The organism is Bacillus swezeyi (assembly GCF_030908325.1).
Lineage (GTDB): Bacteria > Bacillota > Bacilli > Bacillales > Bacillaceae > Bacillus > Bacillus swezeyi.
Map to the genome: position 1 here is coordinate 3,507,672 of NZ_CP133085.1, position 461,373 is coordinate 3,969,044.

General features: G+C 44.3%; 481 protein-coding genes, 1 tRNA gene, 1 other RNA gene, 6 pseudogenes, 3 riboswitches and 1 other annotated feature (2 of these 493 running past the window's edge). Of the genes and pseudogenes, 143 read left to right on the plus strand and 346 right to left on the minus strand.

Features of this window, described 5'->3' with window-relative positions:
* Both tlpB (RBH91_RS17450) and tlpB (RBH91_RS22795) read right to left on the minus strand, forming a co-directional pair.
* Positions 1-1,106, minus strand: the 5' portion of a protein-coding gene (tlpB, locus tag RBH91_RS17450; protein WP_449727718.1) for a methyl-accepting chemotaxis protein. It extends 937 nt beyond the left edge of the window; 1,106 of the gene's 2,043 nt are visible here — the first part of the coding sequence; the start codon lies at positions 1,104-1,106; its stop codon lies off the left edge, out of view.
* Between the two features lie 238 nt (positions 1,107-1,344).
* Positions 1,345-3,330 carry a methyl-accepting chemotaxis protein gene (tlpB, locus tag RBH91_RS22795; RefSeq protein ID WP_307892351.1) on the minus strand — a complete coding sequence of 662 codons (1,986 nt, stop codon included), beginning with the start codon at positions 3,328-3,330 and terminating at the stop codon, positions 1,345-1,347.
* Between the two features lie 136 nt (positions 3,331-3,466).
* On the opposite strand from tlpB (RBH91_RS22795), the gene RBH91_RS17460 reads away from it, so the two are divergent.
* Complete coding sequence (locus RBH91_RS17460) at positions 3,467-4,204, plus strand: protein-glutamine gamma-glutamyltransferase (RefSeq protein ID WP_076762133.1); 738 nt, start codon at positions 3,467-3,469, stop codon at positions 4,202-4,204.
* Here the strand turns inward: RBH91_RS17460 and RBH91_RS17465 are convergent.
* The 3 genes from RBH91_RS17465 to RBH91_RS17475 all read right to left on the minus strand — a co-directional run bounded on the left by RBH91_RS17465 (position 4,194) and on the right by RBH91_RS17475 (position 7,382).
* Positions 4,194-5,237: a nitronate monooxygenase gene (locus tag RBH91_RS17465; protein WP_307892352.1), complete on the minus strand. Its 1,044-nt coding sequence runs from the start codon at positions 5,235-5,237 to the stop codon at positions 4,194-4,196. The genes RBH91_RS17460 and RBH91_RS17465 overlap by 11 nt on opposite strands.
* 15 nt (positions 5,238-5,252) lie before the next feature.
* On the minus strand, positions 5,253-5,654 hold the full coding sequence (locus RBH91_RS17470) for a secondary thiamine-phosphate synthase enzyme YjbQ (protein ID WP_307892353.1): 402 nt from the start codon (positions 5,652-5,654) through the stop codon (positions 5,253-5,255).
* A gap of 63 nt (positions 5,655-5,717) precedes the next feature.
* On the minus strand, positions 5,718-7,382 hold the full coding sequence (locus tag RBH91_RS17475; RefSeq protein ID WP_307892354.1) for a glycoside hydrolase family 13 protein: 1,665 nt from the start codon (positions 7,380-7,382) through the stop codon (positions 5,718-5,720).
* A 400-nt stretch (positions 7,383-7,782) separates the two neighbouring features.
* On the opposite strand from RBH91_RS17475, the gene RBH91_RS17480 reads away from it, so the two are divergent.
* Positions 7,783-8,367, plus strand: a complete 585-nt coding sequence (locus RBH91_RS17480; RefSeq protein WP_307892355.1) for a TetR/AcrR family transcriptional regulator — start codon at positions 7,783-7,785, stop codon at positions 8,365-8,367.
* Complete coding sequence (locus tag RBH91_RS17485) at positions 8,364-9,044, plus strand: YqeB family protein (RefSeq protein WP_449727719.1); 681 nt, start codon at positions 8,364-8,366, stop codon at positions 9,042-9,044. Before RBH91_RS17480 ends, RBH91_RS17485 begins: the two co-directional genes overlap by 4 nt.
* Positions 9,045-9,146: 102 nt before the next feature.
* Here the strand turns inward: RBH91_RS17485 and RBH91_RS17490 are convergent, their stop codons facing one another.
* The 4 genes from RBH91_RS17490 to RBH91_RS17505 all read right to left on the minus strand — a co-directional run bounded on the left by RBH91_RS17490 (position 9,147) and on the right by RBH91_RS17505 (position 12,464).
* Entirely contained in the window at positions 9,147-9,932 is a 786-nt protein-coding gene (locus tag RBH91_RS17490) for a GH12 family glycosyl hydrolase domain-containing protein (RefSeq protein WP_307892357.1), read from the minus strand.
* Positions 9,933-10,123: 191 nt separating this feature from the next.
* The gene (locus RBH91_RS17495; RefSeq protein ID WP_307892358.1) at positions 10,124-11,413 is read right to left on the minus strand and encodes a hemolysin family protein; all 1,290 of its coding nucleotides are present in this window, start codon (positions 11,411-11,413) and stop codon (positions 10,124-10,126) included.
* Positions 11,414-11,465: 52 nt separating this feature from the next.
* Positions 11,466-12,140: a zinc metallopeptidase gene (locus tag RBH91_RS17500; RefSeq protein ID WP_076762182.1), complete on the minus strand. Its 675-nt coding sequence runs from the start codon at positions 12,138-12,140 to the stop codon at positions 11,466-11,468.
* A 99-nt stretch (positions 12,141-12,239) separates the two neighbouring features.
* Positions 12,240-12,464, minus strand: a complete 225-nt coding sequence (locus RBH91_RS17505) for a YuzI family membrane protein (RefSeq protein WP_076762140.1) — start codon at positions 12,462-12,464, stop codon at positions 12,240-12,242.
* A 181-nt stretch (positions 12,465-12,645) separates the two neighbouring features.
* Here RBH91_RS17505 and RBH91_RS17510 point away from each other — a divergent pair, with 181 nt between their 5' ends.
* Together RBH91_RS17510 and RBH91_RS17515 are read left to right on the plus strand one after the other, a co-directional pair.
* On the plus strand, positions 12,646-12,900 hold the full coding sequence (locus RBH91_RS17510) for a protein mistic (protein ID WP_076762141.1): 255 nt from the start codon (positions 12,646-12,648) through the stop codon (positions 12,898-12,900).
* The gene (locus RBH91_RS17515) at positions 12,897-13,880 is read left to right on the plus strand and encodes a potassium channel family protein (RefSeq protein WP_307892359.1); all 984 of its coding nucleotides are present in this window, start codon (positions 12,897-12,899) and stop codon (positions 13,878-13,880) included. The genes RBH91_RS17510 and RBH91_RS17515 overlap by 4 nt, the downstream gene beginning before the upstream one ends.
* On the opposite strand, the gene RBH91_RS17520 is transcribed toward RBH91_RS17515, so the two are convergent.
* Entirely contained in the window at positions 13,877-14,281 is a 405-nt protein-coding gene (locus tag RBH91_RS17520; protein ID WP_307892360.1) for a YugN-like family protein, read from the minus strand. The genes RBH91_RS17515 and RBH91_RS17520 overlap by 4 nt on opposite strands.
* Positions 14,282-14,321: 40 nt before the next feature.
* Positions 14,322-14,888, minus strand: coding sequence for a DUF421 domain-containing protein (locus RBH91_RS17525; protein WP_307892361.1), 567 nt, complete (start codon positions 14,886-14,888; stop codon positions 14,322-14,324).
* Positions 14,889-15,013: 125 nt separating this feature from the next.
* Here RBH91_RS17525 and RBH91_RS17530 point away from each other — a divergent pair, with 125 nt between their 5' ends.
* On the plus strand, positions 15,014-15,490 hold the full coding sequence (locus RBH91_RS17530) for a TspO/MBR family protein (RefSeq protein ID WP_307892362.1): 477 nt from the start codon (positions 15,014-15,016) through the stop codon (positions 15,488-15,490).
* A 72-nt stretch (positions 15,491-15,562) separates the two neighbouring features.
* Complete coding sequence (locus tag RBH91_RS17535; RefSeq protein WP_307892363.1) at positions 15,563-16,093, plus strand: GNAT family N-acetyltransferase; 531 nt, start codon at positions 15,563-15,565, stop codon at positions 16,091-16,093.
* Positions 16,094-16,114: 21 nt separating this feature from the next.
* On the opposite strand, the gene RBH91_RS17540 is transcribed toward RBH91_RS17535, so the two are convergent.
* Together RBH91_RS17540 and RBH91_RS17545 are read right to left on the minus strand one after the other, a co-directional pair.
* Entirely contained in the window at positions 16,115-17,467 is a 1,353-nt protein-coding gene (locus tag RBH91_RS17540) for a glucose-6-phosphate isomerase (RefSeq protein WP_076762147.1), read from the minus strand.
* Positions 17,468-17,770: 303 nt separating this feature from the next.
* Positions 17,771-18,934: an iron-containing alcohol dehydrogenase gene (locus RBH91_RS17545; RefSeq protein ID WP_307892364.1), complete on the minus strand. Its 1,164-nt coding sequence runs from the start codon at positions 18,932-18,934 to the stop codon at positions 17,771-17,773.
* A 136-nt stretch (positions 18,935-19,070) separates the two neighbouring features.
* Between RBH91_RS17545 and RBH91_RS17550 the strand changes: the two genes are divergently transcribed.
* Positions 19,071-19,307: a DUF378 domain-containing protein gene (locus tag RBH91_RS17550; RefSeq protein WP_076762150.1), complete on the plus strand. Its 237-nt coding sequence runs from the start codon at positions 19,071-19,073 to the stop codon at positions 19,305-19,307.
* Between the two features lie 252 nt (positions 19,308-19,559).
* Here the strand turns inward: RBH91_RS17550 and yugI are convergent, their stop codons facing one another.
* The 3 genes from yugI to RBH91_RS17565 all read right to left on the minus strand — a co-directional run bounded on the left by yugI (position 19,560) and on the right by RBH91_RS17565 (position 21,840).
* Positions 19,560-19,949 carry a S1 domain-containing post-transcriptional regulator GSP13 gene (yugI, locus tag RBH91_RS17555; RefSeq protein WP_076762151.1) on the minus strand — a complete coding sequence of 130 codons (390 nt, stop codon included), beginning with the start codon at positions 19,947-19,949 and terminating at the stop codon, positions 19,560-19,562.
* A gap of 228 nt (positions 19,950-20,177) precedes the next feature.
* A complete protein-coding gene (locus tag RBH91_RS17560) occupies positions 20,178-21,338 on the minus strand; it encodes an aminotransferase (protein ID WP_307892366.1) in 1,161 nt (386 codons plus the stop codon).
* 1 nt (position 21,339) lies between these two features.
* Positions 21,340-21,840 carry an Lrp/AsnC family transcriptional regulator gene (locus RBH91_RS17565; protein WP_076762153.1) on the minus strand — a complete coding sequence of 167 codons (501 nt, stop codon included), beginning with the start codon at positions 21,838-21,840 and terminating at the stop codon, positions 21,340-21,342.
* A 201-nt stretch (positions 21,841-22,041) separates the two neighbouring features.
* Between RBH91_RS17565 and RBH91_RS17570 the strand changes: the two genes are divergently transcribed.
* Positions 22,042-22,863 carry an alpha/beta fold hydrolase gene (locus RBH91_RS17570; RefSeq protein ID WP_076762154.1) on the plus strand — a complete coding sequence of 274 codons (822 nt, stop codon included), beginning with the start codon at positions 22,042-22,044 and terminating at the stop codon, positions 22,861-22,863.
* 57 nt (positions 22,864-22,920) lie between these two features.
* Here the strand turns inward: RBH91_RS17570 and RBH91_RS17575 are convergent, their stop codons facing one another.
* Both RBH91_RS17575 and RBH91_RS17580 read right to left on the minus strand, forming a co-directional pair.
* Positions 22,921-23,175: a DUF1871 family protein gene (locus RBH91_RS17575; RefSeq protein WP_148956427.1), complete on the minus strand. Its 255-nt coding sequence runs from the start codon at positions 23,173-23,175 to the stop codon at positions 22,921-22,923.
* Positions 23,176-23,252: 77 nt separating this feature from the next.
* The gene (locus RBH91_RS17580) at positions 23,253-23,750 is read right to left on the minus strand and encodes a hypothetical protein (protein ID WP_307892367.1); all 498 of its coding nucleotides are present in this window, start codon (positions 23,748-23,750) and stop codon (positions 23,253-23,255) included.
* Between the two features lie 104 nt (positions 23,751-23,854).
* On the opposite strand from RBH91_RS17580, the gene RBH91_RS17585 reads away from it, so the two are divergent.
* Positions 23,855-25,018 (plus strand): MalY/PatB family protein, encoded by a 1,164-nt coding sequence (locus RBH91_RS17585; RefSeq protein WP_307892368.1) that lies wholly within the window; start codon positions 23,855-23,857, stop codon positions 25,016-25,018.
* A 28-nt stretch (positions 25,019-25,046) separates the two neighbouring features.
* Here the strand turns inward: RBH91_RS17585 and RBH91_RS17590 are convergent, their stop codons facing one another.
* Positions 25,047-25,244: a hypothetical protein gene (locus RBH91_RS17590; RefSeq protein WP_307892369.1), complete on the minus strand. Its 198-nt coding sequence runs from the start codon at positions 25,242-25,244 to the stop codon at positions 25,047-25,049.
* A 63-nt stretch (positions 25,245-25,307) separates the two neighbouring features.
* Here RBH91_RS17590 and RBH91_RS17595 point away from each other — a divergent pair, with 63 nt between their 5' ends.
* Positions 25,308-25,694 (plus strand): kinase-associated lipoprotein KapB, encoded by a 387-nt coding sequence (locus RBH91_RS17595; protein WP_307892370.1) that lies wholly within the window; start codon positions 25,308-25,310, stop codon positions 25,692-25,694.
* Between the two features lie 28 nt (positions 25,695-25,722).
* On the opposite strand, the gene kapD is transcribed toward RBH91_RS17595, so the two are convergent.
* Positions 25,723-26,340, minus strand: a complete 618-nt coding sequence (gene kapD / locus RBH91_RS17600; protein ID WP_307892371.1) for a 3'-5' exonuclease KapD — start codon at positions 26,338-26,340, stop codon at positions 25,723-25,725.
* Positions 26,341-26,651: 311 nt separating this feature from the next.
* Between kapD and RBH91_RS17605 the strand changes: the two are divergent.
* From RBH91_RS17605 to RBH91_RS17615, 3 genes and pseudogenes are all read left to right on the plus strand, one after another.
* Positions 26,652-27,831, plus strand: a pseudogene (locus RBH91_RS17605) (MFS transporter).
* Positions 27,832-27,930: 99 nt separating this feature from the next.
* Entirely contained in the window at positions 27,931-29,808 is a 1,878-nt protein-coding gene (locus tag RBH91_RS17610) for a transglycosylase domain-containing protein (RefSeq protein WP_192855980.1), read from the plus strand.
* 28 nt (positions 29,809-29,836) lie between these two features.
* Positions 29,837-30,244, plus strand: coding sequence for a thiol-disulfide oxidoreductase DCC family protein (locus RBH91_RS17615; RefSeq protein ID WP_307892372.1), 408 nt, complete (start codon positions 29,837-29,839; stop codon positions 30,242-30,244).
* Between the two features lie 56 nt (positions 30,245-30,300).
* Here the strand turns inward: RBH91_RS17615 and RBH91_RS17620 are convergent, their stop codons facing one another.
* The gene (locus RBH91_RS17620) at positions 30,301-30,858 is read right to left on the minus strand and encodes a YufK family protein (protein WP_076762185.1); all 558 of its coding nucleotides are present in this window, start codon (positions 30,856-30,858) and stop codon (positions 30,301-30,303) included.
* Positions 30,859-31,043: 185 nt separating this feature from the next.
* On the opposite strand from RBH91_RS17620, the gene malK reads away from it, so the two are divergent.
* The 7 genes from malK (at position 31,044) to RBH91_RS17655 (ending at position 37,261) form a co-directional block, all read left to right on the plus strand.
* Positions 31,044-32,645, plus strand: coding sequence for a malate sensor histidine kinase MalK (gene malK / locus RBH91_RS17625; protein WP_307892373.1), 1,602 nt, complete (start codon positions 31,044-31,046; stop codon positions 32,643-32,645).
* Positions 32,638-33,345: a response regulator gene (locus tag RBH91_RS17630; RefSeq protein WP_076762163.1), complete on the plus strand. Its 708-nt coding sequence runs from the start codon at positions 32,638-32,640 to the stop codon at positions 33,343-33,345. Before malK ends, RBH91_RS17630 begins: the two co-directional genes overlap by 8 nt.
* Before the next feature lie 94 nt (positions 33,346-33,439).
* Positions 33,440-33,562: a hypothetical protein gene (locus RBH91_RS17635; RefSeq protein WP_404802450.1), complete on the plus strand. Its 123-nt coding sequence runs from the start codon at positions 33,440-33,442 to the stop codon at positions 33,560-33,562.
* Between the two features lie 226 nt (positions 33,563-33,788).
* Positions 33,789-34,325 carry a CDP-diacylglycerol--serine O-phosphatidyltransferase gene (gene pssA, locus RBH91_RS17640; RefSeq protein ID WP_076762164.1) on the plus strand — a complete coding sequence of 179 codons (537 nt, stop codon included), beginning with the start codon at positions 33,789-33,791 and terminating at the stop codon, positions 34,323-34,325.
* A 6-nt stretch (positions 34,326-34,331) separates the two neighbouring features.
* Positions 34,332-34,814: a DedA family protein gene (locus RBH91_RS17645; RefSeq protein ID WP_307892374.1), complete on the plus strand. Its 483-nt coding sequence runs from the start codon at positions 34,332-34,334 to the stop codon at positions 34,812-34,814.
* A 43-nt stretch (positions 34,815-34,857) separates the two neighbouring features.
* Positions 34,858-35,649, plus strand: coding sequence for a phosphatidylserine decarboxylase (locus RBH91_RS17650; protein WP_076762166.1), 792 nt, complete (start codon positions 34,858-34,860; stop codon positions 35,647-35,649).
* Between the two features lie 265 nt (positions 35,650-35,914).
* Complete coding sequence (locus RBH91_RS17655; protein ID WP_076762167.1) at positions 35,915-37,261, plus strand: sodium/malate symporter MaeN; 1,347 nt, start codon at positions 35,915-35,917, stop codon at positions 37,259-37,261.
* A 58-nt stretch (positions 37,262-37,319) separates the two neighbouring features.
* Here the strand turns inward: RBH91_RS17655 and RBH91_RS17660 are convergent, their stop codons facing one another.
* Entirely contained in the window at positions 37,320-37,553 is a 234-nt protein-coding gene (locus tag RBH91_RS17660; RefSeq protein WP_307892375.1) for a hypothetical protein, read from the minus strand.
* A gap of 245 nt (positions 37,554-37,798) precedes the next feature.
* Between RBH91_RS17660 and RBH91_RS17665 the strand changes: the two genes are divergently transcribed.
* The 7 genes from RBH91_RS17665 to mnhG are packed head-to-tail and all read left to right on the plus strand — an operon-like array spanning position 37,799 to position 43,565.
* Positions 37,799-40,201 (plus strand): Na+/H+ antiporter subunit A, encoded by a 2,403-nt coding sequence (locus tag RBH91_RS17665; protein ID WP_148956440.1) that lies wholly within the window; start codon positions 37,799-37,801, stop codon positions 40,199-40,201.
* The gene (locus RBH91_RS17670) at positions 40,198-40,629 is read left to right on the plus strand and encodes a Na(+)/H(+) antiporter subunit B (protein WP_307892376.1); all 432 of its coding nucleotides are present in this window, start codon (positions 40,198-40,200) and stop codon (positions 40,627-40,629) included. The genes RBH91_RS17665 and RBH91_RS17670 overlap by 4 nt, the downstream gene beginning before the upstream one ends.
* Positions 40,629-40,970, plus strand: coding sequence for a Na(+)/H(+) antiporter subunit C (locus tag RBH91_RS17675; RefSeq protein ID WP_076762171.1), 342 nt, complete (start codon positions 40,629-40,631; stop codon positions 40,968-40,970). Before RBH91_RS17670 ends, RBH91_RS17675 begins: the two co-directional genes overlap by 1 nt.
* A complete protein-coding gene (locus RBH91_RS17680) occupies positions 40,963-42,441 on the plus strand; it encodes a Na+/H+ antiporter subunit D (protein WP_076762172.1) in 1,479 nt (492 codons plus the stop codon). Before RBH91_RS17675 ends, RBH91_RS17680 begins: the two co-directional genes overlap by 8 nt.
* 5 nt (positions 42,442-42,446) lie before the next feature.
* A complete protein-coding gene (locus RBH91_RS17685) occupies positions 42,447-42,923 on the plus strand; it encodes a Na+/H+ antiporter subunit E (protein WP_076762173.1) in 477 nt (158 codons plus the stop codon).
* A complete protein-coding gene (locus RBH91_RS17690) occupies positions 42,923-43,207 on the plus strand; it encodes a Na(+)/H(+) antiporter subunit F1 (protein WP_003184842.1) in 285 nt (94 codons plus the stop codon). Before RBH91_RS17685 ends, RBH91_RS17690 begins: the two co-directional genes overlap by 1 nt.
* The gene (mnhG, locus tag RBH91_RS17695) at positions 43,191-43,565 is read left to right on the plus strand and encodes a monovalent cation/H(+) antiporter subunit G (RefSeq protein WP_076762174.1); all 375 of its coding nucleotides are present in this window, start codon (positions 43,191-43,193) and stop codon (positions 43,563-43,565) included. The genes RBH91_RS17690 and mnhG overlap by 17 nt, the downstream gene beginning before the upstream one ends.
* Positions 43,566-43,591: 26 nt before the next feature.
* Here mnhG and RBH91_RS17700 read toward each other — a convergent pair whose 3' ends face one another.
* The 6 genes from RBH91_RS17700 to degQ all read right to left on the minus strand — a co-directional run bounded on the left by RBH91_RS17700 (position 43,592) and on the right by degQ (position 48,441).
* On the minus strand, positions 43,592-43,981 hold the full coding sequence (locus tag RBH91_RS17700; RefSeq protein ID WP_307892377.1) for a hotdog fold thioesterase: 390 nt from the start codon (positions 43,979-43,981) through the stop codon (positions 43,592-43,594).
* 17 nt (positions 43,982-43,998) lie between these two features.
* Positions 43,999-44,637: a two-component system response regulator ComA gene (locus RBH91_RS17705; RefSeq protein WP_076762176.1), complete on the minus strand. Its 639-nt coding sequence runs from the start codon at positions 44,635-44,637 to the stop codon at positions 43,999-44,001.
* Between the two features lie 86 nt (positions 44,638-44,723).
* Positions 44,724-47,039, minus strand: coding sequence for an ATP-binding protein (locus RBH91_RS17710; protein ID WP_307892378.1), 2,316 nt, complete (start codon positions 47,037-47,039; stop codon positions 44,724-44,726).
* A 17-nt stretch (positions 47,040-47,056) separates the two neighbouring features.
* Positions 47,057-47,230 carry a competence pheromone ComX gene (comX, locus tag RBH91_RS17715; RefSeq protein WP_307892379.1) on the minus strand — a complete coding sequence of 58 codons (174 nt, stop codon included), beginning with the start codon at positions 47,228-47,230 and terminating at the stop codon, positions 47,057-47,059.
* Entirely contained in the window at positions 47,214-48,113 is a 900-nt protein-coding gene (locus tag RBH91_RS17720; RefSeq protein WP_307892380.1) for a polyprenyl synthetase family protein, read from the minus strand. Before RBH91_RS17720 ends, comX begins: the two co-directional genes overlap by 17 nt.
* A gap of 187 nt (positions 48,114-48,300) precedes the next feature.
* Complete coding sequence (degQ, locus tag RBH91_RS17725) at positions 48,301-48,441, minus strand: degradation enzyme regulation protein DegQ (RefSeq protein WP_076762028.1); 141 nt, start codon at positions 48,439-48,441, stop codon at positions 48,301-48,303.
* 485 nt (positions 48,442-48,926) lie between these two features.
* Between degQ and RBH91_RS17730 the strand changes: the two genes are divergently transcribed.
* Positions 48,927-49,274 carry a YuzC family spore coat inner layer protein gene (locus RBH91_RS17730; RefSeq protein WP_244948947.1) on the plus strand — a complete coding sequence of 116 codons (348 nt, stop codon included), beginning with the start codon at positions 48,927-48,929 and terminating at the stop codon, positions 49,272-49,274.
* 48 nt (positions 49,275-49,322) lie between these two features.
* Here RBH91_RS17730 and RBH91_RS17735 read toward each other — a convergent pair whose 3' ends face one another.
* The 7 genes from RBH91_RS17735 to RBH91_RS17765 all read right to left on the minus strand — a co-directional run bounded on the left by RBH91_RS17735 (position 49,323) and on the right by RBH91_RS17765 (position 55,158).
* The gene (locus RBH91_RS17735) at positions 49,323-50,540 is read right to left on the minus strand and encodes an EAL and HDOD domain-containing protein (RefSeq protein ID WP_076762030.1); all 1,218 of its coding nucleotides are present in this window, start codon (positions 50,538-50,540) and stop codon (positions 49,323-49,325) included.
* Positions 50,541-50,719: 179 nt separating this feature from the next.
* Positions 50,720-52,189, minus strand: coding sequence for a nicotinate phosphoribosyltransferase (locus RBH91_RS17740; protein WP_076762031.1), 1,470 nt, complete (start codon positions 52,187-52,189; stop codon positions 50,720-50,722).
* A gap of 17 nt (positions 52,190-52,206) precedes the next feature.
* Positions 52,207-52,758: a cysteine hydrolase family protein gene (locus RBH91_RS17745; protein ID WP_307892381.1), complete on the minus strand. Its 552-nt coding sequence runs from the start codon at positions 52,756-52,758 to the stop codon at positions 52,207-52,209.
* A 185-nt stretch (positions 52,759-52,943) separates the two neighbouring features.
* Entirely contained in the window at positions 52,944-53,345 is a 402-nt protein-coding gene (locus RBH91_RS17750; RefSeq protein WP_307892382.1) for a YueI family protein, read from the minus strand.
* Positions 53,346-53,438: 93 nt separating this feature from the next.
* A complete protein-coding gene (locus RBH91_RS17755) occupies positions 53,439-53,687 on the minus strand; it encodes a YueH family protein (RefSeq protein WP_076762035.1) in 249 nt (82 codons plus the stop codon).
* A gap of 75 nt (positions 53,688-53,762) precedes the next feature.
* Entirely contained in the window at positions 53,763-53,984 is a 222-nt protein-coding gene (locus RBH91_RS17760) for a spore germination protein (RefSeq protein WP_076762036.1), read from the minus strand.
* 70 nt (positions 53,985-54,054) lie between these two features.
* Positions 54,055-55,158, minus strand: a complete 1,104-nt coding sequence (locus tag RBH91_RS17765; RefSeq protein WP_076762037.1) for an AI-2E family transporter — start codon at positions 55,156-55,158, stop codon at positions 54,055-54,057.
* A gap of 495 nt (positions 55,159-55,653) precedes the next feature.
* On the opposite strand from RBH91_RS17765, the gene RBH91_RS17770 reads away from it, so the two are divergent.
* Entirely contained in the window at positions 55,654-57,117 is a 1,464-nt protein-coding gene (locus RBH91_RS17770) for an esterase/lipase family protein (protein WP_307892383.1), read from the plus strand.
* On the opposite strand, the gene RBH91_RS17775 is transcribed toward RBH91_RS17770, so the two are convergent.
* The 10 genes from RBH91_RS17775 to RBH91_RS17820 form a co-directional block, all read right to left on the minus strand.
* Positions 57,114-57,644 (minus strand): HD domain-containing protein, encoded by a 531-nt coding sequence (locus RBH91_RS17775; RefSeq protein WP_076762039.1) that lies wholly within the window; start codon positions 57,642-57,644, stop codon positions 57,114-57,116. The two genes, RBH91_RS17770 and RBH91_RS17775, sit on opposite strands and share 4 nt — an antisense overlap.
* 534 nt (positions 57,645-58,178) lie before the next feature.
* Positions 58,179-58,910, minus strand: a complete 732-nt coding sequence (locus RBH91_RS17780) for a (S)-benzoin forming benzil reductase (protein WP_307892384.1) — start codon at positions 58,908-58,910, stop codon at positions 58,179-58,181.
* Positions 58,911-58,930: 20 nt separating this feature from the next.
* A complete protein-coding gene (locus RBH91_RS17785; RefSeq protein ID WP_307892385.1) occupies positions 58,931-59,386 on the minus strand; it encodes a hypothetical protein in 456 nt (151 codons plus the stop codon).
* Positions 59,387-59,398: 12 nt separating this feature from the next.
* On the minus strand, positions 59,399-59,890 hold the full coding sequence (essA, locus tag RBH91_RS17790; protein WP_239693668.1) for a type VII secretion protein EssA: 492 nt from the start codon (positions 59,888-59,890) through the stop codon (positions 59,399-59,401).
* Entirely contained in the window at positions 59,874-63,041 is a 3,168-nt protein-coding gene (gene esaA / locus RBH91_RS17795; RefSeq protein ID WP_307892386.1) for a type VII secretion protein EsaA, read from the minus strand. The genes essA and esaA overlap by 17 nt, the downstream gene beginning before the upstream one ends.
* Entirely contained in the window at positions 63,038-67,522 is a 4,485-nt protein-coding gene (gene essC, locus RBH91_RS17800) for a type VII secretion protein EssC (protein WP_307892387.1), read from the minus strand. Before essC ends, esaA begins: the two co-directional genes overlap by 4 nt.
* A 36-nt stretch (positions 67,523-67,558) precedes the next feature.
* Entirely contained in the window at positions 67,559-68,878 is a 1,320-nt protein-coding gene (gene essB, locus RBH91_RS17805) for a type VII secretion protein EssB (RefSeq protein ID WP_307892388.1), read from the minus strand.
* A 14-nt stretch (positions 68,879-68,892) separates the two neighbouring features.
* Entirely contained in the window at positions 68,893-69,132 is a 240-nt protein-coding gene (locus tag RBH91_RS17810) for an ESX secretion system protein YukD (RefSeq protein ID WP_076762082.1), read from the minus strand.
* An 80-nt stretch (positions 69,133-69,212) separates the two neighbouring features.
* Positions 69,213-69,509, minus strand: coding sequence for a WXG100 family type VII secretion target (locus tag RBH91_RS17815; protein ID WP_076762046.1), 297 nt, complete (start codon positions 69,507-69,509; stop codon positions 69,213-69,215).
* 384 nt (positions 69,510-69,893) lie between these two features.
* Positions 69,894-71,297, minus strand: a complete 1,404-nt coding sequence (locus RBH91_RS17820) for an alanine/glycine:cation symporter family protein (RefSeq protein WP_076762047.1) — start codon at positions 71,295-71,297, stop codon at positions 69,894-69,896.
* A gap of 182 nt (positions 71,298-71,479) precedes the next feature.
* On the opposite strand from RBH91_RS17820, the gene RBH91_RS17825 reads away from it, so the two are divergent.
* Together RBH91_RS17825 and ald are read left to right on the plus strand one after the other, a co-directional pair.
* Positions 71,480-72,718, plus strand: a complete 1,239-nt coding sequence (locus RBH91_RS17825) for a sporulation transcriptional activator AdeR (RefSeq protein ID WP_307892389.1) — start codon at positions 71,480-71,482, stop codon at positions 72,716-72,718.
* A gap of 110 nt (positions 72,719-72,828) precedes the next feature.
* The gene (gene ald, locus RBH91_RS17830; protein ID WP_307892390.1) at positions 72,829-73,968 is read left to right on the plus strand and encodes an alanine dehydrogenase; all 1,140 of its coding nucleotides are present in this window, start codon (positions 72,829-72,831) and stop codon (positions 73,966-73,968) included.
* A 659-nt stretch (positions 73,969-74,627) separates the two neighbouring features.
* Here the strand turns inward: ald and RBH91_RS17835 are convergent.
* Together RBH91_RS17835 and RBH91_RS17840 are read right to left on the minus strand one after the other, a co-directional pair.
* The gene (locus tag RBH91_RS17835; protein ID WP_307892391.1) at positions 74,628-74,867 is read right to left on the minus strand and encodes a hypothetical protein; all 240 of its coding nucleotides are present in this window, start codon (positions 74,865-74,867) and stop codon (positions 74,628-74,630) included.
* A 24-nt stretch (positions 74,868-74,891) separates the two neighbouring features.
* Entirely contained in the window at positions 74,892-75,488 is a 597-nt protein-coding gene (locus tag RBH91_RS17840) for a sulfite oxidase-like oxidoreductase (protein ID WP_307892392.1), read from the minus strand.
* A 100-nt stretch (positions 75,489-75,588) separates the two neighbouring features.
* Between RBH91_RS17840 and RBH91_RS17845 the strand changes: the two genes are divergently transcribed.
* Positions 75,589-76,185 (plus strand): biotin transporter BioY, encoded by a 597-nt coding sequence (locus RBH91_RS17845; protein WP_307892393.1) that lies wholly within the window; start codon positions 75,589-75,591, stop codon positions 76,183-76,185.
* Positions 76,186-76,253: 68 nt separating this feature from the next.
* On the opposite strand, the gene RBH91_RS17850 is transcribed toward RBH91_RS17845, so the two are convergent.
* Positions 76,254-77,582: a Na+/H+ antiporter family protein gene (locus tag RBH91_RS17850; RefSeq protein WP_076762053.1), complete on the minus strand. Its 1,329-nt coding sequence runs from the start codon at positions 77,580-77,582 to the stop codon at positions 76,254-76,256.
* 162 nt (positions 77,583-77,744) lie between these two features.
* Positions 77,745-79,235, minus strand: a complete 1,491-nt coding sequence (locus RBH91_RS17855) for a leucyl aminopeptidase (protein ID WP_307894785.1) — start codon at positions 79,233-79,235, stop codon at positions 77,745-77,747.
* Positions 79,236-79,400: 165 nt separating this feature from the next.
* Between RBH91_RS17855 and RBH91_RS17860 the strand changes: the two genes are divergently transcribed.
* Positions 79,401-79,877 (plus strand): divergent PAP2 family protein, encoded by a 477-nt coding sequence (locus RBH91_RS17860; RefSeq protein ID WP_076762055.1) that lies wholly within the window; start codon positions 79,401-79,403, stop codon positions 79,875-79,877.
* 46 nt (positions 79,878-79,923) lie between these two features.
* Here the strand turns inward: RBH91_RS17860 and RBH91_RS17865 are convergent, their stop codons facing one another.
* From RBH91_RS17865 to RBH91_RS17880, 4 genes are all read right to left on the minus strand, one after another.
* Positions 79,924-80,589, minus strand: a complete 666-nt coding sequence (locus RBH91_RS17865) for a stationary phase survival protein SpsC (protein WP_275667307.1) — start codon at positions 80,587-80,589, stop codon at positions 79,924-79,926.
* Positions 80,590-80,725: 136 nt separating this feature from the next.
* On the minus strand, positions 80,726-81,046 hold the full coding sequence (locus RBH91_RS17870; protein WP_307892394.1) for a YuiB family protein: 321 nt from the start codon (positions 81,044-81,046) through the stop codon (positions 80,726-80,728).
* A gap of 75 nt (positions 81,047-81,121) precedes the next feature.
* Positions 81,122-81,250 carry a YuiA family protein gene (locus RBH91_RS17875; RefSeq protein WP_187444588.1) on the minus strand — a complete coding sequence of 43 codons (129 nt, stop codon included), beginning with the start codon at positions 81,248-81,250 and terminating at the stop codon, positions 81,122-81,124.
* 199 nt (positions 81,251-81,449) lie between these two features.
* Complete coding sequence (locus tag RBH91_RS17880) at positions 81,450-82,667, minus strand: NAD(P)/FAD-dependent oxidoreductase (RefSeq protein WP_162274723.1); 1,218 nt, start codon at positions 82,665-82,667, stop codon at positions 81,450-81,452.
* A gap of 364 nt (positions 82,668-83,031) precedes the next feature.
* Between RBH91_RS17880 and yumC the strand changes: the two genes are divergently transcribed.
* Positions 83,032-84,030 (plus strand): ferredoxin--NADP reductase 2, encoded by a 999-nt coding sequence (yumC, locus tag RBH91_RS17885; RefSeq protein ID WP_076762058.1) that lies wholly within the window; start codon positions 83,032-83,034, stop codon positions 84,028-84,030.
* 32 nt (positions 84,031-84,062) lie between these two features.
* Here yumC and RBH91_RS17890 read toward each other — a convergent pair whose 3' ends face one another.
* Positions 84,063-84,266, minus strand: coding sequence for a hypothetical protein (locus RBH91_RS17890; protein ID WP_076762059.1), 204 nt, complete (start codon positions 84,264-84,266; stop codon positions 84,063-84,065).
* A gap of 144 nt (positions 84,267-84,410) precedes the next feature.
* Between RBH91_RS17890 and RBH91_RS17895 the strand changes: the two genes are divergently transcribed.
* Positions 84,411-84,635, plus strand: coding sequence for a cold-shock protein (locus tag RBH91_RS17895; RefSeq protein WP_076762060.1), 225 nt, complete (start codon positions 84,411-84,413; stop codon positions 84,633-84,635).
* A 330-nt stretch (positions 84,636-84,965) separates the two neighbouring features.
* Here the strand turns inward: RBH91_RS17895 and RBH91_RS17900 are convergent, their stop codons facing one another.
* From RBH91_RS17900 to RBH91_RS17915, 4 genes are all read right to left on the minus strand, one after another.
* A complete protein-coding gene (locus RBH91_RS17900) occupies positions 84,966-85,331 on the minus strand; it encodes a HesB/IscA family protein (protein ID WP_307892395.1) in 366 nt (121 codons plus the stop codon).
* A 76-nt stretch (positions 85,332-85,407) separates the two neighbouring features.
* The gene (gene dapF / locus RBH91_RS17905) at positions 85,408-86,262 is read right to left on the minus strand and encodes a diaminopimelate epimerase (protein WP_307892396.1); all 855 of its coding nucleotides are present in this window, start codon (positions 86,260-86,262) and stop codon (positions 85,408-85,410) included.
* Positions 86,263-86,387: 125 nt separating this feature from the next.
* Positions 86,388-87,605, minus strand: coding sequence for a NupC/NupG family nucleoside CNT transporter (locus RBH91_RS17910; protein WP_076762063.1), 1,218 nt, complete (start codon positions 87,603-87,605; stop codon positions 86,388-86,390).
* A gap of 159 nt (positions 87,606-87,764) precedes the next feature.
* Positions 87,765-88,001, minus strand: coding sequence for a YuzB family protein (locus RBH91_RS17915; protein ID WP_148956500.1), 237 nt, complete (start codon positions 87,999-88,001; stop codon positions 87,765-87,767).
* 280 nt (positions 88,002-88,281) lie between these two features.
* Here RBH91_RS17915 and RBH91_RS17920 point away from each other — a divergent pair, with 280 nt between their 5' ends.
* Positions 88,282-89,349 carry an NAD(P)/FAD-dependent oxidoreductase gene (locus RBH91_RS17920; RefSeq protein WP_307892397.1) on the plus strand — a complete coding sequence of 356 codons (1,068 nt, stop codon included), beginning with the start codon at positions 88,282-88,284 and terminating at the stop codon, positions 89,347-89,349.
* Between the two features lie 342 nt (positions 89,350-89,691).
* Here RBH91_RS17920 and RBH91_RS17925 read toward each other — a convergent pair whose 3' ends face one another.
* The 3 genes from RBH91_RS17925 to RBH91_RS17935 form a co-directional block, all read right to left on the minus strand.
* On the minus strand, positions 89,692-90,288 hold the full coding sequence (locus RBH91_RS17925) for a dienelactone hydrolase family protein (RefSeq protein ID WP_307892398.1): 597 nt from the start codon (positions 90,286-90,288) through the stop codon (positions 89,692-89,694).
* A gap of 148 nt (positions 90,289-90,436) precedes the next feature.
* Positions 90,437-90,646: a hypothetical protein gene (locus tag RBH91_RS17930; protein ID WP_076762067.1), complete on the minus strand. Its 210-nt coding sequence runs from the start codon at positions 90,644-90,646 to the stop codon at positions 90,437-90,439.
* A complete protein-coding gene (locus tag RBH91_RS17935) occupies positions 90,643-91,749 on the minus strand; it encodes a Rap family tetratricopeptide repeat protein (RefSeq protein WP_076762068.1) in 1,107 nt (368 codons plus the stop codon). The genes RBH91_RS17930 and RBH91_RS17935 overlap by 4 nt, the downstream gene beginning before the upstream one ends.
* 252 nt (positions 91,750-92,001) lie before the next feature.
* Between RBH91_RS17935 and RBH91_RS17940 the strand changes: the two genes are divergently transcribed.
* Positions 92,002-92,502 carry a phenolic acid decarboxylase gene (locus tag RBH91_RS17940; RefSeq protein WP_076762069.1) on the plus strand — a complete coding sequence of 167 codons (501 nt, stop codon included), beginning with the start codon at positions 92,002-92,004 and terminating at the stop codon, positions 92,500-92,502.
* Between the two features lie 42 nt (positions 92,503-92,544).
* Here RBH91_RS17940 and RBH91_RS17945 read toward each other — a convergent pair whose 3' ends face one another.
* Together RBH91_RS17945 and RBH91_RS17950 are read right to left on the minus strand one after the other, a co-directional pair.
* Positions 92,545-92,814, minus strand: coding sequence for a hypothetical protein (locus RBH91_RS17945; RefSeq protein ID WP_307892399.1), 270 nt, complete (start codon positions 92,812-92,814; stop codon positions 92,545-92,547).
* A 99-nt stretch (positions 92,815-92,913) separates the two neighbouring features.
* Entirely contained in the window at positions 92,914-93,246 is a 333-nt protein-coding gene (locus RBH91_RS17950) for a YuzD family protein (RefSeq protein ID WP_076762071.1), read from the minus strand.
* 117 nt (positions 93,247-93,363) lie between these two features.
* Between RBH91_RS17950 and RBH91_RS17955 the strand changes: the two are divergent.
* Positions 93,364-93,677, plus strand: a pseudogene (locus RBH91_RS17955) (NifU family protein).
* A gap of 37 nt (positions 93,678-93,714) precedes the next feature.
* Here the strand turns inward: RBH91_RS17955 and RBH91_RS17960 are convergent.
* The 6 genes from RBH91_RS17960 to yutH form a co-directional block, all read right to left on the minus strand.
* The gene (locus RBH91_RS17960; protein WP_307892400.1) at positions 93,715-95,685 is read right to left on the minus strand and encodes a S9 family peptidase; all 1,971 of its coding nucleotides are present in this window, start codon (positions 95,683-95,685) and stop codon (positions 93,715-93,717) included.
* A gap of 108 nt (positions 95,686-95,793) precedes the next feature.
* Positions 95,794-96,714, minus strand: a complete 921-nt coding sequence (gene thrB, locus RBH91_RS17965) for a homoserine kinase (RefSeq protein WP_307892401.1) — start codon at positions 96,712-96,714, stop codon at positions 95,794-95,796.
* Positions 96,711-97,769 (minus strand): threonine synthase, encoded by a 1,059-nt coding sequence (thrC, locus tag RBH91_RS17970; RefSeq protein ID WP_307894787.1) that lies wholly within the window; start codon positions 97,767-97,769, stop codon positions 96,711-96,713. Before thrC ends, thrB begins: the two co-directional genes overlap by 4 nt.
* On the minus strand, positions 97,769-99,070 hold the full coding sequence (locus RBH91_RS17975; protein ID WP_307892402.1) for a homoserine dehydrogenase: 1,302 nt from the start codon (positions 99,068-99,070) through the stop codon (positions 97,769-97,771). The genes thrC and RBH91_RS17975 overlap by 1 nt, the downstream gene beginning before the upstream one ends.
* A 230-nt stretch (positions 99,071-99,300) precedes the next feature.
* Positions 99,301-100,263, minus strand: a complete 963-nt coding sequence (locus RBH91_RS17980) for a 2-hydroxyacid dehydrogenase (protein WP_307892403.1) — start codon at positions 100,261-100,263, stop codon at positions 99,301-99,303.
* Between the two features lie 81 nt (positions 100,264-100,344).
* Positions 100,345-101,349 (minus strand): spore coat putative kinase YutH, encoded by a 1,005-nt coding sequence (gene yutH / locus RBH91_RS17985; RefSeq protein WP_307892404.1) that lies wholly within the window; start codon positions 101,347-101,349, stop codon positions 100,345-100,347.
* 153 nt (positions 101,350-101,502) lie between these two features.
* Between yutH and RBH91_RS17990 the strand changes: the two genes are divergently transcribed.
* Positions 101,503-102,003: a phosphatidylglycerophosphatase A family protein gene (locus RBH91_RS17990; RefSeq protein ID WP_307892405.1), complete on the plus strand. Its 501-nt coding sequence runs from the start codon at positions 101,503-101,505 to the stop codon at positions 102,001-102,003.
* 47 nt (positions 102,004-102,050) lie between these two features.
* On the opposite strand, the gene RBH91_RS17995 is transcribed toward RBH91_RS17990, so the two are convergent.
* From RBH91_RS17995 to RBH91_RS18005, 3 genes are read right to left on the minus strand one after another with little or no spacing between them, the layout of a single operon-like run.
* Complete coding sequence (locus RBH91_RS17995) at positions 102,051-102,821, minus strand: TIGR01457 family HAD-type hydrolase (protein WP_307892406.1); 771 nt, start codon at positions 102,819-102,821, stop codon at positions 102,051-102,053.
* A 17-nt stretch (positions 102,822-102,838) separates the two neighbouring features.
* The gene (locus tag RBH91_RS18000; RefSeq protein WP_307892407.1) at positions 102,839-103,279 is read right to left on the minus strand and encodes a DUF86 domain-containing protein; all 441 of its coding nucleotides are present in this window, start codon (positions 103,277-103,279) and stop codon (positions 102,839-102,841) included.
* A gap of 26 nt (positions 103,280-103,305) precedes the next feature.
* The gene (locus RBH91_RS18005) at positions 103,306-103,581 is read right to left on the minus strand and encodes a YutD family protein (protein ID WP_076762079.1); all 276 of its coding nucleotides are present in this window, start codon (positions 103,579-103,581) and stop codon (positions 103,306-103,308) included.
* Positions 103,582-103,684: 103 nt separating this feature from the next.
* Here RBH91_RS18005 and RBH91_RS18010 point away from each other — a divergent pair, with 103 nt between their 5' ends.
* A complete protein-coding gene (locus tag RBH91_RS18010) occupies positions 103,685-104,305 on the plus strand; it encodes a YhcN/YlaJ family sporulation lipoprotein (protein WP_307892408.1) in 621 nt (206 codons plus the stop codon).
* 262 nt (positions 104,306-104,567) lie between these two features.
* Here RBH91_RS18010 and lipA read toward each other — a convergent pair whose 3' ends face one another.
* The gene (gene lipA, locus RBH91_RS18015) at positions 104,568-105,479 is read right to left on the minus strand and encodes a lipoyl synthase (RefSeq protein WP_263315914.1); all 912 of its coding nucleotides are present in this window, start codon (positions 105,477-105,479) and stop codon (positions 104,568-104,570) included.
* 231 nt (positions 105,480-105,710) lie between these two features.
* Between lipA and RBH91_RS18020 the strand changes: the two genes are divergently transcribed.
* Entirely contained in the window at positions 105,711-106,691 is a 981-nt protein-coding gene (locus RBH91_RS18020) for a M23 family metallopeptidase (protein ID WP_307892409.1), read from the plus strand.
* A gap of 40 nt (positions 106,692-106,731) precedes the next feature.
* Here RBH91_RS18020 and RBH91_RS18025 read toward each other — a convergent pair whose 3' ends face one another.
* From RBH91_RS18025 to RBH91_RS18060, 8 genes are all read right to left on the minus strand, one after another.
* A complete protein-coding gene (locus RBH91_RS18025; RefSeq protein WP_148956518.1) occupies positions 106,732-106,845 on the minus strand; it encodes a methionine/alanine import family NSS transporter small subunit in 114 nt (37 codons plus the stop codon).
* Complete coding sequence (locus RBH91_RS18030) at positions 106,842-108,371, minus strand: sodium-dependent transporter (protein ID WP_307892410.1); 1,530 nt, start codon at positions 108,369-108,371, stop codon at positions 106,842-106,844. Before RBH91_RS18030 ends, RBH91_RS18025 begins: the two co-directional genes overlap by 4 nt.
* Before the next feature lie 188 nt (positions 108,372-108,559).
* Positions 108,560-109,333 (minus strand): sporulation protein YunB, encoded by a 774-nt coding sequence (gene yunB, locus RBH91_RS18035; protein WP_307892411.1) that lies wholly within the window; start codon positions 109,331-109,333, stop codon positions 108,560-108,562.
* 68 nt (positions 109,334-109,401) lie between these two features.
* On the minus strand, positions 109,402-109,707 hold the full coding sequence (locus tag RBH91_RS18040) for a YunC family protein (protein ID WP_076760706.1): 306 nt from the start codon (positions 109,705-109,707) through the stop codon (positions 109,402-109,404).
* Between the two features lie 85 nt (positions 109,708-109,792).
* Positions 109,793-111,151, minus strand: coding sequence for a bifunctional metallophosphatase/5'-nucleotidase (locus RBH91_RS18045; RefSeq protein ID WP_307892412.1), 1,359 nt, complete (start codon positions 111,149-111,151; stop codon positions 109,793-109,795).
* 19 nt (positions 111,152-111,170) lie between these two features.
* Positions 111,171-111,995: a sulfite exporter TauE/SafE family protein gene (locus RBH91_RS18050; protein ID WP_076760708.1), complete on the minus strand. Its 825-nt coding sequence runs from the start codon at positions 111,993-111,995 to the stop codon at positions 111,171-111,173.
* A gap of 18 nt (positions 111,996-112,013) precedes the next feature.
* Entirely contained in the window at positions 112,014-112,865 is an 852-nt protein-coding gene (locus RBH91_RS18055; protein ID WP_307892413.1) for a DUF72 domain-containing protein, read from the minus strand.
* 131 nt (positions 112,866-112,996) lie between these two features.
* On the minus strand, positions 112,997-113,530 hold the full coding sequence (locus tag RBH91_RS18060; RefSeq protein ID WP_076760710.1) for a hypothetical protein: 534 nt from the start codon (positions 113,528-113,530) through the stop codon (positions 112,997-112,999).
* Between the two features lie 91 nt (positions 113,531-113,621).
* Between RBH91_RS18060 and RBH91_RS18065 the strand changes: the two genes are divergently transcribed.
* The 3 genes from RBH91_RS18065 to RBH91_RS18075 all read left to right on the plus strand — a co-directional run bounded on the left by RBH91_RS18065 (position 113,622) and on the right by RBH91_RS18075 (position 116,462).
* A complete protein-coding gene (locus RBH91_RS18065) occupies positions 113,622-114,206 on the plus strand; it encodes a TetR/AcrR family transcriptional regulator (protein WP_307892414.1) in 585 nt (194 codons plus the stop codon).
* A gap of 313 nt (positions 114,207-114,519) precedes the next feature.
* Positions 114,520-115,566 carry an anthranilate phosphoribosyltransferase gene (locus RBH91_RS18070; RefSeq protein ID WP_307892415.1) on the plus strand — a complete coding sequence of 349 codons (1,047 nt, stop codon included), beginning with the start codon at positions 114,520-114,522 and terminating at the stop codon, positions 115,564-115,566.
* 80 nt (positions 115,567-115,646) lie between these two features.
* Complete coding sequence (locus tag RBH91_RS18075; RefSeq protein WP_307892416.1) at positions 115,647-116,462, plus strand: endonuclease I family protein; 816 nt, start codon at positions 115,647-115,649, stop codon at positions 116,460-116,462.
* Positions 116,463-116,663: 201 nt separating this feature from the next.
* Here RBH91_RS18075 and RBH91_RS22740 read toward each other — a convergent pair whose 3' ends face one another.
* The 6 genes from RBH91_RS22740 to RBH91_RS18105 form a co-directional block, all read right to left on the minus strand.
* Complete coding sequence (locus tag RBH91_RS22740) at positions 116,664-116,789, minus strand: hypothetical protein (RefSeq protein ID WP_404802451.1); 126 nt, start codon at positions 116,787-116,789, stop codon at positions 116,664-116,666.
* 87 nt (positions 116,790-116,876) lie between these two features.
* Positions 116,877-117,737, minus strand: coding sequence for an FAD binding domain-containing protein (locus tag RBH91_RS18085; protein ID WP_307892417.1), 861 nt, complete (start codon positions 117,735-117,737; stop codon positions 116,877-116,879).
* A 152-nt stretch (positions 117,738-117,889) separates the two neighbouring features.
* Positions 117,890-119,014 (minus strand): NAD(P)/FAD-dependent oxidoreductase, encoded by a 1,125-nt coding sequence (locus RBH91_RS18090; RefSeq protein ID WP_307892418.1) that lies wholly within the window; start codon positions 119,012-119,014, stop codon positions 117,890-117,892.
* A 65-nt stretch (positions 119,015-119,079) separates the two neighbouring features.
* Complete coding sequence (locus RBH91_RS18095; RefSeq protein ID WP_307892419.1) at positions 119,080-119,940, minus strand: SMR family transporter; 861 nt, start codon at positions 119,938-119,940, stop codon at positions 119,080-119,082.
* A 55-nt stretch (positions 119,941-119,995) separates the two neighbouring features.
* The gene (locus RBH91_RS18100; RefSeq protein WP_076760717.1) at positions 119,996-120,379 is read right to left on the minus strand and encodes a hypothetical protein; all 384 of its coding nucleotides are present in this window, start codon (positions 120,377-120,379) and stop codon (positions 119,996-119,998) included.
* A gap of 949 nt (positions 120,380-121,328) precedes the next feature.
* Positions 121,329-122,237 carry an EamA family transporter gene (locus RBH91_RS18105; RefSeq protein WP_307892420.1) on the minus strand — a complete coding sequence of 303 codons (909 nt, stop codon included), beginning with the start codon at positions 122,235-122,237 and terminating at the stop codon, positions 121,329-121,331.
* Positions 122,238-123,076: 839 nt separating this feature from the next.
* On the opposite strand from RBH91_RS18105, the gene RBH91_RS18110 reads away from it, so the two are divergent.
* Positions 123,077-123,469: a hypothetical protein gene (locus tag RBH91_RS18110; RefSeq protein WP_307892421.1), complete on the plus strand. Its 393-nt coding sequence runs from the start codon at positions 123,077-123,079 to the stop codon at positions 123,467-123,469.
* Between the two features lie 135 nt (positions 123,470-123,604).
* Here the strand turns inward: RBH91_RS18110 and RBH91_RS18115 are convergent, their stop codons facing one another.
* Positions 123,605-124,306 (minus strand): cytochrome c biogenesis CcdA family protein, encoded by a 702-nt coding sequence (locus tag RBH91_RS18115; RefSeq protein ID WP_307892422.1) that lies wholly within the window; start codon positions 124,304-124,306, stop codon positions 123,605-123,607.
* A gap of 66 nt (positions 124,307-124,372) precedes the next feature.
* Between RBH91_RS18115 and resA the strand changes: the two genes are divergently transcribed.
* Positions 124,373-124,897 carry a thiol-disulfide oxidoreductase ResA gene (gene resA, locus RBH91_RS18120; protein ID WP_307892423.1) on the plus strand — a complete coding sequence of 175 codons (525 nt, stop codon included), beginning with the start codon at positions 124,373-124,375 and terminating at the stop codon, positions 124,895-124,897.
* Positions 124,898-124,970: 73 nt separating this feature from the next.
* Here the strand turns inward: resA and RBH91_RS18125 are convergent, their stop codons facing one another.
* The 6 genes from RBH91_RS18125 to RBH91_RS18150 form a co-directional block, all read right to left on the minus strand.
* Positions 124,971-125,606 (minus strand): hypothetical protein, encoded by a 636-nt coding sequence (locus RBH91_RS18125; RefSeq protein ID WP_307892424.1) that lies wholly within the window; start codon positions 125,604-125,606, stop codon positions 124,971-124,973.
* A 473-nt stretch (positions 125,607-126,079) separates the two neighbouring features.
* Positions 126,080-126,607, minus strand: a complete 528-nt coding sequence (locus RBH91_RS18135) for a LysM peptidoglycan-binding domain-containing protein (protein WP_307892426.1) — start codon at positions 126,605-126,607, stop codon at positions 126,080-126,082.
* Between the two features lie 26 nt (positions 126,608-126,633).
* Positions 126,634-126,915 carry a glycoside hydrolase family 25 protein gene (locus RBH91_RS18140; protein WP_307892427.1) on the minus strand — a complete coding sequence of 94 codons (282 nt, stop codon included), beginning with the start codon at positions 126,913-126,915 and terminating at the stop codon, positions 126,634-126,636.
* 44 nt (positions 126,916-126,959) lie between these two features.
* A complete protein-coding gene (locus RBH91_RS22745) occupies positions 126,960-127,085 on the minus strand; it encodes a phage holin family protein (protein WP_404802452.1) in 126 nt (41 codons plus the stop codon).
* On the minus strand, positions 127,066-127,299 hold the full coding sequence (locus RBH91_RS18145; RefSeq protein ID WP_307892428.1) for a phage holin family protein: 234 nt from the start codon (positions 127,297-127,299) through the stop codon (positions 127,066-127,068). The genes RBH91_RS22745 and RBH91_RS18145 overlap by 20 nt, the downstream gene beginning before the upstream one ends.
* A 65-nt stretch (positions 127,300-127,364) precedes the next feature.
* A complete protein-coding gene (locus tag RBH91_RS18150) occupies positions 127,365-127,577 on the minus strand; it encodes an XkdX family protein (RefSeq protein ID WP_307892429.1) in 213 nt (70 codons plus the stop codon).
* A 19-nt stretch (positions 127,578-127,596) separates the two neighbouring features.
* Between RBH91_RS18150 and RBH91_RS18155 the strand changes: the two genes are divergently transcribed.
* The 3 genes from RBH91_RS18155 (at position 127,597) to RBH91_RS18165 (ending at position 128,817) form a co-directional block, all read left to right on the plus strand.
* Positions 127,597-127,890, plus strand: a complete 294-nt coding sequence (locus RBH91_RS18155) for an Arm DNA-binding domain-containing protein (protein ID WP_307892430.1) — start codon at positions 127,597-127,599, stop codon at positions 127,888-127,890.
* A 255-nt stretch (positions 127,891-128,145) separates the two neighbouring features.
* Positions 128,146-128,385, plus strand: coding sequence for a tyrosine-type recombinase/integrase (locus RBH91_RS18160; RefSeq protein WP_307892431.1), 240 nt, complete (start codon positions 128,146-128,148; stop codon positions 128,383-128,385).
* Positions 128,386-128,502: 117 nt separating this feature from the next.
* Positions 128,503-128,817, plus strand: a complete 315-nt coding sequence (locus RBH91_RS18165) for a site-specific integrase (RefSeq protein WP_307894788.1) — start codon at positions 128,503-128,505, stop codon at positions 128,815-128,817.
* 9 nt (positions 128,818-128,826) lie between these two features.
* Here the strand turns inward: RBH91_RS18165 and sufB are convergent, their stop codons facing one another.
* From sufB to RBH91_RS18265, 20 genes are all read right to left on the minus strand, one after another.
* Entirely contained in the window at positions 128,827-130,224 is a 1,398-nt protein-coding gene (gene sufB / locus RBH91_RS18170; protein WP_076760719.1) for a Fe-S cluster assembly protein SufB, read from the minus strand.
* An 18-nt stretch (positions 130,225-130,242) separates the two neighbouring features.
* The gene (sufU, locus tag RBH91_RS18175; RefSeq protein WP_076760720.1) at positions 130,243-130,689 is read right to left on the minus strand and encodes a Fe-S cluster assembly sulfur transfer protein SufU; all 447 of its coding nucleotides are present in this window, start codon (positions 130,687-130,689) and stop codon (positions 130,243-130,245) included.
* Positions 130,679-131,899 (minus strand): cysteine desulfurase SufS, encoded by a 1,221-nt coding sequence (gene sufS, locus RBH91_RS18180; RefSeq protein WP_307892432.1) that lies wholly within the window; start codon positions 131,897-131,899, stop codon positions 130,679-130,681. Before sufS ends, sufU begins: the two co-directional genes overlap by 11 nt.
* Positions 131,899-133,212, minus strand: a complete 1,314-nt coding sequence (gene sufD / locus RBH91_RS18185) for a Fe-S cluster assembly protein SufD (RefSeq protein ID WP_307892433.1) — start codon at positions 133,210-133,212, stop codon at positions 131,899-131,901. Before sufD ends, sufS begins: the two co-directional genes overlap by 1 nt.
* Before the next feature lie 17 nt (positions 133,213-133,229).
* Entirely contained in the window at positions 133,230-134,015 is a 786-nt protein-coding gene (gene sufC, locus RBH91_RS18190; RefSeq protein WP_076760723.1) for a Fe-S cluster assembly ATPase SufC, read from the minus strand.
* 297 nt (positions 134,016-134,312) lie between these two features.
* Positions 134,313-135,218 (minus strand): cation diffusion facilitator family transporter, encoded by a 906-nt coding sequence (locus RBH91_RS18195; protein WP_307892434.1) that lies wholly within the window; start codon positions 135,216-135,218, stop codon positions 134,313-134,315.
* A 121-nt stretch (positions 135,219-135,339) separates the two neighbouring features.
* Positions 135,340-135,477 carry a YuzK family famiily protein gene (locus RBH91_RS18200; protein WP_162274720.1) on the minus strand — a complete coding sequence of 46 codons (138 nt, stop codon included), beginning with the start codon at positions 135,475-135,477 and terminating at the stop codon, positions 135,340-135,342.
* Between the two features lie 202 nt (positions 135,478-135,679).
* Positions 135,680-136,063: a carboxymuconolactone decarboxylase family protein gene (locus tag RBH91_RS18205; protein WP_076760936.1), complete on the minus strand. Its 384-nt coding sequence runs from the start codon at positions 136,061-136,063 to the stop codon at positions 135,680-135,682.
* Positions 136,064-136,358: 295 nt separating this feature from the next.
* Complete coding sequence (metQ, locus tag RBH91_RS18210; protein WP_307892435.1) at positions 136,359-137,189, minus strand: methionine ABC transporter substrate-binding lipoprotein MetQ; 831 nt, start codon at positions 137,187-137,189, stop codon at positions 136,359-136,361.
* Positions 137,190-137,202: 13 nt separating this feature from the next.
* A complete protein-coding gene (locus tag RBH91_RS18215) occupies positions 137,203-137,871 on the minus strand; it encodes a methionine ABC transporter permease (RefSeq protein ID WP_307892436.1) in 669 nt (222 codons plus the stop codon).
* Positions 137,864-138,889, minus strand: a complete 1,026-nt coding sequence (metN, locus tag RBH91_RS18220; RefSeq protein ID WP_307892437.1) for a methionine ABC transporter ATP-binding protein MetN — start codon at positions 138,887-138,889, stop codon at positions 137,864-137,866. The genes RBH91_RS18215 and metN overlap by 8 nt, the downstream gene beginning before the upstream one ends.
* A gap of 130 nt (positions 138,890-139,019) precedes the next feature.
* Positions 139,020-139,127, minus strand: a riboswitch (SAM riboswitch).
* Positions 139,128-139,328: 201 nt separating this feature from the next.
* Positions 139,329-139,676, minus strand: a complete 348-nt coding sequence (locus RBH91_RS18225; protein ID WP_307892438.1) for an SCP2 sterol-binding domain-containing protein — start codon at positions 139,674-139,676, stop codon at positions 139,329-139,331.
* Positions 139,677-139,796: 120 nt separating this feature from the next.
* Positions 139,797-140,105 carry a thioredoxin family protein gene (locus RBH91_RS18230; protein WP_307892439.1) on the minus strand — a complete coding sequence of 103 codons (309 nt, stop codon included), beginning with the start codon at positions 140,103-140,105 and terminating at the stop codon, positions 139,797-139,799.
* Positions 140,106-140,134: 29 nt separating this feature from the next.
* Complete coding sequence (locus RBH91_RS18235) at positions 140,135-140,476, minus strand: toprim domain-containing protein (protein WP_307892440.1); 342 nt, start codon at positions 140,474-140,476, stop codon at positions 140,135-140,137.
* Between the two features lie 70 nt (positions 140,477-140,546).
* The gene (locus tag RBH91_RS18240; RefSeq protein ID WP_307892441.1) at positions 140,547-140,783 is read right to left on the minus strand and encodes a YusG family protein; all 237 of its coding nucleotides are present in this window, start codon (positions 140,781-140,783) and stop codon (positions 140,547-140,549) included.
* A 54-nt stretch (positions 140,784-140,837) separates the two neighbouring features.
* Positions 140,838-141,221: a glycine cleavage system protein GcvH gene (gene gcvH / locus RBH91_RS18245; RefSeq protein WP_076760731.1), complete on the minus strand. Its 384-nt coding sequence runs from the start codon at positions 141,219-141,221 to the stop codon at positions 140,838-140,840.
* Between the two features lie 61 nt (positions 141,222-141,282).
* Positions 141,283-141,639 (minus strand): arsenate reductase family protein, encoded by a 357-nt coding sequence (locus tag RBH91_RS18250; protein WP_076760732.1) that lies wholly within the window; start codon positions 141,637-141,639, stop codon positions 141,283-141,285.
* A gap of 116 nt (positions 141,640-141,755) precedes the next feature.
* Positions 141,756-143,540, minus strand: coding sequence for an acyl-CoA dehydrogenase FadE (locus RBH91_RS18255; protein ID WP_307892442.1), 1,785 nt, complete (start codon positions 143,538-143,540; stop codon positions 141,756-141,758).
* Positions 143,541-143,557: 17 nt separating this feature from the next.
* The gene (locus tag RBH91_RS18260; RefSeq protein ID WP_307892443.1) at positions 143,558-144,733 is read right to left on the minus strand and encodes an acetyl-CoA C-acetyltransferase; all 1,176 of its coding nucleotides are present in this window, start codon (positions 144,731-144,733) and stop codon (positions 143,558-143,560) included.
* A gap of 11 nt (positions 144,734-144,744) precedes the next feature.
* Positions 144,745-147,135, minus strand: a complete 2,391-nt coding sequence (locus tag RBH91_RS18265) for a 3-hydroxyacyl-CoA dehydrogenase/enoyl-CoA hydratase family protein (protein ID WP_307892444.1) — start codon at positions 147,133-147,135, stop codon at positions 144,745-144,747.
* A 222-nt stretch (positions 147,136-147,357) separates the two neighbouring features.
* Here RBH91_RS18265 and RBH91_RS18270 point away from each other — a divergent pair, with 222 nt between their 5' ends.
* The 3 genes from RBH91_RS18270 to RBH91_RS18280 all read left to right on the plus strand — a co-directional run bounded on the left by RBH91_RS18270 (position 147,358) and on the right by RBH91_RS18280 (position 148,198).
* A complete protein-coding gene (locus RBH91_RS18270) occupies positions 147,358-147,519 on the plus strand; it encodes a YuzL family protein (protein WP_076760736.1) in 162 nt (53 codons plus the stop codon).
* Between the two features lie 73 nt (positions 147,520-147,592).
* Complete coding sequence (locus RBH91_RS18275) at positions 147,593-147,844, plus strand: hypothetical protein (protein WP_076760737.1); 252 nt, start codon at positions 147,593-147,595, stop codon at positions 147,842-147,844.
* 12 nt (positions 147,845-147,856) lie between these two features.
* On the plus strand, positions 147,857-148,198 hold the full coding sequence (locus RBH91_RS18280; protein WP_307892445.1) for a spore coat protein: 342 nt from the start codon (positions 147,857-147,859) through the stop codon (positions 148,196-148,198).
* A 35-nt stretch (positions 148,199-148,233) separates the two neighbouring features.
* On the opposite strand, the gene RBH91_RS18285 is transcribed toward RBH91_RS18280, so the two are convergent.
* The 5 genes from RBH91_RS18285 to RBH91_RS18305 are packed head-to-tail and all read right to left on the minus strand — an operon-like array spanning position 148,234 to position 152,108.
* A complete protein-coding gene (locus RBH91_RS18285) occupies positions 148,234-148,476 on the minus strand; it encodes a YusU family protein (protein ID WP_307892446.1) in 243 nt (80 codons plus the stop codon).
* Positions 148,477-149,226 (minus strand): IucA/IucC family C-terminal-domain containing protein, encoded by a 750-nt coding sequence (locus RBH91_RS18290; RefSeq protein WP_307892447.1) that lies wholly within the window; start codon positions 149,224-149,226, stop codon positions 148,477-148,479.
* Entirely contained in the window at positions 149,219-150,037 is an 819-nt protein-coding gene (locus RBH91_RS18295) for an ABC transporter ATP-binding protein (protein ID WP_076760741.1), read from the minus strand. Before RBH91_RS18295 ends, RBH91_RS18290 begins: the two co-directional genes overlap by 8 nt.
* Before the next feature lie 17 nt (positions 150,038-150,054).
* Complete coding sequence (locus RBH91_RS18300; RefSeq protein WP_239693714.1) at positions 150,055-151,086, minus strand: FecCD family ABC transporter permease; 1,032 nt, start codon at positions 151,084-151,086, stop codon at positions 150,055-150,057.
* Between the two features lie 20 nt (positions 151,087-151,106).
* Positions 151,107-152,108, minus strand: a complete 1,002-nt coding sequence (locus tag RBH91_RS18305) for a FecCD family ABC transporter permease (RefSeq protein WP_076760743.1) — start codon at positions 152,106-152,108, stop codon at positions 151,107-151,109.
* A gap of 153 nt (positions 152,109-152,261) precedes the next feature.
* Here RBH91_RS18305 and RBH91_RS18310 point away from each other — a divergent pair, with 153 nt between their 5' ends.
* Positions 152,262-153,239, plus strand: coding sequence for an ABC transporter substrate-binding protein (locus tag RBH91_RS18310; RefSeq protein ID WP_307892448.1), 978 nt, complete (start codon positions 152,262-152,264; stop codon positions 153,237-153,239).
* A 62-nt stretch (positions 153,240-153,301) separates the two neighbouring features.
* On the opposite strand, the gene RBH91_RS18315 is transcribed toward RBH91_RS18310, so the two are convergent.
* The 3 genes from RBH91_RS18315 to RBH91_RS18325 all read right to left on the minus strand — a co-directional run bounded on the left by RBH91_RS18315 (position 153,302) and on the right by RBH91_RS18325 (position 156,883).
* On the minus strand, positions 153,302-153,751 hold the full coding sequence (locus RBH91_RS18315; protein ID WP_307892449.1) for a YusW family protein: 450 nt from the start codon (positions 153,749-153,751) through the stop codon (positions 153,302-153,304).
* An 82-nt stretch (positions 153,752-153,833) separates the two neighbouring features.
* Positions 153,834-155,618, minus strand: a complete 1,785-nt coding sequence (locus RBH91_RS18320; protein WP_307892450.1) for a M3 family oligoendopeptidase — start codon at positions 155,616-155,618, stop codon at positions 153,834-153,836.
* 107 nt (positions 155,619-155,725) lie between these two features.
* Positions 155,726-156,883: a D-alanyl-D-alanine carboxypeptidase family protein gene (locus RBH91_RS18325; RefSeq protein ID WP_307892451.1), complete on the minus strand. Its 1,158-nt coding sequence runs from the start codon at positions 156,881-156,883 to the stop codon at positions 155,726-155,728.
* A gap of 159 nt (positions 156,884-157,042) precedes the next feature.
* Between RBH91_RS18325 and RBH91_RS18330 the strand changes: the two genes are divergently transcribed.
* Both RBH91_RS18330 and RBH91_RS18335 read left to right on the plus strand, forming a co-directional pair.
* Positions 157,043-157,885 (plus strand): oxidoreductase, encoded by an 843-nt coding sequence (locus RBH91_RS18330; protein ID WP_307892452.1) that lies wholly within the window; start codon positions 157,043-157,045, stop codon positions 157,883-157,885.
* Between the two features lie 95 nt (positions 157,886-157,980).
* Positions 157,981-158,445 carry a Dps family protein gene (locus RBH91_RS18335; protein WP_076760749.1) on the plus strand — a complete coding sequence of 155 codons (465 nt, stop codon included), beginning with the start codon at positions 157,981-157,983 and terminating at the stop codon, positions 158,443-158,445.
* 36 nt (positions 158,446-158,481) lie between these two features.
* Here RBH91_RS18335 and RBH91_RS18340 read toward each other — a convergent pair whose 3' ends face one another.
* Positions 158,482-159,852: a S1C family serine protease gene (locus tag RBH91_RS18340; protein ID WP_307892453.1), complete on the minus strand. Its 1,371-nt coding sequence runs from the start codon at positions 159,850-159,852 to the stop codon at positions 158,482-158,484.
* A gap of 241 nt (positions 159,853-160,093) precedes the next feature.
* On the opposite strand from RBH91_RS18340, the gene RBH91_RS18345 reads away from it, so the two are divergent.
* The gene (locus RBH91_RS18345; protein ID WP_307892454.1) at positions 160,094-160,768 is read left to right on the plus strand and encodes a response regulator transcription factor; all 675 of its coding nucleotides are present in this window, start codon (positions 160,094-160,096) and stop codon (positions 160,766-160,768) included.
* Positions 160,765-162,111: a two-component system sensor histidine kinase CssS gene (locus RBH91_RS18350; RefSeq protein ID WP_307892455.1), complete on the plus strand. Its 1,347-nt coding sequence runs from the start codon at positions 160,765-160,767 to the stop codon at positions 162,109-162,111. The genes RBH91_RS18345 and RBH91_RS18350 overlap by 4 nt, the downstream gene beginning before the upstream one ends.
* Positions 162,112-162,135: 24 nt before the next feature.
* On the opposite strand, the gene spxO is transcribed toward RBH91_RS18350, so the two are convergent.
* The gene (gene spxO, locus RBH91_RS18355) at positions 162,136-162,300 is read right to left on the minus strand and encodes an anti-adapter protein SpxO (RefSeq protein WP_094777308.1); all 165 of its coding nucleotides are present in this window, start codon (positions 162,298-162,300) and stop codon (positions 162,136-162,138) included.
* 183 nt (positions 162,301-162,483) lie between these two features.
* On the opposite strand from spxO, the gene RBH91_RS18360 reads away from it, so the two are divergent.
* The gene (locus RBH91_RS18360; RefSeq protein WP_307892456.1) at positions 162,484-163,365 is read left to right on the plus strand and encodes a TetR/AcrR family transcriptional regulator; all 882 of its coding nucleotides are present in this window, start codon (positions 162,484-162,486) and stop codon (positions 163,363-163,365) included.
* Positions 163,366-163,639: 274 nt separating this feature from the next.
* Here the strand turns inward: RBH91_RS18360 and fumC are convergent, their stop codons facing one another.
* Positions 163,640-165,028, minus strand: a complete 1,389-nt coding sequence (gene fumC / locus RBH91_RS18365) for a class II fumarate hydratase (protein ID WP_307892457.1) — start codon at positions 165,026-165,028, stop codon at positions 163,640-163,642.
* Between the two features lie 81 nt (positions 165,029-165,109).
* Positions 165,110-165,277: a YvzF family protein gene (locus RBH91_RS18370; RefSeq protein ID WP_148956563.1), complete on the minus strand. Its 168-nt coding sequence runs from the start codon at positions 165,275-165,277 to the stop codon at positions 165,110-165,112.
* Between the two features lie 126 nt (positions 165,278-165,403).
* Here RBH91_RS18370 and RBH91_RS18375 point away from each other — a divergent pair, with 126 nt between their 5' ends.
* Genes RBH91_RS18375 through RBH91_RS18390 form a run of 4 tightly spaced genes read left to right on the plus strand, consistent with a single transcriptional unit; the run spans position 165,404 to position 169,470 of the window.
* Positions 165,404-166,846, plus strand: a complete 1,443-nt coding sequence (locus RBH91_RS18375) for a spore germination protein (RefSeq protein ID WP_307892458.1) — start codon at positions 165,404-165,406, stop codon at positions 166,844-166,846.
* Positions 166,815-167,915: an endospore germination permease gene (locus RBH91_RS18380; RefSeq protein WP_076760757.1), complete on the plus strand. Its 1,101-nt coding sequence runs from the start codon at positions 166,815-166,817 to the stop codon at positions 167,913-167,915. Before RBH91_RS18375 ends, RBH91_RS18380 begins: the two co-directional genes overlap by 32 nt.
* A complete protein-coding gene (locus RBH91_RS18385) occupies positions 167,912-169,033 on the plus strand; it encodes a Ger(x)C family spore germination protein (RefSeq protein WP_076760758.1) in 1,122 nt (373 codons plus the stop codon). The genes RBH91_RS18380 and RBH91_RS18385 overlap by 4 nt, the downstream gene beginning before the upstream one ends.
* Positions 169,034-169,077: 44 nt before the next feature.
* Entirely contained in the window at positions 169,078-169,470 is a 393-nt protein-coding gene (locus RBH91_RS18390) for a hypothetical protein (RefSeq protein WP_307892459.1), read from the plus strand.
* Positions 169,471-169,506: 36 nt separating this feature from the next.
* On the opposite strand, the gene RBH91_RS18395 is transcribed toward RBH91_RS18390, so the two are convergent.
* The 11 genes from RBH91_RS18395 to RBH91_RS18445 all read right to left on the minus strand — a co-directional run bounded on the left by RBH91_RS18395 (position 169,507) and on the right by RBH91_RS18445 (position 179,191).
* Entirely contained in the window at positions 169,507-170,142 is a 636-nt protein-coding gene (locus RBH91_RS18395) for a two-component system response regulator LiaR (protein ID WP_076760760.1), read from the minus strand.
* Positions 170,120-171,208, minus strand: a complete 1,089-nt coding sequence (gene liaS, locus RBH91_RS18400; RefSeq protein WP_076760761.1) for a two-component system sensor histidine kinase LiaS — start codon at positions 171,206-171,208, stop codon at positions 170,120-170,122. The genes RBH91_RS18395 and liaS overlap by 23 nt, the downstream gene beginning before the upstream one ends.
* Positions 171,205-171,936, minus strand: a complete 732-nt coding sequence (gene liaF, locus RBH91_RS18405) for a cell wall-active antibiotics response protein LiaF (RefSeq protein WP_307892460.1) — start codon at positions 171,934-171,936, stop codon at positions 171,205-171,207. Before liaF ends, liaS begins: the two co-directional genes overlap by 4 nt.
* Positions 171,937-171,966: 30 nt before the next feature.
* A complete protein-coding gene (liaG, locus tag RBH91_RS18410; RefSeq protein ID WP_307892461.1) occupies positions 171,967-172,827 on the minus strand; it encodes a LiaG family protein in 861 nt (286 codons plus the stop codon).
* A 105-nt stretch (positions 172,828-172,932) separates the two neighbouring features.
* A complete protein-coding gene (gene liaH / locus RBH91_RS18415) occupies positions 172,933-173,616 on the minus strand; it encodes a stress responsive protein LiaH (RefSeq protein ID WP_307892462.1) in 684 nt (227 codons plus the stop codon).
* Positions 173,617-173,635: 19 nt separating this feature from the next.
* Positions 173,636-174,025, minus strand: coding sequence for a protein liaI (locus RBH91_RS18420; RefSeq protein ID WP_307892463.1), 390 nt, complete (start codon positions 174,023-174,025; stop codon positions 173,636-173,638).
* Positions 174,026-174,195: 170 nt separating this feature from the next.
* A complete protein-coding gene (locus RBH91_RS18425; RefSeq protein ID WP_307892464.1) occupies positions 174,196-175,149 on the minus strand; it encodes a pectinesterase family protein in 954 nt (317 codons plus the stop codon).
* Between the two features lie 117 nt (positions 175,150-175,266).
* Positions 175,267-175,836: a cob(I)yrinic acid a,c-diamide adenosyltransferase gene (locus tag RBH91_RS18430; protein WP_076760767.1), complete on the minus strand. Its 570-nt coding sequence runs from the start codon at positions 175,834-175,836 to the stop codon at positions 175,267-175,269.
* The gene (locus RBH91_RS18435) at positions 175,833-177,221 is read right to left on the minus strand and encodes an ABC transporter ATP-binding protein (protein WP_307892465.1); all 1,389 of its coding nucleotides are present in this window, start codon (positions 177,219-177,221) and stop codon (positions 175,833-175,835) included. Before RBH91_RS18435 ends, RBH91_RS18430 begins: the two co-directional genes overlap by 4 nt.
* Positions 177,205-178,278 carry a FecCD family ABC transporter permease gene (locus tag RBH91_RS18440; protein ID WP_076760769.1) on the minus strand — a complete coding sequence of 358 codons (1,074 nt, stop codon included), beginning with the start codon at positions 178,276-178,278 and terminating at the stop codon, positions 177,205-177,207. The genes RBH91_RS18435 and RBH91_RS18440 overlap by 17 nt, the downstream gene beginning before the upstream one ends.
* Entirely contained in the window at positions 178,241-179,191 is a 951-nt protein-coding gene (locus RBH91_RS18445; protein WP_307892466.1) for an ABC transporter substrate-binding protein, read from the minus strand. Before RBH91_RS18445 ends, RBH91_RS18440 begins: the two co-directional genes overlap by 38 nt.
* A gap of 114 nt (positions 179,192-179,305) precedes the next feature.
* Positions 179,306-179,473, minus strand: a riboswitch (cobalamin riboswitch).
* Positions 179,474-179,644: 171 nt separating this feature from the next.
* Here RBH91_RS18445 and RBH91_RS18450 point away from each other — a divergent pair.
* From RBH91_RS18450 to RBH91_RS18460, 3 genes are all read left to right on the plus strand, one after another.
* The gene (locus RBH91_RS18450; protein WP_307892467.1) at positions 179,645-179,791 is read left to right on the plus strand and encodes a GntR family transcriptional regulator; all 147 of its coding nucleotides are present in this window, start codon (positions 179,645-179,647) and stop codon (positions 179,789-179,791) included.
* Positions 179,792-179,845: 54 nt separating this feature from the next.
* Positions 179,846-180,079, plus strand: a complete 234-nt coding sequence (locus RBH91_RS18455) for an FCD domain-containing protein (RefSeq protein WP_307892468.1) — start codon at positions 179,846-179,848, stop codon at positions 180,077-180,079.
* Between the two features lie 185 nt (positions 180,080-180,264).
* Complete coding sequence (locus tag RBH91_RS18460) at positions 180,265-181,056, plus strand: SDR family NAD(P)-dependent oxidoreductase (protein ID WP_307892469.1); 792 nt, start codon at positions 180,265-180,267, stop codon at positions 181,054-181,056.
* A gap of 35 nt (positions 181,057-181,091) precedes the next feature.
* Here the strand turns inward: RBH91_RS18460 and RBH91_RS18465 are convergent, their stop codons facing one another.
* The 13 genes from RBH91_RS18465 to sspJ form a co-directional block, all read right to left on the minus strand.
* Positions 181,092-182,402: a glycoside hydrolase family 28 protein gene (locus RBH91_RS18465; RefSeq protein WP_307892470.1), complete on the minus strand. Its 1,311-nt coding sequence runs from the start codon at positions 182,400-182,402 to the stop codon at positions 181,092-181,094.
* Positions 182,403-182,416: 14 nt separating this feature from the next.
* Positions 182,417-183,907 carry a UxaA family hydrolase gene (locus RBH91_RS18470; RefSeq protein WP_307892471.1) on the minus strand — a complete coding sequence of 497 codons (1,491 nt, stop codon included), beginning with the start codon at positions 183,905-183,907 and terminating at the stop codon, positions 182,417-182,419.
* Positions 183,907-185,370 (minus strand): tagaturonate reductase, encoded by a 1,464-nt coding sequence (locus tag RBH91_RS18475; RefSeq protein WP_307892472.1) that lies wholly within the window; start codon positions 185,368-185,370, stop codon positions 183,907-183,909. The genes RBH91_RS18470 and RBH91_RS18475 overlap by 1 nt, the downstream gene beginning before the upstream one ends.
* A gap of 59 nt (positions 185,371-185,429) precedes the next feature.
* Positions 185,430-186,428, minus strand: coding sequence for a LacI family DNA-binding transcriptional regulator (locus RBH91_RS18480; protein ID WP_307892473.1), 999 nt, complete (start codon positions 186,426-186,428; stop codon positions 185,430-185,432).
* A gap of 79 nt (positions 186,429-186,507) precedes the next feature.
* Positions 186,508-187,896, minus strand: coding sequence for a glycoside-pentoside-hexuronide (GPH):cation symporter (locus tag RBH91_RS18485; protein WP_307892474.1), 1,389 nt, complete (start codon positions 187,894-187,896; stop codon positions 186,508-186,510).
* An 18-nt stretch (positions 187,897-187,914) separates the two neighbouring features.
* On the minus strand, positions 187,915-189,351 hold the full coding sequence (gene uxaC, locus RBH91_RS18490; RefSeq protein ID WP_307892475.1) for a glucuronate isomerase: 1,437 nt from the start codon (positions 189,349-189,351) through the stop codon (positions 187,915-187,917).
* A gap of 154 nt (positions 189,352-189,505) precedes the next feature.
* The gene (locus RBH91_RS18495; RefSeq protein WP_307892476.1) at positions 189,506-191,251 is read right to left on the minus strand and encodes a sensor histidine kinase; all 1,746 of its coding nucleotides are present in this window, start codon (positions 191,249-191,251) and stop codon (positions 189,506-189,508) included.
* Positions 191,241-191,975, minus strand: a complete 735-nt coding sequence (locus tag RBH91_RS18500; protein WP_076760779.1) for a response regulator transcription factor — start codon at positions 191,973-191,975, stop codon at positions 191,241-191,243. The genes RBH91_RS18495 and RBH91_RS18500 overlap by 11 nt, the downstream gene beginning before the upstream one ends.
* A gap of 173 nt (positions 191,976-192,148) precedes the next feature.
* Positions 192,149-192,961: an ABC transporter ATP-binding protein gene (locus RBH91_RS18505; RefSeq protein WP_307892477.1), complete on the minus strand. Its 813-nt coding sequence runs from the start codon at positions 192,959-192,961 to the stop codon at positions 192,149-192,151.
* Positions 192,962-192,979: 18 nt separating this feature from the next.
* Positions 192,980-193,963, minus strand: a complete 984-nt coding sequence (locus RBH91_RS18510; RefSeq protein WP_307894791.1) for a FecCD family ABC transporter permease — start codon at positions 193,961-193,963, stop codon at positions 192,980-192,982.
* A 35-nt stretch (positions 193,964-193,998) separates the two neighbouring features.
* Positions 193,999-195,063 carry a FecCD family ABC transporter permease gene (locus RBH91_RS18515; RefSeq protein WP_404802453.1) on the minus strand — a complete coding sequence of 355 codons (1,065 nt, stop codon included), beginning with the start codon at positions 195,061-195,063 and terminating at the stop codon, positions 193,999-194,001.
* A gap of 152 nt (positions 195,064-195,215) precedes the next feature.
* Positions 195,216-196,622, minus strand: coding sequence for an amino acid permease (locus tag RBH91_RS18520; RefSeq protein ID WP_307892478.1), 1,407 nt, complete (start codon positions 196,620-196,622; stop codon positions 195,216-195,218).
* Positions 196,623-196,734: 112 nt separating this feature from the next.
* A riboswitch (Lysine riboswitch) is annotated at positions 196,735-196,911 on the minus strand.
* A gap of 172 nt (positions 196,912-197,083) precedes the next feature.
* Positions 197,084-197,227, minus strand: coding sequence for a small acid-soluble spore protein SspJ (gene sspJ, locus RBH91_RS18525; protein ID WP_148956592.1), 144 nt, complete (start codon positions 197,225-197,227; stop codon positions 197,084-197,086).
* Between the two features lie 227 nt (positions 197,228-197,454).
* On the opposite strand from sspJ, the gene RBH91_RS18530 reads away from it, so the two are divergent.
* From RBH91_RS18530 to RBH91_RS18540, 3 genes are all read left to right on the plus strand, one after another.
* A complete protein-coding gene (locus RBH91_RS18530) occupies positions 197,455-197,925 on the plus strand; it encodes a metal-dependent hydrolase (protein ID WP_076760785.1) in 471 nt (156 codons plus the stop codon).
* A gap of 102 nt (positions 197,926-198,027) precedes the next feature.
* On the plus strand, positions 198,028-199,887 hold the full coding sequence (locus RBH91_RS18535; protein ID WP_307892479.1) for an LTA synthase family protein: 1,860 nt from the start codon (positions 198,028-198,030) through the stop codon (positions 199,885-199,887).
* Between the two features lie 201 nt (positions 199,888-200,088).
* The gene (locus RBH91_RS18540) at positions 200,089-201,540 is read left to right on the plus strand and encodes an MDR family MFS transporter (RefSeq protein ID WP_307892480.1); all 1,452 of its coding nucleotides are present in this window, start codon (positions 200,089-200,091) and stop codon (positions 201,538-201,540) included.
* Positions 201,541-201,588: 48 nt separating this feature from the next.
* Here the strand turns inward: RBH91_RS18540 and RBH91_RS18545 are convergent, their stop codons facing one another.
* The 3 genes from RBH91_RS18545 to RBH91_RS18555 all read right to left on the minus strand — a co-directional run bounded on the left by RBH91_RS18545 (position 201,589) and on the right by RBH91_RS18555 (position 205,477).
* Entirely contained in the window at positions 201,589-202,434 is an 846-nt protein-coding gene (locus RBH91_RS18545) for an aldo/keto reductase (RefSeq protein WP_307892481.1), read from the minus strand.
* 87 nt (positions 202,435-202,521) lie between these two features.
* Positions 202,522-203,382, minus strand: a complete 861-nt coding sequence (locus RBH91_RS18550) for an ROK family protein (RefSeq protein ID WP_076760788.1) — start codon at positions 203,380-203,382, stop codon at positions 202,522-202,524.
* 82 nt (positions 203,383-203,464) lie between these two features.
* Positions 203,465-205,477: a Na+/H+ antiporter gene (locus RBH91_RS18555; protein ID WP_307892482.1), complete on the minus strand. Its 2,013-nt coding sequence runs from the start codon at positions 205,475-205,477 to the stop codon at positions 203,465-203,467.
* Between the two features lie 165 nt (positions 205,478-205,642).
* Here RBH91_RS18555 and RBH91_RS18560 point away from each other — a divergent pair, with 165 nt between their 5' ends.
* On the plus strand, positions 205,643-206,791 hold the full coding sequence (locus RBH91_RS18560) for an aminotransferase class V-fold PLP-dependent enzyme (RefSeq protein WP_307892483.1): 1,149 nt from the start codon (positions 205,643-205,645) through the stop codon (positions 206,789-206,791).
* A gap of 80 nt (positions 206,792-206,871) precedes the next feature.
* Entirely contained in the window at positions 206,872-207,282 is a 411-nt protein-coding gene (locus RBH91_RS18565; protein WP_076760791.1) for a DUF5412 domain-containing protein, read from the plus strand.
* Positions 207,283-207,292: 10 nt separating this feature from the next.
* Here RBH91_RS18565 and helD read toward each other — a convergent pair whose 3' ends face one another.
* Together helD and RBH91_RS18575 are read right to left on the minus strand one after the other, a co-directional pair.
* Positions 207,293-209,620, minus strand: coding sequence for an RNA polymerase recycling motor HelD (gene helD / locus RBH91_RS18570; RefSeq protein WP_307892484.1), 2,328 nt, complete (start codon positions 209,618-209,620; stop codon positions 207,293-207,295).
* 181 nt (positions 209,621-209,801) lie between these two features.
* Entirely contained in the window at positions 209,802-210,410 is a 609-nt protein-coding gene (locus RBH91_RS18575; RefSeq protein WP_076760793.1) for a trimeric intracellular cation channel family protein, read from the minus strand.
* 148 nt (positions 210,411-210,558) lie between these two features.
* Between RBH91_RS18575 and RBH91_RS18580 the strand changes: the two genes are divergently transcribed.
* A complete protein-coding gene (locus RBH91_RS18580; protein WP_307892485.1) occupies positions 210,559-211,071 on the plus strand; it encodes a GrpB family protein in 513 nt (170 codons plus the stop codon).
* A 130-nt stretch (positions 211,072-211,201) separates the two neighbouring features.
* Here the strand turns inward: RBH91_RS18580 and RBH91_RS18585 are convergent, their stop codons facing one another.
* The 4 genes from RBH91_RS18585 to RBH91_RS18600 form a co-directional block, all read right to left on the minus strand.
* On the minus strand, positions 211,202-211,687 hold the full coding sequence (locus tag RBH91_RS18585; protein ID WP_307892486.1) for a GNAT family N-acetyltransferase: 486 nt from the start codon (positions 211,685-211,687) through the stop codon (positions 211,202-211,204).
* A 107-nt stretch (positions 211,688-211,794) separates the two neighbouring features.
* Entirely contained in the window at positions 211,795-212,208 is a 414-nt protein-coding gene (locus tag RBH91_RS18590; protein ID WP_076760796.1) for a disulfide oxidoreductase, read from the minus strand.
* Entirely contained in the window at positions 212,208-212,891 is a 684-nt protein-coding gene (locus RBH91_RS18595; RefSeq protein ID WP_076760797.1) for a DsbA family protein, read from the minus strand. The genes RBH91_RS18590 and RBH91_RS18595 overlap by 1 nt, the downstream gene beginning before the upstream one ends.
* Before the next feature lie 126 nt (positions 212,892-213,017).
* A complete protein-coding gene (locus tag RBH91_RS18600) occupies positions 213,018-215,132 on the minus strand; it encodes a heavy metal translocating P-type ATPase (protein ID WP_307892487.1) in 2,115 nt (704 codons plus the stop codon).
* Positions 215,133-215,375: 243 nt separating this feature from the next.
* Between RBH91_RS18600 and RBH91_RS18605 the strand changes: the two genes are divergently transcribed.
* The 14 genes from RBH91_RS18605 (at position 215,376) to RBH91_RS18670 (ending at position 231,451) form a co-directional block, all read left to right on the plus strand.
* Positions 215,376-216,593: an ABC transporter substrate-binding protein gene (locus tag RBH91_RS18605; RefSeq protein ID WP_307892488.1), complete on the plus strand. Its 1,218-nt coding sequence runs from the start codon at positions 215,376-215,378 to the stop codon at positions 216,591-216,593.
* Positions 216,594-216,604: 11 nt separating this feature from the next.
* Positions 216,605-217,498, plus strand: a complete 894-nt coding sequence (locus RBH91_RS18610; protein WP_307892489.1) for a carbohydrate ABC transporter permease — start codon at positions 216,605-216,607, stop codon at positions 217,496-217,498.
* Entirely contained in the window at positions 217,498-218,316 is an 819-nt protein-coding gene (locus RBH91_RS18615; protein ID WP_239693648.1) for a carbohydrate ABC transporter permease, read from the plus strand. Before RBH91_RS18610 ends, RBH91_RS18615 begins: the two co-directional genes overlap by 1 nt.
* Positions 218,317-218,332: 16 nt before the next feature.
* A complete protein-coding gene (yicI, locus tag RBH91_RS18620) occupies positions 218,333-220,642 on the plus strand; it encodes an alpha-xylosidase (protein WP_307892490.1) in 2,310 nt (769 codons plus the stop codon).
* Positions 220,643-220,656: 14 nt separating this feature from the next.
* Positions 220,657-223,596: a glycoside hydrolase family 3 C-terminal domain-containing protein gene (locus tag RBH91_RS18625; RefSeq protein WP_307892491.1), complete on the plus strand. Its 2,940-nt coding sequence runs from the start codon at positions 220,657-220,659 to the stop codon at positions 223,594-223,596.
* Between the two features lie 214 nt (positions 223,597-223,810).
* Entirely contained in the window at positions 223,811-224,554 is a 744-nt protein-coding gene (locus RBH91_RS18630; protein WP_307892492.1) for a metal ABC transporter ATP-binding protein, read from the plus strand.
* On the plus strand, positions 224,554-225,414 hold the full coding sequence (locus RBH91_RS18635; RefSeq protein ID WP_307892493.1) for a metal ABC transporter permease: 861 nt from the start codon (positions 224,554-224,556) through the stop codon (positions 225,412-225,414). Before RBH91_RS18630 ends, RBH91_RS18635 begins: the two co-directional genes overlap by 1 nt.
* A gap of 28 nt (positions 225,415-225,442) precedes the next feature.
* Complete coding sequence (locus RBH91_RS18640; protein WP_307892494.1) at positions 225,443-226,372, plus strand: metal ABC transporter substrate-binding protein; 930 nt, start codon at positions 225,443-225,445, stop codon at positions 226,370-226,372.
* A gap of 103 nt (positions 226,373-226,475) precedes the next feature.
* Positions 226,476-226,808, plus strand: coding sequence for a four-helix bundle copper-binding protein (locus tag RBH91_RS18645; RefSeq protein WP_307892495.1), 333 nt, complete (start codon positions 226,476-226,478; stop codon positions 226,806-226,808).
* A 104-nt stretch (positions 226,809-226,912) separates the two neighbouring features.
* On the plus strand, positions 226,913-227,692 hold the full coding sequence (locus RBH91_RS18650) for a MurR/RpiR family transcriptional regulator (RefSeq protein ID WP_076760808.1): 780 nt from the start codon (positions 226,913-226,915) through the stop codon (positions 227,690-227,692).
* Positions 227,693-227,774: 82 nt separating this feature from the next.
* Entirely contained in the window at positions 227,775-228,689 is a 915-nt protein-coding gene (gene pfkB, locus RBH91_RS18655; protein WP_307892496.1) for a 1-phosphofructokinase, read from the plus strand.
* Positions 228,690-228,703: 14 nt separating this feature from the next.
* A complete protein-coding gene (locus RBH91_RS18660; protein ID WP_307892497.1) occupies positions 228,704-230,098 on the plus strand; it encodes a PTS fructose transporter subunit IIC in 1,395 nt (464 codons plus the stop codon).
* 16 nt (positions 230,099-230,114) lie between these two features.
* The gene (locus RBH91_RS18665; RefSeq protein WP_307892498.1) at positions 230,115-230,606 is read left to right on the plus strand and encodes a PTS sugar transporter subunit IIA; all 492 of its coding nucleotides are present in this window, start codon (positions 230,115-230,117) and stop codon (positions 230,604-230,606) included.
* Complete coding sequence (locus RBH91_RS18670) at positions 230,600-231,451, plus strand: tagatose bisphosphate family class II aldolase (RefSeq protein ID WP_307892499.1); 852 nt, start codon at positions 230,600-230,602, stop codon at positions 231,449-231,451. The genes RBH91_RS18665 and RBH91_RS18670 overlap by 7 nt, the downstream gene beginning before the upstream one ends.
* Positions 231,452-231,969: 518 nt before the next feature.
* Here RBH91_RS18670 and RBH91_RS18675 read toward each other — a convergent pair.
* From RBH91_RS18675 to RBH91_RS18710, 8 genes are all read right to left on the minus strand, one after another.
* Complete coding sequence (locus tag RBH91_RS18675; protein ID WP_307892500.1) at positions 231,970-232,116, minus strand: hypothetical protein; 147 nt, start codon at positions 232,114-232,116, stop codon at positions 231,970-231,972.
* Complete coding sequence (locus RBH91_RS18680; RefSeq protein WP_307892501.1) at positions 232,113-234,548, minus strand: heavy metal translocating P-type ATPase; 2,436 nt, start codon at positions 234,546-234,548, stop codon at positions 232,113-232,115. Before RBH91_RS18680 ends, RBH91_RS18675 begins: the two co-directional genes overlap by 4 nt.
* 88 nt (positions 234,549-234,636) lie before the next feature.
* Positions 234,637-234,846, minus strand: coding sequence for a copper chaperone CopZ (copZ, locus tag RBH91_RS18685; RefSeq protein WP_307892502.1), 210 nt, complete (start codon positions 234,844-234,846; stop codon positions 234,637-234,639).
* A gap of 66 nt (positions 234,847-234,912) precedes the next feature.
* On the minus strand, positions 234,913-235,218 hold the full coding sequence (csoR, locus tag RBH91_RS18690; protein WP_307892503.1) for a copper-sensing transcriptional repressor CsoR: 306 nt from the start codon (positions 235,216-235,218) through the stop codon (positions 234,913-234,915).
* Between the two features lie 122 nt (positions 235,219-235,340).
* Complete coding sequence (locus RBH91_RS18695) at positions 235,341-235,892, minus strand: DJ-1/PfpI family protein (protein ID WP_076760817.1); 552 nt, start codon at positions 235,890-235,892, stop codon at positions 235,341-235,343.
* Between the two features lie 76 nt (positions 235,893-235,968).
* On the minus strand, positions 235,969-236,730 hold the full coding sequence (locus RBH91_RS18700; protein WP_307892504.1) for a DeoR/GlpR family DNA-binding transcription regulator: 762 nt from the start codon (positions 236,728-236,730) through the stop codon (positions 235,969-235,971).
* 146 nt (positions 236,731-236,876) lie between these two features.
* Positions 236,877-237,242: an FGGY-family carbohydrate kinase gene (locus RBH91_RS18705; protein ID WP_404802454.1), complete on the minus strand. Its 366-nt coding sequence runs from the start codon at positions 237,240-237,242 to the stop codon at positions 236,877-236,879.
* A 56-nt stretch (positions 237,243-237,298) separates the two neighbouring features.
* Complete coding sequence (locus RBH91_RS18710; protein ID WP_307892506.1) at positions 237,299-238,516, minus strand: MFS transporter; 1,218 nt, start codon at positions 238,514-238,516, stop codon at positions 237,299-237,301.
* Positions 238,517-239,036: 520 nt separating this feature from the next.
* Here RBH91_RS18710 and RBH91_RS18715 point away from each other — a divergent pair.
* Positions 239,037-239,786: a tRNA-dependent cyclodipeptide synthase gene (locus RBH91_RS18715; RefSeq protein WP_307892507.1), complete on the plus strand. Its 750-nt coding sequence runs from the start codon at positions 239,037-239,039 to the stop codon at positions 239,784-239,786.
* Positions 239,783-241,003, plus strand: coding sequence for a pulcherriminic acid synthase (locus RBH91_RS18720; protein ID WP_307892508.1), 1,221 nt, complete (start codon positions 239,783-239,785; stop codon positions 241,001-241,003). Before RBH91_RS18715 ends, RBH91_RS18720 begins: the two co-directional genes overlap by 4 nt.
* 5 nt (positions 241,004-241,008) lie before the next feature.
* Here RBH91_RS18720 and RBH91_RS18725 read toward each other — a convergent pair whose 3' ends face one another.
* From RBH91_RS18725 to RBH91_RS18740, 4 genes are all read right to left on the minus strand, one after another.
* On the minus strand, positions 241,009-241,446 hold the full coding sequence (locus tag RBH91_RS18725; protein ID WP_307892509.1) for a nuclear transport factor 2 family protein: 438 nt from the start codon (positions 241,444-241,446) through the stop codon (positions 241,009-241,011).
* Positions 241,447-241,459: 13 nt separating this feature from the next.
* The gene (locus tag RBH91_RS18730) at positions 241,460-241,933 is read right to left on the minus strand and encodes a MarR family transcriptional regulator (RefSeq protein WP_076760824.1); all 474 of its coding nucleotides are present in this window, start codon (positions 241,931-241,933) and stop codon (positions 241,460-241,462) included.
* Between the two features lie 448 nt (positions 241,934-242,381).
* Positions 242,382-242,678 (minus strand): hypothetical protein, encoded by a 297-nt coding sequence (locus RBH91_RS18735; RefSeq protein ID WP_307892510.1) that lies wholly within the window; start codon positions 242,676-242,678, stop codon positions 242,382-242,384.
* Positions 242,679-242,834: 156 nt separating this feature from the next.
* Positions 242,835-244,004: a macrolide family glycosyltransferase gene (locus RBH91_RS18740; protein ID WP_307892511.1), complete on the minus strand. Its 1,170-nt coding sequence runs from the start codon at positions 244,002-244,004 to the stop codon at positions 242,835-242,837.
* Between the two features lie 196 nt (positions 244,005-244,200).
* On the opposite strand from RBH91_RS18740, the gene RBH91_RS18745 reads away from it, so the two are divergent.
* Positions 244,201-245,247 carry an oxidoreductase gene (locus tag RBH91_RS18745; RefSeq protein WP_307892512.1) on the plus strand — a complete coding sequence of 349 codons (1,047 nt, stop codon included), beginning with the start codon at positions 244,201-244,203 and terminating at the stop codon, positions 245,245-245,247.
* A 227-nt stretch (positions 245,248-245,474) separates the two neighbouring features.
* On the opposite strand, the gene RBH91_RS18750 is transcribed toward RBH91_RS18745, so the two are convergent.
* Positions 245,475-246,110: an FMN-dependent NADH-azoreductase gene (locus RBH91_RS18750; RefSeq protein WP_076760827.1), complete on the minus strand. Its 636-nt coding sequence runs from the start codon at positions 246,108-246,110 to the stop codon at positions 245,475-245,477.
* 167 nt (positions 246,111-246,277) lie between these two features.
* Here RBH91_RS18750 and RBH91_RS18755 point away from each other — a divergent pair, with 167 nt between their 5' ends.
* A complete protein-coding gene (locus RBH91_RS18755) occupies positions 246,278-247,153 on the plus strand; it encodes a vanadium-dependent haloperoxidase (protein WP_307892513.1) in 876 nt (291 codons plus the stop codon).
* Positions 247,154-247,180: 27 nt separating this feature from the next.
* Here RBH91_RS18755 and trhO read toward each other — a convergent pair whose 3' ends face one another.
* The 3 genes from trhO to RBH91_RS18770 form a co-directional block, all read right to left on the minus strand.
* The gene (gene trhO, locus RBH91_RS18760; RefSeq protein WP_076760829.1) at positions 247,181-248,149 is read right to left on the minus strand and encodes an oxygen-dependent tRNA uridine(34) hydroxylase TrhO; all 969 of its coding nucleotides are present in this window, start codon (positions 248,147-248,149) and stop codon (positions 247,181-247,183) included.
* A gap of 200 nt (positions 248,150-248,349) precedes the next feature.
* Positions 248,350-248,556: a sigma-O factor regulator RsoA gene (rsoA, locus tag RBH91_RS18765; protein WP_076760830.1), complete on the minus strand. Its 207-nt coding sequence runs from the start codon at positions 248,554-248,556 to the stop codon at positions 248,350-248,352.
* Between the two features lie 2 nt (positions 248,557-248,558).
* On the minus strand, positions 248,559-249,122 hold the full coding sequence (locus tag RBH91_RS18770; RefSeq protein WP_307892514.1) for a sigma-70 family RNA polymerase sigma factor: 564 nt from the start codon (positions 249,120-249,122) through the stop codon (positions 248,559-248,561).
* A gap of 157 nt (positions 249,123-249,279) precedes the next feature.
* Between RBH91_RS18770 and RBH91_RS18775 the strand changes: the two genes are divergently transcribed.
* From RBH91_RS18775 to RBH91_RS18795, 5 genes are all read left to right on the plus strand, one after another.
* Positions 249,280-249,429 carry a YvrJ family protein gene (locus RBH91_RS18775; protein ID WP_076760832.1) on the plus strand — a complete coding sequence of 50 codons (150 nt, stop codon included), beginning with the start codon at positions 249,280-249,282 and terminating at the stop codon, positions 249,427-249,429.
* Between the two features lie 95 nt (positions 249,430-249,524).
* Positions 249,525-250,679 carry an oxalate decarboxylase family bicupin gene (locus tag RBH91_RS18780; protein ID WP_307892515.1) on the plus strand — a complete coding sequence of 385 codons (1,155 nt, stop codon included), beginning with the start codon at positions 249,525-249,527 and terminating at the stop codon, positions 250,677-250,679.
* Positions 250,680-250,757: 78 nt separating this feature from the next.
* The gene (locus RBH91_RS18785; RefSeq protein ID WP_307892516.1) at positions 250,758-251,156 is read left to right on the plus strand and encodes a YrvL family regulatory protein; all 399 of its coding nucleotides are present in this window, start codon (positions 250,758-250,760) and stop codon (positions 251,154-251,156) included.
* A 120-nt stretch (positions 251,157-251,276) separates the two neighbouring features.
* The gene (locus RBH91_RS18790; protein ID WP_307892517.1) at positions 251,277-251,762 is read left to right on the plus strand and encodes a DUF6022 family protein; all 486 of its coding nucleotides are present in this window, start codon (positions 251,277-251,279) and stop codon (positions 251,760-251,762) included.
* Positions 251,763-252,071: 309 nt separating this feature from the next.
* Complete coding sequence (locus tag RBH91_RS18795) at positions 252,072-253,517, plus strand: alpha/beta hydrolase family protein (RefSeq protein ID WP_307892518.1); 1,446 nt, start codon at positions 252,072-252,074, stop codon at positions 253,515-253,517.
* Positions 253,518-253,884: 367 nt separating this feature from the next.
* On the opposite strand, the gene RBH91_RS18800 is transcribed toward RBH91_RS18795, so the two are convergent.
* Together RBH91_RS18800 and RBH91_RS18805 are read right to left on the minus strand one after the other, a co-directional pair.
* Positions 253,885-254,322, minus strand: a complete 438-nt coding sequence (locus RBH91_RS18800; RefSeq protein ID WP_307892519.1) for a hypothetical protein — start codon at positions 254,320-254,322, stop codon at positions 253,885-253,887.
* A complete protein-coding gene (locus tag RBH91_RS18805; protein ID WP_307892520.1) occupies positions 254,309-254,527 on the minus strand; it encodes a helix-turn-helix transcriptional regulator in 219 nt (72 codons plus the stop codon). Before RBH91_RS18805 ends, RBH91_RS18800 begins: the two co-directional genes overlap by 14 nt.
* A 410-nt stretch (positions 254,528-254,937) precedes the next feature.
* On the opposite strand from RBH91_RS18805, the gene RBH91_RS18810 reads away from it, so the two are divergent.
* Positions 254,938-256,695 carry a T7SS effector LXG polymorphic toxin gene (locus tag RBH91_RS18810; RefSeq protein WP_307892521.1) on the plus strand — a complete coding sequence of 586 codons (1,758 nt, stop codon included), beginning with the start codon at positions 254,938-254,940 and terminating at the stop codon, positions 256,693-256,695.
* A gap of 24 nt (positions 256,696-256,719) precedes the next feature.
* The gene (locus RBH91_RS18815; RefSeq protein ID WP_307892522.1) at positions 256,720-257,037 is read left to right on the plus strand and encodes a hypothetical protein; all 318 of its coding nucleotides are present in this window, start codon (positions 256,720-256,722) and stop codon (positions 257,035-257,037) included.
* Between the two features lie 1,180 nt (positions 257,038-258,217).
* Here the strand turns inward: RBH91_RS18815 and RBH91_RS18820 are convergent.
* Positions 258,218-258,373 carry a hypothetical protein gene (locus tag RBH91_RS18820; protein WP_307892523.1) on the minus strand — a complete coding sequence of 52 codons (156 nt, stop codon included), beginning with the start codon at positions 258,371-258,373 and terminating at the stop codon, positions 258,218-258,220.
* Between the two features lie 126 nt (positions 258,374-258,499).
* Here RBH91_RS18820 and RBH91_RS18825 point away from each other — a divergent pair, with 126 nt between their 5' ends.
* Positions 258,500-258,682 carry a YjzC family protein gene (locus RBH91_RS18825; RefSeq protein WP_307892524.1) on the plus strand — a complete coding sequence of 61 codons (183 nt, stop codon included), beginning with the start codon at positions 258,500-258,502 and terminating at the stop codon, positions 258,680-258,682.
* Between the two features lie 346 nt (positions 258,683-259,028).
* Here the strand turns inward: RBH91_RS18825 and ssrA are convergent.
* The 7 genes from ssrA to RBH91_RS18860 all read right to left on the minus strand — a co-directional run bounded on the left by ssrA (position 259,029) and on the right by RBH91_RS18860 (position 264,254).
* Positions 259,029-259,387, minus strand: a transfer-messenger RNA (tmRNA) gene (ssrA, locus tag RBH91_RS18830).
* A gap of 114 nt (positions 259,388-259,501) precedes the next feature.
* Positions 259,502-259,975, minus strand: coding sequence for an SsrA-binding protein SmpB (smpB, locus tag RBH91_RS18835; RefSeq protein WP_307892525.1), 474 nt, complete (start codon positions 259,973-259,975; stop codon positions 259,502-259,504).
* 116 nt (positions 259,976-260,091) lie between these two features.
* On the minus strand, positions 260,092-262,404 hold the full coding sequence (gene rnr, locus RBH91_RS18840) for a ribonuclease R (RefSeq protein WP_307892526.1): 2,313 nt from the start codon (positions 262,402-262,404) through the stop codon (positions 260,092-260,094).
* A 13-nt stretch (positions 262,405-262,417) separates the two neighbouring features.
* Complete coding sequence (locus tag RBH91_RS18845; RefSeq protein WP_076760847.1) at positions 262,418-263,164, minus strand: alpha/beta hydrolase; 747 nt, start codon at positions 263,162-263,164, stop codon at positions 262,418-262,420.
* A gap of 140 nt (positions 263,165-263,304) precedes the next feature.
* The gene (gene secG / locus RBH91_RS18850; RefSeq protein ID WP_076760848.1) at positions 263,305-263,535 is read right to left on the minus strand and encodes a preprotein translocase subunit SecG; all 231 of its coding nucleotides are present in this window, start codon (positions 263,533-263,535) and stop codon (positions 263,305-263,307) included.
* Between the two features lie 171 nt (positions 263,536-263,706).
* On the minus strand, positions 263,707-263,991 hold the full coding sequence (locus RBH91_RS18855; RefSeq protein WP_076760941.1) for an AbrB/MazE/SpoVT family DNA-binding domain-containing protein: 285 nt from the start codon (positions 263,989-263,991) through the stop codon (positions 263,707-263,709).
* 29 nt (positions 263,992-264,020) lie between these two features.
* Entirely contained in the window at positions 264,021-264,254 is a 234-nt protein-coding gene (locus tag RBH91_RS18860) for a helix-turn-helix domain-containing protein (protein ID WP_164470226.1), read from the minus strand.
* A 152-nt stretch (positions 264,255-264,406) separates the two neighbouring features.
* On the opposite strand from RBH91_RS18860, the gene RBH91_RS18865 reads away from it, so the two are divergent.
* On the plus strand, positions 264,407-264,808 hold the full coding sequence (locus RBH91_RS18865; protein ID WP_076760942.1) for a helix-turn-helix domain-containing protein: 402 nt from the start codon (positions 264,407-264,409) through the stop codon (positions 264,806-264,808).
* 160 nt (positions 264,809-264,968) lie between these two features.
* A complete protein-coding gene (locus tag RBH91_RS18870) occupies positions 264,969-265,367 on the plus strand; it encodes a helix-turn-helix domain-containing protein (protein ID WP_076760849.1) in 399 nt (132 codons plus the stop codon).
* A 49-nt stretch (positions 265,368-265,416) separates the two neighbouring features.
* On the opposite strand, the gene RBH91_RS18875 is transcribed toward RBH91_RS18870, so the two are convergent.
* The 4 genes from RBH91_RS18875 to RBH91_RS18890 are packed head-to-tail and all read right to left on the minus strand — an operon-like array spanning position 265,417 to position 268,858.
* Positions 265,417-266,094 carry an ABC transporter permease gene (locus RBH91_RS18875; protein ID WP_307892527.1) on the minus strand — a complete coding sequence of 226 codons (678 nt, stop codon included), beginning with the start codon at positions 266,092-266,094 and terminating at the stop codon, positions 265,417-265,419.
* Between the two features lie 19 nt (positions 266,095-266,113).
* Complete coding sequence (gene opuCC, locus RBH91_RS18880) at positions 266,114-267,031, minus strand: osmoprotectant ABC transporter substrate-binding lipoprotein OpuCC (protein WP_307892528.1); 918 nt, start codon at positions 267,029-267,031, stop codon at positions 266,114-266,116.
* Positions 267,032-267,044: 13 nt separating this feature from the next.
* The gene (locus RBH91_RS18885) at positions 267,045-267,698 is read right to left on the minus strand and encodes an ABC transporter permease (protein ID WP_307892529.1); all 654 of its coding nucleotides are present in this window, start codon (positions 267,696-267,698) and stop codon (positions 267,045-267,047) included.
* Positions 267,699-267,718: 20 nt separating this feature from the next.
* Positions 267,719-268,858, minus strand: coding sequence for a betaine/proline/choline family ABC transporter ATP-binding protein (locus RBH91_RS18890; RefSeq protein ID WP_307892530.1), 1,140 nt, complete (start codon positions 268,856-268,858; stop codon positions 267,719-267,721).
* 278 nt (positions 268,859-269,136) lie between these two features.
* On the opposite strand from RBH91_RS18890, the gene RBH91_RS18895 reads away from it, so the two are divergent.
* Positions 269,137-269,655 (plus strand): GbsR/MarR family transcriptional regulator, encoded by a 519-nt coding sequence (locus RBH91_RS18895; protein WP_395948307.1) that lies wholly within the window; start codon positions 269,137-269,139, stop codon positions 269,653-269,655.
* 417 nt (positions 269,656-270,072) lie between these two features.
* Here the strand turns inward: RBH91_RS18895 and RBH91_RS18900 are convergent, their stop codons facing one another.
* Positions 270,073-270,705 (minus strand): NAAT family transporter, encoded by a 633-nt coding sequence (locus RBH91_RS18900; protein WP_307892531.1) that lies wholly within the window; start codon positions 270,703-270,705, stop codon positions 270,073-270,075.
* Between the two features lie 172 nt (positions 270,706-270,877).
* On the opposite strand from RBH91_RS18900, the gene RBH91_RS18905 reads away from it, so the two are divergent.
* Entirely contained in the window at positions 270,878-271,684 is an 807-nt protein-coding gene (locus tag RBH91_RS18905) for a zinc ribbon domain-containing protein (protein ID WP_307892532.1), read from the plus strand.
* Positions 271,685-271,724: 40 nt separating this feature from the next.
* Here RBH91_RS18905 and RBH91_RS18910 read toward each other — a convergent pair whose 3' ends face one another.
* From RBH91_RS18910 to RBH91_RS18965, 12 genes are all read right to left on the minus strand, one after another.
* On the minus strand, positions 271,725-273,518 hold the full coding sequence (locus RBH91_RS18910; protein WP_307892533.1) for a zinc ribbon domain-containing protein: 1,794 nt from the start codon (positions 273,516-273,518) through the stop codon (positions 271,725-271,727).
* Between the two features lie 146 nt (positions 273,519-273,664).
* On the minus strand, positions 273,665-274,612 hold the full coding sequence (locus RBH91_RS18915; protein WP_307894796.1) for an ABC transporter substrate-binding protein: 948 nt from the start codon (positions 274,610-274,612) through the stop codon (positions 273,665-273,667).
* Positions 274,613-274,805: 193 nt separating this feature from the next.
* Complete coding sequence (locus RBH91_RS18920) at positions 274,806-275,438, minus strand: type 1 glutamine amidotransferase family protein (RefSeq protein ID WP_307892534.1); 633 nt, start codon at positions 275,436-275,438, stop codon at positions 274,806-274,808.
* 267 nt (positions 275,439-275,705) lie between these two features.
* On the minus strand, positions 275,706-276,998 hold the full coding sequence (gene eno, locus RBH91_RS18925; RefSeq protein WP_076760862.1) for a phosphopyruvate hydratase: 1,293 nt from the start codon (positions 276,996-276,998) through the stop codon (positions 275,706-275,708).
* Positions 276,999-277,020: 22 nt separating this feature from the next.
* Positions 277,021-278,556 (minus strand): 2,3-bisphosphoglycerate-independent phosphoglycerate mutase, encoded by a 1,536-nt coding sequence (gpmI, locus tag RBH91_RS18930; protein WP_076760863.1) that lies wholly within the window; start codon positions 278,554-278,556, stop codon positions 277,021-277,023.
* Positions 278,549-279,310, minus strand: a complete 762-nt coding sequence (gene tpiA, locus RBH91_RS18935) for a triose-phosphate isomerase (protein ID WP_307892535.1) — start codon at positions 279,308-279,310, stop codon at positions 278,549-278,551. Before tpiA ends, gpmI begins: the two co-directional genes overlap by 8 nt.
* 30 nt (positions 279,311-279,340) lie before the next feature.
* Positions 279,341-280,525: a phosphoglycerate kinase gene (locus RBH91_RS18940; protein ID WP_076760865.1), complete on the minus strand. Its 1,185-nt coding sequence runs from the start codon at positions 280,523-280,525 to the stop codon at positions 279,341-279,343.
* Positions 280,526-280,690: 165 nt separating this feature from the next.
* Entirely contained in the window at positions 280,691-281,698 is a 1,008-nt protein-coding gene (gene gap / locus RBH91_RS18945) for a type I glyceraldehyde-3-phosphate dehydrogenase (RefSeq protein WP_076760866.1), read from the minus strand.
* 33 nt (positions 281,699-281,731) lie between these two features.
* A complete protein-coding gene (locus RBH91_RS18950; protein ID WP_076760867.1) occupies positions 281,732-282,772 on the minus strand; it encodes a sugar-binding transcriptional regulator in 1,041 nt (346 codons plus the stop codon).
* Positions 282,773-283,291: 519 nt separating this feature from the next.
* The gene (gene araE / locus RBH91_RS18955; RefSeq protein WP_307892536.1) at positions 283,292-284,686 is read right to left on the minus strand and encodes an arabinose-proton symporter AraE; all 1,395 of its coding nucleotides are present in this window, start codon (positions 284,684-284,686) and stop codon (positions 283,292-283,294) included.
* Between the two features lie 290 nt (positions 284,687-284,976).
* Positions 284,977-285,984, minus strand: a complete 1,008-nt coding sequence (locus tag RBH91_RS18960; protein WP_307892537.1) for an LLM class flavin-dependent oxidoreductase — start codon at positions 285,982-285,984, stop codon at positions 284,977-284,979.
* 135 nt (positions 285,985-286,119) lie between these two features.
* The gene (locus tag RBH91_RS18965; protein WP_307892538.1) at positions 286,120-287,475 is read right to left on the minus strand and encodes an amino acid permease; all 1,356 of its coding nucleotides are present in this window, start codon (positions 287,473-287,475) and stop codon (positions 286,120-286,122) included.
* Between the two features lie 63 nt (positions 287,476-287,538).
* Positions 287,539-287,800: a binding site (T-box leader), on the minus strand.
* Between the two features lie 313 nt (positions 287,801-288,113).
* Between RBH91_RS18965 and RBH91_RS18970 the strand changes: the two genes are divergently transcribed.
* Positions 288,114-288,587, plus strand: a complete 474-nt coding sequence (locus tag RBH91_RS18970) for a hypothetical protein (protein WP_307892539.1) — start codon at positions 288,114-288,116, stop codon at positions 288,585-288,587.
* Positions 288,588-288,892: 305 nt separating this feature from the next.
* Here the strand turns inward: RBH91_RS18970 and RBH91_RS18975 are convergent, their stop codons facing one another.
* Both RBH91_RS18975 and RBH91_RS18980 read right to left on the minus strand, forming a co-directional pair.
* Positions 288,893-289,819, minus strand: coding sequence for an ABC transporter ATP-binding protein (locus RBH91_RS18975; protein ID WP_307892540.1), 927 nt, complete (start codon positions 289,817-289,819; stop codon positions 288,893-288,895).
* Complete coding sequence (locus tag RBH91_RS18980; protein WP_307892541.1) at positions 289,819-290,508, minus strand: ABC transporter permease subunit; 690 nt, start codon at positions 290,506-290,508, stop codon at positions 289,819-289,821. Before RBH91_RS18980 ends, RBH91_RS18975 begins: the two co-directional genes overlap by 1 nt.
* 389 nt (positions 290,509-290,897) lie before the next feature.
* Between RBH91_RS18980 and RBH91_RS18985 the strand changes: the two genes are divergently transcribed.
* Together RBH91_RS18985 and RBH91_RS18990 are read left to right on the plus strand one after the other, a co-directional pair.
* Positions 290,898-291,194: a hypothetical protein gene (locus RBH91_RS18985; RefSeq protein ID WP_307892542.1), complete on the plus strand. Its 297-nt coding sequence runs from the start codon at positions 290,898-290,900 to the stop codon at positions 291,192-291,194.
* Between the two features lie 154 nt (positions 291,195-291,348).
* Complete coding sequence (locus RBH91_RS18990) at positions 291,349-291,597, plus strand: hypothetical protein (protein ID WP_307892543.1); 249 nt, start codon at positions 291,349-291,351, stop codon at positions 291,595-291,597.
* 10 nt (positions 291,598-291,607) lie between these two features.
* On the opposite strand, the gene RBH91_RS18995 is transcribed toward RBH91_RS18990, so the two are convergent.
* The 4 genes from RBH91_RS18995 to RBH91_RS19010 all read right to left on the minus strand — a co-directional run bounded on the left by RBH91_RS18995 (position 291,608) and on the right by RBH91_RS19010 (position 295,416).
* Positions 291,608-292,330 carry a LutC/YkgG family protein gene (locus RBH91_RS18995; RefSeq protein WP_307892544.1) on the minus strand — a complete coding sequence of 241 codons (723 nt, stop codon included), beginning with the start codon at positions 292,328-292,330 and terminating at the stop codon, positions 291,608-291,610.
* Positions 292,327-293,760, minus strand: a complete 1,434-nt coding sequence (locus tag RBH91_RS19000) for a LutB/LldF family L-lactate oxidation iron-sulfur protein (protein WP_307892545.1) — start codon at positions 293,758-293,760, stop codon at positions 292,327-292,329. Before RBH91_RS19000 ends, RBH91_RS18995 begins: the two co-directional genes overlap by 4 nt.
* A 41-nt stretch (positions 293,761-293,801) precedes the next feature.
* Positions 293,802-294,518, minus strand: coding sequence for a (Fe-S)-binding protein (locus tag RBH91_RS19005; protein WP_307892546.1), 717 nt, complete (start codon positions 294,516-294,518; stop codon positions 293,802-293,804).
* Between the two features lie 157 nt (positions 294,519-294,675).
* Positions 294,676-295,416 (minus strand): L-lactate utilization/bacilysin biosynthesis transcriptional regulator LutR, encoded by a 741-nt coding sequence (locus RBH91_RS19010; RefSeq protein ID WP_307892547.1) that lies wholly within the window; start codon positions 295,414-295,416, stop codon positions 294,676-294,678.
* A 191-nt stretch (positions 295,417-295,607) separates the two neighbouring features.
* On the opposite strand from RBH91_RS19010, the gene lutP reads away from it, so the two are divergent.
* The gene (lutP, locus tag RBH91_RS19015) at positions 295,608-297,299 is read left to right on the plus strand and encodes an L-lactate permease LutP (RefSeq protein WP_307892548.1); all 1,692 of its coding nucleotides are present in this window, start codon (positions 295,608-295,610) and stop codon (positions 297,297-297,299) included.
* A 30-nt stretch (positions 297,300-297,329) separates the two neighbouring features.
* On the opposite strand, the gene rpoN is transcribed toward lutP, so the two are convergent.
* On the minus strand, positions 297,330-298,634 hold the full coding sequence (gene rpoN / locus RBH91_RS19020) for an RNA polymerase factor sigma-54 (RefSeq protein ID WP_307894797.1): 1,305 nt from the start codon (positions 298,632-298,634) through the stop codon (positions 297,330-297,332).
* Between the two features lie 74 nt (positions 298,635-298,708).
* Between rpoN and yvfG the strand changes: the two genes are divergently transcribed.
* Positions 298,709-298,924, plus strand: a complete 216-nt coding sequence (yvfG, locus tag RBH91_RS19025; protein ID WP_076760881.1) for a protein YvfG — start codon at positions 298,709-298,711, stop codon at positions 298,922-298,924.
* An 18-nt stretch (positions 298,925-298,942) separates the two neighbouring features.
* Here the strand turns inward: yvfG and RBH91_RS19030 are convergent, their stop codons facing one another.
* From RBH91_RS19030 to RBH91_RS19100, 15 genes are all read right to left on the minus strand, one after another.
* A complete protein-coding gene (locus RBH91_RS19030) occupies positions 298,943-299,917 on the minus strand; it encodes a polysaccharide pyruvyl transferase family protein (RefSeq protein ID WP_307892549.1) in 975 nt (324 codons plus the stop codon).
* A gap of 10 nt (positions 299,918-299,927) precedes the next feature.
* Positions 299,928-301,073 carry a DegT/DnrJ/EryC1/StrS family aminotransferase gene (locus RBH91_RS19035; protein WP_307892550.1) on the minus strand — a complete coding sequence of 382 codons (1,146 nt, stop codon included), beginning with the start codon at positions 301,071-301,073 and terminating at the stop codon, positions 299,928-299,930.
* A gap of 14 nt (positions 301,074-301,087) precedes the next feature.
* Entirely contained in the window at positions 301,088-301,723 is a 636-nt protein-coding gene (locus RBH91_RS19040; RefSeq protein WP_307892551.1) for an acetyltransferase, read from the minus strand.
* Entirely contained in the window at positions 301,723-302,325 is a 603-nt protein-coding gene (locus RBH91_RS19045; RefSeq protein WP_307892552.1) for a sugar transferase, read from the minus strand. Before RBH91_RS19045 ends, RBH91_RS19040 begins: the two co-directional genes overlap by 1 nt.
* A 20-nt stretch (positions 302,326-302,345) precedes the next feature.
* Complete coding sequence (locus tag RBH91_RS19050) at positions 302,346-303,902, minus strand: MATE family efflux transporter (RefSeq protein ID WP_307892553.1); 1,557 nt, start codon at positions 303,900-303,902, stop codon at positions 302,346-302,348.
* Positions 303,899-304,918 carry a glycosyltransferase gene (locus RBH91_RS19055; RefSeq protein WP_076760887.1) on the minus strand — a complete coding sequence of 340 codons (1,020 nt, stop codon included), beginning with the start codon at positions 304,916-304,918 and terminating at the stop codon, positions 303,899-303,901. Before RBH91_RS19055 ends, RBH91_RS19050 begins: the two co-directional genes overlap by 4 nt.
* On the minus strand, positions 304,915-305,994 hold the full coding sequence (locus tag RBH91_RS19060; protein WP_307892554.1) for a polysaccharide pyruvyl transferase family protein: 1,080 nt from the start codon (positions 305,992-305,994) through the stop codon (positions 304,915-304,917). The genes RBH91_RS19055 and RBH91_RS19060 overlap by 4 nt, the downstream gene beginning before the upstream one ends.
* Positions 305,995-306,005: 11 nt before the next feature.
* Entirely contained in the window at positions 306,006-307,037 is a 1,032-nt protein-coding gene (locus tag RBH91_RS19065) for a glycosyltransferase family 2 protein (protein ID WP_148956682.1), read from the minus strand.
* A 62-nt stretch (positions 307,038-307,099) separates the two neighbouring features.
* A complete protein-coding gene (locus RBH91_RS19070; RefSeq protein WP_307892555.1) occupies positions 307,100-308,203 on the minus strand; it encodes a biofilm exopolysaccharide biosynthesis protein EpsG in 1,104 nt (367 codons plus the stop codon).
* A 3-nt stretch (positions 308,204-308,206) separates the two neighbouring features.
* A complete protein-coding gene (locus RBH91_RS19075) occupies positions 308,207-309,367 on the minus strand; it encodes a glycosyltransferase family 1 protein (RefSeq protein ID WP_307892556.1) in 1,161 nt (386 codons plus the stop codon).
* Positions 309,360-310,202 carry a glycosyltransferase EpsE gene (locus RBH91_RS19080; RefSeq protein WP_307892557.1) on the minus strand — a complete coding sequence of 281 codons (843 nt, stop codon included), beginning with the start codon at positions 310,200-310,202 and terminating at the stop codon, positions 309,360-309,362. Before RBH91_RS19080 ends, RBH91_RS19075 begins: the two co-directional genes overlap by 8 nt.
* Positions 310,199-311,347, minus strand: a complete 1,149-nt coding sequence (locus tag RBH91_RS19085; RefSeq protein ID WP_307892558.1) for a glycosyltransferase family 4 protein — start codon at positions 311,345-311,347, stop codon at positions 310,199-310,201. The genes RBH91_RS19080 and RBH91_RS19085 overlap by 4 nt, the downstream gene beginning before the upstream one ends.
* A gap of 11 nt (positions 311,348-311,358) precedes the next feature.
* Positions 311,359-313,176, minus strand: a complete 1,818-nt coding sequence (locus tag RBH91_RS19090) for a polysaccharide biosynthesis protein (RefSeq protein WP_076760894.1) — start codon at positions 313,174-313,176, stop codon at positions 311,359-311,361.
* 265 nt (positions 313,177-313,441) lie between these two features.
* Positions 313,442-314,134, minus strand: a complete 693-nt coding sequence (locus RBH91_RS19095; protein ID WP_307892559.1) for a CpsD/CapB family tyrosine-protein kinase — start codon at positions 314,132-314,134, stop codon at positions 313,442-313,444.
* The gene (locus RBH91_RS19100) at positions 314,124-314,867 is read right to left on the minus strand and encodes a YveK family protein (protein ID WP_076760896.1); all 744 of its coding nucleotides are present in this window, start codon (positions 314,865-314,867) and stop codon (positions 314,124-314,126) included. Before RBH91_RS19100 ends, RBH91_RS19095 begins: the two co-directional genes overlap by 11 nt.
* A gap of 236 nt (positions 314,868-315,103) precedes the next feature.
* Here RBH91_RS19100 and slrR point away from each other — a divergent pair, with 236 nt between their 5' ends.
* A complete protein-coding gene (gene slrR / locus RBH91_RS19105) occupies positions 315,104-315,562 on the plus strand; it encodes an HTH-type transcriptional regulator SlrR (protein WP_076760897.1) in 459 nt (152 codons plus the stop codon).
* A gap of 468 nt (positions 315,563-316,030) precedes the next feature.
* Entirely contained in the window at positions 316,031-316,558 is a 528-nt protein-coding gene (locus tag RBH91_RS19110) for an NAD(P)H-dependent oxidoreductase (RefSeq protein WP_307892560.1), read from the plus strand.
* Between the two features lie 228 nt (positions 316,559-316,786).
* On the opposite strand, the gene pdxA is transcribed toward RBH91_RS19110, so the two are convergent.
* The 5 genes from pdxA to RBH91_RS19135 all read right to left on the minus strand — a co-directional run bounded on the left by pdxA (position 316,787) and on the right by RBH91_RS19135 (position 323,034).
* Positions 316,787-317,785 (minus strand): 4-hydroxythreonine-4-phosphate dehydrogenase PdxA, encoded by a 999-nt coding sequence (gene pdxA, locus RBH91_RS19115; protein WP_307892561.1) that lies wholly within the window; start codon positions 317,783-317,785, stop codon positions 316,787-316,789.
* 3 nt (positions 317,786-317,788) lie between these two features.
* Positions 317,789-319,072 carry a four-carbon acid sugar kinase family protein gene (locus RBH91_RS19120; RefSeq protein WP_307892562.1) on the minus strand — a complete coding sequence of 428 codons (1,284 nt, stop codon included), beginning with the start codon at positions 319,070-319,072 and terminating at the stop codon, positions 317,789-317,791.
* Positions 319,073-319,075: 3 nt separating this feature from the next.
* Positions 319,076-320,242, minus strand: a complete 1,167-nt coding sequence (locus RBH91_RS19125) for an iron-containing alcohol dehydrogenase (protein WP_307892563.1) — start codon at positions 320,240-320,242, stop codon at positions 319,076-319,078.
* Between the two features lie 13 nt (positions 320,243-320,255).
* Positions 320,256-321,143: a 4-hydroxy-tetrahydrodipicolinate synthase gene (dapA, locus tag RBH91_RS19130; protein ID WP_307892564.1), complete on the minus strand. Its 888-nt coding sequence runs from the start codon at positions 321,141-321,143 to the stop codon at positions 320,256-320,258.
* A 154-nt stretch (positions 321,144-321,297) separates the two neighbouring features.
* Positions 321,298-323,034 (minus strand): PrpR N-terminal domain-containing protein, encoded by a 1,737-nt coding sequence (locus RBH91_RS19135; RefSeq protein ID WP_307892565.1) that lies wholly within the window; start codon positions 323,032-323,034, stop codon positions 321,298-321,300.
* Positions 323,035-323,867: 833 nt separating this feature from the next.
* Between RBH91_RS19135 and RBH91_RS19140 the strand changes: the two genes are divergently transcribed.
* Both RBH91_RS19140 and RBH91_RS19145 read left to right on the plus strand, forming a co-directional pair.
* Entirely contained in the window at positions 323,868-325,316 is a 1,449-nt protein-coding gene (locus tag RBH91_RS19140; RefSeq protein ID WP_307892566.1) for a glycoside hydrolase family 68 protein, read from the plus strand.
* Positions 325,317-325,395: 79 nt separating this feature from the next.
* Positions 325,396-326,943, plus strand: coding sequence for a glycoside hydrolase family 32 protein (locus RBH91_RS19145; RefSeq protein WP_307892567.1), 1,548 nt, complete (start codon positions 325,396-325,398; stop codon positions 326,941-326,943).
* Positions 326,944-327,179: 236 nt separating this feature from the next.
* Here RBH91_RS19145 and RBH91_RS19150 read toward each other — a convergent pair whose 3' ends face one another.
* Positions 327,180-327,332 (minus strand): hypothetical protein, encoded by a 153-nt coding sequence (locus tag RBH91_RS19150; RefSeq protein ID WP_164470224.1) that lies wholly within the window; start codon positions 327,330-327,332, stop codon positions 327,180-327,182.
* A gap of 191 nt (positions 327,333-327,523) precedes the next feature.
* Between RBH91_RS19150 and RBH91_RS19155 the strand changes: the two genes are divergently transcribed.
* From RBH91_RS19155 to RBH91_RS19175, 5 genes are all read left to right on the plus strand, one after another.
* Positions 327,524-327,955 carry an SMI1/KNR4 family protein gene (locus RBH91_RS19155; protein WP_307892568.1) on the plus strand — a complete coding sequence of 144 codons (432 nt, stop codon included), beginning with the start codon at positions 327,524-327,526 and terminating at the stop codon, positions 327,953-327,955.
* A 340-nt stretch (positions 327,956-328,295) separates the two neighbouring features.
* Entirely contained in the window at positions 328,296-328,913 is a 618-nt protein-coding gene (locus RBH91_RS19160; protein ID WP_307892569.1) for a hypothetical protein, read from the plus strand.
* Positions 328,914-329,007: 94 nt separating this feature from the next.
* Entirely contained in the window at positions 329,008-329,376 is a 369-nt protein-coding gene (locus tag RBH91_RS19165; protein ID WP_307892570.1) for a YolD-like family protein, read from the plus strand.
* A 156-nt stretch (positions 329,377-329,532) separates the two neighbouring features.
* On the plus strand, positions 329,533-329,826 hold the full coding sequence (locus RBH91_RS19170; RefSeq protein ID WP_307892571.1) for an RNA polymerase alpha subunit C-terminal domain-containing protein: 294 nt from the start codon (positions 329,533-329,535) through the stop codon (positions 329,824-329,826).
* Between the two features lie 374 nt (positions 329,827-330,200).
* Positions 330,201-330,770 (plus strand): hypothetical protein, encoded by a 570-nt coding sequence (locus RBH91_RS19175; protein ID WP_307892572.1) that lies wholly within the window; start codon positions 330,201-330,203, stop codon positions 330,768-330,770.
* A gap of 250 nt (positions 330,771-331,020) precedes the next feature.
* On the opposite strand, the gene RBH91_RS19180 is transcribed toward RBH91_RS19175, so the two are convergent.
* The 16 genes and pseudogenes from RBH91_RS19180 to RBH91_RS19255 form a co-directional block, all read right to left on the minus strand.
* Positions 331,021-332,091 (minus strand): peptidoglycan recognition protein family protein, encoded by a 1,071-nt coding sequence (locus tag RBH91_RS19180; protein WP_307892573.1) that lies wholly within the window; start codon positions 332,089-332,091, stop codon positions 331,021-331,023.
* 45 nt (positions 332,092-332,136) lie between these two features.
* A complete protein-coding gene (locus tag RBH91_RS19185) occupies positions 332,137-332,400 on the minus strand; it encodes a phage holin (RefSeq protein WP_307892574.1) in 264 nt (87 codons plus the stop codon).
* A gap of 15 nt (positions 332,401-332,415) precedes the next feature.
* On the minus strand, positions 332,416-332,685 hold the full coding sequence (locus RBH91_RS19190) for a hemolysin XhlA family protein (RefSeq protein ID WP_307892575.1): 270 nt from the start codon (positions 332,683-332,685) through the stop codon (positions 332,416-332,418).
* A 63-nt stretch (positions 332,686-332,748) separates the two neighbouring features.
* The gene (locus RBH91_RS19195; RefSeq protein ID WP_307892576.1) at positions 332,749-332,931 is read right to left on the minus strand and encodes an XkdX family protein; all 183 of its coding nucleotides are present in this window, start codon (positions 332,929-332,931) and stop codon (positions 332,749-332,751) included.
* Positions 332,928-333,479: a hypothetical protein gene (locus RBH91_RS19200; RefSeq protein ID WP_307892577.1), complete on the minus strand. Its 552-nt coding sequence runs from the start codon at positions 333,477-333,479 to the stop codon at positions 332,928-332,930. Before RBH91_RS19200 ends, RBH91_RS19195 begins: the two co-directional genes overlap by 4 nt.
* A 51-nt stretch (positions 333,480-333,530) precedes the next feature.
* A pseudogene (locus tag RBH91_RS19205) lies at positions 333,531-333,887 on the minus strand (BppU family phage baseplate upper protein); the annotation flags it as partial.
* Between the two features lie 80 nt (positions 333,888-333,967).
* Positions 333,968-334,192, minus strand: a complete 225-nt coding sequence (locus tag RBH91_RS19210; RefSeq protein ID WP_307892578.1) for a hypothetical protein — start codon at positions 334,190-334,192, stop codon at positions 333,968-333,970.
* Positions 334,161-334,535, minus strand: a complete 375-nt coding sequence (locus tag RBH91_RS19215) for an HNH endonuclease signature motif containing protein (RefSeq protein ID WP_307892579.1) — start codon at positions 334,533-334,535, stop codon at positions 334,161-334,163. Before RBH91_RS19215 ends, RBH91_RS19210 begins: the two co-directional genes overlap by 32 nt.
* 51 nt (positions 334,536-334,586) lie before the next feature.
* Positions 334,587-335,231, minus strand: coding sequence for a hypothetical protein (locus RBH91_RS19220; RefSeq protein ID WP_307892580.1), 645 nt, complete (start codon positions 335,229-335,231; stop codon positions 334,587-334,589).
* A gap of 133 nt (positions 335,232-335,364) precedes the next feature.
* Complete coding sequence (locus tag RBH91_RS19225) at positions 335,365-335,784, minus strand: hypothetical protein (RefSeq protein WP_307892581.1); 420 nt, start codon at positions 335,782-335,784, stop codon at positions 335,365-335,367.
* A 556-nt stretch (positions 335,785-336,340) separates the two neighbouring features.
* Complete coding sequence (locus tag RBH91_RS19230) at positions 336,341-336,883, minus strand: site-specific integrase (RefSeq protein ID WP_307892582.1); 543 nt, start codon at positions 336,881-336,883, stop codon at positions 336,341-336,343.
* A complete protein-coding gene (locus RBH91_RS19235) occupies positions 336,883-337,323 on the minus strand; it encodes an ArpU family phage packaging/lysis transcriptional regulator (protein ID WP_307892583.1) in 441 nt (146 codons plus the stop codon). Before RBH91_RS19235 ends, RBH91_RS19230 begins: the two co-directional genes overlap by 1 nt.
* 250 nt (positions 337,324-337,573) lie before the next feature.
* On the minus strand, positions 337,574-338,368 hold the full coding sequence (locus RBH91_RS19240) for a hypothetical protein (protein WP_307892584.1): 795 nt from the start codon (positions 338,366-338,368) through the stop codon (positions 337,574-337,576).
* Positions 338,369-338,508: 140 nt separating this feature from the next.
* The gene (locus RBH91_RS19245; protein ID WP_307892585.1) at positions 338,509-338,772 is read right to left on the minus strand and encodes a hypothetical protein; all 264 of its coding nucleotides are present in this window, start codon (positions 338,770-338,772) and stop codon (positions 338,509-338,511) included.
* 39 nt (positions 338,773-338,811) lie between these two features.
* Positions 338,812-339,060 (minus strand): hypothetical protein, encoded by a 249-nt coding sequence (locus RBH91_RS19250; RefSeq protein WP_307892586.1) that lies wholly within the window; start codon positions 339,058-339,060, stop codon positions 338,812-338,814.
* Complete coding sequence (locus tag RBH91_RS19255; protein WP_307892587.1) at positions 339,057-339,365, minus strand: hypothetical protein; 309 nt, start codon at positions 339,363-339,365, stop codon at positions 339,057-339,059. The genes RBH91_RS19250 and RBH91_RS19255 overlap by 4 nt, the downstream gene beginning before the upstream one ends.
* Positions 339,366-339,494: 129 nt before the next feature.
* Between RBH91_RS19255 and RBH91_RS19260 the strand changes: the two genes are divergently transcribed.
* The 3 genes from RBH91_RS19260 (at position 339,495) to RBH91_RS19270 (ending at position 341,070) form a co-directional block, all read left to right on the plus strand.
* Positions 339,495-339,941 (plus strand): ImmA/IrrE family metallo-endopeptidase, encoded by a 447-nt coding sequence (locus RBH91_RS19260; protein WP_307892588.1) that lies wholly within the window; start codon positions 339,495-339,497, stop codon positions 339,939-339,941.
* Between the two features lie 11 nt (positions 339,942-339,952).
* A complete protein-coding gene (locus RBH91_RS19265) occupies positions 339,953-340,669 on the plus strand; it encodes a site-specific integrase (RefSeq protein ID WP_307892589.1) in 717 nt (238 codons plus the stop codon).
* A 164-nt stretch (positions 340,670-340,833) separates the two neighbouring features.
* The gene (locus tag RBH91_RS19270) at positions 340,834-341,070 is read left to right on the plus strand and encodes a tyrosine-type recombinase/integrase (RefSeq protein ID WP_307892590.1); all 237 of its coding nucleotides are present in this window, start codon (positions 340,834-340,836) and stop codon (positions 341,068-341,070) included.
* A gap of 163 nt (positions 341,071-341,233) precedes the next feature.
* On the opposite strand, the gene RBH91_RS19275 is transcribed toward RBH91_RS19270, so the two are convergent.
* Positions 341,234-341,309, minus strand: a tRNA-Arg gene (locus RBH91_RS19275).
* A gap of 290 nt (positions 341,310-341,599) precedes the next feature.
* Between RBH91_RS19275 and clpP the strand changes: the two genes are divergently transcribed.
* Positions 341,600-342,196 carry an ATP-dependent Clp endopeptidase proteolytic subunit ClpP gene (gene clpP, locus RBH91_RS19280; protein WP_003185550.1) on the plus strand — a complete coding sequence of 199 codons (597 nt, stop codon included), beginning with the start codon at positions 341,600-341,602 and terminating at the stop codon, positions 342,194-342,196.
* Positions 342,197-342,234: 38 nt separating this feature from the next.
* Here the strand turns inward: clpP and RBH91_RS19285 are convergent, their stop codons facing one another.
* Positions 342,235-342,840, minus strand: coding sequence for a DJ-1/PfpI family protein (locus tag RBH91_RS19285; RefSeq protein ID WP_307892591.1), 606 nt, complete (start codon positions 342,838-342,840; stop codon positions 342,235-342,237).
* A 46-nt stretch (positions 342,841-342,886) separates the two neighbouring features.
* Positions 342,887-343,462, minus strand: coding sequence for an LOG family protein (locus tag RBH91_RS19290; protein ID WP_307892592.1), 576 nt, complete (start codon positions 343,460-343,462; stop codon positions 342,887-342,889).
* A gap of 107 nt (positions 343,463-343,569) precedes the next feature.
* Here RBH91_RS19290 and RBH91_RS19295 point away from each other — a divergent pair, with 107 nt between their 5' ends.
* On the plus strand, positions 343,570-343,902 hold the full coding sequence (locus tag RBH91_RS19295; protein WP_307892593.1) for a MazG nucleotide pyrophosphohydrolase domain-containing protein: 333 nt from the start codon (positions 343,570-343,572) through the stop codon (positions 343,900-343,902).
* Positions 343,889-344,866 carry an HD domain-containing protein gene (locus RBH91_RS19300; RefSeq protein WP_307892594.1) on the plus strand — a complete coding sequence of 326 codons (978 nt, stop codon included), beginning with the start codon at positions 343,889-343,891 and terminating at the stop codon, positions 344,864-344,866. The genes RBH91_RS19295 and RBH91_RS19300 overlap by 14 nt, the downstream gene beginning before the upstream one ends.
* A 43-nt stretch (positions 344,867-344,909) precedes the next feature.
* Here RBH91_RS19300 and RBH91_RS19305 read toward each other — a convergent pair whose 3' ends face one another.
* A complete protein-coding gene (locus RBH91_RS19305) occupies positions 344,910-346,529 on the minus strand; it encodes a SulP family inorganic anion transporter (RefSeq protein ID WP_307892595.1) in 1,620 nt (539 codons plus the stop codon).
* A 17-nt stretch (positions 346,530-346,546) separates the two neighbouring features.
* On the minus strand, positions 346,547-347,164 hold the full coding sequence (locus RBH91_RS19310; protein ID WP_404802455.1) for a beta-class carbonic anhydrase: 618 nt from the start codon (positions 347,162-347,164) through the stop codon (positions 346,547-346,549).
* A gap of 380 nt (positions 347,165-347,544) precedes the next feature.
* On the opposite strand from RBH91_RS19310, the gene RBH91_RS19315 reads away from it, so the two are divergent.
* Positions 347,545-348,516, plus strand: a complete 972-nt coding sequence (locus tag RBH91_RS19315) for a 2-hydroxyacid dehydrogenase (RefSeq protein ID WP_307892597.1) — start codon at positions 347,545-347,547, stop codon at positions 348,514-348,516.
* Positions 348,517-348,534: 18 nt separating this feature from the next.
* Here the strand turns inward: RBH91_RS19315 and RBH91_RS19320 are convergent, their stop codons facing one another.
* Positions 348,535-349,134, minus strand: a complete 600-nt coding sequence (locus RBH91_RS19320) for a flavin reductase family protein (protein ID WP_307892598.1) — start codon at positions 349,132-349,134, stop codon at positions 348,535-348,537.
* Positions 349,135-349,221: 87 nt separating this feature from the next.
* Here RBH91_RS19320 and RBH91_RS19325 point away from each other — a divergent pair, with 87 nt between their 5' ends.
* Positions 349,222-349,929, plus strand: a complete 708-nt coding sequence (locus RBH91_RS19325; protein ID WP_307892599.1) for an ArsR/SmtB family transcription factor — start codon at positions 349,222-349,224, stop codon at positions 349,927-349,929.
* Positions 349,930-349,945: 16 nt separating this feature from the next.
* Here the strand turns inward: RBH91_RS19325 and RBH91_RS19330 are convergent, their stop codons facing one another.
* The 4 genes from RBH91_RS19330 to RBH91_RS19345 form a co-directional block, all read right to left on the minus strand.
* The gene (locus RBH91_RS19330) at positions 349,946-351,889 is read right to left on the minus strand and encodes an ABC transporter permease (RefSeq protein WP_307892600.1); all 1,944 of its coding nucleotides are present in this window, start codon (positions 351,887-351,889) and stop codon (positions 349,946-349,948) included.
* Positions 351,864-352,643 (minus strand): ABC transporter ATP-binding protein, encoded by a 780-nt coding sequence (locus tag RBH91_RS19335; protein WP_076761162.1) that lies wholly within the window; start codon positions 352,641-352,643, stop codon positions 351,864-351,866. Before RBH91_RS19335 ends, RBH91_RS19330 begins: the two co-directional genes overlap by 26 nt.
* 84 nt (positions 352,644-352,727) lie before the next feature.
* Entirely contained in the window at positions 352,728-353,801 is a 1,074-nt protein-coding gene (locus tag RBH91_RS19340; protein WP_307892601.1) for a sensor histidine kinase, read from the minus strand.
* Between the two features lies 1 nt (position 353,802).
* Positions 353,803-354,507 carry a response regulator transcription factor gene (locus RBH91_RS19345; protein WP_076761062.1) on the minus strand — a complete coding sequence of 235 codons (705 nt, stop codon included), beginning with the start codon at positions 354,505-354,507 and terminating at the stop codon, positions 353,803-353,805.
* A gap of 242 nt (positions 354,508-354,749) precedes the next feature.
* Here RBH91_RS19345 and RBH91_RS19350 point away from each other — a divergent pair, with 242 nt between their 5' ends.
* The gene (locus RBH91_RS19350; protein ID WP_307894798.1) at positions 354,750-355,151 is read left to right on the plus strand and encodes a ribonuclease; all 402 of its coding nucleotides are present in this window, start codon (positions 354,750-354,752) and stop codon (positions 355,149-355,151) included.
* A 4-nt stretch (positions 355,152-355,155) separates the two neighbouring features.
* A complete protein-coding gene (locus tag RBH91_RS19355; protein ID WP_076761064.1) occupies positions 355,156-355,449 on the plus strand; it encodes a barstar family protein in 294 nt (97 codons plus the stop codon).
* A 162-nt stretch (positions 355,450-355,611) separates the two neighbouring features.
* On the opposite strand, the gene RBH91_RS19360 is transcribed toward RBH91_RS19355, so the two are convergent.
* From RBH91_RS19360 to RBH91_RS19395, 8 genes are all read right to left on the minus strand, one after another.
* A complete protein-coding gene (locus RBH91_RS19360) occupies positions 355,612-356,370 on the minus strand; it encodes an arylamine N-acetyltransferase (RefSeq protein WP_076761066.1) in 759 nt (252 codons plus the stop codon).
* Between the two features lie 47 nt (positions 356,371-356,417).
* Positions 356,418-356,675, minus strand: coding sequence for an HPr family phosphocarrier protein (locus tag RBH91_RS19365; protein ID WP_076761067.1), 258 nt, complete (start codon positions 356,673-356,675; stop codon positions 356,418-356,420).
* A gap of 23 nt (positions 356,676-356,698) precedes the next feature.
* Entirely contained in the window at positions 356,699-357,649 is a 951-nt protein-coding gene (gene whiA / locus RBH91_RS19370; RefSeq protein ID WP_076761068.1) for a DNA-binding protein WhiA, read from the minus strand.
* Positions 357,650-357,676: 27 nt separating this feature from the next.
* Positions 357,677-358,630 (minus strand): gluconeogenesis factor YvcK family protein, encoded by a 954-nt coding sequence (locus tag RBH91_RS19375; RefSeq protein ID WP_307892602.1) that lies wholly within the window; start codon positions 358,628-358,630, stop codon positions 357,677-357,679.
* Position 358,631: 1 nt separating this feature from the next.
* Positions 358,632-359,519, minus strand: a complete 888-nt coding sequence (gene rapZ, locus RBH91_RS19380) for an RNase adapter RapZ (protein ID WP_076761070.1) — start codon at positions 359,517-359,519, stop codon at positions 358,632-358,634.
* 20 nt (positions 359,520-359,539) lie between these two features.
* A complete protein-coding gene (locus RBH91_RS19385; RefSeq protein WP_094777312.1) occupies positions 359,540-360,013 on the minus strand; it encodes an 8-oxo-dGTP diphosphatase in 474 nt (157 codons plus the stop codon).
* Positions 360,014-360,431: 418 nt separating this feature from the next.
* Positions 360,432-361,382, minus strand: coding sequence for a thioredoxin-disulfide reductase (gene trxB, locus RBH91_RS19390; protein WP_307892603.1), 951 nt, complete (start codon positions 361,380-361,382; stop codon positions 360,432-360,434).
* A gap of 178 nt (positions 361,383-361,560) precedes the next feature.
* Positions 361,561-363,018 (minus strand): tetratricopeptide repeat protein, encoded by a 1,458-nt coding sequence (locus RBH91_RS19395; RefSeq protein ID WP_307892604.1) that lies wholly within the window; start codon positions 363,016-363,018, stop codon positions 361,561-361,563.
* A 325-nt stretch (positions 363,019-363,343) separates the two neighbouring features.
* Here RBH91_RS19395 and RBH91_RS19400 point away from each other — a divergent pair, with 325 nt between their 5' ends.
* On the plus strand, positions 363,344-363,823 hold the full coding sequence (locus RBH91_RS19400) for a GNAT family N-acetyltransferase (RefSeq protein WP_307892605.1): 480 nt from the start codon (positions 363,344-363,346) through the stop codon (positions 363,821-363,823).
* Positions 363,824-363,901: 78 nt separating this feature from the next.
* On the opposite strand, the gene hisIE is transcribed toward RBH91_RS19400, so the two are convergent.
* The 8 genes from hisIE to RBH91_RS19440 are packed head-to-tail and all read right to left on the minus strand — an operon-like array spanning position 363,902 to position 370,326.
* On the minus strand, positions 363,902-364,531 hold the full coding sequence (gene hisIE, locus RBH91_RS19405; RefSeq protein ID WP_307892606.1) for a bifunctional phosphoribosyl-AMP cyclohydrolase/phosphoribosyl-ATP diphosphatase HisIE: 630 nt from the start codon (positions 364,529-364,531) through the stop codon (positions 363,902-363,904).
* Entirely contained in the window at positions 364,528-365,286 is a 759-nt protein-coding gene (gene hisF / locus RBH91_RS19410; protein ID WP_307892607.1) for an imidazole glycerol phosphate synthase subunit HisF, read from the minus strand. The genes hisIE and hisF overlap by 4 nt, the downstream gene beginning before the upstream one ends.
* Complete coding sequence (gene hisA, locus RBH91_RS19415; protein ID WP_307892608.1) at positions 365,283-366,020, minus strand: 1-(5-phosphoribosyl)-5-[(5-phosphoribosylamino)methylideneamino]imidazole-4-carboxamide isomerase; 738 nt, start codon at positions 366,018-366,020, stop codon at positions 365,283-365,285. The genes hisF and hisA overlap by 4 nt, the downstream gene beginning before the upstream one ends.
* Positions 366,017-366,655 carry an imidazole glycerol phosphate synthase subunit HisH gene (gene hisH / locus RBH91_RS19420; RefSeq protein WP_307892609.1) on the minus strand — a complete coding sequence of 213 codons (639 nt, stop codon included), beginning with the start codon at positions 366,653-366,655 and terminating at the stop codon, positions 366,017-366,019. The genes hisA and hisH overlap by 4 nt, the downstream gene beginning before the upstream one ends.
* Positions 366,656-367,240 (minus strand): imidazoleglycerol-phosphate dehydratase HisB, encoded by a 585-nt coding sequence (hisB, locus tag RBH91_RS19425; protein WP_307892610.1) that lies wholly within the window; start codon positions 367,238-367,240, stop codon positions 366,656-366,658.
* A complete protein-coding gene (hisD, locus tag RBH91_RS19430; RefSeq protein WP_307892611.1) occupies positions 367,240-368,520 on the minus strand; it encodes a histidinol dehydrogenase in 1,281 nt (426 codons plus the stop codon). Before hisD ends, hisB begins: the two co-directional genes overlap by 1 nt.
* Positions 368,517-369,158, minus strand: coding sequence for an ATP phosphoribosyltransferase (gene hisG, locus RBH91_RS19435; protein WP_307892612.1), 642 nt, complete (start codon positions 369,156-369,158; stop codon positions 368,517-368,519). The genes hisD and hisG overlap by 4 nt, the downstream gene beginning before the upstream one ends.
* Positions 369,151-370,326, minus strand: coding sequence for an ATP phosphoribosyltransferase regulatory subunit (locus RBH91_RS19440; RefSeq protein WP_307892613.1), 1,176 nt, complete (start codon positions 370,324-370,326; stop codon positions 369,151-369,153). The genes hisG and RBH91_RS19440 overlap by 8 nt, the downstream gene beginning before the upstream one ends.
* A gap of 232 nt (positions 370,327-370,558) precedes the next feature.
* Between RBH91_RS19440 and RBH91_RS19445 the strand changes: the two genes are divergently transcribed.
* Positions 370,559-371,308 carry a C39 family peptidase gene (locus RBH91_RS19445; RefSeq protein WP_076761083.1) on the plus strand — a complete coding sequence of 250 codons (750 nt, stop codon included), beginning with the start codon at positions 370,559-370,561 and terminating at the stop codon, positions 371,306-371,308.
* A gap of 118 nt (positions 371,309-371,426) precedes the next feature.
* Here RBH91_RS19445 and RBH91_RS19450 read toward each other — a convergent pair whose 3' ends face one another.
* On the minus strand, positions 371,427-372,458 hold the full coding sequence (locus RBH91_RS19450) for a glycosyl hydrolase family 18 protein (protein WP_307892614.1): 1,032 nt from the start codon (positions 372,456-372,458) through the stop codon (positions 371,427-371,429).
* Positions 372,459-372,720: 262 nt separating this feature from the next.
* Between RBH91_RS19450 and RBH91_RS19455 the strand changes: the two are divergent.
* Positions 372,721-373,287: pseudogene (locus tag RBH91_RS19455) on the plus strand (pectate lyase).
* Between the two features lie 18 nt (positions 373,288-373,305).
* On the opposite strand, the gene RBH91_RS19460 reads toward RBH91_RS19455, so the two are convergent.
* From RBH91_RS19460 to hprK, 5 genes are read right to left on the minus strand one after another with little or no spacing between them, the layout of a single operon-like run.
* Complete coding sequence (locus RBH91_RS19460) at positions 373,306-373,824, minus strand: acyltransferase (RefSeq protein ID WP_307892615.1); 519 nt, start codon at positions 373,822-373,824, stop codon at positions 373,306-373,308.
* On the minus strand, positions 373,821-374,468 hold the full coding sequence (gene ppaX / locus RBH91_RS19465) for a pyrophosphatase PpaX (RefSeq protein WP_076761086.1): 648 nt from the start codon (positions 374,466-374,468) through the stop codon (positions 373,821-373,823). Before ppaX ends, RBH91_RS19460 begins: the two co-directional genes overlap by 4 nt.
* Positions 374,458-375,405 carry a nucleoside recognition domain-containing protein gene (locus RBH91_RS19470; protein ID WP_307892616.1) on the minus strand — a complete coding sequence of 316 codons (948 nt, stop codon included), beginning with the start codon at positions 375,403-375,405 and terminating at the stop codon, positions 374,458-374,460. Before RBH91_RS19470 ends, ppaX begins: the two co-directional genes overlap by 11 nt.
* A gap of 24 nt (positions 375,406-375,429) precedes the next feature.
* Positions 375,430-376,242 carry a prolipoprotein diacylglyceryl transferase gene (gene lgt, locus RBH91_RS19475; RefSeq protein ID WP_076761087.1) on the minus strand — a complete coding sequence of 271 codons (813 nt, stop codon included), beginning with the start codon at positions 376,240-376,242 and terminating at the stop codon, positions 375,430-375,432.
* Positions 376,243-376,253: 11 nt separating this feature from the next.
* The gene (hprK, locus tag RBH91_RS19480) at positions 376,254-377,186 is read right to left on the minus strand and encodes an HPr(Ser) kinase/phosphatase (protein ID WP_076761088.1); all 933 of its coding nucleotides are present in this window, start codon (positions 377,184-377,186) and stop codon (positions 376,254-376,256) included.
* Between the two features lie 198 nt (positions 377,187-377,384).
* Here hprK and RBH91_RS19485 point away from each other — a divergent pair, with 198 nt between their 5' ends.
* Positions 377,385-377,867: a MarR family transcriptional regulator gene (locus RBH91_RS19485; RefSeq protein ID WP_076761089.1), complete on the plus strand. Its 483-nt coding sequence runs from the start codon at positions 377,385-377,387 to the stop codon at positions 377,865-377,867.
* A gap of 68 nt (positions 377,868-377,935) precedes the next feature.
* Here the strand turns inward: RBH91_RS19485 and RBH91_RS19490 are convergent.
* From RBH91_RS19490 to RBH91_RS19535, 10 genes and pseudogenes are all read right to left on the minus strand, one after another.
* Positions 377,936-378,658: pseudogene (locus RBH91_RS19490) on the minus strand (IS3 family transposase); the annotation flags it as partial.
* The gene (locus tag RBH91_RS19495; protein WP_307892617.1) at positions 378,649-378,783 is read right to left on the minus strand and encodes an SLC13 family permease; all 135 of its coding nucleotides are present in this window, start codon (positions 378,781-378,783) and stop codon (positions 378,649-378,651) included. The pseudogene RBH91_RS19490 and the gene RBH91_RS19495, both read right to left, overlap by 10 nt.
* Positions 378,784-378,828: 45 nt before the next feature.
* The gene (locus RBH91_RS19500) at positions 378,829-378,963 is read right to left on the minus strand and encodes a hypothetical protein (protein WP_307892618.1); all 135 of its coding nucleotides are present in this window, start codon (positions 378,961-378,963) and stop codon (positions 378,829-378,831) included.
* A gap of 170 nt (positions 378,964-379,133) precedes the next feature.
* On the minus strand, positions 379,134-379,430 hold the full coding sequence (locus RBH91_RS19505) for a methyltransferase (protein WP_307892619.1): 297 nt from the start codon (positions 379,428-379,430) through the stop codon (positions 379,134-379,136).
* Positions 379,420-379,974, minus strand: coding sequence for a stage II sporulation protein M (locus RBH91_RS19510; RefSeq protein WP_307892620.1), 555 nt, complete (start codon positions 379,972-379,974; stop codon positions 379,420-379,422). The genes RBH91_RS19505 and RBH91_RS19510 overlap by 11 nt, the downstream gene beginning before the upstream one ends.
* A complete protein-coding gene (locus tag RBH91_RS19515) occupies positions 379,971-380,678 on the minus strand; it encodes an ABC transporter ATP-binding protein (protein ID WP_088117219.1) in 708 nt (235 codons plus the stop codon). The genes RBH91_RS19510 and RBH91_RS19515 overlap by 4 nt, the downstream gene beginning before the upstream one ends.
* Positions 380,675-382,369: a hypothetical protein gene (locus RBH91_RS19520; protein ID WP_307892621.1), complete on the minus strand. Its 1,695-nt coding sequence runs from the start codon at positions 382,367-382,369 to the stop codon at positions 380,675-380,677. Before RBH91_RS19520 ends, RBH91_RS19515 begins: the two co-directional genes overlap by 4 nt.
* A 72-nt stretch (positions 382,370-382,441) precedes the next feature.
* A complete protein-coding gene (locus RBH91_RS19525) occupies positions 382,442-382,786 on the minus strand; it encodes an uberolysin/carnocyclin family circular bacteriocin (protein WP_307892622.1) in 345 nt (114 codons plus the stop codon).
* 24 nt (positions 382,787-382,810) lie between these two features.
* The gene (locus tag RBH91_RS19530) at positions 382,811-383,464 is read right to left on the minus strand and encodes a YIP1 family protein (RefSeq protein WP_307892623.1); all 654 of its coding nucleotides are present in this window, start codon (positions 383,462-383,464) and stop codon (positions 382,811-382,813) included.
* 204 nt (positions 383,465-383,668) lie between these two features.
* Positions 383,669-384,148, minus strand: a pseudogene (locus tag RBH91_RS19535) (integrase core domain-containing protein).
* Positions 384,149-384,369: 221 nt separating this feature from the next.
* On the opposite strand from RBH91_RS19535, the gene RBH91_RS19540 reads away from it, so the two are divergent.
* Positions 384,370-385,956 (plus strand): MFS transporter, encoded by a 1,587-nt coding sequence (locus RBH91_RS19540; RefSeq protein ID WP_307892624.1) that lies wholly within the window; start codon positions 384,370-384,372, stop codon positions 385,954-385,956.
* A 14-nt stretch (positions 385,957-385,970) separates the two neighbouring features.
* On the opposite strand, the gene RBH91_RS19545 is transcribed toward RBH91_RS19540, so the two are convergent.
* From RBH91_RS19545 to RBH91_RS19565, 5 genes are all read right to left on the minus strand, one after another.
* Positions 385,971-390,053 (minus strand): lamin tail domain-containing metallophosphoesterase family protein, encoded by a 4,083-nt coding sequence (locus RBH91_RS19545; protein WP_307892625.1) that lies wholly within the window; start codon positions 390,051-390,053, stop codon positions 385,971-385,973.
* A gap of 230 nt (positions 390,054-390,283) precedes the next feature.
* Positions 390,284-390,643: a phage holin family protein gene (locus tag RBH91_RS19550; protein WP_076761098.1), complete on the minus strand. Its 360-nt coding sequence runs from the start codon at positions 390,641-390,643 to the stop codon at positions 390,284-390,286.
* Entirely contained in the window at positions 390,644-390,841 is a 198-nt protein-coding gene (locus tag RBH91_RS19555; protein WP_076761099.1) for a PspC domain-containing protein, read from the minus strand.
* A gap of 4 nt (positions 390,842-390,845) precedes the next feature.
* Positions 390,846-391,940: a DUF4097 family beta strand repeat-containing protein gene (locus tag RBH91_RS19560; RefSeq protein ID WP_076761100.1), complete on the minus strand. Its 1,095-nt coding sequence runs from the start codon at positions 391,938-391,940 to the stop codon at positions 390,846-390,848.
* Positions 391,941-391,961: 21 nt separating this feature from the next.
* The gene (locus RBH91_RS19565) at positions 391,962-392,288 is read right to left on the minus strand and encodes a hypothetical protein (RefSeq protein WP_076761101.1); all 327 of its coding nucleotides are present in this window, start codon (positions 392,286-392,288) and stop codon (positions 391,962-391,964) included.
* 227 nt (positions 392,289-392,515) lie between these two features.
* On the opposite strand from RBH91_RS19565, the gene RBH91_RS19570 reads away from it, so the two are divergent.
* On the plus strand, positions 392,516-392,749 hold the full coding sequence (locus RBH91_RS19570) for a hypothetical protein (RefSeq protein ID WP_307892626.1): 234 nt from the start codon (positions 392,516-392,518) through the stop codon (positions 392,747-392,749).
* 46 nt (positions 392,750-392,795) lie between these two features.
* Here RBH91_RS19570 and RBH91_RS19575 read toward each other — a convergent pair whose 3' ends face one another.
* The 22 genes from RBH91_RS19575 to flaG form a co-directional block, all read right to left on the minus strand.
* The gene (locus RBH91_RS19575) at positions 392,796-393,179 is read right to left on the minus strand and encodes a VOC family protein (protein WP_076761103.1); all 384 of its coding nucleotides are present in this window, start codon (positions 393,177-393,179) and stop codon (positions 392,796-392,798) included.
* Between the two features lie 140 nt (positions 393,180-393,319).
* Positions 393,320-396,193, minus strand: a complete 2,874-nt coding sequence (gene uvrA, locus RBH91_RS19580; protein ID WP_076761104.1) for an excinuclease ABC subunit UvrA — start codon at positions 396,191-396,193, stop codon at positions 393,320-393,322.
* Between the two features lie 7 nt (positions 396,194-396,200).
* Complete coding sequence (gene uvrB, locus RBH91_RS19585) at positions 396,201-398,186, minus strand: excinuclease ABC subunit UvrB (RefSeq protein WP_307892627.1); 1,986 nt, start codon at positions 398,184-398,186, stop codon at positions 396,201-396,203.
* 179 nt (positions 398,187-398,365) lie between these two features.
* The gene (locus tag RBH91_RS19590; protein ID WP_076761106.1) at positions 398,366-398,599 is read right to left on the minus strand and encodes a CsbA family protein; all 234 of its coding nucleotides are present in this window, start codon (positions 398,597-398,599) and stop codon (positions 398,366-398,368) included.
* Between the two features lie 124 nt (positions 398,600-398,723).
* The gene (locus RBH91_RS19595; protein ID WP_076761107.1) at positions 398,724-399,017 is read right to left on the minus strand and encodes a DUF5316 domain-containing protein; all 294 of its coding nucleotides are present in this window, start codon (positions 399,015-399,017) and stop codon (positions 398,724-398,726) included.
* 139 nt (positions 399,018-399,156) lie between these two features.
* Positions 399,157-400,365 carry a PDZ domain-containing protein gene (locus RBH91_RS19600; protein WP_076761108.1) on the minus strand — a complete coding sequence of 403 codons (1,209 nt, stop codon included), beginning with the start codon at positions 400,363-400,365 and terminating at the stop codon, positions 399,157-399,159.
* 295 nt (positions 400,366-400,660) lie between these two features.
* Positions 400,661-401,014 carry a swarming motility protein SwrAA gene (swrA, locus tag RBH91_RS19605; protein ID WP_034326694.1) on the minus strand — a complete coding sequence of 118 codons (354 nt, stop codon included), beginning with the start codon at positions 401,012-401,014 and terminating at the stop codon, positions 400,661-400,663.
* Positions 401,015-401,366: 352 nt separating this feature from the next.
* Entirely contained in the window at positions 401,367-402,812 is a 1,446-nt protein-coding gene (ctpB, locus tag RBH91_RS19610; protein WP_307892628.1) for a carboxy-terminal processing protease CtpB, read from the minus strand.
* Between the two features lie 130 nt (positions 402,813-402,942).
* Positions 402,943-404,001: a tartrate dehydrogenase gene (locus tag RBH91_RS19615; RefSeq protein WP_307892629.1), complete on the minus strand. Its 1,059-nt coding sequence runs from the start codon at positions 403,999-404,001 to the stop codon at positions 402,943-402,945.
* Positions 404,002-404,190: 189 nt separating this feature from the next.
* A complete protein-coding gene (locus tag RBH91_RS19620; protein WP_076761111.1) occupies positions 404,191-405,441 on the minus strand; it encodes a murein hydrolase activator EnvC family protein in 1,251 nt (416 codons plus the stop codon).
* Between the two features lie 93 nt (positions 405,442-405,534).
* Positions 405,535-406,425 (minus strand): permease-like cell division protein FtsX, encoded by an 891-nt coding sequence (gene ftsX, locus RBH91_RS19625; protein ID WP_076761112.1) that lies wholly within the window; start codon positions 406,423-406,425, stop codon positions 405,535-405,537.
* Positions 406,418-407,104 (minus strand): cell division ATP-binding protein FtsE, encoded by a 687-nt coding sequence (gene ftsE, locus RBH91_RS19630; protein WP_076761113.1) that lies wholly within the window; start codon positions 407,102-407,104, stop codon positions 406,418-406,420. Before ftsE ends, ftsX begins: the two co-directional genes overlap by 8 nt.
* A gap of 374 nt (positions 407,105-407,478) precedes the next feature.
* Positions 407,479-407,802: a cytochrome c551 gene (gene cccB / locus RBH91_RS19635; RefSeq protein ID WP_307892630.1), complete on the minus strand. Its 324-nt coding sequence runs from the start codon at positions 407,800-407,802 to the stop codon at positions 407,479-407,481.
* Positions 407,803-407,848: 46 nt separating this feature from the next.
* Positions 407,849-408,703 carry a YitT family protein gene (locus RBH91_RS19640; protein ID WP_307892631.1) on the minus strand — a complete coding sequence of 285 codons (855 nt, stop codon included), beginning with the start codon at positions 408,701-408,703 and terminating at the stop codon, positions 407,849-407,851.
* A gap of 431 nt (positions 408,704-409,134) precedes the next feature.
* Positions 409,135-410,236 (minus strand): peptide chain release factor 2 gene (prfB, locus tag RBH91_RS19645; protein WP_125921342.1). Its coding sequence is split into 2 segments (ribosomal slippage): positions 409,135-410,163 and positions 410,165-410,236, totalling 1,101 coding nucleotides; the frame shifts between segments, so codons are not numbered across the junction.
* Positions 410,237-410,297: 61 nt separating this feature from the next.
* Positions 410,298-412,823 carry a preprotein translocase subunit SecA gene (gene secA, locus RBH91_RS19650; RefSeq protein ID WP_307892632.1) on the minus strand — a complete coding sequence of 842 codons (2,526 nt, stop codon included), beginning with the start codon at positions 412,821-412,823 and terminating at the stop codon, positions 410,298-410,300.
* 163 nt (positions 412,824-412,986) lie between these two features.
* On the minus strand, positions 412,987-413,547 hold the full coding sequence (gene hpf, locus RBH91_RS19655; protein ID WP_148957178.1) for a ribosome hibernation-promoting factor, HPF/YfiA family: 561 nt from the start codon (positions 413,545-413,547) through the stop codon (positions 412,987-412,989).
* A 286-nt stretch (positions 413,548-413,833) separates the two neighbouring features.
* Positions 413,834-414,211 (minus strand): DUF8042 domain-containing protein, encoded by a 378-nt coding sequence (locus RBH91_RS19660; protein ID WP_307892633.1) that lies wholly within the window; start codon positions 414,209-414,211, stop codon positions 413,834-413,836.
* A gap of 9 nt (positions 414,212-414,220) precedes the next feature.
* Positions 414,221-414,562 (minus strand): flagellar protein FliT, encoded by a 342-nt coding sequence (locus RBH91_RS19665; RefSeq protein ID WP_307892634.1) that lies wholly within the window; start codon positions 414,560-414,562, stop codon positions 414,221-414,223.
* A complete protein-coding gene (fliS, locus tag RBH91_RS19670) occupies positions 414,562-414,963 on the minus strand; it encodes a flagellar export chaperone FliS (protein ID WP_307892635.1) in 402 nt (133 codons plus the stop codon). Before fliS ends, RBH91_RS19665 begins: the two co-directional genes overlap by 1 nt.
* A gap of 18 nt (positions 414,964-414,981) precedes the next feature.
* Positions 414,982-416,463, minus strand: coding sequence for a flagellar hook-associated protein 2 (locus RBH91_RS19675; protein WP_307892636.1), 1,482 nt, complete (start codon positions 416,461-416,463; stop codon positions 414,982-414,984).
* Between the two features lie 19 nt (positions 416,464-416,482).
* Positions 416,483-416,824 (minus strand): flagellar protein FlaG, encoded by a 342-nt coding sequence (gene flaG, locus RBH91_RS19680; RefSeq protein ID WP_076761123.1) that lies wholly within the window; start codon positions 416,822-416,824, stop codon positions 416,483-416,485.
* A 306-nt stretch (positions 416,825-417,130) separates the two neighbouring features.
* On the opposite strand from flaG, the gene RBH91_RS19685 reads away from it, so the two are divergent.
* Complete coding sequence (locus tag RBH91_RS19685) at positions 417,131-417,514, plus strand: hypothetical protein (protein ID WP_307892637.1); 384 nt, start codon at positions 417,131-417,133, stop codon at positions 417,512-417,514.
* A gap of 212 nt (positions 417,515-417,726) precedes the next feature.
* On the opposite strand, the gene hag is transcribed toward RBH91_RS19685, so the two are convergent.
* The 15 genes from hag to RBH91_RS19760 all read right to left on the minus strand — a co-directional run bounded on the left by hag (position 417,727) and on the right by RBH91_RS19760 (position 429,229).
* Positions 417,727-418,581: a flagellin Hag gene (hag, locus tag RBH91_RS19690; RefSeq protein ID WP_307892638.1), complete on the minus strand. Its 855-nt coding sequence runs from the start codon at positions 418,579-418,581 to the stop codon at positions 417,727-417,729.
* 134 nt (positions 418,582-418,715) lie between these two features.
* The gene (csrA, locus tag RBH91_RS19695; RefSeq protein WP_148956758.1) at positions 418,716-418,940 is read right to left on the minus strand and encodes a carbon storage regulator CsrA; all 225 of its coding nucleotides are present in this window, start codon (positions 418,938-418,940) and stop codon (positions 418,716-418,718) included.
* Positions 418,934-419,365 carry a flagellar assembly protein FliW gene (fliW, locus tag RBH91_RS19700; RefSeq protein ID WP_307892639.1) on the minus strand — a complete coding sequence of 144 codons (432 nt, stop codon included), beginning with the start codon at positions 419,363-419,365 and terminating at the stop codon, positions 418,934-418,936. The genes csrA and fliW overlap by 7 nt, the downstream gene beginning before the upstream one ends.
* Before the next feature lie 21 nt (positions 419,366-419,386).
* Positions 419,387-419,953 carry a DUF6470 family protein gene (locus tag RBH91_RS19705; protein WP_307892640.1) on the minus strand — a complete coding sequence of 189 codons (567 nt, stop codon included), beginning with the start codon at positions 419,951-419,953 and terminating at the stop codon, positions 419,387-419,389.
* Between the two features lie 49 nt (positions 419,954-420,002).
* Positions 420,003-420,914, minus strand: coding sequence for a flagellar hook-associated protein FlgL (gene flgL, locus RBH91_RS19710; protein WP_307892641.1), 912 nt, complete (start codon positions 420,912-420,914; stop codon positions 420,003-420,005).
* 10 nt (positions 420,915-420,924) lie between these two features.
* Positions 420,925-422,448 carry a flagellar hook-associated protein FlgK gene (gene flgK, locus RBH91_RS19715; protein WP_307892642.1) on the minus strand — a complete coding sequence of 508 codons (1,524 nt, stop codon included), beginning with the start codon at positions 422,446-422,448 and terminating at the stop codon, positions 420,925-420,927.
* A gap of 15 nt (positions 422,449-422,463) precedes the next feature.
* A complete protein-coding gene (locus tag RBH91_RS19720; protein WP_404802520.1) occupies positions 422,464-422,946 on the minus strand; it encodes a flagellar protein FlgN in 483 nt (160 codons plus the stop codon).
* Between the two features lie 14 nt (positions 422,947-422,960).
* A complete protein-coding gene (gene flgM, locus RBH91_RS19725) occupies positions 422,961-423,227 on the minus strand; it encodes a flagellar biosynthesis anti-sigma factor FlgM (RefSeq protein WP_076761132.1) in 267 nt (88 codons plus the stop codon).
* A gap of 79 nt (positions 423,228-423,306) precedes the next feature.
* The gene (locus RBH91_RS19730; RefSeq protein WP_076761133.1) at positions 423,307-423,726 is read right to left on the minus strand and encodes a TIGR03826 family flagellar region protein; all 420 of its coding nucleotides are present in this window, start codon (positions 423,724-423,726) and stop codon (positions 423,307-423,309) included.
* A 58-nt stretch (positions 423,727-423,784) separates the two neighbouring features.
* On the minus strand, positions 423,785-424,519 hold the full coding sequence (locus RBH91_RS19735) for a ComF family protein (protein ID WP_307892644.1): 735 nt from the start codon (positions 424,517-424,519) through the stop codon (positions 423,785-423,787).
* Positions 424,491-424,760, minus strand: coding sequence for a late competence protein ComFB (locus tag RBH91_RS19740; RefSeq protein ID WP_076761135.1), 270 nt, complete (start codon positions 424,758-424,760; stop codon positions 424,491-424,493). Before RBH91_RS19740 ends, RBH91_RS19735 begins: the two co-directional genes overlap by 29 nt.
* Before the next feature lie 57 nt (positions 424,761-424,817).
* Positions 424,818-426,206, minus strand: coding sequence for an ATP-dependent helicase ComFA (locus RBH91_RS19745; RefSeq protein ID WP_307894799.1), 1,389 nt, complete (start codon positions 426,204-426,206; stop codon positions 424,818-424,820).
* A 133-nt stretch (positions 426,207-426,339) separates the two neighbouring features.
* Positions 426,340-427,182, minus strand: coding sequence for a DegV family protein (locus RBH91_RS19750; protein WP_307892645.1), 843 nt, complete (start codon positions 427,180-427,182; stop codon positions 426,340-426,342).
* Positions 427,183-427,300: 118 nt separating this feature from the next.
* Positions 427,301-427,990, minus strand: a complete 690-nt coding sequence (gene degU / locus RBH91_RS19755) for a two-component system response regulator DegU (protein ID WP_003185730.1) — start codon at positions 427,988-427,990, stop codon at positions 427,301-427,303.
* Between the two features lie 81 nt (positions 427,991-428,071).
* A complete protein-coding gene (locus RBH91_RS19760) occupies positions 428,072-429,229 on the minus strand; it encodes a two-component sensor histidine kinase DegS (protein WP_076761138.1) in 1,158 nt (385 codons plus the stop codon).
* Between the two features lie 223 nt (positions 429,230-429,452).
* On the opposite strand from RBH91_RS19760, the gene RBH91_RS19765 reads away from it, so the two are divergent.
* A complete protein-coding gene (locus RBH91_RS19765) occupies positions 429,453-430,091 on the plus strand; it encodes a YigZ family protein (RefSeq protein ID WP_307892646.1) in 639 nt (212 codons plus the stop codon).
* Positions 430,092-430,105: 14 nt separating this feature from the next.
* A complete protein-coding gene (locus RBH91_RS19770; RefSeq protein ID WP_307892647.1) occupies positions 430,106-431,185 on the plus strand; it encodes an LCP family protein in 1,080 nt (359 codons plus the stop codon).
* Between the two features lie 67 nt (positions 431,186-431,252).
* On the opposite strand, the gene RBH91_RS19775 is transcribed toward RBH91_RS19770, so the two are convergent.
* The 13 genes from RBH91_RS19775 to RBH91_RS19835 all read right to left on the minus strand — a co-directional run bounded on the left by RBH91_RS19775 (position 431,253) and on the right by RBH91_RS19835 (position 446,141).
* A complete protein-coding gene (locus tag RBH91_RS19775) occupies positions 431,253-432,551 on the minus strand; it encodes a Kelch repeat-containing protein (RefSeq protein WP_307892648.1) in 1,299 nt (432 codons plus the stop codon).
* 127 nt (positions 432,552-432,678) lie between these two features.
* Positions 432,679-433,743 (minus strand): glycosyltransferase family 4 protein, encoded by a 1,065-nt coding sequence (locus RBH91_RS19780; RefSeq protein ID WP_076761142.1) that lies wholly within the window; start codon positions 433,741-433,743, stop codon positions 432,679-432,681.
* A 130-nt stretch (positions 433,744-433,873) separates the two neighbouring features.
* Positions 433,874-435,055: a teichuronic acid biosynthesis protein TuaH gene (tuaH, locus tag RBH91_RS19785; RefSeq protein ID WP_307892649.1), complete on the minus strand. Its 1,182-nt coding sequence runs from the start codon at positions 435,053-435,055 to the stop codon at positions 433,874-433,876.
* Between the two features lie 27 nt (positions 435,056-435,082).
* Positions 435,083-435,841, minus strand: a complete 759-nt coding sequence (gene tuaG, locus RBH91_RS19790; protein ID WP_307892650.1) for a teichuronic acid biosynthesis protein TuaG — start codon at positions 435,839-435,841, stop codon at positions 435,083-435,085.
* A 29-nt stretch (positions 435,842-435,870) separates the two neighbouring features.
* Entirely contained in the window at positions 435,871-436,536 is a 666-nt protein-coding gene (gene tuaF, locus RBH91_RS19795) for a teichuronic acid biosynthesis protein TuaF (RefSeq protein WP_404802521.1), read from the minus strand.
* A gap of 52 nt (positions 436,537-436,588) precedes the next feature.
* Positions 436,589-438,046, minus strand: coding sequence for a teichuronic acid biosynthesis protein TuaE (gene tuaE / locus RBH91_RS19800; protein ID WP_076761144.1), 1,458 nt, complete (start codon positions 438,044-438,046; stop codon positions 436,589-436,591).
* A gap of 70 nt (positions 438,047-438,116) precedes the next feature.
* Positions 438,117-439,046, minus strand: a complete 930-nt coding sequence (locus RBH91_RS19805; RefSeq protein ID WP_307892652.1) for an NAD-dependent epimerase/dehydratase family protein — start codon at positions 439,044-439,046, stop codon at positions 438,117-438,119.
* 18 nt (positions 439,047-439,064) lie between these two features.
* Complete coding sequence (gene tuaD / locus RBH91_RS19810; protein ID WP_307894800.1) at positions 439,065-440,396, minus strand: UDP-glucose 6-dehydrogenase TuaD; 1,332 nt, start codon at positions 440,394-440,396, stop codon at positions 439,065-439,067.
* Positions 440,397-440,547: 151 nt separating this feature from the next.
* Positions 440,548-441,753 carry a teichuronic acid biosynthesis protein TuaC gene (tuaC, locus tag RBH91_RS19815; RefSeq protein WP_307892653.1) on the minus strand — a complete coding sequence of 402 codons (1,206 nt, stop codon included), beginning with the start codon at positions 441,751-441,753 and terminating at the stop codon, positions 440,548-440,550.
* Positions 441,754-441,774: 21 nt separating this feature from the next.
* Entirely contained in the window at positions 441,775-443,214 is a 1,440-nt protein-coding gene (tuaB, locus tag RBH91_RS19820; RefSeq protein ID WP_307892654.1) for a teichuronic acid biosynthesis protein TuaB, read from the minus strand.
* A gap of 23 nt (positions 443,215-443,237) precedes the next feature.
* Positions 443,238-443,945 carry a sugar transferase gene (locus tag RBH91_RS19825; protein ID WP_275666920.1) on the minus strand — a complete coding sequence of 236 codons (708 nt, stop codon included), beginning with the start codon at positions 443,943-443,945 and terminating at the stop codon, positions 443,238-443,240.
* Between the two features lie 224 nt (positions 443,946-444,169).
* A complete protein-coding gene (locus tag RBH91_RS19830) occupies positions 444,170-445,657 on the minus strand; it encodes an N-acetylmuramoyl-L-alanine amidase (protein ID WP_307892655.1) in 1,488 nt (495 codons plus the stop codon).
* Between the two features lie 184 nt (positions 445,658-445,841).
* The gene (locus RBH91_RS19835; protein WP_076761149.1) at positions 445,842-446,141 is read right to left on the minus strand and encodes an acidic lipoprotein LytA; all 300 of its coding nucleotides are present in this window, start codon (positions 446,139-446,141) and stop codon (positions 445,842-445,844) included.
* Between the two features lie 188 nt (positions 446,142-446,329).
* On the opposite strand from RBH91_RS19835, the gene tagU reads away from it, so the two are divergent.
* Both tagU and galU read left to right on the plus strand, forming a co-directional pair.
* Positions 446,330-447,253, plus strand: a complete 924-nt coding sequence (tagU, locus tag RBH91_RS19840) for a polyisoprenyl-teichoic acid--peptidoglycan teichoic acid transferase TagU (RefSeq protein WP_307892656.1) — start codon at positions 446,330-446,332, stop codon at positions 447,251-447,253.
* A gap of 246 nt (positions 447,254-447,499) precedes the next feature.
* Positions 447,500-448,378, plus strand: coding sequence for a UTP--glucose-1-phosphate uridylyltransferase GalU (gene galU / locus RBH91_RS19845; protein ID WP_076761152.1), 879 nt, complete (start codon positions 447,500-447,502; stop codon positions 448,376-448,378).
* A gap of 62 nt (positions 448,379-448,440) precedes the next feature.
* Here galU and RBH91_RS19850 read toward each other — a convergent pair whose 3' ends face one another.
* Together RBH91_RS19850 and RBH91_RS19855 are read right to left on the minus strand one after the other, a co-directional pair.
* Positions 448,441-449,616 (minus strand): CDP-glycerol glycerophosphotransferase family protein, encoded by a 1,176-nt coding sequence (locus tag RBH91_RS19850; protein WP_307892657.1) that lies wholly within the window; start codon positions 449,614-449,616, stop codon positions 448,441-448,443.
* A gap of 36 nt (positions 449,617-449,652) precedes the next feature.
* A complete protein-coding gene (locus tag RBH91_RS19855) occupies positions 449,653-450,432 on the minus strand; it encodes a WecB/TagA/CpsF family glycosyltransferase (protein WP_076761154.1) in 780 nt (259 codons plus the stop codon).
* 408 nt (positions 450,433-450,840) lie between these two features.
* Here RBH91_RS19855 and tagD point away from each other — a divergent pair, with 408 nt between their 5' ends.
* The 5 genes from tagD (at position 450,841) to tagH (ending at position 457,788) form a co-directional block, all read left to right on the plus strand.
* Positions 450,841-451,230: a glycerol-3-phosphate cytidylyltransferase gene (gene tagD, locus RBH91_RS19860; protein WP_307892658.1), complete on the plus strand. Its 390-nt coding sequence runs from the start codon at positions 450,841-450,843 to the stop codon at positions 451,228-451,230.
* A gap of 126 nt (positions 451,231-451,356) precedes the next feature.
* The gene (locus RBH91_RS19865) at positions 451,357-452,898 is read left to right on the plus strand and encodes a glycosyltransferase family 2 protein (protein ID WP_307892659.1); all 1,542 of its coding nucleotides are present in this window, start codon (positions 451,357-451,359) and stop codon (positions 452,896-452,898) included.
* A gap of 56 nt (positions 452,899-452,954) precedes the next feature.
* Entirely contained in the window at positions 452,955-455,111 is a 2,157-nt protein-coding gene (locus RBH91_RS19870; RefSeq protein WP_307892660.1) for a CDP-glycerol glycerophosphotransferase family protein, read from the plus strand.
* Positions 455,112-455,356: 245 nt separating this feature from the next.
* Positions 455,357-456,172, plus strand: a complete 816-nt coding sequence (locus RBH91_RS19875) for an ABC transporter permease (RefSeq protein WP_148956785.1) — start codon at positions 455,357-455,359, stop codon at positions 456,170-456,172.
* A 20-nt stretch (positions 456,173-456,192) separates the two neighbouring features.
* Positions 456,193-457,788, plus strand: coding sequence for a teichoic acids export ABC transporter ATP-binding subunit TagH (gene tagH, locus RBH91_RS19880; protein WP_307892661.1), 1,596 nt, complete (start codon positions 456,193-456,195; stop codon positions 457,786-457,788).
* A gap of 87 nt (positions 457,789-457,875) precedes the next feature.
* Here tagH and RBH91_RS19885 read toward each other — a convergent pair whose 3' ends face one another.
* Positions 457,876-460,509: an N-acetylglucosaminidase gene (locus RBH91_RS19885; protein ID WP_307892662.1), complete on the minus strand. Its 2,634-nt coding sequence runs from the start codon at positions 460,507-460,509 to the stop codon at positions 457,876-457,878.
* Positions 460,510-460,821: 312 nt separating this feature from the next.
* Here RBH91_RS19885 and RBH91_RS19890 point away from each other — a divergent pair, with 312 nt between their 5' ends.
* Positions 460,822-461,373 carry the 5' portion of a glycosyl transferase family 2 gene (locus RBH91_RS19890; RefSeq protein ID WP_307892663.1) on the plus strand. The gene runs 270 nt beyond the window's last position, so only the first 552 of its 822 coding nucleotides appear in the window; its start codon is at positions 460,822-460,824; its stop codon lies off the right edge, out of view.

A 461,373-nucleotide genomic window follows, 5' to 3' on the forward strand; every position in this document is an offset into this window, starting at 1 on the left:
AGAGACTCAGCCATTTCATTAAAGCTACTTCCGAGCTGCCCGAATTCGTCTTTGGAACGTATTTCAATTTTCTGTGTCAGATCTCCGCTGCTGATGCTTTTCGCCGATGAAACGAGCTGGTTCAAAGGCTTGCTGATTCCGCGGACAATAAAGTAGACGAGAATGCCCCCAAGCGCAATCGCTGCCGCTAAAATGATCACCGCCATGTTGAAAACTGGCTGGGCACTTTCTGATATTTCATCTGTAAACATCGTTCCGCCGATTTTCCAGCCGGTTTGTTTATTGGTTGTGAAAGCCATTTGCTTTTCTTTGCCTTCAAACGTGTATTTAAAAGCGCCTTTTTCTTTGCTGTACATTTGTGTGATCCAGTCGCCTTCGCCTTCCGTTCCAGCTTTAATTGACGGGTGGGCTACATATTTTTTGTCATTGCTTGAAATAAACGCAAACCCTTGTTTTCCGATGTTCACGCGCTCGGTCGCTTTAATCAGTTCATCGATTTTCATGTTGACGGCGACAACGCCGGAGCCGTCTGCCGTTTGCTTGGCGATTGTAACGACCATCGTGCCTGTCGAAGCTGTCTGGTAAGGATCTGTCACGATCACTTTCCCTTTATTTTCAACAGCTTTCTTATACCAGTTCCTTTCAACCGGATTATAATCGCTTGACATTTTTTCATCAGGATAGCGGACGAACAAACCGTCTTTTGAGCCAGTGTAGATGGCTTCCACATCTTCATTCAGCTTGGCGTACTGCTCAAATTTTTCTTTCAGCGACACATTTCCTTTTTCTTTATAAAGCTTCTCATCCACCCAATCGCTGAAATATGATACCGCATGTTCTTTTTTGCCGATGTTTTGATCGATAATTTCATTTAACTGGTCGACATTATCGCGCGCGCTTCTCATGATTTCATTTTCAAGGGAGCTTCCTGCCGTATTATAGGCGCTGTAGGATAAAACCAAAATCGGTATTGTTAAAACCAATAAAAAACTTAAAAACAGCTTTTTTGAAATAGACGGACGTTTAAGCCAGTCCAATAATGTGTTCATTTTATAAAACTCCTTTAATTTCTGGATTATGAACCTAATATCGGAGGCTTCGTTCATTTGTGTATATTAAAAAACTTTAATAAGCATTTCGAAACATTCTTAAAATAAGCAAAAGGAGGCTGGTAAAACAGCCTCTCAGTTTAAAGAGAAAGCGGGGGGCTGACATCCAGTGGCAGAAAAGCCCTCACCTTTTCTATTTCGCAAGCTCCAAAACACAAGATACGGGCATTTTATTTCTAATTTATTCTATATACAAATACAAAAAGCTGTCGAGATTTTCTCGACAGCCCCTTCTTTATTCAATCTTAAATTTTTTCGTTAAATCGCGAAGTTCTTCAGCCATTTGCTCAAGCGTTGCAGCTGATGAACTGATCTCTTCCATGGAAGCCAGCTGCTCTTCCGCTGAAGCGGCAATATCCTGAATTCCTGCGGAGCTTTCTCTTGAAACGTCCGCAATCTCTTCGACCGCTCCCGATATTTCTTGTGAACCATTTGTTACATGTTCAACTGTACCATTCATCTGCTGGAGCTTTCCTGCGATTTCGTTTGTCATATCATAAATTTGTTTAAAGCTTGATTCCGTTTCTTCTGTAATCACAAGTCCTGACTGAACTTCGTGGTTAACGGATTTGAACATGTTGAGAGAATGTTCGATTTCTTTGACGATATCCTGAATCAGCGTCTCGATTTCTTTGGCTGATCCCGCTGATTGTGCGGCTAGCTTTCTTACTTCTTCAGCGACGACTGAGAATCCTCTGCCAGACTCGCCCGCCCGCGCTGCTTCGATAGCGGCGTTCAGTGCAAGCAAATTCGTTTGATCGGCGATTCCGTTAATCACGCGCAGGATCGCTGTAATATCTTTTGATTTTGATTCAAGCCTTTTGACAACCTGTTCAGCCTGTTTGACTGATTGATCAATCGAATTCATCTGACCGACGGTTTGCTGCACGAGCTCTCCGCCCGTCTCGGCAATTTGCGTCGATTGAGTGGATGACGCTGTTATCGTTTCTGATATGCCGGCCATTTCGTTCAGCTGGTCATTCATTTGGCTGAGACGCTGTGAGCTTGTTTCGACTTTCTCGCTCTGATGTTCTGCACCGCTTGAGAACCGCTCAATGGCTAATGTAATATGCTCGGTCGCCTTGCTTGTCTGATCAGCGCTTGCCGTCAGCTGTTCTGAGGAAGACGCAACATTATCAACCGATTCTTGGATGGTGCTGATCAACGAGCGCAGTGAGTCGGCCATCTCGTTGAAGCTTGTGCCAAGCTGGCCGAATTCATCCTTTGAGCGGACATCGATTTTTTGGGTCAGATCCCCTTCACTGATGCTTTTCGCTGATGAAACGAGCTGACTTAAAGGTTTGCTGATGGCGCGGACAATGAAGTAGACAAGAATGCCGCCTACCGCAATCGCCCCGGCCAGCGTCATGAGCGCCATATTTAAAACCGGCTGTGCAGCATCTTTTATTTCATCTTTAAACATCGCTCCGCCGATTTTCCAGCCGGTTAATTTGTTTGTCGTATAGACTGTTTTCTTTTCCTTGCCTTTGTCAGTAAAATCGAATTCGCCTGCGTCTTTGCTGTACATTTTTTCGGCCAGACCGGACTCCACCTCAGTTCCGGCTTTGATCTTTGGATCGGCGATATAGTTTTTATCCTTGCTCAAGATGAAAGCAAATCCGGTTTTGCCGATGCTGATGCTGTTGGCCGCTTCGATCAGCTTATCTATATTCATGTCAAGGGCGACAACGCCCGATCCGTCTTTCGTTTGTTTGGCAATGGTGATGACCATATGGCCTGTTGATGCCGACTTGTAAGGCTCAGTAACGACCGTTTCGCCTTTTTTCTCAACGGCCTGTTTATACCAGTCCCGTTCGACCGGATCATATCCGCTCGGCAATGATGCATTTGGATATTGGGCGTAAACACTTTCTTCCGAACCGGTGAAAACGAGCTCCACATCCGGATTTTGCTTCGCAAATTGCTCAAACCGTTGTTTAATAGAAGCTTGGCCTTTCTCTTTGTATGCTTTTTGATTCACCCATTCGCTGAAATAAGCAATAGACGTCTCTTTGCCGCCGATATTTTGATTAATCATTTCATTCAATTCATCGACATTGTCTTTGGCGTTTCTCATGATCTCTTCTTCAAGGGTGCTGCTCGCCGTGGAATATGAGGTCACCGAAAGCACTAAAATCGGGATTGTTAAAATCAATATAAATGAGAAAATTAATCTTTTTGAAATAGATGGACGCCTCGTCCAATCTAATAGTTTTTTCATAGATGATGTCTCCCCTTTCTCTACTTTTATCGGAGACTGATCATCTTTTTTAAATTAAAAAAAGCGAAAAATTAAACCGTTTTCCTGCCCAAGCCTCTGGCATATCTTAATAAAAAAAGGAAAAGGGTGTTTTCCTATGATAAGTATTGCAGGCTATGGGCTTCGTCCTGAGGATGTGGAAAAGCTGAATGTCAGCCAGACACAGAAGGGCATTGCAGGCCAGATGCTCGCCTTGCCTTCCAGGTACAGCTACGCATCGGTGTCGGAACTGTTATTTGAATTGAGATTCAGAGAACATACCATCGAATCGGCCAGGGAACTGATCAACAGCGGAGCGAAGTTTGCCACTTTTTCAAAAACATACGGCAATGAAGAGTTTTGGAGGGTGACGCCTGAGGGGGCCTTGGAATTGCGATACAGGGCATCCGCTTCCAAAGCGATTAGAAATATTTTTGGAAGCGGCCCCCTTTACGCATTTGAATGTGCGACTGCGATTGTCATCATCTTTTATATGGCGCTGGTCAAAACGATTGGGGACCAAAAATTTGACCAGAATTATCAAAGGATCATTTTATATGATTGGCATTATGAGAAGCTCCCGATCTACACTGATAAAGGAAATGACTTCCTGCCGGGAGACTGCCTGTATTTCAAAAACCCTGAATTTGATCCGGAAAGACCGCAATGGCGCGGAGAAAACGCCATTTATTTAGGAAATGATCAATATGCGGCACACGGATTAGGAATCTTGAGCGCCGAGACCATTATTAAAAAGCTGAACGGGCTGAGAAAGCCGGGCGCCCAGACGTCCGCCTATCTGCTTTCACAGGTCACACGGGTCGATATTCCGGCTTTATTTGAAATTATAAGATAACGCCGGCGGGCACAAGCTGATCCATCAGCTCTTTTACCGTCGTTTGCTTAGTAGCTGCACGCACGCCCTGCCCGCACCATAATGACATGCTTTCCGGGTTTCCTTCAAGCTGCGCCTGTTTTCGCATCGGCTTCGTCAATGTATTTTGCAGCGGATACGGCAATGCATTGTCTTCGTCTATTCGCCTGTCTTCCATCCACTGGTTGACAATGCCTCTTGCCGGTTTTCCCGAAAACAACCTTGTCAGCCTTGTGTCGGTTTCAGCCGCCTCGATCAATTTTTGTTTGTATACGGCAGATGTGCCGCTTTCCATGCACGCCAAAAAGGCGGTACCCAATTGAACGCCTTGAGCGCCTAGAGCAAACGCTGCCGCCACGCCTCTTTTGTCATAGATGCCGCCTGCAGCAATCACCGGAACCGACACATGATCGGCGGCTTGCGGAATCAGGGCGATCAAGCCGACAGCATCCTCACCCTTCGTATGCAGAAAGGCTCCCCTGTGACCGCCTGCTTCACTTCCCTGGACGACGATAATATCCATCCCCTTTTCTTCAAGCAGTACGGCTTCATCAACTGACACTGCAGTTCCGATCAAACAGCAGTCTCGTTTTTTAAGCTCTTTGACAGCATCGACAGGAGGCACTCCAAAAGTAAATGAACAGACTTTGACACCTGAGTTGAGAACGATGTCTATTTTTTCGTGAAAATCATTCCAATCCTGTTCCTCATCAGTTTCAAGCTCAGCTGACTGTGATAAAGGAATCTTATTTTGCCAATCTTCGATTTTTTTCCGGCTGACTTTTTCCCTTTTTTCCGGAACGAAGAGATTGACTTGAAACTGAGCTGACGTGAGCTGTTTCGTTTCCTCGATCTGCCTTTTTAAAGTCTCGGGCGTCAGATAACCTGAAGCAAGACTCCCTAAACCGCCGTAATTGGAAACGGCGGCGGCGAGCTGCGGCGTTGCTGGTCCGCCTGCCATCGGCGCTTGTATCACAGGCTTTGACAGTGAGAGAAGCTTCATGAATTCGTTCATTTTTCTATTCCCCTTTCACCCGGCTATGATTTTGAAATAGCAGGTCCGTGTTCTCGGACCGTCGAATTCGCAGAAATAAATGCCCTGCCATGTTCCAAGGATCAGCTTTCCGTCTTCAATGATGATGTGCTGGGAGGCTCCTATCGTACTTGATTTCATGTGGGCTGCAGTATTGCCTTCCATATGCCGGTCAAGCTGATGCTTCCACGGATACACTTCATCAAACCTTCTCAGCATATCCCGTTTGACATCAGGATCGGCATTTTCGTTTATCGTAATGCCGGCTGTTGTATGCGGGCAATAGACGATAACAGCACCGTTTGAAATGTCTTCTTCCATGACAAACTTTTGCACTTGATCCGAGATGTCAAGCATTTCATCACGATGGTTTGTCTGAATCTGTATTTTTTTCAACATCTGAATCTGCTCCTTTCTTTATCACCATTTCTTCAATTCGCTAAAAGTTTGTCATCTCCTGTTTTACAATAGGTAAATGCGTGCTTCATACGGTTTCATGATAAAGGATGTGAGATGTTTGTGAACTGGCACATCCATATTGGCCAAAAGCAGTCTGCTGCTTGATAATGGGTATGCGGAATACTGGTAAAACGCGGAATGCCGGCTGAGATTCGTCATGATGATCGCGGTCTGGTCCGGTAACTTGCGCAAATAAGCAAAAATCTGCTGATCTTCATGAAGGACAAGCTCGAACGTTCCATCGATGAAGATGTCATGACACTTCCTGAGAAAGATCATCTGCTTATAAAAATGGTAGACTGAATGCCGATCCTTCTTCTGGTTTTCCACATTGATCAGCGGATCATTTTCATTTAGACGCAGCCAAGCCTTTCCGTTTGAAAATCCGGCATTTTTTTCATCCGTCCATTGCATCGGTGTTCTCGCATTATCCCTGCTCTTCTTCCAAACCGCCTTCATGATGTCTTCATGTGAGCTGCCTTTCTCCTTTTGAATCTGATAGTAATTTTTGATGGAAACATCATCGTAATCCTCAATATCGGAAAACGCCACATTTGTCATGCCGATTTCCTGTCCCTGATAAATGAAAGGCGTTCCCTTCATAAAGAAATACATGGCAGCCAAGGCTTTGGCGCTTTCATTTCTGTATTTCCCGTCATCTCCCCAAACCGAAACCGAGCGGGGCTGATCATGATTTTCTATAAAAAGGGCATTCCACCCTTTCCCTTCAAGACCGGTCTGCCATCTGGACAAAATCCGCTTCAGCCGAACGATGTCAATTTGTTCTTCATCACCGATGTCCCAAAGCCCCAGATGTTCAAACTGGAACATCATGTTAAATATGCCGTTTTCCTCGCCGACCCACGCCTCCGCCTCAGCGACACTCACCCCGTTCGCCTCTCCGACCGTCATGATATGCGGATGCTTGGCGAACGTTTCTTCCTTCAGCTCCCGGAGAAATTCCATAATTCCTTCAACATTCATATGGCCGTCAAAGGATGGCACAAAGGAGAGTCCTTTCGGATGAGGAAGATCTGGCAGGCCATCTTTTTTCTTAATATGTGAAATCGCGTCCACTCTGAAGCCGTCGATTCCTTTCTGAAGCCACCAGTTGATCATTTCATATACGGCGCGGCGCATACGGATGTTTTCCCAATTCAGATCCGGCTGCTTTTCGTGAAAGACGTGAAGATAATATTGATCCGTTTTTCGGTCATAAGTCCAGGCTGAACCGCTGAATATGCTTTCCCAGTTGTTCGGCTCATGCCCGTCTTTCCCATCTTTCCAAATATACCAGTCCCGTTTTGGCGATTTTTTATCCGACCTTGATTCTATAAACCATGGATGCTCATCGCTCGTATGGTTGATAACGAGGTCGATGAGCAGCTTCAAGCCGAGCTGATGCGCTTCAGCCAGTAACGCATCAAAGTCGTCCATCGTCCCGAACTCTTCCATGATGTTTTGATAATCCCTGATGTCGTAGCCGTTATCGGCATTGGGGGAATCAAAGACAGGACAGATCCAGATGGCATCCGCTCCAAGTTCTTTCATATACGGCAGCTTCGCCCTGATCCCGTTTAAATCCCCTATTCCGTCCCCGTTTGAATCCATAAAACTGCGCGGGTAAACTTGATAAACGACAGCCTCTTTCCACCATGCCCTTGTCATCCAAACACCCCTTGTTGTGATGTCATTATATATAGAAGGCTTTTCGAGCTAAACATCCCATAAACTTTGATATACCAACGATTATACGTTTTTTTATGCTGAATATGCTTTGCGGCTTATAAATCTTTGGAAAGGAAGTTACAAGGTGACACACGCTATTTTTTGTGATCGTTTTTTATGCTGTGCTGCATTGTGACCACGTTTATTCTTGAAAAAAAGAAGAGAACACAGTTCAAACTGAAGATGATAAAGCATTGAAGTAAATACAGTTGAGAGCAGCCTAAATCCTTTCGAAACAGATCTGAGTTAATGCAGAATGACGCAAAGTTTATATCGCACTTGTTTTTTTACCTATCGGTAAGTAAAATTAATATACAGATGATGCTAAGGATTGATTTTAATGAAAAAGAAAAGCAGTACAAAAGAAGCGATTGTTGAAGCAGCATTTACTCTTATCGCTCGACACGGTCTAAAAAGTACGAGCTTATCAATGATTGCGTCAGAAGTAGGCATTTCAAAACCTGCTATTTACTATTATTTCTCATCTAAAGAAGAGCTGGTCGATCACCTTTTTCATTTAGTATTTGATGACCACCATTTCTCTGCTTATTTTTCAATCAATGAGTACACGAAGGAGAATTTTAAAAAACGGTTAATAGCAGACGGCATGCGCTATTTTGAAGAGTATAAACATAACACTCCTGCTTTGAAAGTGGTACACGAGTTTGTTTTAAGTGCAGCACAAAGACCAAAATATGAGAACAAGCTTAAATCTATTATGGAACACTTCTTAGAAGGTTTTGATGCATTACTTTCTTACGGTGTTGAACTCGGTGTCATCTCTTCTCAAAACACCAAGGTGAATGCACATACCCTTGCGCTTGTTATTGATAATTTGGGTAATTTCATGATCTTCGGAATTGAAATGGATTATAAAAAAATATGGGAAACAGCAGTCAGTAATGTAATGAAAGGCAGTGAATGATTTTGAATCAGGAAACGATGATTGGATTATCAAAAATAGAAAAAGCTCTATATTGGATGATTCCGCCAGTTTTAGGGGCTGTTCTTGGATGGTTTTTGCCTGTTATTGCAGAATGGGTATTGACTATTCCTATTGTTCCTTTTAAAGGGCCTTTAGAATTTATCACATCATTAAACAGTTTCTGGGTATCTGTTATCGCTGCAGTTATCGGTATTATTGCCGGCCTGTTTTTTTCTCAATATATTTTCAATGAAATTCTTAAAGTGTTCATTTCTGATCAAAACGTAAGGTTGTTATTTAAAGAGAAAGAAGAAATCATTGAGAAAAAAGACATTTCTACAGTTTATCTTGAGAATAAGGATCTTGTTATTCTTGGTGATAGCGGCAATGAATTGTACCGTGAACAGATTGAATCAAAGAAAGCTCTTGTTGAAAGTGCTTTTAAAAATCACGGTTATAAATGGGCAGAAGAGGATCCCTTCAAGAATCAGTATCAACGCTGGGTTGCGGATCATCCTGATTTCCCCTCACATATCAATACTCTTCTTTTAGCTAGAGAACGGGCAATGCTGGAAAATAAACATGAAGAGGCAAAAATCTTGCGCAAAGACCTGGCAAAGCTTGGAGTGGTCATTCAGGATGAGAGTAAGCGGCAATACGTCAGGATGGTATCGTAATATTTCTGAACCAATATCTGAAGACGTATCTCCTATAAAAAAAGAAAGTTTGGAACAAACAAAACACCGCCCTTTTCTAAAGGAGCGGTGCTCTCTAAAACATCAGCGGACCTTGACGTCCCAATTGGAAATATTGATTTGTCCTGTTCCTCCGAACACTTCTGTGCCAAATTCAACACTGCTGACATACTTCGTTTTGCTTAGCCATTTTTTTGAATCTGCAAGATAATTTGTGAAATCGCGGATGTTCAAGCTGGCGCTCTGAATATTTGACGTTCTGACAAACGAATAGACATTCCATCCTTTTCCGTTTCCGGCATCAATATAGCCTTTGTAAACCTTCCAATTATGACCGCCGACTGAAACGGTTTCGACATATGAACCGGCCGGTCCGGCATTTTTATTGTTCAGCCAAATCATAATCTCATCGGTTGGCGTTGAATCCCAGCTCGCTTGATTTGTATTGTGCAGCCAAATGTCATATGCCGCATTGTAAGTTCCGTCCGCACTGATCGAATAGCTGACTTTTGTGTTGATGTTTTTTTGATCTGACAATCGGGTTGGGAAGCCGCTACCCGCGGTATAGCCTTCTGTCCAATGCCAGCCGCTGACGATCGACGGATAGGCTTTGACTGTGCTTGTGCTGCTCGGCCAATTCCATACCCAGCCCAGATCGGAATCACTGTTGTGATAGATGGTCTGCCACCAGCCGCTGACTTGATCGGCCCCCCATACATTGTTGAATATGTAGTATTTTTTGTTTTTAAAATACATTTTATCCGATGGTGTTGAAGAAGATGCGGCAAGTGCCGTGAGCGGACCCGCCAATAAAATGATAAATGCCGCACTCCACAGCAGAACGGATTTTAAGAAACGATTGTTGTTCACGTTTTACAAACCTCCTCGTGTGTATACACGATATTATAAAAAAAAACGGTCAGCTTCACATTCGCAAAAAGTCATGATCTTCCATAGATCAATACGCTTATCTTTAAAGAAACCTCCATAATTTTGAAATATGGACATCCTTTAGAACTAAAAAACAGCCGCGGCCAAACGCAGCTGCTTCTCTTTTAGATTTAAAAATCTGTTTTTTTAATTTCGATAAAGCGGATATGATGATCTTCGGCATCAAGAATTTTAAATTCACAGCCTTCCGTCTTAAAAACATCGCCGTTTTTCAGCTCCATTTTTTGCGTCAAGAGCCATCCGGCAATCGTGTCAACCTCTTCATGGTCGATCGCAATATGCAGCAGATCATTTACTTCATCGATTAATGCTTTTCCGTCCATTATATAATGATGTTCGCCCTTTTTAATAATGTGGGGCATTTCATCTTGATCATATTCGTCCCTGATTTCTCCGACGATTTCTTCCAATATGTCTTCAACCGTTACCAGACCTGCCGTACCGCCGTATTCATCAACAAGAATCGCCATATGAATTTGCTCTTTCTGCATCCGAATCAGCAGTTCCTGGATCGGTATGCTCTCAATCACCCTGATCACCGGCCTCGCTAATTCGGTCAAAGGAATCGGCTGATCAAGAAAGTAGGATTTAAACAGGTCCTTGCTGTTGACGATACCGATAATATGGTCTTTATCATCCTTAATGATCGGATATCTCGTATAGCGTTCATTAATGACGGTTTCAATCGCTTCTTTAATAGACTGGTCTGCCGAAAGCGTCGCAATCTCCGTTCTCGGCACCATGATTTCCCTTGCCAGCCTGTTGTCGAATTCAAAAATTTTGTTGACATACTTATACTCGGACTGATTGATTTCACCTTTTTTATAGCTTTCAGAAAGCATGAGCCGCAGCTCTTCCTCACTGATCGCCACTTCATGCTCTTTGACCGAATGGAAACCAAAAAGTCTGGTCAGCAGGCGGGCCGAGCCGTTTAATAATTTAATGAAAGGAAACATGATTTTATAAAAAATAATGAGCGGTTTCGCCGTCCACAGGCTGACGGCTTCCGCTTTTTGAATGGCGATCGTTTTCGGGGCCAGCTCTCCAACCACAACATGCAAAAACGTAATGATTACAAAAGCGGTCACAACAGATGCGACCCTCAATACGGACTCGGGCAGACCGAAATATTCGAACAGCGGGTGAATGATCTGTTCAAACGTTGATTCCCCGAGCCAGCCGAGCCCTAAAGCGGTGATCGTGATTCCCAGCTGGCAGGCTGACAAATATTCATCAAGATTTGAAATCACCCTTTTGGCTGCAATTGCCCGCGCATCCCCATTCTCTACCAATTGATCGATTTTTGTACCGCGAATTTTGACAATCGCAAACTCGGCGACAACGAAAAAAGCCGTAGCTGCAATTAAAAGCATGACGAGTATGAGATTCAGGATATTCAAAAAAAACCCTTACCAAACAACATGGTAAGGGGCCACCTCCTCTGACTAATGGTTAGTCATTACGACCGGACAGGAAAATCGCTACGAAGCGCAGCAGCTCAAACAATGAAACAAGTGCTGCAGCTACATATGTCAAAGCCGCGGCATCAAGTACTTTGCTGACGCCTCTTTCTTCAGTGTTGCGGATCATTCCTTCTGAAACGATGATCCTTTTTGCCCGAGAGCTTGCATTGAATTCAACAGGCAGCGTCACAAGCTGAAAGAATACGGCTGCGGAAAACAAAATGATTCCGAGTCCAATCAGATTCAGGCTTCCGAGCAGCATGCCTCCGATAAATAAAAACGGCGCTACTCCTGAAGAAAAATTCACAACCGGAAACATCTTATGTCTTAAAACAAGAGCGCCGTATGATTCCTGATGCTGTAAGGCATGTCCGCATTCATGGGAAGCAACTGAAACGGAAGCGATCGAACGGCCGTAATATACAGGCTCTGATAATCGTACAACGCGCGCTGTCGGGTCATAATGGTCTGTCAAGGTTCCTCTTACCGGTTCAACCGGAACATCGTAAAGGCCGTTTCGGTCGAGAATCTGTCTCGCCACTTCAGCCCCTGTTCTCCCGCTTGAGGCCTCTACTTTTGAATATTTTTCAAAATTGTTCTTTACTTTAAATTGTGCCCAAATCGATAAACCTAATGCAGCAAATGTCAACACTAAAAAAATCATGCTCATGCAATCATCTTCCCTCTTATATGAAATAGTTTAAAATTCATGATTGTAAAATATATTTTATTTGAGGGACTCTCTTTTGTACAGAAAAGTGCACTACCTGGTTTTTCGCGGAAAACAAACCCCGATAAACAAAAACACCATTCCTAAAATCATGACGTATAACGGCGGCCTTACGGTCAGTTCCTTGAAAAATTCCCTCCAGAACACCTCATCTGAAGAATGTTGAACGGCATTTAAATCAAAAATAAATTGAATGGACGCTCCGGCCATCAGCTGGCCGCCGATCAAAATCATGAAGAGCCTCATTAAACAGGACATTCAACTCGCATCCCTCACCCGTTTTGTAAAATTGTATGGAAGGACGGGGATGGTTATGCAGGCGTCTAAAAATATCTCATCTCCATCATTTATTGTCGGTTAACAAGGATGCGTTTTTACCTGAAAAATTTTTGCAAAAGAGGGATATACTGAATAAAAAGAGATCTCGGGTGGTGGCACGGTGAAAGTAACAGATCAAGAAAAAGAGCAGTTAAGCACGGCAATCGATAAAATGAATGAAGGTCTTGATGCATTCATTCTGCTTTACAATGAAGCGGAAAAGGACGAGCCTTTGATTAAGTATGAAGATGAGACAGCAGACATTATCAAACAAGCAATTGAACAGTATGGGGAAGAAAGCATCAATCAGAAATTAAATGCGATCATAAAAGAAATCTTATCATTTTCCCTTTTGAAGGATGGTGAGAAAACGTGAAATCCAACCGGGTTTTCATCGCATGGCTCAGATGGCCGATCTATACCCGTATTGCAATCATCATCCTTTTATTGATCATCATTTTTGGACAGCTGATCTCCTTGGTTGAGCCTGAACAGTTTTCAAATGTTTTTGATGGTATTTGGTGGGCGCTCATTACCGTCTCAACAGTCGGATACGGCGATTCGGTACCGAAGACGCCTGCTGGAAAAGTGGTCAGCATGCTGCTCATTTTATTGGGAGCGGCTTTTGTGACGGCTTATTTTGCAACGATGGCGACAGCCGCTTTCAGCAAACAGCAGCGCTATGCAGAAGGAAAGGTGAATTACAGGGGCAGGGGGCATATGATCCTTGTCGGCTGGAACGAAAAATCCAATAAACTGATGCGAACCTTACAGTCCGCCAATCCAGGGAGAACAATCGTGCTGATCGATGAAACCCTACAGGAAGGTCCTCTGATGGAAAACATCCATTTCATCAGAGGACATCCTGCAGACGATTCCACTTTAAAAAATGCGAATATCGAAGAAGCCGACATTGTATTTATCACCGCCAATCAGCATAAAAACGAAGCAGCCGCAGATATGCAGTCCATCTTAACATTGCTCGCTGTCAAAGGCCTGAATCCTTCTGTGTATTGCGTCGTTGAAATCCTGACGGAAAAACAAAGAAAGAATGCCGAACGGGCCGGAGCCAATCAAATCATCAGCACAGCTGATCTTTTGAAAACGGCTATGCTGCAGCATTTTCTCATTAAAAGCCAGCTTGCGGATCCGTTTTTCCAGGAAGCCGACATTCATTTAAAAGTGCACGCCTTCCCTGTTCCGGAACATATGGAGGGCTGTTCTTTTCAAGATGTCATCCAGCATTTTATGAATGACAACATTTTAATTATCGGTATTCAGCAAAAAGACGGCCCTGCTTTGTCGCCTTCCTTTTCATATAAAATTCAGCCGACTGACCAGCTGCTGTCGCTCTAAGATAACAGCGCTTTTTCAAGCTCTTTGATATAGGAGCGGCCAAGATCTTCATAAACGCCGGGAATATCGGCGTCTTTTTCCTTAGGCTCTGCAAATTGGTCGAAGGATGCCCGAAAATTCCCCTGAATGACGTGATCATCCAACCCTTCTTGATATACGTGGCGAAGCAAAAACGGCTTGCCCAATTTGACAGTTGCATTTTGAGAATCGAGCTGTCCGTCTTCCGCCTCAAATGGCAGCCGCAAAAACAGATATCCGTCTTCGTCATCGATCTTATAGTCAAAAAACCCGCGGTCATACTCCCATCCCCCGCTGATCACATAACCGAGGGGCTTTAGCGTTTGTTCGAGATGATAAAGAGAGAAAGAACGATTTTCAAGTTCAGAAGGTAAGCTAATCATTTTAAAAAATCTCCTTTTTTCGTTTTTAAAAAGCCTTTAATTATCGTAAGCGCTTGTCATGTTCGTTCATATGACCATCGGTGATTTCTTTAAACATGGTGTCCTCCGGCTGCTGTATATTGTTTTGCATTTGGAGAAATTTTTTATACTCTCCCATAGTAAAAGGCTTTGCGTCATCTTTTAGTTCATAGCCAATCTGGCCATTTGATTCAAGCGTTGCGTTTTTCACATCCGCTATTTTTGAAATCCCCTGAGTTCTTAGCCTCATTTCCACTTGGTCGACGGTCAGCCGGTGTTTTTTGAGATTGTGGATTTGCAGCTGTCCGTTTTCAATCAGCATTACGGCTTTTCCCGCCATCATGCTTTCAAAAAAGTCAAACTTCATTTTTAAATATTCGATCACTAGCAGGACGATGATAAAGATCGTGGCGGCCGCCAACGTTTTGAAGATGCTGTCTTCGATGATCGGCTGAACAATGACCGTTCCGATTGAAATCATGACGACGGTTGTGGCTATAGTCATCTGCGATATTGATTTTCTTCCCGAAATTCTCAGCAGAAAAATCCCCGATAAAATGAGAAACAGTGTTTCAAGTACAAAAAACATGATCTCACTCCAAACCATTTTATTTTTTATTATGGTTCACAAGTGTATTCTGTATGAGTATGTTTCAATAAAAAAAGGGAAAGACAGAGGTAGGCTTGCAAAATTTTTGATTGGAGGGATTCATTTTGGAGCGTAAAGGTATTGGTTCAGCAGTCCTCGTGTTCATCATTACATATGCGCTGTTTTCATTGGCTGGCGTTTTATTTCCCGTTGACCGCGAATGGTACGAATCCTTAAACAAACCGGAATGGACGCCAAAAAGCAGTTTCATCGGAGGCGTATGGAGTGTACTGTTCGGATTGATTTCATTGTCTGCGGCTATTGTCCATACAAAATACGGATTTAAACATACAGCAATGATCTTCTGGATCATGCTGATCATCAACTATGTTTTTAATCAGGCATTCAGTTACTTTCAATTTACGGAAAAAGATTTGTTCGCTTCAGCGGTTGACTCCTTCCTCGTCGCTCTTACGGCTCTTGCACTTGCCGTCATTTCACGAAAAGCAGGCAAAACGGTTTCCATTCTTCTCATTCCTTATGTACTGTGGAGTTTTTTCGCTACTTATTTGGCTTATACAATCTATCTGATGAATCCTTAAGCATTCCAGCATCCTTTACCGGCTGAAGCCGTGATAAAATGATGATGACTAATCATAAAGGATGATGGATCGATGAAGGACTATTTTCTCCAAACAAAACGTATTGGATTTTCTATATGGTCAAAAGAGAATCTGAATTTGGCCGAAGCATTGTGGGGAGATCCTGATGTGACCAGATATATTTCTGCAGAAGGGGAGTTGACAGCAGAAGAGGTAAAAGACCGTTTGCTCATGGAAATCAATCAATATCAAGAGCATGGAGTCCAATACTTCCCAATTTTTGAAGCAGAAGAGAATGTATTCATTGGATGCTGCGGGCTGCGCCCCTATGACTTTAAAAGTGGAATTTATGAAATTGGATGCCATCTCATACATACAATGTGGGGTAAAGGCTATGCAGGTGAAGCAGCCAGAGCTATGATTGATTATGCCTTTAAAGAAATAAAAGCAAACAAGCTGTTTGCAGGGCATCACCCCGAAAATTCAGCTTCGCGAAAGTTTTTGGAAAAGCTGGGCTTTCACTACACACACGACGAATTTTATCAGCCGACAGGGCTTCAGCACCCCTCATATGTATTAAAACAACAGCCTCCCGGTTCATAAGCACGGGAGGCTGTTTCATTATTATTGATCCAAGCGTTTTTCAAGCTCCGCTTTTTTCTCTTCAAAACCCGGTTTGCCGAGAAGCGCGAACATGTTGACTTTGTACGCCTCTACTCCCGGCTGGTCAAACGGATTGACGCCGAGCAGGTATCCGCTCATCGCGCAGGCTTTTTCAAAGAAGTACACAAGATAGCCAAACGTATAGGCGTTCATTTCCGGCACGTTGACAATCAGGTTCGGTACATTTCCGTCCGTATGGGCAAGCATAGTGCCTTGGAACGCTTTTTTATTGACGAAATCGACTGTTTTGCCGGCAAGATAGTTTAAGCCGTCAAGATCATTATCGGCTTCTTCGATCGTCAGTTCATGTCTTGGCTTTTCAACATTCAAGACGGTTTCAAACATATCTCTTCTTCCTTCTTGAACATATTGTCCAAGAGAATGGAGATCAGTTGAGAAATTGGCGGAAGAAGGATAGATGCCTTTTTCGTCTTTCCCTTCACTTTCTCCAAAGAGCTGTTTCCACCATTCTGCAAAGTACTGAAGGCCAGGCTCATAGTTGATCAGCATTTCGATTGTTTTGCCTTTATTATAAAGGACGTTTCTGACAACGGCATACTGGTAGGCCGGATTTTCTTCAAGCTCTGATGAAGAAAAGTCTTTGCTTGCATCTCGTGCGCCCTTCATCATATCATCAATATCGGCTCCGCTGACGGCAATCGGAAGCAGACCAACCGCTGTAAGGACGGAGAACCGCCCGCCGACATCGTCAGGAATGACGAATGACTCAAACCCTTCCTCATTTGCAAGCGTTTTTAATGCGCCTCGCTCTTTATCCGTCGTCGCATAAATGCGGCGTTTCGCTTCTTCTTTTCCGTACTTGTCTTCAAGAAGCTTGCGGAAAATCCGGAAAGCGATCGCAGGCTCTGTTGTCGTGCCTGATTTAGAAATAACGTTAATTGAAAAATCAGCGTCTTCGAGAAGATCCATGACATCTTTCATATATGAAGAGCTGATGTTGTTGCCGATAAAAATAACTTGAGGCGTTTTCCGTTTTTCTTTCGGCAGCGTATTGTAGAATGAATGGTTCAGCATTTCGATCGCCGCTCTTGCGCCGAGGTATGAGCCGCCGATACCCACAACCAATAAGACATCTGAATCGTTTTTAATTTTTTCAGCGCACTTTTTAATGCGGGCAAACTCTTCTTGATCGTAGTCAGTCGGAAGATCCACCCAGCCTAAAAAGTCGCTGCCCGCACCTGTTTTTTCATGAATGGTGTGATGGGCGACTTTTACGAAATCCCGCAGATATGTAAGTTCTTGTTCTTTAAAGAATGGCAATGCTCTTGAGTAGTCAAAACGAACATGCGTCATATTAATAAACCTCCAGTACTCACTGTTTTCTTAAATCCCCGCCAGCGCTTTCATTCTCACCAAAGCTCCGGCTTAAAGGGTTGTTAAACATGTCGATTTACGGCGACAGCCTCTTCCCTTTTCACTTTATATGAACTCTTTCGTTAAATCAAGTGATGAAAAAGGTACGGCACCTGGCATGCGGCGGCTGAACGGCCAAAAATACCCGATTTCTTCATGCACTTTTCATTTTTGTCAAAATGACAACAAATAAAAAAGCGGCTCAGGAAGGAGGACCCTACCTGAGCCGTCTTTTCAGAAACTCTACAAAGAAGCCTTCAAGATAGCCAGAACATCCGCTTTATTCAACGTTTTGAAGCGGCCGAATTCTCCGTTGGCCATCGCTTTGTCAGCAATAAGATCAAGCTTTTCATCCGTGATGTCATAATCGGCGAGGCGATTTGGCGCTCCGAGGCTTGTCCAAAACTCGGAAAGCTTTTCAATACCCGCCAAAGCAACTTCACGATCAGTTTTGCCTGTTTCATCAATATTGAATACGCGGACGGCAAGCTGTTTAAAGCGGCCGACATTTTCAGACAGCGTGTGCTTCATCCAGTTCGGGAAAAGAATCGCAAGCCCTCCGGCATGCGGAATATCGTAAACCGCAGAGACAGCGTGTTCGATATTGTGAGTCGCCCAGTCACCGCGCGCGCCCATTGAAAGCATACCGTTAAGCGCAATTGTCCCAGTATAAAGAATCGTTTCGCGGAGCTCATAGTTTTCAAGGTCTTCTATAAGCTTCGGAGCGGCTTCAATCACCGTTCTTAAAAGGGACTCGCACATCCGGTCCTGATAAGGGGTATTTTCGGTATGGTGAAAATATTGTTCAAACACGTGGGACATCATGTCGACCATGCCGTAAATCGTATGGTCTTTAGGCACCGTGAAGGTGTTGACCGGATCAAGTATCGAGAATTTAGGGAATACAAGCGGGCTTCCCCATCCGTACTTTTCATTGGTTTCCCAATTGGTAATAACAGAGCCTGAATTCATTTCCGATCCAGTCGCCGCTAATGTCAAAACCGTTCCGAACGGCAGCGCATCAGTCGGAATATGTTTCTTGGTGACAATGTCCCAGGCATCGCCGTCATATTTCGCACCCGCGGCGATCGCTTTCGTACAGTCGATGACGCTTCCGCCTCCAACTGCCAGCAGAAAATCAATATCGTTCTCTTTGCAGATTGCTACCCCTTTATTGACTGTAGCGACGCGCGGATTCGGTTCAACTCCGGGCAGTTCATGAACGGCTACCCCCGCTTTTTCGAGGATAGAAATGACCTGATCGTATAAACCGCTTCGTTTAATACTGCCTCCCCCGTAAACGAGCAAAATATTCCGGCCATAGTGTTTAACCTCTTCTGAAAGCTTTTCAACTTCTCCGCGGCCGAAAATCAGTTTCGTGGGATTCCAATATGTAAAGTTATCCATGCAATCTCCTCCTTTAACCACTATTATGTTAAAACGTTGTCCGCCATGTAAAGCGATCTGCTCTTTATACGCATAAACTGTCCAAAACGGTCACAATCTATAAATGATTCACGACTAAAAAAGGAGGAATAAATAAATGAGTGTTATTCAGCGCATTGCACTGGTATTGACGATCATCGGAGCTATCAATTGGGGACTGATAGGATTTTTTCAATTTGACTTGGTAGCGGCCATTTTCGGAGGCCCTGGATCGGCTTTTTCCCGCACGATTTATGCGCTTGTCGGAATTGCTGGTCTGATTAATCTCGGCCTTTTATTTAAACCGGCTGAAGAAACCGCCGGAGAAGAAGCCAAACAGCCGGAAATGCGGTAGCCGGCATAAAAAAATAACTCCGGCGCAGGCCGGAGTTATCAGCGTGTCGACAAACCCTCGCTTTCGTTGTCAGGCCTGCGCGTCGGTGCTCACGAATTCCAACATTCGCTCCGCTCCGATGCTCGGCCTTCCTAGACTGCAAAGGTTTTCAATCACGCTGAAAGGATGACAAAATCCTAAAACTTTAAACCGTTTTAGGATTTTGTCAACAATCTATAACTCCGGCGCAGGCCGGAGTTATTTTTGTTAAGCTTACTTTTTAATTAAATCTTTTCTGTTTGACTGCTCGATCCACTCTTCAAGCTTATCTTTTAAAGTGTTGAAGCCTTGCGGAGCAGCCGCATCTTCAGCTTGGACTGATTTTGGTTTTCTAGGCTTGCTTTCTTTTCGTTCAGGAGCTGCCTGTGTAGCGCGGATTGAAAGGCTGATTTTTCCTTTTTCCTCATCTACAGAAAGAACTTTCACCTGCACTTCATCACCGATAGCCAAGTGCTCATTAATATCTTTAACGAAACCATGTGTTACCTCAGAAATATGCACAAGTCCCTGTGTTTCTTCATCTAAAGCAACAAACGCTCCATACGCCTGTAATCCAGTCACTTTTCCAGTGTAAACACTGCCCACTTCAAATTTTGCTGTCATAACTAACAACTCCTAAATCTTATGAATTTAATCTCTTTTTATACGCAATAAATAATTATATCATACAAGTCTCTTTTAAGCAAAAAACTTTTTGTTGAAAATCGATGTTTAAAACACACGCTAAAGGGGAATACTAAAGAATAATAAAGGCTTTCTAGTATTCCCCCCTTATTTTGGATGCGGACCTAATAAAAGGTGCGCATTTTTTTGTTCTCGAGAAATGAGCGGCTATATCTTTTCGACAAAGCGCTTCATTCTGGCGAGCGCTTCCTGAAGCTGTTCGAGTGAGGAAGCGTAGGAGCACCTGATATAGCCTTCACCACTCGGGCCAAATACATTGCCCGGAACGACGGCAACTTTTTCTTTCATGAGAAGTTGTTCTGCAAACGTCTCGGAATTCATGCCTGTTTTTTCAATTGAAGGGAACGCGTAAAAAGCGCCTCCCGGCTGGTGACAGTCAAGCCCAATCTCATTTAGGCTGTCGACAAACACATTCCGTCTGCGCCGGTAGCTTTTTTTCATCTTTTCAACATCTTCCATTCCGTTTTTAAGCGCTTCCTCTGCTGCAAATTGAGCCATGCTCGGTGCACACATCATCGAATATTGATGGATTTTAAGCATCGGCTCCCGTAAAAAAGCCGGAGCCGCGGCATATCCGAGACGCCAACCCGTCATGGCAAAACCTTTGGAAAATCCGGATATTAAAATCGTCCGCTCTTTCATTCCGCTGATTTCCGCAAAGCTTGTATATGGTTCATCATATGTAAGCTCGGCATAAATTTCATCGGCAATGACAATCAGATCTTGTTTTTCCGCAAAAACTGCGATGTCTTCCAGCTCTTTTCTTGAATAAACCGAACCGGTCGGATTTGACGGAGTGCAAAGAATGATTGCTTTTGTCCGCTCCGTCAAAGCTTCTTCAAAGTCTTCCGCCCTTGCCTTAAATCCCCGCGCTGCATTCGTATGAATATGAACCGCTTTCCCCCCCGCCAAAGAGACAAGCGCCTCATAAGCGACGAAACACGGCTCAGGAATCAGCACTTCTTCCCCTGGGTCTAGGATCGCCCTGACTGCGATATCGAGGGCCTGACTCGCTCCTACTGTCACAATCAGCTCATCCTCGGGCGAATAGTCAAGATGAAAGCGTTTATTTAAATAAGCGCTGATCTCCTTTCGTAAAGAGGGCAGACCGGCATTTGCCGTATATGAAGTGTAGCCCTGTTCAAGAGAAAGGATGCTCGCCTCTCTGACATTCCATGCCGTAACAAAGTCAGGCTCCCCGACACCCAAGGAAATGACGCCTTCCATGGTAGATGCGAGATCAAAAAACTTGCGGATGCCGGACGGTTTGATTTGCTGTGCTGCTTTGGATATATAAGTTGATCTCATTTTACGGAGACACCACGATTCTTTTGTCATCATCACCGGAGTCAAAAACTTTACCATCGTGCTTGTATTTCTTTAAAATAAAGTGGGTGGTTGTCGATACGACGGAATCAAGAGTCGATAATTTTTCGGACACGAAATGCGAAATATCCGACATCGTTCTGCCGCGGATGACAACTGAGAGATCGTAGACGCCAGACATTAAGTAAACGGATTCAACTTCCTGAAACCTGTAAATGCGTTCGGCCACTTCGTCAAAACCGACGCCTCGCTTTGGCGTCACCTTGACATCAATCATCGCCGTTACGCCTTCATGGCCGTCCACTTTACGCCAGTCGATCATCGTTGAATAATCAATGATGACCTTTTCTTTCTCAAGCTTTTCAATGATCGCTTTTGTTTCTTCCTGAGAAATATTCGCCATTTTGGCGATGGTTTCAGGTTCCAGCCGGCTGTTCTCCTCTAGAATTTCCAATATTTCTGTTTCTTTTTCGGTTAGTTTCATCTGTTATCACACCTTTATATGTCAAGAAATCTTCTGAATATTATAGCACGTTTTTCAGCGATTGTAAGTCGGTAAAAAAAAAGCGAAATACAGCGTGAAAAAAATTTTTTCGGGTACGATAAATAACATACTCTGACTGGCCTGACAACATACAGTCAGATTGTTTTACATGAAAGAAAACCATTCGGAGTGATTTTGATCATGCTGTTAACAAAACCTTCAATGCAAACCGTTCAAGGTGTCAACATATATTATGAACATTACGAAAATCCAGGCAGAACAACGCTTATTTTAATACACGGCTTTCTTTCCTCTTCGTTCTGCTACAGAAAGATTATTCCTCTTTTGAAGGATGAATTTAACTTAATTGCCATTGACTTGCCTCCGTTTGGACAGTCGGAAAAATCACGGACGTTCGTCTATACCTATCAAAACATGGCCAGGGTGGTCATCGAGCTGATCGAACGGCTGCATATTAAAGAAGCCGTCTTGGTGGGCCATTCAATGGGCGGCCAAATCTCGCTTTATGCCATAAAAGAAAGGCCGGAACTATTTAAAAAAGCCGTCCTGCTCTGCAGTTCAGGATATTTAAAGCGCTCACCGCGGCCGCTGATTTTCGGAAGCCACATCCCTTATTTCTATTTGTATATCAAACGCTGGCTGGCTAAACAGGGTGTACTGAAAAACCTTATGAATGTAGTCTATGACCGTTCTCTAATCGATCAGGAAATGATCAACGGCTATTTAAAGCCTTTTCTCGACGATCAGATATTCAGAGCGCTCGCACGCCTGATCAGACACAGGGAAGGCGATTTAACACCAGACGATTTAAAAAGAATAGAAACCCCCTCCCTTTTGATCTGGGGGGAAGAAGACCGCGTCGTTCCGGTTCAGATCGGAAAAAGGCTTCATCAGGATCTGCCCAATTCTATGTTTTATTCTTTAAAACATACCGGGCATCTCGTTCCTGAGGAAAATCCTGATTATGTTTCAGACAAAATCGTCGATTTCATCATGACATAAAAAAACCGCCGTCCGGCGGTTTTTAAACAGTTTTACGGAGTGAATGCATTTTGATGTTCAGCAGGAACTGCTGTCCTTGATCACAAGCAGCCGCTCTGCAAGCTTTATGCATGTTTCCAGAGGCAGCACATGATCAAATGACACTTCAAAAACGGTTTGAATCGTCTTTCCAAGCTGTCCTGCGTCGTCTTCCGTATAGACGGCCTGAACGATTTCCGCGGCTTCCGTTTCATAAAAATCAGGCCCGGCCTGGAATGGGTCCCATTCTTTTATGATGTGTATGATTTGAGCTGCCGCCTGACTTTCTTTCATATTTATCACCGCTTAACCTGTAATTTTACAAAGCTATTGTATCATAACCTGCGAATTCTTCGATATAAAACACCGTTTTAGAGGTCCGCCTTATTGGTTTTCCGCCGCCGGACGATCAAAAAAAGACCGATGCCATTGACCAGAACGAGGCCAAAAAGTGTATTGCCAAGAGGCGCCCAACCGCTTTCTCCCGTCAAAAACAGCGACAGTACAACCTTGCCGATCAGCGTCACATTCAATACGGCCAACCCCCACGTTAAGGAGCGCTTCCAAAATGCCGTGCCAATCAGCACGAGAAATCCCATCATAAAAATGATCGTTAAAATGGCTGTAACAGGGTCGGACAGGAGCTTGAGCTCGTAGTCCAAAACAGTTTGCATCTCAGGGTTGACCGTTTCCGGGACAGGAAACCAAAACATGCTGCTCATCATCAGCACAAATGTCATGATGACCCCCTTCCAGCTTCGCTTATAGCAAAAATAAGCGAGAACAACGAGAAACACCGGACGGATATACCAGCTCAGCGGATTAAGATGGCGCTGAAAGGCCCATTCAAGTATACTGTTCCACTCCATCCTGCAGTCACTCCTTTTTTTACGGGGACTTTCTTTGCTTAAACATTGCAATCTCCTGCTATCATCGTTAATGTATAACATATGAAAACACATGAGGTGAGATCATGGATTTTAATACAAAACATAACAGACTCGGGACACAATCTGTAAAGTGGGATTTGACGCAGGAATTGTTCGGCGTTAATGACGCGCTGCCGATGTGGGTGGCCGATATGGATTTCCGCGCACCTCAAGCAGTTATTGACGCGCTTCAGCAGCGCTTGGAACACGGTGTTTTCGGATATACGTCGGCAAATGCCAAAACGAAAGAAGCTGTCGTCAGCTGGCTCAGCCGCCGCCACGGCTGGGAGAGCGAACCATCGTCTATCATCTTCAGCCCCGGCATTGTAACGGCGCTGGGCACGGCAGTCCAAGCATTCACTGAGCCGGGAGACAAGGTCATCGTGCAGCCGCCTGTTTATCCCCCGTTCTTTGACATGGTAACGAAGAACGGACGAACTGTTTTACATAATCCTTTAATTGAAAAAGACGGGCGCTATGAGATGGATTTTCGCGATCTTGAGAAAAAGCTGAGCGAACCGGATGTGAAGCTGTTTATTCTTTGCAATCCGCATAATCCTTCGGGCCGTTCCTGGACGAAAGAAGAGTTGACAAAGCTTGGTGAACTTTGCCTTGACCACGGCGTCACAGTCGTTTCCGACGAAATCCATTCGGATTTGATGCTGAATGGAAGGCAGCATACACCGTTCGCCTCTATATCACCCGAATTCGCGGAGCTTTCCATCACATGCATCGCTCCGAGCAAGACATTTAATTTGGCAGGGCTTCAGGCATCAGCCATCCTGATTCCCGATCAGGCAAAGAGGGCGGCTTTCACACAAGTGATGCAGCGCCAAGGGCTGCACTCCTTAAACACATTCGCGGTCGCGGCCATTGAGGCGGCTTATTCAAAAGGCGAACCTTGGCTGGATCATTTAATTTCCTATATTGAACATAACATGGAAGAGGTCCGCCGCTTTTTGGAGAAAGAGCTCCCTGATGTTCAGATGATGAAGCCTGATGCTTCATATTTAGCCTGGCTTGACTGCCGGGCGCTCGGACTGTCAGATCAGGAAATAAAACGCAAGCTCATTCATAAAGGAAAGCTGATCCTTGAGTCGGGACCGAAGTACGGCCCAGGCGGAGAAGGATTTGTGAGAATGAATGTCGGATGTTCACTGTCTGTTGTAAAAGACGGGCTGATCCGGTTGAAAACGGCTTTTTCGTGAGCATTCCGGCTATCGCCGGATGCTCTTCTTATCGTTTTTGTGGTTCTCGCTTTAATTCCCTTTCAAGCTTTTCCGCTTTTTCAGCTTCTTTTCTTGAATGTTTGATGATCAGCCGGAATACAAAAAGAGCGATGATAAAGAAAATAGCCAGCGTGATAAAAGAAGGGATATATTCTCTTTTATCTTCAGGAAAATAAAGCATAAACTGAATCAGAAGCGGCGCCATTTTTCTTCCTCCCCGTTTATTTGTTCTTTCCATTTATTATCATACCATGAGGAGGCAGACACAGTGAATCAGTTTCAAGTCGGAGATAAGGTAAAAGGTTTTTATAAAACAGGCGTGTACATTGGTGAAATTACAGATATCAAGCCGATGCACTATTTAGTCAAAATTCTCGCCGTTTTAACCCATCCGAAGCAGGGGGATCTCCACCACCCCAAACATGCGGAAGTTCCTTTTTTTCATGAAAGAAAGGCTCTCGCTTATCGCGAACTGACAAATATTCCGCATCATATGGTGAAGCCGTTCGACGGTGCGGTTCCGAATTACGAGGATTCGCTTCGCGAGGCGCTGAACCGCTTTAAAGAAAAATTATTAAACGATCCGTCCGATTATGCGGCAAAATCGTTAGAATGTGCTGCCGCACTTGAAAAAGAATATTTTCCAAACAAATAACCCAATCTTCTGTTTAAGATTGGGTTTTTTATGTGGCATGCGGAAATACCTTGGAAAGGTCGACCCGGTCGCCGATCGTCGTCGGTTTTGGATTCTCCAAATACTGTTTATCCCGTTCAACAAGCTGAAATAATTTATACGTTGTCATGGCGTCATCAAGCGCTTTATGCTGTTTTCCCGTGCCTGAATCTCCATATTCCTCAGCCGCTTTCCACAAATTCGTCAGCGTTTTGTCGCCAAAGAATTCCTTGTACTCCATAGACAAGTCCCTCATCTCCCCTTTGAACGGAAACGGAACGTGGTTAAACATGCAATTTTGCTTTAATACTTTCATATCCATGTTTCCCCATGTAATAATGACGCTGTTTTGCTCTGAATCAAGCTCTCTCAGTTTTTCTATAAAGGACTGAAACGGGATGCCTTGATCAACCTGATTTTGGGTAATATTCAAAAATGTTTTGCAGCGCCTTGTTAATTTAGGAAACTTCTTTGGCTTTATATAGCTTGAAAACGTCTCAACCACCTCATCATCAACCGCCTTTACAATCCCTGCTTCAATGATCTCCGGGAAAAAATTTTGCGGATGATATTTCCCCTCCGGCATTGTAAATTCAAAATCAATAACAAGTAAGGTGCTTGGATTCAATTTTCACACCTGCCTTTCTTATCGCAATATAAAAAACTTTTGGACTGAGGACAGCCGATTTGGTTTGGTTCAGACCCAAGACCTTTGTTCTGTATGCAAAATCCGTTCATCTTTCTTTTATTATATCATTATATTTCTATATTTAAGCTCATATTTTCTGAAAATGACGAAAATTCCTTCAAATGCCTGTTTTTCATTCTCTGGAATGCAGGCATTCCATCCTTCTTCCAAATTTCCTTTATAATGAAAATGGAACTCAATTTTTGAAGAAGGTGATTCACATCTCTGTTCATAAGAAAAACCTTGTCATCATGTGGTTTGCAAATTTTTTTATGGCGGCAAGCTCCACCATGGTTCTTCCGTTTCTTTCACTCTATATTGAGACGCTCGGCAGCTATCCCGACGGGTTCACGCAAAAATGGAGCGGATATGTTTTTGGCGTCACATTTTTGATGGCTTTTTTGGTCTCTCCTTTTTTGGGGGAGATTTGGTGATAAACACGGCTATAAAAAAATACTGCTGATTACAGGTTCAGGCATCGGAACGAGCATTCTCCTGATGTCCCTTGTCTCATCTGTATATGAGCTGTTTTTTCTAAGAATGGCAATGGGTCTTGTCACAGGCTTCATCCCTACTTCACTGGCGATGATTTCAGCCCAGACGCCGAAAAGAGCAGCTGGCAAAATGCTTGGCACATTGCAGATGGGCACGGTTTCAGGAGGATTATTCGGCCCTTTGCTCGGCGGGCTTCTTGCCGATCATGTCGGTTTTACATATACCTTTTTTATCACGGCATTTGTCATTTATGGCGCTGTTCTCCTCGTATTTGCCGGGGTTCGGGAACGGCCGCTGAAATCCAATCGCGACCGCTCCATCACATACACAAGAAAGCAAGTTCTGCGAACGATTTTAAATCAGCGGTCGCTCATAACAGTCATGATTTTAACGGCTGTCATTCAAGTGGGAAACTTCAGCATCCAGCCGCTTCTCGCCCTGTATGTCAGTGAGCTGCATGGCACTCAAAACCTCGCATTCTTTTCCGGATTGGCTTTTTCAGCAACCGGTCTCGGCAGCCTTTTGGCCGCAAGAAAGTGGGGAGCTCTGGGCGACAGATTCGGCCATGGAAAAATATTAGTCATTCTCTCGCTTTCAGCAGCGGTTTGTTTTATCCCCCAAGGGCTGACATCATCGTATGAAACGCTCGTGGTCTTCAGATTCCTGTTCGGCATCGCCTTAGGCGGAATGATTCCTTGCATCACGGCATCCATTCGCCTCCAAGCTCCAGGCTCGATACAGGGGGAAGTGCTTGGGTATAACGTCAGTTTCAGATTTTTGGGCAATGTCATCGGCCCGGTCCTCGGCGGAATTCTATCAAGCTATTTTGGCATTTCTGCCGCCTTTTACGTAACCGCTTTTCTCTTTTTCAGCGGAGCCTGCCTTTTGCTGTTCCAAAGGTCCCAACAAAAGAAATCCGAGGCAAAAGCAAGCTGACAGTATAAAAAACAGCAAATCTATTAAATTATCCTTCTCCATATTCAAAAAAAATGGTACGATATGGCTAGAATTTTAGCGAAAAGAGAGTGACAAAGAGTGACCAAGTTGCGTTCGATTATTGGATGGTTTTTGCTGATTATGTTAATTCCTATATTTGTATATACTTTAATGGCCTCAGGTCGGGAAGCCCAAGAAATGAAGCCTCTCGACAAAGTGCTCGATGAAAAAATCAATTTAAAGGATATCGGCCTTGTACAAAACAGCTACATGTATGACAGGGACGGAGCCCTGATTTCTGAAATTGTTTCAGATCACCAAAACCGGGTGTTTGTCTCTTATGAAAACATCCCCGAGCATGTTAAGCAGCTGTTTCTGACTTCGGAAGACCGCCATTTCTTTCACCATAAAGGGTTTGATTTCATCGGGATGGCCAGAGCCGCAGTAGCCAATTTCAAAAAAGGCGGAATTGATCAGGGAGCAAGCACGATTACACAGCAGCTCTCGCGAAACTTGTATTTGAGCCATGAACGGTCCTTCGACCGGAAGCTGACAGAGCTTCTGTACTCCTATCAGCTTGAAAAAAAGCTATCAAAAGAAGAAATTTTCGAGAAATATTTAAATACGATTTATTTTAATAATGGCGTATACGGAATTGGATCTGCATCTTCTTTTTATTTCAGCAAGCCTCTGAAATCTCTCACCCTTGCTGAAACGGCGTTTATTTGCGCGATTCCTAATAACCCTACATTATATGATCCTTTGAAACATTTTGACTACACAAAAACCCGTCAAAAGCGGCTCCTTGAAGGGCTGAAAAAAGCGGGGGTCATTTCTGAAAAAGACTATAAAAAAGCGGTTAAACAAAAAATTAAGCTTGATGTAAAAGAAAAGAAGGATGCTTATCCCGATTATGCGACATACGTCGATGATGAATTCACCGAATTGGTTTCCGCTTCTGAAGGGTTTGACAAACGGCTGAAAAAGGCAAAAACAAAAGAAGAGAAGAACAAAATCGAAAAAGAGCTTTCAAACCGAATCAGCTCCCTTCTGACAAGCGGAGTTAAAATCTATACAGCGCTTGATCCCGCCATGCAAAACCGGGTCGTCCAGCAAGTGGAAAGCAGGCTTCCTTATGCAGGTGTACAGGGCGGGGCTGTGGTCATCGACCATCAAACCCATCAAATTGTCGCCATGTCAGGCGGAAAAAATTATAAGAAATACGATTTTAACCTGGCTTATCAAGCCCACAGGCAGCCCGGATCATCGATCAAACCGCTGCTTGACTACGGACCTTATATTGAAGAAACGGGCGCTACGGCCGGCAGCATGATCGATGCCAGCAGATTTTGCAGCAAGGATTACTGCCCGAACAACTATAATGAAAAAACATATGGAACCGTGTCGATCAAAACGGCATTTAAAAATTCCTATAATACACCGGCAGTCCGGGCGTTAAACCAAGTCGGCGTGCAAAAAGGGTTCAGCTATTTAGAGCCGTTCGGCTTTGAAAAAATCGATCCGAAGGACTATCGTCTCCCAGCCGCACTGGGCGGGTTTACGGATGGCTTTTCACCGCTTGAGATGGCGAACGCTTATACGACGTTTGGCAATGACGGCAGCTACACGCCAAACCATGCGATCACAAAGGTTACGGATTTAAAGGGAAAAACGCTTTACAAGTGGAAAGACAAACCGAAACAGGTCTTCAGCCCGCGGACAAACAGCCAATTGCGTGTGCTGATGTCAGCGGTTGTCAAAGAAGGAACCGGACGAAAAGCCAATTTCAGCGGCGGATATGTCGGTGGCAAGACGGGGACGTCCAACGACTATAGAGACCTGTGGTTTGTCGGATTGACGGATACGTATACAATGAGTGTATGGGTTGGAAAAGAGAAAAAAGGCAATGTCGAATTTCTTCATCATGCAGCGCCTCATCTTTTGATATGGAAAGGGACGCTTCAATACGCAAATTAAAGTATGAGAAGGGAGAGATCAAGAGCCTATGACGGAAATGCCTGATCGCATCGTTCTTTTTGATGGCGTCTGCAATTTTTGTGACGGAGCTGTTCAATTCATCATTAAACATGATCCGAAAGGCTTGTTTTCATTCGCTTCTCTGCAATCTGACATCGGCGGGGAGCTGCTCAAGCACTATCAGCTCCCAACCGATCATTTTGACAGCTTTATATTGATCAAGGAAGGCCGGGTATACCAAAAATCATCGGCGGCATTGCACGTGTTGAAAAGCCTCCCCGGACTGTGGCGGGCAGCTGCCGTCTTTTTGATCATTCCCCGGCCGCTTCGGGACGCAGTTTACAGCCTGATCGCGAAAAACCGCTATAAATGGTTTGGCCAAAAAAACGAATGCATGATCCCCGGTCCTGATATCAGAAAAAGATTTCTTTCATAAAAAAACCGGAGCCTCTGGACAAGCGTCCATGCTCCGGTTTTTTTGCCCCCGGCCTCTTATACAGGCAAGCTGGCCATGATGCTGTTGTAAAGCTTGATGATGATATAGATCGTACCGATCATAAATGTAAACCAAAACAGCAGCTGAAACATAATGAAACCGATTAATGAAAAATATGAAAGCGTACCGTGGATCGTATACACGATAAAAACAAGGTAGGCAAGCGTCGCCAGCAGAAAAACCGCTGCAATACCCAAGGGATATTGGACAAAAATAAAGGATAAAAGGCTCGCGCCAAGATAAACCAAGGAGCCGATCCTCATTTTTTTCAAGTTTGCTCCTTCAGGATCTTTGGCAAAAAACAAAAGTGAGAGCTCTGTCACAGTATTGGCGATGAGCTTAAGCGCTGAAAACACCATAAAAAAAATCAGCGCAAACACTATAAACAAAGCCATTCTGATGCCGCCCTCAGAAAAAAATTCGAGCATTCCTTCATAAATGCCGAGAGAAGACAGCATCTCCATGGCGTACATTACGGAAGAGATGGCCAATGATGAACTAAAGAGCAGAATTGCAAAAAACGGAAAAAACCCTGTTATATACGTATTTTTCATAAAAAAAGACCCTTTCTGATATGTTCCATCATTCATTATGTACGACTTAGGACCTGTTGACAAGAATATTTTCCATATTTTTATTTCGATGATCTATCAGAGAAGATGCTGGATTCTTCACAAATTCGCCATTTCCCTGTAAAGTATTACTTGTTGACTAATCAATAGATCGCGAGGAATCGCCATTGAAAAAAACATTAAAACTGCAGACCCGGCTGACGATATTTGTCTGTGTCGTCGTCTTCATCTCTTTATTGATCACTTTTTTTATGATTGGAGCTGAAACTGCAAGAGATATACGGGAGCAGGAACAGACGATTGCGCTCCAGACAGCGGAGATGGTCGCTGAAGCTCCGATAACAGCACAGTCGCTTGAAAGCGGCGAATACAAAGAACTGCAACATTACACAGGCCGCGTTCAAAAGGTGACAAAGACCGAATTTGTCGTTGTCATGGATATGAACAGCATTCGAAAAACCCATCCCGATCCGGATAAAATCGGAAAGAAATTTGCGGGCGGAGATGAAAAAGAGGTACTGAAAGGACATCAGCATATCAGTACGGCAAAAGGCACGCTCGGAGAATCTCTGAGGGCTTTCGTCCCCGTCTATAATGAAAAGGGAACTCAAGTCGGCGCTGTCGCGGTCGGCATCACCCTTCATGAAATCGAACAGATCATCGAGCAAAACCTCCGCCCTTTATATACGGTCATTGTCCTCAGCATCTGTGCCGGCGTCATCGGTGCTGTCATCGTGGCAAGAAAAGTGAAAACGATCATGTTTGGCATGGAGCCGTATGAAATTGCAACATTGCTGAACGAACGGAGCGCGATGCTTGAATCGACGAAAGAAGGAATTCTAGCCGTCGACCGAACCGGCAGAATCAAGCTTGCCAATGCGGAAGCAAAACGCCTCTTCAAAAAAATGGGGATCGATGAAAATCCGATTAATCGTGATGTGGGCGAACTTCTGCCAAACAGCAGGCTGAAACAAGTCATCGAAACACAGAAGCCGGTCAATGACAGGGATGTCAGAATCAATGGGCTTGAGCTTGTCTTCAACGAGGTTCCGATTCACTTAAAAAAAGGAAACATTGTCGGAGCGATTGCTACATTTCGTGATAAAACGGAGGTCAAACACTTAGCTGAACAGCTGTCTGGTGTTAAGATGTACGCAAACGCGCTAAGGGCGCAATCCCACGAATTCATGAACAAACTGCATGTCATTCTTGGACTCGTCCAATTAAAAAATTATGATGAGCTTGGGAACTATATAAAAGACATCGCGATTGATCAGCAGGCTGAAACGAGCGAAATCATCAACCACATTAAGAATTCTGTACTTGCCGGCTTTTTGCTCGGCAAGCAAAGCTATATTAGAGAACAGGGAGCCGTCTTGGAAGTCCATTGCAGCACAAGGATTCCAAACACAGCAAACCAAGCGGTGATCCACGACCTCATCACCGTCATCGGAAATTTGCTCAACAATGCTTTGGACGCCGTCTCTTCTTCTGATAAAAAGAACATTTCAATATCATTTCGGTACCATGACGGTCAGCTTGATATTGAAGTGACAGATACGGGAATCGGCATTTCAACAGAAGATCAGCAGAAAATGTTTGATCAAGGCTTTTCAACAAAAGGTTCCAACCGGGGATTCGGGCTTTATTTTGTCGAACAAAGCCTTGAAAATTTAAATGGACATATTGTCGTGACGAGCGAAAAAAATGAAGGAACGACATTCAGTCTCCGCATTCCGTACGAACCAAAGGAGGATGACTATGATTGATGTATTAATCGTTGAAGACGACCCAATGGTGAGAGAGCTGAATAAGCGCTACCTCAGTCAAATAGACGGATTTCAGCTGAAGGGGATTGCCGCTTCTTTTCAGGAGGCGGTCTCTTTTCTAAGAGAGCAGCGCATCGACCTGATCCTGCTTGACATTTATATGCCTGGCAGGAACGGAGTCGAGCTGTTAACAGAAATCCGGCGCCAAAACCAGTCAGTCGATGTCATTGTCATATCGGCCGCAAGCGAAATGGATGTTGTGCAAAAAACGCTGCGCTTCGGAGCAGTTGATTACTTAATCAAGCCGTTTGAATTTGAACGTTTTCAAACCGCCCTCACCGATTACAAGCGGAAACAGCAAATCTATTCAAGCAATCGGAATATCAGTCAAAAAGAGCTGGACTTCGAGCTTTTCCAAAAAAAACGGGCGCCCGAAAAAGTGCACTTGCCAAAGGGGCTCACAAAAAGCACGCTGAAGCTTATTTGGTCAAGCATCAGATCGTTTGACAGCCTGACATTCACGACCGAGGATTTAGCCAATCACACGGAAATTTCTCAAGTATCAATCCGCAAATATTTGAAGTTTCTCGAGGAAATCGAAGTGCTTAACGTGGAAATGGCCTACGGGACCATCGGAAGGCCCGTTTTCCAATATAAATTAAATACAAACGACATGAACGTGATCAACCAATATTTATAAAAACCCCCTCCCCTTCTGCTGCTTTGGAAGGGGGGGTTTTTTCACAAGCCAAGGATTTATCGCACTTGCCGCCCTCGTATTCGGAAAATGGCATTTGATCGGTGCAGTGTTTGAGCATTATCGGGTCCATGCGCCCCTTTGCCCTTACGTCTTAACGATTTTCGCGCCTGCCGGTTTTATCGGCGGAGCAGATGCGCCGAGAGCGGTAATAGATTAATGGAATAAGAGAGCAGCCATGCTCTCTTATTCTTTTTTCACTGCACCTTAATAAATCTTAAATTTTTTTGATGACGCCAACGCTTTTACCACTTTTATGGTATGATGAGAAAGTCTGGTTAAAATGCATTACAGGAATTTTATTGCAGATAGAATGCAAATCGTATACAATTAAATATTGTTTAATTTCTATATAAAATGGTTTGACTTAAAGGATGCGAAAACAATTGAAAAAAACAATCATACCTTCTTTGATTACGATTGGAAACTTTGTTTCGGGCTTGTCTTCGATATTGCTGGCATTCAGAGGGTATTTATTCTTGGCGATCATATTTGTTGTGATCGGCGCCATTTTGGACAGCCTTGACGGTATGGCCGCGCGGAAATTAAATGCAGTCAGCCTGTTCGGAAAAGAGTTGGACTCATTGGCTGATATTATCACTTTCGGAGTAGCTCCAGCTATTATTACTTATTCGATCGTTTTTCATGATGCTCCGCTGCTCGGCCTCCCTTCTACATTGCTGTTCCCTGTCTGCGGAGCACTTCGGCTGGCCCGTTTTAATATTCAGTCAGAGAACCAGGATTATTTTACGGGACTGCCTATTACGGCTGCAGGCACCATGTTGGTGTGTCTCAACCTTTTATGCGATATCCTCGGCAAAAAGACGTTCATTATGGTCACTTTATTTTTGTCCTATCTCATGGTCAGCAAAATCAAAGTCATCAGTCTAAAAGGAAAAAAACTATTGAAGAAAGTGAGCTAGGGTTTAATGGAGTTGGCAAGAGAATTGATTTCCCACTACGGGTATTTTGCGATATTCGGCATGCTTGTCCTCGGAATCGTAGGCCTTCCAATACCCGATGAGGTGATGATGACCTTTGTCGGGTATCTGTCTTCTATTCATATATTAAACTATGGGCTGTCACTCTTGATCAGTTTTTCAGGGGCCATATCAGGCATGCTCATCAGTTATTTTTTAGGGAAGAAAATCGGTAAGCCGCTGCTGGACAGGTTCGGCAAATGGATCGGTCTGACGCCGAAAAGAATGGATACTGTTCATCACTGGTTTGACAAATACGGCCCGTGGACGATCGTATTCGGCTATTTTATTCCCGGAATTCGCCATGTAACATGCTATCTGTCCGGAATGAACGAAATGAAAATGAAAAGGTTTCTGGTGTACGCCGGTTCAGGAGCGTTTATTTGGTGTCTCGTTTTTATTACGGTCGGCTACACGATCGGAGTCATATAAAAAGCCACTTGCTTTCCGGATGACAACAAAAGGAGTGAACAGCTTGAAAAAGCGGCTTTACCGATTTTTGATTGAGTTGACAAATAAAAAGGGCATGTCCCGGGCATTGAAAAAGTTTGCTCAGTCAAAGCTCAGCAAACCACTTATCTCTTCTTATATCAAAACCTTTCATATTAACACAGAAGAAATGCTGGAAGATGCCGGCTCTTTTAACAGCTTGCACGAACTGTTCATCAGAAAATTGAAGAACGGGGCGCGCCCGCTCCCCGCAGATCCAAACAGCCTGGTCAGCCCCGTAGACGGGGTTATAGAGGAAATGGGCACGATCTCATCAGATAAACAGTTTATCGTGAAAAATAAACCTTACTCGCTCGAAGAAATGATCGGCAGAGATGAAGTCACAGGCCGCTATTTGGGCGGAACATATATCATCATCTATTTAAGCCCGAAAGACTACCACAGAATCCACAGTCCGGCGCACGGCACGCTTGAAAAACAATATTCGCTGGGAAACGCTTCTTACCCGGTGAATCATATAGGATTGACGTACGGAAAATCGCCGCTGACGAAAAACCACAGGATGATTTCAGAATTCAAGCATCAATTTGGATCAGCCCTGTTAGTGAAAGTCGGAGCGATGTATATTAATTCGATCGTCATACTGTCGGATTCAAAAGAATGGCGCCAAGGAGAAGAAATCGCCTATTTTTCATTCGGATCAACCGTTATTCTCCTGTTTGAAAAAGACACCTTTCTCCCTGCCGAGCGCCTGCATCCCTCACTTCAAGTGAAAATGGGAGAAGTGTTGGGCTCTCTTACAAACCGAAAATCGTAATCCCCCGAAAACGCCATCGGGGGATTTTTTAACCGCTTGTGTAAAAAACACCCGCAAAATAAACGAAAGCAGCCTTTTCCTCTTCATGAAAAACCGCCACCATAAATCAAAAGGCCTAAAATTTTTTTAGTCAAGCGAATAAACATCACTTTTTCGGCCTTTTCATTTTAATTTAATTATCAATCAATTATTTTAATTTAAAAAACGCACAGAATCGACACTTTTCTTCTACAATTGAAACCATACAAACATGGGGGTGTTTTTCATGGAAGCAGCAAAAGATTTGAAACCGATTACAAATCATAATCACCAACAAGATAATAAAAACCTGTTCCAGAAAATAATCAGCTGGAAGATCGGAGTTATCCCTTTTCCGCTTTATATTTCTCTGGCTGTCATTATCTTCTTAGCAGCGTATTTTAATGAACTGCCGAACGATATGCTTGGCGGCTTTGCTATCATCATGATTCTCGGAATTATTCTCGGAGATATCGGCCAGCGTATTCCAATTTTAAAAGACATTGGCGGACCGGCTATTCTTTCATTGTTCGTTCCTTCGTTTTTAGTCTTTTTTAAAGTGCTGAATCCAGCTTCGTTGGAAGCGGTTACAACACTGATGAAGACGTCAAATTTCTTGTATTTCTATATTGCTTGTTTAGTAGCCGGAAGCATTTTGGGCATGCACCGCACCGTTCTGATCCAAGGTTTTATGAGAATGTTCGTTCCGCTTTTGGCCGGGACAGTCGCCGCTGTAACTGCCGGAATTCTCGTCGGTCTTTTATTTGGCTATAGTCCTTATGAAGCTTTCTTCTTTATCATTGTCCCGATTATTGCCGGCGGTATCGGAGAAGGCATTTTGCCGCTGTCTCTAGCGTATTCGCAAATTTTGGGCCAATCTACGGATGTATTCGTTTCCCAGCTGATACCAGCCGCTATCATTGGAAACGTCGTGGCGATTATCTCGGCCGGCCTGATGAAAAAGCTTGGCGAAAAACGTCCTGAATTAAACGGGAATGGACGCCTTGTCAAATCGAAAAAAGATGATGAAATTTTCAATCAAAAAGAAGAGGAAGCCAAAATTGATTTGAAATTAATGGGCGCCGGCGTTCTGATCGCTTGTTCGTTCTTCATTTTCGGCGGCCTGGTTTCCAAGTTCATCGCAATTCCCGGAGCGATTTTAATGATCATCGCCGCGGCTCTTGTAAAGTATGCAAAACTCCTGCCGGCCAGCATGGAAAAGGGCGCTCACCAGCTTTACAAATTTATGTCCTCAAGCTTTACATGGCCGTTGATGGTCGGATTGGGCATTCTTTATATTCCGCTTGATGATGTAGCATCAGTCATCTCTTTGCGCTTCATCGCTGTCTGTGCTTCTGTCGTTGTTGCCATGGTGACGTCAGGATACTTCGTCGGAAAACTAATGAACATGTATCCTGTGGAATCAGCGATTGTCACCGGCTGCCACAGCGGACTTGGCGGTACGGGAGACGTGGCCATTCTTTCCGCTTCCGGCCGAATGGGCCTCATGCCTTTCGCGCAAATTTCAACGCGTCTCGGAGGGGCATCAACCGTGATTGTGGCAACCGTTTTACTGAAGTTTTTCACCTCGTAAGAACGTATAAAAAAACAAAAAGGAGTCTGATCTATGCGATCGGATTCCTTTTTTGTTTTCAGCGTTTCTCAACTCTGATATATTCTCTCGGTTTAAAAGGAGAGGTTCCTTTCTTGACCAAAGGCTCATCCTCTGCCCCTGTCTGAATCGGAGCGTAATCGCCGCGGTACTGCGTGTCTTCGTCTGCTCCGATGTCAGGCGGCGTTTCACGAGTCATTTCCCTGTTGATCATAAACGCTCCTGCAAAAAGCGAACAAAATAAACTGCAGCTGACAAAAGCTTTTTTTCTCACCTTTTATCACCTCAGTTTTCAGCTTGTTCAAAAAAACTTTCCATTATACAAATGCTTTATTTTTTGATAAAATTGTTTTCAGGTTCATAAGACCGCATAAACAAGTGATTTTTTGTGATCATGCAGCCGATTAAAATTTGAGTTATAATTTGTCTAGGTCACCAGTTCTAAAAAAGTACATAACGTTTGAAAATTTTAGTATGGAACAGAATGTATTTATACAAGCTACCTAAGGGAGGTTAACGATGACATCTTTACATATTGCGATTTTATCGCCTATTGCACTCGCCTTCTTTATTCCGCTATTGGCGAAATATGCCCGAAAGATTCATACAGGATGGTTTGTCCTGCTTCTTCCTGTTCTATTATTTATTTATTTTTTTCGTATGATCGGCATGACGGCAAATGGGGGCACATTAAGAGCCGGACTGGAATGGATTCCTTCCTTCGGCATCAACTTTACCGCCTATGTGGACGGCCTCGGATTGCTGTTTGCCCTGCTGATTACGGGAATCGGGTCTTTGGTTGTGCTCTACAGCATTTACTATCTGTCTAAAGAAAGAGAACAGCTCGGACCGTTCTACGTTTATCTGCTCATGTTTATGGGAGCAATGCTCGGCGTTGTTCTCGTTGATAACGTCATTGTACTTTATTTATTTTGGGAATTGACCAGCATCTCTTCATTTCTGTTGATCGGCTATTGGTACAAGCGGGAAAAATCGCGTTATGGCGCGACAAAGTCCATGCTTATCACAATTTTCGGCGGTCTTTCCATGCTTGGCGGGTTCATCCTTCTTTATACGATTACGGGCTCATTCAGCATCAGGGAAATGATCAGCCAGGTTGACTTGATTTCGGCTCACAGCTTTTATATTCCGGCACTCGTGCTGATTTTAATCGGAGCTTTTACAAAATCGGCACAATTTCCGTTTTATATCTGGCTTCCGGATGCAATGGAAGCGCCGACACCCGTCAGCGCCTATTTGCATTCTGCAACAATGGTTAAAGCGGGAATTTATATCGTGGCAAGGTTCACCCCGATCTTCGCTTTTTCGGGAGAATGGTTTTGGATCGTTTCCCTCACAGGGATTGTGACGCTTTTCTGGGGCTCCTTCAATGCGGTCAAGCAGACCGATTTGAAATCAATTCTCGCATTTTCTACGGTCAGCCAGCTCGGGATGATCATGTCGATGCTCGGCGTCGGATCGGCAGCTTTGCACTTTCATCATTTTGAATATTACATGGTCTCAGTTATAGCCGCCATCTTTCACCTGATCAACCATGCGACATTCAAAGGCAGCCTGTTCATGGCAGTCGGGATTATCGACCATGAAACGGGCACAAGGGATATCCGTAAGCTTGGCGGTTTAATGACGATCATGCCGATTACCTTTACGATTACATTGATCGGCGCTTTCTCGATGGCCGGACTGCCTCCTTTCAACGGATTTCTGAGTAAAGAAATGTTCTTCACAAGCATGCTCAGGACCACTGATTTCAGCCTGTTCAACGCCGGTACATGGGGTTTTCTGTTCCCTGTTTTGGCATGGATCGGCAGCTTGTTTACCTTTATTTACTGCATGGTTTTATTATTTAAAACATTTACGGGAAAATATCAGCCTGAAAAACTTGAGAAAAAAGCGCATGAGGCTCCGCTCGGCATGCTGATTTCGCCGATTATCCTCGTCTCTCTCGTGGTGATTTTTTTCTTTTTCCCGAACATTTTGTCTTACAGCATCATTGAGCCTGCAGCTGCATCAATTATGCCGACCCTTTTGGGCGAAGACGAAAAATTCAAGGTTCATATTTATATGTGGCACGGCTTTTCACCTGAGCTCTTTATGACAATCGGCGTCGCTGCCCTCGGAATTCTCGCTTATATGACCCTTGCCAAATGGCGAAAGGTCTATGGCCTTCTCCCGGAAAAACTGACGCTGAACAAACTGTATGACAGCTCGCTGTCAGGTCTTGAGAAGGGCTCCAACAAGATCACAAGGACCTACATGACCGGATTTCTCCGCGACTACCTTGTGTATGTTTTTGTCTTTTTTATCATTGTCATCGGCGGCTCTCTCGCGATTACAGGCGGCTTTTCATATGACGTCAAAGGAAATGCTTCAATCGGCGTATATGAGCTCGTTCTGTCGGCGGTTATGATTGCCGCGACATTTACAACCGTTTTTGCAAGGTCAAGGCTGACGGCGATTATCGGACTTGGTGTCATCGGCTATACACTCGCTTTATTTTTTGTTATTTTCAGGGCGCCCGACCTGGCGCTGACACAGCTCATTATTGAAACAATTTCAGTAGCGCTGTTCCTTTTATGTTTCTATCATCTGCCGAAATTCAGATTCAAACCGAAATCGGCCAAGTTCAGGGTAACCAATGCCGTTGTGTCGATCGGAGTCGGAGCAATCGTGACTCTGCTCGCTTTGTCAGCAAACAGCCAGCGGACTCTTGAAAGCATTTCATCTTACTTTATTGAAAACAGCTATAAGCTTGCAGGCGGCCATAATATCGTCAACGTGATTTTGGTCGATTTCAGGGGATTTGATACATTGTTTGAGATTACCGTTCTTGTCATCGCCGCTTTAGGAATTTACGGAATGATCACACTCAGAATGGAGAAAGGGGGAGAAGAGCATTGAAAAAACACCAGACAAATGATGTGATCCTTCAAACCGTTACGAAGATCGCTTCTTTTATCATTTTGCTCTTTTCTTTCCATATCTTTTTTGCCGGACATAACAATCCCGGCGGAGGTTTTATCGGCGGCTTGATGACCGCATCTTCTTTCGTGCTGCTTCTGCTCGCCTATGATTTAAAAACGGTGCGGAATATCCTGCCCATCAACTTTATTTATGTGGCCGCATCCGGTTTATTCATCTCCCTCTGCACGGGAATCGGTTCTTTTGTGTTCAGCGCTCAATTTCTCTCGCATGCTTTTGATTATTTTCAGCTTCCTCTGCTGGGGAAAACGGAGCTCGCCACCGCGGTATTGTTTGATATCGGTGTATATCTAGTAGTGGTCGGCGTGACCATGACCATTATTCAAACGATTGGAGAGAGAGAATAATGGAGATTTTAATGTCATTTATCGTAGGAATTTTGTTCACGGCAGCGACTTATTTATTACTGTCAAAGAGCCTTTTGAGGGTGATTATTGGAACGGCCGTGCTCAGCCACGGCGTTCACCTCCTTTTGCTGACGATGGGAGGATTAAAAAAAGGAGCGCCTCCCATTTTACAAGAGGGAACGGCAGCATATGTCGATCCGCTGCCGCAGGCGCTTATTTTAACGGCAATCGTCATCGCTTTCGGTGTGACATCTTTTCTTTTGGTCATGGCCTTCCGCGCCTACCAGGAGCTGAAAATGGATGATATGGATCAAATGAGGGGAAATGATCAACATGAATAATCTTGTAATCCTGCCGATACTCATTCCTTTATTGGCAGCCGTTTTGCTAATATTTATGAACAAATCGATAAAGCTGATGCGCGCATTCAGTGCCATATCTTCCCTTGCAGCCGTGGCGGCCGCGGTTGTGCTCGTACAGACCGTGTTCACCGATGGAATACAAACATTGTATGTCGGCGGCTGGAAACCGCCGTTTGGGATCAGCCTTGTCGCCGATCAGTTTGCCAGCCTTCTTGCATTAACAACGGCAATTATCGGATTTCTGACCGTCCTTTATTCGTTTCGATCGATCGGAGAAAAGCGGGAACGTTTCTTTTATTATCCAGCTGTCCAATTCCTTCTGGCGGGAGTAAGCGGTGCTTTTTTGACAGGCGATCTGTTTAATTTGTTCGTATTCTTTGAGGTTCTGCTGATGGCTTCATATGTCCTGATCGTAATCGGCGGTACGAAGATTCAGCTGCGGGAATCTTTGAAATATATAGTCTTTAATATTATTTCTTCCGCATTATTCGTCATCGGAGTCGCTTATTTATATGCTGTAACGGGCACATTAAATATGGCGGATCTGAGCGTTCGGATCAGCGAATCCGGCCAAACAGGACTGATCACCGTCATCGCCGTATTATTTCTGATCGTTTTCGGTCTGAAAGGCGGGATCTTCCCGCTTTATTTCTGGATGCCTGGTTCTTATTACGCACCGCCTGCACCCATCTCTGCTTTGTTTGGGGCGCTCCTCACAAAAGTCGGGTTATATGCGATCACCCGGGTGTTTACGCTGATTTTCACACAAGACACCGCTTATACCCATCAGCTGATGGTCTGGCTCGCGGCTCTCACGATTATATTCGGGGTTATCGGCTCTATTGCCTATTGGGATGTCCAAAAGATCATCATCTACAATATCGTGACAGCGGTCGGCGTGATTTTGTTTGGTATCGCCGCCAACACACCCGCTTCCATTGAAGGGTCTGTCTATTACTTAATTCATGATATGATCATCAAAGGGGCTCTGTTTATGCTGGGCGGAACACTCTTTGCATTGACAGGAACGAACAATCTGAAGAAAATGAGCGGACTCATTAAAAGCCATCCCGTCCTTGGCTGGATGTTTATGATCTCAGCCGTTTCATTAGCGGGAGTTCCTCCTTTCAGCGGATTTATAGGAAAGCTGAAAATTGCAGAAGGGGGCTTTTTAAGCGGTGAGTTCGTCATTACGATGCTCATGCTGTTATCAAGCCTGCTCGTATTATATTCCGTCATGAAAATTTTTATCAACGGCTTTTGGGGAGATGACCGGGAAGATGCTCCGGCAAAAAGGCCGGTCAAAGGCTACATGTATCCGGCAGCGATACTGCTCTTTCTGTCACTCGCCATCGGAATCGGCACAGAGTTTGTCGCGCCTTACTTTCACCAGGCGGCGGACACGCTGGTAAACCCTGAAAAATATATTGAAGCCGTTTTGAAGGAGTAGATCGCATGGCATTACAAATATTATTGAATTTTATCCTTGCGTTATGCTGGATGTTTCTGAACAATGACTACACTGCTGTCAGCTTGATGATAGGTTACGCGATCGGATTGTTCTCGCTCTTTTTGATGAGGCGTTTTTTCCGCCGCCGTTTTTATTTGATCAACATTTGGGCGATTATCATGCTGCTCTTTATTTTTGCAAAAGAGCTGATCTTAGCCAATGTAAGCGTCCTGAAAACGATTTTGTCCCCAAAGCTGAAAAATAAACCGGGAATCTTTGCATTCAAGACAGATCTTAAAGCAGACTGGGAAATTACGACCTTGGCGAACCTGATTTCTTTAACACCCGGCACATTGGTCGTCGATGTTTCAGACGACCGATCTATTCTCTATATTCATGCCGTGGATATTGATGATGCCGATAAAGCCATCAGCGACATTCGCCATTCATTCGAAGAAGCTATTAAGGAGGTAAGCCGCTGATGTTTGAATTTATTTTGCAATTATCGCTCGGCATTTTGGCGGTCTCCACTTTTTTGTACGTCCTCAGGGTCATTAAAGGACCAAGCATCCCTGACAGAGTGGTGGCGCTTGATGCGATCGGCATCAACCTGATCGGAATTACGGCTCTCGTCTCAATCCTGTTAAATACGACAGCTTATTTAGAGGTTATCCTATTAATCGGTATTCTTGCCTTTATCGGAACCGTGGCATTTTCCAAATTCCTTGAGAAAGGGGAGATTATCGAAAATGATCGAAGCCGCTAAATTGTTCATCGCCGTTTTCATTCTATTGGGCGCGCTGATATCCTTGGCCGCTTCTTTTGGAACATTAAGGCTCCCTGATGTCTATTCGAGAATTCATGCCGCTTCAAAAGGGGCGACTTTGGGAATCATCAGTGTTCTGCTCGGTGTTTTCTTTTACTTCTGGCTGCTTCACGGCTTGATTACGGCAAAGGTGCTCCTCGGCATCGTCTTTGTATTCCTGACGTCTCCTGTAGGCGCCCACCTGATCGCCCGGGCCGCCTATAATACAGGCGTTAAAATGGAAAAGAAAAGCGTCCAGGATGATTATGAAGGCTACAGAAATTTTGTCATCAAAAAGAAAAAAGATTCTTATCTATAAAAAACTCGCCACTTCGGCGAGTTTTTTTATGAGGAAGGATGCTGAGTGACCGCCATTGTACACCTTGAAATGCAAATGAGGCGGTCCTGTTCATCACGGATTTCAATATTGAAGACCATTGTGGTTTTTCCGACATGGAAAGGAGTCGCGACCGCTCGAACGGTTCCTTCCTTGACGGGTCTGATATGATTGGCGTTAATTTCGAGTCCGAAGCAAGCCTGCTGTTTTGGATCGATATGCTGATACGCTCCGATGCTGGCGACCGTTTCAGCAAGTGCGACAGATGCTCCTCCGTGAAGATAGCCAAAAGGCTGACGCGTCCTTTCATCAACCGGCATGACGGCAACGCACCGTTCCTTGCTGCATTCTGTCAGTTCAATCCCCAATGCTTCGAGAAGTGTATGTTTTGTCTCCACCCTGCCATCCCCCTTGATTAAAGTACACCTTCAGATTTTGCGATTAAAACAGCTTCTGTCCTTGAGCCGACATTCAGTTTGCTGAAGACGGACGTCAAACTGTATTCAATCGAGCGCTTGCTTAAATGCAGAGCATCGGCAATCTCCTGATTCGTATAGCCTTTTTCGACTTCTTTTAAGATCAGACATTCCCTTTCGGTCAAGAGCTCATGTTCGGTCTGCTGGCTGCTTGATTTTGTTTTCTGCTGTGTGATCAGCTGTTTAAAATAATCATAATCTACGACAATTTTATTATCCAAAACTTGATATATGTACTCGATAATCTTTTCCTTGGATTCTGTTTTGCTGATCGCGCCGTGCATGCCTGAACGTATCGCTTCTTCAAAATAGTCTTCTACTTCATATCCTGTGTATACGATAATTTTGCATGATGAACATGTCTCAAGGATTTTCTTAGATAGGTCCATTCCGTTGATTTCACCAAGGTTCAAATCCATTAAGATCAGATCATACGCAGAAAAATCATGCTTCGTCAGAAATTGTTCGCTTGCTTCCGGGCTGAGGCAATCGACAATAAAATCCTGATTCGTTTCAAGAATTGCCTTCGTTCCCTCCATGACAGCCGGATGATCATCGATCACAAGTAATCTTCTCATAATTTCCTCCCTTTTGCGTTACCTTGCCCTATCACCATTTTATAGAAAAAACTTGGCAGATGCCAAGCAAAATTGTTAACTAAACATTACAATTCCATTTCAATGACGACTCTGAAGCCTTTCCCTTCTGCTGTCTGAATCTCCAGACTGCCATTCAAAGCGCGGACGCGCTCGCGAATCCCTGACAGCCCCATGTTTGCGCTGTTTTGATAAAGCTTGTCCTGGTCAACTCCGATACCGTTATCCTCATAATGAAGCACGACTTTTTCTTTAATGCAGACAAGCATAATCAAAATCTCAGTGGCTTTTGAATGCTTTGCCGCATTGCTCAGAAGCTCCTGCACGATCCTGTACAGATTCAGCTGTGTATCAAGATCCAATATCTTTGAAAACTTTTCGGTATTGAGGCGGATCTTTTCAATCGAGGAGGATTCTCGATGCTGCGCCGCCAGTTTGGAAAGCGCCTTTACGAGGCCGAGATCATACAATAGCTGCGGTCTCAGCTCCTGGCATGTTTCTCTTGTCATTTGAATGACGTTTGACATGTGCTCATTCATATTGATGAGCCTAAGCCGAATTTGATTCGTGCAGACTTTATCTTTTTCAAAATCGGCAAGAAACATCTCGCTTTGATGCTTCAATGAAATCATGTCCTGCAGCACTGAATCATGCAAATCCCTTGCCAAGTCAGACCTCTGCTTCTCTTCAATCGCAAACATCAGCTTATTCAGCCAAACCGGATTCGGCCCCTCTTTTTTGACATTTTCAAGATGCTCCATCAGCTCGCCGATTTTCAAAACGTTTTCCAAGGAAACGCTCGTATAAAAGGCCAGCGTCTCAAGCCAGGAAATCTCATCGCGCGTCAGCTTAGGCGTGTTTAAAATCGACAGACACAGCATGACATACGACGTCCCGCCTCGTTCACCGATTTTAATCAAAAACCCGCGGTCGACTTCGACGATTTTGCCGATGTCGGTAATGACTTTGGCGACTTCTTTTTCATATGGTATCCAAGGATATTCTTCTGTTTCTCCTTCAAGCAAGGATACCGTTCCGTCGTTTTTCACTTTCAACATATAAATGTTATTGACAAGTAGTACGTCTAAAACGATTTGTTTTAATTCCATCAGAACCTGATTCAAAGACGTAAATGTTCGGATTGTTTGAGTAAATTTAAAGATGCTGTCTTGATAGTTAAATTTCTCTGAAAATCGCTTCAGACGAAAGCGGAAGTCGATGATCTCTTTTAAATAAAACACTCCTACCATAATAAGATAGGTAAAAACAGTAACCTTAAGTGTAAAGAATTCTCCTTCTTGATGTTTCACTATAGCTAAAATGGTGATAATTAGAGAAGTCGGGATAATGGCTAAAAAACTATAATATTTTAGCCGGCCAATAAGAAACTCAATATCATAGATTTTATTGGACATAAATTGATAAACCAGAGAAAGCGGAATCAGCAATAGAAATGGAGACACTACAATTGCTGAAAAAATATAATCACCTAAAACAAGTGTTGGAAGAACATAAAATAATAAAAACGGCACTAGCGCAATAAAATTCGTCAACATTAATATTTTCAATAAGTAAGATTGTTGAGAGTATTTGTGTTTGATTAAAGAATGAATAATTAAAGCGAAAACAATAGTCGCTGAAGAGAAAAACGACAATAAATTAATACTGCCAATATAACCTTTTCCATAATCAAAATAATACAGCCCTATTTCTAATAAGACATTGAATAATGGCACTAGATAAAGCCAAAATATTTTTTTGCTAAATAATTTCTTTCCTAATTCTTTAAAATAGTGATATATAAAATGCATATAGCTTATTGGAACAGACAAAAATGTAAGTATGTTAACAAATCTGCTGAAAATATCTCCCCTTGCAACCGCCCCTGCACTAATATAGGCTATAGAAATAACAAGAAGAAACAGGACTAATAAAAATGCTGAAAAGAGATCTTTCGACTTATTTGCTTTAAAAATAAAAAATACACAAATCAAACTTAGGAAGTAAAATATTAATGGAATGACAAATATGAAAAAGCTATCAGAACTGACTAAGTCTAAATATTCCAAAGAATCGTTCTCAAACACTTTGCCCGATCTTTCAATTGTTAACGTTAAAACATTAGACAGAGTGTACTCTTCCTCTTCTTTAACCGGAACCGGTTTTCCATTAATCTTATGAATGATATCTCCCTTTTTTATTTCTGCGTATTCCGCTGCTAAAGAGTGCTTTTTTACTTCTACAACTCTTAGACTGTGATCATTGATATTTGTTACTTTTAAACCAATTAAAGTATTATTAAAGCTAATATAACAAACATAGATAACGTAAATGAAACTCAAAAAAATCAGAACTGCTGACAACTTGTTATAAAATGATTTCATTTAGAAACCCCTATTTCTTAATATCCTCTCCATAGTTTGGGGTAAGGACCCCATCCGGCTTCAATTCTCTTAAAGCCTTCAATGATACTTAAAACTTGATCTTGGTCGACCCATAAAAGACTGGCTTTTCCAGTAATAACTTGTTCCAGTACTTCAGGATGCTGAATCAAAAAACTAACAATCTCCTGCATTAGACTCTCCCCGATTAAATTCGTTTAAAAGCAAGGACGTCAAATGTTTTTTCTCCATCTCCCCCAACTCCAGCTCCGCAACTCCCTTTTTAAATTTCTGAATAGCAAGCTGGTTCATGACATACATATACTGGGTGACGCCTGCTTCTTTTAATTTCTCTTTATAACATTTTATTTCTATATCGGCAATTTTATCCTCATTTTCAAATATATTTAACAAATCAATTGATGCTTGATTAAATTTTCTTGTCAAATACAAGTATGCGAGCGTTCGCTTCTTTTTGGCAATATCGCTTTTTGAATCATAAAAAAGGGCTTTATAATCATTTTCGATTTGTGACGCAATTCCCAGCTGGCAGGCATAGCTTTCGACCGCCGGATTGAATTCACCCGTGGCGAGCATCGTTCCTAAAACGCACGGGAGCGCCGTCAGCGAGCCTGATTTGCGTTTGATCATGTCAAGACACTCTTCTTCAGTTGCAGGCCGATTGCTCAGATCATCATGCTGTCCCTGCATCGATTGAAGCGTATATTCCATCAGCTTATGTAAAAACAAAGGCTCATTTGAAACAGAACTGATCACTTTGATACTCAGGGTATATAGAGCCGTCGCCGCATTCAGAGCGACTGAGCGGTTCATTTTCATCCAAGGCTCGTCAAGGCTGTCTTCGTCCTCTAAATCATCGAAGATGTCAAAAGAAAGGATCAGCAGCTCAATCCCGGCTCCAAGGATTTCCGCCGCCTTTGTGTCTGTGCCGCCGAAACTATAGTAATGGTAAAAAGCAAGCTCGCTGAAATGCAAATGGTCCTTTGCATCTAGAAAAGAGCGCATGGTTTGATTTAAGTCACCGCTTTGAACTTCAACGTCTATAAAATGATTCATTTTTTGCTTGATTTTATGACGATCTAGACAAAAAAGCTTAGAGATGGTGCTCCCTCCTTTCTTAATATTTTACTAAATCAAATTCATGAATGACAGAGCAAATTTTTTATTTAACAATCATATAATAATTTATCCTTTTTTTGGATTTGAGACAACAAAAAAAAAGACTTGTCTCAAACAAGTCTTTTTAAGAGGTTTTTAAATATGTGTATTTATCGTATTGATCGATACTTTTGTTAATCTTGCGTAAGGAGTCCTTTGTTTCTCTAATTTCATTTTCAAGCCGCCAAAGCAATTGTTTTAATTCTTCAATTTGTTGCTTTTTCACCGATTCCACACTCCTTTTGGAAGATCAATCAATTTGTGTATAGTGAACGAGTCATAGGTATTTGATCTGTTAATACAAGTTTAAAGCGAATTGGTCTCTTTTTCACCGAAAAGTTGCACCTATATTCATGCGTTACACCGCAAATATTCAATAGACCATAAAACCTATTTTACATGATTGTGAAGTAGTACTCAAATCCTAATGAAACATAAAATTTTTGATTGTTTTATAGATTTTCAAATTTTAAGTTCCTTCAAAACCCTTTGTGTAAAATGATTGGAGGTGGAATCAGTTCGTTTTATGATCGTAGAACTAAAGTAACAGCTTACAGCGAATAGAAAAACTTAAGATTTTCCGGAACGCAATCACGGGTTCAGCACCGAAAAATAACGCAAGACACCGACAAACCGATTGCAGCTAAAAAAAACCATTCCTTCGCCTCACACCGCAAAAACCGCAATTTGACCCGTAAAATCAAAAAAGAGGTGTTCAATTTGTTTTCTCCATGCTGCTTTTGGATTCATCCGTACCATTGTTTGCAATACCGGCAAGTTTATCCTGAGATCGAAACGAACGCGTTTCTCCGTTCGGCTAAAGAAGCCAACAGCCTCTTGGCCGACGGCCAGCTGATCTTAAACCGGCTCTCTTCCTCCCGGGATTTGGCGCGCAAAATCATGACGGCCGCTCAAAGCTCCCAAAAGGATACCGTGATGACATTATTAAGACAAACCGGTGTCCGCAGCCAGCTCGATGCATCCTTTAATCCTGACGGCATCCGCATTATCCTCATCAATCCACACAGCAGGATATTTCTGATGCTGCGCTGGTCTTGAGACATAGAAAATTCCGGCATCTCCTCGGAGAAAAGCCGGAATTTTTGTTTATAAAAGCTTATGACACCATTCTATGGCTTCAAGGTAGCATTGATATGCTTCCTCTTTTGTCAAGCCTTCCGATTCAGCTGTGTCTTCCCATTCATTTCGTTCGATCGATTTCGCAAGCCTTAAAATGTATAGATAGTCGTTCTCTTTGCCGAGCAAGGCCTGGCCCACTTCTTCTGTCAGCGGCAGTTCACTGATGACCTCTTTCAGTTCTTTGTGCAGCAGCGTATCAATAAATGAAAACATTCCTGTCAGCATATAGGAAGACGGCTGGGAGCGGTTTGTTTTTTTCGCCAGCAACTCACAAAGCTTCGCGCGGATCAGCGATATTTTCACCACTTCGTTTTTGCTTGAGTTTTGCTTCTTTGTTAAATCTTTAAAAGAAAGAATGAAGACCCACCTTCTGATTTCTTTAAACCCGAGCAGCACGATCGCCTGGCGGATGCTTTTGATTTTTTGTAGCGGCCGGTTGGCGGGAGAGTTCAGCAGCCTCAGCAGCTGGTAAGAAAGCGACAAATCCCGTTCAATTATATTCGTGACATTTTGAATATCGGGCTGATCCTCGCTCAGCTCGTGAAGCAGCTCATAATAGGCATGAAAATGATATGTAATATCGCGGCCGTGGATCACGATCGGTTCGCTGAAGAAATAGCCTTGAAACAGATGAAATCCGTCTGCGGCAGCCTGTTCATACTCTTTCCTCGTCTCCACTTTTTCAGCCAGAAACTTCAAGCGGTGAGCCCGGCATGAACGCAAAATACTCTGCCTTTCCTTCTGCGTCGTTTGGAAAAAATCGATCTTCAAAATATCGATGGATTCCAAAAGCTGATGAAGCAAGTCTTGATTGGCCCGGTGTTTTAAACAAAAATCATCAAGAGCAATCGTATAGCCGAGCCTTTTCAATTCCCTGCACCTTTGTATCAATTCAGCGGTGATCGGCACATCTTCAAGAATTTCGACAACGAGCCGGTCAGAATCAAAATAAGTAGGCAAACCTGATGCCAAAAGGCCCTCTGTAAAATTGACGTAATATTTTTTGCCCTCTGTTAATTTATCGATTCCTATATTTAAAAAGCTGTTAATCATTAATTCTGTTGTCGCCTGGTCTCCGTCGATTCCAGAGAAGAAGTTCTTTTCACTTTCTCTGTATAAAAGCTCATATGCGACAACTTGTTCATTTTTATTAAATATTGGCTGTCTGGCAACAAATACCCTCATTCCTCTTCCCCCTAGCGACTGAGGTGCCTTTGTTCTTAAGTATAGCAAATAAATGAGCGAATCCCGCCGGTCATGTGAAATTTCACTCATTTATTAAACTTTATATTGAAAAACAGATAATCCCCGAAGAAATTATCTGTTTCAATCCTCAGTTATGTTAAAAACTATCGTTTACAGAGTCAGCCTTGATCCAGACCTTTTTTCGCCTTCATTTTTGCTTCATGAATCTGCTGCATTTTGTTATTCCAGCATGCTTCGCTTAAATCGACCGGATATTCTTCAGGCTTGCTAATCCGTTTATACTCTTCCCAAAGCAGACTAAGGTTTTCTTGGACATACAGCTTAATGTCCTGAATGCACGGGTTTTCATAAACGAGCTCGCCTTTTTCAAAGATCGATTTGTGAAGATCTTTGGCATCGAAATTCGTCACAAATTTGCTGATAAACGTATGAACGGGATGAAACATTTTCAGCCGCTCCTGCTCGTTCACCTTTTCGTAGTCTAAGGCGATATAATCTCCTTCTGAATGGTGATTCAGCTGATTGATGATTCTGTACACCTTTTTCAGGCCAGGGGTCGTCACTTTTTCCGGATTTGAAGAAATTTTAATCGTATCGGTCATCTTTCCGTTTTCTTCAATGGAAACGAGTTTGTAAACCGCTCCGAGCGCCGGCTGGTCATAAGCGGTAATCAGCTTAGTCCCGACGCCCCAGACATCAATTTTCGCACCTTGGGCTTTCAGGTTCATAATCGTATATTCATCAAGATCACTCGATGCGACCACTTTTGTATCCTTAAAACCCGCGTCATCCAGCATGGCTCTGGCTTTCTTGGACAAATAAGCAAGGTCGCCGCTGTCAAGGCGGATTCCCGAAAATTCAATTTGATCTGCGAATTCCTTGGCTACTTTAATCGCATTGGGAATGCCTGAACGGACCGTATCATATGTATCGACTAAAAAGACACATTTTTTATGGGTTTCCGCATATTTTTTAAATGCCGTGTATTCATCACGGTATGCCTGTACCAGCGCATGGGCGTGCGTGCCTGACACTGGGATGTCAAAGCGCTTGCCTGCACGGACATTGCTCGTCGCGTCAAAACCGCCGATGATCGCCGCTCTGGCTCCCCACATGGCGGCATCCATTTCATGCGCCCGCCTTGTTCCGAATTCAAGCGCTGTTTCATCTCCAACCACACTTTTGATTCTTGCGGCTTTCGTAGCGATTAATGTTTGGTAATTCACAATGTTGAGCAGAGCCGTCTCTATCAGCTGCGCTTCAGCCAATGGAGCTTCGATTCGCATGATCGGTTCATTTCCGAACACGATTTCGCCTTCCTGCATGGAATATAGCGAACCTGTAAATGTCATATCTTTTAAAAAGGCGAGGAAATCATCTTTAAATCCAAGCTCTTCTTTTAAATAAGTTAAATCGCTTTCAGTAAACCTGAAATCACGCAAATATTCAATCGCTTTTTCCAAACCGGCAAAAACGGCAAATCCGCTGTCAAAAGGGAGCTTTCTGAAAAACAGCTCAAATACGGCTTTATTTTGGTCAATGCCATCGCGCCAATAGGTTTCCGCCATGTTAATCTGATATAGGTCTGTGTGTAGTGATAAACTGTCGTCTGTAAACCGGTGTTCCAACCTTCATTTCTCCTTCCTCAATCTGACACTGAGGCTCCCAGGGTGTTTGCAAAATGAGACAGAGCCCAGTCGTGTCCGTCCGGGTTAAAACTAGCCACTGCATTTTGATGAATGACAAGATCAAACCCTTTATTATAAGCATCGACTGCCGTATGAAGCACACATATATCCGTACAAACGCCAATCAAGTGCAGCTCTTTAATATCCCTTTCACGAAGCTTCAACTCAAGGTTTGTCCCGGCAAAAGCGGAGTACCTCGTTTTTTCCATGTAATAGACATGGCTGTTATGTTCGTGTTCTTGATAAAGCGTTTCGAGCTTTCCGTATAAAGCTTTTCCTGATGTACCTTTCACATTATGGGGGGGAAACAATCGCGTCTCCGGATGATACGAATCGTCGATATCATGCGCATCGACTGCAAATACAACATAGTCTTTATTTTTAATAAACGTTTCCGCAAGCTGCACGACGGCATCTTCAATTTTCCTGCCGGGTTCGCCGCACGTCAGCCTGCCGTCGGATGCAACAAAATCGTTCGAGTAGTCTATACAAATAAGAGCTTTTTGCATTGCCGCCCTCCCTGCCTTTTGTATGATAGATAACATTATAACTCATCTAAACAGACAAGTGAATGGCCGAATCAACCGAAAATGCTTGGCAAGCCGCGCCGCGAGCGGCTTTGTTCTTTTTCAGAAAAAAACAAAAGCTGCATCCGGCCTTCTTCATGAAGACAGCCGGATGCAGGGCTTCAGTGTCATCCTTTTTTCAATGCTGATCGTTTAAAAATATCATCCTGAATATAAATCGATTCCTTCTCAAGCGCATCATTCGCTACAAGAACCAGTCCAAGCGGTGTATCAGTCTGCTGATCTGATACGATGGAAAAAGGCACTCCACGCTTGTTTGCCTCCTTGATGTAGGCCGAATAACGGGAGTATTCGATCTCGCCGTTTAACAGCAGCTTGGCATTTGGATGCGATTCGACCGCCTTGATGACTTCACTGTAGACTAGAGGGCGCAGCACTTGTCCCTTTGTCAGGGCGATAATCACCCTTTCTCTTAACGAGCCTAAAAACAGACGGCGCTCATCCGGTTTTGTTTCGCGTGGTCCGTACATCCCCTGCTGTAAATATTGATCCATTGATTGGTCGCTCACATTCAGACCCTCCAGTTTTATCTTTGTTGCTGCAGCCCTGCAGCTGCGTTTTTTTATACAGTATGCCCATGAAGTGAACAAGCATAAGCCAGGCTACATTTCGGTCACCCATTGCACGATCTTTTGGGAAAGCTCAGCTGCGGCCTGTTTTTCCGCCATATTTGCCAATGATGCATCCAGCTTTTTGATGAGCGCTGATTTTTCTTCTTCATAGGAGATCAGCATGCTCCATTCCAATTGCGGCACAGCCACAAGGGTATGAAACTGCCTTTTATTTTCATGAAGGTAAACATCTGTGATCATTTGATCTCCATTCATAATGTTGGCTTTCCTTATTTTCATATGTGATCACCTGCCTTATCCATCTTTTTTCCCATTATACTATAAAAAACAAACAGCCTCTTTAGAAAGAGGCTGTCAGAGGTTAAAGAGTTGATTCCCGTCAAACACATCCGCATCTGTGAAGTTTGTTTTGTTTTTGCCGTTTTGAACAAGTCCGAAGTCGCCTGTTAGAAAAGCGCCTGCCCCTCCCCCTGTAGCATCCGTGCACTTTGGGGAAATGGCAAATACATCTCCAAAAAAGGCAGCACTGTCATCAACGACTTCCCTAATAAAAACCGGACCAACGATTGCTGGCATCTCCACACCTCCGCCTACCATTTTATTTGCATGATATGTGGGAGCGGAGAAAACGTTCAGAAAAACAAATTCACACTTCCTTGGCCGCTTCTTTTTTATACCGCTGCCGTAAACGGACGAGCCGGATAATATTCAGCGTAAAAGCTTTCAACAAAGCATAGGCCGGAACGGCGAGAATCATGCCGAGAATGCCTCCGAAGCTGCCGGCGCCGATCAATAAAAGAATAATCGTCAGCGGATGCGTGTTCAGACGCTTGCCGATAATAAGCGGTGACAGCAGATTTCCATCGGTCTGCTGAACGGCGACAACGATGATCAGCGCAATAAAGGCTTTTGTCGGCGAGTCGAGAAAAGCGATGATGACGGCCGGAGTCGCGCCGAGGAACGGACCGACATAAGGAATAATGTTCGTCACGGCGATAATCAGCCCGAGAATCAGCGCATATTTCACACCGGCGATCCAAAAGCCGATAAAACACGCCGTCCCGACAAACAGACAGACGATCAGCTGTCCTTGAATATAAGCTGCAAGCGTTTCATACAGGTCTTTAAAAATCTTCAGCCCTTCGTTTTTGTAACTGGCAGGGAGAATTTTCACAGCCAAATTCGGAAAACGGTGTCCGTCTTTCAGCATGTAGAAGAGGATGAATGGAACCGTAACGGCAGTCAGCGCGATATTGGTGACGACGCCAAACACTGATGACAAGCTTCCCGTAATATTCTCAGGCAGGCTTGTCAGGAACTCGCCGATCGAGTTTTCGATTTTTGATACCGACACAAAATCCTGATTCATCATCCAAGTGAACCACTGCGAATTGGACAATTGCTTAATAAAAATCTGAATCTGCTTCACATAATCAGGGATACTGCTGAATAAGTCGCTGACCTGTTTTGTAAATACCGGTCCGACAGAAGATAAAACAAACCCGATCAACGCCAAAAACGCTAAGTAAATCAGCAGAATGGACAGTGTTCGCGGCAGCTTTTTTTCGAGAAACCGGACGATTGGATTAAAAATAAAAAACAAAATTCCCGCGATCAAAATCGGGGTAAATAAAGTCGAGGCGAATATGATAATCGGCTCAAAAAGAAAAGACACTTTTGTCGAAACAAAAATAATGAGAAGGACCAATAAAATCTGCAGCGTCCAAAAATGGGTTTTTGATTTAAACAAGCTTTGTTTCCTCCCAGTATGTTCATTACTCTAAAAAGTACTATTCGCACTCTCGTCTGTCAACTGTTTTCATTACATCTACGGACAAATCGGAAAAGAGTTTCACTTAACACATGCTGAAAAAATGATTGACCAGGCCCGAAATTGTCAATCGAAGCGTTTGGCGGAGACAGCACTTACAGAAATATCAAGCAGCGTTCAGACCGTTGCCGATTAGTTTGGACCGCAGGTCTGCTTTCCATGAGCCAACACCGGCCATATCGGTTTTACACAAGCTCATACGCTTGAGGTTGCGTAAACGTTCTTTCAGACACACGTGAAAGAACCGCACGCATAAAATGCTCGACCTTTGGAAGGCCGGATTACCGGTCTTCCATCAAAATATTCCTCCTGTTTATGAAAATTTTCTAAATTTTTTTCAGACGTCTGGTATAAAGTTCACCCCAAGGAAATATTATGAAAACGCTTGCAACAAAAAACATGGGGTGAATACTTATGAAAAAAATGGCGCTGACTGTGCTTGTTCTGTTGTTATTGTTTCCTATGGGATCAAACGCGGGGGGTTTTAAAGGCGGGGGCGGCAATCCGGGGTATTGGTTTACGGGTGATCCTGTCGAACATCCTGATCAGGCAAAACCGCCGCTTGTTTTCGTCCATGGCTTAAACGGCTCTTCAAATGCATGGTTTGATAAAAATGATATGTCAGAACAGGCCTGGAAAAGCGGTTATGAAACAGCTTTTATCGACCTCCATCCCGATAAAAACATGCATGACAACGGAGCACTGCTGGCAGCCAAACTGCGCGAGATTTATGAACATTTCGGCCGCAAGGTCATTCTCATATCCTACAGCAAAGGCGGGATTGACAGTCAATCTGCACTTATCCATCATCAGGCATACCGTTATGTCGAACACGTCATTACACTAGGAACCCCCCACCACGGTTCACAGCTGGCCGACCTCGCATACAGCAGCTGGGCCGGATGGCTTGCGGGTATTTTAGGACAGAAAAATGATGCTGTTTATTCTTTGCAGACGGGATACATGAAATCATTCCGCGAACTGACCGACAGCCATCCGAACAGGCAGAAAACCCGCTATTTTACCCTTGCCGGCAATAAAATCGGAGGATTTGGGAGCGTTTTGTTTTTCGGAGGCGTCTATTTAAACATGTTTGGCAAAAATGACGGAGCCGTCACTGAAAAAAGTGCCAGACTTCCATACGCTACAAATCTCGATCCCGGCAGATGGGATCATTTCACCATCATCAAAGGAAACGTAACTTTTCCCGTATTTCAGTCTATATTGGAAATTGATCAAAATGCAGAAGCGACATTACTGAAAAAAGAAAATAGGTCTTATCCTTTTATAAGAGGCGGGGTCAATGAGGGGCAGAAAGAAGAAGAGTTTGCAGTCGAAAAAGGGGTAAAAGAAATCACCATTCACTGGCTGAGCAATCATTCCTCGGGAAATATCAAGCTGACAGATCCCCACGGCAAAGTGGTCAAGGATTTTTCACTGTCAACGACAGGAGACGTTTTTGAAGGGGGCTACGTTCATTCCGCTGTCGTAAAGAATCCGGCTTCCGGCAAGTGGAAGATCTCATCTTCCGTCAAACAAAAAGAAGCATTTTTATTCGTGGTCACGTTTGACTCCCCTCACGAGCAGCAAATCGAAAAAGCAGTTAACGCCCAGACGTCAGGCCTTTCAAAGGTAAAAGCGGCCGTTCGGTCAATCCGTTATCAAGACGGGAAGCAGGTTGAGAAAAAAGAAATAAAACGGGCATCCATCCATTCGCTGCAAAACAGCCTTTCATTCCAAAAAGCAGGCATGTATTCGGTGACGATCGACCTCACCGGAAAAACAGCAGATAACGTGCCATTTAACAGAACGATCATTCGTTCCATTTATGTAAATGACAAAGGGAAAAAGTTTGAGTATAACCCTTTGTCAGATTAAACCGTTCGTTTCATGGGTAACGAAGCATGATCAACCATATGATCAAGCTGTTTGATTTTTTCAAGTGCGAGTTTGTGGTCAATTTTGCGGTAATGGTGATTTCCGCCCGGCTCTTCATCAAGTTCATCGGCTTTCTTGACAATCCGCTGCAGCTTGTTTTTATCCAAATCGCCTTCCGGCAGATATGAATCGGTATGAAGCAGAATGGCCAAAGCGATTTCTTTTGCGGCTTTAGGGTCCTCGCCGAGACGAATCAGAAGCTTGTGGGCGCGCTCCGCCCCTTTTATGGCATGAATATCATTTTGCTTGTATTTTTCATAATCCCATTCCCCATCCGTGTACCATTCATAGTGGCCGATATCATGAAGCAACGCCGCTTTCGTTGCAATATCGGGATTGATTCCCGCTTTTACCGCCAAGCTGTATCCGTGGTAAGCACACGCTACGGCATGGGCTACGCCTGAACGTGTTAAATACTTTTGTGCGATTGGATGGGTGAATACATCCATTAATGTTACGTTTCTCATGTAAACCCCTCCTTTATATATTTTTAGCATCCTAACACATTTTCGCGTAAATCTCAATTGATCTGACACATCATTTTTCATCATTTCGCTTTTCACCCAGACCGGCGGTAAAACAGCCTGTCACGAAATCCAGATATTTGATACGATGTGGATCTGAGGTGATGGGCGATGATCACATTTGAAATCAAAGAAGAGGGACACTACATTGTGAGACATACCGTCTACAGTCTGATGATCAATCAAAGGGAAGTATTTTCTCCAGGCGGGGGAATTGAAAATACATGAAAAGTGTCTCAAACGGGAAGCTCTTGAAGAAATGAGGATTGAAATGGAGATGGGTGTGTTGTTGGATGTGCTCAAAAATAATGAACATCAGTATAATCTGAGTTAAGGCTATTTTTATGTATGTGATGAAAGACGGGCCAGCAGCAGACGATAACAGCCTTATTTCACATACATCAAAGCTGGGCGGTGAACGAGCTTTTAAAAAGAAAAAACAAGCACGATTAAACCTTGTGCTTGTTTTTTTATGTCTCACAAAAATTCTTTGATATCGTACACTCTGCCGTTTTCAAACTGGGTCTCAAGCAGATCAAGCAGCACACCGGCAACGAAAGGCGCACTTCTCAGCTTTCCTTCTGTTTGATAGTTTTTGAATCGTTCAATTTCGTGAAAATCTTTCTTCGAGGATGAGCGAATAACAGCCTGCATGCCGGTATCCATGACCCCAGGGGAAAACGAAATCATCCGCACAGGATATTCCTCATCTTCCTGCTCATAGCCGAATGTTTTCGTGAACATATCAAGCCCCGCTTTTGAGCTGCAGTAGGCGCTCCATCCTTTATAAGGATTTTTGGCCGCACCCGACGAAATGTTGACGATCGTTTTTTTACCCTTGTATGGCGCCAGCCATTTTGTAAACAGCTGGCTGAGGATAACCGGCGCCAGCAAATTCAAGTCATAGTGTTTTCTCAGCTCTTCCCGCTCAGCTTCACCCGCGCGTTTGATCGGTGTTACCATTCCCGCGTTGTTGATCAAGGTGATGGAGGCAAAGTCGGCGATTTTGATGGAATCGGCAAATTGCTGAAACCACTTTTCTGTTTCGGCCGGCTGTGAGAGATCAGCCACATGCTGAGTCAGCCGGTCATGAGATATATCAGACTTGCTTCTCGATAAAGCGTGCACAATATGGCCTTTCTCTAAAAGCCCTTTGACGATCGCTGCACCAAGGCCTTTTGACGCCCCCGTGACAATGGATAGATGCATATTGATTCCCTCCTTATCCATTATTGTACTGATTCATCGGCCCGCTTCTCAAGGGCTTCCGTGTTTTCCCCGGGAAGAAAGGCTGCGAGCAGATATAAAGCAGCTGTCAGGAAACTGAACAAGTCCCACACGATGAGCTGAAGCACAGCCCCAACAATAAGCAGACCTTTTAACCGCCAGCCGCCATGTTTTTTTGAAATGCAAATCACAGCAATGACAATGATGACAAGTGCCAGAAACGACGCCATTATACCGAAACCGGTATGAAAAAAAGCTTCCATTGCCTGATCGAAATCCTCAGCCATCGACGGGAAAAACAGTAAAATAAAACCCAATGTACCGAGAATCACAAGGAAATAGAGGATGGCTTCCAACAGAAACACCCCATTTGACATCACCAGAAAGAGCAGCCACATGACCGACAATGCAAGAGCCATCCACGCCGACAGCAATTTGTAGAATCTTGGATTTTTCAATTTTAAGAACGCCTATTTTTTCTGCTGGCCGCTGACTCTCGGAATCAAAAAGAACAGGCCCGCGATGCCGAGAAGAATCAGCACGCCATACAAGATCGGCAGGAAGATCGACTGCTTGCCGGGATTGTCGTCTTCTTCCTGTCCATGTTGTGAAGGTTCAACTGCAAATGACAGGTTGAGCTCTTTCAGCTTTGTCGCCACCGTATTTCTTTCATCCGACTTAAGCGCCAATATTTCTTTCAGTTCCTCTTTCGGATCCGTTTTTTTCTTTTCTTTAAATGAAAAGTTTTTTAATTCCTCAGGGATTGAAATGTCTTCTTTGTTTTCGGCGCCATCCTGAAAGTAGTCCGCGTTGACTTTTACATCCTGTTTTTGATATTCGTTTGGCTTCACATCCACCTCATCCGTCTCCTCCGCTTTCACGAGCGGAGTGAAAAGAAAGAAGGAGAGCATGACTGCCATGATCCCCTTCTTTCCCCATTTCGCATTACGCATCATGGTCATTCTCGCTTTCTTCTGTTCTTGATTTTGCAAAATCCACAATAAAAGGAACAGCAGCTGCGATGATCGTGATTAATATTAATGCTCCGATTCCGAGTGCAAACTGGCTTCCAGTTCCATACTGAATCGACACATACACGGCAGATACCGGATTTTCAAAACTGAAATTCGGCATGGCCAAGTCGAGCAGCGGCGCCACATAGAACAAAATCATGGCAGCTGTTACAGCGCCTCCGGCGATCGATCCAAGCATAAATGCCGTTCTGATGATCGCTGAACTTGCGACAAGCAGCATAATCGTAAAGGCCGACCACATCACTGCCTGGTCATCTGCAAGAGAGTAGATGTTCAAGCCGAACAGACTGATCATGAGACCGACAATGATATTCAGTATTCCAAACAGTGCGCCTCTGACAAGCAGTGGAGCATTTTGATAATAATGGCTGAAATATCCGATTAATAAGCTTGAAATCATGACAATCACGAGAATGACGACCGGTGGTACGTTTTGTGCTTTGGACTCAGGTACATCCCCGCTGATTTTCACCGGATTGGCCAGATAATCGTACACATATCTGTCATTTCCTCCAAAAGCATTTCCGAGAATGCCGTACACATCTCCGCGGACGAGCTTTGTAGAATTGACGTTTTTGCCCCAGTTTGAATTCAATGTATCAGCTTTTTTCTGAACGTCGTTTACACTTTCCTGAATGTTGTTCGTATACTCGATGACGCCTGACTGATGGTCTGACAATGAACCGAGCATATCGGAAAGGTTCAGAATGTCACTTCCAAGCGTATCCTGCATGCTGATGACCATGCTTCCATCTGTGGCATCTCCCTCTAACACCGGCGTTCCGGCGCCTACAGGATTGCTGAGCTGATCAGTGACCGCATTCGCCCTTTCGGTAATTGTGCCCAGCTCATCAAGAATTTCAGTTTGCTTTTCATCTATGAATGCGCCATAGCTGTCAACAAAATCAGCCATGCCAGACGTGTATGCTTCGATATCTTCACTTGTCGCCAGCATGTTGTTTTTTAAGTTTTCCCATTTCGTGTTTTCGTCTTCGCTGATTCTGAGGACTGTATCAACCTGGTCTTTTTGACTGGCGATGGCGCTCTCTTTGACTGAATATCCTGGATTTAATGAGCCGAAAAGCGTTGCTTCATAAACTGATAGGTAGTTATGGTAATTAAGCAGATCATTTACATTTCTCGTGTTAACAGTAGATTCAAAAGCCTTGCTCAATTTATCTTTTCGTTCACCTTGCGGAAGAAAGTTCAATATGTTTTTCTCCATATTTTTAATGCGAGTATGGATTGTATCGAAATCTTCCGTTTGTTGATTTTTAAGATCTGTAATATCATCGTTCAGACCATCTATTTTTTTATTTAAATCGTCTATGTTGTTATTCAAGTTTTTTATTTCATCATCAAGGTTCTCAAGCTGTTTTTTAAGCTCTTCGTTGTGCGTTTCCTGTTTTGTGCGAAGATTTTCTTCGACCTTTTCAACCCGGGCGGCAGCATTGTTTAACTGTTCTTTTAATTTAGCCACATCATCCGGCTGCTCGGTCGGTGTTTCGCCACCAGGTTCTTGTGTTTGTCCATCGTCACCTGTTCCCGGATCATTTGTTTGATCATCCGAAGTTTGGCTGTCCTCCTCCTGCCCATTTTCCGTTGTTTCGGCAGTTGGCTGATTCTGATCTTCAGTTTGCTCTGAACCTTGGTTTTGGTCTTGATTCGGTTCTTGATTCGGTTCTTGGTTTGGCTCTTGGTCTTGATTTGAGTCTTGATCCTGATTTTGATCTGGTTCGCCAGATGCAGGATCATCATCTCCCGGGTTGGCGTTTCCGTTATCCGGAGATTCTTTAAGACCATCCGATAATTCTTTCAGTTCAGCCGCGACGCTTTTTAATTCATCCTGCTGTTCTTTAAGATCGATCCCTAGATCCTTCGGCTGTTCCTCATCACCATTTTTGTCTTCATCATCACTTTTATCCTCATCTTCATCAGGATCGGTGCTGCCTGGAGAATCTTCCGGTTGGGTTAACCTAGAACGCGCATCAATCATTACAGGCTGAATCTGATCTAAGTTATAAACTCTTGTTTTCGCTTGATACTCATCAATCAGCTGATTTTGAATATTACCAATCGCAAACTTTTGATCAGGGACCTGATTTTCACGGAAGGTTCTCAAATCCTTATTCGAACTCGCAGCCGAGCCGAACTGGGTCTGCAGGGTGCCAAACGCTGTGGTCATGCCGCTCATTCTTTCGCTGAAGCGGCTGGCGGCGCTGTCCTGCTTTTCATCGATCGATTGCAGGCCTGCCTGGATTTGCTTTTCATTGTCGGCTTGTGCCGCCTGAAGCAGTTCGGACTGTTCCTGCTGGTATTTTTTATATTGATCGACGTTTTCGACAAAGCCGTCCAACTGTTTTTTTGTTTCTTCAACGCTCGCGTTTCGGTCTTTTGACGTGCTCTGCGTTTCATTGATCGACTCTTTGAGCGTATCGATCATCTCTTTTTGTCTATTGACCTCACCCGCTAGGTTGTTGGAGCTCGGTTTATAGAAATTGTACATGGCGTTTTGGAACTCTGATTCTTTGTCTACGATGTTGTCAAATTCTGTTCTGACATTTTTGACTTCCTGTTTGACGAAATCCCAATACAGGGAAGACATTTGTTTGCTCATCGTTTTTTGCGCTTGTTGCAGTTCGCGCTGGACTTTTTCTTTGTTGACGGCGTCAAGCCGGTCCTGAATGCTGAATTCCAAGACCGCTTTTTGCGGGCGGTCTTCATTGTAGCTTAAAATATTTTTTGAGAAATCCGAAGGAATGTACACAATCGCATCGTACTTCCTTTCGGCAAGTCCGCTTTCAGCTGCACTGCGGCCTACGACCGTCCATTCATAGTCAGGACGGTCAGCCAAGATTGCCGCGACATCGCGGCCGAAAAAGACTTTTTCATCGCCGGTCTCATCTTCGCCATTTTTCTCAAACCCCATATCCTCATTTACAACGGCGATTTCCCTGGTGGCATTCGATACCTTTTTCGTCGGGTTCTCGCCGATGAAATGAAAAAACAAGACCGGCAGCAAAATGATGATGACCATGGCGCTGATTATTTTCAGCGAGCTTTTTTGTTGTGCCGTCATTTCGTTTTCTTCCTTTCTACAGAACATAAAGGAATTTGAATTTTCCTTTCCTTACCGTTTTCAACGATATAGCCAAAGCCCGGCTGAATTTCCGGCTCCTGCCGTTCATATGGGAGCTGGATCAGGTTCTGCTCGGACTTTTTCATCAGCAGCATGGCATGTCTGACTTGTTTGACCTCGCTTGTTAATGAATCATATCCCTTTGTAAACTCACTGTGATTTCCGGCAGGTATAAAGTGGAAACCTAAATGAGCATAAGACTTCATAAACATCGCCATTTTATCTTGGATCGATGGGTCAATCGCCTGCTGGAATCGTGAAATTCCGTCGACGATAAAGACCATTGGCGAAAAGTCAAGGTTGCCGATTTCACCTTGTTTGACGGCCTCTAAATACATAGCTTCCCTCGTCCGGCATATTTCTTCGGTTTCAGACAGCCAAAGGAGAATGTCATCCTTTGTTTCAAGGTAGCTGATCTGATCCTCTGTCGCGTATTGAGACAGGCCGCGATCGATCGAATCAAACAAAGCGATTTTTTTCGTATCATGATCAAGCAGATGTTCGAGCATGATCTTGATGACATTTGTTTTGCCGCGCTGAGTCTGACCCATGATGAGACAGTGCTTGTTTTTCTCAAGGTTGAAGTAAACAGGTTCGACAGACTCTTCATCAAGCCCCATTGGAATAAGGCCTCTTTCAGGCTGCAGCGGATAGTCCCTCTTCAATTGCATCACTGAAAGCTCGAGCGGCAGCATCGGCACCGGCGCCGGTTTTCTCATACCTTGGAAGCGGTTTGCGATGTCCTGGATTTCGGCTTTGATCTTTTCAAACATCTCGATATCGCTGCTTGCTTCAACAGGCATAAACATTTGTGCAAAGTACTGATTTTCTTTATTGATAATGACGCGCCCCGGAATCGGCTCAAGGCTGAATTCCGGCCTTCCGATAATCGAATAGGCTTCAGACTGATCCATTAAATAATGAACGACCCTTGTTTTCAGATTGTTCAAGAGCGACTGCCTGATCGCGTTGACCCTTGTCGCCGTCAGGATCAAATAAATCCCCAGAGACTGGCCGTCGCGTGCAAACTGAATAAATTCAGCCTCAAGCTCATGCATTTCATCTTTGATAATGTCAAAGTTGTCAACCGTGATAAAAATGAACGGAAGCTTTTCTTCGTTTAGCGCGTTGTACATCTTAATATGACTGATTTCCTTCGCACGGAACAAATTTTTCCGGTGCTCGATTTCTTCTTTGATGCGCACCATAAACTTCTCGATTTTTCTCGTCTGATCCATCAAGAAGTAATCTGCTGTATGCGGGAGTCTCGAAAGCGGAAGCAGTGTTCCGTTGCCAAAATCAAAGATGTAGCAATGCAGTTCCTCAGGCGTGTATTTGGCCGCAAAGCTCATCAGGAAGGTAGTGGCGGTCAGCGACTTTCCATAGCCGGATGATCCGACAATGCCGATATTTCCGTCATCCATCATCCGGTAGCTGATTGGTTCCTGACTTTGCTTTTCAGGCTCATCAATAAAGGCGAAATGAAATGTATCGGCTTCCTCTGACGGATAAAGCGCTTTGGGGATGCGCTCATCAAGCGGAGGCAGCCAAGGGCTTGGGAGCTTTTCGATTTCCAAATTCGTTTGAATCTGCTCAATTTGCTCCACGACAGCCGCAATTTCCGTCTGAACCTCTTTTTTCGCCGCATGGTCTGCATCAACATCTGATAAAGGAATTAATCCGGTATCTGTTACAATCGCTACTTCATCCTCTGTTCCGTAGGCGTCCTCGGCATAAGGAGCCCCGCTCCAAGCAGACTGGAACAGTTCGTACACCTCGTTGTTGCCGACCTGTAAATAGCCGCGGCCTGTTACTGTGATGGTGGCCGCATCCCCGTTTTTGAGGATTTCTTTACTGTCATTGGCGTCCTGCACCTTCAAGGCCACTTTAAATCTGGAGTTGCTCCAAATCTGGTCATCGATGATGCCGCCGGGCTTTTGCGTCGCCAAGATCAAATGCACCCCGAGGCTCCGGCCGATCCTTGCCGCACTGACAAGCTCGCGGATAAATTCCGGTTCTTCGCTTTTCAGTTCGGCAAACTCATCAGAAATTAAGAACAGGTGCGGCATCGCCGTTTTCGCTTTTTTCTGTTTGTAAAGCTTTGTATAGTCGTTGATGTGATTGACATTGTACTGATCAAAAAGGCGCTGCCTTTTCTTCAGCTCGCTTTTGATGGACGCCAATGCGCGCGTACTGAAGTTTTTGCTGCCTTCAATGTTTGTAATCGTTCCGAGCAAATGAGGAATATTCCGGAACGGCTGAGCCATTCCGCCTCCCTTATAGTCAATCAGCAGAAAAGCGACTTCGTGCGGATGGAAGTGAACGGCCAAAGACAAAATATAAGTCTGTAAAAATTCACTTTTCCCCGATCCGGTCGTCCCAGCAAGCAATCCGTGGGGACCGTGCGCTTTTTCATGCAAATTCAAATAAACGATGTCATCTTTTCCTTTGTATCCGATCGGCACTGCCAGCGATTTAGCCGATTCACTTGTCAGCCACTTTTGTGCGATTCCAATGTCCTCGACTTCTTTCGCATGGAACAGTTCAAGGAACGAGACCGTGTCAGGGATTGAGTTCGTCATGCCCATCTGGTGGTCAAGCGTTCTTAATGTACGGGAAAAGAATTCATTATCTTCCCTGTTATGGTGGTCCAATTGAAACGGGATCTGGACGGCTTTCTTTTGCTTGATCAGAATGTCGCCTTCCTGCTCAGTAATATAACGAACAAGGGTATGAATGTTTTCGGACAGGCTTTCTTTCGTCTCTGCCGCAACGATCGTCGACACTCCGAGGTTTTTCTGCTTGCCTTCCAAATATTCAAGAATAACGTGTTCAGCGATCAGCTGCTGATTGGTGATAATAAAGACAAAATGCGGTCTGAACCGGGTTTTGTCTCTGTTTTCATCTAAATCCCGTTCTCTTAAAATCTCATATATGCTTGAAAGAAGCTGGTCTCTCGTCTGTTCATTGTAAATAAACCCTTTCGCATATGTATGCGGCAGCTGAAAGTGCGGAAGCCACTTCATCCATTCCCAGTCTTTGTACTCGGCCTCGTCAAAAATAAAGACAAAGCGCAAATCATGATAACTGTGGAAAAAAGCAAGCTGTCCGACAAGCTGATGTATCTCATTTTTGACGACGGATTCTTTCCCGACGACCCCCATCGGCCCTTCGGCAAGATTGACGGTAACGGGCGCGCTTCTCAGCTCCCTGTAGACTTCTTCCATCTTTTGCGTCTGTTCAAGCAGATGGTCTGTATCACGGTTTGCCAGATCTCCGCCGTTCAGGTTGATTTGATAAGAGGAAGCGACCGTTCCCGTACCGAGACGAATCTGCAAGAAATCGGCGCTTTCAATTGATTTTTCCCAAATTCGGCCGCTGATTTCTTTCGTCAAATACTTCATTCTTTCAAATGTCGGAAAGTGGAACTCCAGGACGAACTTCTGTCTTTCTGCAAGTTCATGAAGTTCCTTCTTTTTATTTTCGAGGTACAGCGTATAGACACGCTCCCTTTTTTCCTCCCGTTTTTTGCGCTGATTTTTGTCACGGAAGTACTGCACAGTCGATGTAATCAGCGTCATCACAAACATCGCCAAAGAAACGATAATAAAGATCCCCCGCGGCTGAATGATCGCCACGATTCCCATGACAAGCAGCATGACAAGCGGAGGCAGAATCATCAGCCATAAGCCTCTGTTGTCGCCGTCGCTTTCCTGCGCAGGAAAGCTGAAGGATACTTTCTCATCCGGCAAGTCATAGATCATCCTAGGCGGCCTGCGATATTGCGGATATTTATTTTTCGTTTCAGAGGAAGGTTTGAGCATTTTTTCCAAATTGGTGTCAAACGTTCCCTGTCCATTTACTTCTAAAAGGTCGCCTTCAATGATTCGGAAAGTATTCAAACCGAATAAAATTTCATCCCCGTTTTGTACAGCGGCGGGAGCGGATATTTTTTCTCCGTTCATATAAACGAGCGCGTCGCTCGGAATCACATTCCATTTGCCTTCAAGACGGATGAAGGAGAAGGTGCCGCCGTCTCCAAAAAATGAATCCATTTCAGGGAAATAAATATCTGCTTCCTGATCAAGGGAAGAAACAGCGATCTCTTTTCTATCCCCTAAATAGTAGATAGGAGCGCTTTCGGATTCCTCCGTTAAAAAGAGCGTCAGTTCTTCTGCGCCGTCTTTTACGGCCGTGTTTTCGCCGAGCGCCAGAGAAGAAGCAGGCTCCCCTTCCCGATATACGCTGTAAAGAACGGACTCCTTTTGTTTTTCTAAAGCCACCGGACCCTTTTCAAACGGAAAATGGCTGATGGTGACGGAATCCTTCAGATCAGGTCCGATTGTCAGGGTGCGGCTGATGTGATCATCCAGTTTTACTTTTTGATAGTTTTCTTGATAAAAAATCCATAACAGACTCATTTTCCCGCCTCCTGCCAACAACAGGTTTTTTCGCTTTTATTTATCATCTTTTTTCTTTTTGTCTTCCTTTTCTTTATTTTCCTTTGCCGCCTGTTCTTGTTTTGCTTTTTCTTCCTGTTTAGCCTTTTCGGCATCCTGCTCGTCTGTGCTTGCCTGCTGGGTTTCTTCAGCATTTTCCTTCTGATCACTTTCCTGTTGTTCTGTCATTCTTTTGATTTCTTCATATTCTTTATTCAGCGGTTCAAGCTGTTTCTCTCGATCTTCACTTGATAATTGGTCATTGCCTTTGATTTCTTCCATATATTTAACGATGGCGTAACCAATCCACGTATTGTCCTCCAGCAGTCGGGCCGTGTCTAAGGCTTCCTTGTTTTCGCCCCGTCCGATATGAATAAAATATTTAAAGTACTTCGGATCGGCTTGGAGAGTGAGCGTGTTCAACGCTGTTTCCTGTCCGTCCGCTTCCTTCAGCACGTTGTCAACGGCAACATATGAATATGCGAGCTGATATTGAACAGACTCGGGCATGTCGCCGGCATCATATTTATCGAGCGTACTGATGACTTTGCTGTACTGTTTATTTAAAAAGTAGCGGTTGCTTTCGACAAAGGCTTCCTGTTTGGGCTGTGCAAAAAATAGTGAATAAAAAGAAAATAGAACAGCCGGTATTAAGCATAAAATAAGACCTAATCCTATGTATCTTTGAATCTTCCACTTCTTCTTTGGAAGATGGACAAGCGTTTTTTCTTCAGCATCCAGTTCATCAAGTCTTTTTTGAATGACGGCTTTTAAATCGCCGTACGACTTGCTTGAGACGATGTCTTTCGCTTCATCTGAGAACTTTATTGTTTCACTGTATTTTAAATACTCTTCAAAGGTAAATTCTCCGTCAACAGCGAGCGCCGCTGCTGCTTTTACTTCTTTAAAGAGTCTTTCTTCATCGTTTTCATATGGCGGAATGCTTTCTTTCACTCCATAATGTAAAAATTCAGGGGTTAACCCTTTGTCAAAGACAATGTTTTCAGGCGCTACGATCAGGTGCAGCCTGTTGACAGCATGCTCTTCAACAGCCTTGACGAGCTGGTAGGCGAAAAGCCATTTGCTTTTTTTATTTTTAGACTTCAAATAACGAAATGCTTTATATTCAGCAGGAGGCTGAATTGAAATTTGGACTTCATCATCGGTCATGACGGTTTCTTTTGTAAAGGAAGGATCGACTTCTTTAATGACGTTTGCTTCCAAGCCGTTCACAAGATTGATTTTTTCTCTCTGAAAACGAAATATATAGGTATCTTCTTCTTTCGTCATGACGGCCTCTAATTGATTTTCCAGATACGTTTTCTTTTTCTCTGCCATTCATCCAGATCCTTTCATAATATTTCCAGTCGGTCTCCCGTCGTAATACCGCATTGTGCTAACGTGTATTCGCCTGAAAAAACGGCATCTTTGTTTGCGACCCTAATCCAGTATCCCTCTCTGGGCGGCACATGGATGCTTTTGGCCTGCCAGGCGATGTCGATTACCTTTTTAACGGAATGGTAATCTGACAGTCTCAGATCAAAAGCGCTGCCGTCATAATGTTTTAAATCGATGGTAATGTCAACATACACCAGTTCATCACCTCTCAATAGAAAAAGCGCCGTCATCTTCTTTTGGATTAGGCGCTTCTCTCTTTCTTCTAATCTGTAAATTAGCCGCGGATTTGGCTAGCGATGTCTTGGTCAGTGCTTTCAAGTGTGTTAGCAGTCTGATGAAGCTGTTTAGAAACGTCGCTTAGAAGTTCAGCCATTTTAATAAAAGAAGGTCTTAGCTCTTGATATTGCTCTGCGAATGCACGGCTTGATTCACCTTCCCACATATCTTGAAGCTGATTGATCATTTGATCAAGACGCTGGTTAACCTGTTCAGTTACATCTCCGCTTTCTTTTTGATATCTGTCAGCCATTTGCCGCAGTTCTGCCGGCGTAACACGAATGATTCCTGACATATTCCTTATACCTCCTGCGCTATTCGCCCTAGATATGGGCTAAATAACTTATTTTTTTTGAACGTTTTAATTATAAAAACAAGATTGAGGCACAGTCAAACAAATCTGTTGTTATTTTACAAAATGAGTCTAAAGGTTTATCATTCCTCTATTTCCATCCAGCTAAAATTCTAGAAATCTAGTAATAAATTCTCAATTTATATTGCTTTTTCGGACTGAATCAAAAGGAATGGTTCTATATGACTACAGGTGGAATACCCAGCAAATAAACGGCCTGCCTGACAATCCATAGGGAAAAGGATGGATCGCACTATAATGAAGGAACTCAGGAAGCTGCAGCCAAAAAAAGCCTGCCTCCAAGCAAAGGAGACAGGCTTTTTTTCATCAGCCGGCTTTTAATGTAGCAGGTTTTTGCCGATTGTAGTGATGTAAAAAGTAATCGTCGGTTTCCGCACGGATCACCTTCCATAATAAAACAAGGGCCACTAAGTTCGGAATCATCATTAAAGCGTTCGCCATGTCGGCAAAAGCCCATACCGTACTCAGGCTTGCGACTGCACCGTAATAAGCGGCGAATACATAAACAATCCGGTAAACCGGCACCCATTTTAAGCCAACCAAGTATTCAAGACATTTTTCTCCATAAACATACCAGCCGACAATTGTTGAAAAGCCGAAAAAGATCACTGAAAACGTCACAATATACTTACCCGTTATTCCTAGTGAAGAAGCAAATGCGGCATTTGTCAGCGCCCCTGCATCAAGGGATGTGTCATGGGCAACACCTGAAAGCAAGCCGCCTGAAGGATCCCAGAAGCCCGTAATGATCAGGACAAGCCCTGTCATCGTACAAACGATCAAAGTCACGATGAACGTCCCTGTCATAGCGACCAATGCCGCCTTGACGGGATGATCCGTTTTGGCATTTCCGGCGATTAAAGCCGCCGTTCCCAAACCGGCTTCGTTTGAAAAGATCCCTTTTGACATACCGTTTCTGATCGCCTCAGAAACGATCACTCCTGTAAAACCTCCTGCTGCTGATACCGGGTTGAAGGCATGATGAAAAATCAGCTGAAACGCTGGAATAATTTGATCATAATGAAGAAAAATGATGATCAAAGAACCGCTGATATAAAGAATCGCCATGATCGGCACAAAGATGCTCGCAACCGTACTGACGCGCTGAAAGCCGCCGAAAATGATCGCCGCCGTTAATACCGCCAGCACAAGGCCGATCACCCAGTCGTGAATCCCGAAGGTGTGTGTAACCACTTCAGCAATCGTATTGGACTGAACAGAGTCACCGATGCCAAAAGAAGCGAGCACACCTGAAACCGCAAATAAGACTGCGAGCGGCTTCCACTTCTTCCCCAGGCCTTTCTCAACGTAGTACATCGGTCCTCCCGAATACTCGCCGCGTTCATTTTTGACCCGGTATTTGATAGCCAGCAAAGCTTCACTGTATTTGGTAGCCATCCCTAAAAGACCGACAAGCCACATCCAAAACAAAGCTCCCGGGCCACCGACCGTAATCGCCGTGGCCACGCCGGCGATATTTCCGTTTCCAATCGTTCCGGCCAGCGTCGTCATCAGCGCTTTAAAGTTGCTGACATCGCCGTCCGCCCCGGCTGATTCTTTTTCTTTCCCGAAAGCAAGCTTGAATGCATATATCAATCGTTTAAATTGAAGCCCCCGCAAGATCACCGTCAAAAATATACCGGTCCCTACAAGCAGAACGATGCCCGGGACTCCCCATAAAATGCCGTTTATTTTCTCTAATATAAACAATGTTCCCTACTCCTCTTATTTCAAAATAATTAAATTTGTTGTAACACCGTAGAACATTTATGAAAAATAATAAATCATAATCAACTTTTTTGTTGATTTTAACAAACAACTATATTCATAATAAAAGTAAGATGGGTATATGTCAAAATTTTTTCATGCAAACATAAAAGTAGGGGTTTTTTATGAATAATCGAATGAATCCTTTTAAATATCAATATGACCGATTAGAAGATGTGGCAGATCATATCAGCGAGGTGCTGGACTGTCCGATTACGATAGAAGATGTCAACCATCGCCTCCTCGCTTACAGTACGCACAGCGATTATACAGATCCGGCGAGGACATCGACGATCATCGGCCGGCGCGTCCCGGAAAAGGTGATCAACAAGCTCTGGAAAGACGGGACAATCCCCGCCTTGATGAAAACAGACGAACCGATCAGGGTGGAACAAATCGATGAAGTCGGACTGAGCAGCCGGGTGGCGATCTCCATCTGGAAAAACAGCGAAGTGATCGGATTTATTTGGGCTCTTGAAAGCCAAAAAAAGCTGTCGGAAGAAGAGCTGCACCTCTTAAGGCTTGCCGCAGATTCTGTTAAGAATAAGCTTTTGCCCTATCAAGTCCGCAAACGAAAAAACGAACAGCGCAGCCAGGAGTTTTTCTGGAAGCTGCTCACCGGCCATATTTCAGAAGAACAGGAAATCGCTGACGGCTTTCATCAGCTTGGAATCGGTGTGCCGTCATCTTATTCTGTCTTAATCATCCGCCTGAAAAATGAAATCGAGGAAAAAACCGAAAAACAGCTCAATTATTTGCTGGAAACGACTCAGCAGATGCAAATTCTTCTGACCACGATCGATTATAATGAGCTGATCATCCTCGCTTCTCCAAAAACAGGGCAAAACGGGCAGCCGTTCAACGATTTGAAACAGTTTGCCGGAAGTATACAAAAGCAGCTGGAAGAACGCTATAAGCTGAACGACAGCACCATTTCGATCGGCGGAATGTACGCCTTGATCACCCGTGTGCACCAGTCCTATCAGGAAGCGCTCTCCGCCTTGAAAGTGAAAGAGCGGTTTGCGGATGAGACCAAACATCTCGTCAGCTTTTCAGAACTTGGCATTTATCAATATCTCGATGTGCTTGCCGAAAAAAGAAAGCAAGCAAACTACCCCAACTATTCTCTGATGCAGCTTGAAGCTTATGATCAAGAACATCACTCAAATCTTGTCGAGACGCTTGAACAATTTATCGAATGCGACAGCAATGTCAACACTGCCGCCAAAAAGCTGAACATTCACGTCAATACGTTAAACTACAGGCTGAAGCGCATTAGCAAAATCGCTGAAATCGATTTGAAAAACATTAATGAAAAGTTTACGATTTACCTTGAAATCAAGCTGCGCAACATGCATTTGTGAAATTCCACAAATGCATGTTTTTTTATTTTCTCATTCAAACAAAGAAAATTCTAAAAAATCAGTATAAACTAAAAGAACAGCCGTTTTACAGAAAAAGGAGGATCAATGCGATGATTATCGGGGTTCCGAAAGAAATAAAGAACAATGAAAACAGGGTAGCTTTAACTCCTGGTGCTGCGGCACAGCTGATTAACGCCGGACACCGCGTGATCATGGAAGCAAATGCAGGTGCAGGAAGCGGTTTTGAAAATGAGGATTACGTATCGGTGGGAGCGGAAATTGCCGAACAGGCGAAGGCCGTCTGGGATGCTGCCGATATGGTCATGAAAGTAAAAGAGCCTCTTCCTGAAGAATATTCTTATTTTAGAGAAGGGCTGATCTTGTTCACCTATCTGCATTTGGCTGCCGAGCCTTCTTTAGCAGAAGCATTAAAACAAAAAGGCGTCATGGCCATCGCATATGAAACGGTGAGCGCCGGCCGCTCTCTTCCTTTGCTGACGCCGATGTCAGAAGTGGCCGGAAGAATGGCCGCTCAAATCGGCGCCCAATTTCTTGAAAAGCCAAAAGGAGGAAAAGGCATTTTATTAGCCGGCGTTCCCGGCGTTGCACGCGGAAAGGTTACCATCATCGGCGGAGGTGTTGTCGGTACAAACGCGGCTAAAATTGCAGCCGGCCTTGGAGGGGACGTGACAATGATTGATCTCAACGCAGACCGGCTGCGCCAGCTTGATGATCAATTCGGCCATCAAATCAAAACACTGATGTCAAACCCGGTCAACATTGCCGACGCTGTAGCTGAAGCCGACCTTCTCATCTGCGCGGTGCTGATTCCAGGGGCAAAAGCTCCGACTTTAGTGACGGAGGAAATGGTAAAGCAAATGAAACCAGGCTCCGTGATCGTTGATGTAGCGATTGACCAAGGCGGAATTGTTGAAACGGTCGACCACATCACAACCCATGACAACCCGACCTACGAAAAACACGGAATTGTCCATTACGCCGTCGCCAACATGCCTGGCGCGGTTCCGCGGACTTCTACCATCGCACTGACGAATGTAACGGTTCCTTATGCGCTTGAGATTGCAAACAAGGGTGCAGCTAAAGCGATTCTTGAAAACGCGGCCCTCAAAGCCGGGGTTAATGCGGCAAACGGACATATTACCTATGAAGCGGTGGCCAGAGATTTAAATTATGATTACGTTCCGGCGGAACTGGCAATTGAAAACTCGTCGTCTGCGACAGAAGCTTAACATAAAAAAGCCAGAGACTTGCATTATCGGTCTCCGGCTTTTTAATTCATTTATATGGATATTAAACATTTATTTTCTAATTACTATCAACACGAAGAATCCTGGATGATTCCACGACTTCTTCTTAACTCTTTTGCCAGCAGTGAAGATCTTGGCCCTCTTTGACGCATTAGCAGTTTTATCTCCTCAATGCTTAGATAAGAAAGCCTAATATGATAGCAGTTGATATATTCAATTACAGCAAAAACATAGAGAAAAATATAAAGCATTAAATCTAGTGATTTATTTTGTATTTGATAGTGAAAATAAGGAATCCTGCCCCCACCAACATCAAGTTGAGCCTTTTTAATAAAAGAAAAAGGCGGATGATCTGCGGACTTAGATCAGAGCAGCTGTTTTGCTTTACCCGTTTATATTTGAGGTACCAATACAGACTGCCCTGCAGCAATAAAAATTCCAACAAAGCAAATGCAAATAAAGAAGGAATTGACATTAAATAAGGCTTTGTCCACTCAAGCAGATCAATGCTCCAAATCCACAGAATAGGAAAATACACAACTGCAAATCCTTCACCAAAACATAATTCAAACAGCTTTTTTTTGAACTTTTCTCTTCATAGACTGACGATTCCAGTTTTTTATTGCGAAATTCAAACAATCCTATTCAGCTCCCCGCCCATTCCAAATCCTCCGGGCCGTTCCCAAAACAGGGATCACCCCAAACAAAAGCAGCATCCACAAGACCCGGTCTGAAAAGTCTCCGGACAAAACCAGTGCAGCTGTAAGCGCAGCCAGCATAACCGTTAAAAAAACGGCAAAAGCGCTTTTTTTAAATGCTGCAAACAGAAACAAAAAGCATGCAGCCAGCATGAAAAATATGATGAGCTGTATAAAAAACATCACGTTCCCTCCGATCATGACGGATTAATCAAAACTGTACCTTTCTTCCTTCCATGGGTTCCCCCGCATATGGTAGCCGTTTTTCTCCCAAAAGCCCGGGTGGTTTTCCTTTGTAAACTGGATGCCTCTCAGCCATTTGGCGCTTTTCCAAAAGTAAAGGTGCGGCATGACGGCCCTGAGCGGAAAGCCGTGTTCAGGGGTGAGCGGAACACCGTTGTGGGAGTGGGCCAGCAAAGAGGAATCCATTAAAAAGTCCTCCAGCGGCACATTCGCCGTCCAGCCTTTCTCTGCATGCAAAATGACAAACCGGGCCTCCTCAAGCGGCTTTGTCATTTTGGCTATTTCCTGCGTCTTGATGCCTTTCCATACATTATCGAGTTTTGACCATCCTGTCACACAATGGATGTCATTGGACACTTCGCTTTGCGGCATCTCGCACAATTCATCGAACGTCAATAGGAGCGGCTGTTCGACCAAACCGTAGATTTGCAGATTCCATTTTGATAAATCTTCATAATCGGGAACATGGCCTGTATGGAGGACTGGAAACGATGTTGTGACATTCTGGTTTGGAGGCACTCTGTCAGACTGCTGATGCTGTCTAGCTTTTCCAAAAAACATGAAAGCACCCCTTTTTGTTAACTGATATAAAATACAAGTTGACAAACTATTTCATCATCTTTTACGATAAAGTTGTGAATCATGAGGAGGAACAAACAAAATGAAAAAACAAAAGCTTCGCGCCAGCGACATGGCGCTTGTCGGAATGTTTGCCGCCCTGATGGGGATCGGCGCGAATATCACTTCGTTTGCCCCTTTTCTGCAAATCGGCGGGATTCCGCTGACGATGCAGCCGTTTTTCTGCTTGCTCGCCGGCCTTCTGCTCGGACGCAGATTAGGTGCGCTGTCCATGATCGTTTATGCTTTAGTCGGCTTGATAGGCGCTCCTGTTTTCTCTTCTTTTTCCGGCGGTGCTGCCGCTTTTTTAAAGGGAAGCGGCGGTTTTATTTTGTCCTATATCCCAGCAGCATATGCTGCGGGCTCGATCACTGACAGAAAATCCGAACCGGGTACAGGCCATTTTTTCACAGCTTCATTGATCGGTACGTTGATCATCTATGTAATCGGCGTCAACTATATGTATCTCGCTTTTCGAACTTGGCTTGACACGCCTATAGCTTATCCTCACGCATGGGGGATGATGACCTGGTTTTTCATCAAAGACCTGGCCTTCTCCGTCCTGCTGGCCGCACTGGCTTCAAAGGTTTATAGAGCGGTTCAGAAAGCGGGCGGATTCAGAAGACATACCACTTTTTAACCCCAACAGGTTCTGTTTTTATTTTAGCAAATATAAAAAAAAATTCCCCTGCAAACGGGGAATTTTTTTTAAAGAATAATCGCAGCGATCCAACCGAACAAAATCAGCGGAATATTGTAAAAAATGAAGGTCGGGACACAAGTATCCCAAATATGGTGATGCTGTCCATCTGCATTTAAGCCTGACGTTGGTCCAAGTGTGCTGTCGCTCGCCGGTGAACCGGCATCTCCCAAAGCAGCTGCCGTTCCGATAATGGCGATTGTCGCCATCGGGCTGAAACCGAGCTGCAAGCACAGCGGTACAAATATGGTTGCGATAATCGGAATTGTCGCAAATGATGAACCGATTCCCATTGTAATAAGCAGCCCGACGATCAGCATCAGCAAGGCGCCGACAACCTGATTGTTGCTGATCAAGCCTGTTGAAGCTTCAACAAGGGACTGCACATCACCCGTTTTTTCAAGGACATTGGCAAAGCCTGCAGCGGCAAGCATGACAAAGCCGATAAACGCCATCATGTTCATCCCGCTCGTGATTAGTTCGTCAGCTTCGCCTCTTTTCATAGCACCGCTTAAGAATAATACCGCCAATCCGCTGAGCGCGCCGAATATCATGCCGTCAACGTCTAAGCTCTGTGATAAATAAAGCTGCACACTTAATGAGACAGCGATGGCCGCCACGGCGATAGCAAGGCTTTTTTTCGTATAAGCCGCCGGCTTTTGTCCGGCGATTTCTTTCATTTCGTATGTGCGCGGTTTTCGATATACAAAAGCCGCTGCCGCAAGACCGACAACCATTCCCGCGATCGGAATGATCATTGCAAGCGGAATATCTGCCAAGGTAACGGAAAGCCCCGCGTCTTTCATATTATCTTTTAAAATCCCCTGAAAAATCTGGCCGAACCCGACCGGAAGCAAAATATAAGGAGCCGTTAATCCGAATGTCATCGCACACGCAATCACCCGGCGATCCACTTGCAGCTCATTTAAAATTTTCAATAATGGCGGGATTAAAACTGGTATAAATGCGATATGAACAGGTACGACATTTTGCGACATACACGAAATGATTAAAATGACAAGGACGATCAACACTTTCGAAAGTGTTTTACGCCGCGTATCCCCTTCTTTGCCGATCAGCTTTACAGCAGCTTCGACCATGGCATCCGGAAGGCCCGTTTTCGTCAAGGAGACTGCAAATGCGCCAAGAAGCGCGTAGCTGACGGCTACCGTCGCATTTCCTCCAAGCCCTTCTGTAAAAACACTGACCGTCTGACCAAGGCCGAGCCCGCCGGTCAGACCGCCGGCTAGAGCACCTGCAATCAGGGCAATGACAACATTGACCCGCAGCAGGCTTAATATAAGCATCACAATAACAGCAATCACAACTGCATTCATATTTTAAACCTCCGAGAAAACACTTTAGTTTGCTAATGTAGTAGATAATTAAAGTAATGAACGTATAGTACCACATGATTTGTGATTGCGTCAATGAAGCTTTTAAATTTTGAAAACTTTTCTATAAAAAATCCCCTTCATAAACATGAAGGGGATTCAAGATTACAGATTGCCCGTAAACCGCTCAACAAATGTGACAAGCGTTCTCACCATCACGCCTGTCCCGCCTTTTGGCCCGAAGCACGTATGTTTATTTATCGTGGCCGTGCCGGCTATATCAAGATGCACCCATGGTGTCTGCTCTGCGAATTCCCCGAGAAAGGTTCCGGCCATGATAGCGTGGCCTTCTCTTCCGGGGGAATTGTTTAAGTCAGCCATTTGGCTGTTTTTTACTCTCTTCTTATCCTTTTCTGTAATCGGCAGCTGCCAAATCGCTTCGCCCGCTTCTTCGGCCGCCTGCCGGACATGCTGATAAAGCGGATCATGATTGGTCATGGCCCCCGTTGTTTCCGTACCAAGAGCGACGATCACGCCCCCGGTCAATGTGGCAACATCAATCAATACAGAAGCTCCGTGGTGTTTCGCATAAGTCAGGCCATCGGCTAATGCGAGCCTTCCTTCAGCATCCGTATTCAAAATTTCAATCGTTTTGCCGCTGAGCGAAACAATCACATCATCAGGCTTCATGGCGCTGCCTGAAATCATATTGTCTGTAGACGGGATGACAGCAAGCACATTTTGCTCGGGACGCAATTCCCCAATCGCTTCCATTGCCCCTAAAACACTTGCGGCTCCCCCCATATCCGACTTCATGCCGACAATCCCGTCTTTCGGTTTGAGAGAGTAGCCCCCGGTATCAAAAGTGATTCCTTTGCCGACCAAACCGATGACATCATCCCATGTTTCTCTCCCTTGATACTTTAAAACGATCATTTTCGGCGGTTCTTCAGACCCTTGGTTGACCGCCAGCAGTCCGCCCATGCCGAGCTCTTCCATTTCATCTTTTTCAAGGATTTCGCATTCGAATTCGTATTTAGCCGCAAGTTCAGCCGCATATGAGGCAAGATCGGCCGCCGTGAGCATGTTGCCCGGCATGTTGACGAGGGTTCTCGCCGAATTCGTCGCATGGCCATACACCTGTCCGACATGCAGGCTGGCCTGAACTTCCTTAAGGTCATGGTCTGTCAAAGCATAGACATTTTTCAGGGAATGATCGGGTTCATTAGGTCTGTGCTTGTAATCCTGCACTTCATAGCATGACAGCATGCAGGATTCCGCCAATGCATGTGCAGCATCGTTTGCAGAGACTTGATCAGACACGAAGCTGTCAAGCAAAACCGCCATCTCCTGTTTTCTGTCTTTATAAATCGTTTGGACAGCTTCAGAAAAGCACTGCTTCGCGTCCTCAAACGTGAATTCCGCCTCCCGTCCCAATCCGACGACATACAGCCGTTTGACACCCGGGAGTGACGGGGTAAATATTTTAGACACTTTCGCTTTTTTGGAAGACACATCCCCGTCTTTTAAAAGCTGTAAGAGCTGACCGTTCAAGAGGCGGTCGATTTCTTCCGCTTTTCCATACAATTGGCTTTTTTTAAATAATCCGATCAGCAGCGTTTCTTTTTGATCAAAGTCTTTAAAGGCATAAAACATCAAGTTCACAGCTCCTTATCAGCAAAGTGAGTAAAATTGAGGCAACAATGTTATAATAGGAAAAACATTTTTTCCGTATAAGGTTTCATATGATATATTCTAACAAATAACTGTGTGATTTTCTGAATTCATCTCTATTTTCTCTATAGAAAGGATGTTCTGAAAATGGAAATCCTCACAAACTTTCCCTTACTGGCAAGCTTTGCCGCTATTTTTTTCGCTCAGTTCGTCAAAGTGCCCATTTACTTTATCGTCTCAAAAAAATGGGATTGGCGGCTGGTGACAAGCACGGGAGGAATGCCGAGCTCTCATTCAGCGGCCGTCACGGCGCTTTCTACGGGTGTGGCCCTTGATCATGGGATGGATTCGTCTTTGTTTGCGGTCTCCTCAATATTTGCGGTCATCACGATGTTTGATGCAACCGGCGTCAGAAGACACGCCGGAGAACAGGCAACGGTGCTCAATCGGCTTGTCCGGGACTTTAACCGCTTCGTCAATGAGGCAAAGGATTTTCCAAAAGTGCATCAGGAAGAAAAGCAAAAAAAGTTAAAAGAGCTGTTAGGCCATCAGCCGATCGAAGTCTTTTTCGGAGGGCTGACGGGAATCATCTTGACTTTGTTCCTTCACTATCTATTCATGTAAACATAAAAAACGTTTAAGCCGTTTCAGGTCTTAAACGTTTTTTTGCTTATTCTTTCGCCATTTTATACTTTTGTCTGAATACCTGCATCGATTTGTTTTCATTCAGCTTTGAGAGGTCTTCTTCCGTAACAGAGCCGTCCCCTTTTTTAATGACATAAACGTCAAGAGTTTTCTTTCCCCATTCATTATAGACGTCTTCAACCGTTTCATAGTATAAGTCAAGCCGATTTCCTTTAATGGCAGATCCTGTATCAGCGACTACGCCGTAGCCGTAGTCGGGAATGAACAAAATCGTTCCGATCGGAAAGACGGACGGATCCGCTGCAACGGTCGAATATAAATCTCTTTTCACTTTGACTCCTGAATATGTAAGCCCGTACTCCGGATGATGAGGCTGTTTTCCAGTCGATTCAGCCCCAGCAGTATACCCTGTTGCGGTGACTTTTTGTTTCGGATATTTACTCCAATCAAATGCGTCCTCAAGCTTTTTCGGTTTGTTTTTGATTTGCTTTGCGGCAGACAGCGATGTCTTTTCCGCTTTTTCTTTCGGAAGTGATTTAAAAGTCAGTCTTAACTGTTTGAAGGACAAGTCCTGCTCTTTTGCCCAGTTTGATATGTCCCGCGCTTCTACGCCTGAAACGGCAAAGAACGTTGTCATAAAAGCCAGGACAAACAAAACGGTCATCAAAAAACGCCTGAACATTGTCATCACTTTTCTCAATTCTTCCCACTCCTCTCACCATCTAATTGTTTCCAAGAGGGAAAAGAAATATTCAAATAGCGGAAAAATTTCAAGAAAAGTGAAAAAATTCAAAGCGCAAAAAAACCTTCTTCAGCAAAAAGAAGGTTTAAAACATTTGGTATCCTCTTTTTCGCAATGCTTTGATCGTGATTCCGGACAGAAGGGCCCCGGCCATTCCGCTTGCTAAAATCAAGATATCCGCTGCAGCTAAAGAAGCCACTCTGTCAAAAAGCCCTGAAAAGGCCTCTCCCGGAGCCTCTACATAGCGAATCCATTTTTCTTTATTCACAATGAAAAGGCATACAATCGGATAAATGACAGCCATAATCCAGGACATCCTGAGCAGCATGTTCAGCAAAAAGCCGATCCCGAAAAACAGCACGAAAAACAAGACAACCGATATGATCACAACTGGTAAACTTATCAAAGCCTTCCACCCCCAAGTAACCCCTTTTAGTGTACATTGGAGAAGGAACTTGAGTCAATCATTGGAAAGCCGGCTTTAGCGGTCTTTTCCGGTTCCCTGACAGTTGCTGCACGTTTCCGAACCGCCGAGCAGCAGCTGAAAATAGCCTTTTCCTGAACAAAATGTACAGGATGATTCAGAGCGATGGGTCGAAGAAGTCTTCATCAGATACACACCTTTTTCTTAATTTTCTGATAATATTACCATGAAGATTGTCAATGATAAAGTCAGAAAATATGACGGATTATTTGATGTAAGCGCTTAAAGAAGAGGATTTCTTCCTTTTTCTTTTGTTTTTAAAGATTTAGGGATGAAATAAAAAAGCCTGCAGCACCCGCTGCAAGCTCTTTTTTAGCTGGTGATCTTAGAAAAATTTAAATTTCCCTTTTTTAAGCACAAGACCCGGTCCGCCAATCAGGTAGAGCGAACGGTTGTCGATGATTTTTTTCATCATGGACGCGGAAGTTCCGGTCATTTTTTTGCCCAAAGCCACACCGATCGCATCGTGTTCGCCAAGCGATGCGACAGAGCCTTTATTATCAAATTTGAATGTTTCTGTTTCTTTGCCGTGGATCAATGCGGCGATATTTGTCGCGCAAGTTTCGCCCTGCTGCATTGAAATCTGCGCTGTCGGCGGATATGGACGGTCGATTTCCTCATTGATGACGAGCGAGCAGTCGCCGATGACGAAAATGTCATCAAAGCTATCAACCCGAAGATCAGGTTTCACTTTGACACGGCCGCGCATGTTTTCAAAGCCTGATTCCTCGATCACCGGATTTCCGCGGACACCGGCTGCCCACACAACCGTACCTGCTTTAATTTCTTCAGTCTGGTCGTCTTTTCCGACGAAGATGCCGTCAGGTGTGCATTCTTTTACGGCAGTACCGATTTTGAATTCGACGCCTTTTCCTTCCAGATAGTTGACAGCATAATCGACAAGCTCCGGATCGAAGCCAGGCAGTACAGACGGCGCAGCTTCCACACAAATTAAGCGGACCTGCTGGCGGTCAATATCATATTCCCTGCACAATTCCGGTATGCGGTTAGCCAGTTCACCCAAAAATTCTATTCCTGTAAAACCCGCTCCTCCGACAACAATCGTCAGACGCTCAGGACGTTTTTCGGCTTCTGTATTGTATGTCGCAAATTGATATTCCATATGCTCGCGAAGCTGACGGGAGGAATCAATGTTTGAAATGGAGAATGCGTATTCTTTCAGTCCGGAAATTCCGAAGGTCTCAGGGACAGCTCCCAATGCGACGACGAGGTAGTCGTATGCAATCTCACCGGTTCCCAGGACGACCTTTTTTTCTTCTTTATTGATGTTCTTCACCGTATCCTGAACAAAACGGACGCGGGACGTGTTGATGACATCTTTAATTGGGTAGCGGCATCTGTCATGATGAAGTGTACCTGCGCTTGCCTCATGCATCCAGGTTGTCTCATAATGATAGTTGTGCTTATTGACAAGCGTAATATCTGCTTCATTGATACCGATTTTTTTGACAAGTCTCGTCACGGTCATTAATCCACCATAACCTGCACCTAACACTACTACTTTTGGCTTATTCAACGGAATCACATCCACCTTTTCTGTATTTTACTCTAAGCCGGTTTGAAAATAGCCTTTTGGTTATTGTCAACCTGTTGCCGGCTTTTTATGAAAAAAAGTTTGTGAAATCCTTCACTTTAGAGCCCTGAAAAACGGACCGTTTTTTCAGCAGATTGACGCATAATATTCATAAATAATTAACAAATTGTTCACAACTACATCATAGCGATTCACATTTGGTTTTTCAAGATTGAATATGCCGCTGGCGACATGCTTTTAGGAACAGCGGAGTCTCCTCCCCAAGATCCCTTGAAAAAACAGACGCGCTCGTATTTATTTTATGTGATATGATATAGTTAAGAACAATTTTCATTTAGGGGGCATTATTTTCATGCGTGAAGACTCAAAAGTATATGACATTACAATTATCGGAGGCGGCCCTGTCGGCTTGTTTACCGCGTTTTACGGCGGTATGCGGCAAGCGAGCGTCAAAATAATCGAAAGCCTGCCGCAGCTCGGCGGCCAGCTGTCCGCTTTATATCCGGAAAAATATATATATGATGTCGCCGGCTTCCCTAAAATCCGCGCTCAGGAGCTTGTCGATAATTTAAAAGACCAAATGGCGAAATTTGATCAGACGGTTTGTCTTGAGCAAGCTGTCGAAAGCGTTGAAAAGCAAGCGGACGGTATATTTAAGCTTGTGACAAACAAAGAAATTCACTACTCAAAAACAATCATTATTACAGCCGGAAACGGAGCGTTCCAGCCGAGAAAGCTTGAGCTGGAATCAGCGGCTCAATATGAAAATGCGAACCTCCATTACTTTATCGATGATATGAATAAATTCGCCGGCAAGCGCGTCGCCGTATTGGGAGGCGGAGACTCTGCCGTAGACTGGGCGCTTATGCTTGAGCCGATCGCGAAAGAAGTATCGATCATTCACCGCCGCGATAAATTCCGCGCTCATGAACACAGCGTCGAAAACCTGCGAAACTCTAAAGTGAACGTGTTAACGCCGTTTGTACCGACTGAGTTGATCGGAGAAAATCAAATTGAACAGATCGTCATTGAAGAAGTCAAGGGAGAAAGAAAAGAAGTCATTGATGTCGATGATGTCATTGTCAACTTCGGATTTGTTTCATCTCTCGGCCCGATCAAAAACTGGGGGCTTGACATTGAGAAAAATTCGATCGTCGTCAAATCGACGATGGAAACAAATATTGAAGGATTCTATGCCGCTGGCGACATCTGCACATATGAAGGAAAAGTAAAGCTGATTGCAAGCGGATTTGGAGAAGCTCCGACCGCGGTAAACAACGCCAAAGCTTATATGGATCCTAAAGCCCGCGTTCAGCCGCTGCATTCGACGAGCATGTTTGAAAATAAATAAAACAAAGGAGCCTTGCAAGCGGCTCCTTTTTGTTAAATGATATTCATATATGAGAAAATGGTTCCCAGAATCAGCACAATCGTCAAAACGGCAACCATACCTGCAGCGGTCAAAACGATGCGGTCTTTGATTTTTTGCGCTTTTGGCAGCGGCTTTTCACACCCGCATGCCTCGCATACTTTAGAGCGGTATGGAATAAGCTCATTACAATTTCTGCAGTTTATGTTTTCTTCCATGTTTGGATCCCTTTTCCTTTCTGGGCTTTCGTTCCTAAAAGAACTTGTCCAGTATAGAATAACAAATAAACGAATAGAATGTCTTAAGATTCACAAAATATTCTTAAATGAATGCTAAAAAAACCCTTGTTAGGAAGTGACGTTATGTCTTACTACAACAATCGAAATCAGGAACCCCTGCCAAAAGAAGATATCAATACGTGGGAATGTACAGCAGAGGACTGCAACGGATGGATGAGAAAAAACTTTACAAGCAGTGAACGTCCTTTATGCCCTCTCTGCAATCAGGAAATGGAGAGCGGAAGCCGCTATCTAACCTCAATCACCAACAATACGAGCAATCTTCACCGCATATTTAACCAAAAATAGAAACACCTCTTTTTAAAACATCCAATCGCAAAAGCCTTGCTCGAACCCTGAGCGGGGCGGCTGCTTTTTCTTATCTATTCGGGTTTTATGACAAACATTTCACCAATAGAATGTCATCGCGGATAGAAACCATTTCCGGCCTTCCCTATGGATTTCGAAAAACCGCTTTCCACAATGTGCTCGTTGAAATGACCCGCATGTCTCAGTTTCCCGTCAGCCAATTTAACGAGTAATAAAAACGCCTTTCTCAAACGATGAATCATCGCTAAGAAAGGCGTTTATTAATCGTTTTTCCATCATAACGGGTTCATTCATACCGGGTTTCGTATGTCAGCACTCTTCAGGCTTGCCGGCATTTGCTGCCGTGCGGAATGAAGAGCCGCAGCCGCATGACGCGATGGCGTTTGGATTTTCGATGGTGAAGCCGCCGCCCATCATCGATTGTTTGAAATCAATGACCGTTCCGTTCATGATAGCAATGCTTTCATTATCGACAAGCATTGTGATTCCATGCTGAACAAACTCGCTGTCATCTTCATTTTTTTCGTGCTCAAACCCCATGCCATATGAAAGGCCGCTGCACCCGCCGCCTTTTACACCGATTCTTAAGAAAGCATTTTCTTCTTCATGCTCCTTCATCATCTCTTTAATATGAAGGGCAGCCGCTTCTGTAAGCGTGACTGTTTTTTCGCTCATGACAAAGCACCTCCTCTAGTTGTCATGTCTACCTTTATTATAAATGTGAATCCGGTATTTCTCAAACAGACCGTCTTCAAATAAAAAATACGCCGTCACATACCATTTCAGCCGGGCCTGTCATCATCACGCGGCCGTCGTTTTTCCAGTTGATGATCAAATCGCCTCCGGCAAGATGAACGGTAATGTCGGTCTCTCTTTCGGCAAAGCCGTTCAGAATAGAGGAAACCGCAGCAGCACAGGCACCTGTTCCGCACGCCTGAGTAATCCCTGAACCTCTTTCCCATACGCGGAAATGCAGTTCCTTCGCATTTTCCACCTCAACAAATTCGACATTGACGCCCTCCGGAAACCTCTCGTGTTTTTCGATGAGCGGCCCCAATGTTGTCAGCGGGGCTTCTTCAATATCGTCTAAATAAAAGATGATATGGGGGTTTCCCATGGATACAGCAGTGCCTTTCAGTTCATGGCCGCCAAAATTCATTTGTTCATTGATCGTTTGTGAGTGCTGCTCCCCGAACATTGGCATATCCGATTTAAGGAGCCGCGGCTCGCCCATGTCGACTGTGGCCGAAACGACTTTCCCGTCCTCCACTTCAACTTCCGCTTTCACAAAGCCTGACAATGTTTCAATGAAAAAGGATTTTTCCTTTACCAGTTTATGTTCATAAGCGTATTTCGCAACACAGCGCAAGCCGTTTCCACAGTTTTTGCCTTCAGATCCATCGCTGTTGAAAATCCGCATTTTGACCGGCGCCTGATCAGAAGGACAGATGAGAATCATTCCGTCAGAACCGATTCCCGTATAAACTGAAGACACTTTGACAGCCAATTGCGATAACAATTCTTCCGGAAGGTTCTCTTCAAATTGATTGACATATATATAACTGTTTCCTAAACCGTGCATTTTAGTAAAACGAAAAAACTTCATAGCGGCCTCCAACATTTTTATTTCTTTTAGTATAAAAGCTGGAACGGATGGACACAATATGATTATCCCCCGTTTTTCATACATAAAAGCTCCCTGCACATATGTGCAGGGAGCTTTTATCATGCTTACCCGATAAACATACCGGCAATCGCCGCACTTAAAAGGTTGGCCAATGATCCGGCAGCAACGGCTTTCAGTCCGAGACGGGCAATATCAGAACGGCGGCTCGGCGCCATTCCTCCCAATCCTCCAAGCAAAATGGCCACGGAAGACAAGTTGGCGAAACCGCACAGCGCAAAGCTGATAATTGTAGCGGTTTTAGCAGAAAGCTGCTCGAAAATCGGAGCAAAGTTGGAATAAGCAACAAATTCGTTTAAGACAAGCTTTTGACCGATAAAGCTTCCAGCCTGGACAGCCTCATCCCAAGGCACACCGATGACAAAGGCAAGCGGTGCAAATACATATCCGAGTATGAATTCGAGAGACAGGCCTTTAAAGCCAAACCAGCCCCCGATTCCGCCGAGAACACCGTTTAAAACGGCAATCAAAGCAACAAATGCAAGCAGCATCGCGCCGACATTCAAAGCAAGGTTCAGACCTGTTGAAGCCCCTTTTGCCGCCGCATCGATTACATTTGCAGCATCTTCGTCTTCAGCCATTTGAATATCTTCTGATGACGCTTTCGATTTCTCTGTTTCCGGAATAAGCATTTTTGCCATGATCAAACCTGCCGGTGCAGCCATAAAGCTTGCCGCAAGCAAATATTCAAGAGGAACTCCGAGAAGGGCGTAGCCGAATAAAACAGAACCGGCCACTGAAGCCAATCCTCCGGTCATAACGGTAAACAGCTCGGATTTAGTCAAGTTGGCAATAAACGGCTTAATGACAAGAGGAGCCTCTGTTTGGCCGACAAAAATATTTGCAGCAGCTGAAAGAGATTCCGTTTTGCTTGTTCCGAGAAGCTTTGACAATCCTCCGCCGATAAAACGGATGATGACCTGCATGATTCTTAGGTGGTAAAGAACGGCAATCAATGATGAAAAGAAGATGATGACGGGTAAAACACTTAAAGCAAAGGCAGCGCTGTCGCCTACCTGTAAAAGAGGGCCAAAGAGAAAGCTGATCCCTTCATTCGCATAATTGACGAGATGTTGAACAGCTTGCGTAAACGAAAGAAACGCCTCCCGTCCCATCTCCCATTTGAGAACGATAAAGCCGAACAGGAGTTGGATCGCCAAACCGATGACAATCGTTCTTATATTAATTTTGCTTTTATGCTCAGAAAGCAAGAACGCAATCGCGAAAATCGCAAGAATACCAAGAAGTCCCCATAATATGTTCATGACCACACCTCTTCTTATTTTTTAAACTTTTATTAAGATAACAATTAATCATTTGCCTGTCCACAAAAATTTTTACGAATTTTTTATCTTTTTATGGAAACCCTTACAACCAAAGGCTTATGCTCATAAAAAAAACGAGACCACCCTTCATGACCCCGTTTAAATCATTTCATTTTCTTCAATGAACTCATATATATTTTCGACTAACTCAGCCGGATTATTCCCTGAAACCATTTCACCGTTCACAAGTGCAAATAATGTCTGCATACATTGCCCGCAATAACTCAGACAGCCGTATTCGACAACGTCTAAATTCGGGTCTTTCTCTAGTATTTCTTTTGCCTTCTGAGAACCTTGGGCAAGATTGCTGACGCAAAATTCAATAATTGGAAACACTTTCTTTCACCTCACATCGCCTTCTTATCGTACCCTAATGTCCTTTGATTAGTCAAAACATGAAATTGCCTGATAAAGCTTTTGTAACATATTAATACCTTAAAGGGTTTTACTAATTATCTCGCTGTGATGTATGTGTAGGTTATTTTTCCGAGAAATATTGTGATTTTACATCAAATTAGATATAATTCTAGAGGGTATTTACATAGTTTTTTATTTTTGCATTGTAAAAAAAGATGAGTTCTAGTTTCTTAATCTGAGGGGAAAAGGGGAATTAGCAATGAGAAATTTAGTCTTGCTCGGCGGCGGTTATGGAAATATGCGCGTTATACATCGTTTGCTGCCAAATCAGCTGCCTGATGATGTGATGATCACTTTAATTGATAGAAACCCTTACCATTGTTTAAAAACGGAGTATTATGCACTTGCTGCCGGAACGATTTCCGATCATCATATTAGAGTATCCTTCCCGGATCACCCTAAATTAAAGACTGAATACGGCAATATTTCTCGTATTGATCTGGAGCAAAAAAAAGTGCTGTTTCATGACAGAGAGCCGATTCCCTATGATGATGCTGTGATCGGGCTTGGCTGTGAGGACAAATATCATAATGTTCCTGGAGCGCCTGACTACACGTACAGCATTCAGACGATCGACCAATCCCGCCATACCTATCAGGCGCTCAACAACTTAAATGCGGAAGCAACCGTTGCGATAGTCGGGGCAGGACTGAGCGGCGTTGAACTTGCGAGCGAGTTAAGAGAAAGCAGAAAAGACTTGAACATTATTCTTTTCGACCGCGGGGAATTGATTTTATCAAGCTTCCCTGAGCGGCTGAGCAAATATGTTCAAAGCTGGTTTGAAGAGCACGGCGTCAGCATCATTAACCGGGCGAATATTACGAAAGTGGAAGAAGGCATCGTCTACAACCATGATGACCCGATTCCAGCCGATGCCATTGTCTGGACTGCGGGGATTCAGCCGAGTCAAATCGTCCGCGAGCTTAATGTGGAAAAGGATGCACAAGGACGAGTCGTCTTAACACCGCACCACAATTTGCCCGGAGACGAACACGTCTATGTCGTCGGAGACTGTGCAAGCCTTCCGCACGCTCCAAGCGCACAGCTTGCAGAAGCACAGGCGGAGCAGATTGTCCAGATTCTTGAATGTCGCTGGAGAGGAGAGCCTCTTCCGGAATCGATGCCGAAATTCAAGCTGAAAGGCGTACTCGGGTCCCTCGGCAAAAAAGCCGGCTTCGGATTAGTCGCTGAACGTCCGCTGATCGGCAGGGTGCCGCGCCTGTTGAAATCGGGACTGCTTTGGATGTATAAGCATCATAATGGATAGGGATATGCTTTTCCTTACAAATCGTGTTTTTACTCTTATTCATACCTTTTAACTCTAAAAGCTCATCATGTCAGATGAGCTTTTAGAGTTTCGCAGTTTACTAACAGGTTTGGTTCTAACTCTATTTCTCGGCAGACCTTTTACGTTTGTCATTTGCAGCAAAAAACGCTCTCAGTGAAAGAGAGCGCTATAGTTCAATATATGAATTGGTTTCTCAATGCGTTTGTCAACTTTTCAGGCATTTCATGCCCTGTTGACTTATATAAAAAATAGAATAACCCTTGGGCTCGCCGGTATTGTTCATATATGTCATTGATGATCAGGCTTGGGCCGCAATTTCATTCACTGCCCCTTTAGAAAGCTCATCATTTTCCCGTATGCTATTTGCGAGGAATGGCTGTTGTATTCTTTAGAATATGGGTCGCTAAATCCATGTGCTCCCTTCAATTTGGCCGTTTCGACATTCTTCTTGCCGTCGAAAGCTGAAATGAATTTGGCAACGTCAAAGGATTGTTCTTTTTCCGGAAAGAACAGCATTACAGGGCACGCAGGTGTTATTTCCAGGTAGTCTCTTATGCGGGAACCATAATATCCGACAATCCCATCAATGTATTCTTCTTCACTGCACAGCCAGGCGATGGTCGCTCCCACGCTGAACCCGACCAGCACGATCTTTTGATATCGATTTTTCAGATGGAAGATCATCGTTTTTATTTTGCTGGCAGCGCCGGCAAAACCGACGTTCTCCATATAATGAAGATAGGCGGCTTTCTCCTCCTGGTAATCGAATGGTCTTTCTTTATTTAATAAATTCGGGCAAATGACATCAAACCCGCGGTGGGAAAGCGAGCGGCAAACATCCTCCATATGCCGGTTGATCCCGTATATTTCGTGCAATACGATAATGGCCTGCTCTGAATTCTTCTGAATATGTATCATCATCTGACTCCTTCATTCCTATCAGTTTTGCCGGCCTTATGGATCTGGCTTTTCAAGCTCAAAAAAAAGAAGGCGCCGATCATGGCACCATTATAAAATGGATGGCGGTGTGCGGACGAGCCTGGGGGGACTTGTCCGATCATGCTTGTCAGCTTAATGCGGAAGATTTGTCTGCAAGCGATTTGACAGGATAGCTGTCGAGAAAGATCGCTCTTCCCGCCATCAGCTTTGCGGAAGCTTGATCAAGAAAAATGGCACGTCCCGCCAGCTGGGCGCTGTTGTTTGGCTGAGACGAAAAACTTAAAACGACAAGGCTGGCGAAAACGGCCGTTGATACAATGGCAATCAGCTTTTTCACTTTAACTCCTCCGTTCTTTTAAGGATTTGGTCTCTTGCATGATGAGACTCTTCAAAATATCCGGCAGCATTGTCTGTATCACCATTTTGTTTATAGAAAAGCGCAATGTCCAATGTTAATTCCGCTATATCCGTCCAGAGATTGATCGTTTTCAGGTATTCTAAAGCATGTTCAACTGTAAATGGATTTTGTTCATCATACAGAGCATGTATGAGTTTAAATTTCGACAAATATTCCCTTTCTCCTGCTTTTTTCGCACGAGAAAAACCTTTTTCATACCATTCCCGCGCTTCTTTAAAAAGACCCGATTTGTACAGCACATGTGTCAATTCAAACATAGAATGAATGCCGTATACTGATTCTTCATGTTCTTTTAAAACAAGCGCTTCTCTGAAATGCTTTTCAGCCAAGGTGAGGAGATCGCGATTGACATAGCTTAATCCTAAGTTGTGATGGGCCATGCCGATGAGGACATGATGTTTGATTACTTCCGCTTCCTTAAGGGCTTGCTTATAATGCTGTTCAGCCTCGTCAAAACGAAATAAATCGAGTTTATTCGCACCTAACAGCATTTCGCTGCTGATCGCTTTTTGGATGTAATCATCATGTGTTTTAAAGGTTTTTAAAGCTGTTTTTGCATGGTTTAAGGAGAAGAAGGTTTGCTTGATCTGATAGTAGGCGATCGCCAGTTTGTAATGGAATTCGGCGTTTTCAATTTGATCGGGGATTTTCCTGAGCTTGTCCTCAGCCAATTTGTAATAATTGATGGCATTTGTGTAGTCCTTTTTGTGAAATTCGTACATGCCGGCAAAAAAGAAAAAATAATATTCAATCATGTCATCGGTGCTTTGCATATCAGCTTTTTGATGCTGAATGTCTTCGAACAGCCTGTTTGATGCCGCAAATTCTTCTGTCAGCAATTTATGGCGGTAGTCTAAAAGATTAAAATAAAGCAGCAAATCTTGATTTTCTTCCATATACGGCAGCTGATGTTCAATATCATATTTTATGGAGACCGCTTGGGATATTTTGTGGCGTTTAATCATGACATACCATTGATTCAGCATTTTGGCGACTTCTTCATACGCAATTTTTGTCTTCAACCGATTATCATTCCTTTCCTCCCAATCTTTTTCCTTTTTATGGGTTGTTTTTCATTTTACAGAATCGCTCATTTTTTGACAATGTATTTTTCTAAATATTAGCATAATTTCCTAATATTCTTTTATTATGCTTAATTTTTGACAAAACGTCGTGTGTTTAATTTGACATTTGATTTACAGAAAAACTATAATTATATATGTAAATATAAACATGTTCATATTTACAATAATATAAAAAAAGGAGCAGTTCATATGAATCAAGATGTAAAAGATTTTGTAGGAAGCCATATGATCTATACGTATGAGAACGGCTGGGAATATGAGATATACATCAAAAATGATCATACCATCGATTACCGTATTCACAGCGGAATGGTGGGGGGCCGCTGGGTTCGCGATCAGGAAGCCAATATCGTCAAACTGACGGAAGGCGTCTATAAAGTGTCATGGACTGAACCGACAGGCACTGATGTTTCCCTGAACTTTATGCCGAATGAAAATCGGATGCACGGCATCATCTTCTTCCCAAAATGGGTTCACGAACGCCCTGACATTACGGTTTGCTATCAAAATGACCATATCGATTTAATGGAAGAATCACGGGAGACATATGAGACATATCCAAAATACGTCGTTCCTGAATTCGCCGATATCACGTTTATCGAAAACGCCGGCATAAATCAGGAAGAACTCATTTCCAAAGCGCCATACCCTGGAATGACGGATGACATTCGGGCCGGAAAACGAGTATAAGAGGAATGAATGAGAAAGAGGCTGGGGGATCGATTCGGTCTCTTATTCATAATATAAAGACTGAACCTTTGATAAATCATGGAGCAAAGCTTTAATGTCTTCTTGTGACAATGGGACAAGCATCTGATCATAAAGGGTGATGATCTGTCCGTCCTCATCATGCTCATGCTGTTTTAAATACTGCTGCAAAGCCTGTAATTGGTTTTCCTTCAGGCTTGTTTGTGTTTGAAACTGTTTGATTTTTTTTAATGAAAAAACATTCATTTCGTCGTCAAAATCACCGGACATGATCTGCCCTTCAATATTTGCCATGCATATCCCTCCAAAGCTTGATCAACTGGTAGTTAGTCTGTCCTTTTTTCAAAAGAACAATCATGAAAAAACAGCAAGGTGTTCAAGATCCCTTGCTGTTTATGATAAAGCAGGCTCATACCCTTGCTTTTCCATCTCTTTATACACGTCTTTCAGCTTCGGATTTCCTTCGCCTACCACCTGATCACCGACCAAAACGAGCGGATAGAAATATTCGTCATTCAGGATCTTTTCCGAGATTTCCTGTTTCTTAGGATCATGTTCAGGAGGGTGATGGACGTCAATGTACGTAATCGAGAAAGGCTGACCCGGATATTTTCGTTTAAGAGCCGCTTCGAGCCATTCATACGTTTCTTTTGCTGAAGGAAGATTCACACAGCTTGGACAGAGAACCTCAGCGCCATAAACAAAAAGCTCAGCGATTTTTTTCATCTAAGTAAGCTCCTTTCTGTTTACTTTTATTTTAGTCTATTTTCATTCCGCACTCCATATCTGAAATGAAAATCGTTTTTTGTCTTTGACGGCAAATATGATATAATATGTGGGAATATGCGAAACCAAACAATAGCTTTTTATTGTTCGACTGAATATAATGGTTGTATGATTTGAAAGGAGCGATATGAATGACGACAGAAGTCGAAATGAAAGAACAAGTACAGGAAGTACTGGACAAACTTCGTCCATTTTTACTGCGTGACGGCGGAGACTGTGAGCTTGTCGACGTGGAAGACGGCATCGTAAAGCTTCGTCTTCTCGGAGCATGCGGAAGCTGCCCAAGTTCAACCATTACCCTGAAAGCGGGAATTGAACGTGCCCTTTTAGAAGAAGTGCCGGGCGTGATCGAGGTAGAACAAGTATTTTAATCACCAAAAAAGCTGCCGGTATGGCAGCCTTTTTTATTTATAAGTATTTGTCAAACCATCCTCCAATATATTCAAGCCGCTTGATCCGCTGTGTCGGGTGCCCGTTTCTTGACAAGTCGTGGGATGCGTTCGGAAACCTGACAAGCTTCACTTCTTTCCCCATTTTTTTCAGCGCGGTAAAAAGCTGTTCAGCCTGTTCAACCGGACATCTGTCGTCCCGTTCGCCATGGAGGATTAACAATGGGGTCTCAACCCGGTCCGCATACTTTAGCGGAGAGCGGTCCCATAGTTTATCCGGATTTTCAAAGAGATCTAAGCCGAGCTGCCACTCCGTGAAAAAGTAGCCGATGTCGCTCACACCGTAAAAACTGATCCAGTTGGAAATCGATCGCTGTGTCACCGCGGCCTTAAATCGGTTCGTATGCCCGACGGCCCAGTTCGTCATAAAGCCGCCGTAGCTTCCCCCCGTGATGCCGAGCCTTTCCTGATCGATAAAATCATATCGCCCAAGCACGTGGTCAACGGCTGCCATGACATCATCAAAGTCTCCGTCTCCGTAATCGCCCCGTACTCTGTTGACGAAGTCCTGTCCATAGCCATGGCTTCCTCTCGGATTGACGTAAACGACCGCATAGCCATGGGCGGCCAGCACTTGAAATTCGTGAAAATAAGCATTCGCATACATGGCGTGAGGACCGCCGTGCACTTCTAAAATCAGCGGATACGTTTTTCCTTCTTTATATTGTGCGGGCTTGATCAGCCACCCGTGCACAGTCAAACCATCCTTTGTTTCAAACTGAAGCTCTTCCGGTTCTGAGATGATCCGTTCTTCCGTAAAAGCTTGATTGGCATGTGTGAGCCGGTCTGCTTTTTCTTCGCCTAATGGGATATAGTACAGCTCACTTGGCCAAACAGGCAGCGCAATGGCAGCGGCGAACCCCGTTTCATCAGGATGCAGGCTGAACCCATTCAGATGCTCCTTTTCAAGGCGGACCGGATAAGCGAGGCCTTCTGTTGATATGTAATAAATGCCCGTTGAGCCCTGATCCGTTCCGATCACATAGAAGCCATTGCCATCCTTTGTCCAGGCCGGTTTCGGGAGGACGCCTCCGACAAGGCTGTCTCCTGCGACCGCATCACTCAGATGGACGTCAAGCATTTCTGTCAAACATGACACTTTACCTTTTTCGATATCGTATAACCAAGCTTTATCAAGAGTGGCATTTTGAAATTCTTTTTCATTTCCTAAAAAAGCAAGATATTTTCCGTCAGGGGAAAATGATAATGATGAAAAAATTCCGTTTTTCCCTGTCAGCCGCTTCGTCTCGCCCGTCGAAAGCGTCATGAGGTAGACGTCATTCACACGGGTATCCGCTTTTCTTGTCAAATTAGCGGAAAAGGCAATCATTTTCCCGCAGGGTGAAAACGCATGGCTAAGATGGTCCCGCTCCTGATCTGTGACCTGCTTTATCTCCTCCGTTTCCAAGTCAACGAGAATAAGCTGAGTATATTTCCCCCTTTTAAAGCCCTGTCCGTCTGCTTTATATACTAAAGAATCAACTTCTAAAGGTTCATGTTCTTCCAGTTTCGTTTTTTCTTTATCTGCTGGACTTTCGTCTTTTGTCAGCTTGACTGAACAAAGCAAAGACCTGCCGTCCGGCGACCATTCGGGCTGAGACACATCGTATGGAATATCGGTCACTTTTCTCGCTTCGCCACCGGCTGTATTCATGACGTAAACTTGTATTGTTTCATCCCGGTTTGACGTAAATGCAAGCATGCTGCCGTCTGGCGACCAGCGCGGATGCTGATTTCTTCCTTTTCCAAACGTCCACTGTGCCGATTCCCGCTTTTCAAAGTCAAAAACCATAATATGTGCATCATAGGAGTCTTGCTTTTGGTTTACGTTTGTTTGTACATAAGCCACTTTCCCGCCGTCCGGCGAATACTGAGGGTCTGTAATGGATACAAGCTTGGTGAGGTCTGATTCTGTTATGAGCTGCTTCAACGTCGATTCTCCTCCTCATGTTCAATTCTATATTCTATTTCGACTTCCTAAATAAAAATCCTTGTTTTGACTGCAAACAAAAAAAGAGCCGTTACAAGCTCTTTTTTATTAAACACTGTTCACTGGTTTTCTCTCGATGATACTGCCTGTATTCGGTACATGCAGACAGTCTACCTCACAATGCGGAAACTTTAAGGCAAGCCGGGTTTTGAGCGCTTCTCCTTTTCCTTTTTCAATAAAAGAAAGGATGGTAGGACCCGCTCCGCTTAAAGCCGTTCCGTAAGCGCCATTTAAACCCGCTTCATGCTCCACCTTGGCCAGTTCAGGGACGAGCGCCCGCCGATAAGGCTGGTGAAAGAGGTCTCTTTTCATCATTCGTCCGACAAGCTGCCAGTTCTTTGATATGAGCCCGGCCACGAGCATATTGCTGACAGCGCTCGCTTCAACGGCTTTAGGATAGGGAAGGCTGTCGGGCAGCACGTCCCGCGCATCTTTTGTCAGGACTTCATAAAAAGGGATCACGACGACGACATCCAAATCGATATCCTTCACAGAAACCATCTCTGTTTTATTCTTATCGTGAAGCCCGATGACAAGGCCGCCGGCAAGCGAAGCCCCGGCATTGTCAGGATGGCCTTCTTCAAGACTCGCAAAATGCAGCTTATCACTGTCTGACAGCTTTAAATCAGCGAGCTCGTTTGCCAGTTCAATGGCGGCGGCAATCGCGGCGGCGCTGCTGCCGAGTCCGCGCGCCAGCGGGATGTCGCTCCACACTTTCACAAGGCTCGGGGGCAGCTCTTTTTCGAAATGAGCAGCAGTCCGCTTGGCTACTTGATAGATCAAGTTTTCCGTTCCTTCGGGTATTCCGGCGACGACATCTGTTTCAGCCTCAAAACGCCATTCATCATGCGGAAAAACGGACAGCCTTAAATACCGTGAAAGCGCCATACCGACTGAATCAAAGCCAGGTCCCAAATTGGCCGTGCTTCCAGGAACCGTAATCGAAAACAGCATGTCTGTCTCTGTCATACACGTGCGGCTCCTTTTAAGTGTTCAAGAATTTTTTCTTCGTCCGTCGGCAGTGTCACAGGTTTGATCTTTGACACATCAACGGCTGTATTCGGATCTTTCAGGCCGTTTCCGGTTAAGACCGCGACAACCTTTGTTCCAGGCTGAATCTCTTTCGTTTTCAGCTGTTTCAGCACTCCTGCGATTGACGCGCATGAGCCCGGCTCTGCGAAAACCCCTTCTTCCCGGGCGAGAAGCTGGTAAGCGTGGAGAATCTCTTCATCTGACACTTCATCGATTTTTCCGTTCGATTCATTGGCGGCATTGACCGCTTTATCCCAGCTTGCCGGATTTCCGATTCGAATGGCTGTCGCAACGGTTTCCGGATTTTCAATGACTCTGTTTTTCACAATCGGAGCAGCGCCTTCTGCCTGAAAGCCGCGCATGACCGGCAGGCCGGTGCCATTTTTTTCACCGTATTCTTTAAACCCTTTCCAGTATGCCGTAATGTTGCCGGCATTCCCGACAGGAATCGCTAGTATATCCGGTGCTTCGCCGAGCTGTTCGCAAATTTCAAATGAAGCGGTTTTCTGTCCTTCAATCCGATAAGGATTCACAGAGTTCACCAATGCGATCGGTTCTTTTTCACAAATGCTGCGAACCATTTTCAGCGCATCATCAAAGTTTCCGTCGATCGCGATAATTTCAGCGCCGTACATGACGGCTTGGGCCAATTTTCCGAACGCGATTTTGCCGTCCGGAATGATCACGATGCACTTCATATTAGCGCGCGCCGCATATGCCGCTGCGGCTGCTGATGTGTTGCCTGTCGAGGCGCACATGATCGTGTCATTGCCTTCTTCTTTCGCTTTTGCAACAGCCATGACCATGCCGCGGTCTTTAAAGGAACCGGTCGGATTCACACCCTCTGTTTTGACATAAAGATCAATGCCGAGCTTTGTAGATAGGTTTTGCAAATGGATCAGCGGCGTGTTTCCTTCGTTCAGCGTCAGTTCTGGTGTTTTATCCGTTACCGGAAGATAGTCTTTATATTGATGAATAAGTCCTCTCCACATTAGCTCCAACCGTTCCCTTCTACTCGATAAGTGCTTTTCACCTGTTGAACGACCTCGAGATCATTCAGCTTTTGCAAAATATCAGTGAAATCTTCTTCAGACGTATGATGCGTGACGATGACGATTTCAGCCAAGTCATCATGGTCTTTAATCGGCAGCTGCAGGATTTTTTCAAAGCTGACGCCTCTTTCTGAAAAAATCGAGGTGATTTTTGAAAACGAACCGACTTGGTCTTTTACATGAATTCTTAAAAACTGCTGGGCAAAGATTTCAGCCGGGGCCTTCATTTTCTTCTCAAACTGAGGGTCGACAAAGCTGCTGCCGTTCACGCCGAGGCGCATGTTCTTCATGACGGAGACCAAATCTGACACGACCGCCGTTGCAGTCGGCATGCTTCCCGCTCCCGGACCGTAGAACATCGTTTCCCCGACGGCTTCACCGTATACATAAACCGCATTAAATTCATTATGGACGGATGACAGCGGGTGATGCTCAGGAAGCAATGTCGGCTGGACGCTGACTTCAACTTTTTGTCCATCCCGCTGGGCGATGCCGATCAGCTTCATTATATAGCCGAGCCGTTTGCTGAAGTTGATGTCTTCATCAGACACTTGGGAAATTCCTTTTACTTTGACATCGTCAAGATCGACATTCATTGAAAAGCCGAGCCGTGCCAAAATCGCCATTTTTCTCGCTGCATCAAGGCCTTCTACATCTGCAGTCGGATCTGCTTCGGCAAAACCGAGCCGCTGCGCTTCTTTCAGCACATCATCATACGGAGCATTTTCTTTGTTCATTTTCGTCAAAATGAAATTGGTTGTTCCATTGACGATCCCCATCATCTTTGTGATTCGGTCTGAAGCAAGGCCGTCTTCCAGGCTGCGCAGAATCGGAATTCCGCCGGCCACACTCGCTTCAAAGTAAAGGTCACAGCCGTTTTCTTTCGCTGCCGCTAAAAGCTCAGATCCGTACAGTGCGATCAAATCTTTATTCGCGGTCACGACATGTTTTTTTGCATGAAGCGCGTCAAGCAAATAACGTCTTGTCTGTTCAATTCCTCCAATGACTTCGATAATGACATCCACTTCAGGATCTTCTATCACATCATAAGCTTCGGTTGTCAAAACTTCTTTCGGAAGCTCGACATCCCTCTTCTTGTCCTTATCTTTTACAAGTACTTTTTGAATGGTGACGGGGCACCCAACCTGGTGTGTCAATTTATCCTGGTGATCCTGAATAATTTTCACCACACCGCTCCCGACTGTTCCTAAACCTAGAAGTCCTACTCGTATCGCCTTCACTGAAATTCCACCTTTCCCTCTGATCGTCCTTTCTAAAAGGACATTTGTAAACACAACGCAGACATTTAAGTTACAAACATTATAATGGGGGATTCTTTTTTTGACAAGATGACAATTGTTGAGAAGCAAGAAATGAAAACGCTTTAGTTGTTGATATAATAAGATTCTATATATTCAGAAATATTTTTGTAAGAAAATCTTCCGACCCTATCAAAGCCGGAAGATAGCCGTTAAATCTCAGTCTTCGGCTGTTTCCCTCCAAGGACGAGGGCAATGTTTTCAGCACAGAGTCTCATCATCGCTTCCCTCGTTTCTTTGCTGGCGCTTCCGATATGCGGGAGCGCGGTTACTTGAGGAAGATTGGCTAGCGGATGCTTTTTTGAAATCGGCTCTTCGGCAAAAACGTCCAGCCCCGCGCCGGCAATCTCTTTTTCGACAAGCGCATCATACAAATCGCCTTCGTCCACTACCTGTCCTCTTGAGACATTGATGAAAAAGGCGGTGTGCTTCATCTTTTTGAAAGCGGAGCGGTTAAACATGTGTTTCGTTTCCTTTGTTAAAGGGGTCAGGCATACAACAAAGTCCGATTGTTCAAGCAGTTCATCAAACGATACCCACACAGCGCCAAGCTCTTCTTCCGCCTCGGAATTCTGCCTGCGGTTATGATACAAAACGTTCATGCTAAAGCCTTTTGCCCGTCTTGCAACGGCTCGTCCGATGCTTCCCATGCCGACGATGCCGATCGTTTTATGATGGATATCGGCGCCTGCTAAAAAATAAGGCCCCCAGCCTGTCCATCGGCCTTGTTTGATCCAGTCGCTGGCTTCGATGATTCTGCGCGCCGCAGCCATTAATAAAGCAAAAGTCAAATCTGCTGTGGATTCGGTCAACACATCAGGCGTATTGCAGCAAATAACACGATGTTTGTTGGCAGCTTCTACATCGATATTGTCATAGCCGACTGCCAAATTGGCCACCACTTTTAAATGCAGCGCTTCTTTCAGCAGTTCCTCATCAATCCGGTCTGAGAGCATGGTCAAAAGTCCATCCGCTGTTTTGGCTTTTTCAAGCAGGACATCCCGCGGACATGGTTCATCTTCCTTTTCCCACATTTCAATATCAGCCGCTTCTTTTAATGGGGAAAGCTGTTCTTCCGGTAATGTTCTCGTCACATATACAATCGGTTTATCCATAGCTGCCTCGTTCCTTTCTGTGAGTCGCTTTCAAGTATAAGCATATCGAAAAAAACGGCAAAAGTTAAGACACCTAAGGGCTTAAGGTGTCCTTTTCAGCCAATTGACAGGAGGCATGCTGACATATCCTCCGGCCCGCATGCCGGCCAGCTCCTGAAATCCCTTTAGAAACCGTTCATACGCCGCAGATTGAGACAGTAAATAATCAAGTCTGCTCTCATAAAAATGGTGTTCTGACTCAGAAGATATATAATAGCCTTCAACGGTATCAAAATAGTGAAGCGGAAATAACAGCCTGCTGTACAGCAGCCGCTTAGAAAAAGAGGAAAGCGGTGTGACTTGTTCATATTGCTGAAGAAAAGATGCAATGTCATTGACATTTTTGTTTTCCCGAAACAAACTTCTTGTATATTCCGCAAGATCCCGTGCAGCATGATCAAAAACCCATTCAACAGGAATTTTGATCAAAGGCTCGTGCTTCCATGTCTCACAGGTGAGGCGCTGCTGGCAAATCGTCCCGGAATCGGCCGCTTGCGGCTGATCATCCAATTCCGTGTCAGCCAAATACTGAATCGCATTTTCGGTTAAACCGAGATAATATGGAAACGATTCGATAAACTGTTTTTCAAAGGGCTGCAATTGCGGTGACTGAGACTTTTGCATCCAGAATTGCTCCAGCTGATCAAGGCGCTTCCCCCATAATTCTTTCCACTGCCCGATCCTTGAGGTTTCTTTTACTTCATAAGGGTAGCCCCTTCCCTTTTGATGAAATTCAGCAAGCTCTGCCCCGAATGGATAAGACCTGTTCGTAAAGCGGGGAGCGGCCTGAAGAAGCACATATGATATTCCGTTTTCTTCAAAAGTCATGTCCCCGTCTTTTGTAAATAAAAACGTAGACACGTATGGGTCACGCTGTTCTTGCAAATACTGACTCATACCGTAAAATTCCGTCAGTTCAGTCTGATTGAAATGGGAAACCGGAACGATCAAAAATATGGAGTTTGGCGTTTGAAAGCTCTGATAAGAAAGATGCTGTGAAAGATCACGTATATGAATGCCGAATTTTTCTTTAATCAAATCTTTCATGGATATCACCTTCGTTCCTAAAAAATGACCTTCTACACATCGTAATAACGAAGGAATCCAATTATGAGTAGAACATCAAGAAAAAGAGTTCTAAAATCGTTACATTTTTCAGGATGTTTGTATACACTAAGTAAAAAAGATTGGGTGAAAATGATGCCGGAAAACAACAGCATGCATCAAATCGAAACAGCAGCAAAAGAGTGGCTTGAGAAACGGGGAGTCAAGATATCGGACATTGCAGACCTTGTCTACATTCTGCAAAAGAAATATCATCCAAACTTAACAAAAAAAGAATGCGAAGAAAATGTCAGCCGGGTCATGAAGAAGCGCGAAGTTCAAAACGCCGTGATCACAGGTATTCAATTGGATATATTAGGAGAGCAGAAAAAACTTCTTGAACCGCTCCAGACTTTAATTGAAACGGATGAAAGCCTTTATGGCGTCGATGAAATCCTCTCTTTCTCAATCGTCAACCTTTACGGTTCGATCGGTTATACGAACTATGGCTACATCGATAAAATCAAACCTGGGGTGCTGGGCCGTTTAAACGATAAATCAACCGGCGAATGCCATACCTTTTTGGACGATATCGTCGGCGCTATCGCAGCAGCAGCCTCCAGCAGACTGGCTCATCGGGCTAAAGACACGGAATAAAGGCCCCAAAAAAAACACTTGTCCTTTTTGGAACAAGTGTTTTTTTGTTAGATGCGATCCATCCATTCTGTCAGTGAATCGATCACATATGTCGGTTTTTCCGGATAGGTCTCAAGGTGTTCTTTTTTGGTGACGCCAGTGTGCACAAGAAGTGTATCCATGCCTGAATTCATCCCGGCCATAATATCTGTGTCATAGTTGTCACCGACCATCAGCGTTTCACTGATGTCCGTCCCGAGCACTTTCATCGCCTGCTCCATGATGATCGGTTCGGGCTTGCCGATAAAAATCGGCTCTGTACGCGTTGAGACGGTTAATACGGATGTTAAAGAACCATTACCAGGCAAAAGCCCTCTTTCAGTCGGAATGGCGATATCGCCATTTGTCGAAATGAATTTGGCGCCGTTCCGTATCGCCAGACAGCCGACGGCGAGCTTTTCATATGTAATGCCGCGGTCAATACCGACAACGACAAAGTCGGCGTCTTCACCGCCGAATGCCAAGCCCTTTTCTTCAATGGCTTGGCGGATTCCTTCTTCACCAATCACATAGACGGATGCGCCCGGTCTTTGTTCAGCGATAAAGTTCGCTGTAGCCATGCTTGTCGTAAATACCTGTTCTTCCGTTGCCGGGATGTCAAAAGAAATAAGCTTGTCCGCCACTTGTTTCGGAGTACGCGAGGAATTGTTGGTTACGAATAAGTAGGGAATATTCCGCTCTTTCAGCTTCTTTACAAATTCGCAGGCTTCGTCGATTTTTTCCGTTCCCTTGTACATTGTTCCGTCTAGGTCAATTAAATATCCTTTGTATGTTTTCATGTTGTCACTCCAGTTTTTTAATGCGGTTTGAATGCAGATACCGGACCGAGCTCATTGTTTAAATAATCGCGGATCCGGGCCGGAAAATGCTCAAGCGTTTCCGCGTGCTGATGCAGCAGCTTTTCCAATTCTTCATGGTTCACGTTCAGGTAGTCTTGAACCAATATTTTGCGGGAGGCGATCAGATGTTTCAGGCTGTCTCCTTCTGTTTGGCCGACAACTTTTTCATCCGTCAGTATATCCATGATGTCGTCATAGCTGCCAGGGTCCCTCATAATAAAGCCGTCAATCATATCGTTCCCTATATCCAATATACATTCCATCAGCGTATGGCCGATTCGCTCAAGCGCTTTTTTTTCTATTTCAGAAGTCCATTCCTCCTGCGCTTTAAAGAGCCGGAGTTCATCTTCAAGATAGTTCAGCGTGTTTTCGATTTTGTTTCGATCGACAAAATACACAAGCTCACATCCCCTATTATTATCGCTTATTTTCGTAATCGTTTTAAAACAAAATAGGCACATCCAAAATTACAATATTCGTAAATATATTCATCAAGGGTGCTGATTTTTGTATCAAATGTGGCCTTTTGGTTTTGGTCGTCAAAAAAGCCTTTCAGCCTCAGCTGGCTGTATCCCCAGTCTCCGACAATATAGTCGTACTTATTTAAAATGTCGGAGTATCTTGCTTTAAATGCTTCTTCATTAAAGCCGTTTTTTACATCTTGGACGACTTCAAAAGCAGCGTTCTGAACGACGATCATTCTTTTCACCTCTTTTATATGATAATTCAAACCCAAGCCGCCATCAATTGCTAAGAATAAATCCGCTTCTTTGGAAAAGCTAAAGATAAGGAGGAAATGCAGAATGAATAAAAAATTATTTTTATTTGGCCTGCTGCTGGCACCGCTTGTAGGATGTCAGACGGCTTTAAACGACACAGAACACAATATTTATGAAGAAGACGGAAATACCGTACATGTGGCTGATAAGAATCCCCAATATAACGAGCGATTCCGAAACGACGACCGGAAAGGCAGGTTCGGATATGCGCGGCATCAGGCAACCCCTGTTGCAAATAAGGAAGAGATGCAGGCTCCGCAAATCAACCGGGAAGAAGTGGCTCATATTATATCTAGTTTAACGGTTCAGCTTCCCAATATTCAAGATGCCTCAACGCTTGTAACAGATGAGGAAGCACTTGTCGTCTACAAAACGGACTCCAAGAAGAGGGAAGAAACGGCTGACCAGGTGAAAAAGACAGCCGCATCCGTCATACCGAGATATTACAAAATCTATATTTCAGATGATGCAAACTTGATCCAATCCGTTGCCAATTTCAGCCGGCTCGGGTCCAACTCAAGAAATGTCGATCAGCTGATGGCTGATACGATCAAAGAAATGCAAAAATCGCCGCAAGGAAAAACAACTACAGATACAGACGATGAAACCGGCCTTGATGGAAAAGGAAAAAACATGGAATCCTAAAACCGGATGCGGCCGCATAAAAAAACGCCAGAATGTCTGGCGTTTCAACGTGTCGACAAACCCTCGCATTCGTTGTCAGGCCTGCGCGTCGGTGCTCACGAATTCCAACATTCGCTCCGCTCCGATGCTCGGCCTTCCTAGACTGCAAAGGTTTTCAATCACGCTGAAAGGATGACAAAAACCTAAAACTTCAAACCGTTTTAGGATTTTGTCAACAATCTGAAACGCCAGAATGTCTGGCGTTTTTTTGCTAAGTCCCCGTCTATGCCTGCGCCTGACGTTTTTTAGACGCTTCATTCACCTGTTCGTCGGCATGGTATGAAGAACGGACGAGCGGTCCTGCTTCACAATGGCTGAAGCCTTTTTCCATGGCGATTTCTTTTAACTCGGCAAACTCATCAGGGTGATAGTACTTTTGTACTTTGATATGTTTTTTAGAAGGCTGCAAATATTGACCGATTGCCATAATATCGACGTTGTTTGCAAGAAGGTCATCCATTGTTTCAATGATTTCCTCTTTTGTTTCGCCAAGACCGATCATAATGCTGGATTTCGTTGGAATATCGGGCTGCATTTCTTTGGCCCGGCGCAAAAATTCCAAAGACCGATCATATGTAGCTCTTGCACGGACTCTTGGCGTCAGGCGGCGAACCGTCTCAATGTTGTGGTTTAAGATGTCCGGCCGGGTATCCATCAGCGTTTTTAAATTATCATAGTCTCCGCCCATGTCAGAAGGGAGAACTTCAATCGTTGTAAAAGGGCTTTTTCTGCGGACAGCGCGCACCGTTTCAGCAAAAACGCCTGCGCCTCCATCTTTTAAGTCATCACGGGCAACAGCTGTAATGACCGCATGCTTCAGATTCATAATGCTCACAGAATCTGCGACGCGTTCCGGCTCATTTAAATCCAGTTCGGTCGGCAGTCCTGTTTTTACCGCACAGAACCGGCAGGCTCTGGTGCAGACAGATCCAAGGATCATAAAGGTCGCAGTCCGTCTGACGGCCCAGCATTCATGAATATTCGGACATTTTGCCTCTTCACAAACCGTATTCAAGTTATTCTCTCTCATTAGCTTTTTCAAACCCGTATAGTTTTCATTCGTGTTCAGCTTAATTTTAAGCCATTCGGGCTTTCTCAGGTGCTCGTCTTTCTTTGCCAATTCCATCATCTCCATCGTGGATTGTAGTCAAGTTCAAATACGAAAGTTTTGACGCTACGCCGGATGTGTCCCTTGCTTTTGGAACCGCTTAAAAAACCAAATCGTCATCTTTAGTCACTTTAACATAGTACAGATTTGTGAACAAGTGTTGGTTTCACAATATGGAATTACTAACATTTTCATATTATCGTTTCCTTCATATGTCACAAACTATATGTATTCAAACGGAAAGGAGCTAAGGACACTGTGAAAGTTGTATTATCCGTTCTCATCCTCCTTTTGTTCATTTTGCAGCCTTGTGCTTTCGCGAAGGAAAAAAAAGAGCCTGATCTGCAGAAGAGAATGGCGCTATATCATAAAACAGAGGCGGCAACTCATATTCCCTGGTATGTTTTCGCAGCTGTGGATCAATATGAGATCAATCTCCGCAAAAACCGCAGAGATTTGCCAAAGCTGAAGGGTGATACAGGGATCTATATTCCCCAAAGCATCTGGAGCGGTCCTGAAAACCCGAATCCTCAAGATAAGTCACCGCTCAGCATCAAGGTTTTTGACGGAATTGGAATGGATGGAAACGGAGACGGTAAAGCAGAAGCAGATCAGGATGAAGATGTCCTTTATACATTTGGCCAATACTTACTGACATATGGAAGAGATATCGATAACATCCGCATCGGGTTGTGGGAATTTTATGAAAGGGATCAGACGGTCGGCATCATTTCAGGCTTTATCAAGCTTTTTCAAAAGTACGGCCACATTGATTTAGGTGAACACGCCTTTCCTCTGCCGGTAAAATCAGATTACAGCTATAGAAGCACCTGGGGAGATGCCCGCGGATTCGGCGGAAGGCGCATCCATGAAGGAACCGATTTGTTCGCCCACTATGGTCTGCCCGTTCGCTCCACATGCTACGGAATTATTGAAATGAAGGGCTGGAACCGTTTTGGGGGATGGAGAATCGGGATCAGAGACATCAATAATACGTATCACTATTTTGCCCATCTGAATGGATTCAGCAAAGGATTAAAAGCCGGGCAGATCGTTGAGCCGGGACAGGTCATCGGTTCTGTCGGCAATACGGGATACGGGCCGCCGGGAACATCCGGAAAGTTCCCTCCCCACCTGCACTACGGCATGTATAAAGATAATGGGAGAACCGAATGGTCATTTGATCCGTATCCTCACTTGAGAGCATGGGAACGAAAAGAAATCAGAAAGAAAAAATAAAAGCAAACATCCCTATTCAACTGAATAGGGATGTTTATCATTAACTGCTTTGTTGTTTTTTATGTTTCACAACCGCATTTGTGATGCTTGCGGCCAATCCTCCCCAAATAATGATGATGCCTGCAGCCATCATTGCAATAGAAGCACCGCTCATGAGGAAACCTCCTTATCTTGATGAAGTGAAGTATACCCAAGCCCATTCTTCCATTTAGAAAGCGAGAGCAGGAAGCCTGCTGCGATGGCGCCAACCGCCACACACCATCCCCACTTCAGCAGAAATTCCATCGGCAGATCGCCATAAGCCGTTGTCAGATTCGTTTTGATATTATCAAACATCATATAGCCCAGCACAAGCGGAGTGACAACACTTAAACAAATTCTCCACCATGCGCCCAGCTGAATGTCGGAAACCGAATTGGCGTGAGCCTGAAGAGATTTGAGCTCTCTGGCGAACCAGGCGATGGCAATGACTTCAATCAACCCGGCAAGCGCTACTCCGAAATTATTGATAAAGTAGTCGGCCGCATCGAGGAAGAACAATCCGCCTTTTGTAGCAAACACCAATGAACACAGAGCTGCGGCTCCTCCGCCGTAAAGGACGGCCTTCCGCCGCGGCACATTAAATTTATCCTGAATCGCGGCCACATACGTTTCCGAAATCGAAATGAGAGATGACAGGCCGGCTAAAACGAGCGAACCAAAGAATAAAAATCCGAACAGCGCATTAAACGCCGGAAACTCATTGATGATCTGCGGAAATACGACAAACGCCAAGCCGACTCCCGAAGAGACAACCTCTTTCACCGGAATGCCCTGCTGCGCTGCCATAAATCCAAGGGCGCTGAATACGCCGATCCCAGCCAAAAGTTCAAAAGATGAATTGCCGAATCCGGTAATAAATGCATTGTTAGTAATATCTGATTTCTTTGGCAAATAGCTGGAATAGGTAATCATGATCGCGAAAGCAATCGACAGGCTGAAGAAAATTTGGCCGTATGCTGCAACCCACACTTTTCCGTTTGTAATCTGGCTCCAGTCAGGAGTGAAAAACGCATTCAGCCCTTGAGATGCTCCATCCAGTGTTATCGAATAAATGACGATGATTAAAAATAAGACCCCAAGCAATGGAATGAAAATCCGGTTTGCCATTTCGATCCCTTTTTTGACTCCGGCAAATAAAATGCCCAGAGAGACAATCCAAACGATCGCCAGCGGGATCAAGACACCCGGCACAAAGCCGCCGAATTGGCCGATTGCACCGCCGCTGATATCCACTCTGTTTAAATATTCAGTCATTAAGAAATTTTCTGTATCTTTACCCCATCCCAAGTTGAAAGAAAAAACGGCGTAGGATATGGCCCAAGCCACGATAACAGCATAATAAGTTGAAATGACAAATGATATCGCAACCTGCCACCAGCCGATCCATTCTTTTCCTTTCCCCATTCTGGCGTAAGAAAGCGGTGCCGACCCTCTGTACTTATGACCGATTGTAAATTCCATTATGAGAAGGGGAATTCCTGCGGTTAACAGCGCAAACAAATATGGCAAAAAGAATGCGCCGCCTCCGTTTTCATAAGCGACAGCCGGGAATCTCCAAATATTCCCCAAGCCGATTGCAGAACCGACTGCTGCCATGATAAAACCCGCTCTTGTTCCCCATTGCGGACGAGTATCCATAAGCTTCCTCCTTTACCTTTTTGAAACATCAGAAAACAAAGAATTTTCTAATTATTATTATTATTGAATAGTATATACAGTCTTTATGCCTAAGTCAAAGTATTTTTTTAAGAAAATAGACACATGCCGTTTTTGATTCAATGAAAAAAAGCATTCTGCATGCGTTCTTGCAGAATGCCTGGAAACATTTACTTCTTTTGATCCGCTTTCTCATCCGTTTTTTCGTCTTTGGACGGAATCTGAATGGATGGCGCCGTCTGGCTCCCGCTGCCGCTGTAGAAATCCGGTACATCTCCGTGAACGGCCTGAATTGTCGCCGGAACCGTATTTTTCACAACCGCAGTCTTTGTCGCAAACGGAATGACCACACGAATTTTGACCTCTACAAGCACGCCGAGATTAATTAATGCATTATTAATTCCGTATGGTTTGACGCTTTCTTTAAAATCTGTAAAAACATCTCCAACAACGTTGAAGCGCACCGGTATTTTCGGCCCGAGGTTTCCAAGCAGGGAATTTCCTGTTGTCTGGCCAAGAGGAATTTGATAAATAACGCCGTCACTCCGATCGTCCGGCGTTTTCGCAGAAGAATTAAATTCTTCCGTTTCCGTTACTTTTAAGTTGTCGTGCAGTCGTTTCGTAATCTTGGTTTGCATATCACGAACAACATGGGAATTGAAGTTAATCGTTGTCACTTTTCCATTTTCATCCGACTTCATCTCCACCATGTTTTGCACATTTTCATCTTCGTTCATATAGTCCTCAACGGCTTCCTGGATGACGTGCGTTGCAATCCTGTTGGTTTCCATTTCCGCAATGTGCAAAAGTGTCGGTTTGATAGATGTGTTGATAATCAGTAAGCTGATTGTGGTAGAAAGAGTGAAAAATACAAAAGAAAGAAGCATGACATATCGAAAAGGCAAAGGTCCTCTGTTTGACAGAGGGCCGCGAAATCTTCGCAAGCAAAATCCCCCCTTACATCACAATGTGTATGCTTGTAAGAGGGGATATACGATTCAATCAGACAACTTTATTTCGCCATTTTTAAAAGGGCCTCTTTTCCGCTCATTCCCGCATGTATACCAAGCTCTTTGGCCGCATCTGTCACAGATTCAAGCGGGGCTTCGAGAAGCTGGTCGATCGTCCTGACGCCGACGGCTCTCGCGGCGACAATTTTCCGTTCCTTTAATTTATCATTCAGCAGGGCAACATCAAGCGCTCCGCACATAATATATCCATGGTCATTTGCAACCGCCATAAAATTTGTTTTTGGCAATTTGACTGTGACAGCCGTGAACGGCTGATCTTCAATCATAATCGGAGTCAAGTTCACCATTGCTATCCCTCCCTTTACCATTAATGTATGATAAAGCGGAAGACTTGTTCCGGTTTGCCTGGAAAGGCTGGTTTTGCATCTCCGTTTACAAAAGCGGCCCCATCTTTTTAAGCTTCCAAGAGAGCAGATCACGCAAAAATTCGGGCATATAATATTGAATATGATCGGCATCGCGAATGGCGGGAAAAAGGGTTCCGAGCGTGAACATATCAATAGTGGCCAGCTGATAAACCGTGTTCGCTTCCATTTTCACTCCGTTGACCGTCAGCTTTTCGGTATCGAGACCGGAGTACATCATTCTTCCCATCACTTTCCCGCGAAAGCCGAGCCCTTTAATGCGCAGCTGTTCCATTTTCTCTGTTGAAGCCTGAAGAACGATTTCTTTCAGCTCGGCTCCCGTCAGTTTAATGGCGACCGGATTAATCGGGTGCGGACAAATCCGGTGGATATCCGCTTTCGTGACAGCTCCTTTAGAAAGAGAATCAAGCACAATCCCGGCGTTGACCATTCCGATTTCTGCATCACACCATTCCTTCAGCGCATCAGCCAGCATTTGAGGCAAAGGGGATGTCCCAAACCAGTCGGTTTCAAGCGGCTGATCCAATATCGCAATTTCTTGTTGCAGAACTTGTCTGGCCTCTTTTTCTTTTTCTTTCAGCATCGCAATGGTTTCTTCCGATTCCTTGTTCCAATCAGCCGTTTTTAGAACTTCGGCCTTTTTGTCTTCTATCCCTTTGTTAAGCGTGAGTTCAACATGACCGACATAGTTTCCGTATTTTTCCGCGCAGGCGAGCAAAACACCGTTTTTCAGCATGCCGTCTTCAAGCAAATGATGGGTATGGGAGCCCAGGATCAAATCGATTTCAGGAAATGCTTCTGCGGCCCGCTGATCGTCTAAAATGCCTAAATGGGAGAGAAGAACCGTGATATCGGCGTTTCCTTTTACCTCTTGCAATACCTCGGCAATGCTTTCAAAAGCATCTGTGACTTTCCAGTCGAGCTGTTCATAAATCGGATAATAAGGTACCGTCACACCAAGGATGGCGATGGTCAGGCCGTTTTTCAGCGATTGGATCCAATAAGGCTGTGCCCAGGCCGGTCTGTTTCCCTCGCTGTCGAACAAGTTGGAGACAACAATCGGAAAAGAAGCGTCATCATAGAGCGTATCGAGCTCTAGATGCGGCAGTGTGATTCCTTCATTATTTCCAATCGTTGCGGCATCATAGTCCAGATGATTCAGCAGCTCCACGTTTGCTTTTCCGAATGACGCTTCTGATATCGGGTGAAACCTGTCCACATGATCGCCGATATCGAACAGAAGCACCTCTTCATGATCAGCCGCATGTTTTTGCCTTTGTGTTTGTATATAATCTACGATTTTCGGCCAGTTTTCAAAATGGCTGTGCAAATCGTTCGTATGATAAATATGGAGCTTTTCCCTCATGCAAATCTCTCCCTAACGTTTAGCTAAATACGCCCTGATAGATTAATCTGATTCCGATCAGGATCAGAACAAGCCTCATGATGACAACGATTGTCTTCGTTTGCATTTTTTTATTCATTATAGCGCCAAGCTGACCGCCAAACCATGCGCCTGGAATCAGCGCAAATGCATAGAGCCAATTGACATGGCCCGATATGACATGGCCGACAGATCCAGCAACAGATGAAAGAAAAATGATAAACATGGATGTCGCAACGGCAACCCTTGTCGGGAATAAAAATAAGAGCATCATCGCCGGCACCATCAACGAGCCTCCTCCGATCCCAAATAAACCGCCGAGGAAGCCGACAAAAAACGCGATTGCGATTCCGGCGAGGGGCTGGTAGGAATACGTATAATCTTGTCCATCATCATCGCCTTTAAATGTCCTGATGACTCCCGTATGTTCTCTATCCGCCGGTTTCAATTTTTTCTTGATCATTAATGAAAGGGATATCAATATCATAAAAATCCCGAACCAGAGAGAAAACGAGTCTGAGCTGAAATACTTGGAAACATGGGCTCCGGCGATGCTGCCGGGTCCAGATCCGATGAAAAAAATCAGTCCGCTCTTGTAGTCGACGGTTTTATATTTCATATAAGCCATTGTTGAAGAAAGTCCTGTAAAAATGATGACGAGGAGCGATGTGCCCACCGCCATCTGCGGTGTCACTTGATCAAACATTCCGGGAATGCCGGCTAAAAAAAGCAGGGAAGGAACAATGACCACCCCTCCTCCCAGACCGACGAGACTGCCGATGGTTCCCGCGATCAGACCAAGTATAACCAGTATGAGATATTCCATAAAATGAGTCCTCTTTTCTCAGCTGAATAAATCGAGCTGTCTTGGAGTGAGCCCTGTATATTCAAGATTCAATAATTTCATCAATTGTTTGCCGTTCGCAGCCGCATCTCCTCCGGAATTGTTATTGAAGAGCACATATAGCTTTTTCGACTGCTTCTCTAGCAGCTCCAGGTTTTGTTTCCAATCTTGCAGTTCCTGTTCATTATATAAATACAAATATCTGACTTCCCGCCAGTTTTGGCCTGAAGACGGTCTAACCCATCCTTCTTTATTGCGGCCATGGAAGCGCACTAGCGTTTTTTCGCTGTTTGTCGCATGAAGGACGGCCGGAATGCAGCCTTCCCCGATCTGCGGCTCGTCACATATGCTGTGAATCCAGTTTTGCTCTTCCATAAAGGCGAGCGTCTTATCGTAATACTCGGGCATGAACCATGACCGATGCCTGAATTCAAGCGCACACGGAATGTCTCCCATCTTCTCTTTGCACCATCTTAAATAGTTGACATTTTCTTTTTTACAGTCAAACCAGGGCGGGAACTGAAATAGGACCATCGCCAATTTTCCCGCTTTTATGTAGGGTGTTAAGGAAAGTTTGAAGGCATCAAACATCTCATCCTTCGATTCAAAAGGGATCTCCCCGCGCTGATGTCCTGTCATCCCCTGATAAGCCTTAATGATAAACTGAAACGATTCAGGCGTCTCCTTTACCCACTTTTCATTGTTCCTCTCCGGCTGAATGGCATAAAAGCTCGCATCAAGCTCAACGATCGGAAAATGAGCCGAATAGTGGATCAGCCTGTTTTGGCTGCTCGTCTTGGGCGGATACAGGCTGTCATGATCCCCCCATCCTGTTAATCCGATATAAATCAATGCAGTTCACCTCTCTTTTTAGTTTATCACAGGTTTTTTACAGAATCTTATATTTAGGCCTGTTTGTAGCTTTTCCTGTTTTAAAGCGGAATACTTCATCAACAACAAAGAAGCCGGGTTCTCCGGCTTCTTTAGCGTGCTTTCTTGGGATAAAGAGTAAAGCTGAAACTATAAAGAAAATCGATTGCGAGTATGATCGTCCATAAAGAAGCCATTTGCATTAACGGTTCTGTTCTTTCCGCATCTCCGATGAACAGGTGCATTCCGGCTAAAATCGCCGCTCCGATCACCCAGGCTATGAAATGGCGGAACCAGCCTGCCCGCTCTTTTTTTGCATGTTCTTTGCCATGCCGCGGACCTTTATCAGGCTTCGGACCTCCGGCAAAACGGTGAGCGAACCTGGCATCCGCCCATTTGATCATGCGGCTGCCGAATGCGATGCTGACTCCGATATAAACGGCAGCTATACCGTGCAGTGTATCCGCCTCAGCTCCATTGTGCAAATCAACCGCTGTTGAAATGAGCAAAAGCAAATCCAACACAGGCGTACAAGCAAACATCATGAAGCCGATTTTTTTCTTCCCTGCAATATATCGAAAAAACAGTCCTAACAGAATAAAAACCCAAAATCCTATTTCACAAGCTATAATCAATAAACCGATCATCCAGTGTCTGCCTCTCCTTTTTAATACAATTGTGTTTAAAAAAATAATAACACAAATGGATTAAATAATACAACCGTGTTATAATAAATATATGCCAAAAATTGTTGATCATGAAAAACAAAAAGAAAAGATAGCCGAAGCCGTTTGGAATGTCATTCACAGAGAAGGGCTGGAACAGTGCACCGTCCGAAAAATCGCAAAGGAGGCCGGACTCTCCGCAGGTTCTTTGCGGCACTACTTCCCGAACCAGTCTGAACTGTTGATTTACTCGATGAAGCTTGTCACAAACAGGGTAAAAGTGCGAATCGAAAATATGAGATTTACAGGAACACCGGCTGAGTGTATCAAACAGCTTCTTCTCCAGCTTTTGCCCGCAGATGAAGAAAGAAGGCTGGAAATGGAAGCGTGGTTTTCTTTTACAGCTAAATCGCTCAGTGATCCGGCACTCAGACCGTTAAGGAAGGAGATGAATGAGGAAATTTATTCTGCCTGCAAGCTGGCTGTCGAAACGCTCAGCCGATCAGGGGCAATGCCGGAAATGGATGCAGGGGAGGAAATAGAACGGCTGTATGCACTGGTTGACGGATTGGCGCTTCATGCGCTCCTTGAGCCTGAACGCATCACAGCTGACACGATCGACTCTGTGTTGACAAGGCAATTGAATACTTTGAAATGAATGAAACAGCCTGACACCAGGCTGTTTCAATTTTTTAGCGGGTCTGTGAATATCCTTTGGTTTTCACCCATTTCCCCCCTGCTGCATCGTGTCCATCATTTTCCTTTCAGCCATCACGACAACTGCGGTCCTTACGATACCCCAACCCATCGCGCCGACGAGCACTTATTTAAATCCTTCGTTGAAAGACTTGGCCATCTCCCTGCAATGAAAGCCGGAATGAGGCCGAGCGCGAGAAAATCCCCACTATTCCATTTCAGCATTTTCATGTAAAGTCATAAGAAAGATAAGCAGATAAAGGAGAGGTGTTACATTGCAGCAGTGGATTAAAGAAACAGCAAGAGGCAAAAGAGGCGCCAGGGATTTAACTTATGAAGAAGCAAAGCAGGCAGCCGAAGCGATCATGACAGGCACAGCAAGCCCTGCTCAGACTGCAGCCTTTTTGATAGCGGAACGCATTAAAACGGAATCCCCTGAAGAGCTGCTCGCTTTTGTCGAAGCATTAAGGGAGCAATCCGAACAATTGCTTCTTCCTCAGGCGGTTCAAGAGAAGCTGATCGACTTTGCCGGGCCCTATACAGGAAGACACTCTTTTCTGGCAACCATTCCCGTTTCGATTCTTCTCGCGGAAAACGGCGTTCCTTCATTTTTACACAGCAGTGATGCCCTGCCGCCCAAATATGCGACAAGCTTGAAGGAAGTGCTGAACAAATTGGGAATCTTCCCTGAGGCTGATGCCTGCCAGACGGCAAAAACGCTGGAGCGGCTTTCAATCGGGTTTGCCGCAGCTGAGAAACTGTGCAAACCGTTTTTGCGGATTCGGCAGATCCGCGAGGAAATCGGCGTCCGCACCATTCTGAATACAGCCGAAAAACTGGTGAACTTCTCAGCCTCAGGCAAACTCATGATGGGAGCTTTTCACAGGACGGCCATTCAAAAAATGTATCCCGTCTTTCAACACCTTTCATATCAGGAAGTATTTATCGTTCAAGGAGCGGAGGGTTCTGAGGATGTTCCTGTACACCGCGGAAGCTTTGTGTTTTCGATAAAGGACGGCGGGATGACCTCATTTATTTTAAAACCGGAAGAATTCGGAATGCATGTGGATGAATCCAAGCTGAAAAAGCCTCTCTCGGCAGAAGAGCAGGCAGAAAAAATCGTGGCTGTCCTCTCAGGAGATGAATCGCCGGATGTGGAGTATGAAAGAAAACAGGTCATCATGAATACGGCATTGCGCTGCTATTTATTCAAGGTTTGCCCGACAATTGAAGAAGGCATCCGGATCACAGAACATCAGCTTCAAGAGAAGGCAGGCTTGAATCTCCTCAGAAAGTGGAGAGCGTCATTTACAAGACAGTAAGAAAATCGTAATCAAAATGACATTCCCTTTTCATGAAATCATTGGATAATGAAAACAAATGAAAAAGGAGGTTTCAGACGATGAACCGCATGTTTGTCATACCGTTTATTTTCATGTTGTCAGCCGTGTTCACTCCCTTTGAAAAAGCAGATGCCTTCTCGCCTTTCCCATTAAAGACATCGCTTTGCTTATCGTCCGTTCCAGCAGATTACTACCAGCAGACACAAGGGAAAACGGGAGAGGATTTGAAACAAGCGCTACATGAGACGATCGATGATCATACTGAACTTTCTTACAGCGAAGTCTGGGATGCGTTGAAAGAAACAGACGAAGATCCGGCAGCTCAACATCATGTCCTTCTCTTGTATTCCGGGGAATCCCGCTCCAAAGATGAAAACGGAGGACAAATAGGCGACTGGAACCGCGAGCACGTCTGGGCTAAATCACACGGAGATTTCGGCACGAGCAAAGGGCCCGGAACAGATTTGCATCATATCAGGCCAAGTGATGTGCAAACGAATTCCGCCCGGGGAAATCTGGACTTTGACGAAGGAGGCAGCCCATATCCGGGTGATCCCGATAATTATTATGACGGTGATTCATGGGAGCCGGACAGCCGTGTGAAAGGCGATGTCGCCAGAATGATTTTCTACATGGCCGTCCGCTATGAAGGCGAGGACGGTCACCCCGATCTCGAAATGAATGACAAAACGGGCAACGGTTCTCTGCCTTTTCACGGCAAAATGGCGGTCTTGCTGAAATGGCATAAAGAAGACCCTGTTGATGATCTGGAAAGAAAAAGAAATGATATCATTTATGAACAATATCAGCATAACCGCAACCCATTCATTGATCATCCTGAATGGGCCGAAGAGATTTGGCACCCGGAGCTTTAGCTTGATAAACGAAGGCGCTTTTCTGTTTTGATAAAGCGCCTTCGTTCTCAAATGACTGCTTCTGTCCGCAGATCAAAAAGGCGTCATAAATCCGATTTTCTCTCCCGAAGTCAGAACTTTGTTTAGCCCCCGTGTTTTTTGTTCTATTCGATTTTCGCCTGAAAATTTGCTCTCTGCAGCTGTCCTAGTTCTTTAACATGTTCAGGCCTGACGTCCAGAACCAACTTCCTTCAGGAGTCTTAGCGCCCTGCTTTTTTCCTTCGGAATCTCAAGGCGAACCGTTAAAGCCGGCTGCAAATGGATTGGCCGGATGATGATAAATGTCATGAGGATTTGCCGCCTGCTGAATTTCCCGTGATGGCATTCTACTTTCGAAAAAATCGGCGGCTCAGGCCAATTGGTTGTAGCCGCACATCATCTGCCTTCAATCTCTTCTTGCTGTTTGCTATTTTCCAGCATACCGAGAACGTCGATCAGCGTATGCTTCACGACAAATTTCAAGTAGTCGGCAGAACAATGATCATCATCCAAAATAGGCTCAGGCAAATGTCTGATCGCTTGCTGTACCTTTTCATCAATGGTAAGCTGCTGATCATTTAATATCTCTTCTATCATCGATGACCGAAAAGGGAACGGACAGACTCCGCTAAATGCGGCGCGAACATGATCGTCGATTTTGATTGCTGCTATGGTCACCAGCGGATAGCCCTTTGCCCAATGCCTGCGCACTTTAATATTGGCAAAAGGGAGATTGAGATAGCGTTTTTCTGTCAGAAGCAGGAGGAGCATCTCTCCATCATTCAGCTGAAGCTGTTTATTAAATACATCATGGATTAGATACAAATTCACTCCTTTTGCGTCAAGTGTCATGACTTGGCTGTCGGTCAACAAAAATGGCAAAACAGCTTCCCGATAAAAAACCTCCCCGCATATATTGCCGCCAAGCGTAATTCGTTTTCGAGCCGCATGATCGGCCACACCTCTCGCAGCACTGCACAATAAAGGGAAGTCAACGCTTTCCGATATTTCCGTTAAAGTTAAGGCCGCGCCTATTGTAAGATGTTTTTTCCCGGACTTGAAAACCCGGCACTCAGGTACCTCTTTAATATCGATCACCGCTTTTGTGTTCATCCTGTTGAAACGGCCAAGCGCCAGATGCTCTGTGTCGCCTGAAACATAAGCCGGCTGCTTCCCCTCGCCATCCAGCCTCTGAAACAGCTGAGCAGCTTCTTTTGCAGATGCCGGCCGGTAATACTCAAAATCAAATGGAAACATACCGGAGTCCTCCTTTATTTGTCCAATCAGCCGAAAACCAATATAACATAATTTCCCTTTTTATGTATACTGGCTGAAACCGTCCTTTACAACTGATATTGAAAAGAAAAAACGTTCACTCCTCTAAAAAGAGTGAACGTTTTTATCACTGATTATGAAATATCCAGCGCACCGGCTGGATCATATAGACCGACATCGATCTCAAGCGGCTCTCCAAGCGCAAGCTTTGCAAGCTCCCTCCCAAGATAAGGGCCTGAAGTCAGCCCTGAGGCGCCGAGGCCGTTGGCGATCAACAGTCCGCTTACGTTTGAGAGCGGGCCGATCACAGGCAGAAAGCCAGGTGTGAACGGTCTGAATCCTACCCGCGCTTCAAGCATCATCCCATTCTCCAGTCCGGGAGCAATCGCGAGCGCCTTTTTGAAAATGTCATGAAGCCCGCCTGCTGTTACGCGGCAGTCACCGAGTTCGGCCTCATTTTCATGGGTTGCTCCGGCAACGATCCTCCCATCTTCAAACGCAAGAATATACTGATCATGCGGAGGCATGACAACAGGCCAGCTGCCGGTATCAGCGTCAGACAGACGAAGATGGATGATTTGCGCTTTCTGATAGGTCACTAAAAAATTGAGCCCCAACGGCTTCAGCAGCTCGCTTGCCCATGCACCGGCCGTTATCAGCACCTGATCAGCATGTATCGTTCTATCATCCGTCCGAACCCCTGTGACACGATGATCTTCATACAGTAAAGAAGCATTTCCCTTCAAAACAGCTGCCCCGTGTTTTTGGGCGGCATTCACGAGCGAGCGCCGCAGGGCTTTTCCGTTTACCCGCGCTGCTCCGCTGATATGAACGGAGCCATAGCCATCTGCCAAAGGCGGAAATAAGCGCTTTGTGGCGGCAGGCGATAAACGGGCAATTTCGCCGATCTCGGGCGCATCCTTGCGTCGCAGATGAGCGCGTTCTTCCATTTGGTCCAGCTTTCGCTCGTCTGTATGCAGGCTGATGGCGCCTGTTCGTTTATATCCCGTATCTGATTCTCCATCAGCTTCCAGCTGCTTGATCAAATCGGTGTAGTATCTTGCACCGCCTTTTGCCAGCTTGTACCATGCCTGATTTCTGCGCTGCGAAAGCCAGGGGCAAACGATTCCCGCCGCGGCATCTGTAGCCCTTCCCTGATCTTGACGATCAATTAATGTGACATCTGCGCCGGATTTCGCCAGATGATAAGCGGCGGAAGCTCCGAGAATTCCAGCTCCGACTACAATATAAGATTTCATTACAAACACCTTTTCCATTTCTGTTTATTCTACAAATATAACGGATCGTATCAATGAAACACAACCTATCCGATGGCTACCGATATCACGCCAAGCACCATAAAGACAGCCGCGATGATCCTCAATCGTCCGAAACCTTCCGACAAAAGGACTGCCCCCATAACCGTTCCGATTAAAATGCTGATTTCGCGAACCGGCGCTACATAACTAACCGGGGCAAACACCATGACACTCAGCACCAAAATATAAGCCAAAGAATTAAAAATTCCCACTCCGGCGGCTTCCATCCGGTGATGCTTCCACTCAAACCGGACTTCGCTCCAGCTTTTCAAAGCAAAAGGAGTCAGTATAATCAGGCGGCCGAGCGTATTGCAATAATCCAGCAGCAAAGGCGGAATGAGAAACCGGCTGACCGCTGCTTTATCAAGGATGGTATATGCTGCAATCATACCGCCGACAGCCAGTCCGTAAAGGATCGGCGTGAGTGAGCCCGATTCTTTTAAGCGCTTGGCTCCCCCTGTAAAAAAAAGAATGCTTACCACAATCAAAAGAATTCCTATAAAAGCGGGCAGCGTCAATGTCTCGCCAAAAACGATAACCGCCAGCACGCAGGTGAGCAGCGGGCCTGTGCCCCTTGCGATCGGATAGACGAGGGAAAGGTCGCCCTTTTTGTACCCCTTTTGTAGAACTAGAAAAAAGCCCAAGTGAGCAAGGATGCTCGCCATGATGATGACAAGCTGCCAGATGCCGATCTCAGGCTTTTCATATATGACAACAGCTATGGCTAAAGGTGTGTAGACAACGGCTGCTATCGCTGTGAACAGCCAGATAAACGGAACGCCGCCATCGGCTTTTTTCGAAAGGTAGTTCCATGATGCATGGATAAATGCAGATAATAACAAGACGCAAAATCCCGCGGCAGTCATTTAACAACCCTCCTCACGCATTAAGGCCTGCGGTTCACAGTGCCATGTTAAGAGCTCAATGTTTGATGACGATGTAATACTTTAATTCCCCGTGCCATCTCTTGCCTCTGACGGCATCCACCCAGACGTCATATTTGCCTGGTTTAAGCTTTTTCGTCGGGAAGCTCACCCGAAAATGAGGCTTTCCGCGAGTTAAGTGAACATCTCGATAGATCATGACATTCCCTTTTTTATTTAACAGCCGGACGGCGATCATCGTTCCCGTAACAGGACTTCTTCCGGTGACAACGATCGAGGTGGCTGATTTCGTATATGTATTGGCATCTGTCCTGAATTTCACCGCGCCTTTGGAAGGCATGGCAAAGGCTTCTGTACTGGCTGAAAAAAGCGGCACAATGAAAATTGCGGCAATTATGAAAGCCCTTGTGAATACCTTCATCAAAAAATCCTTTCAGTTTTTCTATGGTAATTATTTCACATTATGAAAATATCATATTTATTATTATTCAACAATTTAAACTTTTTGATAGGAAGAAAACTTTTTTTAAAAGAGGAGGGTTGCCGGGACAAAAAAAAATAACACTGGCAACCATAACAATCCGAGCCTTTATCATTTAGCAGCTTCACCTTGTTAAGTCAGGCGGAAGTTTTCATTTTTATGTTATGTTTTCCCCCAACCAATTATTTCCTATCCTATTTGACAGCAGATATTAAAAGACGACTGTGCTCGTTCGTTTTTTTCGATTTCTTCGAATAAGGCCTTTTGAAATTCATACTGTTGTTGGTGGTACTTTTGAAATTCTTCATTCGTGATATACGGAGTCTTTCGTATCACTGTTTGATATGTCATCAGTGTCAACCGTTGGTAGAACAGCTTTTTGGCTCTCCAATGTCATGTCAGGGTTCTTAGCAAGGTCGATTAACCTTCTAAACAAAATGACATCATCATCAAAAAATCCACGGTATCCTCGATCATTTTTATGGATGTGATCTCCTTTCTGAAGAACCTAACGTTTAATGTATCAGAAGAGAACTGAATAATAAAGTGGGTGTAAGGTGATTCAGTCATGAACTTCATGATTTGATCCATTTTGAATTACTTCCCTCTTTTCTGTAAATCAACATTAGATCCAATACTTTACCCCCGTCCAATGCTCCGTACATAGATTGTGATATAACAGCGACTGGCACATTGAATGGTACTGCTTTTTTTATTTCTGATTCCATATCTCCAAATGGGACCCAACAAGTAAAATCTCAATTTTGATCTATACACTCATTTAGAAGTGGGGAAATTTTCAACTTCAGCTTTTTAATAAGGAATAGAGAAAGACAAATACCCCTCTGTCTTTCGGACAGAAGGGTTCTTTTGAACGGTATATAAAGCTTTAACCAGTCTTCATTTCTTCTTGGCTTTTATTGGAATCTCGAATCGAATGGGGCTTGTTTCCGTAAATAATACCAGCGATGACAATGCAGACTCCTATCCACTGAGTGAGCTGAAACTGCTCATCTAAAAAAACTAATGACATACATAAGGCCACCGGTAATTCAGAAGATGACAAGATCGTTCCAAGTCCAGCACCAACATAAGGCATGCCAATCGAAAAAAATAATGGCGGCAAGGTGACACCAAACAAACCAAGAAATAATCCGAATGGTGCAATGGCTGAGACGGTAGCTGGATCGAATAAAAAGACAGGAGGGAAAATTAGGAATGTAATGATTAGTCCGCCAATTGTAAACGTTGCACTTCTTTGAATCGGTGGTAACTCTTTTCCGACTGTTCCGCTTACGTATGCAAAGGCAGAGAAAGAGCATGCTGCTATTAATCCCCATACCATACCAATTAACGAGATTTTCGTAAATTGAAAAGATAAGACGCCTGCAGAGAAAATTGAACCGATTAAAATGATACCAATTGCAATTAGCTTTTGCTTGCTAGGTTTTTTCTGATCAATAACATATTCTAATAATGTTCCAATCCAAACGAATTGAAATAAGAAGATAATTGCTAAGGATGCGTCTAATGTTTGCAGCGATTGGTAATAAAAAATACCTGTAAGACCCATTGGTATACCGCCTAAGGCTATAAGGATAAACCGTTTAATTGAAATTTTTTCTTTTTTGGTAAATAAAACAAGAAGCCAGATTAGTATCGTCCCTACTAAAAATTGACTGCCAGTTACTTCTGATAATTCAAAGCCTTGCTCATATGCTAATTTGACAAAAGTCGATAATACCCCAAAACACGCTCCTCCTAAAAAAACAGCTACAGGAAATGTCCAGTTCTTCATCTTTATTCCCCTCTCCAAAAGGTAAGAAATTTGGTTTTAAGTTTAGGTATGAATAAAAAAAACCACACACTTATGAAATCATAAGTGTGTGGCGAAAAAAGAGAGAAAATCTCCCTTGAAAAGTCCACAAATCCAAAATGGTTTTGTTATATGTGATGAGTTATCCGTTAGAAATACTAACCCGTATATAAAAAATTGTCAAGAAGGGAACTGTCGAACCGATTGGTATAATATGCTTTAATTGTACAACTATTAACTTCTTCATTATATCCAGTGTAGTATACAAACAGGTAAAAATAGATGACGATACAATCTGAGAGGGTGCAAAATGGGGCACAGGATTAAAAATCAAACGAAAACCCTCATCACTAACGTTGTAGTGACAAGGGTTTAAGGTGATTAACCGATGGACCCTTCCATCTCGAACTTGATTATTTTTTAACATTTTGCATTATCATAACCTGTTCTAAATGCTGATTTTTGGGGTTTCATATTTTTCTTTGATCACTTAAAATCATACTTTATCATGGTTTGTGGGTGATGTGTGGGTGACCCACACTGTTTTCAGAGCAGTTCATAAGGAGTTATCATGTTTAAGCTAGCTTATATAGAAATCCCCCCTCATTATTGTTGAAAGTCACATTTACAACTTTTTCAACGAGCACACACAAAGGACAAAAAATAAGTAGTAAACATAATGTGACAAAATTTTGACATTTTAGATTTTAAGCAAAATAAAGTAGCCCAATATAAGGAAAAGATGTAATATATAAATTAAGTTTACAATATTTATAATTATTGTAAACGGAAAATAATTAAAGTTGGAGGTAGAGTATTAAATGAAGAAGTTTTTGGCTATTTTTACTGTAGTAACCATGGTATTGATAGGAGGCCTATTTACAAATCAAGTATCTGCATCAGCTGCTTCTGTGAAAACAGAACTGACTAAATCAGAGACATCAAGCTCAACCAAACGAATTACATTAAAATCGGGCTATAAGTTACAAATCCTCTCAATCAGTTATTGGTATAGCAAACACACAATTAAATGGACACTTTTTAAAAATGGAAAGGCCCATCTTTCCTCAATACAGAGTCCAAATAACATCTTCTCTAAAACATATACATCGAAACAACTTGGGCCAGGTCAATATTCCATTCGTTTGTATTGTGGTAAGAATGGTGGGTTAAAAGGCTGTGCTGGAATGGCAGCGCTTAATACAAAAAAATAATGGTGTGCTACTGCAAATACGTAATGTAAAAGTATTTTAAAAAAGAATGCTTCTAAGAACAATCGCAACGTTCACTAGATGAAAGATTTTCGTTAATCAAAAAAAGGGTTGCCAATTCTGGCATCCCCTCTTTGATTATAAAAGGCTTGTGAGATTAGAATACCATATATTGATCCAAACCATTTTATTGGTGTACAAAAGTATGCCAATTGCAACCAGTAAGCCTCCACCAATTTTCATAAGAATATTTGAATATTTAAGAAAGAATCTCACTTTTCCAATAAAAAACGCCATTAATAAAAAAGGAATTGCAAATCCTAAAGAATATGCTGTTACGTTAATGAATGTATTTGCAGGAGTTGAAATATTTGCATATGAAATCGCTCCAAAAATGGGACCAATACAAGGAGTCCATCCTGCTGCAAATATAATTCCAATTAAAATTGAATTGAGAATGCCAATTTTTCCTTTCCTGAATGAAAAGCGCCACTCTTTAAGCATAAATTTTGGTTGAAAAATGCCTAACAAAAATAAACCCATTGTAGTAACAAATACTCCACCAAGCATTCGTATTAAATTTTGATTTTCGGCAAAAATTCGACCGATCGAACTTGCTGAAAATCCAATTATGTAAAAAATTAACGAAAACCCTACTAAAAAAGATAATGCATGTATTACAACTGATTTAGTTATGCTGTTTGATTTATGATTTTTTAAGTCATTAACAGAAATCCCTGTTATATAGGAGATAAAAGAAGGATATAGAGGCAAACAACATGGCGAAAGAAAAGATAAAAAACCTCCACCGAAAGCTAACCACCAAGTTACTGATTCCATAAATATTGACTCCTTTACTAAATTATGTTTACAATAATGAGAAGATTTAAGACAGGGGGCTAAACTATGAACAAACAAAGACGTTTGTGGATGAGAATAGTTATACTTTTAATTTTATTTTTAGCTGTAGGATTTGCCCTTTATCAAAATTCATTTGCAAATAAAGAAACAACCGTACAATTGAATAAACAAGCTCCAAATTTTAAATTAGCAACATTGTCTGATGAAAAAATAGAATTAAAAGATTTGCAGGGAAAAGGAGTCTTGGTGAATTTTTGGGCATCATGGTGTGATCCTTGCAAAAAAGAAATGCCTGCAATACAAAAAGCTTATAACCAATATAAAGACAAAGGTTTTGAAGTTGTTGCGGTTAATATTCAAGAACCAGATTTAACTGTAGAGAGCTTTTTAAAAAATAATAACATTACTTTCCCAGTTATTCTAGATAAATCTGGAGAAGTATATAATTTATGGGACGTTGGCAGAATTCCTGTTTCGTTTTTTATTAGTTCTGATGGAATTATAAAGCGAAAATACGAAGGTGAAATGTCTCAAGAACAACTCGATCAATGGATAAAAGAAACTCTATAGATTTTGAAAAAAGTAGTTATATTTTCAACTAACGTTGAGTCATTACAAAAACCCCAATTAGGGGTCTGTAAATTTAATTTATTTTAGCTTTTAAAACTCTATAATCACCGCTTCCATACAGCCCAATAACCAGTCTTGTAGTGTATTCAAGAGGCGTGTATTTTAATGCTTTAAATGTTCCTGTGCTTCTTATCTCCCATACACTTTTATCAAGCTTATGAGTTTTTGTGCTATGTGATTTTCCATACAGTGGTCCTGAAAGATAGACATCGTAGCTGTTTGATTTTATTTTTCCTTTTTCATATGTGAATTTACCACTGATTTTATGCTGAAAACCGGTTCCTAGCAATCCATTATATTTAACATAACCAGAATAATTCTTTTTCCGTACAGCTTGAATATTGAATTTGTTTTCTTCTTGTTTACCAACGCCTAACTCAATAGTGTCGCCTTGAATATTTAACGTTTTGGTGGATGTAGCATTCGTTGCTCCTTTTGCTAACTTTTCATTTACTTCTTTCGTTGCTTTTTTAAAAGCCTTATTGGCAACGTCTATAGAAATCTTATTATGTGTTTGTTCATCTAGGATGGAAGTATGGCTTGAAGTTTTAGCATTGGCTGGGAGTGACGAAAAAACTGATGACAACACAGTAACCATAATCAAAACAGCCAAATAAAACACTTTTTTACGTAATGATACTAAACTCATATTGCCCATCTCCTCTAAACATGGTAAAGTACACTATGATGATACCATTACATATAATGGTTTGTCTACTATTATATAAAATAAATGGAAATAAAAGGGGTGATTTTATCTGTCTGGTATAATCTTTGGAATTGTATGCTTCTTTCTTGTGTTTTATTTCCTAAACTATATTGGTCAAAAGTTGATATCTGTAAAAACACCGGTAAATCATAAAGTGATTGTTTCTATTTCCTTTATTGAAGGTTTAGTTGCACTGATGTTGGTTTATTATAAGCCACCATTCTTATAAAGATTGAATGAATTTTAGCCCTCTTGATCAGACTTTTACAATTTTGTCGACAAGCAGCCCTCTTTGTAAGAGGGCCTTTTTATTACTTCAATGATGATTTTATCTAACTCGAATTTTCTGTCCCGCGTAAATCTTGTTGGCATTCTTGATGTCATTCCAAGCCTGCAGCGTCTTAATGGATGTATTAAAGCTTTTCGAGATCCCAGACAAAGTCGCCTGATTTAATGGTGTAATATTGCTTATGATTCGAAGCTGTTGAAGCGCTGCTGCCGATAATCTTTAGTTTCTGGCTAACGTAAATCTTATTCGCATCTTTGATGCTGTTCAAATTCTGGATAGCTTTAACGGTCGTGTTGTATTTCTGTGCGATTTCCGAAAGCGTGTCCCCTTTTTTGACTGTGTAAGTTGTTCCTGATTTCCCTGGTTTTCTGCTAGGTTTCGGGTTTTTTTCAACTTTTACACCTACCTGACAACGCAGATCTTCCCGATAACAAATATTCATATCGACATTGCCGTAAATGCCGGCTACCTTTCCCCAATCGGAATACTGCCCCCGGCTAAGTTTGCTGCTGTAACGGGCAACCCATAACGCAAACGGCTTCACTTTTGATTCATCAAGACAGTTTTCAAGGAAGGACTTGCCGCTGTAAATCATAGTGAAGTAACCCGCTTTTTCAATTTCGCGTAAGAAAGCAATCGCTGCATCCGTCAAAACCGATTTGCTGACTTTCCTCTGATTCACTTCAAGATCAAGTACAAGAGACTAACCTTTTTCACAGCTGATAAAAAGAACTTAGCTTCTGCCAGTGCCTCTGACTTGGACCCGAATCGTGCAAAATGGTAAGCGCATGTTTTAATTCCTGCGGCATTAGCGGCTGAAACGTTCTTCTCGAATTTCTTGTCCTTTAAGGTTGTTCCTTCTGTTGCTTTCATATAGGCAAATTTAATTCCATCCCCCGCAACTTTATTCCAATTGGTATCCCCTTGCCAGTGTGATACGTCAATACCTTTGATTCCCATAAAAATTCCTCCTTTAAAAGTAAAAAAGCTGCCGTTAAGCAACCTTATTTTGATTTATTTTGTTGTTTCAAAATCTCAATGGCTTTAGTGATCGGCTCCTGGACAGGAACGCCCATTTTCCCCGCATATTCAGTAATAGAGATTAATTCATTAACTACAGTAGAAAACAATGGTTACAGTCATGACAAGGAAGCCTATTTCAATATTGTTTTCAGCAAACAATAAATCAACCATGCGGGCGACAGCAACCATCACAAAGATAAAGACTTTACGGGAAATGCCAATCATACCAGTACGGCTTTTGACTTCACCATTAACAGCTGCCTCAAACCATCCGCTAAAATAATCAAGAGTAACGATAAAATAGTCAAAAGAACGCTCCACCCTCCAAAAAAAAATCCGACAACTCCTGCCGGAGCAGCAATCAAACCTTTATAAATGTATCCAATTTATTTCCTCCTTTTAAAAATAAAAAACACCCTTATTGGGTAGCTAGAACCTAAATCGACACTGACGGCTGGATTGTAATAGCTCCAGCCTGTGACTTGTTCATATTCTGCCGGAGTGATCCAATTGATTCTTACATATTCAACCATTTCTTCATCTGTGTAGCGCCGCCAATCATAAAACTGTTTGATATCTGATAAAGCTGGATACTTCATGAAGACGCACCACCTTTGAGTGCTGAAATATCGGCCTGAAAACGCGCTATTTGTAAAGACAAAGAAGCGTTCTGCTGTTTTAAGGTATCTATTTGCTTTTCGGCTGACTCCAGATTGGTGGGAAAATCGGATACGGTATAAGGATAGGAAATCAAATAAATACAAAGAAAAATCAAAACGTGGTTTTAAAACAAAAAAAGAAGCACAGCTGTCAGCTACACAAGTTGAAATGGAGATCGGTTATTATCATTTCATGAGAATGGCGGCGAAAGTACTTACACCTATTTTGAAAGTTGGTTGGAAATATATATAAAACCAAATGTTAAACCGATCACCTATTCTATTCAAGAATGGGATGTAAGATTAAACATTCTCCCACGGTAGAGCGACTATAAATTAAAAAGAGATTAATCGAAATGAATATCAAAAATGGATCAATGAATTGAAGGACACTATAGTGAAGGGACAGTGAGAAGGATTCATAGTATTATGGACACTGCACTAAACGATTCAGGATACGAATACCAACAAGGCGATTAAATTTTTTACTATAGAGGAATTGGACAAGTTGCTCAACAAGCTAAAGGAACCTCAAAAAAATGCAAAGTATCAACATTCAATACATTATTATGCGCTATTTTCTCTCATGGCGCGGACTGGGCTCCGCATTGGTGAAGCCTTGGCTTTAACCTGGGATGACATAAATTTTGAAGAAAACACCCTTACAGTCAACAAGATGCTGGTTTATCCAACTAATTTAACACCATACCTTTCCACCCCTAAATCACAAGCAAGTTTACGAACCTAAAACTCGATGAGAACACAGTCCATTTTATGAAAAAGCATAAAATCAACCGGAATGAAGTTGTTTTGAAATACAAAAATTATAAAAGACCATAAACCAATATTATATTTTTTCAACATGATGGTCGTTGGCTCCGGACAAACGTTGTCAGAGAAATATTTCAAAGAAGTATGTAAAAGGGCCTGTTTACCGATTCAATCCCCACATGCTCTTAGACATAGTCATGCGGTTCACCTTCTTGAAGCCGGCGTTAATATTAAATATGTATCAGAAAGGTTAGGGCATTCGAGTATAAAAATGACCGCAGATACATATCTCCATGTCACAAAAAAATTGAAGACCAAGCAATGGATTTGTATCTGCGGTATACAAGCATATAAAATTTGTGGGTGTTTTGTGGGTGCAATCAAATATCAATCTGATCACACCCTTTGATATTAAAGGTTAACCGATGGACCCTTCCATCTCGAATTTGATAAGACGGTTCATTTCAACCGCGTATTCCATTGGCAGTTCTTTTGTGAACGGCTCGATGAAGCCCATGACGATCATTTCTGTCGCTTCTTCTTCAGAAATGCCGCGGCTCATCAAGTAGAAGAGCTGCTCTTCAGATACTTTGGAAACCTTTGCTTCGTGCTCTAATGAAATGTTGTCATTCAAGATTTCATTGTAAGGAATCGTATCAGAAGTTGATTTGTTATCCATGATCAGTGTGTCACATTCGATGTTTGAGCGGGCGCCTTCGGCTTTGCGTCCGAAGTGGACGATTCCGCGGTATGTGACTTTTCCGCCTTGTTTAGAAATCGATTTTGAAACAATCGTTGATGACGTATTCGGTGCAAGGTGAATCATTTTCGCGCCTGCATCCTGATGCTGTCCTTTGCCTGCCAATGCGATGCTGAGCGTCATACCGCGCGCGCCTTCGCCTTTCAAAATAACGGCAGGATATTTCATTGTCAGCTTGGAGCCGATGTTTCCGTCGATCCATTCCATTGTCGCATTTGCTTCGCAAACAGCACGCTTTGTCACAAGGTTAAAGACGTTGTTTGCCCAGTTTTGAATCGTTGTATAGCGGCAATATCCGCCGTCTTTGACGATGATTTCAACGACCGCGCTGTGAAGGGAGTTCGTTGTGTAAACAGGTGCAGTACATCCCTCTACATAGTGAACGTGCGCGCCTTCGTCAACGATGATCAGCGTCCGTTCAAACTGACCCATGTTTTCTGAGTTGATGCGGAAGTAAGCTTGCAGCGGAGTATCGACTTTTACGCCTTTTGGCACGTAGATGAATGATCCGCCGGACCATACCGCTGAGTTAAGGGCCGAGAATTTGTTGTCAGTCGGCGGGATGACTTTTGCCCAGTGCTCGCGGAAAATGTCTTCATTTTCTTTGAGGGCGCTGTCTGTGTCTTTGAAGACGATGCCTTGAGACTCAAGGTCTTCCTTCATGTTGTGATAAACAACTTCTGATTCATACTGCGCGGATACACCGGCCAAATATTTTTGTTCAGCTTCGGGAATCCCAAGTTTGTCAAATGTCTGTTTGATTTCCTCAGGAACTTCATCCCATGATCTTTCTGAACGCTCAGAAGGTTTTACATAGTACGTGATTTCGTCAAAGTTTAATGAGTTTAAATCCCCGCCCCATTGCGGCATTGGCATATTGTAAAAGTGTTCAAGAGATTTCAGGCGAAAATCGAGCATCCACTCTGGCTCTTCTTTCATGCGTGAAATTTCTTCAACGATTTCTTTTGTCAATCCCCGCTCTGAACGGAAAATGGAAACGTCTTTGTCGGCAAAACCGTATTTATATTCGCCGATATCCGGCATTTTCTTGGCCATCCATTTTCACTCCAATCTTTATTCATTATCGCTTTCTTCTTTTGCAACGCCTTTTTCAAGTGCTTTCCATGAAAGGGTTGCACATTTAATCCGGGCTGGAAACTTTGAAACACCTTGAAGGGCTTCGATATCGCCCAAGTCGATCGAATCGTCGTAGTCTTTGCCCTGCATCATATCTGAAAAGATCTGTGACATCTGAAGGGCGGTCTCCACGTCTTTTCCTTTAATCGCCTGCGTCATCATGGAAGCGGATGCCATGGAAATGGAACAGCCTTCACCTTCAAATTTTGCATCTTCTACTTTATTGTCTGTTACCTTCATCGTCAGTCTGATCCGGTCACCGCATGTCGGATTGTTCATGTCAACGACAATGCTGTCATTTAAAACCCCTTTATTTCTCGGATTTTTGTAGTGATCCATAATCACCTGCCGATACAGTGTATCCAAGTTTACATTAAAAGACATTTGTGAAATACTCCTTTGTCTTATGAAGAGCTTCAATCAGCTTATCGATGTCTTCTTCTGTATTATACAGATAAAAGCTTGCTCTTGCAGTAGCGGAAACATTCAGCCATTTCATCAAAGGCTGTGCACAGTGATGTCCGGCTCTGACGGCCACTCCTTCTGCATCAAGCACAGTTGCGACATCGTGCGGATGAACATCTTCAAGGTTGAATGTCACAAGTCCTGCCCGCTGTTTCGGACCGTATACAGCAGCGCCTTCAAGCTCTTCAAACCGTTCCAGTGCGTATACAGCAAGACGATGTTCATGCTCGGAAATTTCATCGAGCCCGATGTCTTCAAGGAAGTCAATCGCTGCACCCAAACCGATTGCACCCGCAATAATCGGTGTGCCGGCTTCGAATTTCCAAGGCAGCTCCTTCCAAGTCGACTCGTAAAGACCGACAAAATCAATCATTTCTCCGCCGAATTCTGCGGGCTCCATGTTTTCAAGCAATCCTTTTTTACCATACAATACCCCGATCCCGGTCGGACCACACATTTTGTGGGCTGAAAAGGTAAAGAAATCACAATCCAAATCCTGGACGTCGATCTTCATATGCGGTGTGCTTTGCGCACCGTCAACGACCATCACCGCACCGTTTTCATGGGCGATTTTGGCGATTTCCTTGATCGGGTTGACCGTTCCAAGCACATTTGATACATGGGCAGCTGACACAATTTTCGTGTTGGCTGTCACCGTCTGTCTGACGTCATCCAAAGAAATGGTTCCGTCTTCCTGCAGCGGGATGTATTTCAAGGTTGCGCCGGTTGCTTTCACCGCCTGCTGCCATGGAATAATATTCGCATGGTGCTCCATCGGGGTAATAACGACTTCATCACCAGGCTTCAAGTTGGCGCGGGCATAGCTGAGTGCAACCGTGTTTAGGGCCGTTGTCGTGCCCCGCGTAAAAATAATTTCCTGCATCGATTTCGCGTTTATAAACTTCCTGACCTTCTCACGTGCCCCTTCATATCCATCGGTTGCTTTCGTTCCCAATGTATGAACGCCGCGATGGACATTAGAATTATAAGATTTATAATACTCATCAAGAGTGTCGATGACAGCACGCGGCTTTTGAGATGTAGCCGCGCTGTCCAAATAAACAAGATCGTGTCCGTTGACCTGCTGGTGGAGAATCGGAAACTGTTCGCGAATATCATTGACATTCATTATTTTACTTTCCTTTCAATTACAGAGACGAGCTGCTTTTTCACGCCTTCGATCGGCAGTTCGTTGACAACCGGTGCAAGGAAGCCGTAAATGACGAGGCGCTCTGCTTCTTCTTTCGAAATTCCGCGGCTCATTAAATAGTAGAGCTGAACAGGGTCGACGCGGCCGACAGATGCAGCGTGGCCCGCTGTTACGTCATCTTCATCGATCAAAAGGATCGGGTTCGCATCGCCGCGCGCTTTTTCGCTGAGCATGAGTACGCGCGACTCCTGTTCGGCATTTGATTTTGATGCGCCGTGCTCGATTTTTCCGATGCCGTTAAAGATCGAAGATGCGGAGTCTTTCATGACGCCGTGTTTTAAAATGTAGCCTTCAGAATGCTTGCCGTGATGAATGATCTGTGTCGTAAAGTTTTCGGTTTGTTCCCCTCTGCCGACGACAACTGTTTTTGTATCGCCAAACGTGCCGTCTCCATAGAGATTCGTCGTATTTTCTGAAACGGTGTCTCCGTCATTCATCAAACCGAGCGCCCACTCGATTTTGCTGTCGCGTCCAAGCGCTGTTCCGCGGCGGTTGACATATGCGGTAACACCGGCGGAAAGATTGTCTACCGCTCCGTATTGGACGCGGGCATTCGCGCCTGTGATGACTTCCGATACAATATTGAACACGGCTTTTTTAGGGTTGACCGTACTGATGTAGTTTTCTACATACGTGACTTTACTGTTGTCGTCTGCAACAACAAGCACGTGGTTAAACAGCGCAGTATCGTTGCTTTCATGGACATAAACCGCTTGAACAGGAGCTTCAAGCTCGACGTTTTTCGGAACATAGAGGAATGCTCCGCCGTTCAGCAGTGCTGCATGCAGTGCCGTTAATTTATGCTCATCAGCCTTAACGCCGTCTTTCATAAAGTATTTTTTGACAAGCTCGCCGTGTTCACGGAAAGCAGTATGAATATCTGTAAAGACCACGCCTTTATCCTGAAGCTCTTTAGAAAGGGACAGGTAAGCCGGTGTTTGATCTCTTTGAACATAGAGCGTTTTGTCTTCATTCTCAAGATCGATCAGCGATTTGACTTCATCTGAAAGATCATTCAAGGAATCAAGCGCCTTATTTTCTACAGTATGCTTATCAAACTGTGTGAAATTCCAATTTGTGATTTTTGTTTTATCAGGCTTAGGCAGCGGCAGATCTGCTGCTTTTTCAAGCGCATCTAAGCGTAGGTCTTGCAGCCAAGCCGGTTCCTGATGCTTCTCAGAGAAGCTTTTGACATATTCCCGATCAACAGATAGTTTTGTTTCCAATGTCATGTTTATCCCCCTAACGCTTACGCTTCTTGACCGACAGTTTCGTCATCGATTCCCAGTTCATGCTTAATCCAGTCATATCCTTCCGCCTCTAGACGCTGTGCAAGCTCAGGACCGCCTGATTTAACGACGCGGCCTTGCATCATCACGTGCACACGGTCAGGCGTGATGTAGTTTAAGAGGCGCTGATAGTGCGTGATGATCAGACAGCCGAAGTCCTCGCCGCGCATTTTGTTGATTCCTTTTGATACGACTTTCAAAGCGTCGATGTCCAAGCCTGAGTCGATTTCGTCAAGGATGGCGATTTTAGGTTCGATCATCATCAGCTGCAGGATTTCATTGCGCTTTTTCTCCCCGCCGGAAAATCCTTCATTCAAATAGCGCTGTGCCATGTCAGGGTCCATTTCAAGAAATTCCATGTTTTTATCCATTGTGCGGATAAATTTCATGAGAGAAATTTCGTCTCCTTCTTCCCTGCGCGCATTGATGGCAGAACGAAGGAAGTCGGCATTTGTGACGCCGCTGATTTCACTCGGATACTGCATAGCCAAAAACAAGCCGGCCTGTGCGCGCTCGTCCACTTCCATTTCCAGAACATCTTTGCCGTCAAGCAGGATGCTGCCTTTTGTCACTTCGTACTTAGGATGCCCCATGATTGCCGCGGATAAAGTCGATTTACCCGTTCCGTTCGGTCCCATGACAGCGTGGAATTCCCCGCCTTTTATTTCAAGGTTTACACCCTTTAAAATCTCTTTCCCTTCAATCTCAACGTGAAGATCTTTGATTGTTAATGTCGAAGCAGCCATGAAATATACCTCCAATATATATAATCATTATTCTCAATTTATTCTCATTCTAATTTTATAACAAATGAAAATTGAATACAACAAAAGTCTCTATCTTTTGCATGTACATGTTTTCAAGTGTAACAAAAATCGTTTTTTTCTTAAAGAGATTACGGCAAGAAACTTCCCCTGTCCAAAGCCATCCAATAAAAACGATTATTTACATTTCCATGAAATCTGAAGGTCTGCCGGGAGGTTTATCAGAACGGCAGCAAAATCCTTAAAAAACACGCGGCCTGCTGTGAAAACGGTTCGTTCTCAATTGCATGAATCGTGATGGGAATGATGCTCCCCTTCTATTTGTACGGTTACATGCTCCAAATTAAATTCTTTCCTTAGATATTCTGATACTTGTTTTAAGATTCTATCCCTGTCACTGTTGTCACTGACCGTCAAATGGCAGCTTAAGGACGGAAAATCAGATGTAATCGACCAAATATGGAGATCATGAATGTCCTTCACAGACGGAATCGAAAGCAGCCCTTTTTTGAGCGCGTCTAGGTCGATATGCTTCGGCTTTCCTTCCATTAAAACATGAACCGAATCTTTTGCTACACGCCAGCCGCTTATAAGCACCAAGAAAGCTACAAGAACGCTTGCAATCGGGTCGGCGATATTCCAATTGAAAAACAGCATCAAAAGCCCGGCGATGATGGCACCGACTGAGCCCAGCATATCGCCGACTACGTGGAGAAATGCGCTCCTTATATTTAAATTTTCACTTGTACCGCCTCTCATTAACACCCAAGCTGCGGCTATATTAATGAACAGTCCGATTACTGCAATCCCCAGCATTCCGAAGCTTTCGACTTCAGGCGGATTGAAAAAGCGCTGGAACGCTTCCCAGAAAATATAAAGCGAGATCGCAAGCAAGGTGATGCCATTGATAAAGGCGGCCAATATTTCAAAACGCTTATATCCGTAAGTTTTGTTTGCGGTTGCCGCCTTTTCTCCAACTATAACGGCAAACAGGCTTAACCCCAGTGCAGCGGCATCGCTGAGCATATGCCCGGCATCTGATAGAAGGGCGAGGCTGTTTGTCAAAATCCCGCCGATGATTTCAACTGCCATAAAAGTAAGGATTAGACAAAAGCTGGTCAGCAGCGCTTTTTTACTGGCGTGATGGGCATGATTATGGTTGTGGTGGCTGTGGGAATGGCTCATTGAGAAACCTCCTCCAAAAATTATAATATGATCATATATTCATATTAAACCTTTGCATTTTGTCAGGTCAACTGTTATCGCAAGTGATATGTAAAAGGGCGGATATCATCCGCCCTCTGTTTTATCCGTTCATCAATTTCATATCTGTAACGATCTGTTTGCCTTTTTGATAATGCTCTTCACGCCTTTTCTCGACTTCGAGCCGATTCTCATGGCTTCTGCTGTATTCTTGGTAGCCCATGCCATGGGACTTGTGCATCGCTTTTTCCATTTCTGCCGTAAATTCAAGGTCAAGCTGATCTTGGCTTGAACAAATAATGAATCATCCTCTCAGAGATTTTCTTACATGATACCAATTATATACAGACTCTGCAAAGATGAGTATGCTTTAAATATGCTGATCTCTGTCGATATTCCGGCATTTCACAGGCGATGAATAGAAAATTCTTTTTATTTCTCGATCAGTGTTTCATTTGTTGGAATTCTTCCATGGCCTGCAGCACGAGTGTGACGGCTTGGCTCATTGCTGCTCCTCCGCCAAATGCTGCGGTGACGCCGACGGCTTCAAGAATTTCCTCTTCTTTCGCTCCGCAGTCAAGACAGCCTTTGATGTGGTAAATAATACAATATTCATCCTGGGTATTGACGCTGATTCCAAGTGCGATCAGCTGCTTTTCTTTTTCGCTTAATGCACCTTGTTTAAAACATTCTTCAGTAAACTTATTGTATTTGGATGCAATGCCCGGCATTTTCTCCGAAAAGATGCCGATTCCCGCTTTATATTCCTGCAGAGCGGATTCTATGATGCTTTCTGATTCATGCTGGTTCACGGTTGCTTCCTCCATTTGCAATTCATTTTTCATTAGTATGGCCCGTATTTCAAAAATTACGCGAAAAAACCCCGGTTTTCTGCAAACCGGGGTTTGTAGATTGTTGACAAAATCCTAAAACGGTTTAAAGTTTTAGAATTTTGTCATCCTTTCAGCGTGATTGAAAACCCTTGCAGTCTAGGAAGGGTGAGCATCGGAGCGGAGCGAATGTTGGAATTCGTGAGCACCGACGCGCAGGCCTGACAACGAATGCGAGGGTTTGTCGACACGCTGAAAACCCCGGTTTTCTGCAAACCGGGGGTTGTTTCCTTTATTCAGATACAGAAATGACAGAGCCTTTGTATTTTTCATCGATGAATTTTTTGATGTCATCAGAACGCAATACTTCAAGAAGCGCTTTGACTTTATCTGAATCTTCATCACCTTTGCGCACCGCAATGATGTTTGCATAAGGATTGTCTTTTGGAGATTCGAGTTCAATTGAATCTTCTTTCGGATTCAGCTTGTTTTGGATCGCATAGTTCACGTTGATGAACACGGCGTCAGCTTCATTGTTTTCATATGCTTTTGCCGTCATTTCAGGCGCGACATTGTTTTTGATGTTTAGGTTTTTCTTGTTTTCCGTAATATCCTTCACCGTTGCGTCTACTTTGTCAATGCCTGATTTCAGCTTGATCAAGCCGGCTTTTTCAAGCATTGCCAGCATGCGGCCCTGCTCAGCGGCGTTGTTGCTCATAATAATGGTTGCACCGTCAGGCAGGTCATTTAATGATTTATATTTTTTTGAGTAGATGCCGAATGGCTCAAGATGGACTGCACCGACATTAACTAAATCATAGTCTTTGTTTTCTTTTATTTCCTGCTCAAGATATGGAACATGCTGAAAGTAGTTCGCGTCAAGATCTTTAGAAACGAGCGCTTTGTTGATCAGTTTGTAGTCTGTGAATTTCTCGATTTTAAGCTCGTATCCTTTTTCTTTCAAAAGCGGTATTGCTTCCTCAAGAATTTCGGCATGCGGCGTCGGCGTCGCTCCGACAGTGATGACCTTGCTGTCTTTATCACCTTCGCTGCTAGAAGATCCGCAAGCAGCCAAAACGCCGGCAAAAATGATGAATAAAGCAGTTAATAAACCTTTTTTCATGTTGATGTCCTCCCTAACGTTTGTCTAATTTATTTGTAATCAAATCCCCAATAAACTGGATGATAAACACAATAGCCAAGATGAAAATAGTTGCGATTAATATAATATCGGGATTATTCATTTGGAATCCGTCTACATATGCAAGGTTGCCGAGTCCGCCCGACCCGATCGCACCGGCCATGGCGGTTGAACCGATCAGCGCAATCGCTGTAACCGTAATGCCCGAAATGAGCGCGGGCATTGATTCCGGCAGGAGCACTTTGAAAATGATCGTTGATGTTTTCGCCCCCATTGATTTCGCCGCTTCAATCACACCTTTATCGACTTCGCGCAAAGCGATTTCCACAAGGCGGGCATAGAACGGAGCGGACGCTATAATCAGCGCTGGAAGTGCCGCGTTCGGCCCCAGAATGGTACTCATTAAAAACTTTGTGAAACCGAGAAGCAAAATAATCAATATAATAAATGGAATAGACCTGAACACATTGACGATTGCCGCGATCACCGCATTAATCGCTCCGTTTTGCCAAATATTCCCTTTTGAAGTCAAATACAGCAGCATACCGAGAATGACTCCGATGATAAAAGCAAAGAAAAGGGAAATTCCTGTCATATAAATCGTTTCATATGTGGCTTCCCACAGCTGCTCCATGTCTACATTGGGAAACAGTTTTTCAAACATTTGTGATCACCTCAGCTTCTACCTGCCGGCTCTTGATGAATTCAACCACTTCATTGACTTCATGCGGCTCTCCATCTACATGAATGAACAATGAACCATAAGCGCCGTCCTGCGTTTGCGAGATTTTCCCTTGAAGAATGTTGATTTCAACATCAAATTTTCGGATGATCTGCGTAATCAGCGGTGTTTCAGCTGCTTCGCCGACAAAGGCGAGCTTAATCGTCCGCCCTGATGTCGTTTCATCAAGGAACTGTTTCAAGGTTTCCTTCGTTTCTTCCGGTTCGGTTACCTGCTGAACAAAGCGCTTTGTCATTTCTTCCTTCGGTTTTCTGAAGACGTTCAATACATCGCCTTCTTCGACAACCCTGCCGTTTTCCATGACGGCCACTCTGTGGCAGATTTTTCTGATGACATGCATCTCATGTGTGATCAGGACGATCGTCAGTCCGAGTCTTTCATTGATATCAGACAGAAGACCCAGGATCGAGTCAGTTGTCTGCGGATCAAGCGCTGATGTCGCTTCATCACAAAGGAGAACTTTCGGGTTGTTCGCGAGCGCCCTTGCGATCCCGACTCGCTGCTTCTGTCCGCCGCTCAGCTGGGAAGGATAGGCGTTCTCTTTTCCTTCAAGACCGACGAGCTTAATCAGTTCAGCGACTCTTTTTAAACGTTTTGCCCTGCTGACGCCGGCAATTTCCAGCGGGAAGGCAATATTGTCGCGGACTGTTCTCGACCATAAAAGGTTGAAATGCTGAAAGATCATGCTGATTTCCTTTCTCGCATCCCTCAGTTTTTTCCCTTTGATTTCGCCTATCGTTCGGCCCGCGACTTCAACTGTACCTGAAGTCGGCTGTTCAAGTCCGTTCAAAAGACGGATTAAGGAGCTTTTTCCAGCTCCGCTATATCCAATAATTCCGAAGATTTCACCTTTTTTTATCGTAAGGGTGACATCCTGGACAGCATTGACATCTCCATGCTTTGACTGATAAACCTTTGAAACACCTTGAAGATTTATCAAAGCCATCACCTGCTTTCTTGCTCTATTCTTCGACGTCTAAGTCAAGTATGCTTCCTGAATTCCTGATGATCAATGAAAAAAGCCTTTCTGCACACTTGAGCAGAAAGGCTTTTGAAAAGTCTTGGCCTTTCTCTCATCTTTCAAAGCTTAACGCTTCGTGTGAATTGGCACCATTTCAACATATGTTGATGGTTGCCGGGTTTCATAGGGCACTTCCCTCCACCTCTCTGGATAAGAGAATCATATATTCATTTTTTAATTTATGATGATCGGAATTCTTAAATTAAGATATCATGCGAAAAAATAGTTGTCAACTACTTTTCTTAAGACAAACGGCCTACCCGATATGATCAACAGGTAAAAGAGGCGAACTGAATGTCCGCCTCACTGTTCTGCCTTAACACTGTCAATCTGTCGTTTTTCCAACATTTTAAGAATTTTATAAATGAAGGTCGCTGTTTTTGAAGAAACCGTCCGTAAGCCATAAAATCGCTTCGAGCTTCAATAAAGCCCTGAAAGAGCCTTTTACCTTGACGGTGCCGCGCTGTACGAGCTGCTGCAGGGAAATATCTCCATGAAGAAGGTCGATAATCTCGCTTTGATCCCCAAAAAAAGTCAAATGAGCATTTTTCGGTATGGCTGATTTTTCCATTTCCCCCTGTTCATTGATCGCTAACGTAAAAGCTTCTTTTTCACCTTGAAATGTAATCAGCAAAGCCGTTGTGGATAATAGAGGTTTTAAAAAAAGAGACCGGTCCTCTCTTTCTATCAATCCTATTTTCTCCAACTGTATAACCTCCTGTAAATTGGTCATACTTACAGATTCTCTGCATACAACGGGAGTCCTTTATGAATTGCTCGACAAGTTTTTGAGGGTTATTTCCCGAGAAATATGTCAAAAACACCCTTAATCAACAGCATTTTGTTTAATCATATCATATAAGTGGGAAACAGAATGAAAAGCATACTCTTTTTTGACGATGCGCCCGTTCTTATAAAGGAGAAAACACGGCACACTTTCAATTTCATGCTGTTTGGCGAATGTTGGGGAATAATTGAGATTATTTTTATAGAAAGGAACATCTGCAAGCATGTCGTCAACGACTTCCAGCATTCTTCCGGCCAGCTGGCAGGTCCCGCAAAAAGGGGTGTATAAATACAATAGACAGGTCTTTTGCTCAAGCTGTTTTAATTCTCGTTCTTGAAGTTCCTGCATATGTTAAACCGCACCTCTATACTTTTTTATCATAAAAATTTTGTATGCACTCGAATATTTGACCGAAAGAGGATTTCTGCCACATGGTGATCCGGGGCTGAAGCGACTTCCTTATAGGCTTTATCAATATACAAATGGGATGCTTCAGGCAGTTCCCTTTTGAGCTTCCGGCGCAGCTTTTCACCGGACTCATCGGCATCCACCAATATGTAAACGTCTTTATCATACAGATTCTCGGCAAATTCATCGAGCTTTGTTTGGCTGATCGTTCCGTTCGTGCATATAATGTCAACAGGTTCTTCGATGACACGTTTTACCTTCAGCTTATCGGATTTCCCCTCGACGATCATGACTTTTTCGATTTCTGGCATATGGATCACCTTTAAGAGAAAAATAGATTTTTTGTGAAAAAAGGCAGTGAATATTCACCGCCTGAGCCGTTTAACACCAGCCTTGCTGGTCATCACAGTCTACATATTTTGCATCGGGTGCACTTGTGGTATCAGCCATTTTGTAGAATTTACCATCTTGGAAATAGTATCCAGATTCCAGTTCGTATTGATCCATGCCGGTCATACGGCCGATTGGTTCATTTTCATGATACAGCTGCATGCCGCCGTCTTTAAAATGGCCCTTCACATGTTCTGTTATATCAATCCGCTCTTTTTTCAGCGTCAATTTGGACACCCCCTCTTTTTATAGAGTATCCAAATGACGGGCTGCTATCCTAAATTAGGCTTCTTTTGTCATTTCATCATATTGTTCTGCAGTCATCAAGCCGTCGATTTCTGAAGTGTCAGCCGGTTCAACGACAATCATCCATGCTTTCTCATACGGAGACTCATTGACAAATTCAGGGCTGTCTTCCAAATCTCCGTTTATTTCAACGACTTTCCCGTTGATCGGGGCGTATAATTCTGAAACGGTTTTAACAGATTCAACGCTTCCAAAAGGCTCGTCCGCTTTAATCTCGTCTCCCACTTCAGGAAGCTCGACAAAAACGATGTCTCCAAGCTCGGATTGGGCAAAATCAGTAATCCCGATTCTGACTTTGTCTCCTTCAGTCTTAACCCACTCATGTTCTTCCGAATAACGCAATTCTTTTGGTGTGCTCATGCTAACCCCTCCATAAAATGTTTTAAATCATCCTACATTGAAGATATCACATATTCATACATTATAACCAGTACGTCTTAAACTGATCTTCTTTAAAACCGACGGTTACTTTCCTGCCGTCAGTTGTAATCGGACGTTTGATCAGCATACCGTCGGAAGCCAGCAATTCAAGCTGTTCATCTTCAGACATGTCTTGCAGCTTATCCTTTAAGCCAAGTTCGCGGTACTTTTGTCCGCTCGTATTGAAAAACTTTTTCAATTCAAGTCCGCTGTTTTCAAAAAGCTGTTTCAGCTTTTCTTTGCTCGGCGGCTCTTCAGCGATATGTATCCCGTTTACTTCTACTCCGTGATCTTCAAGCCACTTTTTCGCTTTTCGGCAAGTCCCGCATTTCGGGTACCAATAAAAATCCAAAGCCATGCGTTCACCCCTCTCGAATGATCCGAGGCTATTTTAACACAGATCTTTTTAAAAACCTAAAACGTTGCTTTCATCAGGCAGCTAAAAAGCCCCGCTGTAATTGCAGGGCCTTTTCATTAAACGATGAATTTCTCTGCTTCAAAGACTCCTTTGGCAGCTTGGCGTTTTTTCTCAATGACATTGACAGGCGTAAAGCGTGTCAGTTTACGGAGGGCGGACAGCATCATCCGCAGCGAATCGCCTGATTCCACCGCAATTAACGATTCTTTTGCATGGCTTTCAATTTCCTGAAAAGCTTCCTGTGTGAAAATTTGCGTATACAGGATTTTCTGTGCATTTTTTTCTTCGCCAAATGCCGAGACAGCTTTTTCGGTTCTTAAAATGGCTGATTCCATCGCATAAACTTGGCTGACAATATCAGCGATGTTCACGAGGATCTCCTGTTCTGCGTCGATCGCTTTTCCGTATTTTTGTGCAGCAAGCCCTGCGGTCAGCAGCGCGATCTTTTTGGCATTTTTCAGCAAATGCTTCTCCTGTTCCAAGACCCCGTCGCCCGGTTCTTCAGGCATGAGCATCATCAGCTCTTCCTGAAGCGCCTTTGCTTTCTCAAAGAGCGGCAGCTCCCCTTTTAAGGCTTTTTTCAAATATGTGCTCGGTACGATGAGGCGGTTGATTTCATTTGTCCCTTCAAAGATCCGGTTAATCCGTGAATCGCGGTAGGCGCGCTCCACTTCGTATTCCTGCATAAATCCGTAGCCGCCGTGGATTTGGACGCCTTCGTCAACAATATAATCAAGCGTTTCTGACCCGAATACTTTATTTAACGAACATTCGATGGCGTATTCGGCAATTGCTTTTGCAATCTGCCTCCCGTCTTTTTGGTCTTCTTCGCTCAAGGTGCCCATTTTGTCTTCAAAAAGCCCGACCGTCCGATAAACAGAGCTTTCCATCGCATAGAGTTTCGCTGACATGTTGGCGATTTTTTCGCCGATTAGGCTGAATTTGGATAGCGGCGTCTTGAACTGTCTGCGCTGATTTGCGTAGGCAGCTGACAGCTCAATCACCCGTTTGGAAGCGCCGATCGTACCGACGGCCAGCTTATAGCGTCCGATGTTTAATATATTGAACGCAATGATATGACCCTTTCCTGGTTCACCTAACAGGTTTTCCTTTGGTACTTGAACCTGGTCTAAAATGAGTGTGCGGGTTGATGAGCCTTTAATACCCATTTTTTTCTCTTCCGGTCCTGTCGAAACGCCCGGAAAGTCTTTTTCAACAATGAATGCCGAAAAATGTTCACCGTCTATTTTCGCATATACGATAAAAACATCTGCAAAAGCGGAGTTTGTGATCCACTGTTTTTCTCCGTTTAATATATAGTGAGTGCCCGCTTCATTCAAAACGGCTGTCGTTTTTGCCCCCAGCGCATCAGATCCTGAGCCCGGCTCTGTTAATGCATATGCGGCAAATTTTTCGCCTGAAGCAAGCGTCGGCAGATACTTTTCTTTTTGCTCGTGTGATCCGAAGAACACGATCGGCAGCGTCCCGATGCCGACGTGAGCGCCGTATGATAAAGAAAAACTGCCTGCTCTTGAAAATTTTTCGGTGATGAGTGCCGAACTGATTTTATCAAGGGCGAACCCGCCAAATTCTTCCGGGATGTCGGCGCCGAGGAGTCCGAGCTCCCCGGCTTTTTTCAGAAGCCTGACAGAGTGCTCGAAATGGTGTTCTTCAATCTCATCAATATGCGGAAGAACATCGCCGATAATATAATCTTCCGTCGTTTTGGCAATCATTTTATGTTCGTCAGTGAAGTCTTCAGGTGTGAACATCTGGTCGGCTGTCACATCTTCTACAAGAAAAGCGCCGCCTTTTTTCAAATCATCCTTTGTTTGTTCCATGATCCCATCCCCTTTATTTAAACTAATTCAAATACTCCTGCTGCTCCCATGCCTCCGCCGATGCACATCGTCACAACGCCGAATTGTTCATTTCTGCGCCGCATTTCGTGGATCAGTGTAAGGGTAAGCTTTGTGCCCGTACAGCCGAGCGGATGACCCAGCGCGATCGCTCCGCCGTTTACATTGACCTTTTCTTCATCGATGCCGAGCGCCCTGATGACCTGAATGGCTTGTGAAGCAAATGCCTCATTTAATTCGAATAAACCGATATCCTTCAGCTCAAGCCCCGCCATCTTCAGCGCGCGCGGCACCGCTTCTACAGGGCCGATGCCCATCACTTCCGGAGGAACGCCTCCGACCGCAAAGGAACGGAATTTTGCAAGCGGTGCAAGCCCCAGCGCATCCGCTTTCTCCCTGTCCATGATCATCACCGCGGCACCTCCGTCACTCGTTTGCGACGAATTCCCGGCGGTGACCGAACCTTTTGCCGAAAACGCCGGCTTTAAAGCAGAAAGAACTTCACTGGTTGTGCCTGCGCGTACGCCTTCATCACAAGCAAAGGTAAACGTCTGTTCCTGAAGTTGATGGCTTTCATCAACTTCTCTGACGGTTACTTCCACAGGGACGATTTCCTCCGCAAATTTTCCTTCTGCAATCGCCTTGGCCGCTTTTTGGTGGCTGCTGACAGCAAATGCATCCTGGTCTTCCCTTGAAACGCCATATTTAACTGCAACCTGTTCAGCCGTATGGCCCATTCCCATATAATATTCAGGCGCTGTTTCAGCCAGTGCCGCATTCGGTCTGACGATATGCCCCATCATCGGAACGATGCTCATCGATTCGGCACCGCCGGCAATGACTGTATCCGCTCCGCCGAGCATAATTTTCTCGGCCCCGTATGCGATGGACTGAAGCCCTGATGAACAGTATCTGTTTATCGTTACGGCCGGAACCGTATGGGGGAGGCCCGCAAGCGCACCGATATTCCGGGCCATGTTGAGGCCTTGTTCGGCCTCCGGTGTGGCACAGCCGATAATTAAATCATCGATATTCCCTTCATAGCCGTCCGCTCTTTTTAATGTTTCTTTAACTGCGCATGCGCCTAAGTCATCGGGACGGACTGTCCTCAATGAGCCTTTTTTTGCTTTTCCGACCGGGGTTCTCGCACCCGACACAATGACTGCTTCTTTCATGTTTTTCCCTCCTAATTACGCAAAGGTTTGCCTTTCACAAGCATATGCTGCATTCTCGCCTGGGATTTCGGTTCGCCGATAAGGCTCAGAAAAGCTTCTCTTTCCAAATTGAGCAGATATTCTTCCGTTACTTCCGCGCCGTAAGGAACCCTGCCGCCGGCAATGACAAACGCCAGCTTTTTCGCGATTTTCATATCATGTTCAGAAATGGCGCCGGACAAATGTAATGTTTCCGCACCGAGGAGAAGCGCCGCATAGCCGGTTTCACCGACAACCGGAACCTTCTGTTTGACAGGCTGGCGATAGCCGTTTTCGTGAAGCGTCAGGACGAGTGATTTGGCATCGTACAGCAGGTGATCCTGGTTCATGCTGACTTGATCTTGTGCGGTTAATATATTTAATTCCGTTGCTTCATGCGCTGAAGTCGATGTTTTTGCAAGGGCAATCGTTTCAAACGCACGGTTTGCCGCCTGCTGAATATCAGCGTTGACGCCTTCTGGAAGCCCTTTTAAATGATTCAGATAAAGTTCTTTATTGCCCCCGCCTCCCGGAATCAGGCCGACGCCTGTTTCGACAAGGCCCATATACGCTTCACTTGAGGCTTGAACACGAGCAGCGGGCAGGCACAGTTCTGTTCCCCCTCCGAGTGTCATGCCGAATGGGGCAGCGATGACCGGTTTAGAACTGTATTTTACTTTCATCATCGTCTGCTGGAATTGACGGATGATCATCTCAATTTCCATGTAGTTGTCATCCTGGGCTTCCATCAGCATCATCGCAAGGTTGGCGCCGACGCAGAAATTTTTGCCTTGGTTGCCGATTACGAGCCCTTTATAGTTGGCATCTACTTCTTCGAGCGCAAAGTTCAGCATTTGGATGATATCAAAGCCGATCGCATTGCTTTTCGAATGAAATTCCAACAGTGCGACATCATCTCCCAAATCGATTAAACTTGCACCGCTGTTTTTCTTTATGACGCCTTTTGTTTCTTTAATTGAAGCTAGATGAATATTTTTCTTGTTTTCTTCCAGCACCCGGTATTCGCCGCTATTGAAACAATAGTAAAACGTTTTTCCGTTTTCTTTAATGTAAAACGTCTCATATCCTTTCCCGAGCATTTCCTTCACCCAATCTGCGACCTTCCAGCCGTCGGCTTCAAGCTTTTCAACCGAAGCTTTAACACCGATGCTGTCCCACATTTCAAACGGGCCGTCTGACCAGCCGAATCCCCATTTCATCGCCTGATCGACAGCCGCAATGCTGCCGGCGATTTCTCCTGTCAGATCTGCGGAATACATAAGAGTGGGCGCCGTGATGTTCCAGAGCAATGCCCCAGCCCGGTCATCCGAATGGATAAGCGCTTTCATTCTTGCTCCATAGCCTTTGATTTGCTTGGCCCCTTCAAGTCCGGATGTCTTTAATTTTTTTCGTTCACCGTATGTCATTGTCATCGGATCAAGTTCAAAAATGTCTTTTCCTTCTTTTTTATAAAAACCTTGTTTTGCTTTGCTGCCGATCCAGCCTTTTTCGAGCATTTTTTCGATAAATTCAGGCAGACGGAAAACGTTTTTTTCTTCGCCATCCACTTGGTCATAAACATTTTTGGCAACATGTGAAAAAGTGTCGAGACCGACGACATCCAGCGTTCTGAAGGTGGCGCTTTTCGGCCGCCCGATGAGAGGCCCCGTAATCGAATCCACTTCGCCTATCGTATATCCGCCTTTCAGCATCTCCTGAACCGTGACAAGCAGTCCGTATGTGCCGATGCGGTTGGCGATAAAGTTTGGCGTGTCTTTCGCTTCAACTACCCCTTTGCCGAGCACGTCCTCGCCGAATTTTTTCATAAAGGCGAGCACTTCAGGATCTGTTTCATCAATCGGGATAACCTCAAGCAGTTTTAAATAGCGAGCCGGATTGAAAAAGTGTGTGCCTAAAAAATGCTTTTTAAAATCAGCAGATCTTCCTTCAGCCATTTGCCTGACGGAAATGCCTGACGTGTTGCTGCTGACGATGCTTCCCTGTCTTCTGTACTGATCGACTTTTGAAAACACTTGCTTTTTGATTTCTAAATTCTCAACAACAACTTCAATAATCCAATCGGCATCTCTGATTTTCTCAAAATCATCTTCCATGTTCCCTGTACTGATATAGCTGATGTTTTTCTTTGACGTCAGCGGGGCCGGCTTTTGCTTCAGCAGTTTTTGCACGGCTGTCTGAGTCAGCCGGTTGCGTACTTCGCGATCTTTCAGAGTGCGGCCTTTTTTCTTTTCCTCCTCCGTTAATTCACGCGGAACCATATCGAGCAATAAAACCGGAATGCCGATATTGGCTAAATGAGCCGCAATTCCCGATCCCATCACTCCCGATCCTAAAACAGCGGCTTTACGAATATGCTTGACCATGAATGATCCTCCCTCACCTTTGAATGAATACTCATTCATTTTTACTCCAAAAAAATAAAAACTCTTCTGTCTTCTTTCATCTTAAAAGATTTTGGAAATGAGTTCAATAGCCTTGATGCAAAATTTCTGAATTTTTTTATCGGCCTGAGGTCTGCTTGCTCATTTTCACATATTACATGTTTCACAGCTTTTGGGACAAACCTATATAGAGGAGGTGAAGGCATGGTACGCGAAAGAAAAAATCCGTCTTCAGCCGCAGTCAGCGCTGCAAGCATGAAAGGAAATGCAGGCCCGGACTATAAGAAGGAAGATGCGGGCGGCAAAAGGACTAGCCAGAACCAGCAGTACAAAAAACATAATATGGGCGGTCCTGATCATCACTAAAACATTAAAAAGCGGGTATAGATTTTCGTTACTTTAAGAAGGATAAAAATAAAAATCCAAAGGAGGCGCCAGCATGCAGAATCAACAGGGAATGACAACCCCGCCGCCCGTCATTTCAACAAAAGATCATCTATATTTGCAAGATATGCTGCACTGGAATTTGCTTGCGATGAAAAAAGCGCACTTTTTGGCAGAGCAGTGCCAGGATCAGTCGCTTAAAACAGAGCTTGACCGCGTCGGACAAATGCATCATCATCACTACAATGTGATCATGGAGCAGCTCAATCAGAATCAAAACCAAAACCCGTCAGCATACATGCAATAGGAGGAGCAAATAATGAATCAGCAAAACCAGCAGAAAATCGGCAATCAGGAAACACCTGTGCCAAATACGAGCGCGATGAATGACAGGGATTTTGTCAATGAGATATTGACAACCGAAAAATATATCACGTCCTCATATTCTACGGCACTGAATGAATTGAGCCATGAGTCGCTTTACCAGGCGATTCAGCCTCTGTTTAATGAAGCGCAAAACAGCCAGCGCAGGCTGTATCAAGTCATGTTTCAAAACGGCTGGTACAAAGTGGAGGCCGAGGATGCTCAGAAAATCCAGCAGACATACCAGCAGTTTCAATCTACACTTCAAAGCCAGTCGCCTTATCAACAAAATCAATAAACCGAAAATAAGCAGAGATTGCTCCGAATCTCTGCTTATTTTTGCGCGCGGTTGGCTTCATTCATTTTTTTAATGTTTTGAATCACTTCTTTGATGTCCTGTTTGGCATCTGGATATGTCCCATTCCAATGCTTGGCGAGCGGCGGCATGCTTTTGGCGATATGGTTATAGATGATCCACATTCTCACCTGTTCTTTCAGCTCTTCATTCGTTTCACCCAAAAGCAGCTCTGTATATTTTTCAACCAGGCCGTCCAGCTGCTGCTGAAGTTTTTGCACTCATGACACCCTTTCTTTCCGCTTTTTTCTCGGGCATGTGCTGCATGTGACACCGTGTTGGTCTGTAGCATAATACAAGCAGCACGTAGCCCGTATCCGATCGTCTGCATCATGACCGGGGTAAAACCTTCCGAGCGGGTTTTCGTCAGCGTCCTCTTCAAAAAGGCCGGGCTGTGCTTCATATAGCAGAAAATGAAAATCTTGCGCAGCCTGTTCTCTCAGCTTTAAATCCGTCATCTCCGTCTGAAGTGTTTCATACATCCAAAACAGATAAACCGCAATGTTTTCCCAGAGAATCTGCTTAGAAACCGAACAAGCCCTGCGGCAGGCAGCGATCAGTCGGCCGACATGATTCCTGAAGATGCCTTCCGTTAATTGTTCAAGCGCTTCCCTGCGGTTTCCTTCTACCGGCTCAGCTCCCTCCGCAAAATAAAACAAAGGCGCCCACCCTTCATCATCGCCTTCAATTTCCCACGACATGGAGGCCGGGCTTCTCGGTAAGCGTTTTCCGTAAACGGTAAACAGGTAGAAATGCATTACTGCAAGCATGCCGCAGCGCTTTATCATCATTGAAGCCGCGACTTTTTGATTCGGGGCGTTCAGCCGGTCTTTAATATCTTGTACATAGCTTCTCAAAAAATCCTCATTCAAAAGCATGCTTCCTTTAACAGATAATAAGGAGCCGGTCTGCTTCGTTCCGAGACGAAAACGAAGCAATGACTCGAGCTCCTCTTTCTTTAAATTAAGCATGTGACTCAGCCACCTGCTGCACGATACATCTTCCTCTCCCGTACGGAATGCAGTGAGGTGTGCCAAAAAGCGGATCTTTCGTCACTTCACAGTCCATTTCAAAAACGTCCTGTACAAGCTGGCAGTTAATAATCGTTTCAGGCCGGCCTTCCGCATAGATCTGCTTATCTTTAATCGCCACCAGATGATGGGCATAGCGGCAGGCGAGGTTCAAATCATGAAGGACCATCACAATCGTGCGCTTTTCGTGTTCGTTCAATTCAAACAACAGGTCCAAAATTTCAATTTGGTGCGTCATATCCAAATATGTTGTCGGTTCATCCAGCAAAATGATATCCGTTTCCTGTGCAAGCGTCATCGCAATCCAGGCGCGCTGGCGCTGGCCGCCAGACAATGAATCGACCGTGCGCTCCGCGAGCTCTTCCATCCTTGTCGCTTTCAATGCCTTGCTTACAGCCTCTTCATCTTCTGCCGACCACTGCTTGAGCCAGTTTTGGTAAGGGTATCTCCCCTGCTTGACGAGTTGGAGAACGGTCAAACCTTCCGGAGCAGACGGCCCTTGAGGCAGAATCGCGAGCTCCTTTGCGACTTCTTTCGTCGGAAGCTTGGCGATGGAGCTCCCCTCTAGCAGCACAGAGCCTCCCTTTGGCTTCATCAAACGCGCGAGAGACCGAAGGAGAGTCGATTTACCGCAGCCGTTGCTGCCGATAAATACGGTGATTTCACCTTTTGGGATCGTTAAGTTTAACTCGTCAATAATGATTGTTTCTCCATAACCTAAGCTTAACGTTTCTGTTGAAATGGCACTCATAAATGAAATCTCTCCTTTTATTGGTTTCTGCTTTTATAGAGCAAGTAGATAAAGTAGGGAGCGCCGATCGCAGCCGTAAACACGCCTGCGGGCACTTCAACAGGAGAAAAGAGCGTTCTCCCGATGATATCGGCAATCAGCACCAATAGGCCTCCGATCAGCGCTGCAACTGGCAATAGGGCTCCGAATGACGAGCCGACAAGCCTTCTTGCGATATGCGGGGCCATCAGACCGACAAATCCGACAGTTCCCGAAAAAGCAACAGCGATTCCGGCAAAAGCCGTGCTCAAAAGGAGGAGCAAAAAGCGGTTACGCTGAACTGAACTCCCCACTCCTGTCGCGAGTTCTTCCCCGAGCGTCTGAATGTTGATGTTTCTGGCAGCGACTGCGCAAATCAGCAAAAGGACTAGTGCAGCCGGTATTAAAATGTTCACATCCTGCCAGTTGGACCCATATACTGATCCGGTAATCCAGACGTTCGCCTGAGACATTCTGTAAATCGGGCCTTTTATCATAAACAAGGTGGTCAATGACTGGGCAAGCATCGAAAATCCGATCCCGATCAACACGAGCCGAAAGGTCGAAGCGCCGTTTTTATAAGACAGAAAATAAACGAGCATTCCGGCAAGGGCCGCGCCGATAAATGCGGCGACAGGGAGCCAGCTGATGCTGACCGTAAGCGCATTGCTTTTATTTGAAAACAGCATTAAAAACAAAACAACGGCAACGGATGCTCCGCCTGTCACACCGATGATGTCGGGAGAAGCAAGCGGGTTGCGAATCAGACCTTGAAGGATCGAACCTGCTGCCGCCAGACAAATTCCTGCAAACAAAGCAACCAAAATCCGCGGCATTCTGAAGGACATGATGATCAGTTCATCCCCCGGATCTCCGAAGCCAAAAAACGTTTTCGCGACGGCCCCCGGAGAAATAAAACGCTCGCCGATCCCCGCGCTGAGCACAATGGCACACGCTGTCAACAGCAATAAGATGATGAGCGAAAACAGCGCTTTTCTCCCAATTAAAAATGAAATGCTGCCTTTTCCAATCCTAAGTATGCGATAGTTCTTCAATTCTGGAACCCCCTTCTCGCAATATACACAAAAATGGGTGTTCCGATAATGGCTGTCATGACGCCGACCGGCACTTCTTCAGGCATGATCAGGTACCTTGCTCCGATATCAGCGGTGACGAGCAAAATCGCGCCCAATACGGCACAAAACGGAAGAATCCAGCGATGGTCATTGCCGACGATAAATTTTGCAAAATGCGGGATGACAATGCCGATAAAACCAATCGGTCCGGCAACAGCGACAGAGCCTCCGGCAAGCAAGATAATCGACAGCGCCATCAGCGCTTTGATCAGCCATGTTTTCTGGCCAAGGCTTTTGGCCACATCTTCTCCCATCGTCAATACATTGATTTTGGGACTCAATAGAAAGCTGATCATAAATGCCGGTACGATATATGGGAGGACCGAGATTAAAAGGCTGAGGTCGCGCCCTTGTACAGAGCCTGCGAGCCAAAATAACGCCTGTTCAAGCGCTGCCTCATTAACGGAAAGCATCCCCTGTGTCAGCGATGAAAACAGAGCGGACATCGCCGCCCCCGCAAGGGTCAGCTTTACCGGAGTCAGCCCTTCTCTGCCAAGGGAACCGACAAAATAGACGACCAACGCAGCAAATGCAGCGCCAAAAAATGAGATCCATGCGATCGCCTGAAGCGTGCCGACATTAAAGAAAAACAGTGCACCGACAACAAAGAATCCGGCTCCCGCATTTACGCCGAATATACCGGGGGACGCCAAGGGGTTTTTCGTCATCGCCTGCATCAAAGCTCCTGCAACCCCGAGCGAAGCGCCGACAGTGGCAGCAATCAATGCCCGCGGCAATCGCACATTTTTCAGCACAAGGTGTTCGTTAGAGCCGCTGAAATCGGTAAACGCCTGATAGGCCATCGTCCAAGACGTATTCGTGTAACCGTATACGACGCTGGCGCAAACGGCGGCAATAAGAATCAAAATAAAAGCCAGTAGTGCGATTGTTCTATATTTATTCGTTCTTAAGAGCATAAATTAAAATTCTCCTAGTTTGACTAAAACATCTAATGGTTATTGTATCAGATAACACTGATCTTGAAAATCATTTTCAATTAACAATTGACAAAATTCCAATCGAAAATTAAGATCATGATGAATGACTTACTACTGCTAAGGAGGACAAACATGAAGAAATGGTCAATGGCTGGATTCATCGCTTTGTTAGCGATTTCAATTCTTGCGGCCTGCAGCGGCGGCAAAGAAAACACTTCAGACAGTGAAGGAAATAAAGATACAATAACCGTTAAGCATGCAATGGGTACAGAGGATCAGGCACCGGCTGATCCAAAAAGGGTAGTCGTCCTGACAAATGAAGGAACAGAAGCTCTGTTGGAACTCGGCATTAAACCGGTGGGCGCAGTCAAATCTTGGACAGGCGATCCTTGGTATCATCATATTAAAGATGAGATGAAAGACGTTAAAGAAGTCGGCCTTGAAGGCGAACCGAACATTGAGGCGATTGCCGAACTGAAGCCTGATTTGATCATCGGCAATAAAATGAGGCATGAAAAGATTTATGACAAGCTGGAAAAAATCGCTCCGACTGTCTTCTCTGAAACGCTCCGCGGCGAATGGAAAGACAACTTTTCTCTCTATGCAAAGGCGGTAAACAAAGAAGAAAAAGGGAAAGAAATTTTAGAAGATTTCGATAAAAAAGTCGGCGATCTAAGCGATAAGCTCGGCGACCAGAAAGAGAAACGGGTGTCGGTTGTCAGATTTATGGCCGGCCAATCAAGGATTTATTATAAAGATTCATTCTCAGGGATTATTTTGCAGCAGCTTGGCTTTAAATTTCCCGAAAAGCAGGACAAGCTGTTTGAGAAACAAGACGATAAATTTGCTTTTATGACGGAAAACAAAGAATCGATTCCTGAGATGGATGGCGATGTCCTGTTTTATTTCACATATAAACCTTCCGAAAGCAAAAAAGACGCTGAAACATGGCAAAACGATTGGACCAGCGATCCGCTTTGGAAAAAGCTGAACGCTGTAAAATCCGGAAACGCGCATGAAGTCGATGATGCCATCTGGACGACGGCCGGCGGCGTAAAAGCGGCTTACCTGTTCCTCGATGACATTGAAAAATACTTTTTAAAATCGTAACTTGTCGTCAGGATTTTCTATCCAGGCTGCAAAAGGAGCATTTCCCAGGTGGAAATGCTCCTTTATGATTTTCCCGTATATACTTTTGATGTCCCGTCCGGCCATTTCACCTGGAGCTGAAATTGGTCATACCTTTCGTCCAGATTAAAAGCCTCCAGCACATTGCGGATGACCGCTGACTCTGAATCGGATGTAGCGATGGAAAGCTCGGTCAGTACCATTTTCATTTCGTTTAACGCTTCTTCCCCTTCGCGGTCAGCGCCGTTCAGCTTGTCTTTGATTTCAGCTTCTTCCCGCTCCTGCCTGGAATACTTCGCTTCAAACATATTATGCTTTCCGTTCCCATAGTTCACTTTTAAAGCAAACACATCATAAGGTACGTCTTTCACATCTGAAACAGGTGCACCTTCAGCGGCCGCTTCCTTGCCTTCTGCATGCTCTTCCGCTGCCGTCTGACAGCCGTTCATCAAGATGATGAGCACAGCAAAACAGGCGATCCGAAATAAGTTCATACAGTTCATCTCCTATATGCACATTATTCTTAGCTATGTCCACCTTTGCTGAAACTCATTCAAATAAGCGGCAAGGCTCTTTTTATGTCAGCGCTAAAAATGCTTCCGCATCCCGGACGGCCAGCTGAATTGCTTCTTCCCAGAAATCCCGCTTTGTCAAATCTGCGCCAAGATGCTTCATCGCCAGCTCTTCAACGGTCATGGAAGCTGTATCTTTTAAAAGCGCGATATACTTTTCTTCAAATGCACGCCCTTCTTTCAAGGCTTTCGCATAAATGCCGAGCGAAAACAGGTAGCCAAACGTGTAAGGGAAATTGTAAAACGGCACAGACGTAATGTAAAAGTGAAGTTTGGATGCCCAGAAATAGGGATGATACTCGCCCAGCGCTCCGCAAAACGCTTCTTTTTGGGCTTCTTCCATCAGCTCATTCAGTCTGCTGACAGAGACGACGCCGTTTTTGCGTTCAGCATAGAAGCGGGTCTCAAATAAAAACCTTGCATGGATATTCATAAAGAAGGCGACGCTTCGCTGCACTTTATCTTCCAGGAGAACGAGCTTTTCATCATCTGAATCAGCCTGCTTTAAAGCGGCGTCTGCTGCGATCATTTCCGCAAATGTCGAGGCCGTTTCCGCCACATTCATTGCATACGCTCTGTTCAACGGTCTTTCGTCAAGGATCGCCTCTTGATGAAAGGCGTGGCCAAGCTCATGGGCAAGGGTTGATACGTTCGACGGACTCCCAGCGAATGTCATAAATATTCTCGATTGACCGCTGTCCGGAAAATTGGCGCAAAAGCCGCCGGGCCGTTTGCCGCTCCTGTTTTCCGCCTCAATCCATCTGTCTCTGAACGCCTTCTCCGTAAAGGCAGAAAGCTTTTTCCCGAATGTATCAAATTGGTCTGTGATAAAACCGGCTGCTTCATCATATGAATATTCCTTTGCAGCCGAGCCGACCGGAACGTCGACATCATACCAGCTCAAACGTTCCAAGCCAAGCAGTGATGCTTTTCGCGAGAGATAGTCTGCAAACGGCTGTTTATGGTCGTTAATGACTTCCCACATCACATCAAGGGTTTCCTGCTTCATCCGATTGATATCAAGCGGCTCTTTCAGCACATTGTCCCAGCCCCTGGCCTTGTACACGTTTAATCTGAAGCCCGCCAGATGATTCAGCGTGCTGCTTAGCAAATCTGCGTGCTGCACCCATGCATGGTCTAGATTTTTAAAAACGGAACGGCGGATGTTCCGATCAGGCTTTGAAGTCAGATTCTGCGCCTGTCCGACTGAGAGGATTTTCGTTTCCCCATCTTCTTCATAAGGAATCTGGATCTGATTGATGATGCTGTTGTACAGATCCCCCCATGCATGATATCCATCGACAGACAGCCCTTGGATCAGTGTTTCCTGCTCGGCTCCAAGCTTTTCTGTCACCCGTGTTCTTCTTTCATTTAAAACATAGGCGATTTCTGACATCTCTTCGTCTTTCAGAATCGTTTCCCAGTCCTCATTCGACACTTTAGCAAGCTTGCCGTCTAAAACGACCAAGACCTTTTGAAAATCTGACATGAGCTGGGTTACTTCAAAATTGAGGGCGTTCGCCTTTAAATCTGTCGTGTCCTGTGCTTGCAGACAGCCGACATACGCGTTCGACTCCCGGATTTTAACATCGATTTTTTCAAAAAGCGCAAGCGCCTCTTTCAGTCCGCTCAGGTCCGTTTTTGATACACGAAGATCATCAGCCTTTTCTTTAAAAGAAACAAGCATCGTTTTGATCTCTTTTAAATGATTCCGAAAAGCCGCTGAGTCGCTCCCGCCTTTAAAAAAAACGTCCAGATCCCACGTATCCTTGAGATGATGATATGCCACCTGATCTCCCCCCTTTTTTTGTCACGTTTCCATTATAAGATAATTTTACCTTTTCAGGGTAAAAAAATAAGCGGCCGGATGATGAACCGGCACACTTTTTGTATTTCCTACAGCTGACGCAGCCGCTTTACAGCATAGCTTGCAGTCGCCAATCCAAGCAGGCCAAAGACGAATAAGAAAAGCCCGCTTTTATTCTGGTGATCTCCTTGAACTGCCGCCTCTCCGGCCGTAAATCCGTCATTTCCAGGCTGTTCAGCGATCTGCAGAGACTGAAGCAGTCTGCCGTCTTCCCCTTTAATTTGCAGCATTCCGTCGCTATCCACCCATTCATTCAGCACTTCGCCTTTCTTTTTTGTGACAAATAAAGGATTTTTCAGTTTAAGACTTGTTCCGTCTTTTGCTGTAAACTGACTGCCCTTTTCGTAAGCAGCGGTCTCAAAACCGTTGAATCCTTCATCCAAAAGCGCTTCTGTATCCCTGTACATCATATTTTGATTATCTGCCTTCATAACAACGGCGATCAAATTGAGTCGGTCCCGCGTCGCTGTCGTTACAAGGGTGTGCTTTGACTCGTTCACGAAACCGTTTTTGCCGCCGGTTATTCCTTGATAAGGAATCTCCCCCGTCAGCATCCGGTGGTGGTTTTTCAAGATCGTGTCCCATGTCTGGCCGTGCCAGGCCGTTTGCTTCTGTGAGAAAAGCTTGCGAAAAGTCTTGTTGCCCATGGCATATTGCGTGATTTTCGCCATGTCGGCGGACGTTGTGTAATGCTCCTTGTCAAATAACCCGTGGGGATTCGTAAAATGAGTGTCTCTAGCTCCTGCACGCTCGGCGACAAACGCGTTCAAGTCGTCCGCAAATTGTTTTACACTGCCGCTCAAATGTTCAGCAATCGCCGTTCCTGCGTCGTTTCCGGAATTCATTAAAAGGCCTTGAAGAAGGCGTTTTAATGGAACGATTTCCCCTTCTTCCAAATAAACGCTTGTCCCTTCCGTATCAGCGGCTCTTTTGCTGACCTTCACATCATCTTTTAAATGTCCCTTTTCAATCGCGTAAATCGCCGTAGCAATTTTCGTAATGCTGGCAGGATACATTTTTTTGCGGCTGTTTTTTTCATAAATGACCTGTCCTGACTTCGCATCGATCAATATCGCGGAAACGCTTTTCATTTCTATTTTATTTTTTTCTCCTGCTTTTGCCGAACTATGAAAAAACATCGTCAAACATAGTACAATACTGAACAGGAGGGATAGCTTAGCATTCATCGTGTCACCCTGCCTTCGGTAAAGCTGCCGATTGTTAAATAAATCTGCAAAATTTTCAAAAATAGGTCTTTTAGCACTTTCTAAATTCTATCAATTACACGTATCACCTGACAAGGATTATTTGTCGACAAGCCAAATGATTGAACGGAGGACACCCATTTGAAAAGGAAAATCGCAATCGTCACTGGAGCCACTAGCGGATTTGGTTTATTGACCGCTTTAAGACTCACCAGCACCCATTTTGTGATTGCGGCAGCGAGGCATCCTGAAAAAGCGGAGATGTTGCGAAAACGAATAGCGGAGCTTTCGGCGGAATCTTCGATTGCCGTCACGGAACTGGACGTCACAAAAGAGCCATCCATTTCATCATTCTCTGAAAAGCTGAAGCAATACGGAACCGTCGATCTTCTCGTCAATAATGCAGGAACGGCTTACGGAGGTTTCGCAGAGGAGCTTTCTCTTGATAATTACAGAAAACAGTATGAAACCAACCTGTTCGGTTTAATCGCCGTCACTAAAGCCGTTCTTCCATATATGAAGAAAAACGGAGGCGCCAAAATCATCAATATCAGCAGCATCAGCGGACAGATCGCTTTTCCGGCATTTTCACCTTATGCCTCTTCCAAACATGCGGTCGAAGGTTTTTCAGAAAGTCTCCGCCTGGAGCTTCGCCCGTTCGGAATCGATGTCGCCGTTGTCCAGCCGGGCTCTTACAAGACGGCGATTTGGGAAACGTCGTTTGCAAATCAGGTCGCCGCGCCTGAAGCCGGCTCTCGGTACAGCACATATTTTGAACAGATTTCCGCCTACATTGCGGCAAACCGCAAAAACGATGGAGACCCTGAAGACGTGGCAGAGCTGATCTTTCACCTTGCAGCAAAAAAGCGGCTTAAAAGGCTACGCTATCCGATCGGCAAAGGCGTCCGCCTGCTGATCTTCTGCCACGCCATCCTGCCATGGCGGTTTTGGGAATGGGCGGTCACAAAAAATCTGTTTAAATAAGGTTATTTAAAATAATTATAATTTAGTATTTATTTTAATTTTATATTTGTTATAATATAATTAACAAATGAAAAAACACAAGGAGGACATATTACATGATCTCACAACAATTAAAACAGCAAAATCCTGTACTTGAAAACGCAATGAATACGAATTTATCAAACTGGTTTATCCTCTATACGAAGCTTCACCGCTTCCATTGGTATGTGAAAGGGCCGCATTTCTTCACCCTGCACGAAAAATTTGAAGAGCTTTACAACCACGCTGCGGAAACGGCTGATGTCATTGCGGAACGATTGCTGGCGATCGGCGGACACCCGCTCGCAACCATGAAAGACTATCTTGATCACGGCACCATTTCAGATTCCGGCGCTGAAAAAACAGCTTCTGACATGGTATCCGCATTGATCAGCGACTACCGTCAAATCCGCAATGAGATTCAGCATACAATCGAACTTGCCGAAGAAAAATCAGATCATGCCACCGCTGACCTTTATATCGCCTTAACAGAGGAAATTGATAAGCAAGTGTGGATGCTTTCTTCATTTTTGGACGAGTAATATTAAAAAGCCATGGCAATCCGCCATGGCTTTTATTTATGATTTGCTTTTCGCAAGCTTTGCTTTCAATGTTTTTTCCTTGCCGTTTCTCAGCACTTCAAATGTTACAGTGTCTCCCGCTTTCACTTCGGTATAAAGAATTTTTCTGAGATCGGAAGTGGTTTCAACTTTTTTGCCGTTCATTTTTGTGATGACATCGCCTGCTTTCATGCCTGCTTGCTCTGCCGGAGATTTTGACGATACTTTATCGACATACACGCCGGTGTTGAGCTGATCCCCAAAGAGCCCCAGCGTATTTGTCTGATATTGCTCAGGAACCTGCTGCATATCGATCATTTGAACGCCTAAGAACGGCCGTTCCACTTTTCCTTTTTCCAAAAGTTCATCAACGATCGGCTGGACATCATTGCTCGGGATGGCAAAGCCGAGTGATTCAACACCGCTTTGGCTGATCTTCATACTGTTAATGCCGATGACCTGCCCGCTGCCATTGATCAGAGGCCCGCCGCTGTTGCCCGGGTTGATTGCCGCATCTGTCTGAAGGACATTCATATCCCATTGCCCCTCGGATGTAGAGACTTCAATCGTCCGGTTGACACCGCTGATGATTCCTTCTGTAACCGTTCTTGAAAATTGGAGACCCAGAGGGTTTCCGATAGCGATTACTTTCTCTCCAGCCCGCAGTTTTGAAGAATCTCCAAAACTCGCAACCTTTTCAACACCTTTGCTGCTGATCTCTAAAACAGCCAGATCAGTTAATGCATCGCTGCCGACGATCTTGGCATCGGTCGTTTTCCCGCTGTATAAAGAAATGGTTACTTTTGAGGCGCCTTCAACAACATGGTTGTTTGTGATGACATAGGCTTTGTCGCCGTCTTTTTTAAAGATGACGCCTGATCCAGTGCCGCTTTCTTCGACATCATCTTCAGAGAAGCCGAAGCTGGTTTGTATATTTGAGACTCCGACAATCGCAGGCTCCAAATCTTCAACCATATCAGCTACATTATCGGCATCTGTTACAGGTTTCGCTGTAAAGTTCTGCGACTGTTTCGGTTCTGTTTGTTTTTCGCCTGCTGTTTCATTATGATGGTCGGCAGGCAGGTACGGGGAAATCCCCAATACAAGTCCGCCGCCGATGATGCCGCCCAAAATCGGACCCAGCCATGCGGCCTTGCGCCGTTTTTCTTTTGCGGTTCTTGTTTCTCTGCCGCTTTCCAAAGCTGCAGCTGTTTCTTTATGAGTAAGATCTGACTGATCATCTGCATCCTTTTTTAAAATCAGCTCGGGTTCCTTTTCCGGCTGTTCCGAGTTTTGCTCCTCAGAAGCCGCCGTTTGCGGTATCTTTGCCTCTTCTTGCTGCGGCTGTTCGTTTTCATTTTTTTGTTCGTCATCGCGTCTAAAATCCATAAGCGTACACTTCCTTTATTTTTCTTGTCTTCAACTATCGCAAATGGCAGAAAGCTTTAACACTCACAAAAAAAGAGATACCCGACCGTATATTTTTCACATACCTGCATTTCCTTTCTTCCCTGATGAGTATCTTATCGAAACATTGTGGGATAAAAATGAAAAGAATATGTGAAATTATGAAAATTGACCAGACTTATGTTAAAACTAGTATAATGACGTTGAAAGGATGTGAACCGCCTTGTCATACACCATTTATCTAGTTGAAGATGAAGAGAATTTAAATGAATTGCTGACAAAATATTTAGAGAGTGAAGGCTGGCACGTCACTTCTTTTCTAAACGGTGAAAGTGCCAGGAAAAAAATCGGCCAGTCTCCTCATTTATGGATTCTCGATATCATGTTACCAGATATCGACGGCTATAAGCTAATAAAAGAAATAAAAAATGAGGATCCCGAGGTTCCCGTCATTTTCATTTCAGCGCGAGATGCGGATATCGACAGGGTGCTCGGGCTGGAGCTCGGCAGCAGCGACTACATATCCAAGCCGTTTCTTCCGCGGGAGTTGATCATCCGCGTTCAAAAGCTTCTTAAGCTGATTTATAAAGAAGATCCCGCAGCAAAGAAAAAAGGAACGGCCGTTTCCGGCTATGAAGTCTTTGAAGATTTAAGGGAAGTCTATGAAAAGGACACGATGATTAATCTGACGTCAAAGGAATTCGACCTTCTGCTCCTTTTTATGAACAATCAGGGCCGCGCCTTCTCAAGAGAGGATATTCTCACCCGAGTGTGGGGGGATGATTACTTCGGCACCGACAGGGTAGTGGACGACCTTGTCAGAAGACTGCGCAAAAAAATGCCTGAACTTAAAGTGGAAACCATCTATGGGTTTGGGTACAGGATGTTGAAATCATGAAAAATAAATCGCTCGCCTTTCAAATTTGGACGGTGATTTGCGGGATTTTATTAACCGTCTCGATTTTGTTGGTGTTTTTATTTTCCAACACCTTAAGAAACTTTTTTACAGATGAGATCTACACAAACATTGAAAATGAACAGCATGTGATGACGGAATACGGATTTTCGGGTTCACCCGAAAGAGACTTTGGCGAAGATAATGGCTCACGCAGTACAAACCGCCATGTACAGCACGTCTTGCTGCCTGAGAAAGGGACAGTCTACCAAAGCCCGCAGATTCTTCCCGATTCATTTATTGCCAAGGTGCAAAAACTGGGAAAGAGACAGGAGTCGTCTTCTAAAAGATATTCAGAGAATGTCGACGGGGAACACATTTTCTTTGTCCTTAAAAAAATCCAAACCCAGGATCAGACGTTTCTTTTATTGTCTTATGCGCTTGATTCATACAGGGATGGCTTAACCTATACACTGTTTAAACAGCTGCTGTTCATTCTGACAGTCGTTATTTTGCTGAGCTGGATTCCTTCCATTTGGCTGGCCAGATATTTATCAAGGCCGCTCGTGACGCTTGAAAAGCATGTCAAACGGATTTCCAAACAGGATTGGGATGATCCGGTCATTGTCGACAGGGAAGATGAAATAGGAAAACTAGGCCATACCATTGAGGATATGCGGCAGAAGCTGATTCAAAAAGATGAGACAGAGCGCACGCTCCTGCAAAACATCTCCCACGACCTGAAAACGCCCGTCATGGTCATCCGCGGATATACCCAGTCGATCAAAGACGGTATTTATCCTAAAGGAGATTTGCAAAATACGATTGAAGTCATTGAAGGTGAAGCTGAAAAGCTGGAAAAGAAAATCAAGGACCTGCTTTATCTCACAAAACTTGATTATTTGCTGAAACAGGAAAGACATTACGGAACTTTTAATATACAAGAGGTCATAAAAGAAGTTGTCGAACGCTTGAAATGGTCTAAAAAAGAATTGAACTGGAAGATTGATCTTGAAGAGGAAACCATGCTGACAGGTGATCAAGAACAATGGAGCAAGCTTATGGAAAATGTTCTTGAAAATCAAATCCGCTATGCGGAAACATTCATTGAAATCAGTGTGAAGTCTGCGAAAAAATATACGAAGATCACCATCAAAAATGACGGGCCTCACATTGAAGAAGAGATGCTTTCCAGCCTGTATGAGCCTTTTAATAAAGGGAAGAAAGGCGAATTCGGCATTGGACTCAGCATCGTGAAACGAATTCTGACGCTCCATCAAGCTGATATGACCATTCGAAACGATAAAACCGGTGTTTGCTACTCAATATCCGTTCCAAGAAATTAGACTGTAGACGCTGCAGTCTTTTTTTCATATAAACGAATACCCGTTAAAATCCCGATAGCTCGGTTTCACTGTTTTCTTTGGCTGCTTGATCCATTTCTTTTCTGACAGCACATGTTTAGGGTATTTGACTTTGTCCACTTTAATTCCCCGGCTGCGCAGGCGGCTGATCAACTCATCGATTTCTTTCATCAAACTTCACCCTTTCTCTGCAAATTTTGACCACTCGGTCACCTTACTTTATAATATAAATAATATCGAACAAAAAAACAAGTTACAATCTAGTTAAAATTATGACGGGACAAAAGAAGTGACCCGCCAGTCAGCATATTCGCCAACAAATTATGATGTCAACCTTTCAGGAAGGTGAAGACCGTGAGAGAAAAAGAGAAAGTCATTATCGAAACAGCCATTAAACTATTTGCCAAAAAAGGGTACAGCTCAACATCAGTGCAGGAAATTGCGAAAGAATGCCAAATCTCAAAAGGCGCTTTCTACATCTACTTCAAATCAAAAGAAGCGCTTCTCCTTTCAGTGCTCCACTATTACTATGATAGAATCTTTACCCGGCTCCAAAAAATTCAAGCGGAGTATGACAATCCGCGGGATGTTTACCGGAAACAGCTGACCGTTTTTTTCGAAAACATTCTCGAACACAAAGAGTTTATTACAATGCAATTTAATGAGCGGTCGATGCCGATCAATGAAGAGATTGAATCGTTCGCCAAAAAAATGCGGACGACGACTCTCCGGCTCCATATTGAAAACATCCAGAATATATACGGCAAAGACATTGAACCATACAGCGCCGAGCTTTGTTTTATGATCAACGGGATGAGCGATGTTTATCTTGAATTAATGATTTTGCTTCATCATTCTTTTGACCTTCACCTTCTCGCCGACCATTTGCTGAACCGCCTAGATGATTTGGCAAAGGGAATGCTGAAGCGAAACGAAAATCCGCTGATTTCGATCGACAAAGCGGACAAGTGGTTCGGCCCTTTTGACACGTTCGATCCGCTGAAGGAAGCCCTGCTCAAAGAAATGCGGATCAAAGCAGACAAGCGGTATCACAGCGCCCCGCCTTCCGACCTGACTGAAAGCCTTGATATTCTGGAAAAAGAACTGAGAAAACGAAAGCCCAAAAACGCCATCATCAAAGGGATGCTTGCGAATTTGAAGGAATTTGACGGCCTGCAAAAAGAAACGGATAAACTTGCAGAACTGATCAAAAAAGACCGGAGACATTCAGTTTGAAGGATGATCAACGGCTCTGATGGCGCGATCGATACATATAAAAACGGCCGCTGTTTACGGCCGTTTCAGATTGTTGACAAAATCCTAAAACGGTTTAAAGTTTTAGGATTTTGTCATCCTTTCAGCGTGATTGAAAACCCTTGCAGTCTAGGAAGGCCGAGCATCGGAGCGGAGCGAATGTTGGAATTCGTGAGCACCGACGCGCAGGCCTGACAACGAATGCGAGGGTTTGTCGACACGCTGAAACGGCTGCTGTTTACGGCCGTTTTATTTGTTATGCTTTCGGTTTCACCATTTCTTCAGGCTTCACAATCTCATCAAACTGCTTTTCGGTTAAAAGATTCAGCTTAAGAGCCGCTTCTTTCAGCGTCAATCCCTCTTTATGAGCCAGCTTCGCGATTTTCGCAGCATTTTCATAACCGATATGCGGATTTAAAGCTGTGACAAGCATAAGAGAGTTTGTCAGGTTCTTTTCAATTGTCTCCTGATTCGGTTCAATGCCCACGGCGCATTTGTCGTGGAATGAATTCATGCCGTCGGCAAGGAGCTGAACCGATTGCAGGAAATTATAAATGATGACCGGCTTAAAGACGTTTAATTCAAAATTCCCCTGGCTCGCCGCAAAACCGATCGTTGCGTCATTCCCCATGATTTGGGATACAACCATTGTCAGCGCTTCGCTTTGCGTAGGGTTTACTTTGCCCGGCATAATGGAGCTTCCCGGTTCATTTTCAGGAATGATCAGCTCGCCGATCCCGCAGCGCGGTCCGCTTGCCAGCCATCTGACATCATTGGCGATTTTCATAAGGTCTGCTGCAAGCGCTTTAAGTGAGCCATGTACGTGTGTCAGTTCATCATGGCTTGTCAGCGCATGAAATTTATTAGGCGAGCTTTTGAAAGACTGCCCTGTCAGACTGCTGATCTCTTCGGCAACAATGCTTCCGAATTCCGGATGAGCGTTGATCCCTGTACCAACCGCGGTTCCTCCAATGGCAAGGTCGCGGATTTTTTCCGCAGATTCAAGGATCATTTCTTTAGAGCGGTCAAGCATGTAAACCCAGCCGCTGATTTCCTGCCCCAATGTGAGCGGTGTCGCATCCTGCAGGTGGGTACGGCCGATTTTCACGACATCTTTAAAGGCTTCGGCTTTTTCATTCAGCGTGCTTCGCAAGCGGTCAACCGCCGGAACCAGCTTTTCGTGAATCGCGAGTACGGCCGCGACATGCATGGCTGTCGGGAATGTGTCATTTGAGCTTTGGCTGCGGTTGACATCATCATTCGGATGAATCTTAAAGCTTGAGCCTTTTTCCTGCAGATAGGCTGTGCCTCTGTTTGCCACGACTTCATTCATATTCATGTTGCTTTGCGTCCCGCTTCCAGTCTGCCAGACGACCAGCGGAAAATGGCTGTCATACTTTCCTTCTAAAATTTCATCACAAACGGAAACGATCGCATCTGATTTTTCTGCTTCAAGGTTTCCAAGCCGTTCATTCGCAATGGCAGCGCTTCTTTTTAAAATTGCAAACGCATACACAATTTCCTGCGGCATTTTCTCAGAACCGATTTTAAAGTTCTCCTTGCTTCGCTGGGTTTGGGCTCCCCAAAACTTATCGGCAGGAACCTTGATTTCACCCATCGTATCTTTTTCAATTCTATAATTCACTATGTATCCCTTCCTTCTCTAGTCTACAGTAGACTATATTTCGATAAAAATTGATAAAACCCTCTTATTTAAATTTTATCTTTATTTTAATTTTAGCTCAATATAAACTCGCGATTCTTTTGCATATTTATATTTCGGGTTTGTCTTTCCGTATTCCTTCGATACATATGAAACCTCATAATGTTTAGAAAAAGATTGAATAATGCTTTCGATCTCTTCCAGTTTCCCCGTAAGCCTGATTTGCGCCAACTCTTCTCACTCCGTCTCTGTTCAATGAAAATTTCGCCAAACACTAATGTAACACAGTATATTGTTTTTTTAACAGGAAAAGATAACCTATATCCATATTTAGAAATGCCAAGGCAGGTGATCACCATGAGTCAGTCAGAATTTAAGGACCATATCCATGAAAATCTCGCTTTGCTCCTCCCCCGCCTCGAGCACAACGACGATCTCGTTCAAAATAAAAAAATGCTGAAAAACGGAGTCATTTTTTATTTTTTATATTTTCGTGATTTAAATGATGATGCCAAAATACAGAAAGCAGCCAAAACGCTGTGCACGGATGAAAGCTCTCTCTCATTGGAAGATGTGCGCCTTCGCTTAAACAAACTGAATGCTGAGCCCATTCACAAGGTAAGGGACGCGATAAACACCATTTTTCAAGGAAAGTGTTTGCTTTTCATTAATGGCATGAATACCGTTTTTGCGCTGCCGACATTTGAAAAAAAGAAGAGAAGCCTTGGAGAGGTGAATACAGAAAATGTCGTCAGAGGACCGAAAATCGGTTTTATTGAGGATGTGGATACAAATGTGGCGCTCGTCAGGCAGCGTGTGCCAGATCAGGACCTGACAGTCGAGAAGCTTCCGATCGGAAAAAGCAAGCTTAAAAATGCCACCATTTTATACATTGACGGCAAAGCAGATGAATCGATTATATCAGACCTGAAAAAGCGTCTGAAAAAAGTGCAGCTGGACGATATTCAAGATTCTGGGGTGCTTGAAGAGCTGATTGAAGATAATCAGTTTTCACCCTTTCCGCAGATTCAAAACACAGAACGGCCTGATAAAGTTTCGTCAGCGCTGTTCAACGGGCGGATCGCCATCTTTGTCGATTATTCCCCCTTTGCCCTGATTGTGCCGGCCTCCTTTGGAATGGTGATGCAGTCCCCTGATGATTATTATGAGAGGTGGATCGCCTCGACTCTGATCAGATTTCTGCGGTTCAGCTCGATCTTCATCACTCTGTTCTTGTCGGCATTTTATATTTCGCTTGTTTCGTTTCATCAAGGGATGCTGCCGACTGCCCTGGCTGTCACAATTGCGAGTACACGGGAGGAAGTTCCGTTTCCTCCGCTTCTTGAAGCACTGATTATGGAAATCACGATTGAGCTTCTGAGGGAAGCCGGTTTGAGGCTCCCTAATCCGCTCGGCCAGACGATCGGCTTGGTCGGGGGCGTTGTCATCGGCCAGGCAGCTGTGGAAGCCAATATTGTCAGCTCTGTCATGGTGATTATCGTCAGTGTTATCGCCCTTGCTTCTTTTACAGTTCCTCAATACGGCATGGGGCTGTCGTTTCGGGTGCTGCGGTTTATTTCCATGGTTGTCGCCGCTGTGTTCGGACTGTACGGGATTATTTTATTCATGCTCGTGATTTTCACCCATTTAGTCAGGCAGCGAAGCTTTGGCAACCCGTATTTTAACCCTAATCACTTTTTCAGCTTAAAACATTCAGATGAGGCGATCATTCGTTTGCCGACAAAGAATCGTGAGGTGAATCAGCAAAATGATGCAGAAAAATCAGCTCGATCGGATTAGCACGTATGAAGCAGCTGCGATTATTACCAGTACGATGCTGGGGGCAGGGCTGCTGACCCTTCCCAGGGCACTGACGCAGAAAACGCTCTCACCAGACGGATGGATCGTTTTGATCGTTGAAGGACTTGTTTTTATTTTGATTATCTATATGAACGCCAAAATCGTCAAAAAGCACAATGTTCTTTCTTTTTTTGATTATACGAAAGAGGGCTGCGGCTTAGTGATCGGGAACATTTTGAACCTGTGCATCAGTTTATACTTCTTGGGAGTGGCAAGTTTTGAAGCACGGGCGATGGCCGAGATGGTTAAATTTTTTCTGCTTCAATTTACACCGATGGGCGTGACGATTTTTGCTTTTGTGATTTGCGCGATCTATATGGTCGTCGGTGGAATCAGCGACATGTCGAAGATTTTCCCGTTTTTCCTCTCGATTACGCTCGTGATTCTGCTTGTCGTTTACGGCTTAAGTATGAATATGTTTCAAGTCAACAATTTAAGGCCTCTCCTCGGCCTCGGGGTTGGCTCAATCACAAGCGCTTTGACGGTTGTCTCCATTTCATTTTTAGGCGTGGAGCTCATGTTGTTTCTGCCTAAATACGTTAAAAATAAAGAAAAGCTGTTCAAAGCTGCCGCCATCGGTTTTGGGATCCCGCTTACTTTATATATTTTAACTTTTGTCGTCGTTGTCGGCGCTCTGACCGCGTCAGAAGTGATGACGATGACCTGGCCGACGATCTCATTGTTTCAATCGTTTGAAATCAGAGGCATTTTTATTGAAAGGTTCGAATCGTTTTTGCTCGTCATCTGGACGATCCAATTTTTCACCACCTTTGTCGTCTATACATACTTTGCCGCTTCAGGGCTTGAAAATGTTTTCGGCTGGCCCGTCAAAAAAAACGTGTTGCTCATCGGCGCCCTTGCTTACATGGCCTCTCTCTTGCCGCAAGACACCAATGAAGTCTTGGTTTACAGCGATTTTTTAGGCTATGTCTTCATCGTCGTGTTCTGCGTGCTCCCGATCCTGATCTTTTTGCTCGTGTCGGCTAAAAGGAGGTTTAAAGCTTCGTGAAAAAAAAAGGAATACTAGCGGCGCTGTCCCTTCTTCTCCTTTTGACAGGCTGCTGGGACAGCAGGCAGATCGAAGAGCTCAGCATTGCGATCGGCCTTGCGATGGATAAAGGAGAAGATGATAAAAAAGTGAAGATGACGTATCAGTTTCTCGTTCCGAAAAAGATCGGCCAGAACGGAAGCGCCCAAGATCCGACCAAAATCGTGGCCACATCCGGAAATACGGTTCATCAAACGATTCGTTCGACTGCTTTGAAAAACTTCCCGGTCTTCTCACAGCATCTGCACGTCATTATTTTCTCGGAAGATCTTGCATCTGACATTTCTTTGGATGCCTTAATCAATCAGTTTATCCGGGATAACAGCATTAGAAGGAGCAGTGAAGTCTATATGGCGCCGGGGCCGGCCGGACGCCTTTTGAAGATAGATGATGCAGGTGATCCTGCATCAGAAGCAATCCATAGCATCGCACAAAACAGGGCGTCAACGATCAAATTGCTTAAACCCGTCACATTGGGCGATATTTCAATTAAAATGCAGAAAGGCATGTCTTTTATCATGCCGAGGGCTGTCGAAGAAAAGGGGCAGCTTCAGTTGGAAGGCGGGGCCATTCTAAAAAACAACAAGCCATATGCAAATATTTCTTCAGCTCAAATAGAAGCATTGAATTTATTGATGGGAAAAGTGAACGGCGGGGTCATAGAATCAAGACATCAAGGACATTTGTTTTCATACGAAGTGTTTTCAATCACTCATCGCGTTCATATCACGAGAGAAAACGACAAATACAAATTTACCGTACGTTCACATATTAAAGGGAGATTGTCTGAAGACTGGTATAAAGGCGAAGATTCTTTTAATCCAAATTACATTAGAGCAATTGAACGGTCGGTCCAAAAAGACATCGAAAAACGCGTCAGGCAGCTGATTGACCTTTTACAACATGATTTAAAAGTCGATATCACCGATTTTTCGGACTATGCCAGAATCAACTATCCGAAGCGCTGGCAGAAAGATCAACACAATTGGGATAAACACTTCAGCGAAGCCGATATCGACTATCATATCAATGCAACCATTCAGGATTTTGGAACAAAAGGAGCGACACAAGCAAGATAGGAGCCAAATTTTCTGATAAAATGGAAGTGAAAGGGTGATTTAGCATGAAGCGGATATTGCAGATAACAGGTATTTTCCTGATTGCGGCCGCAATCATTCTGTCCTGTTTTATGATTCATGATGTCGTATTTGATCCGTATATGGAGGATTCACAATCGATGCTGTTCTTTACGATCGGTTCGTATCTCTCCACTCCGGCTTTTTGCATCATCGGCGGATTTATTTTGCTCGGCATCAGCAAACTGATTGAGCTGCAGGAAAAAAACAATGCCATTTTGGCCGAAAATCTCGATCTCATTGATCAAAACGCCAGCATAACGGCCCAAAACGAAGCTGAACACGAAGAGAACCAAAACGCACAAGAACCCGACCGAACCATTGATGCCGACTCTTTCACTCTGCCCGCAGCTGATGACCGAAAATATTGGAACGGTTGAAAACGGCTTTCATAGGAAAGCTGTTTTTTGTTTCCGTCACTGAACAAGCTTGTTTCGATGCGCATATACGGCGGCTTGTGTACGGTCATCGACTTCAAGCTTGGACAGGATGTTCGTCACATGGGTTTTGACGGTTTTAATCGTGATAAATAATTCTTCCGCAATACCCTTGTTTGTTTTTCCTTCTGCCACAAGCTTGAGGATTTCCAATTCTCTTGCCGTCAATGATTCATGTAGAGGCAGATCCCCGGATGAATGTCTCAGCTTTGATAATACCTTACCCGCCACCTTTGCTTCAAGCTTTGGTTCTCCCACGCTCGCAGCCCTGATCGCATCGGCGATTTCACTGGCTTTCGATGTTTTCAGCAAATAGCTGAGCGCCCCGGCTTCTATCACCGGATAGACCTTGTCATCATCAATAAAGCTCGTCAGCACGATGATTTTCGGATCGGCAAGCTCCCGGCAGATTTCCTTTGTCGCCTCAATGCCATCCATTCCTTCCATTACAAGATCCATCAAGATGACATCCGGCTTGGTTTCAACAGCCAGTTCAACACCGCGCCTGCCGTCTGAAGCTTCACCGATCACCTCAATATCAGGCTGCGATTCCAAAAAAGCAGCCAGCCCCATCCTCACCATTTCATGATCATCAATTAACAGTACTCGAATCACCTTCAGTCTCTCCTTTTCCTTGATCAAAGATCGGAACCTTTACATCAACTTGTGTTCCTTTTCCCGCAAATGAAATAATTTCCGCCACACCGCCGACTTCGCTGGCTCTTTCTTTAATAGAATTCAGCCCGTATGATGACGTTTTTACGGCATCCATCTTAAATCCATCTCCATTATCAATCACCTTCAGCTGGAGCTGCCGGTTCCTGATTAGCAGTCTGACAGATACTTTTGTCGCCTTTGAATGCCTGAATACATTTGAAAGCGCTTCTTGTACGATTCTGAACAGATGGTCTTCGACACCCTTTGGCAGTCTTCCGGCATCCTCGATTTCCCAATCGATATCCATCGACTGTTTCGCTTTAAACTCATTCAGGAGGTCGGCCAGCCCTTCTTTTAAACCTTTCCCTTCAAGCGTGACCGGTCTCAGGTGCAAAAGCAGCGCTCTCATCTCATTCTGTGCATCGGCGGCCATTTTTTCCACCATTTTCAGCCTTTGCGCAAGTTTTTCATCAGCCGAAGCATTGATTCCTTCAAGAACCGCCGATGTCATCATGGAAATGGCAAACAGCTGCTGGCTTACCGCATCATGCAGTTCCCGGGCCAGGCGTTGGCGTTCTTCGGAGACAACGGATTTTTTCATTTGCTCCTGCCATTCCGCCCTTTCATTTGACAGCTTTTGAAGAGAAGCGACCTGCCTTTCGATCCGCTCCGCCATTTCATTGAGCTGATCGGCGGCGAGTCCGATCTCATCATCTCCAAGCGATGGAATCCGGTAAGCAAAATTGCCGTTTTCGTATTTTAAAATCGATTCGATCAGCTTTTCAAGCCGTTTTTTCAGCTGATTGCCAAACATATAGCCAGAACCGAACCCTACGGCTGCACTGATCGACACTAGGAGCACGATAAACGGGATTCCGAACCATCTCGAGGCGATGAGCACCCGCGGATCGAGCTGATAATAGAACAGCATGAAGCCCAATACAGCAATCAAAATCGTAAAGCTGACACCCAAGGACAAACGGACGGCGCGCCACTGAATGTTTGCAAGCCTGTTCGTTTTCATATAAACCGCACATCCACATCACCGATAAACAGGGAAATCGAAATTTTAACCCGTCTTGCCGATTGTTCGTAATTCTCTGACTCGGTATAGATTTGGTTGCCGATGCCGCTTTTCCGGTCGCCGATAATGTCAATGTCGCCGATAAACGCCGAAGAGCTGATGGAGACGTCAAGATCAGACGGAATGTAAATATCAACATCACCGATCAGCCCGGTGATGACGATTGTATTTTCCTCATCTGAAATGATCGCTTTTGACAAATCGATTTTTACGTCTCCGATGAATCCGGATATGTTTAAATCATTTAAATCAAAAGGTTTTTTCATCAATTTCACATCACCGAAAAAAAAGCTGTGCTGACCGGCGCTCGTTTTTTTCTGAAACGGTTCTGAGACGGCCTTATCTTTCCCGCGTTCTTTAGGTTTACTGCGGTCGAAAACCGGCTGGTTTGTGACAAGCCTGTAGCCTGCATAAATGAGGAAAGCGGCAAAAAAGAAGCCGAACAGGCTGAATGTAATGCTGAAGATATCTTTCAGAACCAGGAAGCCCGCAAAAATAAACATCACAGACCCGAGCCAGCGGCGTGAATATTTATGAAGCAAATACCCGGCAAAAAGAAAAGCGAGCGGCCAGAATAAGACGTCTCCAAGCCCGCTGTTTTGAAAAAATATGCTGATACCGAACAGAACGATGACGAGTCCGATCAATTGGTTTTTTGTTAGACGCATGCTGACTCCGGCCCCCTTTCTTTTTGTCGTTTATTCAATTGATACATTCCCGCTTGTCAACGAGATATCAATTTTATTTTGACCATTTCCGTTTTTTCCAGTCAGTGTTCGTTTTTCACTGCTGATTTGATCAAAGGAATAAGAATAGCTGATGTTTCCGCTTGTCGATACGGCTTCAAGGCTGATGTCTGCATCGTCGGGCAGATCGAGTTTCGCATTTCCCGATGTCTGCTTGATGCTCAATGGGTCATTGAGCGCTGAAAAAGAAGCCTTCAAATTGCCTGAAGTCTGCTTGATGTTAAGCTTCCCGGTCACATCTTCAAGCTTTGTATTTCCTGATGTTGAGCGAATGTCCGCCTCCGCTGTGCGGACGTCTTTCAAGCGAATATTTCCCGATGTCCCTTTGACCTCAAGCTGTTCCGCCTGGAGCTGATTCACTTTTTGGCTGCCGCTTCCCGAGCTTAAGGCTACCTTTTTTAAATGCAAATGACCGCCTGATATGTTCACATTCCCGCTTCCTGATGTGATCGACAGGTCATCTTTGTATTCATAAGGGATTCTGACAATCAGTTCATTTTTTTGAAAAAAGAAGAACTGGAAAGGCTTCGGGTGTACGGACAGCTGAAGGGTATCTCCCTTTTCTGATGATTCAAGGCGGGCATTGCCTGACAGCTCAGCATCTATATCATCACGCTGTTCAGCTTTGATGTTTACCGTTATGCTTTTTGCACTGATGTCGATTTTGTTGACCTTCTTCGGTGAAGCGCTGGCTGTATGGGCTGATTCTTGATTGAAGCCAATGAATGAAAAACCGCGCACACCATCATAAATGAAGCAGGCGAGAATCACAATGCCAGCGATGATCAGCAGTTTTCCTAACGTTTTTTTCATGTGTTTAATCCTTTCGCCAAGTAAGTGTATGCTCCTTATTATAAGGAAAGTTTCCTTTGAAAGAAATTAAAAATTGCAGAAGGGGCCCGTTAAGCCCCTTTCTGATTATTCATTTCCGGCTGATGTTTGTTTTTCCAAGCCGACCTTTTGAGTGCGCATTTTTTCGAGCTCTTCTTCGACCTCTTTCGCATATTCAAGACGGCTGTATGAGCTCCCTGATCCCGCGGATATTTCAGCATAGCTGTTCACCTTAGCTTCCATTTCTTCAATCCGGGTTTCCATTCTCATAAACTCGCGGTACGCGCTTTCGTTATCGATTTTATTAAAGGAAGCATTCATATGTTCTTTTGCTTTTACCGCGTTAGCCCGTGCGATTAATGCATGTTTTCTGTCTTTTATGTCACGCAATTTGACTTCGAGCGTTTGCAGCTGCTCTTTTAATTCAGCAAGCTGCTTTTTCGCATGCTGATAAGCTTCTTGATATTCCGATGCTTTTTCTTCAAAATACTTCATTTCGGAAAGAGCCTTTTTGGCAAGCTCTTCTTCACCAGCATCAAAAGCAAGCTGTGCCTGGTTTCTGCGTTTGACGGCCAGTTTTTCAGCCTCCTCATGCTTCCCTTTGAAACTTTGTTCAATCGTCTGCTGTTTGACAATCGTATGCTTGGCCTTTGCAATATCGCTTTCCATATCGCGTACGTATTGATTCAGCATCACCCGCGGGTTTTCAATTTTATCCAATCCTTCATTAACTGATGCAACAAACATGTCTCTTATTCTTTTGAACGGCATGATTGATTCCTCCCTGTGTTTATTTATTCTTTTTCAAAAAGTCTTCCCACTCCGCATCAAAGCCGGTATCATATGATGCAGCGGAAGGCTCGGTTTTCTCTGAATAATAGATGCTTTCTTCTTGTTTTCCATCTTGCTTCATCATCTTCCAGCCGAAATAAACCATGGCGGCGGCAAGTGCGATGCCGATCAGAAAAGGAAGAGATCCTCCCAAAAACATGATGCCGATGATGGTCAGGATGACAGCGGCAAACTGACGGCCTTCTTTCCACTTTTTAATGCCGTAATAGATAAGCACAGCTCCAATTGCGCCTGTGATCAATCCGCCAAAATGGCCTCCCCCGAAAAACAGCGAGATGCCAAACAGGATCAGAAAAAAGCCGATGACTGATTTTCCATTTATCTTCATGCTTGCTCCTCCTTTCTTGTTCATGTATTCACTATAGTCAATTTCAGGCTTCGACAAAACGAGTCACAGATTGATTTTATTGTAAGACCAGAGTCGTAGGGCGGATAAGACCGCCAAATCAATGAAGACCGCTCTTTACTGAGAAAGAGCGGTCTTCATTGTTTGGTGAGCTATTGTTCAATTTTCGGATTCCAGCCGTCCAGAACATTTTCAATGGTCCAGTTTTCCGCCTCCTGATCTGACATCTGTCTTCTCGCCTCATGAAAAACCGCCCCCGGCCCCGTATTCCGATATTCATACAATCTGGCATCGGCAGCCGAGAAGCCCGACATATCCGTCCACCCTTCAGGTTGAATGTGAGCGCCGAGAGAACAATTATGATATAAAACGCTGGCGATGGCGTCAGGGTCTCCTCCCGGATGCCACGGACGGCCGAGATAAACCGTCCCGTCAGCTGCATCGCTTGTCAGCCTGCAATTTGTGATGAAAAAGCCGAACGGTTTCGTTATTTGGGTACTGGCGGCTGTCACATAGCCGTTATTGGTGGCGGAGCCGCGATCTGCGCTATGAATCCGGCAGTTTTCAAAAACCGCTCTCGCTCCTCCAAAAATAAAATCGACATCCCCTTCTATATAGCATTGATCAAAATATTGTGCGCCATCATTAACAAATAGTGTATCCTGCCTGCCGATAAATCTGGAATGTTTAAAAATCATTCGGTTTCCCTTCGCATAGACCGCCACTGCCTGAGTTCCAGTCGTATCTACTTTCGTTCGGTCAAACGAATTTTCAAATGTCAGGTTTTCCGCTTCAAAATCATCCGCATAAATAAACACACTGGCGCTTCCGCTCGTTCCGTACCTACCTCCCCCTTCCTTTTCTTTCCCCGCATAATTGTCATAAGTAATGACGGTGTCGTTTTTGTTTTCGCCAATCAGCTTGACAAACGGCTTTGTCGCAGGAATCCGAACCACTTCTTTATAAATGCCTTTCTTAATCAAAATCTCCTTTTTTTCATGACTGTACTCCGGCAAAGCATCGACAGCCTCCTGAACGGTTTTAAATTCGCCATCCCCATCTTTTGACACCGTCAGCCTGACCGCGGCTTTTTCGCGATTGATCATCCGTATTCCCCCTTTTTTGTTGAAAGCGCTTACTTAAAATTACGACAAAAAGCCGTTTTCCCCTGCCGGAAAACAGCTTGATGTAATAGATCGACAAAATTGCAGGGAATCAGCAGCCTACCGTTTACTTTTAAAAACAATGGCGCTTCTTTCATATTCAACATCTTTGATGTTCAATCTGAAATTAATGACCCTGGCAGCGGCAAACAAATAATCTGACAGCCTGTTTAAATAGCGGAGCGGCACATCGCGAATTTCCGCTTTTTTCATCAGTGCCACCGTCAGACGCTCCGCACGGCGCGCAACGGTTCTGGCAGCGTGCATATATGCCGCGGCCTTGGAGCCGCCCGGAAGAATGAACTTTTCAAGCTCAGGCGCTTCCTCACTGTATATATCAATTCGCTCTTCCAAAAATGCAACGGCTTCTTCCTTCAGCTTGGCATTCCCTTTTGGAGAGATGTAAGCCAAATCGCTGCCACAGTCAAACAGCTCATGCTGAATCTTGAAAAGCTCGCTTTTGACATCACTGAAACGTTCGCCGTCTTCAAGTTCGGCAAGCACAATGCCGATGAAACTGTTCAGTTCATCGATCGTTCCATAGCATTCGACACGGGCATCATCTTTATCAACACGGCCGCCGATGACATGTGTCTTCCCTTTATCACCTGTTTTCGTGTACAGCTTCACTGTTCGCTCCCCTTTCTCATCGCTTCTTTTATGCAATCATAAACGCTTTGGCTGATCAAAGAGCCAAGCGGCTCCGTTTTTAAAGCGCCGTCAAATTCGGCGCCGCTTCCGTCAGCGGCAATCAGTACACTGTCTGTGTGATGTACTGCCGGAAGCGGCCGGCCGGCTGTCTGCTCTTCTGCGAGCGCGGCGGCTTTTGCTTCCGAAACGGTTACTAAAGCCTGGACCAATGCCTTTTCCGACAGCTTTCCGTTCACCATCACCCAAACGGTAATGCCTTCTTCGTCCGGACATGCCATTACCGCGGTAAAAAGAGAAACAGCTCCTATAGAAAGTGACCGAAAAACCGCCTGTTCAGGTTTTACCGCCGTCAATGCGGCACAGGCTGAAGAAAGGTTGATTCCTTTTGCAGCGAGAAAATCGCACAGGTGACCAGGCTGCTCCTCTTTGGATGCATAACGGCTGATCAATGTCCTTTTCCAGCCGATACCGGCTCCGATCTGAGAAGAGGCCAGTACTTTAAGCGGCCGCTCTGTCTCCAAGAAGAGGCCCTCAGAACGCGCTTCAATAAGTAATGCAAATGGAACTGCTTCATCTGTTTTTTCGGCTCTTTCGGGCTCAATCATGATCTGCGGCCTTGACCGTTCCCGATGAAATAAATGCTTGACCGTTGTCTCATAGACTTCATTCACCTTTTGCTCTTGAATCACTTCATCCGTCGTGTGCAGCGCTTCAACCCCGCCGTTTTTCATCATCAGAAGCCTGTCGCAGTATAAGCTTGCAATGTTTAAGTCGTGAAATACAGAAACAACTGCAAGGCCCTTCTCAATCGACAGTGACTTGATCAGATCGAGGAGCTGCTTTTGATAGGATAAATCTAAAAAATTAGTCGGTTCATCCAGAAGCAGAATATCAGGCTCTTGGGCCAAGGCCTGAGCCAAGTAAACGCGCTGCTGCTCTCCCCCGCTCAGTTCATGAATCGCGTGATCGGCAAACTGAATGACCCCCGTCTCCTCCATCACTTTTCTTGCAATCTCTTCGTCGCGCTCGGCAGATTGTCTGAATATGCCTTTTTGATATGGGTAGCGGCCAAATAAAACCGTTTCTTTGACGGAAAAGCTAAAAGCCTGATCCGTTTTTTGAGGAAGCGTAGCCGCCAGTCTAGCCAAAGCTTTAGGTGAATACGACTCCAGCCGTTTTCCGGCTAAATGTATCGAACCCTCCGCCTGTTTCAGCGTTCCGTTGATCAAACGCAAAAGCGTCGTTTTCCCGCTTCCATTCGGACCGATGATCCCGAAAAATTCTCCTTTTGCAACTGAAAAATTGATGTGTTTCACGATATCTTTCCGGCCGTATCCACCTGAAAGATTACGAACGTCCAACATTGTGAATTCCTCCACGCTGCCGGCGAATCAAAATAAATCCGAATACCGGCGCTCCTATTAAGGCTGTTATGATCCCGATCGGCAGTTCAGACGGCTCGATAATCGTACGTGCCGTCAAATCAGCAAGCACCAGAAATCCGGCGCCGTTGAGGATGGAAAGCGGCAGCAAATGTCTGTGATCTGTTCCCCATATCAGGCGGATGATGTGGGGAACAACAAGACCGACAAATCCGATCGTGCCCGATACAGCAACGGCTGCCCCGGTTAAAACAGATCCGGAGATGAGTACGGCGATCTTTCTCGATTCCACATTGACGCCGAGCAGCTTGGCTTTTGCCTCTCCATATGTCATCACATTTAATTCTCTTGCATTCAGCAATAAACCGACAATTCCGCACAGAAAAAACGGCAAAAACAGAAAAATATAGCTCCAGCCTCTCATCGACACGCTGCCAAGCAGCCAATGAACGATCGGTTTTAAATCATCGCCCGTCAGTGCAATCATTAAAGAAATAAGCGCACCCAAAAAAGAACTGAAGATAATCCCGGTTAAAATCAATGCAGACAGCGTCAGTGACGGGTGGACGAGCCGGGCAAACAGCAAAACCATAAAAATCACGGCAACAGCTGCGGCGACACTCAGAAACGGAAGTGTGAAACTTCCGATAACCGGGAGCTGAATTCCGAAAAACAGAGTAACGACGGCTCCCACGGCCGCTCCCGATGAAATGCCCAGCGTATATGGATCTGCGAGCGGGTTTTTCAAAAGCCCCTGAAATCCGGCGCCCGCCGCAGCCAGCGCCGCACCGACGAGCGCAGCCAAAATCACCCTCGGAAGCCTGATTTTCATAATGATGTTCGCTTCTGTCGGATCAGGCTCTATCCCTTGAATACCGAACAATTCATGCAAAAAAACCTTGATAATAGAAGGAATGGGAATCTCCAAAGATCCGATAGAGATTCCCATAAGAATAGAGGCCGACAAAAATATCAAACTGGCGAGATATGCCGCAAAGCGGTTATTTCTTAAAAACGTCAGGGTAAATGTTTTCCGCAAGCTCTTCGACCCCTTTGATCAGCCGCGGTCCCGGACGGGTCACAAGGTCAGGATCCACGTCGTATACTTCGTTATTTTGAATTGCTTTTACATTGCTCCAGCCGCTACGTTTTTTGATCTCGTCGACAGATGTGGCGCCGTTTGTTGTCACGATCACATCAGGATTCAGCTTGACGATCGATTCCTCTGTCATCTTGGCCCAGCCTTCCTGTTCTGAAGCGGCATTTTTCGCATGGATCGCTTCCAGCATTTCATTCATGAAGGTGCCTTTTCCGGTCGTATAAATGTCAGGGGCGGGAGAAACTTCGACAAATACCTTTTTTTGCTCGCTTTCAGAAATCCTTTCAGCTTTTTCTTTAATAGCGGCAAGATCTGATTTCATGCTCTTCACAAGGTCTCCGGCCTCCTGCTTCGCACCGGTCGCCTCTCCAATCATATTGATCGACTGGTACGTTTCCTCAAAGGACGTCGCATCATTGACCGTTACCACCGGAATCCCGGCATCGCGCAGCTGTTTCAACCCTTCTTCAGCACTCTGCATCGATGAAGCATGGGCCAGTACCAGATCGGGATTTAGTGAGATAATTTTTTCCGTATTAAATTCCATGCCGCCAATTTTTTCAACATCCTTCACTTCTTTTGGATATGTATCAAAATCCGTCACACCGACGACTTTTTTGCCCAGGCCGAGGGCATATGTAATCTCGGTATTGCTCGGCATCAAAGAGACAATTTTCTGCGGTTCTTTTTCAATCTTGATTTCTTTTCCTGAAGCATCCTTTACTTCAGCCGGAAACGCTTCAGTTGTTTTTTCCTGTTTTTGCTGCTGTGCCGGCGCTTCCGCTGATCCGCAGCCGGCCAGGACACCAGCGGCCAAAAGCAGTGAAAGCAACAAACCTGCAAACTTCTTCATCTTGCTTCCTCCTCGGGATAAAATAAAAAACATCTCTACTCAGTAAAGATGCAGCAAACAATGAACGGACAAAAAATGTGCACATCGCTTACACCGCATCTGTCCTCGCAGACTACGCGCGTCATCATCCAGGCAGGCATTCTGGCTCTTGATCATCGCTTTCAGGCGCTTGTTTAGCATCCGGTTCGCTCCCAATGACAGCGGCGGGACCGCGCCGGGTTTTCACCGGCTTCCCCTTTTAAGCTGCTTCCAGGAAGCAGCACCTTTCTGACTCATTCGTATCCTAATTTCTGAATTATTATACTATAATCGGATCAGGCTTGTATACGAGATTTGAAAAAGGGTGTTTTCAAACGAATTCGCAATAGCAATTACGATATATCGCATAGCCGATACCGAAAAATTTCACTTCTCAAATCAGTCTTTCAGCAAATTCAATCAAGCGCTGGATTGTTGACGGGACGCTTGAGCCCCGTCGAAAAAGTCACAGACTTCGATCCCGCCGAAGCGATCGGCGTCAGCCGCACCCCTGTCAGGGAAGCACTCCTGCTTTTGGAATCTCAAGGCTTTGTTAAAACAAAAATTACGATCATGCGCTGACGATCTATCCGCCGTTCGCTCAGCTCCAGGTCTTGGCGGCAACGCTCTTGGCGCGTGAAGATTTATCCAGAGCCGAATTCAATTGCAGCCGAATATGAAGATGTACTCAAAGAGGGAAGGAAGCATGATGCGGCAGGGCTTGACGAACAGTTTCACAATCTGATTACAGAAACATCCAAAAATCCGTACATCCTTCAGTTTTCAGCCGTTCTTCTTTTTCAATCATTCCGCCAGTCCAAAATGGCAATATGGGAAATGGCTGCCGCATTCGAAAAAACGATCCGCTAAAGGCGGCTGAAGTCATGAAAAAAATGGGCTCCGTCCGATGGATGATATTCATAAAGCATTAAAAGAAAGAGAACAATAGGCTTGCCAACCTTTCTGAAGCACGATTTTCGACCACACCGTCCGGCTGCGCTATACTGGTATTGGACGCTTTTTCATCATACACTTTTAACAAGGATTGATTTTAGATGGATTTGAAACTGCAAAACAAACTCGTTTTAGTCACAGGTTCTACGGCAGGGATAGGAAAAGCGACGGCCGAAGCCTTTCTTGCCGAAGGTGCAGAGGTGATCGTAAACGGACGGACGGAAGAGAAAGTCCAGTCCGTTGTTGAGGAGCTTTCCCGATATGGGACTGTTCACGGAATCGCCGCTGATTTATCTGCCCCAAAAGAAAGCCGGACATTCGCAGAAAAAGCCGAACAAATCGGGGAGCTTGATGTTCTCGTCAACAACATGGGGTTTTTCGAAGTGAAGGAATTTGCGGATGTCACAGACGAAGAGTGGCTCAAATATTTTGAAGTGAACGTCTTAAGCGCCGTCCGCCTTTGCCGCGCCTTTTTGCCGAACATGCTGAAGCGGAACGAAGGAAGGATTCTTAATTTGGCGAGTGAAGCCGGCATCAAGCCGCTACCACAGATGATTCCTTATTCCATGACGAAAACCGCTTTGATCAGTTTATCAAGAGGTTTGGCGGAAATGACAAAAGGGACAAATGTGACCGTCAATTCGGTTCTTCCGGGGCCTACCTGGACCGAAGGCGTCGCCAATTATATGGAAGGGGCAGCCGCTGCGGAGGAAACCGATTTAGACACATTTGTCAAAGATTATTTCAAAGTGAATGAGCCGACTTCTTTAATTCAGCGCTATGCTAAACCGGAAGAAGTGGCCAGCACAATCGTCTATCTCGCCTCTGGGAAAGCTGCGGCCATCAATGGCTCGGCTCAAAGGGTGGAAGGCGGGATTATCCGCTCTATCTAACAAAAATCCTCTGCTTATCGGCAGAGGATTTCTGTTTATTGTTCAGATGAATCATAGCGCTTCCCGTTAATATAAAGATTTAAAAAAACAGGATCTTTCACATTCTTCAATTCCATCGGAATCTCGACGCCGTCAATCTTAGAATCGGTCACCTTCAGCCCGGTAACCGGTGAATGGTCATATGCCAAAACCCGAATTCCGTATTGTCCGCCGGTGCTTTTCAGCTGATCCACTTCAATGTCGCGGACGACCGGTTTAAAGTTTCCGGCATCTCCTTCTTCATATTCCATATCAATGGCAATCACTTCCCGTTTCAGGCTTTTTACAACGTTTTTGTAAAAATAAATGTTTTCGAGAATGCCTCCGCGCACTGAATTCGTTTTAATGCGGAGAGCCCTGTCCAGATTCGGACTGTCCATGAGATTGCCTTCGGCAAATATGTTTTTTACACCGCCCGAAATTTCGCTGCCAATCGTTACGCCTCCGTGGCCGTCTTTCATTTCATTATTCTCAATGACGATGTTTTCCGCCGGTATGTTGATCCTCCGGCCATCGGCATTTCTTCCTGATTTGACGGCAATACAATCGTCGCCATTATCAAAATGGCAATGCTTAATCACCACATTTTTGCACGATTCGGGATTGACTCCATCGGTGTTGGGCCCATGTCCGACCACCTTGACGCCGTCTACGGTCACATTCTCGCAAAGCACGGGATGAACCTGCCACATCGGCGAATTCAGCACGGTAACATCCTTGATCAAAATATTTTGGCAGCGGTACGGCTGAATAAAGTTCGGCCTTAAATAATGGCCTTTTCCAAACCGCCGCTCTTCAACCGGCACATTCCGCTCCGCCATCTCAAAGAGGGCATCGCGGTCTTTTTCCTGTGAAGGCTGGCCGTTTGTTCCCCGCTTCCACGGCCACCAATGCTCTTCATCCCCTTGGCCGTCCAGCGTTCCTTTGCCTGTCAGCGCAATATTTTCGGCTTCGTAAGCATAGATAAGCGGTGAATAATTATAAAGTTCAACTCCTTCAAATCTCGTGAGAACAACGGGAAGGTAATCGTCCGGATTTGGGCTGAACTTGATGGCGGCTCCCTGTTCGATATGCAGTTCTACATTGCTTTTCAGCCTGAGCGCTCCGGAACGAAACACGCCTTTTGGCACAATCGCTGTTCCGCCGCCTGCTTGATAAGCTTCATCGATCGCCTGCTGAATTGCCGCCGTTGAATCCGCCTTACCGCTGGCATCCGCTCCGAACTCAGTGACATCAAAATGGCGGTTTGGAAAAACGGGAACGGTGATCTGCCTTAAGATCTCCTCTTTTTTTCTATTCAGAGTCAAGTCTGACTCCCTCCTTACAATGTGACGCCTGTTTTAAAGATTGCCAGTTCTCTGAAATCGTTTTTTTCATTGTTCAGCTGTTTGCCGCTTGCCACTTCAAGCAGAAAATCGATCAGTTCCTTCAGAATGCCCTCTTCAGAAAGGTCTTCGAGCACCCTGCCTGCATTAAAGTCGATCCAATGGCGCTTCGTTTCATACATGTTTGTATTTGTCGACATTTTCATCGTCGGCACAAACGTGCCAAAAGGCGTGCCCCTGCCTGTCGTAAACAGGACGATTTGACATCCTGCGGCAGCCAGCGCAGATGAAGCGACAAGGTCATTGCCCGGCGCACTCAGCAAGTTCAGCCCTTTCTTTTTCAAAATCTCACCGTAGTCAAGCACATCCGTTACCTTTGAAGTGCCGGCTTTTTGCGTGCAGCCGAGCGACTTATCCTCCAATGTGGTAATCCCCCCCTCTTTATTTCCGGGAGACGGATTTTCATAAACCGGCTGACGGTGGTCGATAAAATACTGTTTAAACTCATTGATCAAACGGACGATTTTATGAAATACTTCTTCGTTTTCAGCCCGCTCCATAAGCAGCGTTTCCGCTCCAAACATTTCAGGCACTTCCGTCAAAACCGCCGTTCCGCCTTGGGCGATCAGAAAGTCGGACAGCCTGCCGAGCAGCGGATTCGCTGTGATACCCGAAAAACCGTCAGAACCGCCGCATTTCAATCCAATCTTTAATTCTGAAAGCGGTGCATCCTCTCGTTTGTCAAACTGTGCATGTTCGTAAATTTCTTTTAACAGTTTGACACCCTCGGTGACCTCGTCTGAGACCTCTTGGGAAAGAAGAAATTTCACCCGGTCATGATCATAATCCCCGAGTGCTTCCCGGAATTCGTGAATGCTGTTGTTTTCACAGCCGAGGCCCAGCACAAGCACGCCGCCGGCATTTGGGTGTTTGACGGCATTCGCTAAAATCGTTCTCGTATTGATATGATCATCACCAAGCTGTGAACAGCCGTACTGATGCTTTAATACGTGAACACTTTCAAATGGAGCGATGTCGCCGATCTCAGCCTTAAATTCTTTAATGATTAACTCTGCGACGCCATTTACACAGCCGACCGTCGGTACGATCCATAGCTCGTTTCTGATTCCTGTTTTGCCGTCCTTTCGTTTAAAGCCTTTAAACGTGAGCGGCTCTTTTTCATATGGATTTTCTGTAAATCTCGGTTTGTAGCTGTATTCTTCAACACCGCCCAAATTCGTTTTCACATTGTTCGTGTGCACCCATTCTCCCTTTTGAATGGCTTCCGTAGCGTGCCCGATCGGAAAACCGTATTTGACGATATTTTCATGTTTGGCGATGTCCTTTAATGCAAACTTATGGCCTTTCATGATCGTCCCCTTGATGAGAATCGTCTGTTCTCCCGCGGCGATCGTTTCGCCTGTCTTTACATCTCTTAACGCGATTCCGACGTTATCTGCAGGATTGATGATCAAGCAGTCTTTCATTATATATCCCCCAGCTCAGCCATTTGGCTTTTCATCATGTTTTTCAGCGCTTCTTTCATACCGGCTTGTTTGATGCTCCCTAAATATTCTGCCACTCTATCTGTTAAGCCTGGCCATTCATTCAGATTCTGCCCCCATAGTTTTTCAGATTGAAGGACACGGCGTGCGATTTTTGCGACATCTGCTTCATCCGCCCAAAGCCCTTGCAGGAATGCCAATGTCTCCGCATCGTCAGACAGCGGAATGTCTTCATCACCGCGTTTGCCTTGATAAAAATAAATTAAAGCGCTTAAAGCAAATACGGTTCTTGCAGGAAGCTTGCCGGTTTGTTTGACGGACTCCGTTAAAACGGGCAAGTTTCTAATTCTAAACTTCGCAAACGAATTCAGGGAAATATCAATTAATTGATGACGGATAAACGGATTTTTAAACCGGTCCAGAATTTCCTTCATATAAGAATGCAGCTGAGCCGCAGGCAAATCAATCGTCGGGATCACCTCATGTTCGATCAGCTCTTGAATGAATGCTCCGACAAGCTCGTCTTCAGCCGCCTCACGAACTGTATCAAGCCCCGCCAAATAAGCAATAGGCGTCATTGCGGTATGAGCGCCGTTTAATATCCTAACCTTTCGCACCCTGTACGGCGCAACATCATGGACAAATTCAACATTCAGACCGGCTTGTTGAAATGGCAGCTCATCCTGAAGCCAATCCGGTCCGTCAATGACAAACAAATGGTACGGCTCGGCTGTCACGATCAGGGAATCGCGGTACCCCGCGGCCTTCTCAAGCTGATGGGCATTCTTTTTCGGAAAGCCCGGCACAATCCTGTCTACAAGCGTATTGCAAAACACATTTGCCCGTTCAAGCCAATCCATGAACCCTTTCTCCAGCTCCCACAGTTCTGCATATTGCAACACAATCTCTTTCAGTTTTTTGCCGTTGTCCTCAAGCAGTTCACACGGAAGAATCACGAGACCCTTTTCCTCACTTCCGTCAAACGTGCGGTACCTTCTGTATAAAAGAGCGGTCAGTTTTCCTGGAAAACTCTTCTGCGGACGGTCATGAAGCCGGTCCTCTTGCAGAAAAACGATGCCTGCCTCAGTCGTATTTGAAAAGACGAACCGCAAATCCGGAAGATCGGCAACAGCCATAAATTCATCATAATGCTCATAGCTGCTGACCCCCCTGCTGATCGATGTAATGACAACGGATTCACGAATTTCTCGTCCTTCCTGACGGCCTTCCAGATAAAGCGTATAAAGCCCATCCTGTTCATTCAAAGCCTGCACTGAACCGCGGCGCGGAGGAACGACGACGGCGCTGCCGTTAAAATCTGTTTCTTCATTCAATCTATGAATCTGCCAGTCAATAAATCCCCTCATAAAATTTCCTTCCCCGATTTGCAAAATCCGTTCGGGATATGTCGGCTTACACCTTATACGTTTGGACAATCTCTCCAACTAAGTCCCCTCCTTCTTGATTGCACACGTTAACATTTTGCGGCGCATCAATGAAGATGCTACAATTTCCTGACGGAATTCCGAACGATCAGCTCTGTGCTGATCAGCGTTTGCCTGCATTCAGCAAGCGGATTTTCGATCAGGGACAACAAGCTCTCTGCTCCAAGCACGCTGATTTTTTCAGTCGGTTTTTTAATGGTTGTCAAAGACGGTGTTGTATAGGCCGAAAAACCAATATCATCAAAACCGATAATCGACATATCGTCAGGACAGCGCTTTCCATTTGCATAAAGGGCGTTCATCGCTCCAATCGCCATATCATCATTGGCACAAAACAAAGCTGTCGGAGGATTTTTCAGCCGCAGCAATGCTTCAACTGCACTGTATCCGCTTTTCATCGTATAGTCGCCGCGGATGAGATATTCGCTCTGAACGGGAAGGCCGTGGGCGCGAAGCGCATGGAGAAAACCCGCTTTTCTTTCCTGGGAAGACTTGAAACCTTCTTTTCCTTGAACCATCGCCATCCGATTATGGCCGTTTTCGATGAAATGTGAAGCTGCAAGGTAAGCCCCTTCATTTTCATTGGCCAATATATTAATGACAGACTGCCCCTGAATTTTTCTGTTCAGTACGACAACCGGGATGCCTTGCTTGAGCACATGATCAAGAAATGCCTGATCCCGTTCGCTTTGACTGATTAAAATGATGCCGTCATAACGGTTGCGGTGAATGGAGGACAAATCATGGTAGTCGTCGATCCCCCTGACAAACATATTATAGTTTTCATCGATCACTTTGTTGACACCGCGCAGAACATCTGCAAAAAAGCTCGAAGACGTTCCGTCTGTCAGACTTGTCAAAAACAAGCCGATCGTAAACGACTTTTGCGCGACAAGGCTTTTCGCATTGAAATTCGGTTTATAATTCATTTCGGCTGCGATATCGAGTATTTTCCGCTTCGTTTTTTCTTTAATCAGCGGACTGTTATTCAGCGCTCTGGATACTGTGGTGTGTGATACATTCGCCAGCCTGGCAATATCTTTAATCGTTACTGACATTGTTTTTAACCCGCCTTTTCCTGCTGTTGATACCATCAGTTTACCATAACATGAGCGCTTTTTAGAAAGTGATATTCGGCTATGTCCTCGACTCGATCTCAGCAACCATTTCGGCATGCTTCTGATCTGTCAGACGGTACAGATAGCCGAGGACGAGCATGGCCGTTGCCAATGCCGCTGCAGGATATAACAGCAGAATCGCTTTAATACCGAGCAGCGTCCCCGCTTTTTGGGCGACGTTCGGAACATAGCCGATGATGCCGAGCCCGATCCCCGACAGGAAGCCTGAAAGCGACTGAGCGAGTTTTCTTGAAAAATTGAACAGCGAATATACGGTTCCTTCCTTTCGCTCCCCTGTTCTCCATTCGCCATAATCGATCGCATCTGATACAAATGCCCATGTGATTCCGTTCGGAATGCTGATGCCGATGAATGCGATGCTGGCGAGAATCGTAAATACAAAGACATTGCTCGGCACGAAAAAGTTGATCAGATCCGCACAAACGGAAATCCCAAGACCGAAGATCGCGGTTTGCTTCTTCCCGAAAAGTTTAACTAGCTTTGGCAGCATGATGACGCCGATAAAGGAAGAACCGATGATTATAAAGTTCATATAGGCCATCAGCTCGGCATTGCCAAGGTTATACTGCGCAAAATAAATCAGCATCGCAGATTTGATGTTATAGGCGGAAATCGTAAAAATCGTCATGAGAATGAGCGTCAACAGCGGTTTATTCGTAAAAAACGTTTTGGAAATCGCCTTGAAAGTCACTTTTTCCTGCTTGTACTTTTCATCTTTGACAATAATCCGTTCATTGCAATTTCGGTAGCAGATGTAGAAGAACAGCACGCCCAGCAAGGACATCAGACCCATGACAACCGGATATGCGACCGCAGGGTTGTCAAACCTGACAATCATCGGGATGACGACAATACTCGTTACAAAGAGGGCGCCGAGTGATCCGGCCTGACGAAAAGAAGCGAGCGATGTCCGTTCCACCGAATTTTGTGTCATGGCAGCGCCGAGTGATCCGTAAGGGATGTTGACAAAGGAATAGCCGAGTCCCCAAAGCATGTATGATGCATAAGCATAAATCAATTTGCCTGCCGGTGAAAGGTTTGGCGAAATAAATGTCAGCACTGTCAAAATGGCGAGCACAAAGCTTCCGTATAATAAATACGGCCTGAATTTCCCTTTTGGCCCGATATTCTTCCGGTAATCGATCGATGTTCCCACGATTGGGTCTACGACAGCTGCGAAAAGCTTGCTCACGAGAAAAATGCCTCCTGCCGCCGCTGCCGGAATGCCGGCTACATCCGTAAAAAATTTCAATAGATACAGCTGTCCGAGGTCAAACATGAATCCGTTCCCAAAATCTCCGAAACCATAAGAAACCTTTTCTTTTAAACTTAATTTCTCTGGCGTGGCGACAGCTGTTTCAGTCTGTTTGTTCGTCTGGATTTCCATGGGAAAGCAGCTCCTCTGCTAACATTTTTCTGATTTAACGTTCAAACGGTCTTTCACCTCAAATTGAAAATAATGTTTTGCATTTTCATAGCAGATCCCTTTGACAATCTTCCCAAGCAGCTCGAGATCATCCGGCGCTTCGCCTTTTTCAACCCAGCTGCCGATGACATCACAGAGCAGGCGTCTGAAATATTCGTGTCTTGTATAAGACAGAAAGCTTCGAGAATCGGTAAGCATTCCGATAAAACGGCTCAAGAGCCCAATGTTTGCAAGTGATTTCATTTGTTCGAGCATTCCGTCCTTCGTATCATTAAACCACCAGGCCGTCCCATGCTGCATTTTTCCCGGTATCCGTCCATCCTGAAAGCTTCCGCATAAGCTCGAAATCACGACATTGTCCCGGGGATTTAAGGAATAGAGAATCGTTTTCGGCAGGGCATCTTTTTGGTCAAGAGAATCAAGAAAGCGGCATAGAGGCTTTGCGATATCCTGATCATTGATGGCGTCATAGCCTGTATCAGGCCCGAGCATTTCGTGCATTTTGCTGCTGTTGTTTCTCAGGGCGTTAATATGCAGCTGCATCGCCCAGCCCTTTTCTGCGTAGCAGGTTCCCAAAAAATGCAGTGTAAGTGACTTAAATTTGGACTCTTCTTCAAATGAAACCCGGCCGCCGTTTATCGCTTTCGCAAAGATCGGCCGCACTTCTTTTTCATCTGCTTCCAAATAAGTCATTTGATTGATCGCATGGTCCGAAATCCGGCCTCCCGCTTCATGGAAAAAATCAATTCTATTTTTAAGCGCTTTCAAAAAATCGTCATAATTGTCAATTTGCAGGGCGCTCACTGCTTCAAGTTTTTTTACCCAGCCGCCAAACCCTTCCTGATTGATTTCCAGCGCCTTGTCCGGCCTGAAGCCCGGTAAAACGCTTACATTGAATTCTTCATCTTTCAGCTTTAAATGATACTCAAGGCTGTCTGTCGGGTCGTCCGTCGTTACGACTGTTTCAACATTTGATTTTTCGATCAAGTCTCTTGCGCCGAAGCCTTCTCCGCTCAACGCTTCATTGACCTGTTTCCAAATCTCAGGGGCGCTCTTTTCATCAAGCAGTTCATAGATGCCGAAAAATCTCCGCAGCTCTAAATGTGTCCAATGATAAAGCGGATTTCCAATCGTCATCGGAACGGTTTTAGCCCAAGCTTTAAACTTATCTTCGTCAGGTGCATCTCCCGTAATGTATGCTTCGGCTATTCCGTTCGCCCGCATCGCCCTCCACTTGTAATGATCACCGTACAGCCACACTTCGGTGATATTTTTGAAGGTTTTGTTTTCGTAGATTTCTTTCGGACTTAAGTGGCAGTGGTAGTCGATAATCGGCATCCCTTTTGCATACTGATGGTACAAAGCTTGCGCCGTATCATTCGTTAAAAGAAAATCGTCATTCAGAAACGTTTTCACTGCTTTTCACCTTCCTTTGATTATTTATGTTAACGTGAACATAATGATCCGCAGAAAAATGTGAACGTTAACATTTCACTCTTATTTTATATCACCCGGCTTAATTTTTCCATTATTTTCTCAAGAAAAAACTGCCGGTATCAGCCGGCAGCTCCTAAGGCTTTTTCTTAAATTCCATCGTAATTTCCGTCCCCCAGCCTGTCCGGCTGTCGACTTGGATGCATCCGTCATGGAGGTGGACAAGCTCAAGGGAAATAGCGAGGCCGAGGCCGCTTCCTTCTGTTGCATCTTTTGTATGCGTTCCCCTGTAGTAGCGGTTGAATAAATTTGAGACGGTTTCAGAGTCCATTCCTTTGCCATTGTCTTGTATCTTAAGATTGATGTATTGTTTTGATTCTTCGAGAATCACTTTAATGGCGGTGCCTTTTTTATTATGTTTGACTGCATTGGCGAGAAGGTTTTCCAAAATTCTTCTGAACCAGCTCCGGTCAATCTCAAACATTGTCTCTTCATGTTGATACTCAAATAACACGTGGTAACCTTCTGAAAACGAATGGCGCTTGAATTCTTCAACAAAGCTGTTTAAAAACGGCACAAGCCTGACCGGCTCCCGTTTCATCGGCAAGGCGTCGTTTTTTAATCTGTATGTTAAATTCAAATCTTCAATCAGCTGTGACATGTAATCTGATTTTTCTTTCATCGCCTGGCCGATTTCGCAAATTTCTTCTTTTGACCATTCGTAATTTGGGGACTCGAGCATCATGCTGTAGCCGTAGATCGTGCTGAGCGGTGTTTTTAAATCATGGGACAGCCCCGCAATCCATTCCTCTCTCGTCGTTTGAATCTTTTTCCGGTTTTGCTCATCTTTCTGCAGCGTTTCTGCCAGCTGCTCCATCGATTCAAAAACTTCGGTAAACAGCCGGTAAGGCTGTTTCCTTTTTCCCTTTTTATTTCTGCTTCTCGGACGGCCCTTCCGGTTTTGCGGTTCTTCAAAGCGGCCTCTTGAAAGATTAGTAATCCATTTAATCGTATGGATGATCGGCATGCCGAACCTGAAAGAATACCAAAGGGTCATCGTTGTCATCAAAAGAAGCAGAATGCCGATCACAAGGAGAATAAGTTTTAACGCAAGACCGATCATCGATCGGTTGAACTCGTGATCCGGATTAAAAATCGGATTCGGTGTTGCGGCGATCAGCCATTCCGTCGCGCTTAAGCGTCTGTATGAAAATTCATGCTCATAGTTCCACGGCTTTGATCCATATTTTAAAAGCTCCAATTCATTGATTCCCTGGCTGTAATCAATATCTTGGTAGAGCGATTTTAAAAGCTTGCCTTTTTCACTAAACAGATAGACGGACCCCTGGTTTTTCTTAATGAATTCAAGCGTGCTTTTTTTATAGGAGGAAAGGTCTGCTAAATCTTTTTCTTCTTTCTCCAAAAAAGACAGGATCGTGTCGCTTTTCGACTCCCATCCGAAGAGAATGACGTAGTCTTTATCATTAAAATTGGCAGACCAAAAGTTCACCTTATATTTTTTGATTCTTTTTTTATCAAAGACTGACACCAGGTCTTCCCTATAATACTGCCTTTGGATTTCCGGCGGAAGACGATAGGAATAAACGGTCTCCTCTTTCCCGTTTAATATCTGCAGCCAGCCCCCCTGCTTATCAACGGCCGATTTTAAGATGTCTTCAATGTGCCAATTGTTATTTTCATCGACAGTAACCCAGGTTTCAAAAGTGTCTGAAGTAGCTTTCGCCAAACCGGTGTCAGCTTCGCTCTCACTTAACCGGAGAGCGAAAAAGATCAAGGATAAAAACAAAGTCGCGACGACAAGAGCTAAAATCAGGAAAATTTGGCTGACGAAATGGACAACTAATTTTCCCCTAAGCTTCATCCTTCATCCCTTTTCTTGCAGGGCTTGGCATGAACTTGTACCCCAGGCCGCGAATCGTGACGATATATTCGGGGTTGCTCGGGTCTTCTTCGATTTTCTCTCTCAATTTTCGGATATGAACCATCACCGTATTGCTGTCGCCGTAAGATGGCACACCCCATACCTTCTCATAAATTTGATCCTTTGAAAGCACCCTGTTCGGATGATCGCAAAAGTATTGCAGAAGCTGAAGAAGCTGCGCCGAACAGCTGACGGCTTCGCCATCAACGATTAGCTCTGCGAAATCGGGATGAAATGTAAAGCGTTCATACTCGTAAGCTGAAGCTGCCGAACTAGCGGCGACCTCTTTATGTATATACGTTCTTTTTAAATGAGCTTTAATTCTAGCTATTAATTCCAGCGGATTAAAAGGTTTTGTAATATAATCATCGGCACCATAGGCAAACCCGGACAGCTTGTCTAGATCAGATGTTTTCGCCGTCAGAAAAAAGATCGGGGCATTTGTGTGCCGCTTGATTTCGGGTGAAACGTCAAATCCGGTCTGTCCCGGCATCATGACATCAAGCAGAATTAAATGTACGGTTTCTTTTTTGACGATTTCAAGGGCTTCTTCAGCGCTGTTCGCTGTCAACACTTCATTAAACCCTTCTTTCGTCAGGACACGCTTCACCATTTGAACGATGGCATCTTCATCATCCACAATCAAAATTGCTGCATTTTCCACTATCCTTCTTTCCTTTCTCTCTATACCATGTTTTCTTATATCCCATCTTACCATCTATCCTATCTATATCGGCGGCCGTTTTCATATTTTAAAGTAAAAATAAACTTTTTTAGAAATCATTTAATCGACTGTATAAAAAATGGAACAAAAAACAGACACCTTATCGATGTCTGTCAGCCGGTTGCCAGCCTCGAGCCCTCTTCTTTTTTCAAAAGGTCATAAGTCAGACATACCGGTTTGCCTGTGCGCGGATCTGATACGATCTCCGCGTCAATTTGAAAAACCTTTTTCAATACCTCAGATGTCATCACGTCATGCGGCGCTCCCTCTTTAATAATCGCGCCTTTGTTCAATGCCACCATATGATGGGCAAAACGGGCTGCATGGTTCAGATCGTGGATGACCATCAAAATCGTTCTGCCTTCTTCTTTATTCAGTTTCTCCAAAAGTGTAAGAATTTCAAGCTGATGCGCCAAATCTAAATAAGTTGTCGGTTCATCAAGCAAAAGCAGCTCGGTCTCCTGAGCAAGAGCCATCGCAATCCAGACGCGCTGGCGCTGTCCTCCGGAAAGAGCTTCAATCGGCCGTTCATAAAACGGCTGCATTCCCGTGACCTGAAGCGACCATTCGATGATGCGGCGGTCATCGGCCGTCAGTCTGCCCATGCCTTTTTGGTGCGGAAAGCGGCCGTATGATACAAGTTCATAGACGGTAAGCCCTCCGGGTGCTTCAGGCGTTTGCGGAAGGATGGCCATTTGTTTGGCGATCTCTTTCGTTGACATTTGATGGATCGCCTGGCCGTTCAAATAAACGGCGCCCGTTTTCGAACGCTGTAATCTCGCCATCGTCTTTAAGATCGTTGATTTGCCGCAGCCGTTCGGACCGATCATGGTCGTCACTTTTCCTTTTGGTATATTGAGATTTAAGTTTTCGACAATCGTCTGTTCGCCGTAGGCAATCCCCAGCTTGTTTGTAGAAAGAGACACCTTGCAATCTTCCCTTCTTTAATTTGTTTTCATCAGCAAATAGATAAAATACGGCGCTCCCAAAGCGGAAATGACAAGCCCTACGGGAATCTCCGAAGGTGCCAGAACCACCCTGCTGAGCAAATCAGCCAGCAGAAAAAGCAATGCACCGGTCAGAGCCGACGCAGGTATCAACAGCTGATGCTTCGGCCCGACAAGTCTTCTCGCGATATGCGGGGCAACCAGACCGAGAAAGGTGATGTTGCCCCCTGCTGCCACACAGGCGCCGCTTAGGGCAGCTGCTGCCAACAACAGTATGCGCCGCTCTTTTTCAACAGCTGTTCCAAGGCCTTGAGCAATCTGATCACCGAGGTTCAGTACATTTAAATAGCGCGCTTTATAGAGGATAAAAGGAATAAGCACGACAATCCACGGCAGGGTCGCTGAAACAGAGCTCCAATTTGAGCTCCAAATGCTTCCTGACAGCCAAACAGCCGCCTGCATAAAATCATTCGGGTCCATTTTCAGCTGCAGCATCAAGATGGCTGCGGCAAATGCCGCATTGACCCCGATTCCGACCAGCACGAGGCGGATGGGATCGAGCCCTTTTTTCCACGCCAGCAAATAAATCAGAATAACCGCAAAACCGGCCCCAAAAAATGCAAAAATCGGCAAGGAAAAAATCGTGCTTGTTTGCAGACCGTCGATTGAGCCTTGGAAAAAGAAGATGAACAGCACAACGGCAAAGCCCGCACCGGCATTGATTCCCAGTATCCCCGGGTCCGCCAGGTCGTTTTGAGATACACCCTGCCAGACGGCGCCTGCTATAGCGACCCCTGCGCCGATCAGCATGGCAAGCACCATGCGGGGCAGACGGAATTCAAAAAGCACCAGCTCATCTTGCGGTGTACCAAAGCCGAATAATGTTTTCAACGCATCAAGCGGAGCGATTCGTATTTCTCCCGTATTCATGCTGAGCAAGAATACCGCGATCGTCAGCACAGCCATGATCAGCATGACCATTGCTGCCCGGCTGCTTTTTTTCTTAATCGCCTCCATTAGAGCCCCCTCCTTTCCCGGCGGGCCAAATAGAGGAAGAATGGCACACCGACGAGCGCTGTAACCGCGCCGACAGGTGTTTCAAATGGAGGGTTGATCATCCGTGCCGCTATATCTGCATAAATGAGGAGCACGGCCCCCAACACAGCTGAACAAGGTATAATCCAGCGATAATCCACTCCGACTAAAAAGCGGGTGATATGGGGAATGATCAGACCGATGAAACCTATGGCTCCAGCTGCAGATACAGCTGCACCAGTCAGCAAAACAACGGAAATGATTCCGATCGTTTTGACTGTTTTTGTATATTGGCCAAGCCCTTTTGCCAATTCTTCCCCCAGGCTTAACACCGTAATCGAACGGGCGATGAAAAAGACAAGCGTCATGCCGAGCGCTGCTGCCGGAAGCAAAAGCTGGATGCTCAGCCATTTCATGCCCGCAATACCGCCGGCATACCAAAAGCTCATATCGCGCGCCACATCGAAGTGGATCGCAATGCTTGAGGAGATTGCGCTCAGGAAAGTTCCCACAGCCGTTCCCGCCAAAGCCAGCTTCACCGGAGAAAGGCCTCCTCTTGAAAACATCCCGACCGCAAAAACGATCGCGGCTCCAAAGCCTGCGCCGGCAAATGACCATATCATCAGACCGATCGATGAAATCCCTGGAAAAAAGGCAAAAGCGATGGCGATAGCAAAGGTTGACCCTTGTGTTACACTCATAATTTCCGGAGATGCAAGCGGGTTTCTCGTCATGCCCTGCATAATCGCGCCGGAGACGGCCAGACAGGCGCCGACGAGAGCCGCGCTGACCGTTCTTGGCAGCCTCAGCTCCTGTATAATTTGATGGGTCGTCATTTTCTCATTAAAATGAAAAAGCGCGTCCCAAACAGTGCCGAGTTTGATATCTGCCGCACCAAGCGCAATCGACAATGCCGCGCCAAAAAGCAAAAGCATCATCCCGGCCGCAAGGACAAAAACCGCTCCAAGGGGACGGCTAACCGGACGCTGTTCATTGTCCTGCTCATCCCCGCTGTTGATATGACGTATGTTTCTGTATGACCCCAATCGATGACATTCCTTTCATTCGATTTGCAATCGATAACGATTATCATTTTCATTCTATAGTATAACAGCCTTAAGCAAAATTTTTAATAAAAAATTTCGCTGAAATAAAAAAAGCAGCCGGTCTTCCACTGAAGATCCGGCTGGCCTGAAGCTTATGAAGCCTGATTTTGGCTGAACTTTTTATAGACGAACGGATAGATCGCAAGACCGACAAAAAACAGCCCGATTCCTAAAATAAAAGTGGTCCAGTCGGAAGTACCCGAAACAATCACCCATAAAGAATACGCAAGGGCGGCCAATGCGATGATACCGTCTCCTGTTCGCGATCCTTTCAGCTCATCATATGTGTCGCCTTTGAGGATCAGCTTCAAGCTGAAAATAGCAGCCACGAGATAAGGAACAAGGTAAGCAAGCGTCGCCGACGTTGTTAAAAACGTGAAGGCTTGACTGATCGTTCCCGAAATCGTTGAGAAGATAAAAATCTGTGACATCAGATTGGTGACGAGCAGAGAATTGACCGGGCTTCCTTTTTTGTTCGTTTTCGCAAAGAACGCGGGAAAATCGCCGGCCTTTGCTGCCTGATATGGAACCTCGGAACCGATCAAAATCCAGCCGAGCATAGAGCCGAACAAGGAAATGATCGCCAAAACCGCCATCACCACGCTGCCAAAGCCTCCGATAATCGCATGCAGCACATCAACGAACGGTTTATCTGAAGCCTGCAGCTGATCATGCGGGATGATCCCCATCGTAATTAAAGTAATGATCATATAAATGCTGAGGGCAATCAACAGCCCGGTAATCGTCGCACGTTTGACATCCCTCTGAGAGGATGCGCGCCCTGACAGGATAACGGCCGACTCGATGCCGACAAACGCCCACAGGGTTGAAATCGCTGCATTGTGAACCTGTCCTCCGAGTCCTAGGCTTTTGCCTTCTGATTCAATGGGAAAATAAAATGATTCAAATAAAGACACCTGAAAAACGAATAATCCAGCAACAATAAACAGGACGAATCCAAGCACTTTAGAAAAGGTTGTCAAAAAGTTAAGCTTTCCGGCTCCGTTTATACTAGAGACAAGGATAAAATGCGTGCCCCACAATAAAATCGTACAAACGATAAACGTCAAAAGCTGTCCAAGTGAAACGGAATGGCCGCCAAGTTCAAACAGCTCACGTCCGTCAGTTAAAATCGGCAGGAAAGTTGTCAAATAGCCGGCAAGGCTCGTGATGATGGCCACATTGCTGATCCAGCTTGCCACCCAGTAGCCCCACACCATTGTAAAGCCCGCAGCATTTCCTTTTTTACGATCTGAGAATAAGGCTCTTGCATAGCTTTGCGGCCCCGCTTTAAGATCTGGACGGCGAATCGATAAATGTCCGAATACAAGGGCGATCATTAACACGCCCGCACCCGTCACAAGCCATGCCGCCGTTACGCCGAACGGGCTCGCCGTCTGGGCGAGTGTGCTTGGGAGCATAAAAATTCCCGAGCCGACCATATTGCCGACAACAAATGCCGTAAGAAGCCAGAAGCCCCATTTTTTTGTCTGTTCCATAAGATTTAACCTCCGAGCATTTTATAAAAAATATGCCGGACCAGACCGTGAGATCATTTAAAATAAAAAAAGCATGAACAAAAGTCCATGCTAAATTAACATACACTCTTGATCCCCGGATAGCCCTCCGCGGGAAAACCCGCGGCAGTCCTGCACTTATTCAATGCAGGCCCAGCATAAAGAATGAATGGCTTCCTTATGCTTCGGCGCTGATGCCTTTTACACATGATCATAGACCCCATCGGCCTCACACGTGTGACTCATCATCCGCGCAACCTCTACCTCACTAGAGTTAAGAGTGAGGATTTATCACATATTCACTCCCGAAGGTTACCAGAGAAATATTGATCTGTCAAAGGGAAGTGATGGAAATCCGGATCAGCATGCTTTTGTGAATAGAAAAGGCCGCCTTTAGCGGCAGCCTTGGCGGATAGAATCAATTTCCATCCATCTATAGACGATTATCGGTTATTTTTCTTTTTGTTGACGGCCTCTTGCAGAGGATCTCCTTTTAACGCTGCACCTGCGTCTTGAAGCGCCCCTTGAATGGCACTTTGGTCTTTGGCTTTGCTTTTTCCTCTGTCTTTATTGAAGAGAAAACCCAAATGAATCACCTCTTTAATCATGTGATACAATGTTAATTTGGCTTTTCATTTAAAAATTATTCAAGATATCAATAAAAAGCTTTTTATACCGGCATCTTTTTAGATTATTCTGCTGAAAAAATTCAAAAAAGACGGCCTAAAGTTGTCAGAATCAGTCTTGATGGCCATTAGATCTCTTGATATAGTTTTCTTTAGGAATTTGTTATAGGTCTTAAAGGAGAAGCGATATGACAGGAAAAACACACATCATGGGGGGAGTCGCTTCTTGTACGGCTGTCGCTTATTTTTATGGATATGATCCAATATTGATGACGGCTTCGGGTACTCTTGGAGCATTAATACCGGATATTTGCCATACGAAAAGCAAAATAGGCAGGAGGCTTCCGATTTTATCAACACTGATCAGCTCCATTTTTGGACATCGGACATTTACACACAGCCTGCTCTTTTTGCTGCTTACCGCATTTGCAGCGCATTTATATTTAACTGATCAGAGCATACTTGTCGGACTGATGGCGGGAATGGCCAGCCATTTGCTCCTTGATGCAGGTACGACAAACGGTATCAAGCTTTTCTTTCCGTCCTCCATCAAGTTCCGCCTTCCGCTTTATATCAAGACGGGCGGGAAGGCCGAACAGGCTGTCTTGGCAGCCCTCACCATTCTTTCGTGTTATTTTATAGCCGGTTTAATGGCTTGAATTTCACGGTGTAATTGATTTGCCAGCCGAAGCTTTTTTTAGTAGTTTAAACTTAAAGTGTTTTATTGCGGGGCTTGATTATATGTGAGGAGCTATTGATAAATGAAGGAACAATTTTTCAAAAAGCAATGGTTTTTATGCTTATCGATTTTTTTCATGTGGATGAAAACATATTTCATTTACAAAATTGGATTCGATTTACAGATTGACAACTGGCTTCAGGAACTGATTCTGTTTTTAAACCCGCTTAGCTTTCTCATCCCTGTATTTGGCATCACCCTCTATTTCCGCGAAAAAACACAGCGCCTGTTTTTAATCGGGGCGAATGTTATACTGACGGGCGTTCTAATCTCAAACAGCATTTTTTATGGTTTCTATATTGATTTCATAACGATCCCCGTGTTGTTTCAAGCCAAAAACCTCGGGGGGCTTGGAAGCAGTTTTCAGGAACTGTTCGATCCGATGTTCATCGCTCTATTCTTTGATTTGGCGCTGCTCATTTGGCTGGCAAAAACCCGCAGAAGAACGGGGATCAAGCCATCTCCGAGAGCCGTCAAGATCTATTATATGGCAGCTGTCGGGATGACGCTTTTTAACATTGCTTTATCAGAACTTGAACAGCCAAGATTTTTAACTTATTCATATGACCGGGAAGTACTGGTGAAAAATATCGGGCTCTATCAATTTCATTTCCTTGACGGCATTTCACAAACATTTAATTTAACGCAAAAAGCGGTTGCCGATGAAAACAGCCTGGCGACGATCGAAAATTATACGAATGCCGACTACAGCAAGCCGAATCAGGATATGTTCGGGATCGCTAAAGGCCGAAACGTCATTTTTGTAACGCTTGAATCAACCCAGAACTTCGTCATTCATGAGAAAGTAAACGGGGAAGACATTACACCGTTTATGAATGATCTCATAAAAAAAAGCTATTATTTCGACCATTTTTATCAGCAGACAGAACAGGGTAAAACATCCGATTCTGAATTTATCGTCGCCAACTCGCTCTATCCTTCTTTGAGCGGTTCGGTATTTTTCACAAAAAGTGAGAATGAGTACAATTCAATGTATAAAACACTGGCGAAACATGACTACACCTCATCCGTTTTTCACGCCAATCATAAGAAATTCTGGAACAGGGACGTCATGTACAAATCTCTTGGAATTGACAGCTTTTTTGATGTCGAGCATTTCAATGTAACGCCTGAAAATTCAACCGGCTGGGGGCTGAAAGATGAGGAGTTTTTAAACCAGTCGGCCGATCTGATGAAGGATCTGCCACAGCCGTTTTACAGCAGCCTGATTACATTGACGAATCATTTTCCGTTTCAAATTGATGACAAGGATCAGCTGATTGATGAATATGATTCAGATAGTGAGGTTTTAAACCGTTATGTTACAACTGTCCGTTATCAAGATGAATCATTGAAACATTTCTTCGCGAAGCTGAAAGCAAACGGGCTCTATGATCAATCGGTCATCGTCCTGATGGGAGACCACTACGGAATTTCTGAAGCACACAATGAGGCTCTTGCACAGTTTTTAGGAAAAGAGGAAATGACTCCGTATGATACCGTCCAGCTCCAGCGGGTTCCGCTGATCATCCACATTCCGGGCATCACGGACAAAGACCCGCAAACGATATCTGATACGAGCGGACAAATGGATGTCAAACCGACATTGCTTCACCTGCTCGGAATTGATACAAAAGGCATGGTCCATTTCGGCAATGACCTTTTTTCTAAAGAGAGAATGCCTTTTGCCGTCTTAAGAAACGGAAGCTTTATCACCGATGACTATATTTACACGAAAAATATTTGCTACAGGCAAAAAACCGGAGAGATCATTGAAGATGCCAAGGGTAAATGCGGTCCTTTTGAAGAAAAAGCAAATGAGGAGCTTTCCCTGTCCGATAAAATCATCAATGGAGATTTGCTGAGATTTTATAAAAAATAGTGCGTTCCCCCTTAAAGCCGGCTCGCGCGCCCGCTTTAAGGGGCTGTTTAAATTGGGTGACGGATGGGTATTATATACCGAATATTTGAAATGAACTTGCGGTTTTGGAGCTCCTTCGTTACCCTGAAAAAGCAAGGATATTTCGAGTAGCGATTATTTCATAAAGTGTTATAAAAATATGATGATTAAGAAGGTTTTAAAATGAGTGAAACACAACATACAACAAATAAATTACCGATTGTAGCCGTCCTGATTACAGGGACTTTTATCGCGATTTTAAATCAGACGCTGCTGACGACGGCTCTTCCGCCGATCATGAAAGATTTAAACATTACACCCGGCCTTGCCCAGTGGCTGACGACGATTTTTATGCTCGTGAACGGAATCATGATTCCTGTTACGGCTTTTTTAATTGAAAAATTTACAACCAGAAAGCTGTTTATGGCAGCAATGGCTTTATTCACAGCGGGAACGCTGATTTGCGCTCTCTCCTTCAGCTTTCCTGTTTTGATAGTGGGACGAATCGTGCAGGCGGCCGGTGCAGGGATTATGATGCCATTGATGCAGACGGTGCTTTTATTGATTTTCCCGAAGGAAAAACGCGGCTCTGCTATGGGAATGGTGGGTCTTGTTATTGCCTTTGCCCCTGCGATCGGACCGACTTTGTCCGGCTGGATCGTCGATCGCTACCCATGGGAAGTGCTGTTTTATCTCTTGCTGCCATTCGCTATCATTGACATGATTGTCGCCTATTTTATTTTAAAAAATGTGACAGAACAAACATCTCCTAAGATGGATGTGCCTTCAATCATTTTGTCTTCTTTGGGTTTCGGCGGCATTTTATACGGCTTCAGCAGCGCAGGTGTTGTCGGCTGGACCGGCGTCGATGTGCTGATCGGCTTTGCTGTCGGAAGTGTCACACTTTTTTGGTTCATTTGGAGGCAGCTCCATTTAAAAGAGCCGATTTTAGAATTCAGGGTGTTTAAATACCCGATGTTTACGCTCGCCACTGTTATCGGCATGGTCGTCTTTATGGCGATGATCGGAGCGGCGACGATCGTCCCGATTTACATGCAGGATATGCGCCATTTCACCGCAATGGAATCCGGAATGATGCTGTTTCCGGGCGCTGTGGTGATGGGGCTGATGTCCCCGATTACAGGAAGAATATTTGATAAAATCGGCGCGCGCATCTTGAGCATCACCGGTTTAACAGCGATATTCGTTACAACGCTGTTATTAACCCACTTGTCCACAACAACTCCATTCGCCTATCTTTCCACGGTCTACGCGATTCGGATGATCGGGATGGGGATGGTGTTAATGCCTGTCACGACAGCAGGGCTGAACCAGCTGCCGCGCCATTTGATTCCGCACGGCACAGCCATGAATAACACGATGAGGCAAATGTCGGGATCGATCGGCACGGCTGTTCTGATTACCATCATGACACAGCGGGCGCTTGCCGATCCGGCTGGCCCCGGTTCAGATACGGCGATGATTCACGGAGTCAATCTGGCGTTTATGACCGCGGCTGCTTTATCCGGGATCGGATTGATCCTCTCATTCTTTATTAAGCAAAACCACCGCGGCCGTTTGGACGACCGCAGAAGAAAACAGGCGAAAAGCCGTCTCGTTCTTCACGAAAAATAAAAAATCCCGGGCTCTTTTATAGAACCCGGGATTTTTTTACGATTAAGATCATTCAAATCCTCTGTCCATTGTTTCAGGATCTGGACCTACACGCTCATCTTTGTTGAGCGCATTGATGTTTTCCACATCTTCTTTTGATAATTCAAAGTCAAAAATGTCGGCATTTTCAATAATGCGGTGTTCTTTGACTGATTTCGGGATGGTGACGACTCCGTTTTGCAGATCCCAGCGCAGAATAACCTGTGCAACGGATTTATTGTATTTATTAGCGATTTCAGTCAGCACTTCATGATCAAGCAGTTTCCCCTGCATGAGCGGAGACCATGCTTCCAGCTGGATGCCCTGCTTTTTGCAGTAATCTCTTAATTCGAGCTGTGTTAACCGCGGATGGAATTCAACTTGATTGACCATCGGTTTGATTTCCGCTTCTGCCAATAAGCTTTCCAAATGATGCACATTGAAGTTGCTGACGCCGATGGCTTTCACTCTGCCGTCTTTGTACAGCTTTTCTAACGCGCGCCATGTCTCTTTATATTTGCCTTTGTCTTTCCCCGGCCAATGAATCAGATATAAATCAAGGTAGTCAAGGCCGAGTTTTCTAAGACTTTCATCAAATGCCGCCAATGTTTTTTCATAGCCTTGGTCGCTGTTCCACACTTTTGAAGTGACGAAAAGCTCTTCGCGGGCAATGCCTGATTCTTTAATTCCCTTGCCGACGCCTTCTTCATTTTGATAGATAGCAGCCGTATCGATACTCCGGTATCCGTTTTTAATGGCTGCTTTAACAGATTCAACGACCTGGCTGCCCTCTTCCACTTTGAAAACTCCAAGACCAAACCAAGGCATTTTTACTCCGTTATGTAATGTCACAGTATCCTTTAAACTGCTTACCATTTGAACGACCACCTTTCTTTTATTCAGATGCGTTTACAGCATCACCTCCATTATCTCATAATGGAGGGATTTGACATAATAAATTGCTCATTCGGCAGAAAGGGCCAAAACGAGCGCTCCCGTGATCCCCGCGTTGTCACCCAGTCCCGGCGGTACGATATACTGATCGAGATCAGGCAGATCAACGTATCCGTTTACATATTCAGAAAGCTTTTCCCGAATGAGCGGAAACAATTGCTGCTGTTTCATGACCCCGCCGCCCATAATGATTTTCTCGGGGCATAAAATAAGGATGTATTGCATGAGCGCTTGAGCTAAATAATCGGCTTCAAGTTCCCATACCTCTTTTCGGCCGGCTAATTCCTTTCCTTGTTGTCCCCAGCGTTTTTCAAGAGCCGGGCCTGCTGCCATCCCCTCAAGGCAGTTATTGTGATACGGGCAGTTTCCCTTAAAAGAATCTTGCGGACTGCGTCTGATAAGAATATGACCCATTTCAGGATGTGAAGCGCTTTGAACTAATTCACCGCCGACAATCGCCCCGGCGCCGATTCCGGTCCCAACCGTAATATATAAACAGCTGTTCAGCCCTTGTGCTGCTCCTTTGCTGATTTCCCCCAATGCTGCGGCATTGACATCTGTTGTGAAAGAAACGGGAATACCCAGCCTTTTTTTAAGTTCAGGAATCAAAGGATAGTTGCGCCAAGCCAATTTGGGCGTATTTGTAATATAGCCGTAGTTGTCCTTCCCCTTCGCCACAGAAATAGGTCCAAACGAACCGACTCCCAATGATGTGAGATGATGATTTTCAAAAAAAGTGATGAGCCTTCCGATTGTTTCTTCAGGTGTTTCCGTCGGAAATGTCTGCTTGTCTATGATTTCCCCGTTTTCTGTTCCAACCGCACAAACAAATTTTGTGCCGCCCGCCTCAATTGCACCGTAATAGTTCATCCTCTGTACTCCTTTTCGTCTGTTTTAACTTCTACAATTGAATGATAAATCAGACAATGGAGGAAAGCAATTGAAGCCTATTCTATTCATACAGCATCGAGGCTTCCAGGTCATTCATGTACTGGCGGAGCCGATAGGCCGTTTCCCTGGAAATTTGCCGGCTTTCAAACAGCTGCTGAATTTCATTGCGAATGATCTGCACCGATTTTAAACGGATCTCTTTTTTCTGTCTTTCATAACGGCTGCTTTTCCTTCGGCCGGCATCACCGTGCTGAAGCGTGAGGATGAAGTGGCGGTAAAAGGCGATGACGGACTTGGACGCCTCTTGATTATCGTCATTCATATGTTTTTTTACCGCTTCGATTGCCGCTTTTGCCGTTTGGATTCGGGATGTTCTCAGCATATCGCCGTTTCGATCGGAGGGCCGCTGCATGTCTTGCTTACGGCTGGCGGAGAACAGGCTCTCGATCAGATGCTGACATTTCATGAGTGAAACATCTGCTTTAAACGGATTGGAAAAAAGCAGTTCCTTTTCTCGCAGCCTTTCTTGCAGCTGATGTGCAATTTGATCTGTAATCTGTTTGTTTTTCTGCATTTTTTCTAGTTCCGCCTGTTCAGCTTTCAAAGCATAAATACGGATTTTGTTTTCCATCTTTTTGAGGCGCAAATGCTGTTTCAGGGAATACTGCTCCACTTTGAGCCCCTTTAATCTCTCATTGTATTCCGATATGACGGCTAAAGCAGCAGCTCGGTTTTTTTCGTTCATCTCCTCTTTTAAAGCCTTGATCGTTGTTTTCATTAACTTTCTTCTTACGCTTTGCAGCTGGCTGCCGGCGGCTGATTGCACTTTTCTTTCAGAAAGCAGCGGCAAAAAGATGCTTGCCGTCAGCAATGTGCACAAAATGACGCCGGCGGCTAAAAAAATGATCAAATCACGTTCTGGAAAAGGGCGGCCGTTCTCTAATACGAAAGGAATCGAAAACGCTCCGGCAAGCGTGACGGCGCCCCTCACACCGGATATTGAAATTTGCAGTATCGAGCGCAGCTTATCCCTTCCTGAAGCCGCTTTTATTTGCTGCCCCCAATTCCCCTGCCAAAATAGAAAAACCCACATAAAGCGAAGACTCATGAAAAGCAGTGTAATAATTACGATGTAGCTGATGACTTTTGCATTATTAAACGCTTCATCGCCAAAAATGACGGATAGCGCCTCAGGCATTTGCAAGCCGAGAATGACAAACACGAGGCCGTTTAAAATAAACAAAATGACCCCCCAGGTGCTGGATGAAACGATTTGCAGCTTGACCATTGCCGATTCGGCTCGGTCATGCTCGGCCGCATGAGTGATGCCGCCTGCCACAACAGCGAGGATGCCCGATACGCCGAGCTCTTCAGCCGCCAAATAAATCACAAATGGCGTCAGGATTTGAATCAGCATATGCATGGTGACATCCTCCATCCCTAAGCGGCGGAGCAAATATCGAAACCTCAGAATTAAAAAAGAAAGAACAGCCCCGCTAAAAAGCCCGCCAATCGCAATGATAAAAAAACTGAGCACAGCCTCAGACAAGGAAAAAGCGCCTGTCACAGCTGCAGCGATAGCAAATTTAAAGGCGACAAGTCCTGATGCATCGTTCATTAAGCCCTCTCCCTCAAGAAGACGCATCATATCCTTGGGCAAATTGATTCTTTTCGAAAGCGCACTGACGGCTACAACATCTGTCGGCGATAAGATGGCAGCGAGCGAAAAAGCGGCTGCTAATGGAATTTGCGGAATCAGCCAATGAATCGCATATCCGCCTATAAGCACGGTCACAAAGACGAGACCAAATGCCAAAAGCAGGATCGGCGTCCGCAATTTCCATAATTCATTTCTCGGTATCCTCCTTCCGTCATGAAACAAAAGCGGTGCGATGAATAAAACGAAAAACAGCTCTGGGCTGAGCGAAATATGGAGACCGCCCGGAAAAGCAGCCGCTATGATGCCTAATCCCACCTGAATGAGAGGGACCGGAACAAATGGAAGAAACCGATGAACGATATTTGAGATTGCAATGATGGTCAGCAAAACCAAAACGGCGAGGAAAACGGTCACTGATGCACCTCCTAACTGCCGCGAAGCAGTCCTGACGGCTGTCATGAATGAGTTCTTCTTTGTTCAGTATTCATGAAATCGAGGAACATATACATTCGCGGTGTACAGAGCTGAAAAGAGGTTTTTCTACAGCAAAAACGAAGTTTTATTGCGGGAGGGAATATCATGGATCATCCATATCATGCTTACCGTTCTTTATTTCCCGTATTGTCAACACATATTCACCTGGGCGCCTGCTCAGGAAGCGCTTTGGCACTTCCTGTTTCAGGGGCGATTGATGAGTATCGCAGCGCACTTCTTAAGGGCGGTTTGAATTGGGAAGCGCTTCTTAAAAAGATGGAAGAGGCAAAGGAAAAGTTCTCCCGGCTGATCGGAGCTGAAAAAGAGGAGATCGCCGTTTTATCATCTGTTTCCGACGCAGTTTCGGCAATCGCCGTGTCTCTTCCTGAACAGCCTCGCAGAAATCAGATTGTTTTCACAGACATCGACTTCCCTGCCATCGGCCAAATTTGGCTGGCACAAGACCGCTTCAAATATAACCTCGCCGTTATACATGGCGAAGACGGCATGATTCGCTTAGAGCAATTTGAAAAGCAGATCAGCGATCAGACACTTTTGACGTGTGTACCGCATGTCAGCTATTACAATGGCTTTAAACAAAATCTGAAAGATATCGCTGGCATCGTCCATCAAAAAGGCTCCCTTTTATTTGTGGATGCTTACCAATCCGCCGGACATATTCCGATCAATGTCAAAGACATGGACATCGATATTCTCGCGGCGGGGACACGCAAATACATGCTCGGCATTCCAGGGACGGCGTTTTTGTATATCAAACGCGAACTCTCTGAACAGTTTCAGCCAAAAATGACCGGCTGGTTCGGCAAGGACAAGCCATTTGCGTTTGATTTGCATCACTCAGGCTTTGCAGAGGGGGCGAAACGCTTTGAAACCGGTACACCGTCATTCATCGGCCTTTATGCAGCAGACGCGGCGCTCAAGCTGCTGCTTGAAGCCGCACCTGTTCAGATCGAATCTTATTTGCAAAAGCTTGCCCGATTTTCTTTACAGCACGGCAAAGAAAAAGGCTTGCAGATCATCGGTCCGCAAACCGTTCATAACAGAACAAGCCTGATTTCGATTCGCTCCGAACAGGCATCCCGAATCGAGTCCTTATTGCGGGAAAAAAACATCATCACATCATCGAGAAATGATGTGATCAGAATCGCCCCCCATTTTTATAATACGAAAGAGGAAATTGAACGTACAATTGATGCGATTGCCGCATTGATGCACGGCCGCCGTAAAATCTAGGGGCATGGCTTCAAAATAGACAGATAAGGATTTTTTACTTAAACTATAAAAAAACATTTTTCATCAAGGAATGAGACATATTGAAGAGCTATATCGATGAAGAATTAGAAGAGACAAAAAAGAACAGCCGCAGAAAAGTCGTGTTTGCACTTTTGGCGATCATCCTTGCAGTCGGCATTCCCATCAGTTATGTGGTATATACCCATTTTTACTCGATGAATCATTTGCCGGAGGGGAAATGGATTCAATCTTCTTCTTCGCCAAACCAGCAATACAAATTAAACATATATAGGGTGAAGAAAGGCCGTGCAACCGGCTCTTATTCCGTCAGAGGAGAATTGACAAACGTCTCAACCGGCAAACAGAGGAATATTTATTGGGGATATAAAGAGTATGACGCACAAGTCAAATGGAAAGACAACCATCATGTATCCATTAATAACAAGGTGCTCGACGTCCGTACAGATACATATGATTGGAGAAGAGAGTGATGTGTCACTCTCATCTCCTTGTGTACATCCCGCCCGGAATATCATTTAAAAACGGGCTTTCCTCTCCAAGTGAAAAAAGGTGGAGTTCATGCATCGCTCTTGTACAGGCGGTGTAAAACAGCGTCCGCTCTCTTTCGCGCCAATATCGTTTTTTCGAGCCGTCATAGAGGATGACGGCGTCAAACTCGATGCCTTTTGCAAGATATACGGGGATCACCAGCACACCTTTTCGGAATGTGCGCGTTTCTTTATCCATCAGCTTCAGCTCCGTATCATTTTGCAGATGCCTTGCCGCTTCTCTGCATTCCTGAACAGTTTTGCAGATGACCGCAATTGTCTCCCTCCCTTTATGTTGAAGGCCCCTAATGCAGGTAGCTATTTTTTCATGATGGGCCGCTTCATCGGTCGAGACCGTTAATGTCGGCTTTACACCCTCCCGGTTAAAAGCCTCGATCTCATCGCCGCCCTTCACCATTCGCTTTGTAAACTCAACGATCTCCCTTGTCGATCTATAGCTTCGCTTCAGCTTGATCGTCTCCGTTTTCTCCCCTTCAAACACCTCCTTTGAAAGAAGCGCTTTTTCACGAGATGTATGGGCAAGAATCGCTTGATTAAAATCACCTAAAATCGTCATTTTGCATGCAGGAAACAGCTGTTTGAGAAAAGCCAGCTGAAATGGCGAGTAATCCTGCGCCTCATCAATGAATAAATGCCGGACTGACGTATTTTTTCCTCCGCCTTTGATATGGTTTTTCACATATAAAAACGGAACGGCATCTTCATACGGCATCCGGCTGTAGTGAAAGCTTTTTGCCGTGTATGCACAAATGCTTTCCCAGCCATCCGGACGGGGGACCGAATGATTCCAGTCTGAAAAGAGCTGCAAATACGTTCTCTTGAAGTCAATAAAGCCTAATGCCTTCACTGCTTGTATCAGCGGTTTGAATTCCCTTTCGACAATCATTTTTGCGAGCAGATCTTGCTCCCTCTCATAATCATCAAAGGTATCCTCGGCAAACCGCCGTTCTTCCTGAAGCTGTTTATAGACTTTCAAATACTCCTCTTTATCCAGCAGCTCGATTTTTTCAAGCGGCCATTCTTTTTTTCTTTCCTCCTGCTCCTGTGTTTTCAATATCTTCAGTAGCCATTTCGCCGTAAGCTCAATCCGGTATGGAAGCGGTTCTGAGGAATCCAGCGTTTGAAAGAAATCACGGATTTGATCGGCTGCTACGATTCTTTTTCCGCGGAAAACAATATTTTTAAACAGCAAGTGTCCTTTCGCCAAATAGCTTGCATAATCATCAATAAGGGCTTTGAACGCTAGGCTCGATTTATAAGCAATCGATTTCATCCGGCCCGGGTCATCTTCATTTTCCGAAGCCGTCAAACAATATTCCAATTGATCGAACGGCGTTTCACAAGCCACCTGCTTTCCGAGATGCCGTTCCAAATATTCCTGAAACGTTGTCTGCTGAATGTTTTCTTCGCCAAGCTCCGGCAGGACATTGGCAACATAGCTGTTAAAAAGAAGATTCGGAGAAAAAAGCAGCAATTGATTGGACTCGATTCGTCCTCGCCCGCGGTACAGCAGATAAGCTGCCCTCTGAAGCGCTGCCGACGTTTTTCCGCTGCCCGCCGTCCCTTCGACAATTAAATAACGGCTCGTATCATTGCGAATGATTTGATTTTGTTCTTTCTGAATCGTCGCAACAATGCTTTTCATCTGGATATTGGCCTGATTCCCCAGCACTTCCTGCAGCAGTTCATCCCCAATCGCCATATCTGTATTAAACATTGCTTTCAGCCGGCCGTTTTTGATGAGAAACTGCCGTTTCAGCTCTATCGTTCCGTTGATCGTTTCTTCCGGAACCTCATATTGAGCCGGCCCGGGCGCATGGTTGTAAAACAAACTGGAGATCGGCGCCCGCCAGTCATAGATCAAAAACCGCTCTTCCTTCTCATCCATCAATGAACCGAGTCCGATGTATACAGATTCAGCCGTTTCATCTCCATCCTCTAAAAAGTCGACGCGGCCAAAATAAGGTGAATTCTTCACTTTTAAAAACTTTTTCAATTGGCTGTAAAACTGCTTATGGCTTCTCTCCCTTTCTGATAAAACTTCCGCCTGCTGTTTAATGCTTGAAAATGTTTCGACCGCTTCATTTTCATCGGCCAAGTTCAATGTCACATCATTCCAAAAGTTTTTTCTTAAACCAATGATGTCCTCTTTTATGCCGCCGGTCTTTCTCTTTAGAGAATGAAGCTTTCGATCTAATTCTTTTAAAACGAGTTCAATTCGTTTCTCCTCTTCAAGCCATTCCTTATTGGTTTCTTCCATGCGGATCACTCCCTAAAAAGATTTGACATCGAAAAAGATTCATGATAAAATAATTATGGATATAATTATAAATATTGAAAATTAATGTTAAAATACACTTCATCTTATCATAACAACATCAATAAAATCAACAAAAAGCCGACTTTTCAATCAATGAAAAATCGGCTTTTTTTATGGTTATTCAGCTGTTTGACCGTATCGAGCGGTTCGGAAGTTTCCAATTAAACATGTAGGAGCATACACGGCATGCAACAAGAACGGCAAAAAGCATATACAATGTGAAAGGCTTCTCTGCCCAGCCCATCCCGATGATCAATCCGCCTAAAGCGGCCCAAACGGCGTAAATCTCGGTTTTCAAGACAAGCGGCTTGCGCCCGGCCAAGAGATCCCTGATCATTCCGCCGCCGCTGCCGGTCAATACCGCTGCAACGATCACTGCGCTGACCGGATGGTTCATGTGGACGGCATATAATGCCCCTTGTATCGCAAATGCTGATAGTCCGATTGCGTCTGAAAAACTGCCCCATATCTTCCAATGCTTCAACAGCAGATTCGGAAACAAAAACACAAACGTGATCGACACGAGAGCGATTTGAAACAGCGCCCCCTGCTCCCATAAGGCAGATACAGGGACTCCGATCAGTAAATTTCTGATGGCTCCCCCGCCAAAGGCAGTGACAATCCCCAATATATAAACTCCTAAAATATCATACTCTTCTTCCATTGCGACAATCGCCCCGCTGATCGCAAAAGCAATCGTTCCGATGATGCTCAACACTTCCCAAGCCATCTAAGGTGTCCTCCATACTCATCTTCAATCTTTTTGATTTTATAACTTCTTCATCCTTTAAATCAACCCTGTGAAACAAAATGTTTTATAATATAGGAATCATCCTTTATATCAGCGAAAAACCGAATAAAATGAAGGAGGGAGCTGGATGGAACAGCCTATTATCATAGAAAATGCAAATGACTCATGGCTGGTGCAATATGAAGAAGAAAAAAAGCAGCTGCACGAGATCTTCGGAAAAACCGCGCTGGCAATCGAACATATCGGCAGCACCTCTGTTCCCGGACTGGCTGCAAAACCCGTGATTGACTTAATGGCTGGTGTAAAGCACCTTGGCGAGGTTGACCGCTTCATTGAACCGCTTCAAAAGCTCGGCTATGAGCATGTCATTCACGAAGCATTTCCGGCAAGACGTTTTTTTAGAAAAGGACAATGGAAAGCTGGGACACATCACCTGCATATTTATGTCTTTCAGAGCGAAGAGTGGAAAAATCAGCTGAGATTCCGACATTATTTAAGAGAGCACCTGCAAACGTGCAAAGACTATGAATCATTGAAAAAAGACTTGGCGCGGCGTTTTCCGCATGACCGCACCTCCTACACAAAAGGAAAAGAGTCGTTCATTACAGCGGTCATAGAAAAAGCAAAACAACAGGAATAGACGAAAAGGAGCATCTGATATGTCAAGAAAAACAAAGCATAAATTGATCACAATAGCTATCGCCTTCATCATGGCTGTATTACTGTATTATTATGTGCAAATGACGAAGTGAACAAGACAAAAACCGCCCTTATACGTTTAAAACCATTCTGACTGTTTTGAGGATATGCCCTTCAAAGTCTTCTTCATATTCGGAGACATCCTCAAAACCTTTGGCTTGATAAAAATGTTTGCCGTTGCGGTTATCTTTTTCAACTTCTACAAACAGCTTTTTGACACCCTCCAAATGCTTAATTCCCTCTTCCAATAATGCGGTTCCGATTCCTTTTCCCTGGTATTCCGGATATAGATAAATAGCTGCGAGATTGGCCTCTCCTCCTTCTCTGACAAAGGAGCAGTTAGCAAAACCGATGATTTTTCCGTCAGCTTCTGAAACGAGAATTAACGAGTGTTCCAAACGTTGCTGCATCCTCTCATCATTGTATGCTTTCTGCAAGAATTTCTCTTGAACGTCGAAGGGGATCATGCCTTCATAAGTATGGTTCCAGCTTGCTTTTGCAACCTGCTGAACCTGGCGGATGTCTTTCTTTTCCATTTTGTGAATGTTAAACTCCATTTATATCACCTTCCAACCCATCCAATAATTTCAAATATTATAACACCTATTCTATGAACATGTGTGTATGAAAATAAAAAAAAGAGCATTGTCAGACAATGCTCTTTTTACTCCTCTTTACCCTTGAGAAAGCACATAAAAATGATAATCAAAATAAATGCGGTAAGGGCGAGAAATGGAATGGTGATAAAGCCGAACCAATTGATATATTGCCCTGAACAAGGAACTCCGGTGATACACGGTTTAATGCCGTTGAATCCGGGAATTTTCTGCTCCAAATAGTGCATCAGGGAAATACCTGCGCCGATAATCGCCATCGGCAGCACATATTTTTTCACCCGGACATCGCCCTGGAATGTCGCGATTCCGAGGATCAGCACCAGCGGATACATCATGATCCGCTGATACCAGCACAGTTCACAAGGAATAAATTTACGGATTTCGCTGAAATACAGGCTGCCGATTGTCGCCGCTAAAGAGACGATCCAGGCGCCGTACAGAAGGAACGACTTATTTTTCATCACTTGCCCTTCAGCTCTTTTTCGATCGTTTCTTTGATCTTGTCATAATCAAAAGGTTTGGCGATTTTTACGCCGTTTACAAAAATCGTCGGCGTTGAATCCACGTTGTATTCGCTGATGAGGGAGCTGTCCGTTCCAAGCTGCTCTGTGAACGTTTTGTCATTTAAGCTTCCCACAAGCTTGTCGCGCTTGATCTTTGTATTTGCTTCGGCAATATCCGCCAATTTTGCAGGCGTCGCCCACTCATTTTCCATCGTATCGTTGTCAGGCTGCGCTTTGTACAGTGCTTCATGGAATGTCCAGAATGAATCCGGGTCTTCCTTCCATACTTGTTCAGAAGCAAGGGCGCTCAGCTCTGAGCCTCTGCCATGCTGCTGATTGACGAAATTAATATATGAAAAATTGACTTTTCCCTTATCGATATAATCTTTTTTCAAATCGGGAAAAACGGATTCCGTCCATTGCTTACAGCTCGGACACTTGTAATCTCCGAATTCGGTAATCGTAACAGCCGCGTCTTTATCTCCGAGGATCGGCTGTCCTTCTGTTGAAGGCTTGTCATCAAATGTTTGCGAAGCGTTTTCTGTTTGGTTGTTAAGGACGACCAGCGCGCCGATCAGAAAAACGACGATAACTGTCAATATCACTGCAAATTTCATCGGTGACTGCTGTTTCTTTTTCACTTAGACACCTCATTATTTCTTATTTTTTAATATGTCAGTTTCACAATCTCTTTCATTTTAACAAGACAAGCCGTATTCGTGAAGATGCTAAAAAACGTTTTTCCGGTTCTTAAGGCGGGAAAAAAGTTACATTTCTTTGACATTTAATACGCGCATTGCATTTAAAACGGCAAGAAGCGTTACACCGACATCTGAAAATACGGCTTCCCACATCGTGGCGATGCCAAAAGCGCCCAATAGGAGAAAAACGCCTTTAATCCCAAGTGCAAATATAATATTTTGCCAGACAATGCTTCTGGTCCGTTTGGCAATCTGTATCGCTTCGGCGATTTTCGAAGGCTGATCTGTCATGATCACGATATCAGCGGCTTCAACGGCTGCATCAGAACCGAGACCGCCCATCGCAATTCCGATATCCGCCCTCGCCAAAACAGGTGTATCATTGATTCCGTCACCGGCGAAAAGCAGCTTTTCTTTCGGAAGCTTTTGCCCATCAAGTTCTTCAATACGGTCAACCTTGTGCTGCGGGAGGAGTTCTGCATGCACTTCATCAATGGCGAGCGCTTCTCCGACGGCATCGCCAACCTCTTTTGCATCACCTGTCAGCATAACCGTTTTTTTAATCCCCGCTTTTTTCAAAGATGAAATCGCATGTCCGGCATCTTCTTTTATATCATCAGCAATCAGGATCGAGCCGATAAACACGCCATCGGCCGCTACATAAATAACGGTTCCGATGCCGTTTTCCTCTTGATAGCGAATATTTTCTTTCTGCATCAGTTTGGCGTTTCCGGCCAAAATGCGGACTCCGTTAACAGCCGCCTTCACCCCGTAGCCGGACATTTCGCTGTAATCCTTAATGGCTTCTGCGGAGACGGACTTTCTGTATGCTTCGCGAATCGATTCTGCGATCGGGTGTGCGGAATGGAATTCGGCAAGCGCTGCATATTCAAGGAGCTCTTCCTCTGTCGCTTTCTGATCGGCCGGCGATAGTTTGACGACGGCAAATTCACCTTTTGTCAATGTCCCCGTCTTATCGAAAACGGCGTATTTGACATCGTTTAAAGCTTCTAAATAATTGCTGCCCTTTACAAGAATGCCGGCTTTTGATGCGGCCCCGATACCGCCGAAAAAGCCCAGCGGAATGGAGACGACAAGCGCGCACGGACACGAAATAACCAAAAAGACAAGCGCTCGGTAGACCCAATCCGATAGTATTGCCCCCGGAACGATCACTGGCGGAACAAATGCAAGAAGAAGAGCGACAATGACGACAAACGGTGTATAATACTTGGCGAATTTTGTGATGAAATTCTCGGTCTTCGCCTTTCTGCTGCTTGCATTCTGAACCAAATCGAGGATCTTGGAAACGGTTGAATCGCTGTATTCTTTGAGGACTTCCACCTCAAGCACGCCGTTTTTATTAACAAATCCGCTCAGCACTTCATTGCCGGGCGCCGCTTCGCGCGGCACGGATTCCCCGGTTAATGCGGATGTATCAACCATCGATTTTCCTTTTAAAACCTTGCCGTCAAGAGGTATTTTTTCTCCCGGTTTGATGATGATCACATCGCCTGCTTTGACATGTTCGGGAGATACCTTGGCCGTTCCATCCCCTGTTTGAAGATTGGCATAGTCGGGACGAATATCCATCAAATCGCTGATCGATTTTCGCGAGCGATTGACCGCAGCTCCCTGAAACAGCTCGCCGATTTGATAAAACAGCATGACGGCTACCCCTTCAGGGTATTGCTGGATGATAAAAGCGCCGGCGGTGGCAATTGTCATTAAAAAATGTTCGTCGAAAACCCGGCCGCGAAAGATGTTTTTGATTGCTCTTAAGACAACGTCGCCGCCAATGAGAAGATAAGCAATGAAAAAGAGAAGCCATTCCGTGATGCCGCCGGCGGGAAAAAGAAAGCCGGCCGCGCCGAGAACGGTCCCCAAAACAAGCCTTGCGATCGTTTTTTTGACGCGCTGATCACTGCCTGACTGTGAAGATGGTCCGCCGTCTTTCAATGCCACTTGAACGTGCGGTTCAATGGCGGTGACCTTTTTCTTAATTTCTGAAGATATGTTTTGACCGCTGCCTTTATTTATCTTGACAGTCAAAGTGTTTGTGGCAAAATTGACCGAGCACGCATCAATCCCCTTCATGCGGGCAATCTCATTTTCGATTTTCTGCGCACAGTTTCCGCAGTCAAGACCGTTTAACATGTATTCTTGCTTCACTTTTTCCATCTCTCTCACCTTTCTTTCAGCGCCGGAACGATTTATTTTATATATGAGCATATACGCATATAACCTGTAACCCTATTATATGCTCCGTTCAGAAAATGTGTCAATCAACTCCACAGGAAAAGCTGTTTCATTATTCCCCCGCATACCTTCGCCAAAACGCAAATGGCATATTGGAAGTGCTGCCCAAATATACTTAGTTTAGCTATTAAACTAACAAGCTTCATTCACAAGGAGTGAGCGTTTTTGAAAACATCTTGTCTTATGATGATCTGCTTCGCCTTTCTGCTGGTCTTTTCCACAGGGTGCAAGAGCGGAGGCAGCGATGAGAAGAATGCAAAAGAAGTCAAAGTCTGGGATTATTTCACCGGCAAACAGCAGGAGCTGTATCATGAGCTTGTCGATCAGTACAATCAGTCGCAGGATCAGTATAAAGTGGTGACAGAGTACATTCCGTTTAACGAAGTGAAAAAACAGCTGTCTGTCGGAACAGCGGGAAATGCTATGCCTGATGCCGTTTTCCTTGACAATGTAGACAATGCTTCTTTTGCCGCGATGGGCATTCTTGAGGATTTGACGGACAAAGCGGAACAATGGGGGCAGATTGATCAGTTTTATGAAGGGCCTTTATCATCAGCCCTTTATGAAAACAAATATTACGGCATTCCTTTTGCAAGCAATGCGCTGGCATTGTTTTACAACAACGATCTGCTGAAGGATGCCGGGGTGTCTGAGCCTCCCAAAACATGGAGCGAGCTGAAAGAAGCAGCGAAAAAAGCGAGCCAGGGCCATACGAAAGGGTTTGCGATGTCGGCGGTTAAATCTGAGGAAGGCGCTTTTCAATTTTATCCGTTTTTACTGTCTTCAGGCGCAGATCTCAACAGCCTGCAATCAAAGGAAGCTGTTTCTTCCCTGCAATTTTTGGCGGATTTAGTAAAGGAAGGCGCTATGAGCAAGGAAGTGTTAAACGCCACCCAGGATGATCTGGCCAGACAGTTCGCTGCAGGGCAGCTTGCCATGATGATCAACGGCTCTTGGAACATTGAACGGTTGAAAGAGGTCGGACATTTGAATTACGGCATCACCTTTATCCCGAAAGATAAAGAGTATGCGTCTGCCCTCGGCGGAGAAAACATCGCCGTTGTCAAAGGTAAAAACACTGAAGGCGCATGGGACTTTATCACCTGGCTTCTCGATCCTGAGCGGCTTGAGACACTGACGGCGGAAACCGGCGTATTCCCGCCGCGGAAAGATCTGCTGGAAACGTCGGATCATTGGAAGACCGATCAGAATCTAAAGTCGTTTATCCCCATTATGGATATCGCATCAGCACGCGGGCCTTCCAAAGATTGGCCAGACATGTCCGAAGCGCTGCAAATGGCCCTGCAGGAGGCATTAAGTGAAAGCAAAACGCCGAGGGAAGCGCTGGATAAAGCGGCACAGAAGGTCGACACATTAAAGTAAGGAGTTTGATCATGATCAAAGCATTCGTCCGCAAATGGGAAGGTTATTTCTTTGTGTTTCCGGCAGTCCTGTTTATGCTTGCTCTAATCGGCTATCCATTAATCTACAATATCATGCTGAGCTTTCAGAATCTGTCGCTTTCCAATTTAGCCTCTCAAGACGCCGGCTTTATAGGGTTTGAGAATTATAAACAGCTCGCTCAAGAAGAAGTGTTTTGGGTGTCTTTGAAAAACACGCTGCTTTATACAGCCGGAAGCGTCGTTTTTCAATTTGCAATCGGTTTTTTGCTGGCTGTGTTTTTCAGCATGAAATTCCGGCTTGCTCCGTTTCTCCGCGGGTTGATGATGGTGAGCTGGCTGATTCCGCTGACGATTACGGCGCTTTTATTTAAGTTTATGATGGCTTCAGGCGAAGGGGTTTTCAATCAGCTCCTGCTTTCATGGGGCATCATCGACAGCCCCATCCCATGGCTGTCAAACCCGAACATTGCGATTTGGTCCGTCATCATCGCGAATATCTGGGTCGGCATCCCCTTCAATATGCTGCTGATATCAGCCGGCCTCAGCTCCCTTCCCGAGGATGTTTATGAAAGTGCAAGCCTTGACGGCGCCAACGGTTTTCAGAAATTCATCCATTTAACCCTGCCTTTATTACGGCCGGTGATCACAGTCGTCATGATGCTCGGCTTCATTTATACCTTCAAAGTGTTTGACCTTGTCTTCGTCATGACGGGCGGCGGTCCGGTTCATTCGACAGAAGTGCTTTCAACTGTCAGCTACCGCTATTCTTTCAATGAGTTTCAGTTCAGCATGGGGGCAGCAAGCGCCAATGTCTTATTTTTCATTCTCCTTTTGGTCAGTCTCGTCTATTTGCGATTGATCAAAAAAGATGAGGTGATGTCATGATGCCGAGACGAAAGGAATGGCTCCTCAATTGTATCGGGGTCTTGATCACGGCTGTTTTTCTGTTTCCTGTTTACTGGATGATGATGACGGCTTTTAAAAGCGAAGCCGAATTGTTTAAGGTCCCCCCTTCATTGTGGCCGGAGACATTTCAGCTTTCCGGCTTTCAAGCGGTTTTCACAGAAGGGATCGCGAGACACTTCATGAACAGCGTCGTGATTTCAGGAATTACAGCCATCATCGTTTTGCTCTTGGCCGTCCCTTCCGCCTACGGCTTGGCCAGGTTTCAAGTTTGGGGCAAAAAACTGTTTATCCTGCTGTTCCTCGTCACGCAAATGCTTCCGGCCACCGTCATTTTGACGCCGCTATTCATTGTGTTTAACAAGCTGAACATTCTCAATACGTACATCGGCCCGATTTTAGCTTCTGCAACTCTTGGGATTCCTTTTTCGGTTTTAATGCTCAGGACTTTTTTTCTCGGAATTCCAAAGGATCTTGAGGATGCCGCAAAAATTGACGGATGCAGCCGTTTTACGGCATTCATCCGCATCATTTTGCCCGTTGCCATGCCTGGAATTGCCGTGAGCGGGGCGATTTCCTTCTTTTTCACATGGGGAGATTTGATTTACAGCATGACATTCAACAGAAACCAGGAACTGTGGCCGCTAACGGCCGGCATCTATAATGTCATCAGCCAATATGGCATCCAGTGGAATGATCTGATGGCATTTGCCGTTATATCGGTTCTGCCAGTCATCATCATTTTTGTCATGCTTCAAAAGCAGCTTGTCAAAGGACTTGTCAGCGGTTCAATCAAATAAGAAAGGGTGCTTGACAATGAAATTTTCCGACGGCTACTGGCTCACCCGGGACGGCTATGAAATCAATACGCCAAAGGAAGCTTACGATCACCGGATTGATGAACACTCATTGACGGTTTACGGGCCTGTCAAAGGCATTCAGAAAAGGGGCGACACTTTGGATACCCGTATGCTCACCGTCAGGTTTTCCAGCCCATTTGAAGGTGTGATCCGCGTTCAGGTTTTCCATTTTAATGGAAGCGCGCATAAAAAACCGGGCTTTTCCCTCTATACGACAAATATGAAGCCGGAGATTTCGGAAGATGACGACGCATTGACGCTCCGAAGCGGCAGCTTGAGCGTCAAAGTGAGCAAAACCAAGTGGCGCTATCAATTTTTGCGAAGTGAACAAAGGCTGACTGGCAGCGGACCGAACAGCCTCGCCTACATCGCGGGTGATGACGGCCGGACTTTTATGAGGGAGCAGCTTGATATCGGTGTGGGCGAAATGATTTACGGGCTCGGGGAGCGTTTTACGGCATTTGTGAAAAACGGGCAGTCTGTTGATATCTGGAACAAGGACGGAGGAACGAGCACTGAACAGGCATACAAAAATGTCCCGTTTTACCTGTCCAACAAAGGGTATGGCGTGTTTGTCAATCATCCTGAACTGGTCTCCTATGAAATCGGTTCTGAAGTCGTCTCAAAAGCCCAGTTTTCCGTTGAAGGCGAATCACTTGATTATTTCATCATCAGCGGCTCAGAACCGAAAGACGTTTTAAAGCGATATACCTTGTTGACGGGAAAGCCCGCTCTTCCGCCGGCATGGTCTTTCGGACTTTGGCTTTCGACATCTTTTACAACCGATTATTCGGAAGAGACGGTCACCCGCTTTATTGACGGGATGAAAGAAAGGGATATTCCGCTCAGCGTCTTCCATTTTGACTGCTTTTGGATGAAAGAGTTTGAATGGTGCAATTTTGAATGGGATGAACGCTTTTTTCAGAATCCGCAAGCCATGCTCAGCCGCTTGAAAGAAAAAGGCCTGAAAATCTGCTTATGGATCAATCCTTACATCGCCCAAAAGTCAAAGCTTTTCCAAGAAGGAAAAGAAAACGGTTATTTTTTGAAAAACAGACAGGGAGATGTATGGCAGTGGGACCGGTGGCAGGCGGGAATGGCGATCGTTGACTTCACAAATCAAAAAGCGCGCGAATGGTACTGTTCAAAGCTGGAGAACCTGCTCGATATGGGCGTCGACTGCTTTAAAACAGATTTCGGCGAAAGAATCCCGGCAGACGCCGTATACTTTGACGGTTCAGATCCCGAAAAAATGCACAATTATTATTCATTTCTCTATAACAAAACCGTATTCGACCTTCTGAAGAAAAAACGCGGAGACCAGGAAGCCGTCGTTTTTGCAAGATCGGCGACTGCCGGCAGCCAGCAATTCCCCGTTCACTGGGGAGGGGACTGCTTTGCCAGCTATGACTCAATGGCGGAAAGCCTTCGCGGAGGCCTGTCGCTTTCCCTTTCAGGCTTTGGCTTCTGGAGCCACGATATCGGCGGATTTGAAAGCACCGCATCAGCCGACCTATATAAACGCTGGACCGCGTTTGGCCTGCTGTCGACACATAGCCGCCTGCACGGCAGTGAATCGTATCGGGTTCCGTGGCTGTTTGACGAAGAAGCGGCCGATGTGATGAGATACTTTGTGAAATTGAAGCACCGGCTCATGCCGTACCTTTACGCTGCAGCTTACTGCGCGCACACAGAAGGCATCCCGATGATGCGGGCGATGCTGCTCGAATTTCCTGAAGACAGGACCTGCCACTGGCTTGACAGCCAATACATGCTTGGCAAGAACCTTCTCATCGCCCCTGTTTTTCAGGAAAACGGCGCTGTCTCGTACTATCTCCCGAAAGGAACGTGGACACACCTGTTAACAGGAAAAGAAACGGAAGGCGGAAAGTGGCAGGAAGAGAAATATGGCTATATGGGACTCCCTCTTTTCGTCCGGGAAAACACCTTGCTGCCGCTCGGACACGAATCAAACCGTCCGGATTACGATTATCTCGATGATGTGACATTCCGCCTCTACCATTTAAAAGACGGATACACGGCAGAACAGACGATTTATAATGAAAAACACGAAGCAATGACGATCAAGGCTTCTAGAAATCAACATACACTCACGGTGAAAACAACGGGCGTCCAAAAGAAATGGAGGCTTTTGATCTGCGGATCTTCTGTCAGCTCGGTCATGAACGGATCCATGGAAGCGCTTCAGGAAGGAACCGCGATTCGGCCAAAAGAAGCGCATCGCGATGTTGTCATCTTTTTCTGAAAAGGAGTGAAAACATGCTGAAAATCGTCCGTATCCTCGCCTTGTCACTGATATGCACCGCCCTTTCCATCGCCGGCTTCAGTCTGCCGCAGTCTGTGGCGGCCAAAGCCCCGGCCTACGATTATCCGTTTCAAAATCCAAAGCTTCCCATCCAGAAAAGGGTCAACGATTTGATCTCACGGCTGACGCTTGATGAAAAAGTGTCACTGATGCATCAGTATCAGCCCGCCATTCCGCGCCTCGGGATTCCCGCTTTCAAAACGGGCACTGAAGCGCTTCACGGTGTCGCCTGGCTCGGGAAAGCCACCGTTTTTCCCCAAGCTGTCGGTCTTGCTCATACTTGGGATCAGGCCTTAATCAAACAAGTCGGCTCGGCGGTCGGTGATGAAGTCCGCGGCTTCAACCATCTTGACCCTGCGGCAAACGGAGTCAATGTCTGGGCGCCTGTTGTCGATTTGCTGCGCGACCCGAGATGGGGCAGAAATGAAGAAGGCTATTCAGAAGACCCTTTTTTAACTGGAGAAATGTCCACGGCTTATGCTTCAGGCTTAAGAGGTGATCATTCCTTTTATTTGAAAACGATTCCAACTCTAAAACATTTTCTCGGATACAATAATGAAACAGACCGGGGCTTCAGTTCTTCAAGCATTGACCCGAGGAATTTGCAGGAATATTATTTGAAACCGTTTGAAACCGCCATTTCAAAAGAAGCCGCGTTCGGCCTGATGCCGGCCTACAATTCAATCAACGGCAAACCCGCCATTTTAAGTCCGCTTCTTCAAAACACTGTCAAACAAAAATGGGCCGGTGACCATTTCTTTATCGTCAGCGACGCTTTTGATCCTTCGGGAATCGTCAATGACCATCATTATTATGACAGCCATGAAGAAGCGCACGCGCACGCCGTGAAAGCAGGCGTTGACAGCTTCACAGACCAGGATCAAAATCCCGAACTGACCAAGACTGCGATCAGGGGAGCTTTAACAAAAGGACTCATCTCTGAAAAAGACTTGGATCAGGCATTGACAAACGTGTTCAGCCTTCGCTTTCGCACCGGCGAATTTGATTCCGATGAACTCAACCCATACGGCCGCCTGACAGATGAAGTCATCAACAGCCCGAAGCATCAGAAGCTGGCGAAAAAAGCCGCGGAAAAATCAATTGTTTTATTAAAAAACAATCAACAGCTTCTCCCCTTCGATCAGAAGATAGATGAAGACATCGCGGTGATCGGCCCGTTTGCCGATGTCCTGTATGAAGATTGGTACAGCGGAACAATGCCTTATCAAAAGACCCCGCTTGACGGAATTACAGAAAAAATCGGCGAAGAGCGCGTCTCTTTTACAGAAGGAACCGAACAGAGCGGGTTCAAGTCTGTGCTGACCGGAAAATATGTGACGGCCGGCCCGGACGGCAAACAGCCGTTAACAGCAGCTGCAAACAAACTTCAAAAAAGCGAGACATTTGACTTGGCCGATTGGGGAGAAGATCTATACACCCTGCGCGCTCAAGCGAATGGCCTCTATGTCTCTCTTCAAGACGATGGCCGCTTCCTTGCAGATCAAAAACAGCCCAATGGCTGGACGGTCCGCGAAACCTTTCAGTTCGAAAAACAGCCTGACGGAACATTTGCCATCAAAAATACCGCAAACGGCAAATACGTCACCGCCGGAACAGATGGAACATTAACGGCGGCCGCCGAAAAACCGGCCACTGCGGCCGAAAAATTTTCGAAAACCATCGTCAAATCCGGAACAGATGAAGCGGTTCAATTGGCAAAATCCGCCGATAAAGCGATTGTTTTTGTCGGAAACAACCCTTACATCAATGGACGGGAAACCGAAGACCGGGAAGATATCAAGCTCCCTCCCGCCCAGGAACAGCTGGTAAAGTCCGTATATAAAGCCAATCCCAACACCGTGCTGGCCGTCACAAGCAGCTACCCATTCGCTTTGAATTGGGCCGACAAACACATCCCTGCCATTTTGTATTCCGCCCACGGCGGACAGGAAGCGGGAAGCGCCTTGGCTGATATCCTTTTCGGCGGCGAAAATCCGGGAGGGCGCTTAACGCAAACTTGGCACACCTCTGTCAATGAGCTGCCAGATATGATGAATTACGACATCATAAAAGGAAAACGAACCTATAAATATTTTGACGGAAAACCGCTGTATCCGTTCGGCCACGGTTTATCTTATACATCGTTTCGCTATGACAAATTAACCGTTTCTACCGGAAACCTGAAAAAAGGCGGAACTTTAAAGGTGCGTGTCAACATCACCAATACAGGCAGCAGAAAAGGAGATGAAGTCGTCCAGTTCTATACCTCCCCCCGGTTTGAAACACGGGTCAAGCAGCCTAAGCAAGATCTGAAAGGATTCAAGCGAATCACGCTTTCCCCGAAAGAAACGAAAACCGTGACTTTCAAGCTGAAACCATCAGACCTTGCTTTTTGGGATGTGACAAGAGAAAAATTTGCCGTTGAAAAAGGGCTGTACCAAATCGCCGTCGGCAGCTCATCGAAAGATATCCGCCAGACGAAGCGGGTCTTCGTTCAAGGAGAAACGATTCCAAAACGGAACTTGGCGAAAAAAACAAAGGCCGAAAACTATGACGACTACAAAAGCGTACAGATGACCGAGGAATCTAAAAACGGCGGTGATGCGGTAAAAAATATGAAAGCAGACGCATGGATCTCCTTTCAAAATGTCCGTTTAAAAGGTGAAAAGCGGCTGAAAGCGAGAGTTTCAAGCAGCGGAGGCGGAGAGATCTGCATCTACCTGGGCCATCCCAAGAAAGGAAAAAAGATCGGTTCATTAAAGGTGCCTGATACATCTGGTATGCAAAACTGGAAAACGATCAAAACATCCGTTCAAAAAACAGCAGGCACACATCACGTATATTTCGTTTTCAAAGGGAACATTTCACTCGATACATTTCAATTTCAGCAATAACAAAAAATGATGAAGGCCATGCAGTATGTTCTGCATGGCCTTCGTCATTTTTTTAGCCATTTAAAAGCTTTACAATTTAGGAGATATGTATTAGAATTCAATAAAAGTTGCATTAGGTAAAAAAAATGTCTTTAGGTAATAAAAAATTGCCAAGATAAAAATATTGTATGCAGGTTAAATTTGATATAGACATAGAAAGGGGTTAATGAATGCTATGAAACCCGCAATGACTGTAAAAGATTTATATGTTTCATATCACGGCACAGAAGCGCTTCACAATATCAATTTCTCGATTGATCAAGGAAAAATGGCCGGTATTATCGGACCGAATGGTGCCGGAAAATCGACGCTTTTGAAAGCTGTACTGGAGTTGATTCCGAGAGATAAAGGCGAAATCCGCCTGCTGGAAAGACAGCTTAAAGCTGTTCGCCAAAAAATCGCCTATGTCCCTCAGCGAAATGATATGGATTGGACGTTTCCCATCAATGTTCTCGATACGGTCCTGCTCGGAACATATCCTGAACTCGGCATCCTCCGGCGTCCGAAAAAGCATCACAAAGACTTGGCCTATCACTGTCTGGAAAAAGTCGGAATGGCTTCATTCTCGAAGCGCCAGATCGGCGAGCTCTCAGGAGGACAGCAGCAGCGTGTTTTTCTCGCGCGGGCGCTCGCTCAAAAAGCGGAGCTGTTTTGCCTTGATGAACCATTCGTCGGAATCGATGTGACAAGCGAAGACATGATCGTCAAAATATTAAAGGAATTGCGTGATGAAGGAAAAACCGTCCTTGTCGTCCATCACGACTTGAACAAAGCGGACAGCTATTTCGATGAATTAATTTTGCTGAACAAAGAGCTGATTCAAACAGGTCCCGTCTCTGATATTCTCAAGCCGGATGTCATGATGAAAGCCTATGAATCCCAGCTTCCGTTTCTGCAAACACAAAGGGGGGCAATCTGATGGAATTTATAAACGGATTGATGGAATATTCCTTTCTGCAAAAATCACTGTTCACTTCCATTATGGTGGGCATCATCTGCGGTGTGATCGGCTGCTTTATCATCTTACGGGGAATGGCGCTGATGGGTGATGCCATTTCACACGCCGTCCTGCCCGGTGTCGCCATCTCCTATATGCTTGGCGTCAACTTTTTCTTCGGCGCCGTCTTTACAGGAATACTGACGGCCCTTGGAATTGGTTATGTCAGTCAAAACAGCCGGATTAAAAACGACTCGGCCATCGGCATCGTCTTTACCGCCTTTTTCGCGATCGGCATCATCTTGATCACGCTTGTCAAAAGCTCAAGCGACCTATACCACATTTTGTTCGGCAATGTGCTGGCCGTTCGTTCATCTGACATGTGGATCACACTCGTCATCGGCATCATTATACTCACAGCTGTCTTTTTATTTTATAAAGAGCTGCTCATCACCTCTTTCGATCCGACGATGGCCGCCGTCTACGGCTTGCCGAACCGGCTGATCCACTACTTTTTAATGACGCTTTTGACAATGGTCACGGTCGCATCGCTTCAGACCGTCGGGATTATTCTCGTCGTCGCAATGCTGATAACACCTGCCGCCACGGCTTATTTATTAACGGATCGGCTATGGGTGATGATCTATTTGGCCGCCTTCTTCGGCGCATTGTCAGCCGTCATCGGCCTCGGTTTAAGCTATACGTACAACCTCTCATCAGGGGCGGCGATTGTGCTTGTGGCGACGATCCTGTTCGGGCTCGCCTTTATGTTTTCTCCAAAACAAGGCGTTCTATGGAGATCTTTGAAATCCAGGAGAAAAAGAGCAGCACTTCAAAGCTAATCGAAAAAATAAAGGGGGAAAACTCGAAATGAAACGCAAACGAACATTAGCGATTCTGGCGGCTGTGATTCTGCTTCTCGCTGCCGGCTGCTCCTCAAAAAGCAGCAGCGGTGAAAGCGGAAAATTGAAAGTCGTCACCACCTACTCCATTCTCTATGACATCGTCAAAAATGTCGGAGGGGATCACATCGATTTATACAGCATCGTACCTGTCGGAACAGATCCGCACGAATACGATCCGCTGCCAAAAGACGTTCAAAAAACGGCTGACGCTGATATCGTCTTTTATAACGGCCTGAATCTGGAAACAGGCAACGGCTGGTTTAACAAGCTGCTTGAGACGGCTGAAAAAGGCGGCGATGACGCTCCCGTCTACAAGCTGAGCAAGGGAGTCAAAGCAAAGCATCTCACCTCCAAAGGAAAAGAAACGGAAGAAGATCCGCATGCATGGCTCGATATTCAAAACGGGATTCAATATGCCGAAAATGCCAGAGATGCGCTGATCAAAAACGACCCCGATCATAAAGAGGACTATGAAAAAAATGCGAAAGCCTATATTGAAAAACTGCAAAAGCTTCATGATGAAGCAGTCAACCGTTTTAAAGATGTACCTGAGGAACGGCGGATCCTCGTGACAAGCGAAGGCGCCTTTAAATATTTCGCCTCAGCCTACGGTGTGGACGCCAAGTATATTTGGGAGATTAATACCGAAAATGAAGGCACGCCAGGCCAAATGAAAAAAATCGTCGACACGGTGAAGACAAAGAAAGTTCCGGCTTTATTTGTGGAGACAAGCGTTGACCCGCGCAGTATGGAAAGCCTGTCAGCGGAAACCGGCGTACCGATTAAAGGAAAGGTATTTACCGATTCCATCGGAAAACCCGGTGAAGCCGGAGATTCATATTATCAGATGATGAAAGAGAACCTTGACCGAATCCATAAAGGGCTCGCCGAATAAATCACGAACTGCTGTGCAGATGTACAGCAGTTTTTTTCGCGTGTTTGGACGATTTTTAAGCAGGGTACAAGAACAGAAAGTGCAGAAAAAGGAGTGTTTTACTGTGGAAAATCAATCTGTTTATGAAGAATGCATCAAAGCTTGCCAAGAATGCCTTTATGCCTGCAATCACTGCTTTGACAAATGTTTAATGGAAGAAGACAGCGGCATGATGGCCGAATGTATCCGTTTGGACCGGGAATGCGCTGAAATGTGCGCCGTTGCTGTTCAAGCGATGACGCGAAACAGCCCATATGCTGAAGACATTTGTTTATTATGTGCAAAGGTTTGTGAAGCATGCGGAAATGAATGCAGCCTGCACAAGCATGACCACTGCCAGGCATGTGCTGAAAGCTGCTTCAGATGTGCGGAAGCGTGCAGAAAAATGGCTTCATAAAGCGAAATATCCGGCGTACCATAACATACGGCGCGCCGGTTTTTATTTTTTCATCTGATCCCCTTTCAACCTGATACAATATGACTATAAAAGGGGGTTCAAATATGAAAGACGGCGTATTTCAAATGACTTCTGACACATATCAGGCACTCAGCGATTCTGAAAGGCATTTGCTTGAGTATATTTATCAGCATCTGGATATGATTTCAACCCAGTCCATTGTCAAATTAAGCGAGAATGCCAATGTTTCAACAGCTACGATCGTCAGGCTGATGAAAAAGCTCGGTTATGACGGCTACACATCTTTTAAATATGCACTGAGAGAGAGCCATCAGCTTGGACATACTCCTCTGATGGATGATATCGACAGCCAAATCAAACAGGCTGTGCTGAAAAATGAACGAGAAGTCCTTGACACGATCAAAATGCTTGATATCGGACTGATTGAAGATGCCATCCAAAAAATCAACAATGCCGAAAAAATTTATATTTTTGCAAGAGGATTATCTGAAATGATCGGTACGGAAATGACGATCAAGCTCCAGCTGCTCGGAAAAAACTGTGAAATGCACAGCGATCCGAACATTATCAGAGGCAAATCGAAAACACTGTCAAATCATGATCTCGGCTTATTTGTTTCGCTGAACGGCGAAACGGAAGAGCTGGTTGAAGCCGCTGCCAATCTTAAAGTACAAACGATTTCCTCGATTACATTAACGACGAGAATCGACTCGCGTCTCGCGAAAATGTCGGAGATCGTATTAGTCGGATTCAAAGGCGAACAGTCATTTTTTCCGGACTATGAAGTCCGCTCGCGCCTCCCTCTGCAAGTCCTCTCCCGCATCATGCTTGATTCGTATGTGATTCGCACCGCCCACGCCTGAAAACCTTTACACAACCTGTAAACATCCCCTCTTTTATCTGTGACATAATGTCTGTGAAGTCATAGATAAAGGGGGGAACAACATGATCTATACATGCACGATGAATACCGCCGTCGACCTGTTCGTTGAAACTGACGATTTGCTTCCCGATATTGTCAATCGCACAAAAGATGAAGATTACCAGCCCAATGGAAAAGGAGTCAATATTTCTTTTATGCTGAAACGCCTCGGCCTTGACAATACGGCGCTCGGGTTTGCCGGGGGCTTTACAGGCCGCTTTATTGAAGATGAGCTGAAAAGAGAAAAGATTGCAACCGATTTTGTACAGGTTGACGGTATTTCCCGAATCAATATTTTTATCAACGCTTGCCGTGAATTCAAAATTGTCAACAAAGGCCCGCTTATATCAGAAGCCTGCAAACAAGAACTGATCAATAAAATGAAGGATATTCCCTTCGGCCATTTTTTATTTATCTCAGGCAGCCTTCCGAAAGGCATCAATGACGACATTTATCCGCTTCTTTCCGCCATTGCCGCCAAACGGGGATTAAAGCTGATTTTAGATATCAGTTCGCCTGCGCTCCTCGACTGCCTTCCGTATCATCCGTACTTGATTAAACCGAATGAACAGGAGCTGGCCGCTTTTTTCGGCCAAAAGAAAGCGCTGTCAGAAGCGGAAATCCTTCATTATGGGCAGGAGCTTTTAAACCGGGGAGCTGAACGGGTGCTCGTGACCCGAGGAAAAGACGGGGCGATCTACTTTGACCGCCAAACAACAATAAAAGCGACGTCGGCCGAAGGCGAAGTCGTCAACACCGCTTGTGCGGGAGATGCCATGCTTGCGGTGTTCATCGGCAAACAGGAACTTGGTTTTCCTCTTGAAGACGCTTTAAAACTGGCGTCTGCCGCCGGGGCGCTGACGGCATTTTCAAAAGGTCTCGGCGATTTGTCCAGACTTGATGAGATGGTTTCACACATTCGGATTACTCATTTATAAAGGAGGTTTTCAAAATGGCAAACATCAAAATCATCGCTGCGACAGGCTGTCCGACTGGAATCGCCCATACATTTATGGCTGAAGAAGCTTTAAAACAGGCCGCCGCCAGGCTCGGAGTCGACATCAAAGTGGAAACCCACGGCCAGGTCGGCGTGCAAAATGAACTGTCGGCTGATGACATTAAACAGGCCGACGGCGTCATTATTGCGGCGGACAAGGATGTTGGCGCCGAGCGTTTTAAAGGCAAACCCGTCCTCGATGTTCCCGTCGCTCGCGGAATCCGGGATGCGGAAGCATTGATTCAAACGATGATCAATGGAAAGGTGCCGATTTACGGCAAGGGAGAAGCTGAAAAGACAGTGTCTGAAACAAATATCAGCGAGTCCGGTTCGGCCGGCCGAAAAATATATAAACATCTGATGAACGGCGTTTCCCATATGCTTCCGTTCGTCGTCGGCGGAGGAGTTTTGATCGCACTTTCATTTTTATTCGGCATCCATTCAGCCGATCCCGAACATCCGAGCTACAACGCCTTTGCCGCACTGCTGAACAAAACGGGCGCTTTCGGATTCCAGCTGATGGTTCCGATTCTATCGGCATATATCGCCGATTCGATGGCCAAACGTCCGGGGCTGATTGTCGGGTTTATCGGCGGAATGATCGCAAGCACGGGCGGAGCCGGCTTTTTGGGCGGAATCGTCTCCGGATTTTTAGCCGGACTGATCATTTACGGCCTATCTTATGTACTGAAAAACATGCCGCAGTCTTTGGAAGGATTAAAAGCGATTTTCCTTTTCCCCGTGCTCGGCATTTTCCTGATCGGAGCCGTTATGTTTGTTTTAGTAGAGCCGATGACCGCCATCAATGAAGGCATGAAAAACTTTTTAGCCGATTTTCAAGGGGCAAATCCCATCATTCTCGGCCTGATCATCGGCTGTATGAGCGCGTTTGACATGGGCGGGCCGGTCAATAAAGCGGCATATGTGACAGGGACCGCGCTGCTCGCCGAAGGAAACCAGTATTTTATGGCCGGCGTCTCTGCAGCATGCATCACACCGCCGCTTGTCATTGCATTTGCCACTTTGTTTTTCCGAAAGTATTTCAGCCAGCAGGATTGCAATGCAGGGCTTGTCAATTTTATCTTGGGCGCCACCCACATTACGGAAGGCGCAATCCCGTTCGCCGCAAAAAAACCGATCCCTGTCATCCCGATTTTGATGATCGGTTCATCGGCATCGGCCATTTTAACATATTTTTTCGCAGTGCAAGTCCCGGCTCCGCACGGCGGATTTCTTGTACTTCCCGTCGTAAACGGAGCGTTTCAATGGGTGCTGTCGATACTGATCGGTTCGCTTATCGGCGCTTTCATGTACGGCTTATATCAAAAACGAACCTATGAAAAAAACTAAGAAAGGCTGATTCATCATGAGTACAGCTGTATTTTTAAAGAAAGAGCACATCTATCTCCAGGAAGCGTTGTCTTCACAACAGGAAGTTTTTGAGCGGTTGGCTCAGCTCGCTTATGAATTGGGGCTGGCCAAATCAAAGCACGCGCTCATAGATGGTTTAGCGAAAAGAGAAGCCGAAAGCACAACCGGCTTTATCGACGGATTCGCCATCCCCCATACAAAACTTGAGGACATCACAGAGGCTGCGGTGCTGATTATCAAAAACGAGACAGGCATTGAATGGAATTCTCTTGATCAGACGCCCGTCACCTTTATCATTGCTTTACTCATACCTGATGCCGAAGCAAACAGCACTCATTTGCAGCTATTATCATCCCTGTCGCGCATGCTCGTCCATGAAGATGTCAGACAGCAGCTGCTTGAGGCGGAAAGCTGTGAAGATATCGAGCGCATCATCTCAAACGATTTAGCTTCATTCTATTACGAAAGAAGGGAATCAAAATGCTGACCAATACGAAAAAAATGCTCCTGGACGCCCAGGCAAACGGCTATGCGGTGCCAGCCTTCAACATTCATAATCTCGAAACCGTTCAGGCTGTTGCCGAAACGGCCGAAGCGCTTAGATCCCCCGTCATTTTAGCCGCTACCCCGGGAACATTCAGCTATGCAGGCCGCGATTATATTCAAACGATTGCGGAAACGGCTGCGGCGAATTGCACGGTACCTGTCGCTCTCCATCTTGACCATCATGAGCAAATCGATGATATTCGAGCATCTTTAGCATTGGGGACGAAATCCGTGATGATCGACGCTTCCCATCATCCATTTGCAGAAAATACCGCCATTGTGGAGGAAGTCGTTCACTATGCCCGTCAAAAAGACGCGACTGTTGAAGCGGAGCTCGGACGGCTTAGCGGACAGGAGGACGATCTTGTCGTAAATCAAGCCGACGCTTATTACACAGATCCGGATGCGGCCAAGGATTTTGTCGAGAAAACCGGAATCGATTCGCTGGCCGTTGCGATCGGAACGGCCCACGGCCTTTATTCTTCAGAGCCTAAAATCGATTTTGACCGGCTTGCAGAGATCCAAAAGCGCGTCTCTATCCCGCTTGTCCTGCACGGTGCATCCGGCATTCCCGAACAAGACGTCAGAAAGTGCATTGAACTGGGATGTGCAAAAGTAAATATTGCAACAGAATTAAAAATTCCTTTTTCCAATCAGCTGCGGCGTTATTTAACTGAAAATCCCAAAGCGAGCGATCCGAGAAAATATATGGCTCCCGCCAAAGAAGCGATGAAAAAGATCATCGAAGACAAAATCTTGATGTGCATGAGCAATGGAAGATATTAAACTCAAAAACCCGTATGCTAGTCATTGATACAGCAGGATAAATCCTGTGGTAATACCAATATACAAATATATACTTTTCGAGAGAGTGGGCAACATCAAGAAATGATTGCTGCCAGCTATATTGGATTTTTGAAAAAAACCGCATTCATGAAGAAAGCGCTGATCTTGAGCAATATGGATCACACCTTCAAAAACACCCTGAATTGAGAGGTTACAAAGTCTTTACAATCTCTGAGGGAAAGAAGATGGTGGTGCTTTCTCTAGGCGAAAAGGAGAAAGGAAAGCAAGCCGATGTGTCTGATGTCAACATATCAAAAGGCGAAACAGAATGAACTGTGGTCATTCAAGCGAATGATTCATGCAGGGGTCATGAGAAAAATCCTTATCTTTTGATCGGCTTGAATAAAATGGAAGGGAAGCTGTTTGTGAAAGATCAGAAGGGCGACATCTTCCAAAAAGCAGACGAAAACTAAAAAAACAGGCCCGCTTGTGTTGCGCGCCTGTTTTTTTCACGTCTTTCATTTCATTTGCATCTCTGACTGATGGTTCGAAGGCTGTTTTTCCGGAATGGATTTTTGGCCGAAGAATAGACTGTAGACTCCGATGACGAGGCCGACATAAGCAACCGCTGAAACCGTCCAAATGAGCACTCTCTTATTTTTCAAGACGGATTCCTCCATTCCAGTTTCACCTTTTGCAGTCTGAGCGCGTTCAACACGACCGACACCGAACTGAACGCCATCGCCGCACCGGCTATCCATGGCGCTAAAAGCCCCAGTGCGGCAAACGGAATGCCGATACTGTTGTAAGCAAAAGCCCAGAAAAGGTTTTGTTTAATGTTTTTGATCGTCAGCCTGCTCATGCCGATCGCATCTGCGATGCTGTTTAAATCACCGCGGATCAAGGTAATGTCAGCGGCTTCCATTGCAACGTCAGCGCCTGTTCCGATGGCCATTCCGGTATCAGCCGCCGCAAGTGCGGGGGCATCATTGATGCCGTCGCCCACCATGGCGACTTTTTTGCCTTCCGCCTGGATTTTTTTCACTTCTTCCGCTTTTCCTTCAGGCAGAACTTCGGCAATGACATGATCAATTCCCGCTTCAGCTGCAATCGCTTCAGCCGTCTTCCGGTTGTCTCCGGTCATCATGATGACCTCGAGTCCCATACTTTTAAGCCTTCCCACGGCTGCTTTTGATGTATCTTTGATCGTATCAGCTACGGCAATCAGCCCGGCATAGCGTCCGTCAACAGCCATTAGCATCGCCGTCTTTCCTTGCTTTTCAAGCTTCTCCATCTCAGAGACGCCCTGCTGAATATCAATCCCATGCCGATCCATGAGGCGCCTTGTACCGATGAAAATCCGCCTGTCGCTGACAGCGGCTTCGATACCGTATCCGGGTATCGCTTCAAAGCGGGCGGGATCGCTCAGTTCAATTCCCTTCTGTTTGATCCCTTCTACAATCGCTTCGGCAAGAGGATGCTCGGAATTTCTTTCTGCCGTCCCGGCCAGTTTGAGAAATTGTATTTCATCAATCCATGGCGCTGGACGGACATCGGTCAGCTGCGGCTTGCCATTTGTTACGGTTCCCGTTTTATCAAGCACGATCGTCTCTAAGCGGTGAGCCGTCTCCAAATGTTCGCCGCCCTTAAATAAAATGCCGTATTCAGCCGCACGGCCGGACCCCGCCATAATCGAAGTCGGTGTTGCCAGCCCGAGTGCACACGGACATGCGATCACGAGCACGGCGATCAGCTTTTCGAGCGCCGTGCCAAATTCGCCGGGACTGACAAACAAATACCAAACGAGAAACGTCATGATGGCGATCACAACGACAACCGGTACGAATACCCCGGAAATCCGGTCCGCGAGCCGCTGAATCGGCGCTTTTGAACCTTGCGCCTCTTCAACCACTTGAATGATTTGCGCCAAAGCAGTATCTTTTCCTACCTTTTCGGCTCTGACTTTTATAAATCCATTTTTATTGATTGTAGCCCCAATGACCGTATCTCCGACCGTTTTGTCAACGGGGATGCTTTCACCGGTAATCATTGACTCATCCAACGCTGAACGGCCTTCGACAATGTCTCCGTCCGCAGGAATTTTTTCTCCAGGTTTGACATACATGATATCGCCGGCCAAAACTTCTTCAATCGGCACGGTGATCTCTTCGCCGTTTCTGACGATGGTCGCCGTCTTCGCCTGCAGTCCCATCAGTTTTTTGATCGCTTCTGATGAGCGGCCTTTCGCTTTCGCTTCAAACAGCTTTCCTAAAATAATCAAGGTCAAGAGAATGGCGCTTGTTTCGTAATAAAGCCCGTCTGTATGCTGATCGCTTCCAAGACTTTTCATACTTAAATAAAGGCTGTAAAAATAAGCGGCCGACGTTCCCAGTGCAACCAGCACATCCATGTTTGCACTTTTGTTTCGCAGCGCTTTATAGGCGCCGACGTAAAATTGTCTGCCGACGATAAACTGAACCGGCGTAGCCAAGGCGAATTGCACCCATGGGTCCATAAACATCTCCGGCAGCCATATAAATGACGTGAACTGGAAATGGCTGACCATCGCCCAAAGCAAAGGAAAGGATAAAACGGCGGAAAAAATAAATTTGCCGGTTTGATTTTGGATGTCTTTTTCTCTTTGCTCTGCCGCACTGTCCCGGCCGCGGTCTGTTTTTAATACCATCTTGTAGCCGAGCCTATCTGCAGCCTCTCTCATATCCTCCAGAGAAACTGCGCCCGGATGATATTCGACTGCCGCCGTCTCAAGGGCAAAATTGACAGCGGCGCTTTTCACACCCGGCAGCTTGTTGAGGCGCTTTTCAATGCGATTTGCACATGCGGCACAGGTCATGCCTGAAATCGCAAACTCGGCTTTTTCGGCAGCTACTTGATAGCCGAGCGACTCAACCTTCTCAGCCAGCTGCCCGACTTCAATTTTAGCCGGATCATACACGACTTTGGATTTTTCCAGCGCCAAATTCACATTTGCGGCTTCAACGCCGTCCAGCCTTTTCAACCCTTTTTCAATTCGCGCAGCACAGGCTGCACAGGTCATGCCTGATATTTGAAGAGTGGTTTCCTTTTGTCCATCCATGTTTCTCACTCCTTATATACCCCACGCAGGTATATGTTCAGCCTCATTTAGACAGAAAAAACCGCGCTTTTGAAGCGCGCCGTTTTTTCTAGTCTGCGACATCATACCCCTGATCCTCAATCACATCAACGATCTCCGTCAGCGATACTTTGCCTGAATCAAATGATACGTCAACCTTGCCTGCGCTTAAATCCACCTTGACGGCTTCAACGCCGCTTAGCTTGCCGACGCTCCCTTCAACAGACTGAACACAATGATTGCAAGACATACCTTCAACTTTCAGCGTTTTTTGTTCCATATTTAAAACCTCCTTATTTTCATACTACCATACCCCTGTAGGGTATTTCAAGAGAGCGAAACGATCTTATGATTTTGAAAACCGTTTAAATACATCAAGCAGCTCTTCAATCGCCGCTTCTCCTTCACCGCTCTTCACGGCGTTTGCCACACAGTGGTGTGTATGGTTTTCCAGCAGGCTGAAAGCCACCTTTTGCATGGCCGCTTGAACGGCAGAGATTTGAACTAAAATATCGACGCAGTACCGGTCGTCTTCAATCATGTTTTGAATGCCCCTGACTTGTCCTTCAATTCTTTTCAGCCGGTTTGTGATTTGTTCTTTTTCTTTGGAGCTTTTAGGGTTTAACGCATGGCCATCATGATGTTCTGGCATCGGAACACCTCTCCTTCATGTATAGTTTTGCCACAATGTTCTTGATATCATTATAAAATCTAAACCAAAACATGTCTAAAAAAAGACAACCCCATTTTAGCACAGGGTCATCTTTTCTGTTTTTATCTGTTTAATGCTTTGAAAAATTCTCTCATAAATTCCGGCAGATTCGACCAGTCATGTCCTGAAACAAGATTCCCTTCCACATGCAGCTTTTCTTCGATATAAGTCGCGCCCGCCGCTTCGACTTCAGGTTTGCAGGCAATGTAAGCCGTCAGCTCGCGGCCTTGCAGATGTTCTCTCAGGCTTGTGAAAATCAGGCTCGCATGACAAATGGCGCCGACCGGTTTATTTTCTTCAAAGAAATGAGCGACAATTTTCAATAACGAATCATACATCCGGATGAATTCGGGTGCGCGGCCGCCCGGAATGATGATACCGTCATAATCGGAAGGGTCGATCTCATCGAATGAAGCGTGCGCATCAATTAAATATCCCGGTTTTTCGGTATATGTATCCCAGTCTAAGAAGTCATGGACAACCGTATGAATTTTTTTCTTCTCTGGTGCGGCAATCGTCGTTTCAAAACCTTCTTCAAGACAGCGGTAATAAGGATAGTACACCTCTAATGCTTCCACTGCGTCACCAGTTACAATCAAAACCTTCTTCGCCATCCAAAACATCTCCTTTCCTTTTTCCCCTTCTATTTTATCTGATGCGGCCCCTATTTTAAAACAAGGTGCTCAGTCTTTAGCCGACAATGGAGATCTGTTCCGTTTTCTCCTTCAGCGCCTCAAAACTGCCTTTGCCGATTCCTGAATCTGTGATGACCTTATACCCGTCATGGAGCTGATCAATTTGTGAAAAAGCCCGCTTGCCGAATTTGCTGCTGTCTGCCATTAAGATCGTTTGATCGGCGATATCGATCATTCGCTTTTTCAAGAGCGCCTGCCATTCGTTTGAATCGCTTAAGCCGTTTACAGGATCGACACCTTTGCACGAAAGAAATGTTTTGTTGACGTGATACATGTCAAGAGAGCGCTCGGCCAGCGGTCCGACAAATGACATCGATTTCGGAAGCAGCATTCCTCCCGTTGAAATCACCGTCATTTTCTCTTTTTTGGAAAGCTCCAGCGCCACTCTGACTGAATTCGTAATGACAGTCAGCGGAATGTTCTCCAGCGTTTTTGCCATATACCACGCCGTCGTGCTGGCATCAAGGATGATCCGTTCTCCGCTTTCAACAAGCTTGACGGCTTCATATGCGATCATTTTCTTTTCAACGGCGTTTGTAATCTCCCGCTCCCGAAAATGAATCTCTGCTTCTTCAGTCTGTACACTGACGGCGCCTCCATGGCTCCTTTTCAGTTTGTTCTCCTTTTCAAGCTTTTCTAAATCACGCCTGATCGTTTCCTCCGTGACCGAAAACAGTTCACTCAGCTCGGTGACGCGTAAGCTCGAACGCAGATTGACAAGCTCAACGATTTTTTGATGTCTTTCAGCTACAAGCATCCGTTTACTTCCTTCCTCTATAGAAAAATCATTGTTTCTTCCATAATAGCGCATCAGCGCCGTTCCTGGAAATGTTTTCAGCAGGAAGAGACACCGAGAATTTGTTCCTCATATGTTTAAAAGCCGTTTCCTAAATCTTAACATTTTCAGGGGCATATGTCTTTTACCGCACATGATGCTTTAATGGCCTGCCGCGCTTCCTGGACATCCGAGAACATTTCAAGTGCTATGGCCTGAACGGCAATATGGCCGATCACACTCGCCTCAGAGGGTCCCGCCCAGACCTCCCTTGCCAATACATTGGCCGTGTACTGGCAAAACAGCTCATTATGAATGCCGCCCCCGACCATATGGAGCCCTTCGTATTGTTTTCCAATAAGCGATTCAATCCGTTCCAGCGCAAGGCTTTCCAGCACACAGCGGATGATCTCTCCCGGCGTTTCCGGTACTTCCTGGGGTGTTTCGGCAGTAGTTCGGAATTGTCTCGGGCATATTGACAGGAAGGATGACAAAATCCTAAAACTTTAAACCGTTTTAGGATTTTGTCAACAATCTGAAGCTGCCAGACTCAAGATCTGGCAGCTTTTTGTTTTTGCGATGTTGAATGGTTCGTTTTCAGCCCCGCTATCAGCAGCAGCAGACTGGCAACTGCGTATGCGATTCCGAACCAGCCAAATACGGAAACCGATGACAACCTTTCTAGAAGAAAACCTGATAGAACAGGCCCGCAGGCCATTCCGGTGTATCTGATAAAGTTAAACATCCCTAACGCACTGCCTCTGTTATCCTCAAATTCGTTCGTCATCATTGTCGAGAACAGCGGCGGGATGAGCCCCATCGTGATACCAAAAAGGACGAGAGCGGCGGACATAAAGACAAGTGAGAATGAATGGGTGAAACCGAAAAAGACAATGCTTCCGGCCGCCGTTAGATTGCCGTACAAAAACAGGCGTCCGAGCGATACTTTCTTTTGAATCCATTTAAACAGCATACTGCCGGCAATTGTACTGACCGCTATCGGCAAATAAAGCAAACCGACGATTTTCAGATCAAGATGGTAGCTGTCCGTTAATAAAATCGGCAGATATACGATAATGGAAAAATAAATAAAGAAGATAAGAAAGCTTAAAATCAAAATCGCATTTCCCGTCCTGTTTTTGAATATGTCCGTGTAGTGTGACATGAGTTTGTTTGCGGTCATATTCGCTTTCTTCCCCGTGTTCTCACGCGGAAAGTAAAATGCATTTGCCAAAAGCAGAATGACGGACAGCCCGGTCAGAAACCAAAAAATACCCGGATAATTATAGCGCTCGCCGATGAATCCTCCAAGTATCGGCGCCGCTGCTGGCGCCACCGAAAGCAGCATTTGATACGTTCCCATCGCACTGCCCCGCTTCGTTCCTTCGAATAAACCGCCGATTGTTGTCGCTGCGATAAGAGGCAGCGCGGCTGTTCCAACCGCTTGCAGCACCCTGAAAATAAGAAACAGTGTAAAATCCTGAGCGGCGGCGCAGCCGATGCTGGCAATGACGGTTATGACGATGCTAGCCATCATCACAAATCTCGCACCTTTAAAATCAACAATCGATCCTAGAATGATCTGCATAACCGCCGTAATAAAAATAAACAGCGAAACAGACAGGTTCACCATCGAAACCGATACATGAAACGAATCTCTAATCAAAGGAATAATGGGTGAATAAATATTTTGATTTAACGATGCAAAAAACGCGCTTATACACACTAAGTACAAAATGAATGAAGAGCTTAATTTCAAGGGTTTCATTTAAAACCGCCTGCCTTATTTTTGTTTATTCGTTAATAATACGTATAGAAAAACCCGAAAAAATCGTTTACCAGTTAACAAAAATAATTGTAACTCTGCTCTTTCTAATTGTCAACAATGAAACCTTTTAATCATTTTAAGATTTTTTACACATTTTTAACATTTCTCTCTCTACCGCCCTATTATAAAGGATCTACCTGCACATTCCTGATAAAATATCCTCAAATTAGGGAAGAAAAGTTACGAATATTTTCATATTTTGAATTTGAATTGTGTTGACAGCTGGAAAAGTTAGGGATAAAATGACTATTGTTTACTAGTAAACTTTAAATCTTTAACCGGTTTTATTTTTGAGCTCATACTTATCATTTCCATACCCCTTCACCACGACTCGCATCATCGCTGTATTCTTCACGATCCATACTGAAATGAGACCAGCCTATTCCCAGCTCTATAAGCCGCCTTATATACATCATTGATTGCAAAAGAAGTCATTCTATGTTCGCTAAGGAGGAAATCAATGACAGAGCTTATGATTGAGAGCAAACACAGGCCATTCAAAACCGAAACTTTATCTCAAAACTGCCATGACATTTTGAAGCGCAAACGCCATGTTCTCATTGGCATCAGCCCGTTTAACAGCCGATTCTCTGAAGATTATATTGATCGGCTCATCGGCTGGGCCGTCCATGAATTTCAAGACGTGTCCGTGCTTTTGGCAGGAAAGGAAGCAGCCAATCTTCTTGAAGCGCTAGGCACTCCAAAAGGAAAGGCTGAACGAAAGGTGAGGAAGGAAGTCTCACGGAACCGGAGATTTGCGGAAAAAGCACTTGAGACGCATGGCGGAAATCCCGAGGCGATCCATACATTCTCCGATTTTACGGACCAAGTCGCATACCATCACTTGCGGATGGAAGTCGAAGATGCCTTTTTTGAACAGCCCCATTTCCGTAAAGCTTGCTTAGAGATGTCGCATGCGGCTATCCTTGGACGGGCCCGCGGCACTCAGATGGATATTCAAGACGTCAGTCAAGCCATGCTTGATCTCGCTGTAGAATATGTCATCGCTGAACTCCCGTTTTTCATCGCCGCTCCGGATATTTTAGGCGTGGAAGAGACACTTCTTGCTTATCACCGCCCCTGGGAGCTCGGCGAACAGATATCCAGAAATGAATTTTCCGTAAGAATGCGTCCGAATCAAGGATATCTTATGGTTTCTGAACTGGACGAAAGTGTGGAATCTAAAAGCATGCAGGAGGAACGAGTATGAATCAATCGCTTAAAACATTCAGCGTGTTGTCTCAACAATACCATGAGGATCCTTACAAATACTTCTCTTATCTGCGGGAGACAGATCCCGTCCACTATGAGGAATCGCTTGACAGCTATTTCCTCAGCCGATATGAGGACGTTCGCCATGTGCTCCAACATCAGGATGTCTTTACGACAAAGTCGCTTGCCAAACGAGCCGAACCTGTCATGCGCGGACCTGTTCTGGCCCAAATGAAGGGCAAAGAACATACGGCAAAACGAAGGATTGTTCTGCGGCGTTTTATCGGCGAGTCCCTTGAGCACCTTACTCCGCTGATTAAAGAGAACGCCGAAAGGCTTTTGGCGCCGCATCTCGACAAAGGGCGGATCGACCTTGTCAATGATTTCGGAAAAACCTTCGCTGTTTGCGTAACCATGGATATTTTAGGTTTGGACAAGAACGATCACAAAACGGTCAGAAATTGGCACAGCGGTGTCGCCGATTTCATTACCAGTTTGAATCAGTTGCCTGAAGACCGTGAGCATTCCCTTAAATGCAGTGAACAGCTCGCAGAATATTTGAATCCGATCATCGCGGAAAGACGCGAAAATCCCGGACAAGATTTAATATCAATCCTTTGCACTTCAGAATACGAAGGTGTAGCGATGTCAGACAGAGATATCCGCGCACTGATTCTCAACATATTGCTTGCCGCAACAGAGCCTGCGGATAAGACGCTCGCTTTGATGATCTATCATTTGCTGCATCATCCAGATCAAATGAATGATGTACTGGAAGACCGTTCACTTGTGCCGAAGGCGATCGCTGAAACATTGCGTTATAAGCCGCCGGTACAGCTCATTCCGCGGCAGCTGTCCCAAGACGCGGTCATCGGCGGTGTCGAACTGAAAGAGGGAACGACCGTATTTTGCATGATCGGCGCCGCAAATCGTGATCCTGAAGCATTTGAACATCCGGATGAGTTCAACATTCACCGCGGCGATCTTGACGTCAAAAGCGCATTCAGCGGCGCGGCGCGGCACCTCGCATTCGGCTCAGGCGTCCACAACTGTGTAGGAGCGGGCTTTGCCAAGACAGAGATAGAACTTGTCGCAAACATCGTCTTGGATCAAATGCGAAATATCAAACTAGAGAAAGACTTCATTTATCGCGAGACAGGGCTTTACACGCGCGGCCCCGTCTCGCTCCGGATTCTGTTTGATCCCAAACGTTAGCTTTTTCAAAAAACCTCCTCCTCCCAAGAGGAGGTTTTTGCTTCATTGATGCTTGCCAGCTCATCAAATCCATCCCCGCCTTCAACAACATTTGAAAGCTCATGGCATTGAACGATTTTGTAATCGTCCAGCTTAAAAATGGCGATTAATTCAATCCTCCCGCAATTCCCGCTCTTTTTGACAACCTCAACCGTATATCTTAATGTTGCGGTTTGAAGGTCTTCATCAAATAGGAATTCATGAAAAGGAGAAACCGTTATAGATTCAGCAACCTCCTTCAACGCCAGCATGTGGTCAGTAAGTTCAGCAAGGTCAATTTTGTTGCCGTCGGTTATTTGAATATACCGGCTGCTGAAATAATCAGGAATTTTTTCGACATTCATTTCTGAAACAATATCTTGATACATTTGGCTTAAAAATTGTTTTGCTTCATTTTTATTCATCGGCTTACCTCTCTCAGATGTATTTTGACCATTCATTTAAAAACCGGGTGACCGTTTGCAGCTCAGACTCTGAAAATTGCTCGAACAGCTCGATGTAGCGCTGCTTCGCTATTTCATGCATGCGGTCATGAACCTCGGCCAGTTTTTTGCCTTCCTCTGTCAAGGTGTAATACAATTCTTTGTTGTTGTGTGGTTTTTTGTGAGATTCGATCATCTGGTGCTTCATGAGAACATTGACGGCTTTTGTAATGGCTGCCTTTGAAACATGCAATTGTGCAGCAAGAGATGCGTTGTTGACATGGGCTTCGCTCTCATTGATGATCGAAACAATATGAAGCTGTGTCAGAGTCCAATGTTTACGCATGGGATCATCGGCTTTAAACGCTTCCTTTGCAAGTGCCTGCTGTTCATGCTGAGCCCGTTTTTCTCTTCTTAGGATAAAATCCTGAACGGCTTGAAATGCTTGTTCATACGCGCTGTTTTCCACTCTTTTCATTCCCTTTCATGTCATTGTTAACTGGTTAACTATTAAATAGTTTACCAGTTAACAATTAATTTTTCAAGCCCCATTTTTCCAGCAAAAAAGCATATGATACGGCTTCACCAGCCGTATCATATGCTTTAGATTGTTGACAAAATCCTAAAACGGTTTAAAGTTTTAGGATTTTGTCATCCTTTCAGCGTGATTGAAAACCTTTGCAGTCTAGGAAAGACGAGCATTGGAGCGGAGCGAATGTTGGAATTCGTGAGCACCGACGCGCAGGACTGACAACGAATGCGAGGGTTTGTCGACACGCTGAAGCATATGATACGGCTTCACCAGCCGCATCATATGCTTACAGTTTACGTGATAAAACGAGCTTTTCCATCCTGTTGGGCAATAAACGATCATCACAACGGTTCGCCGTTATTGGCGGACAGAGGGGATCGTAATCTCAGCAGACCGGCGAGGCCGGGTATACACGCGAGCTGCATGGTGCAGGCTCTTTTCTCATCTCATTCCCTTTCCGGCACCGCGGAGCGTCAAGCGGGTCGCCCGGAATCTGATCTTCAGCAGCTGGGGTCACAGGCGTTCCAAACTCCCCGTACAGGCTGTAGTATCCGCCGCGCTCCTTCCTCAAGGAGATATCGTTTCTTTCTGAAAGGCCATGCGCCCTCAGCCAATCCGGCTTTCCCGCTTGCGTTTGCATACCCTTTGACGGCAAGCTCCCTTCAGCGTTCACAGGCTCCACGTCTGGATCTTAAATACTTCTCCATTTAAAGTCCTCCCAAAGCAACTCCGCTTTTACAATCCCCCGAGCCAGCCAGTGAAAGAAACCGTAAATTGGCTGGTTATCATATTAAACAAATCGAAACCGCAAGCCGATCTTACGGTTTTCATTTAAACACTATACATATCGGGCCAAACGTTTTTTTTCCTCCACAAATCGATCGATGGCTTCTAATGTTCGTTTTGCCCCGCCGGATTCGCGAAAACTGTCTTTTATTTTGTGAATGCCTCGGGTATAGCTTTCAGTTGATAATACTTCGCTTACCGCTGCTTTCAATGATTCGGGGCTGACCTTGTCCTCAGCCAATGGATAACCGGCCCCAAGTTCTGCTAAACGCTTGGCGACGATGGGCTGGTCTTTGTCATGGGGAATGACGACAAGCGGCACTTCGAAATGAATCGCTTCGTTCACACTGTTCATCCCGCCGTGGGTGATAAAAGCATCTGCTTGTTTTAGCACTTCTAATTGGGGGACATAAGGAGAAATGATAAAGTGATCGGGCGCTTTTTTGAGCTGATGATGATCCGTTTTTTCTCCGGCGGCAATGACCACTTTGCCTTTAAAATCAGAAAATGCGTCAATGCAAGTATTGAAAAACGCTTCTTTATTGTCAAGAATCGTTCCCATCGAAATATACAGGACCCGCTCTCCTTCGAGCGCTTCAAACGGGAACCTATCCGAACTTTTCCGCTCCGGGAAGGTCGGGCCGACAAAGACGTATTGATCGCCGAACAGTTCGCTTTCCGGCTGAAAATAGCGGCTCGTGCAAACGATGTTCAATTCGGCGTCATTTCTCATAAACTGCACCGGGCTTTCCGGTTCTACGCCGTATTGCTCTTTGATCTCCCTCATTAGAACTTCAACTTCCGGGTCCCCTTGAGCGGCTTTGATCGGCCCGTGGGATTTCATAAATTCTTCATTGAATAAAAATGAGGCTGATGAAGAAATCCCCGGAACCCCCAAGTAATCCCGCACCAGCTTGCCTGCGCCGAACGTATCATAATAAACAAAATCAAATTCGATCTGATCTGCCAATTGCTTGACGATATGCAAAGTATCCTGGGCAATCTGAATAAAAAGTTTCAGCACTGAATCTTCACCTTTCAACATCCCCATTAAATCAGGCTGCAGATGGACATTGACGCCGATACCTTCAAGCCTTTCTTTGAATTTATCAGTTGTAATATAGTGAACATTGTCTCCTCTTTCCACAAATGCTTTTGCGATGCCGAGAGTCGGATTAACGTGCCCCTCTGCCGGAACATTGATCATTAAAACGTTTGCCATGTTCTTTCACTCCTTTCTCTATGAAAAATTTTACAAATAAAACCGGCTGCTGTCTTCCAACTAAAGTCTGAAAGTGCAGGGGCATTTAGCAGGAGGCATGCAGAACGGTTTTGTTCATCCGGGCAAACAGGGTAAAATGAATATGCGGGACATGCATCATTACATATCACAACCAAATCAAGAGAGGAGAATGAAAATGGACAGGATTCGCACAGGATTGTTAGGATACGGGTTGTCGGGATCGGTTTTTCATGCGCCTTTATTATCGGTTTTAAACGAGTTTGAGATAAGAAAAGTGATGACTTCGAAAAAAGAACAAGTCACGCAAGACTTGCCGGGGTCGGAAGCCGTCAGTTCAATCGAAGAAATTGCAGGTGATCCGGCCATCGACCTCGTGATCGTGACAACGCCGAGCGGACTTCATTTTGAAATGGCGAAAGAATGCCTTCTTGCCGGAAAGCATGTCGTCTTGGAAAAGCCGATGACGGCAACGGCTGAAGAAGCAGAAGAATTAATTGCGGCAGCCAAAGAAAAAGGCGTCCTCCTCAGCGTATACCACAACAGAAGATGGGACAACGACTTTTTGACAATCAAACAGCTGATCAAGGAAGGGCGCCTGGGAGAAGTAAACACGTTCCATGCCTCCTACGATCGCTTCCGGCCGAATGTCAGACAGCGCTGGAGAGAGCAAAAAGGCCCGGGCTCAGGTGCGCTCTATGATTTGGGATCACACTTGATTGATCAGGCGCTTCATTTATTCGGCATGCCAAACGGTGTGACAGCTCAAGTGACGTCTCAACGGGAACATGCCGAAACAGACGATTATTTCCATGTTGTGCTGCATTATAATAAACTCCAAGTGATTCTGCACTCAGGCTCGATCGTTCCGGAAAACGGCCCCCGCTATCAGGTTCACGGATCTAAGGGCAGCTTTATCAAATACGGCATCGATGGCCAGGAGGAAGCGCTCAGAGCCGGCAAAAAACCGAGCGGCAATGCTTGGGGAAGAGATACAGCCGAGTTCTACGGAAAGTTAACCGTGATCGACGGGGATGATGTCAAAAAAGAAACCGTGGAGACACTGCCAGGCTCTTACTTAACCTATTACAAGGAGATTGCATCAAGCATTCTTGAAGGCGGCAAACTGCCAGTCACCGCTGAGGAAGGCCTCTCCGTCATTCGGATCATCGAAGCCGCACAAAAAAGCAGCGAAACGAAAAAGACCGTTTTCATAAACGGATAAAGTAAAACCGCGGAGCACTTCCGCGGTTTTAGATTGTTGACAAAATCCTAAAACGAGTTTTAGGATTTTGTCATCCTTTCAGCGTGATTGAAAACCTTTGCAGTCTAGGAAGGTCGAGCATCGGAGCGGAGCGAATGTTGGAATTCGTGAGCACCGACGCGCAGACCTGACAACGAATGCGAGGGTTTGTCGACACGCTGAAACCGCGGAGCACTTCCGCGGTTTTTTTAAAATGTCCGCCCCAGTTCCTTCGCCCGGGCGATCGCATTTTTTTTGATTTCCTCTGCTTTATCAGGCTCTGCGTTATGTCCTTCTATAAATAAACCTTCAAATGATGGAACCCCGAAAAACTGCATCATGATGCTGATATAGCGGTGGCCCATTTCAAGATCGGCCGCCTGCCCTTCCGAATAGTAGCCGCCTCTCGCCTGGATGTGCAGCGCTTTTTTGTCCGTTAACAGCCCGATCGGACCTTGCTCCGTATATTTAAACGTTTTCCCTGCTACAGCAACCGCATCAAAATAGGCTTTCATCACCGGGGGAAAAGAGAAATTCCATAGCGGTGTGACAAATACATATTTGTCTGCTGCGACAAATTGTTCGCTCAGCTCATTCAGACGGCCGACCTTGGCTTTTTCATCCTCAGAAAGCTGATCAAAACCCGAACCCGACTGAAGCTTTCCCCACCCGCTGAAAACATCTGCATCAATTTGCGGAATGTTTTCCCGATAAAGATCGAGATGGATCACTTCATCATCCCGATGCGCCTCTTTGTAAGAATCAATAAATGCTTTTCCCGCCGCCATGCTGTAAGAGGCTCTTTCATCATGAGGGTGTGCTGTAATATAAAGAGTTTTCACCATTTCTGCAACCTGCCTTTCTTTTGTTGTTTGTTAGTATGAGAAACGTCCCGACAAATATTCAGAAAGCCGGAAAAAAGGCGATATCACTTCTAAATTTGTCTATTGCTAAATCATTTTTTTCGTATAAAATATATCATTCTTATTTCACATTAAAAGGAAGTATCAAAATGCTAAAAAACAAAAACGAGTATAAAAATTTGCCGCGCCTATGGTCTGAATTAGCTTATGCAGGAGAAAAACGGGTTCCCCAGCCAATCGATTCGACAGCAGGTTCATGGCCGACCTTTTTCTTAAAAAGGGATCAATTCGGCGATTTCCTGGATCCTGACGGATGTCCCATCGCTTTTGACATCCGTCACCCTGATACAATCGACTTTGAAGGTGAAGAGCTCGAAAATGTGAGGCAAATCTTAAAAAACCTCACTCCTGAACAAATTACGATGGCCGAATACTGGGGGTCGGGTCCTGCGACGAAGCAATGGACGCCAATCATTGACCGTCTGATTGATACGTACGATTTAACGCCTGCAAGAGCAGCCAGATTGCTCGCGAACGTCCAGGCTGCCATCAACGATACATTTGTTGTCGTCTGGTACTTCAAATACCGCTGGGAAATTCCGCGGCCGAATCAGCTTGATCAAAAGCTCCGCACCATCATTTGCACGCCCAAATTTCCCGCATACCCTTCAGGCCACGCCGGTATTTCCGGCTGTGCGGAAGTCGTTTTAAGCTATTATTTCCCGACTGAAGCGGTGAGATTGAGAGGGCTTGCTGAGGAAAACGCGATGTCAAGAGTGTACGGCGGTGTTCATTACAATGTAAATGGTGAAGGAGGCCTCAGACTGGGAAGGCAAATCGGCCGCATCATCGTCAACGAACTGAAAAACCAGCGTGATTCAGACATGGTCAGAATAGACATACCGGAATTAGCAGATCGCCAGGCGGACCTTCCTCCGCCGCCTTACAGACAAGTGATTCCGTTTCCAAGGGGACGCGAGTGCAGTTCATTGCTTGATCCGAGAGAGGATCCGTCCGCAAGATAAAAAAGAAGGGATAAAAGATGAGCTCTTTTATCCCTTTGTTGCGTTTTCTTCTTCATTCAATTTTTCAAGTCTCAGCCGAACGTCTTCTTCAGACAGGCCGTGCTCTTGTACATACAGATTTCGCGGATGAATCCGGCATTCATGAGTACAGCCGCGCAAATAGCGGTGTTCATTTTCTTCCGAGCACAAAATTTGCTTGTTGCATTCCGGATTGGCACAGTTGACATACCGTTCACACGGTTCATCTGTGAAATAATCCCTGCCGACAATGACGTGCTCTTTTTGATTGACAGGAACGCTGATTCTTTCATCAAAGACATAGCACTGACCGTCCCAAAGTTCACCTTGTACTTCAGGATCTTTTCCATAGGTAACGATCCCGCCGTGAAGCTGGGAAACATCTTCAAAGCCTTCTTTTTTCAGCCAGCCGGAAAATTTCTCACAGCGGATTCCGCCTGTACAGTATGTCAAAATTTTCTTTCCTTCAAGCTTTTCTTTGTTGCTGCGGATCCATTCAGGCAAATCGCGGAAAGCTTTAATATCAGGTCTGACCGCTCCGCGAAAATGGCCCAAATCATACTCGTAGTCATTCCGGGCATCCACGACAATCGTGTCTTCACTCCGCATGGCTTCATAGAATTCTTTTGGTTCGAGATAGTTTCCCGTTAGTTCATTCGGGTCAACATCATCTTCAAGACGAAGCGTTACAATCTCATCACGATGACGGACATGCATTTTTTTGAATGCGTGCTGTTCCGCCTCATCTATTTTAAACACCATATCCTCAAAACGGGGATCGTTTTTCATTTCGTTCATATATTGCTCCGTCTGTTCCACCGTTCCGGATACAGTCCCGTTTATTCCTTCACTTGCCACAAGGATGCGCCCCTTCAATCCTAAGTCTTTGCAGAATTGAAGATGATCTTGTGCAAACTGTTCAGAATTGTCGATATGAACATATTTATAGTACAACAATACTCTGTATTGATTTTTCATGTTATCCTAACCACCTATCTGTCACTTTCTTTATGCGAATTAAATTATGGAATTATAAACCATTTATATTATAAAAACCCTCAGTCATATTCAAACAAAACCTTGTCATCATTTCAATACAGCCGCTTGGATATTCCATCAATCAAATGTTAAAAATTCTATCACTTATCATGATTTTATGCAAGCAAACCAGCTTTGTATTAAAGGTTTTCTAATAGATTTGTGATAAATTCCCAAAACCCCGGGACATCTTGACATAGGAGCATGTCCGCTTTTTCACAAATTTTCATTTTCAGCTCTTGTTCAAGGTCATCCCTTTCTTGATAGGATGTGTTTCTTAATTTGTTCTTGATCATCGGTGTAAAGCTTTCCAGCAGTTTCTCAATATCTTCATTGTGCAGGTTCAATTTTATCTTTCCCCTTCCCCTTTAGAATTCAGCATATTTCTGATTTTTTCTATTGCCTTTTTGTGAATTTTGGAAATATTTTGTCTCGATTCGCCTAAAGAGTCAGCTATTTCCTGCATGGAAGCGCCATGAAGGTAGATTTGCGTCAGCACTTCCCTTTGTTTACGCGTCAATTGCAAAAACGCATCATAAACACTTTGATCCTGAAGATGCTTGCTTAAATCTTCCTCCCGGTTTAAATAATCGTCAAATGCATCCCCGCGAGGAGGCTCTGTGATATTTGAATTCCCGTCAACGATCAGCGGAAAGCGCTGCCGGTTTTTTCTTACTCTTTTATCAAAATCGACAGAAAATATCCGGATCATTGAGTTGACATATTTAATAATCCGGATATCTTTGTAAAATTGCTTAAACTCAAGATCAAGAAATTCTGCCTCCTCTGAATCCGGATGCTCCATGACATGACGAAAAAGCCGCTCACACCGGGGATCGCTTAAAAAATGCTTCACAAGCGGATGCTCTGTGATCTCCTTCATTTTCGAACGCAGCAAAGCTTGATCAATCATAAAAAACCGCCTCCTATTTATTTAAATGAAAGAAATGAAAAAAAAGTAAACTCATTTCTTTTATTAACATGCAAACATAAGTTCTATTTTAAAGAAAATAGTTCTTTGCTTACATTTTTCTTACTTTTGTCACTTATTAACATAGGAGGTGGTTTAGATGGACTCAGCATTCATTGAAGAAGCCGCAAAGCAAATCGGCAATATCGGCTTTCCGGCTGTCTTGTCTCTTTACCTTTTGACCCGGTTTGAAAAGAAAATTGATGAACTGATCGACTTAATGAAAGAAAAAAACGGCTCGGTTGATTGACATCCGCCCACGTTCTTTCACTTAACATGACAGAAGGGGAAAACGAAAGGCCTTTCAGCACTCCTTTCATTCTGAAGAAAGAGGGGATATTCACAATGGAAAAAAGCAAACAAATTCCAGAGCCGATCAGAGGAGAAAAAGGAGCGAAAACGAAAATTCCACACAATATTGAGCGCGATCGCCAAAATCCGGACATGCTCGCTCCGCCTGAAACAGATCACGGAACCGTATCAAACATGAAGTTTTCATTTTCCGATGTCCACAACCGCCTGGAAAACGGCGGATATGCCCGGGAAGTAACGGTTCGCGAACTGCCGATTTCAGATAAACTTGCATCAGTCAATATGAGGCTGAAGCCTGGCGCCATCAGAGAGCTGCACTGGCATAAGGAAGCCGAATGGGCTTATGTGATCTATGGATCGGCACGGATTACAGCTGTCGATCAAGACGGCAGAAATTTTATTGAGGATGTGAAGGCAGGCGATTTATGGTATTTTCCGTCAGGAATTCCGCATTCGCTCCAAGGACTCGAAGACGGCTGTGAATTTATACTCGTCTTTGACAACGGATCTTTCTCTGAAAACAGCACCTTCCAGGTGACGGATTGGCTGGCACATACGCCTGATGATGTTATTGCTGGAAACTTCGGCATATCAGAAGAAGTCATTGCATCTCTTCCTTCAAAAGAAAAATATATTTTCCAAAAAACAATTCCCGGACTGCTTGAGAAAGACAAAGTCGACAGCCCGAACGGAACGGTTCCGGAATCTTTCAGCTACAAATTGCTTGAACAGGAGCCGATTGTTTCAAACGGCGGCAAAGTATGGATTGCCGATTCCACGAACTTTAAAGCTTCGAAAACAATTGCTGCTGCCTTGGTGGAAGTGGAACCCGGCGGGATGAGGGAACTGCACTGGCATCCGAATACAGACGAGTGGCAGTACTACATTTCAGGAGAGGCGAAAATGACGGTCTTCGCGGCTGACGGACATGCGCGGACATTTGATTACCAGGCGGGCGATGTCGGCTATGCACCGTTTGCGATGGGGCACTATGTCCAAAATACAGGCGATACACCGCTGCGATTCCTTGAAATTTTCAAAGATGATCATTATGCAGATGTGTCTTTAAATCAATGGCTTGCGCTCGTTCCCGATGAGCTTGTCCGCGAACACCTTGATGTGGGCGATGAATTTATGCAAACGCTTTGCAAAGTGAAGCACCCGGTCGTTAAATTTGAAGAAAAATAGCCATCCAGGCTTGCAGAAAGCATATTTCTGCAGGCCTTCCGCTTTTGCATACATATCATGAGAGGAGCTGTCAGCACCATGAAACCATTCGCTGTATTCTGTTTATCGGTCATTTTCGTTTTTATTGCCCATTTTCTCGGCATCTCGATCTTATTTCACCTGCCGGGCGCGTTTTATCAGTCGGCCGGATCGCTGCTTCTTTTTACGATGCTGTATGTCGGTCTGTCTTTCTTGATTGAGCCGGCCGAAAAGCTGATTATATCTCGCCTCAAATTGATCAGCCTCAATAAATGGGCCGCTTTTTTTGCCGCCGAGATGACCACGATTCTATTTTTATGGACAGTCGTCTTTGCCGCGGATGAATTATTGGAGGATATTTTACTGACGACTTCGGCTGAAGTCCTGATTGCCGTTTCGTTTTTCGCAGTCGATAAATGGCTTTATCCGCAGCTGCAGAAGTTCAATACAATCAGCTAAATCATGTTATAAAGTTTTGCGGATGTCTCCCTTTTATTTCAATGAAACATGTTTGCCAACTTTATCATTTGCATGAATGTTATAAACTGGATGTACAAAGTGAAAAGGAGGTTTTCTCTAATGAAAAAAGTGAATTTCAGACAGGAAATGACCATCAAAGAAATCGGCGAACAGATGCAAAGCTATGTGACCGCTCATTGGAAAAAAACGCTCGACGATCATCAGGAAGCGTTTTTAAAAGCGTTTCCCGAAATGGAGGATGCGACTTATGGCCTTTACTTGGATAAACTGCTGCCGCCGGTATTTGAAAGCCTTGAACAATCCGGCTTCATAACGATTCAAGATCCGAGAAAAGGCGATTTTTTCATCGGAAAAGGTTTGAATTTTAGACACTCCATGGAAAAATGGGGAGCTGAAAACTGCCGCTCAAGGGTGTTTTGGGCGGTCATCGGTGATCAGCAGCAAAAGCCGATCGGCACACTGCTCTTTGATTTCTTCCACTCCCATGCCGGATTTGACGTACCTCTTGCCCCGCAGATTTACACGTTGGAAGAAACGGCGAGAGACCGGATTGTTGCCGCAGTGAAACAGATAAAGGAGACATAATACCAGCGCTTAAAGAAGGAAGTCCAGATTAGCTGCAATGGTTTTTGTAGTCACATTCACCGGCCAGGTTTTGCTCACGATCTTGAACAAAGAATGGCTTGCCTCGGCTTTCATCCTCAACTTCCTGATGTCGTTTACTGCCGTTTTGTTCTTAACAATCGGTGTAAAAAAATTAATCAAATGAGAGGCATAAGCTGCAGCCGCTGGGTCATCCAGCGGTTTTTTTATTACACTACATTATATGTTGCAACCAACCGCCCCGCCGATTCGTTATGTATAAGACCAAAATCATCCATAAGGGAGAAAATCATGAGGACATTTGAAATATTATTAACTCTACTGTCTTTTATCATGCTGTTTCAGCAAAAAATGCCGAGAAAGCTCGCGGCGGCGATTGGATTTGCAAGCATGGGCGTGTTGGCCGGACAGCTCTTTTTTGAAGGGTACAGATGGCAAATGTTTTTTGTCTATTTGATTTCCGCCGCCCTCGCTTTTACAGCAATCTTTGGAAAAAGGCTTCAGATCAGGATGTGGAAGCCGCTGAAATATGGTTTATATGTTCTCACATTCGCCATGCTGGCGATCTCCGCCTTCCTGTCTGTATACCTTCCTGTTTTTGATTTACCGAAGCCTGACGGCGCCTATTCGGTCGGGACGAAAACGTTTCATTTGGTCGACCGGGACAGAGAAGAAACGCTGACGAAAGATCCGCACGATAAAAGAGAACTGATGGTTCAGGTGTGGTACCCCGCACAACATACGAATGATCAGAAGCAGTCGCCCCTCTTCCCTGATGATCAAAACACATTTCATCGGTATATCGGGGCATTCGCCGCTGAATTCAATCTTCCGGCATTTGCTTTGGACTATTGGCGTTATATCAAAACCAACTCATACGAAAACGCCGAGATTTCGCCAACCGAAGACCGTTATCCGGTCGTCGTGATCAGCCACGGTTTCGGAACAAGCCGGCTGCTGCATGCTTCTCAGGCCGAGAATCTGGCAAGCCACGGATTTATCGCGGTGGCGATCGATCATACGTACAGCACGATGGCAACGGCTTTTCCCGACGGACGGGTGACAGGCTTAACAACTGAACAATATATGAACGGTGTTTCCGAAAATAGCCGTAAGCTGGGGAACATCTGGACGCAGGATGCCGGCTTTGTCATCAATCAATTAGAAAAACTGAATGACGGCGACTTTAAGGGGAAACTCGATATGAACAACATCGGTATGATGGGGCATTCATTTGGCGGTGCGACTGCTTTTAATGCCGCATATACGAATCAAAAAATCAAAGCCGGCATCAATATGGATGGTTCACTATATGATGTAGACGGCAAACAAGCGATTTCAAAGCCGTTTCTGTTTATGGAATCTAGCGACTTTCTAAAAATAAGGGACAAGGCGATGAGCGGCAACATTTCTGATGAAGAAATCAAAAATTCAGGTCTAACGAAAGAAGAGTTTAACAACATGATTGAGGAAAGAAAAAAGGAATACAAGATCATCGATCAAGCTTCAATGGTTTACATCAAAGGAGCGGCTCATTACAATTTCACAGACTTTCAGCTTTATTCAAAGCTTTTGCAGCAGATCGGCATGACGGGGAAAATCGATGGCGAACGAGGCGCAGACATCGTGAACCAGTATGTTGTGGATTTTTTCAACAAGCATTTAAAAGGAACCGGCGACGATTTGATCAGCAAGCCGAATCCGGCTTATCCCGAGGTGAAGTTTCCGAAGGAATAAAACTGAAAATCACGGGATGGGTGCCGCCAGTGAAAGTGGTGCCCTCTGCTAATATTTATAACGTCATTAGAAATACCTCATGCAATGACTTTCTGAACAAAAATGCAGCTAAGTGACCGAACGGGGACTTTTCTCGAGACGTGATACTGCATTTCTTTAACTGACAAAAACCACACTCATCAGTCCGCGGCGGCTTTCGCTTTTTTTAGAGTGATTCAAGTTTCTCCTTTGCTTTCAGCCATCACTCCTTCCCTTGCATGAATATCAAACAGGAAAAACAGCCTATTGCAAATGATTCTTTTTCATGGATGATCAGGGTTTATTCACCAATATGGAGATGATGCTTGAAAAGCTGGAAAAGTTAATATTATATGTCATTATCCTCTGATCGTTTTTTAATAATAGAGTAAACAAAAGAGAAAGGGATGAGAAAACAAACAAAGACCACACTTCCTATAATGAAGGCTTCACTGTTACTACTACTATCCGGACCGAACTTTGCCAAAAGTGCCAGAATAGTGCCAATCAAGGCAGAAAGGATAACAACTCTGTAATAGCCGCCCGGCCTTTTCTGTTCTTTTGCATTATCATACTCATCAACAGAAATTTTGAGATTCAGCCAACCTAAAACAACCATAGTAAGAATAAATAATAACCATAATGGGTTGTCTGTAGCTTCCATAACCCCTTCTGTTAGCATCTCATAAAGTAAAATTGCAAATATCCCTACCGTTTGAACAATAAAGGCAATCCGTATATTTTTCAAATGTTGTATTTGCAATCGTTCATCTTTAATCTTCTTCATGTAACTGCTCCTCCTTGCTCATCCAAAATATTTCATCCAACGACTTATTCACTGCATAACATATCTCTAAGCACAATTTTAGCGTGGGGTTATACTTACCTTTCTCAATCAAGCTAATCGTTTGCCGAGTGACACCCACTTTTTCCGCTAATTGTTGCTGTGTTAAGTCTACTTGAACACGAGCTAACTTCACTTTATTCTTCACCTATATGATTCCTCCTTAATTTAATTGTAACATATAAATTACATTATTCAATATATATATTACATAACGAATGCGAATTCTCAGGTAGCATTTAAAATATCTCGATGTAAATTTATACTTCATTAGGTCATGAAGTTCCACACGATTATCCGATTTATAATGATGAAATATCACATATATACCGGAACGTTTTCTACACGATAGCAGACAGCCGCGCATCAGCTGAAACCGTTTGAACTCATTCTATCCCCTTCCCCTCAGTTATTAAATGTAAATGATATTGATTAGGAATAATAACCTAAATCTAAAGATTCATTTTCATGGATTGACAGGATTTATTCACCAATTCCCTTCCGTAAAGTGGTAAACTCTTTACTGATCTGTCACTTTAGTATTATGAGGAGAATGTCATGAAGACTCTGGATGTTCAGGCGTTGCACAATGCAATTGATCAAACGCTGGAACAATTAAAACAACAATCAGACGAAATCGCCAAAGTCAAAAAAAGCGTTGACCGCATCACATCTCTTGATGACGCTTTAAAAGGAAAAGGCGGCGATGCGATTCGTAACTTTTATGAAGAATGTCACACCCCATTCTTGAAGTTCTTTGAATCTTTCATTGAGGAATACAGTTCCGCGCTAAAGAAAATGAAAAGTGCACTGAATTCCTTGGAACCGAATCACAATGGATTTATTTCGCAAACCTTTCTCGAACATGAGCTGGAACAAGGTTTAAATACTGCTGATCGAACAACGAAACATTTGGTGTCCAAAGCCAACGCCACAATCGCTAAAGTCAGCCATATTGTCGATTTGCCGGATTTGAATGACAACGATTTTCATGAACAGAATCGAAAAGCACTAAAAGAAATCAATCAGACAATTGAAAAGCTCCATACGTTTGACAGGGAGCAGACTAACGCTCTCAAAACCGCTGAACAAGACCTTGAGACGATGCAACAATACATTATAAGACTCGAAAAAATGTATACGTCAGGTCCAAGAATCGAGATTATGAACTATGAAAAAGGATCGATTTTAAAACCGGATGAGAATACAAACATCAATGGTCCGGTCAGTGGTTTTAATGAAGAGTTGGAAAATGCCGAGCCGTCTCCAATGGAGTTGATGCTTAAAAAGCTCAATAAAAATGAACGATCCCATGTGGATACAGTGTTTAGAGATGAGAATGAAAAAGAAATCAATCAAGCAATTCATGCGAACGATTTTGATTTGAATGTATTACAAGAAGAAGCTGCCAAACATCCGAAGGTTTATGGAGATATTCGGGTGATTGGTGGTAAACTGTATAATGTTAAGGGATGGAAAAAGGTCAAAACAGTTGATGTCGCGGATGAAGTGGTTCAAAATCCGGCAGATATTAAATATATCGGCGGCCGCTACCATGTGTATGAAAATGGCCAGATCGTCAGAGAGTACATCGTAAACGAAAAAGTGGAAATGGAAGTCGTTCATCGTATTCCAGACAGCAGAAGCCAAGGAAATGTTAAGCGCGATTTTGAAGGAACTTCTTTAGAACCAGTAAATGATATAGCTGACTTTGCCGGAAAAGAACTATCGGGCGGTAATGATGCGATTCGAGTCTTAACGGGCAGAGATCCTGACACAGATGAAAAGGTCTCCGGAATCGAGCGTGTCGCAGACGGAATTTCTTTAACACCTGTTGGAAGGTTACTGAAATACGGTAAAAAAGGATTCAAGTTATTTAAAGGTGAGGAATCGGCAAAGAAAGTTGCGAAGGTAGAAAAAGGTAAAAGTAATGGTAAAAAGATAGAGAGTGCAATTGAATTCGGAAAGAAAGGTTGGACTCTAAGCGAAGGCGGAGGAAAAATTGCTGGGAGAAAATATTCCCAACACGCTTTGGAAAGAATGGCACCTGATACTCCTGAAGTTAGAGCAACCTTGACTAGTAGAGCAATAAAAAAAGCCAAAGAGAAAGGATTTAAGCCACAAACAAAAGAGTACAATAATTTTGTAAAAAAATATATCGATCCAAGAAATATTCCACCGTCTGTCATTGAAGACGCGATAAAGAATTCGAAAAAGATGCCTGGAAATAAAAAAGGCACATTTATTCATGAAACAAAAGATGTCAAAGTGGTTTCAAATGAAAATGGAGACGTTATTACAGTAATACCAAAATAATAATTCGTTTAAGGGGTTAGTTAAATGTTTATAAAATACGATGAATATGATTTATTAGAACTTTTTGAGAGTGAGCCGGTAAGTATAGCAGATGAATTAGATGCTGGCGAATTAATATATACGTATAAAGATAATCAAAATTTCAAGTTGATTTTAACTATGGATGTTTATCAGCAAACATGTAGCCTAAGCATGACCTATAATGATTTCATAGTATTTTCAGGTGATTTTAAAGGTGTTACTAGTATAAAAAAAGTTGAAAATGCTATGATTATTTGCATTGAAGAGGAAGAGAGAATAAGAGTTAAATTCTCTATGCAAGTTGGAGTAGAGTTACTTTGAATTTATGATCTGTTGGAAACACGGTCCACAAGAAAAAGCAACAAAAAATTCATTTAAAAACTGTTACTTTTATTAAAGGCCCTTTTAGCAGAGGGCCATTTTTGCTACTTCTTTTTGATGATTCTCTAGATTAAATTTTAGCGGAGAGTAAAGCAGTATAAAAACAAGACAAGGATAAATTAGACAATCAAGAACCGACCATCTACTTTTGTAGATGGTTATTTATTTTTAGGTTTACCCTCCCCTACATATTCTTTCTAAACCGGGCTCCCTCTGTGCTGCCAATCGTCGATTCACTGAACCCATTTTACAGAGAACATAAAAAGTCACTAGATAAACTAGTGCCTAGTATAGTTTTCATATTTTCCCCAATTAAAATTTTATAACTTGAAATGATTTCAAATAATCTATGAATCTCATCAAGACCTCTCTTTATCTCTATGACTGAGTTGTAATCTGACACCTAAGTAAGTTATTGATTCTCCAAAAATAGCCCCAATAAATGCAATGACTCCTGCAATAATAGTTTCAGAATCAAAAAAAATTCTTTAACTAGGCCTGAATACAGGATAACACCCCCTAGTAATAAAGAAGAAAACTATGTCGTTATAAAAATTTCTTATAATTCCGCCTTACCTCCATATTACTATATCGGAGGTAAATAACAGCAGTCTACTTGTTGCGAAATTTGTCGAACAAAAACAATGCTTAATGTCTTTTCTTTCTTTTATATTGCCGTCTATGTTTAAGTTCTTTTTCCTTAACCTCAATATCAGAAATACACTCCATGATCAACATATGATAATACCTTGTTTTTTGATTATCCTTGTGTATAGATACATTAAAACGATTATACCTATAAGAAGAATAAAAATCCCCAAAGCTATAAATGAAAAAAAACTTCCTAATAATAAATCATTCAACTCTCTTTTTATTGGAGAATAAATTCCTGTTAATAGCTCATTTTGATCCTCAGAGCTCATTTTTTTAAATTTTTCGTCAGCAATTGTTGTATTTACTTTAGTGTTTATTGCTGAATTCAGTACTTGTGTACTAACAGTGGAATAGCAAACCATTAAAGTACACAATAATGTCAGAGCTGTAATTAGAACTGTAATAATAAAATTATAAAAAAAACTGGTATCCTTATTTGTCTCTATTTCAATATCATACCGTTCTTTTAATAACAATAAATCTGATTTTGTATGATCTTCTTTTCTTTTAATTTTTTCTTAAATTCATTTTGACCCTTTAAAGAATTTCCGAATCCCCCTTCTCTCTCTATTTTTTTCAAATAATTCATTACACTTTTTTCTTTTGCTAACTTCTCATTCAAAATCTATCACCAATGTGCTTATCGGCATAAAAATAAGCAAGTAAACATTTTGCAAAATTTGTCGAACGAATTTCTAGGTCTTAATGTTTACTTTATTTTAAAATCAATATTAAAGGGGGTATCTATATGTCAGATAAACTTCGACCAGGCGATAAATCACCTGCTTCAGGACAATACGAAGTTGTGGGGCCACGGGGAGGTACAAGAAACAGAGAAATTACTTCTGTAAAAGGAAAACCGTTACCTCCTACTCAAAACCCAAATGAAAGTTATAGGTTGGTTGATAGAACAAAACATAAAAAGAAATAATTAATTATGTGATATCAGGCTTATATAGCTGATATCTTTTTTTACTCACTCCTTACGCTAAACGTTTATTAAATTTGCGCCTTACACATACTCCGGGAGGAAGCCAAGCATTGTAGATGGCATGTCCAGAATACATACTGCTTACAATTCTCCCGATACCAAAGCCACAAGACTAGCGCGATCCAGTTCAGAATGTTCCTCCCATCTGGCTACATTCTTCATCGCCTTAATTTGAGTATCCTGCCCCCGATTATACCGTCGAACTCGCCTTATTCTTATTCCACAGCCTCAAACAAAATCAAAAAATAAAATTTACAAAAAACAAAAAAACCACCATCAATATGTATGGTGGAGACGGTGGGAGTCGAACCCACGTCCAGAAACGTCGATTGCTTCAGCGTCTACGAGCGTAGCCCTGCAAATTTGGTTTCGCTCATCTTCGTGCCTGCGGGCGGGCCCTCAGAGAGCTAGTCTGATGAATCTCTTCCTGCGCCCTCAGACGGGAGCGCAAGCGTAGCCTACTTCGTTATGGGCTCTTAACCGGCACATAGGCGATGCGGGCAAGAGCTCGCTGCGCTAATTAGGCAGCTAGTGCTAAGTTCTGGTTATTAGATTTGCCAGTTATATTTAGGTGCGTTTTTACGAGATCGCCTCTCGGCTCGCAACTCAAGCTCGATCCATCCCTGTCGAATCCGTAACGTCCCCTTATTAAAAGGAAGTCGGAAAAACTGGCTACATGATTATTATAACAAGATCACGCATCAATTCAAATGGTAATGTCTGTGATCACGTTTATATAGAATAACATGGGTGACCGCGTTAGATCAAGCCTTTTTGCCGGTCGCGAAACGCTCTTTCAATTTCGCGTTTGGCATCTTTGCGCTTCAAGTCTTCCCGCTTATCAAACTTCTTCTTCCCTTTTCCAAGGCCGAGAAGCACTTTGGCAAAACCGTTTTTCAAATAAAGCTTGATCGGTACGAGCGAATATCCCTGCTCTTTTGTCAGACCGATCAGCTTGTTGATCTGCTTGCGGTGCATCAACAGCTTTCTCGTCCGCAAAGGGTCATGGTTGTACCGGTTTCCTTGTTCATACGGACTGATGTGCATATTGTGGAGGAACAATTCTCCACGCTCAATTTTGGCGAATGCGTCCTTTAAATTGACGCGTCCGGCGCGGATGGATTTGATTTCGGTTCCTTGAAGCACAATGCCTGTTTCATATGTTTCTTCTATAAAATAATCGTGGTTTGCTTTTTTATTTTGGGAAACAACCTTCCCTTCTCCCTTTGGCATACGGCAACCTCCTCCCGCCTGAACTCTTTCCTTACGAAAAGGCGGCGAATACGTATTATTCTACCAAATGAACGGCTGTCTTACAATTTCGCCGCCTTTTTTATGAAGTGTGCCGCTTATTTTTTCTTTTTCCGCTTCTGCTTCGGTGCATTTTGAAAACCGCGTTTTTTCTTTACTTTTTTCTTTTTCGGCCGGGTGAACCATTCCCCTTTGTCAGCAGCAGATGGAGCCTTTTCCGAATCCTTTTTGGAATCTTTTTTCTGCTTGGCTTCAAGTTTCGGTCTGCGGCGCGATCCTTTCATTCCGACTATTTCAAAGTCGATGTTCCGCTCATCTTTATTGACATCAACGACGCGGACCGTGATCTCATCGCCGATCCGGTAGACGTTGCCCGTTCTCTCGCCGATCATGGCGTAATGCTGTTCATCATAGCGGTAGAAATCATCCGTCATAAAGCTGACATGGACAAGTCCTTCGATCGTATTCGGAAGTTCTACAAACATACCGAAGTTCGTCACAGAGCTGATCATACCGTCAAATTCTTCGCCGATCTTATCCATCATATATTCCGTTTTTTTCAAGTCGTCTGTTTCCCGCTCAGCGTCTACGGCAGTGCGTTCCCGATTCGAAGTATGCTCGGCGATATCCGGCAGATTCTCCGCCCATTTCTCTCTTGTCGCTTCATCTGTCTTGCCATTAATCAAATAGGTCCTGATCAGCCTGTGGACAATTAAGTCAGGGTAGCGGCGAATCGGCGACGTGAAATGCGTGTAAAATTCAGTCGACAAACCGAAATGTCCGAGGCTTTGCGGATCATATTTCGCCTGTTTCATCGATCTGAGCATCACCGTTGAAATGACAGCTTCCTCCGGACGGTCCCTCACTTCATCAAGCACGCTCTGCAGCGCTTTCGGGTGGATGCTTCCCGCCGTCCCTTTGACAACATAGCCAAATGTGGCGACAAACTCCAAGAACCTCTGCAATTTTTCCTGGTTCGGATCTTCGTGAATCCGGTAAATAAACGGAACGTTCATCCAATGAAAGTGCTCGGCGACCGTTTCATTGGCCACTAGCATAAATTCTTCAATCAGCTTTTCCGCTGTCGACCGTTCTCTAAGGACAACATCTTTAGCTGTGCCTTCCTCATCGACAAGGACCTTGGCTTCCTTAAAGTCAAAATCGACTGCTCCGCGGCTCATCCGCTTTTCGCGTAATATGGCGGCAAGCTCCTCCATATCTTGAAACATCGGGACAAGCGCTTCATACTTTTGCTTCAGCTCTTCATCATCTTCGACAAGGATTTTGTTGACGTCTGAATAGGTCATCCGCTCAGTCGTTTTAATGACGCTTTGGAAAATTTCATGCTCGACAACCTGACCTTGGCTGTTGATCATCATCTCGCAAGACATCGTCAGGCGGTCAACTTTCGGATTTAACGAGCAGATCCCGTTGGACAGTCTGTGCGGAATCATCGGGATGACGCGGTCGACCAAATAGACGCTCGTTCCCCTTTCGAATGCTTCCTTATCAATCGGAGACCCTTCTGTTACATAGTGGCTCACATCGGCAATGTGAACACCAAGCTTATAATGCCCGTTCTTCAGCTTTGTGACAGTAACAGCATCGTCCAAATCTTTGGCATCTGCGCCGTCAATCGTGACAATCGTTTGATTACGCAAATCCCGTCTGCCCCTGAAATCTTTCTCATCGATTGTGTCCGGTGTGGCGACAGCCTGTTCCATCGCCTCTTCCGGAAATTCTCCGGGCAGGCCGTGTTTATGGATGATCGAGAGGATGTCAATGCCCGGGTCATTTTTATGGCCGAGAATTTCAACGACTTCCCCTTCCGCACTCATCCGCCCTTCAGGATAGCTTGTCAAACGGACGACGACTTTATGGCCCTCGACAGCGCCGTTTTTGGCGTGTTTCGGGATAAAGATGTCGTTTGTTATTTTTTTATCATCGGGAATGACAAAGCCGAAGTTTTTCGTCTCCGTATACGTTCCGACAATTTTCTGGATGTTCCGTTCAATGATGCGGATGACAGATCCTTCTTTTCTTGTACCGCCTGTCTCTGTGTTCAGGCGGACGAGGACAGTATCACCGTTCATCGCCGTGCCCAGCTCAGACGGCGGAATGAAGACATCGTCAAGCGCGGAATCTTCAGGCAGAAGAAACGCGAACCCTTTGGCGTGCGCCGACACCTTTCCTTTAATTAAATTCATCTTTTCCGGCAATCCGTACCGGTTGCTTCTCGTTCTGACGACAAGTCCTTTATCTTCAAGGCTCACCAAAGCCTTGACAAGCTCTTTGTATTCATCTGAATCCGTAATTTGAAGCATCTCTTCCAGTTCTTGAACTGTAAGAGGCTTATACGCTTCTTCCTTCATAAAAGAAAGAAGCTTATCCATAAATTCTTCTTTTTCCACTAACCAGACCTCCTTATGGCTGCCAATCCAACGTTTCTAAAAATTGATAAACATCCTCGTGCAAAGTTTCACGCTCTTTATCCAAAGTGATGGCATGCCCTGATTCTTCATACCATTTCAGCTGCTTATCATCTGTTTCGACTTCATTGTAGATAATGTTCGCACTGTCCGTATTAATCATATGATCATGACGGGCCTGCGCAACAAAAGTAGGCGAATAAATCATGTCTACATGCTGTCTGACATCTGCGATAAGCGCCTGCAAAGCTTTTAAGGTGTTCATCGGCGTTTTTTTGAATTCTTCCATTTCAGCGTCAATCTGCTCCGCTGTCTTCCCTTCAAATTTCTTATAATTGCGGGCATAATCAAGCACACCTTGATACATCGTTTCTTCGCTTTTGATGTACATTGGCGCACACATAGGAACAATTCCCTTTATTGGTACAGTGTAACCCAATTTCAGCGAAAAAACTCCCCCCAGAGACAGTCCGCAAGCCGCAATCTGTTCATACCCTTCGGATTTCAAATAGTCATAGCCGTCCATGACATCTTTCCACCAATCTTCAGGACCTGTGGAGAGAAGCTCTTCCGGCGGCACTCCGTGTCCTTTATATTGGGGAGCGTGGCACGTATAGCCCCTTTCATTCAAATATCTTCCGAGCATTCTCACATCCGCTGTGTTTCCTGTAAATCCGTGCAATAGAAGAACGGCTTTTTTTCCGCCTTTAAATGTGAAAGGTTGTGGTTTGACGATTTTCATGATTCGCTGTCTCCTTTTCATGTCTATTCTTCCACGTTTGATCTTGAAACAAACTTAATAAATATAACCGGCCGAGATGGCAAAGGCCGGCAAATAGGAAAAAGGCCTGACTTCGACATCAGACCTCGTGCTTCATTGTCTTATACAAAGTAAGCAAGCGCAATCGTTAAGAAAAAGAAAAGCACGGTTAAAACGACCGTCATCCGGTGGAGAATCAAATCCAGTCCTCTTGCTTTCTGTTTTCCGAAAAGCTGTTCGGCTCCCCCGGAAATTGCGCCCGATAATCCGGCGCTTTTACCGGATTGCAGTAAAACGACAACGATAAGTGCGATACTGACAATCACCAATAAGACCGTAAAAAATGCGGCCATTTCCTACACCTCCAGACAAACTGGCTGACAATAGTTTTATTTTACATGAAAAGCAAGCGCATGTCACGAGCTGAATCGACCGTCTTTTTTTATTTTTGCCAGCGCCGGAATGCCTTATACAAAAAGAGAAGCGGATATGCTCCGTTTCTCTCGAACGTTTCTATGTAAACACTATTTCTTTTCTGCCAAAGCCCCCATCATATCTTCCAAAAGCATCTCCGCTCCGCGGGGACTGAGCACGATTTTGCCGCCTGCATATGTTTTGTTCTGGGTTGTGATTTCACCGGTCATCAGGCAGGCCATGTTTGATGCGTATTTGGTTAAGATGATGTTTTCCCCGTCACTGTAAATTTCAAGCGGATCTTTTTCATTGATGTTCAGCACCCTCCGCAATTCAACCGGAAGAACCACTCTGCCAAGTTCATCTATTCTGCGGACAATTCCCGTATTTTTCATTTCATGAACAGCCTCCTTTTTTCCTTTCTTTATTGACATTTGTCAACATCTTTATAATAAAAGAGATCCTCAAATTTTTTGTTGAAATACTGTATCATCTTGCCGATGACAAGCTGTCCGGGCCTCCTTTCTCCATTTAAAACTCTGCTCAATGTTGCCGGGGATACGCCGATTTCAATGGCAAGCTGATTTAAGGAGAGATTATGTTCAATCATATATTGAAGAACAAAATCTCTTTTGATATGAATCTTTTTTACCATTATTACTCCCCCTTCTTTTGTTTTATATTTCTTTTTATCTACATTTAACATAAACGCTTTGTTAACTTTTGTCAATACTTTTCTTATCCAGATGTTTCCTATAGTCAATATTCGTACTAAAATATTTTATAATAAGAGATTGCGAGGTTTTGGCCATGACGAACTTTGGACATCATTTAAGACAATTAAGAGAGCGAAAAAAGCTGACCGTCAACCAGCTTGCGATGTATTCGGGCGTCAGTTCTGCCGGCATTTCGAGAATTGAAAACGGAAAGCGGGGGGTGCCGAAGCCCGCAACGATCAGGAAGCTTGCCGACGCTTTGAAAATTCCGTATGAGGAATTGATGACCTCAGCCGGCTATATCAACGCCACAACAATCCAGGAATCAAGAAGCAGCTACGATTCCATCTACGACATCGTTTCTCAATATCAGCTGGAGAATCTTTCTTTGTTTGACAGCGAAAAATGGCAGGTGCTTTCAAAGAAGGATATTGAAAACCTGGACAAGTATTTCAACTTTCTCGTACAGGAGGCAAGCACCCGGCATCAATCCTAAAACTCAGCTCCGGCGTTCTCTTCTCTTCTTTTAGCCTGTTCATTTTCTTGCTGTTATTTTATCCCTTATGTTAACTTTTGTCAATATTTTTCCGGATGAACTGTTTCCTTTAGTCAATATTTGTATTAAAATGATACATATCAGATTCGAGGTGATCGCGATGAAAACATTCGGCGAGCAGCTGAAAGAGCTGCGCGAACAAAAGAGATTTTCGGTCAACCAGCTTGCAATGTACGCCGGTTTAAGCGCTGCAACCATTTCCAGAATTGAAAACGGGCACCGCGGAGTGCCAAAGCCGGCGACGATCAGAAAATTGGCCGATGCCCTGAAAATGCCGTACGAACAATTAATGGACATCGCCGGTTATATGACCGCAGGCGAAATCCGCGAACACCCGCCGGTCTACCTTACGATGGAAGACATCGCAGCCAAGCATGAGACTGAAGAACTGTGGCTGTTTGATCCCGGCAAATGGGAATGCCTGTCCCGCGAGGATATTTTAAATCTGGAGCAATATTTTCACTTTTTGGTGAGTGAAGCAGGGAAGCGGAAATCTTAAAAAGCCGAATTTCTTTTGACAGAAATCCGGCTTTTTTCAGCTGTACTTTTTACGCAGCATCAGGATTCGGCGCCTGACCTTTACGGTTTTTGACCGGGCTCAGGACGCCCTCGAGCCATCCCATCAAAAGATCGGCGATGACGGCCATCAGCGCGGTCGGGATTGCGCCTGCCAAAATGATCGCTGTTCCGTTTGTTGCGTTTGATCCTCTGACGATGATGTCACCGAGCCCGCCTGCGCCGACAAAGGTGCCGATTGCAGTGATGCCGATGGCGATCACCAATGCGGTTCTAAGCCCCGCCATGATGACGGATAATGCAAGAGGGAGCTCAACCATCCGCAGCACTTGAAACTTCGTCATGCCCATCGCCTTCCCTGATTCAAGATAGGCATGCTCAATGCTGACGATTCCCGTATAGGTGTTTCTGATAATCGGCAAGAGCGAATACAAAAACAGAGACAGGATGACCGTGTTCGCGCCAAGCCCCATCACGAGCATAAGAACGGCTAGCATCGCCAGCGCCGGAATCGTTTGAATGACATTTGTGATGGAAAAGATCCATCTGCTCACTTTTCGATATCTGGCGATGAAAATACCGGTAGGAATGCCGATGATTGCCGCGAATAAGACACCGTAAGCCGACATGAGAAAATGGCGGTAAAATTCATGAAGAACATAGCCTCCGTTTTGTGCATAGTAGGTCCAAAGCTGTTGCAGCACTTCCATTTGATCTACCCCTCCCTTTTTACTGAAAATAATTGTGCTTCTTCAAAAATTCCGCGGCGACGACAGAAGGCTCTTTCAGTTTTCCATCGACTTCATAATTGAGCTCCTGCATCGTTTCGGTGTCGATTTTTCCGATCAGTTTGCTGATGACACCTTCAAGTTCGGGATGCTCCTTCAGCACTTTTTCCGGCACGACCGGTGAACTGTCATACGGAGGGAAGAAGCGCTTGTCATCCTTTAATATTTTCAAATCATATGCTTTGATCCTGCCGTCCGTTGAATAAGCGAGGACGATATCCATCTTTCCGTTTTTAACGGCATCATAGACAAGGCCGATCTGCATTGGAAAGGTTGAACCAAATTCAAAGCCGTATGTTTGCTTAAACCCTTGATATCCGTCGCCTTTTCTTTTCAGCCAGGCATTGTCCACCCCGAGCTTCAGCTTGCCAGCGTCTTTTTTCAAATCGGAAATGGTTTCATAGTTTTCTTTTTCAGCCAATTCTTTTGTGATGGTAAATGCGTACGTATTATCAAAACCGTAGGAATCATACCATTTATAGTTAAACTTCTTTTTAAAATCTTTCTGAACGATTTTAAGCGCTTTTTCCGGATCTTTTTCCGCTTCCCTTCCAAGCGTGCTTGTCAGGTCTGTGCCTGAATAGCGCGTGGCTGAAATGTCGATGTCTCCGCCAAGCATTGCCTGATGCTGGACATAGTTTGAGCCGAGATTTTTAACAAGCGCGGTTTTTAAATTTGTGTCATGTTCGATCAGCTGAGCGAGCATATTTGCCATGATCTCAGATTCGGTAAAACTTTGCGATCCGATTTTGATTGTTTGACCAGAAGCTCCGCCCAGTCCAGGCAAGGCACAGCCGTTCATGAAGAGTGAAAACACAAGCATAAGAGCTCCGAACAAACTTAGTTTTTTCTTCTGCATAAAAGCCAACTCCTTATGATACTTCCTTCATCCCTTTCAATCCTTCAGGTGTGACTTTGTCTTCGGTTTTCGACAGGAAATAATCGATCAGAATAGCCAATATGGTAACAGGCACCGCTCCGGCGATAATATATTCGGGCTGGTAAAGGTTGAGCCCGATAAAGATATAATCCCCGAGGCCGCCGCCGCCGATAAATGAAGCGAGCGTCGCCCAGCCGATTAAATACACGGTCGATATACGAATGCCCGCCATGATCACCGGAACCGACAGCGGCAGTTCGATGAGGCGGATTTGTTCCCATGCAGTCATACCGATTCCCTTTCCAGATTCCAGCAAATTTCGATTGACGCCTTTTACGCCTATATAAGTATTTCTTAGAATCGGTAGGACTGAATAGAAAAATAGCGCGACGATCGAAGGTACCTTTCCCACGCCGAGCAGTGGAATAAAAAATGCCAAAATTGCAAGGCTTGGCAATGTCTGAACAATATTGACAACGCCGATAACCGTACCTGCGCCTTTTTTCATTCTCGTCAAAAGAACCCCGAGCGGAACAGCAACAATGATGCCCAGCAGTACGGCAATGACCGATATATATAAGTGCTCCCATGTTTTATAAAGCATTTCTCCGCCATTCTTCTGTAAAAATTGAATCATTTGATACATGATCGATGCACCTCCTTCCATTAACTTTGGACAAGACTGTCTTCTTCGCCCCAAATAGAGTCGTAAACGATGTCCACGAGGCTTGCCCTTGTTACAATGCCGACAAGGCGCCCATTTTCATCTAGAACAGGAACGTATTTGAACCCTCTTTTCAAAATTTTACGGACGGTATCCCTGATGAGTGTGCCTTCCTGAACAGAGTAAATGTCCTGACTCAGGACTTCTCCGACCGTCCCGGCTTTTTTGCGGTTTTGGTCAATGATTTCGACATCGATATACCCTTTTAAGACATGGCCTTCATCAACGACCAGCAATGAGTCAACACGCTGCTCCCTCATGATCTGAATCGCTTCGGAAAGGGTTTTTTCGCTTGTCACCGTTATCGGATTGGGGTTCATCACTTGTTCGACATGCTCGATATCAGGTCTTGACTGAAGCAGCCGCTCTTTTCCGATAAACTCCTCAACAAATTCATCCGCAGGATTGCGCAAAATCTCATCAGGCGTACCGACCTGAACGACCTCACCCGCACGCAAAATCACGATCCGGTCGGCGAGTTTAATCGCTTCATCCATATCATGCGTGACAAAGACGATCGTTTTGTTTAAGGATTTCTGCAGTTTTTTAAACTCTTCCTGAAGCGAATCACGGGTAATCGGGTCCAGCGCTCCAAAAGGCTCATCCATTAAAATCAGCGGGGGTTCGGCCGCAAGCGCCCGCAGCACTCCGATCCTCTGCTGCTGTCCGCCGCTTAATTCGTGAGGATAGCGGCTCAAATATTCCGGTCCCATGTCAACGAGCTGAAGCAATTCTTTCGCCCGCTCTTTACGTTTTTCTTCCGGCCATTTCAAAAGTCTTGGCACAAGAGTGATATTTTGCTGAATCGTCATATGTGGAAAAAGCCCGATCTGCTGGATGACATAACCGATTTTCCGGCGCTGTTCTACAGGATCCTGATCCAATATGTTTTCTCCGTCGATGTAAATGCTTCCTGAAGTAGGTTCAATCAGCCGGTTGATCATTTTCATCGTCGTGGTCTTTCCGCATCCGCTGGGTCCGATGAAGACGATAAACTCTCCTTTTGCTATATCTAGGTTAATGCTGTTGACAGCTTTTTTTCCGCCTTTATAAACCTTTGATACATTCTCTAACTTCAGCAATAAACACACCTCCAACTATTATTTAAAAATTTCAACATCTTATTTATTATAGGATACACTTTGTAAAATAAAAAGTTTACAATGTGTTTAAAATACAGGTATAAGACATAAAATAATATATTCATCAAATGAATATGCCGGAAATTCTTAATATAACGGCCGATTCCTTCATTTTTCTTTCGTTTTAGTGTTTTCAATGGTTAACAAAATTATGATATATTGACAATAAAATCGGCTGTCTGAGAGGATGATGTGCTTTGGAAGAAAACGTTTTAAAAATGATTGAACAAGCTGAAGAGCATTTTATAGAAAAAATCGCAGAAAATATGAATACGTATGGTATATCATCAACTGTCGGCCGTGTTTTGGGGATCATTTACATGAACAGAAAGCCGATGACCTTAAATGAACTGTCTGAAGCTACGGGCATGAGCAAAACAAGAATGAGCCAGGTAGTCCGCGAAATGCTCGATTTGAATATAGCTGAAAAAGTTTTTGAAAAAGGCGTCCGCAAAGACTTATACGATGTCGAACAGGATTATTATCAAACATTTATTTCATTGTTTACGGCAAATTGGAGCAAGGTCGTGAAAAAAAATCGGATGATCGGGAAAAAAATCAGAAAGGAGCTTTTAGAAGCGCTTGAGAAGGAACCGCTCTCGGCGGAAACGGAAGAAAAGATCAATGACCTTCTCGAGGAAACAAAACAATGGCTCGATTACTGTAAGTGGCTTGACAATCTGATCGCATTTCTCGAAAGTGAAGACGTTTTCAAGCATGTGCCAAAGCCATCATAGCCTTAAAAAAAGCTGCAGGTCCGTGCAGCTTTCAGATTGTTGACAAAATCCTAAAACGGTTTAAAGTTTTAGGATTTTGTCATCCTTTCAGCGTGACCCGAAACCTTTGCAGTCTAGGAAGGGGGAGCATCGGGCTTTCACAGGACGTGATGAGGACGGTGTTCGGACAGGACGTCCGCGCACTTAACCGTCGTTCCTTACTTTTAGATGTGATGACGGCGGCGTTCAGGCAGGACGCCTGAGCGATTAGCCGCCGTTCCTTGAACGTTGAGCACCGACTCAGCAGGCCTGACAACGAATGCAAGGGTTTGTCGACACGCTGAAAGCTGCACGTCCGTGCAGCTTTTTTATTTGCCCTGTATGCTGCTGCCTGTGCCGACCTTTCTGAGCAGCGAATGATTTTCATCATCATCAGCTTTAGCCGGCCAGTACTGGAAACATGCCTTTCAGCCCCGTTCCAATCATGCCGACGGCCACTACTGCCAAAATCAGACCCATCAGCCTTGTAATGACATTCATTTCCGTCTGTCCCAATTTGTTGCTGATCAGTGTTGAATAATGAAAGGCCGCAAAGGTCAGCAGGAGCACCGCGGCAATACCGGCGATCATTCCGCCAAAATGAAACAGGCTGCGGTTTCCGGCCGAAAGGCTCATGACAGTGGCGATTGTGCCGGGTCCCGAGATAATCGGAATGCTGAGCGGTGTCACAGAAATATCCTCTTTCTCCTTGCTTTCCCGATGCTCTTCATGATGCAGCGACTGAACATGTGATTGTTTGGCATTCAGAAGGTTATAGGCAATTCCAAAGATGAAAATGCCGCCTGCAACCCGCAGTGCATGAATGTTAATGTCAAAAATCCGAAAGATCATTTCACCGAAAATCAGAAACGCGATCAGGATGAGAAAGGACAATATTGCAGCCTTTCTCGCCAATGCGGTGCGCTCTTCTGCTTGATATCCTTCTGTAAGTGCAAGAAAAATCGGCACATTGCCGATCGGATTGGTGACGGCGAACAATGAGACAAAAACGTGGATGATAAATGCAAACATATTGTCGTTCCTTTCTGATGATGAAACATTTGACATAAAGCGGATATTCGATTTTTACCTCAGGTGATGGCGGATTAAACTTTCAAATATCTATTACATTCGGCTGCATTTTCATTTATAATGAATTTTCGGATAGGAAAAAATAACTATTTTAAAAGGAGAATTTATTTTTATGACATGTTCAAAATGCGGCCATCAAACAGATGGCGGAAAATTTTGCGAGAACTGCGGGACAAATCTGAATGCGGACAGCGAAAGTGTTCAGAATGCTGCAGGCAGCGAAAGCGTTCAAAATGCCGCTGACAGATCGCAGTCCCAAAGGTATGTGGAAGCGACGAAAAAGGCATCCTCCATGTACTTTTCATTTTGTTTAAGGGTATTGAAGCGCCCGTACACAGAGATGAAACATGCGGGAGAACAGCATATTGCAAACAGCATCATTACGATGGCGGTGTTCGCCCTTGCCGTTTCACTGAGTTTTTATTTCGGTCTAAAAGGCTTTTTTGATTCTTTAGGACAATATAGCGGAGTCTTCAGCCAATCCTACGCTATGCCGACATTCTTTGAAATCGCCGTAAAGCCGGCTTTTACCTTTGCTATTTATATTTTCTTATTATTTGTTTTTACATACGCCGGTTTACGAATTCAGGGTGTACAGGCTTCTTTTAAAGAAGTGCTTGGACGTTTCGGAACTGTTCTTATTCCTTTCGCGGCTCTTCTGCTTGCTGCTTTGCTTTTATCATTGATGAAAACGTCATTGTTTTTGCATGTTTTATTTTTCGGCCTTTGCGGTGTTGTCTTTTTGATCCCTCCGGCTGTTCTTTACAGTTATCAAGAAAAAGCAAAAGGCGCTGTAGATATGATCTACGCCACACTGCTCGTTTATTTGATGACATTTATTGCAATCCGTGTGATGGGAGATTTGTTTCTTGAATATCTGGGCGGGATCGGAGGCTCTATTTTGAGCCGGATGTTTTAAGCAAAAAAGCCTTTTTTCCTGGAGGAAAAAAGGCTTTTTACTATTCTATTGATGTCAACAGCACCTTTCCGTCTTCGACAACGGCATGATATGTCCAATGATAGGTTTTCAACTGTGCGTTCCCATTCCTGATGATGTTGATTTTTTCAAGTGTTTTGATCGTTGCCTCAGATCCGTTTTGCTCCCAGCTCTTGACGCTGAAGTCGACGACTTCCTCTTCTGTATGGCTGCGATTTAATTTTGCGACCAGCTCTTTTTGATCAGCATAAAGCGAACTTCCTTCTTTCAAGTTGTCAGCGACCAAGTCAAAATCATTTTCGTTGATTGCATCTTGAAGACTGTATAAATACTCTTCCACCGCTGAAGCGACTTTGTGGTCTGTCAGTTCTTCGCCTGCTGAAACATTTTTGGATGCTCCTTTTGCAGATGCCCATGCCGATGTATATTCTTGCGGCTTGTCATTTTTAATTTCCTTTTTGTTTTGGATGTCTATAAAGCTTGAAGGATCGCTTTTTTCGACAAGCCATTTTTTCTGATCATCGGAGTAGACCAGTGTATACGTATTCCCATTTTCGTTTTCTTCCAAATTCGGAGCATTGTCATCGTCATAATAGGCTGATTTGTGCTTTTCAATTCCCTCGACATCCGTTTTCCACTTGCCGTCTTCGGTATATAGCCGGAAAGAATCAAGGTCAAATACGGTTGATAAATAGGTGTCTTTGTAATATGTGCTGGTGCTTTTAAATCCGTCTATCCTTTCTTTCAGATCGCTTTTATAAGATGGCGCGGCAACGGTCATTTCCTTGACATTTCCGCTTGCGAAAGCTTTCGTCTCTTCTTTCGAATGTTTTACAATGCTATTCATCATCTGGTTCGTAAAATGTTGATCTGAAGCAAGGTTGACCTGGATTTCAGTACTGTCAATCGGCGTTTTTTTGCTTTTGAGTTTTCCCCAGGGAAATTCCGCTTCAACCGTAGCAGACATAGAACCGTCTGTCAGCACAGGGCCAAATGATGCGCCTTTAAAAGGATTGATCTTCGTTTTTTGATCATTGATCCACAGCGTCCCTTTGATCTTTTCATAGCCGTCTTCGAATACGAGCTTTGCCTTATGGCCATCAAGATCCATATCAACGTCCGTAACGTTTTCTAATGCATTGACTTTTTCTGTTTTCGTCAGTTCGGTAAAATCGTTCTTCAGCTTTGCTTCCACATCATATACGCCCGGAAGATACGGCCCGAATTTTTTTTCAAAGTTTTCCTTTTGTGCTGTCATCACCTTTTCCCCATTAACAAATAGATCAGCGCCTTTATAGTTTGTCTTGATTGTTAAATAGACGGGAGCTGCATTCAGCACATAGCGTTCATAGATGAAAAAGTGCCTGCCTGACCTTTCAATTGAAACCATTTGATTTTCATTATTGTTTTTTAATGAAGAGATGAGTTCCTTTTCTTCTTCCGGATGTTCTTTCAAATAAGTCATCAGCGGTTTGACGTTTTCTTCTGTTATGGTCAGATCGACGTCTGATGATTGAAGCAGTTTCGCTGTTTTCTTTGCATCTTCATGATCGAGCGCACTTTCAAAGTCGCTGATTAATTTTTCCTTCGATGTCAGCGCCTCGCCGGTTTTGTAGCCTGCAAACAACAAGATACAGCATGCGGCAATTGCGGCCAGCATCATTTTTCTTTTCTTTGTCATTTTGGGCTTATGCAGCGTCTCTCGATCATTCTGTTCTTCATGAGCTGATCGCCCGCCGTCAGTTCCAGCCCCGCAATGTTTACAAAACTGGGCCTTAGCCGTTAATTCACTTCCGCATTCTTTGCAAAAATTCATGACTTTCCTCCTATTTTCCAAACACACACATGATTATTTTATACTATATTTATCGTAAGGAGGAATTTATTTTTTAGCCCGGCGGAACCGACGGCACTAAAAAACCAAACGAATGCTGGTCATCCATTTGGTTTGATAGGGCATGATTATTTTAAAAAGTATTTTTCGATATCATCAAGCATTAGATTCGCTGCAAGGACGCCTCCCGCTGTATTCCAGATGGCATCGCTCACTTTATGAACGTTTCCTTTTTTATAAACGCTTAAGTTTTTGAAAAGCGGATCATTGACATAGTCTTTCTCAATCGCGCTTGCTTTGTCATCACCTGTCTCATAGGTGTAATAGAAAAGCACATCCCCGTCCATATCAGGTATCTGTTCTTTTGTGACTTCCATTTGTCCCAAATCATTGGCTTCCTGGCCTTTCGGTCTAGCAAAACCGAGCTGGTCTAAAATCGTTCCGGCGAATGACGCTTTATGGTAAATGCGGGCATCAGCATCTGTAAAGCGGACGAGTGAGACTTTTTGTTTCACTTTGTCGCCGAGCTTGTCGTGCATGCCTTCGATTCGCTTATCAAAATCGGCGATGACTTTTTCTCCCTCATCTTTTTTATTGAGGGCTTCTGCTGACAGCATAAAGTTGTTTTTCCATTCTCCTGACAATGTTTCAGCAAAAACGGTCGGCGCAATCGCGCTTAATTTGTCGTACACTTCTTCCTGGCGCACTTTGTTTCCGATAATTAAATCCGGCTTAAGGCTGGCGATTTTTTCGATATTCGGAGCAGTCTCTGTTCCGACGTTTTCAACACCGTCCATTTCATCTTTGATGTGGTCATACCACGGATCTCCAAGCCATGACTGCACGGCGCCGACCGGCTTGACGCCCAGGGCAAGCACAGCTTCTGTCGCTTCATTTGTCAATACGACCACTTTTTTCGGCGTACCTTTGATGGTTGCAGTCCCCATTGCATGTTTTACAGTATAAGAATCTTTGCTTTCGTTCTTGTCCGCAGATGTATCTGAATCTTTATTTCCGCAGGCGGCTAATAAAAGGAACAGCGCAGCAAACAGCGTAAACCATTTAAGACGTTTCATCACATTATGTATCTCCTTTTCTCAAGTGATTTTCATTATCAAATAGATTATATAATGAATCACACTAATGTCAATAAGAATTCCTATAAATCTTTTTTGCATAGTGCTAAAAGCCGCTTTATGACGGGATGTGCTTTTCCATATACAAAAACCATGCTTTGACATCGTCTAAAGCATGGTAATAATTTTTAGTTCATTTATTGATTGAATTCATTAACTGGAAGAAGTATTCGGGTTTATGAGTCTTATTTAGATTATACCAAGAATGCAATGTATCTGGCGCAAATACGTTTAATTTTTTCAATACTTCCCTCGCAAATTCCAGGGGAGCTACTCCGGATGCAGTAACCAGATTCTCATCAGATACTGCAGATTCCATCTCATAAAATGTTTCTCCTTTATAATTAGGACAGACCGTCTTCATATACTCTAAGTCATTGCTTGTATGCTTTCTATCATCCAAGTATCCGCTATTCGCTAGTCCCACAGTTGCACCACAAATTGCAGCAACAATAGTGCCAAGCTTTAAAGCTTCGCCAAGCTTTTTCAAGATCGGTTGATGAATATCGTCTCCCCAAGTATTCCCTCCAGGTAAAATTAAAAGATCTTTACTCTCAAGAGTACACTCATCAAGGGAAATATCCGGTTTTATACGCAGCCCTCCCATCGTAGTAATCATTTCTTTATTAGCTCCTACTGTCACTACTTTTAAAGGTGCTAAATCTTTTTTGAAATATCTTCCTGAGTTTAGTTCAGCAATTAAATATCCATATTCCCAGTCTGACATTGTATTAAATACATAAAGATAAACTTTTTTTGTTTGCATCCAATAAACACTCCAATCGCAATTGATATTCCCTATTATAATTCAATACCCTGACAGCTATTGTCAGGGTATTGAATAACTTGATGAAATTTTTTTAATTCCGACAGAACTTCAAAACCTTGAATAGATTTGCCGTAACTTAAAAGTATTTCACAATCGGTATAGTCGGATCTGTCTTCCTACTTAGAAGCATGTATCTCTTTCCTTGGGAATTTAATTACATTTAAAAAAGCTTGGCCGAATCAAACGGCCAAGCTCTTTTTATGCTTACTTGTTCAAGTTGTAGAAAGATTGAATACCGTGGTATTGCGCAGTTTCAGCCAGTTGATCTTCGATGCGAAGAAGCTGGTTGTATTTCGCAACACGGTCTGTACGTGATGGCGCACCAGTTTTGATTTGTCCGGCGTTTGTCGCCACAGCGATGTCAGCGATTGTGCTGTCTTCTGTTTCACCTGAACGGTGAGAGATAACAGCAGTGTATCCTGCGCGTTTTGCCATTTCGATGGCATCGAATGTTTCAGTCAATGTACCGATTTGGTTTACTTTGATCAGGATGGAGTTGCCGACACCGTTTTTGATGCCTTCAGCAAGCTTTTTCGTGTTTGTTACGAAAAGGTCGTCTCCGACAAGCTGAACTTTTGAGCCAAGGCGCTCAGTCAGTAGTTTGTGACCTTCCCAGTCGTTTTCATCAAGACCGTCTTCGATTGAGATGATTGGGTATTTAGAAACCATTTCTTCGTACCAGTCAACCATTTCAGCAGAAGTTTTCACAACGCCTTCGCCTGCAAGATGATATTTGCCGTCTTCTTTGTTGTAGAACTCAGAAGATGCCGCATCCATTGCCAATTTCACTTCTTCGCCAGGTTTGAATCCTGCTTTTTCGATCGCTTCAACGATTGTTTGCAGCGCTTCTTCGTTAGAACCAAGGTTTGGAGCGAATCCGCCTTCGTCACCAACAGCTGTGTTCATTCCTTTAGCAGAAAGGACTGCTTTCAGGCTGTGGAAAATTTGTGCTCCCATGCGAAGCGCTTCGTGGAAGTTTTCCGCGCCGACAGGCATGATCATGAATTCTTGAATGTCAACGTTGTTGTCCGCGTGCTCTCCGCCGTTTACGATGTTCATCATCGGTACAGGGAGTGTTTTTGAATTGAATCCTCCAAGGTATTGGTACAGAGGAATCTGTAAGAAATCAGCAGCAGCACGTGCAACAGCCATTGAAACACCAAGGATGGCGTTGGCGCCGAGTTTACCTTTATTTTCAGTTCCGTCAAGCTCAATTAGCAATTTATCGATTGATACTTGCTCTGTCACATCAAAGCCAAGAAGCTCAGGGGCAATCAGTTCGTTTACGTTGTTAACAGCTGTTAAAACACCTTTTCCAAGGTAGCGGTCTTTGTCACCGTCGCGAAGCTCAACAGCTTCATACTCACCAGTGGACGCTCCGCTTGGAACGAGCGCACGGCCAAAAGCTCCTGATTCAGTGTATACTTCTACTTCAACCGTGGGATTACCGCGGGAGTCTAATACTTCACGTGCATAAACATCAACAATGTATGGCATGTTTATTTCTCTCCTTTAAATCTTATTTTTGAATTAATGAAGTTCCTGTCATTTCTTTCGGCTTTTCAACGCCGAGCAAATCCAGAAGGGTTGGTGCCAGATCCCCAAGAATTCCGCCTTCTCTTAGTGTCACGCCTTCTTTCGTGACGATCACCGGAACCGGGTTTGTCGTATGGGCAGTGTGCGGTTTGCCCTCTTCAGTAATCAGGACATCTGCGTTGCCGTGGTCGGCCGTGATGATCGCGTGTCCGCCTTTTGCAAGGATCGCGTCAACCACTTCGCCGAGACACTCATCAACCGCTTCAATCGCTTTGATCGTCGGCTCTACTTTTCCGGAATGTCCAACCATATCAGGGTTGGCGAAATTGAGGATGATCGCGTTATGATTGTCAGCCTCGATTTCTTTGACAAGCGCATCTTTCACTTCGTAAGCGCTCATTTCAGGTTTCAAGTCGTATGTTGCAACTTTAGGCGAATCGATTAAGATGCGTTCTTCACCCGGGAATTTCTCTTCACGTCCGCCGCTCATAAAGAATGTGACGTGCGGATATTTTTCAGTCTCGGCAATGCGAAGCTGTTTCAGCCCATTTTGGGATAAAACCTCGCCGACTGTATTGTCGAGATTGACAGGCTTGAATGCCACATATCCGTCAACCGTTTCACTGAAATGCGTCAAGCAGACGAAATGAAGGTTTTTCGGATGCTTGTCTCCGCGGTCAAAATCACGGAAATCGTCATTTGTGAACGTGTTGGAAATCTGAATCGCCCGGTCAGGTCTGAAATTGTAGAAAATCACGGCGTCTTCGTCTTGAATTGTCGCAACAGGCTCACCGTTTTCCTTAGTAATGACGGAAGGAATGACGAATTCATCGTGAATGCCGTTTTCATAGGAATCCTTCACAACATCAAGCGGATTTTGGTATGACGGTCCTTCGCCGTATGCCATGGCGCGATACGCTTTTTCAACACGATCCCAGCGCTTGTCGCGGTCCATTGAGTAATAGCGGCCTGACAATGTTGCAATTTCACCGACGCCAATTTCTTCGATTTGCTCCTGAAGCTCTTTGATGTATGTCTCCGCTGTTTGCGGACCTACGTCGCGGCCGTCAAGGAAGCCGTGAATATAGACGTTTTCAACGCCTTCTTTTTTCGCTAGCTTTAAGAGCGCGTACAAATGACGGATATGGCTGTGAACTCCGCCGTCAGACAGCAGTCCGAACAGATGGAGATTTGTGCCTTTTTCTTTCGCATGCTTCATAGCGGCAATGAATGTTTCATTCTGTTCGAATTCACCTTCGCGAATCGCTAAGTTCACACGCGTCAGACTTTGATAAACGATCCGCCCGGCGCCGATATTCAAGTGGCCGACTTCCGAGTTTCCCATTTGTCCGTCGGGAAGGCCCACCGCTTCTCCTGACGCTGTCAGCGTCTGATGGGGAAACTTGTTCCAATAGCGGTCATAGTTCGGTTTATTCGCTTGAGCTACTGCGTTTCCAACGGTTTCGTTTCGTAGTCCAAACCCATCTAAAATGATGAGTGCGGCCAGCTTGTTACTCATATTGACCTGCCTCCAATAATTGCACGAAAGACTGCGCTTCAAGGCTTGCGCCGCCAACAAGAGCACCGTCAATATCAGACTGCGCCATGTATTCTTTAATGTTCGCAGGTTTTACGCTTCCGCCGTATTGGATGCGGACGCTGTCAGCTGCAGCTTGTCCGAATTCAGCTTCTACGGTTTTGCGGATGTGCGCACATACTTCATTTGCATCTTGAGATGTTGAAGATTTTCCTGTTCCGATGGCCCAGATTGGCTCGTATGCGATGACTGAAGCAGCTACTTGTTCAGCTGTTAAGCCTGCAAGTCCTTTTTTCACCTGGTCAGCAACAAGTTCGTTCGTTTTGTTTGCTTCACGTTCTTCAAGCGTTTCACCTACGCAGATGATTGGCACAATGCCGTATTTGAAGGCAGCATGCACTTTTTTGTTGACAGTCTCATCGGTTTCGGCAAACATTTCACGACGCTCGGAGTGGCCGATGACGCAATATTCGACTCCAAGGTCTTTCAAAGCTGCAGGACTGATTTCACCTGTGAAAGCGCCGCTTTCTTCAAAGTGCATGTTTTGCGCGCCGACTTTCAGGTCTGTGCCTTTTACAGCTGATGTCAGCTTTTCAAGGAACAGTGCGGGCGCACAGACAACAGCTTCTGCTTTATCTGCTGCGGGAATAGAAGTTTTTACTTCTTCAACGAAGCTTACAGCTTCTGAAAGGACTTTATTCATCTTCCAGTTGCCGGCTATAATTGGTTTTCTCATGTGCTCCACTCCTTATGCAGTGTTTTGTGCTTATTTATCGTTTAATGCTTTTACGCCTGGAAGTTCTTTGCCTTCCATAAATTCAAGGGAAGCTCCGCCGCCTGTTGAAATATGGCTCATTTGATCGGCAAGGCCGAACTTTTCAACCGCAGCTGCAGAGTCTCCTCCGCCGATGACAGAGTATGTATCTTTTGCCTCTGCTAAGGCTTCAGCGACCGCTCTGGTTCCTTTGGCAAACGCGTCAAGTTCAAACACGCCCATCGGTCCGTTCCAAACGACAAGCTTGCTGTTTTTGATCACATCAGCATATGTTTCTTGTGTTTTTGCTCCGATGTCAAGCGCTTCCCAGTCGCTAGGAATTTCGCTGACCGGCACCATTTTCGTATTGGCGTCGTTTGAGAAGTCGTCTGCAACAAGCACGTCTTCAGGCATGTAGAAGTTTACGCCTTTTTCTTTAGCCCGGTCCATGAAAGACTTGGCCAGTTCAATTTTGTCTTCTTCCAGCAGGGATTTTCCCACTTCATGTCCAAGCGCTTTGACAAATGTGTAAGCAAGACCGCCGCCGATGATCAGGTTGTCCACTTTCTCAAGAAGACTTTCGATCACGCCGATTTTGTCTTTTACTTTTGCTCCGCCGATAATCGCTGTAAACGGACGTTCAGGATTTGACAAAGCTTTGCCGAGCACTTCAAGCTCTTTTTCCATCAGGAAGCCTGCGACAGCCGGAAGATGCTCTGCGATGCCTGCAGTTGAAGCGTGAGCCCGGTGAGCCGCTCCGAATGCGTCATTGACGTATACATCCGCAAGGTCAGCAAATGCTTTTGAAAGCTCGGAGTCATTTTTTTCTTCTCCCGGATAGAAACGGACATTTTCTAATACGAGAATGTCTCCGTCTTTCATGTCGGCGATTTGTGTTTTTACTGCATCACCGTATGCTTCATCTGCTTTTTTCACGTCTTTGCCAAGCAGTTCGCCAAGTCTTGCGGCCACAGGAGTTAAACGGAGCTCTTCTGAAACCTGGCCTTTAGGACGGCCCAAGTGGCTTGCGAGAAGAACTTTTGCCCCCTGCTCTGTTAAATACTGAATTGTCGGAAGTGCAGCGCGGATTCTCGTATCATCCGTAACTTTCCCATCTTTCATTGGAACGTTAAAGTCAACACGGCAGAAAACAACACGGCCTTTTACATCAATGTCTTTTACTGATTTTTTGTTCATGACTCAGGAGTTCCTCCTTTAAATGAATTACAAGCCTGAAAACGGAAATCCCTGATGTATATGGAAAAAGGGAAAGGGAGTGTGTATCCCCTTCCCTTGTCCGCTTTCATTATAGCGTTTCTCTCTTCAAGAACCAAGCCTGATTCTTTTCAATCTGCTTTCGGATTAAAGACCTTGTTTTGCAATGTAAGCGGCAAGGTCAACTACACGGTGAGAATATCCGCTTTCGTTGTCATACCAAGAAATCACTTTCACCATGCTGCCTTCCATAACCATTGTAGAAAGGGCATCGATTGTAGAAGAGTTAGCATTGCCGTTGTAGTCTTTAGATACAAGCGGCTCTTCGCTGTATCCAAGAACTCCGTTTAATTCGCCTTCTGCTGCTTCTTTAAACGCTGCGTTTACTTCTTCAGCTGTTACTTCTTTGTCAAGTTCAGCAACCAGGTCAACAAGTGATACGTTTGGTGTAGGAACACGCATTGCTCCGCCGTTCAGTTTGCCTTTCAGTTCAGGAAGTACAAGGGAAACGGCTTTCGCTGCACCAGTTGTTGTAGGAATGATGCTTTCAGCTGCCGCACGCGCACGACGGTAGTCTTTGTGCGGAAGATCAAGAATTTGCTGATCGTTTGTGTAAGAGTGAACAGTTGTCATCATACCGCGTTTGATGCCGAATTTGTCGTTAAGAACTTTTGCAAACGGCGCAAGGCAGTTTGTTGTGCAAGATGCGTTAGAGATCACTTGGTGGTTTGCCGCATCATATTTATCTTCGTTAACACCCATAACGATTGTGATATCTTCTTCACTTGCAGGAGCTGAGATGATGACTTTTTTCGCGCCAGCTTCCAAATGTTTAGCCGCATCTGCGCGTTTTGTGAAGAAACCAGTTGATTCAACAACGATTTCAACGCCTTGTTTTCCCCAGCTTAGTTTAGCAGGGTCGCGTTCAGCTGTTACTTCGATCGTTTGACCGTTAACAACTAGGTTGTTTCCGTCTACAGAAACCTCTGCATCCAATTTTCCGTGTACTGAATCATATTGTAATAGGTGAGCAAGCATGTTAGCGTCTGTCAAATCGTTAACTGCTACAACCTCAACTTCAGGATTTTTCAATGCTGCGCGGAATACGTTACGTCCAATACGACCAAAACCATTAATACCGACTTTTACTGCCATGATGATTTCCTCCTTTAAGTAAATGAGAGATATTTAATATATATTGAGGGAAGAATCTTCCCTTAATAACTGTTTTGCGGCTCCTTCATCTGTAATCAGAATCGTATTGCGGGGTTTTTTAAAGTAAGCCTCAATGGCGCCCGCTTTTGATGAGCCTCCCGCCACTGCAATAATGTTGGGGATCGAGTCAAGATCCTCCAGCTGAATGCCGACGCTGTGCACTTTGTGGATGACCTCTCCGTGACGGTCAAAATAATAGCCGAACGCCTCTGCAACAGCTTTATTTTCTTCTATCGTCTTCAAATCTTCCTCAGGTGTATTTCTTCGTTCTGCCATTGTTTTAGCATCCCCGATTCCATGAATCACCATACTGGACGATTGAATGGTCTGAAGCACTTCTTTAATAGAAGGTTCCTCAATAATAGAAGAATATGCTTCTTTGCTTAACTGGCCCGGCACAAATAACAGTTTGTATGTACCGGAAGCTTTCTCGGCCATATGGGCGCAGATCGTATTCGCCTGATTTCTGACGTTTTCACCGAGTCCGCCTCTTGCCGGAACAAAAAGCAGCTTGCGGTTTTTCGAGTCAGGCTTCATCATTTCGGCTACGGCTTCCAGGGTCGTGCCTCCGGTTACGGCGACGATATTTTCCCCTTTAAACCTGTTTTTCATGCATGTGACAGCCGCTCTCCCCATCTCTTTTTTGACCCATGGGGAATGGTCGCTGTCTCCTGACACAATGATGACCTGTTCGAGATTCAACCTCTCTTTTAATGTATTTTCCAAAAGGGTCAATCCTAAAACGTCCTTCATTGTATCTTCAAGGATTTTCAGCAGGTCAGATCCTTCAGGTGTCAGTGTCATGCCGGTCGTTTTGATTTCAAGGAGATTTTGCTCTTTTAAAAACTGAACCTCCGCCCTTAAAATCCGCTCGCTTATACCGAGACTGGCGGCAAGACTTCTTCTGCCGATAGGTTCAGTCAGCCTTATGTACTGCAGAATTTCGTACCTTTTTTGCATGACATCGAGTAGATCCGGCAATAATTTTTTTTGAGCCTGTATTAGTTGATTCATGCCAAAACGTTCCTTTCATCTCAACATGGACATTTTATGTCCCGCTATGACTGAAAACGTCCCACCTCAGCCAAAAAAAAATTGCTCCTGCTTTCATTTATTATTTTAACAGGGTTAAAATGTTTATTCAACTGTTAAGAAACATTTCCTCGACAATATTCGCACAGTTGTCACACCTGGTTTTTCTATTCTAATGATGTTTCTCTCATCTTTATCTTATGCAAATGTTATCAAAAAGTGAATCCGCCATAAAAAACAGCTTGCCCGCCAATGCTTGTATTCATCGTCACAGCTGCGTTTCGGCGCTTACGAATGATAAAGCGGCTAAACGTCCTGTCCGAACGCCGCCGTCATGACATCCTGTGAAAAACAAGGAACGGCGGTTATCCAAACACCGCCGTCAACGTCCTGTATAAGTCAGGCCCTGGACTTGAAGCGTTTTCAAAAAAAGTTTTGGTTTTTATAGAGTGATGCTGTTGCCGACAGTCCTGAGAAAGCTTGACCACTTTTAAAACGTTTTCATTTTGTCCAAAGCTTTTCGATCTCTTCCAGCGATTTATTCTTGGTTTCAGGACAAATCGTGACAACAAACAGAAAGCAGAGAATGTTGATGACTGCAAAAATCCAGAAGGTATACGCAAGGCCTAATGAGCTGATCATCATCGGTACAAATTGTCCGATCGCCCAGTTGGCTCCCCATAAGAAGATGGTCGCAATGCCGGCGGCACGCGCCCGCAGGTGATTCGGGAATATTTCAGAAATCATAATCCATGTGATAGGTCCGACCGATACACAGAATGCGGCTACAAAACCCAAAATAAAGAAGACCAGCATGAATCCGTCTGTTAATTGAAAATAAAAAGACGTACCGATTAAAATCATAAAAATAGCCATGAAGGCGGAGCCGATGGACATCAGCTTTTTACGTCCGACCTTATCAATGAGCAGAACTGCAATTACAGTAAAAATGACTTCTACGACACCGACGACACAAGTTGTAACAAATCCGGCATTCTGTCCGAATCCCATCATTTTAAATATTTCCGGCCCGTAGTATGTGATGGCGTTCATGCCGATGACCTGATTGAACAGCGCCAGCAAGATCCCGATGAACAGCGCCTTTCTGAGGCCCGGCTTAAAGAGCTGGGATAATGATCCCATCTGTTCTATCTTCAATGAATTTTCAATGTTCTCTAATTCTTCTTTTGCAACAGCTTCCCCATTAATGCGTGTAAGAATCCTCAATGCTTCTTTTGTTCTTCCGGCTTTGGCCAGCCATCTCGGGCTTTCTGGCACAACCAGAAGCACAAGGAAAAAGATAACGGATGGAACCATTCCATAGGCGAGCATCCATCTCCAGCCGGTGTGTACGCCCCATTCATATGTACCGGATCGCTGGACGGCAAGATTGATAAAGTAGGTCGCGGAGATACCCAAAATCGTAAAGAGCTGATATAAGGAAGATAAGCTTCCGCGGATGGCAGGCGGCGCCGCTTCTGTAATGTACGTGACAGACAGTGATGAACCCATGCCGATCCCTAAACCGCCGATGATTCTTGCAATGATTAAAGTCGACACGTCTTGAGAAAGGGCCGAAATGATCGCGGATATCGCAAACAACAGAGCCGCCGTCATCAAGACTTTTTTCCTTCCGAACCGGTCGCTCAAGAAACCGGAAATTCCGACTCCTACAACGCCCCCAATCATAATGCTGGATATTACAAGGCCTTCCATAAAAGGGCTCAAGCGGTACAGATCTTTCAGAAAACCGATTGCGCCGGATATGACTGCCGTATCATATCCATACAATAAACCGCCGAGTCCCGCCGCACACGAAATCAAAATGACAAATCCCATTGAATGGCTTTTGGAAACTGGAACATTCGTTTCTGCCTGAGCTGGATGATTCTTCATTTGCCTCTCCTCCTGAGAATTTTAATAAAGCGCTTTCAATACGGGGTCTTGTTGTCCGTACATATCTTAGAATAAAAGAATACAAACCTAAATTAGTACGTACAATTATAGAATAATTATATTTGTATTTTCTGTCAATATTTTTATAGATTTATTGCTCTTTTATATTGAAATTTATGTGTCCACATGTAGAGGAATAGATATACTAAAATACGATCAAGGCAAATCCATTTCAAAATAAAAAAAGCAATGGACGGGTTTTGCCATTCCATTGCTTTTTGATCTCCGTTTTATCCGTTTTTCCATACATCTGCAATGATTTCAAAGGAGCGCAGTCTATCTGCATGATCATATGTTTCCGAGTTAATCATGATTTCATCCGCCTGAGTGGTTTGGATAAAGTCTTCAAGCTTTTCCTTCACTTCTTTTGGCCCTCCGATGATCGTAGAGCTGAGCTGTTCATTTACCATTGCTTTCTCACGCGGCGTCCAGATTTGGTCCATATCATCGACAGGCGGCTTGAGCTGGGTCGGCGCTCCCCTGACAAGGTCTAAAAATTTCTGATAGTGCGATGTCGCAAGGCGCTGCGCTTTCTCGTTTGTATCAGCCGCTATGACGGTCACTCCGACCATCGCATACGGTTCGTCCAATACACCGGGCTTAAATGAGCTGCGGTACAGTTCTAAAGCAGGCACCGTATTTGCCGGCGAAAAATGAGCCGCAAACGCAAACGGCAAGCCGAGCTCTCCCGCAAGACGGGCGCTGAATCCGCTGGAACCGAGCAGCCAAATCGGCACATCGAGTCCTTCCCCCGGGATCGCGCGCACATGATGTCTCACATTTCCGGACGGTTTAAAATAATTGCGCAGCTCTTCCAATTGCTCTGGAAAATCTTCGCCGCTGTTGAGGTTCCGTCTTAATGCCCGCGCTGTCAATTGATCCGTTCCCGGCGCCCGGCCGAGCCCCAAGTCAATTCTTCCGGGATAGAGCGACTCAAGCGTTCCGAATTGCTCCGCAATCACAAGGGAAGAGTGGTTCGGCAGCATAATACCGCCCGATCCGACGCGAATCTTCTCTGTTCCCCCGGCAATATAGCCGATCAAAACAGATGTGGCCGAACTCGCAACACCATCAATATTATGGTGCTCAGCCAGCCAGAACCTGTGATAACCCCATTCTTCGGCATGGCGCGCCAAATCCATGGAATGTTTAAAGGATTGGGCCGCATTTCCGCCTTGTACGATAGGAGACAGATTCAATACGGAATACTTTGTATTTTTAAAATGCTGTGCTGACATTTTTTCTCCTTCTTCCTGATGAGTATTGTCATTAGAACGATAACACAACAGGGATCATGATTTAAAGAAATTAGTTCGATTGATATCGAACTAATATTCAAAAAGCTTGCCTCCTTGTTGCGGAGGCAAGCAAAGTTAACCATTGACATTAGGCTTTCGCCCTTTAAACAGATAAGCGACGGTAATGAACATGTATATTCCCGCCGTGACCAAGGTAATGACGATCGAAGTTGTTAAAACGACGCCGATTAATATCGCCGTCAGCGCAAGAATCGCCAGCCAGGTCGTATAAGGAAACCACTTGACATGATAGCCTGCCGTTACGGTCTGACCGCGTTTTCTCGATTTTAAATGGGCGATGGCGATCAGCATCCAAATCATCAGGACCGTATAGCCGAGAGAGCCCATCAAATAATCAAATGTTTGGCTGCCTGCGAATAGAGAAAACAATACACCTACATATAAGAAAGACGTACATAACAAGATCGCATAAACCGGCACTTTTTTGGCGGACAGCTTTGAAAAGATTTTCGGCACCCGGCCGTCTGAAGCCTGTGTATACAAAATACGGGAAGCGCCGTAAAGTCCGGAGTTCATAGAAGAGATGATCGCCAATAAAATGACGGCATTCATCAAGTGATCCGCTCCGGGAATCCCTATCATCTTAAAGACCATCACAAAAGGGCTTTCTGACACACCATTGACTTGATTCCACGGAATCAGACTGACGATAATGAAAAATGGAAGGAGATAAAAAGCAATAATCCGTATCAGCGTGCTGCGGACGGCTCTTGGTACGACCTGCTCCGGGTTTTTCGTCTCCGCCAAGGTCACACCGATGATTTCAGTTCCTCCATATGAATAGATAACGACTAACATAGCCGTGATCAGCCCGGCGGCGCCATTCGGAAAAAAGCCGCCATGATCGGTTAAATGAGAAAATCCAACTGCAGTATGATTGCCAAATGAGAAAAATAACAAAATAAATCCGGCTATAATAAAAACGACAATCACCGTGATTTTAATCAAAGCGAGCCAATACTCCGTCTCTGCAAAGCTTTTGACAGAAAGTAAATTCACGCTGGTGATGACAAGAGAAACAAACAGCGCCAGCACCCAAATCGGCACTCCCGGCAGCCAATATTGCAAAAATATCGCGGCGACGACAGCCTCTGCTGCAATATTCAGCACCCACATTTTCCAATAAATCCAGTCTAAAAAATAAGCGGCGTACGGCCCTAAAATCGATTGAACCAGGTCCCTGAATGTCCTGGCTTCATGATGTCGAACAGCCATCTCCGCGAGCCCCTGCATAATGAACAGCAAAACCACCCCGCCGATCAGGTAGGCGATCAATACGGAAGGCCCTGCTAAATCTATCGCTTTGCTGCTTCCTTTAAATAATCCCGCTCCGATCGCTCCGCCCAGCGCCATCATCATAATATGACGGGCAGTCATCGTGCGCTCAAGCTTCTCTATTTCTTTCTCCATCTTTCATTCACTTCCTCTATTTAAAATAAAAAGGCTCATCGTCTCTTTTTCTTCTTCTGAAGATAAAGAGACGATGAGCCTTTGAAGCCAACCGCGGTACCACTCTTATTGATTCTATGACTAGAATCCAGCTTTCTTTAGCACAGCCCGCGCTGCGCTATACCCGATAACGAAGGTTAACCGTAAAGCCTTCAGGAATTGATGTCTTTCCCTTTTAGCTAGTCCACTCCCGGGCGAGTTCAAAGATTCATTAGACTGCGTCGCACCAACCCGCAGCTCTCTTTGCCAATGATGGTCTTTTACTGCTCCCGTTCTTCGTGTTTTCTCTGCCTGAAAATATATTCATATAATATACGTTCTTATTTTCACTTTGTCAATACGAAAAAGTGTAACTAAATTTTAAAATTTAAATTTTTCTTTATTTTCAAGGAGAATTGCCTTTTCTATTAAGAAATGCAAGAGGATAAGAGCACAACTTTATCTTACTTAGAGAGTTTAAGATCGAAGAATGAAGAAAAAATCAGCAAATATCCTCCGAAAAAAATAGTTAAATTGAAATATTATTCAAACTTTACAAAATATTTTAACGATGATAGAGTGTGAACCGAATCATGATATCAGCTAAAGGAGGAAAAAACATGAGAAGACTTTCGTTAATGGTGATCTTGTCCGTTTTGACCCTCGTCTTCAGTTCATCATCAGTCAGCTTTGCAAAGGACATTCCCGAAAATAGGTATACTTCGCCTACGGATGCCGAATTTAGCCAGATTGAACAAATCTTACAGGACGCTGATGTCCAAACCGACAATTTGCAGAAGGAGTATGGGGTGATTGTCAATGACCCTTCCGAAAAAGTCGGCATCATTTCAGACATCCCTGCTGAAAAAGATGACTGGAGCCATGTCAGCTTCAATTCATACTATGTCGACCTCAGCAGCGGCACATTAATCGCTGAAGTGCAATTTCATTTTAAACAAAACGATGACGGTACTTCTGAGACCGAATACAAAAATCTAACGAATGGCGGAAAGTATTTCGTCAAACTTGATAAAGACGGAAATGTAATCGATGAAGAAACAGTCGGCGACATGTCGATTTTATGGAAATATTAACCTACTGAATGCTCCCTTTTAAAAACGCCCTTTTACGGGGCGTTTTTTGCATCGATACATATTTTTAGAAAGCATTAAATTTTCGTGTCCATGGTCATTCAATGCTTTCTTTTGAAGAAAATGTCGAGCTTGATGACACCTCGGATTCATGATCGGACAGGTTATTGCGATGTCAAAGCACAGGCGATCATCCTTCTCTGTATAGGGGGATATCATCTTCATTTAAGCACATTTTTTCGGCTCCTGATTCGACAGTTGCTGAAAAAACCCTGAAACATTTTTTCAGGGTTTTTGATGATGGAGCTCTATGATACATTCTGTCTCCCTGTGTCATCCAAAAAAATATCTTCAAGCGATGGTTCATCGACATGAATCCTGTAAATACCCACTTTGCAGTTGGTTAGTACTCTGACGATGGCAGGGATTTTGTCTTCTGAATTCACGACGATCGAAAGCTCATTGCCCCGAAATTCAACCTGTTCGCCGGCGGATTCTAAAAAACCGTTGATCAGACTGTAATGCTGTTCAGGAATATCCGAATGCCGGATCTGAACCGTAATGTTTGACATGAAGTGTTTCCTTAATTCACCAAGCGTACCTTCTTTTAGAATACTGCCATTCTTCATAATGGCAATCCTTGTACACATTTTCTCGATCTCATTCAAATTATGGGATGTCATAAAGATCGTCTTTCCTTCTTTTTGCAGATCCATAATCAGTTTTTGTATGTACAGACCCGATTCGGCATCAATACCGGATGTCGGTTCATCCAAAAAGATTAATTCAGGATCATGAATGATCGCTTGGGCAATGCCTAGCTTTTTCTTCATGCCAAATGAATATGCGCCCGCTTTTTTATCGGCATGCTCCAGCAGTCCGACTCTTTCTAAAACGGCTTTGCACTGCGTTGTTGATACGCTTTGGCCGTTTAGCTTGGCGAAATATTTTAAGTGCCCGACCGCCGTCAGTGAATCATAAAGGGTTGAATAATCCGGGAGCACCCCTATGCGATGCTTCACTTTTTCAATCGAAGATTCGTTTAATAAGCGAAAGCTTCCTGCAGATGGCTGAATGATTCCTGTGATCATATTAATAAATGTTGATTTTCCCGCCCCATTGCGGCCCAGGAATCCGTAAATCTCGCCTTTTTTCACCTGAAGATCAACATGATCGACGACCGTTGTGGCGCCGTAGCTTTTCATCAGTCCGTTTGCCTCGATCACCATCTCCATTATAAATCTCTCCTTTTAAATAAAACGATTGCTCCGAACAAGACCGCGAGTGCGTAAATCAAGTCGATAAGGATGAAATAGCTTCCAAGATCAGCGTAATAGTAAGGTGTAACATATTTAAACGAGCTGATCATGACATTTTCAGAGTTGATAGCCCAAAAGCTGAAAACGGGAAAGAAAAGGGCAAATACAATTCCGAAAAATATGGACATAGCAGGCTTGGAAAAAATAACGGAAAATAGCAGATTTAAAGCAATTGCAGCTGCAAGAAATGCCATACATTCAACAGCTCCGAACCAAAAAAATGTTCTGGAAACCATCATAACCAATAGGAAAGACGCTGTCATACAAATGATCCAAAACAACCAGACTCCTAAAAATTTCCCCACTATAATCTTGGTGTGCGAGGTTTTCGTCACAAGAAATCTAATGGTTCGCGAATTGACTTCCCGGTTGATCATATCATGGGATAATCCCGAAATGATCAGAAAACCAAACAGAAAGACGATGACGGCTATTCCGGCTTCGTTCGGGTTATCACCCAAACCCAAATCGCGAATAAGATCGGCCGGTGCGTTTTCGATGAGTTCCGCAACTTTATAGCTCACCCAAAAAATAATAATCATGATAATAATTGATTTGATACTTTTAAAAAGACTTTTAAATTCATTCAGACAGATGGCCCACATGACGTGTCACTCCTTCACTACCTTCCATTATAGGGAGTGAACATTATCGGGAAATAATCATATCCTTAACTTTACCTTAAATCGTTGAACTTCCCCTATACTGGAAGATGTATCATAGCAGAGACTAACCTAAAAGAAGGAAATTAAATTTGTTTAAAATCAGCGAGTTCTCCAAGCTGAGCCAAGTCCCTGTAAACCCTGCGCTACCATGATCAAATGGGATTGTTAAAACCGACTCATACTGATGCAGAAACAGACTGCCGTTACCTTACGGCATATCAGCTTTTTCCATTGAATCGTATTTAGGCCTTTAAAGAGCTGGGGTTCACACTTTAACAGATTGGCCATCTCTTGGATGAAGATGTTTCAACGGATCAGAATCGCGCGGCATGTTTCGGCTGAAAAAAGCCGAGATTCAGACGCTGCTGGAAGAGGAGCAGGCATCCCTGCAATGGATAGAAGAACGGCTTGAACAGGTAGAAAAGGAAGGACGTTTTGTAACAGAGTTCGAGGTCGTTCTCGAAAAGCATGGGGCTGGTTTCTTTGCGACAACAGACTTCACTGAGGCGAATTCCCGCTCTCTTCGAACAGTTGAATGTTCAATTGGTGAATATATCAACATCTTCACTTCCTCAGGATCGTTCTTTGGCATGGTTGTGAAGAATGTGAGGATGAAATTGATTTAGAAGCAGGCTATCTGATCAAACGGCCACTTTCTGCACACCTGCATAACGGTCGGAAGTCCCTATGATGGCGGCTCTATTGCACCGTTGCCGCCCGTCAAGCCCTTGCAACGCAAGTGCTCATTTAGCCGGTTGGGATTGAACAAAAAGGTATCGAATGAAGAAAAATGCACCGCTCCGCGAAGTGTTTTTTCATCCCGACCATGAACATTCAAATGACTGTATAGCGGAAGTGCAAATTCCCGTTGAAAAAAAACAGGTTTTCCACCCACTATCAAGAAAGGGATTCGAAACAAATCATGACGGAATTGAATATCCCAGTGACAATCCAGGACGAAACGGTGCTGCCGGTTATTCCAAGGAGCTGAGCATATTAAACATACCTTCAGAGGATAGAACACTCTGAAGGTATGTTTCTAGCGGTCTGTTACGACAATATAAGCCGCTTTAACAGGGCCATGGACGCCGACAACCAGATCCATTTCAATATCGGCTGAATTGCTTGGTCCTGTTATATAGTTGATGCATGACGGGATGACTTCTCCGTCTGCAATCTTTTGTTTGATGATTCCGCTTGCCTGTGTCATTCTCGGAACGATCGAGCTTTTTGGAACGATCGCAATGTATGTCGTTGGCAGCAAGCTGACAGAACGCCCTTTGTCTTTTGAACTGAAAAGGACGACCGTTCCCGATTCTGCCAGAGTGATTTCGCTGAAGGTAATGCCGATGTTTGCCTGTTCGGCGTGCTGAATATTTTCCTCTCCCGCAGCGGCATTCCATTCCCATACCTTAGTGCCTTCATTCGGCCATCTGTCTGTTAAAAGGCTTGACAGTCCGTACTCTTGAAAACGGTTATCTTTTGGAACAATGACAGGTCCGCCTCCAAATCGCGATGCTTGTTCATACAAGGCATCATGCAGGCCGATGGCGTCTGTTTCAATCAGTTCTGTATGAATCTTCAGGCAGTGCTCTTTTAAGACGCCGACCAGCTCATCTTGCGTATAGCCTTGGTACACCCGGTGCTGCGGCTGATGGGCGTAATCGGGAACAGAGACGCCGGCTGACCGCCTATCTCGGCCGAGCCTTTCCGCAATCCGGTTTAAAAAGCTGTCTTTGTTTTGGATTGTTCCGTTTGTCATCTGTCTTCCCCCTTATCGTTCTGTCTGTCCTGAAACCAGTCGCGGAACCTAGACCCATTCGGTGCGGGGAAATCGCGAATTTGCGTCCATTGTTTTAACGGACCCGGCCCCTTCGTAATTTTTTCACCGTCTTTAAACGGCTTCATCGCTGCCGGAGCCCATTTCGAGCCCATTTTGTAAAGGGACGGCGTAGAAGTCCCCAATCCGAACGCCTTCATCGCCAGCTTTTCTGAAATCGGTGCGCGCCCTTCTTTTTCGACGATGCGCTGCCTATGTTTTAAGAGCAGCTCATGAAGCGGAATTTTAACCGGACACGCTTCCGTGCAGGCGGCACATAATGAAGAAGCGTAAGGCAGCTCCTTGTAATCGTCATACCCTCCGAGAAGCGGCGATAATACCGCCCCGATGGGACCGGAATAAATCGAGCCGTAAGAATGGCCGCCGACATGGCGGTAGACCGGACAGACATTGATGCAGGCCGCACAGCGGATGCACTGAAGGACGGATTGAAATTCGGTTCCGAGAATCTTCGAACGCCCGTTATCAACGATAACGAGATGGAATTCCTCCGGTCCGTCTGCTTCATCTGGCAGTTTCGGCCCCGTCAAAGCTGTGATATAGCTTGTCAGCCGCTGGCCGACCGCGCTTCTGGTCAGCATTCCGACAAGAACTTCAAATTCGTCGAATGATGGGACGATCCGTTCCATTCCCATCACGGTGATCTGTGTTTTCGGAATGGTCGTCACAAGGCGTCCGTTTCCCTCATTTGTGACGAGGCTGACAGACCCTGTATCGGCAATTGCAAAATTGCAGCCTGTAATGCCGATGTCCGCCTCCAAAAACTTCTTCCTGAGCACGGCTCGTGCGTGCATGACGAGCTCCTCAGGCTGTTCCGTTTTGCGATAGCCGATCCGTTCTTTAAATACGTCGCGGATCTGTTCTTTGTTTTTATGCAGCGCCGGGGCGACGATATGTGATGGCGGATCATGGTCGTCAATCTGGAGGATGTACTCTCCCAAATCGGTTTCGACCACTTCACAGCCTTCGCTTTCAAGCGCTTCATTCATATTGATTTCTTCCGTGACCATCGACTTTGATTTCACAATTTTTTTGCCGTTTTTCTTTTTCACGACATCGCGGATGTAGCCTGCTGCTTCCTCGGCCGTCTCAGCAAAAAAAACGTGCCCGCCTTTTTTGGCGACATTTTCGGCGAGCTGTTCGAGATAATAGTCAAGGTTCGCCAGCACGTGCTGCCTGATTTCTTCGGCAAGCGACCGCCATTCTTCCCAGTTTCCGAGCTCTTCCGCCGCCTCGAGCCGCCTCGCTCTTAGACGCTCTTGGGCGCTTGAGACGGCTCCCCTCATAAACTCATTTTCAAGCCCTTCTGATACGCGTTCTTTAAATTTTTGTGTTCCGATCTTCATCGCCATGACCATCTTCCCCCTCTATCTGTTAAATGACCGGATGTCTGTTATCTGCTGTTTAAAACCTCTGCAATGTGCATGACTTGTATCGGCTTTTCTTTCCTGCCGATTCGCCCCCCAATATTCATCAAACAGCCGCAGTCCGCCCCGATCAACACATCTGCACCCGTGTCTTCAACACAAGCCACTTTTTCATCGACCATCTGCTCGGATATTTGCGACATTTTCACCGAAAATGTCCCCCCAAATCCGCAGCAATCATGCTTGCGCTCTAGCGGCACGAATTCCAGCCCTTTCACATGGCTGAGCAGTTTCATCGGTGTGTCTGCCACGCCCAGAAGCCTTGTCATGTGGCATGAGGTATGATAAGTTGCCTTTTTCTCCAACTGTGCCCCTACGTCTTCTATCTTCAATACATTGACGATAAAGTCTGTCAGCTCATACGTTTTATCAGCCAGCCGCTGCGCTTTGTCCGCCCAGGCAGGCTCATCCCGGAAAAGGTGCGGGTATTCTTTAAACATAAAAGCGCAGGATCCTGAAGGGCTGACGACATATTCAGCGGATTCAAACGTTTCAATCATGCGCCTCATCGCTTTTTTCGAGTCTTTGACATAGCCGCTGTTGTAGGCAGGCTGTCCGCAGCAGATCTGGCCTTCGGGAAAATCCACTTCACACCCCAGCCGTTCCAGCAGTTCAACGGTTGCCTTTCCGACATTCGTCTGAAACATGTCAACCAAACACGTGATAAACAGTGAAACTTTCATCTTGATCCCCTCTCCCGACCTAAGATAATCAGGTCATCTGATGACTTGGTTAAAAAACCCTCTTTCTCCATCTTACAACTTGTGAACATTTTTTGAAAGGGGTTTCTTTTTGGTTTTCACTCAGTCATGCCTATGAAAAGCAGGACGCCGCTGCTTTTCAAATGGCTGTTTCATCGGCTTGTTTAGTTTCTTCAAAGTAGGCGGCCAGCACCTTTTCCACGTTTGTCAAATGATCAAGCATGGCTTTTTCCGCTTTTTGGCCGTCCCGTTCCTTCACGGCCTGATAGATGGCTTCATGCTCCTCATAAAGGCGTTGAACAGATGTTTTTTTGGAAAACAGCCAGATTTTGCGCGTTTCTCTCATCGTTTCAATCAAAAGGGATGAAACATGATTCATCAGGCCTTTTAACAGATCATTTTGCGATGCCCCGGCTAGCGCCAAATGAAAGGCAAGATCGGCTTTTTCGCCAAGCTCTCCGTTCCCGTCCGCCTGTTTCATATCTTGAAGCGCCGTACGCATGTGTTCCAAGTCTTCTTCCGTGCGTTTTTGAGCCGCTCCGGAAACAGCGCCGATTTCAAGAATTTTGCGCACTTCAAGGAGCTCGGCGACATCCTTCTTTTTCATCAGCAGGGCAGCGGAAAGAGGAATCGAGACTTGATCGGACTCAAACCTCTTGACATAGGTGCCTTCTCCCTGCCTCATTTCCACCATCCCCATCGCTTTCAAAGCGGACAGCGCTTCCCTGACTGCTGAGCGGCTGACTTGAAAGCTCTCCGCAAGCAATTGGACGGAGTCAAGCTTCTCACCCGGCTGAATCTCTCCGTTTTTAATCGATTCAAGAAGGGCTTCTGCCACTTCTTCATATATTTTTTTCGTCTTGATTTGTTTATATTTCAATTTTTTTCACCTCTTAAACAGACTGGGCTTGATGCATCATTCTTCTTATTATACCGTTCTTTGCGTCCGGAACATATAGCAGGAAGTCATACAAAAAAAGATTGTAATTTATGACATTGAGAAATATAATGCTAAATGATCGGTCTTATCATCATGTCATCTGATGATTAGAAACAAAGGGGGAATTGAAGATGGGATGGACACAGGTGTATACACCGCTGGGGAATAGCTTACCGCTATCTTCACTCGCAGCGCTTATTCCGATTTTGTATTTCTTTTGGGCTTTGGCCATCAAACGAATGAAAGGGCATACAGCCGGGTTGACGACTTTGCTGATTGCATTGGTGCTGGCTGTTTTCGTTTACGGAATGCCGGCCGAAAAAGCCGTGATGTCGGCGTCGCAAGGTGCAGTATACGGACTTTTGCCAATCGGCTGGATTATTATCACATCGGTTTTTTTGTACAAGCTTACGGTCAAAACCGGACAATTTGAAGTGATTCGCAGTTCCGTTCTGTCAATCACTGATGACCGGCGCCTGCAGGCACTTTTGATAGCGTTTTCATTCGGGGCGTTTTTAGAAGGGGCGGCAGGCTTTGGCGCACCGGTCGCCATATCCGCTGCATTGCTTGCAGGACTTGGGTTCAACCCTTTATATGCGGCAGGCATCTGTTTAATCGCCAATACGGCGCCGGTCGCCTTCGGTGCGATCGGGATTCCGATTATTGCGGTTGAAGGGCCGACCGGCATTCCGGCGATGGAGATTTCAAAAATGGTCGGACGCCAGCTGCCGTTTTTATCTGTTTTTATTCCATTTTATTTGATCGTGATCATGAGCGGATTCAGAAGATCTTTGGAAGTGCTGCCGGCGATTTTAGTGTCAGGCGTTTCGTTTGCTGTGACCCAGTATCTCAGCTCGAACTTTTTAGGACCCGAGCTTCCGGATATTTTATCAGCGATCGTTTCACTTGTTGCACTTTCCGTTTTCTTAAAATTCTGGAAGCCGAAAACGACATTCAAATTTCCGCACGAGAAGGAAGCAGCTGCCGCAGCCGAGGCGGAACAGCCTGAATATCGGCAAGGTGCATATTCTGCAGGGCGGATTTTCAAGGCGTGGACACCGTTTTTATTGCTGACCGCAATGGTTTCCCTTTGGGGAATTCCCGCTGTGAAACAGGCGCTGACCGGACATTATGAAGGGTCAAATCCATTGCTGATTGTTTTAAATGAAGCCGGCAGCCGGCTGTCATTCGCGCCGGGTGTGCCTTTTTTGCATAATCAAATACTGGACTCATCAGGAAAACCGATCGAGGCTCTTTATAAACTCGAATTGCTAGGATCAGCAGGGACGGCTATACTGATTGCAGCTGTACTGACAAAGTTTGTGACGGCCATTGCCTGGAAAGATTGGGGCGTTGTGCTGATAGATACGCTGAAGGAGCTGAGAAAGCCGGTATTGACGATTGCTTCTGTCGTCGGCTTTGCCTATGTCACCAACTCTTCGGGCATGAGTACGACCCTCGGCATGTCACTGGCGATGACGGGTGCGATGTTTTCGTTTTTCTCTCCTGTTCTTGGCTGGCTCGGCGTATTTATTACAGGTTCTGACACGTCCGCAAATTTGTTGTTCGGCAGTCTGCAAAAAGTCACCGCAACATCGGTCGGAATGGAACCGGTGCTGTCTGTAGCAGCCAATTCTTCCGGCGGTGTCACAGGAAAAATGATTTCTCCGCAATCCATTGCGGTCGCCTGTGCAGCTGTCGGTCTAGCGGGGAAAGAGTCGGACTTGCTCCGCTTTACACTGAAGCATAGCTTATTTCTCTTATTCTTGGTTTGTATGATCACATTCCTGCAGCATCATGTGTTTTCATGGATGATTCCGTAAAAAAGGGCCGCCGGCACTGCCGGTCGGCCTTTATTCATATCGTTTTCTGATGGATGAAGGCAGAATGTTGAGCTGGTCTCTGTATTTGGCAACTGTTCGCCTGGAGATGACGACACCGTGCTTTTCATTTAACAAATCGGCCAGCTTCTGGTCCGAAAGCGGTTTCATTTTATTTTCTTCTTCGATCAGACGGCGAAGATGCGCTTTGACTGCATGACTTGACGTATGACCGTCAGAGGCATCTTTTACTTTTGCTGAAAAAAACCGCTTGAGCTCGCATAGCTCATAAGGCGTTTGCACAAACTTCCCTTTCACCGCCCGGCTCACCGTGGATTCATGAATGCCGAGGGCATCGGCGATTTCTTTTAATGTCAGAGGCTGAATTTCATTTTTTCCTTTTAGAAAATAATCTTTTTGCCGAACGATGATTTCCCCCATGACCCTGCTCATCGTTTCCCTTCTTTGTTTAAGGGCATTGTCAAGCCATTTCCACTGCCTGTATTTATCGGATATAAAGGCGGAGGCGTCATCATTCGCCCGTCTCTCTAAAAACGGCTCATAAAACGCATTAAGCTGGATGTCCGGAAAAGAACGGCTGCTGAGTTCAAGCATCAATTTTCCGTCCTGAATGAAAATGATCAAGTCAGGTTCAATGTAGACGTCCCGCTCCCCAGCGTCATAAAGCAAGCCAGGCCTCGGCGTCAGTCCGGTGATAAGATCCTGAATATCCTGAAGCTCTAAAAGGGAGAGACCCGCTGCGGCAGAAAGCTCTTTCCATGCTTTGTTAGCGAAAAGTTCGAAATAGCTGGACATGACTTTTTCCGCATCTGCCGTTTGTTTTGGGAGCCGCCTCAATTGAATAAGGATGCATTCCTTGAGGGATCGCGCTCCTATTCCGGCAGGTTCAAGCGTCTGCAGTTTTGCCAGGACTGTTTCGACTTCCTCGCTTGGCACAGACAGTGCGGAGGCGATAAAGGACAGCTTTTCTGTCACATATCCGTTTGAATCAATCGATTCAGCCAAATAGCTGAATATGCGCTTCTCCCGATCTGACAAATGCAAATCGAGCGCCTGCCGTTTTAAAGCGCTTTTTAAATCCTCATGCGTCGTTCCGGCAGGAAGCGGATATTCTCTTTGTAAATGCTGATTGGTTTTATGGTAAAATGATCGTGGAATATCGGGGTCTTTCCGTTCGATAAGAGGGTTTTCCAGTGAGAGTTCATCAATCCGGCTGTTAAGCTCAGCCGAAGTATACTGCAGCATATTAATGGCTTGTGTAAGCCCCTGTGTCAAGTGAAGTTTTACCGTTTGCTGCTGCTGCACATTCAAGTTCATCATTTCTCCCCCTCCCATTATTAGTTTACACGATCGATTCCGTACCGTATAGACATAAAAAGGAGTGTTTTCCATTGTCAGAACTTTTTTCTGTGCCTTATTTCATAGACAATTTTAAAACCCATATTGAAATGAATCCAAATGAGGACAAGGTGCATGCGATGAACAGCTATTACCGCTCCGTCGTTTCAACGCTTGTTCAGGATCAGCTGACAAAAAATGCAGTCGTTTTAAAACGGATTCAGCATTTGGATGAGGCTTATAACAAAGTAAAACGTGAAGAAGCATAGCATGAAAAAAGCCGTCTGTTACGCATGAACAGGCGGCTTTTCTGTTTTTGTCCCGTCTTTTTGTATCAGCTTTGTATTCGGGATGTCTTTCATCCATGTATTGTAGTAGTTCGCGTTTTTTCCATAGGAGTTGTCGATTACGACGTTCTCCTTTTGCAGCAGGCACGATAAAATATGGCCGTGCAGCCTTGAAGTGACAACCGATTCATAACGGCTGAAAAAACGGATCGATTTGCTGACGAGAGAATCTGAATAACGTCTCCAATAAGAAGCGATCGGCAGCGGATTTCCCGCTTTTTTGTTGAGAATGTTTAAGGTTTGAAGCCGCTTGATGCCGCGCTTGTCTTTATCGGACAAAATCACGTTCCAGTCATATGTATCAGGCTCTCCTGCTGTCTGTAAAGTGCTGTTGGCTTCCTTATCCGTTCTGATCAATCGCAAAACAGATGCCGACGGGTTTTCAGAAGGTGCAATCGGCCAGAGCTGATGGGCCATATCCGGCATCATTCTCAGGTTTTTCAGCCCTTCGAAGCGTTCAGCAGCAAACTGGAATGACGCCTTTTCTCTTGCAAATAAATGAAGATCCTGATGAGCTGTTAAAATGTCCCGCGTTCGCTTGATATTTTCTTCATTTTCATAATAAATGGACTGCGGCAGAATCACGATCCGGTTGTCAGGATAGTGCTGGACAACACGCTCCCTGAATTGCTGGAAGTGGGGATACAAATCACCGAAGTTTCCTCCGCCCTGGCAGACAATAATCACATCCTTAGGAATGTTGCGGCCGGGAATGAAGTTTTCTGCGTTCCACCTTTCGCGCACCCGAATCCCGTACGCTTTAAAAAATGCTTCCGTTCCTTTCATGATCAGCAAATCGCCTACATTCCCGTAAAGGGGGTAGTCCAAATAAACGACTGACGAATGCCTCGGTATGACATCCAATATTTCTCCCAGCTTCTCTTTTAAGCTGTCCATGGAATATGTAATCGCCATGTTTAGCACCTCATTTATATTTAATCCGGTCGGCAAGCACCTGAATAACCCGGTCTTGTTCTTCTCGTGTCAGGCTTGATCCTGACGGGAGGCATAGTCCTCTGTGAAATAAATCATCGGCAACAGATCCGCTTTCATCATGCGGATAAAAGGCGGCGCCATTAAAAAGCGGCTGTCTGTGCAGAGGCTTCCATAACGGACGCGCTTCAATATTCTCGCCGGCAAGCTGTTCAATGATCTCCGCGGGCGATGTTTTAATCTTTTTTTCATCAAATGTTAATGTCGTCAGCCAGCGGTTCGACATGCCAAATTCAGGCATGAAGTCTACACCGTCCATTTCAGAGAGCGCCTCTTGATAGCGCTCGAAAATGGCGCGCCGGGCATTCACCCTGTCATCCAAAACTTGGAGCTGGGCAATGCCGATTCCGGCGAGCACATTGCTCAACCGGTAATTGTAGCCCGTTTTTTGGTGCTGATAATGGATCGCCGGCTCCCGCGCCTGGGTGGCTAAAAACCGCGCTCTTTTCAAAGCGTCTTCATCATCGCTGACAAGCATCCCCCCGCCTGAGGTCGTGATAATTTTATTGCCGTTGAACGAGTAAATGCCAAAGCGGCCAAACGTTCCGCTCTTTCTGCCTTTGTACACAGATCCTAGAGATTCTGCCGCATCTTCAATGACAGGCACCGCAAATCTGTCGCAAATCTCGATAATCTCATCCATTTTGGCGCTTTGCCCGTACAAATTGACAACGATGACCGCTTTCGGAAGATGTCTGGCCCGCTCCGCCTCGTCAAGCGCCCGTTCAAGCGCTTGAGGCGACATGTTCCATGTATCTCTTTCAGAATCAATAAACACCGGCTCGGCCTGCTCATACAAAATGGGGTTGGCGCTTGCGACAAATGTAAAAGAGGAACAAAATACAGTATCGCCTTTTCCAGCTCCCAATAACTTGAGTGCGAGATGAATCGCGGCTGTTCCCGAGCTGACGGCGGCCGCACCGGCCGTTCCGGCATAGGCGGCAAGTTTTTCTTCAAATGTATCGACCAGGGGGCCGAGTGGTGCGATCCAGTTTGTCCTGAAGGCTTCAGCTACATAGCGCTCTTCCTCTCCGCTCATATGCGGCGGCGATAAATAAATTCGCTTTTTCTGACTCATTTTTTTCACCCTTTTTACAACTGTGATTTGATTGTTCTTGCAGGAACTCCGACTGCTGTTGCATCATCTGGGATATCATCTATGATCGCTGCACCCGCTCCCGTCACGCTCCGGTGTCCGATCGTTTTCCCCGGGATAACGACCGTCCCCGCTCCGACATGCGCCCCGTCCATAACCGTCACGCCTCCGGTCAAAACCGTTCCCGGTGAAAGATGGACATAGTCGCCGATTTGATTGTCGTGTTCGACGATCGCACCTGTATTGACAATACTGTGCATACCGATACAGGCATCGGCTTGGATGACGCTGGCCGCCATTACAACAGATCCCCTTTCAATCCGGGCCGATCTGCTGACCGCAGCAGACGGATGAACCAGTACCGCATACCGTTCAAGGGGAAGGCCTAGGCTTTCAAATAACTTTTTTCGCAGATTATTTCTGCCGACGGCGATGATGAATTTCACATCAGGACACAAACGAATCAGTTCGTCTGCCGCGAATGAAGGTCCATGATAAACACCGTTTTCAATGTGAAGCGATTCAAACCGGTCATCGAGAATTCCGGCAAGCACTGTATCCGGACGCTCTTCAACGATATCCCGGATGACTTTGCCGTGGCCTCCGGCACCGATGATCACCATTCTTTGCATCAGGCATTCCTTCTCCCTGTAAATTTTTCCGTGGTCACGTGTCGATCTTGGCTGACGCCTTCCGATTTCAGCACTTTTCCGACTGTTAGCAAAAGGATTTTGATATCAAGCAAAAAAGACCGGTGATCCACATACCAGACATCGAGTTCAAATTTTTCTTCCCATGTCACTTTATTTCTCCCGTTAATTTGCGCCCAGCCCGTGATGCCCGGTCTGACTTCGTGGCGTCTCCACTGTCTTTTTGTGTAAAGGGGAATATACTCCATCAAAAGGGGACGGGGACCGACAAGGCTCAGGTCGCCCTTGATGACATTAATCAGCTGCGGCAGTTCATCCAGGCTCGTTTTTCTGATCAGCCTGCCCGTTTTTGTCAGCCGTTTTTCGTCGCTGAGCAGGTTTCCCGCTTCATCTCTTTCATCAGTCATCGTTCTAAACTTATATAGTGTAAAAGGTTCGCCGTTCAAGCCCGGACGGGTTTGGCGGAATAAGACAGGCGAGCCGATTTTCCACCTGATGAGACAAGCCGTGAAGATCATGGCCGGGCTGAGAGCAGCCAGCAAAATCACCGCGAATACAAGATCGAAAAAACGTTTAGCTATCATGAAAACCGCACCCCTTTCTTTTATTTGAAAAATCCCTTTTGAAAAGGGATTGATGCAGAAGACCGCAACGTCTTTAGCTTGGCTGAAACGGCAATCCGTTCATCTTTTGTAAGCATCACAAAATAAGCAAACAGCACATAAGCGCCCGTGGCCACCAGCCCCGTCATGATAAGAGAGAGCAGGCTGTCAACCGGAAAAAAGAATTGAATCGCAAAACAGACAGCCAAAGCAAATGAAGCCCCGGCAAGCGGAGCATAAATGCCTTTATAAAAGACCCGTTTTCTCTCGCCCGTTATTTTTGACGCATAAATCGGTGTGAAGACAACGTTTTTCAGCATTAAAGCAGCCGCGCCGGCAATCGCAATCCCGTAAAGACCCAATCCTGCCGGGCCGCTCAAAGCAATGGCGAGCAGCAAATTGACGGCACCGAAGGCAACCGTCGTCAGCGCCGGTGTTTTCAGCTTGTTATAGGCTGTAAAAATATAAAAAAGCGGCGCCGGGCTTAATGAAACCACCAAGTAACCGGCATGTATCAATAAGAGCCATTTTAAATGTTCAAATGAAGGCCCGAGCCAAAGCGTCAAAAACGGGCCGGCCAGCCCGCCGAGCAGCGCCGCCGGCAAAGCAAGCACGATTCCGTTAAATCTGACGGCCTGATTGGCGTAGCGGACAAGCCCCTCTTTGTCGCCTCTTGAATAATAGAGTGTAATCGTCGGTGAAAATACAGCGGCAAGCGTCCCCGACATCGTCCGGATTAAAAGCGGAAACTGAATAATCGCTGCATACATCCCGGATTCGGAAACCCCGAGCATGACATTGGCCACCATTAGATCGATTTGCAAAAAAAGAAGCACACCGATTTGGCTGATAGAACTCCATCCCCCTGCCTGCAGGAGCTTTCTGCACTTTTTAAACGACATATCCTTTATCCGAAACGAAAACCACGGAATTAATTTTTTAAAGAATATGATCGACAGAACACACGCCGAAACCGCAGCGATGAGAGCGGCAAGCTGGATGTGCCAGATTTTCGGCGCAAACCATGAGAAAATGCATAATACGCTCACCACGCGAATCAGCATTTGTACAGCCTGGATCGTGCTTGTAATATAAATTTTGTTGGCAAAAAACGGCCCGGCTGCAAATCCCGACATAAAAAAGGTTAATAAAAAAAGAAGACTGCCAATCAACAGCGCGGTCTGCACATCGCCTAAGAGGCCGGAGGGCACGCGAATGATCGAATCGATAAGAAACACCGTTCCAACGAGCGGCAAGAATAAAAAAACCGAAAGAGCAAGTGATGAGACAATATAAGTATTCATATAGCCTCTTGCTTCATCATGCGCTCCCCTGTGGGCTGACACGGAAAAGAACCTGACAACAACCGCACTCAGGGCGACCGTAATAATCGAAAAATAGTTGATCATATTTTGTGTTAAATGAACGAACCCGAATGCTTCAACCCCGAGGTTTTTGATCACAAACGGCGTCAGCCACATCGAAAACAGCACGGATAATAAAAAAGACGCCATATTGGCGCCGAGATTCAAGATAAATGTCTTATTCAAAAGGCTCATCCCTTACTGGGCAGATTTCGTTTAAAAAACAATTCGAGCAGAATCGGAACATTCAGCTTGCATAACAATAAAACGAGCCGCTGCCCGGTTAATAGCTTAGTATTCCGAATGGATGTGGCTTTGACGCATGACTGCACCATCCGATAAGACAAAATGTCTTTTATATGCCGCCGCACCTGTTTTGAAGGCTTAGGTTCGGCGCAGGCATTGGCTAAAAGCATTGGAATTTGGTGTTTGCACATGTATGTTACAAGGTCGTCCGCACATTCATCCAGCAGCTGAAATGTCTCATAGAACCTCTTTTTCGCACGATATTGCCTGATCAGGCTTTCATCCATATACGGTTTATAAGGAACCTCTGTCAAGCTTTGCGGATTCCACCTGTACATGTAGTAGCCCTCGTCGATCGCTTTCACCCGTTTCGCGGCATAAAAAGCGTACAGATTAAACGGCGAATCTTCCGCAAAACGAATATCCTCATAAAAAAACAGCTGGTTTTGCTTCAGCAGATCGCGCCTGTACAAATTCCGCCACACATACCAGATAAACCGGGATTCGTGCGCCCTTTTCAGCTCATGTTTAATATCCCAGCTTAACAGCAGGCGGCCGGCCGGCAAAGGAGGCGGAAAATAGGCTTGTTCTGTGTCCGAATGTTTGTGAAAACCGCACATGACGATATCAAGATCGTCTTTTTTGGCTGCGCCGTACATGTTCTCAAACATTGCAGGCGCTACAAAATCATCCCCGTCGACAAAACCGATATAATCTCCTGTCGCGGCTTGAAGGCCCGCATTTCTTGCTGAGCTCAGCCCTCCGTTTTTTTTATGGATGACTTTGACTCTTGCGTCCTTTCCGCAGTACCTTCTGGCTATTTCCCCCGACCTGTCGGGAGAGCCGTCATCAACAAGGATGATTTCGATATTTCTCAAGGTCTGCCTGAGCAGAGAATTGACGCATTCCTCAATATAATCCTCGACATTGTACATTGGAACAATGATACTGACAAATGGCTTCATTGAATATCACCTATGATTTTCTGTCTTAGATCTTTAAAATAATGATCCCTTGATGGCATTTCTTTATATGATGAATCGTTTTTGATTAATTCTTCAATCGCAAGGAGAACCTCTGCCGTGTTCGGCTTCTCTACAAGCTTCATTGACGGAGCATCTTTCAGCCAGTGGAAGCCTTCAAGCACCTTGTGGTCAAAAGAGCGGATCACAACACAAGGAGTCCCTGTAATCGCGCAAAAGATCATGCCGTGCAGCCTGTCCGTGACGACCACCGCGGCACCTCCCAGCTGATCCCAAAGCTTATTCAGCTCGCTCTCACGCGAGACACGGCTGACCCTCTTGCCGATCGTCGTTGTAAAGGTTTTTGCTTCGCCATACTCATCATTGACCGCCTTCAGCAGTGTTTCCCGCTCTTCGGGTTTGAGAAAGCTTTCTTTATCGTCCCTTAAACAAATGAAAACACCGTCTCTTTCAGATTGCTGCTCTTTCTTTAAATAGAGCACCATATCAGGCTGTTTCAGAATCGTTTTGTTTGAGAAATGCTGTTTCATAAATTGATAGGTTGTATCATCACGCGCCATCATCAGCAGACGCGGATGAGAGTTGTAGATTTTTTTCGCCCTTTTTAATTCCTTTTGTCCGTAAGGCGTTCTGGAAAAATGGACAGTGGCCGGTAGCTGGACGATTTTATAGTGCTTAAATGTCTTAATAATGAAGCGCCTTGTCCATTCCTCATTTCTGTACAAATCCCCCATGTTGCCTCCGCCGATGATGAACACCATATCCTCGGGATGGCGGACGCGTCTCAGCGCTTTTGCATGTTTATAAATATCATTGATACCGATCTCAATGACTTCAAAATCGGCAAACTCATTTTCTATGAATGTCCGGCTTGCCAGGGCAATCGCATGATCCCCCAAATTATCATGAGAAGGAATTAAAGTCAGAATGATCTTTTTCTTGCCTTTATATTGGTCAAATCGCTTTAAACCCGGTGTACCCATCATATATTCCGAAGGATATTTCACCTTTAGCAGAAGCCATTCCGCAAGATTGATTTTCAATTCCTGAAAGGTCATTTCCTCACCGCCTATTTCTTCATTCTGTACTCGATCAATTTCTGATAGATAGCTGCGAATCCATACACGGCCGGAATAAGCCGGTAGCGAATCAGCAAAAGAAGCAGTTTCTTCTTTGAATCAAAAGCCGTCAGATCGACAGCGGGGATTTTCCCCCTGAATTCGGGACAAGTGCATATTCGGCGGATATTTTTATACTTCTCTGCCGAGGAACTTTTGTTCCGGCTCTTACATTCATTCAAAACGCTGATGCAGCCGTGGTTGACGATAAAAACATGAAGCGCTTCTTTTAAAGCCGGAAGCTCCCCGCGCTTTGTCAGACAATCCAGGTTTGCCTCATAAAGGGCAAGTCCGTCTTCAAACAGACCGGCCTGATATTTTTGGACAATCGATGATAAATGAACTCGGTAATGATAAAGCGGCTTCGGCAAAAACACCGCGGAATCAGCAAACAGCAGGCACCTGAAACTAAAATATTGATCTTCAATATTCTCGAGCTCCTCCCGAAGAGGAAAGACGAGCTGATGCTGTTCAATCAGGCTTCGTCTGTAAAGTTTATTCCAGGAAAAGCCGCTCACTCTGCCTTTCAGCAGGTCTGTGATGAATGCGTCCTTCGGCTTTCCGGCATAGTTTTTGGCTATGTCCGGATAGACCGTTTTTCCCGTATCCTGGATTTCCACGGCATAATCGCAGATGACGAGGTCGGCATCTTCAGCCTTCGCTTTTTCATACATGGATTGGCAATAGTCCGCTTCAATCCAGTCATCGGAATCGATGAACGCCAAGTACTCCCCTGATGCCGCTTCAATGCCTTTATTCCTTACCGCGCCGAGACCTTGATTTTCCTGGATGATCGTTTTGATGCGGCCGTCCTTTTTGGCAAAGTGGTTAATCATTTTCTGGCTTCCATCTGTCGAACCGTCATTGACGATGATGATTTCAATATTATTTAAGGTTTGGTTGATCAGCGATTGTAAACAATTCGGCAAAAAAGCTTCTGTATTATATACTGCGACCAGTAGACTAACTGCTGGGTTTTCCAATATGATTACTCCTTTGTCGGCATTTTTCACAAGACGGGATGATGATCCGCCGCGCCTTGTCGTCAACGTTCAAAAATCGTTCTGTACGGCAGCACCGAAGAATCAAACGGCATAAGCATAAAGCTGTATAAGAAATAGCAGATCAAAATCAAAACATATAGAAGCGCATTCGATTTCGGCTCAAAAATCCGCACAAAATAAGGAACGAGAATCAGCTGATAGAGCCCAAAATAGATGTTAAACCTCGCAAAAATGACATCCTTTGTCGCTAAAATCCCGAATAAAAAGCCGATCAGACAAAGGTTGACGATATAATCGACCTCAGGCCAGCGCTTTCGCAGCTGCTCCCTGAAGCAGAAAGCAAGCACAAGCGGGAGAAGAAGAACAATGATTTTAATCGAGTTCATTCCGTTTGAATTTCTCGTCAGCCACTCTTCATAGTGTCCGTATGAGCTGTTCTCAAGAACGACGAGAAATACGGAAAGAAATTTTTGATACAAGAAAGAACCTGCTAAAAATAATAGAGTGAGACAGCCCAGCACAGGCGACCACGCTTTTCTTCTGACAATGAAATAGACCGGAATCATGATCAATGCAGAAGAATGAAAAAGCGAACAGATCAGCACGATGATGGTGTAGCGCACCCAGTTTCCATTGATCAGGTATTTGACCGCCCAAAACAGAATGCCTGCCACCATATACTGGCGAATGCCATTAAATGAAGCATAGTAGTGAAACATGCCGATCAATAGAAACATGCTTAATTCAAACGGCCGTCCAAACATATAAAGCGTCTTCACGATAAAGATGTAAGTAATGGCCGCCACAGTGGCAAACATGATTTGCGGATCATGTGAGATCTGATTCAATAGCCATAAGAGCGCAGTAAATCCCGGATCAGTCGACGCTTTGGCCGTGCCGAACCCGAATATCTCCCATATATTTTCGTATTTAGCGGCTAATTCATAAAGCAGCATATACGTATGGTAATCTGTTCCGACCTTGTATCTTAGTCCGGCAACAATAATCAATGAAACAAGCGGCACGACCGTAAGAATCGCATTCGGACGATAGCCTGTCGGCAGCCTGTGATCTTCTCTGCCGTACATTTTTGCAAACCATGACCAGACAAAAACGACCCCCATATTCAACATATAGACAGCCATGATTTACCGCCCTTCTTGAGCAGAGATCGAATACATATTCAGCAGCCTCTTTAAATTCGCCTTTGCATCATAGCCTCTCTCTGTCAAGCTGTGCTGAATGTCCGTCCATGTCGGCTTTTTCATTTGAACAACCCGGCTGATTTCTTCGGTCCACTGTTCAAAACCCGTATCAAGACCGAGCCGCCTCAATAGGCCGAGCCCCAAATCCGTTTCCTTTGTAATTGCGTCCGAGACAACGCAAGGAAGACCTGAAGCCTGCGCTTCTACAAGAACGAGCGGCAGACCTTCAAACAAGGAAGGCATGACAAATACATCAAATGTCTGCATGAGAGCCGGGATATCTTCAACAACGCCGAGAAAGAGAATATCCCTTTCCAAACCAAGAGCGGCAGCTTTTTCTTCTATTTGTGTCCGCAGCGGTCCGTCGCCAGCGAACACAATTTGAAAGGGTATGTCCGTTTTCTTTAAATGCGCGGCGAAATCAAGCATAAACGGATGGTTTTTTTGCTCGAAAAACCGGCCGACATGTCCGATGACCATTGTGTTTTCCCGAATGCCGAATTCCCTTTTCACAGCCGCTTTCGAAAGGCTGTCCGCCTCTTTGAAACGGTCTAGGTCAATCCCGTTTTGCAAAAGATGAACCGCTTTTTTTCTCATTTTTTTCCCGCCGAACAAAAAACGCCCGGCATCTTGGCCGCAGGCGCATAGACCCGTAGAATACGAGAGTATCAGACGCCGGAATACATGAAGCTGCAATGTATCCAAAAGCCGCGGATTCGGCTTCCAGGCTGTATTGTGAGAATGGCAGATTCTGACCGGAACACCGGCGAGCTTGGCCGCCAAAGCGGCGAAACCCGTCTGGAAATCCGTGTGGGCGTGTACAGCCGAATACGGCCCTTTTTCAATCAGAATGTCCCTGATGTTTTTGATGTAAGCCAAAAGACCGGACCGGCCGATGCTCGGTACATAAAACACGCGGCCGCCGCGGGTTATGATCTCGGGGTCATAGTCACACGTTTCCTCCCGATGAGAAATAAAATCAAATTGAACATGGCGCCGGTCTGTATGGCGATACATATTCATGATCATCGTCTCCGCGCCGCCGCGGTTCATTCCGCTTACGATGTGAAGCACCCGTTTTGGTCTCACGCTTCCGTCATTCATGTTTTACGACCCCTCCGCCTTCATTCATCAATCTTTTTTTATGATATTTGTTCATGACAAAAGGAGGCATGAGCCCCCTTATGATTGGTTTCATCGTATAGACATAGTCTGAGAGCGGCAGCTTCAGCCGTCTGCACGCCGCAAAGACGATACATGCATTATCAATGGAATAGCTGAACTTTCTCCTCTTAAATGCCGATTCATCTTCCCTTACTTTGTATAAAGCTTCCTGAAGATTGTAGCCTCTGTATCCCGCTTCAAAAAAACGGAGCCACAAATCAATATCTTCCATTCTCCTTGTCCGCCGGCCTACACGGTATCCTTTCAGGGCATGGTAAACTTCCGCCCTCATCATAATCGTCGCATGGCAAAACGGCGTGCCTTTCGCCATCACTCTTGGCCCTGGTGAGGATGGCATCATTCTGACGCCTCTCACACCTTCCTCATCGAAAGCGATCATCCCGCTGCCGACGACCTGGTAATGGGACTGCGATTCCAAAAACGCGACCTGTTTTTCAAAGCGCCTTGCCAAAGAGATATCATCACCGTCCTGGCGCGCGATATATTTTCCTTCGGTATATTGGAGACAATGATTTAATGAGGCCGCCAGCCGCTTGTTTTCCTCATTCCTGATCAGCTTGATTTTATCGCTGTAATGCCTGGCATACTGCCTGGCGATTTCATATGTCCGATCTGTTGAAGCATCATCGCAAATAATCAGTTCCCAGTTTTTATAGGTTTGGCTCAAAATCGATTCGATGCTCTGAGCCAGCGTGTCTTCACAATTATAGACTCCCATAATGACAGAAACTTTCGGCTTTTGTCCGTCTGTCATCCTTTCAGCCTCCTCTCAGCTGTTTCATTTTTCATAAAGGAAGAATAAATGTCTGCCATCTCTTTGACCGTACGCTTCTGCGAATAAGCGGCGGCCGTCCTTCTACCCGCTTCCCCCATCTGTTTTTGTAAATCCGCTGAATGATAGAGACGCAAAAGACGGTCGCTGAAGATCCCGGCGTCTCCTTGCGGAATGAGAAATCCGTTGATCCCGTCTTTTATGACTTCACGATGGCCGCGGTTGTCCGTTGCAACGGCGGGTTTTCCTGCCGCCATGCCTTCGAGCAGATTCATGCCGAGCCCTTCCCTGATGCTTGAAGCGACAGATACATCAGCAAGCTGGAGCCATTCATGAATCTCCTTTTGAAATCCCGCAAATCGGATGTTTGCAGCGATCCCCTTTTGTTCTGCCAAACGGCTGTACTCTTTTTCCATCTGTCCTTTGCCGGCAAAAACGAGTTTGATGTTCGGCATCCTGTCTTTTAAAAGAGCCGCCGCTTCGATTAACAGCGACTGATTTTTATTTGCGTTCAGCTCAGCCGGATATATGAGGATAAAATCATCTTCGTTCAGATGATATTTCTTTCTGAGCCGCTGTTTTTCTGCTTCATCAACAGGCTGAAACCGTTCCGTATCGACACCGATGCCGTGGATTTTTTCCGTCCGCATCGCTTTTCGCAAACCCTTTGCGAGCCGAAAATCTTCTTCATTAATCGTAATCAGGCAATCGGTCAAAGAGGAAAGACCTTTTTCAATCGGATAGTACAATAGCCAATTTTTCAGAGGCGCACCCTTGCAAAAATGAAAACCGTGGGCGGTATAGATCACTTTTGCACCCCGCTTTCTCTTCTTTCGGGCAGCAAGACGGGCCAGCACCCCTCCCATCGGAGTGTGGCAATGAATGAGGCTGTACTGATTCTCGTCCATGATGCGCGCCAGATCCCGATAGGCCGCCAAATTGCTCGCTTGCAGAGGAGAGCGCTTGATATCGATATCGTATTTTTTATCGACAAAGGGAAGCGGCATACTTCCTTTTGCCGCTACATGGACATTCCAGCCCTGTTCTTTAAACCATTTTAAATATGGAAGGTGGAAGGCTTTAAAGTGGTAGTCCACCGTCGCGCAAAACAAAACCGTTCTTGGCATGATCGATCCCCCTAGTGCGCTGTCACCAGCTTTTTCTCATGTTGGCCGATGGCGCTGAACAAACGCTCTTTCAGCTCGTGATCTGACAAATACATAAACTCTTCCATAAATGTTTTCAGCACCGTCCATTCGACATCGACCGCCTTGCCGATATGAATTTTTGGAAAGACCTGTTCAGCCAGCACTTCATTTTGATTGAGCAGTTCTTCATACATTTTTTCGCCAGGACGGATGCCGGTAAATTCGATTTTGATCTGATCTGTCGAATAACCTGACAGCTTTATGAGGTTTTTGGCGAGATCGACGATTTTCACAGGTTCGCCCATGTCGAGCACAAAAATTTGTCTTCCTTTGGCAAGCGCTCCAGCTTGAATAACAAGTCTTGAGGCCTCTGGGATCGTCATGAAGTAACGGGTCATATCCTGGTGTGTCACGGTTACCGGGCCGCCTTTTGCAATTTGCTTTTTGAAAATCGGAATGACGCTTCCCCTGCTGCCGAGCACATTGCCGAAGCGGACAGCAACAAATTTTGTCTTGCTTGTTTTGCCGAGATTCATAATCAGCATTTCCGCAAACCGCTTTGTCGCTCCCATAATATTGGCAGGATTGACCGCTTTGTCGGACGAAATGAGGACAAACGTTTCCACACCGGTTTCATCCGCGGCTTCGGCGACGTTTTGAGTGCCGAGAATATTATTTTTGATCGCTTCTTTTGGGCACTTTTCCATTAACGGAACATGCTTGTGCGCAGCTGCATGATATATGACATTCGGTTTATAGCGCTCCATCAGCCGGAACATTTTCTCTCTGTCCTGAATGTCGGCAATCTCCGGATAATAGCTGACATTCTTTCCGAATCTTTCTGTCAGCTCAAGCAATATTGAATGAATGCTGTTTTCTCCGTGGCCGACTAAAATAATCGATTTCGGTTTGAATCTGCTGATCTGACGGCAGATTTCCGAACCGATCGAACCTCCGGCTCCAGTAACAAGAACGACGCGGTCCTTCACGGTATTGGAGATTTCGCTCGTGTCAAGCTGGACAGGCTCCCTTCCAAGCAGATCCTCCGCTTTAACGTCGCGAAGCTGGCCGACGGGGTGTCTGCCTAGCAACATCTCATCAATTTTCGGCATAACTTGGGTTTTTACACCTGTCTGTGCACAGGCTTTATACATTTCCTGCATTTGAGCAACGCTTAAGGACGGGATGGCAATGATGATCATGTCGATATTCCATTGCCGAACGGCCTGAGCGATCTGCTCTTTTCCGCCTAAAACGGGAAGCCCCATGATTTCAAGGCGATATTTTGTTTTGTCATCATCAATAAATGCGACAGGCTTAATATTCAATTCCGGTTTCTGCAGAAGCTGTTTCGCTGTCAGACTTCCAGCAGAGCCAGCCCCAATGATGAGCGCTCTGGCAGAGCCCTTGCTTCCCTTATTCACCTGTTCCCTGATGATCCGCCACATCATTCGCGATCCGCCGATCAACAGCAATTGGAAAAGCCAGCTTAAACATAAAAGGCGGACAGGAACGGTTTGAAATAAAAACAGCTCAATGACCACCGTCACAAGATGGGACAATGTGATTGATTTTAATAAAACATACAATTCCCCAATGCTTGCATACTCCCACACCTTTTTATAAAGATGAAAACAATGGGCAAATAAATGCTGAGCGGCAAGCAGAATCAGTGAGGTCATCAACAGCATTTCCGAAGGATATAGATCATATGATGGCAAAATCAGCTGATACCCGATAAAAATAGACAGCAAAACCAAGTACGAATCGAGTGCGGTAATAATGGAAAGCCTTCTCCGATATGTCAATTTCCTACCTCCTAATGTATCTTTCTAGCTGATAGGATCTTTCAGGCAAAATCCCATCAGCTAAAAAGATACGGACGATTTTTAAATCTGAATTAGAAAGTACATACAATAAAAATGGGCATTTAACCCGTCCTCACGCCCCGCCATCGACGACTTGCATCTAAGGCAGCTAAAAAAACTGCCCACAGTAGAGCCGAGTGCCTCCGTTGGTAAAGGTAAGGAGGCATCACCTTAGCAGCAGCGCCGCTAAAAGCAAAATTCATCATTACATTGTTGCATAATTATATTGACGTGTTTTCTTGACTTTCCGTCCGTTTAAGACGGCTCCAAGCAGTTCGCTTTTTGAAGAGTTCAGTGCATCGCGCGATTTAATCGCGTTATCCAGCTTTGTTTTTCCGCTTAAGATGACAAGGATGCTTCCATCTACTTGATTCGCCAAAATTTGTGCGTCGGCCACCGGCAAAAGCGGCGGAGAATCAAGGAGGACTAAGTCATATTGTCTGTATGCTTCCGCAAACAGATCCTCCATCGCCTGAGACGACAAGAGCTCCGAGGGATTTGGCGGAATCGGGCCGCTTGTCAGCACATGGAGATTTTCCGCCTGGCTTTGCTGAACGACATGTTCGAGGCTCGACTTTTTCATCAGCACATTCGTCACCCCTGAATGGTTATCCAGCTCAAAGATCTTATGGATGGTCGGCTTTCTTAAATCTGCATCAATCAGTAGAACCCTTTTCTCCTGCTGCGAAAACACGATCGCCAAATTAGAAGCCGAAAATGATTTCCCTTCTCCCGGAAGGCCCGAAGTGATGAGCAATGATCTGAACGGCTTTTCAAAAGAAGAAAACTCAATATTCGTCCTGATCGTCCGATACTGTTCGACAATCGGTGCATTAGGCTGATGCAAAGCAACAAGCGATGACTGATATTTGCGAGAGCGTTTTTTTCTAATACCCAAGCGGCTCACTCCTCCCCGGTTTCACGCGAACATTCATATCATCATCTCCGCGGAACCGGCTTTTTTTGTGTTTCAATTGTTCAATGCTCCCCAAGTAAATGAACCCCGCCTCCTTTTCGACTTGAGACGGCCTTGCAACCGTATCGTCGATAAAATCAAGGAAGAAAGCCAAGGCGATTCCAGTCATCAATGCGGCGCCGAACGCCAGCAGCATATTCATCTTGTAATTCGGCCTGACCGGGACCGGCGAATCGGCGATTTCAGCCTTTGAAAGAACAGTTACACGATCGGTGTTCATAATCTTTTTAATCTCTTTTTTGAGAACAGCCGTTAAAGTGTTCGCTATATCGGCCGCTGTCTTCTGATTTCCATCCTGAACTGTTATGTTAATGATCTCTGACTCGCTTTCGGTGCTTGTTGCAATTTTTTCGCTTAAGCTGCCCGCGGAATACGGCAAATGAAGCTCTTGCTTAACTTGCTCAAGGATCACCGGGTTTTTCAATAGCGCCTGAAATGTCCTCGTGTATTGAAGATTGATTTGAATGTCGCTGAAAGTGGCACTCCCCTTTTTCTCGCTGACTAAAATCTGTGTCGAAGCCTGATAGACAGGTGTCAGCACAAAGTACTGAACGATTCCGCAAGCCAATGTTGAACTTATTGTTAAAAAAAGAATGAGAACGGTTCTCTTTCTCAGTATCGCAACCAATTCTCTAAAATTTATGTTTTCCTTCATGCTTGACTGCCTCCTCAGGAATGCCGTTTGTTAATGATTGGATTATAAAAGAAATAATTTGAATTGAAAAATGCTGAAATTAGCTATATAGTTCTCTTTAGAGAACAAATCCGTTCGTTTTCTTTTGTTTTCTGTCGATATCTTAAATTTTTGAATTTTATAAAGAACAAATTATTTCTTATAATGAACAAGAAAGCGTTTTAAAATGAATGGCTAGGGGAAGGGGAGGAATGAGTATGATCGGGAAAGTCATCCGAATGTACCGCAAGAGAAAAGGCTACTCCATTAACCAGCTTGCGGATATAGCAGGCGTGTCAAAATCTTATTTAAGCAAAATTGAACGCGGGGTTCACAGAAACCCTTCTGTCGAATTTCTTAAAAAAATCTCCCGGGCTTTGAAAGTAGATTTAAAAGAGCTGTTTGATACCGAAGTCATCCTTTACCGGCGAGCCGAACATGAGGATGAATGGAGAACGCATTTGGTACAGGCCGTACAAGCGGGCATGAATCAGGAAGAACTGTTTCAATTTACACACCGCCTCAAACAGAAAAAGAAAGAGCGGCGCCTTTATCGAAGCAGGGAGCTTACACAAGCCAACATCGACGAATGGAGATCGCTCATGCTTGAAGCGAAAGAAATGGGGCTGACAATTCAGGAAGTAGAAGATTTTTTGAAGAGAACAAGAAGCCATTAAGTTGTACCGCACTCATTCATAAAACGATAACGGAGACCTTTTGACTTTAACCATTCATCCAGAACCTTCTATACAGACGCTCTAAATTACGCTGAAATCAGCCGGCATGAATCCGGCGAAAATTCCGAATAATCATATTAATAAACAGCAAGTCCAACGAATGACATATGTCTTTGGCTCCGTTTTCACCAGTTTGTCTTATTTATCACAAATACTGATTCATGGCTTTAGTCCAATCTGTGGTTAAAGACTTTTTGCTTATGTTTATATATAAATGAAGAAACTCGGATCAATGGCCTTTAACACATTCCTCTTTCATAAGAAACCCTCTGTCTTCGGTATATAAAGTGACCTTTGTCATCGGCATGATTTCCTTGAACGAGAGATGGAGCCCTTAGTGCATTTTTGTTGAACCCATTGCCGCGAATCGATTAAAATGAATAAAACTGAAAGAAGGTGATGAATATTATGAAAGTATTAGTGATGGCATTTCACCCGAATATGGAGGAGTCTGTCGTCAACAAGGCATTTGCAAAAAAAGTGAAAGACGAACCGTACGTCACATTCAGAGATATGTACAAGGAATATCCGGATGAGGCTATTGATGTGGAAAAAGAACAGCGCCTCCTGGAAGAGCACGACCGGATCGTGTTTCAATTTCCGCTTTATTGGTACAGCTCACCACCGCTTTTAAAGAAATGGCTGGACCACGTTCTTCTCTATGGCTGGGCTTACGGGACAAACGGCACCGCGCTTCACGGCAAGGAATTCATGGTGGCAATTTCCGCCGGAGCTCTTGAAGAAGCCTATCAGGCAGGCGGCTCCAATCATTATTCAATCAGCGAATTGCTAAAGCCTTTTCAGGCCACAAGCAACTTTATCGGTACTACATACCTTCCGCCATATGTCTTTTATCAGGCCGGTTCGACTGAAGAAAGCGTACTTACTGAAGGTGCGGAACAATACAGGGAACATATTTTCAAGTCTTTTAAATAAAAAAAAGCCCGGCTCTGATGAGTCGGGCTTTTAGATTGTTGACAAAATCCTAAAACGGTTTAAAGTTTTAGGATTTTGTCATCCCTACATACGCGGGAAGGGGTTCAAGCTTAATGCCCTGTTTTTCCAGTAATAAAACGGGATCATCTGAATACTTGGCAAATGAAGGCGATGTGCAAACCACATTCAGCAAATGAACCAATCTTCTTTCACTTTTCTTTGCGGTGACTACTGTTTTGGAGCAAGCTCAGCGGCAGATCGCAAAGCGGCGATCATGCTTCTTTCATCCGCTTTATTCTGTCCGGCGATATCAAAAGCGGTGCCATGGTCAACTGATGTGCGGATCACGCCGCCGTTCAGCCCCACCGTAATGTTGACGCCTTCTTCCAGGCCGAGGACTTTTATTGGAATATGTCCTTGATCATGGTAGCAGGCAACGACAAGATCAACATCCCCCCGTGCGGCTTTGTAAAACAAAGTGTCCGCCGGATGAGGACCGCTCGCCTCGATGCCTTCAGCTGCCGCCTGTTCAATACCTGGAACCAATTGCTTATCTTCTTCCCCATTTCCAAATAATCCGTTTTCACCGGCATGGGGATTAATTCCGCAAACCGCGATTCTTGGACGTTTGAACCCGGCTCTTGTCAATGTATCATGGGCAAGCCGGATGACTTTATAGGTCCGCTCAGGGGTAATCGATTGAATCGCTTCGATCAGCCCTTGATGGGTGGTCAGATGAATCACTTTCAGCTTTGGCGATGAAAGCATCATGCTATAGTCAGATGTATTTGTCAGATGAGCGAGAATTTCTGTATGCCCCGGGTATTGATGCCCGCCTTTATGCAGCGCTTCTTTATTTAAAGGAGCTGTGCAAATCGCTTGGATAAGGCCTGCCTGGGCAAGTTCAACCGCTTTTTTCAGAAATTGAAAAGCGGCATTTCCCGCCTCTGGCGATACCTTCCCAAAAGGCAGATTGTCAGGCAGCAGATCGATATCAAGACAATCGATTTTTTCATGTATAAAGCTGCATTCTTCCACATGGCCAACCTTGTTGATAACTGCCTGTGATCCGGTTTGGGCGGCAGCTTTTTCAAGCATTTTCATATCGCCGATAACAAGCGGCCTGCATATGTCGTACACTTCGGGGGACTTGAGCGCCTTTACAATGATTTCAGGACCGACGCCTGCCGCGTCGCCCATCGTAATACCGATGATCGGTTTTTCCATTTTTTAACCTCCTTGAAGCTTGATTGCTGCATTGGTGATCGCTGAGCGGGAACCAAAATTTCCGGCCTTTGTGACAATGTACAGATCCTCACCGGCTGTTCCCAGCGGAATGCCCGGCTCCACTTCGTCCAATAGCCGGATTTCGCGGATCTGAAACTGGTGCAGCACTTGATAGGCTGTATCACCTCCCGTTAAAAACAGTCGTTTCACGGCAAGCTCTTGAATCAATTCACCTGCCAGTTCTCCAAGCGCGGCAGAAACCGCATCACTTGTTTGAATGGAAGTGAGCCCCCGTTTTCTTCCGATCTCTCTCGTCTCTATTAAGTTATCTGAAGAACAGAGGACGATATTTTTAGAATGGCGCCAGGCTTCCGCTGCTCTTTCCTTTAGACGTTTGAACTCTTTTCTTTTCGCAGCCTCGCCGATCAACACGCTCTCTGACATCATTTCCACTTTTTCCGCCATATCAGCGGCGAAAAGCTCGCAAAGCTGCATTCTTCCTGTTTGGCTAACGCTTCCGACGACAAACAGGACCGGAAGGCTGTCAGGCGGAACACTTTGATTGAGCGGCCTTTCTTTCAGATTAAAAGCTTTGGGTAGACAGCTCATCAATCCCGCCGATCCCGCCAAAATCATGGAATATGGCAAATCAACGTGCATAAACGCCAGGCGTTCAAGATCAGATTCATAGACTGAATCAGCCGTCACATAGGTCATTCCCCCGGCCCGAAAGTCATCCAGTTTTTTTCGCAAATGCCCGCTTCCTTTGCGAATATCTTCATAAGTCAAATGGCCGCACTTCTGTCCGGTCTGCTTTTCTATTAATCTTTGAATATTTGATTCTGTGACAGGTGTTTTCGGATCATTCGCTGCTTCGGTTTTATGCAGCTCTGTGCCGTTCACATAGTGAATGCCGCCAATCACTTGGCGTCCATTTTTAGGATAACCCGGGGCGATCACGACAAAGTCCGGGCGAAACACTTCATACATCGCATTAAGCTCAGCTCCGATATTTCCCCGCATCGTGCTGTCGATTTTCTTATACACCACATCAAAGCTTGTTTGAGAAATTTGCTTGCTGATTTTTTTGACTGCCGTCTCAGCACGAGCCGCAGGCATCGATCTGCTGTCCGTATTGAAAATAACGGCGTCGCTTGTTTGCCGTTCAGTGCATTCTTCAGCTTCTATTTTGACAAAAACGTTCAAGCCATAATGAACAAGCTGGCCGCCGCAGTCGCTCGCCCCAGTCAAGTCATCTGCGATAATTGCAATTTTCACATTGTTCATCCTTTAATCTATGAGTTTTTGATAGATGCCTTTTATATCATTCAGAGCAAGCGCTTTTGGATTGTTATTCAATAAGCGCGTCACTTTGGATGCAGAGTTCGCCAATTCATCTAAATCATGTTCCGCTACTCCGTATTTTTTTAAATCCTGCGGAATGTTCAAAGCTTGAGTCCATTCTTTGATTTGATCATTAACAGCGCGCGACGCCTGTTCTGCGGTCATATTCGCAGCAGCAATTCCCATTGGTTCAGCCGCCAATGACAGCCGTTCTGCAATGGCATCCATATTGAACTCCATCACATGCGGAAGAAGCATTGAATTGGCGACTCCGTGCGGAATGTTGTATTTCCCGCCAAGCGGATAGGCCAGGGCGTGAACTGCGGCCGTTCCTGCGGCTGTCAGCGCCATGCCTCCATAAGCCGAACCAAGCAGCATGTCCTCTCTCGCTTTGATTGATGAACCATTTTCATATGCTTCAACAATGCTTTTTGAAATCAGCCTGATTGATTCTAAAGCGAACATATCGCTGATCGGATTTGCTTTATTGGAAATGAACGATTCAAGGGAATGGGTGAATGCGTCCATTCCGGTGGCCGCTGTAATCGGTTTTGGCAGTCCAAGGGTGATGACAGGGTCAAGAATGACAAGCTTCGGCAGCAGAAACGGACTGACGATGCCGACCTTCAGTTCTTGTTCGGGAAGCGTAACAATCGCGTTTGGCGTTACCTCTGCGCCTGTTCCCGAGGTGCTTGGGATTAATACGGCCGGTATTCCGGGCTTTTCGACCAGATTGGTGCCGAGCAGTTCCTCAATTTGTTTTGAATTCGTATGCAGCACAGACAAAATTTTTGTCCCGTCAAGAACGCTGCCGCCGCCTATGCCGATGAGCATGTCATATTGCTTTTCGCGAATGTCCGCAAACACTTCTGCGATATTTTGAGCGGTAGGCTCAGGTAAAATGTCTGTGCAAACATCTGACCGAATGCCAAGTTCAGTAAGCTGTGCCTGAACATCGCTGATCGTTCCAAGTTTGACGATCGAGGGCTGGGTGATGATCAGCACATGATCAGCCTTCAATCCCGAAGCTTTTACGTGGTGTCCCAAGCGGCTGATCGAATGTGCGCCTGCCACGATGTGATCGGCTGTGCGAAATTGATAATTCGCCATCATTCTCGAAACCTCCTTATTTTGATTGATAGTAAGCAACCATTTTCTCGACTTCGCGCAGAGCATCGCCCATTAATTCGCCTGCGGGCGCTTTTGGCGGGCCCACAGGCACCCCATAAAGCTCAACCGCTTTTTTCAAGGCCGCCGGGATCGTAGCAAGGCCAAATGTATCGCGAAGCGGCTGAAGCTCCCTCTGGGCAGCCTTCGCCTTTTCCGTCTCGCCGTCCAGCCAATATTGATAGATAGACACTACGATTTCCGGAAGCATATTCGCCGTCGCTGCGACAGCGCCTGTTCCGCCTGCCTGAAGGGTTTTTAAGATAAGTGAATCCGTGCCTGCCAATACTGCAAAATCTTCATTTTTCGTATGCTCGATATACTGTTGGATGTTTTCGAATTTTCCGCTGCTGTCTTTAATGCCAACGATATTGTCCACTTTTGCAAGCTCAGCCACCGTCTCAGCTTCTAAATGAAAACCGGTTTTTGAAGGAATATGATATAGCAGAACCGGCAGAGAAACGGATGCTGCGATTGTTTTATAATGGGCCGCCGCTTCTTCCTGTGTCGGCGGGATAAAGAACGGGGTGATGATAGACAACGCATCAGCGCCGAGGCGCTCCATTTCTTTAGAAAGCTCGATCACTTCTTCTGTGCTGTTTCCTCCGCTTCCTACCATGACAGGAACGCGTCCGGCAGTTTCTTGAATGATGATTTCTGCAACCTTCAACTTGTCTTCCTTGTTGAACACATGAAATTCTCCATTTGTGCCCAGTGCAAAAAGTCCTTGTACATTAGCGTCGATCAAATGATTTGTCAGCTGTTTCAGCGCCGTTTCATTAATGTCTTGATCTTTCGTCAACGGTGTCAGCATCGCGGGATAAATCCCCTTCGGTAAAAAACCCATGTTTGCCTCCCCTTCCCGTAAAGCGTTTTCAAAATTGATTATATACATAAACGTTTCATTTATCAACAATATAAACATAAATATCGTTCGATAATTGTTGCATATTAAAACAAAAAATAAAACACCCGGGGTTAGCGGGTGTTTTTTCAAATGGCTATTTCAGTTTTCTCCAAAGCGTCGTTCTGTTAATTCCCAGCCTTTCTGCTGTTCTTGTTTGATTCTTGCCCTCTTCCGCATATACTTTTTGAATGATCCGTTTCTCAATTTCTTCAAGTGTTCCGGATAAATCAATTTCTCCTTTTCCATCATCCTCCAAACGATTCAGAACCGTCTCGACATCAGCCTTCTCAATATATGCTCCCTTCGCTTCAAGCACGCAGGTTCGGACTGTTCTTCTTAATTGATTGAGATTGTCCGGCCATTTCGCCTCTTCAAGATTTGCACGCGCATCGCTTCGAAAACCGACAATTTGTTTTCCGAATGTCTCATTGCTCTCTGCAATAAACTGATAGGCCAAATGCCAAATGTCTTCTTTTCTTTCAGACAGCCGCGGAACATGTAATTCTAAATGACAAAGGGCATTATATAATTCTGCTGAAAATTTATCCTCGGCAACAAGAAGGTTCACATTGCGGGATGAAGATAAGATCAGCCTGAACTCGTTCAATGGCCCGTTGATCCGCCTCAGCAGGAGTTGTTGAGCCCTTTGCGGCATGCGGTCGATTTGCGTGATGTACAGTGTGCCCGCTCCTGAGAAGATGTCTTCGCTTTCGCATACATGCTCCCATTCTTTGTCGGACAGCAAGCCGGCATCGATCTTTTTAAACGGCTCATGCTTGTTTGAACTTTTCATATGGATCAGGCGAGCCAAATGTTCTTTCCCTGTCCCGGCAGCTCCCTGAATCCATATAGGCTCCCGCCTTGATGCAAATAATTCTGCCTTTTGTAGGACCTGCCGCATTTTTTCGCTTTTTGAAGTTTCCGCATAACCCGCCCGCAAAGGCTGCTGGTCAGGAAATCGAATGCTTATGCCCGGTACGGCCGATAGGGTAATATCACTCGATTTTTCCGCCGTAAACACGGTGAATGCCTCACCGGATACAAAAACCCTTCGCCCTGTTATTGTCCATGCCTGCTTCTGCTCCCGAAATCTGTACTGGATTTCTCCCTTTTTTTCCGCCTCACCGATCAATTCTTTTATATTTTGAAGAGGGCCGATATGTTCAGCAAACACGTTGTTCTGAAAAACCGGCCGTAACTTTTCGTTATATACCGCATAGCCGGTCTCATCCTGTTGTAAGATGTGGTAAGGCACTGCATATTTATATTTGATCTTATTTAAAAAAGAATACAGCTTTTTAGCATATAAAAAGGCTTTGGCAATGCTTTCTTTTCCAGAAGTCAAAAGAAGTCCGTTTAATCCGAGCCGCTCTGCTTTTTCAATTGTGATCACATCGCCGATGATGACCTGATAATCCTGTTTCTTAAGCTGAATAAGCATAGGCGCGACATCGCTTTCAGCTGATACTGTATATGTATCCATGCTGATATCCAAAATTTCACAAACAGCTGATGCACCGTCTGATATCAGCGGAAATCCGACAATCGCCGTCTTCCCCGGGTATCCCTTGGCAAGCGTAAGCACCCGCAAAATATCATAGCCCGACACCTCTATATCGACGACAGGGATCGAAACCTCATGCTGGATCAGTTCTGCGGTTCCTCCCCTGCTGATGATCATATCGGTTCCGTTGGCCTCCGCTTCTTTTGCCAGCTCCACACCCCTCTGCAAATCCCCTGAAGCTGCTTGAAATTCAAAATCCTCGTGTTCTGCTAATTGAATCATCAACTCTTTTAATCCTTCATAAGGAGCAATTGCCATCACTTTCATGTCTTATCACCTTTTTGTTGCAATTTTAAACACAATACCACTATACCAAATAGCAGAAATATTAGGAAGCAGCAAGAAAAAAAGTGAAAACAAAAAGGCCTCCATTACGAAAGCCATTCTTCTCCCCAACGGGCATCTCTTTAAAAACGCTGAGGAAAGCTTCTCCCTTTTCTGTTAAAGTGATGGGAAATCATTCCGTTTTCTTCAAGACATGTGTCCATTAATCCTTTTGTGTTGACGTTTCCCAAGTTCTTCTGAGCTCGTTGAATCACCGCTTGCCTTTGGTGAGTACGGCCAGAACCGAAAATGACCATTACCAAGACAAAATCAGAAAAAACTTTCGATTCCCGATGAATTTTGGAAAAATATCACGATGTAAGGATGAACGCTTTTTCATGCTCCGAAATAACGGATGTTTTCCAGCTCCCCCGGCGGGATCTCGTAGAAACCGCATTGCTTCAGAAAGGTTCCCATACAGACTATGGAATCATATGAAAAAGAGTCTTTTCGCTCATTATTGATTGCGAATGCAAAAAAATGGATGACAAAAGGGGAACTTAGACCAGTTGAGCTCCATTGCCATAATGTACTAGAATAATGGTAATTCAATATCGTCGGGATTGTTACTGTTCATCAGGCAAGACCTAAAATGTGTGAAGGGCAAAGTCTATCTTTTGCCGTGCATGACCTTACACATTTTAGGTCTTTTTTCTGTTCTTATAGGACAATGTCAGAAACCGTCAGCAATCCTGCGGATAGGGGTGATGTTTGGCCAAAGTTCATTTTTTAGACATATGCACACGATGATGAAATGAAAAAAGGGAGGAATTTCGATGAACATCAAAAACATTGCCAAAAAAGCGACAGCCTTTACCGTTGCAACAGCTCTACTGGCAGGAGGCGCGTCACAAGCCTTTGCAAAAGAAACGAAAGATTACAAAAAAAGCTACGGATTTTCCCACATCACAAGACATGACATGCTGAAGATCCCTGAGCAGCAAAAGAGTGAAAAATATAAAGTTCCTCAATTCGATGCAAAAACCATCCAAAACATCCCTTCAGCAAAAGGTTATGACAGTTCAGGAAAGCTGATCGATTTAGATGTGTGGGACAGCTGGCCGCTGCAAAATGCCGATGGGACTGTCGCTACATACAACGGCTATCACCTTGTTTTCGCTTTGGCGGGTGACCCGAAAGACGTCGATGACACATCCATTTACTTGTTCTATCAAAAGAAAGGCGATACATCAATCGACAGCTGGAAAAATGCCGGCAGAGTGTTTAAGAACAGCGATAAATTCGTTCCCAACGATCCGTACCTTAAACATCAAACTCAGGAATGGTCAGGTTCTGCCACAATAACTGAAGACGGAAAAGTCCGGTTGTTTTACACGGCTTTCTCTGGCACGCAATACGGCAAACAGACTTTGACAACGGCGCAAGTGAATTTTTCTCAGCCGAATTCCGACACTCTCAAAATTGAAGGTGTGGAAGACTACAAATCCGTTTTTGACGGTGCTGACGGTACAGTGTACCAAAACGTTCAGCAATTTATTGACGAAGGAAACTACAGCTCAGGCGACAACCATACGCTGAGAGACCCTCATTATGTTGAAGACCGCGGCCATAAATATCTCGTTTTTGAAGCCAATACAGGAACAAAAACCGGCTATCAAGGAGAAGATTCTCTATATAACAGAGCTTACTATGGCAAAAGCAAAAAATTCTTCAGGCAAGAAAGCAGCAAGCTGCTGCAAGGAGAGAATAAAAAGAATGCTTCTTTAGCTAACGGCGCACTAGGAATCATTGAATTAAATGATGATTACACATTGAAAAAAGCAATGAAACCATTGATTACCTCCAATACGGTAACAGATGAAATCGAACGCGCCAATCTATTTAAAATGAATGGCAAATGGTATCTGTTCACAGATTCAAGGGGATCAAAAATGACGATCGACGGCATCGGTTCAAAGGACATTTATATGCTCGGCTATGTATCAGGTTCACTAACCGGACCATTCAAGCCTTTAAACAAATCCGGACTCGTTTTGCACATGGATCAAGATTACAATGACATCACATTTACTTATTCACACTTTGCCGTACCGCAAGAAAAAGGCAATAAAGTCGTCATCACAAGCTATATCACAAACAGAGGTATTTCGAACGAGCATCACGCTACGTTTGCGCCAAGCTTTTTGCTGAAAGTCAAAGGATCAAAAACATCCGTTGTCAAAAACAGCATTCTTGAACAAGGACAACTAACGGTGAATGAATAAATCTCAAAAAGGAAAATGCCGGTGAACATCGGCATTTTCTTTTCGTATGTCATCTAAGAGAATAAAGCGGGGAATTTGCTTGGAGAAGACAGTATATAAGCGAATAGGCATTTTAATCGTTTGTCTAGGGATATTCATGGTGATATTGCTTACAGCCCGGCAGACGGAAAAAAAGGGAGAATCCCCAGTCATGCCGGAATATCGGGCGGCATTCCATTTGACAACACCTGACAAATGGAAAAATGACCCTCAGAAGCCTGTATATTTTAATGGAGAATATCATTATTATTATCTCTATAACCGTGACTACCCGGACGGCAATGGAACAGAGTGGCGCCACGCGGTATCAGATGATCTCGTGCACTGGAAAGATAAAGGCGTCGCCATACCGAAATATACAAACAAAAACGGTGATCCATGGTCCGGGTCGGTCGTTGTCGATTCGCAAAACACAGCCGGCTTCGGCAAAGGGGCGATCGTAGCGATTATGACCCAGCCATCGGCTAATGACGGGAAAGAAGAACAATTTTTATGGTACAGCAAAAACGGCGGAAAAACATTTAAGCCTTACAGCGATGAGCCGGTCTTGCCCAATCCGGGAACGGCGGATTTCAGAGATCCGAAAGTGATTTGGGATGAACAGGATGATAAATGGGTGATGGTACTGGCAGAAGGAACAAAAATCGGCTTTTATGAATCTCAAAACCTAAAGGAATGGCGCTATACAGGGGAATTTCAAACGCAAAATATCGGCATTGTCGAATGTCCGGATCTTTTTATGATGCGGGCGGATGACGGAGCATATAAATGGGTCCTCGGCACAAGCGCCAATGGCAAAGGGATCGGCAAACCGAATACTTATGCCTATTGGACAGGCAGCTTCAACAGCGATCAGTTTACTGCAGACGAAGATGAACCCCAGTGGCTTGATTACGGATTTGACTGGTATGCCGGCGTAACGTTTGAGGATGGCAGGAAGGCCGATCCATATGGCAAACGCTATGCTTTGGCATGGATGAATAACTGGGATTATTCAAACCATACGCCGACATGGAAGGAAGGCTTTAACGGAACAGATTCAATCGTCCGTCAAATTCAACTAAAACATAAAGGTGAAGATACGTACAGTCTCGCCTCTCAGCCGATCGATCAATTGGATCAATTAACCTCCTCAACCGATGACTTTGAAAAGATAGAGGTGAATGGTTCAAAAACGCTTCATGTCAAAGGAGATACTTATCAGCTTGAGACGGATATATCATGGTCTGATCTCACAAATACGGGATTGAGGCTCAGGGAATCGGCAGATCGCAAGCGCCATATCGATGCAGGCATTTTTGTTGAAGGCGGATACTCTTATGTCAATAGAGGGTCCACTGGACAGCCCGACAGCACCCGCACTTGCATTGAAAGCAAAGCGCCCTTTGACCCCAGCCAAAAAAAGGTTCATTTAACGATCATCGTAGACAAAAATACGATTGAAGTCTTTATTGATGACGGCCAAACGGCACATTCAAATCTCGCGTTTCCGAATTTAAATGATACGGGAATTACACTCTTTGCTGAAAACGGGACGGCCGTCTTTGAACATCTGAAGATTAAACATTTTCGTTCAGTCCGTGAATAGAGAAACAGGTGTCTGTTGAGACACCTGTTTTTTATAATAAGCCTGCAGCTGCGGAAAAAACAGGCTTCCTTTTCTTTTTCATCTACTGACGAGCACGATGAAAAAGATTTAAATATATGAATTACAATCTGAGTGCGCTGCAACAACTTTGTTGAATTGGGCGTAATTGACTAAAGAAAAGAAGACATGCTTTGCCTTCCCTATTCAACCGATCATTTTAATTCTTGCCGATTCTCCTATTTATTCCTTTCTTTCGATGCAACGGCAGCCAGCAGCAGTCCCGTTCCAAGGCCTATCAGCAGCCCCGGCCCAGGCTGGCTGAACAGTATTCCGATGCCCAATCCAATCAGTAACCCTGAGGGAATAAAATAAGTGTATGTTTTACCCATAAAAATCTCGCTCCTCTTAGTATTTAACACTGATCACTTTCCTATTATGTGTGCTCCTAAAGAGCCGAACGCATTTCTACTCTATGCTTTCATATTTTTAACAAAAACTCAACACATTTAGTAAAAATAGACTAAAAAGGTATAGAAATCTGTTAAAATAGTTTTTAAAATACATAAAATGAGGAATTGAATTGGAAACATACAAAAGCAAAATTAGGCAACTTTTAAAAGAACCTCAGCGTGAACATACTTTTGATAAGCAAAGTGAAGACGTTATTCTGAGAACCGAAAAACAGCTCCAAGTGACATTTCCGAAAAGCTTCAGGTGGTTTTTAAAAACGTTTGGCGGCGATGGCCATGAGCTTGATTTAAACGGGTGTGACGACATATTAGAGGACCACAAATCGTTCAAGGCTTTTCACATTCCAAAAGGATATGTCATCATCCAGAATGTTGACGAGTACTGCTATTGCCTGGATACAGAAAACATGAAGGACGGAGAATGCCCCGTTGTCAATTGGAGTGCTTATGAAGAAGGAGTTTACCATACGGCAAATCACTTTTATCAATTTATTTTAGATGAAATTGAAAATGCAATCGAAAATGATTGGTTTGAAGTGTAGAACCAGCAAAAAAGACAAGGGCGGCAAATGCCAAACCCTTGTCTTGAGGACGCGCTCGGAGGACGTATAATATACCTCTGTAAACACTATTATACAAGGATTTTCAATAATTCTTGTGCAAAATTTGCGCAAAAAATTTCAGAGGATTTTCCTGTATTACGATAAGTATTAATAAAAAGAGAGGGCGAAAGGGGAAATTAGGAAAACGCGTAGTGAGAAGAGCTGCTGAAAAACAACCGGCAAAATATTTGACAAGCTGTTCAAATGAGTCTATATAAAAAATCCCCCTCCTTTGTTTTAAAATATAAATGTTCGTTTTAGTCAAGAGGGGGATCTTTTTATGAAAAAGTTTATTTTTTTATTATCCGTTTTTCTTTTATGCTTCACTCTATCCGCGTGCAGCAGTGAAAACACCGCTTCAGAAGAAAAAGAGACAAATGACGCTGAGAGTGACGATAATAAAATTGAGAAAAATGACGTTGAGAATACCCAGATAGCATTTAATTTCAGCCTTGAAGAATTTGTTCAGGCATACAATAAAGTAGCGCAAGACTTTGAAAACGATGAAGAGATGAAAGCTCCTATCCTTAAACGGATTAATATTGAAGACATTGGTGAGTTTAAACTTGCTGAAGTCAAAGACGGTACAGCCTACACAAGAGAGCTAATAAATGAAACTGATGACTCCGGTGGAATTTTTATTTTGGAAGCATGGTATGACAACGATCGAAATCTAAACGGCTTCAATTTATCCACTTTTGGTTCAGATAATATGGCATCCGATATGACCCTATTTTATACATTTGCGGTTTTTCAAACTCTAGGAATTGATATTGGACATTTAAATGATCTTTTAGAAAGTGATCAGGATATGCTTGATGTAGATGGTGGGAATTACTCTGTTCATCTAGCTAAAATTCCAGAAACGGCAATAATAATAAAAATCGAACCGAAATAAGCCCTTCTCTTAAAGAAGTTTTTTTGAAGGATTATTTTTCTTGTTGAGAATAGAACAAATGTTCCCTTGTAATCATCTCAAGGAGATGAACACCATGAAAGATGACAACTTGAAAGATCGGGGATCAATCAAATGGACGGCCATGATGCTGCCGGAGCATGTCGGCCTGCTCCGCGAATTAGAAAGCAACCAGAACAAAGTGAAAAGGCCGGTTCTTGACATGTCCCAGATCGAAGAAATGGAAATGATCATAAGTGAAGCAATGGAACTTAATAATCCAGCCCAATTCTCTGTATTTAAGCCGCTGCCAATGCTTAACGGACCGGAAACCGGGGAGATCGTTCAAATAGAGGGCCATATCCATTATATAAATCAACTACGCAAGCTGTTTCATGTTGTAGATTCAAAAGGAGACACAAACCTCATTAAATTTGAGGATGTTGTTGGTGTAGAAATGAAATAAAGGTTCGAAGCCGTCACTGTCAAGCAGCGTCCATATAAATTTATGCCCACGAAAATGGTTTATTCAACAAACGGGCAGGACTTAAAAAGAGGAAATACAACATGTATAGTGTAGAAAGGGTTGAAAATAATACTCGAGAAAGGGAGATATGTAAAAATGACAACTTCAAAAAAAAATTTAAGGACTTGCGACAAAGGACACCAGTATTATAAAAGTAGTAATTGTCCTACCTGCCCGATTTGTGAGCAAGAACGCAAACCTGACAAAGGATTTCTTTCATTACTCTCGGCACCAGCAAGACGAGCATTAGAACACAATGGAATAACTTCCTTGCAACAGCTATCAAACTATAGCGAAAAAGAGTTTTTGAAAATTCACGGTATGGGACCAGCGTCTTTGCCTAAATTAAGAGCTGCTTTAAAGGAAAATGGGTTATCATTTAAAAATTAAACACTAAAAACAAATTCATTACATAAATCAGATCCGCAACGTTCTCCATATTGTGGATTCAAAAGGAGCCTCCTATCTCATTAATTTTGAGGGTGTTGTTAGAGTAGAAAAGAAGTAAGCCCTTCTCATAAGAGTTGGGCTTCATTCATCATACGGCCGGTATTTTTCCCGGCCGGCTTCAAGTTCCTGCTTCAGCTGTAAAACATTACTACGTAAAAAAGAAACCCTCATACATTACAATCACTAGGTCTGAAGTAAAGAAATTCACCTCATTAAACTGTATCTTTTTTACTATTTTTCAATATTCAGAGGCGTTATCGTACATTTTATGGTAATCTATACTATGTCAAATACATTATAAGGGAGAGAGAAAAGTGGAGACAATAGTTAAAAGATTCTGCAAACCATTTATCCTAGTGCTAACAGCTGTCTTATTAGTAACCTTTGTTGCACCTCAAATTTCACAGGCAAGCGAATTTCCGAATTCCCAGGTAAAAAGCTATTCCGATTATGGTAATTATTCAGAAAAGGAATTAGAGGAAGTATTAAAGTTTTACTTCGAAGAAGTTGGGGAACTAACTGATGAAGGATATGTGATTAAAAACAATGAACTGTTTGATGCAAAAGTTCTGGCGGGTGACCCTGCTGCTTTGAAATTGAAAGAGTTGATCGCGTCGGACTCTTCTTTTCAGAAGTCTGGGTTTCAGGTTGCTAGTGCAACGTCTTTTGGTAAATGTGTTGTAAACAAAATGATTGGTAGTTATGGTAATATAGCGCGTCAATTTTTGAATGGTGCCATCTTTACATATATCAAAACTAAGCAATATGATTTAGCTGCAAGATTAATTTTCAAAACTTTAGTTAAATCTGGGATGAAAGTTAATGCAGCATCTCTTGCAATAGAGTTGGGATACTATGGATGGAAATGTCGAGGGAAGTGGTAAAAATGTCTCTATTAACAATAGTTGAAGTCATCTTAGCGTTAACTGTTTTAGGTTTATTTGCATGGACATTCAAAAGTAAGAAAAGTGCTGACGATGATGATGTGTTCAGATACGCAAGGTATATGATTTATTTACTTGTAGCTGAAGTTGCGATATACGTCATATTCAGTTTTATTTGAAATAAAACCCCCATTTCGGGGGGTTTTTATTGTGTCATAAAAGAATTTAGAATATCTCAAAAACGTTTTTGTTATTTTAACAGAGCTTCAATTTTCGCTTTCGTCTTCGGTCCGTAAATTCCATCAGCAGACAGCCCATTCATTAGCTGGAACCGTTTGACCGCGTTCTCTGTCTTCGGCCCGTAATACCCATCTATACCGTTGTTTTTGGCACCTTTGTCCGGATAGAAATAGAGAGCAGCTAAAGCCTCCTGAATCTGCCGGACGGCTGTTCCCTTCATCAGCGGGCTTTTAACTTTATAGATGCCGGACGACAGCTTATAAGATGATTTTTTACCGCTTGATGATTTTTTCGCTTCAATGGCGACCAGCGCTTTTTCCGTTGCCGGTCCGTAAATTCCGTCAACCGCAATCCCAGCTTTCTTTTGAAGAGATTTGACAGCCTGTTTTGTTTCATCCCCGTAATGGCCGTCTGCTCCGAATTTAGGAAGTTTGAAGCCTGCTTTTATTAAACGTTTTTGCAGCGCTTTTACTTTTGAACCTGACGAACCTTTTTTCAGGATAGTACTTGTGGTTTTGCTCGGCTGGCTTGTGGATGCCGTTTCTTTCGATATGGTTTTATTTCCAAGCAGGTTATCGACTTTTTTCCTGAATGCCGCCAACTGGCTTGAATCGCTCACCCACGGTGCCGGACAGTTTTTGTTTGTCACATCGTAATGACGGACGATTTTGTCAGTTGACAGCCCGTAGCGCTTACATAGATCGGCGACCAGTTCAGCAGCATTCTGAACAGTTTCGCTGTGAATCTTGCCGTTTTTTTCGACACACATTTCAACGCCAATTGCCTTCATGTTGGCATTCGGCTTTAAGAAACTGACATAGCAGCGATTTCTATCATGTGCATGGTATGCGACTTCATTCTCGGGGATAATCAACTGCGCCTCTTTTCTGTCCACAAAATAATGCGATGACGCGTACCGCTTATCTGCAATGCAGGTGCCATTGAAATAATTCCGCTCATTTAATGCAGATGCACCAGGCGTATCCGTATAGTGCATGACAATCCCTTTGACTCCTGACAATTTCAGGCCCGGCCGGGTATATTTATTGACTTTCACAAAGTTTTTCACTACTTTAACCATTTGAACCACTCCTTTTTAATAGAAAAAAGCTGCCAGTTGGCAACCTCATTTCGTTAATCCTTTTTCTTTCAAAGCCTCTTTCTGCTGCTTTCCTTTGCCAGTGACATAGTTGTTTTTATACCAAGCGACCACAGATGTAATGATGGTGAATGCCGCTGAGCCAGCCAAATACAAAGCATCTGCCAGCGTGTTGACCTGGTCCTCGCTGATCGGAAGAACCGGCTTCCCGAACATGATCAAAGTTTGGTTTACCAATGCAATAAAAAGAAGCACCGTGCGGACCACTGTGCCTTTGTCAAAGTTTTTCATAATGTATTTTCCTCCTTATTTTTGCAGCAGGTTATAAAAAATAGCGATTGCCCCGCCAATAATCCCGGTGCTGACCGCTGTTATGATGGCGCCCGTGATGCTGCGCTTGATCCAAGTCGTGTTCTCTTCGATTTTGTTGAGTTTTTCATTAATAGAGATAATCTGCTGATCGTGCAGTTCAGACGTTCTTTCCAGAGTGCTGATACGCTGTTCGTGTGTTTTTTGACCTGCTTTAATCTCTGAGATCTCTTTTTGCAAAACATCATATTCATTCGCTTGTGACATGTCCTGAAATCCTCCTGTTCTCACATCGTTTTCACCTCCCTTGAGGCAAAATAAAAAACACCCTTATTGGGTGTATGTCATTCCTAAATCCACACTGATAGCAGGCTTATCATAGCTCCGGCCTGTTACTTCTTCATATTCTGCCGGGGTAATCCAATTAATTTTCACATATTCTCGCACGTCATCATCTGTATAACACCCCCAATCATAAAACTGTTTTATATCTGATAAAGCTGGATACTTCATGAAGACGCACCACCTTTGAGTGCTTCAATATCGGCCTGAAGACACGCTATTTGTAAAGACAAAGAAGCGTTCTGCTGTTTTAAGGTATCTATTTGCTTTTCGGCTGCCTCCAGATCTGTGGAGGTTACAAGCGTCATAAAATCTGTCCATCCTTGGCTGTGATACCAATACCTTATAGAGATTCTTGGGTCTTTTATATTTCCTGCAGGTAAGAAAAACTGGGCAAACCGGTATTGAGTTGATTTCACATTTAAAATACCGCCATAAGAACCTGGGTATCCTATGGCCTCATTAGCTAAAAGTGGAAAAATTGAGATTCCATCAGGATAATTATTTCCATCATAAGAAGCGTCTTGAAAAGCTGAATCATTAATAATCGTTATCTGCTTCGTTGTGATACTGTGCGGATTAGACTTGTTATTGACATGATCATTTATTTTGGATTCTGCCTCATTCCACTTTGTTCTTTCACTTGATGTAATATGTCGTGAGCTGTCTTGATTATGGACATCGAAATCAATTTTTGCTACCTGCTTTACATTCATCACTTCTGATAAACCAACCTATGCTTTCGTCACTTTGTGTGGGTTATCTTTACTATTCACATGTTTGTCGGTATAAGCTCTTGCATTCGATTCCGCAGCGTTTGCTTTTTCCTGAGCGCCGTCCTTTGTTTCGATGTTCTCCAGATCGGCAAACTTGGCTTTAAGCTCCTCGACAGTTTGACTGATTTCATCCATTGTTTTGTTGATGCTCGCCCGAAACGTTTCAACATCATCAATATAGTACTCAGCCACAGGGATAATATTTTGATCCTCAAGCGTTTTCGCAATGGAGAAAGTGAAATAAACTGTCGCAATCGCCTGCCCGTTCGTATAATAGAGCTTGATTTCAGCCCTGACCTGGCCGTAATGTTTCAATTCTTCATCGGATAAGACATATTCGGTGTCTCCATTTCCTCCCGCAGCTGCAGCATGGCCGTCTCTAATTCTTTTCGAGCTTGATTGTATTTTTGTTTGTATACGTCAATTCCTTTTTACGCTTGTGCATTGAGACGCAGCACGGTCAGTTTCTTTACCTTCTGCTGAATGCGCCTGATCGTCTCGTTTGTGTAGTAGGACGTGTATTCAGTCTGACACCGCGGGCACTTGATGTAATGCTGCCGCACCCCGTTGTCATGCTTTCCAACCTTTGAACATCCTTTGATATGAAGCTTGGTTCCACAGTGATCACATACGCAGGTTTGATGTTCTGTTGCCAAAGCCTCCATCCTCCTTTGCGGTCTTCCTACTGTGACAGGGCGCACACAGCGGCTGCCAGTTGGAAGAATCCCAAAATAGTTTTTTATCTCCTTTATGCGGTTTGATATGGTCAACGACTGTCGCGGGAACCCTCCTCCCCTTCTTCATACAGGAAGCACAAAAAGGATGCTTTGACAGGTACCCCTGTCTTGCCTTTCGCCATTTGCTGTCATACCCCCGGCGGGCAGCTGACTCCCGGTATTGATCATAGGCTGGCTTTGTCCGCTTGTGCTGTTCGCAGTATCCTTCCCGGGTGAGAGTCGGACAACCTGGTTCATTGCAGGGCTTTAATGGTTTAATCATTTTCATCCCCCCTAAAATAAAAAAGCCCACATGGAAAAAATCCGTGGGACTTTAATTATCCAATTCTCGGCATTCAACCCCGTCACCAATTTTATATAGTTTACGCAGAAATTTCTCTACAACCTTGATGAACTCTAAGCAAAATTCTTCATTAAGTACTATACTACTATGTCTGCTTTCAGTCACATTCTTCAGTTCATTAACTGCATTTCTAACTTTAGTAGGGCTCTTTGTTTTATCTATATCTCCACCACAATGAACAATGCAATTTCTTATCTGGTTGGCATTCATTATAAAATGCCACTCCTTAGTGTCATCAGGAAAATCTTTTTTCATGACTTTTTTAATAAACAAGGAAGCCCTTTGTATACCATTTCCCTGTAAATCATCTAATTTAATACCTGTCTCATCTGGTTGATTACATAGCTCTATAATCTTCTCCTCCAGAAACGAATAAACACTTATAAATAAAGAATTCCTCATTATTGCAGGAAAGTTATCTCTAAATTGAGCCATCTCATCATAGTGAAAATGAATAAACTCTTCTTTATCTTCATCACTTTCTTCTCTAAAAGCCTCATCAAATTTATAAAGCTCGCTCCTTAAACTGCTCTCGATGTATTCCGCATATTCTTCAAATGTTTGTAGCTTTCCACTAATAAAAAAGTGAAACCTAATATTGCTAATTTTATTCATAATCACTTCTCCTTTGTACCTAATAATAACCTGTCAGGAGTTCCAATGTAATTTTATTTTGATATTAGCACCCATCCATTCTAAGTTTTCACTGTACCCAATATTAAAAAGCATCCTTGAAAAGGATGCTGAATTATTTTAGCAATGTTTGCCCAAGGTTATTATGCAAATAATTTATTAATGGTGTCCAATAATCATCTTCCTTAAACTCAAAAATGGTACAGTTCTCGTTTATTTTTATCTCAAACTTAATGAGATCAGGATATAAGGTACAAATTATTTCCGCCCTCTTTTCAAGTTCTTGGGACAAGGCTTCAATTTGATTACTATAATACTGAGATTCATTATGGTCTATTTCTCTAATTTGTTTTTCGCTTACCAGAGTATTAAATTTCTCGGATAGTTCTTCAAGCTCCTTATCATTATCCTTCAGAACTTTCACAGCATACTTTTTCATTGTTGGAGTTTCCACTTCTTTTTCCGCAAAAAACAGACCACGATTACTGAATATATTATCAACAGTAGAAAATCTTTCACTCAAACTATTTTTCATCTATAATCTCCCCTCTCCCTGACTACTTACCTTCGACAAAGAGAATTTCAATTCTTTTATGAACACTGTCTTTAAATTTGACCCAATACCATATTAACCGATCTAAAACAAAACAGAGTGCCAACGTTGTGCCAGAATTGTGCCACTGTTAAACCCTGGCATTTCTCTCCTCAACATTCATATTAACCATAAAGGTCTGGTTCATCACAGTAATGGAATTCATCTTCAACTGGTTTATTACAATGTTCGCAACAGAACCAGTAACCCCATTCCCCAAGTAAAGTATATGAGCTTAAGGAATCTTCACATTGACAAAAAGCATTTCCCGCATACAATTCATCTCCCCCCTTTATTCTTCATATACCAATAATACCACGGTTATCCACATTATCCACGAATTAACCATATCTTATATTGTGTCCAATTCACGGAATCGCTGAACCCTTTGCCCTGCATTGTTTTAAGCCATTTCTTCAAAATGAGTCATACACTTTTTCATTATGGTTAACTCGTTAAAATTGGCAAAAAAACTCATCCGTTTTGAAGACAGATGAGCTTACAAGCTGAATACATCCATTGTCTGGTCCATTGTATCTTGAGTGATCCCGATATATCTAAGCGTCACGTCCGGGCTGGAATGGTTGAATATCTCTTGCAGTAGAGCAACGTCTTTAAATTTTTTATAGTGCCAGTAACCGAACGTTTTTCTCATAGTGTGAGTACCGATACCGTCAAGCCCGACGTATTCCGCAGCCTCTTTCAATATGTTGTATGCCGTACTTCTGCTGATTGGCTTATTAAGGCCTTCACGGCTCTTGAACAAAAATTCCTGGTCATCTTTATCTTTAATGTAATCGGCCAGCGCCTTTTTTAGTGCCTTATTAATTTTGATCCGTTTTTGCTTGCCCGTTTTCTTCTCCCTTAAATCAATATACATTCGCTTCGCGTCGCGGACTCTTAAACGGAGTAAATCGGATATACGTAAACCTGAGTTGATTCCGGTGACGAAAAGCAGATAGTTTCTTTCGCTCGGTTCTCTCAGGAACTTCTTAATATAATAAATCTGGTCCATGTCCCGGATAGGCTGCACAAAATTCATTATGAAGCACTTCCCTTCACGTACACTTCTTCTTTCAATGCAAAAGCAAGATTGTAAAAAGCGCGCGATTTTATTCGGAAGTATGTGCGCGGGTTTAACCCGATTTCGTTGTAAACCTCATAATCGAAACGGTGATCCTGTAACATATACCTCATGATGATGATCTGCCGTTCAATTGCCGGCAAACGATTCACAGCCTTTTGAATTTTTGAAAGAAAGGCATTTCGTTCCTGTTCCATTTCTATTCTTTTGATGGCCGTATCTTCGGTAGATGAATGAAACGCGTTTGTATTTGACGGTGGAACGATGTTGAACCCTGCCTTTACTTTAGGCAGCAGATCATCCGGCACTTGCAAAAGAACCACTTTATAATTATCCATTAGGTTTTCAATTTTCTTTTTCGTCGCTTCTCTATCGATTTCGGGTAATTGAAATAGCATGGTTTTTTCCTCCCTTTTATTTACGCTTATAAGCGCCGCCTTTGCCTCTTTTAAGAATCTACTTGTTTTGTCTCTCCAAAAGCTCTCAGAGCGTTCCTGCGCTTTTTCAGGGCGCTTTCTTTTGTTGGGTTTCAAGTCCGTTTCTCCTTTCGCTAACCGCCACCGGGAAAATAAAAAACGGACACCAAACAAACAGCGATATGCTGGAAGTTCAGTGTCCGCAGGCATTCCGTCTTGGACTTTATTAAGTTTATTCTTCTATAAACATCTTTTTATCACAAAGTTCCTCTATTTTTATTATCTTTGTTTCTGTGCATAATTTAGGATTCGAATTATTCCCTAATAAAATTAATTCCTTGTTAATGGCATGTAATACATACCAATTTCCTTTATCATGACTCTCCTCACTTGTTGGAGTGTTGTGATGACTTTCTTGTTCAGATTCTTCTTTTATAAAAATATGTTTTTCTTTTGACCATTCAATTAACTTAGATACCGGCTTCATTAAAGCTGGAATTGGTAAAGAGAAACTAAAGGACAAAACCAGTATAGCAATTAGCTTATCTACCTGGTTCTCCCCTTCGATATTTCCAACAATAAGCCCATTTAAAGCAAAATAGAAAATGCTTAAACAAATAACAAAAGCAACAGCAAGGAGACACCTGGCCCAATACTCTTTGAAAAAATTTAAAAATCTTGAATCGACTTTGTTATTAACAAGAAATATCAGCAAGAATAATAGTTCCCCCAAAAAAACAGCAACTGTACTTACCAAAGTAGATGAATTTGTTTCGGCTGTCCATTTTGGTACACCAGTCAAATTTACTATAGAAAAGAAAACCGACGTCCAAAATGCTGTTTGCCAAAGATGACTCCAGCTCATTAATAAAAACAATCTCTCTTTAGAGAAAAGCTTCTTTTCAAAAATATTTGCAGATAAGAGAGTGATTGGCCTAAATGTTATAACAAAAATGTAAACCAAGATACCCGCAGCAGCTATATAACCAGGTAATCCAATACTTTTTAGAAGACTAAACACATCCATAATTTCTCCACCTTTAATTAATAGTCACATTTTAAATCGACAAATTATGGGTTTTTTTTAGTTGTTTAGGGAATTTGCATTTAATTCACATTCTCCCAAGCATTTAGTGCACTATTTCATCGCTCATTCTCCTTCCCGGCTCATACCTCAATTGATTCAAAATATTTTCTTGTGATATTTTTTCTAAAAACTGTTCTAAGACCTTTCAAAGTGCCGTAATAAACAATTTCATAATCGCTGTTCACTTTTTTTATTGCATATCCTTTTTTGTACATATCATCCCATTCAGCGTTATTTTCACTGCAATAATAATAATTTCGATAAGGCTTATTTGAGTAATCAAGACCGAAAGAATGTTGTAATTCACCTATTTGGTAACCCGTTAAATCTGCGCCTAATTCCATTCTTATTAACCTTTCTCGCGCCCGTCGCACCTATATTTTTTAATTTGTCAGCATTGGCATGATCACCATAGCGAAGAACAACCCGGCAACCCCGAGCGCTGGCAATAAATAAGATTGTTTTGGAACATATGCGACATTGCCCTTAATCGCCAGCCCATCCGTGCGCTTAATAATCGATCTCACGTATTCCGGGTGAAGCTCGTACTTCTCGGCCAGCTCGTCAATTGTCATCATGTTATCCGGTTGCGCTTTGATTGTGTGGAGAAAAACAGACTGTAAAAGTGTCATTTTGGGGCACCTTCTTTCTCAATGGAATCCCAATTAAACGTCTCAAGAATTATAAGCAACCATTGAACTTTTGGTACTCTCCAAGCTGTCATAGCGTATGTGTATACCTTTTTTGTGTAATGGTGTTGATTTTGTTTGATATGTTCCTTTGCTTCTTTTTTTGTCAGAAACATAGTATTAGGTACAATGAAAGATTCTTCTATTTCAAAGATCGGGTAAGTGTCATCATTCATATTTTGATCTATCCATTCCAACATTTCGCTTTCATCGACCAGGTCATAGATTCCTCTAAGCTCTTCCAACATTTCTTCTGTGTCATGTTGTATTTATCTTCAAGAATGTCTTCAACTGAAGACTGGACGGAAGAAGAACTTGAAGAAATAGAAAAATTTAAAGCCTATGTAAGATCAATTAGAAATAAGGAGAAGTGATTAATGTACGAGGCTCTTCTTAATGAATGCACTAGAGAGAGAATCATTGTAGAAGAAAAAGTTATAAAAGGGGCAATTATGGGCCTCTATGCTAATAATGTGATTTGGATAAACAAGAGAATTAAAGATCAGACTAAAAAAAGCTGTGTTTTAGCTGAAGAACTCGGCCACCACTATACTACCTTCGGAGACATATTAGATCAATCAGATATCCAGAAGAAAAAACAAGAATTAAGAGCGCGCTGGTGGGCTTATGAACAGCTTGTTCCATTAAATAAAATAGTGCAAGCACAAAAAGAAGGAATAACCAACCGTTTTGAACTCGCTGAATATCTCGGGGTTACAGAGAATTTTCTTCAGCACGCTTTAGATCGTTATAAAGCGAAATATGGAATCTGTACTTTGTTCAATGGACACCGGATATTTTTTGCCCCACTTCGTGTAGGGTAAGGAGAGATTTTATGGCAAGCTTCCAAAAGAGAGGGAAAACATGGCAATATTGCGTGAGTGCAAAACCGAAGCCAATCCGTAAAGGCGGATTTAAAACAAAAAAAGAAGCTATGATAGCTGCTGCCGAGGTTGAGGCTAAATTAAGCAAAGGCGTCGCTTCCGTTGATAAAAAAACTATTCCATTTGATGAATACTTTAAAAGCTGGGTGGATGTTTATAAGGATGACATAGAAGACATAACTCTTAGAAGTTACAATACCACACTCCAAACTATTACAGATAATTTCCCCGGGAAGTACATTCATGAAATAAGCAAACGTGAATATCAAAAATTTTTGAATGATTTTGGATCGAAACATGCTAAACAAACAGTGCGAAAGCTTAACACACATATAAGAGCCTGTGTACAAGAAGCGATTGAAGAGGGAATTATTCAGATTGACTTCACAAGAAAAGCCAAAATAGCCGGCAAAGTAGAATCAAAACGGCCCGAGGAAAAACATTTGAATTATTCAGAGAGTCGATTGCTACTGAATGAGCTATATGTTCGGAAGGAGCGATCTATTGGGTATTACTTGCTTATCCTTGCTCTTACATCGGGAATACGATTCGCCGAATTGATCGGCTTAACTAAAGACGATTTCGATTTTGAATCGAATGAAATCACAATCGACAAAACATGGGACTATAAAACAGGAAAAGGATTTACTTACTTCTACAAAAAATGATCCTTCAAACAGAGTAATTAAAATGGATTCCAAAACAATGAGCCTGTTCAAAAATTTGTTTGAAAGAATACCTGACACCGAGCATGGCCTTATTTTCATTAGTCCCAATAACAAACGGAAAGTTCTTACAAACGAATTCGTTAACAAAATAATTGCGAAAAACATTGAATGACTTAAAGATTGAACCTGTAACGATTCATGGTTTAAGGCACACTCATGCCAGCATACTTCTATACAAGAAAATATCCATTTATTATGTGTCGGAACGGTTAGGACATGCTAGTATTGATACGACCCTTAAATATTATGCACATGTGGTGAAAGAACTTCGAGAAGAAGATACACAAAACACACTCGAATTGTTTGAACAAATGCTGGCCCTCGAAAAAGCGATCGCGTAAAAAGCCGTGTGCAAAATTTGTGCAAAATGAAATAAAATAATAACGTTTTTTATCGCTTTCTTAGGTTTCCGATAAGCCCGCTAAAATAAAGAAAAACCCTTACGCAGCAAGGGTTTTCAACTCATTTAGGCTTTATTAATCTAAATCTATCTAATGCTTATGACGCGCTCGGAGGGATTCGAACCCCCGGCAGACGTGGTACCGGAAACCACCGCTCTATCCAACTGAGCTACGAGCGCATAATATTATTTTTTAACGTCAGCAATTTATATTATAAGGGCTTATCTGCAAGAAGTCAATCACAATATCTTTAACAATCATTGCCGGATGGCTCCGCCCTCTACCTGTGCTTCCAAGGAAATCCCGATTTGCTTGAAGGATTTTTGCCGGATTGTTTGAATTTATTTCAAAGTGGGAAAAATAAAGTCCAGTATGTCTTTTGTTAAGGGCTGCTTTTTGTTTGACCTTTATTGACCAAAAATGTATGATTAAACTACATACTTACCTTTTAAGGTGAAGGAGGAGCATTATGAATTTAATACCTACAGTCATTGAACAGACGAATCGCGGGGAAAGAGCGTATGACATTTACTCACGCTTGTTGAAAGACCGGATCATTATGCTGGGCTCAGCAATCGATGACAATGTTGCGAACTCCATCGTATCACAGCTTTTATTCTTAGAAGCTGAAGATCCTGAAAAAGATATCAGCATTTACATTAACAGCCCCGGCGGCTCCATTACAGCCGGTATGGCGATTTATGACACAATGCAGTTTATTAAGCCGCAAGTCTCTACGATTTGTACGGGAATGGCAGCATCTATGGGTGCGTTCCTTCTTGCAGCCGGCGAGAAAGGGAAACGCTATGCCCTTCCAAACAGTGAAGTCATGATTCACCAACCGCTGGGCGGAGCTCAAGGTCAAGCGACTGAAATTGAAATTGCGGCAAAACGCATTCTTTCATTGCGCGACAAGCTGAACAAAATCCTTGCTGAGCGCACAGGACAGCCGCTTGAAGTGATTGAGCGCGATACTGACCGCGACAACTTCAAAACAGCTGAAGAAGCAAAAGAATACGGCTTGATTGATAAAGTGCTGACACGCAATATCGATGCACAGAAGTAATCAGGTAAAAGAGCTGCCGGATGTTCCGGCAGCTTTTTTTATGGGCCAAACGGGCTGTCATATTCCATCCGCTTTGCCGTTTGCCATGCTGTTTTTTCTCCGAGGAGCCGTTTTACGATGTGAAAAGACATATTAATGCCCGCTGAAATTCCGCCTGAAGTGACGATGTTTCCTTCATCAACAAATTTCACATCACGAATCACGTGTACTTCAGGGTATTCTTGCTCCAGCCTGTCATAGCTCGCCCAATGCGTCGTCGCGCTTTTTCCGTTCAGCAAGCCGGCTTCTGCCAATAGGAGGGCTCCCGTACATACGGATAGCAGGAGCTCCACGGAAGCGGCCTCTTTTTTGATCCAGCTGATCAGCCTCTCATTATGAATCTCGTGATTTCTCACCCCGGAACCGCCCGGAATGATTAAAATATCAAAACGCGGAGCATTATCGATCGAATAATCAGAGATGACGGTAAGGCCGTTACGCGCCGCTACTTGTCTGCCCGTCTCCGAAACCGTTTTGACGTCAAACGGACGATCTCCCCCGCCGTCCGCTCCAGCAGTCACTGAAAACACTTCAAACGGACCGGCAAAGTCAAGCACTTCCACCTCATCAAACAGCAGCAAGCCGACATTCCATTTCTTCTTCATCCGCTCTGCCCCCATTTCCTTATGTAATCAAATCAATTAAAACCCTTTATAAATCCTTCCACTTTTTCTCTAGCACCGGATAATGATAATCATTCATCTTCCCGATCAATTCATCAGGACTTTCGGAAGCGTGAATCAGCTGAAGGTGTGAGTCGTTTGAAAAGCCTTCTTGAACGCTGTACTTCAGCATTTGCATAAGCGGTTTAAAGTAGCCGTTCACATTGTAGAGTCCTATCGGTTTCTGGTGGATGCCGATTTGCGCCCAGCAAAGCACCTCAAACAGTTCTTCAAATGTGCCGAACCCGCCCGGCATCGCGATAAAGCCATCGGCCAATTCGCTCATTTTCGCTTTGCGCTCATGCATGCCGCTCACTTCAATCAGCTCTGTCAATTGTTGATGGACAATTTCCCCTTTAAAAAGGCCTTTCGGCATCACACCGATGACTTCTCCGCCATGTTCCAGGACGGTATCCGCAATCACGCCCATTAATCCCATTCTTGATCCTCCGTATACAAGACTCAGCCCTTTTTCAGCAATATAAGCCCCAAGCTCCCCCGCTTTTTTTCTGTATTCCGGATTCGTTCCCGTGTTTGATCCTGAGTATACGCATACCGTTTTCATCCCGTTCACTCCAACTCAATATATTGATTAAAACAATTAACATTGTACTATATATCGTTTGTTCCGTGTGAGATAATATAATAGAATTTTTCGAATGGGAGTGTTTTATGATGTTAACAAATGCGGAACAATGGACAAAAGCATTTTATCAAAAAAGAGGGTGGAGCGAATACGGACCTTTCATCCGCATGGGTTTTCTAATGGAGGAGACAGGTGAACTGGCAAGGGCTGTTAGGACATATGAAATCGGGAGAGACCGTCCGGACGAAGCGAAGCGGCCCGCATCTGAATTAAAACAGGAGCTTGTCGAAGAAATGGGCGATGTCATGGGAAATTTGATCATGCTTGCTAAAATTTATGACGTTTCTTTGGAAGAAATGATGGAATCCCATCGCAAAAAATTGACGGAAAGATTCGCGGGTCAGCATGAAGATTGTTGACCGCCTTTACGGAGAAGCTGATCTGGAACCTGTCTTAAGAGATTTAATCGGCTCAGGAAGCGTTCAGCGGCTAAAAGCAATCCACCAGGGCGGAGCGGGCTTTCTCGTCCATCCTGTATGGAACATCAGCCGCTATGAACACAGCGCCGGCGTCATGCTTTTGATTCGAAAGCTTGGCGGAAGCCTGAAGGAGCAAATAGCCGGCTTGCTTCATGATGTCTCACATACCGCCTTTTCACATGTTGCTGACGATGTATTTCAGATGGAAGATGAGGATTATCATGAGCGCGTTTTTGAAAACTGGGTCAGAAACTCTGATATACCAGATATTCTTCATACATATGGATTCACCAGCGAAGAGATTTTATATGACGTCCAAAAATGGACATTGCTCGAACAGCCCGCTCCGGCTTTATGTGCAGACCGCATCGATTACACGCTTCGTGACTCTTTTGCATACGGGTTTGCAGATCAAGAGGACATTAGGTCATTTTTACGGACAGGGCTGACCGTTTTTGAAGGGGAAATTTGCTGCACTTCCGCGGAACACGCTGAATGGTTCGCTCGCCTTTATTATAAAGAAGTCGTTGATTTTTTTATGGACCCCCTCAATGTATATGCGCTCTTTACACTCAGCCAAATGCTGAGGGAGGCCCTTGACACGCATTTGATCAGCAAACAGGATTTTTTCAAAACGGACGGGGAACTGCTTGCGATCTTGAAGCAAAGAACCTCCTTTAGGGACAAGCTTGAAAAACTCAGCACGGCGAAACGGCGCATCAAAAAAGGAGACAAAGACGATTTCACGATTCATAAAACATTAAAGTTAAGATGGATCGATCCAAAAGTCGTCGCTAACGGCTCTAAAGTTCCCGCCTCCGCCCTGTCAGAAAACGTCCGCTTGATGAAAGAGCAGGCGGTTGCCGCAATGAAAAAAGGAGTATATGTAAAAGCGGCCGAATAAAAACCGCCAGTTTCGGAGTACCCGAAACTGGCGGTTTCATTTGCTACGTCACATCAAATATTTGCTCAGGCCTGTCAACAAAATGCTTTTTGCCAATCTTATGAAACAGCCCGGTTTTATGAAGCAGCTCGCGGGGCTGCGGCTGAAGGCCGACGATCATGACTTTGCCGTTTTGCTGGTGAACACGATTGACAATCGTCATCAGACTGCCTTCTGCTGAAGAATCCATATAGTCTACTTTATTCATCATCAAAATTAATAGTTTTGGCGGATGCTGTTTATCCAAAATCGAATCCTCTAATGAATTTGACGAACCAAAGAACAGCGGACCTTCAACAGTATAGATGCTGACTGAACGGTGAAATTTCTTTTCTTCCGCTGAAGCCGCCGCCTGAACAATCGATTCTGACGCATCTTTCTTAATCCGGAACGATTGGCTCATTCTGGCGATAAAGGTGATGATCGCCAGCAGAATCCCGGCGGCTACGCCAAATACAAGATCTTGCCATACCGTTAAGAGGAAGGTGACGACAAGGACGACCGAGTCTGAATTTTTAATTTTCAAAATATTAACGAACTCTTTCCGCTCACTCATATTCCAAGCGACAATCATCAAAATCGGCGCCATGCTCGCAAGCGGAATAAGAGAAGCATATGGCGCAAACAGCAGCAGAACCAATAAGACAAACAAGCCATGGACGACTCCTGAAACAGGAGAAGCAGCGCCCGTCTTAATGTTTGTCGCCGTCCGGGCAATCGCGCCGGTCGCCGGAATCCCGCCGAACAGCGGCGCCGCCATGTTTGCAATGCCTTGTCCAACCAGCTCTTTATTGCTGTCATGCCTTGTGCCTTTCATATTATCCGCCACCATCGCGGAAAGCAATGACTCAACCCCTCCGAGCATTGCAATCGCCAGCGCCGGAGGAAGCAGGTACACGATCTTTTCAAATGACAATTCCGGAAACTGAAAGCTTGGCAAACTGCGCGGGATTTCTCCGTATGCAGAGCCGATCGTTACCACATGTTCAGGAAACAGCATGGCCGCCATTACCGTCGATACTAAAAGACCGGCCAGTGCTCCAGGGACTTTCGGCAAAACCTTCGGTGTGAGCAGCACGAAGAAGAGTGATACGACAGCTGTCAATATGCTGTAAAAGCTGAGGGAATCTAAGTTGATGACGATCTCCCTCATATTCATATAGAAGCTTTCATGCTTCTCAACATCTTTTAAACCTAAAAACTTTGCGATTTCTCCGGTGAAAATGATCACCGCTATCCCAGCCGTAAACCCGATAATGACGGGACGGGGAATAAACTTTATTATTTTTCCGAGCTTGAAAAGCCCTAATATAACCAATATCGCTCCAGCCATAAAGCCGGCAATTAGCAGATTTTCAAATCCATATTGCAGCACGATTCCGAACAAAATCGGCACAAAGGCGCCAGTAGGCCCGCCAATCTGGTATTTTGATCCTCCAAGAAGAGAAATTAAAATACCGGCGACGATCACGGTATAAAGACCGTGCTCCGGCTTAACACCTGACGCAATGGCAAAAGCCATGCCAAGCGGAATGGCGACTACACCTACGACCATCCCAGCAACAATATCTTTTTGAAACCGTTTAAAATTATACCCTTCAAATCTGCCTGAAAAACGTAGCATTCATCTAACCCTCCCCATCATGACCATCCCATTTCCGGAAGTGAAACATCTTCCTGAGAATAACCATTTTCTACAACATCCAAACGGCCGGTCTTTGGATCGATCACCAATCCATGCACGGGAACATCTGACGGCATCAACGGATGATTCCGCACCATTTTCACACTGTGGCTGACACTGTCTTCAACACTGTCAAAGCCTGTCATCCAAGAATGCAAATCAATGCCGGCATTTGTCAGCAGTTCAAGACAGTCATCTTCCACTCCCCGCTGTTTGGCCTTTTGAAGGATAGATGAAGCGTTTAGACTTGCCATGCCGCACTCATGATGGCCGATGACACAAACTTCCTCTGCTTGCAGTTCATAGACGGCCACAATAATGCTGCGCATCACGCTTCCAAAAGGATGAGAAACAACGGCCCCCGCATTCTTGATGATTTTTGCGTCTCCATTTTTTAAACCCATGGCATGATGAAGCAGCTCCAACAAACGTGTGTCCATACATGTCAAAATCACAAGTTTTTTCTCAGGAAATTTCGTCGTTTCGTAAAACTCGTACCCCTTTTCCTCAACAAAAGACTGATTGTGCTTCAAAATGGAAGATAAATTAGCCATTTTTCTCTCACTCCTTTTCATAGTCATATGACCTTGATATTGTTACAGACGCATTATAGCACATGGATTTCGCGTTTGGATTTGATTCAAAAAATTCACTGAAAATGTACTGAAAATTTAAAAAAATCCTTTTTTATATCTTTCTAAAATAATAAAATCTACACTTTTCTTCACCTATAAAAACACAATTGGAAACGAATTAGGATATCAAATATTTGGATTTATAGTCATAATCATGTATTAAAATAAATAAAAAAAGTTCAATAACCGTCTATGAAATTGAAAAAACCAGCAATTGATCTAATAGTCCCGCATTTTAATAGTTGAATTTCTGAGATTTTTGTAAAATTCGTTTTTCCTCTATAATGGCAGTAGATCGTATTTACGGAAGGAGAATGCAGATGAAGCCGTTTGTATACGTAACCAAACCGATCCCGAAAGAAATTGAAGAGCTTCTTGCCGAACATTGCACATATGAAATCTGGCCGTCGCGCGAGCGTATCTCCAGGGAGACTCTGCTTCAAAAAATCAGGGAGGCTGAAGGCCTTTTAACATCCGGAACAAAAATTGACCGTGAATTATTATGCAATGCGCCGAAATTAAAAATCGTCAGCAACAATTCTGTAGGCTATGACAATTTTGATATTGACGCGATGAAAGAGAAATCTGTCATCGGCACACATACCCCTTATATCCTTGATGATACAGTCGCAGACCTCGCCTTTGGACTGATTCTTTCTTCAGCGCGCCGAATCGCCGAGCTGGATCGCTACGTCCGTGATGGCAAATGGACCAAGTCCGAGGATGATGAAACGTTGTTTGGAAGCGATGTTCATCATCAGACGCTCGGCATCATCGGAATGGGACGGATTGGCGAACAGGTCGCCAAACGGGCTGCATTCGGCTTTGACATGGAGGTTCTTTATTACAGCCGCAGCCGCAAACCGGATGCCGAGGAGAAAACGGGCGCCATATATACAGATTTCAATCAACTTTTAGAACGCTCAGATTTCATCGTCCTGATCACGCCGCTGACAGATGAAACATACCATCTCATTGGAGAACGCGAACTTAAGCAAATGAAAAGGTCCGCTATCTTCATTAATATCTCCCGCGGGCAAACCGTTGACGAAAAAGCTTTGATCAAAGCGCTGCAAGAGGGATGGATCAAAGGCGCGGGGCTTGATGTATTTGAAAAAGAGCCCATTGCCGGGGACAATCCGCTCGTAAGCTTTCCCAATGTGACGCTCGTTCCCCACATAGGCTCATCTACCCTCGTCACCCATGTCAACATGCTGGAATGCGCCGTCAAAAACCTGATTGACGGTCTGGAAGGCAGACAGCCGAAAAATATCGTGAAGGAATTGAAATAGCCATTAGAAACTTTCGCTCTATGCCCGAAATGTTTTGCCAAGTTCACTTCCTAATCCAAAATAATGTCTGAAATTATAAATTAAAGGACTCCATTTTTCAGGATCAATATGGTTTTCCCCCTTGATGATCCGCTCATGTGCATGAACGTGCAGCACCTTTGTTTCAATGGCGGCGAAGAATGGGGAATGTTCAGGAATGCGAATATTTGCGGCTTCCGCTTCGATTTGGATCGGACATTCAGTGATCCTGTCGGGATTTACCGAATGTGAAGCGGCCGGCGTTAAACCGCTTGCCGCAAATTTTTCTTTAAGATATTTGAAGCCGACCCGCTTTTTTTCTTCAGAGACAGGCTGCTTGCCAGTGAAGGAAGCCAGTTTTTCTACATGTCTCCACAAAGAAGGATCAGGCACATTGATGACGCATTGTTTTTGCCTCTGCATGTTTTCAAACGCTTTTCCTCCGGTGCTGACTCCAAGCACGATGCAGTCTCCGAGCGCCCAGGAAGATGACAGCGGGCTGAGGTTTGTGGAACCATCTTCATTGAGCGTACTGAGCAAAATGACAGGCGTCCCGTAATATAAAATACTTGGCTGAATGTCTTTGATTTTTTGATTCATCTCTATCCCTTCCTTTCATGATTTCATTGTAAATCATCAATATTTCAATTATCATCGAAGTATCGATTACATTTTGGAGGAAACGAGATGAATGCCAATCCGAATATTGCCGAAGTTGCCAAGCTTGTCAGTGATCCTTCACGGGCAGCCATTTTAACCGCATTGCTCGATGACCGCTTTTATACAGCGACTGAGCTTGCCGGCTGTGCAGGAATCAAACAGCAGACAGCCAGCTTCCACCTTGCCAAATTGGCGGATGCGAATATGCTGATCAGCCAGAAACAAGGCCGGCATCGCTATTACCGTCTAAAAGATTCAAACATTGCGCAAGCGCTGGAGAGCCTGCTGAACATGGCGCCGCCCGCCGAAATTCGGTCCTTCCGGCAGTCCGCTGAGGATAAAGCGATCAGAAAAGCACGGACATGCTATGATCATCTCGCTGGAACCCTCGGCGTTATGCTGACGGAGCGTTTGGTGAACATGGAGGTTTTGAAAGGAGAAGAACAGGACTTCACTGTCACTGAAAAAGGCGCCGCATTTTTCAAGGAACTGGGCATCGACATTCAAAATGTCAAAAGAAAGCGCCGCTCCTTTTGCCATCGCTGTCTCGATTGGAGTGAAAGGCGGCATCATCTTGCCGGCGCTTTAGGTGCCGCATTGCTGGACGCTTTCATCCGCATGGACTGGATCAAGCGCCGGCCGCAGACAAGGGCTGTCACCATCACACCTAAAGGTAAGAAGGAACTTGAACGTGTTTTCAATATTTCTATAGAAAAAGAACTGATTCAGTCTTGAACCAGTTCTTTTTTTATTAAATATCCATGTTTTTCAAAACGGCCCGTTCATAAACTTTTCTGGTGATCATATAATAAATGGCCTGGAAGAGAAAATAGACGCCGATGACGATCACTGCACTGAAAAACAGATTGGAGCTGAGCATATTGCTGAGGGCTTTATACGCAAACGCGGCATGTATAGTGCCGACGAGAAACGGTATAAAAAACAGAAAGCCCATTTGTTTTCCGAGAATCGCGCGGATTTCCTTTTTTGTGACACCGATTCTTCTTAACGCAAATACTTGTATTCTCGTATCTTCGATTTCTGTGAAAAGCCGCAAATACATCATGCTTCCTTGCACCGCGAAAAACACAACGCTGACAAACAGACCGATAAACAAGGTAAGCGCCGTCGCCTGCTTCATGATCTGATAGCCTGGCGCTCTGACTTGAAAAGAATCTTGGTGTTCTTTCGGCACCATGTTTTCCAGCTTCTCAGACACCTCGACTTGATGTTCCCAATCGGAAAGCTCGTATCCCAGCACTCTCATTTTTTTGTTGAGAGGAACGCTTTCGGCGGCTTGATCATACGTTTCCTGGTCGACGACAACTAATTTGCTCGCCCTGCCCCTGCTGAAAAGAACCCCTTTGTTACGGTCTTTGCCCATCGTTAAGGTCATCTTCTTTTCGCCTGCGGTTTGAATCTCCGTCGTCTCTCCAGATTCAAAAAATGTTTGATTGCCGTAAACAAACGGAAAGCTGATAAAGGCTTCCCCTTTTTTGAGGTGTGCGGGTGGAAGGTTCTTTTCCTCGGCTGCATCATTATAGTCTTTTTCTGAGATCATCAACCCTTCATCATCTTTTGTTTTCCATTTCATGCGATCTGATTTGAATGAAACAGGAATCCCTGTCACATCGACCCGATACTCGACAGCGGCTCCCGCATCTTTCAGCGCACCCTCCACCTCGTCCGGTTTGATAACATGATATGCAGACGCATCTTGCTCAACCCAAGAGATGGCCTGCGGAATGCCGGTTTCCCCCTGATTTTTCAGATCAGCGTAGAACATATAGATGACACCAGTCGCAGTTAAAATGACAGCGGTGATGATCGATGTCAAAAACAGCATCCGCGCATAATCTTTCAGACGAAACATGATATTCGAGCGGGTGATGATGTTCGTTCCTTTATAAAAACTCGATTTATGCTTATACAGGCTTCGGAAAATCGCCACACTGCTCTGCGTAAAAAAGAAATAGGTCCCGATCAGCACAAGGATCAAAATCGGAAACACCCGAAAGATCATATCAATGATCCCGGCCGTAGCCGCGAGGGTATAACACCCGGCTAAACAAATGACGGAAAGGACTGTTAGCCATTTCGAATAGACAGGCATTCCCTTCGGCTGTTGTGCAGCTTTCAGCAAATCAATGATCTCAAGCTTCCGAATCCGTGTCAATGAAATGATGGTCAGCGTCTGAAACAGGATGATAAAGCCGACCGCCGTAATGACAAGGGCTTTCGGAACAATCGTAAACCCAATCGGAGCTTTCACATCCATCAGAGCCGTCATCGCCATGAAGAACAGTCTGGAAAATAAAAGCCCCACACCGATCCCCGCTGCAATCGAAATGAAAGAGATGATCGTCTGTTCATAATAAATCATTTTCCGCAGCTGATATTTTGACGTCCCAAACATGCTTAACAAACCAAATTCTTTTTTTCTGGCCTGCAGAAAAGCGGAATTCGAATACATAATAAAAAAGATGGAAAAGACGATGATGATCACTTCAGCCGCATAAAGGCAGACTTTTACAATTTCACCTCCGTAGATTTTATCCTCTGTTACATCAGGATGGTAAATAAACGAAGAAAAAATAAAAAACACGGAAACGGCAAACACGCAGCTTAAAAAATATGCCATGTAGCGCTGGAGGTTGCCTTGAACATTTTTACGGGCGATGACTCTCATGTTCATGGAAATCACCTCCCAATACACTCACCGTGTCAAGGATGCTTTGATAAAAATCCTGGCGGTTTGTCCCTTTGCGAATTTCAGAGAAAAATTTGCCGTCCTTTATGAAAATGATCCGTTCACAAAAGCTCGCAGCTGTCGGGTCATGGGTAACCGTTAAAATCGTCGCATTTTTTTCGCGGTTCAGCTTTGTCAACGAATCCATGACTTGTTTGGCTGATTTTGAATCAAGGTTTCCTGTCGGCTCATCCGCCAAAATCAAGGCCGGCTCATGGATCATCGCGCGGGCACATGCCGCTCTTTGCTGCTGTCCGCCCGACACTTCGTATGTGCGGTGATTGAGAATATGATCAATTTGAAGTGTTCCGGCCAAATCCATCAGCCTGGATTCCATTTCTTTCTGCCTTACCTTATCAAGAGCCAGCGGCAGAAGTATGTTTTCCCGAATCGTTAACGTCTCTAGCAGGTTAAAATCTTGAAAAATGAAACCGAGCTCACGTCTGCGAAATAAAGCCAGTTTTTGGTCCTTCAGCTTTGCCGGATTCGTTCCGTTAATGATCAAATCACCGTTTGTCGGTTTGTCTATCGTTGCCAGAAGGTTGAGAAGCGTTGTTTTTCCGCTACCCGAAGGACCCATCACGCCTACAAATTCTCCCTTCTCGACAGATATATTAAAATTGTCCAGCGCCTGATGCGAAAAACCGCCTTTTTTTGAAAAATACATTTTTGATAAATGCCTTGTTTCGAGTACGTTCATTGCTTCCTTCTCCTTTTTTCTTTCATTATAAAAAGGAGTCAACATATCTCCCATCGAATTTCCTTGCAAATCAGGCGGCTAACCTTACAATTTTGTCACATTGCCATGGAGGGTGCTGCTTGAAAATGTCACCGTTATGGCCGTTCCTTTTCCGGGTTCTGAAGCCGCACTCAGCTCATGGCCCAAATAGCGGCAGATTTCTTTCGATAAATAGAGCCCCATTCCTGTCGCTTCCTTTTGTGTCCGGCCGTTTTCCCCGGTGAAAAAAGGATCAAACACACGCGGAAGGTCATGAGCGGGAATCCCGATGCCGCGGTCAATAATCGAAATAGCAGTCCTGTCTTCCTTTTTCTCTACCAAACATTCAATCTCTGCACCCTTATTTTGAGGTGAATATTTTAACGCATTGTAGACGATCTGCTGAAAAACGACTCTCAGCCACTTTTGATCACTGTATATGTATACGGAATCGTCCGCTGTCTTGAGCTTTGGAAAGATGCGCCTTTTAATGAATTGTCTTTTCTCTTCGTTGATGATGTCCCTCAGCAATTTGACGACATCTATTTTCTCAGCCTTCAAGTCAATGGAAAAATGGTCCAGCCTCGCCATATGAAGCATCATATCTAAACCGTATCGAAATCGTTCATTCTCTTCTTCTATATCATTGAGCAGTGAACGGATATGCTGGATATCGGACTGTTTTTTTCCATCTTGAATCAAAAGCGAAATAACGGACACAGGCGTTTTCATATGATGAATCCACTGATTTGTAAAGTGAACATGCTGTTGGCGCTGTCTTGAAAAATGGGCAAGCTTTTCGCGGTATTCTTTATTGATGTCAGAAATAAGCGCTGTCCACATCTCTTGCTCTTCCGTCTGCGGGCGATAAGCCTTTAATGCTTCTCCAGTTTGCATGGATGAGACATCAGCCTGCTGTTTTTTTAACTGGAGTAGAAACGCACGCTGCCTCCCGTAATCAATCGCAAAGCCTGATATGAGAAAGGCAGCCGTCAAGATAAACACATAACAGATATTCGCTCCTGAAATGCCGCCTCCGCTTTCAAACACACCGAGTGCTGCGGCCGCAACGACAAAGCCTGTGCCCAGCAAAGAAAACAGAATGAGCCAGGCCCGATCCTGCAAATATATCTTGATCATCCTACTCATCCTTCCAATTGCTTAAAAACCTGTATCCATGTCCCCGGACGGTCGCGATAGCATTCTCAAGCCCCAGCTCCCCAAGCTTCTTACGCAATCGGTTCACATTAACGGTCAGTGTATTGTCATCCACAAATTCTATTTCATCCCACAATGCTTCAAGCAGTTCATCCCTAGTGACAATTCGGTCATGCTCCTTTACAAAGATGAACAGCAGCTGAAACTCTTTTTGCGAAAGGGATATCCGCCTGCCCTGCCATTCCGCTTCAAATTTTTCAGGATAGATATACAGGCCGCCAAGTTCCATCACCTGCGCTTCTTGATGGACGGCTGCCGAGTATTCTCCGTATGTGCGGCGAAGCGCGCTTTTGATTTTGGCGTGAACAACTTCAAGGTGAAACGGCTTTGTGATATAGTCGTCTCCGCCATGTTCAATCGCCATCACCTGATTCAATTCATCGGTCCGCGCAGAAATAAAAATGATCGGCACATTTGAAACGGCCCGGATCTGCCTGCACCAATAAAAGCCGTCAAAATACGGGAGATTGATATCCAATAGAACCAAATCAGCCCCTTTTTCAATAAACTCCTGTTTGATCTGGTCATATTTTTCCACCGCATTCACTTCATAGCCGTATTTATGTAAATGATCATACAAGATGGAAGCAATCCGCTCATCATCTTCCACGATTAATATTTTATACATGTTTGTCACCCTTCATGGAAAAAGTTCGAAAATATGATTATAATAAAAATTGATTTTTGACATGCTGTTGCAAACGATTCAATATGATTATAGACGATAGATGGAAATGCGGCTCATTAAATCCCATGAAGACATTTATTTTCTTCATGTTTAAATTATAAAGTCTTAATTAGAGGAGGACTTTATCCGTGAAAAAACTGTTGACATCGCTCGCGCTGGGAGTCATTCTCACGTTGGGCTTTCTGGCGGGCATCCTGCCTCCAAGTTCGGCTGACGGGCCGCAGACAGCAGACGGCAGCTCTGTTCAGACAGACAGCATCATCAATACCTTTGAAAGTGTCGCCGACTACATTGTGAAATACGGCAGGCTGCCTGACAACTTTATCACCAAAGCCGAGGCGGCAAAATTAGGGTGGGAACCGCAAAAAGGAAACCTGGCCGAAGTCGCGCCGGGGAAAAGCATCGGCGGCGATATTTTCAAAAACAGGGAAAAGCTGCTGCCTGATGCAGAAGGACGGGTATGGAGAGAAGCCGACATCAACTATACATCGGGCTTCCGCGGGTCGGACCGGATCGTCTATTCAAACGACAGGCTGGTCTATAAAACGACAGACCACTATAAAACTTTTACTAGAATGAGATGATAGCATGAATAAAGTAATCTTAAACGGAGAATCAATATTAAGCATATCAGACCTGCACAAAGAGCTGAAAGAACAGCTTGGGCTCCCGGATTATTACGGCGAAAACCTTGATGCGCTATGGGATTGCCTGACGGGCTGGGTGAACATGCCCTTGGTGATCGAATGGAAACATGTTGAGAAGAGCCGTGTATATTTAGGTGATAAAGCATCTGCTTACTTGCAGCTTTTTCGCGAAGCAGAGGAGGAGCTGGACGGCTTTCAGTTCAAGACAGATGAGTCATCACAGCAAAATCTATAAATCGGCGGCCGGCCTCTCAGCCGCCGGTTCCTGCAGCAATTGCAGGAACGAGCGGGCGCTGGAGCAGTACGCCCGCTTATTTTTGCGGAATTCGGACAGGCTCTTTGGCGCCCCCCCCTGCTTTCGATAAAGCTTGCGGCAGATCGCTCGGAATCCGCTGATTCAGTCAAAAAATGCTTGGTTGAAAATGGTGGCAAATTTCCCGTCTTCCACCTTTTCTTTCGTGATACCGCTGTCTGTATGTTTTGTGAAGTGGTCTTTTGACAAAATGATTTTTCCGTCTTTTGTCAGCTTCGAAGCGAGCGGATGTTTATTAAATGGTGATGCTTCATCATCGAAAATCGCATCGCGAACCCTTGCAAGCACTTTTTCATCGATTGGCTTCATCGCAAATGCATAGCCCGTCTGCCATCCTTCCCCTTTATCCATTTCAAGAAGATAATCCCCTTTATCCGTCTTCACCTTTCTGATGCGGTAAGCACCTGTTTTTGAAGCGACGGTTTCCCCTGAAAACGGAACAGGTGCAAGCGGAAGATTGATGCCAAACCCGGTGTCGAGGAGATACGTTTCATTCTCTTTCTGAAGAATAACGGCGATATGTGTCCCCGTCAGCGCCCACGCTCGTTCTTGCTGATTGAAGACCGTACCTTGGACCATATGAACAGAAAAACCGATCTCCTTCAGAATGTAATAAAGAAAGGCGTTTAAGTCATAGCACAAACCGCCCCTCTTTTTGTTCAAAAAGGCATCTGTCAGAGCATTTTTCGTCATCGGTGTCCGTTCATTGTTTAAAACCGCGCCATTTTCAAAAGGGAACTGCAAAGCCAGCAAAGACAAAAACTCAGGCAGATCCGCAAATGTCACAGATTTAGTTGGGCGGTATCCGATCCTTTCATACAGCGAGTCGAGCTGAATCGTCATGATGATTCTCCTTTCACTTTGAATAAAAAGCCAAACCCCAGAGAGGTTTAGCTTTTTTCCTGAACATATGCAGTCAATACATCAAGGGCATCTTGTTCATCAGTTCCGTCGGCGATGAGCGTGACCTCTGACCCCGAACTGACAGCAAGACTCATCAGCCCCATAATACTTTTTGCATTTACTTTTTTATCTCCCTTTTCCAGAAAGATGTCTGATTGAAAGCGGTTGGCTTCCTGAACAAACAATGCCGCCGGCCGAGCCTGCAGTCCTGTTTTTAAAAGGATTTCCACTTTTTGTTGAACCATACGATCTCCCCCATTCCCTGCAATTATTTTAAAGAGACAGATTGTCCTGAACGCAACTGTTCAGCTATTTCATCCAATTTTCTGAGGCGGTGATTGATGCCCGATTTGCTGATTTTTCCGCTGGTGACCATTTCCCCTAGTTCCTTTAAAGTCACTTCCTGATAATCGATGCGAAGCTGAGCGATTTCCCTCAGCTTTTCCGGCAAAGCATCAAGACCGATTTTTTCATCAATGAATTTAATATTTTCTACCTGTCTGAGCGAAGCGCCGATCGTCTTGTTTAAATTAGCTGTTTCGCAATTGACGAGGCGGTTCACCGAGTTTCTCATGTCGCGCACGATCCGGACATCTTCAAAGCGAAGCAGGGAATTATGCGCGCCGATAACATTTAAAAATTCAGTGATCTTCTCGGCTTCCTTGAGATAAGTGATATATCCTTTTTTCCGCTCCAGCGTTTTGCTGTTCAAATGAAAAAGGTTCATGAGCCTGCATAATGAATCATTATGCTCTTTGTACAACGAAAAAATTTCGAGATGGTACGAAGATGTCTCCGGATTATTGACAGAACCTCCGGCCAAAAACGCTCCTCTCATATAAGAACGTTTGCAGCATCTTTTCTTGACAAGGTCTTCTGAGATGTTTCTGGCAATCACAAAGTTGCCTCCGAGAATTTTTAAATCTTCGAGAATGAATTTTGCGTTTTCGATCAGACGCACGATGTACACATTGTTTTTTTTCAGTCTCATTTTCTTTCGAACCAACAGTTCGACGGATACTTCATATTGCTTTTTGAGCAATGTATAAATCCTTCTTGCGATGGCCGCGTTCTCGGTTTGGACATCGAGAACCACTTTTCGGTTTGAGAAAGACAATGAACCGTTCATCCGAATGAGGGCAGATAGTTCCGCATTAGCGCAGCAATCCTTTACTTCAAGGTTTGTAAGTTCTTTTTTGGTTTCCGATGCAAATGACATTTATAGACACCCCCATTCCAAGGCCTGCTATTCTTTTAACAACTCAACAAGAAGCGAAGCAACTTTATGTGTATCGTGGCGGATTACGCCATTTTCATACGTCACAATCTGATCTCTGATGACTTCAAGCCCCATCGCAGACAGATCATCAATGTTGAACTGTACAGGCTGAGCCAGTTCTTTTGCATATCGTTCCCGAATATCGTCAGGAATTTCCTCGCTGTTGACGAGGATCGTATCAATAAACGAACCGTCCATATGCTGATTAAGCGCTTTTACATGATCGGCAGCACTGTAATATAACGTTTCGCCAGGCTGAGTCATCACATTGCAAATATAGACTTTCTTAGCCGAAGCGGCTAAAATTTCTTCCCTGACCTTCGGGACGAGCAAATTTGGCAAAATACTCGTATAAAGGCTGCCGGGGCCAAGTATAATCAGATCCGCCTCACGGATCGCTTCAATGGTCTCCGGAACAGGCTCGATCTTTTCAGGGGTTAAAAACACCCTTTTAATCCGCTGGCCGTAGGACGGTATCGTCGACTCTCCTGATATGATCCGCCCATCGTCCATCTCCGCGTGAAGCACAACGCTTGTATTTGCAGCCGGGAGCACCCTGCCCCGTACATTCAGAACCTTGCTCATTTCGGTGACGGCGTGAAAAAAATCACCGGTTATATTCGTCATCGCCGCCAAAATTAAATTTCCTAATGAATGGCCGATTAAATCGCTGCCTTTGCTAAAGCGGTGCTGAAACAGGTCTTCAACGAGAGGCTCCACATCGGATAACGCAGCCAGCACATTCCGGACATCCCCGGGCGGAGGGATTTTCAGTTCATTGCGCAATCGCCCCGAGCTTCCCCCGTCGTCTGCAACTGTCACAATCGCCGTAATGTCGACAGGCTGATGCTTTAATCCTCTCAGCAAAACAGAAAGTCCTGTTCCCCCGCCAAAAATCGCGATTTTTTTCTGATCTGCCATGCTATTTTTTGCTTTTCTTCTCGATGTCCCGGTGAGTAACATGAGTATAGTAGTCCTTTTTAAAATAATCGGCAAGGTATTCCGCAAGCGTCACAGAACGATGCTGTCCGCCTGTGCAGCCAATCGCAATGACGAGCTGGCTTTTGCCTTCGCGCTTGTACGATGGAAGCATGAAGGCCAAAAGCTCTGTCAGCTTTTCGAGGAACTTTTGTGTTTCATTCCATTTCATCACATAGGAGGATACCTCGCGATCTTCTCCTGTCAGCGGTCTCAGACTGTCGATGTAGTACGGATTTGGCAGAAACCTCACATCAAATACAAGGTCTGCGTCAATCGGAATTCCGTATTTAAAACCAAAGGACATCACATTCACCGTAAAGGTGTGGCCCTGGTCTGTCGCAAAATGCTGGACGATTTTTTCGCGCAGGTCCCTCGGCTTCATGTCAGATGTGTCGTAAATAATCTGAGAGCGCCCTTTCAGTTCTTCCAAAAGCTCCCGTTCGGTTTCAATTCCCTCCAGCGGCAGCCCTGTTGTGGCCAGAGGGTGGGACCGCCTTGTCTCTTTATACCTTGAAACGAGAATCGAATCCTTTGCATCTAAAAACAAAATGCGCGGAGTGATCCAAGATGTTTCTCCAATTTCATCAAGCGCCTCAATCAGCCTGTCAAAAAACTCACGGCCGCGCAAATCCATCACTAAGGCCACCTTGCTCATTTTCGAATTTGACTCTTTCATCAGCTCCAAAAACTTCGGAAGCAAAGATGGCGGCAAATTATCAACACAGAAAAAACCGAGGTCTTCAAAACTTTGAATCGCCACTGTTTTTCCTGCTCCTGACATTCCGGTTATAATCACAAGCCGAATTTCATGGACTCCATTCGCATTCATGCTTCTTTCCCCCCTTATGTTTAGTCGCTCTGCGGGTCCAGACGGTAGGACAGCAGTTCAAAGTCAGATGTATACGTAAAGGTGCCGTGAAGCAGTCCTTCGCCTTTCAGCATAAAGTCGAGAATGTGAACATCGCCGGGCGCCATCGGCAAGTTCTCTATTTCTCCTGCCTGATGCCACTGAATGATGCCTTCCTCAGACTCATCTACATGTCTGCCTGTATAATGATCGGCGACGAACGTGAACATCATCCATTCTGATACAACCTGGTCATTTTCTTTTATGATGAAGGTGAATATCCCTTTCAACTGCGGGTTTAGCACATATAGGCCCGTCTCTTCGCGGTATTCCCTGATGACGGCATCCCTGACTGTTTCCCCGCTCTCCATTTTCCCGCCGGGAGCTACCCACCAGCCCCTGCGCGGTTTTTGCAGCAAAAGGACTTGATCATCTGAAATCAGCACACAATTCGTCACTCTTTGCAAGTCTGTCACCCATCCTTTAATTCCTTCAATTCTTTTTTCTATTATACCGCTTCCTGATGCCGCTCACAATGAACATGCAGCCCAACTGCAAAAATCGCCTTTTCATAAATCCAGCCGCCCTTTTTTGGGAACGTGCCTGAGCCTATTCTAAATTAAGACCGCCAGCGAATGGAAGCGCTTGCGAAAACCGTACTTTCATTCTATTTTACAGCAAAATCCGCTTATTCATCATGTAAATATGAACAAATTGTGAAAATTTGTAAAAATTACACTTTTAGGAAAAATAGTGCAAAAAAAGGACACGGACATGATCATCCGTGCCAAAAGAATTCATTATAAAAGGGGGTCAATTACTGTACCAATCATAACGAATAATTGTTTCACTGGTGTTACAGGGCGGTTAAAACATGATGACGATTAGAATGCGTTATTTTACAGCCTTTTCTTTCTCCTTCAGCTCTTCAATATAATGCTGAACACTCTGGGCTGCAATGCTTCCGTCTCCTGTTGCCGTGACAATTTGGCGAAGGGTTTTTTCACGGATGTCCCCCGCGGCAAAAATCCCTTCCGCTTTTGTTTCCATGCGTTCGTTGGTTACGATATAGCCCTCTTCATTTGTGATGCCAAGGTTTTTAAACGGCTCAGACAGCGGCAGCATGCCGATGTAGATAAAGACGCCGTCGGTGCGGAATTCTTCTTCTTCATCTGTCACTGTATCGACAAGCGTTACTTTGCCGACTTTTCCATCTTGTTCATGGATTTCTTTTACCGTCTTGTTCCAGATAAAATCGATTTTTTCGTTATCAAACGCTCGAGCCTGAAGAATGCTTTGCGCTCTCAGCTTATCGCGGCGGTGAACGATCGTTACTTTAGAAGCGAAACGGGTTAAGTAGACGCCTTCTTCTACAGCGGAATCTCCGCCGCCGACAACGACAAGCTCTTTGTTTTTAAAGAATGCGCCGTCACATACCGCACAATAAGAAACACCGCGGCCGCCAAGCTCTTTTTCGCCCGGAACGCCGAGCTTCTTGTATTCAGCGCCTGCTGTGATGATGACAGCGCGTCCTTTAAATTCTTTTGAACCCGCTTTGACGACCTTATAGTCTCCATTGTCAACGACTTCTTTAATATCGCCGTATGCATATTCCGCACCAAACTTTTTCGCGTGTTCAAACATTTTATTTGAAAGTTCCGGCCCCAGAATGCTTTCAAACCCCGGATAGTTTTCAACATCTTCTGTATTGGCCATTTGCCCGCCGGGAACTCCTCTTTCAACCATCAAGGTTGACAGGTTCGCTCTCGACGTGTAGACGGCCGCTGTCATACCTGCAGGACCCGCTCCTATAATAATGCAGTCATAAATTTTTTCTTCTGACACAATGTTCACTCCTTCATGAATCTTCTTGCTGCTTATGCTGGCAAGCAGTCCAATCCTCTAAATAAGATTCCCTTCTTGTATCTTCCTTACCCATATCCTATAAAATATCATGAATAAGCGCTATTTTTTTGCTCACACAATAAATAAAACAGGCTGAATGGTCAGTTCAAACCTGTTTTTAAAGGTGTTCTTTTAATGTACGTTCATATTTCGTAAGCGTTCCCGGAGAAATGCTGAAAAGCTTTGCCGTTTCAGATTTGGTGAGACGCTCCCGGTGCTCTGTTTTCCAGATGAAATAAATGGCTGCAGCCAAACCGCCGGCGTTTTTCAGCTGAAGGCCGTAAGCCCTGATCTGCTGAATGACATGAAATATCCAAAAACACATCGCCTCTTGTTCGATCGCTGACCGATCCGCTTGTTCAATCGCTTTCGCGGTTCTGTAGGCAAGGAGTGCATCCTTTGAAGCAACAGCCCCGTCTTCACCGTAAAGCACAAGCCTGACAAATTGGTCTTCAAACGACGTTTTTGCGATGTTTGAATCAAGCACAGCTTGAAGCTGTTCCTTCTCCCCTTTTCTTCCGCTTATATAGTATGCGGCGAGGCGTTCCTCAAGCGTTCGCTGGACGGGTGCCTTTTCTTGCCGTTCTTTCCACGGCTCCATGCGGGCGGCATCAGGGTACTCCTCCTGCATCTTCTTCCATACGGACCGGGCAAACTGAGTGCGGCCGGTAAAGTAAGCGGTGCAGGCGAGCCAGTAATAAAAGGTTTCATCTCCTTCAAATCCCATGCGGTAAAGAGATTTCAGCCATTTAAACCCGAGGTCATACCTGCCGACGAGCGAAAGTGTGGCGCCGAGCTTATACCTTTGTTCAAGCAGCATCGGATAAATATTGGATAGCTGTTCAGAAAGATCCCGAACCTTTTCATCCTTCCGCTCATAGTGGTAAAAAATAAGCAGATTGCAAAGCGCATGCAGATTTCCATGGCTTTTTTCTAAAACGGTAAAAATCGTCGTCTTTGCTTTTTGAACATCCCCTGCGTAAAAATAAGCAAGCGCCAGATTATTATAAGCTGACCAAAATTCCGGATAATCGGCTATAATCTCTTCAAGCATCACAATGGACTCCTGAAGCTGTCCGTTCTCCAGCAGCGACTTAGCCCGATCCTGTTTAAGGATTAAATCATCCTGGTCGTACTCTGAGTAGCCTTGATCTTCTTCTCCCATATCCAATAATTCAAGGAGCTCTGCATTTTCCGCGCTGAACTCGCCATTGGGATCTTCTTTCATGTAAGTCTCAGCTGCTTTATAAGCTTCTTGGAAAAGACCAAGATGCGCATAATTATTCGCTTTAAAATAGTAGCATTCTGTCATTTTTTCATTGATGTTTTTCAGAATAAAGTCTAAAAGTTCATTTGATTGCTGGTAAAAACCCATTTCTGTATAAATGACAGCAAGCTGAGACAGCATGCCCGTATTGTCCGGTTCAAGAAAAATCGCTCTCTGGATGAGTTTGCTCGCGCGGGATAAATTTCGTTCTCTGTATGCTTTGAGCCCTTTATGATAAAAATATTGCCCATCTTGAAAAAGCTGGACAATCCTCGTATTTTTATGATGTTCAGAAGTGTACTTTCCCACAGATACCCTCCATTTCAAACTGTATACCGTGAGTAGTATAACATAGTTTCCTTCAGGCTTAATAGGCCAAAAACAAGTTTCGAGAAAATTCTCTGCATTTTCCACTTTTGGTGTCTGGTGACGAAACCAAAATCGTTTTTTGCTCAAGTCTGCATCGGCGGTTTACGTTTTATATCGGCTGAGTGTTTTCATTTTTAACGATCATTTTCCAGTCAACAGCCTTTCAAAAGAGAATTTTCCACTCCTGTTCTCTAAACTGATTTCAGCGAAAACGGATGACGAAAGTACGTTCCCATTATATGATAATAAACAAGGGGGTTATGCTATGCAAAACAACAGCTCAATTGAATTGGCGCATTTCTCGGACGAGCATTCAGCTGAACTGAATGAGTTCGAGCTTCCTGCAGAACAAAGCCCATTTACCGCGCTTCCTAAAGATGTCTTAACAGATGCGTCCGGACAGCATCCAATCGTCATTTTAAACGAAGGGACGCCTGTTGGATTTTTTATTCTGCACGCTACTGAGAGAGTAAAGGACTATTCAGAAAATCCTAAAGCGATGCTCTTGACCGCTTTATCAATTGATCATAAGCAGCAAGGCAGAGGCTGCGGAAAAAAAGGGATGCTGAAGCTTCCGGAATGGATCAGCAGGGAATTCAGCCATTGTGATGAAGTCGTTTTAGCTGTCAATCAAAAAAACACAGCTGCTCAGCATCTGTATTTAAAAACCGGGTTTGTTGACACCGGCGAAAGAAAAATGGGCCCCATCGGAGAGCAGATCGTGATGAGCCTGAAAGTTAAATAAGCAAATGAAAGGCTCCAAACGGGCAAAAAAAACAACCAAAAGGGCATGCAATCCCTTTTGGCAAGTAAACTTTCACGCTTATTCTGTTCCTTTATGGCGTTTTTTCAGCACTTCCAGTACATCATCAAGCGGGAGGGACTGTTCCCTTAAGAGGACAAGCAGATGATAAATAAGATCCGCCGCTTCCCATTTCAATTCTTCATGATCCCTGTTTTTTGAAGCGATAATGACTTCCGCGGCTTCTTCGCCGACTTTTTTCAAAATCTTATCAATGCCTTCATGAAATAAATAAGTTGTATAGGCGCCTTCAGGCATTTCCGCCTGCCGTTTGGCAATCACGGCTTCAAGCTCGTTTATGATGGCGAAACGGCCGCCGCCTGCCGCCTTTCTGTCGTCCATTGATGTGAAACAGCTGTAGCTTCCTTTATGGCAGGCAGGTCCGGCTGGTTCGACAAGCACGACAAGTGCGTCTTGATCACAGTCAAGGCGGATGTCTTTGACATGCTGGACATTCCCGGATGTCGCCCCTTTATGCCAAAGCTCCCCGCGGGATCGGCTGAAAAACCATGTTTCCCTCGTTTCCAGCGTTTTTTCAAACGATTCTTTATTCATATATGCCAAGGTCAGCACCTCTTTGCTTGCTGCATCCTGGACGATCGCCGGGATCAGACCGGCTTCATTAAATGTCAATTCATCTGCCGTTATCATCTTACATTCACCCCGCGCTCGTTTAAATAAGCTTTTACTTCTTTCACAGACGTTTCTTTATAATGAAAAATCGAAGCAGCCAAAGCGGCGTCCGCTTGGCCTTCTTTAAACACTGCGTGCATATGTGCGGCATTTCCCGCGCCTCCTGAAGCAATGACCGGGACTGAAACAGCTTCTGATACAAGCTTTGTCAATCTGTGGTCAAAACCGTTTTTCTCTCCGTCTGAATCCATGCTCGTCAACAGGATTTCGCCGGCCCCCCTCTGAACGGCTTCCTTCGCCCACGATGCCGCTTCAAGGTCTGTCTTATTCCGGCCGCCGTGAGTGTAAACAAAATAGCGGTCTTCATCTTGATCGTATTTTGCATCAATAGCGACGACGATGCATTGCGAACCGAAGAAAGCCGCGCCTTCCGTAATCAGCTCCGGACGGAGAACCGCGGCCGTATTAACGGACACTTTGTCTGCTCCGGCCCTCAAAATCGTTTTCATATCTTCCAAACGATTGATGCCGCCGCCGACGGTGAAAGGAATAGCCAGCTTGGCCGCCACTCTTTCGACGACATCAACCATCGTTTTTCTCCCTTCGTGAGAAGCGGAAATATCGAGAAAGACGAGCTCATCTGCGCCTTCTTCGTCATATATCTCAGCCAGTTCTACAGGATCCCCGGCATCTTTTAATTCAAGAAATTGAATGCCTTTGACAACCCGGCCGTCCTTCACATCCAGACACGGGATAATTCGCTTTGTAATCACTTGCTCCCCACCCTTTCAAGCGCTTCAGACACAGTGAATTGGTTCGTATAAAGAGCTTTTCCGACAATAGCGCCGCTGACGCCGTCCATACGGCGGCCGGCCAATGCTTCAAGATCAGTGAGAGAGCTGACGCCTCCTGAGGCAATGACCTGTTTACCGGTTATTTTTGCGAGCTCAACCGTGCTGCCGATATTCGGGCCGGACAGCATTCCGTCTGTTGCAATGTCCGTAAAAATAAAAACCTCTGCACCTTCATTTGCAAGCTCACGGCCAAGCTCTTCCGCTCTCACCGCCGACATTTCAAGCCAGCCTTCCGTCGAAACAAAGCCGTCTCTCGCATCAAGACCGATCGCGATGTGATGACCGTAAGTGTTCAGCATCTTTTTCGCAAAATTCGGATTTGAAACGGCAGAGCTTCCTAAAATCACTCTTTCTACGCCTTGTGATAGATATTCATACACATCCTTTTCGGTTCTGATGCCGCCGCCGACCTGTACGTTGACATTCAGTTCTTTGGCGATAGATATCACATGGCTGTCGTTTACTTTTTTCCCTTCTCTGGCGCCGTCCAAATCAACGAGATGAATCCATTTTGCTCCTTCTTTGGCAAACAACGACGCCATTTCAAGCGGAGAGTCGCCGTATACTGTTTCTTTTGCATAGTCTCCCTGCACAAGTCTTACGCATTTGCCATTTCTCATATCGATAGCCGGATATAAAATAAATTCACTCATTTTTTCACCTTCTGTTCTTCTGTCAGCTGTTTGAACTGCTTTAAAATGGACATTCCGACCGTACTGCTTTTTTCCGGATGGAACTGGGCTCCGTACACATTGTCAAAACCGACGACGGCGGGTACGCGCACACCGTAATCCGCACTGGCCAGCAAAGCTTCTTCATCCATTCCGCTGACATAATAGGAATGGACAAAATAAGCGTATCCTTCGTCAGTTTCCTTTAAGAGCGGAGAATCGCGGTGGATTGTGAGGCGATTCCAGCCCATGTGGGGGACTTTCAGCCGGTTTCCCAATGGACCGCGCTCCTCGAGCTTGGTGACTTTCCCCTTTAAAAGGGCGAGCCCCTCTGTTGCTCCCTGCTCCTCGCTCTCTTCAAACAAAAGCTGCATGCCGAGGCAAATGCCGAGAAGAAGCTTTCCTTCACTGACAGCATCCTGAATAAAGATTTTCAGGCCTGTTTTATCCAAAATCTCCATCGCATCCCTGAAAGCGCCGACTCCTGGAAGAATGTAGCTGTCCGCTTTCTGCAGCTCACCGATCCGATCTGACACAAAATATGGTGCACCGATCCGTTCCAGCGCTTTAGAAACGCTGTACAGATTTCCCATACCGTAATCAATGACACCGATCATTTACAGCATCCCTTTCGTTGATGGAATTCCTTTGATACGGGGATCAATCATTGTCGCTTCATCAAGCGCGCGGCCGAGGGCTTTAAAAATAGCTTCAATCATGTGATGGGTATTCGTTCCGTAGTGAACGATGACATGAAGATTCATCCTCGCTTCGAGAGCAAGCTTCCATAAAAATTCGTGGACTAGCTCAGTATCAAATGTCCCCACTTTCCCGCTCGGCAGCTCGGCCCTGAATTCAAGGTGCGGCCTGTTGCTTAAATCGACTGCAACCTGGGCAAGCGCTTCATCCATCGGCACTAAACTTGAGCCGTAGCGTTTAATGCCTTTTTTATCCCCGAGCGCTTCCAACAGCGCCTGTCCCAGGCAAATCCCGATGTCCTCTGTCGTATGGTGGTCATCGATTTCCACATCGCCTTTCGCCTCTACAGAAACGTCAAATTGGCCGTGCTTTGTGAATAAATCAAGCATATGCGTCATAAACGGCACATCCGTTTGAATATCCGCTTTTCCTTCCCCATCAATATTGATGGATAGTTTAATGTCTGTTTCATTGGTTTTTCTAGCCCTTTCGGCTTTTCTCATCAGTCTTCCTCCCGGATTCTGGATTCAATGGCTCTTGCGTGGGCTTCAAGTCCTTCCAATCTGGCAAAGGCTGCAATTTTCTCAGCATTCTCAGAAAAAGCTTCCCTGCTGTATGAAATGATGCTTGATCGCTTTTGAAAGTCTGTGACATTGAGCGGGCTTGAGAATCTGGCTGTTCCATTCGTCGGCAGCACATGATTCGGCCCAGCAAAATAATCGCCGACAGGCTCAGAACTGTACCGTCCCAAGAAAATGGCGCCGGCATGCCTGATCTTTCCTAGCAGCGCCTCAGGCTGCACCGTTAATATTTCAAGGTGTTCAGGGGCGAGCTCATTGACGGCAGAGACGGCTTCATCAAGTGTTTCTGCAACATAAATACGGCCGTAGTTCTCAATCGACTGACGGGCAATCTCTTTTCTCGGCAGACGTTCCAGCTGCTGATCCACTTCTTTTTGAACAGCTTCGGCAAGCGGACGGGAATCTGTGACGAGAACGCTTGACGCCATCGTGTCATGTTCCGCTTGTGAAAGCAGGTCGGCGGCAATTTCCCGCGGATCTGCCGTCTGATCGGCAAGAACGGCGATTTCGCTCGGCCCTGCGATCATATCAATGTCAACCTGGCCAAATACTTCCCGCTTTGCCAAAGCGACATAAATGTTCCCGGGTCCCGTGATCTTATCGACGGGAGCAATCGTTTCCGTTCCGTATGCCAATGCCGCAATCGCCTGAGCTCCCCCCATTTTGTACATTTCTTTGATGCCTAGCTCTGCTGCCGCAGCCAATACGCCTGGCGATAATTTGCCGTCTTTTCCCGGCGGAGTGACGAGGACGATGCGTTCGACTCCCGCGGCGAGCGCCGGAATCACATTCATCAGGACGGATGAAGGATAAGCAGCCGTACCGCCCGGAACGTAAACACCTGCTGAATCAAGCGGCGTGATTTTTTGGCCGAGCATCGTTCCGTCCTTCCGGTGATAAAACCATGAGGATGCCAGCTGACGTTCATGATACTCTTTGATGTTGCAGATGGCCGATTTTAAAATGTCGATCTCACTCTGTTTCATCATGCCGTACGCTTCTTTCATTTCCTGTTCGGTTACGCGGAGATCAGCAACATCAGCTCCGTCAAATCGCTTAGTAAAAGCAGAAACAGCCGCGTTCCCGTTTTTCTTTACTTCCTCGATGATTGTGCTGACTGTTTTTCTCTGTTCTTCCGTGCCTGAACCGATGGTGCGTTTTAGCGAAACAGCAGTCTTTCCGCTGATGGATGTCATTTTCATTTTGTCTTATCCCCTTCCACAATAAGAGAAAGCCGTGAAGCCATTTCATCAATCACTTCATCTTTCATTCGGTAGCTGACGGGATTTACAATCAATCGTGAGGTAATGTCGCAAATTTTTTCTGTTTCAACCAGTCCGTTTTCCCGTAAAGTCTGTCCTGTTGAAACAATATCTACGATCCGGTCCGCAAGGCCGATGAGCGGAGCAAGCTCGATTGAACCGTTCAGCTTGATCATTTCCACCTGCTCTCCCTGCTCCCTGAAATAGCTTGAAGCGACATTCGGATATTTTGTCGCGACCCGGGATGCAACTCCGCTGTGCGCTGTATGCGGCAGGCCGGCCACAGCAAGATGGCATCTGCTGATTTTTAAATCGAGGACTTCGTAGACATCGCGCTCTTCTTCCAGCATGACATCTTTGCCGGCGATTCCGGCATCAGCCACTCCATGTTCCACATATGTCGTCACATCCATCGGCTTTGCCAGAATAAAACGAAGATTTTCTTCTGGTACATCAATGATCAGTTTTCTTGAATCATCGAATTCTTCAGGAAGCTGATAACCGGCTTGCCGCAGCATTCCGGCGGCTTCCTCAAAAATCCGCCCTTTCGGCATCGCAATCGTCAATATCTTACCCATGCTGTTCTTCCTTTCTGGCCCCGATAAAATAGGTCACTTTTTGAAAAGATTTTGTCATCTGATCGATATTTTCAATTCCCGATAAATCCTGGACAACGACTTTTCTACCCTTGCACCGTTCTTCTTCGGCAAATTTGATTGCTTCTGCCCGCTGTTTTGTGCTGAAAATCACGACATCCATTTTTTCCTGCATCTCTTCTGGGTTTAAGGCTTCAAGCAGTCTGTCAATCCGGATTCCAAAGCCGGTGGCCGGAGCCGGAAAGTCGAAATGACCGAGAAGCTGATCATAGCGGCCGCCGTTTCCAATTGGAAAACCTACGTTTTCAGCGTATATTTCAAATAAAATGCCGGTATAGTAGCTCATATGGCTGACCATGCTTAAATCGAGTTTGACATCATTCGTGCATCCATAGTCGCCAAGCGTCTCCCAAAGAGCCTCAAGCTCTGAGATCGCATTTTTTCCTTTTTCCGAATCGACTAGCGTCATTGCCTGGCTGCACGTTTCAACACCGCCTCTGAGCTCCAAAAGTTCAAGCAGCCTGCTTTTATCGATGGATGATAAATTCAACGTCTTCACATGCTCCCGATAGCCGACATAATTTTTTTCATATAAGAAACGCCTTAGCACATGCGCTCTCTCTTCATTGCCCACAACCTCCATAAACAAAGCATCGGCAATGCCGACATGACCAATCGAAATTTTAAAAGAGGTCAGTCCTGCATTTCTAAGTGAAAAAATAGCAAGTGCAATCACTTCTGCATCAGCGCTTGTTGTTCCATCGCCAATCAGTTCGACCCCGATTTGTTCAAATTCGGCAGGGCGGCCGCCTTCCCGTTCCTGCGCCCTGTAAACATTTGCCGCATATCCTACCCGGAGCGGGTGGTTTTCCTTATGAAGCTTTGACGCCGCCACCCTTGCAATAGGAGCGGTCATGTCAGGCCTTAACACAAGCGTCTGCCCCTCCTGGTCAAGGAGCTTAAAAAGCTGCTGATCTAAAATGGCCGACTGAACTCCGACCGTATCATAAAATTCGAGTGTCGGCGTCTCCATGAATTGATATCCCCACAGACTCATGACCTCTGTCAATGAAGAGCGCACCTTTTTCTTTGTTTCATAAAGCCCTGGCAATGTGTCTCTCATACCGTGCGGTTTTTCAAACATAAACATATGCACTTGCACCCCCAAAAACGTTAGAAGGAAAATTCCGAATCCTTTAGTTCGCTAATATGATAATATGCTAACAGATAAAAGAGTCGAAATCAACAACCGCTTACAAAATGGGTCATTTGGCTCTGGCAAATGCTAACTTTTATTTCGTGAACATCTTGATGATATAATAAAAATGCAATGCTTTACTCATTCACAGTTAATTAGTACTATCGGGAACAGGAGACTGAATATGAATTTCTTCAAAACACTTTTTGCCGCACTTTTCTTTACATCCGTTATCATTACTGTGTTCATATTGTTTTCTAAAGAAGTACAAAGTCCGCTGACAGAAAAGCGCGCATCCAATCAGACATCTGCGGATAGCGAAGAAGTGAAAACTAAAACGAAAAAACAGGCGGAACGTGAACCGCTGGATGTTCCATTAATTAAACAAATGGACCCGCCAAAGCTTTATAACGGCTGTGAAGTAGCCAGCTTGGCGATGATTTTAAACTACAGCGGATATGACGTAACAAAAAATGAACTCGCTGAAAAAGTAAAAAGGGTGCCTTTGCAGTATGAAAACGGCTTAAAAGGAAACCCAAATGACGGCTTTGTCGGCGATATGGAAAACGGCCCCGGACTCAGCGTCTATCACGGCCCGGTTTACGATTTGGCCTCATCCTATGCGGGAAACAAAGCCATTGACCTGACGGGAAACAGCCCTGAAGCCATCTACAAACAGCTGAATCAAGGGAGACCGGTCTGGGTCATTACCACTGTGAATTTCAGTACGGTAAACGATATGGAAACGTGGGATACCCCGACAGGCACAGCCGATGTGACTTACAGCGTTCATAGTGTCGCGGTTACAGGCTATGATGAAGACTATGTTTACTTGAATGATCCATATGGCTATAAAAACCGGAAAGCAGACAAAACCAGCTTTGAAAACTCATGGGAACAAATGGGCAGCCAGGCGATTGTGATTGCTTCTTAAAATAAAAAAGAGCTGGAACGGAAAAAATCCAGCTCTTTTTCATGTCCTCCTTTTGCTTAAAACAAAATAGAGCCTGCCGATCAATCCAATGAATGGACATTTTCGGCAAGCCCGTTTTTTATTTTGTACCTGTCTGAACAGCCTGCCAGAAGGATTCGGATTCATAGCCTAAAGAGTAGACAGAGACCCCAGCAAGATGATAATCGTTTGAAAGACGGCTTTTCATTTCCACGGTGGCTTCGTTTTCATACCAAACAACATGCCGGTGGCGCACTTGATCGACATAGGAAAAAGTCATAGATGCTGTTTGTGCATCGTATGCCGGTTTGGCTCCCGTCTCGTTTTTAAGCATCTGAATCTCATTCCACTGTTTTAATGCGTTATTCTCTTGATCGGTTAAATCCCAATCATACCCATACGAAGGAATCCCCATGATCACTTTGCCTGCGCTGATTTCTCGGACTGCAAATTTCAGAGAGCTTTTGATCCAGTCCATACTTGCAACAGAGCCCGGATCGCTCCAGCTGCCATGTTCGTCATAAGTCATCACTTGCACATAATCGGCAGCCTGTCCAATTTTGGCGTAATCATAAGGCCAGCTCCAATCATCCTCAGGATCATCCGCACTTTTTGCCGGCACGGAAACCATGATCTGAATCTGCTCTCTTTCTAGGGACTCTGAGACATATTGGATAAAGCTTGAATACGCCGCGCGGTCTTCTGGAAAAACCGCTTCAAAATCGATATTGATTCCATCATAACCATGCTCTTTTGCCAGGCTTACGAGCTGATCTGTCAAATGTTTTCTGCTTGTTTCGTCTGTGATGACCTGGGAGGCTAAATCTCCGTCAAAATCTTGAATCGATTCGCTATAATTTGAGATCACGGCCCATGTCTTAATCCGGTTCTTTTTTGCAAATGCAAGCTGGTTTTCAGGGGTCTCGCCTATGAGATTTCCCTTTGCATCAAAAGCAAACGTATCGGTCGCGATAGAGTCGATATAGCTATGATACGCCGTAAGTGATTGATATGAAGCGCTGTCTCCTGTCGTATAGCCAAGAATCATGTTCTCGGCAGCATCTGCTTTTGCATATGTAAAAAATGTTAAAAGAGCCGAAAGCGTCATCCATATCCACAAGTTCTTTTTCATTGCCAAGTTCCTCCTTTTTCCTTTTTACACATTTTAACACGAAAACAGATAAGCAAAGTGTGAATTTTCTGAGGAATAAAAGGCTTTTTTAGGTCACTTTCTCTGTTAAATAATAGTGCTGTCTACACTTGAAAATATCAGAATTAAAACAGAGTTGTCCTTTTCTGTGTTTCATTTGATTAGTGAAAAAGGTTGTCTTCTACTCATTCATGGTTAAGAATCATGAAAAGAAACGGGTCTGTTTTCAAAAATTGTGTAATTCATAAATAGGATTGGTTTTATCGGGGATTTGGGACAAGCTTTGCCTGAAAAAGCTTCGGCGGTTGAGACCGTTCATCTAACGATCGTCGTTGGAAAAGGAGAGACTTAGGATAACAGGGGGAACGTTTGGCAGCAGGCCCTGACCTTGGAGACGGCAGAGTGAAGGATGGCGCAACACTTAAAAGCGCCGGGCTCGGCGCGCCCCTGCTAGTAGATGGCGTTCACACTTAGAGAAACGCTTTTGCCAATAATGTCGTTTAGGAAGATGATGCGCTGACTGTCAAACAGGAAAGAAAGGTCACGGTTGACGGGGGATCTGCGCGCATTGGTTCAGATCAAACATTTCAAATCAAGCACATTTACGGTAAAAAACTTCGCCGCTGATCAAGGCGGCAAGTTCATTCGCCAGCTCGGGGGCTCCACCTTTAAGGTTTCGGTGTCTATAAACATGAAAGAAGCTATTAGCAGCACAAGTTTTCTGTCACGATGACTAATACGAGATCGTGAAGTCGGACAGAAATGGATCGGGGTGAAACATGTTATTGAAAGGAACAATCACGAATTTTAAGCTGCAGCCCCTTGCTGTTTATTCAACAGGGGGTTCCAAACGTTTTTCCATTTCTTCTTTTGTATAGATGAGCCGCATTGGATTGCCACCGACAAATGCGCCGGGCGGCACGTCTTTATGGACGAGCGTGCCGGCGGAGATGACCGCGCCGTCACCAATTTCAACACCGGGAAGGATCGTCGTATTTGCTCCGACCATCACTTCATCACCGATGACGACCTCACCGAGCCGATACTCTTTAATCAAATACTCGTGGGCTAGAATCGTCGTATTGTATCCGATCACAGTATTTCGGCCGACAGAAATTTTTTCGGGAAACATCACGTCCAGCATGACCATCAGGGCAAATGAACTTTGATCACCGATCTTCATTCGCAAAAACGTCCGGTACATCCAATTTTTGATCCCCAAAAACGGCGTATAGCGGGCCGCTTGAATCACGATGAAGTTTTTGACCACTTTGAAAAACGGAACCGTTTGATAGACGTGCCATAAGGAGTTGGCGCCTGACACAGGATAACGCTTCGTTCTTCTCAAGCTGTCTCCACTCCAAGAATCTGAAGGAGATCGTTCATCTTGCCCAGCATATAATCAGGGCGATGCTTGGCAAGGCTTTCTTCGCCTTTAATCGTCCAGGCTACGCCTGCGGTTTTTGTCCCCGCATTTTTTCCTGCCAAAATGTCATGGTAGTTATCACCGATCATGATTGCTTCCTCAGGACGGCTGCCGAGCTTGGAAAGCGCGAGCAAGACAGGCTCCGGGTCCGGTTTGGCCCGCTCTACGTCATCAAGGGTCACCACAGTTTCAAAAAAAGAATCGAGGCCGGTCAGCTTAAGGCCCATGTTGACGGTATCGCGCAGTTTGGTCGTGACAATGCCGAGCTTATACCCTTCGTCCGCTAAGCGGTTAAGCGTCTCAAAAACCGTATCATACTCTGTTACAAGCTCATCATGCATTTTATGATTGAATTCACGGTACACTCTGATCATTTCATCTGTTTTATCCTTATGTATACCGCTGAAGGTGTCGTAAAGGGAAGGACCGATAAATGCAAGCACATCCTCCCGCTTATAGCGGCCCGGGGCATAATGATCGAGCGTATGCAAAAATGATGCGATAATCAGCTCGTTTGTATTGATAAGCGTTCCATCCAAATCAAATAAAACAGTATTAATTTTCATACAAAGCTCCCTTTCTCCGAACGGAATAGCCCGGCTTTTTCCACAAACGCGAAACGGCGACCGTCAAAAGAACCGCAGTCACAAGTCTGATGACAAGAAGCGGCCAGACCGGAATGCCGAGCGGAATAAATACGAGCGTGTCTTCAACAACAGCATGGCAGGCAACGAGAAATATGAAGGCAAGCGTCACATCGCGTTTGCTGACACCGTCTTCCTCAACGGCTTTGATCATGACACCGGCTCCGTACGCCAATCCGATCGTCAGTCCGGCAACCATTGTCATTGATGTGTTTTCTTTCATTCCGAGCAATCTCATCAGCGGTGCAAACCACTTTGAAAAAGTATTCAGCCAGCCTAAGTCTCTCATATATTGAATGATGACCATCAGCGGTATCACGATGACGGCAAGCTGAAGTATCCCCAGCCCCGCTTTTGCAACAGCTTCAACGGCAATTTCAAACCACCCGGACGGAGCCGCGCTTTTTGCCGAAATCAAACCGTATTTGGCCGCTTCCTGCCCTCCGTGCCACACAAGATTGATGATGACGGCCGAGAAGCCGGCAAGTCCGATGCGCACAAGCAGAATGATCCCTATTTTAATTCCGACCCTTGAAGCGACCGTCGATTCGATGATCAGGTTGTGGCAAAACGACAGCATGACAGCCAATATAAAAACTTCTTTGACAGTTAAGTCAAGTGTCAAAATCCCTGCAATCCCGGCATACAGGTTAAGCATATTGCCTAACACAAGCGGTATCGCCGCCTCACCCGAAAGGCCGAAAATTCCCATCGCCGGAGTGATCATCTTGATTATCCAGTCCATCACCGGTGTATGCTGGAGCAGGCTGACAATCAGCGTAACCGGAAAAATCACTTTTCCGAGCGTCCACGTCGTTTTCAGCCCCGCTTCCAATCCGGCTTTTAAGGTTCCCTTCATTGCTGTCTCCCCTTTAATGAAAACCTACATCTCTTGGTATCGTTTAATCTCTCCGCCTTTAAAACGTCTAAACAAAATAAGCGCAGCCGCACATAAAATCAGCACAATCGAAATGACCTGTGCAATGCGAAGCGATTCCGTCAGCATCAGGCTGTCCGTCCGGAGGCCTTCGATATAGCAGCGTCCGATCGAATACCAAATGACATAGATTAAGAACAGTTCGCCTCTCTTTAAATTTGCTTTTCTTAACAGAAGCAGAACAATGACTCCAGTTAAGCTCCATAATGACTCATACAAAAAGGTAGGCTGATAATATTGCCCATTAATATACATTTGGTTGATGATGAAATCAGGCAGATGCAGATTTTCGAGAAACGCTCTCGATACCGCTTCCCCGTGCGCTTCCTGATTCATAAAGTTTCCCCAGCGGCCGATCGCCTGGCCCAGCAGGATGCTCGGAGCCGCGATATCGGCCAGCTTCCAAAATGAAAGGCCTTTGACCTTTGCATAGATGATTCCCGTCAGCACAGCCCCTATCAGGCCGCCGTGGATCGCAAGGCCGCCGTTCCATATCTGAATGATCTGATCGGGGTGTTCGCTGTAATAGCCCCATTGAAAAATGACATAGTACGCCCTCGCACATAAAATGGCAATCGGGATCGCAAACAGCACCAGATCAACAAAGGTATCTTTATGGAGTCCCCTCCGTTCGCCTTCCCTGACCGCCAGCCACAATCCCAGCAAAGCGCCAAAACCGATAATGATGCCGTACCAGTGGACGGCAATCGGCCCAAGTTGCAAAGCAATGGGATTTAAAGGTTCAATCGTTTCGTTCATTTTGTCAGCTCCTATTCTTCAAGGTCGCCATCTTCAATCACGTCCGCCAGCTTATTGGTGAATTGCTCCGCCGCATTCAGACCCATTCGCTTCAGTCTGAAGTTCATGGCAGCCACTTCAATAATGACGGCAAGGTTTCTTCCCGGACGGACCGGAATGGTCAGCTTTGGAATGTCAGTATCGATAATTTTCATTTTTTCTTCTTCAAGCCCCAAACGGTCATATTGTTTTCCCTGCTCCCAAAGCTCGAGGCTCATCACAAGGGTAATCCGTTTAAAACTTCTGACAGCGCCAGCGCCAAATAAAGTCATGACATTGATAATGCCGAGACCTCTGATTTCAAGGAGATGTTCAATTAATTCGGGCGCGCTTCCGATCAATGTATCCTGATCCTCTTGCCTGATCTCCACGCAGTCATCCGCAACAAGACGGTGGCCTCTTTTAACAAGCTCCAATGCCGTTTCACTTTTGCCGACGCCGCTCTTTCCAATGATTAAAACCCCGACGCCGTAAACATCGACAAGCACTCCGTGAATCGCAGTCGTCGGAGCAAGCTGGCTTTCAAGAAAATTCGTCAGGCGGCTGGTCAAGCGCGTTGTCTTTAATGGTGAACGCAGCACAGGCACACCGTTTTCTTCGGAAGCTGCAATCAGTTCAGACGGAATCGGCAGATCCCGCGACAGAATGATCGCCGGCGTAATTTCAGTACATAAAGAAAGCATCCGCTGCTTTTTTTCTTCCTGAGGAAGCTTCTCAAAAAAGGTAATTTCAGTTTTTCCCAGCAACTGAACTCTTTCTTTTGGATAATATGTAAAATACCCCGCCATTTCAAGCCCTGGTCTGGATAAATCACTCATCGTGATCGGGCGGTTGATTCCTTCTTCTCCGCTGATTAGCTCCAGCTTGAATTGATCCATCACATCTTTTGTTCGAACTTTCGGCACGTTGATGCACCCTCCTCTTCTCCGATGAAGAACTAGACATTCAGCTTTATTCTATCACTTTCAAAATGAACCTAAAACATTTTTTAAAAAGTGGACGTCTTATCGTCGATCAAACAACTCATGATCAGCCGGACTTTCTTTCATAGCAAAAAATCAGTAGTATGAAAAGAGGAAACGATTAAAGGAAGTGAAAAGACCGTGAAATACAACATTCACGACACAACTGTGCTGAATGAGGATATCCTATCCCCAGAAGAAAAAGAAACATGGGTTCTTTATATGAAAGTGCTGACAGCCGCCGGACTCGGAGATGTCTCAGAATGGATGAAACTCGATATCAGTATGCCGCAAATGAAAGTATTAATGCTTCTCAACAACCATGGAACATTGAAAGTCTCTGAAATTGCCGAAAAAATGGGAGCCTCCCTTTCGAATATGACAGGTCTGCTCAGCCGTCTCGAGCAAGCAAACTTTATTAAAAGAACACACTCAGTACAAGATCGGAGAACAATCGTTGTCGAATTAACAGAAGAAGCGAAAAATATTTTTCGAAACTTGTATCAAAAAGGGCATGAAAAACTAAAAAAAGCGCTCCAAATGCTGAGCGAGCAGGAAAAAAACAAAGTAAATGAAGGCCTCACCATTCTTGAAAAAGCGCTTAAAGCGAATCAAGAAGAATAAAAAAGCTGCAGCCGATGGGACTGACCCCTGTTTTTGAGACAGGGATCAAAACACCTTTATACAGCCAATTACCAATAGTTTACCGGTGATTGGTTGTTTAGTTTCGTTTAATACGAATGTTGTTATAATAATGAATGTATTCTTTGACAGTGCGTTCTACGATGGCGGTCGTAGTTCGATCAATGCTGTTAAGATAGAACGTTTCAGACTTTAGTGAGGAATGAAACGATTCGATGGAGGCATTATCAGCGGGCGTCCCTTTGCGGGACATGCTCATGGTAATGCCTTTTATATTAACAGCTTTCTGATACTCGTAAGATGTATACACAGAACCTTGGTCGCTATGTAACACGCAGTTCTTAGCAGTGTTGGCAACTGAACAAGTGTGTTTAAGACAAAGTCTGTGTCCTGCTTATCCCCAATCGTAAAAGCAATCACTTCTCCATTGTATAAATCCAATATACTGGAAAGGTACAATTGTTTCTGTCTATAAGGCAAATACGTGATGTCCGTTACTAGTTTTTCAAGAGGGCGGTCAGACTGAAAGTTCCGATCCAGTATATTATCGACCACGGCATAGGGCTGCCCATTCTTCTTACGCTTTTTCACTTTAACCCGGCACTGCCACTGGTTTTTCTGGATGATACGTTGAACAGTTTTATGGTTAAACGCATTCTCTTTTTTAGTATGGCTGTGATTTTCCGATATCCATATCGATACTTGTGCTCTCGGCACAACGTGCCGATTTGTTTTTCTAGTCGCCTCTTAGAGTTACTCTTAGTCAGATCCTTGCAGCTGTACCCATGGAAACGGTGACAACATTCCCCTTTGTCAGCTTGATTAATGCTTTGATTACAGGTTCAAAGAACCCTGTATCTTGTAAAATGCCAAAAAATAAAATGGCGAAGATAAACATGGTCGCCACTGGCAGTACTTTGATAATCCCTTCTTCAAAAAAGGTTTAAATATCATTGATGCCAAATCCAGCAATGAGCGCCCCTATCAAAGGCACCATGGCAACAATCGGACTTGCTTTTCCCCAAATCAGCAATACGACAATCGTTAAAATAATCAGCAAACCAATAAGCGTTAACATAAGCCCCTCCCCCTACAATAAACCGTTTACATACCTATAGAATGATAAAAAAGGATGGAGAACCCATTCGTAGTGCGGGGTGGAACATGTCAAAAAATAATTCAAATTATTAATTTAAACGATATAAAAAAAACATTCATTAAGGACGTTTTTGATTGAGAATTAATCATTTACTTTAACCAAAAGAAGGTAACTGTAATTAAAAGTATTAAATAAAGAGCCGAAAAAATTCTATAAATACCTTTTTTGAATTGTAAAGGTGGAGATATAAAAGTTACTAAAATGGTCGGGCCAAACAAAGCAATCAAAAAGTACCTATAATCAAAAAAGAAAGTACAGATTGATAGTAGTATTGAAAAATAAAATACTATTATAAATGAAGTATTAACTTTACTTTTCGTTTCTTTTTGTTCTTCTTCTGTATGATCATCCAGTAATTTATCTATCTGCTTTTTATTAAAGAACATAAGAGCCTCCTAATGTTAATTTGTTAAGTAAATAAGGCGTTATTAATGCTTCTGTAACAGCAGCAAGTAATGTCAATAAAAATAGTATAATAACAAAGTACAAAGAATCTAGTAAAAACTGTTTTTTTGAAAAATAAATACCCCTTATCTTCATATATACGAAATCTAACAATTTGAAACCAAGTGCTCCCGACAAAATCATTGCGGGAATCTCAAAAATACCGTGAGGAACCAAAGCAGTTAATATAAATAAGATATCGTTTCCATGGTCGGTGATACTATGTAAAGAAGATAGACCGACTAAGAAGCCATTCAATAGTAATAAGATAGATGTTAAAATTCCAAATGTAAACATTGAAAAAATGAGAAATAAATTCGCTGCAAAATTGTGTGTAAAATAACCTAATACTGTGATATTTTGAACATTATCTTGACTAAGGCTAGGTAGAATATTGTTAAAAATCACACCAAGAACTATACCCACTATGTAAAAGGAGCTTGCTATATAGAGTATACGCTTATTTCTCTTTATTAATTCCTTCATTTTAGTATCGTATCCATATCCCTTATAATCAAATCTTCAAAATCCTTTATGTCTGTAAGGTGATTATATTCTTTAACTAAAGTACCATTAATCAGTATTCCAACCTTATCACATAGTTGTTGTGCTATGTTTACAAGGTGTGTAGACATGATGACAGTATTCCCCTGTTCAGCATAACGTTTGAGAAAACTTTTCATCATCTTTGTAGTGGGAGGATCAAATGCACCTAATGGTTCATCTAATATTAATATTTCTGGTTCATGAAGTATGGCTCCTGCAACAGATAACTTATGTTTCATACCAAAAGAAAATGTAGATATCATGTCATTTTCATTATCTTTCAAGTTAAATTGACTTAACAAAAGGTCTATTCTATCATTTTTAATCTCATAAGGGACATCTTGTAAATCAGCAACAAACTCAAGGTACTCTCTAGGTGTTAAATAATGATAGATAAAAGGTGCGTCTGGAACGTATCCTATATATTTAAGGTAAGAGGATCTTTCAGATTCTAAGGTTTCTCCTTTGATAGTGATTTTACCTTCGTAAGGTTTCACTATACCAAGGATACATTTTAAAAGAGTTGATTTACCAGCTCCATTTGGTCCAAGTAAGCCGTACACTTTGCCTTTCTCTATCTTTAAATTAATAGATTCAAGGATCAGTTTATCTTTATATTTGAAAGACACATTTTCAATGTTCATGTTTTCATCTCCCAATTTTTCGTTCCTATTCTTTTAATCCAAAAGTAATAAAAGAATCCAATACCTATAACAAATAAAATGGTACCTGTCACAATGATTAAAAAGAATATTCCCCTATTAATAATATCAAATGTAACGAGAACGCCTGTGATACCATACAACTGAAGGTAAAATGCCAGTAACACTCCAAGAATAGTATGTTCAAAAAATGATGCTTTAACAGATGAACCAATGTCTTCAAAGTTCTCCCAATCTAAACGAGGATAGAGAAATGTTCCAATAATTTGCCCAGCACCTATGATAAGACTGATGGAGTTAATCATGATGAACAATATAAATTGCGTCATAATATCTAAGTTGAATAACAATAAGATAAATAGATATAACGTATTCATTAAAATAAGAATCACAGATAAGTGCAATAAAGATTTTCCTGCGATCAATTTAAAAATAGAAGCACCCGAACTCTTATAAACATAAAGGTTCTCACGCTCTGCATCTGCTGAAGTTACGCCAAGTAATCCCTCCCCTAATAAAGATGTGTTATAAGTCACAGCAAATAAAATTGGGTAGATAACAAAGATATCAGAGAAATCAAACCACATTTGATTTAAACTAAGACCTATTAATACACCTAGTTCTATTGCAATCATATTAATGGAAAGTACCAGTCGTTTTTTTATTGTAAAATTAGCTCTTAATAATGCAGTAAGGTCTTTCTTTAGAATAGCAATATTTTGCCGTGGTAAGGCCTTTTGTAAGAAACTTAAAAAAGGCAACTTGATTGGTTTTAATTTTGGCAAAAGATTATTAGGTACTGCTTCTTTTATAATCAATGCTTTCAAAATTAAATGAAAGGTAATAAAGACGAAAAGGCAACCTAAAGCAATATAACCTATAGAACATATAAAAAATAAATGTACATCACTTGTTGAAAGTAAAAACCAATTTGTAGGGAGCCAATTGGTGGTTAATATCGTATCTAATTTAAATAGATATATGAAATTGCCAATAGCTTCAAGGAGATCATTTTGATAAAAATAATTAAGTCCAATCCAGCCAAGAAAAGTAGTTGAGATGGCAGATAAACAGGCAATTCCTATAAGGGATAACAAGCTTTTTGATCGTGAATTTAAAATGTTATGTAGAAATTTAGAATAGACGATGTATGTAAGCGATGAATAAAGACTTGTCAGTCCAAAAATAAATATTAGCAATGATGGAAATGATAACAAAAGATATATACGATCATGTGTAGAAAAATTTATAAAAAAGAGTATAGGGAATAACACTACTGTTAGTTTAAACAGGATGTTTAGAAAAATTGTTGTGAAGAACCTTGATAATAAAATTTTTTTTGGATCCGTTTTTAAAGTATGGAGAAGAAGAAAATCTTCTGGATATACATATCGATGTATGATATCAGTCGATGATTTTAATATATTCAAAACAAAAAAGAGAATGATAAAGTTAGTACCTAGAGTTAGAAAATGCTCGGGAACTCCAGTTAAAAGAGTCTGTGAGGCTTTATATAGAATAAATAGATACACTAAGAAAAAGGGCGCAAAGACAACTAGAATTTTATTTGATTTAAGTAAATTTTCGCTTGATGGAAAAAAATAAATCAAGCGATTTAAAGTTCGTCTATAGGTCAGTTTAAAGTTTGCAATGAGAACCCTTTTGTTGAGCATGTGTATATTCCTCCTAGAACGAAAATAAGGAGGAGTATAATTATACTCCTCAACCTCTTCCATTTGATCATTTTACCATTCAGCAGCATATTTCTTGCCGTATTTTTTAGCTAGCTTTTTCGCTGTAGCTACCATTGCAGCTGTAATTAGACCAGTTCCGCCCAAAACAACAGCCAATAGGCTGAGAATTGTTAATACATCACCTGTTGTCATAATAACACCGATTGCTACATAGGCTGTTTTTTTACTAATTCCTAGGTTTGTTGCAAGGTCTAAAGCGAACTGATTACCTGAACTAAAGTCAATAGAAGCTAAACCTGCAATACCTTCTGAAGAGCCCATAAGGAAAGTAGCAATGGCAAAGAGAGAAATTACACTTGCAATACTTGCAATTTTAAAAAGATTGCTATTTTTCATCTTGAAATTTCACCTCCTTTCAGTTTATAAAAATAAACTGGTTGAAAAAAGAGAAATAATACCTAAAGACATTGTAATGCTAATGATTATGATGGTTTTTTTATAAGAAATTTGATGTATTACTTTTAAGGCAATACACCCTAGAATGGTAGACCACCAAAAGAAAGGGTCGATAATGATATTCAAGATAATATCTAGTGGCTGTTGAGAATTTGGGTAAATAACTGAAAAGGCGAAATCACTACCTAAAAAGAAAGAAAAAATAATGAGTATTGTAAATTTGATGCCTATGGGTATGATTGAATAAATAAAACTAGGGAAAAATTCTTTGGCTGTAGCGGCCCCGCCAATTAATATCCCAATAATATGTATAATAAAAAAGCTTACAAGAACCATCGAGGTAAATTGAATAATACCTAATACTAATGTAATAATCATAATGAGTGTATTCATATCAGTTGTATAATCAATTCCATTGTCTTGAAATGAATTATTAATCAAGGTATTGAGTGTTGGGAAGATAGCTAAATAAAAGCCTAAAAACAGACTCAATACAGCTAGGAAGACAAACCAAGAATGACGATAATTCTTATCACTAGAATACTTGATTGAAAGAAAGTCCTTAGGAGAAAATATGAAATGATGTATGAGAGTAATAAAGTTGTGTTTGTTATCCATAAATGCTCCTTATATAAACAAAAGTATTTTTTGTTAATTCTATTAAATAATGTATCATATTTTCCAATGTTTGTTCAAGATGGAATTTTATTTATAAGGTAAATTTAAGGTTGAATTGTTTCGTAAAAATCGAAAAGAGTGCCTCTGGGACTGATCCCTGTTTTTGAGACAGGGATCAAAACACCTTTATACAGCCAATTGCCGCTAGTTTACCGGTGATTGGTTGTTTAGTTTCGTTTAATACGAATGTTGTTATAATAATGAATGTATTCTTTGACAGTGCGTTCTACGATGGCGGTCGTAGTTCGATCAATGCTGTTAAGATAGAACGTTTCAGACTTTAGTGAGGAATGAAACGATTCGATGGAGGCATTATCAGCGGGCGTCCCTTTGCGGGACATGCTCATGGTAATGCCTTTTATATTAACAGCTTTCTGATACTCGTAAGATGTATACACAGAACCTTGGTCGCTATGTAACACGCAGTTCTTAGGCAGTGTTGGCAACTGAAGGCTGTTCGAATCGGTGTGTATCCCCAGCCTTATACCACCTCACCCGTGTCTGAACCTGCGTCTTATTCTTGATATTCAATTCCTGCGTGATCTCTTTCATAGGAACGCCTGCCAATCTCATTTCTACAGCCTTCCGTTTGACTTCAACCGGATAACTCACTCTTGTCCCCATAGAAAAAACACCTCCACGTCTTATTTCGAATAACAACTATCCATTTTCAAATTTTAAGGTGTTTTTTATTTGTCTCATCTTATGGGGTTAGTCCCCGATGCCGGTGCAGCTTTTTTTGATGAAAAATTCCTTTTGACAAAACCAGTTTTTTCAAGGATGATAAAAATAGTTAACTCTGAATGAATTATTTATTCTAAATTAATAAATAAGGGGGAAAATACATGTCCAAAGCTTTGTTGAAACATGAGGCGAACCAGAAGCGGGCCATTTTTCTGTTTACAATTGGAGTGTTTATGGCTGCCTTAGACAACGGCATCATTTCAGCCGCACTAACGACTATCAATCAATCCTTTCAAGTATCGCCTTCATGGGGGGCCTGGGGGATTACGCTTTATACGCTCGGCTTGGCAGTCAGTGTTCCGATTGTTGGAAAATTATCGGACCGCTACGGACGCAAAAAGCTGTTTATCATTGAAGTATTGCTGTTTGGCATTGGCTCGCTGCTCGTTGCACTAAGCCAGAACTTCCCGATGTTTTTATTGGCGCGGCTGATTCAATCACTTGGCGGCGGCGGAATTTTTATTATCGGAAGCTCTCACATTCTCACGACATTGCCAAAAGAAAAACAAGGAACGGCACTCGGCCTCTTAGGTGCGATGAATGGGATCGCAGCAGTGCTCGGTCCAAATATCGGCAGCTTTATTTTAGATCTCACCGGAAGCTGGCATTGGCTGTTTTTGATTAACTTGCCGATTGCCGCGGGACTGATCGCACTGAGCTTTCCGTTTATGATCGAAACCAAAGCAGCCCGAGCAAAACCGCTTGATATGGCCGGTACCGTGATCTTGTCTTTGTCGATTTTATCTGTGATGTACGGAATAACGAATCTAAATGGCCAACAATTACTCGCCGGCCTGACTGATCCGCAAGTCTTCCTTTTCCTCATCATCGGCCTTGTTCTGTTTACGGGACTGTTTTTTTATGAAAAACGCGTCGAGCTGAAAGGCGGCGATCCGATACTCGCTTACAGCCTGCTGAAAAATAAAGTGTTTCAGTGGACGCTTTTTATCGGGTTTTTATCAGGAGGTCTTTTAGCGGCGGTTATTTTTATTCCTTCATATGCAGAACAATATTTGCATGTCGCTCCTGAAAAAGCAGGATACTGGATGACGCCGCTCGCACTCGCTTCAGGGATTGGAGCTGGTCTGGGCGGGATGCTCGCCGATAGAAAAGGACCGGTCAAGGCGACATTGCTGTCGGGAGCTATTTCATTTTTGGGATTCTTCATGCTGTCCGTCTGGGTAACGGAGAAATGGGAATTCGTCTTAGCCAGCGTGATCGCCGGCGTCGGTTTTGGCTTTCTTTTAGGAGCGCCTTTAAACATGCTCGTATCAGAGGCGGCAAAACAAGATTACGGAACAGCCCTCGGAACATTGTCGCTTGTCAGACAGATGGGGATGACATTAGCCCCTGCGCTTTACGCCGGATTTATCACAGCGGGATATGAGAATATCGGCAGTCATATCACGAGCAAATTAAAGGAGGCAGGCATTCCCTTTCAGGCGTTTTCAGGCGAGGGCACAAATGGATCGCAGTTCGAAAACATGCTCGGCCAAATTCCAGATCCAAAAGTGAAAAAACTCATTGAGGAAGCAATCCACGACAGCATCGGCACAGGTTTCGGAAACCTTTACTTAACTGCCGCGGTCCTGTCCGCTGCTGTGATTGCCGCCATCACGGTATTAGCCGTATACAGAAAGAAACAGGCAGTGTCTTCATCTATTCGAAGCCGGGACTTGTCAAAATAAAAACACTTGTCCCCTCATCGGGATAACAAGTGTTTAGAACGATGACGCAGCATGATGAGCACCAGTATAAAGCCGATTTCTGCATACGTAAAAGAGCTTTTCAAGGCACTGATTAAAGCCGGGAGCTGCTTCAGCCGCAACATTCGTGCTTCTAGGTTTTCTAATTGAAGATCTGCGGCCGGAGGGGCTGGTGACCGTCCGCCGCCGGCCTCAGTGCCTCCGCTCATTTTTCGGTGTGCGAAGGCTGTCTGAGATCCTTTATCACCGGAAAATACATCAATATCATCTTGCTTTGTCATAAACCTCCACATCTTAGAGCGGCTTTTTCCGCCGTATTGATCTGAAGCTGCCGCATACCAAAAATAGGCGGTATTCGGGTTCAAATCCTTCCAGGTCTCAGAGGCTGTTTTTCCGCTTTTCACTTTTTTTGCTTTTCCAATCTGGCGATTCGAAAAAACATTCAGTTCAAAATAGTCGGTTTTGACTTTTTTCCTCCGCGGTTTCAGATCTGTTTTGATGCTGAATTCATCTATTGGACCGTATTGATGGGGATCATAGAAATTATAGTCGTCCAGATACGGCGAATAGGTTTTGACATGAATGGTGTCATGCTTTGGGTCGACATGAAAAATCCTCATATAGCCTTGGCCGCCTTCAGGGCCGCCCTGATAATCGGCAAGCATTTGATAAACTTTTCGATCCGGCTGACCGTCTCCATCATCATCCAGCTTGTCGACTTTTAAGTTGGAACTGTGGTAATGGCCGCTTAAAACGGCGATGACATTTTGATTCGGTTTGATCACCTGCTCAAATATCCTCTCGCCAATCGGACTTCTGCCTCCCGAGACCAGCAAAAATTCGTGAAATGCCAAAATCGCTTTTCGGTCAGGGTAGCGTTTCAGCACATCATTCATCCACTGCAACTCTTGTTTTCCGATTCCCCAGCCCATGGACAGCATAATATAGTCATTGCCGCCGCTGGAAATTAAATCATAATGCCCCTTGTTATTAAGAAATGAGCCTCCGTAAAAAGGTTTGTTTTTAAAGCGCTTTTCCCCAAAGTATTGACCGTATTTCACATAAGAGCGGTCTTTATGGCTGACATCGTGGTTTCCCGCCAACACACCGTACGGCACCCGATGATCATCCAGCACTTTCATGTACTGATCGGCACGCTTCCATTGAATCGGCTGATCCGCTTCATCAACAAGATCCCCTGTGTGAAAGACATACTTAATTTTCAGCTTGTCTTTCTGTTCGGCGATCCATTTGACTTGTTTTTCAAAAATGTGTGGATAGCTTTCCGAATAGTACTGGGTATCGGACATCCAGATCAATGTATAGTCATCTTGGGAAAGCTGAATCTGATCCTGCATGATGATGCTGGCTCGTGAATCGCGGACAAAGTCCGCAGACTTTACGCTTCCCTTAAGCGTAAAAGATTTATCATCCTTTGCGATATGAAAAGTCAGCGTTTCCCACTGCTTTTTTTTGTAGTTCCAGGCGAACATTGACACTCTTCTCCCAGGTAGAGAGCTTCCTCGCCATACGACTTCCACATTGTCATGTTTCCCGACGTGTTCATCGACCTTTACATCAAAGCGATGATAGGGAAACCGGGCGGTCGAAACTGTTTCAAAACCTTTTCCGTCAGGAGAAGACATTCTGCCGCGCTCCTCTTTTGTCAGCGTCTTTTCACCATTTATCGCAAAACGTCGCGGCGGCTCTGTATCGCTTTCGTTAGCTGACACTTTGACATGCTCTTCATCCCCTGCGGCATATTGATACCCTTGATAGAAAGAAACATTCATCTTGTCCTTTGTCGGATCTTTGACACGGACAGCTAATTTTGCTTGTCTGCTGCCGGCCTTCACTTTCGCTTGTTCAGGCTTGTGCGGCTGTTCTTCCTCGATATAAAAAACCCTTTTTAGAACCGAAATGTTTCCAGCGCTGTCAGCTGCTTTAATCTTCAAAACGTGTCTGCCGTGATCCAAGCCGGCGGAAGATGCTGAGTAAGGCAACGCAATTTTTTTGCCGTCAAGATAGGCCTTTATTTCATTGACCCCGCTCCACTTGTCCGTAACGGCTGCATCAAGCATAAATGCCCCTTTATACGTTTTGCCGTTTTTGACAGAAGCTTTGATCTCAGGTCCCGTGTTATCAACCGTTACCTTGTGTATCACTCTCTCTTCTGCATTCTCTGCTTCAATCGTATGTGCACCTTCTTTCCAGGCATTCGTATTCCACTTAACGGCAAGCGACTGAAAGCTCTTGTCCGGCAGGGAAAAGTGAAATTCATACCATTCTTTTGCATTCGGGTTGTCTCCGACAGGAAGCTCTGCTTTTGCGTCGTTATAGCGTTCATCATGGATAACCGTGCCATCGGCCAAAATCAGACGCGGGTTTCTCAAAAGGAAATCATCCCGGTTTTCTGCGGAAGATTGTTCAAATGGGGTTGATTTTGTACCTGAACGGACTTTAATGGCAAAGGGTTTTCCTTTCGTAAACTCTTCAGGAGAAACCGGAACAGTGATGGTTGCATATCGGCGCCGTGAGTCGTCAAATATTTTATGAACCCGTTTGCCGATGGTGACCGCATTTTTAAAATAGAGATTCGTTTGATTGACGTCAAAAGCAAAATATGCTTTTTTTTCAAGTGCTGTATGACCGGCTTTTTGTTCCTTCCCGTCTATCCGAATGTTCGTTTCTTTCGGCGGTCTCTCTGATGTCGCTTTCAGCAGTGTATTTCCGGACACAGTACCGCCGTCATTCACATTCAATCGCAGTCCTTTCAAAAAGCTCTGTTCAAGCGCAATGCTTTTCTTCTCAGTCGTCACTACATGTTCTCCGTCACTGGCTTTCATATAATACTCCACTTTTTCTTTGCCAATGAGTTCTGCAAAATAAATATTACGGCGATAAAGGCCGTCATTCCGGCTTTTTTCGACACTTACTCCGTTAAATGCTTCATCTTCATTCATCCGGTAAAAGAACTGCACGTTTTTGACCTGCTGATTGTCGCTGATATCCGCTAACAGCTGAATCGTCTCCCCGGGCTTTGCCGATTGATGAACCGTCATATCCTGGATCTGCGGCTTTTCTCTGTCAGGAACAACGGCGACCATTTCTGACGGCGTCTGCCCCTTTAAAAGAGAACCTGGAGACGGTTTCTGTTCTCCGCTTGATATTTTCATCATGTGCTTTGTTCCGTCGTGCGGATATTTATAAAGTATTGCTTTATTATCGACTGAATCGGTCCGGCCCGGCTCATTGTAATAATGGACGGCGGCAACATCTTCGCCGCTGTTTGTGCTGATGACCAACTCCCGTGCCTCCTTGTTGGCCATTCCGCCTCCTTTCAATCCTGAAAGGTTTTTGCCTTCCTGGAGATGCACGCCGTAATGGCGGTTAAAATCAGCGGCTGTCAAATGGCGGTTCGAACCGTTTTTAACCCAGAACACATGTGTCTCTCCTGAAGGAACCGTCATATCATTCTGCTCAAACGGCCAAATCTGCTCGGATTCCTTTCCTTTTTCGGGATCTCGGTATCTTATATTGTAATTGTTCATATGAACAGGCTTATTCGTATTATTATAAACTTCGATAAATTCATAACCGTCTTTTCCGCCGGTATTTGCTGTATCAACAACGACTTCGGTAATGAAAAGCTCTGGCAGTTTTTGAACATCAGCCTGCATTCCTTTGATATCAACCGTATACAGCTTCGTCTTGGATGAGCGGCCGCCGGTCTGCGCTTCAATAAAATAAACGATTGTGTCGGAAGTTAATCTTTCGCTCTCCAATTTGGCAATATAGCTGTTTTGTTTGCCTGGTTCAATATCCATCGGAATCGCCCGGAACGGCAATTCGTCATGTTGTTTGTAATAGAGGATAACAGTATCAGCAGCGGTTTGTGCATGAAAAATCAAATCATCCCCTTGCCGGCTTTTTTCTGCGGGAATATGCCTGATGACAGGGGTGCTCTTTTCAGATTGAACATGCTGTTTTTCGGCTGCATGACCGATTGGAAACGGCAGCATCAAAAAGCATGCTGCCGCAAGCAGCAAAAGGGTATGGCGGTTTCTGTTCATTTTCATCGTCTACCTCCCTTTCGTATTTTGCCTTTTCATCTCATTTTTATGAAACCCTCTCGAAGGCAAAAAAAGAAAGCGGGGGTTCTGATATCGAGTGTCAGAAACAGCCCAAACCTTTTCTACAAGCTCCAAAACACAAGATACGGGTATTTTATTTCTGATTCATGCTCTTGAATATAAAAAAGGCTGTCGAGATTTTCTCGACAGCCTCAGCATGATCATATCAAGCGTTTTTATTTTCTGGTCATCGGCTCGATGATCGTTTTTTGGATCAGCAAGTGGAATACCGATAGAACAATGGATGCAAAGACGGCTGTCCCAAAACCGTCAAGGTCAAAGCTGTCACCCATAATGGATGCCGTCATATACAAGGTGATCGCATTGATCACAAATAAGAATAAACCAAGTGTAATCACTGTGACGGGCAGTGTCAAAACGATCAGCACCGGTTTCACAAACATATTTAAAATCGATAAAATCAAACTTGCCGTAATGGCAGCACCGATGCTTCTGACGTGAACCGCATCAAAATAACCGGCAATTACGATTAATAAAAGGGCGTTAACAAGAACGCTTATTATCCATCTCATCATCTATTTGACGTCTCCTTCATTCGGAACGAGAAACACCCAGACGATATAAATCAGCCCCACGGGAATTCCCGTCGAAAATATAAACAACAGAACCGTGATGATTCGCAGCAATGAGGCATCAAAATTCAAATATTCTGCCAGTCCTCCAACGACCCCGGCGATTTTCCTGTCTGTTTCGGATCGATATAGTCTTTTCATTATATCACTCCTGTGTATGGTTTAAATGGATCGATCCTGTTTTCGATTCCAAAAACACTGTCATATTGTGATCATGATTTTGATTTGCTTTTACATACATTTCTTTTTGAATGGTCTCATTTTTTTCTTTCAAGATTTCCGCATCTGCAAGATCGTTAGACAGAGAACCTAAATTGCTTTTCAGCTCCGCTGTCACGGAACAGTCCCGCGGAACGTTCAATTCGATGCTGCCGGTGGTTGTTTTGACATATGCCGTACGGCAATGCGGACTTTTGACAGTCGCGGCAATATTTCCGTTAAAGCTTTGCAGATCAAGAGCCTCACATGAACCTTTAAGATCGATCAAGCCGTTGATGGTTTCCGCTTCAATCTCCACGCAATCGTGGTCGGCGAGTTTGATCTGTCCATTGGCCGTTTCCAATGATGCCTTTTTTGCGGTCAGGCCGGAAAACGACAAAACGCCGTTTGTCGTTTTGGCAGCAAGCTCTTTTACGTTTAAATGTTCCCCCCTGATGGGACCATTAAACAGTTTAAAGCGGATTTTGCTGTATTCCTTGTCTGGTATATAGACGGTGAGATTCGTCTTCATCGTTTTTTTCTCCGTACGGATCGTAAACTTCTCGCCTTCTGCACCGCAGTCGATATGCTGAAGAAATGCCTTTCTTGCTTCCTCTTGATTTTCGGTCCGGTACACTTTCGCCTGGCACTCGACCCGAATGTCGCCATCGTTCCATGGCACAAGGTTGACGCTGCCGTTAGCCAACTGAATATCAAGAGTGGAGAAATCGACATCCTTGAATTGAAAAATATGCTGGACATCATATGATTGCCCGAAATTCAAATCCAAGTCAACGTCTTTTACTTTTTTTACAGCGGTATCGATCCATTCAAACAATTTCGAACCTATAGAGGGCTTCGGCTCTTGCTTTTTTTCGCTGTAAAACTGATCTGAATCAAGGACATCCTCTGATAAGGCCGTCACCTTGCTTTCAGTCTGCCTGTAGTCTTCTTCAAGTTTTTCGATTAAAATCAGCGCCTCTTTCGCCGACAGTTTGCCTGTTTCAACGAGTTTTAAAATCCGTTCTTTTTCATTTTTCATGAAAGCTCCCCCGTTCTTCTTTTATGCCTGAGTCAGCATTTTAATCCCTTGGACGACATTCCAGATAACAATGATCAAACTGATGATCCCGAAAAAAATGAAGCCGCCGAAAATAGACATAAACGCCAAATAACCGCTGTCATTAAAGATAATCGTACCGCTAATCGCTCCGGCTGCCAATATGACTACGCTTATAAACGGAATAATATGCGATATAAGCGAGCGCAGCGCATGTTTTTTCGTTTCTTGATCATCTGTTATAAAATACGCAGCGATAGGCAAAATAAGCGGGGCAAAAAAAACGCTAAAATAACAAATTGCAGAAATCAGCGCGTTGTTTCTAGTCATTCATACCACTCTCCTGTACCAGCTTGTCAATGTTAAACTTTCCCTGAGTCTAATGGACAATGACCTTATACTCAAGTTTACGTGTATCATAGCCGTTTGGTTTCATTTTCATTCGATGGGCATGCGTCAATCTTCGCAAATTGATTTTTTTAGATTTTATGAATAGATTCTTTTTTTATAACCCTTTAAAATATGTGGGAAAGCTAGTATAAAAAGGAGGGAGCGTTATGAAACAAAAATCGGATGAATACGCATCACCAACCCCAAAGCTTCTTGAACTGATTCAGGAACAAAAAAAGGTGAATCAGGAGATCATTAACCGATTGGAAGCGATCAACCCCGCTCCTCCGCTTTCCAATGAAATCCGCTACTTAAAGGTTCTGCTGAGCAGCAGCAGTACACACATTTTAAACAGCCTGATTGAGGTGACTAAACAAATCGGCAGGCAAGAGCAAGATTAGCCTTTTTTCATTTTGCGCTGCCGCCAGCCGAGACAGCATGCGGCTTTTAGCTGACATCGTTTGCAATTTCTATAAGATTTTCATCAGGATCTCTGATATAAATAGAGAGGATCGGCCCCGTCGCCCCTGTGCGCCTTATGGGTCCTTCTTCAATCTGAATCCGGTTGGCTCTTAGATGGCGGATGACATGATCAAGGCCAACATCCGTAATGAAACATAGATCTGCAGAACCGGGGAGCGGACGCTTAGCTTTCGGCTCAAATTCTTTTCCCGCTTCATGCAGATTGATTTTTTGGCGGCCAAATTGCAGCGCTTTTCTCCCCTCGCCAAAAGTGACCACTTTCATTCCTAAAACCGTGCTGTAAAAATCACATGAGGCCGCCATGTCGTTTACAGTTAAAACGAGATGATCAATGCGGTCGATGTTCATTCACACCATCCCTTTCATGCCTTGTTTTTACGTTATAACAGCTATTTCTTGAAAGAGCAATAAAAAAATCTTGAACAAACAGCCGCCGGTGCATCAGGCATTCGAAAAAGCTGCCGACTCGGTGTCGGCAGCTTCGTTTTTTAAGGCCTGACAGCTTCTTTCTCCTGAAGCCGCTTTTTCATTCTGTTTTTGTCGCGTTCGATGATTGGCTTTAAATAACGACCCGTATATGAACCTTCAACCTTTATCACTTTTTCAGGCGGACCGGCTGCGATAATTTTTCCGCCTCCGTCCCCGCCTTCAGGGCCCAGATCGATTAAATAATCGGCCGCCTTGATAATATCAAGATTATGTTCAATCACCAGAACGGTATCTCCATTGTCTACTAAACGCTGGAGAACGGCCAACAGCCTGGCAATATCATCGACATGAAGCCCTGTCGTCGGCTCGTCCAAAATGTAGAGGGATCTTCCGGTTGACCGCCGGTGCAGCTCAGATGCCAGTTTGACGCGCTGCGCTTCACCGCCGGAAAGCGTTGTTGCTGGCTGTCCGAGCGTAATATAGCCAAGACCGACATCATAAAGGGTCTGAAGCTTGCGTTTAATCTTCGGTATGTTTTCAAAAAACTGCACTGCATTCTCGACTGTCATCTCGAGTACATCGGAAATATTTTTCCCTTTGTATGTCACCTGGAGCGTTTCCCGGTTATATCTCTTTCCGTGGCACACTTCACAAGGCACATATACATCGGGCAGAAAATGCATTTCGATTTTGATGATTCCGTCGCCTTTGCAGGCTTCACAGCGGCCGCCTTTCACATTAAAGCTGAAGCGGCCTTTCTTATACCCTCTGACTTTGGCTTCGTTAGTCTGGGCAAATACATCGCGTATATCGTCAAACACGCCCGTGTAGGTCGCGGGATTTGATCTCGGCGTCCGTCCGATCGGAGACTGGTCGATGTCAATCACCTTGTCGAGATGCTCAATCCCTTTGATCTCTTTATACTCCCCCGGCCTCGCCTTCGCACGATGGAGCTTTTGCGCGAGGGTTTTGTGTAAAATTTCGTTTACAAGCGTACTTTTTCCCGATCCGGATACACCCGTAACTGCCGTAAACACGCCGAGCGGAAACTGAACGGAAGCATTTTTCAAATTGTTTTCCTTTGCCCCTTTTATTTCGATAAAGCGGCCGTCGGGTTTTCTTCTCTCAGCCGGCAGAGGAATAAACTTTTTCCCGGAAAGATATTGTCCTGTCAGTGATTGATCATCGTTCATCACTTCTTCCGGTGTTCCGGCGGAAATTACTTCTCCCCCGTGAACGCCCGCTCCCGGACCGATATCGATTAAATAATCGGCGGCAAGCATCGTATCCTCGTCATGTTCAACGACAATCAATGTGTTTCCGATATCCCGCATGTTTTTCAGCGTATCAATCAGGCGGTCATTGTCGCGCTGATGAAGGCCGATCGACGGCTCATCAAGAATATAGAGAACACCGGTCAGCCTTGAACCGATTTGCGTCGCGAGACGGATCCTCTGCGCTTCTCCCCCTGAGAGGGTGCCGGCAGCGCGGCTGAGCGTCAAATAATCAAGACCGACATTATTTAAAAAGCCGAGCCGTTCTTCAATCTCACGCAAAATCAGGTTGGCAATCTTCATATCCTTCTCTGAAAGCTCCAGCGCACGGAAAAATTGCAGGGCGTTTGTAACCGACATTTCCGTTATTTTTCCGATGTGAAGTCCAGCTACCAGAACGGCCAGCGCTTCTTTTTTCAGCCTGTAGCCTTTGCAGGAAGGGCATGGCTGGTTGGCCATGTATTTCTCCATCTGCTCCCGGATGTAATCGGAGCTTGTTTCTTTATAGCGTCTTTCGATATTGCGAATCACGCCTTCAAACTCAATATAACTTTCCCGGACCTGTCCGAAATCATTTTCATATTTAAAATAGATTTGTTCATTTCCGCTGCCGTAAAGAATTTTATCAAGATGGTGTTTGGGCAGATCTTTAACCGGCACATCCATATCGATGCCATAATGGCTGCAAACCGCTTCCAAAAGCTTCGGATAATACTGTGAGCTCTGCGGTTCCCAAGGAGCAATGGCATGCTGCTTAAGCGTCAGCTCCCCATTAGGAATCACCAGTTCAACATCGACTTCAAGCTTGGCCCCGAGGCCGTCACAGCTCGGGCAAGCGCCGAACGGACTGTTAAAAGAAAACATTCTCGGCTCCAGCTCTCCGATTGAAAAACCGCAGTGCGGGCAGGCATGATGCTCGCTGAAAAGCAGCTCTTCCTGGCCGATCACATCGATGATCACCCGGCCTTCACCTAGGCGGAGCGCAGTTTCGAGCGAGTCTGTGAGGCGGGCTGTCACGCCTTCTTTTATGACGATGCGGTCGACAACGACTTCGATCGAATGCTTTTTGTTTTTTTCAAGTTCGATATCCTCGGAAAGATCGTTCATTTCGCCGTTGATGCGAACCCTGACATAGCCCTGCTTTCTGATTTGCTCAAGCACTTTCACATGCGTGCCTTTTCTTCCTGATACGACCGGCGCAAGCACTTGAATCTTCGTGCGTTCAGGGTATTCCAAAATCCTGTCTGTCATCTGTTCGATCGTCTGTGACGTGATTTCGATTCCGTGTACCGGACAAACAGGCTTTCCGATTCTTGCAAACAATAAGCGAAGATAGTCATAGATTTCCGTAACTGTTCCGACCGTTGAACGGGGGTTCCGGCTCGTCGTTTTCTGATCGATGCTGATAGCAGGTGAAAGACCTTCGATCGCATCCACATCAGGTTTGTCCATCTGCCCTAAAAACTGGCGGGCATATGCGGAGAGAGACTCGACATAGCGCCTTTGTCCCTCAGCATAAATCGTGTCAAACGCAAGAGACGATTTCCCTGAACCTGAAAGGCCAGTCAGCACGACAAGCTTATCCCTCGGAATAGAGACATCGATATTTTTCAGGTTATGGGCCCTTGCCCCTTTCACCTCAATTCGTTCCATTGCCATATTGCATTCATCCTTCCGATTTTAACTCTAGGAGTAAGTCCCGAAGCTCAGCTGCCCGTTCGAAATCAAGCGCTTTTGCCGCTTCCTTCATATCGTGCTCCATCTGGGCGATCACTTTTTCCCGCTCTTTCTTCGTCAGTTTTGAAAGCTTCGGCTCCTCTTTTGCTTTATATTCTTCCTGCTCCTCAGCCGCATGAGTTGCGCGGATGACGTCGCGGATCTTCTTGTTGATCGTTTTCGGTGTAATGCCGTGTTTCTTGTTAAACGCTTCCTGCTGTTCGCGGCGGCGTTTCGTTTCATTGAGCGCGATTTCCATGGAGTTGGTGATTTTGTCCGCGTACATAATTACCCGGCCTTCGGCATTTCTTGCTGCCCGGCCGATCGTCTGAATTAAGGAACGTTCAGAGCGGAGAAAGCCTTCTTTATCCGCATCCAATATCGCGACAAGTGAAACTTCAGGGATGTCGAGCCCTTCCCGCAGCAGGTTGATGCCGATGAGAACGTCATGCTTGCCCAGGCGCAGGTCGCGGATGATTTCGATCCGTTCAAGCGTTTTAATTTCGGAATGCAGATATGTAACCTTTATTCCGACTTCCTTGAGATAATCCGTCAAATCCTCGGACATTTTTTTCGTCAAAGTAGTGACGAGGACGCGCTCGTTCCGTTCGATTCTCTGCCTGATTTCACCGATCAGGTCATCGATCTGCCCTTCGATCGGCCTTACCTCAATGACTGGATCAAGCAGACCGGTCGGACGGATGATCTGCTCAACAACTTCAGGGGTATGATCAAGCTCATAAGGACCGGGTGTGGCAGACACATATACAATGTTATGAATGTGCTTTTCAAACTCTTCAAACCTCAAAGGCCGGTTATCCAAAGCCGAAGGCAGTCTGAATCCATGATCGACGAGCACCTGTTTTCTGGCTTGGTCTCCGTTGTACATCCCCCTGACCTGCGGAATGGTGACATGAGACTCGTCGATGACCATCAAGAAGTCATCCGGAAAATAATCGAGCAGGGTATATGGAGTCGCCCCTGCCTGCCGCAGCGTCAAATGTCTTGAATAGTTTTCAATGCCTGAGCAAAATCCCATTTCCCGCATCATTTCCAGATCGTATCTCGTCCGCTGCTCCAGACGCTGCGCTTCAAGAAGCTTGCCGTCATCATGAAGAATCTTTAGACGTTCTTCGAGCTCTTCTTCAATATTCATGATCGCTTTTTTCATTTTCTCTTCGCGCGTTACGAAGTGGGATGCAGGGAAAATCGCTACATGGTCACGCTCCCCTAAAATCTCGCCTGTGAGGGCGTCCACTTCTCTGATCCGTTCGATTTCATCTCCAAAAAACTCGACGCGGATGCAGTGTTCATCCCTTGAAGCCGGAAAAATTTCGACGACATCGCCGCGCACCCTGAATGTGCCGCGCTGAAAATCGATGTCATTTCGGGCAAATTGGATGTCAACGAGCTTTCTGAGGAGCTCATTGCGCTCAATTTCCATTTCCGTTCTGAGTGAAAGTACGAGTTCTTTGTATTCTTCCGGCGAACCCAAACCGTATATACAAGAGACACTCGCCACGATGATGACGTCTTTGCGTTCAAACAGAGCGGATGTGGCTGAGTGCCTTAATTTATCTATTTCATCATTGATGCTGGCATCTTTTTCAATAAACGTATCAGTCTGAGGAACATAGGCCTCCGGCTGGTAGTAATCATAATAACTTACAAAATACTCGACTGCGTTGTTTGGGAAAAACTCCTTAAACTCACTGTACAGCTGTCCGGCAAGCGTTTTGTTATGGGCGATGACAAGGGTCGGTTTATTGACCTCCTGAATCACGTTTGACATTGTAAACGTTTTGCCCGTACCGGTTGCACCTAAAAGTGTCTGATGCTTTCTGCCTTCCCGAATGCCTTCCACAAGCTGTTCAATCGCTTTCGGCTGATCTCCCTGGGGCTGATAATTCGAGACTAATTCAAAGCTGTCTTTCACAAAAAAGCCTCCGTTTCTTTACGAAATCTTCCTGTTATTATTTTAACACATCCAAAACAAAAATACGAACTAAAGTTCGGTTTTGGTGTTTTTTACATATCCGTTTTTTCCGATCTATCAAAAAACCCCTCCTTTTTGTTATCAAAAGCAGGGCTTCACGGCAATTATCCACGGGATTTCTATGATTCTTCCTTCTTTTCGCCCGCCTTTTTGGCTGCATAGAGCGCACCGGCGACAAGCGAAACAATATCAAGTCCTACAATAAAAAAGGTTTCCGTATAACCTTTTAAATAGGAAGCAAACAATAACGCAGCGGTAAGCGCAATTCCGACATAATGGTTATAGGTAACCCTTGTAAAAAACAAGACAAGCAAGAAAGGAAAAATTAGTGCAAAAACGGCTTTTGTAAACACAAAAACCCTCCTCACGTTTCTTGATCTTATTTGATTATATTAAAGAACAAAGAAACGGACAAACCTGAACACTCACTTCTTTATGTTACCCATTTGAAAGCCGTGTTATTCGAAAACGGCCTCTTTAAAAAGCGAAAAAGAAGGAGATTCCGGCAGCCAGCAGATTTGGCAGCCCAAAAACGGCAAGTCCATTCGTCATTTTGCTGCTCGAGTCTCTATGTTCTTTTGTTTCTGAGTGATGATTTCCCCCGAATCGGCCTCCGCTGGCAAACACACCTGAAAGCAAGGCCGACAGAAGAATGGCACCGAGGCCGCAAGCTCCGGAAATTTTGTAAAGATATGCCCAATCCCCGGCTGCAACCGAGATCAATACACTAATCAAACAAACGGCAACCCCTGAGAGAAAAGCCTTTTTCATCATGTCATTCTCCTTCAAGCAGATATATCAACCATCCTATCTGAACGCTTTGAAAAATACAATCAAAAAGTTTCGCCGTTTCGGGCAAGGGCCGGCAACAGAAAAAGCGCCTGAACCAGACGCTTTTTGTACAATCATCTTAATCAGATTCCGAAGATGCGGCAGTTTCTTGAAGCGCCGGTTCTTCATCTTTCACAAACAGGATTCCGAGCTCATGATGCTCCCCTTCGTATGAAGCCCTTTGCTCAAATCGGATCTCATTGTTCAAGCCGACCACTTCAAGCTTAAAGAAGGCGCCGTTTTTTTGCAGTGCTTCATAAAAATCGGCTTCATTCTTTACTTGGATTCCGTTTACTTTCGTAATAATTTCGCCGATCTGCAGGCCGAGACCGGCAGCCGGTGTGTTCGGAATGATGCCGAGCACCATCAGCCCCTGATCTCTTTTTGAAAAATAGAAAGGAGCGGAATTGTCGTTCACCCGCTGCTTCCATGTTAAAAAGGCTCTGCCTGCCACAGCGGCAGCTGCTGCTGCTGCTGCAAGCGGCGTCCACCATATGCTTCCGGCTGCAATCAACAGCGTCATGATCCCGAGAACACTTATGCGCCTCGCTGTAATTTTGATGCTTTCGCTCGGAAGCGATCCCTGCACCCTTTGTCCGAAACCGATAAAATACGGAATCCACAGCAATTGAAAGGCGCCTCCGTTAAAAGACAGAACCGGCCACCAAGGCACAGAGGATTCGATTGCATGTCCCGGAATGAGAATGAACAACGGCAGAAACCAAACGCGGCTCGCGATTTGCTGTCCGATCGGAAGCCCCCTTCTGCTCATGACAATTGCCGGGGAAGTCCTGATGTGAGCCGTTTTGTAAGCCAATATCCCTTCCGCAAAAAGAAGAAGCCCGAGCAAAACGGCGGCGGCTGACCAATTGGCGAGGGACAGCTGCGGAAGAAACGCCTCAGCCATACCTGAACCTGCGTAATCTATGCTTAAACCAATCACGATGCTCACGCCAAGCGTATAAGCCGACGACAGCAGGCTCTGTCTGAAGGTTAAAGCGGCAGCTGCGGTCACCGCTGCTATTAAGATGAGCATTCCGAACGGGAGAGACAGCCCAAGGCCGAATGAAACAATGGACAGCAAAATTCCCGCCAAAAGCCCTTTTGAGTATGTAAACTTGAATTCATCATAAATATCTTCAATGCGCGTATGAAAAGTTTTTCTTTCACGTTTGATCCGGGCATAGCCGTAAGCCAGACTCATGGCCATCATAAAGTAGAAGAGCGGGTGCACAAAAAACCAGCCGGCTCCTTTTAAAAGTTCAATTAAGCTTTCTTCAACTGACAAGGAAACGTTCACCGCCTCAGCCAATCATTCAATGCTGCCGAACATGCGGCAGCCTTTTCACGTTGGATATTTTAGAAACCCAGCTTGTCTTGGCGTTAACGCGAGGAGACGTCAGAGCGGCGTTCAGACGGGGATGCCTGAGCCGTCAGCCGCATGAATCTTCGTCATTTGCAAAACGCCGGGCGCTTTTAAATGCGCATTCGTGACGACAAATGCCAGCACCTTCAGGCAAGCTGGTGCGTTTTATTATTATTCTATCAAATAATAAAATGCTTGGGTATGGTAAACGTGAGGTTTATTTTTCTTGACTCATCCAAAGCGTCACATTCGACAGCGAAAAATCCTTTAAATAATGATTGACCTCGACATCCAAAATATCTCCAATCAGCTGCATGGAGCGTTTAATATCTGTTAAATTGATGCCCAGGCGTTTGTGGTTGTCCATCAAGTAATTGAAATAAAGTTCCGCGCAGTCCTCATTAATGTCATCCACGCTTTCAACTGAAGTGTAGTTCACGAGGTATCTGCTGAACAGCATAAGCAATCCTACTGCCTTTGTAGCGGAAAACGTAACGTCTTGTGATCGAACTTTTAATTGCTCCACTAATTCATAGTATTTTTTCTCTCTCACAATACTTGCCCTTTTCAATCGTGTACCCCCATTTATTATTTATGTATAAGAAAAGCGCAAGCGTCAGACGACTCCACCAACCAGAGACGAAGAACGCAAACAGCGCTAACATTCTTCGCAAAAAAAATGCACGCATTATAAATCGTGTAAGCCTTGTTTCCATTTTAAAAACTTTTCATTTATTATACAACTTGCAAAAGTTACATTTTTACTGCATCTTTACATCCTTATAAAGTCTCCCATATACTTATGTTATCGGGTCATTTCTATTCATTATGAATGTTTTTTTTATGAAAAAACAAAAATTTTAGGTAAAAAGGTTGAGAATTTACTTTCTGAGTATAAAAAAAGTGAGGACATATTGCCACCCTCACTTTTTCTTAAAGAGCACTTTTAATGCGGCTTTAAGCTGCAAATCATTTTTATCATCCATCTTTTTTTCCTCAATCCGAAGGTTCATTGTATTTGCTGTCTTTTGGTCAATTACTCCAGTTTGTTTCAGCTTGTTTTGGGCCTGAAAAGCCATCACAGCTTGTTTAGTGCCCTCATGATAATAGCCGTCTTCCCGGCCCGGAGAAAAACCTAGACCTTTTAAAAGCAGCTGTGCACGCTTAATTTCATGGTTGTTCATATCGAGCTTGAGAGGCTCTTTCAACTGAACAGGCCCCACTGAAAAATAAGCAGGCTGTGCTACCGAAACGGTCGGCTGAATTCCTTTTTTATGGATCCAGTTTCCTTTTGGTGTGAGCCATTTATACAGAGTCAGCTTGATATTGCTGCCATCTCCCATTGGAACGGCCTGCTGAACGGTGCCTTTTCCAAAGGAAGCATCACCGACTACTTGATATCCTTCCGCTTCTTTTAGTGCACCAGCCAGAATTTCTGACGCGGAAGCGCTGCCCTTATCTGTGATCACACTAACAGGATATGGTTTTTTCTCTTTACGTTTTGAAAAGTACTGCTTTTTATTGCCGTTTCTTTCGGCGATTTGAATGTATGGATGATCTTTTGTCACAAAATGTTTTAAAATGTCTTCAACACTTTGTAAGTATCCGCCAGGATTGCCCCTTACATCTAATACAAGACCTTTTATTCCCTTTTTCTCGAGCTTTTTCAGCTCTGCGGCAAAATCTTTGGCTGTATGTTCGGAAAAAGAAGAAATAGCCATGTACCCGACCGGCTTATCATGTACTTTTTTAATTGAAACAAAAACGGTCTCAAGCGGAATATCGTCGCGTTTGATCGTAAATGTCAGCTGATCCTTCATACCGGGACGGTGAACCTTCAACGTAACCGTCGATCCCTTTTTTCCCCTGATTTTTAATACGGCATCATTCAAATCCATTCCAGCCATTGATTGTCCGTCAATGCTGAGGATTTCATCGTTTGGCTTTAATCCGGCTTTCTCTGCCGGGGATTTTTTGAATGGAGAGACGATAATAATTTTTCGGTCTTCCATTCCAATTTCCGCTCCGATTCCTTCAAAAGAGGAATCAAGAGAATCGGAAAACCGTTTTGCTGTCTGTTTATCCATATAAACCGAATATGGGTCATTTAATGTTGAAAGCATGCCCTGAATGGCTCCTTCCAACAGCTTTTCCCTGTCTACCTGCTCCACATATTCATTTGAGATGAGATCGTATGCTTTTTCAATTTTCTCCATTGCCTCGCTTCTGTCGGCGTCTCTATCTGAACCCGCTTCAGCTGCGGCGGCGGCTTTCGGGATGTGTCCATGCAAGGCGTTCAGGTCAACCCCTGTCAGCAGACCGCATAGCAGACTGATGGCCATGATGAGCCGCGCAATCTTCTGATTCATCCTATACCTCCTCTTCTGGCTGCACTATGTTTCTGTTGCTTGATGTAGTATGTGTCAAACATCATGATTTCATGTAGTTGATTTCGATACAAAAAAACCGCCGAATCGCTCCGGCAGCTTTCATCGCTCTTTATAAGGCTTTAAGACGTTTGATGATTTCATCTGTGACTTCTTCCGTTGTGCTTGTACCGCCGATATCCGGTGTTAAGAAGCCGCTTTTCAGAACATCTTCAATGACATCCAGCAGTTTGCTTCCAAGCTCCTCTTCTCCAAAATGGTCCAGCATCATTTTTGCCGTCCATATTTGTCCCACTGGATTGGCAATCCCTTTTCCGATGATATCCGGTGCAGAGCCGTGGACCGGTTCAAACATGGAAGGAAATTTGCCATTTACATTGATATTGGCCGCTGGTGCAATACCGATGCTTCCCATAATCGCTGCCCCGATATCTGTTAAAATATCTCCGAACAGGTTGCTGGCAACGATGACGTCAAATGTCTCCGGCTTCGTAACAAAAAACGACGCCAATGCATCGATATGCTGCGAATCAGCTGCAATATCAGGGTAATCTTTTGCCGTCAGTTCAAAGACTTCATCCCAGAAAGGCATCGAATGAATGATTCCGTTTGACTTTGTCGCACTTGTTACATGCTTTTTCCGTTTGGCCGCCATTTCAAAAGCAAAACGCATTGCTCTTTCCGCTCCTCTTCGTGAAAAAACGGCATTCTGAATAGCGATTTCCTCTTCATTGCGAAAAATTCGTCCCCCGACCGTGCTGTATTCTCCTTCACTGTTTTCCCGAACGACAAGCAGATCAAAATCTTTCGGACTGGCTAAAGGGGACTTGATCCCCTGCAAAAATTTCGCCGGCCTTATATTGATGACTTGTTCGAATTCGCGGCGTATTTTAATAAGCAGGCCCCATAAAGAAACGTGGTCTGGTACAAGCTTGCTGTTGCCCACAGCGCCTAAGAAAATGCTGTCGAAATCTTTCAGCTTCACCAATCCATCATCAGGCATCATTTCGCCATGTTCCAAATAATACTCGCAGCTGTATGGAAATTCAGTGAAATGAAATGAGATTCCCCCATGAACATCAGAAACCGCTTTCAAAACACGCTGTGCGGCAGGCACAACTTCTTTTCCTACACCGTCTCCGGGTATGCTGGCAATGTTGAATACTTTCATCGGACAATCCCCTCGCTTTTCAAAAATTGTCGACTGTCGACAGATATCACTTTCATTCTATACGTTGTGTTATTTTCTGACAAGATAAATTTTGGCAGACGATGACAAGAGAAAAAGAGGGTTGAGCCTTTTACCCCGATAAAAAAAGCCGATTCGGCCAACATGGACCGAACCGGCTTTGAAGCTTTTTTAAAGCGGTATATAATTGGCCGGATCAACAGCGTTTGATTTTGCGTTGTTCCATAGCCCTTTATGAATTTCGAAGTGGAGATGCTGGCCGTAGGAATGTCCTGTATTCCCCATCGTTCCAATAACTTTTCCCTGCTCAACGCGCTGGCCTGTCCGCACTTTGAGTGAAGACATGTGGGCATAGACCGTTTGATACGTCTGGCCATTGATGTTATGGGTAATAAAGACAACATTTCCATAGCTTGACGAATAGTGTGCATTATAAACGGTACCCGCAGCAGCCGCATAAATCGGAACGCCTGAGCCGCGCTTGGCAATATCTACACCGAAATGGTCTCCGAGCGAACGTTTTCCGAATCCGGAAGTAAATGTGCCGGAAGCAGGACGAATAAAGCCTGAGCTGCTTGGAGCAGACGGTTTAGATGAAGAAGCTTCTGAACTTCCGCTTGACGCTTGGCGGCGCGCTTCAGCTTCCTGTTTTTTTCTATGCGCCTCTTCGGCTTTTATCGCTTCACTCTGCCGCTTTAAAATCTCGGCTTCGTTTTCAAGTGAACCAAGCGCTTCATGGGCATGATCTTTATCCTGTTTCACTTTTTCCATCACTTTTGATTTTTCTTTTTGCTGTTCATCTAATGTCTTTTTTAATTTTTCCAGATCTTTAAGGGCTTTTTCAAGAGTTTCAAGGTCCTCACTCAGCTTTGTTTCCTTTTTCTCAACCAGCTGAAGGTCCCTTTTCTGCTCTTCCATTAAGTCCTTGTCCGCTTCAACAATTGTCGAGACAGCCCCCGCCCGGCTGATGAAATCCGCAAAGCTTCTTGCTCCGAGAAGAACATCTATGTACTGAATGGAACCGCCGTTTTCTTGGATTGAACGAACCCGGTCTTTCAATATTTTATTGCGCTTCTCGATCTTTTTCTTAAGCTCTTTAATTTGCTTTTTCAGCTCATCGATACTTTTCTTCGTTTTATCGATTTCTTCTTTTTTCTTTTCAAGCTTTTCATTCGTGTCAGTCATTTGACCGTCGATTTTCTCTATGTCGCTTTTCAAACTTGCTTCTTTTGACTCAAGCTCGGAAAGCTCCTGTTTCTTTTTCTCCAGTTTTGACTGGTTTTCCGACTTCTTGCTCTGAACGTCGCTCTTCTTTTTCTCCAAGTCTTCATAAGCTAAAGCATGGTTGCTTTTGAATGGGATTAAAGCTGCCGACATTCCGACCACAGCAGTCAACCCCAGCGTCATAAGCTTTTTTCTCAACCTTGGTTCCTCCTTGCCTTCAGAATCAAGGGAGCCCGGCGCTCTGCAGGCATCCCAGCTTTAAACATGACAGAACCGGCTGAAAGCGCCGATCTAAACTTTTAAGAATTTACGAATCGACGTCAGGCTTCCCCATACGCCAATGATTGCGCCGATAAGGACCAAAATGGCGGAAATCTGGAATACAAACGGATTGTATGGCAAAAGCTCGATAAAGGAGCCCTGGACTTTCGGTGCTATCCACTGAACGGCTTGATCATACGTTCCGAGCAATATAGCGATCGGGATGATGGAACCGCAAATGCCCAAGAGAAGACCTTCAATAAAGAAAGGCCAGCGGATAAACCAGTTTGTCGCACCTACAAGCTTCATAATCTCGATTTCTTTGCGTCTTGCAAAAATCGTAATTTTAATCGTATTCGAAATTAAGAACATCGCCGTAAACAGGAGACCGATGATCAATACGATGCCGACGTTTCTTGCAACACCGACGACGTTAAACAGCCGGCTTACTTCTTCCTGGCCGTAGGTTACCTTATAAGTATGTGCAAGCTTCTCGATCTTCTTGGCCGCTTTCGGCGTATCGTGAGGGTCGGATGTTTTCACGATGAAAGCATCGTTTAACGGGTTCTCCTGATCAAACATTGAAAAGGATTTCCCTTCCTCGCCTAAGCTTTCTATCAAGTTTTTAAGCTCTTCATCTTTTGAAGAGTAATTGACACTGCTGATTTCAGATATTTCTTTAATCTCTTTTTCCAATTTATTTTTCTGATCTTGGTTGGCGGTTAATTCGACTAAGACTTTGATTTCCACTTCTTTTTCAGCTTTCGACGCCATATTGTTCAGGTTCAGCATGATAACCATAAATACGCCGACCAAGATAAGCGTAACTGTTACAGCACTGATGGATGCGAAAGTCATCCACGTGTTTCTCCCGAGAGATTTTAAGCTCTCGCGCAAATGCCGTCCGAGAGTTTTAATCATAAGAACCATACTCCCCTCTAGCTTCATCACGTACAATGACTCCGTCTTCGATTGCGATGACCCGTTTCTTCATGGTGTTAACGATTTCTTTGTTATGAGTCGCCATAACGACTGTTGTTCCGCGGTTATTAATTTCTTCAAGCGTCTTCATGATTTCCCAAGACGTTTCAGGATCAAGGTTTCCAGTCGGCTCGTCAGCAATGACCACATCAGGGCTGTTGACGATTGACCTCGCGATTGAAACCCTTTGCTGTTCACCGCCTGACAGCTGATCTGGAAACTGTCTTGCTTTATGCTTCAGCTGTACAAGATCGAGCACTTCGAGCACTTTTTTTCTGATGACCTCTGGGCGCTCCCTGATGACTTCTAAAGCAAAAGCAACATTTTCAAACACCGTCAGTTTCGGCAGCAGTTTAAAGTCTTGGAAAACGACGCCGATTTTCCTTCTGACGAAAGGAATCTCTTTTTCTTTTAAGTTCGCCAAATTTTTATTGTTTATGACAATCTTCCCTTTGGAAGGTTTTTCTTCACGGTAAATCATTTTGATGAAGGTTGATTTTCCCGCGCCGCTTGGTCCGACAACATAAACAAACTCCCCGGGATATATCGAGATGCTTATTCCGTTTAGCGCAGAAACCCCGTTGGAATAAGTCTTATATACATCTTTTATTTCGATCATGTAATCACCTAATCTTTTATGTTTATACGGTCATACTCTTCGAAAGGGTATGTCGCTTTATGTCCTTTTCATTCAGCATGCAGACCGCAACTGTATCAAGCTCTTTTTCAACAACACCCATTATACGTCAAGATTAGACAAAATGATATTACAGTTTTGTTTCAATGACGACATAAGTTATAGGAAAAACGCAAAATCAGCCAGAAAATGTGTACTTTCTGCCTTTTTTGAGGCAAAAGAACCCGGTATACTCTGATTTTCAATAGGTAAAAAGTTCTATTAAAATGAAAAAGAACCTGATCCATGTGTGAATCAGGTTCTCGCCTGAATTTCCGGAAAGCATTCAGCGCAAGCTGCCTCCGCTTAGGAAATTCCTACTTTTTCTTTGAAAGCCATTTTGCAATTGCTTCAGCTTCATCTTTCTCGACAAGGTTGCCGGGCATGCCTCCGCGGCCATTGACAACGATGTCCTTAATTTCTTTTTCATCATACTTTCCGCCAACTTCTTTCAAGCTGGGTGCAGAACTGCCGGCCAAATCCTTTCCATGGCAGCCGGTGCAGTTTTGCTGATAAATTTCTTCCCCGTCTTTTGCAGTCGTTTGCCCGTCTGTATTGCTCTCTTTGCTTTCATTATTGCCTCCGCAGGCGGCGAGCACAAAAGAAACAGCCATAAACAGAGTAAACAGCTTCATTTTCATTTTGAGGTCAGCTCCTTTAACAAATCAATCCTTATTATAACCTCGATTACCCGCGTTTAAAACCCTCACCGAGCACTTCAGAAGCGTCCATTGCAATCACAAATGCAGACTCATCAATATGTTTGACCAGTTGTTTCAGCTTTGTGAACTCGGTTTGGCCGACAACGCACATCAAGATGGGACGTTCATCATCCGTATAGCCTCCGACAGCCGATATTTTTGTAATGCCTCTGTCGATTTTAACCAAAACCGCTTTTCGCACTTCTTCCTCCCGGTTTGTAATGATCATCGCCATTTTTGAACGGTTGAACCCGACCTGTATCACATCGATGGTTTTGCTTGATATGTAAACGCCAAGCATGGCATAAAGCCCTTGCTCAATATTAAAAACAAACATCGCCGCCAGTACAATCGTGCCGTCGATCAGTGCCAGGCACTTGCCTTGAGACAGCCCTGTGTACTTATGGATGATTTGAGCTGCCAGAGCAGTCCCGCCTGTTGATCCTCTTCCAAGAAAAACGATTCCGATACCTGCTCCGATCCCGACGCCCCCAAAAATGGCGGCCAACAGCGGATTCGCCGTCGCCGGAGTGATGTCCCGGGTCAGATAAACGACAAATGGGAGAAAAACTGACCCCACAAGCGTCTTCATTCCGAATTTCCCTCCGAGAATGAGCACCCCCGCAACAAATAAAGGAATATTAAAAGCCCATTGCACATATGCCGCTTCAAAGCCGAACGACTGCAAAATGGTGCTGATTCCGCTGACTCCGCCCGCTGCTATCCGGTTCGGAAGCAACAACATATTAAACGTAACAGCGACGATTGCCGCTCCTATCAGAATGCAGCCATAATCACGCAGCACCGAAAAAAAATGATATCTGTTTTTGTCAAATGTCATGTGTGTCATCCCCCGTGCAAATCTTTAACAATCGCGAGTATAGCACTTCGTCAATTGTAAGTAAATAACAGCCGGATAACGTGTTAATCGGCTAAAGCGGCAGAGGGACAAAGGCTCAAGTGCTTCTGCCGGCGGTATCTTACGACTTAGGGTGGACAATTGCAGACAGGTTTAGCCGTAAAAAAAGACACACCCGATGCGGATGTGTCTCAGCGTGTCGACAAACCCTCGCATTCGTTGTCAGGCCTGCGCGTCGGTGCTCACGAATTCCAACATTCGCTCTGCTCCGATGCTCGTTCTTCCTAGACTGCAAGGGTTTTCAATCACGCTGAAGCTAAAAAGGATGACAAAATCCTAAAACTATAAACCGTTTTAGGATTTTGTCATCAATCTGAGACACATCCGATGCGGATGTGTCTGGCTTGCATGATTTAAGAAAGCTTGGAACGCAAGTATGCGTCAATGAAAGAATTAATGTCTCCGTCCATGACAGCCTGCACGTTCCCCATTTCCGTATTGGTTCTATGGTCCTTGACAAGAGAATACGGGTGGAAAACATATGACCGGATTTGGCTTCCCCAGCCGATTTCTTTCTGCTCGCCGCGAATCTCATCGAGCTGTGCCTGCTGCTCTTCAATCCTGCGCTGATACAGCTTTGATTTGAGCATTTTCATCGCGCGTTCACGGTTTTTAATTTGCGAGCGCTCTGTTTGGCATGTGACGATGACTCCTGTCGGCAGGTGGGTGATCCGGACGGCTGAATCTGTTGTATTGACGTGCTGGCCGCCGGCTCCGCTGGCCCGGTACGTATCAACTTTGATATCCTCCGTGCGGATATCGATATCGATTTCTTCATTGAATTCAGGCATGACATCGCAAGAAACAAATGACGTATGCCTGCGGCCCGATGAATCAAACGGAGAAATTCTGACAAGCCGGTGCACGCCTTTTTCAGCCTTTAGGTAGCCATATGCATTATGGCCTTTAATTAATAGTGTGACAGACTTAATACCCGCTTCATCACCGGGAAGATAATCAAGGGTTTCCACTTTAAAACCGCGGCGTTCAGCCCATCTCGTATACATTCTGAGCAGCATGGAGCCCCAATCCTGAGATTCTGTGCCGCCGGCTCCCGGATGCAGTTCCAAGATCGCATTGTTTTTATCGTATGGTTCACTTAACAGAAGCTGAAGTTCGAATTCGTTGAACCGCTTTGTCAAGCTTTTCAGCTCATTCACCAGTTCAGCCTGGAGATCAGGGTCCGGGTCTTCTTTTAAAAGATCGTGAGTCATCTGCAGATCTTCATGTGCTTCGCTTAAATTATTGTATGTGTTGACGTAATCCTTTAGCGCATTCGCTTCATTGATGATCGTCTGCGCTTTTTGCTGGTCTCCCCAAAAATCCGGGTCGGCCATTTGCTCTTCTAATTCGCTGATTCTCGCTTCTTTTGTTTCGAGGTCAAAGAGACCCCCTAAAGTCCGCTAATCGAGAAGCCATATTTTCAAGTTCCTGTCTGATTTCAACTAATTCCATTTCCTTCACCTCATCGTGTATTCAGCCCGTTGTCAAAATAAAAAGAGGCGCACACCTCTTTTTATTCTGTTCTTCCGCAGCAGTTTTTATATTTTTTTCCGCTTCCGCAGTAGCAAGGATCGTTGCGTCCGATATCGACCGCTTTGCGGACCGGTTTTTTCTTAGCCTGTTTTTCATCATCGCCTTCTTTCGGCTGATGTGCTGTTGTCTGTCCTTGAATCACTTCTTCGCGTTCAAGGTTGTTTTCGATTTCAGCCTTCATGACGAATTTTGAGACGTCATCTTCGATGGCGGCGACCATGCTTTCAAACATTGCAAAGCCTTCCATCTGATATTCGCGGAGCGGGTTAGTCTGGGCATATGCCCGCAGATGAATCCCTTGACGAAGCTGATCCATCGCATCAATATGATCCATCCATTTCGTATCCACTTCGCGGAGAACGATCACTTTCTCAAATTCGCGCATTTGTTCAGCGCCGTATCTTTCTTCTTTTTCATCATATTTCGTTTTGATCCGGTCAAGAACGAGCTCCGTGATTTCCTCAGGCTCTTTTCCAAAAATATCGCTCTTCTCAAGCGCGCCTTCATCAAGGAAATTCGCATTGATCAGTTCGACGAGGCCTTCAAGATTCCACTCTTCAGGCAGATCTTCTTTCGGAGTGAAAGAAGCGACGGCGCGTTCGAGCGAAGATTTGATCATATCTTCAACGATGGAGCGGAGGTTATCCGAATCGATGACCTCAAAGCGCTGCTTATAGATGACTTCCCGCTGCTGGCGGAGCACATCGTCATATTGCAGAAGCTGTTTACGGGCGTCAAAGTTGTTCCCTTCCACGCGTTTCTGTGAGGATTCAACCGCTCTTGAAACCATCTTGCTTTGAATCGGCGTTGAATCGTCCATTCCGAATCGGTCAAGCATCGCCATCGTCCGCTCGGCTCCGAACCGCTTCATCAATTCATCTTCCATGGAAAGATAAAATTGTGTAATACCAGGGTCCCCTTGACGGCCTGAACGTCCGCGAAGCTGGTTGTCGATCCGCCGTGATTCATGGCGCTCCGTCCCGATGACGGCAAGTCCGCCGAGCTCTTTAACACCTTCGCCGAGCTTGATGTCGGTACCGCGCCCCGCCATATTTGTAGCGATTGTCACAGCGCCTTGATGACCGGCTTCTTCAATGATCTGGGCTTCGCGTTCATGGTTTTTCGCATTTAACACTTGATGCGGAACCCCTTTATTTTTAAGCAGTTTGGAAATGAGTTCAGATGTCTCGACCGCGACTGTGCCGACCAGGACAGGCTGGCCGACCATATAGCGCTGGGCGACATCCTCTGCAACGGCTTTAAATTTCCCTTCCATTGTGCGGTAAATCAGATCCGGACGGTCGTCACGGGCAATCGGCTTGTTCGTCGGAATCGTCACAACCTGCATGTTGTAGATGTTGCGGAATTCTTCTTCTTCCGTTTTTGCCGTACCTGTCATACCGGACAATTTTTCGTACATCCGGAAATAGTTCTGGAAGGTGATCGTGGCGAGCGTCATGCTCTCATTCTGAATTTCCAGCCCTTCCTTCGCTTCAATGGCCTGGTGAAGGCCATCGCTGTAGCGGCGGCCTTTCATCAAACGCCCTGTAAAGGAATCAACGATGACGACCTGCCCGTCTTCCACGACATAGTCAACATCTTTATGCATCGCCGCATGCGCTTTTAGCCCCTGGGCAATATGGTGGTTTAAGGCCACATGGCGGACATCAAATAAGTTTTCGATGCCAAACGCTTTTTCAGCCTTGGTCATTCCTTCTTCAGTCAGCTGAACGGCTTTTGTTTTAATATCATATGTGTAATCCTGCTCAACCTTTAAAGTCCGGACAAACGCGTTAGCCTGAACGTAAAGCTTTGTCGATTTTGCCGCTTGTCCCGAAATGATGAGCGGTGTTCTCGCTTCATCAACTAAGATGGAATCCACTTCATCGATAACCGCAAAATGAAGCGGGCGCTGAACCATCTGTTCTTTATAAAGAACCATATTGTCGCGCAAGTAGTCAAAGCCAAGCTCATTGTTCGTAGAATACGTAATATCGGCGGCATAGGCTTCGCGCTTCTCTTCTTTTGACAGGCTGTTCAAGTTCAGACCGACTGTCAGTCCGAGAAATTGAAAGATTTGCCCCATCTCTTCAGCATCGCGGCTTGCCAAATATTCGTTGACCGTCACAATGTGAACGCCTTTGCCGGAAAGTGCGTTTAAATAAACGGGCATAGTGGAAGTCAATGTTTTACCTTCCCCCGTTTTCATCTCAGCGATATTTCCTTCATGAAGGGCGATCCCCCCCATTAACTGAACTTTAAAAGGGAACATGCCGGTTACACGCCGGGATGCTTCCCTGACTGCAGCAAACGCTTCAGTTAAAAGGTCATCAACCGATTCCCCTTTTTCAAGCCGTTCTTTAAACTCGATTGTTTTATGCTGTAATGCCTCATCAGAAAGCTTTTCCATATCCGACTTGAGCGCATCAATCTCATTCGCTCTCTTTTCATAACGGCTGAGCGTCCGTTTTGTCGGATCAAACACTTTATTTAAAATTCCAAGCATAAAATAACGCTCCTCTGTAATTTTCCTTGTTTAAATAAGAGTAAACAGTGATTTTTATATATGCAATTATCATATCACACCTTTTGTCATTTCCAAACAATTTACCGCGGAGTAACGGAAAAAAACCCCTCTGCGGGACATCCGCGAGGGGCGGTGGTCATCTTTATTCATTCGGTTCAATCAAACCGTATTTTCCATCGTTTCGCCGATAGACCACATTGGTCAGATTCGTTTCGGCGTTTGTGAATACAAAGAAGCTGTGTCCAAGCATATTCATTTGTAAAATGGCTTCTTCATTATCCATCGGTTTTAAGTTAAACCGCTTTTGACGGACAACCTGTGGCTGTTCATCATCGATTTCGTCCTTCACGGCTGTGCCGATGCCGTTCCCTTCCGCAAATACATACTTTGGAGAACCCTGTTCACGACATTTGCGATTTACTTTTGTTTTATGCTTGCGGATTTGACGTTCCAGTTTATTTACTGCCAGATCGACTGCATTGTACATATCTTCGTGATGAACTTCCGCACGGAGAGAGAGGTCTGTCATTGGAATTGTCACTTCCACCTTGGATTCCTGATCATTGTAGAATTTCAAGTTGACCTGGACAATCGCATCAACGTTATGTTCAAAATAACGCTCCAGCTTTCCAATTTTCTTCTCGACGTGTTCTCTTAACGCTGCTGTTACCTCAATGTTTTCTCCTCTGACGTTGTACTCCATCAAAAGAACGCCTCCTTTATATTAAGGATATGTAAATACATTTCTCCATTTCCCTTCTTCATTCCTGCCTAAACGTAAAAATTTTGTGAAAAATCCGTGAATTTTGCCGAAGTTTGTCTCTTTCTGAATGATTAATGTGATACGGATGTAAATTCCCTTTATGGAATCCTAAATATATTCATGTGCGGATAAAATCAGAACGTTTTTAACGAAGATCAAACCTCGCCTGTGTTTATTTAAACATAATGGCCTACACCTGAAGGAATAATCGGTCAGGTGTAGGCCATTAATGGATGACATAAGGTTTCATGCATTGATGAATAGCATTCATCCATTTTCGATAGAGCGGCAAAAAACGGTTGATTAAATCATGCTGAAATTCGGGAGAAGGATAATTGTAATAAATGAGGCTGTCAAATTCCCGGAAGACTCTGTCAAAAAAACGAATGGAGGATTTTGCACAGCTTGTCTCCAAAATCGACAGCAGAATAGCGTGTGACGAATCCAATTGAAAAAAAGCATAGATCAAGTCATTAAAAATGCGCTCTCCTTCTGTCTTCGCCAAATCTCGATCCGCCTCTATTAAATAACAAAACCCTTCTTCAATCGTAAACAAAAGCTGATAATAAGTCGTTAAAAGCATATAATCTTCGGTGCTTGTCAAATGTCTCACCTATTTGCGCTTGTCATAATATGTACCGTCAATCGTCATATTTTGGTATGGGTTTATATACGAATGATGCATGGCACGCTTTTGCTTTGCTTTAACCAGCTCTTTTTTAACGTCCTGCTGCAGCCTTTTCAATTCGGTCATAATCAGCGGTTCCATATCAACCACCTGCTGCAGCTCAAGCTTTTCCTCATCAGAAAGAGGCGGCTTGATCTCTTTGATCAAGCCCTCGCGTTTCTCAAAAAAATCTTCAATTGCCTGAATCAGCTCATCACTTTCCGGAGCATCCTTAACGCGGACCAGCATATTTTTGGTTTCCCTGTACAGCAGCCCTGTTCTGCTCATTACGCCTGCCCGCCTGATCCGTGCCGGCCTTGCCGCTCGATTTGAATCGCCTGCTTCCATGCGTCGCGTAAATCTTTGACATACCCTTCGACTTCAGTCAGGATGTCTTTGTCATTGTTGATGTTCGCTTCAATCAGACGGCGGTGGATATACTCGTACATCGCCGCCATTGATCCGGCCATTTCCACTTTTCGATTGAGGGTCAAGTTTAGTTCCTGAATAATGTTTTGGGCTTTGACAAGGTTAGTATTTTTCAATTCCATATTCTCTTGCTCAATCGCCTGTTTCGCCTGTTTCATAAATTTAAGACAGCCGTCATATAGCATAAGCGTCAATTCTTCAGGCGTTGCCATATTGATTGAATTTTGCTGATAAGCTGCATACGGATTGTTTAAAGCCATTCTTGATCCTCCACAAAATTATTGTCCAAGCATCTGTAATAAGTATGCCGATTGTTCGTTCGCTTTTTGAATCGCTTTTTCCATCGCTGTGAATTTCGTATAGTAGCGATTTTCAACTTGTTTCAGACGGTCATTCATTGACAAAATATCAGATTCAACCGTATTCAAATTTTTCCCGATCGAGAATTGATTGTTTGCCATAGTAGTATTTCCGGCTTTGTCTTCAATCTGCTTTTTCGTATCGGTTAAAACAGACTGGAGCCGTCTCATGATCCCTTTTTCATTATAATTTTCAGTGCTGCTTGTTCCCGCTAAAAAGAGATTTGCCACACTGTCAGGATCTTCTTTAATTTTCGCTTTCAGCTTTTCTTCGTTTATTTCTAAATGACCGCGCTTATTGTATGCGCTTGAAGTCGAAATTCCAAACTGGGTAAGCTGCAGCGATTCTCCATTTACAGACACGTTGGAATAGAAATCTGTCCGCATTTGGTTGGTGGCACCGCTTAAAATCGTGTCGTTTCGGAGCAGTCCGCTTTTCGCTTTTTCTTCCCAAAGCTCAATCTGCTTTTCTGTCATATCTTCTTTTTGTTCGTCTGACAGCGGTGTGTAGTCCCGATATTTCTTCTCAACCAACTTTCCGTTGACCATATCGATCAGTTCATTGTACTGTGTGACAAAATCTTTGATCTTCTCGTAAATCCCGTCAACATCAGTGGATACGTCAATTGAAACAGGGCTTGTTGTCGTGTTTTTCAGCTGATATGTCACATTATTAACAGTAAAGTTGTTCGTTGTCTTCTCCATCTGCAGTCCGTTGATGACAACTTCCGCATTTTGTCCCTCTTGGCTGGCCGTTAATTTGTTGTCGGCATCAAGCGCAAATCCGAGCTGGTCTGTCATAAAGCTTGCTGTCGCAGCATCATCAGCCTGAATACTGCCGCCCGCTCCAGTGGTTTTTGATGTTAAAGCGATGGTTTCCACATATTCAGTCCCATTGTAGATCTTATCTTTTATAGCTGATACGCCTAAACCCGATTTATTGATTTTAGAAACGATGTCATCCAGAGTATCTGTACTGCTGACACTGATTTCAACCTTTTTCGCAGTTGTCTCTCCAGGAGCTGTCACTTGAAAGGTTAATGTTTGATCGCTCCCTGTATATCCTGAAATATCAGAAGATTTATAGGTAGCTGCGGTTGCCAATCTGTTGACTTGGATTGTGCTTGAAGCAGAGCTTGTCGTCGCTGTCGCTGTCACTGCGGATTCATCAGCGCTTACTACCTTTTTCGCGCCGTATGTACTCGGCCGAAGCATAAGATTGATTGATTCCTGCATCTCTTTGATTTTCGTATTGATTTCACGATAGCTGTCGCGCTGCCATTCCAAAAGCTGTTTCTTTTGCGTCAGCTTATCAAGCGGCACACGCTCTGTTTTCATTAATTTGCTGACAATGTCGTCAATATCCATTCCTGAAGCTAAACCAGATATTCTCATTACCATATCATGAAACACTCCTGTTCTACGTTGTTTTATCGACAATTAATCCCATAAACTCTGCCATCGCCGCATAAAAATCGAGCCACTCCTTAGGCGGGATCTCGCGGATGACTTCCTCTGTCTGATTATCTACTACTTGCACATAATATTCACCCAGTTTTTCATGAAGCTCAAACTGGAGATGGACTTGTGAAGGCTCCAATAGTTTGTTGGCCCCTTGCACCGTTTTTTCAAGCTCTGCAAATGAAAATTCAGCCGCCTGAACCTCCTGCACATGTTCTGAGCCTTCATGCTGCCTATTCATCATCTGCGTCCTGTAAGCATCAATAATAGGTTCTAAAGATGACAATCTTCCGATCGACAATTTTTAACATCCCCTATGCTATGATCTAAAATTTATATCGGCTAAGGGGGAATGACATTAAATATATTTATGGAAAAAAATAATCTATCCAAGAATAAGGGTTGTTGTATTACATTATTTTTAAGAGTTTTCAAAACAAAGATCATTTGCAGTATTACAGTAGCATTTTACATTAGAACTAATATAAAAAAAACACACTATTTTATTAGTTGATTTCATATACCAGTTTTCGTTATTTATTCAAAAATTTACACTTGTGAGATGTTATAATTAGGATGACATTAAATTCAAGAAAGGGGATTTACTATGAAAAAAATCTTTGTGTCACTGGCAATGGTTATTCTATTGTCATTTAGTTTTTACTCTTCTTCGAAGGCAGCTGTTTTAGCTCGTGTAGTAGTATACCCAGGTGAAGTTCGGCAAAGCGCCGATATCTTTCGAGGAGTGGGAGAAGGCGACTTCCGTTGCAGATTTTATAATGCAACACGTTTAGGCGGCGGCACTTGTTCACTCTACGAAATTACCACAGAGGGGCGGACCAAATTAGTTGCCTCTTCAAGTGTCGATTATACGTTACAACAAGAAATTCAAACCGTTTATACCAATCCAGATCATCTCTATTACATAAAAGGAAAGAATTCTGCACTTAGCGGTACAAGAACTCTTATTATTAGCGAATTCTCTAATTGATAGACATCCTTATATTGTGACACTCAAGGATAACCGATTGAGTGTCTCTTTTTTTATTAAAGATCTTACAAAAAGATCTTGGCAATCTTTCTACTAAGTTAGATACTAACCTTTGTTTTTTACATAAAATACGATCCTCACTCCAAAAAAGTAAGATTGAATTTAGATACAATAAAAAAGACCTTAGCAAACGCCAAGGTCTTTTTAAGCAATTAACGAAGTAATTGAAGTACGTTTTGTGGCTGTTGGTTTGCTTGAGCAAGCATAGCTTGAGAAGCTTGAGAAAGGATGTTGTTCTTAGTGAACTCGCTCATTTCTTTCGCCATGTCAACGTCACGAATACGAGACTCAGCAGCAGTCAAGTTTTCAGAAGAAGCACCTAAGTTGTTGATTGTGTGCTCTAGACGGTTTTGTACCGCACCAAGTTTAGAACGTTGAGTAGAAACGTTGTTGATAGCAGTATCAATTAAAGCAAGTTGTGTATCATATGCAGTTGCATCAGTTTCAAATGCAGTAACATCAATACCATCGATACCAAGTCCAGTTGCACTCATGTCACCGATATTAACTGAAAGTTGTTGTCCTGCGTTTGCACCAATTTGGAATGTTAATTGGTCAGTTGCAAAGTCGCCATTAAGAAGTTTTTTACCGTTAAACTCAGTTCTGTCAGAGATACCTTTACTTCCACCTGCCATGCCACCAACTTCTTCAAGTAGAGCTTTGATCTCTTCTTGGATAGCACCTAGGTCAGTAGTGTCTTGAGTACCAGTGTTGTTTGCTTGTACTGCAAGCTCACGAACACGTTGAAGGATTGAGTGAGTTTCAGTCAATGCACCCTCAGCAGTTTGGATAAGAGAGATACCATCTTGAGCGTTTTTAGAAGCCATTTCTAAACCGCGGATTTGTCCTCTCATTTTTTCAGAGATTGCAAGACCTGCTGCGTCATCTCCAGCACGGTTGATGCGAAGACCAGAAGAAAGCTTCTCCATGTTCTTTTGGCTTGCACTGTTGTTTGAAGACAAACGGTTCAGCGTGTTAAGCGCCGCAATGTTGTGGTTGATTCTCATTGTGTGTTTCCTCCTTGAAATGTGTTTGATTGCACGTCCATGTGCATTTTTTGAAGCATTCAGGCTGTCCTTCCTGCTACATACTTAATATCGGAATGGCCTTCAAATTGTTTAGAGAAAAAATAAAAAAATCCTCACTTTTTTTGTGAGGATAGTTTCGCCAGCAGATCACTTGAAATGGAAGCGGCCCGATTGTTTTCTTCCTGAATCGACAAATAGATTTCCTTGCGGTGAATATCGATATGCTTTGGTGCCTCAATGCCGATTTTCACTTGGTCTCCGTCAACGGCAATGATTTTTACCTCGATGTCGTCTCCGATTTGAATCGCTTCATTGAGTTTGCGGGTTAAGACTAGCATGCTCCCCCTCCTATCGGATGCTTCGTTTGATAAGGAGAGTCATGCAAAGTGACTTGTTTGGCCAGCATTTTTTTGCGGTTCACAACGATCGGCGCAATCAAATTAGCCGTTGATTTCTCAAATGGCTCTTCTATCGTTAAAATTGCCATCACTTCAACGTCTTCTCCGGATTCAATTTCCAGAAGCTCAACTGTCGTTTCATCGAGATCAAAGCCGTAATCTTTGAAGAAGATGAACGGACTTGCAACAATAAAGGCGAGCTCTTCCGTTTGCGCCGACTGAAGAACGACAAACGGAGAATCTTCCGACAGCGGCAGGATGACAAACTTCTGCTCATCTGTAAAACCGGGCAGACCGTTTTCAAAAACAATCATCTGCTCTTCTTGAATTTGCGTTTCACCATGATATTTCGTTTTAATGATCATTGTTCACGATCCTTTGCTGTTTTACTTTTGTGTTGGATATTCCACATCTATTTTTACCTCTGGATATTGAAGCATGTCAACCTTCACACTGCCCGGCGTATATTCAACAATCGGTTTATTCGGCTTTACATCAATGACAGGTTTATGAGGTGTCACTTCAATATTCACTTTAGCTGGTTCATATGCGATTTTCACTCGATCAAAAGACGGAGTAAAATGAACACCGATTTGAATCGGCTCAGGCTCGCTGTTTCGCCTCGCCTGGTCCGCGATCGGATCGCCCTCTATTTCAATCCGCATCATTTCGTCCCCTTCTTCTGCCGTTCTCGCCATCCCGTCAAGCCAATCTTGATAGCCTTGCTGGGCAGCTTCTTCAATTCTTTTGAAAACGTGTTTCCTGTCTAAGTCTTCCCAAGCTTTCGTCTGGTCAATCGTAAGCTTTGAAGGTGCGGTTGTGATCTCCAGTTCGGCTGGCGGCTGCTCAATATTCAAATCGGCATGCGGCTGTTCCAGTTTCAAGTCCGGGGGCGTCGTAGTTAAACCGATGCGGCCAGGGATGTTTTGCATGATCAACCTCGGCATCTGCATGCTATGTACCTCCTTCTGTTGAAAAAAAGCAACTCCAATAGAGTCGCTTTTATCTTAAAAAGTCAATTAATGTCGGCTGAACAATTTTCGCGTTTACGGAAAGCGCTGCTCTGTGAACGCTTTGCTGGGTAATAAAATCTGTAATGACTTTCTCAAGCTCAACATCTTCGTTATCTGACAACACTTTTGTGGAAGTCTCTTCCTGCGTACTTAACCTTGTATTGATTAATTCAAGCCGGTTGTACCGCGCGCCTATATCAGACCGCTCTGCACTCATCTGTTCAGTGAATTGGTCAATATCTGATAAAAGATCGTCCATGCCGTCCAGTGAACCCGAGTTCAAAGCAGATTCAAGGGAATTGAGCATTTCAAAGACATTTTGCCCGCTGGCTGATTGTCCGCCGAAAGCTGAAATCGGATTGGCGTTCACCTTTAATGATGCATTAGGAGAAACATTAATGTTTACGTCAGAAGCGCTTGTATAGTTTTCAAAATTATACGTATAAGAGCCGTCCGCATTTTTCACGATCGGAGTGACATCTGAGTTCGTTCCATTGAAGAGGTAGCGTCCATTGACCTGCGCATTGGCAATTTGAATCAGCTGATCTTTTAATTGGCCGATTTCAACGCCGATCGCCTCCAGCTCTTCTTCCCCGTTTGTATCATTTTGAGCCTTAACGGTCAGTTCCCTGACTTTCGCCATGACATCAATGCCTTCAGTAATATTTGTTTCCGTGTTTTCAAGCCATGTAAAAGCTTGCGAGGTATTGCTTTGATATTGCTTCACCTGTGACAATTGCGTATTGTATTTCAGACTTTTCATCGCGACAACCGGATCGTCTGACGCCTTTGTGATCTTTTTTCCCGATGAAATCTGTGATTGAAGATTATCCAGCTTTCCGTAGCTGGAATTGATGTACCGCAAAGAATTTTTTGCGATCATGCCTTGGGTTACCCGCATCGCTCTTTACCTACCTTCCTACGACACCCATGCCGTTAATAATCTTATCAAGGATTTCGTCCTGCAGTGTGATCATTCGCGCCGCTGCATTATAAGCGTGCTGAAATTGGATCATGTTCGACATCTCTTCATCCAGCGAAACCGCGCTCACCGACTGCCGGTTCAATTCAGCTGTATTGAGAAGTGTTTCTGTATTTTTGGCCAGCCGGTTTACTTCCTGTGACTGCACGCCCATTTCCCCGATGATGCCCGCATAATAGTCTAAAACAGTCGTTGTTTTTTCACCGATTTGAAACTTTTTCGTAAAGACCGCCGCCAGGTTTGTCGCATTTGAGTTGTCACTCGTCTCACCGTTCAGCGATGCGGCGATATTTTCCCCTTTCGATTCCATGATATCATCGGCCACTTTGATTTTTGCGGCTGCTCCTTTGGCAGGCTCAGCCTCTCCGCCGGTAAACTCAAAGAACTCTCCTCCCGGATCGCCGGAATAGGTAACTCCATTTTGATGGACTGCGTTGAATTCTTTGGCGAAAGCGAGGGCCATTTCGTCAAGGTTGGCAAGCATTTCAGGATATGTACCCTTCTCTTCGCCATTGGACATGTAGCCGTAAGACTCGATTAATCCCAGCAAAGAACCTTTGCTGGTAAATGAATCTATGCCGATGTCCGTGCCGCCGATTGAAACGCTTGTCACAAGATCAGTGTCATTGTCGTAGTTGACTTTCACATCCGCAGTTGAGAAATTTGGTCCGTCAAGAATCTTGCCGAGTGACTGGCCATTGCTGTCAAGAATTTCGACGGAAGCAATTCCTTGAGCCGTCGCCAGCGAATTGCCGCCTGATTTATCGTAGCTGACTTTAATATTGACCATTGAAGACAGCTGATCAAGCAGCATATCCCGCTTATCATACAAATCATTCGGCAAATAGCCGTTCGGCTCGACCTTAGCAATTTGGTCGTTCACACTGTTCAGCTGTGAAAGCACAGAATTAATCGACATGACGTCCTGTTCAATCTGATCCCCCAAATTGGTCTGGACGGTTGTCAATGATTCATGCAATTGATTAAACGTCTCGGCGACCGCCTTTCCTTTTTGGGCGACAACCGACCGCGCGCTTGGTTCATGTGCATTGTTCGTTAATTCCTGAATCGAATTCCAAAATGAGTTGAGAACGCTGTTCAAGCCGCTGCCATTCAGCTCATTCATAATACCTTCCATTTGATGAAAAGCATCGACTTTCGCATTGTAATAACCGCCCTTTGTGTTCTGCGTCCGGTATTGATAGTCGAGAAAGCTGTCCCTGATTCGCTCAACAGATCCGACCTCGACGCCTGTCCCCATCTGTCCCGCAAGTCCGATAGAATTTCTTGATACCGTCGGATAAGGCGTTGTCGATTCAAATGTGACACGCTGCCTTGTATAGCCTTCCGTGTTGGCGTTTGAGATGTTGTTTGACGTGACGCTTAAAGCTGATTGCTGTGCGGACAATCCTCTTTTGGCGATTTCCAGCCCTAAAAAAGTTGGATTTGTCATCTTTTTCACTCCGTTCTATGCTTTTGAGTCGAATAAAGAAAGCCGTTTTGATCCTCCCAATTGGTTCGGCCGCGGCTCTTTTTCATAGTTCGTACCGCCTTCTTTCGGAAGAAGCATATCAAATGTGAGCGAGATGAATTGAAGCGACTGAAACGTCAGCTGCTTATTCAAGTCGTTCACATCTTTTAAACGGATGAGAAGCTGCGAGAGCTTAGCGAACAGCTGTTCGAGCGTCTTTTTTTCACTGCCCCCAGCCTCGTTGATACATGTGCTGATGGTGACACCTGAACGGCCGAGGCAAGCCTCGGTTGCTTCAATGCGGGACTGCTCCGTTTGTTCAATCGCCTGCACATACTTTTGTTCTTTCGTCACGATTTCTGAAAGTGCCTTTATTTCATTTGTCTTCAGCGCCTCCGTTTTTTGTTCGGAAAGCGCCAGCAGATGCTCATGCAGGACGCATAAGCGCTCCAGCTCTTCAATCACCCGTTTCACTGAAATGTCTTCCTCCTTCCTTACTGCTGCTTATAAAAATTGACCATTTTTTCAGCTATGCCTTTTCCGTCTATTTGGTACGCACCGTTTTCTACGGCTGCTTTAAGCTGAGCAATTTTTTCCTGGCGCTCCTTCATTAAATCAGGGCCTTTTTGCAGCTCTTTTGCCTTTGCAGAAATTTCAACTTTATCTTCCTGCTGGGCTGCTGCCTGTGAAGTGACCGTTTGTTTTTCAAAGGATTTATGATAAGGATGAACAGATTGTGTTCCATATTGATTGATCTTCATGGGATTCCTCTCACTTTCCGTCATAGTTATCTATGATCATACTCATTTTATCGTCTGAGCTTCAAGTTAGTTTAGGAAATCAATCATTTTTAGGCTGAAAGGTATAGTACGTGCCTTTTGAACTATTCTTCCTCTCTTTTTCAAGCTGCTCCAATTGGTCTAATTGACTCATCTGCGATGCTAAATCCTCATCACACGACTTGCAATACCGGCCTTCCCGAATGAGGGTGCCGCATCTTTCACACGGATAGCCGAGATTCGGAAAATTAGAGATCTGGATTCGTTTCTGTCTGATAAATTTCAGAATCAGCTCTTCCTCAACTTCAGTTTTTTCTACAATTTGTATCATTGTAGACTGGCGGTTTTCCTGTTTCTTAAGAAATTTATAAACCTTTTCAAATGAACGTTCTTCTTCTTTGAGGCATGAATGGCAAACGGTTTGAAAACTGCTTTTCATAAACAATGCATTACATCTTGGACAATTCGCCAATTGATTCATAAACTTTGACCCCTATCCTTAAATTCTATTTTTTATATCGGCAGGGAAAAGAAATGATTTAGCTTCGAATTAATGTGTAAGATGATACCAAATCTGCTTCTCCGTCAACCTTCAGACACCTCGCTGCATGGTGGAGTGTCGCGCCTGTTGTATACAAGTCATCAATCAGTAAGACGCTCAGGCCTTTCACAGATCCTTTGTCTGTTTTAAAGACCGTTTTCTGCTTCAAACGTTCTGCTCTGCTTTTTTTGGATTGTTTTTCATTTTCCGTTCTGATCAACGGGTGAAGAACAGGCCTTTTTAATAATGAAGCAAGCCGCTCTGCCTGATTGAAGCCTCTTTCGATTTTGCGTTCTTCGCTTAGGGGAATCGGTACTAAAGCGAAGCGGGTTTGGCGGAAGTGTTTTTGGAAGGTGCGGATAAATGAGGGAGCAAAAGCGGAGACAAGTGCGGCATCGCCTCTGAACTTAAACCGGGAGAGCGTTTCTTTCATAAAAGAGTTGTAAAGGTATACGGAGCGGTTTTGCTGAAGAAGCGAGCGCGTTTTCGCATCAGCTTCCCATTTGAAACAGTCCCTGCACAGCTTTTCATTGTCTTGCGGCCTGCCGCATTTACGGCATACAGTTCCTTTGATCTCGATAAAGCTCTCTTTACATTCTCCGCATATTTTTTCTTCCGCATGCAAAAAGAACAAGGCATGCCATGAAAGAGAATGTGAAAGAGGCGCTTCACAGATTAAACAATTCAGGTTATGCTCTTCCTTTCTATTTGTTTTCGCAATGCGGGTTATCATTCACCTTTCTGGCGGCTTCAGCCAGGGTGACAAGCATGGATGTATTTTTTTGTTTGTCTACAAGCTCTGCTTTAATGTAAGTCAGCTTCGACTCATCTGTAACATATTGCGGTTTAACTGCATTTAAAGCAAGTGCGAGCACATCTTCTTTGCACCTTTTGCACATGCAGCTCATGTGCAGCTGATCAATATACTGATCAAATAATTCTTCCATAACAGCTTCTTTCGCATTGACTAGCATTTCGGCACCGCTCCTCAATTTTTCATATTATGAGTATACTGTACCATGATTATTGGACTAGTCAATCAATTTTTCCTTTTTAGCCAATTTATTCATATTTCGAATATGGCGTCGGGCCGCATTCATGCTTGCGGTTTTGCCGAAGTGAAAAAAACAGACGTCTCCTTCTGTAAAATGCGGGTGTCTGCCCGCTCTGCCGGCCATTTGGACAAGCGCGCTCTCGGTGAAGACCGCTGACTCCGCACCCAGTACGCCTACCTGAGCTTTTTTAACCGTGACCCCTCTTTCCAAAATGGTTGTCGCCACTAAAACATCAAGCTTTTCTTCTCTAAACGAGTTCACTTTTTCATTTCTGTCAGGGTCATCAGCATGAACGCCTTCGGCCTGAAATTGACCTTTTTTCAGCAGGCTGACAGCCGATTTAAGCGCTGGAATTGAGGGCACAAATAAAAAAACCGGCTGCTTCAGTTCTTTATGTTTGAAAAGCCATCTCTTAACGGAGAAGGGCAGTATTTCTCTGCTGAGATACCGCTTCCAGTTTCCGCACCATTTAAATGCCGGCTCAGGCAATGGCCTCCGATGGTATCTGGCAGGAATCTGAATGGTCCGCAGCCTTCCGTTATCTGCGTTCCGCTTCATTTGTTCTGACGGGGTGGCTGTTAAGTAGATACGGGTGCTCTGCGGTTTCCGCGATTTTTTCACGGCGTATTGCAGTGTTTGATCAATAGCGTATGGAAAAGCGTCGACTTCATCAATGATGATCACGTCAAATGCTTCTTTATACCGGAGCAGCTGATGAGTGGTTGAAATGACAAGTGGCGAAAGGATTCCATTGTCTGTACTCCCTCCGAACAAAGCAGCAATTTGCACACTTTGAAAAGCTTGATGAAACCTCGGAGCAAGTTCGAGAACCACATCTGTTCTCGGAGTGGCGATACATACTCTCAAGCCTTTGTTCAGAGCGAATTCGATCCCTTGAAACAGAAGCTCTGTTTTGCCTGAACCGCAAACTGCCCAGATCAAAAGCTCCTCTTTTTTGCGTATGGCTTCTACAATAGACCTGGCCGCTTTTTCCTGACCAGCCGACAGCTCGCCTTTCCATTCCATTTGAACGGGCGCACATCCATGCCGGCCATTCCCATTCCAAGTCAAAAGAGGCGTACATTCGCTCACCCTGCCCATCATCACGCAAGATCGGCAGTACACGCAATTTTTATTGCACCTATAACAAGGATATCGGGCGAAAAATGATCGTTCGCGCTGACCGCATCTCAAGCAAATAAAGCCTCTTTTCGTTTTTTTGATCGATTCCTCGGCTTTTATCAGATCGTTTTGGATATGCCAATCAATAACACGTTCAGGAAAAGGCAGCTCACTTTTCAGAAGATGGCGCACCTCCAAACGGGATTGCAATTCGCGGGAATAAGAGGATGCCGGGTGTTCGATTTGGGATCACCTCCAATCTATGATTCAGTATCTATCATCCACGTTTTCTTGTAAAATTGGCAAAATCGAAAAATAACCTCTTTAAAACGATCGAAAAAGAAAAAATCCCCGTTTTTAAAACGGAGACTGGCTTTTATACGATATACCAGGCGATGCCCATCGCCCCTTCACCAAGGTGGGTCCCGATCACAGGACCGAAATAGCTTTTGTAAAATTCGACATGAGGATATTGCTTTGACAGTTCTTCTATGATCTGATCGGCTTCTTCATCGCGATTGGCGTGAATCACAACGGCTCTCAGCGGTTTGCCTTTTTCTGCATCCTCGCCAAAAAGCTCATACAGGCGGTTTAACGCTTTTTTTCTCGTTCGGATTTTTTCAAAGGGAACGATCAGCTTGTTCTCAAAATGCAAAATCGGTTTTACTTTTAAAAGGCTTCCGACAAAAGCCTGGGCGCCGCTCAGCCGTCCTCCTCTTTGCAGGTGCGAGAGGTCGTCAACCATAAAATAAGCCCTCATTGAAGTTTTCATATGCTCCAAATGGCTGAGGATCTCTTCAGGGGCTGTGCCTTTTTCCGCCATCTCAGCCGCTTCGATCGCGTAGAAGCCCTGGGCCATGCAGCTGATTTCTGAATCAAACGGATATACTTTGATTTCATCAAGCATGCCATTTGCTGATACGGCGCTGTTAAACGTTCCGCTGATCCCGCTTGATAGATGGATGCTGATGACCGCGTCATATGTTTCGCCCAGCTTTTCATATAGTGAGATCAATTCGCCGTACGCCGGCTGAGAAGTCGTCGGGAGACTTTCATGAGCTTTTACTTCTTTGTAATAGTCCTTCCAGCTCATATCAATCTCTTCCTTGTACGAAGCCTCTCCAAAAATAACGTTAAGCGGTATCATATGAATATGGTAGCGGTCCCGCAGTTCTTTTGGTATATAAGCTGTACTGTCTGTTACTACTGCTGTTTTCATGAAATAAACCTTCCTTATGAAAGATACTCTTTTCTATTTTAAAAGAAAAGCAGCCGCTTTTCATTAAAAAGTTTGATTTTCAAAAAAAGAAAAGACCTGCCTGATGGCAAGTCCACTACTATCTCATTTCTACCCAGCCATTTTTAATGGCCACAACGACCGCTTGAGTTCTGTCGTTCACATTCATTTTTTGCAAGATGTTGCTGACATGGTTTTTAACCGTTTTTTCACTGATAAATAATGATTCGCCGATGCCGCGATTGCTCTTTCCGTCTGCAAGCATCTGTAAAACCTCGCATTCCCGTCTCGTGAGAATGTGCAGAGGTCTGCGAATTTCCGGATACACTTCATGCTGAGCGTGTGATGAAACACCGCTCGTTGCCAGACGGCGAAATTCGTTGACAAGATTATGCGTTACCTTAGGATGAAGGTAAGATCCGCCTTCAGCCACTACTTTTACAGCTTCTATCAGTGTATCAGCGTCCATTTCTTTCAGCAGATAACCGCGGGCACCTGTTTTTAATGCATGTGTTACATAGTTTTCGTCGTCATGAATGGACAAAATAATAACCTTTGATTCCGGGTACAGATCGACCAGCTGTTTTGTCGCTTCTACTCCGTTTACATTCGGCATATTAATATCCATGATCACAACATCAGGATGGTAGTGCTCGACAATGCGAGCCGCTTCATCACCGTCGTCTCCTTCAGCTACTACCTCAAAGGTAGGTTCGAAGTCCAAAATCCGTTTTACACCTTCACGGAATAACTGATGATCGTCAATAATTACAATATTTACTTTAGTCACAAGCTACGCCTCCCCATTATCATTGTTCTATACGCCGCTTTTATGGTCAATATGTCTTTTGTCTCTATTTTACAGTTATGTTCACAAAGAAAGCGGAACTTTGATCAAAATAAATGTCCCGAGACCTATTTTCGAATCTATTGTCATTGAACCTTCGAGCAAATCGACTCTCTCTTTCATACCCAACAGACCAAAAGATTTGTTTTTCTTCCCTTTCACTTCTTTTAAATCAAAGCCGGTTCCATTGTCTTTGATGATCAATGTAACAAAATCTTTTGTCACTTCTACTTTAACATGAATCTCATCTGATTCGGAATGTTTCAGAGCATTTGTGACCGCTTCTTGGGCAAGCCGGAAAAGAGCGACCTCAAATCTCGGCGCTATTCGTCTTTCTTCAGATTCACCGATGCATTGGAAATGAATTTTAGCTTTCCCATGATAATCTTCGATCGTATTCAGATATTTTCTGAGCGTCGGAATCAGTCCTAAATCATCCAATGCCATCGGCCTTAAATCATAAATAATCCGTCTGACTTCATAGAGGGCATTGCGAACGTTTTGGCGGAGGTTTCTGATTTCCTGAAATCCTTCTTCTGTCCCTTTGTCCCTGAAGATGCGCTCAATCAATTCCGACCTCATCATGACATTGGCCAGCATTTGCGCAGGCCCGTCGTGTATTTCGCGCGAGACTCTTTTTCTTTCTTCCTCCTGCGCTTCAATAATCCGCAAACCGAAATCCTGTTTGGCCTGCGCATCTTCCAAGAGAACGCCTACCTGACGAAGATCTTGATTTAAATAGTTTAAGACGACGGTAATCTGGCTGACAAGCCCTTCGGAACGCTCAATGATTTCCTGAAGGCCTAAAAGGCGCCGCTCTAAATCATCCCGCTTTTCTCTCAGCTGTTTTTCCCGCTGCTGAATCATCGTCAGCTCCACTTGCAGTTTGTGCGCTTTTTCATAAGCTTCGCGAATCTCTTCTTCACTGAATTTATGAAAGTTTCGGCTGACCTCTGACAAACGGTTTCGCGCATGCCGGGCATGCACCTCCAGCCTGTCTCCGAGATCGATGACTTCGTTGACCTGCTGCTTAATCTGTTTCAGCTCTTCTACCAAGCCTTCATATTGCTGACGGGATTGTTCGCCGATTTGAAAGACTTCATCCTTGCTCCCGTCGACCGTTTTTAACATCTTCATAATGATTGAATCTAAGACTTTGGAGTCCATTTTGGAAACACTCACCCATTTTCCCTCCGTAACAGCATTGTCATGTAGTTTTATCATAATTTTCATTGAACTGAAATTCGTGTCGAATTATAATGAAAGAATGCGCGTATTCTGTTTTTTTTGGTTTTTTTATGGTTTTCCATCCTTATCTATTTCATCATAACAAAATACGCGTCAAAATTCTAAGTCTGTTCGTTTTTTATGAACAGCCTCATGGCTTGTCAGGAGGTAAACGGGCATGCTGCAAAGCTATCTCACAGTTTCCGGGAAAGGGACGCATGAAATCGCGATTGAAAAATCCCGGTTCATTTGTCATCTGAGCCGCGTCAGTACTGAAGAAGAAGCGCAAAATTTTATTCATGACATAAAAAAGCAACATTGGAATGCCACTCATAATTGTTCGGCTTACGTCATAGGAGAAAACGATCAAATTCAAAAAGCAAACGATGACGGTGAACCGAGCGGAACAGCGGGAGTTCCGATGCTTGAAGTATTAAAAAAACGCAATTTGAAGGATACATGCGCCGTTGTTACGCGATACTTCGGCGGAATTAAACTCGGCGCCGGAGGTTTGATACGTGCTTACGGAAAATCTGTATCAGAAGGCCTGAACAATGTCGGAATCGTCGAACGCAAACTGATGCGGGTGATGCACACCACGGTCGGCTACACATGGATCGGGAAGCTGGAAAACGAGCTTCGGGAGTCCCCTTATCAAATAAAAGAAGTACACTATGCCGACGAAGTTGAATTCGAAACTTATGTAAAAGAAAATGAAAAACAAGTATTTACTGAGTGGATAACCGAATTAACTAATGGCAAGAGTGAGAATAGGGAAGGCATTCAGGTCTATTTGGAAGAAGCTTTTAATAATTAAAGGAGAATTATCATATGGCTGAGCGTATAAAAGTGAGAGTGCGGAAAAAGAAGAGTAAAAAAAAGAAGCTGGTCAAACGATTGATTGTCCTTATGCTGCTCGCACTTCTCGTGGTTGGCGGAGTGGGCGTATATAAGATTTTCAACACGATCTCTGCTGCTGACGGCACTTATGAAGAGTTGGAACGGGGAGAAAAATCAAAGCTCCGCGATGAAGTCGTCGATATTAAGAAAAAGCCTTTTTCTATTCTTTTTATGGGAGTGGAGGATTATTCGACGAACGGGGAGCACGGACGAGCGGATTCCCTGATTGTCGTCACGCTTGATCCGAAGCAAAAAACGATGAAAATGCTCAGTATTCCAAGGGATACAAGAGTTCACCTGTCCGGTGACACAACCGGTACAAAAACAAAAATCAATGCGGCCTATGCCAAAGGCGGCAAAGAAGAAACAATTGAAACGGTTGAGGATTTCTTAGGCATCCCGATCGACTATTATGCAACGGTCGATTTTGACGGTTTCAAAGACGTGATCGACGAAATCGGGGGAATCGATGTTGATGTGCCGTTTGACTTTGATGAAAAAAGCGATGTTTCCAAAACGAAGCGAATCTACTTCAAAAAAGGCAATATGCATTTAAATGGCGAGGAAGCATTGGCCTACGCCAGAATGAGAAAGCAGGATAAACGAGGAGACTTCGGGAGAAACGACAGGCAGAAGCAAATTCTAAAAGCGGCGCTCGACCAAGTTTTCCAGCCGCAAAACCTTGCCAAAATCGATACGATCGCCCAAAAAGCGAGCAAGAATATTGAAACGAATTTTAGAATTACACAGGCGCTGGCTCTTCAGCAAATATACAGCGGCTTTGAAGGCAATGATATTGAAACATTAAGTATTACTGGACAAGACCTTACGCTTGCCAATGTGTACTATTTTGAACCGGATGAACAAAACCTTGCGAACGTTCAAAGCGAACTGACCCATCATCTCTACCCGGATTCAACCGCTGATTCAAGCAATTCATCGTCCGACAGCTCAGACACAACCGCCGATGGGACGGATGGTTCTGCAGATGCTTCTGTGTCTTCTTATTAATTGATAGAAATTGATAAAACCTCTTGAAAACTGATAACAGTTTTCAAGAGGTTTTTTACGTTCAACATTATTCTTTATATTTATTGACTTCAAACATCAAAATATTCTTAAAAACGACATAATCCTTTTTGCTCTCAAACGGTCCTTTATTGTTGTCGTGTTCATCAATTTCATAAAAACCCGGGCCCTCGCCTGCATCTCTTTGCTTGTACCATTTCAAGAAAGCATTCACTTCTTTCATGGAAAGCTGGTATTCCTTCTGAAGGCCGTTTACCATGGTGATGACAAGCAGTGCGTCTCCTTCTTCTGACTGATCTTTGTCATCTGTGTTGCCCGGGTTTTCGCCATTGCTTGAATCGTTATCATCGCCCGGTGTTGTACCGGTGTCTGGATTATTTGCATCATCCAAAGAAAACATTTCGACAGACTTTAATATTCGGTTTATAAAGTTTACCTGGCTGCTTCCGCCTATGACGTACAAATCATTCCCAACAGCTACTGTCGAAGCCCCAGACCGTTCATACTGCAGACTAGGAATTTCGTCAACTGTATCAGTTGCAGGATCATACACCTGGACTCTTGCAGTAACATCCCATAATGTAGAAGCTCCCCCACCAAGGTAGATTTTTTTCCCAACGACTGCTGCAGCAAATATATTAGTAGTGCGAAATTTTAATTTACCTTTCTTATTCCAACTATCTGACTTAGAATCATATTCATAAATCAAATTATGAAAGTTATCTATTTTGCCGCCACCCATAATATATATTTTACCATCTACAGACGCGACAGCAGCTCCCTTATAGTAATTAATTTTATCATTCTTCTTTTCCCATTGTTTTGTGTTTTCATTATATGCAAAGTGTCCGAGTTGAATACCTGTTTTTTCAATAAATAAATGAATTGTATCATCTACTACAGCTGCAGAGACTAGATAATCATAGCTTTTTATAGGAACATCAGGGCCCGTTTCCCAAGTGTCCTTTTTGGGATCATAGATTTCAACCTTTTGTGAATTATCTTTTCTCGCTCCATTTGTAGTAGTTCCACCAATTACATAAATTTTTTCATCAACTACCGCCACTGCAGCCCCAGCTCTTTGAGTGGGAATATCCGCCTTTTGCGTCCACTCATTTGTTTTAGGATCATAAACAAATGTTGTATTTGTCGCTACTCTTTTCGATCCAAATCCGCCAATCACATAAATCTTCCCATCAACAACAGCAGTAGCCGCGGCACTTCTGGCCTCCGGTAAATCCGCTTTGCTTACCCAGTTCTTCCCGCTGTTTTCCTCTGCTGACGCACTTCCAAACGGCGACAAAACAGCTGAAAACAGAATTACAAACATAAAGAACAGCTTTTTCACAAAAAACACTCCTTATATAAAATATTTCACCCTTTCCTTTATCGTCTAATCTGACAGACATTTAACATTGGCTTCCATTTAAACGACAAAAAACCTGATTTCAAAATGAACGAAATCAGGTCTTTTCTCAATTCCTCTTCACCATACGCCTGTAAAACTTCGTAAACGGCTTGTATTGTTCATTGACAAGGCCGGTCACCTCGGCGATGATCTGCATGAACAGGATCAATCCGAAGATGATGAAAATCGACATCCAGAGTGTCGCCGTTTTCAGAAGAATGGCGCTCAGGCTGAATACGACGCCGATTAAATAAATGACGATAACGGCTTTTCTGTGGGACAGTCCGAAGGCCATCAGCCTGTGATGGATATGTGATTTATCCGGGGCTGAAATCGGCTGCTTGTTCAAAATTCGCCGAATAATCGCAAAGGTCGTGTCAAAGATCGGCACTCCTAAAATGATGATCGGGATAACAACGCTGAAGAGCGTCACGCTTTTATACAGTCCTAAAAGCGACAGGACGGAGATGACATAACCGAGAAAAAGAGATCCCGTGTCTCCCATGAAAATTTTCGCCGGGTGGAAATTATAGAAAAGAAAGCCCAGCGTGCTTCCGATGACGACTAAGGATAATGAAAAAATTAAAATTTTGTCGGCAGAAAAAGCCATGACGGCAATTGTCGAAAGGCCGATTACCGATATGCCGGCAGCAAGGCCGTCCAATCCGTCGATGAGGTTGATGGCGTTCGTCATCCCAACGATCCATAAAATCGTCAAAGGATATGCAAGCCAGCCTAAATCAAAGCGCAGCTCCCAAAACGGAATCGACAAAAACTCCATTTTCAGGCCGGTGCTGACAATCATGCAAGCCACTAATACTTGAACAATAAATTTGACTTTTGCGCTTAAATTATGTTTATCATCTATAATGCCTAAAATAACGATCATAAAGGCGCCGAGCGTAATAGCGGTTATTCTGTTTTCATATACGCCGCCGGCCAATGATCCGGCCAATACTCCTATAAATATGGCTAAACCGCCCATTCGCGGCATCACTTTATCATGTATTTTTCGATTATCGGGCTGATCGACGACCCCGGTTTTAACTGCTAATCGTTTAACAAGCGGAGTGATGATTAAAACTGTAATTAGAGAGACAAAAAACGCAATAATCGTGCGTTCATAAGACATAAAGAAGTCTCCTTTTTAAATGATGTCTAGTCTTATAAAAGATAGGTCATACTTTTCATTATACAATCTCATTATTTATTATAACAAGCTCCGGCCAAAAGAAACATCATAAATTAAAATCCGCCGCAAACTAAGCACGTTCATTCAGATTTAGTTTTCCAATCATTGTATGAAATAAATGGTGCCAATCTTTTTCGCGCGCCGTCTTCTTGCGAAGTTCGATATGGGAAGGGTCGTCATGTGAAGACTCCAGCTCTTCACAAACATTCGTAAATGTCCCGGTGTCGCTTCCTGCGATATGCCGGTAAATATGTTCTTTCTGCACTTTTTCTGTCGATGGCAGGTTCAAGCCGACGACAGGCTTTCCAGCTGCTAAAAATTCAAACAGCTTTAAAGGAAATACCGCATTATTATAGCTCGATGGTTTATAGGGAATAATCCCAATATCAATCACATTCATGTAGGCCGGAACTTCCGATGGTGCTGCCGGCCCCGTCCATATGACATTGTCTTCCTTGAGAAGCTCTTTAAATTCCGGGTCGCCGTTTGTGCCGTCAGGACCGACAAATAAAAATGTCCAATCTTTTTTCGCCCTGGCGGCTTCTTTGACGAGCTTAAAATCAAGCTTCGGCTTAATTCCGCCAATAAAGCCCAGCACTGTTCCTTCTCTTCCGTTCAATACATCGGCTTTTTGATCATTCAATGCAAAAAGCTCGTACTCCACACCGTTTTCGATCTTAAAAACCGGCTTTTCCTCTCCCTTTAGCCGGTTCTTTACATTTTGGCATAAGTATTCTGAAGTACAAAAAATCGTATCAGCCGCCTTGATGATTCTGCTTTCAGCTTCAAAAATCACCTTTTGCCTGAATGCCGATGCAATGTTTTGCTTTCCGCTGATCGGCGCAGCCCAAAGGTCACTGCAATCATAAATGACCTGATCCCACTGATAAAGCGACGACAAAAGCGGAAAACCGGGGAATGTGTACCACAAACACACTTTTTCTCCGTGAACATCTGCTGTTAAATGCTCAAGCAGAAGCGCCAGCTTTTTTTTATAAAAAACGTCTTTATAGCGGCCAAACCTGAACACTTTCTTTTTCAGAAAATCCTTTACTGCAAATTGTTTGATTCCATTGTCAAGCACTGTAAATGTGTCTGAAGGAGCTTCTTCAGACGGACACACCCAAATAACTTCCTCCGTCTCCTGCTGCTTCGCTAAAAATTCCGCAAGACGATGCCTTCTGTATCTTAACTGATCCTGTCCCCACTCACCGGTCGCCACCACAACATGTATGACTTTTTCTGCTTTCACTTTCAATCACCTTTTCTGTCAATGCCGTTATAATCTCTTCATGACCGCATTCTTTGCATAATGGACAAAGCACCATGTCGCCTTCATCAAATGCAGGCGCTCAATTTCCCTGTACACATACCAGGTTTTTTGAGCGGCTTTCCACTTGTTTCTCGAAATCGATGTATCGACAATCCGATATTCAGCCAAAGGCTCATTCAGTCCGTATGCTTTAAAACCCCGCTTTAAAACAGACAGCCATGTCGCTAAATCCTGCCGTGTTCTAATGTTCGGCATCTGAATGCCGCCCGTTTGTTCTCTGTCAAGCATGACTGTCAGACAGCCGATGATCGTATTTTTTAAAACATCGTCATATGTGAGGCGTTCTGGCGCCTTGACCGTTTTCTGAAGCGGCTCACCGTTTTGGCTGATCATTTCATAGGCCGTAAATGTAAAGGCATGCTGATGCTCTTTCATAAAGGCGAGCTGTTTTTCGAGCTTCTCTTTTTTCCAGATATCATCGCTGTCCAAAAAAGCAACATAACGCCCTTTCGCTTTGTTGAGCGCCGCATTCCGCGCTGCGGCCGCTCCTTGATTTTTCTCTAAATAAATGGCATGGATCCGTTCGTCTTCTTCTTCACAGCGCTTCAAAATATCTCTCGTTCCATCTGTTGAGCAATCATCAGCAATGATCATTTCCCAGTCGGGAAAGCTTTGATTTATGACAGATTGAATGGTCTTCCCGATAAATTCCTCCGCGTTATAGGAAGGCGTTATGACAGAGATTAAAGGTTTTTGACTAGTCATGATCCTGATCCACATCCCCAATCAAAAATTTAACGTTCTTTAAAAACTTCCGGAACAACAATGATAAAAAACGACAGCGCCAGTCCAATCAATACGCCCAGCACCGCTCTTTTTTTAGGCGACATCCCGCCGGCCTGGTTATCCATAACGTTTAAAGGCTCGATTTCTTCCGCGGCCTTCAGGTCAAGCTTGTTCGTTTCAAGCTCATACAAAAATCTTTGTTTATCAACCTTGGAGTCAGCGCTGACTGTTTCACCTTCAAGCGCTTTAATGTTCTTTTCGATCATTTCTTCTCTTTTTGAAAACAGCGTCTTGTCCGCTGTCATATAGGCATTCTTGATCTTTTCTAGAACGTTCAATGTTTCTTCTTTGTCAGATCCTGTATAGTTCAAATTAAAAAGCGAGTCTGAGCGGATTTCAATCGCCAGTTCATCTTTAAGCGTCGCAAGATCCTCTTCCGGCATCTCCGGGAAAGCTTCTTTTAAAAACGGTTCATTTTTCAACAGCAGCGGAACATCTTTTGCATTATTGTACTTCGATTCACCGTAATTTCCTGTCGAGATTGTCACAGAAGCCGTGTAGTCAGACGGAGCGGCCTTTCCCTTTGGCATGAAATAGCCAAACAGTCCAAGAACAAGCGGAAGCGCGATTATCAGCACAAAATACTTTTTTATTCTTCCTGCAATACGTTTCATTAAATGCTTCACATGAATTTCTCCCTGCTTTTAAATTCTTTTTTGACAACAATCATCTAAAACGTTCGGTCTCACCTGTTCCTTTTATTCTAAAGGTATTGACCGCCGCAATGACCAAAGCGAGAAACACCCAGTGGAAATATAAATTCGAGACGGAACTCGGACTGATGCTTGATACAAGAAAGCTGACAAGAGCGGCGATCAGCCCCTCCAAAAGAAGCTTATAGCGGCTTGTGAGCCCCCTTTTATAAAAACGGTAAAGCACTACAATTAAATAAATATATATCGTTAAATAGCCAAGCATCATGATAACCCCAAAATTCGCCATAATCTCAACGAGCCAGTTGTGCACTTCAACAACCTGATCCGTATCAAAAAGCGCATGATGCTCTAGATAATAAGGCACATTTCCGGCTCCAACGCCAAATCCGTATGTATCCAGCACATAATGTCCGGCGTTTTTCAAAAGATTTGCCCTGGCGACATTGGACGGCAGCGGCTCGCTGAAATCGTGTGTGGTTTGCGGGGCTAAGAAGTATTTATAGAAAGTATCTGTGATTTTGCCGGAAAAAAGCGCGGCAAAAGCGATGAATCCTGTGGCAGCGGCGATAAGGACCCACTTCTTGAAAAGCCGCGGCAGCAAAATGAACACGTATAGCGCAAGTCCGGCCGCCACACCCAAAATACTGGCCCTTGAACCAGTCAGGTAAATCAAATAAACCGAACAAAGCGCAAGTATCAATCCCGCCATCTTCATATAGCTGTTTTTCATGTTTTTGAAAAAAGCCAAATAAAAGAAGAAGCTGATTGACAGGAACGTCGCAAAGTCATTCTGATTGAAAAAAACCGACGTCGGATAGTGCTGCTTATAATGCGGCCCGTTATAAAGCGTGGAGCTCGGCAGATGGTGCAATGTAAAATGATTATAGAACCCGATGACCATTAAAAAAATCGTCATCACCATCCATATATAATAGAAAGCGAGAAGCCGGTCCAATTTTTGAAAGTACATCACAATCAGAAAGACAAAAAACATCCCCATCGCCAACAGCGATAAATATTTCACACCGTCTGTAACAGACTTGACCCAAAGCAGCGAAATCATTCCATAGCAGAACCAAAAAGCAAAAAACATGAGGATGCCTTTCACTTGAACAGGCTGCCATTTTTTAAGATGACTGTTGCCTTTCAACACTTCCGCAGCAAACCAGACAGCTGCAAGGAGCAAGAGAATACGGTACGGAAACAGGCTGAAAAAGCCGAGCTTGACCGTAAAGAACGCATTGTTGGCAAAAGTGGCTGCGATGAGAAGATATAAGATGGGCAGCATCAGCTGTTCCGGCGATATGTAAGGCCTCAGCACCACGATCACGGCGAGTGTGATCAACAATAGAAAGACAAACAACATTTTCTTTGTACTTGTCTGAGCCAGCAGATTTGTTAAAGCTAAGCCTGCGATCAAAGCGGCGAGCCAAACCAAAGCATTGACCGCGTAGCGTTTCAGACTCATTGAATTTCCCCTTCCTTCCGCTTGTTTCTGGAAAAGGGGCTGCCGACATTTGCCAGCAGCCAGTTATTGATTACGTATTCATCTCTTTTTTATAATATGAAATCGTCTTTTCCAGTCCTTCACCGAGCGGCATTTTCGGTTCCCAGTTTAATATTTTTTTTGTGTCTTCATTGCTCAGCGTGCTGTGGCGAATATCTCCCGGTCTTTCATCCTGATAGATCGGAGAAAGCGTTGAATTGGTCACCTTTTTCATTTCGGCAAACAGCTCATTGACTGTAATTGAAAAGCCGTTGGAAACATTTAAACAAACGTTTGATTGGGCTTTGAGCGCTTGTATATTAGCGGAAGCCACATCGCCGACATAGATGAAGTCGCGGGACTGTTCACCGTCTCCAAAGATGACAGGTGCCGCGCCGCTTGTTAAAAGATCGGAGAAAATCGAGACGACTCCACCCTCTCCTTTTGCATCCTGACGCGGTCCGTACACATTGCTGTACCGCAGCACACAGTACTCGACTCCGTACAGGTCATAGGCCAGCTTTAAATAGTTTTCAACGGTAAGCTTTGTCAATCCGTAAGGCGAGCCGGGATTTGTTTGATGACGGGTGTCGACAGGCAAATAATCCGGGTTTCCGTAGACGGCGGCGGATGACGCAAAGACGATTTTTTTCACGCCGCATTCACTCGCTGCTTTAATGATATGGAGTGAACCTCTTATGTTGATATTTTCATCATTTAAAAAATCGCTGACAGACTCCGCTACACTCACCTGTGCTGCTAAATGAATAATATAATCGGGATTAATGCTTTTGATCACTTCTATGGCTTCCGGGTGTGTAATATCCTCCTGATAGAAATCGATTGGAAGACCCTCGATATTTGAGAGATGACCCGTTGTTAAATTATCAAGCACCGATACTTGATAATGTTCTTTCAGGAGCTGTTCCGTAATATGTGAGCCGATAAATCCGGATCCGCCTGTCACTAGTACTTTTTCCATTGTTAAAACACCCCGCGTTTATACTTTTGTTAAGATCTTCTCTCCCTGAACTCCAGGGCGGCCGATTGAATGGTAGATAAATCCTTCTCTTTTCATATCATCAAGCTCAAATAGATTTCTTCCGTCAATTAGGACCGGTTGATTTAAATAAGATTTTAGTTTCTTGACATCCATATGCTTAACCTGCGGCCAGTCCGTCAAAATGAGACATGCATCAGTATCTTTTACAGTACTAAACAAATCGTTGCTATAGACAGCTTGATCGCCAAGCAGACGTTCCGCTTCCGGAACTGCAATCGGATCATATGCTTGCACATTGGCTCCAAGGCTTCGCAGCATCGGAATCACGTCTAAAGCAGGCGCAGACCGCATATCGTTTGTATTTGGCTTAAAAGCCAATCCGAGAACTGAGATTGTCATGCCATTCAGATCGCCAAACACATCAAGCAGCTTTTGGACGATGTGCGCACGCTGTTTCTGATTCGTCTCAATGACGGCTTCAATCATTTTAAAAGGATAGCCGACAGATTTGGCGATTTGCAGCAAAGCCATCGTATCCTTAGGGAAGCATGATCCGCCAAAACCGATCCCTGCTTGTAAAAATTTCTTGCCGATTCTGCTGTCGAGCCCGACGCCTTCAGAAACCTTTGACACATCGGCGCCGACTCTTTCACAAATATTCGCCATATCATTAATAAATGAGATTTTCGTTGCTAAAAATGCATTTGCCGCGTATTTGATCATTTCTGCGCTTTCAAGGTTTGATTTGACGATCTTCGTTTGAAATGGTTTATGAAGTTCTTCTATAATCGCCGCGGCTTTTTCGCTCGTTGCGCCGATAACCGCTCTCTCCATATTCATCGTGTCATAAATCGCTGTTCCTTCACGGAGAAATTCAGGATTTGAGACGACATCGAACGGATATTCACCTTTGGACGCCTCTTCAATAATTGATTGAACGAGCTTTCCTGTTCCAACAGGCACTGTGCTTTTGTTGACAATAATTTTATACCCGTTTAAATGGCTTCCGATCGATTCGGCAACGGATTTCACATAGGTTAAATCAGCTTCTCCGTTTTCTGACATCGGCGTTCCGACTGCTATATATATAATGTCCGATTCTTTAATCGCCTTGGGAATGTCCGTTGAAAAGAACAATCTGTTCTCATTTACGTTTTTATCAACAAGTTCTTGCAGCCCGTTTTCATAAATCGGCATTATACCGGCTGATAACCCTCTGATTTTTTCAGCATCTATATCACAACAGACAACCGAGTTCCCTACCTCTGCAAAACAAGTTCCAGATACCAGCCCAACATATCCTGTTCCAATAACAGCGATTCTTTTCAATATCATCATTCCCTTCCTTAAGCTAACCCTTCAATCCAATAGCTTTTATAGGCGATGATTTTGTCTCTATCTCTTTTCTTTATAATCTCATCATGGACGCAAAACTGCTGCTTTAAACGGGAGTCTCTTTACATTTATCCCGGTTTTTCTATTAGAGGTCTACGCCATCATAAGGTTTCTTATTCATGTCATGCAAAATACTTTCATACCTCTTCTTCAGCGCTTTCGCGTTTTGGCTTGCATCATAATGCTCATATACCTTTTGATACAGCTCCTCAGCGATATCCTTCTGCCATTTGCCGCCTTCCATATAATCGATCACCGCGGCTTTCAAATCGGCAACAGAACGCGGTTTTACAAGGAGATGCTGATGCTTTCCGAACAAAGACGGCACACCGCCGACCGATGTACATAAAACCGGTACTTTCAGAGCGAGTGCTTCAATGACAACGGTCGGCATCCCTTCTGAATATGAGGGAAGAACAAAAAGATCTGATGCGGCAAGGTATTCAGATATTTCCTGATTTGCAACCTGTCCCGTCAATATCGCTTGATCTCCGGCTTTTTGACGGATCTGCTGTTTTTCCGACCCATCTCCGATAAAAACAGCCGTGTAGCTGTCATCAAGCTGGCGGACGGCCTCTGCAAGCTCTGCTACTCCCTTCCCTTTGACCAAACGGCCGACGAAAGCCAGCAGTTTTTTGTCTGTGGGCAAGCCGTATTTCTCCCTCAATTCACCCTTTGAAGCAGAGGGCTTTTGAAACCGGTCAAGGTTAACCCCGATGGGAAGCACAGAGCTTTCAACACCGGTCAGCTCTTTTGTTCTTTCTTTCAGCACATCGCTGACCGACAATACATCAGAAGCGGAGCGAACTGCTTTTTGAAAAGCTTGAAAAGCGCTTTTGCTGTAATGCGGATAAATATTGACATCACTTCCGTGCAGCGTCAGTATATAAGGAACTTTCAGCCTTTCTGAGACGACGGCAGCGGCGCCCCCGGAAGGCATCGCGAAATGAGCATGAATCATATCGGGAGCAAGCCCGTGTTTCTCGATTGCCCGCAAAACGGCCTTGGCTATCCGGCGATGCGGCTGAGCCCATTTCAACTGGCCGGGCAGCGCCATATATGGAGGCCTGTAGACCGGAACGCCCTTTCTTTCTTCATATTCCGGAACTGACCGTATTTGCCGGTATTTTTTTTTCAGCAACCTGAGAGGCGCGGGATTCACAGGCAATGGACATATGACTGTGACATCCATGCCGAGCATTCGCAGCGCCTGGACTTGAGTCTCATGAAAAACGCCTTCCCCCGGTTTTTGACCGCTGGGATAAACACTTGTAATCCAAAGTACCTTCAACATTAAACGCCCTTTCTGCTGTCATCTTCGAAACCGGGCTCTTACTGCCCTTTGATAAACCTTGCTGACCAAAAAGCTGTAGAACATTCCGCTGATACCGACGGAAACCGCCAGCTGAAGCATGGCGCCGTTTAGCAGGTGTCTGCTTCCTGCGCTCAAGGCCAGCGCGATCGCCGCCATCAAGGCCGTCAAGGCCAGCGGTTTGCCGATTGTTTTGAAATAATCGGCCAGATTCAGCTGGATCACATATTTGAGCAGCCACCTTCCGATAAAGAAGTTGATCAGACTAATCGCGGCATACGTCCAGGCGGTAATCGTCAAGTCTTTCGTCAACACCGCGCCATAGAGAGACAGCCCGTAAAGAAGCATAACACCGCTGTCCCAGTAAAACGCCAAGTCCGCTCTCCCTTTTGCCAGCAAAACCGATCCGTTCGGATTCATCAGAACCCTGAGCAGGCCGACAATGGCTAAAATGTTGAGAACAGGGACGGCCTGAAGCCATTTTTCTCCGAACACAACCTCAATAAACAGGTCGGAAACGGTGGTCAGTCCGATCAGAAGCGGGAACGAAACCAGTGCGAGAAGCTTTGTCATATTTAGAAATCCTTCTCTTAAAACCCCGTTGTCCCTTTGGTTTTTTGAAAAGACGGGAAAGGCAACTCTTGTGATAATCGGGTTAATCTTCAAAACGGGAATCGTGATAATCTGGTAGGCCAGGTTATAGATCCCCAAAGCTTCCGCACCGAGAAACCGCCCGATCAAAATCATATCAATGTTGGCGCCAAGCCGGTTGACAAGCCGGGAAGCAAGCTGGAACGCGCCAAAAGAGAAAAACTCTTTCACTTCCCGAACAGCAAATACGAATGAAGGACGCCATTTTTTTAAATATACAGTAAAAAACAGGATTCCTTTAACAGAATTGAGAAAAACTTGTGACAATGCGTAGGCGATAATCGGATCCGCCAGAAAAATCAGCACGAGCAGCAGCACAAACGACAAAACCGTTGCTCCGGCTTCAATTTTGCTCAGCACATTAAACTTTAAATCTTTTTGCAGCATATATTGATATTGCTGCCCGACCGGAGCGATTAAGAACATCACCGCCAAAATGCGAATGAGCAGCACAAGTTCATCCCGCTGATAAAAATCGGCGATCACCGGACTCAGGAAAAAGAGGCCGGCAAACAAAAGGAAGCCCGTTATGATATTCAGCCAATACAAAGTCGATAATTGGCGTTCACTGATGTCTTCCTTTTGAATCAAAGCGGCCCCGAATCCCATATCAAGTACGATTTGCGTAAAAACTGTAACGGTTGTCAGCATCCCGACCAGCCCGAATTCGGCGATGGTCATGATATTGCCAAGCAGAGCAAACTGTACAATCTGAATCACCGTGATGATCAAAGTTGACAGACTTGTCCATTTTGCACCGCTTAATATTTGTTTCGTAATGGTTGACATAGCTTATTCCTAACTTCCTCGTATTATCTGGCTCCCTCACCAGTCAATACTACTTTAATCGTTTTTACCATAACCTTCAAATCGAGAAGAAAGGTCAAATTTCGAATGTAATAAAGATCATGCACAAGTTTTTCCCTCGGACTGATATCATAGCCGCCATTAACCTGTGCCAGTCCGGTTAACCCCGGCTTTACAATTAAGCGGTTTTTAAATCCCGGTATCTCATGGTGGAATTGAGCTGTAAACATCGGCCGTTCAGGCCTTGGCCCGACAAGGCTCATGTCTCCGGCCAGCACATTGATCAGCTGCGGAAGTTCGTCGATCCTTGTTCTTCTGATAAACGACCCGACGGCAGTGACACGCGGATCATCCTTCTGGGCCCATTTCGCTCCAGATTTTTCAGCATCGATTCTCATGGAGCGCAGTTTAATCAGCTTAAAGTGCTTTCCGTCTTTGCCAACGCGTTCCTGTCGATATAGAGGTGAACCGGGAGTCTCTAGAGAAATCAGCATACAAAATAATAGGATCACCGGCAGTGTCACTGCCAGACCGATGAGTGATAGGACGATATCCATTGCCCGCTTTATATTCAAATAACGTACTGCTTTTTCAGATAGAGCACAAGAATAGATTTGCTGGCTTGAGTATTCATGATACATTCTTAAGCTTTTGTCCATACTCACTGACATACACCTCGCGATTGATTTGGTACTTTGTGATCTCTGCGTCAGTGTAGCATATGAACGTAAACCCAATGTAAAGGACTTGTTAAAGAATATTAATAGTGTTATTTTTTGATAAATTTGTTTAAATTTCTATTATCATCGATCACCGCCGCTCCTTTTTGTTGAATTAATGGAATTATCATACTATATTTTAAGGCATAAAAAAAGAAGCCGAACGTCGGCTTCTTTACAGCTTTGGCAAACTAATTAAATGTAGATGCCCCTGTCTTCTATCTATAATATACTGAAACGGCGTCATTGATCCCTTTTGCCGCTCTATCCTTTAAAGTCGCACTTTTTAATTTGCTGGCGTCTGACGAATTTGTGATAAAAGCCGTTTCTATTAAAACGCTTGGCATTTTAGAGTTTTTGATCACATAGAATCCAGCTGTTTTTACGCCTCTGTTCCTTGTTCCAAACGCGCTTACGACCCTCGGCTGGATTTCTTCAGCAAGCCGCTTACTGTTGGCGCTTTGATAGTTTTTATCATAATACGTTTCAGTACCATTTGATGAAGGCGTATATGAATTGGCGTGAATGCTGATAAACAGATCGGCCTTCGCGTTAGCGCCCCTTTTCACCCTTTCTTCCAGGGAATAGAAAGTATCGTTTGACCTTGACATCACAGGAAGAGCACCAGCACTATACAGCTTGCTGTTCAATCGCTTGGCGATGTCCAGGTTAACGTCTTTTTCCTTCAGGCCGTTGCCGATTGCACCCGGATCCTGATCTCCATGTCCCGGATCGATAAATATCGTTTTACCCACGGCCGGATTTTTAAGCTGGTTCGCCACTTTGGAAGCGACCGAAGGCGTCCCGCCCATTATGGAAAAGTATTTAATATTTTTATCGCCGATGAATGTTCTCGGTTCCTTTGATAAATTTTCTCCGTTCGTCAGAATGATCGCTTTATTTTGTTTTGCAGCAAGGGCGGCTCCTATGACAGCATCAGGATATCTGAAGCCATTAGCAATATACGTGTTGCTCGTTCTTAAACTGAATTTCTTTGCAATATTCACTGAAAGATCATATCTGTTTTTCCCAGTGATCCGTGTAGGTGACGGAAGCTTTGAAAACAGTTTGCTATTGATACTGTTTGTTCCCCCTACTACAATCGTTTGTTTAATGCCTTTGCTTTTGATTGTTCCAGATGTAGCACTGTTTAAAGTTTTTTCATTGGTAAATAAAATAGGATAACCGTTTTGGGCTGCATATGGAATGACAGCGACAGAATCTTGGTATACAAATCCGTTTGCTACGACTGCTTTTGATGTGCTTGACATAGCATTGGCCACTTTTGCTGCAGTCTCATACCGGGTGTTGCCCGCAATTCTTTTTACCGAAATTCCTAGTTTTTTTATTTGAGTAGCTACACCGTTCGATACTGCAGGAGTTCCTCCAATTATAATTACATTCTTCGTTTTTAACTCTTTTAAGCGGTTTTTTGTTTCTGAAGAAAGATTTTTTTTATTTGTTAACAATACGGGTGCATTTTTTTGATAAGCATAAGGGATAGCCGAAATCGTATCCGCATAGGCATCTCCGCCCACAATGACTGCTGTACTGGCGCTTGACCAGCCCTTTTTAGAAGCTTCAACTGCCGTAGCATAGCGGGTATTTCCGGATATCCTGTTTACTGTGTTGTCTGCCAGTGCAGAAGGTATGAACAGAACAAGTCCTAATAAACATATAGGGAGGACTTTAAAAAATCTATGCAATATGATCCCTCCGTCTTTCCTTCAAAGATTTTAATGTAATCAAACTAGGTTTAAACATAATTAGTAGGTAAAAAGAACGCTAATTAAACATTTTCTCTATATCAATCTCGGGACTAACTCTGTGTTGGCTGACAGAGATGACCGTTGGAGGAATCCCCTTGCGACAGCGAACGTTTAAGCAATTCTATTTCACACTCTCAATTTTTTTTAATTCAAGCTGGCCTTTCTCATTTTTTTTATAATTGACTTTCACTTTTTCGCCGTCTTTTAATTGGTCGATGTCACCCTCGTAATCACCGACAATATTTAAACTGACAGGTTCATTATTAATTTTGACTTCGATTGTATGAGAATCAGCCAACCCCACAAACGTTCCTTCCTCAGTCTGAACTTCATTTGTTTGACTTCCTTGTTTGGATTGTTCAGCCGTTCCGCAGCCTGCTAAAAGCACTAAGAAGAACATTAATGCGGCTAGTTTTTTCATTTTCATCACCTCTTATTTTTTATCGGCAAACATTTTTCATTTTAAAGAAAGCAAAACATTTTTGAAACATTCTTAAGTTCTATTTCGTCAAGTTGTAATATAAAAGGAAAAGATATAAAAAATATGTTGTTTCTATCAATTTTAAAAACTATAATCAAGTAAGATAAAAAAATAAGGTGAGGAATCCTATGAGAGCTGAAAAAAGAAAAAAGAAAAGGAAAGTCCTTTTCATTATTTTAACAATTATAGGCTTATTCGTTTTGAGCGCAGGCGGCTATGCATACTATCTATGGAATAAAGCAGCCTCCACTATCGCAAGTATTCATGAAGATCTCGGAAAGTCTGATAAAAGGGATAAACAGGTTGACGTTAACAGCAAAGACCCAATCGCTGTGCTCATCATGGGTGTAGACGAAAGAGAAGGTGATAAAGGCCGTGCCGACTCCCTCATTTACATGACGGTAAACCCTAAAACAAATAAAACGGAAATGGTGAGTATTCCGCGCGACACGTACACTGAAATCATCGGCAAAGGAAAGATGGACAAAATCAACCACTCCTATGCCTTCGGTGGAACCCAAATGACTGTTGACACGGTTGAAGACTTTTTGGATGTGCCTGTCGATTACTTTGTAAAAGTAAATATGGAAAGCTTTAAAGATATTGTCGATACACTCGGCGGAATTACGGTGAACAGCACGTTTGCCTTCAGCTATGACGGACATTCGTTCAGCAAAGGGGAAATTACCCTGAGTGGAGAAGAAGCGCTTGCCTATACCAGAATGAGAAAACAGGATCCGAAGGGTGATTTCGGAAGACAGGACAGGCAGCGTCAGGTCATTGAAGGCATCATCAAAAAAGGCGCAAATATCTCATCCGTTACGAAATTCGGCGATATGTTCAAAGTGATTGAAGATAATGTCAAAACAAACCTCACGTTTGATGACATGTGGGATATTCAGTCAAACTACAAATCAGCCCGCAATAATGTCGTACAGCACCAGCTGAAAGGCCAGGGCACAAAAATCAACGGCATTTATTACTATCAGGTTGACGAAAGCGATCGCCAATCAATTTCTGATGAATTAAAGGAAAGTCTTGCTATCAAATAATTATTCAAACAAAAACCAGCTTCACGTGAAGCTGGTTTTTGTTTTCCCGTCACTTTCAGCATTGCATCCATGATTCATTTTATGGATTTCAATCCGCAAATCGCAAGCTTGATCTCTATCAGCTCTAAATTTTTATTATATTTTTTAATAGCGCACTTATACTAATGTTAATACGTGTGAAAAAACTCGAATTGTGGTAAAGTTTAAGGTATCGATCACATACACTTTAAGGAAGGTGCTTTACTAATGAAAAAAGTAAGAAAAGCAATTATTCCAGCGGCTGGGCTTGGAACCCGCTTTTTGCCGGCTACCAAAGCCATGCCGAAAGAAATGCTTCCGATTGTCGACAAGCCGACCATCCAATACATAGTTGAGGAAGCCATTGAATCTGGCATCGAAGATATAATTATTGTAACAGGTAAAGGAAAGCGTGCCATCGAAGACCATTTCGACCATGCGCCTGAACTTGAACGCAACCTTGAAGAAAAAGGCAAAAATGAACTGCTTGAAAAAGTTCAAAAAGCGTCTAATATGGCTGATATCCATTATATTAGACAAAAAGAGCCAAAAGGACTCGGACACGCAGTCTGGTGCGCCCGTAACTTTATCGGCAATGAGCCTTTTGCCGTTTTGCTTGGAGATGACATCGTTCAAGCTGAGACACCAGGGCTGCGTCAGCTGATGGATGAATATGAAAAAACCCTTTCTTCCATCATCGGTGTTCAGCAAGTGCCCGAAGATGCCACACACCGTTACGGAATCATCGATCCGCTGACAAAAGAAGGCCGAAGATATCAAGTAAAGAACTTTGTTGAAAAACCAAAGCCTGGAACAGCTCCTTCTAATTTGGCGATTCTCGGCCGCTACATATTTACGCCTGAAATCTTTATGTATCTGGAAAAGCAGGAAATCGGAGCCGGCGGAGAAATTCAATTGACAGATGCGATTCAAAAGCTGAATGAAATTCAGCGCGTATTTGCTTACGACTTTGAAGGCAAACGATATGACGTCGGTGAAAAACTTGGGTTTATTCAAACGACACTTGAATTTGCCATGCAGGATCAAGAACTGAAAACTCAGCTTGTTCCTTTTATAGAAAATCTTTTAAACAAAGAAGAGATTTAAAAAACGAAAAAACTGGCATTCTAACCTGCCAGTTTTTTTGTATGATAAACGTTATATCCTTTTTACCCCTCACTCCTGACACTTTCAACAGTCTCCGAATGTGTCAGCAATTGATGAATAAAATCAAGCAGCTTTCTGCTGGAATGCCCTTGTGAATATCGATTCCACTCCGCTGCAAAACGTTGAATCTTTTCATTTTGTTTACCGGTCTTTTTTAATTCTTCAAGCAGTTCATCCCGGTCAGAACAAGCTTTTCCGGGTATCACCATTTCAAAGTCATCGATTAATCCGCGCTTTTCGTCATATTCAACCATGTCATACGTATAAAACAGCATCGGCTTATTTAACAATGCGAATTCAAAAGGAATCGAAGAATAATCTGAAATCAGTATGTCACACACGTATAATAAGTCTTTTAAGGGAAGGTCTGAAACATCTTTAAAATAGCCTTCACTCTCGTCCAGTTTTATGTCTTTGCGCACAGCAGGATGCAGTTTTACCATCAGCACGTATTCTCCGTTTAAATCTTTTGAAAGCTGTTCTTTTGTAAACGGGAGATTGAGGCTTGTCATGTCGTAGTCCCTGTAGGTCGGAGCGTATAGAATGACTTTTTTATTTTGAACAGGCGGAGCCTGTGGTTCAAAATGAAAATACTGATCAGTTAACGGGACTCCCGTTCGCAAAAACTGTTCTTCTTTCGCGCCAAATGACCGTTTGAAAATCTCCGCCATCTTGTCTGATCCTACGGTGATATAATCAAATGAACGGTATACCTTTTTAAACCTTTTTAAATCAGCCACTGTTCTATGTTTATTCGAGACATCCTCAAGTCCGAATTTTTTAAGTGCACCATTAGCATGCCAAACCTGAATGCATTTCGTCTGCGGCCGATTGTTCAGTACGCTCGTCAGCAAAAAGTAGTTATCTGTAATTACACATTTGCTTCTAAACATATGATAAACAGCCTGTATGATATGAAAAGGGTTTTTTTCATTTATACATTTTGATGGAACAGCCGGGCATTCTTTTGCAAGAGAAACAGCATGCTGAGTATACAAAACGTAGACTTCAAATGGTTTGTTTGTTTTCTTTTCATATTCAGTCAGCAGTTCTGTCGCATTATCCTGGAATGAAACGAGAAGGACGGCCCTGTTCCGCGGCTTAATCCACCTTAAAATAAAGCCGATTATTGACAGTCCTGCCGAATAAAAAATAATCAGTAAAGAACGTATATTCATCCTTCAACCCAATCTCTTCATAAAGTTCAAATTTTATTATGCGTCAATTTGTTTTGACTGCTCTTTAACCTGTTCAGGATAGTAGCTCTGCTTTTGCACCCTTTGCTCTTTCAAAACGGAAAAAGCATATTTGGGGATATTCATCATCCGTTTCCATCTTGACGGATTTGTCGCCAATCGGTACAGCCATTCCAAGTTTAGACGGATCAGCCAATTCGGAGCGCGCTTTACCGTGCCGCTGAATACATCAAAGCTTCCGCCAAGGCCGATTGCTATTGCCTGCGGAAATAGATGCCTATGTTGATAAATAAATCTTTCCTGATGCGGGTAGCCTAAAGCTACGAAAACCATGTCCGGTTTTGACTTTGCAATCCGTTTAGCCACTGCTTCTTTATCCTTTGCGTAACCGTCTGAGCATCCAACCAGGTTGATATCGGGGTATTCAGATGAGATACGATCCGCTACAGCTTGATTGACCTCTTTTTTTGCGCCGTATAAAAAGACTCTTTTCTTTTTGTCGTTGGCAATCTTCAGCAGATTGATAAACACATCATAACCAGCGATTCTCGACTTTAACCGGTTATTGGTCAGTTTTGACATCATCACGACTCCGATGCCGTCAGGCAGAATAAAATCAGCGGATGACAATACATCGGAATAGCTTTTGTCTTTAATCGCCGCATATCCGATTTCGGGGTTAACAGTAGCGATATATGCACCTGCGCGCCGATTAATATATGATTGTTCAAGATGATTCATAAAGCCGGATAAATCGGCACTAACATAGGACAAGTTGTGAATCTGTTCCGTTTGCAAATTCATCTCCTCCTTCCGATCAGAAAAATGCAATTATATGTTTAAACGAACTTTAAATGTCACAAGTAATAATCAACCCAAAAATTCAAATGATCTAACGTATATTTTAACATAGATGATTCATAAAAGCTTAACAATATCTTTACATCTATTTAAGATTTTTTACACGGTCTTCAGAAAAAGCGACATTTCGCAGATAATTTTTAAATAAAATTTGGAATTTCATTTGCGATTAACAACCCTTAACGTTTGATAGACGATGTGCTATAATAAGTGATCAGTGAAGACATGCGGAAAAATTGTCTTTTTTTAGTGAACAGTACACGCGTTTTGGGATCTTAAAATACATGGAAGTTAATCATAGTGGTTTTTTAGTACGTTATAGATTAGGAAGGAGAGTACGTTTACATGAAGAAAGTCATCACATACGGAACGTTTGATTTATTGCATTGGGGCCATATCAAATTATTGGAACGCGCCAAACAGCTTGGCGATTATCTTGTCGTAGCGATCTCCACTGATGAGTTCAATCTTCAAAAGCAGAAAAAAGCCTATCACAGCTATGAGCACCGCAAATTAATCCTGGAAACCATCCGCTACGTTGATGAAGTAATCCCAGAGAAGAACTGGGATCAAAAAGTACAGGATGTTATCGACCATGATATTGATGTTTTTGTCATGGGGGATGACTGGGAAGGGAAATTTGATTTCTTAAAAGAACATTGCGAAGTCGTCTATCTGCCAAGAACTGAAGGAATTTCGACGACTAAAATCAAAGAGGAAATCGCAGGCCTGTAATGGAAAAAGAAATAGAGTTCTTTAAAGAAGTACTTTTCCTGAAAAAGGGAAAGTACTTCTTGTAATTTCGAGCTTGGTTAGCTATATTTGTATTGCACAAATTCCTATGGATAGAGGAGAAAATTAATGAATATAGGTCGTTTATTTAAAATTAAACGAAATGAAAATGAGGAAGATATCCTTCAAAAACATAGTTTTCAAGTTTTAAATGCAAATGCTTTAGAAGAGAAAAAAGAAGTGGCAGTTGTCGTTCCAGTCTACAATGCGGAAAAGTATCTTAAAGAAACGGTAGACTCGGTAATCAAACAAAATTTCGGTTTTCATCGTATATCTTTAATATTAGTTGATGACCATTCAACAGATAATTCGAGAGAAATCCTGAAAGAATATGCCAATCTTTATGAAAACATAACGGTCGTTCTTTTAGAAACCAATACAGGAACACCCGCTCATCCGAGAAACTTAGGAATCGAATTGGCGAATGCAAAATATCTTACTTTTCTTGATGCCGATGATTGGTTTGCTCCAAATGGAATTCTAAGTTTATATAAAATTCTTGAAGAGAGTCAAGTCAACTATGCCGTAGGGAAAACCATCCAGGTTGAAGTCGGTGGTCAAAAAATAATTGGTAAATATGAATCCGTAAAAAAAAGACTGAATGTTTCCCCGTTTTCGATTCCGCATATTTTTTATCACTTGGGACCGCGTGCAAGAATGATGCGTCTTGACTTTATAAGAGATAACAAGATAAGGTACCCTGAAATGAAGTTTGCGGAAGACAAACAGTTTTTCATGGATGTTTTATTTAAATGCAAAGAAATTTCAACAACAACAGACCCTATCTATTATCTAAACCGGTTGGATGATAATAACGATTCACTGACGAAACAAACAAATATAATAGAAAAAACAAATTCTAACATAGCCGTTATGAAGTATGTTCTAGCCAAAAAGTTGGACAAAGATATAGAAAAAATGGCTATGAACCGCCTGACTGAGTTCGATTCTATCACTCGTCTTTTTGACAGGCACCATTTCTTAAAGAGCGAAAGCAAGGAAGAGTATTATGAAAAGTTTAGCGAAATACTTGGGATATTAAAGAAAACAAAATATGATATTTCCGAAACGTTTTTCAAACCGATGCATAAAACCGCCTTTGATTTATTAAAAGAAAAACGCTATGAAGAAATTGAACAGTTATTTCGCTGGTCAAAAAAGGAACCTAATAAAAAAATCGTCATCAAAGGCGATACAGCTTACTATGAAGGCCCTTTAATTGACGAAAAATATAAATTGATCGAAATCCCTCTGCATGCAGAGGTTAACAGGCATGAATTTATTGATGATGTATTTGTCATGAATTTTGCTGCATATGGAAAACAGAGAATCAATATAAGCGGCATCCAGTTTCAGCATAGGGAAAAAGCCAATATCTATCATGACTTCAGCGTAACTGCCGAAGATGACGGTTCCTATCGTTTGAAGCTGACTCTCAATGATCTGGAAGACTTGCGTGCAGGTGGATATGTCATGTATCTTGTGTATAATGATTATGAAAGAATTAATATAATCAAGCATACAGATGATAAATCTGAGAGAGAGATAAATCAAAAATCATACACTTTTTATAAGACTGTAAAAGGAAACATTTCTTTAAAAATAAAGTGAAAAATCGGTCTGTTTTTTAGTATTTGGATTTGATAAAAGAGGAGTAGACTTATTTTATGGTTAAGGCAGTTGCAATAAAATGCAATTTAATCGATCTAACACTTAAAGATTGGCAGCTTCACCTCGTTTTCTCTTTTGAAAGCTCATTGCCTGCTGAAGAAATCGGTCTGATGGCAGTCAATCGGAAATCAAAGGAAGAGCTGCCGTATTCCTGCGAAAAAATCAATGAACCGGGAGCAATTCTATACAAGACAGTGATCAATTTGAATGATCTATCAAACCATGTCAGGGATACAGGATGTATAGACTTTTACGCGACTTATCGGTTGACCGAAGAAATGGCTGAAAACGTGCTTCTGAAGAAAAGAATGAAGACTGAGTTTCAGCCGTTTGAACTATCCTGGGTACGGGATGAAGAAAAGGGCGTTTTCTTCCTTCCCTATACGACCAAAAAAGGAAACTTTTCTTTGAAAATCTTAGAGAAAAAAATCGTCGCTGAAGTTGATCATATCGAATTAAATTCTGAAGGAGAATTGACGCTTAAAGGGTATGCTTTTTTGCTTGACGGCGAAGGAAATTCCCCTGTAAAGCACAGACGTCTTGTTGTAAATGAAATCACGGATTATGAGGAAAAAAGGCTTTTTCAATTTCCTTTAGAAGATAGCTATAGGAAAGACACACCTCATGAAACCGCCGGGTTTCAAGTGCAAATTAATCTCAAAAAGCTTTACGAAGAAAATGTCATGCCGGCTATGTTCCAATTTCATATCGAGTTTACCGGCGAGGACCCTGAAACAGGCGAGGAAGTCGTCAAACGAAGCAAAGCACTGATACTGAAAAAGAAAGCGAATCTGCAACCAAACCAGTTTACGGTTCTTGAAACTGAAAAGGGCCCTGCGCGTTTTCACGTCTACCCACAAAAGAAAAAAAGAAACATGCGCTTAAGAATGAATGATTATACATTTAAAACAAGAGCTGTTTATTTTGTAGTTGGGAACAAAAACCGAGCCGTTTCGTTTTTCCGCAGGAGTAAAAATAAACTAATGAAGAAGATCGACAGGGGTGTGAAAAAAGCTTATTATTTCACCTTCGGACTGGCCGGAAAACTGCCTGTCAAAAAGAAAACCGTCATCTTTGAAAGCTTCGCCGGAAAGCAGTACAGCTGTAATCCGCGGGCGATTTATGAATATATGAAGGAGAACAATCCGGAGTACAAGCTGTATTGGAGCGTAAATCCAGAATACACGGATATCTTTGAGGAAAAAGGCATTCCTTATATTAAAAGGTTTACCCTGAAGTGGCTGTTTGCCATGGCAAGAGCTGAATATTGGGTTGTCAACAGCCGTCTGCCTTTATGGATTCCTAAGCCCGGACACACCACATATCTACAAACCTGGCACGGTACGCCGTTGAAACGGCTTGCCGTCGACATGGAAGAAGTGCATATGCCGGGCACGAATACGGAAAAGTACAAAAAGAACTTTACAATGGAAGCTTCGAAGTGGGATTATCTGATTTCACCAAACGCTTATTCAACCGAAATCTTTACCCGCGCATTCCAATTTAATAAAACAATGATTGAATCCGGATATCCAAGAAACGATTTTCTCCATACGGATAACGATGCCGAAACGATTCGCGCGTTAAAAGAGAAAATGCAGCTGCCGGCCGATAAAAAAGTGATTATTTATGCGCCGACTTGGCGTGATGATCAGTTTTATAAAAAAGGAAAATACAAGTTTGACCTTGATTTGGATTTGGCCAAGCTGAGAGAGGAAATCGGAGATGACTACGTGGTCATTTTAAGAATGCACTATTTGGTGGCGGAAAATTTTGATCTTGAGCCATTCCAAGGGTTTGCATACGACTTCTCCTCATATGAAGATATCCGCGAGCTTTATATGGTGTCCGACTTGCTGATCACAGACTACTCTTCCGTTTTCTTTGATTTCGCGAATTTGAAGCGCCCGATGATATTCTTTGTTCCCGATATTGAAACATATCGCGATAAGCTGCGCGGCTTCTATTTTGACTTTGAAAGAGAAGCGCCAGGTCCGCTCGTCAAAACGACGGATGAAGTCATCGAAAAAATTAGGGGAACCGAAGCGCCGGATTACCGTCTCCCGGATATATTCGAGCCTTTCTATGAGAAATTCTGCTACCTCGAGACCGGAAAATCGTCTGAAAAAGTCGTGAAAACGGTTTTTGGATAATTCCGGGAAATAAAAGCCATTGCATACCTTTGATGGGTTGCATTGGCTTTTTGCTATATTGTATGAGAGTTGATTTATAATGATGAATGGGTTATCTTGAGCAGACGGACTAAGAAATTTTCATTCACATATACAAATCGGATTAAAAGTGAAAAAAATAACGAAATCTGATACAATATAGTGCGGTGCTTTAAATGATGTTCTGAAAAAAAAGACCTAAAACTTTAACTCTAAGGAAGATTAGAATGAATGCTATGGTAAAAGTTCTGAAAGAAGTATTTTCTTCGCTTCCGCTCATTATGCGGCTTGCGGTTTATGAAACAAAGTCAAAGTATCAAATGAATTATTTGGGGATCGTTTGGCAGTTTCTAAACCCGTTAATACAGATTTTAGCCTATTGGTTTGTTTTTGGAACTGGAATTAAGGGCACTAGAGCAGATATCGATCATTATCCGTTCATCATCTGGATGCTGGCCGGTATTATCCCCTGGTTCTTTATCAGCCCGACAATTCTTGACGGTTCAAACAGTGTTTTTCGAAGAATCAATTTAGTGTCCAAAATGAATTTTCCGGTCAGCTCTTTGCCTGCCGTCGTCATCGCTTCCAATTTATTCAGCTACTTTGGCATGACATTGATCTATGTTTTCATACTTGTAGGAAGCGGACATTTTCCGACGCTGCATTGGCTGCAATATTTTTATTATCTGTTTTGTATGATTGCGTTTATGTTTTCATTCAGTTTGCTTAATTCGACGATCAGCGTTTTAGTGAGAGATTATCAATTTTTGCTTCAAGCCGGGACAAGACTTCTGTTTTTCATGATGCCGATCTTTTGGGATGTAGCACACGCACTGGCCAACAGACCGCATGTATTGGCGATTCTTAAATTAAATCCGCTTTTTTATATAATAGATGGCTTTAGAAACAGCTTTTTAAACGGCCATTGGTTTTTTGAGGATGTTAAATATACCTTGTATTTCTGGGTCTTCACATTGCTGTTATTGACAGTGGGTTCAATCCTGCATATGAAATTCAGGGATAAGTTTGTTGACTTTCTTTAATATAGTAAGGAGATTATACGATGAAACTAAAAGTTTCGTTTCGAAATGTTTCAAAAAAGTATCATCTATATGAGAAACAGTCTGATAAGATAAAAGGCCTGTTCTTCCCGAATAAAAATGAAAAGGGCTTTTATGCCGTACGGAACGTCTCCTTTGATGTATATGAAGGAGAAACGATTGGTTTTGTAGGAATCAACGGTTCCGGCAAATCGACAATGTCGAACTTGCTGGCGAAAGTCATTCCTCCGACTACCGGGGAAATCGAAATGAACGGCCAGCCTTCACTTATTGCGATTTCGGCGGGATTGAACAACCAATTGAGCGGGAAGGATAATATCAGACTTAAATGCTTGATGATGGGGCTGACCAATAAGGAGATTGATGAACTTTATAATCAAATCGTCGAGTTTGCCGATATAGGCGATTTCATCAATCAGCCGGTCAAAAGCTATTCAAGCGGGATGAAATCCCGTCTTGGCTTTGCGATATCGGCCCATATTGATCCGGATATTTTGATTATTGACGAAGCCTTGTCTGTAGGAGACCAAACCTTTTACAAAAAGTGCATTGACCGAATTACTGAATTCAAAAAACGCGGGAAAACGATTTTCTTTGTCAGCCACTCCATCGGTCAAATTGAAAAGCTATGCGATCGCGTTGCCTGGATGCATTACGGGGAAATGCGCATGTTTGACGAAACGGAAAAGGTTGTCACAGAATATAAAGAGTTTGTTGACTGGTTCAATAAGCTTTCCAAAAAAGAAAAGAAAAAGTATCAACAGGAGCATGTTGAAGAACGCAAAAAAGAACAAAAAGAAGAAAGAGCAAGCCGCTATTCGAAAGGTAAAAACCCGCAAACGATTGCTAATGCGGTTCAAATCGCTTGCCTCTCCATTTTGCTGGTGGCGATAGCAGCAACGATGTTTGTAAGCACGCCGCTAAGAACAATTGCTTCTTTTGGGGCGATTCCGGGGCATGACGCTAAAAAATCGGAAGAGCTGCAAGCTGAATCAAAATCTGAAGGTTTAACAAAGGTGAATCAGCCGGCATATGTCAAATCAACGGAGCTTACAACATACAGCGATCAAGGATTGAAACAAAAAAAGCCTGTTTCTTTGACATTTGGAACTGAAGTGACGCTAATATCACAAAATTCTAAAGTTGTACAAATCAAATTTAACGGCAAAAACTATTTTGTGAAAAAGGACAGTGTATCCTTGGCTAAAGACCTGGAAAATGCTTCATTGTCTGCAAATGCTTTTTCACCTTATTTTTCAGAGAAGGCAAAGTCATCCTATCAGTACTTCCTTTCTTTTTTAGGGGATAAAGAGCAAACCTTGCAACAGAAGCTTCGGGGAATTAAGGAAGTCAAATATGATGACGGAAGAACCGGCCTTCATCTCGAGTTTGAAAAAGTCGACTATGTGATTGAAAATCAAAAAACAGCAGCCATCGTATTTCATGACCTTCAAACAGTTGAACCGGCTTCAATCTCTCTGTCTGACGATAAAGTCACGTTTGACAAAGACCATAAACGATTCTTTTTCAGAACAGAGAAACAGCTGTTTGTAGTGGATAACGAGGAACACACATTAATGATAAGAAATGAAAAGTAATGACTTAAGCCATTGTGATGTTTCATTCACAATGGCTTTTTAATTGCAAAAAAAGATCAGACGCATTCTCGCATCTGATCTTTTTTTCTATTTATACTTAGGAATGTCATAATACAACGTGTAATTATCCAGCAGTGTGTACAAGCTGTACATCCGGCTCACCTGTTTATAAGCCCAGCCGATATCTGTTGCATATTGATGGCTGGCCGTTGGAGCCCATCTCATTTTGAACAGCGTATCCTGCTGAAAACCGCTTCTATGAATATAGTTTTTGCCAATTAATTCAGCTCCGCCGATAATCGCTTTTTCAGGAGTGTCCCATCCCTGCTCATAGGCTGTTTTGGAACCGCATTCCAGCGGACAAGAATCATATGCACCATATCCATACATATTGTAAACTGTTTTTCCGTTATATTTGACGCCTTTGGCTAATTGAGAAGTTCCATTTCCGGTTTCCAAAAGAGCGTGAGAAATCAAATACAATTCATTAATGTTGTATTTTTTAGATGCCTCAACAAACGCTGCTCCTTTTCCATCAAGAATTCCCTTGCCTTTTAAAATCTTGCCGTTGATTTCACTTGCTGACAGACCCGCATATTGAGACAGTTTCAAAAACTGGAAGTAATATTTGCTGTCCATTGAAAAGTTGTTCGGATTAATATAATATCCGGTCTCATCTTCACTTGCATTTCTCCAGCCCATGTTGATTTTCGCCCAATTTCCATCAGTGCCGGTTATGCTGACTTTGTCGCCTTTTTGAAGCAGCCCCACAATGTTGTTGTTTGCCACTTTCGGAGAAGATCTCACATTTAGGTAGTCTGCCGTTACAGTACTGTTGGCTGTATTGATATAAGAAAGCGATACATAGCCCGGAGAGTCTGTCTGCGGGTTGACGCTCATTTGCTTTTTCAGCATTTCTGCAAGGGTGAGGCCGTAATCTGTATACATGATTTGTGGGCCGTCATTAGTTTTGACAATGTTGACAGACCATCCAAAATCACTTTTCAATTGATTGGCCGTTGCAGAAGCGTTGTTATACCCCTGGATGTTATCCACTGCGATTTTATAAAGGTATTGGCGCTCGCTTGTGTAACTGCTCCACCAGCCTTTTTTCTTAAAGAAGTCCATAGCTTTAAGCAAGTCGTCATACAACAATGTACTGCCGGTTTCAATTCTATAGCTGGAATATCCTGCTTCTCCGGTGTTAACGATTTTAGCCCACCAATCATTAGTCTGGAAGAATTCAAGTCCTTTTTGAGCTTGTGCTTTTCCTAAGACCTGATTGGATACTACCCGATATGAGGAATATCCGGTTTCACCAGTTTTTTGATAGCCTGCATACCATGAATTCTTTTTGAAGAACTCCAATCCTTTATTGACTTGATCCATGCCCAGCACCGGATTGGAATATATTTTAAAGCGAGTGTAACCTTCTTTTCCTGTATCTTGATAGCCTACATACCAATTATTCGATTTAAAAAACTCTAAACCTTTCGCAAGCAGAGAATCACCAAGAATCGGATCGGAATAAATCTTAAATTTAGTATATGCTTGTTCTCCTGTTTCTTTATAAGACACATACCATGAATTCTTTTTAAAGAATTCCAATCCCTTATTTACAGCAGTCATTCCAAGCACAGGATCGGAAACAATTTTGTAGCGCTCATACGTTTGTTTATCACTTTTCTGCGTAGAGAACCACCAGTTTTTCTTCGTCAAATACTGCGATGCCTTTTCACGATCTGCAGAATTGAGATCGTGAAATAAAATTCTAAATGATGTTGAATTTGGTACTTGTTCATATTCAGCAGTTAAGTTGGTAGCCTCTTTTATCTCTTGAATATAATTTTTGACAAGAGACTCGCTCCCAAATCCGCCGGTTCTAATGTTGTAGTATTCGACAGGATCGCCCACAGGCTGTATGCGGCCTTTAATGCCTGTCTCAGTCTCGAATTTTTCAAGATTGGCTTGTGTGGCAGACTCACTGCTAAAACCGCCGCTTGTCAGAACATAATACTTTTCGGGATTGCCAGCCGGCTTATATGTCCCATTGATTCCAGTTTCTTTTGTGAAATCGCTTAAAATACTCTTTACTTTTGATTCACTGTTGAAGCCGCCGCTTGTCAAAGTGTAATACTTTTCAGGATCGCCAATCGGCTTATATGTTCCGTCGAGTCCGGTTTCTTTTGTGAAATCACTTAAAACAGTCTTTACTTTTGACTCGCCGACGAAGCCGCCGCTGATCAATTGATAATAGTAGTCCTTGGTCGTGTCTACCGGTTTAACAGATGCAGAAATGCCGGTCTTCTTTGTAAAAGACTGAGCGACTGATTCCGTCTTAGATTTGCTTGAAAAGCCGCCGCTTGATACGTAGTAATAATAATCTTTTGTTCCGTTTGGAACGTAATCAGCGTTTATGCCCGTGCTACTTTCAAACTCTTGCAAGCTAGTTTTAACGCGGGATTCAGTCGGAAATCCGCCGGAAACCAAATTATAAACATTTTTATAATCGCCGGTTTTTTGATATACGGCATCCCAGCCGGTATTTGTTTTAAGCTTTTGCAGATTCTTTTGTGCGTCTTCCAGTCCAAGAAACGCAGCCGTCGTCTCTACTTTATATGTAGAAGTATCCGTGTAGCCTGAGGATTTATTGACGAAAATCGAACTCAACATCCCTATAAAAAGTATGGCAACAGCAAACTTTAAAGATACTTTTCTCACTAAACTCCCCCCTTCTTCTTAATTGTTCTATTCATCTCTCATTTTTTTGTATCGGCTCACAAAAAGATTTGTTTAACCGACATTTACGAGTATATCAAAATTTTGAGCAAAGACTATTATTTTTTTGGAACAATTAAAAAAATGTGAAGAAAACCATGACGTTGGTCTCAGAAATGATTTTTCATCTCTACATTTTAAACGTAAATGTTTAAATCAGCCGACCTTGACAAAAATAATGTAATACAGATATCTTTAATTAAAAATGAAGCAATGAAAATATCTCCAGATAAAATTAAATGCTAAGGGGACTTTATGAACATCAAAAAAACATTCACGTCATTGGAACATTTATCAAAGGAGTCTCTGACCTTTGATGAGAAATTTTTATTAATTGTTGAACATAAACAGGTCAATTTTGAGTTTTTTCTGAATTTGAAATTATCTTCCAACACTTTATTAATTCTTGGATCCGGAGCGATTGATCCGAAAAAACATACGCTTCCTGTTTTTCAAAGACATTCATGGGCAGATGAAATTGCCTGCTCAACTATATTTTATAATGATCCAACCCTTTATTTAGGAAATATAAATATCGGCTGGGGACAGGGTGACAAAGAACATTTTTACTTAGAAACGATTTCAGAAATCATTATGAAGATCACTGAAATGTTAAATATAAAGCCGGAGAACACGACTTTTTACGGAAGCTCCGCCGGCGGATTCACCTCTCTGTTCCTAAGCGGACTGGTAAAAGGCTCTACCGCTTTGGTTAATAATCCACAAACAATCGTGATCAACTATTATCAAAGCCATGTCTTGAAAATGCTTGAAACTTCTTATAAAAAAAAGGGGCTGGAAGATGTT

What these genes read in the sequence shown, in the direction of transcription:
- tlpB (WP_307892351.1), bottom strand. Translation starts at nt 3,330, where the DNA reads ATGAAAAAACTATTAGATTGGACGAGGCGTCCATCTATTTCAAAAAGA.
- RBH91_RS17460 (WP_076762133.1), top strand. Translation starts at nt 3,467, where the DNA reads ATGATAAGTATTGCAGGCTATGGGCTTCGTCCTGAGGATGTGGAAAAG.
- RBH91_RS17465 (WP_307892352.1), bottom strand. Translation starts at nt 5,237, where the DNA reads ATGAACGAATTCATGAAGCTTCTCTCACTGTCAAAGCCTGTGATACAA.
- RBH91_RS17470 (WP_307892353.1), bottom strand. Translation starts at nt 5,654, where the DNA reads ATGTTGAAAAAAATACAGATTCAGACAAACCATCGTGATGAAATGCTT.
- RBH91_RS17475 (WP_307892354.1), bottom strand. Translation starts at nt 7,382, where the DNA reads ATGACAAGGGCATGGTGGAAAGAGGCTGTCGTTTATCAAGTTTACCCG.
- RBH91_RS17480 (WP_307892355.1), top strand. Translation starts at nt 7,783, where the DNA reads ATGAAAAAGAAAAGCAGTACAAAAGAAGCGATTGTTGAAGCAGCATTT.
- RBH91_RS17485 (WP_449727719.1), top strand. Translation starts at nt 8,364, where the DNA reads ATGATTTTGAATCAGGAAACGATGATTGGATTATCAAAAATAGAAAAA.
- RBH91_RS17500 (WP_076762182.1), bottom strand. Translation starts at nt 12,140, where the DNA reads ATGATTTTTTTAGTGTTGACATTTGCTGCATTAGGTTTATCGATTTGG.
- RBH91_RS17505 (WP_076762140.1), bottom strand. Translation starts at nt 12,464, where the DNA reads ATGTCCTGTTTAATGAGGCTCTTCATGATTTTGATCGGCGGCCAGCTG.
- RBH91_RS17520 (WP_307892360.1), bottom strand. Translation starts at nt 14,281, where the DNA reads ATGATTAGCTTACCTTCTGAACTTGAAAATCGTTCTTTCTCTCTTTAT.
- RBH91_RS17525 (WP_307892361.1), bottom strand. Translation starts at nt 14,888, where the DNA reads ATGTTTTTTGTACTTGAAACACTGTTTCTCATTTTATCGGGGATTTTT.
- RBH91_RS17535 (WP_307892363.1), top strand. Translation starts at nt 15,563, where the DNA reads ATGAAGGACTATTTTCTCCAAACAAAACGTATTGGATTTTCTATATGG.
- RBH91_RS17540 (WP_076762147.1), bottom strand. Translation starts at nt 17,467, where the DNA reads ATGACGCATGTTCGTTTTGACTACTCAAGAGCATTGCCATTCTTTAAA.
- RBH91_RS17545 (WP_307892364.1), bottom strand. Translation starts at nt 18,934, where the DNA reads ATGGATAACTTTACATATTGGAATCCCACGAAACTGATTTTCGGCCGC.
- RBH91_RS17550 (WP_076762150.1), top strand. Translation starts at nt 19,071, where the DNA reads ATGAGTGTTATTCAGCGCATTGCACTGGTATTGACGATCATCGGAGCT.
- yugI (WP_076762151.1), bottom strand. Translation starts at nt 19,949, where the DNA reads ATGACAGCAAAATTTGAAGTGGGCAGTGTTTACACTGGAAAAGTGACT.
- RBH91_RS17560 (WP_307892366.1), bottom strand. Translation starts at nt 21,338, where the DNA reads ATGAGATCAACTTATATATCCAAAGCAGCACAGCAAATCAAACCGTCC.
- RBH91_RS17565 (WP_076762153.1), bottom strand. Translation starts at nt 21,840, where the DNA reads ATGAAACTAACCGAAAAAGAAACAGAAATATTGGAAATTCTAGAGGAG.
- RBH91_RS17570 (WP_076762154.1), top strand. Translation starts at nt 22,042, where the DNA reads ATGCTGTTAACAAAACCTTCAATGCAAACCGTTCAAGGTGTCAACATA.
- RBH91_RS17575 (WP_148956427.1), bottom strand. Translation starts at nt 23,175, where the DNA reads ATGAAAGAAAGTCAGGCGGCAGCTCAAATCATACACATCATAAAAGAA.
- RBH91_RS17580 (WP_307892367.1), bottom strand. Translation starts at nt 23,750, where the DNA reads ATGGAGTGGAACAGTATACTTGAATGGGCCTTTCAGCGCCATCTTAAT.
- RBH91_RS17585 (WP_307892368.1), top strand. Translation starts at nt 23,855, where the DNA reads ATGGATTTTAATACAAAACATAACAGACTCGGGACACAATCTGTAAAG.
- RBH91_RS17590 (WP_307892369.1), bottom strand. Translation starts at nt 25,244, where the DNA reads ATGGCGCCGCTTCTGATTCAGTTTATGCTTTATTTTCCTGAAGATAAA.
- RBH91_RS17615 (WP_307892372.1), top strand. Translation starts at nt 29,837, where the DNA reads ATGACGGAAATGCCTGATCGCATCGTTCTTTTTGATGGCGTCTGCAAT.
- RBH91_RS17620 (WP_076762185.1), bottom strand. Translation starts at nt 30,858, where the DNA reads ATGAAAAATACGTATATAACAGGGTTTTTTCCGTTTTTTGCAATTCTG.
- RBH91_RS17630 (WP_076762163.1), top strand. Translation starts at nt 32,638, where the DNA reads ATGATTGATGTATTAATCGTTGAAGACGACCCAATGGTGAGAGAGCTG.
- RBH91_RS17645 (WP_307892374.1), top strand. Translation starts at nt 34,332, where the DNA reads ATGGAGTTGGCAAGAGAATTGATTTCCCACTACGGGTATTTTGCGATA.
- RBH91_RS17655 (WP_076762167.1), top strand. Translation starts at nt 35,915, where the DNA reads ATGGAAGCAGCAAAAGATTTGAAACCGATTACAAATCATAATCACCAA.
- RBH91_RS17665 (WP_148956440.1), top strand. Translation starts at nt 37,799, where the DNA reads ATGACATCTTTACATATTGCGATTTTATCGCCTATTGCACTCGCCTTC.
- RBH91_RS17675 (WP_076762171.1), top strand. Translation starts at nt 40,629, where the DNA reads ATGGAGATTTTAATGTCATTTATCGTAGGAATTTTGTTCACGGCAGCG.
- RBH91_RS17680 (WP_076762172.1), top strand. Translation starts at nt 40,963, where the DNA reads ATGAATAATCTTGTAATCCTGCCGATACTCATTCCTTTATTGGCAGCC.
- RBH91_RS17685 (WP_076762173.1), top strand. Translation starts at nt 42,447, where the DNA reads ATGGCATTACAAATATTATTGAATTTTATCCTTGCGTTATGCTGGATG.
- RBH91_RS17690 (WP_003184842.1), top strand. Translation starts at nt 42,923, where the DNA reads ATGTTTGAATTTATTTTGCAATTATCGCTCGGCATTTTGGCGGTCTCC.
- mnhG (WP_076762174.1), top strand. Translation starts at nt 43,191, where the DNA reads ATGATCGAAGCCGCTAAATTGTTCATCGCCGTTTTCATTCTATTGGGC.
- RBH91_RS17705 (WP_076762176.1), bottom strand. Translation starts at nt 44,637, where the DNA reads ATGAGAAGATTACTTGTGATCGATGATCATCCGGCTGTCATGGAGGGA.
- RBH91_RS17710 (WP_307892378.1), bottom strand. Translation starts at nt 47,039, where the DNA reads ATGAAATCATTTTATAACAAGTTGTCAGCAGTTCTGATTTTTTTGAGT.
- comX (WP_307892379.1), bottom strand. Translation starts at nt 47,230, where the DNA reads ATGCAGGAGATTGTTAGTTTTTTGATTCAGCATCCTGAAGTACTGGAA.
- RBH91_RS17720 (WP_307892380.1), bottom strand. Translation starts at nt 48,113, where the DNA reads ATGAATCATTTTATAGACGTTGAAGTTCAAAGCGGTGACTTAAATCAA.
- RBH91_RS17735 (WP_076762030.1), bottom strand. Translation starts at nt 50,540, where the DNA reads ATGAGGGTATTTGTTGCCAGACAGCCAATATTTAATAAAAATGAACAA.
- RBH91_RS17745 (WP_307892381.1), bottom strand. Translation starts at nt 52,758, where the DNA reads ATGCAAAAAGCTCTTATTTGTATAGACTACTCGAACGATTTTGTTGCA.
- RBH91_RS17755 (WP_076762035.1), bottom strand. Translation starts at nt 53,687, where the DNA reads ATGAAAATAAGGAAAGCCAACATTATGAATGGAGATCAAATGATCACA.
- RBH91_RS17760 (WP_076762036.1), bottom strand. Translation starts at nt 53,984, where the DNA reads ATGCCAGCAATCGTTGGTCCGGTTTTTATTAGGGAAGTCGTTGATGAC.
- RBH91_RS17770 (WP_307892383.1), top strand. Translation starts at nt 55,654, where the DNA reads ATGAAAAAAATGGCGCTGACTGTGCTTGTTCTGTTGTTATTGTTTCCT.
- RBH91_RS17775 (WP_076762039.1), bottom strand. Translation starts at nt 57,644, where the DNA reads ATGAGAAACGTAACATTAATGGATGTATTCACCCATCCAATCGCACAA.
- RBH91_RS17780 (WP_307892384.1), bottom strand. Translation starts at nt 58,910, where the DNA reads ATGCATCTATCCATTGTCACGGGGGCGTCAAAAGGCCTTGGTGCAGCG.
- essA (WP_239693668.1), bottom strand. Translation starts at nt 59,890, where the DNA reads ATGACCATGATGCGTAATGCGAAATGGGGAAAGAAGGGGATCATGGCA.
- esaA (WP_307892386.1), bottom strand. Translation starts at nt 63,041, where the DNA reads ATGACGGCACAACAAAAAAGCTCGCTGAAAATAATCAGCGCCATGGTC.
- essC (WP_307892387.1), bottom strand. Translation starts at nt 67,522, where the DNA reads ATGAGTCTGTTATGGATTTTTTATCAAGAAAACTATCAAAAAGTAAAA.
- essB (WP_307892388.1), bottom strand. Translation starts at nt 68,878, where the DNA reads ATGGCAGAGAAAAAGAAAACGTATCTGGAAAATCAATTAGAGGCCGTC.
- RBH91_RS17815 (WP_076762046.1), bottom strand. Translation starts at nt 69,509, where the DNA reads ATGTCAGGAATCATTCGTGTTACGCCGGCAGAACTGCGGCAAATGGCT.
- RBH91_RS17825 (WP_307892389.1), top strand. Translation starts at nt 71,480, where the DNA reads ATGAATAATCGAATGAATCCTTTTAAATATCAATATGACCGATTAGAA.
- ald (WP_307892390.1), top strand. Translation starts at nt 72,829, where the DNA reads ATGATTATCGGGGTTCCGAAAGAAATAAAGAACAATGAAAACAGGGTA.
- RBH91_RS17835 (WP_307892391.1), bottom strand. Translation starts at nt 74,867, where the DNA reads ATGTTTTTTATACAGCTCATCATATTTTTCATGCTGGCTGCATGCTTT.
- RBH91_RS17840 (WP_307892392.1), bottom strand. Translation starts at nt 75,488, where the DNA reads ATGTTTTTTGGAAAAGCTAGACAGCATCAGCAGTCTGACAGAGTGCCT.
- RBH91_RS17845 (WP_307892393.1), top strand. Translation starts at nt 75,589, where the DNA reads ATGAAAAAACAAAAGCTTCGCGCCAGCGACATGGCGCTTGTCGGAATG.
- RBH91_RS17850 (WP_076762053.1), bottom strand. Translation starts at nt 77,582, where the DNA reads ATGAATGCAGTTGTGATTGCTGTTATTGTGATGCTTATATTAAGCCTG.
- RBH91_RS17855 (WP_307894785.1), bottom strand. Translation starts at nt 79,235, where the DNA reads ATGTTTTATGCCTTTAAAGACTTTGATCAAAAAGAAACGCTGCTGATC.
- RBH91_RS17860 (WP_076762055.1), top strand. Translation starts at nt 79,401, where the DNA reads ATGGAAATCCTCACAAACTTTCCCTTACTGGCAAGCTTTGCCGCTATT.
- RBH91_RS17875 (WP_187444588.1), bottom strand. Translation starts at nt 81,250, where the DNA reads ATGAAGACTTCTTCGACCCATCGCTCTGAATCATCCTGTACATTTTGT.
- yumC (WP_076762058.1), top strand. Translation starts at nt 83,032, where the DNA reads ATGCGTGAAGACTCAAAAGTATATGACATTACAATTATCGGAGGCGGC.
- RBH91_RS17890 (WP_076762059.1), bottom strand. Translation starts at nt 84,266, where the DNA reads ATGGAAGAAAACATAAACTGCAGAAATTGTAATGAGCTTATTCCATAC.
- RBH91_RS17895 (WP_076762060.1), top strand. Translation starts at nt 84,411, where the DNA reads ATGTCTTACTACAACAATCGAAATCAGGAACCCCTGCCAAAAGAAGAT.
- RBH91_RS17900 (WP_307892395.1), bottom strand. Translation starts at nt 85,331, where the DNA reads ATGAGCGAAAAAACAGTCACGCTTACAGAAGCGGCTGCCCTTCATATT.
- dapF (WP_307892396.1), bottom strand. Translation starts at nt 86,262, where the DNA reads ATGAAGTTTTTTCGTTTTACTAAAATGCACGGTTTAGGAAACAGTTAT.
- RBH91_RS17910 (WP_076762063.1), bottom strand. Translation starts at nt 87,605, where the DNA reads ATGAACATATTATGGGGACTTCTTGGTATTCTTGCGATTTTCGCGATT.
- RBH91_RS17920 (WP_307892397.1), top strand. Translation starts at nt 88,282, where the DNA reads ATGAGAAATTTAGTCTTGCTCGGCGGCGGTTATGGAAATATGCGCGTT.
- RBH91_RS17925 (WP_307892398.1), bottom strand. Translation starts at nt 90,288, where the DNA reads ATGATACATATTCAGAAGAATTCAGAGCAGGCCATTATCGTATTGCAC.
- RBH91_RS17940 (WP_076762069.1), top strand. Translation starts at nt 92,002, where the DNA reads ATGAATCAAGATGTAAAAGATTTTGTAGGAAGCCATATGATCTATACG.
- RBH91_RS17945 (WP_307892399.1), bottom strand. Translation starts at nt 92,814, where the DNA reads ATGGCAAATATTGAAGGGCAGATCATGTCCGGTGATTTTGACGACGAA.
- RBH91_RS17950 (WP_076762071.1), bottom strand. Translation starts at nt 93,246, where the DNA reads ATGAAAAAAATCGCTGAGCTTTTTGTTTATGGCGCTGAGGTTCTCTGT.
- thrB (WP_307892401.1), bottom strand. Translation starts at nt 96,714, where the DNA reads ATGACAGAGACAGACATGCTGTTTTCGATTACGGTTCCTGGAAGCACG.
- thrC (WP_307894787.1), bottom strand. Translation starts at nt 97,769, where the DNA reads ATGTGGAGAGGACTTATTCATCAATATAAAGACTATCTTCCGGTAACG.
- RBH91_RS17980 (WP_307892403.1), bottom strand. Translation starts at nt 100,263, where the DNA reads ATGGATAAACCGATTGTATATGTGACGAGAACATTACCGGAAGAACAG.
- yutH (WP_307892404.1), bottom strand. Translation starts at nt 101,349, where the DNA reads ATGAAAGATTTGATTAAAGAAAAATTCGGCATTCATATACGTGATCTT.
- RBH91_RS17990 (WP_307892405.1), top strand. Translation starts at nt 101,503, where the DNA reads ATGCCGGAAAACAACAGCATGCATCAAATCGAAACAGCAGCAAAAGAG.
- RBH91_RS17995 (WP_307892406.1), bottom strand. Translation starts at nt 102,821, where the DNA reads ATGAAAACATACAAAGGATATTTAATTGACCTAGACGGAACAATGTAC.
- RBH91_RS18005 (WP_076762079.1), bottom strand. Translation starts at nt 103,581, where the DNA reads ATGATCGTCGTTCAGAACGCTGCTTTTGAAGTCGTCCAAGATGTAAAA.
- RBH91_RS18010 (WP_307892408.1), top strand. Translation starts at nt 103,685, where the DNA reads ATGAATAAAAAATTATTTTTATTTGGCCTGCTGCTGGCACCGCTTGTA.
- lipA (WP_263315914.1), bottom strand. Translation starts at nt 105,479, where the DNA reads ATGGAGATGATGGAATTGGCAAAGAAAGACGAGCACCTGAGAAAGCCC.
- RBH91_RS18025 (WP_148956518.1), bottom strand. Translation starts at nt 106,845, where the DNA reads ATGAGCGGTGCTTCTATTGCAATGATGGCTGCAGGCATCATCATTATT.
- RBH91_RS18030 (WP_307892410.1), bottom strand. Translation starts at nt 108,371, where the DNA reads ATGGATACTCGTCCGCAATGGGGAACAAGAGCGGGTTTTATCATGGCA.
- RBH91_RS18040 (WP_076760706.1), bottom strand. Translation starts at nt 109,707, where the DNA reads ATGGTGAACTTGACTCCGATTATGATTGAAGATCAGCCGTTCACGGCT.
- RBH91_RS18045 (WP_307892412.1), bottom strand. Translation starts at nt 111,151, where the DNA reads ATGAGGGAAAAGCTCCATATTTATCATACGAACGATTTGCACAGCCAT.
- RBH91_RS18050 (WP_076760708.1), bottom strand. Translation starts at nt 111,995, where the DNA reads ATGGAATATCTCATACTGGTTATACTTGGTCTGATCGCGGGAACCATC.
- RBH91_RS18060 (WP_076760710.1), bottom strand. Translation starts at nt 113,530, where the DNA reads ATGATCGGTTTATTGATTATAGCTTGTGAAATAGGATTTTGGGTTTTT.
- RBH91_RS18065 (WP_307892414.1), top strand. Translation starts at nt 113,622, where the DNA reads ATGCCAAAAATTGTTGATCATGAAAAACAAAAAGAAAAGATAGCCGAA.
- RBH91_RS18075 (WP_307892416.1), top strand. Translation starts at nt 115,647, where the DNA reads ATGAACCGCATGTTTGTCATACCGTTTATTTTCATGTTGTCAGCCGTG.
- RBH91_RS22740 (WP_404802451.1), bottom strand. Translation starts at nt 116,789, where the DNA reads ATGACATTTATCATCATCCGGCCAATCCATTTGCAGCCGGCTTTAACG.
- RBH91_RS18085 (WP_307892417.1), bottom strand. Translation starts at nt 117,737, where the DNA reads ATGTTTCCATTTGATTTTGAGTATTACCGGCCGGCATCTGCAAAAGAA.
- RBH91_RS18090 (WP_307892418.1), bottom strand. Translation starts at nt 119,014, where the DNA reads ATGAAATCTTATATTGTAGTCGGAGCTGGAATTCTCGGAGCTTCCGCC.
- RBH91_RS18095 (WP_307892419.1), bottom strand. Translation starts at nt 119,940, where the DNA reads ATGACTGCCGCGGGATTTTGCGTCTTGTTATTATCTGCATTTATCCAT.
- RBH91_RS18100 (WP_076760717.1), bottom strand. Translation starts at nt 120,379, where the DNA reads ATGAAGGTATTCACAAGGGCTTTCATAATTGCCGCAATTTTCATTGTG.
- RBH91_RS18105 (WP_307892420.1), bottom strand. Translation starts at nt 122,237, where the DNA reads ATGAAGAACTGGACATTTCCTGTAGCTGTTTTTTTAGGAGGAGCGTGT.
- RBH91_RS18110 (WP_307892421.1), top strand. Translation starts at nt 123,077, where the DNA reads ATGAAGAAGTTTTTGGCTATTTTTACTGTAGTAACCATGGTATTGATA.
- RBH91_RS18115 (WP_307892422.1), bottom strand. Translation starts at nt 124,306, where the DNA reads ATGGAATCAGTAACTTGGTGGTTAGCTTTCGGTGGAGGTTTTTTATCT.
- resA (WP_307892423.1), top strand. Translation starts at nt 124,373, where the DNA reads ATGAACAAACAAAGACGTTTGTGGATGAGAATAGTTATACTTTTAATT.
- RBH91_RS18125 (WP_307892424.1), bottom strand. Translation starts at nt 125,606, where the DNA reads ATGAGTTTAGTATCATTACGTAAAAAAGTGTTTTATTTGGCTGTTTTG.
- RBH91_RS18140 (WP_307892427.1), bottom strand. Translation starts at nt 126,915, where the DNA reads ATGGGAATCAAAGGTATTGACGTATCACACTGGCAAGGGGATACCAAT.
- RBH91_RS18150 (WP_307892429.1), bottom strand. Translation starts at nt 127,577, where the DNA reads ATGAAGTATCCAGCTTTATCAGATATCAAACAGTTTTATGATTGGCGG.
- RBH91_RS18165 (WP_307894788.1), top strand. Translation starts at nt 128,503, where the DNA reads ATGGTCGTTGGCTCCGGACAAACGTTGTCAGAGAAATATTTCAAAGAA.
- sufB (WP_076760719.1), bottom strand. Translation starts at nt 130,224, where the DNA reads ATGGCCAAGAAAATGCCGGATATCGGCGAATATAAATACGGTTTTGCC.
- sufU (WP_076760720.1), bottom strand. Translation starts at nt 130,689, where the DNA reads ATGTCTTTTAATGTAAACTTGGATACACTGTATCGGCAGGTGATTATG.
- sufS (WP_307892432.1), bottom strand. Translation starts at nt 131,899, where the DNA reads ATGAATGTCAATGATATTCGCGAACAGTTTCCGATTCTCCACCAGCAG.
- sufD (WP_307892433.1), bottom strand. Translation starts at nt 133,212, where the DNA reads ATGACATTGGAAACAAAACTATCTGTTGATCGGGAATATGTCAAAAGC.
- sufC (WP_076760723.1), bottom strand. Translation starts at nt 134,015, where the DNA reads ATGGCTGCTTCGACATTAACAATCAAAGATCTTCACGTTGAGATTGAA.
- RBH91_RS18195 (WP_307892434.1), bottom strand. Translation starts at nt 135,218, where the DNA reads ATGAGCCATTCCCACAGCCACCACAACCATAATCATGCCCATCACGCC.
- RBH91_RS18200 (WP_162274720.1), bottom strand. Translation starts at nt 135,477, where the DNA reads ATGCACAAGTCCCATGGCATGGGCTACCAAGAATACAGCAGAAGCCAT.
- RBH91_RS18205 (WP_076760936.1), bottom strand. Translation starts at nt 136,063, where the DNA reads ATGGAGGAAGCAACCGTGAACCAGCATGAATCAGAAAGCATCATAGAA.
- metQ (WP_307892435.1), bottom strand. Translation starts at nt 137,189, where the DNA reads ATGAAAAAAGGTTTATTAACTGCTTTATTCATCATTTTTGCCGGCGTT.
- RBH91_RS18215 (WP_307892436.1), bottom strand. Translation starts at nt 137,871, where the DNA reads ATGTTTGAAAAACTGTTTCCCAATGTAGACATGGAGCAGCTGTGGGAA.
- RBH91_RS18230 (WP_307892439.1), bottom strand. Translation starts at nt 140,105, where the DNA reads ATGCAGGAACTTCAAGAACGAGAATTAAAACAGCTTGAGCAAAAGACC.
- RBH91_RS18235 (WP_307892440.1), bottom strand. Translation starts at nt 140,476, where the DNA reads ATGCCAGAAATCGAAAAAGTCATGATCGTCGAGGGGAAATCCGATAAG.
- gcvH (WP_076760731.1), bottom strand. Translation starts at nt 141,221, where the DNA reads ATGAGCACACCAAAAGAATTGCGTTATTCGGAAGAACATGAGTGGGTT.
- RBH91_RS18250 (WP_076760732.1), bottom strand. Translation starts at nt 141,639, where the DNA reads ATGGCTTTGGATTTTTATTGGTACCCGAAATGCGGGACTTGCCGAAAA.
- RBH91_RS18255 (WP_307892442.1), bottom strand. Translation starts at nt 143,540, where the DNA reads ATGGAACAAACAAAGGATGATTTGAAAAAAGGCGGCGCTTTTCTTGTA.
- RBH91_RS18260 (WP_307892443.1), bottom strand. Translation starts at nt 144,733, where the DNA reads ATGAAAGAAGCAGTCATTGTGTCGGGTGCGAGAACCCCGGTCGGAAAA.
- RBH91_RS18265 (WP_307892444.1), bottom strand. Translation starts at nt 147,135, where the DNA reads ATGGTCAAGCATATTCGTAAAGCCGCTGTTTTAGGATCGGGAGTGATG.
- RBH91_RS18270 (WP_076760736.1), top strand. Translation starts at nt 147,358, where the DNA reads ATGGTACGCGAAAGAAAAAATCCGTCTTCAGCCGCAGTCAGCGCTGCA.
- RBH91_RS18275 (WP_076760737.1), top strand. Translation starts at nt 147,593, where the DNA reads ATGCAGAATCAACAGGGAATGACAACCCCGCCGCCCGTCATTTCAACA.
- RBH91_RS18280 (WP_307892445.1), top strand. Translation starts at nt 147,857, where the DNA reads ATGAATCAGCAAAACCAGCAGAAAATCGGCAATCAGGAAACACCTGTG.
- RBH91_RS18290 (WP_307892447.1), bottom strand. Translation starts at nt 149,226, where the DNA reads ATGCTTAATTTAAAGAAAGAGGAGCTCGAGTCATTGCTTCGTTTTCGT.
- RBH91_RS18295 (WP_076760741.1), bottom strand. Translation starts at nt 150,037, where the DNA reads ATGAGTGCCATTTCAACAGAAACGTTAAGCTTAGGTTATGGAGAAACA.
- RBH91_RS18305 (WP_076760743.1), bottom strand. Translation starts at nt 152,108, where the DNA reads ATGCTCTTAAGAACGAATAAATATAGAACAATCGCACTACTGGCTTTT.
- RBH91_RS18310 (WP_307892448.1), top strand. Translation starts at nt 152,262, where the DNA reads ATGAAGAAATGGTCAATGGCTGGATTCATCGCTTTGTTAGCGATTTCA.
- RBH91_RS18315 (WP_307892449.1), bottom strand. Translation starts at nt 153,751, where the DNA reads ATGAACTTATTTCGGATCGCCTGTTTTGCTGTGCTCATCATCTTGATG.
- RBH91_RS18325 (WP_307892451.1), bottom strand. Translation starts at nt 156,883, where the DNA reads ATGAATGCTAAGCTATCCCTCCTGTTCAGTATTGTACTATGTTTGACG.
- RBH91_RS18335 (WP_076760749.1), top strand. Translation starts at nt 157,981, where the DNA reads ATGATCTCACAACAATTAAAACAGCAAAATCCTGTACTTGAAAACGCA.
- RBH91_RS18340 (WP_307892453.1), bottom strand. Translation starts at nt 159,852, where the DNA reads ATGGATTTTAGACGCGATGACGAACAAAAAAATGAAAACGAACAGCCG.
- RBH91_RS18350 (WP_307892455.1), top strand. Translation starts at nt 160,765, where the DNA reads ATGAAAAATAAATCGCTCGCCTTTCAAATTTGGACGGTGATTTGCGGG.
- spxO (WP_094777308.1), bottom strand. Translation starts at nt 162,300, where the DNA reads ATGAAAGAAATCGATGAGTTGATCAGCCGCCTGCGCAGCCGGGGAATT.
- RBH91_RS18375 (WP_307892458.1), top strand. Translation starts at nt 165,404, where the DNA reads ATGAGTCAGTCAGAATTTAAGGACCATATCCATGAAAATCTCGCTTTG.
- RBH91_RS18380 (WP_076760757.1), top strand. Translation starts at nt 166,815, where the DNA reads ATGATGCAGAAAAATCAGCTCGATCGGATTAGCACGTATGAAGCAGCT.
- RBH91_RS18390 (WP_307892459.1), top strand. Translation starts at nt 169,078, where the DNA reads ATGAAGCGGATATTGCAGATAACAGGTATTTTCCTGATTGCGGCCGCA.
- liaS (WP_076760761.1), bottom strand. Translation starts at nt 171,208, where the DNA reads ATGAAAACGAACAGGCTTGCAAACATTCAGTGGCGCGCCGTCCGTTTG.
- liaF (WP_307892460.1), bottom strand. Translation starts at nt 171,936, where the DNA reads ATGCGTCTAACAAAAAACCAATTGATCGGACTCGTCATCGTTCTGTTC.
- liaG (WP_307892461.1), bottom strand. Translation starts at nt 172,827, where the DNA reads ATGAAAAAAACGTTAGGAAAACTGCTGATCATCGCTGGCATTGTGATT.
- liaH (WP_307892462.1), bottom strand. Translation starts at nt 173,616, where the DNA reads ATGCCGTTCAAAAGAATAAGAGACATGTTTGTTGCATCAGTTAATGAA.
- RBH91_RS18420 (WP_307892463.1), bottom strand. Translation starts at nt 174,025, where the DNA reads ATGAAGATAAATGGAAAATCAGTCATCGGCTTTTTTCTGATCCTGTTT.
- RBH91_RS18425 (WP_307892464.1), bottom strand. Translation starts at nt 175,149, where the DNA reads ATGATCAATCGCGAAAAAGCCGCGGTCAGGCTGACGGTGTCAAAAGAT.
- RBH91_RS18435 (WP_307892465.1), bottom strand. Translation starts at nt 177,221, where the DNA reads ATGTTGGACGTTCGTAATCTTTCAGGTGGATACGGCCGGAAAGATATC.
- RBH91_RS18445 (WP_307892466.1), bottom strand. Translation starts at nt 179,191, where the DNA reads ATGAAGAAGTTTGCAGGTTTGTTGCTTTCACTGCTTTTGGCCGCTGGT.
- RBH91_RS18460 (WP_307892469.1), top strand. Translation starts at nt 180,265, where the DNA reads ATGGATTTGAAACTGCAAAACAAACTCGTTTTAGTCACAGGTTCTACG.
- RBH91_RS18470 (WP_307892471.1), bottom strand. Translation starts at nt 183,907, where the DNA reads ATGAAAGACTGCTTGATCATCAATCCTGCAGATAACGTCGGAATCGCG.
- RBH91_RS18480 (WP_307892473.1), bottom strand. Translation starts at nt 186,428, where the DNA reads ATGTCAGTAACGATTAAAGATATTGCCAGGCTGGCGAATGTATCACAC.
- RBH91_RS18485 (WP_307892474.1), bottom strand. Translation starts at nt 187,896, where the DNA reads ATGGAAATCCAGACGAACAAACAGACTGAAACAGCTGTCGCCACGCCA.
- RBH91_RS18495 (WP_307892476.1), bottom strand. Translation starts at nt 191,251, where the DNA reads ATGAAGCTTAGGGGAAAATTAGTTGTCCATTTCGTCAGCCAAATTTTC.
- RBH91_RS18510 (WP_307894791.1), bottom strand. Translation starts at nt 193,963, where the DNA reads ATGGTCATGCTGATCATGGCTGTGCTGACGATCGCGGTATTCTTGCTC.
- RBH91_RS18520 (WP_307892478.1), bottom strand. Translation starts at nt 196,622, where the DNA reads ATGGAACAGACAAAAAAATGGGGCTTCTGGCTTCTTACGGCATTTGTT.
- RBH91_RS18530 (WP_076760785.1), top strand. Translation starts at nt 197,455, where the DNA reads ATGACAGGAAAAACACACATCATGGGGGGAGTCGCTTCTTGTACGGCT.
- RBH91_RS18535 (WP_307892479.1), top strand. Translation starts at nt 198,028, where the DNA reads ATGAAGGAACAATTTTTCAAAAAGCAATGGTTTTTATGCTTATCGATT.
- RBH91_RS18540 (WP_307892480.1), top strand. Translation starts at nt 200,089, where the DNA reads ATGAGTGAAACACAACATACAACAAATAAATTACCGATTGTAGCCGTC.
- RBH91_RS18545 (WP_307892481.1), bottom strand. Translation starts at nt 202,434, where the DNA reads ATGGTAAGCAGTTTAAAGGATACTGTGACATTACATAACGGAGTAAAA.
- RBH91_RS18550 (WP_076760788.1), bottom strand. Translation starts at nt 203,382, where the DNA reads ATGAACTATTACGGTGCAATTGAGGCGGGCGGCACAAAATTTGTTTGT.
- RBH91_RS18560 (WP_307892483.1), top strand. Translation starts at nt 205,643, where the DNA reads ATGGATCATCCATATCATGCTTACCGTTCTTTATTTCCCGTATTGTCA.
- helD (WP_307892484.1), bottom strand. Translation starts at nt 209,620, where the DNA reads ATGGAAGAAACCAATAAGGAATGGCTTGAAGAGGAGAAACGAATTGAA.
- RBH91_RS18575 (WP_076760793.1), bottom strand. Translation starts at nt 210,410, where the DNA reads ATGGCTTGGGAAGTGTTGAGCATCATCGGAACGATTGCTTTTGCGATC.
- RBH91_RS18580 (WP_307892485.1), top strand. Translation starts at nt 210,559, where the DNA reads ATGGAACAGCCTATTATCATAGAAAATGCAAATGACTCATGGCTGGTG.
- RBH91_RS18585 (WP_307892486.1), bottom strand. Translation starts at nt 211,687, where the DNA reads ATGGAGTTTAACATTCACAAAATGGAAAAGAAAGACATCCGCCAGGTT.
- RBH91_RS18590 (WP_076760796.1), bottom strand. Translation starts at nt 212,208, where the DNA reads ATGAAAAATAAGTCGTTCCTTCTGTACGGCGCCTGGATCGTCTCTTTA.
- RBH91_RS18600 (WP_307892487.1), bottom strand. Translation starts at nt 215,132, where the DNA reads ATGGAAAAAGTGAAGCAAGAATACATGTTAAACGGTCTTGACTGCGGA.
- RBH91_RS18610 (WP_307892489.1), top strand. Translation starts at nt 216,605, where the DNA reads ATGATCAAAGCATTCGTCCGCAAATGGGAAGGTTATTTCTTTGTGTTT.
- RBH91_RS18615 (WP_239693648.1), top strand. Translation starts at nt 217,498, where the DNA reads ATGCCGAGACGAAAGGAATGGCTCCTCAATTGTATCGGGGTCTTGATC.
- yicI (WP_307892490.1), top strand. Translation starts at nt 218,333, where the DNA reads ATGAAATTTTCCGACGGCTACTGGCTCACCCGGGACGGCTATGAAATC.
- RBH91_RS18625 (WP_307892491.1), top strand. Translation starts at nt 220,657, where the DNA reads ATGCTGAAAATCGTCCGTATCCTCGCCTTGTCACTGATATGCACCGCC.
- RBH91_RS18630 (WP_307892492.1), top strand. Translation starts at nt 223,811, where the DNA reads ATGAAACCCGCAATGACTGTAAAAGATTTATATGTTTCATATCACGGC.
- RBH91_RS18635 (WP_307892493.1), top strand. Translation starts at nt 224,554, where the DNA reads ATGGAATTTATAAACGGATTGATGGAATATTCCTTTCTGCAAAAATCA.
- RBH91_RS18640 (WP_307892494.1), top strand. Translation starts at nt 225,443, where the DNA reads ATGAAACGCAAACGAACATTAGCGATTCTGGCGGCTGTGATTCTGCTT.
- RBH91_RS18650 (WP_076760808.1), top strand. Translation starts at nt 226,913, where the DNA reads ATGAAAGACGGCGTATTTCAAATGACTTCTGACACATATCAGGCACTC.
- pfkB (WP_307892496.1), top strand. Translation starts at nt 227,775, where the DNA reads ATGATCTATACATGCACGATGAATACCGCCGTCGACCTGTTCGTTGAA.
- RBH91_RS18660 (WP_307892497.1), top strand. Translation starts at nt 228,704, where the DNA reads ATGGCAAACATCAAAATCATCGCTGCGACAGGCTGTCCGACTGGAATC.
- RBH91_RS18665 (WP_307892498.1), top strand. Translation starts at nt 230,115, where the DNA reads ATGAGTACAGCTGTATTTTTAAAGAAAGAGCACATCTATCTCCAGGAA.
- RBH91_RS18670 (WP_307892499.1), top strand. Translation starts at nt 230,600, where the DNA reads ATGCTGACCAATACGAAAAAAATGCTCCTGGACGCCCAGGCAAACGGC.
- RBH91_RS18680 (WP_307892501.1), bottom strand. Translation starts at nt 234,548, where the DNA reads ATGGATGGACAAAAGGAAACCACTCTTCAAATATCAGGCATGACCTGT.
- copZ (WP_307892502.1), bottom strand. Translation starts at nt 234,846, where the DNA reads ATGGAACAAAAAACGCTGAAAGTTGAAGGTATGTCTTGCAATCATTGT.
- csoR (WP_307892503.1), bottom strand. Translation starts at nt 235,218, where the DNA reads ATGCCAGAACATCATGATGGCCATGCGTTAAACCCTAAAAGCTCCAAA.
- RBH91_RS18695 (WP_076760817.1), bottom strand. Translation starts at nt 235,892, where the DNA reads ATGGCGAAGAAGGTTTTGATTGTAACTGGTGACGCAGTGGAAGCATTA.
- RBH91_RS18700 (WP_307892504.1), bottom strand. Translation starts at nt 236,730, where the DNA reads ATGCTTGTAGCTGAAAGACATCAAAAAATCGTTGAGCTTGTCAATCTG.
- RBH91_RS18710 (WP_307892506.1), bottom strand. Translation starts at nt 238,516, where the DNA reads ATGAAACCCTTGAAATTAAGCTCTTCATTCATTTTGTACTTAGTGTGT.
- RBH91_RS18715 (WP_307892507.1), top strand. Translation starts at nt 239,037, where the DNA reads ATGACAGAGCTTATGATTGAGAGCAAACACAGGCCATTCAAAACCGAA.
- RBH91_RS18720 (WP_307892508.1), top strand. Translation starts at nt 239,783, where the DNA reads ATGAATCAATCGCTTAAAACATTCAGCGTGTTGTCTCAACAATACCAT.
- RBH91_RS18725 (WP_307892509.1), bottom strand. Translation starts at nt 241,446, where the DNA reads ATGAATAAAAATGAAGCAAAACAATTTTTAAGCCAAATGTATCAAGAT.
- RBH91_RS18740 (WP_307892511.1), bottom strand. Translation starts at nt 244,004, where the DNA reads ATGGCAAACGTTTTAATGATCAATGTTCCGGCAGAGGGGCACGTTAAT.
- RBH91_RS18745 (WP_307892512.1), top strand. Translation starts at nt 244,201, where the DNA reads ATGGACAGGATTCGCACAGGATTGTTAGGATACGGGTTGTCGGGATCG.
- RBH91_RS18750 (WP_076760827.1), bottom strand. Translation starts at nt 246,110, where the DNA reads ATGGTGAAAACTCTTTATATTACAGCACACCCTCATGATGAAAGAGCC.
- RBH91_RS18755 (WP_307892513.1), top strand. Translation starts at nt 246,278, where the DNA reads ATGCTAAAAAACAAAAACGAGTATAAAAATTTGCCGCGCCTATGGTCT.
- trhO (WP_076760829.1), bottom strand. Translation starts at nt 248,149, where the DNA reads ATGAAAAATCAATACAGAGTATTGTTGTACTATAAATATGTTCATATC.
- RBH91_RS18770 (WP_307892514.1), bottom strand. Translation starts at nt 249,122, where the DNA reads ATGATTGATCAAGCTTTGCTGCGTTCGAAAATGAAGGAGATCACAGAG.
- RBH91_RS18775 (WP_076760832.1), top strand. Translation starts at nt 249,280, where the DNA reads ATGGACTCAGCATTCATTGAAGAAGCCGCAAAGCAAATCGGCAATATC.
- RBH91_RS18780 (WP_307892515.1), top strand. Translation starts at nt 249,525, where the DNA reads ATGGAAAAAAGCAAACAAATTCCAGAGCCGATCAGAGGAGAAAAAGGA.
- RBH91_RS18785 (WP_307892516.1), top strand. Translation starts at nt 250,758, where the DNA reads ATGAAACCATTCGCTGTATTCTGTTTATCGGTCATTTTCGTTTTTATT.
- RBH91_RS18790 (WP_307892517.1), top strand. Translation starts at nt 251,277, where the DNA reads ATGAAAAAAGTGAATTTCAGACAGGAAATGACCATCAAAGAAATCGGC.
- RBH91_RS18795 (WP_307892518.1), top strand. Translation starts at nt 252,072, where the DNA reads ATGAGGACATTTGAAATATTATTAACTCTACTGTCTTTTATCATGCTG.
- RBH91_RS18800 (WP_307892519.1), bottom strand. Translation starts at nt 254,322, where the DNA reads ATGAAGAAGATTAAAGATGAACGATTGCAAATACAACATTTGAAAAAT.
- RBH91_RS18810 (WP_307892521.1), top strand. Translation starts at nt 254,938, where the DNA reads ATGAAGACTCTGGATGTTCAGGCGTTGCACAATGCAATTGATCAAACG.
- RBH91_RS18815 (WP_307892522.1), top strand. Translation starts at nt 256,720, where the DNA reads ATGTTTATAAAATACGATGAATATGATTTATTAGAACTTTTTGAGAGT.
- RBH91_RS18825 (WP_307892524.1), top strand. Translation starts at nt 258,500, where the DNA reads ATGTCAGATAAACTTCGACCAGGCGATAAATCACCTGCTTCAGGACAA.
- smpB (WP_307892525.1), bottom strand. Translation starts at nt 259,975, where the DNA reads ATGCCAAAGGGAGAAGGGAAGGTTGTTTCCCAAAATAAAAAAGCAAAC.
- RBH91_RS18845 (WP_076760847.1), bottom strand. Translation starts at nt 263,164, where the DNA reads ATGAAAATCGTCAAACCACAACCTTTCACATTTAAAGGCGGAAAAAAA.
- secG (WP_076760848.1), bottom strand. Translation starts at nt 263,535, where the DNA reads ATGGCCGCATTTTTTACGGTCTTATTGGTGATTGTCAGTATCGCACTT.
- RBH91_RS18855 (WP_076760941.1), bottom strand. Translation starts at nt 263,991, where the DNA reads ATGAAAAATACGGGAATTGTCCGCAGAATAGATGAACTTGGCAGAGTG.
- RBH91_RS18865 (WP_076760942.1), top strand. Translation starts at nt 264,407, where the DNA reads ATGACGAACTTTGGACATCATTTAAGACAATTAAGAGAGCGAAAAAAG.
- RBH91_RS18870 (WP_076760849.1), top strand. Translation starts at nt 264,969, where the DNA reads ATGAAAACATTCGGCGAGCAGCTGAAAGAGCTGCGCGAACAAAAGAGA.
- RBH91_RS18875 (WP_307892527.1), bottom strand. Translation starts at nt 266,094, where the DNA reads ATGGAAGTGCTGCAACAGCTTTGGACCTACTATGCACAAAACGGAGGC.
- opuCC (WP_307892528.1), bottom strand. Translation starts at nt 267,031, where the DNA reads ATGCAGAAGAAAAAACTAAGTTTGTTCGGAGCTCTTATGCTTGTGTTT.
- RBH91_RS18885 (WP_307892529.1), bottom strand. Translation starts at nt 267,698, where the DNA reads ATGTATCAAATGATTCAATTTTTACAGAAGAATGGCGGAGAAATGCTT.
- RBH91_RS18895 (WP_395948307.1), top strand. Translation starts at nt 269,137, where the DNA reads ATGATTGAACAAGCTGAAGAGCATTTTATAGAAAAAATCGCAGAAAAT.
- RBH91_RS18900 (WP_307892531.1), bottom strand. Translation starts at nt 270,705, where the DNA reads ATGTTTGCATTTATCATCCACGTTTTTGTCTCATTGTTCGCCGTCACC.
- RBH91_RS18905 (WP_307892532.1), top strand. Translation starts at nt 270,878, where the DNA reads ATGACATGTTCAAAATGCGGCCATCAAACAGATGGCGGAAAATTTTGC.
- RBH91_RS18910 (WP_307892533.1), bottom strand. Translation starts at nt 273,518, where the DNA reads ATGAATTTTTGCAAAGAATGCGGAAGTGAATTAACGGCTAAGGCCCAG.
- RBH91_RS18915 (WP_307894796.1), bottom strand. Translation starts at nt 274,612, where the DNA reads ATGAAACGTCTTAAATGGTTTACGCTGTTTGCTGCGCTGTTCCTTTTA.
- RBH91_RS18920 (WP_307892534.1), bottom strand. Translation starts at nt 275,438, where the DNA reads ATGCAAACAAAAAAAGTTTATCTTTATGTATTTAATACAATGTCAGAC.
- eno (WP_076760862.1), bottom strand. Translation starts at nt 276,998, where the DNA reads ATGCCATACATTGTTGATGTTTATGCACGTGAAGTATTAGACTCCCGC.
- gpmI (WP_076760863.1), bottom strand. Translation starts at nt 278,556, where the DNA reads ATGAGTAACAAGCTGGCCGCACTCATCATTTTAGATGGGTTTGGACTA.
- tpiA (WP_307892535.1), bottom strand. Translation starts at nt 279,310, where the DNA reads ATGAGAAAACCAATTATAGCCGGCAACTGGAAGATGAATAAAGTCCTT.
- RBH91_RS18940 (WP_076760865.1), bottom strand. Translation starts at nt 280,525, where the DNA reads ATGAACAAAAAATCAGTAAAAGACATTGATGTAAAAGGCCGTGTTGTT.
- gap (WP_076760866.1), bottom strand. Translation starts at nt 281,698, where the DNA reads ATGGCAGTAAAAGTCGGTATTAATGGTTTTGGTCGTATTGGACGTAAC.
- RBH91_RS18950 (WP_076760867.1), bottom strand. Translation starts at nt 282,772, where the DNA reads ATGAATCAACTAATACAGGCTCAAAAAAAATTATTGCCGGATCTACTC.
- araE (WP_307892536.1), bottom strand. Translation starts at nt 284,686, where the DNA reads ATGAAGAATCATCCAGCTCAGGCAGAAACGAATGTTCCAGTTTCCAAA.
- RBH91_RS18960 (WP_307892537.1), bottom strand. Translation starts at nt 285,984, where the DNA reads ATGTCAGCACAGCATTTTAAAAATACAAAGTATTCCGTATTGAATCTG.
- RBH91_RS18965 (WP_307892538.1), bottom strand. Translation starts at nt 287,475, where the DNA reads ATGGAGAAAGAAATAGAGAAGCTTGAGCGCACGATGACTGCCCGTCAT.
- RBH91_RS18970 (WP_307892539.1), top strand. Translation starts at nt 288,114, where the DNA reads ATGAGAAGACTTTCGTTAATGGTGATCTTGTCCGTTTTGACCCTCGTC.
- RBH91_RS18975 (WP_307892540.1), bottom strand. Translation starts at nt 289,819, where the DNA reads ATGGAGATGGTGATCGAGGCAAACGGACTGATGAAAAGCTACGGCGCC.
- RBH91_RS18980 (WP_307892541.1), bottom strand. Translation starts at nt 290,508, where the DNA reads ATGTGGGCCATCTGTCTGAATGAATTTAAAAGTCTTTTTAAAAGTATC.
- RBH91_RS18985 (WP_307892542.1), top strand. Translation starts at nt 290,898, where the DNA reads ATGTTTCGGCTGAAAAAAGCCGAGATTCAGACGCTGCTGGAAGAGGAG.
- RBH91_RS18990 (WP_307892543.1), top strand. Translation starts at nt 291,349, where the DNA reads ATGAAGAAAAATGCACCGCTCCGCGAAGTGTTTTTTCATCCCGACCAT.
- RBH91_RS18995 (WP_307892544.1), bottom strand. Translation starts at nt 292,330, where the DNA reads ATGACAAACGGAACAATCCAAAACAAAGACAGCTTTTTAAACCGGATT.
- RBH91_RS19000 (WP_307892545.1), bottom strand. Translation starts at nt 293,760, where the DNA reads ATGGCGATGAAGATCGGAACACAAAAATTTAAAGAACGCGTATCAGAA.
- RBH91_RS19005 (WP_307892546.1), bottom strand. Translation starts at nt 294,518, where the DNA reads ATGAAAGTTTCACTGTTTATCACGTGTTTGGTTGACATGTTTCAGACG.
- lutP (WP_307892548.1), top strand. Translation starts at nt 295,608, where the DNA reads ATGGGATGGACACAGGTGTATACACCGCTGGGGAATAGCTTACCGCTA.
- rpoN (WP_307894797.1), bottom strand. Translation starts at nt 298,634, where the DNA reads ATGAACTTGAATGTGCAGCAGCAGCAAACGGTAAAACTTCACTTGACA.
- RBH91_RS19030 (WP_307892549.1), bottom strand. Translation starts at nt 299,917, where the DNA reads ATGGCGATTACATATTCCATGGACAGCTTAAAAGAGAAGCTGGGAGAA.
- RBH91_RS19035 (WP_307892550.1), bottom strand. Translation starts at nt 301,073, where the DNA reads ATGAGTCAGAAAAAGCGAATTTATTTATCGCCGCCGCATATGAGCGGA.
- RBH91_RS19040 (WP_307892551.1), bottom strand. Translation starts at nt 301,723, where the DNA reads ATGCAAAGAATGGTGATCATCGGTGCCGGAGGCCACGGCAAAGTCATC.
- RBH91_RS19045 (WP_307892552.1), bottom strand. Translation starts at nt 302,325, where the DNA reads ATGATAGCTAAACGTTTTTTCGATCTTGTATTCGCGGTGATTTTGCTG.
- RBH91_RS19050 (WP_307892553.1), bottom strand. Translation starts at nt 303,902, where the DNA reads ATGAGCCTTTTGAATAAGACATTTATCTTGAATCTCGGCGCCAATATG.
- RBH91_RS19055 (WP_076760887.1), bottom strand. Translation starts at nt 304,918, where the DNA reads ATGAAGCCATTTGTCAGTATCATTGTTCCAATGTACAATGTCGAGGAT.
- RBH91_RS19060 (WP_307892554.1), bottom strand. Translation starts at nt 305,994, where the DNA reads ATGACCTTTCAGGAATTGAAAATCAATCTTGCGGAATGGCTTCTGCTA.
- RBH91_RS19070 (WP_307892555.1), bottom strand. Translation starts at nt 308,203, where the DNA reads ATGGCTGTCTATATGTTGAATATGGGGGTCGTTTTTGTCTGGTCATGG.
- RBH91_RS19075 (WP_307892556.1), bottom strand. Translation starts at nt 309,367, where the DNA reads ATGAATGACGGAAGCGTGAGACCAAAACGGGTGCTTCACATCGTAAGC.
- RBH91_RS19080 (WP_307892557.1), bottom strand. Translation starts at nt 310,202, where the DNA reads ATGACAGACGGACAAAAGCCGAAAGTTTCTGTCATTATGGGAGTCTAT.
- RBH91_RS19085 (WP_307892558.1), bottom strand. Translation starts at nt 311,347, where the DNA reads ATGCCAAGAACGGTTTTGTTTTGCGCGACGGTGGACTACCACTTTAAA.
- RBH91_RS19100 (WP_076760896.1), bottom strand. Translation starts at nt 314,867, where the DNA reads ATGAAGGAAAACATAAATTTTAGAGAATTGGTTGCGATACTGAGAAAG.
- slrR (WP_076760897.1), top strand. Translation starts at nt 315,104, where the DNA reads ATGATCGGGAAAGTCATCCGAATGTACCGCAAGAGAAAAGGCTACTCC.
- RBH91_RS19110 (WP_307892560.1), top strand. Translation starts at nt 316,031, where the DNA reads ATGAAAGTATTAGTGATGGCATTTCACCCGAATATGGAGGAGTCTGTC.
- pdxA (WP_307892561.1), bottom strand. Translation starts at nt 317,785, where the DNA reads ATGGAAAAACCGATCATCGGTATTACGATGGGCGACGCGGCAGGCGTC.
- RBH91_RS19120 (WP_307892562.1), bottom strand. Translation starts at nt 319,072, where the DNA reads ATGAACAATGTGAAAATTGCAATTATCGCAGATGACTTGACTGGGGCG.
- RBH91_RS19125 (WP_307892563.1), bottom strand. Translation starts at nt 320,242, where the DNA reads ATGATGGCGAATTATCAATTTCGCACAGCCGATCACATCGTGGCAGGC.
- dapA (WP_307892564.1), bottom strand. Translation starts at nt 321,143, where the DNA reads ATGGGTTTTTTACCGAAGGGGATTTATCCCGCGATGCTGACACCGTTG.
- RBH91_RS19135 (WP_307892565.1), bottom strand. Translation starts at nt 323,034, where the DNA reads ATGAAAGTGATGGCAATTGCTCCTTATGAAGGATTAAAAGAGTTGATG.
- RBH91_RS19140 (WP_307892566.1), top strand. Translation starts at nt 323,868, where the DNA reads ATGAACATCAAAAACATTGCCAAAAAAGCGACAGCCTTTACCGTTGCA.
- RBH91_RS19150 (WP_164470224.1), bottom strand. Translation starts at nt 327,332, where the DNA reads ATGGGTAAAACATACACTTATTTTATTCCCTCAGGGTTACTGATTGGA.
- RBH91_RS19160 (WP_307892569.1), top strand. Translation starts at nt 328,296, where the DNA reads ATGAAAAAGTTTATTTTTTTATTATCCGTTTTTCTTTTATGCTTCACT.
- RBH91_RS19165 (WP_307892570.1), top strand. Translation starts at nt 329,008, where the DNA reads ATGAAAGATGACAACTTGAAAGATCGGGGATCAATCAAATGGACGGCC.
- RBH91_RS19170 (WP_307892571.1), top strand. Translation starts at nt 329,533, where the DNA reads ATGACAACTTCAAAAAAAAATTTAAGGACTTGCGACAAAGGACACCAG.
- RBH91_RS19180 (WP_307892573.1), bottom strand. Translation starts at nt 332,091, where the DNA reads ATGGTTAAAGTAGTGAAAAACTTTGTGAAAGTCAATAAATATACCCGG.
- RBH91_RS19185 (WP_307892574.1), bottom strand. Translation starts at nt 332,400, where the DNA reads ATGAAAAACTTTGACAAAGGCACAGTGGTCCGCACGGTGCTTCTTTTT.
- RBH91_RS19190 (WP_307892575.1), bottom strand. Translation starts at nt 332,685, where the DNA reads ATGTCACAAGCGAATGAATATGATGTTTTGCAAAAAGAGATCTCAGAG.
- RBH91_RS19195 (WP_307892576.1), bottom strand. Translation starts at nt 332,931, where the DNA reads ATGAAGTATCCAGCTTTATCAGATATAAAACAGTTTTATGATTGGGGG.
- RBH91_RS19215 (WP_307892579.1), bottom strand. Translation starts at nt 334,535, where the DNA reads ATGATTAAACCATTAAAGCCCTGCAATGAACCAGGTTGTCCGACTCTC.
- RBH91_RS19220 (WP_307892580.1), bottom strand. Translation starts at nt 335,231, where the DNA reads ATGAATAAAATTAGCAATATTAGGTTTCACTTTTTTATTAGTGGAAAG.
- RBH91_RS19225 (WP_307892581.1), bottom strand. Translation starts at nt 335,784, where the DNA reads ATGAAAAATAGTTTGAGTGAAAGATTTTCTACTGTTGATAATATATTC.
- RBH91_RS19230 (WP_307892582.1), bottom strand. Translation starts at nt 336,883, where the DNA reads ATGAATTTTGTGCAGCCTATCCGGGACATGGACCAGATTTATTATATT.
- RBH91_RS19235 (WP_307892583.1), bottom strand. Translation starts at nt 337,323, where the DNA reads ATGCTATTTCAATTACCCGAAATCGATAGAGAAGCGACGAAAAAGAAA.
- RBH91_RS19240 (WP_307892584.1), bottom strand. Translation starts at nt 338,368, where the DNA reads ATGGATGTGTTTAGTCTTCTAAAAAGTATTGGATTACCTGGTTATATA.
- RBH91_RS19245 (WP_307892585.1), bottom strand. Translation starts at nt 338,772, where the DNA reads ATGGAATTAGGCGCAGATTTAACGGGTTACCAAATAGGTGAATTACAA.
- RBH91_RS19250 (WP_307892586.1), bottom strand. Translation starts at nt 339,060, where the DNA reads ATGACACTTTTACAGTCTGTTTTTCTCCACACAATCAAAGCGCAACCG.
- RBH91_RS19255 (WP_307892587.1), bottom strand. Translation starts at nt 339,365, where the DNA reads ATGTTGGAAGAGCTTAGAGGAATCTATGACCTGGTCGATGAAAGCGAA.
- RBH91_RS19260 (WP_307892588.1), top strand. Translation starts at nt 339,495, where the DNA reads ATGTACGAGGCTCTTCTTAATGAATGCACTAGAGAGAGAATCATTGTA.
- RBH91_RS19265 (WP_307892589.1), top strand. Translation starts at nt 339,953, where the DNA reads ATGGCAAGCTTCCAAAAGAGAGGGAAAACATGGCAATATTGCGTGAGT.
- clpP (WP_003185550.1), top strand. Translation starts at nt 341,600, where the DNA reads ATGAATTTAATACCTACAGTCATTGAACAGACGAATCGCGGGGAAAGA.
- RBH91_RS19285 (WP_307892591.1), bottom strand. Translation starts at nt 342,840, where the DNA reads ATGAAGAAGAAATGGAATGTCGGCTTGCTGCTGTTTGATGAGGTGGAA.
- RBH91_RS19290 (WP_307892592.1), bottom strand. Translation starts at nt 343,462, where the DNA reads ATGAAAACGGTATGCGTATACTCAGGATCAAACACGGGAACGAATCCG.
- RBH91_RS19295 (WP_307892593.1), top strand. Translation starts at nt 343,570, where the DNA reads ATGATGTTAACAAATGCGGAACAATGGACAAAAGCATTTTATCAAAAA.
- RBH91_RS19300 (WP_307892594.1), top strand. Translation starts at nt 343,889, where the DNA reads ATGAAGATTGTTGACCGCCTTTACGGAGAAGCTGATCTGGAACCTGTC.
- RBH91_RS19305 (WP_307892595.1), bottom strand. Translation starts at nt 346,529, where the DNA reads ATGCTACGTTTTTCAGGCAGATTTGAAGGGTATAATTTTAAACGGTTT.
- RBH91_RS19310 (WP_404802455.1), bottom strand. Translation starts at nt 347,164, where the DNA reads ATGAAAAGGAGTGAGAGAAAAATGGCTAATTTATCTTCCATTTTGAAG.
- RBH91_RS19315 (WP_307892597.1), top strand. Translation starts at nt 347,545, where the DNA reads ATGAAGCCGTTTGTATACGTAACCAAACCGATCCCGAAAGAAATTGAA.
- RBH91_RS19320 (WP_307892598.1), bottom strand. Translation starts at nt 349,134, where the DNA reads ATGAATCAAAAAATCAAAGACATTCAGCCAAGTATTTTATATTACGGG.
- RBH91_RS19325 (WP_307892599.1), top strand. Translation starts at nt 349,222, where the DNA reads ATGAATGCCAATCCGAATATTGCCGAAGTTGCCAAGCTTGTCAGTGAT.
- RBH91_RS19330 (WP_307892600.1), bottom strand. Translation starts at nt 351,889, where the DNA reads ATGAACATGAGAGTCATCGCCCGTAAAAATGTTCAAGGCAACCTCCAG.
- RBH91_RS19335 (WP_076761162.1), bottom strand. Translation starts at nt 352,643, where the DNA reads ATGAACGTACTCGAAACAAGGCATTTATCAAAAATGTATTTTTCAAAA.
- RBH91_RS19340 (WP_307892601.1), bottom strand. Translation starts at nt 353,801, where the DNA reads ATGATCAAGATATATTTGCAGGATCGGGCCTGGCTCATTCTGTTTTCT.
- RBH91_RS19345 (WP_076761062.1), bottom strand. Translation starts at nt 354,507, where the DNA reads ATGTATAAAATATTAATCGTGGAAGATGATGAGCGGATTGCTTCCATC.
- RBH91_RS19355 (WP_076761064.1), top strand. Translation starts at nt 355,156, where the DNA reads ATGAATAAAGTAATCTTAAACGGAGAATCAATATTAAGCATATCAGAC.
- RBH91_RS19360 (WP_076761066.1), bottom strand. Translation starts at nt 356,370, where the DNA reads ATGACGATTCAGCTCGACTCGCTGTATGAAAGGATCGGATACCGCCCA.
- RBH91_RS19365 (WP_076761067.1), bottom strand. Translation starts at nt 356,675, where the DNA reads ATGGTTCAACAAAAAGTGGAAATCCTTTTAAAAACAGGACTGCAGGCT.
- whiA (WP_076761068.1), bottom strand. Translation starts at nt 357,649, where the DNA reads ATGTCATTTGCATCGGAAACCAAAAAAGAACTTACAAACCTTGAAGTA.
- RBH91_RS19375 (WP_307892602.1), bottom strand. Translation starts at nt 358,630, where the DNA reads ATGGCAGATCAGAAAAAAATCGCGATTTTTGGCGGGGGAACAGGACTT.
- rapZ (WP_076761070.1), bottom strand. Translation starts at nt 359,519, where the DNA reads ATGAATGCGAATGGAGTCCATGAAATTCGGCTTGTGATTATAACCGGA.
- RBH91_RS19400 (WP_307892605.1), top strand. Translation starts at nt 363,344, where the DNA reads ATGCAAAACAACAGCTCAATTGAATTGGCGCATTTCTCGGACGAGCAT.
- hisIE (WP_307892606.1), bottom strand. Translation starts at nt 364,531, where the DNA reads ATGATAACGGCAGATGAATTGACATTTAATGAAGCCGGTCTGATCCCG.
- hisA (WP_307892608.1), bottom strand. Translation starts at nt 366,020, where the DNA reads ATGAGTGAATTTATTTTATATCCGGCTATCGATATGAGAAATGGCAAA.
- hisH (WP_307892609.1), bottom strand. Translation starts at nt 366,655, where the DNA reads ATGATCGGTGTCATTGATTACGGTATGGGAAATCTGTACAGCGTTTCT.
- hisB (WP_307892610.1), bottom strand. Translation starts at nt 367,240, where the DNA reads ATGAGAAAAGCCGAAAGGGCTAGAAAAACCAATGAAACAGACATTAAA.
- hisD (WP_307892611.1), bottom strand. Translation starts at nt 368,520, where the DNA reads ATGAAAATGACATCCATCAGCGGAAAGACTGCTGTTTCGCTAAAACGC.
- hisG (WP_307892612.1), bottom strand. Translation starts at nt 369,158, where the DNA reads ATGGGTAAGATATTGACGATTGCGATGCCGAAAGGGCGGATTTTTGAG.
- RBH91_RS19440 (WP_307892613.1), bottom strand. Translation starts at nt 370,326, where the DNA reads ATGTTTATGTTTGAAAAACCGCACGGTATGAGAGACACATTGCCAGGG.
- RBH91_RS19445 (WP_076761083.1), top strand. Translation starts at nt 370,559, where the DNA reads ATGAATTTCTTCAAAACACTTTTTGCCGCACTTTTCTTTACATCCGTT.
- RBH91_RS19450 (WP_307892614.1), bottom strand. Translation starts at nt 372,458, where the DNA reads ATGAAAAAGAACTTGTGGATATGGATGACGCTTTCGGCTCTTTTAACA.
- ppaX (WP_076761086.1), bottom strand. Translation starts at nt 374,468, where the DNA reads ATGAAAATTAATACTGTTTTATTTGATTTGGATGGAACGCTTATCAAT.
- RBH91_RS19470 (WP_307892616.1), bottom strand. Translation starts at nt 375,405, where the DNA reads ATGAAGGGAACCTTAAAAGCCGGATTGGAAGCGGGGCTGAAAACGACG.
- lgt (WP_076761087.1), bottom strand. Translation starts at nt 376,242, where the DNA reads ATGAACGAAACGATTGAACCTTTAAATCCCATTGCTTTGCAACTTGGG.
- RBH91_RS19495 (WP_307892617.1), bottom strand. Translation starts at nt 378,783, where the DNA reads ATGTTTATCTTCGCCATTTTATTTTTTGGCATTTTACAAGATACAGGG.
- RBH91_RS19500 (WP_307892618.1), bottom strand. Translation starts at nt 378,963, where the DNA reads ATGTTAACGCTTATTGGTTTGCTGATTATTTTAACGATTGTCGTATTG.
- RBH91_RS19505 (WP_307892619.1), bottom strand. Translation starts at nt 379,430, where the DNA reads ATGTTCTTTAATAAAAAGCAGATAGATAAATTACTGGATGATCATACA.
- RBH91_RS19510 (WP_307892620.1), bottom strand. Translation starts at nt 379,974, where the DNA reads ATGAAGGAATTAATAAAGAGAAATAAGCGTATACTCTATATAGCAAGC.
- RBH91_RS19515 (WP_088117219.1), bottom strand. Translation starts at nt 380,678, where the DNA reads ATGAACATTGAAAATGTGTCTTTCAAATATAAAGATAAACTGATCCTT.
- RBH91_RS19520 (WP_307892621.1), bottom strand. Translation starts at nt 382,369, where the DNA reads ATGCTCAACAAAAGGGTTCTCATTGCAAACTTTAAACTGACCTATAGA.
- RBH91_RS19525 (WP_307892622.1), bottom strand. Translation starts at nt 382,786, where the DNA reads ATGAAAAATAGCAATCTTTTTAAAATTGCAAGTATTGCAAGTGTAATT.
- RBH91_RS19530 (WP_307892623.1), bottom strand. Translation starts at nt 383,464, where the DNA reads ATGGATAACAAACACAACTTTATTACTCTCATACATCATTTCATATTT.
- RBH91_RS19540 (WP_307892624.1), top strand. Translation starts at nt 384,370, where the DNA reads ATGTCCAAAGCTTTGTTGAAACATGAGGCGAACCAGAAGCGGGCCATT.
- RBH91_RS19545 (WP_307892625.1), bottom strand. Translation starts at nt 390,053, where the DNA reads ATGAAAATGAACAGAAACCGCCATACCCTTTTGCTGCTTGCGGCAGCA.
- RBH91_RS19550 (WP_076761098.1), bottom strand. Translation starts at nt 390,643, where the DNA reads ATGATGAGATGGATAATAAGCGTTCTTGTTAACGCCCTTTTATTAATC.
- RBH91_RS19555 (WP_076761099.1), bottom strand. Translation starts at nt 390,841, where the DNA reads ATGAAAAGACTATATCGATCCGAAACAGACAGGAAAATCGCCGGGGTC.
- RBH91_RS19560 (WP_076761100.1), bottom strand. Translation starts at nt 391,940, where the DNA reads ATGAAAAATGAAAAAGAACGGATTTTAAAACTCGTTGAAACAGGCAAA.
- RBH91_RS19565 (WP_076761101.1), bottom strand. Translation starts at nt 392,288, where the DNA reads ATGACTAGAAACAACGCGCTGATTTCTGCAATTTGTTATTTTAGCGTT.
- RBH91_RS19570 (WP_307892626.1), top strand. Translation starts at nt 392,516, where the DNA reads ATGAAACAAAAATCGGATGAATACGCATCACCAACCCCAAAGCTTCTT.
- RBH91_RS19575 (WP_076761103.1), bottom strand. Translation starts at nt 393,179, where the DNA reads ATGAACATCGACCGCATTGATCATCTCGTTTTAACTGTAAACGACATG.
- uvrA (WP_076761104.1), bottom strand. Translation starts at nt 396,193, where the DNA reads ATGGCAATGGAACGAATTGAGGTGAAAGGGGCAAGGGCCCATAACCTG.
- RBH91_RS19595 (WP_076761107.1), bottom strand. Translation starts at nt 399,017, where the DNA reads ATGAAAAAGGCTTTTCTCTCAGGGGTTGCCGTTTGTTTGATTAGTGTA.
- ctpB (WP_307892628.1), bottom strand. Translation starts at nt 402,812, where the DNA reads ATGAATCAGAAGATTGCGCGGCTCATCATGGCCATCAGTCTGCTATGC.
- RBH91_RS19615 (WP_307892629.1), bottom strand. Translation starts at nt 404,001, where the DNA reads ATGAAAGTATTCAACATTGCCAGCATACCCGGAGACGGTGTAGGAAAA.
- ftsX (WP_076761112.1), bottom strand. Translation starts at nt 406,425, where the DNA reads ATGATTAAAACTCTCGGACGGCATTTGCGCGAGAGCTTAAAATCTCTC.
- ftsE (WP_076761113.1), bottom strand. Translation starts at nt 407,104, where the DNA reads ATGATCGAAATAAAAGATGTATATAAGACTTATTCCAACGGGGTTTCT.
- cccB (WP_307892630.1), bottom strand. Translation starts at nt 407,802, where the DNA reads ATGAAAATGAAGCTGTTTACTCTGTTTATGGCTGTTTCTTTTGTGCTC.
- RBH91_RS19640 (WP_307892631.1), bottom strand. Translation starts at nt 408,703, where the DNA reads ATGACATTTGACAAAAACAGATATCATTTTTTTTCGGTGCTGCGTGAT.
- secA (WP_307892632.1), bottom strand. Translation starts at nt 412,823, where the DNA reads ATGCTTGGAATTTTAAATAAAGTGTTTGATCCGACAAAACGGACGCTC.
- hpf (WP_148957178.1), bottom strand. Translation starts at nt 413,547, where the DNA reads ATGGAGTACAACGTCAGAGGAGAAAACATTGAGGTAACAGCAGCGTTA.
- RBH91_RS19665 (WP_307892634.1), bottom strand. Translation starts at nt 414,562, where the DNA reads ATGAGCAGAACAGGGCTGCTGTACAGGGAAACCAAAAATATGCTGGTC.
- fliS (WP_307892635.1), bottom strand. Translation starts at nt 414,963, where the DNA reads ATGGCTTTAAACAATCCGTATGCAGCTTATCAGCAAAATTCAATCAAT.
- RBH91_RS19675 (WP_307892636.1), bottom strand. Translation starts at nt 416,463, where the DNA reads ATGGTAATGAGAATATCTGGTTTAGCTTCAGGAATGGATATTGACGAC.
- RBH91_RS19685 (WP_307892637.1), top strand. Translation starts at nt 417,131, where the DNA reads ATGAAAAAAATCTTTGTGTCACTGGCAATGGTTATTCTATTGTCATTT.
- hag (WP_307892638.1), bottom strand. Translation starts at nt 418,581, where the DNA reads ATGAGAATCAACCACAACATTGCGGCGCTTAACACGCTGAACCGTTTG.
- csrA (WP_148956758.1), bottom strand. Translation starts at nt 418,940, where the DNA reads ATGCTAGTCTTAACCCGCAAACTCAATGAAGCGATTCAAATCGGAGAC.
- fliW (WP_307892639.1), bottom strand. Translation starts at nt 419,365, where the DNA reads ATGATCATTAAAACGAAATATCATGGTGAAACGCAAATTCAAGAAGAG.
- RBH91_RS19705 (WP_307892640.1), bottom strand. Translation starts at nt 419,953, where the DNA reads ATGCAGATGCCGAGGTTGATCATGCAAAACATCCCTGGCCGCATCGGT.
- flgL (WP_307892641.1), bottom strand. Translation starts at nt 420,914, where the DNA reads ATGCGGGTAACCCAAGGCATGATCGCAAAAAATTCTTTGCGGTACATC.
- flgK (WP_307892642.1), bottom strand. Translation starts at nt 422,448, where the DNA reads ATGACAAATCCAACTTTTTTAGGGCTGGAAATCGCCAAAAGAGGATTG.
- flgM (WP_076761132.1), bottom strand. Translation starts at nt 423,227, where the DNA reads ATGAAGATCAATCAATATGGAACACAATCTGTTCATCCTTATCATAAA.
- RBH91_RS19730 (WP_076761133.1), bottom strand. Translation starts at nt 423,726, where the DNA reads ATGAATCAATTGGCGAATTGTCCAAGATGTAATGCATTGTTTATGAAA.
- RBH91_RS19735 (WP_307892644.1), bottom strand. Translation starts at nt 424,519, where the DNA reads ATGATAACCCGCATTGCGAAAACAAATAGAAAGGAAGAGCATAACCTG.
- RBH91_RS19740 (WP_076761135.1), bottom strand. Translation starts at nt 424,760, where the DNA reads ATGCTAGTCAATGCGAAAGAAGCTGTTATGGAAGAATTATTTGATCAG.
- RBH91_RS19750 (WP_307892645.1), bottom strand. Translation starts at nt 427,182, where the DNA reads ATGAAAACAGCAGTAGTAACAGACAGTACAGCTTATATACCAAAAGAA.
- RBH91_RS19765 (WP_307892646.1), top strand. Translation starts at nt 429,453, where the DNA reads ATGCTGCAAAGCTATCTCACAGTTTCCGGGAAAGGGACGCATGAAATC.
- RBH91_RS19770 (WP_307892647.1), top strand. Translation starts at nt 430,106, where the DNA reads ATGGCTGAGCGTATAAAAGTGAGAGTGCGGAAAAAGAAGAGTAAAAAA.
- RBH91_RS19780 (WP_076761142.1), bottom strand. Translation starts at nt 433,743, where the DNA reads ATGTCTTATGAACGCACGATTATTGCGTTTTTTGTCTCTCTAATTACA.
- tuaG (WP_307892650.1), bottom strand. Translation starts at nt 435,841, where the DNA reads ATGACTAGTCAAAAACCTTTAATCTCTGTCATAACGCCTTCCTATAAC.
- tuaF (WP_404802521.1), bottom strand. Translation starts at nt 436,536, where the DNA reads ATGAAACGTATTGCAGGAAGAATAAAAAAGTATTTTGTGCTGATAATC.
- tuaE (WP_076761144.1), bottom strand. Translation starts at nt 438,046, where the DNA reads ATGAGTCTGAAACGCTACGCGGTCAATGCTTTGGTTTGGCTCGCCGCT.
- RBH91_RS19805 (WP_307892652.1), bottom strand. Translation starts at nt 439,046, where the DNA reads ATGGAAAAAGTACTAGTGACAGGCGGATCCGGATTTATCGGCTCACAT.
- tuaB (WP_307892654.1), bottom strand. Translation starts at nt 443,214, where the DNA reads ATGTCAACCATTACGAAACAAATATTAAGCGGTGCAAAATGGACAAGT.
- RBH91_RS19835 (WP_076761149.1), bottom strand. Translation starts at nt 446,141, where the DNA reads ATGAAAAAACTAGCCGCATTAATGTTCTTCTTAGTGCTTTTAGCAGGC.
- tagU (WP_307892656.1), top strand. Translation starts at nt 446,330, where the DNA reads ATGAGAGCTGAAAAAAGAAAAAAGAAAAGGAAAGTCCTTTTCATTATT.
- galU (WP_076761152.1), top strand. Translation starts at nt 447,500, where the DNA reads ATGAAAAAAGTAAGAAAAGCAATTATTCCAGCGGCTGGGCTTGGAACC.
- RBH91_RS19850 (WP_307892657.1), bottom strand. Translation starts at nt 449,616, where the DNA reads ATGAATATACGTTCTTTACTGATTATTTTTTATTCGGCAGGACTGTCA.
- tagD (WP_307892658.1), top strand. Translation starts at nt 450,841, where the DNA reads ATGAAGAAAGTCATCACATACGGAACGTTTGATTTATTGCATTGGGGC.
- RBH91_RS19865 (WP_307892659.1), top strand. Translation starts at nt 451,357, where the DNA reads ATGAATATAGGTCGTTTATTTAAAATTAAACGAAATGAAAATGAGGAA.
- RBH91_RS19870 (WP_307892660.1), top strand. Translation starts at nt 452,955, where the DNA reads ATGGTTAAGGCAGTTGCAATAAAATGCAATTTAATCGATCTAACACTT.
- RBH91_RS19875 (WP_148956785.1), top strand. Translation starts at nt 455,357, where the DNA reads ATGAATGCTATGGTAAAAGTTCTGAAAGAAGTATTTTCTTCGCTTCCG.
- tagH (WP_307892661.1), top strand. Translation starts at nt 456,193, where the DNA reads ATGAAACTAAAAGTTTCGTTTCGAAATGTTTCAAAAAAGTATCATCTA.